General features: G+C 72.3%; 397 protein-coding genes, 4 tRNA genes, 9 pseudogenes and 1 riboswitch (2 of these 411 running past the window's edge). Of the genes and pseudogenes, 164 read left to right on the forward strand and 246 right to left on the reverse strand.

All coding sequences use genetic code 11. The annotated features are described in order from the left end of the window. From RBL05_RS03990 to RBL05_RS04055, 14 genes are all read left to right on the forward strand, one after another. Positions 1-99, forward strand: the 3' portion of a protein-coding gene (locus RBL05_RS03990) for a M23 family metallopeptidase (protein WP_231728765.1). The gene continues 1,533 nt to the left of window position 1, outside the view; only the last 99 of its 1,632 coding nucleotides appear in the window; its start codon lies off the left edge, out of view; the stop codon is at positions 97-99. A 12-nt stretch (positions 100-111) separates the two neighbouring features. Further along, on the forward strand, positions 112-378 hold the full coding sequence (locus RBL05_RS03995) for a DUF6112 family protein (protein ID WP_036340989.1): 267 nt from the start codon (positions 112-114) through the stop codon (positions 376-378). A gap of 115 nt (positions 379-493) precedes the next feature. Beyond that, positions 494-763: a DUF6112 family protein gene (locus RBL05_RS04000; protein ID WP_052001297.1), complete on the forward strand. Its 270-nt coding sequence runs from the start codon at positions 494-496 to the stop codon at positions 761-763. Between the two features lie 36 nt (positions 764-799). Continuing rightward, positions 800-2,203, forward strand: a complete 1,404-nt coding sequence (locus RBL05_RS04005; protein ID WP_058630945.1) for a hypothetical protein — start codon at positions 800-802, stop codon at positions 2,201-2,203. Positions 2,204-2,209: 6 nt separating this feature from the next. Continuing rightward, complete coding sequence (locus tag RBL05_RS04010) at positions 2,210-3,682, forward strand: SCO6880 family protein (RefSeq protein ID WP_052001299.1); 1,473 nt, start codon at positions 2,210-2,212, stop codon at positions 3,680-3,682. Between the two features lie 52 nt (positions 3,683-3,734). Beyond that, complete coding sequence (locus tag RBL05_RS04015; RefSeq protein ID WP_036340994.1) at positions 3,735-4,535, forward strand: hypothetical protein; 801 nt, start codon at positions 3,735-3,737, stop codon at positions 4,533-4,535. Beyond that, entirely contained in the window at positions 4,532-6,034 is a 1,503-nt protein-coding gene (locus RBL05_RS04020) for an ATP-binding protein (protein ID WP_058630946.1), read from the forward strand. Before RBL05_RS04015 ends, RBL05_RS04020 begins: the two co-directional genes overlap by 4 nt. Continuing rightward, positions 6,031-6,483: a hypothetical protein gene (locus RBL05_RS04025; protein ID WP_036341000.1), complete on the forward strand. Its 453-nt coding sequence runs from the start codon at positions 6,031-6,033 to the stop codon at positions 6,481-6,483. Before RBL05_RS04020 ends, RBL05_RS04025 begins: the two co-directional genes overlap by 4 nt. Before the next feature lie 80 nt (positions 6,484-6,563). Then, positions 6,564-7,034 carry a hypothetical protein gene (locus RBL05_RS04030; RefSeq protein WP_231919628.1) on the forward strand — a complete coding sequence of 157 codons (471 nt, stop codon included), beginning with the start codon at positions 6,564-6,566 and terminating at the stop codon, positions 7,032-7,034. Further along, positions 7,031-8,821, forward strand: a complete 1,791-nt coding sequence (locus RBL05_RS04035) for a TraM recognition domain-containing protein (RefSeq protein ID WP_036341006.1) — start codon at positions 7,031-7,033, stop codon at positions 8,819-8,821. The genes RBL05_RS04030 and RBL05_RS04035 overlap by 4 nt, the downstream gene beginning before the upstream one ends. Before the next feature lie 221 nt (positions 8,822-9,042). After that, positions 9,043-9,591 carry a hypothetical protein gene (locus RBL05_RS04040; protein ID WP_036341009.1) on the forward strand — a complete coding sequence of 183 codons (549 nt, stop codon included), beginning with the start codon at positions 9,043-9,045 and terminating at the stop codon, positions 9,589-9,591. Positions 9,592-9,650: 59 nt separating this feature from the next. Beyond that, positions 9,651-14,660 (forward strand): helicase, encoded by a 5,010-nt coding sequence (locus RBL05_RS04045; RefSeq protein ID WP_231919627.1) that lies wholly within the window; start codon positions 9,651-9,653, stop codon positions 14,658-14,660. Positions 14,661-14,746: 86 nt separating this feature from the next. After that, positions 14,747-15,247, forward strand: a complete 501-nt coding sequence (locus RBL05_RS04050; protein WP_052001302.1) for a single-stranded DNA-binding protein — start codon at positions 14,747-14,749, stop codon at positions 15,245-15,247. A gap of 15 nt (positions 15,248-15,262) precedes the next feature. Further along, positions 15,263-15,853 carry a hypothetical protein gene (locus RBL05_RS04055; RefSeq protein ID WP_036341012.1) on the forward strand — a complete coding sequence of 197 codons (591 nt, stop codon included), beginning with the start codon at positions 15,263-15,265 and terminating at the stop codon, positions 15,851-15,853. A gap of 64 nt (positions 15,854-15,917) precedes the next feature. On the opposite strand, the gene RBL05_RS04060 is transcribed toward RBL05_RS04055, so the two are convergent. Continuing rightward, complete coding sequence (locus RBL05_RS04060; RefSeq protein WP_036341015.1) at positions 15,918-16,631, reverse strand: DUF6349 family protein; 714 nt, start codon at positions 16,629-16,631, stop codon at positions 15,918-15,920. Between the two features lie 186 nt (positions 16,632-16,817). Between RBL05_RS04060 and RBL05_RS04065 the strand changes: the two genes are divergently transcribed. Beyond that, complete coding sequence (locus RBL05_RS04065; RefSeq protein WP_036341018.1) at positions 16,818-17,234, forward strand: hypothetical protein; 417 nt, start codon at positions 16,818-16,820, stop codon at positions 17,232-17,234. 161 nt (positions 17,235-17,395) lie between these two features. Continuing rightward, positions 17,396-18,409, forward strand: a pseudogene (locus RBL05_RS04070) (recombinase family protein); the annotation flags it as partial. On the opposite strand, the gene RBL05_RS04075 reads toward RBL05_RS04070, so the two are convergent. The 7 genes from RBL05_RS04075 to RBL05_RS04105 form a co-directional block, all read right to left on the reverse strand. Continuing rightward, a complete protein-coding gene (locus RBL05_RS04075) occupies positions 18,329-18,739 on the reverse strand; it encodes a hypothetical protein (RefSeq protein WP_036341021.1) in 411 nt (136 codons plus the stop codon). The pseudogene RBL05_RS04070 and the gene RBL05_RS04075 overlap by 81 nt on opposite strands. Positions 18,740-18,968: 229 nt before the next feature. Next, a tRNA-Ala gene (locus RBL05_RS04080) sits at positions 18,969-19,041 on the reverse strand. A gap of 91 nt (positions 19,042-19,132) precedes the next feature. Next, positions 19,133-19,993, reverse strand: coding sequence for an inositol monophosphatase family protein (locus RBL05_RS04085; RefSeq protein ID WP_308740565.1), 861 nt, complete (start codon positions 19,991-19,993; stop codon positions 19,133-19,135). A gap of 96 nt (positions 19,994-20,089) precedes the next feature. Continuing rightward, complete coding sequence (locus tag RBL05_RS04090; RefSeq protein ID WP_308740564.1) at positions 20,090-21,430, reverse strand: D-arabinono-1,4-lactone oxidase; 1,341 nt, start codon at positions 21,428-21,430, stop codon at positions 20,090-20,092. 48 nt (positions 21,431-21,478) lie between these two features. Next, the gene (locus RBL05_RS04095) at positions 21,479-22,681 is read right to left on the reverse strand and encodes an alanine racemase (RefSeq protein WP_308740563.1); all 1,203 of its coding nucleotides are present in this window, start codon (positions 22,679-22,681) and stop codon (positions 21,479-21,481) included. A gap of 10 nt (positions 22,682-22,691) precedes the next feature. Then, positions 22,692-23,606, reverse strand: a complete 915-nt coding sequence (locus RBL05_RS04100) for a hypothetical protein (RefSeq protein WP_263311283.1) — start codon at positions 23,604-23,606, stop codon at positions 22,692-22,694. A gap of 89 nt (positions 23,607-23,695) precedes the next feature. Then, entirely contained in the window at positions 23,696-24,322 is a 627-nt protein-coding gene (locus RBL05_RS04105; RefSeq protein WP_263311284.1) for a GNAT family N-acetyltransferase, read from the reverse strand. Between the two features lie 186 nt (positions 24,323-24,508). On the opposite strand from RBL05_RS04105, the gene RBL05_RS04110 reads away from it, so the two are divergent. The 5 genes from RBL05_RS04110 to RBL05_RS04130 all read left to right on the forward strand — a co-directional run bounded on the left by RBL05_RS04110 (position 24,509) and on the right by RBL05_RS04130 (position 27,956). Then, positions 24,509-25,171 carry a 5-formyltetrahydrofolate cyclo-ligase gene (locus tag RBL05_RS04110; protein ID WP_308740562.1) on the forward strand — a complete coding sequence of 221 codons (663 nt, stop codon included), beginning with the start codon at positions 24,509-24,511 and terminating at the stop codon, positions 25,169-25,171. Between the two features lie 72 nt (positions 25,172-25,243). Further along, positions 25,244-25,579, forward strand: a complete 336-nt coding sequence (locus tag RBL05_RS04115; protein WP_308740561.1) for an FmdB family zinc ribbon protein — start codon at positions 25,244-25,246, stop codon at positions 25,577-25,579. A gap of 80 nt (positions 25,580-25,659) precedes the next feature. Then, on the forward strand, positions 25,660-26,292 hold the full coding sequence (locus RBL05_RS04120) for an SAF domain-containing protein (protein ID WP_308740560.1): 633 nt from the start codon (positions 25,660-25,662) through the stop codon (positions 26,290-26,292). 61 nt (positions 26,293-26,353) lie between these two features. Beyond that, the gene (gene mscL / locus RBL05_RS04125; RefSeq protein WP_308740559.1) at positions 26,354-26,776 is read left to right on the forward strand and encodes a large conductance mechanosensitive channel protein MscL; all 423 of its coding nucleotides are present in this window, start codon (positions 26,354-26,356) and stop codon (positions 26,774-26,776) included. A 175-nt stretch (positions 26,777-26,951) separates the two neighbouring features. Then, positions 26,952-27,956, forward strand: coding sequence for an A/G-specific adenine glycosylase (locus RBL05_RS04130; protein WP_412523780.1), 1,005 nt, complete (start codon positions 26,952-26,954; stop codon positions 27,954-27,956). 37 nt (positions 27,957-27,993) lie between these two features. Here RBL05_RS04130 and RBL05_RS04135 read toward each other — a convergent pair whose 3' ends face one another. The 4 genes from RBL05_RS04135 to RBL05_RS04150 all read right to left on the reverse strand — a co-directional run bounded on the left by RBL05_RS04135 (position 27,994) and on the right by RBL05_RS04150 (position 32,614). Further along, positions 27,994-28,515, reverse strand: a complete 522-nt coding sequence (locus RBL05_RS04135; RefSeq protein ID WP_308740558.1) for an amino-acid N-acetyltransferase — start codon at positions 28,513-28,515, stop codon at positions 27,994-27,996. After that, positions 28,512-29,366: a DedA family protein gene (locus RBL05_RS04140; RefSeq protein WP_308740557.1), complete on the reverse strand. Its 855-nt coding sequence runs from the start codon at positions 29,364-29,366 to the stop codon at positions 28,512-28,514. The genes RBL05_RS04135 and RBL05_RS04140 overlap by 4 nt, the downstream gene beginning before the upstream one ends. 171 nt (positions 29,367-29,537) lie before the next feature. After that, positions 29,538-32,126, reverse strand: a complete 2,589-nt coding sequence (locus RBL05_RS04145; RefSeq protein WP_308740556.1) for an ATP-dependent Clp protease ATP-binding subunit — start codon at positions 32,124-32,126, stop codon at positions 29,538-29,540. Further along, positions 32,015-32,614, reverse strand: a complete 600-nt coding sequence (locus tag RBL05_RS04150) for an alpha-L-fucosidase (RefSeq protein ID WP_318604100.1) — start codon at positions 32,612-32,614, stop codon at positions 32,015-32,017. Before RBL05_RS04150 ends, RBL05_RS04145 begins: the two co-directional genes overlap by 112 nt. Before the next feature lie 175 nt (positions 32,615-32,789). On the opposite strand from RBL05_RS04150, the gene RBL05_RS04155 reads away from it, so the two are divergent. The 5 genes from RBL05_RS04155 to RBL05_RS04175 all read left to right on the forward strand — a co-directional run bounded on the left by RBL05_RS04155 (position 32,790) and on the right by RBL05_RS04175 (position 38,666). Further along, positions 32,790-34,271 carry a malate:quinone oxidoreductase gene (locus tag RBL05_RS04155; protein ID WP_318604101.1) on the forward strand — a complete coding sequence of 494 codons (1,482 nt, stop codon included), beginning with the start codon at positions 32,790-32,792 and terminating at the stop codon, positions 34,269-34,271. Positions 34,272-34,332: 61 nt separating this feature from the next. Next, complete coding sequence (locus RBL05_RS04160; RefSeq protein ID WP_308740554.1) at positions 34,333-35,118, forward strand: (Fe-S)-binding protein; 786 nt, start codon at positions 34,333-34,335, stop codon at positions 35,116-35,118. Positions 35,119-35,224: 106 nt separating this feature from the next. Then, positions 35,225-36,874, forward strand: a complete 1,650-nt coding sequence (locus RBL05_RS04165) for a lactate utilization protein B (RefSeq protein WP_308740553.1) — start codon at positions 35,225-35,227, stop codon at positions 36,872-36,874. Then, entirely contained in the window at positions 36,871-37,686 is an 816-nt protein-coding gene (locus RBL05_RS04170) for a LutC/YkgG family protein (protein ID WP_308740552.1), read from the forward strand. The genes RBL05_RS04165 and RBL05_RS04170 overlap by 4 nt, the downstream gene beginning before the upstream one ends. Beyond that, a complete protein-coding gene (locus RBL05_RS04175) occupies positions 37,683-38,666 on the forward strand; it encodes an aldose 1-epimerase family protein (RefSeq protein ID WP_308740551.1) in 984 nt (327 codons plus the stop codon). Before RBL05_RS04170 ends, RBL05_RS04175 begins: the two co-directional genes overlap by 4 nt. A 141-nt stretch (positions 38,667-38,807) precedes the next feature. Here RBL05_RS04175 and RBL05_RS04180 read toward each other — a convergent pair whose 3' ends face one another. From RBL05_RS04180 to RBL05_RS04250, 15 genes are all read right to left on the reverse strand, one after another. Continuing rightward, a complete protein-coding gene (locus tag RBL05_RS04180; RefSeq protein ID WP_263311297.1) occupies positions 38,808-39,140 on the reverse strand; it encodes a histone-like nucleoid-structuring protein Lsr2 in 333 nt (110 codons plus the stop codon). A gap of 152 nt (positions 39,141-39,292) precedes the next feature. Beyond that, positions 39,293-39,466, reverse strand: a complete 174-nt coding sequence (locus RBL05_RS04185; protein WP_168165377.1) for a hypothetical protein — start codon at positions 39,464-39,466, stop codon at positions 39,293-39,295. 1 nt (position 39,467) lies between these two features. Continuing rightward, positions 39,468-40,976 carry a lysine--tRNA ligase gene (lysS, locus tag RBL05_RS04190; RefSeq protein ID WP_308740550.1) on the reverse strand — a complete coding sequence of 503 codons (1,509 nt, stop codon included), beginning with the start codon at positions 40,974-40,976 and terminating at the stop codon, positions 39,468-39,470. A 43-nt stretch (positions 40,977-41,019) separates the two neighbouring features. Further along, entirely contained in the window at positions 41,020-41,874 is an 855-nt protein-coding gene (gene panC, locus RBL05_RS04195) for a pantoate--beta-alanine ligase (RefSeq protein WP_308740549.1), read from the reverse strand. A gap of 14 nt (positions 41,875-41,888) precedes the next feature. Continuing rightward, positions 41,889-42,791, reverse strand: a complete 903-nt coding sequence (locus RBL05_RS04200) for a Rossmann-like and DUF2520 domain-containing protein (protein ID WP_308740548.1) — start codon at positions 42,789-42,791, stop codon at positions 41,889-41,891. Further along, positions 42,788-44,476, reverse strand: a complete 1,689-nt coding sequence (locus tag RBL05_RS04205) for a PH domain-containing protein (protein WP_308740547.1) — start codon at positions 44,474-44,476, stop codon at positions 42,788-42,790. Before RBL05_RS04205 ends, RBL05_RS04200 begins: the two co-directional genes overlap by 4 nt. After that, positions 44,473-45,045, reverse strand: coding sequence for a PH domain-containing protein (locus RBL05_RS04210; RefSeq protein ID WP_308740546.1), 573 nt, complete (start codon positions 45,043-45,045; stop codon positions 44,473-44,475). The genes RBL05_RS04205 and RBL05_RS04210 overlap by 4 nt, the downstream gene beginning before the upstream one ends. A 151-nt stretch (positions 45,046-45,196) precedes the next feature. After that, on the reverse strand, positions 45,197-45,703 hold the full coding sequence (locus RBL05_RS04215) for a DUF3180 domain-containing protein (RefSeq protein WP_308740545.1): 507 nt from the start codon (positions 45,701-45,703) through the stop codon (positions 45,197-45,199). Beyond that, positions 45,700-46,710, reverse strand: coding sequence for a 2-amino-4-hydroxy-6-hydroxymethyldihydropteridine diphosphokinase (gene folK, locus RBL05_RS04220; protein ID WP_308740544.1), 1,011 nt, complete (start codon positions 46,708-46,710; stop codon positions 45,700-45,702). Before folK ends, RBL05_RS04215 begins: the two co-directional genes overlap by 4 nt. Further along, positions 46,707-47,564: a dihydropteroate synthase gene (gene folP / locus RBL05_RS04225; RefSeq protein WP_308740543.1), complete on the reverse strand. Its 858-nt coding sequence runs from the start codon at positions 47,562-47,564 to the stop codon at positions 46,707-46,709. The genes folK and folP overlap by 4 nt, the downstream gene beginning before the upstream one ends. Before the next feature lie 4 nt (positions 47,565-47,568). Then, entirely contained in the window at positions 47,569-48,135 is a 567-nt protein-coding gene (gene folE, locus RBL05_RS04230; RefSeq protein WP_308740542.1) for a GTP cyclohydrolase I FolE, read from the reverse strand. Between the two features lies 1 nt (position 48,136). After that, entirely contained in the window at positions 48,137-50,275 is a 2,139-nt protein-coding gene (ftsH, locus tag RBL05_RS04235) for an ATP-dependent zinc metalloprotease FtsH (RefSeq protein ID WP_308740541.1), read from the reverse strand. A 4-nt stretch (positions 50,276-50,279) separates the two neighbouring features. Beyond that, entirely contained in the window at positions 50,280-50,834 is a 555-nt protein-coding gene (gene hpt, locus RBL05_RS04240) for a hypoxanthine phosphoribosyltransferase (protein ID WP_010551038.1), read from the reverse strand. A gap of 43 nt (positions 50,835-50,877) precedes the next feature. Then, positions 50,878-51,972: a tRNA lysidine(34) synthetase TilS gene (gene tilS, locus RBL05_RS04245; RefSeq protein ID WP_308740540.1), complete on the reverse strand. Its 1,095-nt coding sequence runs from the start codon at positions 51,970-51,972 to the stop codon at positions 50,878-50,880. Then, on the reverse strand, positions 51,972-53,381 hold the full coding sequence (locus RBL05_RS04250; protein WP_318604111.1) for a D-alanyl-D-alanine carboxypeptidase: 1,410 nt from the start codon (positions 53,379-53,381) through the stop codon (positions 51,972-51,974). The genes tilS and RBL05_RS04250 overlap by 1 nt, the downstream gene beginning before the upstream one ends. Before the next feature lie 93 nt (positions 53,382-53,474). Between RBL05_RS04250 and RBL05_RS04255 the strand changes: the two genes are divergently transcribed. Further along, positions 53,475-53,987 (forward strand): inorganic diphosphatase, encoded by a 513-nt coding sequence (locus RBL05_RS04255; protein ID WP_010551035.1) that lies wholly within the window; start codon positions 53,475-53,477, stop codon positions 53,985-53,987. Between the two features lie 106 nt (positions 53,988-54,093). On the opposite strand, the gene RBL05_RS04260 is transcribed toward RBL05_RS04255, so the two are convergent. Further along, positions 54,094-54,846, reverse strand: a complete 753-nt coding sequence (locus RBL05_RS04260; RefSeq protein ID WP_308740538.1) for a hypothetical protein — start codon at positions 54,844-54,846, stop codon at positions 54,094-54,096. Positions 54,847-55,038: 192 nt separating this feature from the next. After that, positions 55,039-55,725, reverse strand: a complete 687-nt coding sequence (locus RBL05_RS04265; protein ID WP_308740537.1) for a peptide deformylase — start codon at positions 55,723-55,725, stop codon at positions 55,039-55,041. A 258-nt stretch (positions 55,726-55,983) separates the two neighbouring features. Between RBL05_RS04265 and RBL05_RS04270 the strand changes: the two genes are divergently transcribed. The 3 genes from RBL05_RS04270 to RBL05_RS04280 all read left to right on the forward strand — a co-directional run bounded on the left by RBL05_RS04270 (position 55,984) and on the right by RBL05_RS04280 (position 59,287). Continuing rightward, complete coding sequence (locus tag RBL05_RS04270; RefSeq protein ID WP_062949645.1) at positions 55,984-57,069, forward strand: ABC transporter ATP-binding protein; 1,086 nt, start codon at positions 55,984-55,986, stop codon at positions 57,067-57,069. Positions 57,070-57,331: 262 nt separating this feature from the next. Continuing rightward, positions 57,332-58,573: a DUF4032 domain-containing protein gene (locus RBL05_RS04275; protein ID WP_308740536.1), complete on the forward strand. Its 1,242-nt coding sequence runs from the start codon at positions 57,332-57,334 to the stop codon at positions 58,571-58,573. 27 nt (positions 58,574-58,600) lie between these two features. Beyond that, a complete protein-coding gene (locus tag RBL05_RS04280; RefSeq protein ID WP_308740535.1) occupies positions 58,601-59,287 on the forward strand; it encodes a YczE/YyaS/YitT family protein in 687 nt (228 codons plus the stop codon). Between the two features lie 73 nt (positions 59,288-59,360). On the opposite strand, the gene rlmB is transcribed toward RBL05_RS04280, so the two are convergent. The 4 genes from rlmB to RBL05_RS04300 form a co-directional block, all read right to left on the reverse strand. After that, on the reverse strand, positions 59,361-60,323 hold the full coding sequence (rlmB, locus tag RBL05_RS04285) for a 23S rRNA (guanosine(2251)-2'-O)-methyltransferase RlmB (RefSeq protein ID WP_263311313.1): 963 nt from the start codon (positions 60,321-60,323) through the stop codon (positions 59,361-59,363). A gap of 21 nt (positions 60,324-60,344) precedes the next feature. Further along, the gene (gene cysS / locus RBL05_RS04290) at positions 60,345-61,790 is read right to left on the reverse strand and encodes a cysteine--tRNA ligase (protein WP_318604116.1); all 1,446 of its coding nucleotides are present in this window, start codon (positions 61,788-61,790) and stop codon (positions 60,345-60,347) included. Positions 61,791-61,875: 85 nt separating this feature from the next. Then, positions 61,876-62,358, reverse strand: a complete 483-nt coding sequence (locus RBL05_RS04295) for a phage holin family protein (protein WP_308740533.1) — start codon at positions 62,356-62,358, stop codon at positions 61,876-61,878. 72 nt (positions 62,359-62,430) lie between these two features. Further along, the gene (locus RBL05_RS04300) at positions 62,431-63,618 is read right to left on the reverse strand and encodes a LacI family DNA-binding transcriptional regulator (RefSeq protein WP_263311315.1); all 1,188 of its coding nucleotides are present in this window, start codon (positions 63,616-63,618) and stop codon (positions 62,431-62,433) included. Positions 63,619-63,780: 162 nt separating this feature from the next. Between RBL05_RS04300 and RBL05_RS04305 the strand changes: the two genes are divergently transcribed. The 3 genes from RBL05_RS04305 to RBL05_RS04315 are packed head-to-tail and all read left to right on the forward strand — an operon-like array spanning position 63,781 to position 66,826. Then, positions 63,781-65,166 (forward strand): sensor histidine kinase, encoded by a 1,386-nt coding sequence (locus RBL05_RS04305; protein WP_318604117.1) that lies wholly within the window; start codon positions 63,781-63,783, stop codon positions 65,164-65,166. Continuing rightward, entirely contained in the window at positions 65,163-65,819 is a 657-nt protein-coding gene (locus RBL05_RS04310) for a response regulator transcription factor (protein WP_263311317.1), read from the forward strand. The genes RBL05_RS04305 and RBL05_RS04310 overlap by 4 nt, the downstream gene beginning before the upstream one ends. Then, entirely contained in the window at positions 65,816-66,826 is a 1,011-nt protein-coding gene (locus RBL05_RS04315) for a DUF4097 family beta strand repeat-containing protein (protein WP_308740530.1), read from the forward strand. The genes RBL05_RS04310 and RBL05_RS04315 overlap by 4 nt, the downstream gene beginning before the upstream one ends. A gap of 22 nt (positions 66,827-66,848) precedes the next feature. On the opposite strand, the gene acs is transcribed toward RBL05_RS04315, so the two are convergent. Further along, positions 66,849-68,828: an acetate--CoA ligase gene (gene acs / locus RBL05_RS04320; protein WP_318604118.1), complete on the reverse strand. Its 1,980-nt coding sequence runs from the start codon at positions 68,826-68,828 to the stop codon at positions 66,849-66,851. 139 nt (positions 68,829-68,967) lie between these two features. On the opposite strand from acs, the gene RBL05_RS04325 reads away from it, so the two are divergent. The 4 genes from RBL05_RS04325 to RBL05_RS04340 are packed head-to-tail and all read left to right on the forward strand — an operon-like array spanning position 68,968 to position 72,243. After that, positions 68,968-70,071 (forward strand): NADH:flavin oxidoreductase/NADH oxidase, encoded by a 1,104-nt coding sequence (locus RBL05_RS04325; RefSeq protein ID WP_308740529.1) that lies wholly within the window; start codon positions 68,968-68,970, stop codon positions 70,069-70,071. 19 nt (positions 70,072-70,090) lie between these two features. Then, positions 70,091-70,684, forward strand: coding sequence for an SDR family NAD(P)-dependent oxidoreductase (locus tag RBL05_RS04330; RefSeq protein ID WP_308740528.1), 594 nt, complete (start codon positions 70,091-70,093; stop codon positions 70,682-70,684). 30 nt (positions 70,685-70,714) lie between these two features. After that, a complete protein-coding gene (locus RBL05_RS04335) occupies positions 70,715-70,939 on the forward strand; it encodes a hypothetical protein (protein ID WP_308740527.1) in 225 nt (74 codons plus the stop codon). After that, the gene (locus tag RBL05_RS04340; protein WP_318604119.1) at positions 70,936-72,243 is read left to right on the forward strand and encodes an AMP-binding protein; all 1,308 of its coding nucleotides are present in this window, start codon (positions 70,936-70,938) and stop codon (positions 72,241-72,243) included. Before RBL05_RS04335 ends, RBL05_RS04340 begins: the two co-directional genes overlap by 4 nt. Here RBL05_RS04340 and RBL05_RS04345 read toward each other — a convergent pair. Together RBL05_RS04345 and RBL05_RS04350 are read right to left on the reverse strand one after the other, a co-directional pair. Then, on the reverse strand, positions 72,224-73,618 hold the full coding sequence (locus tag RBL05_RS04345; protein ID WP_318604120.1) for an L-serine ammonia-lyase: 1,395 nt from the start codon (positions 73,616-73,618) through the stop codon (positions 72,224-72,226). The two genes, RBL05_RS04340 and RBL05_RS04345, sit on opposite strands and share 20 nt — an antisense overlap. A gap of 110 nt (positions 73,619-73,728) precedes the next feature. Further along, on the reverse strand, positions 73,729-75,366 hold the full coding sequence (locus RBL05_RS04350) for a DEAD/DEAH box helicase (protein WP_308740525.1): 1,638 nt from the start codon (positions 75,364-75,366) through the stop codon (positions 73,729-73,731). A 69-nt stretch (positions 75,367-75,435) separates the two neighbouring features. Here RBL05_RS04350 and panD point away from each other — a divergent pair, with 69 nt between their 5' ends. From panD to RBL05_RS04370, 4 genes are all read left to right on the forward strand, one after another. Beyond that, positions 75,436-75,861: an aspartate 1-decarboxylase gene (gene panD, locus RBL05_RS04355; RefSeq protein ID WP_308740524.1), complete on the forward strand. Its 426-nt coding sequence runs from the start codon at positions 75,436-75,438 to the stop codon at positions 75,859-75,861. Positions 75,862-76,021: 160 nt separating this feature from the next. Continuing rightward, a complete protein-coding gene (locus RBL05_RS04360; RefSeq protein WP_318604121.1) occupies positions 76,022-76,948 on the forward strand; it encodes an AEC family transporter in 927 nt (308 codons plus the stop codon). Positions 76,949-77,199: 251 nt separating this feature from the next. Further along, entirely contained in the window at positions 77,200-80,157 is a 2,958-nt protein-coding gene (leuS, locus tag RBL05_RS04365) for a leucine--tRNA ligase (protein WP_318604122.1), read from the forward strand. Between the two features lie 205 nt (positions 80,158-80,362). Next, on the forward strand, positions 80,363-81,568 hold the full coding sequence (locus tag RBL05_RS04370) for a hypothetical protein (RefSeq protein WP_308740521.1): 1,206 nt from the start codon (positions 80,363-80,365) through the stop codon (positions 81,566-81,568). A 66-nt stretch (positions 81,569-81,634) separates the two neighbouring features. Here RBL05_RS04370 and clpB read toward each other — a convergent pair whose 3' ends face one another. Further along, positions 81,635-84,295 carry an ATP-dependent chaperone ClpB gene (gene clpB / locus RBL05_RS04375; protein ID WP_308740520.1) on the reverse strand — a complete coding sequence of 887 codons (2,661 nt, stop codon included), beginning with the start codon at positions 84,293-84,295 and terminating at the stop codon, positions 81,635-81,637. A gap of 287 nt (positions 84,296-84,582) precedes the next feature. On the opposite strand from clpB, the gene RBL05_RS04380 reads away from it, so the two are divergent. Together RBL05_RS04380 and RBL05_RS04385 are read left to right on the forward strand one after the other, a co-directional pair. Beyond that, positions 84,583-85,773: a PrsW family intramembrane metalloprotease gene (locus RBL05_RS04380; protein WP_308740519.1), complete on the forward strand. Its 1,191-nt coding sequence runs from the start codon at positions 84,583-84,585 to the stop codon at positions 85,771-85,773. An 18-nt stretch (positions 85,774-85,791) separates the two neighbouring features. Next, on the forward strand, positions 85,792-85,980 hold the full coding sequence (locus RBL05_RS04385; protein ID WP_308740518.1) for a hypothetical protein: 189 nt from the start codon (positions 85,792-85,794) through the stop codon (positions 85,978-85,980). 89 nt (positions 85,981-86,069) lie between these two features. Here the strand turns inward: RBL05_RS04385 and RBL05_RS04390 are convergent, their stop codons facing one another. From RBL05_RS04390 to RBL05_RS04405, 4 genes are read right to left on the reverse strand one after another with little or no spacing between them, the layout of a single operon-like run. Further along, a complete protein-coding gene (locus RBL05_RS04390) occupies positions 86,070-86,510 on the reverse strand; it encodes an RNA-binding S4 domain-containing protein (RefSeq protein ID WP_308740517.1) in 441 nt (146 codons plus the stop codon). Then, the gene (locus RBL05_RS04395) at positions 86,507-88,051 is read right to left on the reverse strand and encodes an amidase (protein ID WP_308740516.1); all 1,545 of its coding nucleotides are present in this window, start codon (positions 88,049-88,051) and stop codon (positions 86,507-86,509) included. Before RBL05_RS04395 ends, RBL05_RS04390 begins: the two co-directional genes overlap by 4 nt. Next, entirely contained in the window at positions 88,048-88,557 is a 510-nt protein-coding gene (locus tag RBL05_RS04400; RefSeq protein WP_308740515.1) for a low molecular weight protein-tyrosine-phosphatase, read from the reverse strand. The genes RBL05_RS04395 and RBL05_RS04400 overlap by 4 nt, the downstream gene beginning before the upstream one ends. Before the next feature lie 11 nt (positions 88,558-88,568). Next, the gene (locus tag RBL05_RS04405) at positions 88,569-88,898 is read right to left on the reverse strand and encodes a GNAT family N-acetyltransferase (protein ID WP_308740514.1); all 330 of its coding nucleotides are present in this window, start codon (positions 88,896-88,898) and stop codon (positions 88,569-88,571) included. Between the two features lie 24 nt (positions 88,899-88,922). Here RBL05_RS04405 and RBL05_RS04410 point away from each other — a divergent pair, with 24 nt between their 5' ends. Together RBL05_RS04410 and RBL05_RS04415 are read left to right on the forward strand one after the other, a co-directional pair. Then, positions 88,923-89,288, forward strand: a complete 366-nt coding sequence (locus RBL05_RS04410) for a DUF952 domain-containing protein (RefSeq protein WP_010551005.1) — start codon at positions 88,923-88,925, stop codon at positions 89,286-89,288. Between the two features lie 91 nt (positions 89,289-89,379). Beyond that, the gene (locus RBL05_RS04415) at positions 89,380-90,015 is read left to right on the forward strand and encodes an L-threonylcarbamoyladenylate synthase (RefSeq protein WP_308740513.1); all 636 of its coding nucleotides are present in this window, start codon (positions 89,380-89,382) and stop codon (positions 90,013-90,015) included. 40 nt (positions 90,016-90,055) lie between these two features. Here the strand turns inward: RBL05_RS04415 and RBL05_RS04420 are convergent, their stop codons facing one another. The 8 genes and pseudogenes from RBL05_RS04420 to gcvT form a co-directional block, all read right to left on the reverse strand. Beyond that, positions 90,056-91,366 (reverse strand): MFS transporter, encoded by a 1,311-nt coding sequence (locus RBL05_RS04420; RefSeq protein ID WP_308740512.1) that lies wholly within the window; start codon positions 91,364-91,366, stop codon positions 90,056-90,058. Positions 91,367-91,520: 154 nt separating this feature from the next. Then, positions 91,521-91,760, reverse strand: coding sequence for a hypothetical protein (locus RBL05_RS04425; RefSeq protein WP_308740511.1), 240 nt, complete (start codon positions 91,758-91,760; stop codon positions 91,521-91,523). Between the two features lie 88 nt (positions 91,761-91,848). Further along, the gene (locus tag RBL05_RS04430; protein WP_308740510.1) at positions 91,849-92,592 is read right to left on the reverse strand and encodes a gamma-glutamyl-gamma-aminobutyrate hydrolase family protein; all 744 of its coding nucleotides are present in this window, start codon (positions 92,590-92,592) and stop codon (positions 91,849-91,851) included. A 114-nt stretch (positions 92,593-92,706) separates the two neighbouring features. Beyond that, the gene (locus RBL05_RS04435) at positions 92,707-93,849 is read right to left on the reverse strand and encodes a glycosyltransferase family 4 protein (RefSeq protein ID WP_308740509.1); all 1,143 of its coding nucleotides are present in this window, start codon (positions 93,847-93,849) and stop codon (positions 92,707-92,709) included. Between the two features lie 154 nt (positions 93,850-94,003). Continuing rightward, positions 94,004-95,214 (reverse strand): annotated as a pseudogene (locus RBL05_RS04440) (cobalamin-independent methionine synthase II family protein). Between the two features lie 120 nt (positions 95,215-95,334). Then, a complete protein-coding gene (gene gcvP, locus RBL05_RS04445) occupies positions 95,335-98,268 on the reverse strand; it encodes an aminomethyl-transferring glycine dehydrogenase (protein ID WP_308740507.1) in 2,934 nt (977 codons plus the stop codon). Positions 98,269-98,354: 86 nt separating this feature from the next. After that, positions 98,355-98,726, reverse strand: coding sequence for a glycine cleavage system protein GcvH (gene gcvH / locus RBL05_RS04450; protein WP_308740506.1), 372 nt, complete (start codon positions 98,724-98,726; stop codon positions 98,355-98,357). A gap of 43 nt (positions 98,727-98,769) precedes the next feature. Continuing rightward, positions 98,770-99,903: a glycine cleavage system aminomethyltransferase GcvT gene (gcvT, locus tag RBL05_RS04455; RefSeq protein ID WP_308740505.1), complete on the reverse strand. Its 1,134-nt coding sequence runs from the start codon at positions 99,901-99,903 to the stop codon at positions 98,770-98,772. Between the two features lie 217 nt (positions 99,904-100,120). On the opposite strand from gcvT, the gene RBL05_RS04460 reads away from it, so the two are divergent. Beyond that, positions 100,121-100,693 (forward strand): GNAT family N-acetyltransferase, encoded by a 573-nt coding sequence (locus tag RBL05_RS04460; protein WP_308740504.1) that lies wholly within the window; start codon positions 100,121-100,123, stop codon positions 100,691-100,693. A 27-nt stretch (positions 100,694-100,720) separates the two neighbouring features. Here the strand turns inward: RBL05_RS04460 and RBL05_RS04465 are convergent, their stop codons facing one another. After that, positions 100,721-101,983, reverse strand: coding sequence for an arginine deiminase (locus tag RBL05_RS04465; protein WP_308740503.1), 1,263 nt, complete (start codon positions 101,981-101,983; stop codon positions 100,721-100,723). 111 nt (positions 101,984-102,094) lie between these two features. Between RBL05_RS04465 and RBL05_RS04470 the strand changes: the two genes are divergently transcribed. Next, positions 102,095-102,934 (forward strand): aldo/keto reductase, encoded by an 840-nt coding sequence (locus RBL05_RS04470; RefSeq protein WP_062949577.1) that lies wholly within the window; start codon positions 102,095-102,097, stop codon positions 102,932-102,934. Then, on the forward strand, positions 102,931-103,710 hold the full coding sequence (locus RBL05_RS04475) for an SIR2 family NAD-dependent protein deacylase (RefSeq protein ID WP_308740502.1): 780 nt from the start codon (positions 102,931-102,933) through the stop codon (positions 103,708-103,710). The genes RBL05_RS04470 and RBL05_RS04475 overlap by 4 nt, the downstream gene beginning before the upstream one ends. A 67-nt stretch (positions 103,711-103,777) precedes the next feature. Here RBL05_RS04475 and epsC read toward each other — a convergent pair whose 3' ends face one another. Next, positions 103,778-104,359 carry a serine O-acetyltransferase EpsC gene (gene epsC / locus RBL05_RS04480; RefSeq protein ID WP_308740501.1) on the reverse strand — a complete coding sequence of 194 codons (582 nt, stop codon included), beginning with the start codon at positions 104,357-104,359 and terminating at the stop codon, positions 103,778-103,780. Positions 104,360-104,370: 11 nt separating this feature from the next. Then, the gene (gene cysK / locus RBL05_RS04485; RefSeq protein WP_263311560.1) at positions 104,371-105,300 is read right to left on the reverse strand and encodes a cysteine synthase A; all 930 of its coding nucleotides are present in this window, start codon (positions 105,298-105,300) and stop codon (positions 104,371-104,373) included. 240 nt (positions 105,301-105,540) lie between these two features. On the opposite strand from cysK, the gene RBL05_RS04490 reads away from it, so the two are divergent. Next, entirely contained in the window at positions 105,541-107,076 is a 1,536-nt protein-coding gene (locus RBL05_RS04490) for a DUF5129 domain-containing protein (RefSeq protein ID WP_318604123.1), read from the forward strand. Between the two features lie 98 nt (positions 107,077-107,174). Here the strand turns inward: RBL05_RS04490 and trpS are convergent, their stop codons facing one another. Both trpS and RBL05_RS04500 read right to left on the reverse strand, forming a co-directional pair. Then, positions 107,175-108,269: a tryptophan--tRNA ligase gene (trpS, locus tag RBL05_RS04495; RefSeq protein ID WP_308740498.1), complete on the reverse strand. Its 1,095-nt coding sequence runs from the start codon at positions 108,267-108,269 to the stop codon at positions 107,175-107,177. Positions 108,270-108,975: 706 nt separating this feature from the next. Further along, complete coding sequence (locus RBL05_RS04500) at positions 108,976-109,977, reverse strand: LacI family DNA-binding transcriptional regulator (protein WP_308740497.1); 1,002 nt, start codon at positions 109,975-109,977, stop codon at positions 108,976-108,978. Between the two features lie 160 nt (positions 109,978-110,137). Here RBL05_RS04500 and RBL05_RS04505 point away from each other — a divergent pair, with 160 nt between their 5' ends. From RBL05_RS04505 to RBL05_RS04555, 11 genes and pseudogenes are all read left to right on the forward strand, one after another. Then, positions 110,138-111,418, forward strand: a complete 1,281-nt coding sequence (locus tag RBL05_RS04505; RefSeq protein ID WP_308740496.1) for an extracellular solute-binding protein — start codon at positions 110,138-110,140, stop codon at positions 111,416-111,418. Between the two features lie 133 nt (positions 111,419-111,551). Then, positions 111,552-113,132, forward strand: a complete 1,581-nt coding sequence (locus tag RBL05_RS04510) for an ABC transporter permease subunit (protein ID WP_308740495.1) — start codon at positions 111,552-111,554, stop codon at positions 113,130-113,132. A 14-nt stretch (positions 113,133-113,146) separates the two neighbouring features. Then, on the forward strand, positions 113,147-114,049 hold the full coding sequence (locus RBL05_RS04515) for a sugar ABC transporter permease (protein ID WP_263311566.1): 903 nt from the start codon (positions 113,147-113,149) through the stop codon (positions 114,047-114,049). A 13-nt stretch (positions 114,050-114,062) separates the two neighbouring features. Beyond that, positions 114,063-116,090: a glycoside hydrolase family 13 protein gene (locus RBL05_RS04520; RefSeq protein WP_308740494.1), complete on the forward strand. Its 2,028-nt coding sequence runs from the start codon at positions 114,063-114,065 to the stop codon at positions 116,088-116,090. 73 nt (positions 116,091-116,163) lie between these two features. Further along, a pseudogene (locus RBL05_RS04525) lies at positions 116,164-117,863 on the forward strand (alpha-amylase family glycosyl hydrolase). A 132-nt stretch (positions 117,864-117,995) separates the two neighbouring features. After that, positions 117,996-119,255, forward strand: coding sequence for a carboxylate--amine ligase (locus RBL05_RS04530; RefSeq protein ID WP_308740493.1), 1,260 nt, complete (start codon positions 117,996-117,998; stop codon positions 119,253-119,255). Between the two features lie 86 nt (positions 119,256-119,341). Continuing rightward, positions 119,342-120,616, forward strand: coding sequence for a carboxylate--amine ligase (locus RBL05_RS04535; RefSeq protein ID WP_308740492.1), 1,275 nt, complete (start codon positions 119,342-119,344; stop codon positions 120,614-120,616). Between the two features lie 61 nt (positions 120,617-120,677). Then, positions 120,678-121,184 (forward strand): YbhB/YbcL family Raf kinase inhibitor-like protein, encoded by a 507-nt coding sequence (locus RBL05_RS04540; RefSeq protein WP_269362031.1) that lies wholly within the window; start codon positions 120,678-120,680, stop codon positions 121,182-121,184. 207 nt (positions 121,185-121,391) lie between these two features. Beyond that, positions 121,392-122,630 (forward strand): glycosyltransferase, encoded by a 1,239-nt coding sequence (locus RBL05_RS04545; protein ID WP_308741127.1) that lies wholly within the window; start codon positions 121,392-121,394, stop codon positions 122,628-122,630. Then, entirely contained in the window at positions 122,627-123,418 is a 792-nt protein-coding gene (locus RBL05_RS04550) for a TVP38/TMEM64 family protein (RefSeq protein ID WP_308740491.1), read from the forward strand. The genes RBL05_RS04545 and RBL05_RS04550 overlap by 4 nt, the downstream gene beginning before the upstream one ends. A gap of 360 nt (positions 123,419-123,778) precedes the next feature. Next, positions 123,779-124,615 (forward strand): glycosyltransferase, encoded by an 837-nt coding sequence (locus RBL05_RS04555; RefSeq protein ID WP_318604124.1) that lies wholly within the window; start codon positions 123,779-123,781, stop codon positions 124,613-124,615. A 96-nt stretch (positions 124,616-124,711) separates the two neighbouring features. Here RBL05_RS04555 and RBL05_RS04560 read toward each other — a convergent pair whose 3' ends face one another. The 4 genes from RBL05_RS04560 to dnaK all read right to left on the reverse strand — a co-directional run bounded on the left by RBL05_RS04560 (position 124,712) and on the right by dnaK (position 128,945). Continuing rightward, positions 124,712-125,152 carry a heat shock protein transcriptional repressor HspR gene (locus RBL05_RS04560; RefSeq protein WP_308740489.1) on the reverse strand — a complete coding sequence of 147 codons (441 nt, stop codon included), beginning with the start codon at positions 125,150-125,152 and terminating at the stop codon, positions 124,712-124,714. Positions 125,153-125,266: 114 nt separating this feature from the next. Next, complete coding sequence (locus RBL05_RS04565) at positions 125,267-126,274, reverse strand: DnaJ C-terminal domain-containing protein (protein ID WP_308740488.1); 1,008 nt, start codon at positions 126,272-126,274, stop codon at positions 125,267-125,269. A 134-nt stretch (positions 126,275-126,408) separates the two neighbouring features. Continuing rightward, on the reverse strand, positions 126,409-127,086 hold the full coding sequence (locus tag RBL05_RS04570; protein ID WP_308740487.1) for a nucleotide exchange factor GrpE: 678 nt from the start codon (positions 127,084-127,086) through the stop codon (positions 126,409-126,411). Next, on the reverse strand, positions 127,086-128,945 hold the full coding sequence (dnaK, locus tag RBL05_RS04575; RefSeq protein WP_308740486.1) for a molecular chaperone DnaK: 1,860 nt from the start codon (positions 128,943-128,945) through the stop codon (positions 127,086-127,088). Before dnaK ends, RBL05_RS04570 begins: the two co-directional genes overlap by 1 nt. Before the next feature lie 624 nt (positions 128,946-129,569). Between dnaK and nhaA the strand changes: the two genes are divergently transcribed. Further along, positions 129,570-131,384: a Na+/H+ antiporter NhaA gene (gene nhaA, locus RBL05_RS04580; RefSeq protein WP_412523789.1), complete on the forward strand. Its 1,815-nt coding sequence runs from the start codon at positions 129,570-129,572 to the stop codon at positions 131,382-131,384. A gap of 62 nt (positions 131,385-131,446) precedes the next feature. Here nhaA and RBL05_RS04585 read toward each other — a convergent pair. Both RBL05_RS04585 and RBL05_RS04590 read right to left on the reverse strand, forming a co-directional pair. After that, positions 131,447-131,572, reverse strand: a pseudogene (locus RBL05_RS04585) (IS256 family transposase); the annotation flags it as partial. Between the two features lie 22 nt (positions 131,573-131,594). Next, complete coding sequence (locus RBL05_RS04590; RefSeq protein ID WP_308740484.1) at positions 131,595-132,446, reverse strand: response regulator transcription factor family protein; 852 nt, start codon at positions 132,444-132,446, stop codon at positions 131,595-131,597. Positions 132,447-132,538: 92 nt separating this feature from the next. On the opposite strand from RBL05_RS04590, the gene hxlB reads away from it, so the two are divergent. Both hxlB and hxlA read left to right on the forward strand, forming a co-directional pair. Then, the gene (hxlB, locus tag RBL05_RS04595; protein ID WP_308740483.1) at positions 132,539-133,111 is read left to right on the forward strand and encodes a 6-phospho-3-hexuloisomerase; all 573 of its coding nucleotides are present in this window, start codon (positions 132,539-132,541) and stop codon (positions 133,109-133,111) included. A 53-nt stretch (positions 133,112-133,164) separates the two neighbouring features. Beyond that, the gene (gene hxlA / locus RBL05_RS04600; RefSeq protein ID WP_308740482.1) at positions 133,165-133,788 is read left to right on the forward strand and encodes a 3-hexulose-6-phosphate synthase; all 624 of its coding nucleotides are present in this window, start codon (positions 133,165-133,167) and stop codon (positions 133,786-133,788) included. Positions 133,789-134,052: 264 nt separating this feature from the next. On the opposite strand, the gene RBL05_RS04605 is transcribed toward hxlA, so the two are convergent. Continuing rightward, positions 134,053-135,246, reverse strand: coding sequence for an alcohol dehydrogenase catalytic domain-containing protein (locus tag RBL05_RS04605; protein WP_308740481.1), 1,194 nt, complete (start codon positions 135,244-135,246; stop codon positions 134,053-134,055). A 225-nt stretch (positions 135,247-135,471) separates the two neighbouring features. Between RBL05_RS04605 and RBL05_RS04610 the strand changes: the two genes are divergently transcribed. From RBL05_RS04610 to RBL05_RS04625, 4 genes are all read left to right on the forward strand, one after another. Next, a complete protein-coding gene (locus RBL05_RS04610) occupies positions 135,472-138,153 on the forward strand; it encodes an excinuclease ABC subunit UvrA (protein ID WP_318604126.1) in 2,682 nt (893 codons plus the stop codon). A gap of 636 nt (positions 138,154-138,789) precedes the next feature. Beyond that, positions 138,790-139,338 carry a type 1 glutamine amidotransferase domain-containing protein gene (locus RBL05_RS04615; RefSeq protein WP_308740479.1) on the forward strand — a complete coding sequence of 183 codons (549 nt, stop codon included), beginning with the start codon at positions 138,790-138,792 and terminating at the stop codon, positions 139,336-139,338. Positions 139,339-139,345: 7 nt separating this feature from the next. After that, positions 139,346-139,657 carry a putative quinol monooxygenase gene (locus tag RBL05_RS04620; protein WP_070500108.1) on the forward strand — a complete coding sequence of 104 codons (312 nt, stop codon included), beginning with the start codon at positions 139,346-139,348 and terminating at the stop codon, positions 139,655-139,657. 356 nt (positions 139,658-140,013) lie between these two features. Further along, positions 140,014-140,784, forward strand: a complete 771-nt coding sequence (locus RBL05_RS04625; RefSeq protein WP_308740478.1) for a hypothetical protein — start codon at positions 140,014-140,016, stop codon at positions 140,782-140,784. Positions 140,785-140,820: 36 nt separating this feature from the next. On the opposite strand, the gene RBL05_RS04630 is transcribed toward RBL05_RS04625, so the two are convergent. Both RBL05_RS04630 and RBL05_RS04635 read right to left on the reverse strand, forming a co-directional pair. Then, positions 140,821-142,443 carry an arabinogalactan endo-beta-1,4-galactanase gene (locus RBL05_RS04630; RefSeq protein ID WP_308740477.1) on the reverse strand — a complete coding sequence of 541 codons (1,623 nt, stop codon included), beginning with the start codon at positions 142,441-142,443 and terminating at the stop codon, positions 140,821-140,823. 33 nt (positions 142,444-142,476) lie between these two features. Continuing rightward, the gene (locus RBL05_RS04635) at positions 142,477-144,504 is read right to left on the reverse strand and encodes a beta-galactosidase (protein ID WP_308740476.1); all 2,028 of its coding nucleotides are present in this window, start codon (positions 144,502-144,504) and stop codon (positions 142,477-142,479) included. 134 nt (positions 144,505-144,638) lie between these two features. On the opposite strand from RBL05_RS04635, the gene RBL05_RS04640 reads away from it, so the two are divergent. The 4 genes from RBL05_RS04640 (at position 144,639) to RBL05_RS04655 (ending at position 148,996) form a co-directional block, all read left to right on the forward strand. Continuing rightward, a complete protein-coding gene (locus RBL05_RS04640) occupies positions 144,639-145,982 on the forward strand; it encodes an ABC transporter substrate-binding protein (RefSeq protein WP_308740475.1) in 1,344 nt (447 codons plus the stop codon). Next, complete coding sequence (locus tag RBL05_RS04645) at positions 145,979-146,908, forward strand: carbohydrate ABC transporter permease (RefSeq protein WP_269362066.1); 930 nt, start codon at positions 145,979-145,981, stop codon at positions 146,906-146,908. Before RBL05_RS04640 ends, RBL05_RS04645 begins: the two co-directional genes overlap by 4 nt. Before the next feature lie 8 nt (positions 146,909-146,916). After that, complete coding sequence (locus RBL05_RS04650) at positions 146,917-147,849, forward strand: carbohydrate ABC transporter permease (RefSeq protein ID WP_308740474.1); 933 nt, start codon at positions 146,917-146,919, stop codon at positions 147,847-147,849. Between the two features lie 142 nt (positions 147,850-147,991). Continuing rightward, positions 147,992-148,996 (forward strand): LacI family DNA-binding transcriptional regulator, encoded by a 1,005-nt coding sequence (locus tag RBL05_RS04655; RefSeq protein ID WP_308740473.1) that lies wholly within the window; start codon positions 147,992-147,994, stop codon positions 148,994-148,996. Positions 148,997-149,015: 19 nt separating this feature from the next. On the opposite strand, the gene RBL05_RS04660 is transcribed toward RBL05_RS04655, so the two are convergent. The 4 genes from RBL05_RS04660 to RBL05_RS04675 all read right to left on the reverse strand — a co-directional run bounded on the left by RBL05_RS04660 (position 149,016) and on the right by RBL05_RS04675 (position 152,039). Then, positions 149,016-149,588 carry a YetF domain-containing protein gene (locus tag RBL05_RS04660; RefSeq protein ID WP_308740472.1) on the reverse strand — a complete coding sequence of 191 codons (573 nt, stop codon included), beginning with the start codon at positions 149,586-149,588 and terminating at the stop codon, positions 149,016-149,018. A gap of 213 nt (positions 149,589-149,801) precedes the next feature. Beyond that, a complete protein-coding gene (fmdA, locus tag RBL05_RS04665; RefSeq protein WP_308740471.1) occupies positions 149,802-151,058 on the reverse strand; it encodes a formamidase in 1,257 nt (418 codons plus the stop codon). A 57-nt stretch (positions 151,059-151,115) separates the two neighbouring features. Next, complete coding sequence (locus RBL05_RS04670) at positions 151,116-151,442, reverse strand: FmdB family zinc ribbon protein (RefSeq protein WP_308740470.1); 327 nt, start codon at positions 151,440-151,442, stop codon at positions 151,116-151,118. Between the two features lie 114 nt (positions 151,443-151,556). Beyond that, positions 151,557-152,039 carry a GNAT family N-acetyltransferase gene (locus RBL05_RS04675; RefSeq protein ID WP_308740469.1) on the reverse strand — a complete coding sequence of 161 codons (483 nt, stop codon included), beginning with the start codon at positions 152,037-152,039 and terminating at the stop codon, positions 151,557-151,559. Between the two features lie 73 nt (positions 152,040-152,112). Here RBL05_RS04675 and RBL05_RS04680 point away from each other — a divergent pair, with 73 nt between their 5' ends. Next, positions 152,113-152,958, forward strand: coding sequence for a spermidine synthase (locus RBL05_RS04680; RefSeq protein WP_308740468.1), 846 nt, complete (start codon positions 152,113-152,115; stop codon positions 152,956-152,958). A gap of 116 nt (positions 152,959-153,074) precedes the next feature. On the opposite strand, the gene nagE is transcribed toward RBL05_RS04680, so the two are convergent. Further along, entirely contained in the window at positions 153,075-155,015 is a 1,941-nt protein-coding gene (gene nagE, locus RBL05_RS04685) for an N-acetylglucosamine-specific PTS transporter subunit IIBC (protein ID WP_308740467.1), read from the reverse strand. 376 nt (positions 155,016-155,391) lie between these two features. Here nagE and RBL05_RS04690 point away from each other — a divergent pair, with 376 nt between their 5' ends. From RBL05_RS04690 to RBL05_RS04705, 4 genes are read left to right on the forward strand one after another with little or no spacing between them, the layout of a single operon-like run. Then, positions 155,392-156,108: a GntR family transcriptional regulator gene (locus RBL05_RS04690; protein ID WP_308740466.1), complete on the forward strand. Its 717-nt coding sequence runs from the start codon at positions 155,392-155,394 to the stop codon at positions 156,106-156,108. After that, on the forward strand, positions 156,105-157,622 hold the full coding sequence (locus tag RBL05_RS04695; protein ID WP_308740465.1) for an MmgE/PrpD family protein: 1,518 nt from the start codon (positions 156,105-156,107) through the stop codon (positions 157,620-157,622). Before RBL05_RS04690 ends, RBL05_RS04695 begins: the two co-directional genes overlap by 4 nt. Beyond that, positions 157,622-158,575 carry a methylisocitrate lyase gene (gene prpB, locus RBL05_RS04700; RefSeq protein ID WP_308740464.1) on the forward strand — a complete coding sequence of 318 codons (954 nt, stop codon included), beginning with the start codon at positions 157,622-157,624 and terminating at the stop codon, positions 158,573-158,575. Before RBL05_RS04695 ends, prpB begins: the two co-directional genes overlap by 1 nt. A 5-nt stretch (positions 158,576-158,580) precedes the next feature. Continuing rightward, positions 158,581-159,747 carry a bifunctional 2-methylcitrate synthase/citrate synthase gene (locus tag RBL05_RS04705; RefSeq protein WP_308740463.1) on the forward strand — a complete coding sequence of 389 codons (1,167 nt, stop codon included), beginning with the start codon at positions 158,581-158,583 and terminating at the stop codon, positions 159,745-159,747. Positions 159,748-159,774: 27 nt separating this feature from the next. Here RBL05_RS04705 and RBL05_RS04710 read toward each other — a convergent pair whose 3' ends face one another. Beyond that, complete coding sequence (locus tag RBL05_RS04710; protein WP_308740462.1) at positions 159,775-160,482, reverse strand: FadR/GntR family transcriptional regulator; 708 nt, start codon at positions 160,480-160,482, stop codon at positions 159,775-159,777. Positions 160,483-160,820: 338 nt separating this feature from the next. On the opposite strand from RBL05_RS04710, the gene RBL05_RS04715 reads away from it, so the two are divergent. From RBL05_RS04715 to ilvD, 3 genes are all read left to right on the forward strand, one after another. Beyond that, complete coding sequence (locus RBL05_RS04715) at positions 160,821-162,506, forward strand: L-lactate permease (RefSeq protein WP_308740461.1); 1,686 nt, start codon at positions 160,821-160,823, stop codon at positions 162,504-162,506. Between the two features lie 48 nt (positions 162,507-162,554). Next, a complete protein-coding gene (locus RBL05_RS04720) occupies positions 162,555-163,814 on the forward strand; it encodes an alpha-hydroxy acid oxidase (RefSeq protein ID WP_308740460.1) in 1,260 nt (419 codons plus the stop codon). An 84-nt stretch (positions 163,815-163,898) separates the two neighbouring features. Then, the gene (gene ilvD, locus RBL05_RS04725) at positions 163,899-165,641 is read left to right on the forward strand and encodes a dihydroxy-acid dehydratase (protein WP_308740459.1); all 1,743 of its coding nucleotides are present in this window, start codon (positions 163,899-163,901) and stop codon (positions 165,639-165,641) included. Between the two features lie 16 nt (positions 165,642-165,657). On the opposite strand, the gene RBL05_RS04730 is transcribed toward ilvD, so the two are convergent. From RBL05_RS04730 to RBL05_RS04740, 3 genes are read right to left on the reverse strand one after another with little or no spacing between them, the layout of a single operon-like run. Then, positions 165,658-166,434 carry a class I SAM-dependent methyltransferase gene (locus RBL05_RS04730; RefSeq protein ID WP_308740458.1) on the reverse strand — a complete coding sequence of 259 codons (777 nt, stop codon included), beginning with the start codon at positions 166,432-166,434 and terminating at the stop codon, positions 165,658-165,660. A gap of 10 nt (positions 166,435-166,444) precedes the next feature. Then, positions 166,445-167,038, reverse strand: coding sequence for a class I SAM-dependent DNA methyltransferase (locus RBL05_RS04735; RefSeq protein ID WP_308740457.1), 594 nt, complete (start codon positions 167,036-167,038; stop codon positions 166,445-166,447). 11 nt (positions 167,039-167,049) lie between these two features. After that, complete coding sequence (locus RBL05_RS04740; RefSeq protein WP_308740456.1) at positions 167,050-167,472, reverse strand: DUF6463 family protein; 423 nt, start codon at positions 167,470-167,472, stop codon at positions 167,050-167,052. A gap of 133 nt (positions 167,473-167,605) precedes the next feature. On the opposite strand from RBL05_RS04740, the gene RBL05_RS04745 reads away from it, so the two are divergent. Then, complete coding sequence (locus tag RBL05_RS04745) at positions 167,606-167,944, forward strand: hypothetical protein (protein WP_062949467.1); 339 nt, start codon at positions 167,606-167,608, stop codon at positions 167,942-167,944. Here RBL05_RS04745 and RBL05_RS04750 read toward each other — a convergent pair. Continuing rightward, positions 167,928-168,623: a TetR/AcrR family transcriptional regulator gene (locus RBL05_RS04750; protein WP_308740455.1), complete on the reverse strand. Its 696-nt coding sequence runs from the start codon at positions 168,621-168,623 to the stop codon at positions 167,928-167,930. The two genes, RBL05_RS04745 and RBL05_RS04750, sit on opposite strands and share 17 nt — an antisense overlap. 109 nt (positions 168,624-168,732) lie before the next feature. On the opposite strand from RBL05_RS04750, the gene RBL05_RS04755 reads away from it, so the two are divergent. From RBL05_RS04755 to RBL05_RS04765, 3 genes are all read left to right on the forward strand, one after another. Next, on the forward strand, positions 168,733-169,701 hold the full coding sequence (locus RBL05_RS04755) for an NAD(P)H-binding protein (RefSeq protein ID WP_308740454.1): 969 nt from the start codon (positions 168,733-168,735) through the stop codon (positions 169,699-169,701). Next, on the forward strand, positions 169,698-170,117 hold the full coding sequence (locus RBL05_RS04760) for an SRPBCC family protein (protein ID WP_308740453.1): 420 nt from the start codon (positions 169,698-169,700) through the stop codon (positions 170,115-170,117). The genes RBL05_RS04755 and RBL05_RS04760 overlap by 4 nt, the downstream gene beginning before the upstream one ends. 479 nt (positions 170,118-170,596) lie before the next feature. Then, entirely contained in the window at positions 170,597-172,372 is a 1,776-nt protein-coding gene (locus RBL05_RS04765; protein WP_308740452.1) for an HNH endonuclease, read from the forward strand. A 61-nt stretch (positions 172,373-172,433) separates the two neighbouring features. On the opposite strand, the gene RBL05_RS04770 is transcribed toward RBL05_RS04765, so the two are convergent. Continuing rightward, positions 172,434-173,033, reverse strand: coding sequence for a class I SAM-dependent methyltransferase (locus RBL05_RS04770; RefSeq protein WP_308740451.1), 600 nt, complete (start codon positions 173,031-173,033; stop codon positions 172,434-172,436). A 125-nt stretch (positions 173,034-173,158) separates the two neighbouring features. On the opposite strand from RBL05_RS04770, the gene RBL05_RS04775 reads away from it, so the two are divergent. After that, positions 173,159-174,367 carry a glycosyltransferase gene (locus RBL05_RS04775; protein WP_308740450.1) on the forward strand — a complete coding sequence of 403 codons (1,209 nt, stop codon included), beginning with the start codon at positions 173,159-173,161 and terminating at the stop codon, positions 174,365-174,367. Beyond that, entirely contained in the window at positions 174,364-175,122 is a 759-nt protein-coding gene (locus tag RBL05_RS04780) for a PIG-L family deacetylase (protein WP_308740449.1), read from the forward strand. Before RBL05_RS04775 ends, RBL05_RS04780 begins: the two co-directional genes overlap by 4 nt. A gap of 18 nt (positions 175,123-175,140) precedes the next feature. Here the strand turns inward: RBL05_RS04780 and RBL05_RS04785 are convergent, their stop codons facing one another. Both RBL05_RS04785 and RBL05_RS04790 read right to left on the reverse strand, forming a co-directional pair. Further along, a complete protein-coding gene (locus tag RBL05_RS04785) occupies positions 175,141-175,878 on the reverse strand; it encodes an endonuclease/exonuclease/phosphatase family protein (protein WP_308740448.1) in 738 nt (245 codons plus the stop codon). Next, positions 175,875-176,930, reverse strand: coding sequence for an ADP-ribosylglycohydrolase family protein (locus RBL05_RS04790; RefSeq protein WP_308740447.1), 1,056 nt, complete (start codon positions 176,928-176,930; stop codon positions 175,875-175,877). Before RBL05_RS04790 ends, RBL05_RS04785 begins: the two co-directional genes overlap by 4 nt. Before the next feature lie 70 nt (positions 176,931-177,000). Between RBL05_RS04790 and RBL05_RS04795 the strand changes: the two genes are divergently transcribed. From RBL05_RS04795 to RBL05_RS04820, 6 genes are all read left to right on the forward strand, one after another. Then, positions 177,001-177,804, forward strand: coding sequence for a hypothetical protein (locus RBL05_RS04795; RefSeq protein ID WP_308740446.1), 804 nt, complete (start codon positions 177,001-177,003; stop codon positions 177,802-177,804). A gap of 31 nt (positions 177,805-177,835) precedes the next feature. After that, positions 177,836-179,860 carry a M13 family metallopeptidase gene (locus tag RBL05_RS04800; protein ID WP_308740445.1) on the forward strand — a complete coding sequence of 675 codons (2,025 nt, stop codon included), beginning with the start codon at positions 177,836-177,838 and terminating at the stop codon, positions 179,858-179,860. Then, entirely contained in the window at positions 179,857-180,423 is a 567-nt protein-coding gene (locus tag RBL05_RS04805; RefSeq protein ID WP_308740444.1) for a hypothetical protein, read from the forward strand. Before RBL05_RS04800 ends, RBL05_RS04805 begins: the two co-directional genes overlap by 4 nt. 31 nt (positions 180,424-180,454) lie before the next feature. Then, positions 180,455-180,560: riboswitch (TPP riboswitch) on the forward strand. 47 nt (positions 180,561-180,607) lie between these two features. After that, on the forward strand, positions 180,608-181,189 hold the full coding sequence (locus tag RBL05_RS04810; RefSeq protein ID WP_308740443.1) for an ECF transporter S component: 582 nt from the start codon (positions 180,608-180,610) through the stop codon (positions 181,187-181,189). A 26-nt stretch (positions 181,190-181,215) separates the two neighbouring features. Further along, positions 181,216-183,213, forward strand: a complete 1,998-nt coding sequence (locus RBL05_RS04815; RefSeq protein ID WP_318604127.1) for an ATP-binding cassette domain-containing protein — start codon at positions 181,216-181,218, stop codon at positions 183,211-183,213. Positions 183,214-183,284: 71 nt separating this feature from the next. Next, positions 183,285-183,686, forward strand: a complete 402-nt coding sequence (locus RBL05_RS04820; protein ID WP_308740441.1) for an ankyrin repeat domain-containing protein — start codon at positions 183,285-183,287, stop codon at positions 183,684-183,686. Between the two features lie 16 nt (positions 183,687-183,702). Here the strand turns inward: RBL05_RS04820 and RBL05_RS04825 are convergent, their stop codons facing one another. The 4 genes from RBL05_RS04825 to RBL05_RS04840 all read right to left on the reverse strand — a co-directional run bounded on the left by RBL05_RS04825 (position 183,703) and on the right by RBL05_RS04840 (position 186,414). Next, a complete protein-coding gene (locus tag RBL05_RS04825) occupies positions 183,703-184,179 on the reverse strand; it encodes a GNAT family N-acetyltransferase (RefSeq protein ID WP_308740440.1) in 477 nt (158 codons plus the stop codon). Positions 184,180-184,208: 29 nt separating this feature from the next. Then, positions 184,209-185,240, reverse strand: a complete 1,032-nt coding sequence (locus RBL05_RS04830) for an Fpg/Nei family DNA glycosylase (protein WP_308740439.1) — start codon at positions 185,238-185,240, stop codon at positions 184,209-184,211. Further along, a complete protein-coding gene (locus RBL05_RS04835) occupies positions 185,240-185,728 on the reverse strand; it encodes a ribose-5-phosphate isomerase (RefSeq protein ID WP_308740438.1) in 489 nt (162 codons plus the stop codon). Before RBL05_RS04835 ends, RBL05_RS04830 begins: the two co-directional genes overlap by 1 nt. A gap of 65 nt (positions 185,729-185,793) precedes the next feature. Next, complete coding sequence (locus RBL05_RS04840; RefSeq protein WP_308740437.1) at positions 185,794-186,414, reverse strand: disulfide bond formation protein DsbA; 621 nt, start codon at positions 186,412-186,414, stop codon at positions 185,794-185,796. 126 nt (positions 186,415-186,540) lie between these two features. On the opposite strand from RBL05_RS04840, the gene RBL05_RS04845 reads away from it, so the two are divergent. The 6 genes from RBL05_RS04845 to RBL05_RS04870 all read left to right on the forward strand — a co-directional run bounded on the left by RBL05_RS04845 (position 186,541) and on the right by RBL05_RS04870 (position 195,243). Continuing rightward, complete coding sequence (locus RBL05_RS04845) at positions 186,541-188,307, forward strand: ABC transporter transmembrane domain-containing protein (protein WP_308740436.1); 1,767 nt, start codon at positions 186,541-186,543, stop codon at positions 188,305-188,307. Further along, entirely contained in the window at positions 188,304-190,169 is a 1,866-nt protein-coding gene (locus RBL05_RS04850; RefSeq protein WP_308740435.1) for an ABC transporter ATP-binding protein, read from the forward strand. The genes RBL05_RS04845 and RBL05_RS04850 overlap by 4 nt, the downstream gene beginning before the upstream one ends. A 328-nt stretch (positions 190,170-190,497) precedes the next feature. After that, entirely contained in the window at positions 190,498-191,151 is a 654-nt protein-coding gene (locus tag RBL05_RS04855) for a DUF402 domain-containing protein (RefSeq protein ID WP_308740434.1), read from the forward strand. Positions 191,152-191,185: 34 nt separating this feature from the next. Beyond that, complete coding sequence (gene pepN / locus RBL05_RS04860) at positions 191,186-193,735, forward strand: aminopeptidase N (RefSeq protein ID WP_308740433.1); 2,550 nt, start codon at positions 191,186-191,188, stop codon at positions 193,733-193,735. 70 nt (positions 193,736-193,805) lie between these two features. Continuing rightward, positions 193,806-194,756: a mechanosensitive ion channel family protein gene (locus tag RBL05_RS04865; protein WP_308740432.1), complete on the forward strand. Its 951-nt coding sequence runs from the start codon at positions 193,806-193,808 to the stop codon at positions 194,754-194,756. 34 nt (positions 194,757-194,790) lie between these two features. After that, on the forward strand, positions 194,791-195,243 hold the full coding sequence (locus tag RBL05_RS04870) for a globin (protein ID WP_263311783.1): 453 nt from the start codon (positions 194,791-194,793) through the stop codon (positions 195,241-195,243). A gap of 62 nt (positions 195,244-195,305) precedes the next feature. Here RBL05_RS04870 and RBL05_RS04875 read toward each other — a convergent pair whose 3' ends face one another. Further along, the gene (locus RBL05_RS04875; protein WP_308741126.1) at positions 195,306-195,836 is read right to left on the reverse strand and encodes an acyl-CoA thioesterase; all 531 of its coding nucleotides are present in this window, start codon (positions 195,834-195,836) and stop codon (positions 195,306-195,308) included. Between the two features lie 53 nt (positions 195,837-195,889). Here RBL05_RS04875 and RBL05_RS04880 point away from each other — a divergent pair, with 53 nt between their 5' ends. Further along, complete coding sequence (locus RBL05_RS04880) at positions 195,890-196,825, forward strand: acyl-CoA thioesterase (RefSeq protein WP_308740430.1); 936 nt, start codon at positions 195,890-195,892, stop codon at positions 196,823-196,825. Positions 196,826-196,845: 20 nt separating this feature from the next. Here the strand turns inward: RBL05_RS04880 and RBL05_RS04885 are convergent, their stop codons facing one another. Both RBL05_RS04885 and glgP read right to left on the reverse strand, forming a co-directional pair. Next, positions 196,846-198,165 carry an ABC transporter substrate-binding protein gene (locus RBL05_RS04885; protein WP_308740429.1) on the reverse strand — a complete coding sequence of 440 codons (1,320 nt, stop codon included), beginning with the start codon at positions 198,163-198,165 and terminating at the stop codon, positions 196,846-196,848. Between the two features lie 41 nt (positions 198,166-198,206). Beyond that, a complete protein-coding gene (gene glgP / locus RBL05_RS04890; protein WP_308740428.1) occupies positions 198,207-200,771 on the reverse strand; it encodes an alpha-glucan family phosphorylase in 2,565 nt (854 codons plus the stop codon). 310 nt (positions 200,772-201,081) lie between these two features. Between glgP and RBL05_RS04895 the strand changes: the two genes are divergently transcribed. Then, on the forward strand, positions 201,082-202,599 hold the full coding sequence (locus RBL05_RS04895; protein WP_308740427.1) for a hypothetical protein: 1,518 nt from the start codon (positions 201,082-201,084) through the stop codon (positions 202,597-202,599). 149 nt (positions 202,600-202,748) lie between these two features. Here RBL05_RS04895 and ettA read toward each other — a convergent pair whose 3' ends face one another. The 3 genes from ettA to RBL05_RS04910 all read right to left on the reverse strand — a co-directional run bounded on the left by ettA (position 202,749) and on the right by RBL05_RS04910 (position 206,423). Continuing rightward, positions 202,749-204,431: an energy-dependent translational throttle protein EttA gene (gene ettA / locus RBL05_RS04900; RefSeq protein ID WP_318604128.1), complete on the reverse strand. Its 1,683-nt coding sequence runs from the start codon at positions 204,429-204,431 to the stop codon at positions 202,749-202,751. Positions 204,432-204,594: 163 nt separating this feature from the next. Further along, complete coding sequence (locus RBL05_RS04905; RefSeq protein ID WP_308740426.1) at positions 204,595-205,287, reverse strand: HAD family hydrolase; 693 nt, start codon at positions 205,285-205,287, stop codon at positions 204,595-204,597. Next, positions 205,284-206,423, reverse strand: a complete 1,140-nt coding sequence (locus tag RBL05_RS04910; protein WP_308740425.1) for a PDZ domain-containing protein — start codon at positions 206,421-206,423, stop codon at positions 205,284-205,286. The genes RBL05_RS04905 and RBL05_RS04910 overlap by 4 nt, the downstream gene beginning before the upstream one ends. An 83-nt stretch (positions 206,424-206,506) precedes the next feature. Here RBL05_RS04910 and RBL05_RS04915 point away from each other — a divergent pair, with 83 nt between their 5' ends. Both RBL05_RS04915 and RBL05_RS04920 read left to right on the forward strand, forming a co-directional pair. Beyond that, positions 206,507-208,123, forward strand: a complete 1,617-nt coding sequence (locus RBL05_RS04915; protein ID WP_308740424.1) for a zinc-dependent metalloprotease — start codon at positions 206,507-206,509, stop codon at positions 208,121-208,123. 64 nt (positions 208,124-208,187) lie between these two features. Then, on the forward strand, positions 208,188-208,805 hold the full coding sequence (locus RBL05_RS04920; RefSeq protein WP_308740423.1) for an NUDIX hydrolase: 618 nt from the start codon (positions 208,188-208,190) through the stop codon (positions 208,803-208,805). Positions 208,806-208,896: 91 nt separating this feature from the next. Here RBL05_RS04920 and RBL05_RS04925 read toward each other — a convergent pair whose 3' ends face one another. After that, complete coding sequence (locus RBL05_RS04925) at positions 208,897-209,487, reverse strand: M48 family metallopeptidase (protein WP_308740422.1); 591 nt, start codon at positions 209,485-209,487, stop codon at positions 208,897-208,899. Positions 209,488-210,037: 550 nt separating this feature from the next. On the opposite strand from RBL05_RS04925, the gene RBL05_RS04930 reads away from it, so the two are divergent. Next, the gene (locus tag RBL05_RS04930; RefSeq protein ID WP_010551122.1) at positions 210,038-210,196 is read left to right on the forward strand and encodes a DUF5679 domain-containing protein; all 159 of its coding nucleotides are present in this window, start codon (positions 210,038-210,040) and stop codon (positions 210,194-210,196) included. 149 nt (positions 210,197-210,345) lie between these two features. On the opposite strand, the gene RBL05_RS04935 is transcribed toward RBL05_RS04930, so the two are convergent. The 3 genes from RBL05_RS04935 to nudC all read right to left on the reverse strand — a co-directional run bounded on the left by RBL05_RS04935 (position 210,346) and on the right by nudC (position 214,282). After that, a complete protein-coding gene (locus RBL05_RS04935) occupies positions 210,346-210,645 on the reverse strand; it encodes a WhiB family transcriptional regulator (RefSeq protein ID WP_050815754.1) in 300 nt (99 codons plus the stop codon). Between the two features lie 321 nt (positions 210,646-210,966). Next, a complete protein-coding gene (locus RBL05_RS04940; protein ID WP_308740421.1) occupies positions 210,967-213,096 on the reverse strand; it encodes an ATP-dependent DNA helicase UvrD2 in 2,130 nt (709 codons plus the stop codon). Between the two features lie 268 nt (positions 213,097-213,364). Next, on the reverse strand, positions 213,365-214,282 hold the full coding sequence (gene nudC, locus RBL05_RS04945; protein WP_308740420.1) for an NAD(+) diphosphatase: 918 nt from the start codon (positions 214,280-214,282) through the stop codon (positions 213,365-213,367). A gap of 49 nt (positions 214,283-214,331) precedes the next feature. Between nudC and RBL05_RS04950 the strand changes: the two genes are divergently transcribed. Beyond that, positions 214,332-215,324: a phosphotransferase gene (locus RBL05_RS04950; RefSeq protein ID WP_308740419.1), complete on the forward strand. Its 993-nt coding sequence runs from the start codon at positions 214,332-214,334 to the stop codon at positions 215,322-215,324. A gap of 87 nt (positions 215,325-215,411) precedes the next feature. On the opposite strand, the gene RBL05_RS04955 is transcribed toward RBL05_RS04950, so the two are convergent. From RBL05_RS04955 to RBL05_RS04965, 3 genes and pseudogenes are all read right to left on the reverse strand, one after another. Next, complete coding sequence (locus tag RBL05_RS04955) at positions 215,412-217,850, reverse strand: 3'-5' exonuclease (RefSeq protein ID WP_318604311.1); 2,439 nt, start codon at positions 217,848-217,850, stop codon at positions 215,412-215,414. Further along, positions 217,829-218,683: pseudogene (locus RBL05_RS04960) on the reverse strand (UvrD-helicase domain-containing protein); the annotation flags it as partial. The pseudogene RBL05_RS04960 and the gene RBL05_RS04955, both read right to left, overlap by 22 nt. A gap of 134 nt (positions 218,684-218,817) precedes the next feature. After that, positions 218,818-222,087: a UrvD/REP family ATP-dependent DNA helicase gene (locus tag RBL05_RS04965; protein WP_308740417.1), complete on the reverse strand. Its 3,270-nt coding sequence runs from the start codon at positions 222,085-222,087 to the stop codon at positions 218,818-218,820. A 116-nt stretch (positions 222,088-222,203) separates the two neighbouring features. Here RBL05_RS04965 and RBL05_RS04970 point away from each other — a divergent pair, with 116 nt between their 5' ends. From RBL05_RS04970 to RBL05_RS04990, 5 genes are all read left to right on the forward strand, one after another. Continuing rightward, a complete protein-coding gene (locus tag RBL05_RS04970; protein ID WP_308740416.1) occupies positions 222,204-222,866 on the forward strand; it encodes a TetR/AcrR family transcriptional regulator in 663 nt (220 codons plus the stop codon). A gap of 86 nt (positions 222,867-222,952) precedes the next feature. Next, positions 222,953-223,222 (forward strand): DUF3107 domain-containing protein, encoded by a 270-nt coding sequence (locus RBL05_RS04975; RefSeq protein ID WP_308740415.1) that lies wholly within the window; start codon positions 222,953-222,955, stop codon positions 223,220-223,222. A gap of 4 nt (positions 223,223-223,226) precedes the next feature. Next, positions 223,227-225,005, forward strand: a complete 1,779-nt coding sequence (locus RBL05_RS04980; RefSeq protein ID WP_308740414.1) for a metallophosphoesterase family protein — start codon at positions 223,227-223,229, stop codon at positions 225,003-225,005. 602 nt (positions 225,006-225,607) lie between these two features. Next, complete coding sequence (locus tag RBL05_RS04985) at positions 225,608-226,309, forward strand: hypothetical protein (protein WP_308740413.1); 702 nt, start codon at positions 225,608-225,610, stop codon at positions 226,307-226,309. Beyond that, positions 226,306-226,521 (forward strand): hypothetical protein, encoded by a 216-nt coding sequence (locus tag RBL05_RS04990; RefSeq protein ID WP_308740412.1) that lies wholly within the window; start codon positions 226,306-226,308, stop codon positions 226,519-226,521. The genes RBL05_RS04985 and RBL05_RS04990 overlap by 4 nt, the downstream gene beginning before the upstream one ends. A gap of 64 nt (positions 226,522-226,585) precedes the next feature. On the opposite strand, the gene RBL05_RS04995 is transcribed toward RBL05_RS04990, so the two are convergent. Together RBL05_RS04995 and RBL05_RS05000 are read right to left on the reverse strand one after the other, a co-directional pair. Then, the gene (locus tag RBL05_RS04995; RefSeq protein WP_308740411.1) at positions 226,586-227,830 is read right to left on the reverse strand and encodes an ATP-binding protein; all 1,245 of its coding nucleotides are present in this window, start codon (positions 227,828-227,830) and stop codon (positions 226,586-226,588) included. 648 nt (positions 227,831-228,478) lie between these two features. After that, positions 228,479-229,654, reverse strand: a complete 1,176-nt coding sequence (locus tag RBL05_RS05000) for a hypothetical protein (protein WP_308740410.1) — start codon at positions 229,652-229,654, stop codon at positions 228,479-228,481. Between the two features lie 497 nt (positions 229,655-230,151). Between RBL05_RS05000 and RBL05_RS05005 the strand changes: the two genes are divergently transcribed. After that, a complete protein-coding gene (locus tag RBL05_RS05005; protein WP_308740409.1) occupies positions 230,152-230,859 on the forward strand; it encodes a transposase in 708 nt (235 codons plus the stop codon). Here the strand turns inward: RBL05_RS05005 and RBL05_RS05010 are convergent. Next, the gene (locus tag RBL05_RS05010) at positions 230,839-232,164 is read right to left on the reverse strand and encodes an ISL3 family transposase (protein WP_308740408.1); all 1,326 of its coding nucleotides are present in this window, start codon (positions 232,162-232,164) and stop codon (positions 230,839-230,841) included. The genes RBL05_RS05005 and RBL05_RS05010 overlap by 21 nt on opposite strands. Positions 232,165-232,297: 133 nt before the next feature. On the opposite strand from RBL05_RS05010, the gene RBL05_RS05015 reads away from it, so the two are divergent. The 4 genes and pseudogenes from RBL05_RS05015 to RBL05_RS05030 all read left to right on the forward strand — a co-directional run bounded on the left by RBL05_RS05015 (position 232,298) and on the right by RBL05_RS05030 (position 234,462). Then, complete coding sequence (locus tag RBL05_RS05015) at positions 232,298-233,026, forward strand: DedA family protein (RefSeq protein ID WP_308740407.1); 729 nt, start codon at positions 232,298-232,300, stop codon at positions 233,024-233,026. Positions 233,027-233,069: 43 nt separating this feature from the next. Beyond that, positions 233,070-233,552: pseudogene (locus RBL05_RS05020) on the forward strand (IS3 family transposase); the annotation flags it as partial. Between the two features lie 15 nt (positions 233,553-233,567). Further along, positions 233,568-234,032, forward strand: coding sequence for a glutathione peroxidase (locus RBL05_RS05025; protein ID WP_308741124.1), 465 nt, complete (start codon positions 233,568-233,570; stop codon positions 234,030-234,032). Further along, positions 234,013-234,462, forward strand: a complete 450-nt coding sequence (locus tag RBL05_RS05030; RefSeq protein WP_308740406.1) for a DoxX family membrane protein — start codon at positions 234,013-234,015, stop codon at positions 234,460-234,462. Before RBL05_RS05025 ends, RBL05_RS05030 begins: the two co-directional genes overlap by 20 nt. A 16-nt stretch (positions 234,463-234,478) precedes the next feature. Here the strand turns inward: RBL05_RS05030 and RBL05_RS05035 are convergent, their stop codons facing one another. Next, positions 234,479-234,784 (reverse strand): hypothetical protein, encoded by a 306-nt coding sequence (locus tag RBL05_RS05035; protein WP_318604129.1) that lies wholly within the window; start codon positions 234,782-234,784, stop codon positions 234,479-234,481. Between the two features lie 349 nt (positions 234,785-235,133). Between RBL05_RS05035 and RBL05_RS05040 the strand changes: the two genes are divergently transcribed. Next, complete coding sequence (locus tag RBL05_RS05040) at positions 235,134-236,930, forward strand: DEAD/DEAH box helicase (RefSeq protein WP_308740404.1); 1,797 nt, start codon at positions 235,134-235,136, stop codon at positions 236,928-236,930. A gap of 144 nt (positions 236,931-237,074) precedes the next feature. On the opposite strand, the gene RBL05_RS05045 is transcribed toward RBL05_RS05040, so the two are convergent. Continuing rightward, entirely contained in the window at positions 237,075-237,959 is an 885-nt protein-coding gene (locus RBL05_RS05045) for a PHP domain-containing protein (protein ID WP_308740403.1), read from the reverse strand. Positions 237,960-237,996: 37 nt separating this feature from the next. Here RBL05_RS05045 and RBL05_RS05050 point away from each other — a divergent pair, with 37 nt between their 5' ends. From RBL05_RS05050 to RBL05_RS05065, 4 genes are read left to right on the forward strand one after another with little or no spacing between them, the layout of a single operon-like run. Continuing rightward, on the forward strand, positions 237,997-239,541 hold the full coding sequence (locus tag RBL05_RS05050) for an aminopeptidase P family protein (protein WP_412523781.1): 1,545 nt from the start codon (positions 237,997-237,999) through the stop codon (positions 239,539-239,541). Beyond that, positions 239,538-240,869, forward strand: a complete 1,332-nt coding sequence (locus RBL05_RS05055; protein ID WP_318604130.1) for a magnesium transporter MgtE N-terminal domain-containing protein — start codon at positions 239,538-239,540, stop codon at positions 240,867-240,869. Before RBL05_RS05050 ends, RBL05_RS05055 begins: the two co-directional genes overlap by 4 nt. Positions 240,870-240,871: 2 nt before the next feature. Then, positions 240,872-241,474 carry a DUF1003 domain-containing protein gene (locus tag RBL05_RS05060; RefSeq protein ID WP_263311946.1) on the forward strand — a complete coding sequence of 201 codons (603 nt, stop codon included), beginning with the start codon at positions 240,872-240,874 and terminating at the stop codon, positions 241,472-241,474. Beyond that, a complete protein-coding gene (locus RBL05_RS05065; protein WP_318604131.1) occupies positions 241,471-242,640 on the forward strand; it encodes a P-loop NTPase in 1,170 nt (389 codons plus the stop codon). Before RBL05_RS05060 ends, RBL05_RS05065 begins: the two co-directional genes overlap by 4 nt. A gap of 27 nt (positions 242,641-242,667) precedes the next feature. Here RBL05_RS05065 and RBL05_RS05070 read toward each other — a convergent pair whose 3' ends face one another. Continuing rightward, entirely contained in the window at positions 242,668-243,081 is a 414-nt protein-coding gene (locus tag RBL05_RS05070; protein WP_062949350.1) for a twin-arginine translocase TatA/TatE family subunit, read from the reverse strand. Between the two features lie 143 nt (positions 243,082-243,224). Between RBL05_RS05070 and RBL05_RS05075 the strand changes: the two genes are divergently transcribed. Beyond that, on the forward strand, positions 243,225-243,887 hold the full coding sequence (locus tag RBL05_RS05075) for an O-methyltransferase (RefSeq protein WP_308740400.1): 663 nt from the start codon (positions 243,225-243,227) through the stop codon (positions 243,885-243,887). A 72-nt stretch (positions 243,888-243,959) separates the two neighbouring features. Here the strand turns inward: RBL05_RS05075 and RBL05_RS05080 are convergent, their stop codons facing one another. The 5 genes from RBL05_RS05080 to RBL05_RS05100 all read right to left on the reverse strand — a co-directional run bounded on the left by RBL05_RS05080 (position 243,960) and on the right by RBL05_RS05100 (position 248,054). Then, the gene (locus RBL05_RS05080) at positions 243,960-244,127 is read right to left on the reverse strand and encodes a DUF3117 domain-containing protein (protein WP_010551467.1); all 168 of its coding nucleotides are present in this window, start codon (positions 244,125-244,127) and stop codon (positions 243,960-243,962) included. A 78-nt stretch (positions 244,128-244,205) separates the two neighbouring features. Beyond that, positions 244,206-244,379, reverse strand: coding sequence for a hypothetical protein (locus RBL05_RS05085; protein WP_318604132.1), 174 nt, complete (start codon positions 244,377-244,379; stop codon positions 244,206-244,208). Then, on the reverse strand, positions 244,376-245,179 hold the full coding sequence (locus tag RBL05_RS05090; protein ID WP_308740399.1) for a TIGR00730 family Rossman fold protein: 804 nt from the start codon (positions 245,177-245,179) through the stop codon (positions 244,376-244,378). The genes RBL05_RS05085 and RBL05_RS05090 overlap by 4 nt, the downstream gene beginning before the upstream one ends. A gap of 46 nt (positions 245,180-245,225) precedes the next feature. Beyond that, on the reverse strand, positions 245,226-246,332 hold the full coding sequence (gene dapE, locus RBL05_RS05095; protein ID WP_308740398.1) for a succinyl-diaminopimelate desuccinylase: 1,107 nt from the start codon (positions 246,330-246,332) through the stop codon (positions 245,226-245,228). A 30-nt stretch (positions 246,333-246,362) separates the two neighbouring features. Beyond that, on the reverse strand, positions 246,363-248,054 hold the full coding sequence (locus RBL05_RS05100; protein WP_318604133.1) for an FAD/NAD(P)-binding protein: 1,692 nt from the start codon (positions 248,052-248,054) through the stop codon (positions 246,363-246,365). 132 nt (positions 248,055-248,186) lie between these two features. Between RBL05_RS05100 and RBL05_RS05105 the strand changes: the two genes are divergently transcribed. Beyond that, positions 248,187-249,083 (forward strand): hypothetical protein, encoded by an 897-nt coding sequence (locus RBL05_RS05105; RefSeq protein ID WP_308740397.1) that lies wholly within the window; start codon positions 248,187-248,189, stop codon positions 249,081-249,083. Between the two features lie 34 nt (positions 249,084-249,117). Here RBL05_RS05105 and RBL05_RS05110 read toward each other — a convergent pair whose 3' ends face one another. After that, complete coding sequence (locus RBL05_RS05110; protein WP_308740396.1) at positions 249,118-249,363, reverse strand: hypothetical protein; 246 nt, start codon at positions 249,361-249,363, stop codon at positions 249,118-249,120. A gap of 259 nt (positions 249,364-249,622) precedes the next feature. On the opposite strand from RBL05_RS05110, the gene dapD reads away from it, so the two are divergent. Together dapD and RBL05_RS05120 are read left to right on the forward strand one after the other, a co-directional pair. Further along, positions 249,623-250,606, forward strand: a complete 984-nt coding sequence (dapD, locus tag RBL05_RS05115) for a 2,3,4,5-tetrahydropyridine-2,6-dicarboxylate N-succinyltransferase (RefSeq protein ID WP_308740395.1) — start codon at positions 249,623-249,625, stop codon at positions 250,604-250,606. A gap of 33 nt (positions 250,607-250,639) precedes the next feature. Continuing rightward, positions 250,640-251,587, forward strand: a complete 948-nt coding sequence (locus RBL05_RS05120; RefSeq protein ID WP_263311937.1) for a hypothetical protein — start codon at positions 250,640-250,642, stop codon at positions 251,585-251,587. 60 nt (positions 251,588-251,647) lie between these two features. On the opposite strand, the gene pflA is transcribed toward RBL05_RS05120, so the two are convergent. The 6 genes from pflA to fdxA all read right to left on the reverse strand — a co-directional run bounded on the left by pflA (position 251,648) and on the right by fdxA (position 258,272). Continuing rightward, entirely contained in the window at positions 251,648-252,499 is an 852-nt protein-coding gene (pflA, locus tag RBL05_RS05125) for a pyruvate formate-lyase-activating protein (protein WP_318604134.1), read from the reverse strand. Positions 252,500-252,575: 76 nt separating this feature from the next. After that, positions 252,576-252,827 carry an autonomous glycyl radical cofactor GrcA2 gene (grcA2, locus tag RBL05_RS05130; protein WP_308740394.1) on the reverse strand — a complete coding sequence of 84 codons (252 nt, stop codon included), beginning with the start codon at positions 252,825-252,827 and terminating at the stop codon, positions 252,576-252,578. 110 nt (positions 252,828-252,937) lie between these two features. Further along, positions 252,938-255,052 (reverse strand): pyruvate formate lyase family protein, encoded by a 2,115-nt coding sequence (locus RBL05_RS05135; protein WP_308740393.1) that lies wholly within the window; start codon positions 255,050-255,052, stop codon positions 252,938-252,940. 304 nt (positions 255,053-255,356) lie between these two features. Continuing rightward, a complete protein-coding gene (locus tag RBL05_RS05140) occupies positions 255,357-256,712 on the reverse strand; it encodes a citrate synthase (RefSeq protein WP_082835302.1) in 1,356 nt (451 codons plus the stop codon). A 51-nt stretch (positions 256,713-256,763) separates the two neighbouring features. After that, positions 256,764-257,939 carry a succinyldiaminopimelate transaminase gene (gene dapC, locus RBL05_RS05145; protein WP_308740392.1) on the reverse strand — a complete coding sequence of 392 codons (1,176 nt, stop codon included), beginning with the start codon at positions 257,937-257,939 and terminating at the stop codon, positions 256,764-256,766. Between the two features lie 3 nt (positions 257,940-257,942). Further along, positions 257,943-258,272, reverse strand: a complete 330-nt coding sequence (gene fdxA / locus RBL05_RS05150; RefSeq protein ID WP_010551454.1) for a ferredoxin — start codon at positions 258,270-258,272, stop codon at positions 257,943-257,945. A gap of 156 nt (positions 258,273-258,428) precedes the next feature. On the opposite strand from fdxA, the gene RBL05_RS05155 reads away from it, so the two are divergent. Further along, entirely contained in the window at positions 258,429-258,701 is a 273-nt protein-coding gene (locus tag RBL05_RS05155) for a hypothetical protein (protein WP_010551453.1), read from the forward strand. Here RBL05_RS05155 and RBL05_RS05160 read toward each other — a convergent pair. From RBL05_RS05160 to RBL05_RS05190, 7 genes are all read right to left on the reverse strand, one after another. Then, entirely contained in the window at positions 258,640-259,221 is a 582-nt protein-coding gene (locus tag RBL05_RS05160; protein WP_308740391.1) for a CDP-alcohol phosphatidyltransferase family protein, read from the reverse strand. The genes RBL05_RS05155 and RBL05_RS05160 overlap by 62 nt on opposite strands. Before the next feature lie 4 nt (positions 259,222-259,225). Further along, the gene (locus RBL05_RS05165; protein WP_308740390.1) at positions 259,226-259,666 is read right to left on the reverse strand and encodes a hypothetical protein; all 441 of its coding nucleotides are present in this window, start codon (positions 259,664-259,666) and stop codon (positions 259,226-259,228) included. Positions 259,667-259,670: 4 nt separating this feature from the next. Continuing rightward, a complete protein-coding gene (typA, locus tag RBL05_RS05170; RefSeq protein ID WP_308740389.1) occupies positions 259,671-261,593 on the reverse strand; it encodes a translational GTPase TypA in 1,923 nt (640 codons plus the stop codon). A gap of 289 nt (positions 261,594-261,882) precedes the next feature. Beyond that, on the reverse strand, positions 261,883-263,778 hold the full coding sequence (locus RBL05_RS05175) for a dipeptide ABC transporter ATP-binding protein (protein WP_308740388.1): 1,896 nt from the start codon (positions 263,776-263,778) through the stop codon (positions 261,883-261,885). Further along, complete coding sequence (locus RBL05_RS05180; RefSeq protein ID WP_308740387.1) at positions 263,775-264,731, reverse strand: ABC transporter permease; 957 nt, start codon at positions 264,729-264,731, stop codon at positions 263,775-263,777. Before RBL05_RS05180 ends, RBL05_RS05175 begins: the two co-directional genes overlap by 4 nt. Continuing rightward, positions 264,721-265,650 (reverse strand): ABC transporter permease, encoded by a 930-nt coding sequence (locus RBL05_RS05185; protein WP_308740386.1) that lies wholly within the window; start codon positions 265,648-265,650, stop codon positions 264,721-264,723. Before RBL05_RS05185 ends, RBL05_RS05180 begins: the two co-directional genes overlap by 11 nt. A 122-nt stretch (positions 265,651-265,772) precedes the next feature. Beyond that, positions 265,773-267,425: a peptide ABC transporter substrate-binding protein gene (locus tag RBL05_RS05190; protein ID WP_308740385.1), complete on the reverse strand. Its 1,653-nt coding sequence runs from the start codon at positions 267,423-267,425 to the stop codon at positions 265,773-265,775. A gap of 210 nt (positions 267,426-267,635) precedes the next feature. Here RBL05_RS05190 and pgi point away from each other — a divergent pair, with 210 nt between their 5' ends. Next, the gene (gene pgi, locus RBL05_RS05195) at positions 267,636-269,330 is read left to right on the forward strand and encodes a glucose-6-phosphate isomerase (protein ID WP_308740384.1); all 1,695 of its coding nucleotides are present in this window, start codon (positions 267,636-267,638) and stop codon (positions 269,328-269,330) included. A 523-nt stretch (positions 269,331-269,853) separates the two neighbouring features. Here the strand turns inward: pgi and RBL05_RS05200 are convergent. Next, complete coding sequence (locus RBL05_RS05200) at positions 269,854-271,257, reverse strand: MFS transporter (protein ID WP_308740383.1); 1,404 nt, start codon at positions 271,255-271,257, stop codon at positions 269,854-269,856. A gap of 297 nt (positions 271,258-271,554) precedes the next feature. Here RBL05_RS05200 and RBL05_RS05205 point away from each other — a divergent pair, with 297 nt between their 5' ends. The 5 genes from RBL05_RS05205 (at position 271,555) to RBL05_RS05225 (ending at position 277,597) form a co-directional block, all read left to right on the forward strand. Continuing rightward, positions 271,555-272,892, forward strand: coding sequence for an ABC transporter substrate-binding protein (locus tag RBL05_RS05205; RefSeq protein WP_308740382.1), 1,338 nt, complete (start codon positions 271,555-271,557; stop codon positions 272,890-272,892). Continuing rightward, positions 272,892-273,806 carry a carbohydrate ABC transporter permease gene (locus RBL05_RS05210; RefSeq protein WP_308740381.1) on the forward strand — a complete coding sequence of 305 codons (915 nt, stop codon included), beginning with the start codon at positions 272,892-272,894 and terminating at the stop codon, positions 273,804-273,806. Before RBL05_RS05205 ends, RBL05_RS05210 begins: the two co-directional genes overlap by 1 nt. Positions 273,807-273,810: 4 nt before the next feature. Beyond that, positions 273,811-274,677, forward strand: coding sequence for a carbohydrate ABC transporter permease (locus RBL05_RS05215; protein WP_308740380.1), 867 nt, complete (start codon positions 273,811-273,813; stop codon positions 274,675-274,677). 108 nt (positions 274,678-274,785) lie between these two features. Then, on the forward strand, positions 274,786-276,342 hold the full coding sequence (locus tag RBL05_RS05220; RefSeq protein ID WP_308740379.1) for a flotillin family protein: 1,557 nt from the start codon (positions 274,786-274,788) through the stop codon (positions 276,340-276,342). Positions 276,343-276,568: 226 nt separating this feature from the next. Beyond that, positions 276,569-277,597: an ATP-dependent 6-phosphofructokinase gene (locus RBL05_RS05225; RefSeq protein WP_308740378.1), complete on the forward strand. Its 1,029-nt coding sequence runs from the start codon at positions 276,569-276,571 to the stop codon at positions 277,595-277,597. A gap of 52 nt (positions 277,598-277,649) precedes the next feature. Here the strand turns inward: RBL05_RS05225 and RBL05_RS05230 are convergent, their stop codons facing one another. From RBL05_RS05230 to RBL05_RS05370, 29 genes and pseudogenes are all read right to left on the reverse strand, one after another. Beyond that, entirely contained in the window at positions 277,650-278,840 is a 1,191-nt protein-coding gene (locus RBL05_RS05230; RefSeq protein WP_308740377.1) for an acyl-CoA dehydrogenase family protein, read from the reverse strand. Positions 278,841-278,849: 9 nt separating this feature from the next. Further along, positions 278,850-279,752 carry an endonuclease/exonuclease/phosphatase family protein gene (locus RBL05_RS05235; protein WP_308740376.1) on the reverse strand — a complete coding sequence of 301 codons (903 nt, stop codon included), beginning with the start codon at positions 279,750-279,752 and terminating at the stop codon, positions 278,850-278,852. Positions 279,753-279,776: 24 nt separating this feature from the next. Next, positions 279,777-283,355: a DNA polymerase III subunit alpha gene (dnaE, locus tag RBL05_RS05240; RefSeq protein ID WP_318604135.1), complete on the reverse strand. Its 3,579-nt coding sequence runs from the start codon at positions 283,353-283,355 to the stop codon at positions 279,777-279,779. 38 nt (positions 283,356-283,393) lie between these two features. Further along, a complete protein-coding gene (locus tag RBL05_RS05245; protein ID WP_308740374.1) occupies positions 283,394-283,660 on the reverse strand; it encodes a hypothetical protein in 267 nt (88 codons plus the stop codon). Between the two features lie 18 nt (positions 283,661-283,678). Continuing rightward, on the reverse strand, positions 283,679-284,104 hold the full coding sequence (locus RBL05_RS05250) for a hypothetical protein (RefSeq protein WP_308740373.1): 426 nt from the start codon (positions 284,102-284,104) through the stop codon (positions 283,679-283,681). Positions 284,105-284,135: 31 nt separating this feature from the next. After that, positions 284,136-284,987: a hypothetical protein gene (locus RBL05_RS05255; RefSeq protein ID WP_308740372.1), complete on the reverse strand. Its 852-nt coding sequence runs from the start codon at positions 284,985-284,987 to the stop codon at positions 284,136-284,138. Positions 284,988-285,042: 55 nt separating this feature from the next. Next, the gene (locus tag RBL05_RS05260; RefSeq protein ID WP_308740371.1) at positions 285,043-285,777 is read right to left on the reverse strand and encodes a hypothetical protein; all 735 of its coding nucleotides are present in this window, start codon (positions 285,775-285,777) and stop codon (positions 285,043-285,045) included. A gap of 94 nt (positions 285,778-285,871) precedes the next feature. After that, positions 285,872-286,798 carry an RluA family pseudouridine synthase gene (locus tag RBL05_RS05265; RefSeq protein ID WP_308740370.1) on the reverse strand — a complete coding sequence of 309 codons (927 nt, stop codon included), beginning with the start codon at positions 286,796-286,798 and terminating at the stop codon, positions 285,872-285,874. Beyond that, complete coding sequence (gene lspA / locus RBL05_RS05270) at positions 286,795-287,460, reverse strand: signal peptidase II (RefSeq protein ID WP_308740369.1); 666 nt, start codon at positions 287,458-287,460, stop codon at positions 286,795-286,797. Before lspA ends, RBL05_RS05265 begins: the two co-directional genes overlap by 4 nt. Then, positions 287,457-288,149, reverse strand: a complete 693-nt coding sequence (locus RBL05_RS05275) for a DivIVA domain-containing protein (RefSeq protein ID WP_308740368.1) — start codon at positions 288,147-288,149, stop codon at positions 287,457-287,459. Before RBL05_RS05275 ends, lspA begins: the two co-directional genes overlap by 4 nt. A 129-nt stretch (positions 288,150-288,278) precedes the next feature. Next, positions 288,279-288,569, reverse strand: coding sequence for a YggT family protein (locus RBL05_RS05280; RefSeq protein ID WP_308740367.1), 291 nt, complete (start codon positions 288,567-288,569; stop codon positions 288,279-288,281). Positions 288,570-288,576: 7 nt separating this feature from the next. Further along, a complete protein-coding gene (locus RBL05_RS05285) occupies positions 288,577-289,062 on the reverse strand; it encodes a cell division protein SepF (protein WP_263312214.1) in 486 nt (161 codons plus the stop codon). A 222-nt stretch (positions 289,063-289,284) separates the two neighbouring features. After that, positions 289,285-290,055 (reverse strand): peptidoglycan editing factor PgeF, encoded by a 771-nt coding sequence (gene pgeF, locus RBL05_RS05290; protein ID WP_308740366.1) that lies wholly within the window; start codon positions 290,053-290,055, stop codon positions 289,285-289,287. Then, complete coding sequence (ftsZ, locus tag RBL05_RS05295; RefSeq protein WP_308740365.1) at positions 290,052-291,383, reverse strand: cell division protein FtsZ; 1,332 nt, start codon at positions 291,381-291,383, stop codon at positions 290,052-290,054. The genes pgeF and ftsZ overlap by 4 nt, the downstream gene beginning before the upstream one ends. A 297-nt stretch (positions 291,384-291,680) precedes the next feature. Beyond that, on the reverse strand, positions 291,681-292,850 hold the full coding sequence (locus RBL05_RS05300) for a cell division protein FtsQ/DivIB (RefSeq protein ID WP_318604136.1): 1,170 nt from the start codon (positions 292,848-292,850) through the stop codon (positions 291,681-291,683). Then, on the reverse strand, positions 292,850-294,358 hold the full coding sequence (gene murC, locus RBL05_RS05305) for a UDP-N-acetylmuramate--L-alanine ligase (protein WP_308740363.1): 1,509 nt from the start codon (positions 294,356-294,358) through the stop codon (positions 292,850-292,852). The genes RBL05_RS05300 and murC overlap by 1 nt, the downstream gene beginning before the upstream one ends. A gap of 35 nt (positions 294,359-294,393) precedes the next feature. Further along, a complete protein-coding gene (gene murG, locus RBL05_RS05310) occupies positions 294,394-295,482 on the reverse strand; it encodes an undecaprenyldiphospho-muramoylpentapeptide beta-N-acetylglucosaminyltransferase (RefSeq protein WP_308740362.1) in 1,089 nt (362 codons plus the stop codon). Beyond that, a complete protein-coding gene (gene ftsW, locus RBL05_RS05315; RefSeq protein ID WP_308740361.1) occupies positions 295,479-296,951 on the reverse strand; it encodes a putative lipid II flippase FtsW in 1,473 nt (490 codons plus the stop codon). The genes murG and ftsW overlap by 4 nt, the downstream gene beginning before the upstream one ends. Then, positions 296,948-298,464: pseudogene (murD, locus tag RBL05_RS05320) on the reverse strand (UDP-N-acetylmuramoyl-L-alanine--D-glutamate ligase). The gene ftsW and the pseudogene murD overlap by 4 nt, the downstream one beginning before the upstream one ends. Next, positions 298,461-299,561, reverse strand: coding sequence for a phospho-N-acetylmuramoyl-pentapeptide-transferase (gene mraY / locus RBL05_RS05325; protein ID WP_308740359.1), 1,101 nt, complete (start codon positions 299,559-299,561; stop codon positions 298,461-298,463). Before mraY ends, murD begins: the two are co-directional and overlap by 4 nt. Beyond that, a complete protein-coding gene (locus RBL05_RS05330; protein WP_308740358.1) occupies positions 299,558-301,021 on the reverse strand; it encodes a UDP-N-acetylmuramoyl-tripeptide--D-alanyl-D-alanine ligase in 1,464 nt (487 codons plus the stop codon). The genes mraY and RBL05_RS05330 overlap by 4 nt, the downstream gene beginning before the upstream one ends. 2 nt (positions 301,022-301,023) lie before the next feature. Continuing rightward, on the reverse strand, positions 301,024-302,616 hold the full coding sequence (locus RBL05_RS05335; RefSeq protein WP_308740357.1) for a UDP-N-acetylmuramoyl-L-alanyl-D-glutamate--2,6-diaminopimelate ligase: 1,593 nt from the start codon (positions 302,614-302,616) through the stop codon (positions 301,024-301,026). Positions 302,617-302,624: 8 nt separating this feature from the next. Continuing rightward, entirely contained in the window at positions 302,625-304,343 is a 1,719-nt protein-coding gene (locus tag RBL05_RS05340; RefSeq protein WP_308740356.1) for a peptidoglycan D,D-transpeptidase FtsI family protein, read from the reverse strand. Positions 304,344-304,451: 108 nt separating this feature from the next. Next, positions 304,452-304,970, reverse strand: coding sequence for a hypothetical protein (locus RBL05_RS05345; protein ID WP_308740355.1), 519 nt, complete (start codon positions 304,968-304,970; stop codon positions 304,452-304,454). Between the two features lies 1 nt (position 304,971). Further along, entirely contained in the window at positions 304,972-305,970 is a 999-nt protein-coding gene (gene rsmH, locus RBL05_RS05350; RefSeq protein ID WP_308740354.1) for a 16S rRNA (cytosine(1402)-N(4))-methyltransferase RsmH, read from the reverse strand. Between the two features lie 186 nt (positions 305,971-306,156). Next, positions 306,157-306,588 carry a division/cell wall cluster transcriptional repressor MraZ gene (mraZ, locus tag RBL05_RS05355; RefSeq protein ID WP_308740353.1) on the reverse strand — a complete coding sequence of 144 codons (432 nt, stop codon included), beginning with the start codon at positions 306,586-306,588 and terminating at the stop codon, positions 306,157-306,159. A 613-nt stretch (positions 306,589-307,201) separates the two neighbouring features. Further along, a complete protein-coding gene (locus RBL05_RS05360) occupies positions 307,202-307,609 on the reverse strand; it encodes a DUF3040 domain-containing protein (RefSeq protein ID WP_070499009.1) in 408 nt (135 codons plus the stop codon). A 139-nt stretch (positions 307,610-307,748) separates the two neighbouring features. After that, positions 307,749-309,014, reverse strand: a complete 1,266-nt coding sequence (gene dinB, locus RBL05_RS05365) for a DNA polymerase IV (protein WP_308740352.1) — start codon at positions 309,012-309,014, stop codon at positions 307,749-307,751. Positions 309,015-309,061: 47 nt separating this feature from the next. After that, on the reverse strand, positions 309,062-309,553 hold the full coding sequence (locus tag RBL05_RS05370) for an SAV_6107 family HEPN domain-containing protein (RefSeq protein ID WP_308740351.1): 492 nt from the start codon (positions 309,551-309,553) through the stop codon (positions 309,062-309,064). 200 nt (positions 309,554-309,753) lie between these two features. Between RBL05_RS05370 and RBL05_RS05375 the strand changes: the two genes are divergently transcribed. Beyond that, positions 309,754-310,284 carry a fused MFS/spermidine synthase gene (locus tag RBL05_RS05375; protein WP_318604138.1) on the forward strand — a complete coding sequence of 177 codons (531 nt, stop codon included), beginning with the start codon at positions 309,754-309,756 and terminating at the stop codon, positions 310,282-310,284. Between the two features lie 165 nt (positions 310,285-310,449). Next, the gene (locus RBL05_RS05380; RefSeq protein WP_318604139.1) at positions 310,450-310,587 is read left to right on the forward strand and encodes a hypothetical protein; all 138 of its coding nucleotides are present in this window, start codon (positions 310,450-310,452) and stop codon (positions 310,585-310,587) included. 189 nt (positions 310,588-310,776) lie between these two features. Here RBL05_RS05380 and RBL05_RS05385 read toward each other — a convergent pair whose 3' ends face one another. Next, positions 310,777-310,980 (reverse strand): cold-shock protein, encoded by a 204-nt coding sequence (locus tag RBL05_RS05385; RefSeq protein WP_010551414.1) that lies wholly within the window; start codon positions 310,978-310,980, stop codon positions 310,777-310,779. 271 nt (positions 310,981-311,251) lie between these two features. Continuing rightward, positions 311,252-312,229, reverse strand: a complete 978-nt coding sequence (locus RBL05_RS05390) for a proteasome assembly chaperone family protein (protein WP_308740349.1) — start codon at positions 312,227-312,229, stop codon at positions 311,252-311,254. 153 nt (positions 312,230-312,382) lie between these two features. Between RBL05_RS05390 and RBL05_RS05395 the strand changes: the two genes are divergently transcribed. Next, on the forward strand, positions 312,383-314,650 hold the full coding sequence (locus RBL05_RS05395) for a HelD family protein (RefSeq protein ID WP_308740348.1): 2,268 nt from the start codon (positions 312,383-312,385) through the stop codon (positions 314,648-314,650). Between the two features lie 183 nt (positions 314,651-314,833). Here RBL05_RS05395 and nrdR read toward each other — a convergent pair whose 3' ends face one another. Together nrdR and RBL05_RS05405 are read right to left on the reverse strand one after the other, a co-directional pair. Beyond that, a complete protein-coding gene (gene nrdR, locus RBL05_RS05400; RefSeq protein WP_308740347.1) occupies positions 314,834-315,322 on the reverse strand; it encodes a transcriptional regulator NrdR in 489 nt (162 codons plus the stop codon). A gap of 28 nt (positions 315,323-315,350) precedes the next feature. Further along, positions 315,351-315,746, reverse strand: coding sequence for a LysM peptidoglycan-binding domain-containing protein (locus tag RBL05_RS05405; RefSeq protein ID WP_308740346.1), 396 nt, complete (start codon positions 315,744-315,746; stop codon positions 315,351-315,353). A 170-nt stretch (positions 315,747-315,916) separates the two neighbouring features. Between RBL05_RS05405 and lexA the strand changes: the two genes are divergently transcribed. Next, on the forward strand, positions 315,917-316,612 hold the full coding sequence (gene lexA, locus RBL05_RS05410; RefSeq protein ID WP_308740345.1) for a transcriptional repressor LexA: 696 nt from the start codon (positions 315,917-315,919) through the stop codon (positions 316,610-316,612). Between the two features lie 39 nt (positions 316,613-316,651). Here lexA and RBL05_RS05415 read toward each other — a convergent pair whose 3' ends face one another. Both RBL05_RS05415 and hflX read right to left on the reverse strand, forming a co-directional pair. Continuing rightward, a complete protein-coding gene (locus RBL05_RS05415) occupies positions 316,652-318,676 on the reverse strand; it encodes an ATP-dependent DNA helicase (protein WP_308740344.1) in 2,025 nt (674 codons plus the stop codon). A gap of 146 nt (positions 318,677-318,822) precedes the next feature. Further along, a complete protein-coding gene (hflX, locus tag RBL05_RS05420) occupies positions 318,823-320,382 on the reverse strand; it encodes a GTPase HflX (RefSeq protein ID WP_308740343.1) in 1,560 nt (519 codons plus the stop codon). Positions 320,383-320,578: 196 nt separating this feature from the next. Here hflX and RBL05_RS05425 point away from each other — a divergent pair, with 196 nt between their 5' ends. Next, the gene (locus RBL05_RS05425; protein WP_263311742.1) at positions 320,579-321,193 is read left to right on the forward strand and encodes a class I SAM-dependent methyltransferase; all 615 of its coding nucleotides are present in this window, start codon (positions 320,579-320,581) and stop codon (positions 321,191-321,193) included. 42 nt (positions 321,194-321,235) lie between these two features. Here RBL05_RS05425 and dapF read toward each other — a convergent pair whose 3' ends face one another. Together dapF and miaA are read right to left on the reverse strand one after the other, a co-directional pair. Then, positions 321,236-322,090, reverse strand: a complete 855-nt coding sequence (gene dapF / locus RBL05_RS05430) for a diaminopimelate epimerase (RefSeq protein WP_308740342.1) — start codon at positions 322,088-322,090, stop codon at positions 321,236-321,238. A gap of 9 nt (positions 322,091-322,099) precedes the next feature. Continuing rightward, the gene (gene miaA / locus RBL05_RS05435) at positions 322,100-323,083 is read right to left on the reverse strand and encodes a tRNA (adenosine(37)-N6)-dimethylallyltransferase MiaA (RefSeq protein WP_308740341.1); all 984 of its coding nucleotides are present in this window, start codon (positions 323,081-323,083) and stop codon (positions 322,100-322,102) included. A 209-nt stretch (positions 323,084-323,292) separates the two neighbouring features. On the opposite strand from miaA, the gene RBL05_RS05440 reads away from it, so the two are divergent. After that, positions 323,293-323,715 carry a YbjN domain-containing protein gene (locus tag RBL05_RS05440; protein ID WP_263311739.1) on the forward strand — a complete coding sequence of 141 codons (423 nt, stop codon included), beginning with the start codon at positions 323,293-323,295 and terminating at the stop codon, positions 323,713-323,715. 138 nt (positions 323,716-323,853) lie between these two features. Here the strand turns inward: RBL05_RS05440 and miaB are convergent, their stop codons facing one another. Beyond that, positions 323,854-325,419: a tRNA (N6-isopentenyl adenosine(37)-C2)-methylthiotransferase MiaB gene (miaB, locus tag RBL05_RS05445; RefSeq protein WP_308740340.1), complete on the reverse strand. Its 1,566-nt coding sequence runs from the start codon at positions 325,417-325,419 to the stop codon at positions 323,854-323,856. A 186-nt stretch (positions 325,420-325,605) separates the two neighbouring features. Here miaB and RBL05_RS05450 point away from each other — a divergent pair, with 186 nt between their 5' ends. Continuing rightward, the gene (locus tag RBL05_RS05450; RefSeq protein ID WP_308740339.1) at positions 325,606-326,619 is read left to right on the forward strand and encodes a TAXI family TRAP transporter solute-binding subunit; all 1,014 of its coding nucleotides are present in this window, start codon (positions 325,606-325,608) and stop codon (positions 326,617-326,619) included. Position 326,620: 1 nt separating this feature from the next. Continuing rightward, complete coding sequence (locus tag RBL05_RS05455) at positions 326,621-328,657, forward strand: TRAP transporter permease (protein WP_308740338.1); 2,037 nt, start codon at positions 326,621-326,623, stop codon at positions 328,655-328,657. 58 nt (positions 328,658-328,715) lie between these two features. Here RBL05_RS05455 and RBL05_RS05460 read toward each other — a convergent pair whose 3' ends face one another. The 11 genes from RBL05_RS05460 to RBL05_RS05510 all read right to left on the reverse strand — a co-directional run bounded on the left by RBL05_RS05460 (position 328,716) and on the right by RBL05_RS05510 (position 342,267). Then, positions 328,716-329,477 (reverse strand): regulatory protein RecX, encoded by a 762-nt coding sequence (locus RBL05_RS05460; protein WP_308740337.1) that lies wholly within the window; start codon positions 329,475-329,477, stop codon positions 328,716-328,718. Between the two features lie 3 nt (positions 329,478-329,480). Next, the gene (gene recA / locus RBL05_RS05465) at positions 329,481-330,599 is read right to left on the reverse strand and encodes a recombinase RecA (RefSeq protein WP_263311734.1); all 1,119 of its coding nucleotides are present in this window, start codon (positions 330,597-330,599) and stop codon (positions 329,481-329,483) included. Positions 330,600-330,867: 268 nt separating this feature from the next. After that, on the reverse strand, positions 330,868-331,092 hold the full coding sequence (locus RBL05_RS05470) for a DUF3046 domain-containing protein (RefSeq protein ID WP_308740336.1): 225 nt from the start codon (positions 331,090-331,092) through the stop codon (positions 330,868-330,870). Between the two features lies 1 nt (position 331,093). After that, on the reverse strand, positions 331,094-331,399 hold the full coding sequence (locus RBL05_RS05475; RefSeq protein WP_263311732.1) for a helix-turn-helix domain-containing protein: 306 nt from the start codon (positions 331,397-331,399) through the stop codon (positions 331,094-331,096). Positions 331,400-331,597: 198 nt separating this feature from the next. Beyond that, on the reverse strand, positions 331,598-332,104 hold the full coding sequence (locus RBL05_RS05480; protein WP_308740335.1) for a CinA family protein: 507 nt from the start codon (positions 332,102-332,104) through the stop codon (positions 331,598-331,600). Further along, complete coding sequence (gene pgsA, locus RBL05_RS05485) at positions 332,101-332,700, reverse strand: CDP-diacylglycerol--glycerol-3-phosphate 3-phosphatidyltransferase (protein ID WP_263311730.1); 600 nt, start codon at positions 332,698-332,700, stop codon at positions 332,101-332,103. Before pgsA ends, RBL05_RS05480 begins: the two co-directional genes overlap by 4 nt. A gap of 56 nt (positions 332,701-332,756) precedes the next feature. Then, on the reverse strand, positions 332,757-335,687 hold the full coding sequence (locus tag RBL05_RS05490; RefSeq protein WP_308740334.1) for an FtsK/SpoIIIE family DNA translocase: 2,931 nt from the start codon (positions 335,685-335,687) through the stop codon (positions 332,757-332,759). 148 nt (positions 335,688-335,835) lie between these two features. Then, complete coding sequence (locus tag RBL05_RS05495; RefSeq protein ID WP_308740333.1) at positions 335,836-337,530, reverse strand: ribonuclease J; 1,695 nt, start codon at positions 337,528-337,530, stop codon at positions 335,836-335,838. 31 nt (positions 337,531-337,561) lie between these two features. Then, a complete protein-coding gene (gene dapA, locus RBL05_RS05500) occupies positions 337,562-338,470 on the reverse strand; it encodes a 4-hydroxy-tetrahydrodipicolinate synthase (protein ID WP_318604140.1) in 909 nt (302 codons plus the stop codon). 156 nt (positions 338,471-338,626) lie between these two features. Next, positions 338,627-341,386 (reverse strand): asparagine synthase (glutamine-hydrolyzing), encoded by a 2,760-nt coding sequence (gene asnB / locus RBL05_RS05505; protein WP_308740331.1) that lies wholly within the window; start codon positions 341,384-341,386, stop codon positions 338,627-338,629. A gap of 164 nt (positions 341,387-341,550) precedes the next feature. Beyond that, on the reverse strand, positions 341,551-342,267 hold the full coding sequence (locus tag RBL05_RS05510; protein ID WP_308740330.1) for an HAD-IA family hydrolase: 717 nt from the start codon (positions 342,265-342,267) through the stop codon (positions 341,551-341,553). 74 nt (positions 342,268-342,341) lie between these two features. On the opposite strand from RBL05_RS05510, the gene RBL05_RS05515 reads away from it, so the two are divergent. Together RBL05_RS05515 and RBL05_RS05520 are read left to right on the forward strand one after the other, a co-directional pair. After that, entirely contained in the window at positions 342,342-343,145 is an 804-nt protein-coding gene (locus RBL05_RS05515; protein ID WP_318604141.1) for an AzlC family ABC transporter permease, read from the forward strand. Further along, positions 343,121-343,435 (forward strand): AzlD domain-containing protein, encoded by a 315-nt coding sequence (locus RBL05_RS05520; RefSeq protein ID WP_010551385.1) that lies wholly within the window; start codon positions 343,121-343,123, stop codon positions 343,433-343,435. The genes RBL05_RS05515 and RBL05_RS05520 overlap by 25 nt, the downstream gene beginning before the upstream one ends. A gap of 85 nt (positions 343,436-343,520) precedes the next feature. Here RBL05_RS05520 and RBL05_RS05525 read toward each other — a convergent pair whose 3' ends face one another. From RBL05_RS05525 to RBL05_RS05560, 8 genes are all read right to left on the reverse strand, one after another. Beyond that, complete coding sequence (locus RBL05_RS05525; protein ID WP_308740328.1) at positions 343,521-343,922, reverse strand: hypothetical protein; 402 nt, start codon at positions 343,920-343,922, stop codon at positions 343,521-343,523. Positions 343,923-343,942: 20 nt separating this feature from the next. Then, on the reverse strand, positions 343,943-344,722 hold the full coding sequence (gene dapB / locus RBL05_RS05530; protein WP_308740327.1) for a 4-hydroxy-tetrahydrodipicolinate reductase: 780 nt from the start codon (positions 344,720-344,722) through the stop codon (positions 343,943-343,945). A gap of 64 nt (positions 344,723-344,786) precedes the next feature. Further along, positions 344,787-346,118 carry a M16 family metallopeptidase gene (locus tag RBL05_RS05535; protein ID WP_308740326.1) on the reverse strand — a complete coding sequence of 444 codons (1,332 nt, stop codon included), beginning with the start codon at positions 346,116-346,118 and terminating at the stop codon, positions 344,787-344,789. 50 nt (positions 346,119-346,168) lie between these two features. Continuing rightward, positions 346,169-346,417: a hypothetical protein gene (locus tag RBL05_RS05540; protein ID WP_308740325.1), complete on the reverse strand. Its 249-nt coding sequence runs from the start codon at positions 346,415-346,417 to the stop codon at positions 346,169-346,171. Positions 346,418-346,433: 16 nt separating this feature from the next. Continuing rightward, the gene (locus tag RBL05_RS05545) at positions 346,434-347,549 is read right to left on the reverse strand and encodes a WD40 repeat domain-containing protein (protein ID WP_308740324.1); all 1,116 of its coding nucleotides are present in this window, start codon (positions 347,547-347,549) and stop codon (positions 346,434-346,436) included. A gap of 405 nt (positions 347,550-347,954) precedes the next feature. Next, positions 347,955-350,225, reverse strand: a complete 2,271-nt coding sequence (locus RBL05_RS05550) for a polyribonucleotide nucleotidyltransferase (RefSeq protein ID WP_318604312.1) — start codon at positions 350,223-350,225, stop codon at positions 347,955-347,957. Between the two features lie 185 nt (positions 350,226-350,410). After that, positions 350,411-350,680 (reverse strand): 30S ribosomal protein S15, encoded by a 270-nt coding sequence (gene rpsO / locus RBL05_RS05555; RefSeq protein WP_070499396.1) that lies wholly within the window; start codon positions 350,678-350,680, stop codon positions 350,411-350,413. A gap of 154 nt (positions 350,681-350,834) precedes the next feature. Next, positions 350,835-351,851, reverse strand: a complete 1,017-nt coding sequence (locus tag RBL05_RS05560) for a bifunctional riboflavin kinase/FAD synthetase (protein ID WP_308740323.1) — start codon at positions 351,849-351,851, stop codon at positions 350,835-350,837. A 352-nt stretch (positions 351,852-352,203) separates the two neighbouring features. Here RBL05_RS05560 and RBL05_RS05565 point away from each other — a divergent pair, with 352 nt between their 5' ends. Next, positions 352,204-353,727, forward strand: coding sequence for a L,D-transpeptidase family protein (locus RBL05_RS05565; protein WP_308740322.1), 1,524 nt, complete (start codon positions 352,204-352,206; stop codon positions 353,725-353,727). 115 nt (positions 353,728-353,842) lie between these two features. Here RBL05_RS05565 and truB read toward each other — a convergent pair whose 3' ends face one another. The 7 genes from truB to rimP form a co-directional block, all read right to left on the reverse strand. Beyond that, a complete protein-coding gene (gene truB, locus RBL05_RS05570; protein WP_308740321.1) occupies positions 353,843-354,790 on the reverse strand; it encodes a tRNA pseudouridine(55) synthase TruB in 948 nt (315 codons plus the stop codon). Then, complete coding sequence (rbfA, locus tag RBL05_RS05575) at positions 354,787-355,311, reverse strand: 30S ribosome-binding factor RbfA (protein ID WP_308740320.1); 525 nt, start codon at positions 355,309-355,311, stop codon at positions 354,787-354,789. The genes truB and rbfA overlap by 4 nt, the downstream gene beginning before the upstream one ends. Further along, entirely contained in the window at positions 355,308-356,417 is a 1,110-nt protein-coding gene (locus RBL05_RS05580; protein WP_308740319.1) for a TRM11 family SAM-dependent methyltransferase, read from the reverse strand. Before RBL05_RS05580 ends, rbfA begins: the two co-directional genes overlap by 4 nt. A 65-nt stretch (positions 356,418-356,482) precedes the next feature. Further along, positions 356,483-359,374 (reverse strand): translation initiation factor IF-2, encoded by a 2,892-nt coding sequence (gene infB, locus RBL05_RS05585; protein ID WP_308740318.1) that lies wholly within the window; start codon positions 359,372-359,374, stop codon positions 356,483-356,485. Between the two features lie 96 nt (positions 359,375-359,470). Next, on the reverse strand, positions 359,471-360,004 hold the full coding sequence (locus tag RBL05_RS05590) for a YlxR family protein (protein ID WP_318604142.1): 534 nt from the start codon (positions 360,002-360,004) through the stop codon (positions 359,471-359,473). Positions 360,005-360,021: 17 nt separating this feature from the next. Next, complete coding sequence (gene nusA / locus RBL05_RS05595; RefSeq protein WP_308740317.1) at positions 360,022-361,008, reverse strand: transcription termination factor NusA; 987 nt, start codon at positions 361,006-361,008, stop codon at positions 360,022-360,024. A gap of 1 nt (position 361,009) precedes the next feature. Beyond that, on the reverse strand, positions 361,010-361,651 hold the full coding sequence (gene rimP, locus RBL05_RS05600) for a ribosome maturation factor RimP (protein WP_308740316.1): 642 nt from the start codon (positions 361,649-361,651) through the stop codon (positions 361,010-361,012). A 127-nt stretch (positions 361,652-361,778) separates the two neighbouring features. On the opposite strand from rimP, the gene RBL05_RS05605 reads away from it, so the two are divergent. Then, on the forward strand, positions 361,779-362,873 hold the full coding sequence (locus tag RBL05_RS05605; RefSeq protein ID WP_308740315.1) for a DUF4439 domain-containing protein: 1,095 nt from the start codon (positions 361,779-361,781) through the stop codon (positions 362,871-362,873). 22 nt (positions 362,874-362,895) lie between these two features. Here RBL05_RS05605 and RBL05_RS05610 read toward each other — a convergent pair whose 3' ends face one another. Continuing rightward, complete coding sequence (locus RBL05_RS05610; protein WP_308740314.1) at positions 362,896-364,680, reverse strand: proline--tRNA ligase; 1,785 nt, start codon at positions 364,678-364,680, stop codon at positions 362,896-362,898. Between the two features lie 278 nt (positions 364,681-364,958). Here RBL05_RS05610 and RBL05_RS05615 point away from each other — a divergent pair, with 278 nt between their 5' ends. Both RBL05_RS05615 and RBL05_RS05620 read left to right on the forward strand, forming a co-directional pair. Next, positions 364,959-366,305, forward strand: coding sequence for a hypothetical protein (locus RBL05_RS05615; protein ID WP_318604143.1), 1,347 nt, complete (start codon positions 364,959-364,961; stop codon positions 366,303-366,305). A gap of 95 nt (positions 366,306-366,400) precedes the next feature. Next, positions 366,401-367,279 (forward strand): class I SAM-dependent methyltransferase, encoded by an 879-nt coding sequence (locus RBL05_RS05620; RefSeq protein WP_308740312.1) that lies wholly within the window; start codon positions 366,401-366,403, stop codon positions 367,277-367,279. Between the two features lie 26 nt (positions 367,280-367,305). Here RBL05_RS05620 and RBL05_RS05625 read toward each other — a convergent pair whose 3' ends face one another. The 11 genes from RBL05_RS05625 to rpsB form a co-directional block, all read right to left on the reverse strand. Further along, the gene (locus RBL05_RS05625; protein WP_318604144.1) at positions 367,306-368,127 is read right to left on the reverse strand and encodes a GNAT family N-acetyltransferase; all 822 of its coding nucleotides are present in this window, start codon (positions 368,125-368,127) and stop codon (positions 367,306-367,308) included. A 34-nt stretch (positions 368,128-368,161) separates the two neighbouring features. After that, complete coding sequence (gene ispG / locus RBL05_RS05630; RefSeq protein ID WP_308740310.1) at positions 368,162-369,322, reverse strand: flavodoxin-dependent (E)-4-hydroxy-3-methylbut-2-enyl-diphosphate synthase; 1,161 nt, start codon at positions 369,320-369,322, stop codon at positions 368,162-368,164. A gap of 196 nt (positions 369,323-369,518) precedes the next feature. Further along, positions 369,519-370,862: a M50 family metallopeptidase gene (locus RBL05_RS05635; RefSeq protein WP_308740309.1), complete on the reverse strand. Its 1,344-nt coding sequence runs from the start codon at positions 370,860-370,862 to the stop codon at positions 369,519-369,521. Between the two features lie 2 nt (positions 370,863-370,864). Further along, positions 370,865-372,067, reverse strand: a complete 1,203-nt coding sequence (gene dxr / locus RBL05_RS05640) for a 1-deoxy-D-xylulose-5-phosphate reductoisomerase (protein WP_308740308.1) — start codon at positions 372,065-372,067, stop codon at positions 370,865-370,867. Then, the gene (locus RBL05_RS05645; RefSeq protein ID WP_010551362.1) at positions 372,064-372,612 is read right to left on the reverse strand and encodes a DivIVA domain-containing protein; all 549 of its coding nucleotides are present in this window, start codon (positions 372,610-372,612) and stop codon (positions 372,064-372,066) included. Before RBL05_RS05645 ends, dxr begins: the two co-directional genes overlap by 4 nt. A 109-nt stretch (positions 372,613-372,721) precedes the next feature. Beyond that, entirely contained in the window at positions 372,722-373,996 is a 1,275-nt protein-coding gene (gene rlmN / locus RBL05_RS05650; protein ID WP_308740307.1) for a 23S rRNA (adenine(2503)-C(2))-methyltransferase RlmN, read from the reverse strand. After that, positions 373,993-374,892, reverse strand: coding sequence for a phosphatidate cytidylyltransferase (locus RBL05_RS05655; RefSeq protein WP_308740306.1), 900 nt, complete (start codon positions 374,890-374,892; stop codon positions 373,993-373,995). Before RBL05_RS05655 ends, rlmN begins: the two co-directional genes overlap by 4 nt. A 45-nt stretch (positions 374,893-374,937) precedes the next feature. Next, positions 374,938-375,504, reverse strand: coding sequence for a ribosome recycling factor (gene frr, locus RBL05_RS05660; protein WP_308740305.1), 567 nt, complete (start codon positions 375,502-375,504; stop codon positions 374,938-374,940). A gap of 85 nt (positions 375,505-375,589) precedes the next feature. Then, positions 375,590-376,342, reverse strand: coding sequence for a UMP kinase (gene pyrH, locus RBL05_RS05665; protein WP_062949160.1), 753 nt, complete (start codon positions 376,340-376,342; stop codon positions 375,590-375,592). 144 nt (positions 376,343-376,486) lie between these two features. After that, positions 376,487-377,311, reverse strand: a complete 825-nt coding sequence (gene tsf, locus RBL05_RS05670; protein ID WP_308740304.1) for a translation elongation factor Ts — start codon at positions 377,309-377,311, stop codon at positions 376,487-376,489. A 100-nt stretch (positions 377,312-377,411) separates the two neighbouring features. Continuing rightward, a complete protein-coding gene (gene rpsB / locus RBL05_RS05675; protein WP_029360685.1) occupies positions 377,412-378,314 on the reverse strand; it encodes a 30S ribosomal protein S2 in 903 nt (300 codons plus the stop codon). Between the two features lie 437 nt (positions 378,315-378,751). Between rpsB and RBL05_RS05680 the strand changes: the two genes are divergently transcribed. After that, on the forward strand, positions 378,752-379,504 hold the full coding sequence (locus tag RBL05_RS05680; protein ID WP_308740303.1) for a murein hydrolase activator EnvC family protein: 753 nt from the start codon (positions 378,752-378,754) through the stop codon (positions 379,502-379,504). Positions 379,505-379,641: 137 nt separating this feature from the next. On the opposite strand, the gene RBL05_RS05685 is transcribed toward RBL05_RS05680, so the two are convergent. The 19 genes and pseudogenes from RBL05_RS05685 to ffh all read right to left on the reverse strand — a co-directional run bounded on the left by RBL05_RS05685 (position 379,642) and on the right by ffh (position 396,725). Further along, the gene (locus tag RBL05_RS05685; protein WP_308740302.1) at positions 379,642-380,850 is read right to left on the reverse strand and encodes a tyrosine recombinase XerC; all 1,209 of its coding nucleotides are present in this window, start codon (positions 380,848-380,850) and stop codon (positions 379,642-379,644) included. Positions 380,851-380,906: 56 nt separating this feature from the next. Continuing rightward, complete coding sequence (dprA, locus tag RBL05_RS05690; RefSeq protein WP_308740301.1) at positions 380,907-382,133, reverse strand: DNA-processing protein DprA; 1,227 nt, start codon at positions 382,131-382,133, stop codon at positions 380,907-380,909. Then, positions 382,130-383,661: pseudogene (locus RBL05_RS05695) on the reverse strand (YifB family Mg chelatase-like AAA ATPase). The gene dprA and the pseudogene RBL05_RS05695 overlap by 4 nt, the downstream one beginning before the upstream one ends. Before the next feature lies 1 nt (position 383,662). Next, positions 383,663-384,109, reverse strand: a complete 447-nt coding sequence (locus tag RBL05_RS05700) for a YraN family protein (protein ID WP_263310663.1) — start codon at positions 384,107-384,109, stop codon at positions 383,663-383,665. A 112-nt stretch (positions 384,110-384,221) separates the two neighbouring features. After that, positions 384,222-384,524 (reverse strand): DUF2469 domain-containing protein, encoded by a 303-nt coding sequence (locus RBL05_RS05705; RefSeq protein ID WP_010551350.1) that lies wholly within the window; start codon positions 384,522-384,524, stop codon positions 384,222-384,224. Beyond that, positions 384,521-385,303: a ribonuclease HII gene (locus RBL05_RS05710; RefSeq protein ID WP_318604145.1), complete on the reverse strand. Its 783-nt coding sequence runs from the start codon at positions 385,301-385,303 to the stop codon at positions 384,521-384,523. The genes RBL05_RS05705 and RBL05_RS05710 overlap by 4 nt, the downstream gene beginning before the upstream one ends. Beyond that, positions 385,300-386,136 (reverse strand): signal peptidase I, encoded by an 837-nt coding sequence (gene lepB, locus RBL05_RS05715; protein WP_308740299.1) that lies wholly within the window; start codon positions 386,134-386,136, stop codon positions 385,300-385,302. The genes RBL05_RS05710 and lepB (RBL05_RS05715) overlap by 4 nt, the downstream gene beginning before the upstream one ends. Positions 386,137-386,167: 31 nt before the next feature. Beyond that, positions 386,168-386,737, reverse strand: coding sequence for a signal peptidase I (lepB, locus tag RBL05_RS05720; protein WP_308740298.1), 570 nt, complete (start codon positions 386,735-386,737; stop codon positions 386,168-386,170). Between the two features lie 28 nt (positions 386,738-386,765). Continuing rightward, positions 386,766-387,116, reverse strand: coding sequence for a 50S ribosomal protein L19 (rplS, locus tag RBL05_RS05725; RefSeq protein ID WP_010551346.1), 351 nt, complete (start codon positions 387,114-387,116; stop codon positions 386,766-386,768). 343 nt (positions 387,117-387,459) lie between these two features. Continuing rightward, positions 387,460-388,188, reverse strand: coding sequence for a tRNA (guanosine(37)-N1)-methyltransferase TrmD (trmD, locus tag RBL05_RS05730; RefSeq protein ID WP_308740297.1), 729 nt, complete (start codon positions 388,186-388,188; stop codon positions 387,460-387,462). A gap of 7 nt (positions 388,189-388,195) precedes the next feature. Continuing rightward, a complete protein-coding gene (gene rimM, locus RBL05_RS05735; RefSeq protein ID WP_308740296.1) occupies positions 388,196-388,780 on the reverse strand; it encodes a ribosome maturation factor RimM in 585 nt (194 codons plus the stop codon). Next, entirely contained in the window at positions 388,777-389,820 is a 1,044-nt protein-coding gene (locus tag RBL05_RS05740) for a hypothetical protein (RefSeq protein WP_318604147.1), read from the reverse strand. The genes rimM and RBL05_RS05740 overlap by 4 nt, the downstream gene beginning before the upstream one ends. Position 389,821: 1 nt before the next feature. Further along, entirely contained in the window at positions 389,822-390,064 is a 243-nt protein-coding gene (locus tag RBL05_RS05745) for an RNA-binding protein (RefSeq protein WP_308740293.1), read from the reverse strand. 1 nt (position 390,065) lies between these two features. Next, on the reverse strand, positions 390,066-390,545 hold the full coding sequence (gene rpsP, locus RBL05_RS05750) for a 30S ribosomal protein S16 (RefSeq protein WP_263310656.1): 480 nt from the start codon (positions 390,543-390,545) through the stop codon (positions 390,066-390,068). Between the two features lie 242 nt (positions 390,546-390,787). Continuing rightward, positions 390,788-392,218 (reverse strand): Nramp family divalent metal transporter, encoded by a 1,431-nt coding sequence (locus tag RBL05_RS05755; protein ID WP_308740292.1) that lies wholly within the window; start codon positions 392,216-392,218, stop codon positions 390,788-390,790. Between the two features lie 115 nt (positions 392,219-392,333). Next, positions 392,334-393,455, reverse strand: coding sequence for an amidohydrolase family protein (locus RBL05_RS05760; protein ID WP_308740291.1), 1,122 nt, complete (start codon positions 393,453-393,455; stop codon positions 392,334-392,336). Further along, positions 393,452-393,829, reverse strand: a complete 378-nt coding sequence (locus RBL05_RS05765) for an endonuclease domain-containing protein (protein ID WP_308740290.1) — start codon at positions 393,827-393,829, stop codon at positions 393,452-393,454. Before RBL05_RS05765 ends, RBL05_RS05760 begins: the two co-directional genes overlap by 4 nt. Positions 393,830-394,000: 171 nt before the next feature. Further along, positions 394,001-394,435, reverse strand: coding sequence for a hypothetical protein (locus RBL05_RS05770; RefSeq protein ID WP_308740289.1), 435 nt, complete (start codon positions 394,433-394,435; stop codon positions 394,001-394,003). A gap of 691 nt (positions 394,436-395,126) precedes the next feature. Then, entirely contained in the window at positions 395,127-396,725 is a 1,599-nt protein-coding gene (gene ffh, locus RBL05_RS05775) for a signal recognition particle protein (protein ID WP_308740288.1), read from the reverse strand. A 98-nt stretch (positions 396,726-396,823) separates the two neighbouring features. On the opposite strand from ffh, the gene RBL05_RS05780 reads away from it, so the two are divergent. From RBL05_RS05780 to RBL05_RS05790, 3 genes are all read left to right on the forward strand, one after another. Beyond that, positions 396,824-397,777 (forward strand): LysR family transcriptional regulator, encoded by a 954-nt coding sequence (locus tag RBL05_RS05780; protein WP_259881724.1) that lies wholly within the window; start codon positions 396,824-396,826, stop codon positions 397,775-397,777. Between the two features lie 178 nt (positions 397,778-397,955). Beyond that, positions 397,956-398,954, forward strand: coding sequence for a putative oxygenase MesX (locus tag RBL05_RS05785; RefSeq protein WP_308741121.1), 999 nt, complete (start codon positions 397,956-397,958; stop codon positions 398,952-398,954). After that, positions 398,951-399,982 carry a methionine synthase gene (locus RBL05_RS05790; protein WP_308740287.1) on the forward strand — a complete coding sequence of 344 codons (1,032 nt, stop codon included), beginning with the start codon at positions 398,951-398,953 and terminating at the stop codon, positions 399,980-399,982. Before RBL05_RS05785 ends, RBL05_RS05790 begins: the two co-directional genes overlap by 4 nt. Before the next feature lie 134 nt (positions 399,983-400,116). Here the strand turns inward: RBL05_RS05790 and RBL05_RS05795 are convergent, their stop codons facing one another. From RBL05_RS05795 to RBL05_RS05805, 3 genes are read right to left on the reverse strand one after another with little or no spacing between them, the layout of a single operon-like run. Continuing rightward, positions 400,117-402,471: an HD domain-containing protein gene (locus RBL05_RS05795; RefSeq protein ID WP_308740286.1), complete on the reverse strand. Its 2,355-nt coding sequence runs from the start codon at positions 402,469-402,471 to the stop codon at positions 400,117-400,119. Further along, positions 402,461-402,799: a P-II family nitrogen regulator gene (locus tag RBL05_RS05800; RefSeq protein ID WP_308740285.1), complete on the reverse strand. Its 339-nt coding sequence runs from the start codon at positions 402,797-402,799 to the stop codon at positions 402,461-402,463. The genes RBL05_RS05795 and RBL05_RS05800 overlap by 11 nt, the downstream gene beginning before the upstream one ends. Further along, on the reverse strand, positions 402,796-404,211 hold the full coding sequence (locus RBL05_RS05805; protein ID WP_308740284.1) for an ammonium transporter: 1,416 nt from the start codon (positions 404,209-404,211) through the stop codon (positions 402,796-402,798). Before RBL05_RS05805 ends, RBL05_RS05800 begins: the two co-directional genes overlap by 4 nt. Positions 404,212-404,499: 288 nt before the next feature. On the opposite strand from RBL05_RS05805, the gene RBL05_RS05810 reads away from it, so the two are divergent. Then, complete coding sequence (locus RBL05_RS05810) at positions 404,500-405,891, forward strand: acetamidase/formamidase family protein (protein ID WP_308740283.1); 1,392 nt, start codon at positions 404,500-404,502, stop codon at positions 405,889-405,891. A gap of 68 nt (positions 405,892-405,959) precedes the next feature. Here the strand turns inward: RBL05_RS05810 and ftsY are convergent, their stop codons facing one another. From ftsY to RBL05_RS05835, 5 genes are all read right to left on the reverse strand, one after another. Then, positions 405,960-407,480 (reverse strand): signal recognition particle-docking protein FtsY, encoded by a 1,521-nt coding sequence (ftsY, locus tag RBL05_RS05815; RefSeq protein WP_308740282.1) that lies wholly within the window; start codon positions 407,478-407,480, stop codon positions 405,960-405,962. 136 nt (positions 407,481-407,616) lie between these two features. Further along, positions 407,617-407,781, reverse strand: coding sequence for a hypothetical protein (locus RBL05_RS05820; protein WP_308740281.1), 165 nt, complete (start codon positions 407,779-407,781; stop codon positions 407,617-407,619). A gap of 108 nt (positions 407,782-407,889) precedes the next feature. Beyond that, positions 407,890-408,315 carry a nucleoside-diphosphate kinase gene (gene ndk / locus RBL05_RS05825; RefSeq protein ID WP_053917468.1) on the reverse strand — a complete coding sequence of 142 codons (426 nt, stop codon included), beginning with the start codon at positions 408,313-408,315 and terminating at the stop codon, positions 407,890-407,892. A gap of 35 nt (positions 408,316-408,350) precedes the next feature. Continuing rightward, positions 408,351-408,755, reverse strand: coding sequence for a DUF4233 domain-containing protein (locus RBL05_RS05830; RefSeq protein ID WP_318604313.1), 405 nt, complete (start codon positions 408,753-408,755; stop codon positions 408,351-408,353). 5 nt (positions 408,756-408,760) lie between these two features. Beyond that, positions 408,761-410,110 (reverse strand): folylpolyglutamate synthase/dihydrofolate synthase family protein, encoded by a 1,350-nt coding sequence (locus RBL05_RS05835; protein WP_318604152.1) that lies wholly within the window; start codon positions 410,108-410,110, stop codon positions 408,761-408,763. A 357-nt stretch (positions 410,111-410,467) separates the two neighbouring features. Here RBL05_RS05835 and RBL05_RS05840 point away from each other — a divergent pair, with 357 nt between their 5' ends. Further along, positions 410,468-412,081 carry a hypothetical protein gene (locus RBL05_RS05840; protein ID WP_308740280.1) on the forward strand — a complete coding sequence of 538 codons (1,614 nt, stop codon included), beginning with the start codon at positions 410,468-410,470 and terminating at the stop codon, positions 412,079-412,081. Between the two features lie 72 nt (positions 412,082-412,153). Here the strand turns inward: RBL05_RS05840 and RBL05_RS05845 are convergent, their stop codons facing one another. From RBL05_RS05845 to ileS, 3 genes are all read right to left on the reverse strand, one after another. Then, positions 412,154-412,594 carry a hypothetical protein gene (locus RBL05_RS05845; protein ID WP_308740279.1) on the reverse strand — a complete coding sequence of 147 codons (441 nt, stop codon included), beginning with the start codon at positions 412,592-412,594 and terminating at the stop codon, positions 412,154-412,156. Positions 412,595-412,754: 160 nt separating this feature from the next. Beyond that, on the reverse strand, positions 412,755-414,215 hold the full coding sequence (locus tag RBL05_RS05850; protein WP_308740278.1) for an S-layer homology domain-containing protein: 1,461 nt from the start codon (positions 414,213-414,215) through the stop codon (positions 412,755-412,757). 343 nt (positions 414,216-414,558) lie between these two features. Next, the gene (gene ileS, locus RBL05_RS05855) at positions 414,559-417,855 is read right to left on the reverse strand and encodes an isoleucine--tRNA ligase (protein ID WP_308740277.1); all 3,297 of its coding nucleotides are present in this window, start codon (positions 417,853-417,855) and stop codon (positions 414,559-414,561) included. Positions 417,856-418,334: 479 nt separating this feature from the next. On the opposite strand from ileS, the gene RBL05_RS05860 reads away from it, so the two are divergent. Both RBL05_RS05860 and RBL05_RS05865 read left to right on the forward strand, forming a co-directional pair. Continuing rightward, the gene (locus RBL05_RS05860) at positions 418,335-418,598 is read left to right on the forward strand and encodes a hypothetical protein (protein ID WP_308740276.1); all 264 of its coding nucleotides are present in this window, start codon (positions 418,335-418,337) and stop codon (positions 418,596-418,598) included. 90 nt (positions 418,599-418,688) lie between these two features. Continuing rightward, positions 418,689-418,961 (forward strand): 2Fe-2S iron-sulfur cluster binding domain-containing protein, encoded by a 273-nt coding sequence (locus tag RBL05_RS05865; RefSeq protein WP_308740275.1) that lies wholly within the window; start codon positions 418,689-418,691, stop codon positions 418,959-418,961. Between the two features lie 22 nt (positions 418,962-418,983). On the opposite strand, the gene RBL05_RS05870 is transcribed toward RBL05_RS05865, so the two are convergent. From RBL05_RS05870 to RBL05_RS05885, 4 genes are all read right to left on the reverse strand, one after another. Next, on the reverse strand, positions 418,984-419,259 hold the full coding sequence (locus tag RBL05_RS05870; RefSeq protein ID WP_308740274.1) for a hypothetical protein: 276 nt from the start codon (positions 419,257-419,259) through the stop codon (positions 418,984-418,986). Positions 419,260-419,447: 188 nt separating this feature from the next. Further along, positions 419,448-421,337 carry an ABC transporter ATP-binding protein gene (locus RBL05_RS05875; protein ID WP_308740273.1) on the reverse strand — a complete coding sequence of 630 codons (1,890 nt, stop codon included), beginning with the start codon at positions 421,335-421,337 and terminating at the stop codon, positions 419,448-419,450. Further along, positions 421,337-422,116, reverse strand: coding sequence for an SDR family oxidoreductase (locus tag RBL05_RS05880; protein ID WP_308740272.1), 780 nt, complete (start codon positions 422,114-422,116; stop codon positions 421,337-421,339). Before RBL05_RS05880 ends, RBL05_RS05875 begins: the two co-directional genes overlap by 1 nt. 191 nt (positions 422,117-422,307) lie before the next feature. Then, positions 422,308-423,618, reverse strand: a complete 1,311-nt coding sequence (locus RBL05_RS05885; RefSeq protein ID WP_308740271.1) for a dicarboxylate/amino acid:cation symporter — start codon at positions 423,616-423,618, stop codon at positions 422,308-422,310. 181 nt (positions 423,619-423,799) lie between these two features. Here RBL05_RS05885 and RBL05_RS05890 point away from each other — a divergent pair, with 181 nt between their 5' ends. The 8 genes from RBL05_RS05890 to RBL05_RS05925 all read left to right on the forward strand — a co-directional run bounded on the left by RBL05_RS05890 (position 423,800) and on the right by RBL05_RS05925 (position 433,122). Further along, complete coding sequence (locus RBL05_RS05890) at positions 423,800-424,594, forward strand: ABC transporter permease (protein ID WP_308740270.1); 795 nt, start codon at positions 423,800-423,802, stop codon at positions 424,592-424,594. Positions 424,595-424,667: 73 nt separating this feature from the next. Beyond that, complete coding sequence (locus tag RBL05_RS05895; protein ID WP_308740269.1) at positions 424,668-425,453, forward strand: ABC transporter permease; 786 nt, start codon at positions 424,668-424,670, stop codon at positions 425,451-425,453. Next, entirely contained in the window at positions 425,450-426,502 is a 1,053-nt protein-coding gene (locus RBL05_RS05900) for an ATP-binding cassette domain-containing protein (RefSeq protein ID WP_308740268.1), read from the forward strand. The genes RBL05_RS05895 and RBL05_RS05900 overlap by 4 nt, the downstream gene beginning before the upstream one ends. A gap of 202 nt (positions 426,503-426,704) precedes the next feature. After that, positions 426,705-428,000, forward strand: coding sequence for a hypothetical protein (locus RBL05_RS05905; protein ID WP_308740267.1), 1,296 nt, complete (start codon positions 426,705-426,707; stop codon positions 427,998-428,000). 147 nt (positions 428,001-428,147) lie between these two features. After that, the gene (locus tag RBL05_RS05910; RefSeq protein WP_308741119.1) at positions 428,148-429,206 is read left to right on the forward strand and encodes a biotin/lipoate A/B protein ligase family protein; all 1,059 of its coding nucleotides are present in this window, start codon (positions 428,148-428,150) and stop codon (positions 429,204-429,206) included. A gap of 186 nt (positions 429,207-429,392) precedes the next feature. Beyond that, the gene (gene valS / locus RBL05_RS05915; RefSeq protein WP_308740266.1) at positions 429,393-432,074 is read left to right on the forward strand and encodes a valine--tRNA ligase; all 2,682 of its coding nucleotides are present in this window, start codon (positions 429,393-429,395) and stop codon (positions 432,072-432,074) included. A 23-nt stretch (positions 432,075-432,097) separates the two neighbouring features. Continuing rightward, positions 432,098-432,610, forward strand: coding sequence for a hypothetical protein (locus RBL05_RS05920; protein WP_308740265.1), 513 nt, complete (start codon positions 432,098-432,100; stop codon positions 432,608-432,610). Then, positions 432,607-433,122, forward strand: coding sequence for a hypothetical protein (locus tag RBL05_RS05925; protein WP_308740264.1), 516 nt, complete (start codon positions 432,607-432,609; stop codon positions 433,120-433,122). The genes RBL05_RS05920 and RBL05_RS05925 overlap by 4 nt, the downstream gene beginning before the upstream one ends. Positions 433,123-433,189: 67 nt before the next feature. On the opposite strand, the gene RBL05_RS05930 is transcribed toward RBL05_RS05925, so the two are convergent. Then, a complete protein-coding gene (locus RBL05_RS05930; protein ID WP_308740263.1) occupies positions 433,190-434,500 on the reverse strand; it encodes a hypothetical protein in 1,311 nt (436 codons plus the stop codon). A gap of 263 nt (positions 434,501-434,763) precedes the next feature. Between RBL05_RS05930 and RBL05_RS05935 the strand changes: the two genes are divergently transcribed. After that, a complete protein-coding gene (locus tag RBL05_RS05935; RefSeq protein WP_308740262.1) occupies positions 434,764-435,240 on the forward strand; it encodes a hypothetical protein in 477 nt (158 codons plus the stop codon). A gap of 96 nt (positions 435,241-435,336) precedes the next feature. Here RBL05_RS05935 and RBL05_RS05940 read toward each other — a convergent pair whose 3' ends face one another. From RBL05_RS05940 to RBL05_RS05950, 3 genes are all read right to left on the reverse strand, one after another. Beyond that, positions 435,337-437,145, reverse strand: coding sequence for a SelB C-terminal domain-containing protein (locus RBL05_RS05940; protein ID WP_308741118.1), 1,809 nt, complete (start codon positions 437,143-437,145; stop codon positions 435,337-435,339). Continuing rightward, positions 437,145-438,623 (reverse strand): L-seryl-tRNA(Sec) selenium transferase, encoded by a 1,479-nt coding sequence (locus RBL05_RS05945; RefSeq protein WP_308741117.1) that lies wholly within the window; start codon positions 438,621-438,623, stop codon positions 437,145-437,147. The genes RBL05_RS05940 and RBL05_RS05945 overlap by 1 nt, the downstream gene beginning before the upstream one ends. 116 nt (positions 438,624-438,739) lie before the next feature. Next, positions 438,740-438,834: transfer RNA gene (locus tag RBL05_RS05950), tRNA-Sec, on the reverse strand. A gap of 97 nt (positions 438,835-438,931) precedes the next feature. On the opposite strand from RBL05_RS05950, the gene selD reads away from it, so the two are divergent. Further along, the gene (gene selD, locus RBL05_RS05955) at positions 438,932-439,927 is read left to right on the forward strand and encodes a selenide, water dikinase SelD (protein ID WP_412523790.1); all 996 of its coding nucleotides are present in this window, start codon (positions 438,932-438,934) and stop codon (positions 439,925-439,927) included. A gap of 52 nt (positions 439,928-439,979) precedes the next feature. Here the strand turns inward: selD and nrfD are convergent, their stop codons facing one another. From nrfD to RBL05_RS05990, 7 genes and pseudogenes are all read right to left on the reverse strand, one after another. After that, on the reverse strand, positions 439,980-441,203 hold the full coding sequence (gene nrfD / locus RBL05_RS05960) for an NrfD/PsrC family molybdoenzyme membrane anchor subunit (RefSeq protein WP_308740260.1): 1,224 nt from the start codon (positions 441,201-441,203) through the stop codon (positions 439,980-439,982). Next, positions 441,200-442,216 carry a 4Fe-4S dicluster domain-containing protein gene (locus RBL05_RS05965; RefSeq protein ID WP_308740259.1) on the reverse strand — a complete coding sequence of 339 codons (1,017 nt, stop codon included), beginning with the start codon at positions 442,214-442,216 and terminating at the stop codon, positions 441,200-441,202. Before RBL05_RS05965 ends, nrfD begins: the two co-directional genes overlap by 4 nt. Before the next feature lie 155 nt (positions 442,217-442,371). After that, positions 442,372-445,683 (reverse strand): annotated as a pseudogene (gene fdh / locus RBL05_RS05970) (formate dehydrogenase); the annotation flags it as partial. A gap of 29 nt (positions 445,684-445,712) precedes the next feature. Further along, a complete protein-coding gene (locus RBL05_RS05975; RefSeq protein ID WP_308740258.1) occupies positions 445,713-446,057 on the reverse strand; it encodes a chorismate mutase in 345 nt (114 codons plus the stop codon). Further along, positions 446,054-447,394: an ATP-dependent Clp protease ATP-binding subunit ClpX gene (clpX, locus tag RBL05_RS05980; RefSeq protein WP_308740257.1), complete on the reverse strand. Its 1,341-nt coding sequence runs from the start codon at positions 447,392-447,394 to the stop codon at positions 446,054-446,056. Before clpX ends, RBL05_RS05975 begins: the two co-directional genes overlap by 4 nt. A 158-nt stretch (positions 447,395-447,552) precedes the next feature. After that, positions 447,553-448,221, reverse strand: a complete 669-nt coding sequence (locus RBL05_RS05985; protein WP_308741116.1) for an ATP-dependent Clp protease proteolytic subunit — start codon at positions 448,219-448,221, stop codon at positions 447,553-447,555. An 82-nt stretch (positions 448,222-448,303) separates the two neighbouring features. Further along, positions 448,304-448,879, reverse strand: coding sequence for an ATP-dependent Clp protease proteolytic subunit (locus RBL05_RS05990; protein WP_050815762.1), 576 nt, complete (start codon positions 448,877-448,879; stop codon positions 448,304-448,306). 399 nt (positions 448,880-449,278) lie between these two features. On the opposite strand from RBL05_RS05990, the gene RBL05_RS05995 reads away from it, so the two are divergent. Beyond that, positions 449,279-450,115, forward strand: a complete 837-nt coding sequence (locus RBL05_RS05995; RefSeq protein ID WP_308740256.1) for a C40 family peptidase — start codon at positions 449,279-449,281, stop codon at positions 450,113-450,115. A gap of 58 nt (positions 450,116-450,173) precedes the next feature. Here RBL05_RS05995 and RBL05_RS06000 read toward each other — a convergent pair whose 3' ends face one another. The 3 genes from RBL05_RS06000 to RBL05_RS06010 all read right to left on the reverse strand — a co-directional run bounded on the left by RBL05_RS06000 (position 450,174) and on the right by RBL05_RS06010 (position 452,362). Next, on the reverse strand, positions 450,174-450,683 hold the full coding sequence (locus RBL05_RS06000; protein ID WP_308740255.1) for a dihydrofolate reductase family protein: 510 nt from the start codon (positions 450,681-450,683) through the stop codon (positions 450,174-450,176). Between the two features lie 101 nt (positions 450,684-450,784). Further along, positions 450,785-452,203 carry a trigger factor gene (gene tig, locus RBL05_RS06005; protein ID WP_308740254.1) on the reverse strand — a complete coding sequence of 473 codons (1,419 nt, stop codon included), beginning with the start codon at positions 452,201-452,203 and terminating at the stop codon, positions 450,785-450,787. An 85-nt stretch (positions 452,204-452,288) separates the two neighbouring features. Further along, positions 452,289-452,362 (reverse strand) — tRNA-Pro (locus RBL05_RS06010). Positions 452,363-452,499: 137 nt separating this feature from the next. Between RBL05_RS06010 and RBL05_RS06015 the strand changes: the two genes are divergently transcribed. After that, positions 452,500-452,573: transfer RNA gene (locus RBL05_RS06015), tRNA-Gly, on the forward strand. 197 nt (positions 452,574-452,770) lie between these two features. Next, positions 452,771-453,979, forward strand: coding sequence for a PLP-dependent aminotransferase family protein (locus RBL05_RS06020; protein WP_263310619.1), 1,209 nt, complete (start codon positions 452,771-452,773; stop codon positions 453,977-453,979). 111 nt (positions 453,980-454,090) lie between these two features. Here the strand turns inward: RBL05_RS06020 and RBL05_RS06025 are convergent, their stop codons facing one another. The 3 genes from RBL05_RS06025 to RBL05_RS06035 all read right to left on the reverse strand — a co-directional run. Continuing rightward, entirely contained in the window at positions 454,091-454,291 is a 201-nt protein-coding gene (locus RBL05_RS06025) for a hypothetical protein (protein WP_308740253.1), read from the reverse strand. Between the two features lie 12 nt (positions 454,292-454,303). Continuing rightward, positions 454,304-455,629, reverse strand: a complete 1,326-nt coding sequence (locus tag RBL05_RS06030) for an ISL3 family transposase (RefSeq protein WP_308739197.1) — start codon at positions 455,627-455,629, stop codon at positions 454,304-454,306. Positions 455,630-455,727: 98 nt separating this feature from the next. After that, positions 455,728-456,100: the 3' portion of a class I SAM-dependent methyltransferase gene (locus tag RBL05_RS06035; RefSeq protein ID WP_308740252.1), read on the reverse strand. The gene runs 143 nt beyond the window's last position; 373 of the gene's 516 nt are visible here — the last part of the coding sequence; its start codon lies beyond the right edge, outside the window; it ends in the stop codon at positions 455,728-455,730.

Genomic DNA, 456,100 nt, shown 5'->3' on the forward strand with positions numbered 1-456,100 from the left:
GACTCCGAGGGCTGGCGTTCCTACAACGGCGGCGGGATGCACGACCCCGACAACGTGACGGGTGGGCACTACGACCACCTGCACGTCACGGTGAAGTAGCGGGGGTGCGTCATGGATGTATTTCCCGACTTCGATGGACTGGCCGGTATCGACGATCTACGGGAGGTCGTCGGGGCGCTGCTGATGTTCGCGCTCGTGATCGCGGTGCTGATGCTGATCGTCTCGGCGATCATCTGGGCGGTCTCATCGAGCACCGGCAACTATGCCGCCGCCGCCAAGGGCCGCGTCGGAGTGCTGGTCTCCCTCGGAGGCGCAGTCCTTGCCGGTGCCGGTGTCGCGTGGATGAACTGGCTGATTGGCATCGGCCAGCAACTCTGACGACTCCGGCTTCTTCTGAGCGCCCGCCCCTCTCTGGGGCGGGCGCTTTCGTGTGCGTGGCAGCGGAGAGCACCTGACGGCAGAACCATCCGTCCTCTCACAAAGGAGAACTGCCGTGATCGACATCGACCCCAACTCCAGTGGCTTGCCGGGTATCGACCAGCTGCGCATCATCGTCGGCGCAGTCATGACCGTGGGCTTGATCCTGTCGGTCCTGGCGTTGATTGTCTCGGCGATCATCTGGGCCTACGGGTCCAACTCTTCCAACCCGCATCTGGCCGGTCGCGGCAAGATCGGCGTCTTGATCTCGTGCGGTGCCGCCGTCGTCTGTGGCGCGTCGGTCACGCTCATCAACTTCTTCTGGGGCGTCGGCCAAGCCGTCTGACCCGCCCATCTACTCCGAACCACTAGGAGGCTCGTGATGGGCGTGTGCGATATCCCCGTCATCTCCACCGTCTGCGACGTCGCCGGTGAAGCCGCAGCGACGCTGATCTCGGCACCATTCGACTGGCTCGCCAGTGCGATGGGCGCGGCAGCCGCCTGGATGTTTGAGGCTGTCTGGACGGTCTTCGACACGACCACGATGGTCGACGTCACCAGCGGCGAGTACTTAGGCGTCTACAACCTGATCTTCGGAATCGCCGTGTTCGTCATGCTGCTGTTCTTCTGTCTACAGCTCATCACGGGCATGATTCGCCGAGAACCCGCCGCCCTCTCCCGAGCGGCCCTCGGGCTGGCCAAGAGCGTCCTCGGCTCCTTCGTGGTGATCACCCTCACGGCCCTACTGCTAGAGATTGTTGACCAACTCTCGGTCGGCATCATCCAAGCCGCTGGCGAAACCACAGCCACGATGGGCGACAAGATCGCGATCCTCGTCGCCGGATTGACCGCGCTGAACGTGGGGGCACCCGGTGTCGGTGCGATCTTGACCATCTTCCTCGCGGCCTTGGCCATCGCAGCCGCTGCGATCGTCTGGCTGAGCCTGCTAGTCCGCAAGGCGCTCCTACTGGTCGCGGTGGTCTTGGCCCCGTTCGCGTTCTCCGGCGCCTCCTGGGATGCCACGCGCGGCTGGATCTCCAAGTGGGCGATGTTCGTCGTCGCGCTCATCCTCTCCAAGCTCGTACTCGTCGTGATTCTGCTGGTCGCAGTGACCCAGGTGTCGGCCCCGATCGACGGCGATTTGTCGAGTATCGCCGACCCCCTCGCCGGGGTCGTGCTGATGGCGCTGGCCGGGTTCGCGCCGTACATGACATACCGCTTCCTGTCGTTCATCGGGTTCGACCTCTACAACTCGATGGGCACCGAGCAGGAAGCCAAGAGCGCGCTCAACCGGCCCATTCCGACGCCGGGCAAGCCACAAGGGGGCGAGCCGAAGAAGGTGCTCGACGAGGGCAGCAAGGGAGGCGGCGACAAGTCCAGCAGCGCAGGTAGCAACGGGGGCGGCGGGGCCGGTGGAGGCCCCAAAGCCAACCCCACGCCTGCCCCGTCCTCGGCAGGCGGCGGAGGAGCCGGTGCGAGCAGTGGTGGTGCAGCTGGTGCAGGCGGCTCCGCCGGAGCCGCAGGTGCCGGTGCCGGTGGAGGCGCGGCGGCGGCAGGGCCGGTCGCCGCCGGAGTCGTGGCGGGTGCCGCCGTGGTCAAAGCCGCCGCCACCGCCGGGCCGAAAGCGGGCCAGGCGCTGGCCGGTCAAGCCGATCAAGCGGCCAGCGGTGCCGAGCAAGCGGGGTCGGCTCCGGTCACCCCGCACGCGCCGCCGCCCTCGCAACCGCTGCCGAAAACCCCGACCAGTTCCGCGCCGCCGCCGAAGCCCAAGCCGACGAAGGAGTGACACGCCATGCCCAGCCCGGAGACGCCCCACGAGCCAGGTGGCGGCGAACTGGTGCCCGTGAAGTTCTCACGCCTCACCAGACGCGGCATCCTGCTCGGCCTGTCGCTGAGCCAGCTGATTACCCTCGGCGTCGGTGGGGCGAGCCTCGTGGCCGCGTTCTACGGCGGCGGCGGCCTCCTGTTCCTCATCACCGCCCCGATCTGGGTACTTGCTGCCGCGATCACCTGGATTCCCGTGGCGGGCCGCCCGCTCGTCGAGTGGCTGCCGGTGGCCTGCTGGTGGCTGTGGCGCAAGACCGGCGGGCAACTGGCCTACCGGCGCAGAATCGTCACCCCGCGCCCTGCGGGAACGCTCGCGCTGCCCGGCGACATGGCCCGGCTGCGCGAGTACACCGACCCCGAGACCGGGGCCGGGATGGTGCACGACCCGACCGCCGGAACCCTCACCGTCGTCACCGTGATCACCCATCCCGCGTTCGTGCTGCTCGACCCCGGCGAGCAGGAACGCCGCGTGACCGCGTGGGGCCGGGTGCTGGCGACCGTGTGCCGCTCCGGGCGCATCGCCACCCTGCAAGTGCTGGAACGCACCCTGCCGGACTCCGGGCAGGGCTTGGCCGAGTGGTGGGCCGCGCACGGCACCGCCGACGGCTCGTGGGCGGCGACGACCTATCAGGAGCTGATCGACCGGGCCGGACCTGCCGGGGAACGTCACGCGACCACGCTCAGCCTGAGCCTGGACATGCGCGCCGCCGCCCGCCAGATTCGCACCGCTGGCGGCGGCATCAAGGGCGCGGCGAACGTACTGCGGCAGGAGATGGGCACCCTGTCGGCAGCGCTGCGCTCGGCAGACCTGACGAGCAAGGGCTGGCTCAGCACCGGGCAGATCGCGGTCATCCTGCGCTCGGCGTATGACCCGGCTATCGCCGCGACGCTGGAACGCCACGGCGACCTCGGACACGACCTCGCCACCGCCGGGCCAGTCGCGGTCACCGAGTCGTGGGGGCATCTGCGCAGCGACTCGGCCTATCACACCGTCGTCTGGATTTCGGAGTGGCCGCGCTCGATGGTGCATCCGGGGTTCCTCTCACCCGTGTTGCTGTCCAGTGGTATCCACCGTGCGTTCTCGCTGATCTGTACCCCGCTGCGCACCGATCAGGCCGCGCGCGACATTCGCCGCAAGAAGACCGAGTACATCAGCGACGCGGCCCAGCGCGCCCGCATCGGGCAGATCGAAGACGCTTCGCAAACCGCTGAATACCACGACGTGCTCCAGCAGGAGGCAGACCTCACCGCCGGGCACGGAGTGCTCCGCTACACGGGTCTGATCTCGGTGTCTGCCGACTCGCTCGAGGAACTGGAAGCGGCAGTCGCTGCGATCGAGCAGGCCGCCATCCAAGCCTCGTGTGAGGCCCGCGTGCTGGTCGGCCAGCAGGCCCAAGCGTTCACCGCCGCCGCGCTGCCGCTGTGCCGCAAGGTCTGAGCCGTCGGGCGCACCTCGAAGCCACCTGCACCTGTTCATCTGGAGGTCCGACATGCCCACGTTCAACGACCCGACCGCTGACGCTGCGGAAGCAAACGCGGCGTTGCGAGGCCTCGCGCACGCCAGCCGACGCATCGACAACCCCGACAAGCTCCACGGCATCGTCGGGGAACTACTGGCCGCGACCCGCTTGCTGGAACAGTCGTTCATCCAGCTCGCCGGAGCAGGTATCACCTACCAAGGCCGGGCCGCTCATGACGACGGTGACCGCGACCTCGGTGCCGCGGATGTCTGGGCCGCTGCCGATGCGCTGCGCCAGGCCGCGCAGCATGTCAGCGCCGCCGAGAGCTGCCTGGATCAGGCGTCCGGGCACCTGGGGCGCATCGCCTGGCAGCCGTCCGAGCGCCAGTGGGTGACCGTGGTGTTCTTGCAGGGCGAGGAAGCCGACCGGGTGCTTGACTTCATCGACCGCGACGGCACCGACGCGGCAATCGAGTATCTGCGAGGCTTGGACTACGGCGACGAGACCAACAATGCCGCGCTGGCAAACGGGCACGTCTACGACGAGCTGCCCGACAGCACAACCGACAAATACGCCAAGACCGCCGGCTACTCCCTCACCTACAACCGGACGCTCGGCAACGTCGCCCTCTACCGTGACTACAACCCGCCAGCCAACGCCACAGCAAACGCCGACGGTTCACAGCGGGTGGAGCCCGCACAGGATGCGGCGAACGTCGAGGCCGCGCGCCGCGCGCTCGATGAGCGCCGCGACCGCGTGCGTGGCGATGGGTCCTGGTTCACCCCCGACCGCATCGCGGACATCAAGCGCGACCGGGGGCTGGAACGATGAGCCACAGCGACGAGGAGAAGCTGCACGCCTCGGTGCTGGTCGCCCCCGCGAAAGAGCGGCGCCGCTACCGCAAGCAGCGGCGCCAAGCCGCGGACCAGCTGCACCGCGAGCAGCGCCAGCAGCGGATAGACGAGGCCAAGGCCCGCGCCGAAGCGGACAAGGCCGAGCGCGCCGCACGCCAGTATCTGCCCGCCGCCGGGGAACCCGGACCCTCGATGCTGCGTACACCGGGCCGCTTCCAGTTGCCCCGACATCAAGACACCTCCGCCACCCTCTCCGGCGCGTACCCGTTCGTCGCCGAGGGCGGCCTCGGCTCGTCCGGTGTCTTCGTCGGTCAAGACTTGTACTCGGGCGGGAGCTTCGTCTACGACCCGTGGGTGCTGTACGCCAACGGCGTCATCACCGCGCCGAACGTCGTGCTGGCCGGAATCGTCGGGTCCGGCAAGTCCTCACTGGCCAAGTCGCTCTACACGCGCAGCCTGCCGTTCGGGCGGCGCGTGTACGTGCCGGGTGACCCGAAAGGGGAACATACCGTCATCGCTGAAGCGGTCGGCGGCAGGGCGATCGCGCTCGGCCACGGCATGGCCAACAGGCTCAACCCTCTGGACGAGGGGTATCGGCCCTCCCACTTCACCGATGCGGAGTGGGAGAGCACCGTGGCAGCGCGCCGCCGCGACCTCATCGGCGCGCTGGCCGAGGTCGTCCTCAACCGAGGCCTCACGCCGCTGGAGCACACCGCAATCGACACGGCGCTGATCGCGACCGTGCGAGAGAACACCGTGCCGATTCTGCCGATGGTCGTAGACCGTATCCTCGCCCCGTCCGACGACGCCGACGGGCGACTGACCGAGGACGGCCGCATCGTCGGCCACGCCTTGCGGCGTTTGGTCGCAGGCGACTTGGCGGGATTGTTCGACGGCCCCTCGACGGTGCAGTTCGACCCGACGCTGCCGATGATGAGCCTCGACCTGTCGCGGGTGACGGAGAACAGCACGCTCATCAGCGCGCTAATGACGTGCTGTTCGGCGTGGATGGAGTCGGCGCTGCTCGACCCGGCAGGCGGGCAACGGTGGGTGATCTATGACGAGGCGTGGCGGCTGATGTCTCAGCCGTCGTTGCTGAGACGGATGGACGCGCACTGGCGGCTCGCCCGGCACTACGGCATCGCCAATGCCTTGATCTTCCACAAGCTGACCGATCTGGAGAACGTCGGTGACTCCGGCAGCGCCATGCGTTCGCTCGCCAACAGCCTGCTGGCGAACGCCGAGACGCGGGTGATCTACCGGCAGGAATCCGACCAGCTGGGCGTCACCGCCAAGGCCCTCGGCCTGACGACCACCGAGCGTAAGCTGCTGCCCTCACTCGGCGTCGGGCAGGGCCTGTGGCGCATCAAAGAACGCAGCTTCGTCGTCCAACAGCAGTTGCACCCTGCTGAGCTCGCGCTCTTCGACACGAGTGCCCGGGCATCGGGGCGCTCTCCGGGCGGGAGCGTGCGATGAGCCAGAGCGAACCTGATCGGGAGCGCCTCACGCTGACGATGACGGCGCTCGACGACGGCCTGAACCGGATCGCTCGGAAGCACGAGGGCGCGGTGCAGTTCTTCTACGAAGATCCCGAGACGTTCGGCGCCGGGCACTTCGTGTTCTACCCGGAGAACGACACCCGCTCACGGTTTGCGATCGAAGAGCAGTACACCGGCACCGACTGGTCAGACGACGAGCGGCTGCCGACGTCGTGGACGTGGACAGCGGAACGTCGCGTGCGCCACTCGGACGGCACGCACATGTGGGGCGTCGAGCGCACCGGCGAAGCGCGTGCGGAGGACTTCTGGCAGGTGCTCGTCGAGGCCGAGAACTGGGCGCGGCGCATACAGAACCGCACCACTCAGGCCGCACAGTTCGGCATCGGTCACCGCCGAAGGAACGAACCGCCCGCGCCGAGGCTCTAGCCGCTCGCCGGGAGGCGTCAGGCGCACCTGACGGCATGAGAAAACCACTTGCCCATGCCGCTGCTCCCGCGCCGGTCTCGATGCCGCTGATCCGCCTCGCCGTGCACGACGACGGCACGATGAGCGCCACCGTCGACGGGGAACCCCTCGCCCCGCCGGTCGCCGAGGGCGCATGGCGGCGCGGCTCGTTCGCGCGGATTGTCGATCAGGTCACCGCCGAGCGGATGATTCCGGCACGAGTCGAGGTCACCGAGGCCGATGGCTCGACGTTCACCGACATCATCACCGCCACCGCCCGCAAGAACACCCCCGCTCCGGCCCCGCCGGAACCCGAACCTGCGGATGCGCCCCGGCTGCTGGAAGTGACCGGGGATGGTTTCGTGCCCGGTGAGGACATTGCGGTGTGCCACATCATCAGGCACACCGACGCCGCCCCGACTGGCACCGCCCGCGCGCTCATCGACCTGGCCTGTGACCACGTCGACCCCGGCGACGAGGTTGTGCTCGTGGGCAGGGTCTCGGGCACGTTCGTCGTGCGGAGCCTGTCATGAGTGCCCCGGCACCGGGCAGGCAGACCGGCTCCTTCGGTGACGAGCTGACCAACGCCGCCATGATCGGACTGATCGGGGTGTTCGCGCTCACGCTGCTGCTGCGCGGTGCCGGGTCGGTCGCGGCGTTCCTCACCGGCACCGCTCAACCCCTGGCCGGCCCCGCCGCCGGGGTCGGGGTGCTGTTCAACCCCGGCGACCCGGCGACCGCGCTGGAGGCCGATGGCCTCAGTGTCGTCGCCTATTGGATCGTCGCGGTCGTGCTGCTGGGGCTGCTGGCGGCGGCGATCACCTGGGCGTGGACACTCCTGCGCCGCCAGTCGCGCAAGAGTGCGCAAGACCCTCATCGACTTCCCGGCACGGCAACGAAACATGACGTGGCTCAGGCCGCCTCCGCCAAGGCGCTGCTATCTCGGGCAGGGAATCTCCGGCCCTCTCTGGAGCGTCCCGCGCCGTCCGATGTGGGCTATCGGATCGGCACCTCGCATGGGCTTGACGTGTGGGCCAGCGTGGAGGACTCTCTGCTGGTCATCGGCCCGCCTCGAAGCGGCAAATCCCTCCAGATCGTCGTGCCGACGATCCTGGATGCGCCCGGCGGAGTGGTCGCCACCTCGACCCGCCCGGACAACCTCACCGCGAGCCTGCGCGCGCGCCAACGCATCGGCCCGACCGCCGTGTTCGACCCGCAGCACCTGGCCGAGGGCATCCCGGCCGGGCTGCGCTGGTCACCGATCAGGGGCTGCGAAGACCCGCTGACGGCGATGATCCGCGCAACCGGCCTCGCCTCGGCCACCGGCCTAAGTTCGGGCGGCGTGGAGGGCGGCGGGTTCTGGGAGGGCAAGACCCGCTCCGCGCTGCAGGCGCTCTTGCACGCGGCCGCGATCGACCACAGGCCACCGTCGGAATTGTTCCGGTGGACGCTCGACCCCACAGCCGCCGCCGATGCGGTGGCGATCTTGACGAACAGCCCACTCGCGGCGGGCGGCTGGGCCGAGTCGCTGGAGGCGATGATCGACGCCGACCCGAGGACGCGCGACTCCATCTGGCAGGGCGTGTCACTGTCGCTGAGCGCCCTGGCCGACCCGCGCGTGCTCGATGCGGTCTCACCTGGCGCGGGCGAAGACTTCGACCCGGAGAAGTTCATCCTCTCGCGCGGCACCCTCTACCTGCTCGCCACCGGCGCGGGCGCGGGCGCGAGTGCCGCGCTCGTGGCGGCGTTCGTGGAAGACCTCGTCGAGGCAGCCCGCCGCGTAGCGGCACGCTCACCTGGCGCACGCCTCGACCCGCCCCTGCTGCTGGCCTTGGACGAGATCGCCAACCTCAGCCCGCTTCCCAGCCTGCCGACACTCATGTCGGAGGGAGGCGGAACGGGAATCACCGCCATGCCCGTGCTCCAAAGCCTCGCCCAAGCGCGGGATCGCTGGAGCGAGAACCAGGCCAACGCGATCTGGGATGCCGCGATCACCAAGATCGTCCTCGGCGGCGCATCCAACAGCCGTGATCTGCAAGACCTCTCCTCACTGATCGGGGAACGCGACGAGTTCACCGACAGTGTGACCTTGGGCGACCACGGCACCCGGTCCAATCAACGCTCGGTCAGACGCATCGCGATCATGCCGCCCGAGCGAATCCGCACCCTCCCGTTCGGCACCGCGGTCACGCTGCTGCGCTCGGCCCCGCCGATCATCACCGATCTGCGGGCCTGGACGAAGCGAGACGACGGCGAGCGACTGAAAGCCGATCGGATCGAGATCGAGGCGTTGCTGGAACGAGGCGCGAATGGCCCCTGAGCTGCACCTCATTCACCGACCGCTGAACCGTGGCCGCGAGCTGCGATCGGTGGTCGCAGCAACGACGGCAGAGGCGTGGAGGTGATGGCCAATGGCCCGCAGGAGCCGGAAAGCGCCGCCCGGTCAGCTCGAGTTCGACCTGTGGGGGCTGGCCGAGCAGACCGCCGACGAGCAGATCAACGAAGCAGCCGAAACCGCGACCGGACTGGAGGGATCGACACATGAACAAGTACGGAGCGCAGGCGATGGCGCACTGGAAGACCCACGCACCCCAGCGGTTCCAGAACCTCGACGACCCGACCCGGTTCTTCACCGATCTGGGCCAGGAGGCGCAGGGCCAGATCAGCGAACTGGCGCGACAGATCGAGACAACACCGGCGTCGGTGCTGGCGAAGACGGCCTCTTCGGAGCAGACTTACTTGCAGGACGTGGCACGCCGGATGACGGCGCTACGGATAGCGGAGGAGGTCGTGATGCAGCAACTCGCCTGGGTCAGCGACCCGAGCCTGCCGCTGGACGAGGCCCGCGAGGAGTGGGAGCAGACCCGGCCGTCGGACGAGAATCTGGTGACCTGGGCCGAGCGGATGCAAGACGCCCCCGACCTGATGCCCTCGACGGTCGACCTGGAGCAGAAAGCCAAAGACTGGGCCGTGCCGACTTGGTTCTTGGAGGGTCTGGTCGAAGCGGAGATCCCGAGGCAGTACCTGGAAGAACACCAGAGCCTGCTGGCCGAAGCGGCGACGATCCGCTTCCTGCGCGAAGTCCGCTAACCTCCACCGCCGACGAGACCGCCACCGACTCGGAGCCTGCCGCGACGGTGGGGCGGTTCGTGCCCGCCACGCACGACGACCTCGCTCCCTCGGGCGCGAAAGCCCGCTTTCGCGCGAACATCGCGGCGATCGAAACCGCCCGGCTGCTGGTCGAGCAGGAACGCCCGGCGACCGCTGATGAGCAGCAGACGCTCGCGCGCTGGTCGAGCTGGGGCGCGGTGCCCGATGTGTTCGACGAGTCCAGGCAGGACTGGACAACCGAGCGTGAGCAGCTGCGGAGCCTGCTGACCCCGGACGAGTGGGATGCCGCCGCACGCACGACGATCAACGCGCACTACACCGACCCGTTGATCGTGCGGCAGATGTGGCGGACCATGACCGCGCTCGGCTTCGACGGCGGCAGGGTGCTGGAACCCGGCTCCGGGCTGGGCACGTTCCTCGGCATGGCCCCCGAGACCGCGCGCATGACCGGGGTGGAACTCGACCCGGTGACCGCGGCGATCAGCCGCGCCCTGTATCCGCACGCCGAGGTACGGACTGAGTCGTTCGCCGACACCCGGCTGCCCGAAGCCTCGTTCGATGCGGCGATCGGGAACGTGCCGTTCTCAGACGTGACCTTGCACGACCCGGTGCACAATCCGACGCGGCTGTCGATGCACAACCATTTCATCCTCAAGAGCCTGCGGCTCACCCGGCCCGGCGGGATGGTCGCGGTGCTCACGTCGCAGTACACGATGGACGCGCAGAACCCCGGCGCGCGCCGCGAGATGGCGATGCTCGCTGACCTCGTGGGCGCGATCAGGCTCCCCGCCGGGGCACATCGGCGCACGGCGGGAACCGACGTGGTGACCGATCTGCTCATCCTGCACCGCCGCGAGGACGGGCAACCCCCGGCAGATGACCTGTGGGAAACGGTCACCCCGATCAGCCTGGACGGACAGCGCGCGAAGATCAACGCCTACTTCGATCACCACCCCGAGCATGTGCTCGGCACCCTGAGCATCCGGCAGGGCATGTACGGCACCCCGACGCTCACCGTCGATGGCGACCTCGACCGCCTGGAGGCCGACCTGGCCGATGTGCTCGACCAGATCACGTTCACAGCCCGCCGCACCGGAAGGGTCTTCACTGCGCCCACGGCGGAGTATCAGGCACGGCAGGCCGCGCGTGTGCCGTCGCCGCCGCAGTTGTGGGATGGCAGCATCGTCGCCACCGACACCGGGTTCGGCACCGTCGTCCAAGGCTCCGTCGAACCGTTGGACGTGCCGAAATCGGCGGGGCCGGAGCTGCGCGCCCTGCTGGGGTTGCGCGACGGCGCGCACCGGCTGCTCGAACTGGAGGCCGCGACCGTCGATGACACCGACGAGATCAACCAGGCGCGCGAGGGCCTGTACCGCGACTACCGGAAGTATGCTGGCAGGTACGGGCCGCTGAACCGGTACACGCTGCGCCGCACCGGCCGCACCAACGAGGCCGGGGAAGACACCTACGCCCGCACGGTGCCGACCCCGATCCGGCTGCTGCGCTCCGACCCGTTCGGGGCGCTCGTGCTCGCCTTGGAGCAGTTTGACGACACCGACCAGACCGCGACCCCGGCGGCGATCATGACACGCCGCGTCGTCTCCCCGCGCACCGAACCCCAAGGCGTTGACACCCCGGCCGATGCGATAGCGGTCAGCCTCGACCGCACCGGCAGGATCGACCTGCCGCTGATCGCCGACATGCTCGGCATGGACGAAACCGAAGCCCGCGCCTCGCTTACCGGGCTGGTGTTCACCGACCCGATCACCGACGAGCTCATCCACGCCCCCGCGTATCTCTCCGGCGACGTGCGCATGAAGCTGGAGCACGCCACCGAGCGCGCCGCCGACGACCCGGCGTTCCAGGCTAATGTCGACGCGCTCACCGAGGTCGTACCCGAAGCACTCGGGGTAGAAGAGATCAGCGCCCGCATGGGCGCGGTGTGGATTAGCGCCGACGTGCACGCGCAGTTCTTGAACGAGCTGCTGCGCACCCGCGACGTGAACGTGGAGAACCCGCTGCCAGGCATGTGGGAAGTGCGGGGAGGACGCCAAGGGCTGCTGGCCACCAACGAGTGGGGCACCGAGCGTCGCCCGGCCCCCGATATCGCCCAGGCGATCATGGAGCAGAAGACCCTGCTCGTCTACGACGAGATCGAGAACGTCGACGGCAAGAAGCGCCGCGTGCTCAACCCGCTGGAGACCACCGCCGCGCAGGAGAAAGCCGACGCCCTGCAAGAGCGGTTCGCCGAGTGGGTGTTTGAAGACCCGGAGCGTGCCCGCACGCTCGTGGCCGAGTACAACCGGCGCTTCAACTCCATCGTCTTGCGCGACTACACCGACGCGGGCGAGTACCTGAGCCTGCCGGGGCTGGCGGAGAACTTCACCCCGCGCCCGCACCAGCGCTCCGCCGTCGCCCGCATGATCGCCGAACCGGCTGCCGGGTTGTTCCACGAGGTCGGGGCGGGCAAGACAGCGGAAATGATCATGGGCGTGATGGAGATGCGCCGCATGGGGCTGATCGACAAGCCCGTGCTCGTAATTCCGAATCACATGCTGGAACAGTTCTCCCGCGAGTGGCTGCAAATCTATCCGCAGGCCCGGATTCTCGCCGCGTCCAGCAAAGACCTCACCGCCGACAAGCGCCGCCTGTTCGTCGCACGGACCTCGGCGAACGAGTGGGATGGCGTGCTCATGACGCAGGGCGCGTTCGAGAAGATTCCACTGCGCACCGAGACCCAGCAGGCGTACATCCAAGCCCAGGTCGACGACATGCGGGAAGTGCTCGCCACCGCGACGGGCGAGAACGCGATGAGCGTCAAACGCATCCAGCGCAAGCTGCTCCAGCTGGAGAACAAGGTCAAAGCCCGCATCGACACCAGCCGAGATGCCGGGGTGTGCTTCGAGGACACCGGCATCGACTACGTGGTCGTGGACGAGATGCACATGTACAAGAACCTCGCCACCGACTCGAACATCCAAGACGCCGCGATCGAGGGTTCCAACCGTGCCTCCGATCTGCACATGAAGCTCGAATACCTGCGCTCCGAAGGCCGCGAACGGGTGGTCACCGGGGCGACCGCGACGCCGATCTCGAACAGCGTGACCGAGGCGTTCGTGATGCAGAAGTACCTGCGCCCGGACTTGCTCGACGCCGCCGGTATCGGCGCGTTCGATGCGTGGGCGGCGACGTTCGGGCAGACGGTCACGCAGATGGAGATGGCCCCGACCGGCAACAACACGTTCCGCATGAAGACGCGGTTCGCCAAGTTCCAGAACGTGCCCGAGATGCTGAAACTCTGGTCGATCTTCGCGGATGTGAAGACCGCCGAGGATCTGCAACTGCCCACCCCCGAGATCGCCGAGCGCGAGGATGGTAGGCGGGCACCGGCGACGGTCGCGATCCAGCCCACGGTCGAGCTGGAGCAGTTCATCGAGACCCTCGGCAAGCGTGCCGAGAAGGTCGCAGCCCGGGCGGTGTCGCCCAGCGAAGACAACATGCTCACCATCTCGACCGATGGGCGCAAGGCCGCCCTCGATATCCGCATGATCGCATCCACCGACCCGTCTGGGCCGACCAAGGTGGACCTGGCTGCCGACAGCATCCACCGGGTCTGGGAGCAGACGAAAGACAACATCTACCTCGACCCGATCACCGGGCAGGAGTCGCCCGTGCGGGGTGCGTTGCAGCTGGTGTTCTCCGACATCGGCACCCCGAACCCAACCCAGTGGAACGCCTACGACGAACTGCGGGCGCAGCTTGTCGTGCGCGGGATGCCGCCCGAGTCCATCCGGTACATGCACGAAGCCAAGACCGACGTGGACAAAGCCAGGTTGTTCGCTGCCGCGCGTGCCGGGCACGTCGCGGTGCTGATGGGTTCCACACAGAAAATGGGCGTCGGCACCAACGTCCAGAACCGGGCCGTCGCGCTGTATCACCTGGACTGCCCGTGGCGACCCAGCGACATCGCCCAGCGCGAGGGCCGCATCCTGCGCCAAGGCAACCAAAACCCCGAGATCGGCATCGTCCGGTTCGTCACCGAACGGTCATTCGACTCCTACATGTGGCAAGGGGTCGAGCGGAAGGCGACCTTCATCGCGCAGCTCATGCGTGGAAACCTCGACTCCCGCGAGATCGAGGAGATTGACTCATCCGCCCTATCCGCCGCCGAAGCCAAGGCCATCTCCTCGGGGAACCCGCTTCTGCTGGAGCACTCCACGGTGCATACCGAAGTACAACGGCTCCGCCGTCTCGAACGCGCCTATCACCGCAACGAGTCGATGCTCGTCCACGCCCGCGACCGCGCCAGTGACCATGCACGGAGTGCCGCAGCCGACATCGAAGCCCTCGAAGCGGTGCTGCCGCGCGTGACCGACACTTCCGGTGACAGGTTCCGCATCGAGCTACGCGACAACACCTACACCTCCCGGGCCGATGCTGCACACGCGCTCGCAACTTGGGCGCACGACTCCGACCTGAAGTGGGCACCGCGCTACGCCTCCCGCGACCACGGCGTCATCGGCCAGATCAGCGGCTTTGACGTGATCGTCTCGACCAGCCCGGCACTCGGGGCCGACCCCGTGGTGAACATTCGGCTCGACGGGGTGCCGCGTAGCGGGTTCATCATGACCCGCCAGTCGTTCCTCGACGGCGGCGTCGGACTCATCCAGCGCATCGAGAACCGCGCATCCGGCATCCCCTCCCTCCTCGAGCAAGCCCGCAGCGACCTCGCCAGCGCCGAGACCGAACGCGACGATGCCGAGCAGCGCATCGGCCAGCCGTTCCGCCACGCCCAGGCCCTTGCCGACGCGGAGAAAGACCTCGCCAGAATCGAGACCCAGCTGGCCGCGATGCAAGAAGACATCGACCACGCAGCACAACCCGAACCCGCGCCGGGGAACCCACCGAATGGGCTGAACGTCGAGACCGTGCGAGCACACCGGCCCGCGCTCGGTGTCCGCCCGAACCCCGAACGCACCCCGGTATCCAGCAGAGCTGGTTCGTCGGCGCAGTCGTGGGCGCGGGAGACGCCCGCGCGAGGGTTCTAAGGCTCGCGGGCCGCTTCGTGCACCTTGCCGCCACACACAAGCAGCGCCGCCTACTGGCGGGGCACCGTGAGGTAGGAGGCAAGCTGATGGACGAGCAGAACGAGCCGCACGACGGCCAGAGGCAGGAACGGGCGAAGCTGCGACCACGTGAAGCGCTGGTCGGATACATCGACTCCGAACCCAGGCTCACGTACAGCAAGAACGGGATCGCGCGGTTGTACGCGCGCGTCGGCGTCGATCACTTCCGTCGTGACGGCGAGGATTCGTTTGTCAAGACCGGCACCACGTTCCACGACATGGTGCTCTTCCGCAAGACCGCCGAGGAAGCGAGCCAGAAGTTCCAGCAGGACGACCGCTTCATCGCACAGGGGTACGTGCGGCCGTTTACCGATCAGAACGGCAACGAGCGTGAAGAGTTCGTGGCCACGAAGATCGGCCACGACATGATGTGGACGCCCTACACCGTCGACCGTGCGCCGCAGCAGGAGACACCGCAGCGTGAGGCCCCGGGCCTCGACCGCAGCCAGGGGTTCGAGCGCGACGACCGGCCCGCGCAGCAGCGCGAACCGGCCGTGATGTCGCAGTAGGACAGGGCCGACACCATGAATGACGAAGAGGACTTCGTACCCGAGCAGGACGAGCCAGAACCCGAAATCGACCACGGCACCACAAACCGGGTCGGGGCGGCGGGGCCGATGCTCGATGAACCGCCCGGCCCGATCAACTGGAATCTGCTGACCGCCGACGACGCCGAGGCCGCATGGTTGGAACTGAACCAGTGGGTGAACTGGCTTCGCACGACCTACGGGCTGCCGTCGTCGGTGGTGCCTCCCATGTGGCACCGTCACCCCGAGCTGCACTGGGAACTCTCAGCGCTTCACACCCATTGGCTGTGCGCGTTCGACCCGCAGCAGAACGGTTCGGCCCCGATCGGCTGGCACCGGGATTTCGCGGACGCCAGGCAGCGGCTGCGTGATTGGGTCGCCGCGTGCGGCACCCGCCTCGACCGCGACCGGCCCACGCGCCAGACCGTCTGGCCCGGCGAGGACGAGGCCGAACCGATCGAAGACACCCCGATCACCGACCGCGACGAGGACTTCGTGGCCTACGTCATCGCCGACGTCGAGCGCCGCCGCCAACTCGAACACGACTTCTACGCCAACCTCAACCCCGAGACCGGCGAGATCAGCTGAGCATCGCACCGCTTACGGGGCCGAAGCCCTACTCCCAAGTTTCGGCCCCGCTCTCGTGTGCCGGTCAGTCGCCGAGCATGCGCCCGGTCCGACGCGGCGCGCTCACTGACGGCTCGAACTGGGCAGGCTCCCGGCGCACGGCGTGACCTGCGGGCCGAGGCGCGGGGCGCTCCAGCGCGGTAGCGGACAGGTCGTAGCCGCCCCAGGGTGAGTAGGCAGGAACGTGGCGGATGCCGAACTGCTGGCGTTCGGTGATGATCGGGGCACCAGGTATCTGCATGTGCTGCGGGTAGCGTTGCTCAATCCACCGCAGGGCCACTTTCGACAGGCCCTTGTCGGTGCGTACCCGAATCTGGCCGGGAACCACGGGGAGGTCTCGCCACCCCGGTACGGCGTGATCGTGCCACGCTTCGACCGCATCTGACTCGCCGCCGGCGTCGGACTGCCACGCGCACGGCCCGCAGACGATCTTCTTCAGCAGATCGCCCGGCCCCTCCGCGTCGGGCTCAGGGCGAAGATCGGCGTGGAACATCTCGGCGCGATGCTCGCCGAACTCGACAGTGGCATGACTGAAGCGGTGCCACATATGGCTACGCGCGAACGAGCCGAAGCTGCCGTTGATGAACCGCCAGTGCTCAAACGCCTCGTCCAGCAGCCTCGGTGGGTAGTAGTCCTCGGTGTAGTGCAGCGGTGCTCCGGCCCACTCGGGCAGTCGCGCGCGGGCGTCCTCGCGGGCGAACTCATCGAAGTCGAACGCCAGCTGCTCCATCGTGGCCATACGGGTAGGTACCCGACCCACGACGACCGCTCTTCCGACAGCAGCGTGCAGGCGCTAGACTAGGGGTAGGCGACATCAATGTTCAGCTAGTCGTCACCGGCCCCAGGCAGGTGGCAGACGAACCGGGGAAGCCGCCCCGGCAAGTCCATCCCATAGGAAGCGTCGCCGCTTCGGGAGGACTTGACCATGATCTGGCTCATCTTCATCGCAGTCGTCATCCTTTTCCGGGTGCTGCGGCCTTGGATACCCTCGACCATCCTGCTCGACTGGTTCCGCACTCAGCGCGACCCGAAGTGGGGTCTGTGGGCCGTGCTCGCCGGGGTCGTCTACTTCGGTTTCGCCTACGGGTGCACCGTCCTGATCGACAACGGAGGCCCGGAGTGGCTCCACCTCTTCGTTCTGATCGGGATCTGCGAGGGCTTCCGCTTCCTCTTTCACGGCTTCGGCATCTACCTCCGGCTCCGTGCCGCCCGCCGCAAGGAACGCCGCGTCGCCCGTGACGCTAACGGGCAGGCGAGTTCACCTGGCGGGTATGAGGCACTACCGGGTGACGAGCACGGGCCGACGTATCTCGGCCGAGCCTCGGGTGCGCTCCAAGCCTGACAACAAGCAACTGATCGCGCTGGTTCTGCACATCGCGGATGGACTTCACGCCCAGGAGCTTGATGAGCAGCAGCGTCGCATCGGTGATCGACACAGCACCGGAAACACGACGCACGCCCATTCGTCGTCTGGCGAGCAAGGAGGCCACCATGACCCTGACAATGCCGATACACGACACGGATACGTCGCCGCTTCTGACAGCGGTGACGTATCAACGTGTCTCGACCAAGGAGCAGGCGACCAAGGGGGGTCGTGACGAGGGGTTCTCCATCCCCGCTCAGCGCCAGGCGAACGCGCGCAAGGCCGAAGACCTCGGCGCACGCATCGTCGCCGAGTTTGTGGACGCCGGAGAGTCCGCCCGCTCAGCTGACCGGCCAGACCTGCAACGGATGCTGGAGTACATCGCCACGCATCAAGTCACATACTGCATCGTCCACAAGGTCGACCGCCTCGCCCGCAACCGACTGGACGATGTGGAGATTCACCGCCGCCTGGTCGAAGCCGGGGTGACCTTGGTGTCTGCGACGGAGAACATCGACGAGACGCCCTCGGGGATGCTGCTGCACGGCATCATGTCCTCCATCGCAGAGTTCTACTCCAAAAACCTCGCATCCGAGGTCAGCAAGGGCCTGAACCAGAAGTTCGAGACCGGCGGAACCCCGATGCGAGCACCAGTCGGGTATCTCAACGTCCGCAAGCGTGACGAGCAGGGCCGCGAGTACCGCACCGTCGAGATCGACGCCGAGCGCGCCCCGCTGGTGAGGTGGGTATTCGAGCAGTACGCGACCGGTGAGCACACCGTTGTCAGCCTGCTCGCCGAGGCCACCGCGCGCGGACTCACCACCGTACCCACGCCGAAGCGTCCGTCCGGGCCGGTGGGCCGTTCCACGTTCTTCTCGATGCTGCGCAACCCGTACTACATCGGCATCGTCCGCTACAAGGGAGCCGAGCAGTCCGGCACCCACGAACCGCTGGTCGATGTCGAGACCTGGCAGCAAGTCCAACGTCTACTCGACTCCCGCAAGATCGCGGCCGAGCGCCGCCGCACGCACGACCACTACCTGAAAGGCTCCCTGTTCTGCGGCCAGTGCGGGTCACGGATGCAACTGGACTACCCCGCCAACAAGCAAGGCGTGCGCTACGCCTACTACGTGTGCTCCGGTCGGGCCTCCAAACGGAAGAACTGCACCCGGCGGGCCGTGCCGGTCGGTATCGCCGAGCAGCTGGTCGCGGACTGCTACCGAGACATCTCCATCACCGAAGAGCAGTACGCCGCCCTCGCCGCTCAGGTCGAGACAGCGTTCGATGAACGGCTCGCCTCCCGCTCCCAGGAACTGGCCGACCTGACCGAGAACCGCAAGCGGCTCCAGAACGAGAGCGACAAGCTGCTCGCCGCACACTTCGCCGACGCCATCGACCTCGACACCCTCAAACGGCACCAAGACCGCATCCGGGCCGGGCTTGCAGACATCGACCGCCGCCTCGCCAGCGAACACGACCAGCACGAGGGCTCACGCAAGCACCTCAGCACCGCGCTCAGCCTGCTCGTTGACTGCGCGACCCTGTACGCGCGCGCCGACGACCAAGGCAAGCGGCTGGCCAACCAAGCGCTCACCAACGGCATCGAGATCAGCGAAGACGAGAGGGCGACGATCAAGCTCGCTGAGCCGTTCGCCGCCCTCGCACCAACACCGGCTTCCACCGATGTCAGGTGTTCTAGTACGTCTGAAATTGTGGAGCTAGGGGGATTCGAACCCCCGACCTTCTCATTGCGAACGAGACGCGCTACCAACTGCGCCATAGCCCCATGTCGCTCGGCGACCGCATCAGATTAGCACCCCACCAGGGATGCTGTCGCATCGAGGCGGGCCTCTTGACGAAGGTCACAGAGCGCGCGCTCAGTTCCCGACCCGCAGGGCCTGCAGCTCGTCCTGCAGACCGTCGAGCACCTCGAGCCGCCCCTGGCCGGAGCAGGCGACGTAGGCGGGCTGGAGGTGGTCGGGCCGCTCGGCGACCTCCTCACCGGGCCAGGTGCGCAGGGAGCCTCCGGCGCGGCGGAGGATGTGGAAGCCGGCCGCGACGTCCCAGGAATTGATCGCGGTCAGCGCGGTGGCGTCCGCCCATCCCGCGGCGACGTAGGCGAGCTCGAGCGCGGCGGAGCCCAGGTGGCGCACCGCGGAGACCGAGTCCTCGAGGGTGCGGACGGCACCGGCGGCGAACTCCGGGAAGCCGGAGCCCGTGCGCTGGCCGGGGTAGCCGGAGAGCACGAGGGCGTCGGGGGCCGGACGGGTCTCGCGCGGGGTGATCTCCCGGCCGTTCAGGGTCGCGGGCCCGTCGGCCGCGGCGAAGACCTGGCCGAGCACCGGCGCGTCGATCACGCCGGCGACCAGCTCGTCGCCGACCGTGACGCCGATCGAGATGCAGAACAGCGGCAGGCCTGCGGCGAAGTTGCTGGTGCCGTCGATCGGGTCGACGTAGAAGCTGACCTGCTCGGGACCGGAGGGCTCCGCGGCGGGGCGCTCGCCGCCCTCCTCGCCGACGATGCGGGCGCTGGGCAGCAGGCGGCGCAGCTCGGAGACGATGATCTCCTCGCTGCGGCGGTCGTGCTCGGTGACGATGTCGTGGCTGGAGGTCTTGTACTCGCGGGAGAGGTCGTCGCGGTCGAGGCCGCGGAGGTACTCGGCGGCGGCGTGCGCGGCGGTGAGGGCGTGCTCGAGCAGCTGGGCCGGGGACGGGGCGGAAGAAGCGGTGGTGTTCATCACCGCCAGGCTAGTCCGCCCTGGTCAGCCTCGGGGCGACGGACCGGGGCGCGGACTCCTGTCGGCCCGTGACCGGCCGCCCGAGACGCCGCCCGGTCACGTCCCGAGCAGATGGCGCAGCGCAGGGGTCATGAGCTGGCCGTCCGGGTCCGCGGCGCGGCGCACGGCGCGGAAGTCCGCGAAGCGCGGGTAGAGCCGGGAGAGCTCGCGGGCGCCCAGCCAGTGCATCTTGCCCCAGTGGGGCCTCGCCCCGAAGTCGGCGAGGGTGCGCTGGACGAGCAGCAGGTAGGGCCCGGCCTCCTCGCGGTGGTACCGGTGCGCGGCGATGTACACGGTCTCCCGCTCGAACGCCGTGGAGAGCCAGACGTCGTCGGCCGCGGCCCGGCGGATCTCGAGCGGGAAGGTGACGCGCACGTCCTCGGCCGTGAAGCGGGCGCGCAGCGCCGTGAGCGCCGCCTCGAGGTGCTCGGCCGGCAGCGCCCACTCCGACTCGTGGAAGCGCACCCGGCGCGGCGCGGCGTACACCGCGGCGGAGTCGTCGACGGTGCGCGGCCCTGCGAAGACGTGGGAGGCGATCTCGGCGACGGGCCTCGACAGCGGCGGGGCGAGGGCGGCGGCGCGGCACAGCATCTCCCAGGCGCCGTTGCCGAGCACCTCGCGCTGCAGCAGCTCGGCGGCGCGCGGGGGCCGCTGCCGGGACGCGTCGGCCGGGAGACGGCGCATGGTGCGCACGGTCGCGCGGTCGGTGCGGGGGAACCAGAAGATCTCGTGGTGGTCCTCGCTCTCGCAGGTCGCGAGGAAGTCGCCTGCCGCCTCGTCGAGGGGCCGGGTGGTCTCGACCAGCTCGAGCCGGTATGCGGGAACGCACTGCAGGGTCACCTCGAGGATCACCGCGATCGTGCCGAGGCCGAGCCGTGCCGCCTCGAAGAGGTCCTGGTCCTGGGTCGGCGAGGTGTCGAGGACGGAGCCGTCGGGCAGGGCGATCCGCAGTGCGCGCACCGTGCCCGCGAAGCCGGTGAAGCGCGCGCCGGTGCCGTGGGTGCCGGTCTGGATCGCCCCGGCGATCGACTGCCGGTCGATGTCTCCCATCGTCTCCAGCGCCAGGCCGTGCGGGGCGAGGAGCTCGGCGACCGTCCAGAGCCGGGTGCCGCCGCGCAGGGTCACCAGGCCGGTCGCCGGATCGGCGCGGACCCGGCCTTGATAGCGGTCGAGGGTGAGGAGCAGCCCGTCGGTCGCCACCAGCGGGGAGAAGGAGTGGCCGCCGCCGATCACGCGCAGCGGGAGGCCGCGGGAGCGTGCCTCCCGGAGCGCGGCGGTGACCTCGTCCTCGCTGGTGGGGGCGAGGACCTCGTGCGGGGTGAAGCGGACCGCGCCGGACCAGTTGCGGCGCGGCCGGGGGCGGCCTGATCGCGGGCGGCGGCTCGGGCTCGTCGTCATCGACGGCTCCTTCCGGGACAGGGGCGGCGGGGCGCTGCGGGCCGGGGTTCAGAGGAAGGTCCCGCACTCGCCGCGGTAGGTGGGCATCGGGTCCAGGACCTGCTCGCCCTGGACGGGCAGGTAGTGGGAGAAGTGCTCGGCGGGCTCGCCGGCCTTGGCGTGCCGCAGCCACACCGTGTCGCCGACGCGCAGATCCTCGGCGGCAGGTCCGATCACGGGGGTCTGCACCTCGCCGGCCGCCTCCTGCGGGGCGAAGGCGAGTCCGGGCGGATGGGCGATGGTGGGCAGGCGGTCCGTGCCGGGCGGGCCGGAGGCGATCCACCCGCCGCCGAGCACGGTCGCGACGCCCGGGGCGGGGCGGCGCACGACGGACGTGCCCAGCCACAGCGCGGGCTGCGGGGAGAAGCCGCGGTAACGGTCGAACAGCCCCGGCCCGATCAGCCCCGAGCCGGCGGCGACCTCGGTGACGGCCTCCTCGGCGGCGCTGGACTCGAGCGAGCCGGTGCCGCCGGCGTTGACGAACTCGAGCGGGGCGAGCGCCCGGACGGCGGCGACCACCTCGGCGCGGCGTGCGGCGATCTCGGGGCGGGAGAGGCGCTTCATCGCGCGGACCGCGGCGCCGTAGGGGGTGTGCGCGGCGTCGGTGACCCCGGCGATGTGCCCCTCGTAGGCCATCAGGCCCACCAACTGGAGCCGGGGCCGGGCGAGCGCCGCGCGGGCCAGGCGGGCGGCCTGGACCGCCGTGCGCACTGGGGAGCGCAGGGCGCCGAAGCGGATCCCGGGCAGCGGGGCGTAGGAGACGTCGAGCTCGAGCGCCACGCGGATCCTGCGCCCGCCCGTGCGGGGCGTGAGGTCGGCGGTGGCGTCGAGGATCAGGTCCAGCTGCGCGGTCTCGTCGACCATGAGCGTGATCGCGTCCAGCGCCTCCGGCGAGGCGACGAGGCGGCGCAGCGCCCCGCGCTCCGCGGTCGGATAGGCGACCAGCACGTCCCGTGCCCCGTGGGCGACGAGCCACAGCGCCTCGGGGAGGGTGAAGGCGAGGATCCCGGCGATGCCGGGGCGGGCGAGGACCCGGTCGAGCAGTCCCCGCACCCGCAGCGACTTCGAGGCGATGCGCACCGGGGTGCCGCCGGCGCGGCGGAGGAGGTCGTCGGCGTTGGCGTCGACGGCGTCGAGGTCGAGGACCGCGAGGGGGCGCTCGAACCAGCCCGCACCGGCCAGCAGTCCGTCGAGTACCGCGAGGTCGCGCACCGGGTCCGCCTCAGGCGCGGCGGCGGGCGAGGATCTCGTCGAGGTGGAGGTCCTGCGCGGGGGCGAAGCTCTCCTCGACCGCCTCCGCCTCCTCGACGTGCGCGCGCTCCAGCGGCACGGACTCGGGGAGCATGCTGCGGCGGTGGGCGGCGTGACGGCTGGCGAGGTCGTCGACCTCGCCGCGCAGGGCGTAGGTGGGCCGCGGCACCGGGCGGGGAGTCCACTCCCCCGGGCGCGTGACCTGCTCGGCCGCGCGCTCCGAGGCGGTCTCGAGCGCCGACGCGGAGGGAGCCTCGGCCTCCGCGGACACGGCGGGATGCTGCGTGGCGGAGACGGCCGACGGGGCGGGCAGCTCGCGGCCGGTGCTCGCGGGCGCCTGCTCGGCGCGTCGACGCGCCGTCTCGGCCTCGGCACGCTCCTGACGGGAGCGGGTCGCGGCGCGGGTGCGGCGGGCCCGACGCTCCAGCTCGGCGCGACGCAGCCCCACCAGGAACACGCCGAGCACGACCGCGCCGAGGACCGGCGGCCACCAGGGCAGCACGTTCGCGACCGCGCCGACGACCAGCGCGGCGGTGAGGACGATCAGCCCGATCAGCACCCCGCGCATGAGGCGGCGCGAACGGCCGCGCTCCTCGCCGAGGTCGACGCGGGTGCCGGGGTCGGTGTCGAAGCGGGGCCGACGGGTCGGGTCGGCGGGACGCATGAGCAGTCGGTCCTGGGGCATGGGGGTGGTCACCTCGGCAGACGAGCGGCGGGCGTGGACGGCCTCGGAGAGATCCCGGGCCTGCGGCGTCATCCCGGCCTCGTCCGCGGCGCGGGCGCGGCCCATCACCTCGCGACGGGCGGCGGTGCGCGGCAGCGCGTACACCAGCCACAGCAGCAGCAGACCGCCGAAGAGGACGGCACCGAGATTGATCGACTCCACACCACCACAGTAATGACACCTATGTGATTCGCCTGGTCACGGAGCGGGCGTGTCGGCGAGCAATTCCGTGCGCCGCGCCACGGCGGGGCTCAGCCGGTCCGTGCGGGGCTCGGATGCTCGCGATGCAGGCGGCGCAGGACCCCGTAGCCGGCGTGGTCGGTCGCGACCTCCTCGACGGTCAGCGCGAAGACGAGGTGGTCGCGCCAGCCTCCGTCGACGTGGATCGCCGCGCGGCGCAGTCCCTCGGGGCGCAGGTTCAGCTTCTGGACCACGCGCAGGCTCGGCGCGTTCTCGGGCCGCACGGTCACCTCGACCCGGTGCAGGCCGAGCTCGGCGAAGAGATGGTCGATCACCAGCGCCGCCGCGCGGGGCGCCAGCCCGCGGCCGGCCATCTCCCGGTCCACCCAGTAGCCCAGCACCGCCGAGCGCACCGCCCCGTACTGGATGGGGCCCGCGGTGATCTGCCCGATCACCCGTCCTCCCACGACCATGGCGAGCGGGAGGGAGGTCCCCAGCCGCGCCTGCTCGTCGGCCCAGCGGCGCAGAGTGCGGAAGTCCGCGGGCCCGCGCTCGCTCAGCGGGTCCGTCGCGTCCCACGGCCGCAGCCAGTCGGCGCTGCGGGCGCGCAGCCGCTCGAAGTCTCCGCGGTCGCGCCGTCGCAGCGGGCGCAGCGTCAGCTCCCCGTCGCGCAGGACCAGGGGCCACACGTGAACCATCGCGTCATCGTAGACGTCCGACGGACTCGCCTGCGCGTTCTCCCGCCCTGTGCGACTCTGGGCCCCGGACGCCCGGCCCCGGCCGATGCGCCGCCGCCCGGGGCCTCCCGCCCCCGGGTCGGCTCGCCGGGCGGAGAGCCGGCGCCTGCGCAGGCGCAGAGCGCGCAGCTGGAGAAGGAGGCACGCGTGGACGAGCAGCTCGTGGACAAGCAGTCGGTGAAGAAGGCGCTGCGCACGACGCTGCGCGCGGACCGGCGTGCCGTGTACGGCGAGGACCCCGCCCGGCGCTCCCGCGAGGCGGAGGCGATCCTCGCGCATGCCGCGGGGATCGTCGCGGACATCGAGGCGCTGGCCGCTCGTCGGGAGGAGGCCGGGGAACCGGCCCCTCGTGTCGCCGCCTTCCATCCCACCCCGACGGAGGCCGACGTGATGCCGCTGGCCTCCGCCCTCGCCGCGCGGGGCGCGGAGCTCGTGTTCCCCGCCGCCGCCGGGGCGGAGCTCGAGTGGATCCGCTGGGAAGGGGTCTCCGACTTCACCGACTCCCCCGGCCGCGGCTTCGGGAAGGAGCCCCGGGGCGAGCGGCTCGGGTCCGATGCGCTCTCCGAGGCCGTGCTCGTGCTCGCCCCCGCTCTCTCCGTGGACCGCTCCGGCACCCGGATCGGGCACGGCGCCGGCTACTACGACAGGGCGCTGACTACGCTTCCGGCCGAGGCGCGGGTGGTGGTCGTGACCCATCCGCACGAGCTGCTCGTCGCCGGGACCCTCCCTCGCGAGGAGCACGACGTGCCGATCCGCGAGGTGCTGACAGCCGACGGGATCGTCTCGCTGGTCACCTCCGATCCCGTCTGAGCGCCGCGCGGTCGTAGACTTTCTGCGGCCGCCCGTGCGCGGCCCGCACATCGACCATCCCGGAGGACCCGCGTGCCCACGTACGTCTATGCCTGCAAGAACTGCGGACATCGTTTCGAGCAGTACCAGAGCTTCAGCGAGGACTCGCTGACCACCTGCCCCGAGTGCGCGCAGGAAGCCCTGCGGAAGGTCTTCGACTCGGTGGGCATCGTCTTCAAGGGCTCGGGCTTCTACTCGACGGACTCGGCGACCTCGGGTGCCTCCACGATGGGCGGCAGCTCCTCCTCCGACGGCGCGAGCGGCTCCTCCTCGCCCTCCGAGGGCTCCGGCAGCTCCTCCTCGGCCGGCTCCTCCGCGAGCGGCTCCTCGACGGGAACCGCCTCGCAGCCCGCCGCCGCGGCCTCCTGACCTCTCCTCCACACTGCCCCGCCGTCCACAGCGGGGCGCGTGGCGTCGCCGCGCCGAGGCGGCGGCGCTAGCTTCGGGGCATGCTCCAGCGACTGCTCCCCCACCTGCCGACATGGCGGCGCGCCCTGCGCAGGCGACGCCGCACCCTCGCCGTGCTCGTCGTGGCCGCCGCCGCGGTGCTGCTGGTGCCCTCGCTCGTGCCGGCCTCGGTGGCGGGGACGGAGGTGGTGGTCGCGGCCGAGGACCTGCAGCCCGGCACCGCCCTGGAGGCGGGGCAGATGCGCACCGTCGAAGTCGCGAGCTCGCTGGTGCCCTCCGGCGCCGCGACCGCGGTGGAGGATCTCGTGGGCGAGCGCCTCGCCGCCCCGGTCGCCGCGGACGGCCCGATCCTCGCCGGGGACCTCCTCGGCACCGGCGAGGACCCCTTCCCCGAGGGAACGGCGCTGCTGGCCGTCCCCGTGCCGGAGGTGCTGCTGCCGCATCTCCGATCGGGGACCCGCATCGAGCTGCTGATGAACGACCCCGTCGACGGGTCCGCGACCCGCATCCCCGCCCAGATCCGCTCCCTCTCCGCCGCCGCGACGGGCACGGGAGCGCTCGGCACGGGGTCCGACACCGGCGTCCAGGCGCTCGTGCTCGTGGACCGGCACCGGTCCGGAGAAGTCGCTCACGCTCTCGGCACGTCGAATGTGACGGTGTCCGTGATCCGCTAGAGTCCGAGCGGGCCGTGACTGCGGTTCTCCCTCATCCCCCCATCTTGAGAAGGAACTCCCCATGAAGGGCTTCAAGGACTTCGTCATGCAGGGCAACGTCATCGACCTCGCGGTCGGTGTCGTGATCGGCGGCGCGTTCACCGCGCTGGTCACCGCCTTCGTCGACAACCTCATCAACCCGGTCGTCGCCGCCGCGGGCGGCGCTGACAGCGTCGAGGGCTTCGGCTTCAAGATCTTCGAGAACAACGAGGCGACCTTCATCAACTTCGGTGCGGTGATTTCCGCGGTCATCACCTTCCTGATCACCGCAGCCGTCGTCTACTTCGTCTTCGTGATGCCGATGACCAAGGCCCGCGAGATGGCGAACCGCAAGAAGAACCTGGGCGAGGAGATCGAGGCGGCTCCCGAGGACATCGTGCTCCTCTCCGAGATCCGCGACCTGCTCAAGACCCAGAACCCCCAGGGCGGCAACCCCCAGGTCTGATCCTGGTCCGTTCCACCCTGGCGCGGCATCGCCCGCGCACCCCACGACGGGGGCGGCACCACCTGGTGCCGCCCCCGTCGTCGTTCCCGGGGTGGACGTCGTTCCCCGCGCGGACTGCGCGCGCGAGACCGGTGCCCGCCCCGGCGCCGGGACGGGATGCGATACCGTCCCCCGGGTGACCCGCTCCCCCACCGCCCCGAACGGCACGACCCGCCCCGCGGCGCCCTCCGTCCCGGGCACGGAGGACGAGGCCGCTGCGGCCGGTCCCGATCTCGGGACGATGATCGACGCGACGGTCGCCTGGTACGCGGAGACCGCCCGCGACCTCCCCTGGCGCTCTCCCGACACGACGGCCTGGGGGATCCTCGTCTCCGAGGTGATGCTGCAGCAGACCCCCGTGGTGCGGGTGCTGCCTCGCTGGCTGGAGTGGATGCAGCGCTGGCCCGAGCCTGCCGGCCTCGCCGACGCCCCGACCTCCGAGGTGCTGCGCGCCTGGGATCGGCTCGGCTATCCGCGGCGCGCGCTGCGTCTGCAGGAGTGCGCGCGCGAGATCGTGCGCGCGCACGGGGGCGTGGTCCCCCGCGGCGAGGAGCGGCTGCGATCGCTGCCCGGGATCGGCGAGTACACCGCCGCCGCGGTCACCGCCTTCGCCCACCACGACCGCGCCGTGGTCGTGGACACCAATATCCGGCGCGTCCTCGCCCGCGCCGTCCGCGGCAGGGCGCTGCCGGACCGCTCCTACTCCGCCGCCGAACGGGCGCTCGCCACGCACACGCTGCCCGCGGAGCGTGAGCGGTCGGTGGCGTGGAACCGGGCCGTGATGGAGCTCGGCGCACTGGTGTGCACCGCGCGCACGCCCCGCTGCGCCCAGTGCCCCCTCGCGGGGATCGGCTGCGCGTGGGTCGCCGCGGGCCGCCCCGAGCCCGAGGAGGACACACGACGCCGTCAGTCCTTCGAGGGGACGGACCGGCAGATGCGCGGGCGGATCATGGCGCTGTTGCGCGAGCAGGGCGCGGCCGCTCCTGCGATGCTCGCAGCGCTGGATCCCGAGGACCCGGCGCGGGTGGAGCGCTGCGTGCGCTCCCTGCTGGCCGACGGGCTCGCAGCGGTGGCGGAGGAGGCGGGAGGGACCGCCGCGGCGGGCGACGCCGGCGCGCTCCCCGGCCTGCGTCTGCCCTGAGGCACCGCGCATGCCCTGAAGCACGGCGCCGACGGGCTCAGGCGCTCCGGTCGAGCTGCTTGATCATGCGGGTGTTGCCCAGGGTGTTGGGCTTGACCCGGGCGAGGTCCAGGAACTCCGCGATCCCCTCGTCCGGGGAGCGCAGCAGCTGGCTGTAGATCTCCGGGGCGACCGTCTCGGCCATCTCCTCGAAGCCGTGCCGTGCGAAGAACTCGACCTCGAAGGTCAGGCAGAACACGCGCTCGAGGCCGAGCTGCACGGCCCGGTCCAGCAGCGCCTCGAGCATCCGGTGGCCGAGGCCCGTGCCGCGCACCGTGTCGGACACAGCGAGGGTGCGCACCTCCGCGAGGTCCTCCCACATCACGTGCAGGGCGCCGCATCCCACCACCGTGCCGTCCTCGTCGACCGCGACGAGGAACTCCTGGACGGCCTCGTAGTAGGAGACGAGGTCCTTGCCCAGCAGGATCCCGGTGTGGGTCATCGGCTCGACGATCGCGTTGATGGCGCGGACGTCGGCCGGGAGCGCGGGGCGGATCTGTGCGGCGGTGCCTGAGGTCATGCGGGGCTGTCCTCTCCGTGGACGGTGGTGGCGGCGTCGGCCTCGGCGTCCGCGCCGGTGCCGGTGCCGACTGCCGAACCGGCGCCGACGGCGGAACCGGTGCCAACGCCTGTGCCGGTCTCGACGGCGGAGCCGGCCTCTGCGTCGGCCGCGGCATCGTCGGGCTCGGGAGCGCGGCGCTCGGCCCCGTGGAGCTCGGCATCGCGGCGCTCGGCGCGACGATCGAGCCAGCGGTGCACGGCCGCGATGATCCGCTCGACCACCAGCGCCATCACGACCGCGGCGACGAGCGCCACGGTGATCGCGAGCAGGTGGTTGTTCTCGAACCAGGCGCCGGCGACCGCGCCGATCGCGCAGGAGTACACCGCCCACACGAAGGTGGACAGCAGCGAGCGGGGCCAGAACAGGCGGTGGGGGTAGTGCACGGCGCCCGCGACGAGGTTCACGGCGGTGCGGCCGAAGGGGATGTAGCGGGCCGTCATGAGGAAGACCAGGGCCCGCTTGCGCAGCCCGTTCTCCGCGGCCTCGACCGCGCGTCGACCCTTGCCCTCGCGCAGAAAGCGGAAGCGCTCCCAGCCGATCTTGTTGCCCAGGAGATAGCCGAGGTTGTCGCCGGTGAAGGCGCCGGCCCAGGCCGCCAGCCCGATCAGGATGATCGAGGGTCTTCCGGAGCTCGACCACAGCGAGGACAGGGACACGATCGTCGACTCGCTGGGGACGGTCGGGAAGAAGCCGTCCAGGGCGGCGAAGGCGTAGACGACGAGGTGGACCCACCAGGCGTCGCCGATCTGGAGTATCCAGTCCTCCAGGACGCCGGTCAGCGAGAGGAGACGATCGAGCAGCTCTCCCATGGGTCCTTCCGGTCAGGGGTCCCGCGGCCGCCGTGGGGGCCGCTGCGCTCCGGGACGTGTTCCCGTCACCGGTGATCCCGGTCCGGGAGTGCTCCGCGCTCCGGCGAGCGACCGGAGGCGGGATCGGTCACGGCCCGGCTCCCGCGGACGGGGCCGGGCCGTGACCCGAGCTCAGGAGGCGCTGGCCTCCGCGCTGTCAGGCGTGCTGTCGGCGCCATCCGCGCCGTCGGCGTGGGTGACGTCCTCGGCGCGGGCCTGGGTCATCGACTCCACGTCGACCACATCGGAGATCGGCTCGAGGGAGCCGTCCTCGGCGCGGCGGGCGAAGGTGAGATCGCCCAGCAGTCCCTCGCCCTCGGCGTCGACCACGATCTGGTCGCCGACCTGGACCTGGCCGAACAGGATCCGCTCGGAGAGGGAGTCCTCGATGTCGCGCTGGATGGTGCGGCGCAGCGGCCGCGCGCCCAGCACGGGGTCGTAGCCCTTCTCGGCCAGGAGGTCCTTGGCCGGCTGCGTGAGCTCGAGCGTCATGTCGCGATCCTGCAGGCGACGCGAGAGCTTCGCGACCTCGAGATCGACGATCTGGATGATCTCGGTCCTGGACAGCTGCGGGAAGACCACCACGTCGTCGACGCGGTTGAGGAACTCGGGCTTGAAGTGCTGCTTGAGCTCCTCGTGGACCTTCGACTTCATCCGCTCGTAGTCGGTGGAGAGGTCGCCGCCCGCGGTGAAGCCCATGGAGACGCCCTTGGCGATGTCCCGGGTGCCGAGGTTGGTGGTCATGATGATGATGGTGTTCTTGAAGTCCACCACGCGGCCCTGGGAGTCGGTCAGGCGACCGTCCTCCAGGATCTGCAGCAGCGAGTTGAAGATGTCCACGTGGGCCTTCTCCACCTCGTCGAAGAGCACGACGGAGAACGGCTTGCGGCGCACCTTCTCGGTGAGCTGGCCACCCTCGTCGTACCCGACGTAGCCGGGGGGCGAGCCGAACAGGCGCGAGGCGGTGTGCTTCTCGCCGAACTCCGACATGTCCAGCTGGATGAGCGCCTCCTCGTCGCCGAAGAGGAACTCGGCCAGGGCCTTGGCCAGCTCTGTCTTGCCGACGCCGGTGGGGCCGGCGAAGATGAACGAGCCGCCGGGACGCTTGGGGTCCTTCAGGCCCGCACGGGTGCGGCGGATCGCTCGGGAGACGGCCTTGATGGCCTCGTCCTGCCCGATGACGCGCTTGTGCAGCTCCTCCTCCATGTGCAGCAGGCGCGAGGACTCCTCCTCGGTCAGCTTCACGATCGGGATGCCGGTGGAGGCGGCGAGGACCTCGGCGATGACCTCCTCGGAGACCGTGGTCACCGCGTCGGACTCACCGTGGCGCCAGGCCTTCTCCTTCTCCTCGCGCTCGGACTTGAGCTTCTGCTCCTCGTCGCGGAGGTTCGCGGCGAGCTCGAAGTCCTGCCCGTCGATCGCCTCCTCCTTCTTCTTCCGCGCCTCCTCGATGCGGGAGTCGAACTCCTTGAGCTCCGGCGGGGCGGTGAGGCGACGGATGCGCAGGCGCGCGCCGGCCTCGTCGATCAGGTCGATCGCCTTGTCCGGCAGGAAGCGGTCGTTGACGTAGCGGTCGGCGAGGTTCGCCGCGGCGACGAGGGCGCTGTCGGTGATGGTCACCTTGTGGTGCGCCTCGTAGCGGTCGCGCAGGCCCTTGAGGATCTCGACCGTGTGCGCGACCGAGGGCTCGTCGACCTGGATCGGCTGGAAGCGGCGCTCGAGCGCGGCGTCCTTCTCGATGTGCTTGCGGTACTCCTCGAGAGTGGTCGCACCGATCGTCTGCAGCTCGCCGCGGGCAAGCATGGGCTTGAGGATGCTGGCGGCGTCGATCGCGCCCTCGGCGGCACCGGCCCCGACGAGGGTGTGGATCTCGTCGATGAACAGGATGATGTCGCCGCGGGTGCGGATCTCCTTGAGCACCTTCTTCAGGCGCTCCTCGAAGTCACCGCGGTAGCGGGAGCCCGCGACCAGGGAGCCGAGGTCGAGGGTGTAGAGCTGCTTGTCCTTGAGCGTCTCCGGGACGTCCCCGGCGACGATCGACTGGGCGAGGCCCTCCACGACGGCGCTCTTGCCGACGCCGGGCTCGCCGATCAGGACGGGGTTGTTCTTCGTGCGGCGGCTGAGCACCTGCATGACCCGCTCGGCCTCGCCATCGCGCCCGATGACCGGGTCGAGCTTGCCGTCGCGGGCGGCCTGGGTGAGGTTACGGCCGAACTGGTCCAGCACGAGAGAGCCCGAGGGCTGGCCCTCGGAGGGGCCGCCGGCGTTGGCCGGCTCCTTGCCCTGGTAGCCGGAGAGGCGCTCGATGACCTCCTGGCGCACGGCCGACGGCTCGGCCTTGAGGCGGGAGAGCACCTTGACGGCGGTGCCCTCGCCCTCGCGCAGCAGGCCGAGCAGGATGTGCTCGGTGCCGATGTAGTTGTGGCCGAGCTGGAGCGCCTCGCGGAGGCTCAGCTCGAGCACCTTCTTGGCGCGCGGGGTGAAGGGGATGTGGCCCGAGGGGGTCTGGTTGCCCTCGCCGATGATGTCGCGGACCTGCTCGCGCACAGCGTCGAGCGTCACGCCGAGGGCCTCGAGCGCCTTCGCGCCGACGCCCTCGTTCTCGTGGATCAGGCCGAGCAGGATGTGCTCGGTGCCGATGTAGTTGTGGTTGAGCAGGCGGGCCTCGTCCTGCGCCAGGACGACGACGCGACGCGCCCGGTCGGTGAACCGTTCGAACATGTTCCTCCCCCATTCGGTGGTGGTGATGGATCGAGAGTACGCGGATCGGGCGGGGATTCCCCGTGTGTTCGCCGCTGGCGTGACGTCTGGTCGCCCGGGACGATCAGAGGCTCGACGGCGTCGTCGGGGCTCGGCGCGCGCCGGTGAGATCCGGTGCCGGTGCGGAGCTCGGACGATGCACGCGCACCGCCTCGATCACGACGCCCTCGCCCTCGGTCTCGAGGCGGAGGTGGCGAGGTAGAGCGCGTCGTAGGCGGCGGGGTCCTCGTACTCCGGCGCGTGGGGGTCCCACGGGGAGAGGTAGAGGCCGAGCCCCATGCCGTGGCGGCGGCGGGGACGGCGACCTCGGCGACGAGGTCGCCGTCCCCGCCGCGCCACGGGGAGGAGGAGACGGAGTAGTCGGTCGTCGACGTCGGCCACAGGCAGAACCCGTCGTGGTGCTTCGCGGTGGGCACCACGTAGCGCGCGCCGAGCTCCGCGCCCAGCACGACGACGCCGGCCGCGGGCCGAGGAGCCGCCGCACCCCGCTGAGGGCGATAGTCTGACGCGAGAGATCGCCCGGAGGGTGGCCGCGGCCGACGCAGTCATCCCCCGAAGCGGCACCCGAGCCTCGCCCCGTGCGGCGCCCGCACCGGCGCGAGTAAGCTTTTCGAACGGAGAGACATGGCAGACCTGGACGTGACCCGCGCGGACGCGGTGCTGATCGGCGGCGGCATCGCCAGTGCGACCCTCGCCGCGATGCTCACCGAGCTCGAGCCGGACTGGGACATCGTGGTCCTCGAGCGCCTGGACTCCCTCGGCGCGGAGTCCAGCGACGCATGGAACAACGCCGGGACCGGGCACAGCGCGCTGTGCGAGCTGAACTACACCCCGCAGGACGTGGACGGCTCCGTCAGCCCCGCGAAGGCCATCGCGATCAACGAGCAGTTCCAGGTCTCGCGCCAGTTCTGGGCCCATCTCGTGGAGAACGACCGGATCGGCGACCCCTCCCGATTCATTCACACCGTCCCGCACATGAGCTTCGTGCACGGGATGGAGAACGCTGACTACCTGCGACGCCGCCACGAGGCTCTGGTCGCCAACCCGCTCTTCGACCGCATGGAGTTCACCACCGAGCACGCCCGGCTCGCCGAGTGGGCGCCGCTGGTCTCCGAGGGCCGACCGGTCACCGAGACCATCGCCGCGACCTGGTCGCCCGACGGCACGGACGTCGACTTCGGGGCCCTGACCCGAGAGATGCTCGACTTCGCCTCCCGCGCCGGGACCACCGTCGCCACCGGCTCCGAGGTCGTGGACCTGCGCCGCATGGGCAACGACTGGGGCGTCATGGTGCGCAGCACGGCCGACGACTCCCTGCGCGTGGTGCGCGCGCCGTTCGTGTTCGTCGGCGCGGGCGGCTACGCCCTGCCGCTGCTGCAGAAGTCCGGGATCGAGGAGATCCGCGGCTTCGGCGGCTTCCCGATCTCGGGCCAGTGGCTGCGCTGCACCGACCCGGCCGTCATCGCGCGGCACGACGCGAAGGTGTACGGAAAGGCCGCCGTCGGCGCCCCGCCGATGAGCGTCCCGCACCTGGACACCCGGTACGTCGGCGGGAAGCGCTCGCTGATGTTCGGCCCGTACGCGGGCTGGTCGCCGAAGTTCCTCAAGTCCGGCTCCTACACGGACCTCTTCGAGTCGATCAAGCCCTCGAACCTCACCCAGATGATGGCGGTCGCGCCGCCGAACCTCGACCTCATGGTCTACCTCGGCTCGCAGCTCGCCGCGACCACCCACAAGCGCTTCGAGGCGCTGCTGGAGTACATGCCCGCCGCCGACATGTCCGACTGGGAGGAGGTCACCGCCGGGCAGCGCGTCCAGGTGATCGCCCCCGACAAGAAGAAGCATGGCGTGCTGCAGTTCGGCACCCAGCTGATCACCGCGGCCGACGGCTCGATCGGCGGCATGCTCGGCGCCTCCCCGGGCGCGTCGACCGCGACGAGCATCATGCTCACGATGCTCGAGAAGATGTTCCCCCAGCGCATCGAGGCGTGGCGACCCGCGCTGCAGCAGATGATCCCCAGCTGGGGCACCCACCTCTCGGAGGATGCGGAGCTCGCGCATCGCACCCTCGAGCGGACCGCCGCCGTCCTCGACCTCGCCCACTGAGAGCCACCCGGCCTCGCCCACTGCGCGTCGACGACGACGCCTCGCCGCCCCAGGAGAGCTCATGCGGATCTCGCTGATGACCACCTGTCTCGTGGACGTGATGGCCCCGGACGTCGCCCGGGCCACCGTCACCCTCCTGGAGCGGCTGGGCCACGAGGTGGTGTTCGACAGGCGGCAGACCTGCTGCGGCCAGATGCACACCAACTCCGGCTACTACACCGAGGCCGCACCGATCGTGCGCTCCTTCGTGGACACCTTCGAGCCGGCGCTCGAGGAGGTGGACGCGATCGTGATGCCCTCGGGCTCCTGCACCGGCTGCGTCCGCGACCAGCACGCGCTGGTCGCCCGGCACGAGGGCGACACGGCGCTGGAGGAGCGCGCCGCCGCGGTCGCCGCGAAGACCTACGAGCTCTCCGAGCTGCTGGTGGACGTGCTGAAGGTGACCGACGTGGGCGCGTACTTCCCCCACTCGGTCACCTACCACCCCACCTGCCACTCGATGCGCTTCCTGAAGGTGGGGCCGCGCCCGCTGAAGCTGCTGCGCGCGGTCGAGGGCATCGAGGTGAAGAACCTGCCCGAGTCCGACACCTGCTGCGGCTTCGGCGGCACCTTCTCGGTGAAGAACGATGCCACCAGCGACGCGATGGTCACCGACAAGGCCGCGAACGTCGTCGCCTCCGGTGCGGAGTTCGTGGTCGCGGGCGATGCCTCGTGCCTGATGAACATCGGCGGGAAGCTGCACCGCACCGGGGCGGCGCCGAGGTCGGTGCATCTCGCGCAGATCCTCGCCTCGACGAAGGAGGACCCCTTCGTCCCGTCGGAGACGATCCTCGGGAGGGCGTCATGAGCACCAGGACCGGTCGACGAACTGCGAGGAACGAGCGGGAGGAGATGGTCGAGAGCCGCTCCGCCGGTCGACGAACTGCGAGGAACGAGCGGGAGGAGATGGTCGCATGAGCACCGTCCAGCTGGGCATGCCGACCGTCCGCCCCCAGCACGCCTCGCCCGTCTCGACCCTGCGGGGCGAGCGCGGGTTCCCGGAGGCGGCGCGGGAGGCGCTGGGCGATGCGACCCTGAGCGCGAACATGCGCCACGCGACCTCGACGATCCAGGGCAAGCGCGCCGGGGCGGTGCGCGAGGTGCGCGACTGGCAGAAGCTCCGCAGCGCGGGCAGCGCGCTGAAGTGGCAGGTCACCGATCATCTCCCGGAGCTGCTCGAGCAGCTCGAGGAGTCGGTGGCAGGTGCAGGGGGCGTCGTGCATTGGGCCCGCGATGCCGAGGAGGCCTCCGAGATCGTCACCCGCCTCGCCCTCGAGCGCGATGCCCGGGAGGTGCTGAAGGTCAAGTCGATGGCGACCCAGGAGATCGGCCTGAACGAGGCGCTCGCGCACGCGGGCATCCGGGCGATCGAGTCCGATCTCGCCGAGCTCATCGTCCAGCTCGCGGACGACACCCCCTCCCACATCCTGGTCCCCGCGATCCACCGCAACCGCGCGGAGATCCGCGAGATCTTCCTGGCGGCGATGCCGGATCTGGATCCGTCGATCACCGACGACCCGGCCGAGCTCGCGGAGGCGGCGCGCCGCTTCCTGCGCGAGAAGTTCCTGGACATGCCCGGCTCGGTCGCGATCTGCGGGGCGAACTTCGCGGTCGCCGAGACGGGCACGCTGGTGGTCGTGGAGTCCGAGGGCAACGGCAGGATGTGCCTGACCCTGCCGCGGACCCTGATCTCCGTGGTCGGGATCGAGAAGATCGTCCCCACCTTCCAGGACCTCGAGGTGTTCCTGCAGCTGCTGCCCCGCTCCTCCACCGGGGAGCGGATGAACCCGTACACCACTCTTTTCACGGGTGTGCACGAGGGCGACGGCCCCGAGGAGTTCCACCTGGTGCTGCTGGACAACGGGCGATCGTCGGTGCTGGAGGACCCCGAGGGGCGCAGCGCCCTGCACTGCATCCGCTGCTCGGCCTGCCTGAACGTGTGCCCGGTCTATGCGCGCACGGGCGGCCACGCCTACGGCTCGACCTATCCCGGCCCGATCGGCGCGATCCTCTCCCCGCAGATGACGGGCATGAGCGGCACCGACGACCCGAACTCGACCCTCCCCTACGCCTCGAGCCTGTGCGGCGCCTGCTACGACGTGTGCCCGGTGAAGATCGACATCCCCGAGATCCTCGTGCACCTGCGTGCGAAGGACGTGGACCGGCGCCGCGAGGCGCGGGGCGAGTTCCACGGCAGCTGGGACCTGGCGCTGAAGGGCGCGAGCCGCCTGATGTCCTCCCCTCGCGCCTACGACCTCGCCGTCCGCTCGGCGAAGCCGCTGTCCTCGCTGCTGCCCGGCGCGAACATCGGACGGCTCCCGGGGGCGCTGCCGATCATCCCGGGCTGGACCGACCACCGCGATCTGCCCAGTCCCCCGCAGTCCTTCCGGTCCTGGTGGGACGAGCGCGAGAAGGAGCGCGTCGCTCGGGGCCCGGAGGGACCGGCGTCCGACGGGCCCGGCGAGAGGGGCCGCGCGCGGTCGGTCGACGGCCCCGCCCCGGACGGTGATGCATCGCCCGCCGACGACTCCGCCGTCACCCCCGACGGGGAGGAGCAGCCGTGAACGACTGGACCGACGCCCGCCCCGCCCGCACACCGGGGATGAGCGCGAAGGAGGAGATCCTCGCGCGCGTGCGCACCGCGCTCGCGGCCCCGCGCCGCGATGCGGTGACGGGCGCCGAGGACGTGCCCCGCGACTACCAGCGCTCGGATGACAGGCAGGAGCTCGGCACCGCCCCGGAGAAGGTGCGCGACGTGCTCGTCCAGCGGCTCGAGGACTACACCGCGGTGGTGCACCGCACCACGGCGTCGGAGCTCCCGGCCGCGATCGCCGCGGCGCTCGGCGACGCGGCCTCGGCGGTGGTCCCCGCCGGTCTGCCGCCCCAGTGGATGCCGCCGTCAGGCGTCGCGGTCACCGTCGACGACGGCACCGCCTCGCCCCGCGAGCTCGACGGGATCGACGCCGTGCTCACCGGCTGCCACACCGCCATCGCGCTGACCGGCACGATCGTGCTGCGGGGCGACGAGCTCGGCGGCCGGCGCGCGATCTCGCTGGTCCCGGACCGGCACGTCGTGGTCGTCGAGGCCGAGCAGGTGGTGCTCGGGGTGCCGCGCGGCATCGAGCGCATGGCCGAGGATCCCCGTGCCGCGTGGACGATGATCTCCGGGCCGAGCGCGACCAGCGACATCGAGCTCGACCGCGTCGAGGGCGTGCACGGGCCGCGCCGTCTCGAGGTCGTGCTCGTCGAGCCCGAGCCGACGCCGACACCCGAGCCGGAGACATCACCCGCACCGGAGCCCGGCCCCGACGCCCCCGCCCGCCCTCCGGCCGACAGCGGCCCCACCACCCCCACCTCCCAGGAGAGCAGCCGATGACCACTCCCCTCACGCCCGCCGACCTCGGCGCCCTCGCCGACGCTGCTGGGGACGCGGGCCGTGCCGCCCGCGATCGCGGCGACCTGCTGGTCCTCGTCGCCGGGGACTACCGCGCCGAGATCTCCACCGTCGGCGCGACGCTCGAGTCCCTCACCGTCGGCGGTCGGGATCTCGTGCTCCGCAGCCCCGAGGAGGGGCCGATGCTGTTCTACCGGGGCGCGATCGTGGCGCCCTGGCCGAACCGGATCGGGGACGGCACCTACGTGTGGGACGGCGAGGAGCTGCGCACCCCGCTCAGCGAGCCCGAGCGCGGCAACGCGCTCCACGGGCTCGTCTCCTTCCAGTCCTTCACCCCCGCGTCGGTGGGCGAGGACGAGGTGGTGCTGCGCACCGAGCTGTTCCCCACCCCCGGCTATCCCTTCCACCTGCTGCTCACGGTCCGCTGCGCGCTCTCCCCTGAGGACGGGCTGACCACCACGGTCACCGCCCGGAACCTTGGCCGGCGCGACGCCCCCTACGGGGTGTGCCCGCATCCCTATCTCGTCGCCGGCCCCGAGCCGCTGGACGAGTGGTCGCTGCAGGTCGCGGCGGGCACGGTGCTGACGGTGACCGAGGACCGGCTGCTGCCCACCGGCACCGCCCCGGTCCCGCCCGGTGATCCCTTCGAGTTCTCCGCTGCGCGCGTTCTCGGCGACCTGTTCATCGACCACGCCTTCACCGACCTCGCCCGGGACGCGGAGGGGCGTCTGGATGTCGCCGTCACCGCTCCCGGCGGCACCGGGGTGGAGCTCACCGCCGGTCCCGAGTGCCCGTGGCTCCAGATCCACACCGGGGACCGCCCTGAGCCGGAGCACCACCGCCGCGGCCTCGCGGTCGAGCCGATGACCTGCCCGCCGGACGCCTTCCGCAGCGGCACCGACGTGGTGCGCCTTGCCCCGGGCGACGAGCATGCCGCCTCCTGGAGCATCCGCGGCTGGTGATCAGCTGAACGGCGCGGCGGGCCCGACGGCGGGCGGGGGACGCCGCCCGAAGCGCGGCCCAGGACAGGACGAGGGCCCGTGACCCTGACGGTCACGGGCCCTCGTCGAAGGCGTCGGCGGCTCACGGCCGCCGTGCGGGGATCACTCCCCGTGGGCCTCCTCGTACGCCTTGCGGATCGCGCTCGAGATCCGGCCGCGGTCGGGGACCTCGTAGCCCGCCTCACGCGCCCACTCGCGGATGCGCGAGGAGTCGTTCGAGCTCGCACGGGAGCCGGAGGCGGTGCCGCGGGTGCGGCGACCCCCGACGCGGCGCGCCTTGCCGACCCAGCCGCTCAGCTCCTCGCGGAGCTTCTCCGCGTTCTCGGCCGTCAGGTCGATCTCGTAGGCGACGCCGTCCAGGGCGAAGCTCACCGTCTCCTCGGCCTTGTCACCGTTGATGTCGTCGATGAGCTCCACGTAGGTCTTCCGTGCCATAGGGGTTCTCCCTCGCTGGTGGTTTCCGGACTTCATCATGAACGCAGGGGGTGTTCACGATCTCGCCCAGTATCCATTACGAGGCCGGTTATTTCAATCTGATTACGAGGTGTGTGGACGTAGGGATGTTCTCATTCTCGTCCGCCGCCGCATCAGGGGTCTTTCCGGGGCTGCTTCCGCTCGAGCAGCTCCTGCTCCGCCTGACGCTCGGCCTCCCGCTCGCGGCGGTCGGCCCGCAGCAGCGCACGGATCACGAACCAGAACAGCAGCCCCACGCCGATCGAGGGCAGAAGCGCACCGGCCTCGAACCAGAACCCGGAGTCCATCTCAGGCCCCCGGCTTCACGAGCGGGAACAGGATCGTCTCGCGGATGCCGAGCCCCGTCAGGGCCATGAGCAGGCGGTCCACGCCCATGCCCATGCCTCCCGTCGGCGGCAGCGCATACTCCATCGCCTCGAGGAAGTCCTCGTCCAGGCGCATCGCCTCGTCGTCGCCCTGGGCGGCGAGCTCCGCCTGCTGGGCGAAGCGCTCGCGCTGGATGACGGGATCGACCAGCTCGGAGTAGCCGGTGGCGAGCTCGAAGCCGCGCACGTACAGGTCCCATTTCTCGACCACGCCGGGCGTGCTGCGATGGGCGCGCACCAGCGGGCTGGTCTCCACCGGGAAGTCGCGCACGAAGGTCGGCTCGTGCAGGTGGTCGCCCACGCGATGCTCGAAGAGCTCCTCGACGAGCTTGCCGTGGCCGTACTTCGGGTGGTCGAGGTCCAGCTCGAGCGAGCGGGCGATCTCCCGCAGGCGCGCCGGGGTGGTCTCCGGAGTGATCTCCTCGCCGAGGGATTCGGAGAGCGAGCCGTAGACGGTGATCTTCGCCCATTCCCCGGAGAAGTCGTATTCGGTGCCGTCGGCGAGGGTGACGATCTGGGAGCCGGTGGCGGCCTCGGCGGCCTCCTGGATCAGCGACTGCGTGAGCTCGCCGATCGAGTCGTAGTCCCCGTAGGCCTGGTAGGACTCGAGCATCGCGAACTCGGGCGAATGCGTGGAATCGGCGCCCTCGTTCCGGAAATTGCGGTTGATCTCGTAGACCTTCTCGAGCCCGCCCACCGCGGCGCGCTTGAGGAACAGCTCCGGCGCGATCCTCAGGTACAGGTCCAGGTCGAAGGCGTTCATGTGGGTGACGAACGGCCGTGCCGCCGCACCCGAGGGGATCACCTGCAGCATCGGGGTCTCGACCTCGACGAAGTCCCGGCCGCGGAAGGACTCGCGCAGGGAGTGCATGACCTCGGAGCGCAGGCGCACCGCGTCCCGTGCCTCCTGGCGCACGATCAGGTCGACGTAGCGGCGGCGCACCCGCGACTCCTCGGAGAGGTCCGCGTGGAGCACCGGGAGGGGGCGCACCGCCTTCGCGGCCATCTGCCAGGAGTCGGCGAAGATGCTCAGCTCGCCGCGCCGGGACGCACCGACCCGGCCGTGGAAGAAGACGTGGTCGCCGAGATCGACGTCGGCCTTGAGAGCGGCGAGGCGCTCCTCGCCGATCACGGCCTGCGAGGCCATGATCTGCAGACGCTCCCCGGCGCCGTCCTGGAGGGTGACGAAGGCGAGCTTGCCCGTGTTGCGCTGGAAGACGACGCGGCCGGAGACGCCGACCTCGTCGTCCGTCTCCACCCCGGCCTCGAGGTGGCCGTACTCCGCGCGGACCTCGGCGATCGTGGCGGTGACGGGGACGGAGACGGGATAGGGCTCCTCCCCGCGCGCCAGCAGGCGCTCCCGCTTGGACCGTCGGACCGCGATCTGGTCGGAGCTGTCGGTCACCTCGGAGGCAGGGGGGTTCTCGCTCATGGCTGCGATTGTCTCATCACCGCGCGCGTGACGGCCTCCGGGATCAGGGTGCTGTCGCCACCGCCACAGCGGCGTCCAGCAGCCGGGTGCCCTCGACGCGTCCGGCGAGCACGACGAGCACCTCGCCGCGGTGGTCGGGAGCGGCGGGCTCGAGGGTCGCGGGGTCCAGGGCGAGCGCGTAGTCCCAGTCGATCTCGGCCCGCTCCCGCGCGGCCTCCAGCGCGTCTCGGATGCCGGAGAGGGAGGGGGCGGCCGCGAGCGCCGCGGCGATCGTGCGGGACAGGGCCAGAGCCCGCTCCTTCCCGTCCGCGGAGAGATAGGCGTTGCGGCTGGAGCGGGCGAGGCCCGTCTCCTCCCGCTGGATCTCCACGGGCTCGATCCGCACGGGCAGGTCGAGGTCGGCGACCAGGCGCTGGATGATCGCGAGCTGCTGGGCGTCCTTGCGCCCGAACACGCTCAGGTGCGGGTCCGTCAGGCGCAGCAGCTTCGCGACGACGGTGACCACGCCGTCGAAGTGGCCGGGCCGGGCGGCGCCCTCGAGGACCGTGCCGGCGTGACCGGCGCGGACCGAGACCGTCGGCGGCATTACGGGGTACATCTCCTCCACGCCGGGGGCGAAGACGAGGTCGACGAGCCCGTCGACGAGGGCGAGGTCCGCCTCGAGGTCGCGGGGGTAGGCCTCGTAGTCCTCCCCGGGCCCGAACTGGAGGGGATTGACGAAGTCGGTGAGGATCACGTGGTCGGCGAGCTCGCGGGCCCTCTCGACCAGGGCCAGGTGTCCGGCATGGAGGGAGCCCATGGTGAGCACCGCCGCGACCGTCCCGTCCATCGCGGCGCGGTGCTCGCGCAGCGCGGACTTGGTGGTGACGAGCGTGGTGCGCGGGGTGCTCTCGGGCACGGCGGGGTCCTTCCTCAGCTCTCCTCCGGGGGCGGTGCCGCCTCCAGCAGCGCCCGGATCGTCTCCCGGTCGCCCTCGGCGAGTCTTGCACGGGCGAGCGCCGCGAGGGCGAGGGCTCGGTAGGTGTCGCTCACGTCGCCGGGCTCGAGCGGGGCGGCGGTCGCGTCGAGGTCGGCGAGGGCGTCGAGGTGGGCGGCGACGGTGCCGGCGTCCCCGCGGACCACCGGTCCGGTCAGCGCCCCGCTCCCCCGCTGCAGCGACTCCTCGAGCGCGGCCTCGAGCAGCGGGCGGAGGTAGGCGCCGGGGTCCTCGATGCCGAGCCGGGCCAGCGCCCTGCGGGACTGGTCCACGAGGACCACGAGATGGTTCGCGGCGTGGGCGAGGGAGGCGTGGTAGAGCGGGCGGTCGCCCTCGGCGATGACGACGGCCTCGCCGCCCATCTCCACCACGAGCGCGGCGGCGACGGGCAGGAACTCCTCGCTGGCGGTGATCCCCATCGGGCAGCCGACCAGCCGGGGCAGGTCGGTGCGGGTGCCGGTGAAGGTCATCGCCGGGTGGATCGCGAGGGTCGCGGCGCCGGCGCGGGCGAGCGGGGCGAGCACCTCGGTGCCGTAGCGGCCGGAGGTGTGGACGACGAGCTGCCCGCCGGGGGCGAGGCCGGTCGCGGCGATCCCGCTCGCGAGCGGTCCGAGCTGGTCGTCGGGCACGGCGAGCAGCAGCATCTCGCTGCGCTCGACGAGGGCGGGGACGTCCAGCAGCGGCACACCGGGCAGGAGCTCCGCGGCCCGCTCCCGGGAGGCGTCGGAGACGGCGTAGGCGCCGGTGAGCGCGTGCCCCTCGGTGCGCAGCGCGGCGCCGAGCACGGCGCCGACGCGTCCTGCGCCGATCACGCCGATGCCGAGGCGGGGCGGGGTCATCGGGTCTCCTGCCCGCCGGGGTGCGCGTCGGGGGCGGGTGCGGCGGGCCGCCCCTGCTCGGGGTCGCTCCCGGGGACGCTCGCGGGGTCACTGCCGGGCGCCTGCGCGGCGGGGCCGACGGGCGCGAGCGCGGGACGGGGCCAGCTCTCGCGATCCCGGTAGCGGCGCAGGGTGCGGGCGTCCGCGGCGAGCACGGCATGCACGGCGAGGGCGTCCTCGCGGCGCAGGTTCTCCAGCAGGAGCGAGTCCCCCGCGCCCTCGACATGGAGGTCCAGCACGCCGAGACGGCGGGCGAGCGGGCCGTCCTCGAGCCTCAGCTCCTGGATCCTCTCGCGGGGCACGATGCTGAGCTTGCGGGACACGAGGCCGCTGCGGTGCACGAGCGCTCCCGGCAGCAGAATGCTCACCTCGGTGCGGCGGGCGATCCAGTACCAGCGCACCGGGGTGCGCAGTCCGGGCAGGTCGCGGGCGCGGGCGGTGAGCAGGTGCTCGATCGTCGCGAGGTCGTCCTCGGTCCCCAGCGGCGCGCTGAGCCGGCCGAGGGTCTGCCGCAGCTCCTCACGGGTGCCGACCGGGAGCACGCTGGTCGCGCCGTTCTCGTCGTCGTCATCGATCCCGGCCACGGTCGCGGAGACCGCGGTCCAGCCGGGGCCGCGCCACAGGAAGGGGCGGCGCAGGTCGAAGCGCTGGATGCGACCGGCGGCGATGTTGTCGGTGCGCGTGTTGGCCAGGCCCCGACGCATCCGCAGCCCGCGCTCGCTGAAGCGGGAGACGAAGCCCCAGCCGGAGTCGATCCGGCCGAAGACGTACTTCGGCACCGCGATCGCGGTGGGCGCCAGCGCGGCCAGGATCGCGATCGAGAAGCCCTCCTGCCACAGGGCGAGGAGCACCGCGACGACCACGCCGACGACGCTCATGACGATCCCGGTGAGGAAGCCGAGGTCCCGAATGAGGGAGCGGACGAGCCGCTCGGTGGGGATCCTCGCGATGAGCTCGCCGTCGGTCACCCCGTCGTACAGGACCTCCTCGAGACGACCGCCGTGCTCGTGAGCGGCGCCGCGGGCGTCCTGGCGGCCTGGGGCGGAGAAGCCCTCGGTCGGGCCGCCAGCGTGGGCCGTGGAGGCCTCCGCGCTCGTACCGTCGGCCGGAGCCGCCTCGACGGGAGCGGCGTCGGTGGGCGGGGCCGGCGTCCCGGCCGCGACCTCGAGGATGCCCAGGCGCAGCTCCTCGGCGCGGGCGGAGGAGACGTACTCGATGTCGAGATACGACTCGCCGCCGCCGGCGACCTCGACGCGCACCTTCGCCAGCCCCAGCAGGCGGGCCAGCAGCGGGCGCTCGATCGAGACGGACTCGATGCGTGCCCGCGGCGCGTACTCGCGAGAGCGGCTGATCATGCCGCTGTGCACGGAGACGCCGTCCTCGTCCACCGCGTAGGTGGTGAACCACCAGCTGAGGGCCGACAGGACGATCGCCACGAGGACGACGAGGAGCAGGATGCCCAGTCCGATCAGCGCGCGCCGGATCGTGAACTCGTTCGCCAGCTGGGCGATGTTCTGGGCGGTGAGCACCGCGATGACGCCCACGACGACCTTCCAGCCGGTCACCAGCGGCGTGATCGGATGGGTGCGGTGGCGGGGCGCTCCGGGCACGGGGTCGGGGGCGGGTTCGGGGCCGGGGGCGGTCACAGCGCCGCCATCAGCTCGACGCCGCGCGCGGTGAGCAGGGCGCGCAGGCGCTCGGCCTCGTCCTTCGGCAGGCCGGGCAGGGTGACGCCGGCGCCGTCATGGGCGGTGCTGAGCGTGAGCTTCGCGAGGCCGTAGCGGCGGTCCACCGGCCCCTCGTCGATCTTCACCGACTGCACGCGGCCGTAGGGGATCGTGTGCACGGAGCGGAACATGATCCCGAGGGCGACGGTGAGGTCCTCCTCCCCCTCGCGATAGCCGATCGCCCGCACCCGTCGCGGGGTGAGCGCGAGGCCCTGCACCACCAGCACCAGCGGCACGATCGCCGTCAGCCCCAGCCACCACCATCCCGTCAGGACCGCCGCGACGATCGCGCCGATGGTCAGCAGCACCCCGATCACATAGCCGGGGATCCCCGCGAGATAGCGGGCCGGGACGAGCTTCGGCGAGACCGGCTGCAGACCCTGCTCGCCGAGTCGCGTCCCGGGGGCGTCGGAGACCTCGGTCGGCGTGGCGTCGTGGGGCGTCGCCGTGGGGAGCGGCGGTCGGGCATCGTGCGCGGAGGAGGTCATGGGGACATCGTGTCATCCCGGACCGGAGGCGCTGTGCGACGCTCGGCGCTGCTCGCTCCGCCGAAGGTCGGTCCTCGCCCGCGCCCCGCTCCGCCGACCGGCAGCTCGCAGGCCCGCCTCACGGCGGGGTCGGAGGGCTCGAAGCTCTCGGTCAGGACCCGGCTTCCGCACCCTCGGCGGAGCCGTCGCCGTCGGGCGGGAGCTTGCCCCACCGCTCCACGATCACCCCGAGCACGCCGAGCACGATGCCGGAGACCGCGGCGGCGGCGGTCGGCAGGATCGCGCCGAGCAGGTCGCCGGTGCCGGTGATCAGCAGGAACAGCGCCTGGCCGGTGAAGATCCCGCCCATGATCGCGCCGGTGTAGGCGCAAGCCCGGGCCAGCAGGACCGTGCGATAGGCGGTGGGCAGGTCGATCTGGTGCCGTCGAGGTGTGTAGGACGGCCTGTTGCGGCGCTCCTCGCTCTCCTGGAGGTAGCGGCGCATCGGGAGGCCGTGGGCGAGCAACACCGCGGCCAGAGCCAGCAGCACCAGGGTGGTCAGCCAACCCGCGATCGGGAGGGAGTGGCCGCGGGCGGCGAGGGTCTCGAGCATCTGGGCCCCGAAGCCCGCACCGATCACGAGGATCAGCACGAGCACCGGGATGTTCAGGGGCCTCACGACTCCGCCGCTCCCTCCCCCGTCCGGGAGGCCGGGGTGTCGAAGCCCTCGAGCACCGGGCCCGGGCGCAGGGCTTCGCGGTCCGCGGCGCGGGCGAGGAGCGCCTCGACCGGTCCGTGGCCGGGCAGCTCGGCGGCGGGGTCCGCGGCATGCCAGGGGCCGAGCACGAAGGCGCGCTCGTGGGCGCGGGGGTGGGGCACGGTGAGGTCGGGGTCCTCGCTGCGCCAGTCGCCGTAGGCGATCACGTCCACGTCGAGGGTCCGCTCGCCCCAGCGCACCAGTCGCTGCCGTCCGGCGGCCCGCTCGGCGCGGTGGGCCAGGGCGAGGAGGTCGTGGGGGCCGAGCTCGGTGGTCACGCCGACCACGGCGTTGAGATAGGCGCCCTGGCCGTCCGGCCCGCCGACCGGGGCGGTCTCGAGCACGGGCGAGGTCCAGGCGATCTCGGTGCCCGGGTGGGAGGCGAGCGCATCGAGCGCCCCGCGCAGATGCATCTCGCGGTCGCCGAGGTTGCTGCCGAGCGCAAGCACCGCGAGGACGGGGCGCGCGTCGCGCTCGATCGCGACGGACACCCCGCCGACGGGCAGTCCGACCGGGGCGGCGGGCTTGTGCACGCGCACGCCGACGCGGCGCACCAGCGGATGACCGGTCTCCTCGAGGATCCTTTCGGCGATCCGCTCGGCGAGGGTCTCGACGAGGTCGTGGGGGCCGACGCCGATCTCCTCGTGCACGGCCGTGACGACCTCGGCGTAGTTCACGGTGCGGGAGAGGACGTCGCTGCGGCCGGCCGCAGCGGTCGAGAGGTGCAGGACGACGTCGACCGCGAACTCCTGGCCGATCTCCTTCTCCGCGGCGAGGACGCCGTGATGGCCCCAGGCGCGGATGCCGGTGACCTCGATGCGGTCCAGGCGTCCGATCGACGCCGTCGCGGAGCCGTGATGCGCGCTGCCGTGGCCCGCTCCGCCGTGGTGCGCGCTGTCGTCGTGCGTGCTGCCGTCGTGCGGGCTCATCGGCGCCTGCTCCGACGCAGCCGGTCCCCGACCCGCACCGCGGCGAGGTTGGAGGGGACCTCGTGGACGCGCACCGCCCAGGCGCCGTGCTCGGCGCTGTAGGCGCTGATCGCGGCGGTCGCCGCGTCGCGGTCCACGTCGAGGGCGCTGACGAAGCGCTTGCGCGAGGCGCCGATGAGGACGGGAAGGCCGTGGGAGGCGATCGCGTCCCAGTCGGCCAGCAGGTCCCAGTTCTGCTCCCCCGTCTTGGAGAAGCCGAGGCCCGGATCGGCGACCAGGAAGCGGTCCTCGATCCCGGCCTCGCGCAGCGTGGTGAGGCGGTCGCCGAGCTCGGCGGTGCTGTCGTGGGCGACGTCCTCGTAGCGCGCGAGGTCGTTCATGACGTCGCTGTGGCCGCGCCAGTGCATCGCGATGAACACCGGCGGGGTGCCCAGGCGCGTGCGCAGCTCGGCGACCTGCGCCCCCATCCGCACGTCGGCCTGGCCGGCGGAGACGTCGTTGACGATGAGGGCCCCGGCCGCGATGCTCGAGGCGGCGACGGAGGCGCGCATGGTGTCCACGCTGAGCACGACGTCCTCGGCGGCGAGGGCCTCGACCACGGGGATCACCCGGCGCAGTTCCTCCTCCTCGGGGACGCGCGGGGCACCGGGGCGGGTGGACTCCCCGCCGATGTCGATGATCGCGGCGCCCTCGGCGACCAGGCGGCGGCCGTGGGCGATCGCGTCGGGGGCGCTGTCGTGCTTCCCGCCGTCGGAGAAGGAGTCGGGGGTGACGTTCAGGACCCCCATGACGAGGGTGTCGTCCCCGCCGAGGCGGTCCGGCAGGCCCTCGGGGCGGCGCACGGGGATGGGCACGACCTCACCGTCCGTTGATCAGGGCCATGGCCTCGCTGCGGGTGCTCGAGCTGTCCCGGAGCATGCCGCGCACGGCGCTGGTGATGGTGCGGGCCCCGGCGGCGCGCACGCCGCGCATCGACATGCACATGTGCTCCGCCTCGATCACGACGATCGCGCCGGCCGCACCGAGCTCGTCCATCAGCGCATCGACGATCTGGAAGGTGAGCCGCTCCTGCACCTGCGGGCGTCGGGCGTAGACGTGGACCAGGCGGGCGAGCTTGCTCAGCCCCGTGACGGCACCGCCGCCGGGGATGTACCCCACATGCGCCATCCCGTGGAAGGGCAGCAGGTGGTGCTCGCACATCGAGTGGAAGGCGATGTCGCGCACGAGCACCAGCTCCTGGTGCTCGATGTCGAAGGTCGTCGACAGCGGCTCGTGCGCGTCCTGCTCCAGCCCCTCGAAGACCTCGGCGTACATCCGCGCCACCCGCGCGGGGGTCTCCAGGAGGCCGTCGCGGTCGGGGTCCTCGCCGATCCCGGCGAGGAGCTCCCGCACCGCCGCCTCGACCCGGGGCCGGTCCACCGCCATCTCAGCGCTCCGTCTCGTCGTGGTCGCTGTAGCCGTAGCCCTGACCGGGACCGGCCGAACCGGAGCCGCCGGGGGCACCTCCGGGCGGGGCGCCGGGGATGCCGGGCCCGTCGCCGCCCGGATGGGGCAGCTCGGGGGCGCCGGGCTGCAGCGGCTCGCCCGCGTCGTGCTCCTCGGTGCCGGTGCCGGTGGTGGTCGAGCCGACCGACGGCGCCTCGAGGGAGGGCCGCTCCTCGCTGGAGACCCACACTTCGCGCGGCGGCAGCTTGGTGACGTCCGCGAAGATCGCGGCGAGCTCGTGCTCGTTCAGCGTCTCCTTCTCCAGCAGCTCCTCGACCAGGCGGTCCAGCACGTGACGGTTCTGCACGATCACGGACCAGGCCTCGTCCAGGGCGTTGTCCAGGAGCGTGCGCACCTCCTGGTCCACGACGCTCGCGGTCTCGTCGGAGAAGCGGGGGCCCTGCCCCTGCTGCATGCCCACGAACACCTCGTCCTGGTCGCCGGAGAGGGCGACCTGGCCGACGGCCGCGCTCATGCCCAGCTGCATGACCATGGTGCGGGCGATCTTGGTGGCGTTCTGGAGGTCGGAGCTGGGTCCGGTGGTGACGTCGTGGAAGATCGACTCCTCCACCGCGTAGCCGCCCATTGCGTAGGCGAGGCGGTCCAGCAGCTCGTTGCGGGACTGGTAGTTGCGGTCCTGGGTGGGGACCACCATCGTGTAGCCGCCAGCCTGACCGCGCGGCAGGATCGTCACCTTGGTGACCGGGGCGGAGTTGTTCATCGCCGCGGCGACCAGGGCGTGACCGCCCTCGTGGTACGCGGTCATCTGGCGCTCGCGCTCGGTCATCACCTTGGAGTAGCGCTGCGGGCCCATGGAGACGCGGTCGATCGCCTCGTCCAGGGCGCGGTTGTCGATGATCTGGTTGCCCGAGCGGGCGGTGAGCAGCGCCGCCTCGTTGAGCACGTTGGCGAGATCCGCACCGGACATGCCGATGGTGCGCTTGGCGACGGCCTCGAGGTCCACGTCGTGGGCCAGCGGCTTGCCCTTGGCGTGCACGCCGAGGATGTGCAGGCGGCCCTTGAGGTCCGGGGCGGTCACCGCGATCTGGCGGTCGAAGCGGCCCGGGCGCAGCAGCGCCGGGTCGAGGATGTCCACGCGGTTGGTGGCGGCGATGAGGATGACGTTCTGGTTCTCGTCGAACCCGTCCATCTCCACGAGCATCTGGTTCAGTGTCTGCTCGCGCTCGTCGTGGCCGCCGCCCATGCCGGCGCCGCGGTGGCGGCCGACGGCGTCGATCTCGTCGATGAAGATGATCGCCGGGGAGTTCTCCTTCGCGGTGTTGAACAGGTCGCGCACGCGGCTCGCGCCGACGCCCACGAACATCTCCACGAAGTCCGAGCCGGAGATCGAGTAGAAGGGCACGTTCGCCTCGCCGGCGACGGCCTTGGCCAGCAGCGTCTTGCCGGTGCCGGGCGGGCCGTAGAGCAGCACGCCCTTGGGGATCTTCGCGCCGACAGCCTGGTAGCGGCCCGGGTCCACGAGGAACTGCTTGATCTCGTCGAGCTCCTCGACGGCCTCCTCGGCGCCGGCGACGTCGGCGAAGGTGACCTTCGGGGCCTCCTTGTTGAACAGCTTCGCCTTGGACTTGCCGAACTGCATCGCCCGGCCGCCGCCCTGGGCGTTCATGATGAGGAACCAGAACAGGCCGATGAAGATCAGCAGCGGCAGGAAGGACAGCAGCAGCGTGGACCACCACGAGCTGGTGGCGATCTCGTCGGTGTAGCCGCCGGAGGGGGCGGACTCCTCGACCGCGGAGACGATCGACTCGCTGCGCGCGTCGACGTAGGCGAAGCGCACCCGGGTGCCCTTGTTCTCCTCGCCGTCGGTGAAGTCCTCGGTCAGGACCAGGTCGACGCGCTGCTGGTTGCCGCCGATGATCTTCGCCTGCTCGACTGTGTCGCCCTGCAGCAGCTCGAGGCCCTGCTCGGTGTCGATCTGCTGGTAGCCGTCACGGCCCAGCAGGGAGAACAGCGCCATGCCCAGCAGCAGCGCGACGACGATCCAGAGGGCGACGGAGGTGAAGGGGCGGCGCTTCCTGCCGCCCGAGCCGCGGCCCGTGCTCTTGGGGGAATCTGCCACCGGTTCAGTCCTCGTAGACCGAGCGTGCGAGGACGCCCACGTAGGGAAGGTTGCGGTAGTTCTCCGCATGGTCGAGCCCGTACCCGATGACGAACTCGTTGGGGATGTCGAAGCCGACGTACTTCACGTCGATCTCGACGCGCGCGGCCTCGGGCTTGCGCAGCAGCGTCGCGATCTCCACGGACTTCGGCCCGCGCGAGCGGAGGTTGGCCAGCAGCCACTTCAGGGTCAGGCCCGAGTCGATGATGTCCTCGACGATCAGGACGTTGCGCCCGGTGATGTCGCCGGAGAGGTCCTTGAGGATCCGCACCACGCCCGAGGACTTCGTGCCCGAGCCGTAGGAGGAGACCGCCATCCAGTCCATCTCGACCTTGAGGTCGATGGAACGGGCGAGGTCCGCCATCACCATCACCGCCCCCTTGAGGACGCCCACCAGGATCGGGGGCTCCTCGGCGTAGTCCGCGGCGATCTGCGCGCCGATCTCGGCGAGCCGGTCACGGATCTGCTGTTCGTCCAGCAGCACGCGGTCGACATCGGGGTGGGGGTGCGTCTGGGGCACGCGGATCTCCTCCAGGTGATGTGGTGGGTGCGTCCGCCGCGGCTCACGGAGCGGGACGGCGCCACACCAACAGGCCGTCACGGCGAGCGACCTCGATCCTACCCGGAACGGGCACCGCTGCCTGACCGTGCCATGAGACGACCAGCGCATCCAGCGCGAGCACCTGCCTGCGCAGCAGCGATTTCGTGGATCCACCTGCGTCACCTGCATCGATTGCGCGCTGAGCGGAACGGGAGGCGTCGCGCAGCACGCGGGTGCGCACGGGGGCGGGGACGGCGGCGAGGGCATGGACGTCCAGGTGCAGCAGGTCTCCCACCTCGGCGAGCTCCCCGGCGTCGCGGCGCAGGGCGGGCAGCAGCGCCCGAGCCTCCTCGTCGAGATGGTCCACATCAGGGCGGACCAGGTCGGCGCTGCGGGCGAGGTTCTCGTCGATCTGGTCCCCGAGGATCTCGCGCAGCAGCGGCAGGGCCCGGTGGCGCACCCGCGAGCGCAGCAGCTCGGGATCCGCGTTCATCGGGTCCTCCCACCACTCGAGGTCGTGGAGGGTGCAGATCTCCTCGGTGTCGGCGCGTCGCAGGGCCGTGGTCTCGTCGCGGCCGGTGCCGAGGAAGGGGCGCAGCAGGTGGCCGCGGCTGCGGCGGATCCCGGCGAGCGCCCGGGGCCCGGCGCCGCGGGCGAGGGCCATCAGGACCTGCTCCGCCTGGTCGTCGAGGGTGTGGCCCAGCAGCACGGCGAGCGCACCGCGCTCCCGGGCGAGGTGCTCGAGGGCGTCGTGTCGGGCGGTGCGGGCGGCATTCTCCAGACCGCCGGGGGCGGCGAGGTCGACGGACGGCGTGAGCACGTGCGCCTCGGCGCCCAGCCGCTCCGCCTGCGCGGCGGCGCGCGCGGCGACGGAGGCGGAGCCGTCCTGGAGCCCGTGGTCGACGATCGCGGCCTCGGTCGCGAGCCCTATCCGCTCCCCCACCCAGCAGGTGGTCGCCAGCAGCGCGAGCGAGTCGGCGCCCCCGGAGACGCCGACCAGCAGGCGCGGGGCGAGGTGGCCGGAGCCGGTGTCGTCGGCGAGCTGCTCGAGCCGCTCGGCGAGGGCGGCGCGGACGGCCCGGCGAGCACGGGCGACCACGGGAGGTGGGCCGGCCATCAGTCGACCTGCACCATCTCGGCGGCGACGTCGTCGACCGCGGCGCGGGCGGCGTCCGCGTCGGCGCCGTCGAAGTCGTGGACCACGATCGAGTAGCCGACGGTGCGACCGTCGGGGAGCACGGTCACGCCGGCGAGCGTCGCGGCGCCGCCGAGATAGCCGGTCTTGCCGCGCACCTGCCCGGCGGCGGCTGTGTCGTCGCCGTGGCCGAAGCGGTCCGCGAGAGTGCCCGAGAGCGCCGCGACGGGCACGTCGTAGAGGATCTGCTCGAGAGCGGGCACCTCGCCGGAGGCGACCTGGGCGAGCACCGCGGCGAGCAGCGCCGGCGGGACCCGGTTCTCCCGCGAGAGGCCGGAGCCGTCGCGGAGGTCGAGCCCGGCGAGGTCCTCCTCGGGCAGCCCCATCTCGGCGCCGAGCTCGCGGATCTCCGCCTCGACGGCGGCGGCGGCGCCGGCGGGGGTGGTCTCCTCGCCGCGGGAGAGCGCCACCAGGTGCGCGAGCAGCTCGGCGGTGGTGTTGTCGGAGATGAGCAGGGTGTGGCGCACGATCTCCGAGAGCGGCTCGGAGGAGATCTCCGCGGCGGGAGCGCCCTCCGGGGCGGCGGCCGCGGTGATCCCGCCGGCCACCTCGAGACCCTCCTCGCCGAGCAGCTCGGCGAAGCGCTGGGCCGCGTCGCCGGCTGGATCGGTGGACTTCGGGCCGTACTGCTCCCCGTCGAGCCATCCCTCCTCGAGCGCGAGGGAGGCGGTGGGCGTGACCCAGCCGCCCGCCGTGCCGTTGTCACCCCAGGCCGGGTTCGCCCCGCCCACGAGATACGAGTCGTCCAGGGCGAGGGAGACGGAGGAGGTCCCCTGCTCGGCCGCCAGCGCCGCCGTCTGCGCGGCGAGCTCGCGCAGATCCTCCTCGGTGAGGGTCATGTCACCCTCTCCCGCCAGGGTCACCACGCCGTCCTGGACGGTCGCTCGGGTGACCAGCACCTCATCCCCCGTGTACTGCCGCAGCACGGCCGCGGCGGTGAGCAGCTTGAGGGTCGAGGCGGGCACGAGGGCGCTGGACGAGCCCCGCTCGGCGAGCACCTGGCCGTCCTCGGCCGCGACGACGCTGAAGGCCAGGCCCCCGCCCACGACGGGCAGCTCCGCCTTCGCGGCCATGCGCTGCTGCAGGTCGGCGGGGTCGACCGGGGACGGCGAGGAGCCGACGGGGGCCACGGCCTCGGCCGGATCGACCCGCTCCCAGTCCTCCGCGACGGCGCGGGGGCCGGAGCCGGGGTCCTCCTCGGCGCTGCGCACGGTGAGCACGCCGGGGAAGGCGTCCATCAGGTCGCCGAGGACGTAGAAGCTCACGGGCAGTGCCGCGCACATCACGACGGCGACGGTGCGCCACATGCGCTCGGTTGCTCGAAGGGCCATGCCACCACGATATGGTGTCCCGGTCATCGGAAGCGGCCCCTGGGGCCGGAGCAATGAAGTGGCCCACGGGGCCGGAGCAATGGAGCGGCTGTCGTGGAATTCGACGTGACCATCGAGATCCCTCGCGGGAACCGGAACAAGTACGAGGTGGACCACCACAACGGGCGGATCCGCCTGGACCGGATGCTCTTCACCGCGACGCGCTATCCGGACGACTACGGCTTCATCGAGGGGACCCTCGGCGAGGACGGCGACCCGCTGGACTGCCTGGTCCTGCTCGAGGAGCCGACCTTCCCGGGCTGCCTGATCCGCTGCCGCGCGCTGGGCATGTTCCGCATGCGCGACGAGGCCGGCGGCGACGACAAGATCGTCGCGGTGCCCGTGGGCGATCGCCGTCAGGTGCGCCGCCAGGAGCTGACCGACGTCTCGGAGTTCCACCGTCTGGAGATCCAGCACTTCTTCGAGGTCTACAAGGATCTCGAGCCGGGCAAGAGCGTCGAGGGCGCGCACTGGGAGGGCCGCAGCGACGCGGAGGCGGAGATCCGCCGCTCCTACCAGCGTGCTGTCGGCACCGAGCACGCCAACGAGTTCACGCAGGAGGTCTGAGCGCGGTCCGTCCGCGCAGGACGCACGATGACGGGGCCGGTCCTGAGGGACCGGCCCCGTCATCATGTGCGGGCGTGACTGCGGGCGCGACGCCCGGACCTCCCGCTCAGCGCCGGGTGAGCTCGCCCTCCGGGCCCTGCGTCCCCTGCCCGAAGATCTCGAGCATCGCCTCGACCACGGAGCGTGCCACGACGCGGGCGCCGAGTCCGCCGAGGACCGCGCCGATCCCGAAGGGCACCAGGCGTGCGAGCCACAGACCGCCGGTGCGGGCCACGACCCGGCGCCGCACGTACTTGTTGACCTGCTTGGTGACGAAGCCGGGCAGGAGGCCCCCGCCGCCGAGGACAGAGTTCCAGCGCATGCCCTGCCGGCCGAGCGCCTTGCCGATGATCTCGGCGCCGCGCTCGCCGCCGAGCACGCCCAGCAGCACGAGGCGTCGGGTCTCGCGGTCGGTCATGTCGACGCCGTGGATGTCGGCGGCGGCAAGGGTGAGGAAGGCGCAGGACTCCGCGAAGGAGAGCCCCTCCCCCACGGTGAGGCCGATCGCGGCGGCGGTGCCGAGGCCCGGCAGCGCCGCGACGCCGCCGATGCCGGCGCCGGTCGCGGTGGTCAGCGCGGTGAAGCGCGAGGTGACCTTCTCCAGCAGCTGACGGTCCGTCGCCTCCGGGTGCTTGGCGCGCAGGTGCTCGACGTAGGTGCGGGCCAGCGGCGCCTGGACCTTGAGCGCGGCGTCGATCAGCGAGAGCCAGCGCTCGTCGAGCTGCTCGTCGAGGGAGCCCTCCTCGAGGGGGAGGTCGTCGGGTCGCGTCGCGGGGGCTCCGTGGTCGCGCGGGACGGGCTGCGGGGAGTTCGTGGCCACCTGGGCCTCCATTCGTCGGGGTCCTGAACACGGCAACGGTATCGCGCACGGGGCCGCGCTCCTGGACGGCGGGTGCGCACGGCGAAGGCCCGGTCCGCGGTCGGCTCCCCGCCCGACGGGGACATGGCGATGCCGCGGATGCCGCACAGCCCCGGCACGGACCGGGCAGTGCGGACCGGGCTGCGCGGCGCCTCAGCGGCGCAGCACGACCTCGCCCTCGCCGAGCTCGGCGATGTCGCCGCTCAGGCCCAGTCGGCGCACGGCCTCGCCGAGGTCGGCGTAGTGGTGGACGTAGCCGGCCTCCACGAAGGAGCGGGGCACCATCCGGTCGTGGCAGAGGATCCCGCCCAAGTGGTCCGTCTCGTGCTGGAGGATCCGCGCGGTCCAGCCCACATGCTCCTCGTCGACCTCGCGCAGGGAGCCGCCGGGCAGCAGCTCCTGGGCGCGCAGGCGCACCCGGCGCGAGCGGGGCACGATCGACTGCCAGCCGTCGACCGAGAGGCAGCCCTCGAAGGCGAAGACGGTCTCGTCCCCGACCGGCTCGACGACGGGGTCCAGCAGGGCGCGCAGCGCGAGCGGTCGGCGCTCGAGCAGCTCGTCCTCGGGGTCCTCCCCCTCCTCGGCGGCGAAGGGGTCCTCGACGACGTAGAAGCTCAGCGGCAGCCCGATCTGCGGGGCGGCGAGACCGACGCCGGGCGCGTCCCTCATCGTCACGGTCATGGCATCCGCGAGCTCCGCCAGGAGCGCGGGCTCGAGGCGGTCGCGGGCGGCGACGGCGGTGCGGCGGAGGGCGGGGTGCCCTGCCTGCACGATGCGCAGCGGGGCGCCCTCGCGGGGGCGTCGGTCCAGGATCTTCCGGGTCAGCTCAGCAGTGTCCACCGCCCCAGTATCCCGTGCCCGCGCCGTGCACGGGAGTGCGCCGGGCTCGGCCCTGCCGCGGCCCGTCCACGGCCCGGGCAGGGCGCGGCCGGGACGACGGCGCGCCGTCGGTGGCAGGGCGGACCGGGAGGGTGAGACGTGGGATACACTCTGCCGTGCCGGTGCGATGGAGCACCCTCGAGGAGCTCCCCGAACCGGTGTCACAGTCACTTCACAACGGATCGTCCGGCACGTACCTGCCGGTGAAGGAGAACCACCATGGCAACAGTCACGTTCGACAACGCCTCCCGGGTCTACCCGGGCCAGGAGCGCCCCGCGGTCGACAACCTCAACATCGAGATCGGCGACGGCGAGTTCCTCGTCCTCGTCGGCCCCTCGGGCTGCGGCAAGTCGACCTCCCTGCGCATGCTCGCCGGTCTCGAGGAGATCGACGCGGGCCGCATCCTCATCGGCGATCGTGACGTCACCGACGTCCCGCCGAAGGACCGCGACATCGCCATGGTGTTCCAGAACTACGCGCTGTACCCGCACATGACGGTCGCCGACAACATGGGCTTCGCCCTGAAGATCGCCGGCACCCCGAAGGCGGAGATCCGCAAGCGCGTCGAGGACGCCGCGGCGATCCTGGACCTCACCGAGTACCTCGACCGCAAGCCGAAGGCACTCTCCGGCGGTCAGCGCCAGCGTGTGGCCATGGGCCGTGCGATCGTGCGCTCCCCGCAGGTGTTCCTCATGGACGAGCCGCTGTCGAACCTCGATGCGAAGCTGCGCGTCTCGACCCGTACCCAGATCGCCTCGCTGCAGCGTCGTCTCGGCGTCACCACCGTGTACGTCACCCACGACCAGACCGAGGCGATGACGATGGGCGACCGCGTGGCCGTCCTCGACCGCGGCGTGCTCCAGCAGATCGACTCCCCGCGCCGCATGTACGACCACCCGAACAACGTGTTCGTGGCCGGCTTCATCGGCTCCCCCGCCATGAACCTGCTCGAGGAGAAGCTCACCGACCAGGGCGTCCAGTTCGGCGGCGCCGTGCTGCCCGTGGACCGTGCGACCCTCTCGGACACCGACCAGTCCACCGTCACCGTGGGCGTGCGCCCCGAGGACCTCGAGCTCGTCGGCGACGAGCAGGGCATCGCGGTCGAGGTCGATGTGGTCGAGGAGCTCGGCGCGGACGCGTTCATCTACGGTCGCCGCGCCGGCAGCGACGAGACCGCCAAGCCGTTCATCGCGCGCGTCGACGGCCGCCGTCCCCCGGCCAAGGGCGAGACCGTCTACTTCCGTCCCAAGGAGGGCCACCTGCACCTCTTCGACGCGAAGTCGGGCAAGCGCCTCGGCGACTGAGCACCCCCGCTCCGCACGACGGGCGTCCGGCTCCGGCCGGGCGCCCGTCGTCCGTCCCGGGCGGCTCCGTCATCCGTCCACGGCGGGCTCGTCGTCCGTCCCCGGCGGGCTCGGCGCCGCCGCCCCCGTCGGCCCCAGGACGGTTCCCGGCGACCTCGGGGCCGCGACGACACGAAGTCCCGAGCCGTGATCTTCCCGTCGGTCCGACGTGATTTGTGGAAGCGTATGGGCCTGGCCCTCGCGCTCGGGAGAGAATGGACCCATGGCACCCCTGGAGATCACCGCGTCCCGTGCAGACCCTGCACTGCTGGATCTGCCCTGGGAGACGCCGCTGGAGCAGTGGCCCGACGAGATCCTGGCCGCGCTCCCCCGCGGCATCTCCCGCCATGTGGTCCGCTTCGTGCGGGTCTCGGGGCGGGTGCTCGCGCTCAAGGAGATCAACCACCACCTCGCCCAGCGCGAGTACGACACGCTCAAGGTGCTCGGCCGGATCGGCATCCCCTCGGTCGAGCCCTTCGCCGTGGTCTCCGGTCGCACGGGCCGCTCCGGCGAGGCGCTGGACGCCGTGCTGATCACCCGTCATCTGCAGTTCTCCCTCCCCTATCGGGCCGTGTTCAGTCAGGTCTCGCGCCAGGACACCGCCCAGCGCCTGCTCGACGCGCTCGCCGTGCTGCTGGTGCGGCTGCATCTGGAGGGCTTCTACTGGGGCGATGTGTCGCTGTCGAACACGCTGTTCCGCCGTGACGCGGGGGCCTTCGCCGCCTACATCGTCGACGTCGAGACCGGTTCCCTGTACGAGACGCTCACGGCCGGGCAGCGCCATTACGATCTCGACCTCGCCCGCACCAATATCATCGGCGAGCTGATGGACCTTCAGGCCGGCGACATGATCGACCCCGAGGTCGATCCCGTCGAGATCGGCGACGACCTCGTGGCCCGCTACGAGGAGCTGTGGGAGGCGCTGACCTCCTCGGAGCGCTTCTCCGCCGACGAGCGCTGGCGGGTCTCCGCCCGGATCGAGCGGCTGAACAAGCTCGGCTTCGACGTGGGCGAGCTCGAGATCACCACCGACCTCGACGGCACCACCCTCTCGATCCGCCCCAAGGTCGTCGACGCCGGTCACCACTCGAGGCGCCTGCTGCGCCTGACCGGCATCGACGCTCAGGAGAACCAGGCACGTCGACTCCTGAACGACCTCGACCAGTTCCGCGCGGACACGGAGCAGCAGGCCGAGGAGGAGGAGTTCGTCGCCCACGAGTGGCTCAAGGATCAGTATGAGCCTGTGGTCCGGGCGATCCCCCGGTCGATGCGCTCGAAGCTCGAGCCGCCGGAGTTCTTCCACGAGGTGCTCGAGCACAAGTGGTTCCTCTCCGAGCAGGCCGGCGCCGACGTGAGCCTCGACGACACCGTGCGGCACTACATCCTCAACGAGCTCATCCACCGGCCCGACGAGAAGTCGCTGGTGACCACCGAGACCTCGGCCCTGCCGATCGTCGAGGCCTGAGGGCCCTGGAGGAGACCGAGACGAGACGTGGCTGCGTCGGAGCGGCGCCGGCACCCCCGGCTCGACAACCTGTCCCTGCGCGATCAGCTGGGCGTGGATCGGCTAACGCGCCGGCTCGTGCAGATGATGATCGGGCTGACCGGCTTCGGGCTGTCGCTGGCGATGCTGCTGCGCTCGGGGCTGGGCGGCGCGCCCTGGGACGTCTTCCACACGGCGCTCGCCGAGCGGCTCGGCGCGACCGTGGGGTCGATGAGCATCGCGGTGAGCTTCGTGCTGCTCCTGCTCTGGATCCCGCTGCGCGAGCGGCTCGGGATCGGCACGGTCGCGAACGCGATCTGGGTGGGGGTCAGCATCGACCTCGGGATGCTGATCCTGCCGCAGGCGAGCTCGCTGCCCGTCGCGATCGCCCTCATGCTGCTCGGCGTGGTGGTCAACGGGATCAGCGGCGCCCTCTACATCGGCGCGCAGCTCGGTGCGGGCGCCCGCGACGGGCTGATGACGGCGCTCAGCCGGGTGCTCTCTCGGCCCGTCGGGCCGGTGCGGATCGTGCTCGAGGTGATCGTGCTGGTGACCGGATGGCTGCTGGGCGGACCGCTCGGGCTCGGCACCGTCGTCTACGCGATCGCGCTCGGCCTCGTCATCCAGCTGGCGCTGCCCCACGTGCTGATCCCGGTCCGCTCGGTGCGGGGCAGGGAGCCCGGCGCCGCGCACTGAGGCCGGGGGTCTCGGGCCCGGCCCGGGCCCTCGCGGCAGGCCGGTCCGGGAGGGCCAGGCCGGGCCGGGAGGGTCAGGCCAGTCCGTGCTGGTCCCGGACCCCGGAGATCTCGTAGAGCGCGATCGCGGCGGCGACCGAAGCGTTCAGCGACTCGGAGCGCCCCGCCATCGGGATCGAGACCACCTGGTCGCTGGTCTCCCGCGCGAGGCGGGAGAGGCCCTTGCCCTCGGCGCCGACGACGAGCACGGCCGGCTGGGTGCCGAGCTCGAGCTCGCGCGAGGTGACGTCGCCGTCCGCGTCGAGGCCGAGCACGAACACGTCCTGCTCCTTGAGCGCGGCGAGGGTGCGGTTGAGGTTCGTGACCTGGGCGACGCGGACGCGGCCGGCGGCCCCCGCGGCGACCTTCCACACGCTCGCGGTCATCGACACGCTGCGCCGCTCCGGCAGGATCACGCCGTGCGCGCCGAAGGCGTCGGCCGAGCGGAGGATCGCGCCGAGGTTGCGGGGGTCGGTGATGCCGTCGAGCGCGACCAGCAGCGGCGGCTCGAAGCGGTCCGCGGCGATCTCGAGCAGCTCGTCGACCTCGGCGTACTCGTAGGGCGGGATGGTCAGCGCCACACCCTGGTGCACCGAGTGATCGGTCATGCGGTCGAGGTCGGTGCGGGTCGCGTCGACGACCGGCAGCGCCCGCGCCGCGGCCAGGCGCATGATCTCCCGCACCCGCTCGTCGGCGTCGATCCGCACCATGAGCGTCAGCTGGGTGGCGGGGATCTCCTCCCGCAGCGCCTCCAGCACCGCATTGCGCCCGGCGACCTGGTCGCTGCCGGGCACCTTGCCCTTGGCCTTGGGCCCGCCGCGTCGTCCCGCGGCGCCGGATCCCGAGCCGCCGGAGTACTTCTTGTGGTTCGGGCGCTCCTCGGCCTTCGGGGTCGGACCCTTGCCCTCCAGCCCCCGTCGGCGCACGCCGCCGGAGCCGACGGTCGCGCCCTTCTTGCCCTTGCGCACCGCGCCGCGGCGCGAGCTGTTGCCTGCCATGGATGGTCTCCTCAGTCCTGCTCAGTCTCGGGTCTCGAGGGTCCAGCGGGCGCCGCCCTGGCCGTCCTCGATGCGGATCCCGGCGGCGGTCAGCGCATCACGCAGCGCGTCGGCCCGGGCCCAGTCCTTCTCGGCGCGCGCCGACTCGCGGGCGGTGAGCTGCGCGGAGATCAGCGCGTCGAGCGCCGCGTGCTCCACCCCGGAGGCGCCTGCCTCCCCGCCCCACTGCTCGCCCAGCGGATCCAGCCCCAGCACGTCGAGCATGGCCCGCAGACGGCCGAGGCCCTCGGCGACCTGGGCGCCGTCCGCCCCGCCGCGCGCGGCCAGGAGCGTGTTCAGCGCCGCCTGCTCGCGGTGGATCACCGCGAGCGCCTCGGGGACGGAGAGGTCGTCGTCCATCGCCGCGACGAACTCCTGCGGCAGCTCCACGGCGCGCAGGTCGGCGTCGGCCGCGGCGATCGGGGCCCCTTCGAGCTGCTCGGCGGCGCGGCGCGCGGTCGCGGAGAACCGCTCCCACACCGTCTCCGCCTCCCGCATCGCGGTGGTGTTGTACTCGATCGTCGCGCGGTAGTGGCCGCCGACGAGGGCGAGGCGCACCGCCGCGGCGGGGTGCTCGCCGAGCGCATCGGCGGCGGTGACGAAGTTGTCCAGGCTCTTGCCCATCTTCAGCCCGTCGACCGTGACCATGCCGGAGTGCATCCAGCGCTGGGCGAAGCCGTAGCCGGCGGCGTGGGACTGCGCCTGCTCGTTCTCGTGGTGCGGGAAGCGCAGGTCGAGCCCACCGGCGTGGATGTCGAAGGTCTCGCCGAGGTACTTGCGGCTCATGGCGGAGCACTCGAGGTGCCAGCCCGGGCGGCCGCGGCCGAAGGGCGTGTTCCAGGAGGCGGTCTCCGGCTCGGTCGCCTTCGCCGCCTTCCACAGGGCGAAGTCGCGGCGGTCGCGCTTGCCGGGCTCCATCTCCTCGCCGGCGTCCTGCATGTCCTCGAGGGACTGGCGGGTCAGCGCGCCGTAGGTGGGCAGGGAGGCGACGTCGAAGTAGACCGATCCCGCGCCGTCGGCGTAGGCGTGGCCCCGCTCGATCAGGCGCTGCATGAGCTCGATCATCTCGGGCACGTGACCGGTGGCGCGCGGCTCGTAGGTGGGGCGGCGGTTCCCGATACGGTCCAGCACGTCCTGGAACTCGCGCTCGAAGCGCAGCGACCAGGCGAACCACTCGGCGCCCGCCTCGGCGGACTTCACGAGGATCTTGTCGTCGATGTCGGTGACGTTGCGGATGTGCGCGACCTCGTAGCCGCTGCGCTCGAGCCAGCGCACCAGCACGTCGAAGGAGAGGAAGGTGCGCAGGTGCCCGAGGTGGGGCGCGCCCTGCGTGGTGGGACCGCAGACGTACAGCGACACCGCCCCCTCGCGCACCGGGGTGAACGGTGCAGTGGTGCGGGTGGCGGTGTCGTGCAGGTGGAGAGTCACGTCCCCAGGGTACTGCCTGGTGGGGCCGTCTCCGCTCAGCCGGTTCGACCGGCGCGCGCGGTCGGGCCGATCGGTCCCCGGGCGGTCACTCGGTGCGGGCGCCGACCTGCTTGCCGTAGAGCTCCTCGAAGGTGTCGTCGTAGGAGACGGCGTTGCTGCGGCGCTTGCCCTGGACGGCCTGGACCGCGGACTGGGCGGTCTCGATCGTGGTCTCGGGGGCCTTCAGCTTCTTGGAGACCAGGAAGGCGACGAGCCCGGCGATCGCACCGAGGAGGACGAACACCCCGGCGACGATGAGGAACGAGCCCCAGGCCGGCAGCCCGAGCGCCTGCAGGCCGGTCGCGGCCGCGAACAGCAGCATGACCCAGGCCGACAGGAGGAGGAACAGCAGCACGGCGGCCATCGCGGCGATGATGCCGACCTTGATGCCGAGGGCCGTGATCTCCTTCTTGGCGATGTCGATCTCGTGATGGACGACGCCCAGGAGCTCATCGCGGATGGACTGGACGAGCTCGCCGATGGACCGCTGGGTGGGCGGCGTGCTCGGGTCGTTCGTGGTGTTGATCATGATCGGAGCCTATCGCAGGGTGCGGGCGTTTCTGTGTCGGATCGAGCCGGATCGAGGGAGCGGGCCGAGGGCTCAGTCCACCGAGATCCGCTTGCGGCGGGTGGTCTCGGGGCGGGGGCCGGCGGCGGTGGTGCGGCGCGCCACCAGGGAGGGAGCGACCGCGACGTCCCGGAAGGGTCCCTCGTGGCCGGAGACGCGGTCCACCAGCATCTGGGCCGCCAGGGCGCCGAGCCGCTCCGAGTTCGGGTCCACGCTGGTCAGCTCCGCGACGCCGGAGGAGGCGAGCGAGGTGTTGCCGTAGCCGGCGACCGCGAAGGCCTCCGGCACGTCGTAGCCGGCCTCGCGGGCCGCGGAGAGCACGCCGACGGCGGTGACGTCGTTGGAGCAGGTCACCGCCGTGGGGACCTGGCTGCCGCGCAGCAGCATCGACCCGGCGGTCTGGCCGACCTGCTCGGTGAAGTCGCCCGGCTCGACCCGGGCGGAGTCCTCCAGCCCGTGGCGCGCCATCGCGGCGCGGAAGGCGTCGGCGCGCTCGCGCGCGACGGCCGCGCCGACCCCGCCGACGTGAGCGATCTCGCGGTGGCCGAGGCTCACCAGGTGGTCGACCAGGAGGCCCTGCCCGACCTCGTCGTCGATGCGGACCGTGTCGATCCGGCCGACGAGCTCCTTCGAGCAGCCGATCCCGACCAGGGGGCGGTTCCCGGTGACCTCGAGGACCTCGTCCATGTCGGCGAGGTCGGAGACCATCAGGAAGCCGTCCACGCCGAGGTGGACGAGGTTCTCGATCGCGTCGATGTCCACGGCGACCGGGTACTCCGGCAGACGCCGACGGGTCGGCACGACGACGGCGGTGCGGCCGGTCGCGGCGAGCTCGATGCGGATCGAGCGGACGAGGTCGGAGATCCAGGTGTTGCGCATGGTGTTCACGAGCACGGCGACGACGCCGCGGTGCTCCGTCTCCTCGCTGAGCTCCTCGAGCGGGAAGTTGAGGCGCTCGGCGGCCTCGCGCACGCGCTCCACCATCCGGGGCTTGATCTCGTCGGCGCCGCGCAGGGCGCGCAGCGCGACCGCGCTGGAGATCCCCAGCGAGTTCGCGACGTCGCGGAGGGTGCCGCGGGGCGCGCCGTCGGCATCGATCTCGGCGGCGGTCGACTCCACGTCCTCGACCATCTGGCCGGTCGAGCCGTCGTCGGCCTGGGCGGCGGCCGCGTCGTTGTGGGGGTCCAGGGAGCTGTCGGAGGAGGTGGCGTCACTGCTCATGGCCTCCATTGAACCGCATCGGCTGCGGCCGCGGCGGCAGATCCGCGGGTGCGGTCGGTGCGGGATGGCTCACCCGGCGCCGACTACGCGGGGGATATCCCCCGCGCATGCCGACGGCGGACCCGGTGGGACCGGTCGCGAGGGCCCCTCTAGGGTCGAGCCATGGACGAGACGAGCGAGAGGACCGGGGCGCCCGCCCGGTCCCGGATCTCCCCCGCCGCGCTGGCCTCGGTGGTCGTCGGCGGGGTGCTGAGCCTCACCTGGTGCGTGGCGAGCATCGTCATGCTCGTGACGGGGCTGAGCGCCCTGCCCGCGCTGGGCAGCGGGCTGCTGCTGCTGGTCCCCTGGCTGCTGCTGATGCAGGTCGCGGTGCGGATCGAGCGGCGCCGCGCGGTCGCGGTGCACGGCATCGGGGTGAACATCCCCGCTCGGCGCCGCTCGCTGCGTCGCGGTGCGGCCGGCTGGCTCCAGGACCGCTGGTTCGAGCTCGGCACCGGCGGGTTCTGGCGCGGGGTCCTCCACCACCACCTCGCGATGATCGTGGCCGGGGCGTTCCTGCTCATCTCCCTCGCGATGCTGTGGCTGGGCTGGTCAGGCTGGGAGCTCGCGCTGCTGCACGGCCCCGTCCGGATAGCGAGCCTGGAGCTGTCCCGCTGGGCCCTCGCCGTGCTCGGCACCGCGGCCCTGGCGCTCTGCGCGGTGCTGCTCGCCCTCGGCGCGCTCGCCGACCGCGGTCTCGCCCGCGGACTGATCTCCGGCTCCGAGGAGGAGCTGCGCGAGCAGGTGGCGGACCTCGCAGAACGGCGTCAGGGCGCGGTCGACGCCGCCGCCCAGGAGCGGCTGCGCATCGAGCGGGATCTCCACGACGGGGTGCAGCCGCGCCTGGTGAACCTCGCCATGACCCTGGGCCTCGCCCGCACCGCGATCCGCACCGACCCGGACCGGGCCGAGCGGCTCGTCGGCGAGGCGCATGCGGAGGCGAAGGCCGTGATGACCGACCTGCGCCAGCTCGCCCGCGGGATCCACCCGGCGGTGCTCACCGACCGGGGCCTGGATGCGGCGCTCTCCGCCCTCGCCGCCCGCTCCCGCATCCCCGTCGACCTCGACGTCTCCCTGCTGGGGCCGGCGCACGCCGGGCTGGACCGGGAGCGGGAGGGCGTGGCCTACTTCGTGGTCGCCGAGGCGCTGACCAACATCGCCAAGCACGCGGAGGCCGAGCAGGTCTCCGTGAGCGTGCGCCAGGACCCGCACGCGCTGCGGGTGCGGATCGAGGACGACGGGCGCGGCGGGGCGCGGGTGCGCCGCGACGGGCTCTCCACCGGCCTCGCCGGGCTCACCGACCGGGTCCGCGCGACCGGCGGCGTGCTCGGGATCAGCAGCCCCGCCGGCGGCGGCACCGTGCTCGAGGCCGTCCTGCCCACCGGCGCGCCGGCCTCCGGCGCCGCTCCCCTGCGACCGGCCCCGTCCGCCGACCTGACCGCCGTCCCCTTCCCGCGCCCGGCCGACGGGACCGGGCCCCGAGACCAGACCCTGGAGGTCCCCCGATGAGGATCGTGATCGCCGACGACGCCGTGCTGCTGCGCGCCGGGCTCGAGAGGCTCCTGACCGACGCCGGCCACGAGGTGGTCGCCGCGGTGGGCGATGCGGCGGCCCTGCTCGCCGCCGTCTCCCACCACCGACCCGACCTCGCGGTGATCGACGTGCGGATGCCGCCGACGTTCACCGACGAGGGCGTGCGGGCCGCGGTGCTGATCCGGCAGCAGGATCCCGAGGTGGCGCTGCTGGTGCTCTCCCAGTACGTCGAGGAGCGCTACGCCTCCGATCTCATCGCCGACTCCTCGCACGGCCTCGGCTACGTGCTCAAGGACCGGGTCGCGGACGTCGAGGAGTTCCTCGGCGTGGTCACCGACGTCGGCGAGGGCGGGACCTGGCTGGATCCTGAGGTGGTCCAGCAGATCTTCGTCCGCTCCCGGCGACGCCGCACCCTCGAGGCGCTCACCCCGCGGGAGCGCGAGGTGCTCTCCCTGATGGCGCAGGGACGCTCGAACCAGGCGATCGCCGATGCGCTGTTCGTCTCCGCCGGAAGCGTCGAGAAGCACATCTCCTCCCTGCTCACGAAGCTGGACCTGCCGCCCGTGGACGGCGAGAACCGACGGGTCATGGCGGTGCTGCGCTATCTGGAGTCGGAGGACCGGACGTGAGCACCGTGGACCGCGGGCCCGCCGCGCGCGGCGATGCCGCGTCGGACGGCGGCGCGCTGCGGGAGGTGGACGCCGCCGTGGTGGGCGACGGCGCCCCGGGGGCGGGGCGCGCCATGCCCTCGGAGCGTCGGTACGACCCGCCGCGCCGGCTCACGCCCTCCCGCGAGCGCGACCTCCCCTGGCGGCGGGGCGTCGTCCTCGCCGGCGGCGCCGTGATGCTGGTGGTGATCCTGTTCCTGGCCGCGTCGACGGCCTTCACCTGGTGGAACGGCCGCGCCTACCAGGATGTCCCTGCGACCGCGGGTCTCGGGACCCCCTCCTCGCTGCAGCTGACCAGCACCCTCGGCGATGTGCGGGTGCAGCCCTCCGAGGAGGTCGACGAGGTGACGCTCTCGCTCGTCACCCCGGGCACCACGGTCCCGTCGCCGGCCGGGGAGCAGGTCCGCGCCCGTCTCGAGCGCGGCGGCACGGGCTCCGCTGCAGCCATCGCCGTGAGCCAGCCCGAGAGCTACTCCACCTGGCCCGGCCTCGACGACACGCGTGACGTGCTCGTGCTGGTCCCGGTCGGGCACGAGCTGGACCTCGACCTCCGCACCGATGTGGGGGACGTGGTCGCCGAGGGCGACTTCGGCTCCCTCGCGGTGCGCTCCGACGTGGGCGACGTGCACCTGGGCACCACGAGCATCGCGCAGGACGTCACCGTCTCGACCGAGGTCGGGGGGATCGAGGCCGACCTCGCCGCCCCCGGTCCCACGGCCGTGGACCTCTCCTCGACCCTCGGGGACATCTCCCTGCAGCTCCCCGCGGAGGCGAGCGGGGCGGTCGGGGCCGTGACCGAGCTCGGCGACGTGCGGATCGCGGTCGGGGGCACCTCGACGTGGCAGGTCGAGACGCGCAGCTCGCTGGGCGAGGTCACCGTGGACCCCGCGCTCCGCGGCTCCGAGGCGGAGTCCGCGGGCACGCTGACCGCCGTCACCGAGACCGGGGACGTCACGCTCACCCGCTGAACGTCCCCGGGCCCGGCGTCCCTCAGGACTTCCCGGACATCCCCTGCTGGATCAGGTCCATCACCGAGGCGTCGGCGAGGGTCTGGGTGTCCCCCACCTGACGGTTCTCGGCGACGTCGCGCAGCAGGCGGCGCATGATCTTGCCCGAGCGGGTCTTGGGCAGCTCGGTGACCACCAGCACCCGCTTCGGCTTCGCGATCGGGCCGATCTCCTTGGCCACATGGGCCCGCAGCAGCTCCGGGACCTTCTCCTCGCCGCCGGCGGCCGCGATCTCCTCCGCGCTGCCGCCGCGCAGGATCACGAAGGCGACGGGCGCCTGGCCCGTGGTCTCGTCGTTCGCGCCGACCACAGCGGCCTCGGCGACCCAGTCGTGCCCGACCAGCGCGGACTCGATCTCCATGGTCGAGAGGCGGTGGCCGGAGACGTTCATGACGTCGTCCACGCGGCCCAGCAGCCAGATGTCGCCGTCCTCGTCACGCTTGGCGCCGTCGCCGGCGAAGTAGAGGCCCTCGAAACGGGACCAGTAGGTCTCCTTGAACCGCTCGGGGTCGCCCCAGATGCCGCGGAGCATGCCGGGCCAGGGCTTGTCGAGCACGAGATAGCCGCCCTCGCCGTTCGCGACCGACGTCCCGCTCTCGTCCACGACGTCCGCGCCGATCCCCGGCAGCGGCACCTGCGCGGAGCCGGGCTTGGTGGCGGTGATGCCGGGCAGCGGCGAGATCATGATGCCGCCGGTCTCGGTCTGCCACCAGGTGTCCACGATCGGGCAGCGGTCCCCGCCGATGACGCGGCGGTACCACATCCATGCCTCGGGATTGATCGCCTCGCCGACGCTGCCGAGCAGGCGCAGGGAGGAGAGGTCGTGCTTCGCGGGGATGTCCTCGCCCCACTTCATGGCGGTGCGGATCGCGGTGGGCGAGGAGTAGAACAGGGTGACCCCGTGCTTCTCGACGATCTCCCACCAGCGGCCCTGGTGCGGGGTGTCCGGGGTGCCCTCGTAGATCACCTGCGTGGCACGGTTGGCCATCGGGCCGTAGACGACGTAGGTGTGCCCGGTGATCCAGCCGACATCGGCGGTGCACCAGTACACGTCGGACCTCGGCTTGAGGTCGAAGACGTTGCGGTGGGTGTACGCGGCCTGTGTGAGATACCCGCCGGTGGTGTGGACGATGCCCTTGGGCTTCCCGGTGGTGCCGGAGGTGTAGAGGATGAACAGCGGGTGCTCGGCCTCCACCGGCACCGGCGCGTGCTCGGTCGAGGCGGTCTCCCTCGCCTCGTGCCACCACACGTCACGGCCCTCGGTCCACTCCACGTCCCCGCCGGTGCGGCGCACCACGAGGACCTTCTCGACGGACTCCGCGCCGCCGGCGAGCGCCTCGTCGACCGCGGGCTTGAGCGGCAGCTGCTTGCCGCGACGGTTCTGCCCGTCGGCGGTGATCACCACGCGCGCCTCGGCGTCCTCGATCCGGGAGCGCAGCGCGTCGGCGCTGAAGCCGCCGAAGACGACCGAGTGGGGCGCGCCGAGGCGCGCGCAGGCGAGCATCGCGAAGACGGCCTCGGGGATCATCGGCAGATAGATCGCGACGCGGTCGCCGGTCCTCACGCCGAGGTCCACGAGCACGTTCGCCATGCGGGAGATCTCGTCCTTGGCGTCCGCATAGGTGAACGTGGCGTCGGAGCCGTCCTCGTACTCGGCCAGCAGCGCGACCTGGTCTCCGTGGCCGGACTCGACGTGGCGGTCCACGCAGTTGTAGGCGACGTTGAGGGTGCCGTCGGCGAACCAGCGCGCGAAGGGCGGGTTCGACCAGTCCAGCGTCTCGGTGAAGGGCGTCTCCCAGCTCAGCAGGCTCGCGCGCGAGCGCCAGAACGCGAGGCGGTCCCGCTCGGCCTCCTCGTAGAGCGAGGGGCGGGCGACCGCGTCCTGCACGAAATCGGTGGGTGGAGAGAAGGTGCGGGTCTCCTGGGAGAGGTTCTCGATCCCGGTGCCGGCCTCGTCAGTCATGAACACTCCTGCTTCACGGGCCCCGGGGCGACCGGGGCGGATGGACGCGAACACCGTATCGCAGGAGATGCACGTCACGCTCACGACGGTCATGGGCGGATCGACGACCTCCGGGCCGGGCCGACTACCGTGGGGGATCATGGCCCCCGACCCCGCCGTCACCCCCGCCCTGCTCGCCCCGGCACAGCTGCGTCGTCTCGAGCTGCGCAACCGCATCTGGCTCGCCCCGATGTGCCAGTACATGGTCGAGGAGCGGGACGGGGTGCCCACCGACTGGCACCTGGTGCACCTCGGCGCGCGGGCCGCGGGCGGCTTCGGGATGATCGTCACGGAGGCGACGGCGATCTCCCCCGAGGGACGCATCAGCCCCCAGGACACCGGGCTGTGGAACCGCGAGCAGACCGACGCGTGGCGGCGGATCACCTCCTTCTGCGAGGGCCAGGGCGCCCGCATCGCCGTGCAGCTCGCCCATGCCGGCCGCAAGGCCTCCACCTGGCCGGCCCTGCCCCGCTACCGCGCGCGGCGCGGCACGGTGCCGGAGTTCGCCGCGGGCTGGCGCACCGTGGGCCCCACCCCGGAGCCCTTCCCGGGACTGGATGCGCCGGATGCGCTGGGGAAGGAGGAGATCGCCGGGGTGGTCGCCGACTTCGTCGCCGCGACCGGCCGGGCCGAGGAGGCGGGCTTCGACGCGGTCGAGCTCCACTTCGCCCACGGCTATCTCGTCCACGAGTTCCTCTCGCCGCTGGTGAACACGCGCACCGACGAGTACGGGGGCGACGGGCCGGGACGGCGCCGCCTGGCCCGGGAGATCGCCGCGGCGGTGCGCGAGGCCTGGCCGGCCGACCGCCCGCTGATCGTGCGCATCAGCGCAACCGACTGGATCGACGGGGGCTGGGACATCACCCAGTCCGTCGAGCTCGCCCGCGAGCTCGAGGAGGTCGGCGTCGACGCCCTGCACGTCTCCACCGGCGGTGCCGTCATCGCGGACATCGCGGTGGGCCCCGAGTACCAGGTCGGCTTCGCCCGGACGCTGCGCGATGCCGTCTCGATGCCGGTCGCGGCCGTCGGCCTGATCACCGATCCGCACGGCGCCCAGGAGGTGCTCGAGCGCGGGGACGCCGACTTCGTGGCCGTGGGTCGGGCGGCCCTGCGCGAGCCGGGCTGGCCCCAGCGCGCCGCGCACGAGCTGGGGGTGCGCGATCCCGCGCTCTACCCCGGCGCCTACCACCGCGGCTCCTGGTGAGCGGCACGGCAGGAAGACGATGATCCTGGTGACCGGGGCGAGCGGCGGCGTCGGCACCGCGCTGTGCCTGGAGCTGGCCGCGCGCGGCGAGGACCTCGCGCTCACGGCCCGGGATCGGGGCAGGCTCGAGGCGCTGGCCGAGCGGGTGCGCGCGGCGGGCGGCACCGCCACGGTGCACCCCTGCGATCTGCGGGACCAGGAGGCGGTCGCGGAGCTCGCCGCGGAGGTGCTCGCGCTGCACGGGGCGCCCTCCGCGGTCGTCTCCCTCGCGGGCCACTCGCTGCGCCGCTCCCTCGCCGACACGATCGGGCGCCCGCACGACCTCGTCCGTCTCACGGGCACGAACATGCTCGGCCCGGCCGCGCTGCTGCTGGCCCTGCTCGCGCCGATGAGCCGCGCCGGCGGGGGACTCCTCCTCGTGGCCACCAGCGCCTCCGCCCGGATCCCGACCCCGGGCTGGGCCGCCTACGGCGCCTCGAAGGCGGGGCTGGACGCCTGGCTGCGGGCGATCCGGCCCGAGGCGGAGCAGGCCGGGGTGCGGATCACCGTGGTCGAGCTGCCGCTGGTGGCGACCGCGATGGCCGCCCCGACCTACGGCGACCGGCCCCGTTGAGCGCTCGCGCCCGCGCAGGCCGCCGCCCGGGTGCTGCGGGGGCTGGACCGCGCCCCGGCGCTGGTCTCCCCGCCCTGGGCACGGCTCGCCGCGGTGCTCTCGCAGGCCGCACCCGCCCTCGCGGCCCGTGGTGCGGGCGCCGGGGCGGAGGTCGCACGGAGGCTCGCCGCCCGCGGCTCCGCGCCGTGCGGCCGCGAGGCACAGGGCCGGGGCTCCGGCGGGCAGGGCCGCGCCGACCAGGAGCGACGGCGATGAGGCACCGGACGCCGGCCGGGCTCCGGGGCAGCGGGAGGGCGGCCCGGGCCCGCGCTTCCCGCCCCCGCGCTCCCCTGGCCCTGCCCGCCCTGGACGTCGGCGCCGCGCTGCGCGCGCGGCTCGGGGCGAGGCCCCGCGCCGTGGTGCTCATGGATTATCACGGCCCGCTCACCGGAGGGGAGCTGCTGGACCTCGTGCGTCTGCAGCGCAGCGGAACCGCCACGGCGGACCGCGCCGGCCTCCCGGCCCTTCCGGCCGAGGCCCCGCTGCGCCAGGTGCTCGCCGCGGTGCTCGCCGGCCCCGACGTGCTGGAGCTGCGCTCGAGCGGCTCCACCGGTGCTCCCCGGCCGCAGCGACGCGGCCCCCTCTCCCCCGCGCAGCTGCTCTCCCTGGCGGACCTCGCCCGTCGGATCGGGCTGCGGCCGGGCCGGGTCACGGCCTGCGCCGCGCCGGGGGTGCACGGCCACGGACTGGTCGCGACGCTGGGCGCCCTCACCCTCGGCGCCCCGCTCGTTGACCTCACGCATCTGCCCGCCGCGGAGCGCATCGCCCTGCTGCACCGCACCTCGCCCGCGCTGCTCACCGGGGTGCCGGTGCACCTCGCGGACCTGCTGCGCGCGGACCGGGAGCTCGGCGGCGGGCGTCCGCTCGCGATCGACCGCGTCGTCGCGGGCTCCGACGTGCTCTCCCCCGTGCTGCGCGCGGACCTCGCGCGCCACTTCCGGGCCCGGGTCCACGACGTCTACGGCACCACCGAGACCGGCTCGCTGTGCGTGGACGGTCGCCCTCTGCACGGCGTGCACCTGCGGGAACTCGACGGGCTGCTGTGCGCCCGCACCCCGTTCACGGGCGGTCGGGAGCTGGTCACCGATCGCGGGGAGATCACGGCCGATGGGAGGGTGCGTGTGCTGGGCCGGGCGGACGGCTCGGTCTCCTCCGGCGGGATGCTCCACGACCCCGCCGCGACGGTGCGCGTGCTGCGCTCCGCTCCCGGCGTCGCCTCGGCGCGGCTGCAGGTGGTGCCCGATGCACGCTTCGGCGTGCGGACCCTCGCCGAGGTGGTCCTCGCCCCGGTCGCGACCGACGCGGTGCCGCCGAGCGCCGGGGAGCTCCGGAGCCTGGTGCGGGACCGGCTGGGCGCCGCGGCGGTGCCCCGCGAGGTGCGGTTCCTGCCGCCGGGCGCGGCGAGCGCGGCGCCGTCGGGACCCGACGGCGAGGGGTCCGCTCCGTCGGGAGAGGGTCCCTCGGGACCCTGGGGCCTCGGTGGTCCGATGGACGGTCCGCTCAGCAGTCCGGGACGCTGACCGGCACCGCGGTGACCGCGAGCCCGCCCATGGCGGTCTCCTTGTACCGCTCGGACATGTCCTTGCCCGTCAGCCGCATCGTCTCGATGACGGTGTCGAGGGAGACGAAGTGCTCGCCGGTGCCGCGCAGCGCGAAGCGCGCCGCGGTGATCGCCTTGACCGCCGCCATCGCATTGCGCTCGATGCAGGGCACCTGCACCAGACCGCCGACGGGGTCGCAGGTCAGGCCCAGGTTGTGCTCCATCGCGATCTCGGCGGCGTTCTCGACCTGGGCGGGCTTGCCGCCCATCACCTCGCACAGCGCCGCGGCCGCCATCGAGCAGGCCGAGCCCACTTCGCCCTGGCAGCCCACCTCGGCGCCGGAGATCGAGGCGTGCTCCTTGTAGAGCGAGCCGATCGCCCCGGCGGTCAGCAGGAAGCGCACCGCGATCTCGTCGGGGTCCACGCCCTCGATGTAGTTGGTCGCGAAGAAGAGCACGGCCGGGATGATCCCGGCGGCCCCGTTGGTCGGCGCGGTGACGACGCGGCCGCCGGCGGCGTTCTCCTCGTTCACGGCGAGCGCGGCGAGGGAGACCCATTCGAAGGAGTTCATGGGCAGGCGCGCGGGGTCCTCGGCGGAGAGCGAGTCGTACCAGGAGGCGGCGCGGCGCTTGACCTCGAGCCCGCCGGGGAGGGTGCCCGGGGTGCGGATGCCGCGCTGGATGCAGTCGTCCATGGTGCGCCAGATCCTCAGCAGGCCCTCGCGGATCTCCTCGTCGTCCCGCCACTGCCTCTCGCGCAGCAGCATCGCGTCGGAGATCGAGATCCCCCGGTCCTCGCACACCCGCAGCAGCTCGGCCCCGGTGGTGAAGATGGTGCGGCCCTCGTCCTCCGCGGCGACCTCCGCGATCGAGCGGTCCATGTCCGCTTCGTCGACGACGAAGCCTCCGCCGACGGAGAACATCGGTCGGCGCACGAGCTCGGCGCCGCCCGCGTCCTGGGCGATGAAGGTCATCCCGTTGGAGTGCTGGGGCAGGAAGGTCAGCGGGTGCAGCACGATCGAGGAGGGTCGCAGCGACACCTCGTGCCGGCCGTCGAGCAGCAGCCCGCCCTCGGCCTCGATCCGCTCGACGCGCGCCCTGCCCGCGACCGGGTCCACGGTCTCCGGATCCGAGCCCTCCAGGCCCATCACGATCGCGGAGAGGGTGCCGTGCCCCTCGCCGGTCGCGGCGAGCGAGCCGTACAGGTGGACCTCCACCTCGGCGACCTGGGGACCCGTCTCCGGGTCCGAGAGCACCTCGTGCGCGAACTGCGCCGCCGCCCGCATGGGTCCCACCGTGTGGGAGCTCGACGGGCCGATGCCGATCTTGAACATGTCGAACGTGCTGATGCTCACCGCAGTCCTCCTCGACGTCCTCGTCGTGTCGATCGTGCCCGCCGCGCGTGCGGGCGGGCACTGCGCGCCGTGACCGGGGGTGCTCCCCCCGACGCGTCACGGCACGACGATCATCGTCCCCCGTGCCGTCGCGGGCCGCGGCTCGGCGCGCCGGAGCGGCCGCGGCCACCCGCGCGTCCGGTGCCCCGGCCCTGGCCGGAGTCCTGGCCGCGCCCCGTGCCGCCGGAGTCCCTGCCGCCGCGGCCGGTGCCGCCGGAGCCCTTGCCGCCGGAGCCCTTTCCGGCCGCGGAGCCCTTGCCCGCACCGCGCCCGCCGCCGCGAGCCCCCTTCGCACCGCCTCGTCCGGCGCCCGCGCTCTTGCCCCGGCCGGGAGCGCCGCCGCGCCGCGGTCCCCCGCGGCGCTCCTGCGGCTCCTCCTCCCAGGAGGCGCGGCGCTCCTCGTTCGTGCGTCGCGCCTCGGCCTTGCGCTCGTCGGCGCCGCGGGAGCGGGAGAGGTCGAGCTTGCGGGGCGCGCCCTTGTACTTCACGCGGGCGGGGTCCTCGACGGGCTCCCCGGCCGGGGTGCGGCCGCCCAGCTCCTCGAGCACGGGGTGCTCGGCGTCCTCGACGTCCTCCGCCCAGCGCGGCTCGACCTCCGCCTCGCCCAGGATCCGACGGGCCTGCCGGGTCTGATGGGGCAGGGCGAGGGTGACCACGCTGCCGGCGGCGCCGGCGCGAGCGGTGCGGCCGGAGCGGTGGACGTACTCCTTGACGTCGTCCGAGGGGTCCACGTGCACCACCATCGTCACGTCGTCGATGTGGAGGCCGCGGGCGGCGACGTCGGTCGCGACCAGCACCGGGAAGGCGCCCTGGCGGAAGCCTGCGAGCACGTTCGTGCGCAGCCCCTGCTGCTTGTTGCCGTGCAGGGCCGCGGCGCCGATCCCCACCTCGACGAGCTCCTGGGCGACGCGCTCCGCGCCGAGCTGCGTGCGGGTGAACATCAGGGTACGTCCCTCGCGGGCGCCGAGCTGGGCGGTCACGGCGCGCTTCGCGGCCGGGGCGATCGCCAGGACGGTGTGGTCCATGGTCTTCACCGCCGCGGTGACCGGGGTGGTCTCGTGGCTGATCGGGTCGACGAGGAAGGTGTCGACGATGTCCTCGACCTGTCCGTCGAGCGTCGCGGAGAAGAGCATCTTCTGAGTGCCCATCGGGACGGCGGCGAGGATGTCGCGCACATCGGGCAGGAACCCGAGGTCGGACATGTGGTCGGCCTCGTCGATCACGGTCGACTCCACCAGGTCCAGCTGCAGCGCGCCGCGCTCGGCGAGGTCGATCAGGCGTCCCGGGGTCGCCACCACGATGCCGACGCCGCGGGCGACCGCTTCGGCCTGCTTCTCGATGTTCATGCCGCCGGAGACCAGCTGGGCGGAGATCCCGACCGCGCGGGCGAAGGGGTGGATCGTGTCGACGACCTGCACCGCGAGCTCGCGGGTGGGCACGAGCACCACGCCGAGCGGCCGACGGCGATGCACCTTGCGGCCGCGGAAGCGCGAGGTCATCGCGAGGGTGAAGGCGAGGGTCTTGCCGGAGCCTGTCTCCGCGCGGGCGAGCACGTCACGGCCCGCGAGGGCGTCGGGGAGGATCGCGGACTGGATCTCGAAGGCGCGCTCGAGCCCCTGCGAGGCGAGGACGCCGAGCAGCTCGTCGGGCAGCGCCATGTCCTCGAACCGCTCCGAGAGATGGGCGGAGCGGCGGCGAGCCTTGGGCATGGTGATCCTCCTGACGACGACGTGCACTCCCATCATCCAGCATCTCGCACTCATGGGATAATGCGAGCGATGTTGCGCACTCTCATGACCTCGAAGATCCACCGGGCCACGGTCACGCAGGCGGACCTGCACTACGTGGGCTCGGTGACGATCGACCCCGTCCTCACCGAGGCCGCGGGTCTCGTCGAGCACGAGCAGGTCACGATCGTGGACATCGCCAACGGCCACCGCCTGACCACCTACGTGATCGAGGGCGAGCGCGGCAGCGGCGTGATCGGCATCAACGGCGCGGCGGCGCACCTGGTCTCCCCCGGCGACCTCGTGATCATCATGGCCTACGGACAGCTGGACGCGGCCGAGATCGCCTCACACCACCCGCGCGTGGTCCACGTCGACGAGGACAACCGCATCGTCGCGATCGGCGAGGACGGCGCGCAGCCGGTCCCCGGCATGCCCGATCAGATCGACGGCCGCACCTCCCACGGCATCCGCTGACCCCTCGTCTCCGCGACGTCCGGCCGCAGGGTCCCGGAGGCGGGGCACGGGCCCGCGCCCCTCCCACCGGCCGGCGTCCGACCCGCGAACGCAGGAAGCCCCTTTCCGCCCCTCCCTATAGGATCGGTGCGGTGACCTCCTCCTCGCCCCGTCCTCCCCTGTGAGCGGCGTCCTCGCGGGCTTCTTCATCGTCTGGTCCATGATCGGCGTGGGCTGGGTGGTGGGACGCACCGGCGTGCTCGGCGCCCACGGCCGCTACGTCCTGAACCGCACCACCTTCTTCGTCGCCTCCCCCGCGCTGGTCCTGGTGGGGCTGCTCGGCTCCGATGTGCGCTCCGTGTTCTCCCTGCCGATGCTGGTGGCCGGGCTGTCCGGGCTCGGCACCGGCGCGCTGCTCATCGCCGGGGTGGCCCTGTTCACGAAGCGGCGCGGCGCGGATCTGGTGGTCACCGCGATCAGCGGCTCAGTCGTCAACGGCGCGAACATGGGCTTCCCGATCGCCGCCTACGTGCTCGGGGACATCTCCCACGCCCTGCCGGTGATCCTCTTCCAGCAGGCGGTCTACACGCCTCTCTACCTCTTCGTCCTGCACCGGGTCACGGAGAAGGACGCCCAGGGCGCGGCCGGGGTGCTGCGCAGCATCGTCGCGAACCCCGTCATCATCGCCTCGGCCATCGGGCTGGTGCTCGTACTGCTCGGGGTGAAGGTCCCGGGGGTGGTGCTCGAACCGGTCCAGTCCCTGGCCGACATGGCGATCCCGGCGATGCTGCTGGCCTACGGGCTGTCCCTGCACGGCTCGCGCCCGCTCGCGAAGGACGACGGATATCGCGGGCTGATCGCCGTCGCCTCCGGTGCGAAGCTCCTCGCCATGCCGCTGGTCGCGCTCGGGATCGGGCTGCTGCTGGGGATGCGGGGCGCCCATCTGTACGAGGTCGTCGTCATGGCGGCGCTGCCCACCGCGCAGAACGTGTACGTCGCCGCCGCCCGCTACCGCGCCTCGGAGAATCTCGCCCGCGACACGGTGCTCATCACCACGATCGGCACCGTGCTCGTGCTGCTGCTCATCTCCGCGGTGCTCGAGGTCTGACCGGGCGGGGCCCTCCGCAACGGGCGCGCTAGGATGGCCCGGTGACGGAACGGCTGCTGCTTATGCAGCCGCGTCGGACAAGGCCCGCGACCGTGTCGCGCTCCTGAGCGAGCGCCCGGCCACGACGAGGCACCGACGCGGCTCCCCTCGCCTGCGCGAGGGTTTTTTCATGTCACGTGACCATCACGCCACTTCCTGACCCACTGCCTGGCGGCCACGGCCGCACTGATCCTTCGGAGGACGATCCACCCATGAGCGAGGCACCCCACCGGTACACGGCCGCGATGGCGGACGAGATCGAGCTGCGCTGGCAGCAGCGCTGGGACGAGGAGGGGACCTTCCACGCCGACAACCCCGTCGGCGAGCTGCGCGGCACCGCCCCCTCGCTCGAGGAGGCCACCGCTGCCGCCACCTCCTCGTCCGAGAAGATGTACATCATGGACATGTTTCCCTACCCCTCGGGGTCGGGGCTGCACGTCGGCCACCCGCTGGGCTACATCGCGACCGACGTCGTCGCGCGCCACCAGCGCATGCTCGGCAAGAACGTGCTGTACACGATGGGCTACGACGCCTTCGGCCTGCCCGCCGAGCAGTACGCCGTCCAGACCGGCACCCATCCGCGCACCACCACCGAGGCGAACGTCGCGAACATGCGCCGCCAGCTGCACCGACTGGGCCTGTCCCATGACGCACGCCGCTCGCTGGCGACCACGGACCCCGAGTTCGTGAAGTGGACGCAGTGGATCTTCCTGCGCATCTTCGACTCCTGGTACGACCCGGACGCCCCGAACGCCGACGGCGTCACCGGGCGCGCCCGGCCGATCGCCGAGCTGCGCGAGGAGCTGCGCGCCGGCACGATCGATCCCTTCGCCCTCGCGGGCCGCCAGGGTCTGGAGATCCCCGCCTCCTGGCAGGGCCGCAGCGCCGCCGACGTCCCCGGCGCCTCCGACGCGGAGATCGCGCAGCTCGCCGACGGCTTCCGCCTGGCCTACATCTCCGAGACCCCCGTGAACTGGTGCCCCGGACTCGGCACGGTGCTGGCCAACGAGGAGGTCACTGCCGAGGGCCGCTCCGAGCGCGGCAACTTCCCCGTCTTCACCCGGCGCCTGCGCCAGTGGAACATGCGCATCACCGCCTACGGCGACCGCCTGATCGACGACCTGGACCGGGTGGATTGGCCCGAGTCGATCCGCTCCATGCAGCGCAACTGGATCGGCCGCAGCCACGGCGCCCAGATCAGCTTCCCCGTCACGGGCCTCGCGGGCCGCGAGGGTGCCGGCTTCGACGTGTTCACCACGCGCGCCGACACCCTGTTCGGTGCGACCTTCTGCGTCCTCTCCCCCGAGCACTCCCTGCTGACGGACGTCTCCGCCCTGCCGGAGGCGTGGCCCGAGGGCACGCACGAGGCCTGGACCGGCGGCGCCGCGAGCCCCCGCGAGGCCGTCGCCGCCTACCAGGCGCGCGCCGCCTCGCTGGACGAGGACGAGCGCACCGAGGAGGGCCGCGAGAAGACCGGCGTGTTCACCGGGCTGTTCGCGACCAACCCGATGGACGGCCGCGAGCTGCCCGTGTTCACCGCTGACTACGTGCTGATGGGGTACGGCACCGGCGCGATCATGGCCGTGCCCGCCGAGGACGAGCGCGACTTCGCGTTCGCGGACCGCTTCGAGCTGCCCGTGATCCGCACCGTCCGCCCGCCGGAGGACTTCACCGGCGGTGCCTGGACCGGCGAGGGCGAGAAGATCAACTCCGCCTCCGCGGACCTGGATCTGAACGGCCTGGACAAGGAGGAGGCGAAGGCGCGCGCCACCGCCTACGCCGAGGAGAAGGGCTTCGGCCGGGCCCGCACCACCTACCGTCTGCGGGACTGGCTGTTCTCCCGCCAGCGCTACTGGGGCGAGCCCTTCCCGATCGTCTACGACCCCGCGGATCCCGAAACCCCGATCGCGCTGCCGGAGTCGATGCTGCCGGTGGACCTGCCGGAGGTCGCGGACTTCTCCCCGAAGACCTTCGACCCGATGGACGCCGATACCGAGCCGCAGACCCCGCTCTCCCGCGCTGAGGACTGGGTCGAGGTGGAGCTGGACCTCGGCGAGGGGCCGAAGACCTACCTGCGCGAGACCAACACGATGCCGCAGTGGGCGGGCTCGTCCTGGTACCACCTGCGCTACATCGACCCCACCGAGGACGAGGTCCTGGTGCGGCCCGAGAACGAGAAGTACTGGCTGGGCGCCCGTGAGGAGGGCGGCGTCGGCGGCGTGGACCTCTATGTCGGCGGCGTGGAGCACGCGGTGCTGCACCTGCTGTACGCGCGGTTCTGGCACAAGGTGCTCTTCGACCGCGGCGACGTGACCAGCCAGGAGCCCTTCCACCGCCTGTTCAACCAGGGCTACATCCAGGCCTACGCCTTTACCGACTCCCGCGGCGTGCACGTGCCGGCCGAGGAGGTCGTCGCGGAGGCCGACGGCACCTTCACCTACCAGGGCGAGCCGGTCACCCAGGAGTACGGGAAGATGGGCAAGTCGCTGAAGAACGCGGTCGCGCCCGACGACATGTACGAGGAGTACGGCGCGGACACCCTGCGCGTGTACGAGATGTCGATGGGGCCGCTGGACCTCTCCCGCCCGTGGGAGACCCGCGCCGTGGTCGGCTCGCAGCGCTTCCTGCAGCGCCTGTGGCGCCTCGTGATCGACGAGGAGACCGGGAAGCTGACCGTCTCCGACGAGCCGGCCGACCTGCCCACGAAGCAGGCGGTGCACCGGACGATCGACGGCGTGCGCCGCGACATGGACCGGATGCAGTTCAACACTGCCATCGCGAAGCTCATCGAGCTGGTCAACCACCTCACCAAGCAGCTCACCTCGACCGGCTCCGTGCCGCGCGAGGCCGTGGAGCCGCTGGTGCTGATGGTCTCCCCGCTCGCCCCGCACCTGGCCGAGGAGCTGTGGGTGCGCCTGGGGCGCTCCGGCGGGGTCTCCCGCGTGGCGTACCCGGTCGCGGACCCGGAGCTGCTGAAGGCCGATCAGGTCACCTGCGTCGTCCAGGTCAAGGGCAAGGTCCGTCACCGGATCGAGGTCGACCCCGAGATCTCCGCCGAGGACCTCGAGGCCGCCGTCATGGCCGAGGACCGGGTCAAGGAGCTGCTCGAGGGGCAGACGGTGCGCAAAGTGATCGTCCGCGCCCCGAAGATCGTGAACATCGTGGTCTGAGACCGGGCGACCGACGGCCCCGTCGCTCCCTGGAGCGGCGGGGCCGACGCATGTCCGGCCGTGGTCGTGTCGGGCTCGGACTCGGATTCGGATTCGGGCTCGGATTCGGGCCGAGGGCCTGCGACCGTTCCTCCACATCCGGCCATCGTCCACATCGAGACCCGGCCCCCGGCGGCACGGACCGAGCGATCCCTAGCCTCGCGCCATGGACACCTTCTGCGGATGCGACACCGAGACCCTGGACGATCTGGCCGAGCGGGTGCGCGAGGGCGCGCTGCGCCTGATCCAGCTTATCGAGCTGCTGCGCGAGGCCGCCGAGTCGGTCGACTGGACCGGTCCGGACGCCGACGCCCACCGTCATCGCACCGCGACGATGGCCGAGCACGGCCTCGCCGCCGGCGCCGACCTGCGCGCGAAGGCGCTGGAGCTGAGACGCCATGCGTGGGAGCAGGAGCGGGCCTCGGAGCTCGACCCCGGAGTCGCGGTGCGGGCCGAGCTTCCCGGGGACAGGGGCGGCAAGGAGATCTTCGAGGAACCCGGCCGCTGGATCGGCGGCCCGATGGCGCCCGCGGACCCGCGCGATCCCGCCCCGGGCCTCCGCGGCCTGCCGACGCCGCCCGGCGGCTGGGGTCCGTGGATCGGGGGGCCGATGGCTCCGGCAGACCCGACTTCCCCGGTGCCATCGCTGCCGACCCCGCCCGGAGGCTGGGGTCCGTGGAGCGGCGGGCCCTTCATGCCGTCCCCTCCGCCGCCCGCAGTGTCGGGGCCGCTGCCCGAGGGTGAGCAGTTCGCGCTGGATCCCGGGATCGTCGCCGAGGCGCGCGGGGACCGCGAGCTCGCCCTCGGCTCCGTCCCGGTCGCCGGTCACATCCAGACCGCGCTCGGGCTGCACGAGGAGCTCGGGCACCTCAAAGATCGCCTCGACGAGGCGGCCGACGGCACCGTCTTCGAGGCCCTGGCCCGCGTCGCGCGAGTTCCCCACACCGTGACCGAACCGGTGCTGGGCGAGGGCTCCACCGCCGGCCAGCTGGCGGGAGTCCTCGATCGGAGCTGGGCGAACGTCCTCCAGACCGGTTCCGAGGTGACCGCCGCCGTCGGCGAGGGCGACCTCGCAGCGGCCGCGCGCGCCGGCGAGCGCGGGTTGTACCGCAGCGCAGAGAACTCCGCGGACCTGCTCACGATCACGCCGATCCCGGCCTATGCGGAGACGGGCGCGGATCTCCTCGGCGAGGGGGCCGACGCGGTCCGGGGGATCAGCCCGGAGGCGGCTGCCGCTCTGGAGAGCGCCGAGGCCACGGTCCGGGAGGACGTCGAGGGCCTCACGGACTTCCGCGAGACCCTCACCGACGGGGAGACCTGGTACGACGCACGACGTCGCTACGCGCCGATGCCCTGGGACCCTCAGGGCTGAGCCGTGCGGCCCAGTCCTGAGGGAGGGGCGGCGGGGTCTGTCCGGCGTGGCCGGCTGCAAGCCCGCTCAGTCGGACGGTCGCTCCTCGTCCGCCTCGTCCGCGGGGTGCTCCAGCTCCTCCGCAATGCCGAGCACGAGCCCGTCGCCGTCGGCCGCAGTGGTCACCGTGACCGTCTGGCCGTCCTGCACCTGACCGCGCAGGATGAGACGAGCGAGGCCGTCCCCGATCTCCTTCTGGACCAGGCGCTTGAGCGGCCGCGCCCCGTACATCGGGTCGAAGCCCTCCTCGGCGAGCCAGCGCGTGGCCGACTCGTCGACCTGCAGCTCGATGCGCCGTTCGGCCAGACGCTCCGCGACCTCCTGGATCTGCAGGGTGACGATGCGGCCGAGCTGCTCGGGGGAGAGCGCGTCGAACAGCACGATGTCGTCGAGCCGGTTGAGGAACTCGGGCTTGAAGGAGGCACGCACCACCTGCATCACACGGTCGTGCTTCTCCTGCTCGGTCAGCGCCGGATCCTGCAGAGCATGGGCGCCGAGATTCGAGGTGAGGATCAGGATCGTGGAGCGGAAGTCCACGGTCCGGCCCTGTCCGTCGGTGAGCCGGCCGTCGTCGAGCACCTGCAGCAGCACGTCGAACACGTCCGGATGCGCCTTCTCGATCTCGTCCAGCAGCACCACCGAGTAGGGGCGTCGCCGCACCGCCTCGGTGAGCTGGCCGCCCTCGTCGTAGCCGACATAGCCCGGGGGCGCTCCGACCAGCCGTGCGACGGTGTGCTTCTCGGAGTACTCCGACATGTCGATGCGGATCATCGCCCGCTCGTCGTCGAAGAGGAACTCGGCCAGCGCCTTGGCCAGCTCGGTCTTGCCCACGCCCGTCGGGCCCAGGAACAGGAACGAGCCGGTGGGGCGGTTGGGGTCGGAGATCCCGGCCCGGGCCCGTCGCACCGCGTCGGAGACCTCGGAGACCGCACGCTCCTGCCCGATCAGCCGCTTGCCGATCAGCTGCTCCATCTGCAGCAGCTTCTCCGTCTCCCCCTGCATCAGACGCCCGGCGGGGATGCCCGTCCAGGCGGCGACCACCTCGGCGATGTCATCGGGGCCGACATGGTCGGCGACCATCGGCCGCTCGTCCTCGCCCTCTGCGCGGCCCTCCTGCTCCTCGGCCTCGCGCAGCTGCTGCTTGAGCGAGGGGATGTCGCCGTAGAGGATCTTCGAAGCCGCAGTGAGGTCGCCCTCGCGCTGCGCTCGGTCGGCCTGCATCCGCAGCTGCTCGAGCTGCGCCTTGAGATCGCCGACCAGGTTCAGCCCGGCCTTCTCGCGCTCCCAGCGGGCGGAGAGCTCCTGCATCGCCTCGGTGCGGTCGGCGAGCTGGGAGCGGACGGACTCCAGGCGGGCCAGCGAGCCCGGGTCGTCGCTCCCGGCGAGCGCGAGCTCCTCCATCTTCAGCCGGTCCACCTGGCGCCGCAGGATGTCCAGCTCCTCGGGGGAGGAGTCCAGCTCCATGCGCTGGCGCGAGGCGGCCTCGTCCACCAGGTCGATCGCCTTGTCCGGCAGCTGACGCCCCGCGATGAACCGGTCGGAGAGGGAGGCCGCGGCGACCAGTGCGGAGTCGGTGATGGTGACCTTGTGGTGCGCCTCGTACTTGTCCTTCAGACCGCGCAGGATCGTCACGGTGTCCTCGACGCTCGGCTCCCCCACCAGCACCTGCTGGAATCGGCGCTCGAGCGCGGGGTCCTTCTCGATGTTCTCGCGGTACTCGTCGAGCGTGGTCGCGCCGACCATGCGCAGCTCGCCGCGGGCGAGCATGGGCTTGAGCATGTTTCCGGCGTCCATCGAGCCGTCGCCGGAGCCGCCCGCGCCGACCACGGTGTGCAGCTCGTCGATGAAGGTGATGATCTGGCCGTTGCTGGTGCGGATCTCGTCCAGGACCGCCTTCATCCGCTCCTCGAACTCGCCGCGGTACTTGGAGCCGGCGACCATCGACGAGAGGTCCAGGGAGATCAGGCGCTTGCCGCGCAGGGAGTCGGGGACGTCGCCGGCGACGATGCGCTGGGCGAGACCCTCGACCACGGCGGTCTTGCCCACGCCGGGCTCGCCGATCAGGACGGGGTTGTTCTTCGTACGGCGGCTGAGCACCTGCACGACGCGGCGGATCTCGGCGTCGCGTCCGATCACCGGGTCCAGGCGTCCCTCGCGGGCCTGCTCGGTGAGGTCGATGCCGAACTTCTCGAGGCTCTGGAAGGTGCCCTCGGGGTTCTGGGAGTCCATCTGATTCATGCGGTCATCTCCTGAGGTCAGTGTGCGGACGGCATCGCGGAGAGCTCGTGGGGTGGCGCCGACGCTGCTGAGCAGCCTCGAAGCCGCGTCCTTGCCGAGTGCGATGCCGATCAGCAGATGCTCGGTGGACAGGTAGGTGCGGTGGGCGGCGTCGGCCTCCTGGCGCGCCGCCTCGAGGGCGTCGTAGCCGGTGCCGACGAAGGTGGGCGAGGACTCCGCGCCCTCGCCGGAGACGCGGGGCAGGGAGTCGATCGCCTGCTCCGCGCGGCGGATCACGTCCAGGGGATCGACGCCGACGGCCTCGAGCGCGGCGCGGGCGATCCCGTCGACCTGCCCGGCGAGCGCCCACAGCAGGTGCATCGAGGTGATCTGGGGGTTGCCGAGCTCGACGGCCTTCTCCGCTGCCGCGGTGACGGCCTCCTGCGAGCGAGTGGTGAACTGGAACTCCACGGTGCTCCTTCCGCTGTGCGAGCCCTTCCGGGCGGTGGTCTCGGGATGATCATCCCTGCTCGATGGGGTCAACGTCGACAGGGTTGAGTCTATTCCGCTCAACCTTGTCGATCTCGAGCTGTGCGGGCGACGGGTCCGTCCACAGGCGCTCCGGCCCCCCGGTGCGCGGCGAACCTCCCCTGTAGCATCGTCCCGGAGCCGCGCACCGTCCGTCCAGGGGAACCGACACCGACGGGGTCGTCGGCCCCGCCCGCACCCCCGCACCTCCTCCAGAGACCGAGGCCTCCATGTCCCAGTCCCCGTACCCGCCGCAGGGCGGCCAGTACATGCCGAACGGTCGCCCGCGGCCGGGAGCGACCCACTCCGCGCCCGGGGCCCCGTCCTTCCAGCAGCAGCCGCGGTACATCGACTACGGCAATCCCCGGGCCTACGACACCTCGGTGCGTCCGGCCTCTGGGCTCACCGCCGCGCGCTTCGCCCCTGCACAGATCCAGCGTCCCGACCAGGCTCAGCCGCAGTCGGCCTGGTCCACCCAGACCCGTCGGGTGCAGGAGGTCTCGCAGAACCCCACGCAGCTTCCCGCGGTGAGCATCCTGGTGTGGATCTCGGCGATCGTGCTCGGATTCGCCCTGCTGCTGGTGCTGGGCTACTTCTTCCTCGAGTTCGTGCTCACCGCGAGCTCGAGCCCGGTGTGGTGGCCGGTGACCGCATTCCTCGCCGGGATCTCGCTGCTGGTGATCGCGCTGGTGATGTTCCTGGCCGACAGGTGGGACCCGCAGCCCTTCCCGCTGCTGCTGATCGCGGTGTTCTGGGGCGCGGCGATCGCCGCCTTCGGCAGCTACTGGATCAACACCCTCAACAGCCTGTTGGTCTACACGGTCACCGGCAGTGAGGCGGCCGTGAGCTTCGCAGGCCCGGTGATCAGCGCGCCGCTGGTGGAGGAGACGACCAAGGGCGCGGGCCTGCTCGTGCTGATGCTGCTGGCGCGCCGCTACTTCAACGGGCCGCTGGACGGGCTGATCTACGGCTCCCTGATCGGCGGCGGCTTCGCCTTCACCGAGAACATCATCTACTACACCCGGATCCTCGAGGAAGCCGGCGGCGCCGGCGTGCTCATCCTGTTCATCATGCGCGGCGTGCTGAACATCTTCGGCCACGCCATCTACACCGCCTGCACCGGCGTCATCGTGGGCTTCGTGACCCGCAAGTGGGGCACGATCATGGGCTTCCTGGTGTTCATCCCCGCGCTGATCCCGGGCATGCTGCTGCACGCCGCCTGGAACTTCACCGCGGGCCTCGGCGGCGGGATGGCGATGACGGTCCTGATGTACGGCACCAAGATGGTCGTCTCCTTCATCTTCCTGCTGGTCATCATCGCGCTGATCTGGGACGAGTCCCGGCTGACCCGCGTGCGCCTGGGCGACTACGCGAACCAGGGCTGGCTGACCCATGAGGAGGTCGACATGCTCGCGACCTGAAAGGGGCGCCGCGAGGGCATGCGCTGGGCCGCCCAGATCGGCGCGAAGCCCGTGATGAAGAGGTTCATCCGCGAGAGCGCGGACCTCGCCTCGATCCGTCAGCGCCTCCTGGCCGACGGCGCGAACCCGAAGGTCGTCCAGATCGAGCGGAACCTGCTGCAGCGTCTGACCAGCAACCGCCAGGAGCTGCTCTCCCACGCCCGCTGAGCAGAGCCGACACGAACAGGGCACAGCCCTCGCGCACAGGCCCCGCCCCCCGGTCACCGGGGGGCGGGGCGTGTGCCGTGAAGGACAGGTCAGCGCTCGTCCTCGCTCCAGAGGTGCTGGTCGCGGCCTCGCAGGCGCTCGAACTGGCGCCGCTCGCGCTTCGTGGGCCGTCCGGTCCCCCGCTCGCGGCGGGGCGGCGCCGCGGCGAGCTGCGGGACCGGCTCCGGGCTGTGGTCCTCGTAGGCCTCACGTGCGATGGGGGCGCCGACGCGTTTGGGGAGGATCTTCGTGACGACCACGATCTTCTCCCGGCCCGGGGAGCGCACCCGCAGCTCGTCGCCGACGGAGATCCGCTGGGCGGCCTTGACCGGCTCGCCGTTGCGGCGCACATGGCCGCCACGGCAGGCGGCCGTCGCGGCCGAGCGCGTGGGCATCAGCCGGGCGCTCCACAGCCACACGTCCAGACGCACCGACGTCGGGCCCGACGACGCCCCGGTCCCGGAGGCCTGACCCGCTCCCCCGTCGCTCATGCGGACTGCAGCGTCCGCACGAGCGGCCACGGATCGTGCGCCTCGAGCTGGGCGGCGAGGGCGAGCAGGAGCGGCTCGTCGCCGGGCCGCGTGGCGCCGAGCTGGACGCCGAAGGGCAGCTCCACGCCGTCCACCGTCTCGCGATGCAGCGGCACCGAGAGCGCGGCGGTGCCGAGCATGTTCCAGGTGCTGGTCCACGGGGTGAAGGCGCACTGGGCGGCGAAGTCCTCGGCGCCGTCGTTGAGCTGGAGCGTCTCCGGGAACGCGGGCGGGGCCGCGAGGGACGGAGTGAGCACCACGTCGAAGGAGGCGAAGTCCTCAAGGGTGCCGCGGGCGAGGGCCTGCACGCCGCTGAACGCGGCGGCGAGGTCGACGCCCGTGTACGCCCTGCCCTGCTCGCGCAGCCAGCGGGTCAGCTCCAGCAGCTGCCCCTCCTGCGCGGGCTCGAGCGGGATGCTCGCCGCGCCGACGGTCCACAGCGGCATGAAGGCGGTCCACTGCTCCGGGGTGAACGGGGCGGGGATCTCCTGCGTGCTGTGCCCGAGGTCCTCCAGCAGGTGCACGGCCCGCTCGAGGCCGGCGAGCGCGGCCGGGTGCACCTCGGTGTCCGCGGCCAGCGGCTCGCGCAGCACGCCGATGCGCAGCCTCTGCGGCGCCGCGCCCTGCTCGAGCCGCGCGAGATAGCTCCCCTCGTGGGCGGGGGCCGGCATGAAGTCGCCGGGGCGGGGCCCGGCGATCAGGTCGAGGCCCGCCGCAAGATCGCGTACCTCACGGGCGAGGACCCCGTCGGTGACCAGCCCCATCCCCTCGCCGCCGTGCGGGCCGGGCGAGACGAGGCCGCGGGACGGCTTCAGCCCCGCGATCCCGCAGCAGGCGGCGGGGATCCGCACCGAGCCTCCGCCGTCGGAGCCGTGGGCGATCGGCACGATGCCGCTGGCGACCGCGGCGGCGGCGCCGCCGCTGGAGCCTCCGGCGGTGCGGCGCAGGTCCCAAGGGGTGCGGGCCGGCGCGCCGGTCGCGGGCTCGGTGTAGCAGGGCATCCCGAACTCGGGGGTCGTGGTCTTGCCGACGGTGAGGGTGCCGCCGTCGAGCAGACGCTGCGCGACCCCGTCGGTGCGCGTGGCGATGTTCCCGCGCAGCGCCGCGCTGCCGGCCTCGAAGGGGGCGCCGGCGAGCTGGGTGAGGTCCTTGATCGGCATCGGCACCCCGAGCAGGGGGTGGCTGCGGGAGAGCTCCTCGAGGGCGCCGTCGGTGCGGGCCGCTTCCAGGTGTTCCCCCGCCTCGCGGGCCTGGGCGAGGGTGAGCTCCTCGAGGACGTGGGCGAAGGCCCCGACCTCGGCGCCGACGGTGCGGGCGCGATCGAGCGCGGTCTCGGCGAGGGAGACGGGATCGAGCTCGCCGGAGCGCAGGGCCGCGGCGGTGGCGAGGGCGCCGAGCGGCGCATCCGTCGGCCCGGAGGCGCGCCGAGGCGCTCCCGCTCCCCCGTCGGCCCCCCGGGCCGCGCCTGACGGGTCGCCGGGCTGCGGGGTCGCGGCGGTCACCGCTTGACCCCGTCCTGGGCGCCCTGCTCGAGTCCGGCCCGCACGTGGTCGAGGATCCCGTCGACGGCCTCGGTGATCTGCTCCCAGGTGAGCTCGAAGTCGCTCTCGTCGCCGTACCAGGGATCGCGGATGCCGGTGTCCTCCACGGGCTCGGGGGCGAAGTCGCGGACCATGCGCAGCGTCTCCGCGGCCCGGTCGGCGCCGAGCACCGAACGGATCGGGTCGACGTGGTCGTGGTCCAGGGCGAGCACGAGATCCGCGCCCTTCAGCTCCTCGGGATCCATCCGTCGGGCCCGGTGGGCGGAGGGGTCGATCCCGTGCTCGCGCAGCAGCGCCCCGGCGCGCGGATCGATCGGGTTGCCGCTCTCCCAGCCGGTGGTGCCGGCGGAGGCGATCTCCACCTCCCCGGCGAGGCCCTCCGCCTCGACGGCCTCGCGCAGCGCGTACTCGGCCAGGGGCGAGCGGCAGATGTTGCCGGTGCAGACGGTGAGGATGCGGTAGGTCAACGTCACTCCTGTCAGGTGGTCGAAGGGGTCGTCCCGGGGTCCTCCAGCAGATCCGCGTACTCGGGATGACGCTCGATGAAGCCGCGGACGAACCAGCAGGTGGGGCGAACCTTCAACCCTCGGGCGCGGGTGTCCTCGAGGGCGAAGCGGACGATCGCCGTCCCGATCCCGCGCCCCGAGCGGTCCGGGGCGACGACGGTCGAGCGCAGGTCGCGCACCTCGTCCTCGTCCTCGAAGGCGAGGACGGCCACGACGGTCTCGCCCTCGAGGGCGGCGAAGCGGTCGCGATCGTCGTCGTGGACCAGGCGCACCGCGCCCTGGTCGGCGGAGGTCTCATCCATGCCGGTCACGGTACACTGCCGCTCATGCCCTCGCCCCTGATCTGGCACATCACCGAGTCGGCCGCCTGGGAGGCGGCGGTCCCGGAGGGCGTCTACACCCGCGCGACCCGCGGCAGGGACCTCGCCGAGGAGGGCTTCCTCCACGCCTCCTGGCCCGAGCAGGTCTCGAAGGTCGCCAAGCGCATCTACCCCGACCGCCCCTCGGACCTCGTGATCCTCGAGATCGATGTGGGCCGGGTCGAGGCGGCCGGCATCGCCGTGGACATCGAGGCCGACGTCGACGGGAAGGGCCGCGGCTACCCTCACATCATGGGGCCGCTCCCGGTCAGCGCGGTGGTGCGCCTGCGGCGCACCAAGTGGATCGGGCGGGAGTTCGTGGTCGTCGCCTGACCCGGCCCGTGCCCGCCCCGGCACCGGCCTCGACGCGCGCCCTGTCCGCGCGGGACCGCCCCGCCCGCTCCGTGCGGGCGTACCATCGGGCATGGCCAGATCACGTCGCTCCGCGAAGTATCTCGACATCCATCCGGAGGATCCGCAGCCCCGCCTGATCGCGCAGGCGGTCGCCGCGCTCGAGGAGGGCGGCCTGATCGCCTATCCGACGGACTCCTGCTACGCGCTGGGCTGCCGTCTCGGGGACGCGGACGGCCTCGAGCGGATCCGTCGCATCCGCCAGGTCGGCAAGGACCACCACTTCACGCTCGTCTGCGCGGACTTCGCCCAGCTGGGGCAGTACGTGCTGGTCTCCAACCCGACCTTCCGCCTGGTCAAGAACGCGACCCCGGGGCCGTACACCTTCATCCTCCCCGCGACCCGGGAGGTGCCGCGCAAGATGGCCCATCCCAAGAAGCACACCGTGGGGGTGCGGATCCCCGATCATCGGGTGGCCCATGCGCTGGTCGAGGCGCTCGGCGAGCCGATCCTGTCCTCGACGCTGCTGCTGCCCGGGCAGGAGGACCCGCCCTCGGAGGGTTGGGTGGTGCAGGACCTGCTGGGCGAGCAGGTCGACGTGATCATCGACTCCGGCGAGGTGGGGATCGACCCGACCACTGTCGTGGACCTCACCGGGTCCGAGCCCGTGATCGCCCGTGAGGGCGCGGGGGACGTCGACCGGATCTGAGCCGCGCGATCCTCGCCCCCTCCGTCCGATCCCGCGGTTCTCAGCCCTGCTGCGCGCTCCGGCGGGTGGAGAGGACCCCGGAGAACGCGAGGATCCCCAGCGCGTAGATCGGCACCAGCCACAGCGCGTAGCGCAGCGTCAGCGCGTCCGCGAGCGCGCCGACGAGCGGCGGGGTGAGGAAGAAGCCGAGCCGCGCGAACCAGCCCACCACCGTGATGCCGACGCCGGAGGGCACGCCCGGGAGGTTGTCGGCCGTGCGGAAGGCCGCCGGGAACAGGGTGGCGATCCCCCAGCCCGCCGCCGCGAAGCCGAGCAGCGCGGTCGCCGGGCTGGGCAGCACCAGGGCGATGCTCATCCCGACCAGGGCGATGAGGGCGCCGACGCGGGCGGTGACGCGGTCGCCGAGCCGGTCCACGATCGCGTCGCCGGTGAAGCGGCCGATCGTCTGGGCGCCCTGGAGGGCGACGAAGGCCATGCCGGCCAGGAACGGGGTCGCCTCGAAGGTGGAGCGCATGAACAGCGCGCCCCAGGTGTTGCCGGCGTCCTCGGTCGACCCCGCGAACACGAGCACCATGCCCAGCGCCGCCACGAGCCCCAGCGCGCGCAGGCCCATCCCCGCGATGCGCCGTCCCGCGGGCGCGACCGGCGGCACCTCGGCGGCGGAGGAGGCGGACGGACCCGCCGGGGAGTCGCTCGACGTCCCACCGGCACCGCCCGTCGCGGCGACGGGCGCGCGCTCGGTCGAGTCGTCGCCCGGCAGCAGGAACCGGTAGGAGCCCAGCACGAGCGCGCCGAAGACGATCAGGCCCGCCACGCCCTGCGCCCACAGCGGCAGTCCGACCTGCGCGGCGGCCGCGCCCAGCAGCCCGCCGAGGACCGCGCCGAGCGACCACCAGCCGTGGTAGCTGTTCATGATGGAGCGCCGGTAGCGGCGCTCGACCCGCATGCCGTGCGCGTTCATGGAGATGTCGGTGAGCGCGTCGGCGGCCTGGGCCAGCAGCAGCGCGGCCGTCAGCCACAGCCAGGAGCCGGAGACGTAGATCGCCAGGTGAGAGGTCGAGGCGAGCAGCTGGAAGGCCACGGAGGTGCGGGCCGAGCCGAAGCGGGACATCAGCCGGGCGGCGAACAGCCCCGCGAGCAGTCCGCCGAGCGGCCCCAGCCCGACCGCGAGGCCGAAGGCGGTGTTGCTCAGCCCGATCGACTCCACCAGCTCGGGATACCGCGGCAGGATCGCGCAGAATGAGGCGCCGTTGAGGAAGAAGATCAGCGAGACTGCCCGGCGCGCGAGCATCGCGTCACGCGGCACGGCGGGGCGGAGGGCGTCGTCGGCCGACGGTGAGTGAGCGTTCACGATGCACCATTGTCCGTCACGACGGGGGCTGCGTCACGCCGGGCCCTCGCAGGGGCTCTCCCGGGCGGTCGGGCCGGGCAGGAGCGTCCCGGACATGACCGTGCCCGGCCGCCGCGAGGGCTGCCGGGCACGGTGGAGGATGAGGAGCGAGTGCTCAGGTGAGGAAGCGCGGCACCAGGTCGAAGGTGACGAACAGCGCCACCAGGCACATGGCCAGGCCCGCGATGAAGGTCACGGCGGTGAACATCGCCATCACGTAGAGGCCGGCGACGAACAGGCCGAACAGCACGAGGAACAGCACCACCGACAGGACGACGTTGTTGCCCTTCGAGGTCATGTTCTCGTCCTGGTGCACCCGCGCGCGGCTCGTGTCCGCGACGTGCTCGTTGCTCATGCTGCCTTCTTTCCTGACTCTGCCGGTCCGCGACCGGTGGTGCGGCGTCCACGGCGCCCGTCATCAGGCGCGGGCGACCAGGACCATCCTAGACCAGTGCGCGGCTGCTCGCCGCCACGTCCCGGTGCCGGATCGCGGTGGACAGGCTCTCGAACACCGCAGCGCCGCTCTCGCCGTCGATCTCGGGATGCCACTGCACCCCGATCACGCCGCTGCCCGAGGCGGCCTCGACCGCGAGCGGGAGACCGCTCGCGTGCCGCGCGACGATGCGCAGGTCGCCGCGGACCTCGCGCACGCCCTGGTGGTGGAAGGCGGTGACCCGGGCCGAGGTGCCGAGGGCGAGGGCGAGGTCGCTGGCCGCGTCGATCTCGACGTCGACCGCAGTGGGGGCGAGCCCGGTGGTCGGGTGGGCGGGGACGTCCTCCGGCAGGTGGCGGTGCAGCCGGCCGCCCTCGGCGATCGTGATGATCTGCAGGCCGCGGCAGATCCCGAGCACGGGCACGCCGACGCGTCGGGCGGTGCGGTAGAGCGTGGTCTCGAAGGCGTCGCGGGCGGGGTCCGGGGTCATGTCGGTCCCGAGCGCGTCCTCGCCCCAGGCCGCGGGGTCGAGGTCGGTGCCGCCGGTGAGGACGAGGCCGTCGAGCTCGGCGAGCTCCTCCTCGGTCCAGGGGTCCTGCGGGGAGAGGATCACGGGCCGGGCGCCGGCCTCGCGCAGTGCGCGGACGTAGTGCTCGTTGACGACGACGGCGTCGTGACCCTCCCAGGCGCCGGACATCATGGTGCGGGTCCCCGCGGTCACGCCGATGAGCGGGCGACGAGTGCGCTGCGCCATGATGTTGTCCTTTCCGCAGTGGAGCCGGGTCACGTGCCGCCGATCGGCGACAGGACTCAGTCCACCCCGCAGCAGCCCCTCCCCGCGAGCTGTGTGGCGGAATGTGACGGCGGCTCAGCGAGCGGGCACTTGGGCGTGCTCCTCGATCGCCCGGCGGTAGTAGCCGCGCAGCTGCTCGCTGAGCACCGGCCAGGTGCGTTTGCGCACGGACTCCAGCGCCGCCGTGCCGAAGGCCTCGCGCTTAGCGTCGTCGAAGAGCAGGTCCGCGGCGCGGTCGCGGAGCTCGTCGAGCATCCCCGGGGTGTACAGCCAGCCGGTGCGGCTCGGGGTGACCAGATCCACCGGTCCTCCCCGGCGCGGTGCGATGACGGGCAGTCCGGAGGCCATGGCCTCCTGGATCGTCTGCCCGAAGGTCTCGAGCTCGCCGGGGTGGACGAAGAGGTCGGCGCTGGCGAGGTGCGCGGCGAGGTCCGTGCCGGAGCGGAAGCCGGCGAAGCGCGCCCGGGGCATGTCGCGACGCAGGGCGTCCCGCTCGGGGCCGTCGCCGACGATCAGCAGGCGCACCCCGGGCATGTCGTGCAGCACGCGCAGATCGGCGACCTGCTTCTCGGGGGCGAGCCGGCCCACGTAGACCACGAGCTTCTCCTCCGGCTCGGCGTAGCGGGCCCGCAGCCTCGCACTGCGCAGCGAGCGGGAGAACAGCGAGGTGTCCACGCCGCGTCGCCACAGGTGGACCCGCTCGATGCCGTGCTCGAGCATCTGGTCGCGGGTCGCGGTGGAGGGGGCGAGGTTGAGGGTGGCGCGGTTGTGCACGTCGCGCAGCAGCTGCCAGGAGGCGTTCTCGAGGAAGGGCATGCCGTAGCGGGCCGTGTAGCCGGGGATGTCGGTCTGGTACACGGCGACCGTCGGCACCCCGGCCTTCTGCGCCGCGACCACGGCGCGGCCGCCGAGGATCATCGGCGAGGCGAGGTGGATGACATCGGGCGCGAACTCGTCGATGCGACGGCGCAGGGTGGCGGCGCTGGCGGTGGCGATGCGCACCTCGGTGTAGCCCGGCATGGGGGCGGAGGCGATGCGGCGCACCCGGACCCTGCGTCCGCAGGAGGTGCGCATGTGCTTGTCGGCCCCGGGCCACTTCGGGGCGATGATCCCGAGATCATCGCCCGAGGCGGCGAAGTGGTCGACGACGCGGAGCACCGAGTTGGTGACCCCGTTCATGTGCGGCAGGAACGATTCGGCGACGACGAGGATCCTCACGCCCCCGATGCTCCGCCGCCCAGGTCTCCGCGGCCCCACCGGGGCGTGACGTGTCGTCGACCAGGCGGTGAACTCTCGCCCCGCCCGCGAGCCCGGGCGCGGGGTCCCGACCGCCTCCGATCAGGACCCCGTGGGGCTCAGCGGCGCGCCGGGTTCACAGCCGGGAGGAGGCGAGGGCCGCGCCCTCCACGAGCGAGGCGAGCTTCGCCCAGGCGATCTGCGGGTGGATGCGCCCGCCGAGCCCGCAGTCGGTCGAGCCGATCACGCGCTCGGGGCCGACGATCCGCGCGAAGCGCTCCAGTCGCTGGGCGACCAGCTCGGGGTGCTCGACGACGTTGGTGGCGTGGGAGACGATGCCGGGGACGATCACCTTGTCCTCCGGCAGCTCGAGGTCCTGCCACACGGTCCACTCGTGCTCGTGGCGCACGTTGGCGGCCTCGAAGGAGTAGTACTTCGCGTCGATCTCGAGCAGCAGCGGCGCGATGTGGCGGAACTCGATGTCGGTGGTGTGCGGGCCGTGCCAGGAGCCCCAGCACAGGTGGAAGCGGGTCTGCTCGGTCGGTACGTTGACCAGCGCCCGGTTGACGGCGTCGACGCGCTTGCGGGTGAACTCGAGGTAGTCGGCGACGGAGGGCTCGGGGTTGATCTGGTCCCAGTTCTCGGCAATCGACGGGTCGTCGATCTGCACGGTCAGGCCCGCGGCGGCGATCGCCTCGTACTCGGGCGCATCACCTCGACCCAGGCGTCGAGGAAGGCGTCCTCGTCGCCGTAGTGGTCGTCGGTGATGCGGGAGCCGGAGCCCGGGGACAGCGCGGCGAGGTAGCCGTTCGCGTAGCCGGCGGAGTCGACCGCGGCGCGGAAGTTCGCCACGTCCTGCGCGACCAGCTCGCGACCGGTGTCGGAGTAGGCGATCGCGGAGGTCGCGGCGGGAAAGGTGGGCTGGGAGCCGACGGTGATGCCCGAGGTCGGGTCCTGGTACGCCTCCGCGAAGAGCGTCCAGTCCCGGCGATCGGGGAAGGTGGTCAGGCGCACGTTCCCGGGGGTGGAGCGCACCGGCTCGGAGGAGAAGTAGTCGCTGCCTGTGATCTCCAGGCCGCTGACCCGGTCGAAGATGTAGGACCACCAGGAGCCGTAGTTCACGGCCGAGCCCATCAGGTGCCCGTACTCGCCGTCGTTGGGGATCGAGATCCCGATCTCGCGCTGCTTCGCGACGACGTCGACGACGGCCTGGCGCAGCACCTCGCGGAACTCGTCGGTGGGGGCGGGGGTCAGCCCGTCCTCGCCGACGGGGCGGGCGGCGTTGGCGGCGATGAGCTCCGGGGTGCGAGGCAGGGAGCCGGCGTGGGTGGTGAGGATCTCGGTCATGGGCCGAGCCTATGAGCAGGGGCGGCCCGGACGCGAGCCGGGCCGTCACAGCAGTTCACGAACTCGCCCGCCCGGGCCGCGGGAGCGGTCCGGGCGGGCGAGGGGCGGGATTTGCCGCGGTCAGTCCAGCGGCCAGGTGGGCACCAGGTTGCGGTCGCCCCAGGCCTGGTCGATGCGACGCACCGGCGGCCAGTACTTCGACTGGATCCGCATCTGGGCGCTGTCGTGGACGGAGTCGTCCTCGGGCGCGGTCCAGGAGCCGGGGTAGACGGCGATCTCGCGGGAGTAGGGGTGGGTCCACTCCCCCGTCGCGATCGACGAGGCCGTGTGCGGCGCGTTCACCAGCGGGTTGTCCTCGGCGGGCCAGGTGCCGGCGATCACCTCGTCGGCCTCCTTCGCGATCATCAGCATCGCCTCGACGAAGCGGTCGATCTCGGCGAGGTCCTCGGACTCGGTGGGCTCGACCATGAGCGTCCCCGCGACGGGGAAGGACATGGTCGGGGCGTGGAAGCCGAAGTCGATGAGGCGCTTGGCGACGTCGTCGACGGTGATCCCGGTGCGCTCGGTGAAGGGGCGCAGGTCCACGATGCACTCGTGGGCGACCAGCCCGTTCTCACCGGTGTACAGGATCTCGTAGGACTCGGAGAGGCGGCGGGCCATGTAGTTCGCCGCGAGCACCGCCGAGGCGGTGGCGTGGCGCAGCCCGTCCGGCCCCATCAGGCGGATGTAGGTCCAGGTGATCGGCAGGATCGACGGCGAGCCGTAGGGTGCCTGCGAGACGGGCGCGCCGCCGTGGACCTGCTCCCCCGCCCCGGCGACCGGGTGCGACTCGCGCTGGATCTCGGGGTGACCGGGCAGGAACGGCGCCAGGTGCGCCTTCGCCGCGACCGGGCCGACGCCCGGGCCGCCGCCGCCGTGCGGGATGCAGAAGGTCTTGTGGAGGTTCAGGTGGGAGACGTCGCCGCCGAACTCGCCGGGGCGCGCCACCTGCAGCAGCGCGTTGAGGTTCGCGCCGTCGACGTAGACCTGGCCGCCCGCGTCGTGCACCAGCTCGCACACGGTGCGCACCTGCTCCTCGTACACGCCGTGCGTGGAGGGGTAGGTGATCATGATGGCGGCGAGCTCGTCGCCGTGGTCCTTGATCTTCTGCCCCAGGTCCTCGAGGTCGATGTTGCCCTTCGCGTCCGAGGCGACGACCACGACGCGCAGGCCCGCGTTCACGGCGCTGGCGGCGTTGGTGCCGTGGGCGGAGCTCGGCACGAGGCACACGTCGCGGGAGGACTCGCCGCGGGAGGCGTGATACGCGCGGATCGCCAGCAGGCCCGCGAACTCGCCCTGCGAGCCCGCGTTGGGCTGCAGGGAGACCGTGTCGTAGCCGGTCAGGTCCGTCAGCCAGGTCTCGAGCTGGGTGATGAGGTCGAGATAGCCCGTCACGTCCTCGGCCGGGGCGAAGGGGTGGATCCCGTTGAACTCGGCCCAGGTGATGCCGGCCATCTCGGTGGCGGCGTTGAGCTTCATCGTGCACGAGCCCAGCGGGATCATGCCGCGGTCCAGCGCGAAGTCCCGGTCGGAGAGGCGGCGCAGGTAGCGCATCATCGCGGTCTCGGAGCGGAAGGAGGAGAACACCGGGTGGCGCAGGAAGGGGTCCTCGCGCACCAGGCCCTCCCAGCCGGCCCCGGAGCCGACCTCGGCGAGCTCCTGGCCGGGGGTCGGGGCATGCGGGGCGAAGGCCGCGGCGATCGCCTGCAGGTCCGCGGCGGTGATCGTCTCGTCCAGCGACAGGTGGACCACGTCGTCGCCGAGGACGCGGACCAGGAACCCGGCCTCGCGCAGGGAGGCGGCGATGTCGGAGGCGGTGCCGGTGGCCCGCACCTCGAGGGTGTCGAAGAAGGACTCCGCGACCAGCTCGAAGCCGCTGCGGCGCAGGAGGTCGGCGAGGGAGGCGGTGCGGTCGGCGACCGCGCGACCGATCCGGGTCAGCCCCTCCGGGCCGTGGTAGACGGCGTACATCGCGGCCATCACGGCCAGCAGCACCTGCGCGGTGGTGATGGAGCTGGTGGCCTTGTCGCGGCGGATGTGCTGCTCGCGGGTCTGCAGGGAGAGGCGGTAGGCGGGGTTGCCGTCGGCGTCGCGGGAGACGCCGACCAGGCGGCCGGGCAGCTGCCGCTCGAGGCCCTTGCGCACGGCGACGAAGCCGGCGTGCGGGCCGCCGAATCCGAGCGGGATGCCGAAGCGCTGGGTGGTGCCGACGGTGACGTCGGCGCCGAGCGAGCCCGGGGAGGCGAGCATGGTCAGGGAGAGCAGGTCCGCGGCGACGATCGCGACGGCCTTGGTGGACCTGACCTCGGCGATGACGTCGCGCGGGTCCCAGATGCGGCCGGAGGCGCCGGGGTACTGGATCAGGGCGCCGAAGTAGTCGCCCTCGGGGGCGCCGCCCGTGCGGAAGTCGACCTCGCGCAGCTCGATGCCGAGCCCGTCGGCGCGGCCCTGCAGCACCGCCTTGGTGGCCGGCAGCGCGTCGGCGTCGACGAGGAAGACGTTCCCGTTGCGCTTGGCGGTGCGGCGGGCGAGCATCAGCGCCTCCGCCGCGGAGGTCGCCTCGTCGAGGGTGGAGGCGCCCGAGACGTCCATCCCGGTGAGGTCGCAGACCATGGTCTGGAAGGTCAGCAGCGCCTCGAGTCGGCCCTGCGAGATCTCGGGCTGGTACGGGGTGTAGGCGGTGTACCAGGCGGGGTTCTCCAGCACATTGCGCTGGATGACGGCGGGGGTGTGGGTGCCGTGGTAGCCGAGGCCGATCAGGGAGCGGTGCACGGTGTTACGGTCCGCGAGGGCGCGGAGCTCTTCGAGCGCGGCGGGCTCGGTGATCCCGTCGGGGACGGAGGTCGCGTCGAGCGCCTCCTCGTCCAGCAGGATCGTGGAGGGCACCGCGGCCCGCAGCATCTCTTCCAGGGACTCGTAGCCCAGGACCTCGAGCATGTGGCGCTGGGCGCCGGGGTCGGTGCCGACGTGGCGGCGGACGAAGGAGGCGTGATCGAGCGCAGGCGTTGCGGTCATGAAGGCGTGTCCCTGGGGTTCTACGTGGAGGTGCGGGGTCGTGGCCTGGGCGCGGGGCGGCCCGGCGCCGGGCCGCCCCTGCATGCTCAGGACTGGGTGAGGGCCTTGTACTCCTCGGCGCTGAGCAGGTCGTCGGGCAGCGCCTCGAAGGTGGCCTTGATCAGCCATCCCTCCTCGAAGGGTGAGGAGTTCACGAGCTCGGGCTCGTCGACGACGGTCTGATTGGTCTCGGAGACGGTGCCGCTGATCGGCGAGAAGAGATCGGAGACGGACTTGGTCGACTCGATCTCGCCCATCTCGGTGCCGGAGGTGATCTCGGAGCCGACCTCGGGCAGGTCGACGTAGACGACGTCGCCGAGCTGCTCGGCGGCGAAGTCGGTCACGCCGATGACGGCGACGCCGTCGGACTCGACGCGGACCCACTCGTGGTCCTTGCTGTAGAGGAGTTCTGCGGACATTGCTGTGGTCCTTCCTGGGGACGGTCGGGGAACTCGGAGCCGCTCAGCCGCGGCGGTAGAAGGGCGTCTCGACGACGCGGACCGGCAGGTCCTTGCCGCGCACGTCGACCACCAGCTCGGTGCCGACCTCGCGGTGGGAGGGGTCGATGTAGGCCAGCGCGATGGGATGGCCGAGGGTCGGCGAGAGCACGCCGGAGGTGACGGCGCCGATCTCGTTCCCCTCCCCGTCGCGGACGGCGGAGCCGGCGCGGGCGGCCCGGCGGCCCTCGGCCGCGAGGCCCACCAGGACGGGCAGTCCCTCGGTCTGCGCCGCCTCGGTGGCTTCCCGGCCGACGAAGTCGCCCTTGGAGGAGAGCGCGACGACGCGGCCCATGCCCGCCTGGGCGGGCAGCAGGTCCCGGCTCAGCTCGTTGCCGTACAGCGGCATGCCGGCCTCGAGGCGGAGGGTGTCGCGGCAGGCGAGGCCGCAGGGCACGATCCGGTCCCCGCCGACGGCGGTGAGGGCCTTCCAGAGCTCCTCGGCGGAGTCGTCGCCGACGTACAGCTCGAAGCCGTCCTCGCCGGTGTAGCCGGTGCGGGCCACGAGCAGGTCGCCGCCGCGGTAGGTGCCCTCGGCGAAGCGGTAGTACTTCATCGAGGTGATGTCCTCGGCGGTGACGCCCTCGACGCCGGAGTCCTCGGCGTCCAGCAGGTCCAGCAGGATCTGCTCACTGGCGGGGCCCTGCACCGCGATCAGGGAGGTGCGGTCCGAGGCGTCGTCGACCTCGACGTCGAAGCCCGCGACGCGGGCACGGATCTCCTCGGCGTCGACGACGGCATTGGAGGCGTTGGCGACGACGAGGAAGTGGTCCTCGGCGAGCCGGTAGACGATCACGTCGTCGATCACCCCGCCCTGCTCCGTCAGGAGCAGGGTGTACTTCGCCCGGCCGACGGCCACGGCGGAGAGCTTGCCGGCCATGGCGTGGTCGAGGGCCTCGCCCGCCTGCGGCCCGCGCAGGTGGATCTCGCCCATGTGGCTGAGGTCGAAGAGGCCTGCGCTCTCGCGCACCGCCCTGTGCTCGGCGAGGTCCGAGTCGTATCGGACCGGCATCCGCCATCCCGCGAAATCCGTGAACGTCGCTCCGAGCGACTCGTGGACCGCCTCCAGTGCCGTGCTGCGAAGGTCCTGGTCGACCATGGTGCTCCTACTCGTCCGGGGACTGCGTGAATGTTCGTCACGACCGACTCGCGAGGCCCGGTGCGGGACCGGGCACCGACGCTCGGCGGCACACCGATGTGCCGCAGAGTCACCATACCGAACCCGGACACGCCTCGCGGTCCTCGTCGCACCCCGTCGCCACGGAGACGCGGACCCCGACGGGCGCGACCGGCCCGGTGCTTGTACCGTGGTGGTCGTGACGAAGGAAGGCACCGCCGAGTGGCCCGTCCGGATCCGCAGTCCCCGACTCGTGATCCGGCCGCCGGGCGACGCCGACCGCACCGCGCTGATCCGGCTGATGACCGACCCGGTCACCCGCGAGTACCTCGGCGGCGCCGTGGACTACGCCTCCCGCCAGGCGCTCGAGCTCTCCCCGCTGGGCATCACCTGGGGGCGCTGGGTGCTCGCCCTGGCCGAGGACGACACGATGATCGGCTCGATCACGCTGGACTACGACCGCGGGGAGCTGGAGCTGTCCTACGCGCTGCTGCCCGAATGGACCGGTCTGGGCTACGCCGCGGAGTCCTGCATCGCGCTGCTGGACTGGGCGCGCCGCGAGCTCGCGGACGAGGTCGTCATCGCGATCAGCCAGACCCGCAACAAGCGCAGCGTCGCCCTGCTGCGCAAGCTCGGGTTCACGGTGCGCAAGGGGCTCGAGGAGTTCGGCACCCAGCAGCTGCTGCTGGAGCGCTCGCTGCGCGAGCCGCTGCCCGCCCAGGAGACGACCCTGCAGACCGCGGAGGACCCGCCGCCCCCGACGCGCCGCTGAGGGCGCCGCGCTCAGCGACGGCGACGCTCAGCCGCGTGCGACGGGGCAGCTCATGCAGCGCGGACCGCCCCGACCGCGCCCCAGCTCGTCGCCCGCGAACTCGAGCACCTCCACACCCTGGGCGCGGAGGTAGTCGTTGGTCGCCGCGGCCCGCTCGTAGGCGATGACCCTGCCCGGTGCGAGGGCGAGCACGTTGCACCCGTCGTCCCACTGCTCGCGCGCGGCGGCGTAGGCGTCCAGCGGAGGGGTGAGCACCCGCAGGGAGGGGACCCCGAGCCCGCGGGCGAGCACGGCGTCCATCTCGTCGGCCGACCGCGCCCGGGAGACCAGCCGGTCGCCGAGCCGCTCGATCTCGAAGGTCTCCAGCGCCGGCAGGGGGCCGAAGCGGAGCATCGACTCCTCGTCGACGACGGTCGTGACGGTGTCCAGGTGCATCATCGCGCGGCGGTGGGGCAGCGCGATCGCGATCACCCGGTCCACCGCGTCGTCGGCGAGGAGGGCGGCGGCGAGGCGCTCGACGCCGACGGCGCTGGTGCGCTCCGACATCCCGATCGCGACCGTGCGCGGGGACAGCATCATCACGTCGCCTCCCTCGACGCTCGCCGCCCCGGCGCCGTCGCGGCCGAGCAGGCGCCGCGGACCGCCGGGCCGGGCGAAGCGCGGATGGTGGCGGTAGACCATCTCCAGGTGGAGGCTCTCCCGTCGCCGGGCCGAGCGTCGCATGGCGCCGACCGAGACCACGTCGCCGATCCAGGCGGAGGTGTCGCGGGTGAACAGGTGGTTGGGCAGCGGGTCGAGCACGAGGTGCTCCTCCCCCACCCGCTGCAGCGCGATCGAGCGCGGCTCCGCCCCGAGCGTCCTCAGCTCGCCGACGGTGATCCCGCCGATCAGCACGTCCGCGAGCGCCTCGGCGTCGAGGTCGGCGAGCCCTCCGCGCAGGTCCTGGACGGCGATGTCGCCGAGCACGGCGGGGTCGAGGGCGCGGGCGAGCAGGTGCTCCCGCAGCCCCACGTCCCGCAGGATGTCGACGAGCAGGTCCCGCAGCTGGAGGACCTCGACCCCCTGGCCGCCCAGGAGGCGGGTGAACTCGTCGTGCTGAGCCTCGGCGCGGTCCCGCCACAGCACCTCGTCGAAGAGCAGCTCCTCGCGGGTGTCCGGGGTGAGACGCTCGAGCTCGCGGCCGGGCCGGTGGACGAGGACGGTGCGCAGCGGCGAGATCTCGTCGTGCACCCCGTGTACGCCCGCGGCGGGGGCCGCCTCCGGGGTCGGGGCCGTGCCGGTGCTGCTCATGCTGCGCTCTCCTCGCGGGTCGACGTCCTCGTCCTGCCGGACGCTAGCAGAGCACCGGGGCGGGATGATCGATACGCTGGGAGCACCCGCTACCGTCATCCAGGAGGATCCGTGTCCGAGCTGTCCATCCCCACCACCGCCCTCGCCGACGGCACCGTCTTCCCGCTGATCGGCTTCGGCACCTCCGGCATGAAGGGCACCGGCGGCGCCGACGCGGTCGCGGCGGCGCTGCGCGCCGGCTACCGGCTCGTCGACACCGCCGCCCAGTACGGCAACGAGGCCGCCGTCGGCCAGGGTCTGCGCGACAGCGGCCTGGACCCCGACGAGGCGCTGATCACCACCAAGATCGCCGGCGGCGACCAGGGCCGGGAGGAGGCCCGCGAGGGCCTGCTCGGCTCGCTGCGCCGCCTGGGCCTGCCCCGCGTGGCCCTGACCCTCATCCACTGGCCGAACCCGTCGCGGGGCCTCGCCCTGGACACCTGGCGCACCCTCGTCGAGCTGAAGGAGCAGGGCCTGACCCAGCACATCGGCGTCTCGAACTTCCGCCCCGAGCAGTTGCAGCAGCTGATCGACGAGACCGGCGTCGCGCCCGAGGTGAACCAGATCCAGCTCTCCCCCGCCCTGCAGCGGCGGGAAGCCGTCGCCTTCCATCGCGAGCACGGCATCGTCACCCAGGCCTGGGGCCCGCTCGGCGGCCGCGAGGGCCTCGGCGAGCAGTTCGCGCTGCGCCGCGTCGCCGAGAAGCACGGCGTGAGCACCTCGCAGATCTCGCTGCGCTGGGCCGTGGACCAGGACATCGTCGTGATCCCGAAGTCGCAGGACCCGACCCGTCAGCGCACCAACGCGACGCTCGAGGGGATCTCCCTGGACGACGAGGACCGTGCGCTGCTGGCCACCCTCGACCTCGGGGAGGACGCCGCCTGGGACTCCCGCGAGCACGAGGAGTGGTGAGCACGGCCGCTCCCTTCGTCCCGGGACCGGAGCACCGTGAGGTCGTCTTCCTCACGGGCTCCGGGCTCAGCGCCCGCACGGGACTGGGCACCTTCCGCGGCCCGGAGGGCCTGTGGGCCCTCGAGCCGGAGACCGAGCAGGCGATGCACGCCTCGCTGCTGCCGGGCTCCCTGCCGCAGCTGTGGGCCGTGTGGGGGCGGATGGCCTCGATCGCGCTCGCGCACGGCCCCACTCCGGGGCACCGGGCGATCGCCCGCCTCGGTGCACCGGTGATCACCCAGAACGTCGACGGGCTGCACCAGGCCGCGGGCAGCGAGGTCGTCGCCGAGCTCCACGGCAGCGCCCTGCACGCGGTGTGCCTGGGGCGGCGCTGCGACTGGCGGGCGGTGCTCGCACCGGGCGAGGGATCCTCCCCCGAGGACCACGGCGTGCCCGGTCACTGCCCGCGCTGCGGGGAGCCGACCCGCCCGGACGTGGTGCTCTTCGACGAGCAGCTGCCCTCCGCGCAGCTCGAGCTCGCCATGCGCCTCGCGCAGCGTGCGGATCTCCTCGTCGTCGTCGGCACCAGCGGGGTCGTCTTTCCCGCGGCGCAGCTCGCGCCGCTGGCCCGGGAGCACGGGGCGACGACGGTGCTGGTGGACATCGCTCCTCCGCACGGCTCCTCGGAGCTGTTCGACCACGTCCTGGCCGAGGACGCGCACGAGGTGCTGCCCGCCTGGGAGCGTCGCCTCCACCGCGTCGGCGGGACCTCGTTCCTCGATCCCTTCGGCGCCTGAGCGCAGCGGTCCCGGCGGGCGCGCGCGACCCGCGAGGCCAGGGGCCCCGCGGGTCGTCGGCTCCGGATCAGATCCAGATCGCCGGGTCGGTGTGCTCCTCGGGATGCGCGGCCTCGGGGCGGATCGTCGCCGGGATGCCGACGGCGGTCGCCCGGGCCGGGACGTCCTTGACGACCACGGCGTTGGCCCCGACCTGGGAGCCCTCGCCGAGGGTGATCGGGCCGAGCACCCGGGCACCGGCCCCGATCACCACGCCGTCGCCGACCGTGGGATGGCGCTTGACCCGCTCCATCGACCGGCCGCCGAGGGTCACGCCGTGGTAGAGCATCACGTCGTCGCCCACCTCGGCGGTCTCGCCGATCACGACGCCCATGCCGTGGTCGATGAAGAAGCGCCGGCCGATCATGGCGCCGGGATGGATCTCGATGCCGGTCACCGAGCGCGAGCCCTGGGCGAGGACGAGGGCGGGCAGCTTCGCACCGCGCGCCCAGAGCCGATGCGCCACGCGGTGGGTCCAGATCGCGTGCAGCCCCGGGGAGGTCAGCAGGATCGCGAGGTCGTCGGTCGCCGCAGGGTCGCGGCGGTGCGCCGCCGCGAGGTCCTCCCGGACGCTCGCGACGACGCCCATCACCCGGTCCAGGGCGGCCATGGCGTCCTTCCTCAGTCCGCGTACTGCGCGAACAGCGGCGTGGAGAGGTAACGCTCGCCGAAGGAGGGCACGATCACCACGATGGTCTTCCCGGCGAACTCCTCGCGGGCGCCGACGCGGGCGGCGGCCTCGATCGCGGCGCCGGAGGAGATGCCCACCAGCAGGCCCTCGCCGCGGGCCACGGAGCGGGCCCGCTCCATCGCGGTCTCGGCGTCGATGTCGAGCACCTCGTCGTAGACCTCGCGGTCCAGGATCGAGGGCACGAAGTTCGCGCCGATGCCCTGGATCTTGTGGGGGCCGGGCTGGCCGCCGTTGAGGATCGCGGACTCCTCGGGCTCGACGGCGAAGACCTTCACCTCGCCCTTGCGCTCCTTGAGCACCTGGCCGATGCCGGAGATGGTGCCGCCGGTGCCGATGCCGGCGACGACCGCGTCGACCTCGCCCTCGGTGTCCGCCCAGATCTCCTCGGCGGTGGTGCGGCGGTGGATGTCGAGGTTCGCGGGGTTGTCGAACTGCTTGACCTGCACGGCGCCGGTCTCCGCCGCGATCTCCTCGGCCTTCTCGACCGCGCCCTTCATGCCCTTGGCGGCCTCGGTGAGGACCAGCTCGGCGCCGTAGGCGCGCAGCAGCATCCGCCGCTCCTTGGACATCGACTCGGGCATGGTGAGGACGACCTTGTAGCCGCGGGAGCCTCCGATCATGGCCAGCGCGATGCCGGTGTTGCCGGAGGTCGCCTCGACGATGGTCCCGCCGGGCTTCAGCTCGCCGGACTTCTCCGCGGCATCGATCATGGCCACGCCGATGCGGTCCTTGACGGAGTTGGCGGGGTTGTAGAACTCGAGCTTGGCCAGGACGGTCGCGCGGACGTCGTCGCCCAGGCGGTTGAGCTTCACCAGCGGGGTGCGACCCACCAGATCGGAGACGTTCTCGTAGACGGGCATGCGGTACCTCCTCGTCGGGCCCCGCACGGTGCGGGGCCAAGGGTTTCTTGCGTCGATCATAACGGGGCGAGGCGTGAAGGGTTCGGGAGTTCGACGGGCGACCCACGGGACGCCGACGGGAGCGGCTGACGGGAGCGGCCGCGGAGACTCCCAGGGTTCTTCCGCAGGTCGACAGGAGGAGGGCCCGACACCGACGGAGGTCGTCCCCCTTCCCGCCGGTCGAGCCGTTACGGTCGCCCCATGTCCACGTCGCGTCCGTCCTCCGCCGCTCTCGGCGCACCCCGCACCCGCCGTCCCTCGAGAAAACTGCTGCTGCTCGCGCTCCTGGCCGTCCTCCTGCCGGCGGCGCTCGCCCCCGCACCCGCGCGTGCCGAGCCGCCGGCCTCCGTCGAGGTCACCGACACCACCCGCTCCGTGGACCCGGAGATCCTCGAGCACCGCCTCGCGGAGATCGACTTCCGCACCGAGGTGCGCCTGATCGTGCTCGTCCTGGACGTCACCGAGCACGGCCTGGACCCGGCGGACGACGGGGCGCTGAACGACGCGGTGCTCGACCACGCCCGCAGCTCCGACCCCTCGCTGCTCTCCGCCGACGGCTCGCACTGGGCCGACGGGACGGTGATCCTCGCCCTGGATCCGAACAACCGCTTCCTGGGCTCCTATGCCGGCGAGGACGTGAAGCTCTCGGACAGCGACTTCGAGGCGGTCCAGGACGCGATGCGCGATCCCGCCCGGGACGCGGACTGGGACGGATCGCTCGAGGCGGGTGCGAAGAAGTACGCGTCACTCCTGCACCGTCCCTGGTGGCGTCATCCCGCCGCGCTCGTCGCCGCAGCGGCCGTCATGGTCGGAGCCGTCGTCGCGGCGGTCTCGACCCTCGGGCTGCGTCTCGCAGCACAGCGCCGGGTGGATCGTGCCCTGCCTCGACACCGGGACGTCCTGACCAAGCGCGCGATCACCGACGCCGCGGCGCGCACTCTGCCCGAGCACTCCGCCTACGCGCAGGCTGCGGTTCTCGCCCACGAGCGGTTCTCCCAGGACCTCGAGGAGGCGGCCCGGCTCCGCGCCGCCCTCCCAGAGCCTGCCGAGCGCCCCTGGGCGTGGGGCCTGCGCGGCCGCGAGCGGGCGACGGCCGCGGACTTCGAGCGCGTGGTGGAACGGCTCGACGACGCCGACGACGACATCCTCGCCGCCGCCGATCTGCTCCATCGCAGCGGGGAATGGCGAGCAGTCTGGGACCGGGAGCTCGAACCGCTGCGCGACTCCCTCGCCGCCCTCGGGGAGGTCGAGGAGGACCGCGGGGAGATGAGCACCGCCGAGCAGGCATCCGCGGACCGTCTGCTGACGCTCGGCGACGGGATCGCCCGCGAGCTGGATCGGCTCACCGCCCGACTCGAGGACGACGCGATCGATCCCGACTCGGCCCTCGAGGAGCTCGACACCCTCACCCGGGAGCTCTCGGCCGCGGTCGAGGAGCTTGCCGAGCACCGCATCGACGTGCTCGCCGAGGACGATGACGAGCGCGAGGTGCTGCGCGACGCCTTCGAGGACGCGGACGGCGGGGAGTACCGCTCCCTGCGCGCCCGACGTCACGCGCTGGCCCCCGGGACGTCACCGGGCCTCTGGCAGCTCAGCCCCGTGCTGTGGTATTCGAGCTGGCACCAGGAGTCCGGCTCCGCGCTCGAGACGCACCGCTCGCCCTCCTCGGGAGGCGGCGGCGTGACGGGCTACTCCGGCGGCGGGTTCTCCGGGGCGGGCAGCTCGAGCCGTTTCTGAGCCGGCACCGGGCGCGCCCGCCCGGGCGCGGGCCGCGGACGAGGACGGGCCCGTGGCCCGCCTGCGCAGGTCACGGGCCCGCCCCTGGGCAGGAGCGGTCAGTAGACCATCCCCATGAACTCGCGCACGCGCTGGAGGGTCTCGTCGGCCGCGGCGTTCGCGCGCTCGTTGCCGGCGCGCAGCACCTGCATCAGGTAACCGGGATCCTGCTCGAGCTCGGCGCGGCGGGCGCGCAGCGGGGCGAGGTGGGCGTTCAGGGCCTCGGCGGTGAAGATCTTCAGGGTCCCCGCGCCGCGGTCGCCGATCTCCTCGGCGATGTCCTCGGGGGTGCGGCCGGTGGACTGCGCGGCGATCGTGAGCAGGTTCGCGACCTCGGGGCGGTTCTCGGGGTCGTAGGTGATCTGCCGGTCGGCGTCGGTCTTGGCCTTCTTGATCTTCTTGATCGTCTCGGCCTCGCCCATCCGCAGCATGACGGTGTTGCCCAGCGACTTGCTCATCTTGTTCTCGCCGTCCAGCCCCAGGATCGTCGGCGACTCGGAGAGCAGCGCATCGGGCTCGGGGAAGTACTCCTCGCCGCCCGCATAGCGCTCGTTGAAGCGCCGGGCGATGACGCGGGTCTGCTCGATGTGGGGCAGCTGGTCCTTGCCGACGGGCACGAGGTTGCCGTGGCAGAAGAGGATGTCCGCGGCCTGGTGCACGGGATAGGTGAGCATGAGCCCGCCCATCGCGGACTTCCCGGCGGCGGCCAGCTCGGCCTTGACGGTGGGGTTCCGCTCCAGCTCCGGCTGGGTGACCAGCGAGAGGAACGGCAGCATGAGCTGGTTCAGGGCGGGCACCGCCGAGTGGGTGAAGATCGTGGCGCGCTCGGGGTCGATGCCGACGGCGAGGTAGTCGGTGAGCAGCTCGCGCACGGAGCCCTGGATGTCGCCGAGGATCTCGCGGTCGGTGATCACCTGGTAGTCGGCGACGATCACCCAGGTCTCCACGCCGGCCTGCTGCAGGCGGACGCGGTTGCGCAGGGAGCCGAAGTAGTGGCCGATGTGCAGGGCGCCGGTGGGCCGGTCACCGGTGAGCATGCGCAGGCCGCTGGGGTCGCTCTCGATCTTCTGCCAGATCGCGTCGCTGCGCCGCTGGGCGGCGTCGTAGCTGGAGGGGGTGATTTCGGGGGTCACATCGGCGACGATATCGGTCATGCCCACCATGCTATCGGCGCCCGCGCGCCCCTCCGACGCGACCGACGACGGCCGGATCGTCGGGTGCCTCACCAGGCCAGGGAGAGCACCAGCACGGCGATGGAGTGGAGCAGCATCCCCGGACAGTTCACCCAGAAGGCGGGACCGAGGAAGCACGCCCGCAGGTGGGATGCGGCGGCGGGGAAGTAGACGACCCGGACAGGACGGCAGCACAGCCCGGAAGTCAGCGGTTCGCCGATTGGGGAGCTCGGAGACCAGGGTGGAGGGATAGCGGCCCGTCACGAGGATCGCGACATAGGACCGCGACAGCTCGGGGTGCGCGAACAGGCTCCCAGAAAGGGATCGACCAGCCCGAGCATGGCGTCCGCGACGTCCAGCGCACCGTACCCGGCGGTCTCCGGCTCGTACCCCGCGACCTCCGTGACGGCAGCGTCGTGCGGCGATCACCCGCCGATTCGTCCCTGCGCGCTGTGCGTGCCGTGTTCCAGGCATCGGACCTCCCCGACCGTGGTGAACATGTTCAGTGAGCACGTCCACCGAGGTAAGTGCGACCCGAGATGATCGCACATCCGGACGGAGGAGCCGGTTCTCCTCGGCTCCCTTCCAGGGATGGAAGTCAGGTGATGAATACCGTGCCGTGCGGCGTTGCCGGGGTCGCTCGCGGCGTCCGACCGGGGCGAGGAAGCCCCCGGTCCGCGGCCCCGGGTCAGGCTTCGGGGGCGGAGCCGGTGGAGCCGCGGACGACGAGCTGCGGCCGCACCACCACCAAGGTGCGGGAGGGGCGACGGGACTCCTCGCCGCCACTGAGCGCGGCGCGCACGGCCGCGCGAGCCAGGGCGGGCACGGCCTGGCGCATGGTGGTCAGCGGCGGGTTCGTCAGGGCCGACCAGAACACGTCGTCGTAGCCGACCACGGAGACGTCCCCCGGGATCGTCAGGCCCATCGCGCGCACGGCCTCCAGGGCGCCGGCGGCCATCACGTCGGACCCGCACATGATCGCGGTGGCGCCGCGGGCGACCAGGTCGCGGGCGGCCTCGTAGCCCCCGGCGTAGGAGAAGTCGGTGTAGGAGACGGGGCGCTCCTCGCGGTCGCTGTCGGCGGAGGCCTCCTCGAAGACCCGCACCTTCTCGCGCACCGGCCAGGTGCGCTCGTCCCCCACCGCGAGGCCGATGCGGCGGTGGCCGAGGTCCTCGAGGTGCTGCAGGGTGGCGCGCACGGCGTGCTCGTCGTCGGTGGACAGGTAGGCGGCGTCCAGGTCCGGGCGCACGCCGTTGACCAGCACCAGGGGCCTCCCGGTATCGGTCACCTCGCGGTAGTGGTCGATGGGGCCACCCTCCTGGGCGTGGTGCCCGGAGACGACGATGATGCCGTCCACCCCGACCGACAGGAAACGCTGCAAGATCTCTCGCTCGCGTTCAGCGGTCCGGGCACGCATGGCCACCAGGCAGTCGGCCCCGCGCGCGAAGAGCTCGGCCTCGATGCGCTCGGCCCAGGAGGTGAAGACCTGGTTGTCGAGGTCGGGCACCAGCATCCCGACCAGCGGCCCGGTGCGGGTGGCGGCGGTGCCGACCTCCCGCCCCAGCCGGCGGGCCGTCTCGATCACGGAACGCCTGGTGGCCTCGTTGACCCCGGGTCGCCCGTTGAGCACCCGGGAGACCGTGGCCTCGCTCACACCGGCGGCCTTGGCGATGTCGACGAGTCGCGCCATCACACTCATCCCCCCTTGTCACGAGCGCCATCGCGCCGTGTCCGAATCGTGTCCTGCAAGTTCTTGCTGATTCTTGCACAGGACGGCAGCAGGATCTATATTTTCTCCCAACCCGCACGGCCACCGACGGCCAGGTGCACCACGATTCGAAGGAGAAGACGTGCAGATCCGTCGCAAGAACTTCCTCGCCCTGAGCGGCATCGCCGCCACCACCGGTGTCCTCGCCGCCTGCGGCGGCAGCAGCGACTCCGGTTCCGACAGCTCCTCCGGCGGCTCGGACGCGGGCGGCTCCTCCGAGGGCGCGGCGCCCGAGCGCGCCGATGCCGACCTCGTGATCTGGACCGACGAGGTCAAGGCCGGCGCCCTCGAGGGCCCGGCGCAGGACTGGGCCGAGGCCAACAACCTCACCGTCGCGGTGCAGATCGTCGCCGACGACCTGCAGGGCAACTTCATCACCGCCAACCAGGCCGGCAACGGCCCCGACATGATCGTGGCCGCCCACGACTGGATCGGGAACCTGGTGCAGAACAGCGCCATCTCCCCGGTGCAGCTGCCCTCCGGCGCCTCCGACGCGATCGCCCCGGTCGGCCTCGAGGCCGTGACCTACGACGGCCAGACCTACGGCGCCCCCTACGCCGTGGAGACCCTGGTGCTCTACGCGAACAACGAGCTCACCGACGTGCCCGAGCCCTCCACCGTGGAGGAGCTGGTCGAGGCCGGCGAGGCCGGCGGCGCCGAGAACGTGCTGTCCCTGCCGGTCGGCGAGGAGGGCGACGCCTACCACATGCAGCCCTTCTACACCTCCGGCGGCGGCTACCTCTTCGGCGAGGACTCCGAGGGCAACCTCGACCCCTCCGACGTGGGCGTGGGCCAGGAGGGCTCGATCTCCGCGGCCGAGAAGATCGTCGAGCTCGGCGAGCAGGGCGTGCTGAAGACCTCCATCAGCAACGACAACGCGATCTCGCTGTTCACCGACGGCAACGCCGCCTACCTGATCTCGGGCCCCTGGGCCCTGGCCGACATCCGCACCGCGGAGGTCGACTTCACCATGAGCCAGGTCCCCGGCTTCGAGGGCATGGACCCGGCGGTCCCCTTCGCCGGCGTCAACGCCTTCTTCGTCGCCTCCAGCGGCGCCAACCAGGCCTTCGCCCAGCAGTTCGCCACCGACGTGGTCTCCTCCCCCGACATCGCCGAGGCGATGTTCGCCGGCAACGAGCTGCCCCCGGTGAACCTCGAGCTGCAGGAGAAGCTCTCGGCCGACTACCCCGAGATCGTGAAGATCGCCGAGTACGCCGGGGACGCCTCCCCGATGCCCGCCATCCCCGAGATGGCCGCCATCTGGGAACCGCTCGGTCAGGCCGAGGCCAACCTGGTCGGCGGCGCGGACGCCGAGTCGACCATGACCTCCGCCGGCGAGCAGATCTCCAGCCAGATCGGCTGACCCTCTCCGCCATGGAGCGGGCAGCACGCCCGCTCCCCCGGCTCCCCCGGACGGGGTGCGACATCACGGCGTCGCACCCCGTCCGACCGACCTGCCCGGTCACACCCGCCACCCCGTGAAAGGCACCGTCGCCATGTCCAGCCCCCTGCCGCCCGTGCACCGCGAGCGCAGCACCTCGATCCCCGCGGTCCTGGTGCGCATCATCGTCCTCGGCGCCGTCCTCGCCGTCACCGCCTTCACCGTGCCGCTGATGATCCAGCAGCAGCAGTGGCTGTGGCTGGCCGTGATGGTCCTGGCCGCGATCGCGATCTTCGTCATCTACTCCACGAAGCGCTTCATCCCCGGGAAGTACCTCTTCCCCGGCACCTTCTTCCTCGCGGTCTTCCTGATCACCCCGATCATCCTCACGGTGGGCTACTCCTTCACCAACTACGGCGACGGCACCCGCGGCACCAAGGAGCAGGCGGTCAACTCGATCATCGCCAATTCGGTGGTCCAGACCGACGACTCCACCTGGTACAACATGTCGGTCGCCACCCAGGGCGACCCCGTCGAGGGCCCCTTCACCCTGTTCCTGGTGGACCCCGCCACCGGCGTCGTCTACTCCGGCGACGAGGAGACCGAGCTGGCCCAGGTGCCCGCCGCCGACGTCACCGTCGAGAACAACTACGTCACCGAGGCGTCCGGCTACACGATCCTCGAGGCGCGCGAGGTCAACGACGCCTACAACGCGCTGCAGGAGGTCGCCGTCCCCGTCGACGAGAACTCCGCGGTGCGGGTGCAGGGCGCCAATCAGGCCTACGTGGGCACCACCCTGCTGACCTACGACGAGGCCGCCGACACCATCACCGACACCCAGACGGGCGCGGTCTACGCGGTCGGCACCGTGGGCGACTCCGAGTACTTCGTGAACGAGAACGGCGAGCGCGCCTTCAGCCAGTCCTGGCTGCAGAACGTGGGCTGGTCCAACTACCAGCGCCTGTTCACCGACTCCAACATCGCCCGCCAGTTCCTCGCCGCCTTCGTCTGGACCCTGGTCTTCGCCCTCGGCTCGGTGGCGCTGACCTTCGTGGTCGGCTTCGCCCTGGCGCTGATCCTCAACGACGAGCGGCTGAAGGGCCGCCGCCTGTACCGCTCGATCCTGCTGATGCCCTACGCGGTGCCGGGCTTCATCGCCCTGCTGGTGTGGTCGAACTTCTACAACCAGGACTTCGGCCTGATCAACACCACCCTCGGCATCAACGTGAACTGGCTGGGCGATCCGACGATGGCCAAGATCGCGGTGCTGCTGACGAACCTGTGGATGGGCTTCCCCTACATGTTCATCGTCTCCACCGGCGCCCTGCAAGCGATCCCCGGTGACGTGATGGAGGCGGCCCGCATCGACGGCGCCAGCCGCTTCCAGACCACGGTGAAGGTGGTGACCCCGCTGCTGCTGGTGGCCGTGGCCCCGCTGCTGGTGGCTTCCTTCGCCTTCAACTTCAACAACTTCAACGCGATCGAGCTGCTCACCGAGGGCGGTCCGTTCCTGCCGGGCGAGTACACCCGCGGCGGCACCGACATCCTGATCTCGATGATCTACCGCATCGCCTTCGGCGGCTCGGGGGCCGACTTCGGCTTCGCCTCCGCCGTCTCCGTCGCCCTGTTCGCGCTGACCGGCGTGCTCGCGGCGATCCAGTTCCGGTTCACCAGCGTCCTCGAAGACGTCAACTGAGAGGCGGCCCGATCATGAGCACGCAGACTTCGCAGCAGACCTCCGTCACCGCGCAGCGGCGGATGCCCTTCGGCCGCTGGATGGCCGAGGTCGGGTGGCGCCACGTCGTCGGCATCCTCGCCGTCGCCTTCGCGGTGTTCCCCATCCTGTTCATCATCTCCGCCTCGGTGAACCCGCTGGGCACCGTCTCCAGCTCCGGCCTGATCCCCAAGGCCTTCTCCCTGGTGCACTACGAGTCCCTGATCGCGGGCGATCGCGGGCCCTTCCTGCGCTGGTACGTGAACACGATCATCGTGTGCGGCACCGTCGCCCTGGTGCAGGTGTTCCTCTCCACCCTGGCCGCCTACGCCTTCAGCCGCCTGCGATTCGCCGGTCGCCGCATCGGCCTGCTCTCGCTGCTGCTGGTGATGATGTTCCCGGCGTTCCTGGCGATGATCGCGGTCTACTCGATGGTCTCCGGGCTGGGCAAGGCGATCCCCTTCCTGGGTCTGGACTCGCTTCCGGGCTACATCATCGTGCTGCTGGGCGGCTCGCTCGGCCAGGTGTGGCTGATCAAGGGCTTCTTCGACACCGTGCCCAAGGAGCTGGACGAGGCCGCCATCATCGACGGCTGCTCCCACTGGCAGGTGTTCACCAAGATCCTGCTGCCCACCCTCACCCCGATCCTGGCCACCACCATCCTGCTGGCCCTGGTGGGTGTGCTCTCCGAGTTCCTGCTGGGCTCGATCTTCCTGACCAGCAACGACACCAAGACCCTGGCCGTGGGCCTGTACGGGATGCTCGAGGGCGACCGCTCCAACAACCTGGGCGTCTTCGCCGCCGGCTCGGTGATGATCATGGTGCCGGTGATCATCCTGTACCAGTTCCTGCAGCGCTACATCGTCGGCGGCTCCACCGCCGGCGCCGTGAAGGGCTGAACGGACCCTCCCGATGAGCGGACTCCCCTCCCCCGCCCCGCAGCCGGTCGATCCCGCGATCGAGCCCAGCGGCGTGCCCCTGACCGAGCAGCCCCACCACGACTCCGGCCCGTCCTTCGTGCCGGGTCCGCGGGCGGGCCTCGGCCAGGAGGCCACGCTGCGGGTCTGGGTGCCCTCCGCCTATCCGGCCCGCACCCTGGCCCTGCTGTCCGTGGTGGACGGGGAGATCCTCACCGGGGACCTCACCCCGCGTCCCGCGTCCGACGGCACCGGCACCTGGTGGGAAGCGACCCTGACCGTCGCGAACCCGGTCGTGCCCTACCGCGTCGCCGTGCTCGCCGAGCCCGGTGCCCGCACCGCCTCCGGCGCCCCGGTCCCCACCTACGCCTGGCTCACCGCCGCCGGCCTGGTGCCCTGGGACGTCTCCGACGCCACCGACTTCCGCCTGGTCGCGCACGAGCCGGCCCCGGACTGGGTGGACGACGCGATCGTCTACCAGGTCTTCCCCGACCGCTTCGCCCGCAGCTCCCGCATCCCCGAGGACGCCGAGGGCCGCCCCGTCCCGGAGGACCTGCCCGCCTGGGCGGTGCCGATGCGCTGGGACGAGGAGCCCGCCGTGCGCGGCGACCTCACCGGCGCCCAGTACTACGGCGGCGACCTCGACGGGATCATCGAGCGCCTGGACCACATCGCCTCCCTCGGCGCTGACACCGTCTACCTCACCCCGATCTTCCCCGCCGGCTCCGTGCACCGCTACGACGCCTCCACCTTCGAGGCGGTCGATCCGCTGCTCGGCGGCGAGGAGGCCCTGGCGCGGCTCTCGAAGGCGCTGCACGCGCGCGGTATGCGCCTGGTGCTGGACCTGACCACCAACCACACCGGGGACACCCACGAGTGGTTCCGCGCCGCCCAGGCCGATGCCGGGAGCGAAGAGGCCGGGTACTACCTGTTCACCGAGCACCCGCACCGCTACGTGAGCTGGCTGGACGTGCCGAGCCTGCCCAAGCTCGACCAGCGCAGCGCCGCCCTGCGCGCCCGCCTCACGCGCGGTGAGGGCTCCGTGACCGCGCGATTCCTCGACGAGCCCGTGCTCGCCGACGGCTGGCGCATCGACGTGGCCAACATGACCGGCCGCCACGGTGCTGTGGACCTCACCCGCGAGGTGGCCCGCGAGATGCGCGGCACCCTGCGCCGAGTCCGCGCCCGCACCGGCCGGGACACCTGGCTGGTCGCCGAGCACGGCCACGACGCCACCGGGGACCTGGACGGCGACGGCTGGCACGGCACTATGAACTACACCGGCTTCACCCGGCCCCTGTGGGCCTGGCTGGCCGAGCCCGGCAGCGCCCTGAACTGGCTGGGACTGCCCATGACGACGCCGCGGCTGCCCGGCGGTGCCGTCTCCCGCAGCCTGCGCGACTACAACGCGCAGATGCCCTGGCCCTCCCGACTCCACTCCCAGAACCAGCTCTCCAGCCACGACACGCCCCGCACCCGCACCGTGGTCGGCGAGCGCGGCCGCCAGCTCACCGCCGTCGCCGCCCTGGCGGCCCTTCCCGGGGTGCCCACCGTCTTCGCCGGGGACGAGCTCGGCGCCGAGGGCCTCACCGGGGAGCACGCCCGCACCCCGATGCCCTGGGCCGCCATCGACGCCCTCGCCGAGCAGGCGGGTGATCCCGGGGACGCCGATCTTCCGGTCGATGCCGAGGTGCTGGAGTCCACCCGCACCCTGCTGGGCCTGCGCCGCGAGCACCCGGCCCTGCGCCGCGGCGGCCTGCGCTGGCTGCACACCGGGGACGACGCCCTTGTGCTCGTGCGCACCCACCCGGACGGCGACATCATCGTGCACCTGGCCCGGGACGCCCACGATCCCGTCACCTTGGACCTGCGGTCCCTGCCCGGCGTGACCGGTGCCCATCCCCTGGCGGCCGTCGGCGGCGCCACCGCCGCCGCGCACGGACCGCTGCTGCACCTGCAGGCCACCGCGGCCGGCGCCACCGTGCTGGCTGCTGAGCCGACCACGGAACCGACCTCTGTCTGAGACTCCACGAATCCTCCGGGCCGGCACTCCCCGTCGGCCCGGCGCCCCGCACCGCCCCCATCGGAAGGACACCATGACCACCACCTCCTCGCCCGCCCCCGCGACCGCGCAGCCGGAGGCCGGCGCCCCCGAATGGTGGCGCGACGCCGTGGTCTACCAGGTGTATCCCCGCTCCTTCGCCGATGCGGACGGCGACGGCATGGGCGACCTGCCCGGCGTCACCTCCCGCCTGCCCTACCTGCGCGAGCTCGGCGTGGACGCCCTCTGGCTCTCGCCCTTCTACACCTCCCCGCAGCGCGACGGCGGCTACGACGTGGCCGACTACTGCGACGTGGACCCGCGCTTCGGCTCGCTCGCCGATGCCGACGAGCTCATCGCCTCCGCCCATGCGATGGGCCTGAAGGTGATCGTGGACATCGTCCCCAACCACTCCTCGAGCGAGCACGAGCTGTTCCAGCAGGCGCTGGCGGCCGGGCCCGGCTCCCCCGAGCGGGACATGTACGTGTTCGCCGATGGCCGGGGGAGCACGGCGAGCTGCCGCCGAACAACTGGACCTCGATCTTCCACGGCGAGGCCTGGACCCGCGTCACCGAGGCGGACGGCACGCCCGGGCAGTGGTACCTGCACATCTTCGACACCTCCCAGCCGGACTGGAACTGGCAGAACCCGCGCGTGCACGCCCTGTTCCGGGATGTGCTGCGGTTCTGGCTGGATCGCGGGGCCGACGGGTTCCGCGTGGACGTCGCCCACGGGATGGTCAAGCCCGAGGGGCTGCCGGACGCCGCCGTCAACGCCGAGGGGCTGCTGGACATCCCCGAGGGCGAGGTGCCGATCTACTTCGACAACGACGGGGTGCTGGAGATCTACCGCGAGTGGCGGCCGATCCTGGACTCCTACGAGGGCGAGCGGATGATGGTGCTGGAGGCCTGGATCCCCGAGCACCGGCTGCCGCTGTACATCGGCCCCGAGGAGGCGCACCAGTCCTTCAACTTCGGGTTCCTCCAGGCCACCTGGGGCGTGGAGACGATGCGGGCGGCGATCGAGAAGCCGCTGGCCCTGGCCGATGCCGTGGGCGCGCCCACCACCTGGGTGCTGTCCAACCACGACGTGATCCGGCACGCCACCCGCTACGGCTTCCCGCCCGGCTACCGCTTCGGCGAGGGGCTGGGCCGCGAGGAGACGCCGGACGCGGCGCTGGGCCTGGCCCGCGCCCGCGCGGCGACGCTGCTGATGCTGTCCCTGCCGGGCGCCGCCTACCTGTACCAGGGCGAGGAGCTGGGCCTGCCGGAGGTCGCGGAGATCCCCGACGCGCTGCGCGAGGACCCCGCCCATCTTCGGGCCGGGGTGCCCGGCCGCGACGGCTGCCGCGTGCCGCTGCCCTGGCGGGCGGACGCCCCGGCGTACGGCTTCTCCCCCACCGGCGAGAGCTGGCTGCCGCAGCCGGAGGAGTTCGGGGCGCTGGCGGCGGATGCGCAGGAGGGCGTGTCCGGGTCGACGCTGGAGATGTACCGCGCCGCGATCGCGCTGCGCAGGGAGCACGGCCTGGGCCGCTCGGACGCCCCGGTGGAGTTCCTCGAGGACCTGCCCGAGGGCCTGCTGGGCCTGGTGCGCGGCGAGGTGGTGGTGCTGGTGAACACCTCGGAGGAGGAGCTGCCGCTGCCCGCCGGACCGGACGGCCTCGACCTCGCGGACGCGGAGGTGCTGGTCGGCTCCGCCGAGCCCGTGCCCGGCCGGCTCCCGGCCGACGCCGCCGTGTGGCTGCGTCGGCGCTGAGCCGCCGCTGCGCCGGGGAGGAGCAGCACTGACGCCGCCGGCGGATCGCCGGTGAGTCGCGGTGCTCACGTCCGGCCGCGCAGGGCCCGTCCCTGCGCGGCGGGAGCCCGCCTCCCCGCTAGGATCGCGCTCATGCGCTCGCCCTCCGCCCCGGTCGATCCCGGGTTCGACGTCGTCGTCCTCGGCGCCGGCCTGAACTCCCTGAACCTCACCATCGCCTTCCACGCCCAGTACGGGATGCGCTGCACCACCGTGGTGCGCACCCCGGTGGCGATGAACGAGCGCACGGTCACGACGGACCTCGTCACCCTCGGCGCCGACGCGAGCGACGAGGACCTGCGCGATGCGCTGATCGACCTGGCCGCCCAGCGCCCCGCCGGCCGGCCGGCGCTGCTGCTGACCAACGCGGACTCCCTCATCGAGCTGATCGATCGCTTCCGCGCCGATCTGGAGCCGCACTACCTGCTCGCGCAGGTCGACGCCCAGCTGCTGTCGCGCCTGGCGGACAAGGCCGAGTTCGCGGAGATCTGCGAGGAGCTCGGCATCGACACGGTCCCCACCGTCATCGTCGACTTCTCCCGGGCCGGGGAGCCGGACTGGAACGGGCACGAGGAGCTGCCCTGGTCCTATCCCGTGGTCGGCAAGGCCGCGAACACCGCCGAATACCACCACGTCGACTTCCCCGGGAAGAAGAAGGTGTTCTTCCTCGAGTCCGCGGAGGAGCAGCAGGCCCTCGTGCGATCCCTGCAGGAGGCCGGCTTCACCGGGCGCTTCCTGTTCCAGGAGCTGATCGAGGGGGACGACACCGCGCAGCGCTCGATCACCGCCTACCGCTCCAGCCGCGGGAGGGTGACGCTGCTGTGCGCGGCGCAGGTGCTGCTGGGCGAGCACACCCCCGAGGCGCTCGGCCGGCCCGCCGCGATGGTCACCGGCGACTTCCCGAGCCTCACCGCCGCCGCGGAGCGCTTCCTGGACCATGTGGACTACGTGGGCTTCGCGAACTTCGACGTGAAGGTCGACCCGCGCACCGGCCGGGAGTGCTTCTTCGAGATCAACCCCCGCATCGGCCGGAACAACTACTACGTCACCGCCGCGGGCGAGCCCGTGGCGCGGCACGTGGTCGAGGACCGGGTGCACGGACGCGACATCGCCCAGGTGCGCGTCACCCGGCCGATCCTCTACACGATCCTGCCGCTGCGGCTCGTGCTCTCCTATGTGCGCGATCCCGCCCTGCGCGAGCACGTCCGAGGTGTGGCGCGGCGCGGGCTGCGCAACCCCTTCCGGTACCGTCCTGAGGGCCTGTGGATGCGCGCCTACTCGGTCGTCTCCGGCCTGAACTTCGTGCGCAAGTACCGCGCCGTGTACCCGCGCCCCACCGACACCGGCTTCTGAGCGTCCCGGCCCGGCACGTCCCGCCGCTCCCCGATCCCACCGCTTCACCCCTCCCGCACCGCGCACGACCGACAAGGACCCCTCTGATGCCCGACACCCCGCCCCGCCCCTGCACCGCCGTGTCGACCCCGGAGGTGGACCTGGTGCTGCTCGGCGGCGACATCGGCATCTACGCCCTGGCCCGCGCCTTCCACGAGAAGTACGGGATCACCTCGACGGTCGTGACCCGGAAGGTCGCCGGCCCCGTCGCGGACTCCTCGATCCTGACGACCGTGGAGCTGGGCATGGCCGCCTCCGAGGAGGACATGGTCGCGGCGCTGCTGCAGGTGGGCCGCGACAAGGCCGCTCGCTCCGGCGGCACCCGCCCGGTGCTGCTGGCGAACGCGGACTTCCTGGTCGCGCTGCTGGCCGCGCACCGGGACGAGCTCGGCGAGCTCTTCCACCTGCCGCTGCTGGACGACGACGTGCTCGAGGCCGTCGCGGACAAGGCGACCTTCTCCCAGATGTGCTCCGAGATCGGCGTGGCCACCCCGCGCACCGTCGTGCTCGACTTCGAGGGCGGCACGGCGCCGGAGGTGCCGGAGCTGGACCTCGGCTGGCCCGTGGTCGCCAAGGCCTCCCGCTCCTCCGCGTACAACGCCGTCTCCTTCCCCGGCAAGCGGAAGGTCTTCGAGATCGAGGACCGCGCCCAGCTGCTCGACCTCGTCGGCCGTCTCACGGAGGCCGGCTATCAGGACCGCTTCGTGGTCCAGGAGATGATCCCCGGCGACGACACCTCGATGCTGTCGGTGACCGCCTATGTCGACACCCAGGGCCGGGTCACCCTGCTCGGCGGGGCGCAGGTGCTCCTCGAGGAGCACACCCCCGGCGCGCTGGGGAACCCGGCGGCGATGTTCACGACCGACCTGCCGGAGGTGTTCGAGCAGTCGGTGCGCTTCCTGCACCACACCGGCTACCGCGGCTACGCCAACTTCGACGTGAAGATCGACCCCCGCGACGGGGTCGGGAAGTTCTTCGAGGTCAACCCCCGCATCGGCCGGAACAACTACTACATGACCGCGGCCGGGGCGAACGTCGCGCTGCCCGTGGTGGCGGACCTCGTCGAGCAGCGCGAGATGGAGCGGCTGGTGCCGCGCGAGGAGGTCCTCTACTCGATCGTGCCGTGGCCGCTGCTGCGCCGCTACATCATCGACCCGGACCTGCGCACCCGGGTGCGGGAGATCGGGAAGCGCCGCACCGTGCACCCGCTCGCCTACGGGGTCGAGGGCGCGAAGCGCCGCTTCTACGTGCTCGCCGCGAAGATGAACCAGGTCAAGAAGTTCCTCCAGCACTACCCGCGTCCCTCGGCCGACGGCTTCTGAGGGGCGGGAGACCGGCGCGGTCCGGTCGACTTCTCCGCGCGCCCTGCCTAGGCTGATCGGCATGAGCGAGAACGTCACCGAATCCGACGAGACCTTCAGCCTGACCTCCTCCGCCACGCCGGACGGGACGGTGGTCGCCCCGCCGCAGCTCGTCGAGGCCCTCGGCGGGCAGAACCTCTCCCCCGATCTCGCATGGAGCGACGCTCCCGAGGGGACGCGGTCCTTCGCGGTCACCTGCTACGACCCGGACGCCCCGACGGGCTCCGGGTTCTGGCACTGGGTCGCCTGGGACATCCCTGCCACTGCCGCGTCGCTGCCGCAGGGCGTGGCCCGCGAGGACGCCGGCTCGCCGATCCGCCAGGCCGTGAACGACTTCGGGAACGTCGGCTACGACGGGCCGGAGCCGCCCGCCGGCGCCCCGCACCGCTATCAGTTCTCGATCCACGCCCTGCCTGTGGAGACCCTCGGCGTCGAGCACGGGGCCGCCAACGTCCAGGCGCGCTTCGCGATCTTCACCCAGCAGCTGGGGTCCACGTCGCTCACGGCCCGCTACCAGGTGACGGGCTGACGCACTAGGGGGAAACTCTCCGCGACGCGTCGGGCGCGCCCGGTTCTGGCCCCTGGGCACCGGTCATAGGCTCGGAGCATGAGCACGAGGACCAGGCACGGCCAGGCGTCGGAGGCAGGATCAGACCACGGTCTGATCCCTCTCCTCCGCTCGGCGGAGGCGCTCGGCGCGACCACGTGCGAACCTCGAGGGGTGAACGTGACCAGGATGCGCCCGAGCCACCGTCAGGACGCCGAGCCGACCCGTCCCCTGCGAGTGCTCCTCACCACGGACTGGTGGGAGCCGGTGGTCAACGGGGTGGTCGCCTCGGTCCAGACCTTGCGCCGCGAGCTGCTCGCCCTCGGCTGCGACGTGCGGGTGCTGACGCTGTCCCAGGGCATCCGCACCCGCAGCGAGCAGGGCGTCTACCGCATCGGCTCGGTCTCCGCCTCGATGGTCTACGACCGCGCCCGGATCGGCATGCCCGCCAGCCGCCGCGTGCTGCGCGAGATCCTGCGCTGGCGACCGGACGTCGTCCACTCCCAGTGCGAGTTCTCGACCCACGTGTGGGCGCGCCGCATCGCCCGCACCCTCGCCGTGCCGCTGGTGCACACCTACCACACGATCTACGAGGACTACACGCACTACTACTCCCCCAGCCGCTCCGTCGGAAGGAAGGTCGTGGAGACCTTCTCCCGCCGGGTCCTGGCGGGGACGGACGCCGTCGTGGTCCCCACCGCGAAGGTCCAGCGGATCCTCACCGGCTACGGGGTCCGCTCCCCCGTGCACGTCGTGCCGACGGGCCTGGACCTCGAGCGCTTCCGGCCCGCCGCGAGCGAGGCCGAGCACGAGGACGTCCGGTCGCTGCGCCGCGGGCTCGGCATCGCCCCCGAGCAGCGGGTGCTCGTCTCCGTCTCGCGCCTGGCCAAGGAGAAGAACCTCGAGGAGGTCCTCGACATGGTCGCGGCCGCGGACCGGGCGGACACGGTGCTCGTGCTCGTCGGCGACGGGCCCTACCGCCCCGAGCTCGAGGCCCACGCCCGGGCGCTCGGGATCGCCGACCGGGTACGCTTCGCGGGCGTCGCGGATCCCGCCGAGGTGCAGCGCTGGTACCGGATCGGCGAGCTGTTCGTCAGCGCCTCCCTCAGCGAGACCCAGGGCCTGACCTTCATCGAGGCGCTCGCCTGCGGGCTGCCGCTGCTGTGCCGCCGCGACCCGTCGCTGGCGAACGTGGTCGTCGAGGGGCGCACGGGCTGGCAGTACGAGGACGCCGAGCAGTTCTCCGCCCACCTGTCCACGCTGCTGGACGGCCCGCGCCGACGCGAGGAGATGGCGACCGCGGCCCGTGAGCACGCGCAGGCGACCTGCGGGGCGCAGGACTTCGGTCGGCACGTGCTCGAGGTGTACCACCAGAGCCTGCGCCGCAGACCCGCCCGGATCATCTCGCGCCCGGTCGTGACCGCATGAGCACCACGACCGGGGCGATCCCCGCGGTCCGCACCGCACCGACGCGCCCGGCGACCCCTTCACGCCGCATCGCCGCCCGTCACGTCACCGCCCGGCCGGTCCCCGCACCCGTCTCCCGCCCGGTTGCGGTGCAGGCCCCGGCCGCCCCGGCCCGCCCCGGCGCCGACCGGATCTCCGGGACCGGTGGCCGGGAGGCCGGGATCCGACGGGACCCGCTGCGGATCGCCGCCCGGCTCTCCCCGCTGCTCGGCCTCGGCCTCTCCATCGCACTGGTGGTCTGGGGGCTCGACACGGGGGTGCTGCGCTCGCTGACGAACCTGCAGGCCTTCATCGACTCGCTCGGCGCCTGGGGTCCGCTCGCCTTCTTCGTGGTCTCCGCCGCCTCGGTCGTCTTCCCCATCGTCCCCGGCGGCCTGCTGGTGATCGCGGGCCCGGTGCTCTTCGGCGCCGTCGAGGGGACCGTGCTGAACTACCTCGCCGTGTGCTCGGGCTCCCTGCTGAACTTCCTGATCGCGCGGCACGTGGGCCTGGGCCTCATCCAGCGGATGTTCCGTCCGCGCACGGTGGAGAAGCTGCTGGGCTGGACGCGCAGCGCGCACTTCACCCGCGCCTTCGCGCTCGCGATCGCGCTTCCCGTCGCGCCCGACGACCTGCTGTGCTACATCGCGGGCACCACCCGCATGAGGTGGCGCACTTACGTCGCGATCATCCTGCTGTGCAAGCCGTGGGCGCTGATCACCTACGGCCTCGGCGTGAGCGCGCTGCTGCTGCGCTTCCTTCCCTGGTGAGGAGTACTCCCCGATGCTCATGAGCTCCCGCGCCGCGAGGCGCCGCCGCCGGCCGCTCGAGGCGGCCGGCCGCCGTCTGGACCGCATCGCCCACACGGTCCTGCCCGGACGCCATCCCCGCCGCGGGGTGCGCGGCGACGAGCCGCTGCGCGTGCTGATGCCGCGCGGTCTCGCCTCGCTGGCGAAGGAGTCCGGGATCGGCGCCGCGATGCGCCATCAGGAGAACGCCGTGCGGGCCCTCGGCCACGAGGTGGTCACCAACCCCCTGCGCCCCTTCGACGTGGTGCACCTGAACACCCCGTTCCCGGACACGCCGCTGCTCGCGCACTGGGCGCGGCTGTGCCGACGACCGGTGCTGATGTGGGCACACTCGACCGAGGAGGACTTCCGCTACTCCTTCCCCGGGCGAACCGCGTCGCGCCGCTGTTCCGTCGCTGGATCGCGCACCTGTACCGCCGCGGCGACCTCGTGGTCACCCCGAGCGAGTACTCGCGCGGGCTCATCTCCCGGCCGGAGTACGGCCTGCGCGCCCCGGTGCGGGTGCTCTCCAACGGCGTGGACACGACCTTCTTCCGCCCCGATCCGGGAGCGCGGAGGCGGCTGCGCGAGCAGCTGGGCCTCGGACCGGAGGCGCGCGTGGTGGTCAGCGTCGGGATGCAGCTGGTGCGCAAGGGGATCCTCGACTGGGTGGAGGTGGCGAGGCTGCTGCCGGAGGTGACCTTCGTCTGGTACGGCCGCACCGATCCCCGCATGCTCACCCGGGACGTCGAGCGGGCGCTGGCCTCCGCGCCGCCGAACGCCCTCTTCCCCGGCTACGTGCAGGCGGAGCAGGTGCGCGAGGCGTACTGCGGGGCGGACGTCTTCTGCTTCCTCACCAAGGAGGAGACCGAGGGGATCGTGCTGTGGGAGGCGCTGGCCTGCGAGGTGCCGGCGCTGGTGCGCGCGATCCCGATCTACCGCGACGGGACGCCCGACGGGGTGCTCACGCACCAGGTCGCGGGCGACGGCCCCGGCTTCCCGGGGCGCGCGGCGGAGAAGCTCGCTGCGCTGCTGGACGGGGAGCTCGCCGACCTCCACCGAGCGGGACGCGAGGCGGCCGAGGGCGTGGACATCCGGCAGATCGCGCGGACGCTCGGGACGCTGTATGAGGAGGTCGGGGCGCAGCCGCACCGGCCTGCTCCCGGGCCGGACGACTGAGGCCGGGCCGCCCGGGCGCGGGTCCCGGCCGCGGCCCGGCGTCGCCGGCCGCTCGCTCGGCGCGGGCGAGGGAGGCCCGGTGCCGGCGGCCCGAGGTCAGCGGCGGTGGCCGGGCCGCCAGACGACGAGCGCGCCGCTGCCGGAGCTTCGGCGGGGACGCTCGCCGCGGCGCAGAGCGCTGATCTCCCCGTCGCGGTCGGCGGTGAACACGCGGCGCTGCGCGGGGCTCATCGACTCGAGGGTCTCGCGCACGCGCTGCAGCTGGTCCTGGAGGGTCTGGACCTCGTCCTGCAGCTCGAGGATCCGCTTGATGCCGGCGAGGTTGACGCCCTGGTCCTGGGACAGCGCCTGGATCTCCCGCAGCCGCATCACGTCGCGCGCGCTGTAGCGGCGTCCCCGGCCGCGGGTGCGCTGCGGGACGACCAGGCCGAGCCGGTCGTACTGGCGCAGGGTCTGGGGGTGCATGCCGGAGAGCTCGGCAGCGACCGAGATGGCGAAGACCGGCGCGCGCTCGTCGAGACGGGACGAGGGGGCCATCGGACAGCTCCTTCCGGGATGCGGAGATGGACGGGTCGGACGGGCGCGGCGGCGGGCGGCGCCGATCTCCGAACGGACCGGCCGGAGACCTCCGTCCGGCCCGTTCGGCTCCGGTCAGCTGGCGGCGGCCGCGGCGAGCCCGGCACGCGGTTCCTCGCCCTTGAGCGCCTCGCGCAGGTCCTCCACGGCCTTCTTCGCCTTCCCCTCGACGTGCGAGGGGACTGCGACCTGGACGCTGACGTGGAGGTCGCCGGTGCGCTTGGAGGTCACGAGCCCCTTGCCGCGGACGCGCAGGGTACGGCCGGACGGGGTGCCCGCGGGGACCTTCACCGACACGGTGCCACCGTCCAGCAGCGGGACGGACAGGGTGGTGCCCAGCACGGCCTCGTCGAAGGAGACGGGCACCGTGATCTTCAGGTTCGCGCCGTCGGCGCTCCACACGGGGTGCTCCTCGACGTCCAGCGTGAGCAGCAGGTCTCCTGCCGGGCCGCCGCCGGGGCCGGGCCGGCCCTTGCCGCGCAGGCGGATCTTCTGCCCGTCGTGGACGCCCGCGGGGATGCGGGCGGTGACGGTCCTCCCGTCCACGGTCAGCCGGATCTCGGTGCCCAGCGCCGCGTCGCGGAAGCTGATCCTCGTGCGGGCCGAGATGTCCTGGCCCTTGGAGGGGCCGGGCTGGAAGCCGGCCGGTCCCCCGCCGCCGAAGCCGCCGCCGGCCTGACCGCCGAACATCTTCAGCAGGTCGTCGAGATCGGGGCTCGCGCCACCTCCGCCGCCTGCGGCGTAGCCGCCTGGGGCGCCCTGACCGGCACCGAACATCGAGGAGAAGATGTCCTCGAAGCCTGCACCGCCGGGCCCGCCCTGGCCGGCGGAGAAGCGCGCACCGCCGGAGCCCATGGCGCGGATCGCGTCGTACTGCTCGCGCTGCTCGGGATCGTTGAGGACCGAGTAGGCCTCGCCGATCTCCTTGAATGTCTCCTCCGCCGTGGGGTCGTCGGGGTGGCGGTCGGGGTGGTACTGCCGGGCCTTCTTGCGATAGGCCTTCTTGATCTCCTGCGCGTCGGCGTCCTTGGAGACGCCGAGGACCGCGTAGAAGTCCTTGTCGAGCCAGTCCTGTCCGGACATCAGCGTCTCCTTCCGGGAGCCTCAGGTACTTCTGCGTCGTTCGGGGGTTCGTGGTGTTCGTGGGGAATGAGCCGGGGCGGGACCCGTCGGCGGGACCGACGGGCCCCGCCCCGGCGTGGTGGAGGCGCCTGCTCTCAGGCGGGCCCGCGCGTCCCGACCCGGGCGGGGCGCAGCACGCGATCGTTCATCGCATAGCCCGGCTGCATGACGAGCGAGATCGTGGCGGTCTCGACGTCATCGGCGTCCTCGTGCATGAGGGCCTCGTGGAGGTTCGGGTCGAACTCCTCGCCCACCGCGCCGAAGCGCTTCAGGCCGTGGGAGCCGAGGATCTCCACCAGCTTCTGCGCGATCGAGTGGAAGGGCGTTCCCTCGGCGATGTCGCCGTGCTGGCGGCCCAGCTCCACGTCGTCGAGCACCGGGATCAGAGCGGCCAGGACGCGACCCACGGCCGCCTCCTTGCCCGCCTCGGCGGAGGCCTCGATCCGGCGGCGCGAGTTGACGTACTCGGCCTGCTCGCGCTTGAGCTGCTCGGTGAGCGCGGTGACCTGGCCCTCGAGCTCGGCGACCCGTCCGGCGTCTGCCGGGGCGGAGTCCCCGCCCTGGCCCGAGGCGGCCTGCTCGAAGAGCGTCGCCGCCTCGGCGTCGATCGGGTCGACCGGCTCCTGGGAGCCCTGTCCCTCGGAGGCGGGGGCGTCCCCGGAGGGACGGATCGAGCCGTCCTCCGGGTTCACCTTCCGCTTGTCGGTGAAGGAGAACCGCGGCTCGCCCTCAGGGCGCTGGGCGTCGTCGGGGTGGCTCTGGTTCTCGGTCATCACTTGTTCTCCTCGTCCTCGTCCACGATCTCGGCGTCGACCACGTCGTCGTCATCGGACGACGGCGCCTCGGTGCCCTCGGGAGCGCCCTCGGCACCCTCCTGGGCCTGGGAGTAGATCGCGGTGCCGACGGCCTGCAGCGCCTCGTTCAGCGCGTCGCGCTTGGCCTCGAGGTCCTCGGTGGAGGCGTCCTCCTTGGCCAGCTCGTCCTTCGCCTCCTTGATGGCGTCCTCGGCCTTCGTCCTGTCGCCGTCGGAGATCTTCTCCTCGTTGTCCTTCAGCAGCTTCTCGCCCTGGTAGACGAGCTGCTCGAGGGTGTTGCGGGCGTCGGCGTTCTTGCGGCGCTCCTCGTCCTCGGCGGCGTGGGCCTCGGCGTCCTTCACCATGCGGTCGATGTCCTCTTCGGACAGGGCGGAGCCGCCGGTGATCTGGATGGACTGCTCGTTGCCGGTGCCGCGGTCCTTCGCGGTCACGTGCACGATGCCGTTGGAGTCGATGTCGAAGGTGACCTCGATCTGCGGGATGCCGCGCGGGGCCGGCGCGATGCCGGTCAGCTCGAAGGTGCCGAGGAGCTTGTTGTCCCGGGTGAACTGACGCTCGCCCTGGAACACCTGGATCGCCACGGAGGGCTGATTGTCCTCAGCCGTGGAGAAGACCTCGGAGGTCTTGGTCGGGATGGCCGCATTGCGCTCGATGAGCTTGGTCATCACGCCGCCCTTGGTCTCGATGCCGAGGGAGAGCGGGGTGACGTCCATGAGCAGGACGTCCTTGCGCTCGCCCTTGATCACCGCAGCCTGGAGCGCGGCGCCGACGGCGACGACCTCGTCCGGGTTCACGGACTTGTTGGGCTCCTTGCCGCCGGTCAGCTCCTTGACGACCTCGGTCACCGCGGGCATGCGGGTCGAGCCGCCCACGAGGACCACGTGGTCGATGTCGGCGACCTTGATGCCGGCGTCCTTGATGACCTGGTGGAAGGGGGCCTTGGTGCGCTCGAGCAGGTCCGAGGTCATGTCCTCGAACTGCGCGCGGGTCAGCTTCTCGTCCAGGTGCAGCGGGCCGTTCTCGGTCATCGAGAGGTACTGCAGGGAGAGGGTGGTGGAGGTGGAGGAGCTCAGCTCCTTCTTCGCCTGCTCCGCGGCCTCCTTCAGGCGCTGCAGGGCGATGCGGTCCTTGCCCAGGTCCACGCCCTCCTTGTTCTTCACCTGCGAGATCAGCCAGTCGACGATCTTCTGGTCCCAGTCGTCGCCGCCGAGGCGGTTGTCGCCGGCGGTGGCCTGGACCTGGATGGTCGAGCCCTCCTCGTCCTTGCTCACCTCGAGCAGGGAGACGTCGAAGGTGCCGCCGCCGAGGTCGAAGACGAGGATCTGCTCGTCGTCGTTGCCCTTCTCGAGGCCGTAGGCGAGTGCCGCGGCGGTGGGCTCGTTGATGATGCGCAGGACGTTCAGACCCGCGATGGTGCCGGCGTCCTTGGTGGCCTGACGCTCGGAGTCGGAGAAGTAGGCCGGGACGGTGATGACCGCGTCGGTCACCGACTCACCCAGGTAGGACTCGGCGTCCTTCTTGAGCTTGCCCAGGATGCGGGCCGAGATCTCCTGCGGGGTGTACTTCTTGCCGTCGATCTCCTGGGTCCAGTCGGTGCCCATGTGGCGCTTGACGGAGGAGATGGTGCGGTCGACGTTGGTCACGGCCTGACGCTTGGCGACCTCGCCGACGAGCACCTCGCCCTGCTTGGAGAAGGCGACGACCGACGGGGTGGTGCGGGAGCCCTCGGCGTTCGCGATGACGGTGGGCTGACCGCCCTCAAGGACGGCGACGGCGGAGTTGGTGGTGCCGAGATCGATTCCGACGACACGGGACATGGGTGCCTGCCTTTCTGCGACGGATGCGCCGCACGGGATCTTCGCTGCCGACCAGCGGCCGACGGCAAGACTTGAGCTGTACGGACTCAAGTAGAGAACCCGAGATCGACGATGTCAATCTCAGCAGCTCCGTTCTTGAGTGCACCCGACTCAACTCTGATCCGATCAGGTTCATTCCCGGTGCAGCAAGACGTGATGGAGGCCACATCCGCAGGCTCTCGACAAGGTGGCAGTGATCTCACCGATCTGTCACCGGCGTGGCTGGATCGCGGATCCTGTCTCGGACCAGGGCATCGATGACGCACTCCCTGCGCTGGTGACACCCGGACGAGTCCTGTGGTCGGCATCGTCCTGCGCCGGACAGCGCCGCACGGGCCCCCACGGGACTCCGTTCTGCCGAGCGGTCGCGACCGCTGCGGCGAGGTGGGAGGGGAACTCCCGCGGGAGCTCTTGCACGAGCCGCACGCACCTCGCGCGCAGCCGGGGATCGATCTCCCACGGCCGCCCGTCCATCCCCTCGGACCCGAACAGCAGCGGCATCGCACCCGGTCCGACCCAGTGGCGCCGGCCAGCGCGTTCAGGCAGAATCGCGCCGTGCCCCACTCCACCTCTCCCTCGCGCGGTATTGCCGGAAGACTCCGCACGGAGTCGGGCTCGGCCGTCCTGCTCATCGTCGTCACGGCCTTCGCTCTCCTCTGGGCGAACTCGCCGCTGTCCTCTTCCTATGTCGAGCTGTGGCAGCAGAGCGTCGGGATCGACGTCGGCCCGTTCGGCCTGCACCTGGATCTGCACCACTGGATCAACGACGGACTGATGGTCGTGTTCTTCTTCGTCGTGGGTCTCGAGGTGCGCCAGGAGTTCGCACACGGGGCTCTGCGGGACAGCAGTCGCGCCCGTCTGGCGGCGATCGCGGGCGTCACGGGTGTGGCGTTGCCCGCGCTGGTGTACGTCCTGGTCGTCGGCGCGTCCGGTGGCGAGGGGCTTCGCGGGTGGGGGGCGGTCGTCGGAACGGACACGGCGTTCATGCTCGGTGCTCTCGCGATCGTCGGCCCTCGGCTTTCCGGGCAGCTGCGCGTCTTCCTCCTGACCCTCACGGTGGTCGACGACTTCCTTGCGGTGTCGATCATCGGGGTGTTCTACAGCGACGAGATCCGACCCGTCCCGCTGCTGGTCGCTCTCGGCTGCCTCGTCGCCCTGTGGCTGGTGGGCCGTTCCCGGCAGTGGAGTGCCGCTCCGTACGTCGGGATCGTCATCGTGCTGTGGCTGGCGACTCTGTCCTCCGGCATCCACGCCTCGCTGACGGGCATGATCGCCGGCCTTCTGATCCCCGCCTACCCGACGCAACGGCAGGAGGTGGTCGCCGCCCGGCAGCTGTTCCGAGACTTCTGGCAATCCCCGATCGCTTCCTCGGCGCGTGCCGTCGGACGGGGGCTGTCCAAGGGCGTGTCGGTCAACGAGCGGTTGTACGAGTACCTCCGTCTCCCCACGGCGTTGCTGGTCGTGCCGATCTTCGCTCTGGCCAATGCCGGAGTCGACCTGGGCGGCGGGGTGGTGGCCGACTCGCTCGGCTCGCCTGTGACGTGGGGCGTCATCGCGGGGCTCGTGCTCGGCAAGCTCCTCGGAATCGGGATCGCGACGCTCCTCGCCGTTCGGATGGGCGCAGGCCGACTGCCGGAGGGGGTCGGAATGGGCAGCGTGTTCGGCGGGGCAGCACTTTCGGGCATCGGTTTCACCGTGTCGCTGCTGGTCATCAGCCTCGCTTTCGACTCCTCCTCGGATCTGGGGCGCCAGGCGACGCTGGGCGTGCTCGTGGCGATGGTGCTCGCCACTGTTCTGGGCTGGTTGATCTTCAAGGTCGCGGCCCGTCGGTGGGGAGAGGAGACGGCGGATCTCCCGATGACGCTCGACTCTCCGGTGGACCCCGAGGTGGATCACATCCGCGGACCGGAGGACGCCCGGCTCACCCTCGTGGAGTTCGTGGACTTCGAGTGCGAGTACTGCGCGCACGCCACTGGCTCATGGGAAGACCTGCACGGGCGCTTCGGTGACGATCTGCGCTACGTCGTGCGGCATCTGCCTCACCATCCTCACGGCCCCCTCGCCGCACGGGCCGCCGAGGCGGCCGCGAAGCAGCAGATGTTCTGGCCGTGGCTCGACTTCGTCTTCACTCGGCAGGACGCGCTGGAGAGGGAGGATCTCATCGGCTACGCGGCCGAGCTGGGACTCGATGTCGAGGCGTTCATCGAGGATCTCGACAGCGACGAGGTCGCTGCGAGGGTCCAGCGGGACATCGCGAGCGCGGAGGCGAGCGGCGCCAAGATGACCCCGACGTTCTTCATCGAGGGTTGTCGGATGGTGGGCAGCTATGACGCGCGCTCACTGACCGAGATGCTGGAATCGAGCCGTCGCGGGGGCCGCACCCAGGCGGCGAGGGCCTGAGGCCGATCCGCGAACCCGGAACACGGTGGGACGCGGGCCGTGCCGGCGCGTATCAGTCACAGCTGCGCGTTCACCGGTTTCGCGTCGGGCTGGTCCTGGACGGCGTGCGGCATCGCCTTCACCGCCGGCCACCAGCTCTTCGAGGTCACGGCCATGAGGCTCGCAGCGCAGCGGGTGCGACACCGCTGCCGACGTCCGGACCGAGGCCCGCTATCGTGTCTGGGCGCTCGGAGAGTGCGCATCATGGGAGTGAGCGATGCTTGCGAGCTCGGCGCGCGTGCGGGCGCCGTATTTCCGCAGCAAGTTGGCCACGTGGTACTTCACGGTGTTGGCCGTGATCCCGAGCTGGTCGCCGATGCGCTGGTTCGAGATCCCGGTCGCGACCAGGCGCAGCACCTGCTTCTCGCGGTCGGTGAGTTCCTCGGCGCCCTCCACGGTGAGCGCTGCGCTGGGTGGGTCCAGTGGGACCTCGATCCGCAGCGTCGTCCCCCAGCCCGGGGTCGTCTCCACGTCCATGGTTCCGTCGAGCGCCGCCACTCGCTCCGCGATCGGACGCAGTGTGTCGTCGTGCGCCGTCACCGCGATCCCCCCGTCGTCACGGACCTCCATCAGCAGGTTGCGGCCATCGCAGTCCCAGCCGATCCGGGCGCGTGCTGCGTCCGCGCGGTCGATCAGCGAGAGCACTGCTGTGCGGGAGATGGCGCGGGCTTCCCGAGCGACCGGGCCCGGCAGCGCCCGTCCTCGCGCAGGAGGCTCGGCGAACTGGACCTGCAGCGGCCCGGAGCGGATCAGAGGACGCAGTTCGGTGCGCAGGCGCGAGAATGCTTCGGCTACCGGCTCGAGCACGCTCTCCTGCTGCTCATGGACCGAGCGGGCACGGATGAGTGCGGAGGAGGCGATCTCCGTGGCCTCCCTGCGCGCGGCCGCATCCGCGAGTCGGCCGGAGCGGAGCACGGCAAGGATCGATTCGAGGGTGATCGCATGTTGATCAGCCTGCTCGGTCAGGGCACGGTCCCCCGACAGGGAGCGGGCACGTTCCAGCGGGGTAGGGAGATCGCTCACTCGGCTACTCTAGCCCGACCTGGGAGGCCCACCCGATCGAACGGGGCGCCCCGCTCATCGGGCAGCAGTGGACCGCCGCGGACCGGCCCAAGATGGTCGACATGGAAGAACGAAGCATCCAGGATTCGCTGACGCGGATCGTCAACGAGATCGACGGGGCAGCTGCCCTTCCCGACGCGCACGCGCTCGCGGCCGCCGTCGAACTGACAGCGAACGCCCGGCGGGTCTTCCTCCACGGCGCCGGACGCTCCGGGCTCGCGCTGCGGATGACGGCCATGCGCCTCATGCACCTCGGGCTGCAGGTCCACGTCGTCGGTGAGACGACGACCCCGGCGATCGAAGAGGGCGATCTGCTGCTGACCGCCAGCGGTTCCGGCACGACCTCGTCAGTGGTGAGCGCGGCCGAGACGGCAAGATCCGTCGGTGCCCGCGTCATCGGGATCACGACCGACCCCGAGTCACCGCTTGCTCAGCTGTCCCACGCCGTCCTGGTCATCCGTGCGGCGACGAAGACAGACCGCTCCGAGCAGCAGTCGGCTCAGTACGCCGGCAGCCTCTTCGAGCAGCTCCTCGTCCTCGTCGGCGACGCTCTCTTCGACGTCCTGTGGCAGAAGAGCGGACAGAGTGCGGATGCGCTCTGGCCCCGTCATGCCAACCTCGAATGACCTTTCTTCCCCGTTCCATCATCGACACCACCACGAGAAAGAGACACCCTGATATGCGACTGCAGTTCGCCATGGACACCCTGACCACCGAGTCCGCCCTCGACCTCGCCGCGAAGGCCGGACCCCACATCGACATCCTCGAGCTCGGCACCCCTCTGATCAAGAGCGAGGGCCTCGCGGCGATCACGGCGGTCAAGGCCGCCCACCCCGACAAGACCGTCTTCGCCGACCTCAAGACCATGGATGCCGGCGAGCTGGAAGCTGACATCGCCTTCGCTGCCGGAGCCGATCTGGTCACCGTGCTCGGCGTCGCCGGTGACAGCACGATCGCCGGCGCGGTCGCCGCGGCGACCAAGCACGGCAAGGGCGTCGTCGTCGATCTGATCGGAGTGGCCGACAAGGCCGCACGGGCCCGAGAGGTCGTCGCCCTCGGTGCAGTGTTCGTGGAGATGCACGCCGGCCTCGACGAGCAGGCGGAGGACGGCTACAGCCTCGACGCCCTGCTCGCCGCCGGCGAGGCCGCCGAGGTCCCGTTCTCCGTCGCCGGCGGCGTCAGTGCGGACTCGGTCGAGGCCGTCCAGCGGGCGGGAGCAGACGTGGCCGTCGCGGGCAGCGCCATCTACAGCGCATCGGACGTCGCCGCCGCGGCCGCCGCCATCCGCTCCGCCATCAGCTGACCACCGCCCACCGCATCCCGTGGAGAGGGGGCAGGTGACGGCACGCCCGGACCCCTCCCCTCCCACCGGGTGCGGTGGGCTGATGCCGCAGTCGATCCCCGCGTGGCGCAGCGCGCCACGTGACCCTCCTCCCCGCAGGGCGTGCCGAGGCGGGCCCGCGCCGGGCATCGTCCAGGACGGGATCGGCGACGGATCCGTGCACAGAGCCGGCCCGCGACCGCCGCTGGAGCGACGATCGCGGGCCGGGTGTATGACATCCCTGAATCAGGCGGGGATCATGCCATGCGGGTCGATGATGAACTTCTCCGAGACACCGGTGTCGAACTTCGCGTAGGCGTCAGGGGCCTCGTCGAGGCTGATGACCTTGGTGTTGAGCATGTCGCTGAGGTAGGGCATGCGGTCCCACAGGATCGACATCATCAGCTCACGGTTGTAGTGCATGATCGGGGCCTGGCCGCCGGAGATCCGAGGCGACTTGATCCACGCCTTGCCGAAGTCGAGCGGGTAGGTGCCCTCCTGCTCGGCCTTGGAGGAGGCCAGCGGGTCGGGGCCGTAGACGCCGACGATGCCGGTGGCACCCCCTGCGCGGGTGGCGTCCATGACCTGGTTGATGGCGTGGGCCGGGCTCATGTCCTCGGCTTCGCGGCCGATCCCGTGGGCTTCGTTGCCGACGTAGTCGACGGCGCAGTCCACCATGGGTTCGCCGAGGATGGCCTCGATCTGATCGGTCAGCGGCACGTCCTGGTTCAGGTCGATGGTCTCGCAGCCGTTGTTCTTCATCAGGTCCAGCCGGTCCTGGTGGTAGTCACCGACGATGATGCAGGACGCACCCAGAAGGCGGGCCGCCGCGGCGCCGCAGCGACCGACGGGACCGGCGCCGGCGATGTAGACGGTCGAGCCGGGCTTGGCCCCGGCCTCCATGAGGCCGTGGAACGCGGTGGGCAGGATGTCCGAGAGCAGGGCGAGGTCACGGATCTTCTCCATGGCCTGGTCCTTGTCCGGGAAGCGGAGCAGCTGGAAGTCGGCGTACGGGACGAACAGGTACTCCGCCTGTCCGCCCTGGAAATCACCCAGGTTGAACCCGTAGGCGCCGCAGGACACGTCGGGGTTCACGGTCTCGCACACCTCGGTGTGGCGGGCACGACAGTTGCGGCATCGGCCGCAGGCGACGTTGAAGGGGACCGAGACCAGGTCGCCTTCGGAGAGGAACTCGACGTCGGAGCCGATCTCGACGACCTCGCCGGTCATCTCGTGCCCCATCACCATGCCCTGGGGGACGGGGAAGGAACCGCGGTAGATGTGCAGGTCGGAGCCGCAGATGTTGGTGGCGACGATCTTGAGGATGACGCCGTGCGGGGCGCTCCTGCCGTTCGGCATCTCGAGCTTCGGGAAGTCGAGGGTCTCGACGCGCATGTCCTTGACGTTCTGGAACACGACGGCGCGGTTGCTGCTTGCCATGACGATCTCCTCCAGTTGTGGATGGCCCGGTCGCGGAAGTGCCACGGTCATATGGATGCCCGTCGCCCGCGACCTCGGCTCTCTTCGAGCATAGGACAGACGGGACCTCGCCCTCCACCGAGGTGCCCGCCGCCGCTGCGGCGATAGGCACCACAGGCAGGTGGACCGTGGAGGACCGGGCCATGCTCCGACCGGTCGGTGGAACGCGTTGCTAGTGTCGCCGGCATGGTCGAAGCACGCAGGTCCGCGCCGTTTGACTCCTCTCCCGTTCAGCCCGACGTGCAGATTCTCGGCGCGCGCGAGCACAACCTCCGAGACATCGACCTGACGGTGCCCCGCGACGCGCTGGTGGTGTTCACCGGCGTCTCCGGCTCGGGAAAGTCCTCGCTGGCCTTCGGAACCCTGTTCGCGGAGTCCCAGCGCCGCTACCTCGAGTCCGTCGCTCCCTACGCCCGTCGCCTCATCGACCAGGCGGGCGTCCCGGACGTCGACTCCATCACGGGCATGCCGCCGGCCGTCGCTCTTCAGCAGCAGCGCGGGGGCCGCAGCGCGCGGTCCTCGGTGGGCAGCATCACCACGCTCTCCTCGCTGGTGCGCATGCTCTACTCCCGGGCCGGCCACTACCCCGATGATCAGCCGATGCTCTACGCCGAGGACTTCTCCGCCAACACCGTGCAGGGCGCATGCCCGGAGTGCCACGGCATCGGCCGGGTGTATGAGGTCACCGAGGACACGATGGTGCCGGACCCGTCGCTGACGATCCGCGAGCGGGCCATCGCCTCATGGCCGACGGCCTGGCACGGTCATCAGCTGCGCGATGTGCTCGTCGCGCTCGGCTACGACGTCGATGTGCCCTGGAAGGATCTGCCGAAGGAGGATCGGGACTGGATCCTCTTTACGGACGAGACGCCGTATGTCCCGGTCCACTCGCGGCTGACTCTCGCCGAGGCTCGGGCCGCGACCGCGGCGGGCGTCGAACCGAGCTACTCGGGCACCTTCGTCGGCGCGCGTCGGTACGTGCTCGACACGTTCGCGAACACCAAGAGCGAGTCGATGAAGCGACGCGTGGCGGAGTTCCTCTCGGTCGCTCCCTGCCCTGCCTGCCATGGGAAGCGGCTGAAGCCGGAGGCCCTGTCCGTGACGTTCGAGGGTCTCGACGTCGCAGATCTCTCCGCGCTGCCGCTCGCGGAGCTCTCCACGCTGATCGACCAGGCGGTCGAGCGAGCTGCCGGCGCTCTCGATGGGGCCGAGTCGGCGGGCCGCACAGGTGGCCAAGCTGACCGACGCGACGCCGGGCAGCGGATCGACGACGCCGGAGGATCCGCCCCCGCAGCCGTCGAGGACGCGCGCATGTCGCCTGACCGCTCGGTCGAGAAGCTGGCCGCGACAGCGCGATTGGGCGCGGAGCTCGTCAACAGACTGCGGCCGATCATCGATCTCGGTCTGGGGTACCTGTCCTTGGACCGCACCACTCCCACCCTCTCCGGCGGGGAGCTGCAGCGACTGCGGCTCGCGACCCAGCTGACCTCCGAGCTGTTCGGTGTGGTCTATGTGCTCGATGAGCCGTCCGCGGGTCTTCATCCGCAGGACGTCAGCGCTCTGCTCGGCATCCTCGACGGGCTCAAGCGCCGGGGCAACAGCCTGTTCGTGGTGGAGCATTCGGTGGATGTGATGCGGCACGCCGACTGGCTGGTCGACATCGGGCCCGGCGCGGGTGAGCGCGGCGGCCGCGTCGTCTACAGCGGGCCCTACGAAGGGCTCGCCGAGGTGGAGGAGTCCGTCACCCGCGGCTATGTCTTCGGGGGCAGCGGCCTGCCCCGCCGGACGCCTCGCCAGCCGCAGGGATGGCTGAGGCTCGAGCACGTCACGCGCAACAACCTGCGCGACGTGACGATCTCCTTCCCGCTCGGGGTGTTCACGGCCGTCACCGGAGTCTCGGGATCAGGCAAGTCCAGCCTGGTCAGCCAGGCACTGCCTGCGCTGCTCGGCGAACGGCAGGGACGAGCAGACCAGGCGGAGGACGCTGACGCCGCCGAAGGGGACGAGCTCCTGCTGTCGGACGAGCCCGACGAGCTCGAGGGTGAGATCCGCGGCGACGTCGACGGGGTGCGCCGCGTCGTGAGCATCGACCAGAAGCCCATCGGTCGCACCCCGCGCTCGAACGTCGCCACCTATACGGGCCTGTTCGACCACGTGAGGCGGAGGTTCGCGGAGACGCCCGAGGCTCGCGCTCGCGGGTACAAGGCGGGCAGGTTCTCCTTCAACGTCACCGGCGGTCGCTGCCCTACCTGCAAGGGCGAAGGATCCGTCATGGTGGAGCTGCTCTTCCTCCCCTCGGTCTACACCGAGTGCCCTGACTGCCACGGCACCCGCTACCAGTCCAGCACGTTGGAGATCGCCTGGCGCGGCCGCAACATCGCGGAGATCCTCGCCATGAGCGTCGAGGAGGCACACGACTTCTTCCACGGCGAGTTCGACATCATGCGGTCGCTCGCGGCCCTGGTCGACGTCGGCCTCGGATATCTCCGTCTCGGACAGCCGGCCACCGAGTTGTCCGGAGGTGAGGCGCAGCGGGTGAAGCTCGCCTCCGAGCTCCAACGATCCCAGCGCGGGGACACCCTCTACGTCCTGGACGAGCCGACGTCCGGGCTGCACAGCGCCGATTCCGACCGGCTCGTGACGCATCTCCAGACCCTCGTGGACGCTGGCAACACCGTCGTCGCGGTCGAGCTCGACATGCGCATCGTCGCCGTGGCCGACCACGTCATCGACCTCGGGCCCGGCGCGGGAGACGATGGCGGCACGGTGGTCGCCTCAGGCACGCCCGCGCAGGTCGCCTCGTCCGGAGCCGGTGCGTCGGCACCGTACCTCGAGGCCGCGCTCCAGGAGGCCACCTCCCGGATGTGAGAGTCGGAAGGCTGCGACGAAGGCGACGACCTCGCGCAGAGAGCGCACCGGACGAGCAGGCTGCCCCAGATCGGGAGCCCGGGCGCATGCCTTCCCAGCGCGGTCAGCAGACGCTCCGCGCCGACCTGCACCCCGGGCCGGCGAGCAGGGCGACGCCGGGCCGGGGCGCGGGCTCGCGGGGGCACGACGCACGAGTCCGACGGGAACCCGCCGGGTCGTGCCTCCGCCATCTTCGGTGGGTTCTGCACAGCCCGCGGGCGGCATCGGAGTCGTCGACGTCTTCGCGGCCCGGCGTCCCGCCGTCCCGGCGTCCCGGATGAGATGGCCACGCGGGCCCCGTCCCTGACGTGCGAGGTCTACACTGGCCAAGGGGCAGACGCTCACATTCGGCCGGGCCCCGGCGAAGAAGGCCCACCGTCGATGGCGGAAGGTCATCGTCGACCACAGGGCCGAAGCTTCTTCACCGTCTCCCAGGATCCGGCCCGAGAATCGGCAGCCAACGCCTGCCGGCACTCCGATGAGCGCAATGACGACTGCACGCGAGTCGTCCTGCACCCGAACCACGTTGCCCGGTACGGACAGCGTGCGGCTCGCCCGCACGGGCAGGCCGTCACCTCCCACAGAACGGAGCAGAACATGGCAGACGAATTACGAGGGAAACGGATCGCGATCCTGGCCGCGGACGGCGTCGAGCGCGTGGAGCTCGAGCAGCCGCGACAGGCTCTGCAGGACGCCGGGGCCACGACCGTGCTGCTCTCGCTGCACGAGGGCGAGATCAAGGCCCGCGAGAACGACCTGGACGAGGCCGGGACATTCCCGGTCGACGCCCTGGTGAAGTCCGCCTCGGCCGACGAGTACGACGCCCTGCTCCTTCCCGGCGGCACGGTCAACCCCGATCAGCTGCGCATTGACACCGACGCCGTCGGATTCGTGCGCGACATCATGGTCGCCGACAAGCCGGTCGCCGCGATCTGCCACGGACCGTGGACGCTGATCGAGGCCGGTGTCGCGAAGGGTCGGACGCTGACCTCGTACCCGAGCATCCGCACCGACCTGCGCAATGCCGGAGCGAACGTCGTCGACGAAGAGGTGGCGCGCGACGGGAACCTGATCACCAGCCGCTCGCCCGAGGATCTCCCGGCCTTCAACGCCGCGATGGTCGAGCTGTTCAGCCAGGACAAGTGAGGAAAACATGATCAACTCTGCATTGTCAGTCGTCGTTCACGCCAAGCCGGGGAAGGAGCAGGACGTCGCGGACTTCCTCCGCAGCGCCCGCCCCATCGTCGAGCAGGAGGAGGGTACGCGGGCCTGGTTCGCCCTGCAGTTCGACGAATCCACCTTCGGGATCTTCGACGTGTTCCCCGACGACGAGGCCCGCCAGACCCACCTCTCCGGTGGCGTCGGTCAGGCACTCGCTGCACAGGGAGCTGATCTGTTCAGCACCGAGCCGAGCATCCAGAACGTCGACGTGATCGCGTACAAGCTGCCCGGCGAGACCGCCTAGAGCATCAGCCTCGATTGACATCGGGGTGCGGCCCCGGGAATCGGCTCCACGGCTGTTGCCACGGCTGTGGAGCCGATTCCCGGGGCGTCCTGATCCAGGACCGTGCGAGTTGCGCTGCCCGGCGGCGGCCGATGGTCCCCTCAGCGGGGCACCCAGACCGCCCTGCCGCCCCGCTGTCGCATCAGCCCCTCCTCGATGGTCGGCAGGACAGTGCTGCCTCCGTGGCTCTGCGCGCCCTCGATGGGCCGTCGCCGAGGCCGACGGTCCCGGCGCGGACCGGCGGGCGCTCGAGGGGTCCGCGGGTGAGCTCGGGGTCGACGCACTCCCGTCCCCGTCGGATCCCTTAGCCTCGCTGCATGTCTCCGACCACCGACCCGTCGGCCCCCGCGCCCCGCCCCGAAGACCACTCCGACGAGCCGCCCTCCTCGAGCCGCTTCCAGCGCCTGGACGGGCAGGCGGTGCGCCGCTCGGCGGCGGCGCTCGAACACAGGATCATGACCCGTTTCCCCGATCGCACTCTGTGGGAGGTGTGCCGGGAGGTGGTGGGGCTCGTGGACGAGATCAACGCCGGCACCGGCATCAGCCGCCGACGGGTGCGGCTCGCCCGACTGCTCTCACGGCTCGCGATGCTCGCGGTCGCGCTGTTCCTCGGCGGGGCTGTCGCGCTCGCGGCGGTGGACCTGTTCGCGGAGCGCGACGTGCTGGGCCCGCTGGACGTGCTCCCGCTGCTCGAGACGATCATCAACGACCTCGTCTTCGGCGGGATCGCGGTGTTCTTCCTGCTGCGGATCCCCGAGCGGATGGAGCGGGCGCGCGTGCTGCGGATCCTGCACCGTCTGCGCTCCCTGGCCCACGTGATCGACATGCACCAGCTGACCAAGGTGCCCGAGCGGCTCGAGCGCGGCTCGCGCGAGGACGGCGGGCTGGACCTGGACCGCACGGAGCTGACCCGCTACCTCGACTTCTGCACGGAGATGCTGTCGCTCGTGGGCAAGAGCGCGGCGCTCTTCGCGGAACACACCACGGACGGGGACGTGCTGGATGCGGTCGAGGGCATCGAGGCGCTCACCTCGGACATGGCCCGCAAGGTGTGGCAGAAGATCGGCATCATCCAGCAGCAGGGATGAGGGGAGCGCTCGTCGAACGCGCCACGCAGCCGGCGTTCAGCTGAGCGCGGCGAGCACCTCCGGCAGCGCCCGGCCCTCGTGGTCGAACATCGCCTGGTTCTCCCAGGCGTTGCCGGAGGCGGGGTCGTGGAGGTCCCAGCCGGCGCCCTCCACCGCGGTCCAGGCGGGCTCCCAGTAGACGGCGCCGCGGCCGCGGCCGCCGGCGGCGGAGACGGTGACGTCCTGGACGGCGCGGAAGAACGCGGCCTGCCCGGCGGGCGTTGCCGGATACCCCTCGGGCAGCGGCGTCGCGCCGTCGACGATGTTCGGATAGGGCACACGGGGGCCGTCCTCGAGCGTGAAGGGATAGGCCGTCTCGACGACGACCACGTCGCGCGCGCAGCGTTCCGAGAGCACGGCGACCGCCTCCTGGAGGTCGCCGAGAGTGCCGTGCCAGTACGGGTAGTAGGACAGACCGATGAGGTCGAAGGGCACGTCGCGGGCGAGCACCTGCTCGAACCACCACGTCAGGCCCTCGATCCCGTCGTGGATGTTCGTCAGGTGAAGCATCACCTCGGCGCGGGGGAACACCTCGGCCACCGCCTGGGAGCCGGCGGCGAGGAAGCGGCACAGGTCCTCCCACCGAGCGCCGGCGACGCCGTCGGCCTCGTCCACGTCCCAGGTCTGGCCATGGGGCCACAGCATGCCGGGGTTGATCTCGTTGCCGACCTGCACCATCGCCACGTCGATCCCGGCCTCGCGCAGGGCGAGGAGGGTCGAGCGGGTGTGCTCGGCGACCGCGTCGACGAGGCCGTCGACGCCGAGGTCGGACCAGGCCGCGGGCACGTGCTGGGCGCCCGGGTCGGTCCACTCGTCGGAGTAGTGGAAGTCCACGAGCACGTCCATGCCGGCCCGGCGGATCCTCCGTGCCATCTCGACGGTGCGCTCCGGGGTGCACCACCCGTCGACCGGGTCGACCCAGACGCGCAGCCGCCCGAGCGTCGCGCCGTGCTCGGCCATGATCTCCACCGGGTCGACGCTCCGCGTCCCGTCGGCCGAGAAGTACACCGCCCCGTGCGCCTCGTTCTTCGGCACGCCCGAGAGGTCGACCCCGCGCACCGTGCGTGGGACGCCGCCGGGCAGGAGCTCGAGGTCGTCGATGCTCGCCCAGGCCCCATCCCCGCCGCGCACGCGGAGCGAAGCCTCGAGCACTCCGCGCGCCTCCGGGAGGCCGACGGCGAGGTCGAGCCATGCCCCGTCCCTCCCGGTGACCGGGAGGTGCACCTGTTCCGTCCTCCCTCGGGAGCGGATCTCGAGGCGGGCGGCGGTGCCGTCGCCGCCGGCGCGGACCCGGGCGCGCAGCACCCGGTCCCCTCCCCGGCCGATGACGACCTGCTGGCGGGCGACGACCTCCTCGCCCGCGGCCGGCGCGAGGTGGAGCACGTGCTCCCGCTCGCCGTCGGCCGTGACGGTGACCGCCTCGGGCGGACCGTCGATCGACCAGTGCGCGGTCCCCTCGGCGAAGCCGGGGTTGCGCAGGGCCTCGGGCCGACCGGCCGCCTGGGCCGGGAAGGTCCCGGCGGCGCAGACGGCGAGGGCGCCGCCGAGGCCGAGCCCGGCAAGGCGCCGCCGGGGCACGGCGCGGAGGTTCTCGGGGCGGGTGCTGCGGGTGGACGTCATCGTCTTCTCCTACGCGTCGGCGCGGGGTCGCCGTCAGCGGGCGGCGACCGGGGCCGGGGCGGGCAGGCGCCGGGTGGCGACTCCCCCGGCCGGGATCTCGAGCACGGTGCCGTCCCCGGCGGGGACCTCGGCAGGCCGTGCGGTGTGGTTCAGCGCGATGAGGTGGCGCGTGCCGTCGGCGGCGGTGCGCTCGAGCAGCTCGACGTCCTCGGGCAGGTCCCGGGGCGCGAGTCCCGCCGCGGCGTAGGGCTCGGCGAGCAGGGCGGCGAGGTCGTCGGCGTCGAGGTCCGCGCCGACGTACCAGGCGCGGCCGGCGCCGTGGGCATGCCGGGTCGCGGCGACGCCGCCGGGCAGCGGGCCGTCCGTGAAGCGCCCCAGCGCCTCGGCGCCGACGAGGTGGAGGTCCTCGGTCCAGATGCGGGCGCGCAGGGCGCTCCCGCCGAGCTCGAGGCGGACCTCCTCGCCCTCGCGCAGGGGGCAGAACTCCTGCACCTCGACGCCGAGCACGGGGGCGAGGGCCGCGTTGAGGCCTCCGGCGCGCACGCCGTCCTCGGCGTCGACGACGCCCGAGAAGGGGCCGACGACGAGGTTCCCGCCGGCGGCGACGTGGCCGGCGAGGTTCGCGGCGGCGGCGTCGGTGAGGAGGTACGAGGCGGGGGCGAGCACGAGGCGGTAGGCGGAGAGGTCGTCCTCGGGGTGGACGAAGTCGACCGCGAGGTGATCGCGCCAGAGCCGCTCGTACCAGGTATGGATCTGGGCGCGGTGGCGGAGCGCGGCCGCGGGCCGCCACGGGAGGTCCTGCGCCCAGTGCGACTCCCAGTCCCACAGGACCGCGACGTCGGCGGTGACCCGTGAGCCCCGGAGGTCCGCGAGCTCGCCGAGGCGGGCTCCGAGCTCGGTGACCTCACGCCAGATCCGGCTGCCCGTGCCGGCGTGGGGGAGCATCGCCGAGTGGAACTTCTCCGCGCCCTTGCGCGAGGCGCGCCACTGGAAGAACATCACCGCGTCCGCTCCGCGGCCCACGTGGGACAGCGAGTTGCGGGCCATCTCGCCCGGGCGCTTGGCGATGTTCCGCTCCTGCCAGTTCACGCCCGAGGTGGAGTGCTCCATGAGCATCCACGGCCGGCCTCGGGCGAGCGAGCGGGTGAGGTCGGCGTCGAGCGCGAGCTCGACGAAGTTCCGCTCGTCGGCGGCGACGAGGTAGTGGTCGTTGGAGACCACGTCGACCTCGTCGGCCCACTTCCACAGGTCGATGTTCGGGCAGGTGTGCGCCATGAAGTTGGTCGTGACGGGAACGTGCGGGGTGAGCTCCCGCAGCACGTCGCGCTCGGCGCGGAAGCACTCGAGGATCTGCTCGGAGCTGAAGCGGCGCCAGTCGAGCTCGAGCGAGGGGTTCTGCACCGACGGCGTGGGCAACGGGGCGTGGACGTCGGCCCACTCGCCCAGCACCTGGCCCCAGAAGGCCGTGCCCCAGGCATCGTTCACCGCCTCGAGGGAGCCGTAGCGGCGGGCGACCCACTCGCGGAAGGCGTCCTGGGCGTGCAAGGAGAAGCTCTCGCCGACGGGGGCGCCGTACTCGTTGTGCACGTGCCAGAGCGCGAGGGCGGGATGGTCGCCGTAGCGCTCGGCGAGGGCGCGGGTGATGGTGGTCGCCGCGTCTCGATAGGCGGGGGACGAGGGGCAGGCCATGCCGCGTGAGCCGGGGCCGAGCGCACGGCCCTGGCGGTCCACGACCCGGGCCTGCGGCTGCTCGCGGAAGAACCAGGCGGGCGGCGCGGCGGTGGGGGTGCCGAGATCGATGCGGATCCCATGACCGTGGAGGATCTCGAACACCTCGTCGAGCCACTCCCACCGGTACTCGCCCCGGCACGGCTCGAGGCTCGCCCACGAGAACATCCCGATGCTCACCAGGTTCACGCCCGCCTCCTGCATGAGGCGGGCGTCCTCCACCCAGGTCTCCCGGGGCCACTGCTCGGGGTTGTAGTCGCCGCCGAACGCGATGCCCTCGACGCCGAGGGGCCAGGGATGGGCGACAGAGGACTGGGATCGATCACGGTGCATGGTGCAGGACTCTGACACGGAAGTCTTTCCTTCGCAAGCCTCGCCGGCGGGCATTGACTGTGATCGATTACAGCCCTACGCTTCCCGCCAGGCCGTCCACGACCGGGCCGCCTGTCCATCGCAAGGAGGCGAGCATGACCAGTGCCACCCACCCCCGGCAGCGCCCGGGCCTCTCGCGCCGCAGGCTCCTCGGCGCGGCGACGACGCTCGGCGGCGGCGCCCTCGCCGCCGGCTCCCTCGCCGGCTGCGGCTCCTCGGCCGTCACCGGCTCCGGCACCACCGAGCTGATGTTCTGGACCTGGGCCCCCGGCATCGAGGACGTCGTCGCGCTGTGGAACGAGCAGAACCCCGACGTGCAGGTGGAGGTGAGCCGGCAGGACGCCGGCGACGCCGCCGTGACCAAGCTGCTCACCGCCGTCCGCGCCGGCAACGGCGCCCCCGACCTCGTGCAGGTCGAGTACCAGGCGATCACCTCGCTGGTCGCCGCGAACGCCCTCGCCGACCTCTCCGCCGACCTCTCCCCCGAGACTGCCGGGCACTTCGCAGAGGGGATCTGGTCCTCCGTGAGCCTCCAGGGCGACAGCATCTACGCCATCCCGCAGGACACCGGCCCGCTGCAGCTGTACTACCGCGGGGACGTCTTCGACGAGCTGGGCCTTTCGGCCCCCACCACCTGGGAGGAGTACGCCGAGGCGGCCCGGACGATCCACGCCGCGGACGAGACGATGTTCCTGGGGACCTTCTCCTCGACCGACCCCGGCCTCTTCGTCGGCCTCGCCCAGCAGGCCGGCGCCTCCTGGTGGGAGATCGACGGCGAGCGCTGGCGCGTCGCGATCGACACCGAGCCCACCAGGCGCGTCGCCGAGTACTGGGGCGGCCTCGTCGAGGAGGGCGTCATCGCCGCCGAGCCGATGTACACCCCGCAGTGGAACGCCGCCCTGAACGCGGGCACGCAGGTGGGATGGGTCTCCGCCGCCTGGGCGCCGGGTGTGCTCGCCGGCAACGCGGGCTCGACCGCCGGGCTGTGGCGGATGGCCACGATCCCGCAGTGGGACGCCGGGCATGCGGCGACCGGGAACTGGGGCGGCTCCACCACCGCCGTCACGGTCGACTCCCCGCGCCGCGCCGCCGCGGTGCGCTTCGCCGAGTGGATGAACACCTCGCCCGAGGGGGTGCGCGCGCTCGTCGAGAAGAGCGGCGTGTTCCCCGCCGACCGGCCCGGTGCGGCCGAGGCCCTCACTGCGCCGCCGGAGTTCTTCGCCACGCAGGAGGACTTCCACGAGCTCTCCACCGACAACGCCGAGGGCGTGCGGCCCTTCACCTTCGGCCCCAACGTCAACGTCGCGTACTCGATCTTCAACGACGCCTTCGCGCTCGCGACCCGGACGGGCACCGCCGACGCCTTCGTCGACGCCGTCGCCACCATCCACGCCGGCACCGTCGCCGACCTCGAGAACCAGGGGTACGACCTCGCATGAGCACCGCCACCGCCTCCACCCTCCGCCGACGCACCGACCGCTACGGCTACATCTTCATCGCCCCCGCCGCGCTCTGCTTCCTCGCCTTCCTCGCCGTGCCGATCGGCTACGCCCTCTGGGTGAGCGTGCGGCGCGAGCAGGTCGTCGGCCTCGGCCTCGGCGCCGGCGGCCGCGTCGAGGGCTGGGCGGGGCTGGGCAACTACGCCCAGGTCCTCGCCGATCCCGAGTTCCTCGCCAGCGCGCTGCGCGTGCTGGTCTACGGCCTCGTGCTCGTGCCCGTGATGCTGGGGCTCGCGCTGCTGTTCGCGCTGCTGCTCGACTCGCCGCGGGCCCGCCTGCGGCGTGCCGGCCGCATCCTGATCTTCCTGCCCTACGCGGTGCCGGCCGTCATCTCGTCCCTGCTGTGGGGCTTCCTGTACCTGCCCGGCACGAGCCCCTTCCACTTCCTCGCCGGCGCGCTCGGCGGCACCCTGCCCGACGTGCTCTCCCCGCAGCTCGTGCTGCTGGCGATCGCGAACATCGGGATCTGGGGCGGCACCGGCTTCAACATGGTGGTGCTGTACACCTCGCTGCGCTCCGTGCCCGGCGAGCTCTACGAGGCCGCGACGCTCGACGGCTGCTCCGAGCTGCAGACCGCGCTGCGCGTGAAGGTGCCGATGATCGTGCCCTCCCTGATCATGACCGCTGTCTTCTCCATCATCGCGACGCTCCAGGTGTTCGCCGAGCCGATGCTCCTGCGCCCGCTGACGAGCTCGATCTCCACCACCTGGTCCCCGCTCATGCGGATCTACCGCGACGCCTTCACCGAGAACGACATCTACACCGCCTCCGCCGGGTCCGTGCTCGTGGCCCTGGCGACCTTCGTCATCTCCTTCGGCTTCCTGCGCCTCGTGCGCGGTCAGGCCTTCTCCCAGGAAGCACGGTGAGCCGCGCCATGACCACCTCGACCGCTCTAAACCCCTCCGCCCCCTCCGACGCCGTCGCCGACCGCCCCTCGCCCCGCACGGGGCGCACCCCCGCCCGCAGCGGGGTCGGGGCCGAGCGGCCCTCCCTCGTCGCCACCGGGATCCTCCTGCTCGGCGCCCTCTACTGCGTGCTGCCGGTGCTGTGGGTGCTGGTCGCCGCCTCCAAGAGCGCCGACGAGCTGTTCTCGACCTTCACCTTCGCCCCCTCCACGCACCTGCTCGAGAACCTGCGGGACCTCTTCGCGTATCGCGACGGGCTGTTCCTGCGCTGGGCCGGTAACACCGTGCTCTACGCGATCGGCGGCGCGCTCGCCTCGACGCTCGTCTCGGCCGCCGCCGGCTACGGCCTCGCCCTGTTCGACTTCCGCGGCAAGAAGCTGTTCTTCAACGTGATCCTCGCCGGCGTGCTGCTGCCGGCCGTCATCCTCGCCGTCCCCCAGTACCTGCTGTTCGCGCAGGCCGGCCTCGCCAACACCTACTGGGCGGTGCTTCTGCCGAGCATCCTGAACCCCTACGGGATCTACCTCGCCCGGATCTACGCCGGCGCCTCCATCCCGCGGGAGATGGTCGAGGCCGCCCGCACCGACGGCGCTGGGGAGCTGCGGATCTTCACCCGCTTCGCCGTGCCGATGATGATGCCGGGGCTCGTGACCGTGTTCCTCTTCCAGTTCGTGGGCGTGTGGAACAACTACATGCTCCCGTACATCATGCTCGGCGACGACGAGCTGTTCCCCATCACCGTGGGGCTCTCGACCCTCATGAACCAGGGCGCCTCGCAGCCGGCGATGTACACCACCGTGATCACCGGCGCGCTCGTCTCGATCATCCCGCTCATCGCCCTGTTCCTGCTCCTGCAGCGCTACTGGCACTCGGATCTCATCGGCGGCGCGGTCAAGGGCTGAACGCAGCACCCGAGAGCGCTCGCGCCCCTGCCGTCGGCGATACTTGCCGCGGGTGTCGTCGCGTCGCGGCGACCCGAGAGGAGGGAGAGACGTGGCCGCACCACGATCCGACGGGAAGGCCAAGCGTCCGACGATCTCCGAGGTGGCTCGGCGCGCCGGTGTCTCCACAGGGACCGTCTCGCGTTATCTCAACGGAGGGCACTGGGTGTCTCCGGAGGCGTCGAAGGCCGTCACGAAGGCGATCCGGGAGACGGGCTACGTCGCCAACGCCACCGCGCGGAAGCTTCGCACCGGCAGGAGCGGCACCATCGCCTTCGTGGTCGATGAGCCTCCCGCCCGGTTCTTCGAGGACCCGAACTTCGAGGCGCTGGTGGTCGAGGTGGGCGCCGCGCTGGCGACCAGGGATCAGTCGATGGTTGTTCTCCTGGCCGGGGACGAACCGAGCGCGACAAGGGCCGAGTCATTCCTGCTCACCAGCGGGGTCGATGCAGCGGTCACCGCCTCGGCGCAGCCGCAGCACCATCTGTTCGAAAGGCTTCTCTCCTCGGGGATCCCGCTGGTGAACATCGGCAGTCCGACGGGCCTCGAGGATCGCATCGCCTTCGTCGCGGCGGACGATCGCGAAGGCGGGCGGCTGATGGCCGAGCACCTGCTCGAGCGCGGCGCACGGCGGTTCGTCGTCATCGCCGGGCCCGAGCACTCGCCCGGCGGCATCCTGCGCCCCGGTGGGTTCCGCGACGCGATCCGAGCGGCGGCGGTCGAAGGGGTCGACGCGGAACTGCTGCAGGTTCGCCACGGCGACTACTCGAGAGACAGCGGTCGGGAGATCGCCCGTGAGCTGATCGCGGCTCATCCGAGGTTCGACGGTCTCTTCGCCGCGAATGACCGGATGGCGCGTGGAGCGATCGAGGCGCTGCACGAAGCGGGCCGCGCCGTCCCCGGAGACGTCCTGGTCGGCGGGTTCGACGACGCCGCCGGTGCAAAGGACGAGACTCCGCCGCTGACGACGGTTCGTCAGGACTTCACCCGCATCGCCGAGGAGCTCGTCGACGCGCTCAGCAAGCAGATCGACGGCGGGGTGCGCACGAATGTGATCGTGCCGGTGCACCTGGTGATCCGCGAGTCGACGGCGGCTGCGGAGGTCTGAGGCCCGCCGGGCGGACGGGTCAGGCGGAGGTCGTCAGGCGCTCGGGGACCAGCTCGGCGCCCTCGACGCCGGCGAGGAGGCCGGGCGCGATCCGCTCACCACGGCGGACGATCGTCAGGCCGCCGCGCTCCTCGAGGATCACGAGCTCCACCTCGGCGGGGTCGAGCACTCCCCCGATGCGCAGTCGATCGTGCAGCCCGGCCTCCGTCAGCCCACGTCGGCGCAGGGCTGCTGCACGGCTGCTCCCCTCGAGCATCACGACGCTCGGGCGGCGACGCACGGCCGCGGGCAGGACCGGCGCGATGCGGCGGAACGTCCCCATCAGCGCATCCATCACCATCAGCGTGTTGAGCGCGAGCAGGGCCGCGAGCATCGTCGGCGACTCCCCGAGCATCGAGCGTGCACTGACCCCGCCCACCACGGCGAGCACCACGAAGCTCGCCGTGCTCATCGTCGCCATCAGCCGGGTGCCGGAGAGGTGCACCAGCAGTGTGAAGAACAGGTAGAGCACGATCGTGGAGAGCACCACGCCCAGTGCACCGGTCCAGCTGATCCCGAGATAGTCGTGCCAGAGCAGGTCCAGGTCGATCATGTGCGCCATTATCACCAGGCGACGGGGGCCTGCCGCGCGGAGGCTCTCAGCGCAGCACGGCGTGGCGCACCGTCGAGCGGCAGGAGGACGGGTCCGGTCATCCCGGCCGTCTCTCGCGGCGGCCGCGGCGGCGGGTCCGGGACGCGTCCCGGACCCGCCGCCGTCGCTCGTCGGTCGGTGCTCTGCCCGCTCCTGTCGGCCAGGCCCTCGGGGTCAGCCCACGCTCGCGCGCGGCGCGCCGATGCCCGGATCGATCCTCGGCACCTCGCCCGCCCCGGGGCGGATGTCGATGTCGAAGATGTCCAGCGGCAGGTAGACCGTCGCGCAGGCGTTGGGGATGTCGACCACGCCGGAGAAACGACCCTCGATCGGCGCGGCGCCGAGCAGCAGGTAGGCCTGCTCGGCCGACCAGCCGAAGGTGGTCAGGTACTCGATCGCGTGCAGGCACGCCCGCTGGTAGGCGAGGTGCGAGTCCAGATAGCGCTGCTCGCCGTCGAGCGTCACCGAGGTGCCGGAGAAGCTCAGCCACTGCGAGTGCTGCGGGGCGGTGTTCCCGGGCATGAAGATCGCGTTCTCGGAGACGTTGTACTTCTCCATCCCGCCGGGGATCACGTCGACGTGCAGGTCGATGAACCCGCCCATCTCGATGCCGCCGCAGAAGGTGATCTCGCCGTCGCCCTGGCTGAAGTGCAGGTCGCCGACGGAGAAGTTCGCCCCGTCCACGAACACGGGGTAGAAGATCCTCGTGCCGCGGGTGAGGTTCTTGATGTCCTGGTTGCCGCCGTTCTCGCGCGGCGGGGCGGTGCGGGCGCCCTCCCCCGCGACGCGGTCGAACTCGCCGTCGGGGACGGCGCCGAGGATCGCGCCGTCCGGCTCGGGCGGCAGGGCGAGGGCCGGCACGCGGTCCGGGTCCGTCGCGATGAGCGCCGCCTCGCGGGAGTTCCACCTCCCCAGCAGGTCCGGCGAGGGGGCCGTGCCCATCAGGCCGGGGTGGATCATGCCGGTGAACTCGACGCCGGGGACGTGGCGGGAGGTCGCCCTCTCGCCGCGGAAGTCCCACACGGCCTTGTAGGCGTCGGGGAACTGGTCGGTGAGGAAGCTGCCGCCGTTGCGCTTGGCGAAGATGCCGGTGTAGCCCCAACCCTGCCCCGCGAGCGGGCCGTCGTCCTCCTGCGGGATCGGGCCGACGTCGAGGATGTCCACGATCAGCAGGTCGCCAGGCTTCGCCCCCTCGATGCGGAAGGGCCCGGAGAGGGTGTGGACGGTGTTCAGGGGCGCGGTGGCGATGTCCTCAGCGGAGTCGTCGTTCTTGATGTACCCGTCGAACCACTCGCGGCAGTCCACGCGGAAGGTGTCGCCGGGCCGGACGCTGACGGCCGGCGGGATGTCCGGGTGCCAGCGGTTGTGACCGAGGATCTTCTGCTCCGTGAAGGGCTTCGCGGAGTCGAGGGGGAACACGTTCTGGGGCATGCGTCTCCTTCCACAGCGACGGGTCCGCGGATCGGCCCGCCGGGTCCTGGGCCGCGTTCAGGGACGCGGCAGCCGCGCGTGGCGCGGGTCCGTCGAGGTGCGGGTCGCGGCGGGCCGCGCGCCGGGGACGCGATCGACGACGGCGGGTTCGTGGGCGCTCTTCGCGGAGCGGTCCAGCAGCTGTCCGGCGGCCGAGCCGAGCCGGCCGAGGCGCGGGGCGCTCATCCGCCGACGGGCCGGCGCTCCGCAGTCGGGGCAGACGAGGTCCTCGTCGCGGGCGCTGATGGGCACCGAGCGTTCGTACTCGTGCGCGCCCTCGCAGCGGAACTCGTAGATCGGCACCGGACCCTCCTGTCTCCTGCGCTGCTTCGCCGTGATGCTCATCATAGGCACCTCGCGGCGGTTGCGCCGCCTCCGGCGGCCGGGCGGTCGCCCGGCGGGAGTCGGGCGGGAGCGGGCGGGTGCCGGGCGCGGAGCAGGGGCTGTGCGGGATGCGACTCAGAGCGGGAGCTTGAACCCGAGATGGCTCGGGGCGTACCCGAACCGGGTGTAGAAGCGGTGGGCGTCCGTGCGGGCGGCATCGGTGGTGAGCTGGGCGAGAGCGGCACCGCGCTCGCGCCCCCAGCGATGGGCCCACTGCATCAGCGCGGTCCCGAGGCCGCTCCCCCGCGCGTCGGCGGCCACGCGCACCGACTCGATCTGCAGGCGCAGCGCCCCTCCGCGGGAGAGGGACGGCAGCAGCGTCAGCTGCAGCGTGGCGAGCAGCGCGCCCGCCTCGTCGCGCGCCGCGAGCAGGAGATGCGCGGGATCCCGGTCGATCGCCGCGAAGGCCCGGCGATAGGGGCCGAGCTCCCGGGCCTCCCGCTCCCGGCCCAGCACGTCGTCGGCGAGCAGGGCGACGAGCTCGGGCAGGTCCGCCTCGCGCGCGCGGTGCAGGGCGACGGGGCCGGTGGGGAGGTCCAGGATGTCCAGCGCCGTCATGGACGCCATTGTGCGGGTGCCCGTCAGGAGGAGGGCACGCGCTCCGGGTGCCCGTCCTCGGCACAATGTCCCCATGAACGCGTCCCCGTCCTCCGCCACGCCCTTCGCCCCCGGCACGCCCCGCAGCGCGCAGCTTTCCTTCTCGGACCAGCCGGCCTGGATCGTCGCCGACGAGGTGGTGGGCGGCTGGACCCTCCTGATCGGCGGCGTGGAGCAGTCCCACGTGGACCTCGAGGATCCGACGCGGCTCGTGCACGAGTACCTGCGCCGGATGGGCAACGTGCTGGACCAGGTGCGGCCGGCCGGGGCGCCGCTGCGCATCGCGCACCTCGGCGGCGGGGCGCTGACCCTGGTCCGCTACGTGCAGGCGACCAGGCCCGGCTCCGCGCAGCTGGTGATCGAGATCGAGCGGGAGCTGCCCACCCTCGTCACCACCGCGCTGCCGCTGCCGGAGGGCACGGAGCTCGAGGTGGTCATCGGGGACGCGCGCGAGGAGCTCGCCGCGCTCGGGGAGCGGGAGTTCGATGTGATCGTGCTCGACGTCTTCTCCGGCCAGGACTCCCCCGCCCATCTCGCCGAGGCCGCGTTCTACCGCGAAGCCCTCTCCCACCTGGGGGCCGACGGGCTGCTGATGGTGAACGTCGGCGACGACGCGGGGCAGCTCTTCCTCGCCGCGCAGGTGCGGGAGCTCGAGGCCGCCGCTGCGGTGGTGGGGGTGCCGGGGGTGTGGACGCTCACCGATGCGCAGCTGCTGGCACGCCCGGCCGACGGGAACATGGTGCTGCTGGCCGGCGGCGCGCTCGCTTCCCCGGCGGTCGAGGACTGGCGCGCAGCCTGGCTCGCGGCCGGGCCGCACCCGGCCGCCGTGCTGGATCCTCACGAGACCGAGGAGGCCGTCGGCCGCGTCGGCCGCTCCTGACAGGTCGCCCCCGTCTGCCCGCCCCTGCCCGGCCGGTGCAGACGGGCCGGCCCCGCCCGGGACGATGACGGCCGCCGCCCCGCTGATGGGGCGACGGCCGTCGCGGCGAGATCGGCTCAGACCAGCTCGATGCGGGCGCCGGGATCGTTCATCACGATCACCGGGGTCACGGTCGGGTGCCCGGCCGCACGGATCGCGGCGAGGTCGGCGCGCAGCAGCGGCATGCCGGCGACGACGCGGTCTCCCGTCTGCACGAGGGTCTCGAAGCCGTGCCCCTTCATCTCCACGGTGTCCAGGCCCACGTGGATCAGCACCTCGACGCCGTCCTCGAGGGTCAGCGCGACGGCGTGACCGGTGGGGAACACGTGGGCGACGGTGCCCTCGGCCGGGGCGAGCACGAGCCCGTCGCTGGGCTCGATCGCGATGCCGGGGCCCATGATCCCCTGGGAGAAGGTCGGGTCCGGCACCTGGTCGAGCGGCACCGAGGTGCCCTCGACGGGCCGGCGCAGGCGCACGAGGGAGGAGGCCCGCAGCGCGGTGACGCTCCCGCCTCCCGCCTCGGCGGCGTCCTGCTCCTCGAGGGCGCGGACGTCCTCCTCGGCGACGGGCCGGTCCGTGCCGCTCATGATCCGCTCCATCGCGTCCTTCACGAACTGGACGGAGGTCCCGTAGATCACCTGGACGGAGTGCCCGCCGGGCTTCATGGTCCCGGCGGCGCCCGCGCGCTTCAGCGCCGCCTCGTCGACCTTGGAGACGTCCGCGAGCTCCATCCGCAGGCGCGTCGCGCAGTTCTCGAGGTCGGTGATGTTCGAGGCGCCGCCGAGGGCGGCGAGGAAGGCGGTCGCGGTCGCGGCGTACCTGCCGTCGCTCGCGGCGTCCTCCCCCTCGACCCGGCCGTCGAAGGAGTCGTCGCGGCCGGGGGTCTTCAGGTCGAACCTGAGGATGATCCAGCGGAAGGCGAGGAAGTAGACGGCGAACCAGAAGATGCCCATCAGCGGAATCGCCCACGGGTTCTGCGCCATGGGGTTCACCCAGCCGAGGACCAGGTCGATGAACCCGCCGGAGAAGCCGAAGCCCATCCGCACCGGCAGCAGCGCGCTGATCGCCATGGAGATACCGGTGAACAGCGCGTGGAGCAGGTACAGGCCGGGGGCGAGGAACATGAACGCGAACTCGAGCGGCTCGGTCACGCCCACGAAGAACGCGGCGACGGCGCTGGAGAAGAGCACGCCCGCGGCGACCTTGCGCCGCGAGGTCTTCGCGGTGACGTACATGGCCAGGGCCGCGCCGGGCAGGCCGAACATCATGATCGGGAAGAAGCCGGTCATGTACTGACCGGTGACGCCGTAGGTGCCGGTGCCGTCCAGGAAGTTGCCCAGGTCGTTGATGCCGGCCACGTCGAACCAGAACACGGAGTTCAGCGCGTGGTGCAGGCCCAGCGGGATCAGCAGGCGGTTGAGGAAGCCGTAGAGGCCCACGCCCACCGGCCCGAGCGTCAGGATGAACTCGCCGAAGGCGACGAGGCCGGAGAACACCAGGGGCCAGATGAAGAACAGCGCCAGGGCCAGCACGAGGGAGAGCCCGGCGGAGACGATCGCGACGGAGCGGCGCCCGGCGAAGAAGGCGAGCGCGTCGGGCAGCTCGGTGTCCTTGAACCTGTCGTAGGACCAGGCGCCGATCAGGCCGCACAGGATGCCCACGAACACGTTCTCGAGGTTCGAGAAGGCCAGGTTCACGGCATCGGGCTCGATGCCCTGGAACAGGGCGACGTTCTCGGGGGACAGCAGCGTGGTCACCACCAGCCAGGAGACGAGGCCGGCGAGCGCGGAGGTGCCGTCGGGCTTCGTGGCCATGCCGAGCGAGACGCCGATCGCGAACAGCAGCGGGAGGTTGTCCAGGAGCGCACCGCCGGCGGTCGTGAAGAAGACGCCGACGAGGTTCGCGTCGTTCCCGGTGGCGGTCAGGATCCAGTAGCCGATGCCGCTGAGGATCGCGGCGACGGGGAGGACGGCCACGGGCAGCATCAGCGATCTGCCCAGGCGCTGGAAGAACTTCATCAGGGCCTCTCAGGAGGGAGGGGCACGGCGGATCCCGCGGCGAGGCCGCGGGGCGGGGTGCGCCCGGTGGTGGTCAGGGTCGGTGCGGGGCGCGGTGGGTCCCGCTCCCCGGTCCGGGATCGCGCCGACGTGCGGTGGCGGCGCGGCAGGACCTGCCAGGCGCCCGTCGGACCGGCGGCGTCGCCGAGGTGGGTCCCGGTGCGGGGGCCGACGGCGGTCTCGGGCCGCGTGGACGGTATCACGCCGGTTCCCCGGTCCCGACGGACCGGGCTCCGGACGACGAGCCACCCCGCGCAGTGCATACATCGGTGGCACGATTCCCCCGAAATCACCGGTGCTCCCGCACAGGGACGAAATCTCTGCATACACTCATGCCATGCGGGCCAGTGACCGCGCCTACACGGCGCTGCGCGAGGAGATCATCGACGGCTCCCTCGCGCCCGGCGCCGTGCTGGGCGAGGTCGAGCAGTCCCGGCGACTGGGCCTCTCGCGCACCCCGCTGCGCGAGGCCCTGGCCCGGCTGGTCTCCGACGGGCTCGCCGAGCCCGCCGCGGGCCGCGGGATCGTCGTCACCGCCGTCTCCCTCGAGGAGGCCGCCCCGCTGTTCGACCTCCGCATCGCGCTGGAGACCCTCGCCGCCCGCCGCGCGGCGGAGCGCATCGCGCGGTCCGACGGGACGTCCGGCGCGCGGGGCGGGGCCGACGCCTTCGCCGCTCTCGCCGACCGCTTCGCGCAGGCACGCGGCCTCCTCGCCGCCGGCACCGACCCCACCGCCTACTACGCCCTGACCCGCGAGCTCGACGCCGCGCTGGACACCGCCTGCCAGAACGCCTATCTCGCCGAGTCCCTGCGCGGTCTGCGCCTGCACCTGGGCAGGCTGCGACGCCTGGCGCGCAACTCCCCAGGTCGCCTGGCCGACTCCGCCCGCGAGCACGCCGACATCGCCCGTGCGATCGCCTCGGGGGATCCCGAGCTCGCGGCGGCGAGCACCCTCGTCCATCTGCGCCGCGCCCTCGCCCACCTGCAGGGCGCCGGCATCCCCACCGACCCCGCCGCATCCGCCGAACCCGCGCACCAGGAGGCCACCGCATGATCGACCACGACGTCCGCGTCCACCGCTCCGAGGAGAACCTCGCCCACGAGGACCAGCTGGCCTGGAAGATGGCGCAGGTCGCCGTCGACCCGGTCGAGGTCGAGCCCGAGGTCGCCGAGATGGTGATCAACCGCGTCATCGACAACGCCGCCGTCGCCGTCGCCTCCCTCACCCGCGCCCCGATCGTCTCCGCCCGCGCCCAGGCGCTCAGCCATCCCGTCCCCGCCGGAGGCACCGGCTCGAGCGTTGTCGGCCTCGAGACGCGCACCTCCCCCGAATGGGCGGCCTGGGCCAACGGCGTCGCCGTGCGCGAGCTCGACTACCACGACACCTTCCTGGCGGCGGACTACTCCCACCCCGGCGACAACATCCCGCCGCTGCTGGCCGTCGCCGAGCACACCGGCCGCACCGGCGCCGAGCTGCTGCGCGGCATCACCACCGGCTACGAGCTGCAGGTGGACCTGGTGCGCGCGATCTGCCTGCACGAGCACAAGATCGACCACGTCGCCCACCTCGGCCCGTCGGCCGCCGCCGGGATCGGCACGCTGCTGGGCCTGCCCGCGGAGACGATCTTCCAGGCGATCGGGCAGGCGCTGCACACCACCACCGCCACCCGCCAGTCCCGCAAGGGCGAGATCTCCACCTGGAAGGCGCACGCCCCCGCCTTCGCCGGGAAGATGGCCGTGGAGGCGGTGGACCGCGCGATGCGCGGCCAGACCTCCCCGGTCCCGATCTACGAGGGCGAGGACGGGGTGATCGCCTGGCTGCTGGGCGGCCCGGACGCCCGCTACACGGTGCCGCTGCCCGGTCCCGGCGAGGCCAAGCGCTCGATCCTGGACACCTACACCAAGGAGCACTCGGCCGAGTACCAGGCGCAGGCCTGGATCGACCTGGCCCGGCGACTGCACGCCGAGCACCCCGAGCTCGCCGACCCCGGCAGCGTCGACTCGATCCTGCTGCGCACCTCGCACCACACCCACTACGTGATCGGCTCGGGCGCGAACGACCCCCAGAAGTACGACCCGACCGCGTCCCGCGAGACGCTCGACCACTCCATCCCGTACATCTTCACGGTCGCGCTGCAGGACGGGACCTGGCACCACGTCGACTCCTACGCCCCCGAGCGCGCCTCCCGCGAGGACACCGTCGCGCTGTGGCAGAAGGTCACCACCGAGGAGGACGCGGAGTGGACCCGCCGCTACCACTCCCTGGACCTCGCCGAGAAGGCGTTCGGCGGCGAGGTCGTGATCACCCTGGCCGACGGGAGAACGCTGCGCGACGAGATCGCGGTGGCCGATGCGCACTCCCAGGGCGCCCGGCCCTTCGCCCGCGCGCAGTACATCGACAAATTCCGCTCCCTCGCCGACGGCGTGCTCGAGGAGCGCGAGATCGCCCGCTTCCTCGACGCCGCGGAGAACCTCGCCGAGCTGCCCTCCGGGCAGCTGCATCGCCTGAACGTCCTGGCCGCTCCGGGCGTGATCGACCCGTCGGCCGCCCCGAAGGGACTGTTCTGATGCTGTCGAGCACCCGCACCCCCGCCCAGAAGCGGCAGGACCTGCGCTCCCTGCTCACCCCCGGCGCCGCCGCCCCGTTCCCTGGCGCGTTCACACCGCTGTCCGCGAAGCTGATCGAGGAGAAGGGCTTCCCCGGCGCGTACATCTCCGGAGCCGTGATCGCGAACGAGCTGGGCCTGCCGGACATCGGCCTGACCACCCTCAGCGAGGTCGCGACGCGCGGCGCCCAGATCGCCCGCTCCACCGACCTTCCCTGCCTGATCGACGCCGACACCGGCTTCGGCGAGCCGATGAACGTGGCCCGCACGATCCAGGAGCTCGAGGACGCGGGGCTCGCGGGCTGCCACATCGAGGACCAGGTCAACCCCAAGCGCTGCGGGCACCTGGACGGCAAGACCATGGTCGACCTCGGCACGGCGACCAAGCGGATCCGCGCCGCCGCCGACGGCAGGCGCGACCCCGGCTTCCTGGTCATGGCCCGCACCGACCTGCGTGCGACCGACGGCCTGCCCGCCGCGATCGACCGGATGAAGGCGCTGGTGGACGCGGGAGCCGATGCGATCTTCCCCGAGGCGCTGGCGGACCTCGGCGAGTTCGAGCAGGTCTGCGCGGCGCTTGACGTCCCGGTGCTCGCGAACATGACCGAGTTCGGGAAGTCGCAGCTGTTCACCCGTGAGCAGCTCGCCGAGGCGGGCGTCGCGATGGTGATCTACCCGGTCACCCTGCTGCGCGCCGCGATGGGCGCGGCCGAGCGGGTGCTGGAGACGATCCTGGAGACCGGCACGCAGGAATCCCGTGTTCCGGAGATGCTCACGCGTGCGCGGCTGTACGAACTGGTGGACTATGAGTCCTACAGCCGCTTCGACGCCTCGGTCTTCGACTTCGAGGTCCCCGCCGCGCACGGCACCGACCCGCACGCCCCCGACCGGACACCGCCGTCGACGAAGGAGTGAGCCCCATGAACCACGCCACCGACACCTCCGAGATCAGGAAGGGACTGAACGGCGTCGTCGCCGACGTCTCCGCGATCTCGAAGGTGAACCCCGAGACCAACTCGCTGCTCTACCGCGGCTATCCCGTCCCGCAGCTCGCGGCGACACAGTCCTTCGAGGCGGTCGCCCATCTGCTGTGGACCGGGGAGCTGCCCGAGGCCGACGAGCTCACCGCGCTGCAGGAGCGCTTCCGCGCCCACCGCGGCCTCGACCCGACGGTCAAGCAGGCCCTCGATGCGCTGCCGACGACCTGCCACCCGATGGACTCGGTGCGCACCGCCGTCTCGGTCCTCGGAGCGCTGGACCCCGACGCGGAGGACTCCTCCCCCGAGAGCGAGCTCGCCAAGGCCGAACGGCTCACGGCGCAGCTGCCGGCCGTGATCGCCTACGAGCAGCGTCGGCGTCGGGCCGGGGGACCGACCGAGCCGGTCCCCGCCCGCCAGGACCTCGACCACTCCCAGAACTTCCTGTGGATGACGTTCGGCGAGGAGGCGGCGCCCGAGGTGGTCGACGCCTTCCGCGTCTCGCTGATCCTCTACGCCGAGCACTCCTTCAACGCCTCGACCTTCACCGCGCGTGTGATCACCTCGACCCTCGCCGACCTCCACTCGGCCGTGACCGGGGCGATCGGCGCGCTCAAGGGCCCGCTGCACGGCGGGGCGAACGAGGCGGTCATGCACACCTTCGACGAGATCGGCATCCGTCCGGAGGAGTCCGGCGCCGAGGCGAAGGAGCGGGCGAGGGCCTGGATGGAGGACGCCCTCGCGCAGAGGAAGACGGTGATGGGCTTCGGCCATCGCGTCTACAAGCACGGCGACTCGCGCGTGCCCACCATGAAGCAGGCTCTGGACGCGATGATCGCCCACACCGGCCGCGACGAGATCCTGGGCCTGTACGACGGGCTCGAGCAGGCGATGGACGAGGCGAAGGGCATCAAGCCGAACCTCGACTACCCCGCCGGTCCCGTCTACCACCTGATGGGCTTCGACACCGAGCTGTTCACGCCGCTGTTCATCGCGGCGCGGGTGACCGGGTGGACGGCCCATGTGATGGAGCAGCGGGCGTCGAACGCGCTGATCCGTCCGCTGTCGCAGTACGACGGGGTGGACGAGCGGCCGGTCCCCGGCGCCTGATCCGGCTGGTGCCGCGAGTCCTGGCGCTCAGGAGCCGGGGAGGTCGGGCAGGGCCGCGGCGGCGGCGCGGATGTGCTCCGCGGTCAGCCTCGCGGCTTCCTCGGTCTCCCCCGCCCGGAGCGCGTCGAGGATCTCCCGGTGCTGGGCGCGGAGCATGTCGGCCATCGCGTCCCAGTCCTCGACCTTGGTGAAGGCCTCGAGGATCGGCGCCCGCAGGGAGGCGCGGATCGCCCCGGTCATCTCCGCGAACAGCGCATTGCCGCCGGCGCGGGCGATCGCGACGTGGAACTCGGTGTCCGCGTCGTTGAAGTCCTCGCGGCTCGCGCCGGGACGGTCCATCCTCGTCAGGAGCTCCTCGAGCTCCGCGAGCTCCTCCGCGTCCGCGCGCTCCGCGGCGAGCGCGGCGCTGGCCCGTTCGAGCAGGATCCTCGTCTCGACCACGTCGTGGACGGGGAAGTTCGCGAGGGCGACGTGCAGTCGCAGGAAGCGCTCGAGGGCGGCGCGGGGCAGCGCGGCGACGAAGGTGCCGGCCCCACGTCCGGAGCCGACCTCGGAGCGGAGCACCCCGTGGGCCTCGAGCACCCGGATCGCCTCGCGCACCCCGGTGCGGCTCACCTGCAGCCGGGAGGCGAGCTCCCGCTCGGGCGGGAGCAGGTCCCCGACGGCCAGCGCACCGCTCATGATCTGGTCCTCGATCGCGTCGATCACCAGCTCGTGGGTGCTGCGACGGGACACAGGACCCCAGGCTGCACCGCCGGCTCCGGCCGTGCTCCGATGCGGTCCGACCTCCGAGTGGTGCGCGTTCTCGACCATGGGCCCGTTCTAGCACGGCCGGCTCTGCGATCGCACGGCCCGCTCTCCCCACCGGACTGCGCAGGACGCATCCCGTCCCGGTCCGCTCCGGTCCCGTCCCGTCCCGTCCAGGGGGTTGCCTCGCCGCCGCCCTGGCCCTACGATCGCCATGTGGTCGGACCACACCGTGGTCTTCCGCTCCCTCTCCCTCACGACTCACCAGGCACGACATCGACGGCGATGCAGTGCAGCACCGCCGCTGACGTGTCTCGGAGGTTCCCATGTACACCCCAGACCTCGCACCGCTGGCCGGCAGCCTGATGCTGTCCTCGCTCGTCGCGATCCTCCCCCTGCTGACGATCTTCGTGACCCTCGGAGTGCTGCGTTGGAAGGCGCACTGGGCAGGCCTCTCGGCACTGGCCGTCGCAGGCCTGGTCGCCGCGCTCGTCTACGGCATGCCCCTGGACCTCGTCGCCCTCTCCGCCTCGCAGGGGTTCGCCTTCGGGCTCTTCCCGATCATGTGGATCGTGCTGAACGCTATCTGGCTGTACGAGCTCACCGTCCGCAGCGGACGCTTCGAGGACCTCCGCCTCGTCATCGACAGGATCTCCGACGATCCCCGGGTCCAGGCGATCATCATCGCCTTCTGCTTCGGCGGCCTGCTCGAGGCCCTCGCCGGCTTCGGCGCTCCCGTCGCGATCACCGGCGTGATGCTGATGGCGGTGGGCTTCACCGCGATGCGCGCCGCGACCGTGGTGCTCATCGCCAACACCGCCCCGGTCGCCTTCGGCGCGATCGCGATCCCGATCATCACCGCCGGCAACCTCACCGGCATCCCGTACCAGCACATCGGCGCGATCATCGGACACCAGGCGCCGTTCCTCGCCGCCGTCGTGCCGCTTTTCCTGGTGCTGCTGGTCGACGGTCGGCGCGGGGTGCGCCAGCTCTGGCCGCTCGCGCTGGTGGTCGGCCTCGTCTTCGCGATCAGCCAGTACGTCTCCTCGAACTTCATCTCCGTCGAGCTCACCGACATCATCGCCTCCCTCGCCGGGCTCGGCGCCGCGGTGCTCATGCTGCGCGTGTGGAAGCCCGTCGGTGGGAAGGACGCCCTGGCGAACATGCACCGCGAGCGCGAGACCGAGCAGGCCGACGCCCCGCGGGACGGGACCGGCGCCGTCGCGGCCGCCACCCGCACCCGACCCGACACCGCCCTGACCTCGGGCCGCGTGCTCATGGCCCTGTTCCCCTACCTGCTGGTGATCCTGGTCTTCTCCGCCTCGAAGCTGGTGCCGGCGCTGAACTCCTTCCTCGCCTCGACGGATCTGAAGATCCACTGGCCGGGTCTGGACGGCCGGGTGCTCACCGCCGCCGGGGAGGTCTCCACCAGCACGGTGTACACCCTCCAGTGGCTCTCCTCGCCGGGCACCCTGCTGCTGCTGACCGGGATCGTGGTGGCGCTCGTCTACCGACTCGGCGCGCGGGACGCCGTCGACGTGTACGTCACCAACCTCGTGAAGATGCGTTGGTCGATCCTCACCGTCGCCGCGGTGCTCGCGCTCGCCTACGTCATGAACCAGTCGGGGCAGACGATCACCATCGGCACCTGGATCGCCGGCACCGGCGCCGCCTTCGCCTTCCTCTCCCCGATCCTGGGCTGGCTCGGCACCGCGGTCACCGGCTCGGACACGAGCGCCAACGCCCTGTTCGCGACGCTCCAGCAGACCGCCGCCGAGAAGGCCGGGCTGGACCCGGCGCTGCTGGTGGCCGCGAACACCTCCGGCGGCGTGGTCGGCAAGATGATCAGCCCCCAGAACCTCACCATCGCGGCGACCGCCGTGGGCCTGGTCGGTCAGGAGTCCGCGATCTTCCGCCGCGTCATCTGGTGGAGCCTCGGCATGCTCATCGCGCTGTGCCTGCTGGTCGGGCTGCAGTCGAACGTGCTGTCCTGGATGATCCCCACCCTCTGACCCGCTCCCGCTCGCCCCGATACGACCGTCCGACACGAAGGAGGACCCATGGTCCAGCGTCAGATCCCCCGCCCCTCCGAGCTTCTCGAGCTCATGAAGTTCAAGAAGATCGACCTCGACCCCAAGCGGCGACGGCTCTCCTCGGCGCTCACGATCGAGGACCTGCGCACGATCGCGAAGCGACGCACTCCCGCCGCGGCTTTCGACTACACCGACGGCGCCGCCGAGCGGGAGATCTCGATGCGCCGCTCCGTCGAGGCCTTCGAGGACATCGAGTTCCACCCCTCGATCCTGAACGACGTCTCCTCGGTGGACACCACCACCCAGATCCTCGGCGGCAGCTCCGCGCAGCCCTTCGGCATCGCCCCCACCGGCTTCACCCGCCTGATGCAGACCGAGGGCGAGATCGCAGGTGCCTCGGCGGCCGGCGAGGCCGGTATCCCCTTCACCCTCTCGACCCTGGGCACGACCTCGATCGAGCACGTCAAGGAGGCCAACCCGCTGGGTCGCAACTGGTTCCAGCTCTACGTGATGCGCCAGCGGGAGATCTCCTACGGCCTGGTGGAGCGCGCCGCCGAGGCCGGCTTCGACACCCTCTTCTTCACGGTGGACACCCCCGTGGCCGGTGCACGGCTGCGCGACTCCCGCAACGGCTTCTCGATCCCGCCGCAGCTCAGCCTCGGCACCGTCGTCAACGCGATCCCGCGCCCCTGGTGGTGGTGGGACTTCCTGACCACGGCGAAGCTCGAGTTCGCCTCCCTCTCGGAGACCGGCGGCACCGTCGGGGAGCTGCTGAACTCCGCGATGGATCCCTCGATCGACTTCGAGGACCTCGCCGAGATCCGGAAGATGTGGCCCGGGAAGTTCGCGGTCAAGGGGGTCCAGACCCTCGAGGACGCGAAGAAGCTCGCCGACCTCGGCGTCGACGCGGTCGTGCTCTCCAACCACGGCGGCCGCCAGCTGGACCGCGCCCCCGTGCCCTTCCATCTTCTGCCCGAGGTGGCGCGCGAGATCGGCAAGGACGTCGAGATCATCCTGGACACCGGCATCCGCAGCGGTGCCGACATCGTCGCCGCGATCGCGCTGGGCGCCGACTTCACGATGATCGGCCGCGCCTACCTCTACGGGCTCATGGCCGGCGGCAAGGAAGGCGTGGACCGCACCATCGAGATCCTCGCGAGCCAGGTCGAGCAGACCATGAAGCTGCTGCAGGTCCCCACCCTCGCCGATCTCGGTCCGCAGCACGTCACGCAGCTCGGCCGCCTCACCCGCCTCGGCGAGGAGGAGCGCCGCTCCCGGGTTCTCTGACCGGCCCGCCGCGGGGCGCGTCGGCCGGTCCGACGCGCCCCGCCGGCCGTGTACATCAGCGGCGCGGAGTCCTAGGGTCGAGCCATGACCCCCGACGACGCCGCCCCTGCCGCTCCCTCCCTCGACGACCGCAGCGCCCCGGACATCAAGCCGCGCAGCCGCACGGTCACCGACGGTCTGGCCGCCACCACCTCCCGCGGCATGCTGCGCGCGGTGGGGATGGGCGATGCGGACTGGGACAAGCCCCAGATCGGCATCGCGAGCTCCTGGAACGAGATCACCCCCTGCAACCTGTCGCTGGACCGGCTCGCCCAGGCCGCGAAGGAGGGCGTGCACTCCGGCGGCGGGTACCCGCTGCAGTTCGGCACCATCTCGGTCTCCGACGGGATCTCGATGGGGCACGAGGGCATGCACTACTCCCTCGTCTCCCGCGACATCATCGCCGACAGCGTCGAGACGGTGATGCTCGCCGAGCGGCTCGACGGCTCCGTGCTGCTGGCCGGCTGCGACAAGTCCCTGCCGGGGATGCTGATGGCCGCGGCGCGGCTCGATCTCGCGAGCGTCTTCGTCTACGCGGGCACGATCATGCCCGGCCGCGCCGCGCTCTCCGACGGCACGGAGAAGGACGTGACGATCATCGACGGCTTCGAGGCCGTCGGCGCCTGCGCCCGCGGGCTGATGAGCCGGGAGGACGTCGGCCGGATCGAGCGCTCCATCTGCCCGGGCGAGGGCGCCTGCGGCGGCTTCTACACCGCGAACACCATGGCGACGGTCGCCGAGTCGATCGGCATGTCGATCCCCGGCTCGGCCACTCCCCCGTCGGCCGACCGGCGCCGCGACGCCGACGCGCGCCGGGCGGGCGAGGCCGTGGTGGGGATGCTGAGGCAGGGCATCACGACCTCCGACATCATGACCAAGGCCGCCTTCGAGAACGCGATCAGCGTGGTGCAGGCCTTCGGCGGCTCGACCAACGCAGTGCTGCACCTGCTCGCGATCGCGCACGAGGCGGGCGTGGACCTCACCCTTGAGGACTTCGCCCGGATCGGTGCGAAGGTGCCGCACCTCGCGGACCTCAAGCCCTACGGCCGCTACGTCATGAACGACGTCGACCACGTGGGCGGCATCCAGGTGGTGATGAAGACGCTGCTGGACGAGGGCCTGCTGGACGGGGACTGCCTGACCGTCACCGGTCGCACGATCGGCGAGAACCTCGAGGTGCTGAAGCCCCGCCCGGCCGACGGGACCGTGCTGCGCCCGGCGACCGCGCCGATCGCCCCGACCGGCGGGATCACGATCCTGCACGGCTCGCTCGCCCCCGAGGGCGCGGTGGTGAAGTCCGCGGGCTTCGAGGAGGACGTCTTCGAGGGGACCGCGCGCGTGTTCGAGCGGGAGCAGCATGCGCTGGACGCGCTGAACGACGGCACGATCGACCACGGCGACGTGGTGGTGATCCGCTACGAGGGCCCCAAGGGCGGGCCGGGCATGCGCGAGATGCTCGCGATCACCGGCGCGATCAAGGGCGCCGGGCTCGGCAAGGACGTGCTGCTGATGACGGACGGCCGCTTCTCCGGCGGGACGACGGGCCTGTGCGTCGGCCACATCGCCCCGGAGGCGGTGGACGGCGGGCCGATCGCGTTCGTGCGCGACGGGGACCGGATCCGGCTGGACGTCGGTGCGGGCACCCTCGACCTGCTGGTCGACGAGGCGGAGCTCGCCGCGCGGCAGGAGGGCTGGGAGCCGCTGCCGCCGAAGTTCACCAAGGGCGTGCTGGGCAAGTACGTGAAGCTCGTGAAGTCCGCCTCGCGCGGCGCGATCCTCGGGGACTGAGCGGGGCGGGGACGGCTCAGGGCTCGGCGACGAGCAGCACGAGGGACCCCTCGTAGCGCGGCAGCGTGCGCAGCGCGCCGTGTCTGGCGTCCCAGGTGCCGTCGAGCAGGTCCCCGGCGAGCTCCCGGGTGAAGCGGTCGATCACCGCAGGCTCGACGAGGCTCCAGGCGGAGCAGGCGCGCTGCGCCTCGGTATCGAGCAGGTGCTCGGGCCGTCCGTAGTACGCCTCGGTGAACCCGTCGGTGCAGCCCTGCGGGATCAGCACGGTGCTGATCGAGACGCTGCCGCCGAGCCCCTCGGCGAGCGCCTCCGGCGACGGGCAGCGGCGCGCCTCGACCTCGAGCACCTCCGGCGCGTACTCCCGCACCCAGAACTCCTGCACGCGGGCCGGGTCGCAGGTGAGGATCACGACCGGGCCGCGCGTCACGCGGCGCAGCTCGGCCAGGCCCGCAGGAAGGTCCTGCCACTGGTGGACGCTGAAGGTGGTCATGGCGGCGTCGAAGGAGTCGTCGGCGAAGGGCAGCTGCTCGGCGGTCGCGTCCACGGCCGGGGCCAGGTGGGCGGGGCGCTGGGCCCGCATCACGGCGGAGGGCTCGACGGCGATGACCTCACGGTCCGTCGGCTCGTAGGAGCCCGCCCCGGCGCCGACGTTGAGCACGGTGCGCGCCTCGCCGAGCGCCTGGGTGATCACGGCGGCGAGCCGCGGGTCGGGGCGTCGGTAGCGGGAGTAGGTGGACCCGAGGGCGCCGTAGTCCGCGTCTCCCGCGCTGCCGTCCTGCATGCGCTGTGCCATGGGGGTCAGCCTAGTGAGGGGCTCGGGCGTGGACGGCCGCGTGCGGCCGGGCGCCCGGGTCCGTGCGCGTCTCGACATCGAGGACCTCGAACCCCGCCGCCTCCACGAGCTCGGTCATCCGGCCGACGGGCCAGTGCTGCGCCGGCGCGACGGCGTGGTCGAAGGGCTCCTGCCGCGCCCCGTCGAAGAACCCCAGCAGCAGGGTCCCGCCGCGGCGCAGGGCCCGGTGCAGCGCGGCGAGGGCGCCGGGCATCGCCGCGGGCTCGAGGTGGATCAGCGAGTACCAGGCGAGGATCCCGCCCCAGGTGCCCGGGTGCCCTTCGAGGTCGGCGAGCGCGGCCCGGCGATAGGCCGTCCCGGGACGGCGGTCCCGGGCGCTCCGCACGAACTCCGCCACCGGGTCCCAGCCCTCGACCTCGTGGCCGAGCGCAGCGAGGTGCGCGGTCCAGTGTCCGGGGCCGCAGCCGAGGTCGAGCAGCGGCCCACAGGCCGTGCGGGCCCAGGTCTCGATCCGTCGGACGTCCGCCGGGGCCATCGCCTCGACGCTGCCGAGCAGCGCGGTGTACTCCTCGGCGCGGCGGGCGTAGGCCTCCAGTGCGGTCATGGACGAGGATCCTAGGCGGCAGCGGCAGGGCCGCCCTTCAGGCGCGCGAGGACGAGCAGCGCGGCAGGGACCAGGACGAACAGGAACCCGCTGGGTCCGAGGATCCACACGCAGCCCAGGGCCCAGAGCCCGAGCACGGGCCCGAACGCCGCGGGTGCTCGCCCTCCCTGCCTCCCCAGACGGATCAGCAGCAGGGCGAGCAGGACGCCGGGGAGGACGAACCCGCCGGGCAGCCCCCAGAACTGCGCCGCCTCGTCGAGGCTCGCCTCGGTGGTGCGCAGCGGTCCGGCGAGCCAGTCGGCCCAGTACGGATGGAGCGAGAAGGCGAGCGTGTGCAGGGCGCAGATCGCGAGGAGGCTCCAGCCGGCGGCCGTCGTGAGGCGGTCGGGACGGGGGCGGGTGCGGAGGGCGGGGGTGTCGGTGGTGGTGCTCATGGGACGAGCCTCGCCCTCGCCCGTCCCGCCCGCCTCCCTCCCGCGAGCGACTGCGCACCCCCGTGCGGGGGAACGGCGGGGCCGACCGCGTCGCTCCGCTCGTCCGTCGCACCCCGCTCCTAGGCTCGTGAGCATGTCGCCGTCGCGCCGCTCTGCTGCGCGCTCCGTCCCCGCCGATGCGGTGCGGGCCGAGCGCGAGCGGATCCGCGCGCTCCTGCTCGCGCAGCGTCCAGAGCTGGGCGCTCGCCTCGCCGTCGGCCCGAGCGGTGCGCTCGTGATCCCGCTGCGCAGGGGCGGGAGCGTCGAGATCGGCAGGATGCGCCGACGAGGCACGCCCCGCTGGGTCGTGGTCGCACCGTCGGCGGCGGGCGCGCGGGTGCGAGAGCCCGCGACGCCGAGCGCGATCGTCCGGGTCGTCCTGGCCGCGCTCGACGAGGACGCGACGGGCAGGTCGCTCAGCGCGGTGCGATGAGGTCCGCGAGGATCTCGATCTGGGGGCGGAGGATGTCCTCTCCGAGGGCGACCGCATCGGGGCCGAGCTGGCCGAACAGGTGGGCGCTGATCACACCGACGAGTCCCGACCAGGCCGTGACGGCGCGGGCGGCGGTCGCGGCGTCCGCCTCGATCGCGAACTCCGTCAGATGCCGGTCCAGCAGCTCCGAGACCGCAGGGGCGAGCGCCGGCGACTCGCCGAGCGGTCGATCCCCCCGGGCCGCGTCGGCCGCGATCGCGAGCACCTCGCGGGTCACCTGCGTGCCGGGCGCGTTCGTGGTCTCCGACGGCGCCGCGTAGCCCGGGACCGGGGTGCCGTACAGCAGCGACCAGCGCTCCGGGGCGGCGAGCGCCCAGCTCGACATCGCCCCGCCGAGGGCGAGGAAGCGCTCGCGCGGCTCGTCGCCGGCGCCCGCGAGACGCTCCTCGACCGCGGCGGCTAGGTCCTCGTAGGCGTCGACGATCAGCAGCGTCAGCAGCTCGTCGCGGCTGGCCACGTAGCGGTAGACCGCCGAGGAGACCATGCCGAGGCCGCGGGCGATCTCGCGGACGCTGAGGCCGGCGACGCCGCTCTCGGCGAGCTGGGCGTTCCCGAGCTCGACGATGCGGGCCATGGTGCGCTCCCGGGCGAGGGCGCGGGATGTCGGTGCGGCGTTCATGCTCCGCATCCTCCCACACTCCGAGAGCACTGCTCTTGACGTCGAACCGAGAGCGGTGTTCACTGTTCTCGACAGAACAGAGAGCAGTGCTCACATTCGGGAGGCAGTCATGCATCACCTCGTCATCGGAGAAGGACAGATCGGCCGCGCGATCATCGAGCGGGCGCTCGCGGACGGCGACACCGTCACCGTGCTGCGCCGCACCGCGAAGGACCCCTCCCCCGGGATCCGGCGCGTCGCCGGGGACGTGCTCGACCCGGCGGCGCTCGGGGCCGCGATCGACGGCGCCGACGCCGTCATGGCCACCTTCCACGCCCCCTACGACGCCCGGCTCTGGCGCCAGCAGCTCCCGCCCCGCGAGCTCGCCGTGCTCGACGCGGCCGCCGAGCGCGGGATCCCCGTCGTCCTCCCCGAGTCCTTCTACGGCTTCCAGGGCGAGGCCGCGTTCCTCACGGAGGACGCCTCGCCCAGTCCGCAGGACGAGAAGGGACGGGTGCGGGTGGAGCTGCTGGCCGCGCGCCGTGCGCACCGGGCCCGCACCCTCAGCGTCATCGCCTCGGACCTGATCGGGCCGAGCACCGTCGGCACCGGAGCGGCGGTCGCGACCGCGATGGTGATCGAGCCGCTGCTCGCGGGGCGTCGCGCGATCCTGTTCGGCCGGGCCGACGCGCCGCACACCCTCACCCATGTGCCGGATCTCGCGGCGGCGATGCTCCACGCCGCCCGCCGCGCCGAGCACCTGACCGGGGCCGCGGGCGATGCGGTGCTGAACGCCCCTGCCGCCCCCGCCCGCACCCAGCGGGAGCTGATCGCGGAGGTGTCCCGGCTCGTCGGCGCGCCCGCCCGTCGGCCGATCCCGATCCCTCGGGCGGCACTGACCCTGCTCGCGCCGTTCAACACCTTCGCCCGTGAGCTCCACGGGATCTCCGGGCTCTGGTACGGGCCGTGCGCGCAGGTGCCGGGGCGTCTCGAACGGGAGGAGGGGCTCGTCGCGACGAGCTGGGAGGACGCGGTCGGCGCGACGGTCAGGGCGGCGCAGGGCGCTCGCGACACGAAGGCTGTTAGCGTCGCCCCATGAGCGACTCCACCCCCGCCGCCGGCCCCTCCCGCCACCTGTCGATCGTGATCGACCGCCCCTGGCGTCGCGTGTACGAGTACGTGAGTGATCCGCGGAACCTGCCCCGCTGGGCGGCGGGGCTCGCGGGCAGCGAGGTGCAGCGGGAGGTCTCCCAGTGGTCGATGAGCTCGCCGATGGGGCGGGTGCTGGTCAGCTTCGTGCCGGAGAACGATCTGGGCGTGGTGGACCACACCGTCACCCTGCCCACCGGCGAGTCCGTGCTGAACCCGCTGCGGGTGCTGCCGCTGACGGAGGAGAGCTGCGAGGTGGTGTTCACCCTGCGCCGCGGCTCGATGAGCGAGGCGGAGTTCGCGGAGGACGCCGAGGCCGTCGGCGCGGACCTGGCGACGCTGAAGGAGATCTGCGAGCAGGGCTGAGGGTCGGGGCAGGGATGCCCAGCGATCGAGAAGCACACCCAGCGGCTCTTCGCGAAGCTCGGGCTGAGCGACGACGCGAGCGGTCACCGGCGGGTGACAGCGGTGCTGACGCTGCTGGGGAAATGGTCGAACGGCCGGCTCGCGCGGCCCGCCTTTCCTCCACAGTCGGGGGCTGTGCACAATTCTTGTCGAGGTATTGACAGGCCCACTTCCTCGCATTTTCCGCGGTCAACCCAAGGCGTCAACATCGAACCGTTTCTCCGACGGGTCCGGCAGGGCGCGCGCGACGGGCAAACACTCGTCGCATCGCGCATGACCAGCACTCTCACCGCACAGACGCCGACACGGCCACCTCGACCTCTCCTCCACACACCCACGTTATCCACAGTTCTGTCCACATTTACGAGAAGGCCGTAGGATTCATCCACAGATTCCCTTCAGTCCTGGTGTCACAAATCGCACACACGTACGATGGAGGCATGGCTCACACGAGACGGCAGGACGACGGGGACCGCCCCGGTGGGGACTCCTGCCGCCCCGGCGCAGAGCCCCCGTCGGCCCGCGCGTCCGGGCCTGACGGCGGTTCTGAGCCGGCCGGCGGTCCTGCAGAGGTCGACGTCCTGGATCGGGCCGCCGCGCAGCTCGCAGGCCTCGGCGCCGACCCGTCGGCCCGCGCGGTCCTCGCCGAGGTGCTGACCTCTACCCTCCACGCCTTCACCCGCACCCGGTCCACGCGCGATCCGCTGCCGGACACTGCCCCCGGCAGCGCCGAGGAGGCCCTCGCCGTGCTCGCCGGGCTCGATCACCTGCGCTCCGCACTCGCCGCGATCGACACGACCTGGCAGGTGCAGGCCGAGCAGAGGATCGCTCGCGACGACGAGGCGCACGAAGTCCCCGCCTCCCGTCGCGGCAAGGGTGCATCCCACGAGATCTCGCTCGCCCGTCGCGCCTCCCCCTCCGCCGGCTCCTACTCCCTCGCCGCGGCGCGCCGGCTCGTCCAGCAGCTGCCCGGCACCACCTCTGTGCTGCGCAGCGGACGGCTCACCGCAGAGCAGGCCTCGACCGTCGCGACCACGCTCGACGGCGCCTCCCCGGAGACCTGTGCACGGATCGACCGACTGATCGCCGAGGACCCCGAGGCGCTGCAGGGACGCGGGAGGAAGCGCCTGGCCTCCGACCTGCGCGGCATGGTCCAGCAGCTCGAGCCCGAGGGCTCGCGGGACCGGGCCGAGCGCGCCGCACGCGCACGCCACGTGACGATGACGCCGCTGGCCGACGGGATGGCGCGGCTCAGCGCGGTGCTGCCCGGCCTCGAGGCGACCTCCGTGATGCAGACCCTCCACGCCCGCTCCGAGTCTCTCCGCGCCGCCGGATCCCGCACACCCGCACGCGCCCTCGAGGCGGACCTGCTGGTGGATGCCGTGCTGCGAGCAGCCCCCACGGGCACCGCCCTCACCCCCACCGCCTCCCGGCCACGGCTCGACCTCGGCATCGTCATCACCGACAGGGCGCTGCTCGGTCGCGGTGACGAGGAGGAGTGCGCCCTGCTCGAGGGCTACGGAACGATCCCCGCCCACGTCGTCACCGACACCCTGCAGGGTCGGCCTCCGGGACGGATCCGCGAGGTGGGGTCCGAGGATCCGCCGGTCGTCAGCGGGACTCCTGCTGCGGAAGGTCCGTCCGAGGGGGACGATCCCGTAGGGACCAACGATCCACACGGTGCCGGTGCCAGCGATCCACCGGACCGTTCCGCCCCGATCGAGCACCCCGACCAGGAAGCCGCCGCCGTCTTCCGTCGGCTGTACGCGAGTCCGCGCCCGGGCGAGCTGGTGGCGATGGAATCCCGGGCGCGCGCCTTCCCCGTCGGGCTCTCCCGGCTGATCCGTCTGCGGGACGTCACCTGCCGCACGCCCTGGTGCAATGCGGTGATCCGCCACATCGACCACGTCGTGCCCCATCACCGCGGCGGGCCGACCAGCTACGAGAACGGCCAGGGCCTGTGCGTGCGCTGCAACCTGGCCAAGGAGCACGGGCAGTGGGAGATCACGGCAGCCGACGCGGAGGCCGGTGCCGGGGCCGACGGCGCGGCCCGACATCGCTGGACCAGCCCGCACGGCGCCGTCGGCTACTCGTCGCCGCCGAGCGTGATCCCTCCGCCCCTCCGCGCCGAAGGGTCCGCTCATACCTCTGGGGACGACTCCGCCCCGACGGAGGACGGGGGCTCCCCGCTCGGCGGCGATGCAGAAACTCCGTGACTCCCGCCGCCCCCGCCGCCTACGCTCGCGCTGACAGCCGACGGAGCGACCGGATCCCGGGTCAGCGGACCTTCCGGGCCAGCGTCGTGATGACGTGCCAATGCTTCTTCTCCGCGAGGAAGCGGCCGTCCTCGTCGCGCACCGAGCGGTCGATCACGTGGAAGTCGCGGAACATCGCGTCGATCTCGTGGAGCGGGAGCGTGGCGACATCGGGCAGCTCCGCCCAGGAGTCGTTGGGGCCGAAGAAGTCCACGGCCATCACGCCGCCGCGCGGGAGGGCGCCGACGAGCTTCGCCCACACCTCCGGCAGCGCCTCCGGGCCGAGCAGGCCCAGGGTGTAGGTCGAGTAGACGATCTGCGCGGACGGGAACTCCGCCACGTCCTGGATGTCGGTGTGGTGGAAGGTCACCGAGCCGCTCATGCGCTCGTTCTCCACCAGGCGGGCAGCGAGGGTGTCGTCGCTGTCGTAGGCATGGTCCTGCCAGCCGCGCCGGGCGAACTGGAGGGAGTCGGCACCGGCGCCGGCCCCCAGATCGAGCACGACCCCGGGACGGCGGTCACCTCCGGCCGCAGAGATCGCCTTCCCCACGAGCCGACGGGCGGGACGGCCCGCGGCGTGGGCGTTCAGCGCCGCCCAGTCAACCTTCTCCGCCGTGTCCATGTCTGTCAGGCTCCACTATGCTGTTTCCCAGTTCAACTTCCCGTGACCCAGGCCGCGTCCTATTTCGTCACGGGCGAACAGGAGCCCCTCGGAGGGTCACCGCGCGACCCCTCTAGGATGGCGGGATGACGGCCACCTCCCTGCGGATCGCCGCGGTCTGCCTGCACACCTCACCGCTCACCGAGCCCGGAGGCGCGGACGCGGGCGGCATGAACGTCGTGGTGCTCGAGCAGTCCCTCGCCCTCGCCCGGCTGGGCCACCGCGTCGACCTCTTCACCCGACGCTCCGACCCCGACGCGCCGGCCGTGGTCGAGGTCGCCGACGGGGTGCGCCTGCTGCACCTCGACGCCGGGCCCGCCGCCCCCGTCGCCAAGGGCGACATGGACGCGATGATCCGGCCCTTCCGCGAGCAGCTGCGGCCGCACCTCGCCGACGGCGACTACGACCTGGTCCACTCCCACCACTGGTTCAGCGGCGTCGCCGCCCTGCCCCTCGCCCGGGAGCTGGACCTCCCCCACCTGCAGTCCTTCCACTCGGTCGCGGCGCCCGAGGGCTCCTCGACGCTCGAGGCCGGGGAGCCGGCCGAGTCCGAGGGTCGCATCCCCGGCGAGCAGTTCGCCGCGACCGGCTCCGACCTGGTCATCGCCGTCTCCGACGCGGAGGCGCGCACCGTCGTGGAGCGCTACGGCGTTCCCGGAGAGCGCCTCGCCGTGGTCCGCCCCGGCGTGGACGTGGACCGCTTCCACCCCTGCGAGGACGTGCAGGCCCGGCGCCACCGCCCCACCCTCCTGTTCACCGCGCGGATCGAGCCGCTGAAGGGCCCCGACCTGGCGCTCGAGGTCCTCGCTCGGCTCGACCCCGCACGGGGCGCGCGGCTCGTGCTGGCCGGCTCCGCCGCCCCCGCCTTCGCCGAGTACCTGGAGTCGCTGCGGGCCCTCGCGAAGGAGCTCGGCGTCGAGGACCGGGTCGAGATGGTCGGCACCCTGGACCGCGATCAGCTCGCCGAGGAGATGCGCTGCGCCGGCGCTCTGCTGCTGACCAGCTGGTCGGAGACCTTCGGCCTCGTCGCCCTCGAGGCGCAGGCCAGCGGCACTCCCGTCCTCGCCTGGCGCGCGGCCGGCGGGGTGCGGGAGGCCCTCGCGCCCGACGGCCTGGTGCAGGGCAGCCGCGACCCCGATGTCTGGGCCGAGACCCTCGAAGCGCTCCTCGACGACGAGGACCGCTACGCGGCGGCGGTCCGCGCCGCCCGCGAGTTCGCCGCCTCCCGCACCTGGGAGGCGACCGCCGAGGCGCTCGCCTCCCAGTACACCCGACTCGTGGAGGAGCGCGCATGAGCACCGACCCCTGGCAGCTGCTCGGGACCGCACGCACCGTGCTCGCCGTCCACGCCCATCCCGACGACGAGTCGCTCTCCACCGGCGCGCTGCTCGCCGCGCTCGCCGCCGACGGCACCCGCGTCGTGCTCGTCACCGCGACCCGCGGCGAGGAGGGCGAGAGCGTCCCCGGCGCGGTCGCCGACGGGGACGAGCGCCCCCTCGAGGAGATCCGGGAGCAGGAGATCGATGCCGCGACCGCCGCGCTCGGGATCGCCGAGCGGCACTGGCTGGGCACCGCCCCCGCACTCGCGGCCGGCGCGGCCCCGCGCCGCTACCGCGACTCGGGCATGGCCTGGGTGCGCGAGGGGCTCGCCGGTCCCTCCCCCGACGCCGGCCCCGACAGCTTCTCCCTCGCCCCGCTCGAGCAGGCCGCGGACGACCTCGTCGCCCTCGTGGAGCAGTCCCGTCCGGACGTGCTGATCGGCTATGACGACGAGGGCACCTACGGGCATCCCGACCATGTGCGCGCCCATCACGTCGCCGTCGCCGCGGCCGAGCGGACCGGCGTGCCGCTGGTGCAGATCGCGAGCGACGCCGCGGCACCCGGCACCGTGGTGCGCGATCTCCCGCAGACCGCGGACGCGGTGGAGCGGGCGGTGGACTCCTACCGGACCCAGCTCACGCTGCGCGGACCGGCCGAGGGCGGGTTCGCGATCCGGCACGTCGGCGGGCAGGACGACACGGTCGCCCTGCGCACCGGGCTCCGGGGCTGAGCACCCCGCTCCGGGGTCTCAGACGCTGACGTCCAGCAGCGTCGGCAGGTGATCGCTGGCGCCCGAGAGCCGCTCCTCGCCGACCCGCGCGGTGGAGCGGACGGCCCGCGCGTCGCGCACCCGCACGCCCTCGCCGACGAGGGTCGCGTCGATCCGGCGCACCGGACCTGCGGCCGGGAACGTGTGCTCGGACTGCCCGGCCGGGTCCCGCAGCAGCGGGTCCAGCAGACGGCGCGCCGCGCCGTCGGCGGTCTCGTTCAGGTCGCCGCCGACGATCACCGGCGCCCCCGCCCCGCGCACCAGCGCCGCGACGTGCTCGGCATGGCGCAGACGGTTGTCCTCCTGCAGCGCGAAGTGGAGCGAGGAGACGACCACCTCGCCGCCGCCGGGGACCGACAGCCGTACCGCGGCGACCCCGCGCGGGTAGGTGGAGTTCAGGTCCGTGACGCTCTGCGTGACCGGGTGCATGCCGCGGCGGATCACCTGCGCGGCGACGTCCTCGGTCGCGAGGATCGCGAGGCCCCGCCCGCCGAGCCCGCCGACCAGGACCCGTCGGCCGATGCGCCGGGCGAACCAGGCCAGCCGCGTCGTGGGCAGCACGAAGCGGGGCGCCTCCTGGACCAGGAGCACGTCGGGGTCGAGATCCTCGACCGCCTCGATCAGCGCATGCAGGTCGCCGCGCAGCTCCCACAGGTTCCAGGACAGGATCCGCAGGTCCCAGCCAGCGCGCCCCGAACTGCCTCGGGCGGCGCTCACGGGATCGGCTCCTCGTCCACCTGCGGGGCGATCACCCGCTCGACGAGGTTCGCGAGCTCCTCGACCTCGTAGCCGGGCCAGCCGAACAGGACTCGCCTCCATTCGGGCGGGACGGCCTTGTGGCCGAGCGCCGCCCCCATCAGGGAGCCGGTGATGCAGGCGACGGTGTCGGTGTCGTAGCCGGCCCGGGCCGCGGCCTCGAGCGCGGCGACCAGTGCGTCGCGCTGGGCGAACTTCCCCTCGGGGATCGGGCCGACGCCGGCGATCGCCGCCCACGCCGCCTGGAAGGCGCCGACGACCCAGCCGTTGCGGCGGAACATGACCGGGGTCGACTCCTCCGCCTCCTCGATCCGATCCTGCCAGACCGTGCGGCGCTCGGGCTCGAGCTGGTCGAGGCCGACGCGCACGTCGAGCTCGCCTGTGAGGATCGCGTGGCGCACGGCGAAGCCCCACAGGATGCAGGCCTCGATCGTGTCCGGATGCACGTGTGTCAAGCGGCACACCGAGGCGATCGCCTCGGCCGCGTCCGCGTCCGGGGAGAGCAGATAGGGCAGCACCGAGGCGTGGGCGCGCATCAGGGAGCCGTTGCCCGCGGAGGTCGGGTGGTCCTCGTGCGCCTTCGCGGCCGCGGCCCGGAAGTCGACCGCGCGCGGCGCGTAGTGGCCCGCCTCGCGGCCGATGTCCGCCGCGGAGCGCAGCACGTGGGAGGTGAGGTTCCCGATGTCCGGGGTGCCCAGCGACCACGAGTACCACTCGCGCGCGATGTGGTCCTGCGCGGACTCGAGCCGCAGGTCATGGTGGTCGGAGGCGGCTAGAGCGGCTTCGAGCACGACGATCGCCATCGAGGTGTCGTCGGTCCACTCCCCCGGCTGCCAGCCGAGCACGCCGCCGCCGATCATGGCGATCTCCTCGGAGTCGACGACAGGGGCCTGGAACTCGTAGGGCGCCCCGAGCGCGTCCCCGGTCGCCGCGGCCACGACGGCGCCGACCGCCCGCTGCCGCTGCGCCGCGGTCAGCCCGGGGGCCTGGGAATGCTTCTCGTCCGTCCTCACGAGCCCATGGTTCCACAGGTCAGGCCCGGGCCGGGCCCCGTTACCCTGGTGGGGACCGAGAAGGAGCCCCATGACCGACACCCCCGCGGAGCCCCGCCCGCACTGCGACGACCCCCACGATCCCCATGACCACACCGGCCATGACCATCCCCCCACCGGGGCGGATCTCGTCCGGGACCTCGTCAAGGGCCTGTCGATCCAGGCCCTGCTGATCCCCGCCCTCGCGATCGTGATGCTGGTGGCGATCCTGCCCTTCGCCCCCACCACGCCGGTGCCGCTGCTGCTGGGCATCGGGCTGGGCGCCCTGCAGCTCGTCTCCCTCGTCGCGACGAGCCTCTTCGTCGCCCGCACCCGCCGCCAGCTCGCCGTGAACCCGGGGCTGGTCGCGGTGCGCAGCGTGCTCGAGGAGGTGCTGCGCATCGCCGCGGTGCTGCTCGCTCTCGTGCTGTGGCCGGCCGACATCCGCTCCGAGCTCGGGGTGTGGGTGGGCGCCGGCTGCGCGCTGGTGTGGATCGTGCTGGCGACCGCGCAGACCGTCGCGACCCGGCGCCGCATCGCCACGCCCGGCGACTGGTCCGAGGAGGCGATCTCGACCCTGCTCTCCCAGCGCGTCGGCGCCCGCGAGACCGTCGTGATGCGCCTGCTGGACGTGCTCGGCACCGTGATGTTCCAGCTCGGCGCGACCGTGCTCGTGATCCTCTCGCCCGTGCTCGCCGTCGGCACCGCCGTGCTCTCGATCGGCACCGGGCTGTCGACCCTCGTCCTCCAGCGCAGGCCTCCGGCGGAGCGCTCCCGCACCACCTGGGCGTACATGCCCGTCGCCCTCGGCGCGCTGACCCTCGCCCTGGCCGTGCTCGGACTGCTGAGCCTCTGACCGACCGACCCCACCACCCCCGCAGGAGCCGATGATGACCGCAGCCCTCCCCTCCGGACTCGACCTCGAGCAGGTCGACGCCGCCGCCCGCCCCCAGGACGACCTCTTCGGCCACGTCAACGGCCGCTGGCTCGCCGAGCACGTGATGCCCGCCGACCGGTCCAGCGACGGCGCCTTCCACGCGCTGCGCGACCTGTCCGAGGAGCGGGTGCGGGAGATCGTCGAGGAGGCGGCCGACGACGTCGCGCGCAGCGCGGACGAGGCGGGGAGCCTGCCGGTCCCGACCACCGACCACGCCCGGATCGGCACGCTGTACCGCATGTTCATGGACACCGAGGCGATCGAGGCCGCCGGCCTGTCCGGCCTCGTCGGCCTGCTCGACGAGATCGGGGCGATCCGGGACCTCGAGGGCCTCGTGCGCCGGATGGCGGCGCCCGACTCGGGGGCCTCGGCGGTGCTCGCCTATGTGTGGACCGACGACCACGACTCCTCCCAGTACCAGGTCAAGATCCATCAGGGAGGCCTCGGCCTGCCCGACGAGTCCTACTACCGCGAGGAGCACCACGCCGAGACCCGCGAGGCCTATGCCGCGCACCTGGCGAACCTCGCCCGCCTCGCCGAGCTGCCCGGCCGTGCCGGGCTCGCCGTCGGCGGCCCCGAGGAGCTCGCCCGCGCCGTGCTCGACTTCGAGACCCGGCTCGCCGCCTGCCACGTCGACGTGGTCCGCCTGCGCGACCGGGAGAAGTCCGACAACCCCATGGACGCCGCGCAGCGCCGCGAGCTCGCCCCCGCCTTCCCCTGGGACGCGTACATCGAGGGCACCGGCGCGCCGGCCGCGGCCTTCGACGTGGTCTCCGTCGGCCAGCCCGAGTTCGTCTCCGCCGCCGCGGAGCTGCTGGCCGGGGAGGACCTCGCCGTGCTCCGCACCTGGCTCGCCCTGCACACCGTCTCCTCCTACGCCCCCTATCTCCCCGCCGCGCTGGTCGAGGAGGACTTCGACTTCTCCGGCCGCGTCCTCTCCGGCGCGGAGGAGCTGAAGGAGCGGTGGAAGCGGGGCGTGGCCCTGGTCGAGGGCGCGGTCGGCTTCGCCGTCGGCCGCGAGTACGTCGCCCGCCACTTCCCCGCCGCCCACAAGGAACGGATGACCGCGCTGGTCGACGCACTGATGGACGCCTACCGCGACTCGATCAGCTCGTTGGACTGGATGACCCCGGCCACCCGCGAGAAGGCGCTCGCGAAGCTCGAGAGGTTCACCCCGAAGATCGGGTACCCCGAGAAGTGGCGCGACTACGACGGCCTCGAGCTCGTCCCCGGCGACCTCGTCGCGACCGTCCGCGCCTCCCGCCGCTTCGAGGCGGACTTCGAGTTCTCGAAGGTCGGCGGGCCGATGGACGAGACCGAGTGGCACATGACCCCGCAGACGGTCAACGCCTACTACAACCCCGGCCGGAACGAGATCGTCTTCCCCGCCGCGATCCTCCAGCCCCCGTTCTTCGACGCGGAAGCCGACGACGCCGTGAACTTCGGCGGGATCGGCGCGGTGATCGGCCACGAGGTCGGCCACGGCTTCGACGACCAGGGCTCGAAGTACGACGGGGACGGCAACCTCGTCTCCTGGTGGACGGAGGAGGACCGCGAGGCCTTCGACGCCCGCGCCGCCCGTCTCATCGCGCAGTACTCGGAGCTCTCCCCGCGCGAGCTCGACGACTCCCACCGCGTCAACGGCGCCCTCACCATCGGCGAGAACATCGGCGACCTCGGCGGGCTCTCCATCGCGGTGAAGGCCTATCTCGCCAGCCGCTCCGAGGAGGAGGCCGCGGCCGAGCTCGACGGACTCACCGGCCTGCAGCGCGTGTTCTGGTCCTGGGCGACCGTGTGGCGGGGCCGGAACCGGCCCCAGGAGGCGATCCGCCGCCTCGCCGTGGACCCGCATGCGCCGATGGAGTTCCGCTGCAACACGGTCGCCGGGCACCTCGACGAGTTCCACGAGGCCTTCGACGTGCGCGAGGGCGACGGCATGTACCGCGCCCCCGAGGACCGGGTGAGCATCTGGTGAGGCCCGATCCGCCCTTCCACGTCGGGCGGACGGTGCCCTCCTCCGTGGGCTGGACCCGCGTCGTCGTCACGGTGGTGGCGGGCCTGATCGTGTCGGGCCTGCTGCTGCAGCGCGGCTCGGCGCCGGGCGCGATCGCGGTGCTCGCCGCCTTCGCGCTGCTGGCGCTGTGGACGTGGATGGCCCAGGCCACCCGCTTCGTGGTCGACGAGCGCGGGATCACCGTGAGCCTCGGCGGGTTCCTCCCCCGTCCCACCTGGCCGGTCGAGGACTTCCGCACCGTGCAGCTGCGGGAGATCCCCTCCGGCACCGTGGGCGCCGCCCTCGGCGGCTACGGCTGGCGGCGCGGGAGGGCGATGACCCCGAAGCCCGAGGAGCTCACCCCCGTCGGCGCGCGGAAGATCTTCACCGTCGCCGAGCAGCAGCGGCCCTACCGGATGCTGGTCACCCGGCCGGGCACGACCGTGGAGATCATCGGGACGAAGGACACCTGCTACATCCTCTCCCCCGTCGACCCCCAGGCGGCCGCCGATGCGATCGACCAGGCCATCCGTGCCCGCCGCTGAGCGTGCTCCTGGGCTAGACTGTCTGCTCGTCATCCACTGACAGGGGAGCACCGTGCGGTGCTGAGAGTGCGCCGACGGCGCAGACCCTCGAACCTGATCCGGCTCGCACCGGCGTAGGGAGTCGGGATTTCCGTGGAGCACCGCCGGTGCTCCGCGCCCCTTCCAGGACTTGGGAGGAGACGTGATGACCCGTTATCGCACCGTCGATCTGCTGGCGACCGTGCTGATCGGGGCGGCCTTCGGGGTCGCCTTCCTCGGCTACGGCCAGCTCTACACCCTGATCGGCCCGCTGACCGCGGCGTTCAAGCCTGCCGAGGGGCTGCTGGCGGGGATCTGGTTCCTGCCGGCCGTGCTCGCCGCGCTGCTGGTGCGCAAGCCCGGCGCCGCCCTGCTCGCGGAGATGGTCGCCGCCGTGCTCTCGATGCTGCTGGGCAGCCAGTGGGGCTGGGGCACCGCCGTGTCCGGTCTCATGCAGGGCGGTGGGGTCGAGCTCGCCTTCCTGCTCACCCGCTACCGGCGCTTCACCCTGCCCGTGGCGGTGCTCGGCGGCGTGCTCTCGGCCTTGCTCGAATGGGGATGGGAGAAGGTCGCCTACTACCAGGAGATGAGCTGGGCCTTCTCCGGCACGATGCTCGCCTTCTTCCTGCTCTCGGGGGCGCTGCTGTGCGGGGTGCTGGGCTGGGCGGCGAGCCGGGCGCTGATCGCGACCGGCGCGGTGGACTCCCTGGCCTCGGGCCGGGAGGCGGCCCGCGCGGTGGAGGCCTGAGCACCGGGACCGTCCCGGCGGCGTCCGTGCACGTCGACGGGCTGCGCTGGCGGCCGCTGACCCGGCGCGAGCCGACCATCGAGGGACTCGACCTCGAGATCCCGCCCGGGCAGCGAGTGCTGCTGGCCGGGGCGAGCGGCAGCGGGAAGTCGACCGTGCTGCGGGCGCTGGCCGGGCTGCTGGACCCCGAGGATGGGGACGGCGAGGGGCTCGTCCCCGCCCCCTCCCGGCCCGGGGAGCGGGGCCTGCTGCTGCAGAACCCGGTGCACGCCCTCGTCGGCGCGACCATCGCCCGCGACGCCGCCTTCGGACCGGAGAACGCGGGCCTGCCCCGGCCGGAGCTCACCGAGCGCGCCGCCCGGGCGCTCGAGGCGGCGCGCGTCGACCTCGACCCCGAGCGGGCGCCGTTGGACGCCTCGGGCGGTCAGCAGCAGCGGATCGCGCTCGCCGGTGCGCTGGCCCTGCGCCCCGACCTGCTGCTCCTGGACGAGCCGACCTCCATGCTCGATGCGCCGACGGCCGAGGAGGTGCGAGAGGCGATCCTGACGGTCGCGGGCGGCCGCACCCTCGTCGTCTCCGAGCACCGTATCGGGCCCTGGCTGCCGCACGTGGACCGGCTGATCGTGCTCGGCCCTCGCGCCCGGGTGCTCGCCGACGGAGCACCGGGCGAGCTGCTCTCCCGGCAGCGGGAGGTGCTGATCGAGGCGGGAGTGCTCGAGGAGGGGACCGCCGCCGAGGAGGCGCCGGGACCGGCCGAACCCGGCGAGGCCGTCGCCGCGCTGCACGGCGTCACCGTGCCCGCCCGGGGGCTCACCGCGCCGCAGGACCTCGAGCTGCGCTCCGGGCGGCTGACCGTGCTGACCGGCCCCTCCGGTGCGGGCAAGACCTCCCTGCTGCGCGTGCTCCTCGGCGCGGCGGAGCCTGGCGCGGGCACCGTGACCCGCCCCGAGCCCTCCCGGATCGCCCTCGTCCCGCAGGACCCCGAGCACTCCTTCGTCGCGACGACCGTGCGGGAGGAGGTCCTCGCCTCCCCCTGGGCCACGGACGAGGACCTCGCGGACGAGCTCCTTCAGCGGGCGGGCCTCGCCCCGCTCGCCGGCGCCCACCCCCACCGCCTCTCCGGCGGCGAACAGCGCCGTCTCGCGATCGTCGCAGCCCTCGCCCAGCGCCCCGGCCTGCTCGTGCTCGACGAGCCGACCGTGGGCCTGGACGCCCGGCGGCGCCGCGAGGTGCTGGAGCTGCTGCGCGAGGCGAGGGCCCGCGGCACGGCGGTGCTCGTCGCGAGCCACGACGAGCTCCTCGTCGCCGCGGCCGACGCGCGCCATGACCTGCCCGCCCCGGCGCCGGGCGCGGTCCCCACGCCCTCGCTCCGCCGGGTCCCGGCCGACGCGCTGAACCCGCTGACGCTGAGCCTGATCGGGATCCTCGCCGCGATCGGCTCCTTCGCCGTGCAGAGCTGGCAGGGCGGGCTGCTCGCCCTCGCCCCGACCGTGCTGCTCGCCCCGCTGGCGGTGCGGAGCCTGCGCGGCGCGGCCCTGCGCCTGCTCCCGATCGTGCTCTCTGCGGCGGGGCTCGCCTGGACCACGGCGCTGCTGGGCGAGGCGCCGCCGCTGTCCGGGGAGGCATGGCTCGTCGGCCTGAAGGAGGCCGCGCGGATCACCGCTTTCGTCGCCCCCGGGGTGCTGGCCCTCGCCTCCGTGCGCCCGACCCCGCTCGGGGACGCGCTCGGCCAGCGCCTGCACCTGCCCGGACGGCCTGTCGCCGCCTCCGTGATCGCGCTGGTGCGGGTGGGGCATCTGGGGCGGCAGTGGGCGGCGATCCTCGAGGCCCGCACTCGCCGCGGCTTCGGCGGTCCCCGCTCCCCCGGGTGCTCGCGGGCGCCACCCTCGCCCTGCTCGTGGACACGCTGCGTGGCGCCGAGCAGCAGGCTCTGGCGATGGACTCCCGCGGCTTCGCGACCGCGACGCACCGCACCTGGGCGGCGCCGAGCCCCGTCGGTCCCGCGGACCTGCTGGGGGTCGTGATCGCGGCGGGGCTGCTGGTGTGGCCGCTGCTGGCGGAGATGCTCGTCGGTGCTGCGTAATACGCTGGGGCGATGACCGACGACTCCCTGGATCCCGAACTCATCGAGCTCGCCAACGCCCTGCTCGACGCCGCCCGGAAGGGCGACGCCGAGACCGTGCGCGCCTTCCTCGACCACGGCGCGCCGGCGAACCTGCGCGACGCCGCCGGGAACTCCCCGCTCATGCTGGCCGCCTATCACGGTCATGCCGCGCTGGTGAGCGAGCTCGCCGCCCGCGGCGCCGATGTGGACCTGATGAACGACCGCGGCCAGTCCCCGCTCGCGGGCGCCGCCTTCAAGGGCTTCACCGAGGTGGCGAGGGCGCTGCTCGAGGCCGGGGCGGATCCGGACCTCGGCGAGCCGAGCGGCCTGGCGACGGCACGCTACTTCGAGCGGGCCGAGATCGTGGAGCTGATCGAGGCGCGCCGCGCCTGAGCCGACGGGGCCGGGCTCAGGTGCTCGCGGGGCGGAGCACCATCGCGACGTGCTCGATCCCGGCCTCGAGGAACACGTCGCTCACCGTCTCGAAACCCATCGAGGCGTACCACATCTCGAGATATGCCTGGGCGTCGAGGTGCACCTCGGCGCCTGGATCGAGCTCCCGGGCCCGTTCGAGCGCCGCGACCATGAGGCGCCGGCCGTGGCCGCCGCGGCGTCGGTCCGCGCGCACCGCGACGCGGCCGATGCGGAGCGTGCCGTCCGTCTCCCGCAGCAGGCGCAGGTGCGCAATCGGCGCGCCCTCCTCCTCGAGCCACAGCAGCTCCGTGGTCGGCTCGAGCTCGCGCCCGTCGAGGTCCGCGTCGCTCGCGCCCTGCTCCATCGTGAACACGTCCTGGCGGAGCGTCGCCAGGCGGTACAGGGTGCGGGCGGAGAGGTCGTCGAGGACGGCGCGGTGCAGGTCGGGCGGGGCGACGGGCTGGTCGGGCATGGGCGTCAGGGTACTGCCGTCGTCACCGATCACCGCGCGAGCGCCCAGGGCGCGGCGGGGTGCTCGCGGGTCCATCCCGCGCGCCGGCTGCGAACCCGCTGGCAGCGCGGGCACCAGAACACCGTGCGCGCGGCGATCTCCCCCGAGCGCACCGTCGTCCCGCACAGCCGGCAGGGCAGGGTCTGGCGGTGATAGACGTAGAAGGACTCCTCGCGCGGCACCACGTCCGGGTCCTCGTCCCCGTTCTGGCGGGTGCCGCGGGAGCGTTCGACGATCCGCGCCTCGATCTGTCGGTGCTCGGGTTGGGTGGTGACAATGCGCCCCGTCCGCGCGCCGTAGGCCATCAGCGCGACCAGGTCCTCCCACATCTCCTCACACATCCCGGCGGTGAGATCGCGGCCGGGCACGAAGGGATCCAGCCTCGCCCGGAACAGCAGCTCGGCGCGGTAGATGTTCCCGATCCCGGCGACGACCTTCTGGTCCATCAGCAGCGCGCCGATCGTGGTGCGGGAGCGCCGGATCCCCTCGACGAAGCGGCGCCGTGCGGAGCCGTCGGGGTCCGGGCGCAGCGGGTCCGGGCCGAGACGGTCCAGCACCCGCTGCCGGCCCTCGGCGTCCAGCACCTCGCAGGCGGTGGGGCCGGTGAGGTCGGCGAGGCCGCGGGGGCCGGCGATCCGCAGCCGCACCGTCTCGCGCGGCACGATCCGCCGCCAGTCCACGGTGCCCTCGCTCTCCTCCTCCCGCTCGCCGACGCGCAGGCGCGGGGCGCCGATCGCGTGGGCGCCGGCGAAACCGGGGTCGCCCGCGAAGGTCCAGGACCCGTACAGGCCCAGGTGCACGTGGACGTGCCGCACCGAGGGGTCCGCCGGGTCGACGTCGGCCGTGGGGGCGAAGGACAGGAAGAGGTGCTTGCCCACCGCCTCGGCGCCGAGCAGCACCTGGCCGTCGAGCCGAGCGGCGTCGGAGAAGCGTCCCTGGGGGCTGGAGGTGCGCACCCGCTGCCCGCCGAAGCCGCGCGCGAAGGCGGCGGCGAGCCGGTGGACGGTATGGCCCTCCGGCATCAGCGCGCGTCGGCGCCGGCGCCCTGGTCCTCGCTGTAGCCGCCGGTGGTCTCGTAGCGGGCGACCAGGTCGATGCGGCGCTGGTGGCGCTCCTCGCCGGAGAACGGCTCGGCCAGGAACAGGTCGATCAGCGCCTCGAGCTCCTCCTCGGAGTGCTGGCGCGCGCCGACGGAGATCACGTTCGCGTCGTTGTGCCCACGGGCCAGGCGCGCGGTCTCCTCGTTCCACACCAGCGCGGCACGGACGCCGGTGACCTTGTTCGCCGCGATCTGCTCGCCGTTGCCGGAGCCGCCGATGACGATGCCGAGGGAGCCGGGCTGCGCGACGACGGCCTCGCCCACATCGGTGCAGAAGGGCGGGTAGTCGTCCAGGGCGTCGTACTCGTGGGCGCCGTGGTCGGTGACCTCGTGACCCTTCTTCTCCAGCTGGGTCACCAGGCGGTTCTTCAGCTCGAAGCCGGCGTGGTCGGTGCCGATGTGCACGCGCATGTCGTGGCTGTCTTCCTGTCGTGGGGTGGGGGTGGGAGACCCGTCGGGGACGGGCTGTGCTGCGGTCAGCTGAAGTCGACGCCGCCGGAGCGGGAACGCTTGAGCTCGTAGAAGCCGTCGATCCCGGAGAGGGTCGCGAGAGCATCGAGCAGCTTCCCGGCCTCCTCGCCCTTCGGGGCCGGGGAGACGACGGGGCCGAAGTAGGCGGTGCCCTCGCCGAAGGAGATCACCGGGGTGCCCACCTCGTCGCCGACGCGGGAGATCGCGCCCTCGTGCGAGGCGCGCAGCGCCCTGTCGGTCTCGTCGCCGGCGACCGGCTCGTAGGCCTCGATCAGCTCGGCGGGCAGGCCCGCGTCGGCGAGCGCGGCGACGGCGGTCGCGCGACGGTCCTCGTTCTGACCGCCGACGTGGTAGCGCTCGCCCCAGGCGGTGTACCAGCGGGCGAAGGCCTCGTTGCCCTCGGCGGCGTCGATCGCGATCGCCAGCCGGGCCGGGCCCCAGGAGTCGTCGATCATGGCGCGATAACCGGGATCGAGCTCGCGACCCTCGTTGAGGACGGACAGCGACATCACCGAATAGACCGGCTCGATCTCGCGCACCTCGGCGGCGTGCAGCAGCCAGCGGCTGGTCATCCAGGCGAAGGGGCAGACGGGGTCGACGAACAGCTCCACACGACGGGCAGTCATGGACTCTCCTCGGATCGGGGGTGGTGAGCCCCCATTGTCGCACCGGCGCGCCCGCCGTGCGTCGGCCCGCTCACGGCGAGGGAAAACACCTTGCCCCGCAGGGTCCGGACGGGTTGGATCGGACGAGTGCTCGACTCCTCCCCCGCCGCGGCCGCGGCGACCTCCTCCCCGGCGCGCCCCGCCCCCGGCGTGCTGCGCTCCATCGTGCGCGCCCACCGTCGCACCCTCGCGCTCATCCTGCCGCTGGCGACCGTGTCCGAGGGCGTCGAGATGCTCATGCCGATCGTGCTGGGCCTCCTCATCGACCACGGCATCCTCGCCGGCGATCTGCGGCTGACGGTGCTGGGCGCGGCGGGGCTGATCCTGCTGCGCGTGCTGGGCGTGCTGCTGTGGGTGTGGACCTTCCTGCTCTCGCAGAAGGCGGTCATGTACGAGCGGCACCGGCTGCGGGTGGGCCTGACCGGCGCGGTGCTCGACCCGCGCTCGCGCACGGTGCGCCGCCCCGCCGGCGAGGTGCTCTCGATCGCCACGTCGGATGCGGACAAAGCATCCGACGTGATGGACATGATCCCGTGGGTGGTCCCCTCGACCCTCGCGGTGCTGGGCGCGACCGCCTATCTCACCGTGATGGACCCGTGGCTGGGACTCGCGATGGGGCTGGGCATCGTGGTGATGGTCGTGGTGATCCGCGTGATCACCCCGACCCTGTCCGCCCGCTACGACGACCAGCAGTCCCAGGCTGCGGAGGCCGCCGCGACCGCGACCGACCTCGTGCACGGGCTGCGGGTGCTGCAGGGCCTGGGCGTGCAGAGCCGGGCACGGGCGACCTACCGCCGCCGCTCCCGCACCGCGCTGGACGCGGCGCTGGTCAACGCCCGCTACTCGGGCCTCTCCTCGGGGCTCACGACCCTGGTGACCGGGACGATGCTCGCGGCGGTCGTGGTCCTCGCCGCGCTGCGCACCCTCGACGGCGCGCTGACCCTCGGCGTGCTGATCGCCGTGGTGGGCCTGGCCCGCTACGTGATGGGGATGCTGCAGGGCCTCTCCGGCGCCCCGGTGTGGTGGGCCGGTATGTCCACCTCGGCGCGTCGCGTGCGGGACCTGTACACGGACCTCGGCCGCACGGTCGACGACCCGGAGCTGACCCTGGACGTGCTCACCACGCAGCGCGACGAGCGCGGCAGCCGCGGGACGGGCCGACGCGGCGCCGCCGGCGGCCTCCACCTGCCGCTGCTGTCCGTCGCCGACGGCGAGGTGGTGGCGCTGGCCTGCGCGGACCCGGCCGATGCCGCGGACGTGATCGACGCGGTCAGCGGCCGCGTCGACGGCGGCGCCCGCGTGGGCGAGGTGGCGATCACGCCCGAGGACCGGCTGGGCCTGCGGGCGGACCTGCTCGTCGAGCCGCACGTCGTGGACCTCTTCGACGGGACCCTGCGCGAGCAGCTCGCGACCCGCGCCCCCGAGCAGGGCCCCTCGCCGGAGACCGGCGACGACGGCTGGGCCGACGCGGCGCTGCACGCCGCCGGCGCCGAGGACCTGCTGCGGATCCTGCCCGAGGGCTACGACACCCGCATCCTGGACCGCGGCGCGAACCTCTCCGGCGGGCAGCGGCAGCGGATCGCGCTCGCCCGCGCCGTCGCCGCGGACGCGCCGGTGCTCGTGCTGCACGACCCGACCACCGCGGTCGACGCCGTCACCGAGCAGAACATCGCCGAGGCGCTGGTCGCCGCACGGCACCGCACCGACCGGGCGACCCTGCTGGTCACCCGCGCCCCGGCGCTGCTGCAGGCGGCGGACCGCGTGGTCTTCGTCCGCGACGGGCGGATCACCGCCGAGGGCGAGCACACCGATCTGATGGGACACGAGCAGTACCGGGAGGTGGTGCGGCGATGAGCGCATCGCAGGGATCCCAGGGGACCCGCATGCCGGGCCTGGACTGGGACCGACCGCTCGAGGAGGTCCTCGGCGAGGACGCGACCGCGCGCCGTCAGCTGGCCGAGCACGCGCAGCTGCTGCCCATCGCGGGCCCCGGCGCCTCGATGCGCTTCATGCTCGCGCGGCTGCGGGAGCACTGGCTCTCGGCCACGGCCACGCTGCTGATCACCGTGGGCGGCGCGGTCGCCGCCGCGATCCTCCCCCGTCTGATCGGCTCCGCCGTGGACGTGGTCGCCGCCGGCGGCTCGAGCGCCGAGGTGTGGTCGCTGGGGCTGCGGATCCTCGGGGTCGGGGTGCTCCAGGCGGTGCTGATGGCGGCGGGCTGGTCGATGATCTCCGCGCTCGGCCAGCGGATCCTCGCCGAGATGCGCGAGGACGTGATCGACCGCGCCCTGGACCTGCCCGCGCAGACCATGGAGCGCACCGGCATCGGCGACGCCCTCTCCCGCGTCGCCGACGACGTGGACGTCGCCGCCCGGGCGGTGAACAACCTCGTCCCGAACCTCATCCAGCTCGGATTCCTGGTGCTGATCACCCTGGGCGGCATGGCGATGCTCTCGCCGTGGCTGCTGCTCATGGTCGTGATCATCGTGCCGATGTACGTGCTGGCCGCGACCTGGTACCTGCGCCGCACCGGCCCGATCTACCGCCGCGAGCGGATCGCGATGGGCGCCCGCGCCCAGGGCCTGCTCTCCGCCATCCACGGCATCCCCACCGTGCACGCCTACGGCATCGAGCGGCGCGAGACCCGCCACGTGGCCGTGCTCTCGGAGACCGCCGCGCTGCTGAACATGCGCGTGATGCACCTGGTGAGCCGGCTGGTGCTGGGCTTGAACGTGCCCGAGAACCTGGCGCTGGCGATGGTGATCGGGGTCGGCTTCGTGCTGGTGCAGACCGGTGCGGCGCCCGTCGGCCTGGTCACCGCGGCGGCGGTGTACCTGGTGACCCTGTTCTGGCCGATGATGGCGGTGATCTTCAACCTCGACGAGGTCCAGTCGGCGCTGGCGAGCCTGGCGAGGATGGTCGGGGTGATCACCTCGATCGACCCCGCGGTCTCCCCCGGCACCGAGGTGCCCCGCGACGCCTCGATCCGCCTCGAGCAGGTCTCCCACGCCTACGGCGAGGACGAGGACGGGAACGAGCGGATCGTGCTGCGGCCGCTGGACCTCGAGATCGCGCCCGGGGAGACGGTCTCGCTGGTGGGCGCCTCCGGCGCGGGCAAGTCGACCCTCGCCGCGATCATGGCGGGCACCCTCGTCCCGCGCCACGGCCGGGTGCTGCACGGCGGTGCGGATCTCGCGAGCGCGGACCTCGAGGCCGTCCGACGCCACGCGTCGATCGTCTCCCAGGACGTGCACGTCTTCCGCGGCACGCTGCGGGAGGACCTGCAGCTGGCCGCCCCCGACGCCTCCGACGAGCTGCTGCGCGTGGCGCTGGCCAGGGTGGAGGCGCTCGCCTGGGTGGACCGGCTGCCCCGCGGCCTGGACACCGAGGTGGGCGAGAAGGGCGAGCGGCTCACCGCCGAGCAGTCCCAGCAGCTGGCCCTCGCCCGGGTCGCGCTGCAGGATCCGGCCGTGCTGATCCTCGACGAGGCCACGGCCGACGAGGGCTCCTCCGGGGCGCGGGTGCTCGAGCGCGCGGCGCTCGAGGTCGCCCGCGGCCGCACCACGATCATCGTCGCCCACCGCCTCTCGCAGGCTAAGGTCGCCGACCGGATCCTGGTGATGGCCGACGGCGCGGTCGTCGAGCAGGGCACCCACGACGAGCTCGTCGCCCGCGGCGGGGACTACGCCCGGCTGTGGGAGGCCTGGGCGGGCTGAGCCCTCCCGCGCCGGCGAGGCGCAGCACCCGCCCGACGCCCTCGCCGCCGGTCAGGTCCCATCGCCGCGAGGTGCCGACGTCGCCGAGCTCGAGCACGTCGCCGTCCGCGGCGTCCTCGGCCGGCTCCCCCTCCACCTCAAGGGTGAGGATGATCCGCACCGGCGCCCCGCCCTCGGCGCCCGCCGCGACGGCGTGCCGCCACCGGCTGAGATGACGACGAGGTAGGGTCGCCCCATACGCCTACCCCTCCACGGGCAGCGCAGCCCCGGCCCGGTGGCCGGTCGGTACGGGGCGTCCGCGGAGGCCGATCCGGCCGGGACCTCCACCATGTCTTCCACCCCGCGCTGGTCGCCCGGCGACCAGGTGACCTGGACCTACTACACCCCGCAGCACCCCACCCGCACCGTCCGCCCCGGCACCGTCGTGCTCGACGACGACCGCGGCGTGGTGGTGTGGATCGCCCCCGGCACCGAGGTACTGCTGCCCGTGCTCGAGTCCGGGGCGGCGCTGCGCCGCGCCGGCGACGAGGGCATGTTCACCGCACCCCGCGTGCAGTCCAAGCAGCTCTGGACCGGCAACGGGATCCTCATGATCGGCCTGCCCGACAAGCCCTACTCGATCTGGCTGTTCTACAAGGACGACGGCTCGCTGGGCTGCTACTACGTCAACCTCGAGACCCCCTACGAGCGGACCGAGGGGGGCGTGCGCACCCGCGACCTGGTGCTCGACCTCGTGGTCCTGCCGCGCCGCGACTGGCACTACAAGGACGAGGACGAGCTCGAGGGCGCCGAGCGCACCGGCTACTTCAGCCCCGAGGAGGTCGAGGGGATCCGCGCCGCCGGCCGCGACGCCGAGCAGCACATCGCCGAGTGGACCTACCCCTTCTCCGCCGGCTACGAGTACTTCTTCCCGGACCCCACCTGGGAGCTGCCGCGGCTGCCCGAGCACTACAGCTGGGACCTGGACCTGACCCGACGCTGAGCGCAAGGGCCGGGCCCGGTGGCAGGATGGCCCCATGTCCTCAGAGAACCTCACCCGGGACGAGGCGCGCCGCCGCGCCTCCTTCCTCAGCACCGACGCCTACGAGATCCGGCTGGACCTCGCCACCGACGAGCGGACCTTCCGCACGGAGACCACGCTGCGCTTCGACGCCGCGGAGGCGCAGGAGACCTTCCTCGACCTGATCGCCGAGGAGGTCCACGAGATCGAGCTCAACGGAGAGCTCCTGCCCGATCCCGCCTCCCGCTTCGACGGCGCCCGCGTCCGCCTGCCCGCCCTCGCCGAGGGCGCGAACACCGTGCGCGTCCTGGCCACCGGCCGGTACATGAACACCGGCGAGGGCCTGCACCGCTTCGTCGACCCCGTCGACGACGAGGTGTACCTCTACACCCAGTTCGAGGTCTCCGACGCCCGGCGCATGTTCGCCTGCTTCGAGCAGCCCGACCTCAAGGCGACGTACCAGCTCACCGTCACCGCGCCCGACCACTGGCGCGTCATCTCCAACTCCCCCACGCCGGAGCCGTCGGCCGCGGGCGAGGGCACGGCGACCTGGGCCTTCTCCCCCACCGAGCGGATGTCCACCTATCTCGTCGCGCTGATCGCCGGCAACTACCAGGGCGGGACCGGCGAGGTCACCGCGCGCGACGGCCGCACGATCCCGATGGGCGTCTTCGCCCGCGCCTCGCTGGCCGAGCACGTCGACGCCCAGAACGTCATCGATGTGACGAAGGCCGGCATCGACTTCTACGAGCAGGCCTTCGACCAGGACTTCCCGTTCCGCAAGTACGACCAGGTCTTCGTGCCCGAGTACAACATGGGCGCGATGGAGAACCCCGGCGCGATCACCTACGTCGAGTCCTACGTCTTCCGCTCCGACGTCGCCGACGCGGTGCGCGAGCGGCGCGACCTCACCATCCTCCACGAGCTCGCCCACATGTGGTTCGGGGACCTGGTGACCATGCGCTGGTGGGACGACCTGTGGCTGAACGAGTCCTTCGCCGAGTACGCCTCCACCCTCGCCAGCGCCGAGGTGACCCGCTGGGACGACGCCTGGACCACCTTCGCGCTGTCGGAGAAGAGCTGGGCCTACCAGCAGGACCAGCTGCCCTCCACCCACCCGATCGTCGCCGACATGGTCGACCTCGAGGCCGTCGAGACGAACTTCGACGGCATCACCTACGCCAAGGGCGCCTCCGTGCTGCGCCAGCTGGTCGCCTACGTCGGCCGGGAGGAGTTCTTCGCCGGCGTGCGCGCCTACTTCGCGAAGCATGCCTGGGGGAACACCGAGCTGAGCGATCTGCTCACCGAGCTCGAGGCCACCAGCGGCCGCGACCTGACCCGCTGGGCGCAGCTGTGGCTGCAGCGCTCCGGGGTCAACACCCTCGCCCCCGTGATAGAGCACGACGCCGACGGCGCCGTCTCCCGCTTCGCGATCCGGCAGACCGCCCCGGCGGAGCACCCGGTGCTGCGCCCGCACCGCCTGCAGGTGGGCGGCTTCTCCCTGCAGGACGGGAAGCTGGTGCGCACCGAGACGCTCGAGCTCGACGTCGACGGGGAGCTCACCGAGGTACCCGAGCTCGCCGGGCGCCGCGCCGACCTCTGGCTGCTCAACGACGGCGACCTGACCTACACCAAGGTGCGCCTGGACGCCGACTCCCTCACCGTCGCGATGGAGCATCTGCGCGATCTCGAGGACCCGCTGGCGCGCACCCTGCTGTGGTCCGCCGCCTGGGACATGGTGCGCGACGCCGAGCTGCCCAGCCGCCGCTTCCAGCAGCTGGTGCTCGCGAACCTCACCGGGGAGAGCTCCTCCTCCGTGGTCCGCACCCTGCTCCAGCAGCTCGAGTCCGTCGCGGGCCCCTACGCCGCCGCGGAGGAGCGCGCCGGCCGCACCGAGCAGGCGGCCGACGCCGTCTGGGCCCTCGCCCAGGAGGCCGAGGCCGGCTCCGACACGCAGCTGCAGCTGCTGGAGAGCTTCGCGCGCCTGGCCCGCACCACCGAGCACCGCAGCACCCTCGAGGGGCTGCTCGGCGGAGGCATCGCCCTGCCCGGCCGCGAGATCGACACCGATCTGCGCTGGAAGCTCGTGATCTCCCTGGCCGTGCTCGGCGGGATCGACGCCGCCGGCATCGACGAGCAGCTCGCGGCCGACGACACCCAGTCCGGCCGCAAGCACGCCCTCACCGCCCGTGCCGCGCTGCCCACCGAGGTCGCCAAGGCCAAGGCGTGGCGCCGCACGGTCGAAAAGGACACGCTGGCCAACGAGTCGGTCACCGCGGTGGTGCAGGGCTTCCGCCGCGTCACCGACGAGACGCTGATCGCCCCGTACCGTCCGCGCTACTTCGAGGAGATCTCCCGGATCTGGGCGGAGCGCTCGAACGAGATCGCGACCCGCCTGGTCTCCGGCTACTTCCCGCACTCCTACGGCGGGCAGGGCGTGCTCGACGCCGCGGACCAGTGGCTCGCCGACTCCGAGGACGCGCCCTTCGGCCTGCGCCGCATCATCATCGAGGGCCGCGACACCGTCGCCCGCCAGGAGCGGGTGCGCGCCGCGGACGTCGAGTGAGCCGACGGTGACGAGCCTCGCCCCGTCCGGACCATGACGGCCCCGGCGGGGCGAGGATATTGTCGAGGACATGCCTGACGACTTCCCTCCCGACCTCGGCCCCCTGCTCGCGACGCCCTCCGCCGACGAGGCGCTGAGCCTCGCCGACCAGCTGCTCCAGTGGCTCGCCACCAGCGGCGTGAAGATCGTCGTGATCCTCGTGGCGGCCACCGTCCTCAGCCTGGTGGCCGGCTGGCTGCTGCGCCGCTTCTTCACCACGATGGTGCAGTCCGGCTCCCGGATCTCGAACGCGGCGAGCACCGTCATCAAGCGCGATCCCCGCTCGCAGAAGGCCGCCCAGGCACGTCGCGAGCAGCGCGCCGAGACCCTCTCGAACGTCGCCCGCAACGTGGCCCGCGCCGTGATCTGGGCGATCGCGTTCATGATGATCCTCTCCGAGATCGGCGTGAACATCGCCCCGGTCATCGCGAGCCTCGGCGTGGTCGGCCTCGCCGCGGGCATCGGTGCGCAGACGATCATCAAGGACGTCGTCGCGGGCGTCGTGATGCTCTTCGAGGACATCGTCGCCGTCGGCGACTGGGTGGACCTCGAGTACGCCGAGGGCACCGTCGAGTCGATCAACCTGCGCGCCACCCAGGTGCGCGGTATGGACGGCGTGCTGTGGACGGTGCGCAACGGCGAGATCATCCGCGTGGGCAACTACGCGCGCGGCTTCTCCAACGCCGTGGTCACCCTCGACATCGACGCCGGCGCCGACGATGAGACGGTCACGAGGATCCTCGAGCAGGTCACCGCTGATCTCCGGTCCGACCCGCAGTGGAAGGAGCTGATCCTCGCCCCGGCGGACATCAGCGGCATCCTCGACGTCGACGGCAACCGCTACCAGCGCCGCGTCGTGGTGCAGACCGTCCCCGGCCAGCAGTGGGGCGTCGAGCGGGAGCTGCGGGCACGGATCCGCGCCGGCTTCGCCTCCGCCCACGTCGCCTTCGCCCTGCCCCGCTTCGTCGAAGCGGGCAAGTGACCCTCGCCCGCCCCTGAACAGACGGAGCACGACCATGACCACTCCCGCAGGCCGCTCGCCCGAGCAGCAGAGCTTCTACGACGCCGTCGGCGGCGCGCCGACCTTCGCCCGGCTCGTCGAGCGGTTCTACGAGGGCGTCGCCGAGGACCCGCTGCTGCGCCCGATGTACCCCGAGGAGGACCTCACCGGGGCGAAGCACCGCCTGGAGACCTTCCTCGCCCAGTACTGGGGCGGGCCGAAGACCTACGGCGCCGAGCGCGGGCATCCGCGGCTGCGGATCCGCCACGCCCCCTTCCCCGTCTCGCCCTCGGCGCGGGACGCCTGGCTGCGCCACATGCGCGTCGCGGTCGATGAGCTCGAGCTCGCGCCGCTGCACGAGCAGACGCTGTGGGACTACCTCGAGCGGGCCGCCCACTCGATGCTCAACACCGTCGATGGCGGCGAGGCGCCCGCGGCCGGGCAGCAGGTCCCCGACCGGCTCTCCTGAGCCGGCCGGCCCGCCCTCCCACGGCCGGGGTGCGCTCCCCGCGGCCATGATCCCGCGGCGGATCAGTCCCGGAAGGTCAGCGGCTCGCCCGTGAAGGCGCGCAGCGACTCGCGGGCCTCCTGCTCGAGGCGGACCGGGGAGCCGGTCTCCGCGTCCACCAGCACCATGACGGTGCGGGCGCGGGCGTAGGGCGCCCCGCCCTCGGGATCGTCGCGGGTGAGGACGAGATAGTCCGCGGTCAGGCTCGCCCCGCCGATGCGGGAGAGCCACAGCCGCACCACCACGCCGTCGCGGCGGTGGCCGAGCTGACGGACGTACTCGATGCGCTGGGAAGCGATGACTGTCGCGATGGCGGCGTCCTCGGTACCGGCGCCGCTGAACGGCAGCGCGGCGGGCGGCTGCTGCGCCCCGAGCTCGAGCTGCTCGGGCGCGGGCTGCCAGAAGGCCGCGATGCGGGCCTCCTCGAGCAGGCGCACCATGGCGGCGTTGTTGACGTGCCCGTAGGCGTCGAGGTCGGTCCAGCGCACGGGGACGGGCACATCCAGCGGTGCGGGGTGCTCGGGCGTGGCGTCGGTGGTGATCGTGAACTGCATGATGCTGATGCTAGATCCCCGGACCGGCACGGCCTGACCAGTACGATCGGGGCATGACCGCCTCGAACCCCGACCACATGCGCGTCGCCGCTGGCCTCGTCGACCTGCTGGACCTCCGCCCCGTCGACGCCGCGGGGGCGGCCTCCTCCGCCACCGCCGTCGCCGTCTACGAGGGGGACTCCTCCCCGCAGCCCGGCGGTCACGTCTTCGGCGGCCAGGTGATGGGCCAGGCCGTCACCGCGGTGGGCCGCACCGTCCCGGAGGGCCGTCGGATCCACTCGATGTACTCCTACTTCCTCGCCCCGGGCGATCCCGCGCACCCGATCCGCTTCGAGGTCGACGCGCTGCGCGACGGCGGCTCCTTCTCCGTGCGACGCGTGCTCGCGACCCAGCCCGGCCGCACCGAGGAGGAGGGCGAGCGCACGATCCTCGCCATGACCGCGTCGTTCCAGGAGGAGCAGGAGGGGCTCGAGCACGCCGAGCACGCCCCCGAGGCGCCGGACCCCGAGGGGCTGCCGACGACCGCCGAGGTGCTCGCGGGCATCGACCACCCGGTCGCCGAGTACTGGTCCACACAGCGGCCGATCGACATCCGCCACGTCACCGACCCGATCTATCTGCGGCCCGACGAGAACGGCGGCACGATCGACGCGCAGATGGTGTGGATGCGCACCCTCGCCCCGGTGGACGCGGACCCGCTGCTGCACGACTCGATCCTCGCCTTCGCCAGCGACTACACGCCCTTCGAGCCGATCCTGCGCAAGCAGGGCCTGAGCTGGATGACGCCCGGTCTGAAGATGGCGACCATCGATCACGCGATCTGGTGGCACCGCCACGTGCGGGCCGACGAGTGGCTGCTGTACGTCCAGCGCTCCCCCTCCGCCTCGGGCGGGCGCGGCCTCACCCACGGGCAGATCTTCGACCGGTCCGGGGAGCTCGTCGCGACGGTCACGCAGGAGGGCATGATCCGCGCGCCGCGCCGGGGCTGATCCGCCGGGGCCGCCACCGGTCAGGACATGACCGTGCGGGCGGCCTCCTGGGCGCGGGGCAGCGCCTCCTCCGCCGTGGTGTCGCCGCGGAACACCTCGGCGATGATCGCGAGGGCCTCGCCGGTCGCCTCCGCGGAGCGGGCCCCGTGCTCGGGGAGGGCCGGCTCCTGCGGGACCTCCACCGCGGAGACGTCCACGCCGACACCCGCCCAGCTCTCCTCCCAGGCGCCGCGCAGGTCGCGGTGCGCGGGGATTCCGAGGCGGTTCTCGGCCAGCGGGCGCTGCCCCTCGACCGAGCCGAGCCAGCCCAGCAGCCTCCCGATCGCCGCGGCGCGGTCCTCGTAGTCGGGATCGACGCCGGCGGCCGCGACGGAGTGCACCAGCGGACGGGCGCCCTCGGGCCCCGAGACCACCGGGTGCAGGGTCCACTCGAAGGCGCCGTCGATCTCCTCGACGAGGGTGTGGAGGTCGTAGGTGCCGGTCTGCAGCAGCCCCAGCCGCCCGCCGACGAAGAGGTCCCGGCAGCGGCCGGGCTCCTCGAGGGTCTCGGCCGCGGCGGGCGCGAGATGGGAGGAGGCGAGGTCGGCGAGGTACTGGATCGCGGCGACGCCCTGCTCGGTGGCGAGGGTGACGGCGCCCTCCTCATCCTGCCAGGCCCCGCCCTGCCCGGCGAGGAACGGGCCGAGCACCGAGGAGCGGTCGGGATGGGCGCTGAAGCCGTGGGTGGTGCGGGCGGCGGGGTCGAAGCCCTCGTCCCCGGGATGGCGGCCCTCCCCGTCGGCGGTGAGGGCGGTGGCGAGCTCCCGCAGCGGATCGGAGCCCGCGCCGGGATCGAACACCAGCGCGGAGGCGTCCCCGCCCGCGGCGGCGACGAGGCCCTGGTTCGCGATCAGCAGGCTCTGGTCGTAGTACTGGGGCACGCCCCACAGCGTCTCGTCGATCCGGTGGAGGTCGGTGGCGACCTGCTCCCAGGCGGAGCTGTCGCGCCCGACGATCTCGCCGACGTCCAGCAGCACCTCCGCGGCGTGGGTCTCGGCGAGATGGGCGGTGTTCATCCACAGCACATCGGGCAGGGTGCCGCCGGCGACGTCCAGCGGCAGCTGGGTCCAGTAGTCGTCCCAGCTCAGCACCTCGAGCTCGACCTCGATGCCGCTGTCCGCGGTGAACGCGGCCAGCGACTCCTCGTAGGCGGCGCCGGCCGCCTCGCTCCACACCCGCATCCGCAGCCGGTCGCCGTCCTCGAGCTCGGCCGGGCCGCCGCGGGAGCAGCCGGAGAGGGCCCCGACCCCGGCCAGTCCCGTCGCGGCGGCGGTGAGCAGGAGCTGTCGACGGGTCGGCACGGGTTCGGGGCCTCTCTGACGGGTGCGTGGGTCGGGGAGCCTCAGGCGGTGGTCACCAGCCCGAGCTCGGCGCGGGAGGACAGCACCGGATGCTGCGGGGTGACCCGCACGGTGAAGCCCACCCGGCCGGGGGCGGCGAGGGCGAAGCGGGCTGCGAAGCGCCCGTCATCCCCGCGTCGCAGCGGGATCAGCTGCGGATCGATGATCTCATCCCCGTCGGCGACCTCTCCCAGGACCGCCTCCACCAGCACGTCCTCGTCCGCGAGGCCGGCGAGGTCGACCTCGGCCGAGAGGGTGACCTCGGCGCCGGTCGCCACCCGGTCCCCGGTCGTGCCCTCGAGGCGCACATCGCGCACGGCGATCTGCGACCACACCTGGCCCACGCGTGCCTTCCACTCGGTGAACGCCCCGGCCAGAGCGGGATCCGCAGCGAAGGCGCCCGAGGCACGAGCGGCCGGGAGGTAGAGGTCGGTGACGTAGTCGCGCACCATCCGGGCGGCGGTGATCTGCGGGGCGATCCGCACCAGGGAGGAGCGGACCTTCGTCATCCAGCCGCGCTGCATCCCGCGCGCGTCGCGCTCGTAGAACAGCGGCGCGATCTCCTGCTCGAGGATCTCGTACAGCGCCCCGGCCTCGATCCGGTCGCGCTCGACCTGGTCGGCGACGTCCGCGGTCGGGATCGTCCACCCGGCCGCGTCGTCCTTCATCTCGTCCCACCAGCCATCGGAGATCGAGAAGGTCAGACCGCCGTTGAGCACGGCCTTCATGCCCGAGGTGCCGGAGGCCTCCTCGGGGCGGACAGGATTGTTCAGCCACACGTCGGCGCCGGCGATCAGCACCGAGGCCATGCGGATGTCGTAGTCGGGCAGGAACACGATCCGGTGGCGCACGCCGTGGTCGTCGGCGAACTGCACCAGCTGCTGGAGGAACTCCTTGCCGGGGCGGTCGGCCGGGTGGGACTTGCCCGCCACGACGATCTGGACCGGACGCTCCTCGTCCAGCAGGATCCGCTTGAGACGCTCGGAATCCGAGAGCATCAGCGTCAGCCGCTTGTAGGTCGAGACGCGGCGGGCGAAACCGATGGTCAGGACGCCCGGGTCGAGGATGTGGTCGGTCCAGGCGAGCTCGGCCTCGTCGGCCCCGCGGCGCAGCCAGGAGTCCTTCACGTGCTTGCGCGCCATCGCCACGAGGTCCGCGCGCAGCGCGTCCCGGGTGGAGGTGAGCTCGTGGTCCGTGAGGGCCGACAGCGCGCTCCAGTCCGACATGGAGGAGATGTCGATGTCGCCGAGCGCCTTCTTGTACAGGTCATCCATGTGGGCGGAGGTCCAGGTGCGGCGGTGCACGCCGTTGGTGACCGAGCCGATCGGGACCTCGGGCACGTCGAATCCCGGATACAGGTTCTGGAACATGGCGCGGGAGACGGCGCCGTGGAGCTTCGCGACGCCGTTGGAGCGCTGGGCGATGCGGAAGCCGAGCTGGGCCATGTTGAAGATGTCGCCGCCCTCCTCGATGCCGAGCGCGAGCGCGGCCTCGACCGGGAGGGAGGGGATCAGGCGGGAGAGCCCCTTCTCGTCGGCGTCGAGGTAGCCGCGCAGCTGCGAGGCGTCGAAGCGGTCGATGCCGGCGGGCACCGGGGTGTGGGTGGTGAAGACGGTGCCGGCGCGCACCTCGGCGACGGCCTCGGAGAACCCGGCGCCGGCCTCGATCAGGCGACCCACGCGCTCCAGCCCGGAGAACCCGGCGTGGCCCTCGTTGAGGTGGAAGACGGTGGGGGCCGGTCCGCCGGTGACGCGGGCGTACTCCTGCACGGCGCGGACGCCGCCGATGCCCAGGACGATCTCCTGGACGATGCGGTGCTCGTGGTCGCCGCCGTAGAGGCGGTCGGTGATCTGGCGGGCGGACTCGTCGTTGCCCTCGACGTTCGTGTCCAGCAGCAGCAGCGCGACCCGGCCCACCTGGGCCTTCCACACGGCGATCGCCACGTCGCGGCCTCCCGGGAGGGTCACGCGGACGGTGAGCTGGGTGCCGTCCTGCTCGAGGACGGGCTCGACGGGGAGGTCGGCGGGGTCGTTGAGGCGGTACTCCTCCTGCTGCCAGCCGCTGCGATCCAGGGACTGGGAGAAGTAGCCCCACTGGTAGAGCAGGCCGATGGCGGTCAGGGGGACGCCGAGGTCCGAGGCGGACTTCAGGTGGTCGCCGGCGAGGATGCCGAGGCCGCCGGAGTAGATCGGCAGGGTGGGGGTGATCCCGAACTCCATGGAGAAGTACGCGATCGAGGAGCCCTGGCCGGTGCCCTGCTCGCCCGGGACGGTGCGCTGGAACCAGCGGCCGGAGTCGAGATAGGTGCGCAGGTCCCTGACCTCGGAGCGCATCCGTGTGAGGAAGGACTCGTCCCGCGCCGCCTCGGCCAGGCGCCCGGCGGGCACCATGGGCAGCATCGCGAAGGGGTTCTCGCCGCTGTCGACGAAGGCCTGCGGGTCCAGGCTGCGGAACAGGTCGACGGTCTGTCGACGCCAGGACCAGCGCAGGTTCAGCGCGAGATCGCGCAGGGGGGCGAGGGCGTCCGGGAGCTCGGAGGCGACGGTGATCGTGGAGATCGGCTTCATGGCCACCAAGATACCCGAGCCGGGCCTCCTTCTTGCAATGGTCTTGCGTGTCGGGATCACCGAAGTCCGGGAGAATTTCTGGACCCTCACCAGCACTGTTGGGACACCTCCCGTTCATCCGCGCGAGTGGCCGTCACGATCTGTCACCCTCTTGCAAGAACTTTCAGCGACCTCCGCTCCCCTCCTCCTCCCCCACTCGACCCCGCTCCGCGCGCTCTGCGCCCGAGACGGCGCTCCTGCCTGCCACAATGGGGATCGGCACCGTGGGGGCGGTGCCGTCGACGAGAGCACAGCGCATGGAGGGGCCCGGATGGTCAGCGAGGCAGCGACCGGGGACGTCATGGATCTTCCCGGGATCCCGGAGGACACGATCGATCTCGGGGAGCGGCTCGATCCGGTGCGGACCCTCCTGCGGCGCACCGCGGGTGGGGACCGTCGCGCAGCCGGTGCGCTGCTGGACGTGCTCGGGCCGCGGATCCACGGTCTCGCGGTCCACGTTACCGGCTCCGCCGCCCGTGCCTCGGCCCTCACCGTCAGCGTGCTGCGCTCGTGCCTGCGCGATGCTGCCGAGCTCGCCGCGAGCGGCCTGCCCGGCGAGGCGGCGGTGCTGGACCGGGCCCGACGCGCGGCGCTCGCGACCCGTCCCAGCGGCGACGTCCGCTCGCTGGTCTCCCCCGCCGCCGCGAACGACCGCACCCGTGACCGACGGGAGGTGGACGTGCTGCGGGTCCTGCTCGTCCTCCCGCTGCCCCAGCGCGCCCTCGTCGAGTCCGCCGCGCAGGGCCGCTTCGCGGCGACGGGGGCCGAGCGGCCGGGAGCCGCGACCGCCCTCGCCCAGGTCCTCGACGCGCTCGTGCCCCTCGCCGGCCCGGAGGACCCGGAGCTGCGGGCCCTGGCCGCGCTCGACGCCCTGGCCCTCGCGGACCCGTCGGAGCAGGCACGGCTGAAGGAGATCGCGCGAGGTCCCGAGACCGCGGGCGTGCACCGCCACGCGATCGAGGCGGCGGCGCGGCTGACGCTCCTGACCGCCGTCCCGCCCTCGCGGGACCTGCATGTGGCCGTGCTCGAGGGCTTCGCCCCGGAGCCGGTCCCCGCCCCGGCGCCCGAGGCGGCCTACAGCGGCGACTACGCGACCCCGGTGCTGGGCACGGATTCGCAGCGCCGCATGGTGGGGCCGCCTGCCCGTCCCGGCGCCGCACCGGCCGCGGCGCCCGGGGTGTCGGCCCCCTCGGCCCCGACCCCCGTCCCCTCCGGCGGCGAGCAGTCCGCCCCGGACGCCGCCCCCTCCTTCGCCTTCCGCCCCGGAGACGAGGCGGAGCGCGGCCGCCGTGCTCGCCGCCGGCGCCGACAGCAGGCCCGCGCGGGGACGCGCCGCACGCCCTGGATCTCCCGCACGCTCGCCGCGCTCCTGGCGGTGGCCGCGCTGGTGCTGGGCGGGCTGCTGGTGACCACCCGCGGCGATCTCGCCGAGGCCGAGGAGTTCACCGACACCTGGACGACGCTCTCCCTCTCCCCCGAGGCGCAGCTCGTGCCGGGGCTCAGCGACAACGGCACCTGGCAGGCGGTGATCGCGGAGGACGGCGTGGCGCTGCGCGCCGAGGGCGTCGCCGGCTGGGACGGCGAGGTGCTCGAGCTGTGGGGCGAGACCGACCGGATCGCGCGGAGCCTGGGCGTGCTGGACCTCTCCCGCGACGGCGAGATCGCGTTCACCGCCGACGGGACGGCCGATCGTCTGCTGGTCACGCGGGAGATCGCACCGGGCAGCGGCTCCGGCTCCCCCTCCCCGCGGGTGGTGGCGACGCTCGACCGCGGGATCAGCGGCATCTGAGCGAGGCGCTCGTCCGGCGCGGGTCGCGGCCCGACGTCGGCGCCCGCTCACCGAGCCGGCCGGGACGATGCCGGGAGGACGGAAGGGGCCGATCACCTCGCGGTGATCGGCCCCTTCCGGCGGCTGGACCGGTGCTCCCGGCCCGGACCTCAGTCGCGGGTCAGGCGGCGGTAGGTCACGCGGTGCGGGCGCGCGGCCTCCTCGCCCAGGCGGGCGACCTTGATCTGCTGGTAGGACTCGAAGTTGCCCTCGAACCAGTACCAGTTCGCCGGGTTCTCCTCGGTGCCCTCGTAGGCGAGGATGTGGGTGGCGACGCGGTCGAGGAACCAGCGGTCGTGGGAGACGACCACGGCGCAGCCGGGGAACTCCAGCAGCGCGTTCTCGAGCGAGCCGAGGGTCTGCACGTCCAGGTCGTTCGTCGGCTCGTCCAGGAGCAGCACATTGCCGCCCTGCTTGAGGGTGAGCGCGAGGTTCAGGCGGTTGCGCTCGCCGCCGGAGAGCACGCCGGCCTTCTTCTGCTGGTCCGGGCCCTTGAAGCCGAACTGGGAGACGTAGGCGCGCGAGGGGATCTCGACCTTGCCGACCTGGATGAAGTCCAGCCCGTCGGAGACGACCTCCCAGAGGTTCTTCTCCGGATCGATGTTCTCGCGGTTCTGGTCGACGTAGCTGATCTTGACGCTCTGACCGATCTTCAGCTCGCCGCCGTCCAGGGGCTCGAGGCCCACGATGGTCTTGAACAGGGTGGTCTTGCCGACGCCGTTGGGGCCGATGACGCCCACGATGCCGTTCGGCGGCAGGGAGAAGGAGAGCCCGTCGATGAGCATCCGCTCGCCGAAGCCCTTCTTCAGGTCCTTCGCCTCGATCACCTGGTTGCCCAGGCGGGGGCCGGGCGGGATGGTGATCTCCTCGAAGTCGAGCTTGCGGGTCTTCTCGGCCTCTGCGGCCATCTCCTCGTAGCGGGCCAGACGGGACTTGGACTTCGCCTGGCGGCCCTTGGCGTTGGAGCGGACCCAGTCCAGCTCCTCCTTGAGGCGCTTGGCGAGCTTCTGGTCCTTCTTGCCCTGGACCTGGAGGCGCTCCTCCTTCTTCTGCAGATAGGTGGAGTAGTTGCCCTCGTAGGGGTAGAGGTGGCCGCGGTCGACCTCGGCGATCCACTCGGCGACGTGGTCGAGGAAGTAGCGGTCGTGGGTGACGGCGATGACGGCGCCCTCGTACTGCTGGAGGTGCTGCTCGAGCCAGAGCACGCTCTCGGCGTCGAGGTGGTTGGTGGGCTCGTCCAGCAGCAGCAGGTCGGGCTTCTCCAGCAGCAGCTTGCACAGTGCCACGCGACGGCGCTCACCGCCGGAGAGGTGGGTGACGGGCTCGTCGCCGGGCGGGCAGCGCAGCGCGTCCATCGCCTGCTCGAGCTGCGAGTCGAGGTCCCAGCCGTTCTGGGCGTCGATCTCGGTCTGGAGCTTGCCCATCTCCTCCATCAGCGCGTCGAAGTCCGCGTCGGGCTCGGCCATCTCCTCGCCGATGGCGTTGAAGCGCTGGACCTTCTTGAACAGCTCGCCCATGCCCTCCTGGACGTTCTCCAGGACGGTCTTGGACTCGTCCAGCGGCGGCTCCTGCAGCAGGATGCCGACGGAGTATCCCGGGCTGAGGCGGGCCTCGCCGTTGGAGGGCTGGTCCAGCCCCGCCATGATCTTCAGGATGGTCGACTTGCCGGCGCCGTTGGGGCCGACCATGCCGATCTTCGCGCCCGGGTAGAAGCTCATGGTGACGTCATCGAGGATGACCTTGTCGCCCACGGCCTTGCGGGCCTTGTACATCGTGTAGATGAACTCTGCCAATGTGGTGTCCTTGTCGGAGAGCGGTCGGAGTGCTGGTCTCTCACCGGCGCGCCGCAGGGCGGCGCCGCACGGGAGTCGTCGCGATGACCGACTCTACCCCGCCCGCCCTCCGCGCGACCCGCCCGGGTCCGGCTCGGGCCGCCCAGATGGAGGGCGAACCGGCTCAGTCCGTCGGGACTCCGCGCTCGGCGAGCACCCGCCGGGCGATGCTCACGCCGGGCTCGGTGCCCTCGGGGCGCGGATCGCCGTTGCGGGGCCAGAGATGCGCGTCGATGCCGAGCGCCCGGGCGGCCTCGACGTTCTCCGCGCGGTCGTCGAAGAAGATCACCGCCGAGGGGAGCCGCACTCCCCCGGTCTCGTGCGCCAGCACGTCCAGCAGCACCTCGTAGATCTCCCGCTCGGGCTTCACGGTGCGTTCCTCGGCGGAGATCACCGCGAGGGTAAAGGCCTCGAACCAGTCGGCCTTCCGCACCGCCTCGCCGAAGGCAGCCGAGGCGTTGGACAGCAGCGCCATGCGCACGTCGTTGCGGGCGAGGTCGTGCAGCAGCGCGCGGGAATCGGGCTCCAGGCGCAGGAAGTAGCGGTTGTCGGCGTCCTGCAGCTCGTGGATCTCCGCAGCGGTGAGCTCCTCCACGCCGGCGGCGCGGGCGACCAACCCCCAGTACTCGGCAGGGCTGGTGCGGCCAGCGTCGTAGTCGCCGCGCTCGGCCCACAGCGCCTCGCCGACGGCCTCGACGTCTCCGCCGAGCAGCTCGTGGATGTCGGGGACCGGGTCGTGGCCGGCGCTCAGCACGCCGCCGAAGTCGAAGACGACGGTGGGGCGCTGCGGGGCGCGTCGTCGGTTCTTCTTGCTCATGGGGTCACGTCCTCACAGGTGGGGAGTCCTTCGACGGTGCCGGTCTCGGCGATGGTGGTCGTCGCCTCGAGGGCCTCCTCGAAGGTGCCCACGGCGACGACCTCGAGCCCGTCGGGCTCGTAGCCGACGACCTCCTCGCAGTTCGCGGAGGGGGCCAGGAAGAACTCGGCGTCGGACTCCTCCGCGCCGACCATCTTCTGGCGGATACCGCCGATGGAGCCGACGGTGCCGTCCTCGGCGATGGTGCCGGTCCCGGCGATGGCGTGCCCGCCGGTGAGGGCCCCCTCGGTCAGCTCGTCGTAGACGGACAGGGAGAAGATCAGCCCCGCGCTCGGGCCGCCGACGTCGCCGACGGCGATGTCGATGTCGAGCGGGAACTCGTGGCCCTCGGCGAGGATCACCCCCATCCGCGGCGTGCCGTCGACGAGTTCGGTGGGGACCTGGAGGTCCTTCTCCTCGCCGTCGCGGCGCACGGTCATCTCCACGTCCTCGCCCTCGGGCACGGCGGCGATGAGGTCGCGATAGCCCTGCACGTCGCCGGCGGTCTGCCCGCCGACGGAGACGATCACGTCGCCGCCCTCGAGGGTGCCGGCCGCGGCGCCGTCCTCCTGGACGCCCGCGATCATCACGACGTCGCGGTACTCGATGTCGAGCTCGTCAAGGGCGACCGCGACGGCGTCCTGCTGGGAGGTGCTCATCGCGGCGGTGTTGGTCAGGGTGGTCTGCTCGCGGGTCTGCCCGTCGGGGAAGACCGCCTCGCGCGGCAGCACCATCTTGGAGCGGTCGAACCAGGCGGCGACGACCTCGACGGGGGTCACCCTGTAGCCGGGCCCGCCGTCGACGGAGACCGTGGTCATCATGAGCGACCCGTCGGTGGGGTGGGTCTCGGCGCCGTCGATGACGAGGATCTCCTCGTCCTCCCACTCGCCGAGCACGTCGATGGCGGGGCCGGGCCGCTCGATGACGTAGGGCACGGGGAGCAGGGAGCCGCCGAGGATCATCGCGCACAGCAGCGCGAGCATCGTCAGTGCGAGCCGGGGCCGGGCGAGCTGCGCGTCGTCGATCGCGCGCGCGGCCGCCGCGCGCACCCCGCGGCGGCGGGCAGGGGGCGTGGGGTCGTCGGTCACCCAGCCCATTGTGCCGCACCGGGCGGGACGGTCAGCGCGCTGCCGGGGTGCGGTCGGTACCCTGGGGACCCCACGGACCGCAGGAGGTGGCCATGAGCGATGCCCCGATCCCGGGTGGACCCGGTGACATGGACGAGGAGGCGCTGAAGCGCTTCCTGAAGGAGACCTTCGGGGACGCGCTCCCCGAGGGAGCGCTGGACGGGCTGGACCTCTCCGCCCTGGCGCAGCAGGCGAACCTCCCCCAGGACCCCGCGCAGCTGCGTGCGGCCGCCGCCCAGATGCAGAACCTCTTCGCCGCCCAGGGCGACAGCCCCGTGAACTGGCAGATGGCGGAGGACCTCGCGCGTCGCACCGCCGCCGGGCAGGTGACCCTGCCGGGCGTCGAGACGCCGTCCGGCACGCCTGGCGATCCGAGCCCCTCGGCCGAGCAGGTCGCCGAGCTGCGCCAGGCGGCGCAGGTGGCGCGGCTGTGGCTGGACCCGGTGCTCGCGATCGACGTGCCCTCCGCGGAGCTGCAGGTGTACAGCCGCGGCACCTGGCTCGCGCGCACCCTGCCGCGCTGGAAGCCGATCGTGGAGCCGGTCGCGAAGTACATGGCCGGCGCCATCGGCGAGGCGATCAGCGCGCAGATGGGGCAGATGGGCGATCTGGGCGCCATGGGCGCGGCCGGGATGCAGATGCCCGGCGGCGGCGATCCGGCCGGGATGATGGAGCGCATCGGCGGGACGATGTTCGGCGTCCAGTTCGGTCACGCGATCGGGGCGCTGGCCCGGGAGATCTCCGGCACCACGGACCTGGGGCTGCCGCTCGGCCGCGACGGCGAGCCGGCGCTGGTCGCCGCCAACGTCGAGGACCTGATCTCAGCGCACTCCCTCGACCCGGCGTCGACGCGGATCTTCCTCGCCTCCCGCGAGATCGCGCACACAGCGCTCTTCACCGCCGCGCCGTGGCTGGGACGCGCCCTGTTCTCCGCGATCGAGGACTACTCGCGCGGGATCACCCTGGATCTCGACGCGCTCGACGAGATGGTGCGGGACCTGGACCTCTCGGACCCGCAGTCGATGCAGGCGCGCCGGCCCGAGGAGATGTTCGTCTTCACGCGCCGCGCCTCGCAGGAGCGGGCCCTCGAGGAGCTCGCGACCACCCTCGCACTCATCGAGGCGTGGGTCGACCACGTCACCACCAAGGCGCTGACCGGCAAGCTGCCGGACCTGGAGGCGCTGCGCGAGGTGCTGCGCCGCCGCCGCGCGGCCGGCAGCCCGGCCGAGCAGATGCTCTCGAAGACCATCGGCATCGAGATGCGTCCGCGCCGCGTGCGCGAGGCGCTGTCCTGGTGGGAATCCGTGCTGGCCACCGAGGGCGAGTCCGGCCGTGAGGCGAAGTGGGACCACCCCGACCTGCTGCCCACGGCGGAGGTGCTCTCGGGCACGCCGCAGGCGCCGAGGACCGACGCCGCCGCCCCGGCCGAGGGCGCGGAGGAGCTCGCCGACGTCACCATCCCCGCCGACTTCGACGCGGAGCTCGAGAAGCTGCTGGCCGGCGAGGGCGTGGACGACGCGCCCCACGAGGACGAGCAGGGCCGGCTGCGCGAGGACGGCGAGGGCCCGGGCGATGGGGAGTCCACCGACGACGGCGGTTCGGACAGCGGCGACTCCGACGGGTCCGGCACCGACCAGGACGGGAACGGCCCGGCGGGCGATGCCCGCTGAGGTGGACGACGGCACCGCGGACGCCTCGTCGGTGGCGGACGGGGCTCCTGCCGCCGAGCCGCCCGTGAGCGCTCCGACGTCGTCGGCCGCGCCCGAGCCGGCGGCGACAGAGCTCGCCCTCGCACTCGAGGGCGCGGCCTCGACGCCCGCCCTCGCCCGGGAGTTCCTCGACCTGCTGACGGGCGTGCCGCGCGCCCTGTACCGCGACGGCGGGCCGCGCCATCTCACCGCGAGCGCGATCGTGACCGATGCGCCGGGCGAGCACGTGGCGCTCGTCTGGCACCTCAAGGGCCGCTTCTGGGTGCAGCCCGGCGGTCATCTCGAGGACGGCGAGACGAGCCTCGAGCAGGCGGCGCGGCGCGAGGTCGCCGAGGAGATCGGACTGTCGGGCCTGGAGCGCATCGGCGAGGGCCCGGCCATGCTCCACCGTCACGGGCTGGACGCCGCCTTCGGCCGCTGCCAGGAGCACTGGGACGTGCAGTACCTGCTGCGCGGCCCGCGCCCGGCGGCCCAGATGCCGCTCAGGGCGAGCGAGGAGTCGGGGGACGTGCAGTGGTTCCCCTGGCCCTCCCGCACTCCCCTGCCCGGCCCGGCGGCGAAGCTGCTGCCGGAGGGCGTGGTCCCGGACCTGCCCGCCGCGCTGGATGCCCTCGCGGAGCGCTTCGCGACGCTGCTGCGCTGAGCTCCAGCGCTGAGCTCCAGCGCCGCGCGGTCCGGCGCCGGCCTGTGCTCGACGGCGTCCGCGGGCGCAGCACCGCCCGCCCCGGCCGCGCTCAGGCCTCTCCGGCGGCCTCCTCGACGTCGTCGCCGTCCAGCGGCGGCATGTTCTTCACCCAGGAGACCCCGTCGAGGAATCCCTGCGCCTTCTCCGCCTGCGGGTAGGCGGCCATCAGGGCCTTGAACTCGGGCCCGTGGCCGGGCACGAGCAGGTGCACCAGCTCGTGCATCATCACCGAGCGCACCACGTAGTCCGGCATGCCCTGCAGCTGGTGCGAGAGCCGGATCGTGCCGTCTGCCGGGGTGCACGAGCCCCAGCGGGTGTTCTGGCGTGTGGACCACGTCACCGAGGCGGGGTGGGCCCGGCCACCGAGATGAGCCTCACTGACCTCGCGCGCCATCCTCATCAGCTCTGCATCGCTGCGCCTCGCGGGGGTGCTGCGCGCCTCCCGCGCGACCATCTGGTCGACCATCTTCCGTGCCCAGTCCCGCTCCTGGCGGGCGCTGAAGGAGGCGGGGATCGCGACCACTATGTCGCCGTCGCGCCTCGTGATGGACACGGTGCGGCGCCGGCGTGCGCTGCGCCGCACGAGCACCCGCTCGCCGCGGGGCCCGCTCAGCTGCTCATGGTGGACCAGATCATTCATGGGGCAAGCCTGGCACGCTCGGCCGGCGAAGTTTTTTCGTCCACAGCTGTGCACTGCGATTCGGCCGGTCAGAGCGTCGTGACCGGGGACGATGACGGTTCCTCCACAGTGTTCACACCGGGTGGGGCCGGCTGTCCACAGGATGGGGCCGGTTGTCCACAGCCGGTCCCCGGTCTGTCTTTGACCCGCCCGGTCCGCAGGGGCTAGGTTTCCCTGCACGTAGGACCCCGGGATAACTAGCAGGACGCACACGGGGAAGGTGCGCGTGGTGCTGAGCGCCCCGGGGTCCTACGGCCCAGGTCGGCCTCACGCTGCCGTCGGGCCGCCGATATCGGCTCGTCGTGCGCACTTCCTCGGCTCCCCGGAGCCCCCAGCCTCCCGAAGCGCACGACGGGCCGGTCAGATCGGATCACCCTTCTTCTGCGCCGCGCCGCGGCTGTTCCTGATTCGTGCGCATGTGCGCCCCCCGCTACAGTGGTCCGGTCCCGGTCCGCGGCGAGAGTCGTGCGCCGGCGAATGTTCATCACTCACGAACCCACGAGGAGCGGATATGGCCGACGAGACCTATGCCGGAGAGTTCTACTGCGTCAAGTGCCGCGAGAAGCGGGAGGCCGAGGGCAACGTCGTCGTCTCCAACGGCCGTCGCATGGCCAAGGCCGTGTGCCCGGAGTGCGGCACCAAGCTGAACCGGATCCTCGGCAAGGCCTGATCGACGTACTGCGAGGCACGAGCGGTAGGAGATCAGGCAGCAAGCACTGCTGATCGACGTACTGCGAGGCTCTGCCTCCACAGACCGCGGAGGGCGGGGCACCATCGGTGCCCCGCCCTTCGTCGTCCCCTCGCCCGTCGCGGGCGCGCTCATGCCGCGTCGGCGTCGGGGAGGGGGTTCTTCCGCGGGCGGCCGCGGCCGCGCTTGACGGCGATGATGCGGCCGTCCTGGAAGATCGCGCCTCCCCAGACGCCCCAGGGCTCGCCCCGGTCCAGGGCGCCCTGGCGGCACTCCTGGATCAGGGGGCAGTCGGCGCACAGGAGCTTGGCCTGCTCGAGGTCGGCGGGGCGCTCGGAGAAGAAGAGGTCGGCCGCGTCCGCGTCGTGGCACGGCAGCATGTCTGCGGAGGCGTCCGCAGGGTTCAGGAAGGTGGTCAGTAGAGAAGTCATCGTCTCGCTGCTTCGACGTCGTCGGGAAGGACGGCCCCGGGAGGGGCGGGAGGGGGCGGCGCCGGCGCCGCCCCGTGCAGCGAGGGTGGACCTCGTCAGCTCAGGCGGAGCACCGCGGGGGCATAGCCCCGTTCGCGCGGCAGAAGAGCGGGCGCGCCGAGGGGGCGCAGGCCAGCTCCTGCCAGATTCCTGAAAACGATCACGAGACCCACCCCCTTTCTGTGCGCGTGCCCCGGCTTCCCGGCTCACGACCCGAACGATTGACGTAGAGGACTCTACACCCGTCCCGGCGAATGCAGAAGTATTTTTTGACCTGCGGTTTCAGTCCTTCTCGGAGGGTCCGGCGAGGATCTGCAGCAACGCGGCGCCGTAGGAGGAGACCTTCGCGGGGCCGATCCCGGGCACGGCCAGCAGCTCCTCCTCGGTGCGGGGCGCGCGCTCGGCGACGGCCTCGAGGGCGGCATCGGTGAGCACGGCGTATGCGGGGACGCCGCGCCGCCCGGACTCCTCGCGGCGCCAGCTGCGCAGCTCGGCGAGGAGCTCGGGCCCGGCGGTGGAGGGGCAGCCGTCGTGGCGGCCGCGCCGCTGCTCGGCGGCGGAGACGAGGCCCTGCCCGCACACCCGGCACTCGGAGTAGACGGTGGCGGAGCGGCGGCCGGTGCGGCGCGGTCCGGGACCGGGCGCGGTGCGCGGGGAGTCGGGATGGGCGAGCACCCCGTCGAGGAAGCGGGAGGGCTTGCGGGAGCCGCGGGCGCCGGGGGTGCGGGCCGCGGCCCAGCTGACGGTGAGCAGGTCGCGGGCGCGGGTGAGGGCGACGTAGAACAGTCGCCGCTCCTCCTCGACCTCGGCCGGGGTCTTGGCCATGGAGATCGGCAGCAGCCCGTCGCTCGCGCCGACCACGAACACGACCGGCCACTCCAGGCCCTTGGCGGCGTGGACGGAGGCGAGGGTGACGCCATCGACGACGGGCGCGGCCTGCGACTCGGCCCGCTCCTCGAGCTCGCGGACCACGTCGGCCATGGTCGCGCCGGGCCGTGCGGTGATGGTGTCGGTGAGGCCGACGAGGGCGTTCAGCGAGTCCCAGCGGTCGCGGATCGCGCCGGTGGTCTCCGGGGCCTGCTCGGACCAGCCCTGCTGGGAGAGGACGTCGCGGACGGCGCGGGCCGGGTCGAGCTGCTCGACCCGGGTCGCGGCGCGCAGGGACACCATCGCGCGCCGCACCTCCTGCCGTTCGAAGAAGCGGTCCCCGCCGCGCACCAGGTAGCCGATGCCGCGGGCGGTGAGCGCCTGCTCGAACGCCTCGGACTGGCTGTTGGTGCGGAACAGGATCGCGATCTCGGAGGCGGTGCGGCCCTCGCCGATCAGCGCGCCGATGCGGTCGGCGATCCCGTCGGCCTCGGCGGCGTCGTCGGGGAAGGACTCCACCAGCGGCGGCGGCCCGGCATCGCGCTGGGAGACGAGGGTGAGACGACCGGCGCGGGTGCGGCCCTGCGCGCCGTCGAGGACGGTGTTGGCCATGCGCACGATCTCCGGGGTGGAGCGGTAGTTGCGCTCGAGGCGGATGGTGCGGGCGCGCTTGAACTCGCTGCGGAAGTCCAGCAGGTAGGAGGCGCGGGCGCCGGCGAAGGTGTAGATGGTCTGGGCGGCGTCGCCCACCACGCACAGGTCGTCGGAGGTGCCCAGCCACAGCCGCAGCAGCGCGTGCTGCAGGGCGGAGACGTCCTGGTACTCGTCGACGACGAAGTGCTTGTACTGGGAGCGGACCTCGCGGGCGACGTCGCCGCGCTCGGTGAGGAAGCCGACCATGTGCAGCAGCACGTCCTCGAAGTCGATGACGTTGTGCTCCTTCTTCACCTCCTCGTACTGGGTGAGGATGCGGGAGATGGAGCGGGAGTCGAAGCCGGCCACGCCCGGGCGGCGGGCCTGCGCGGCCGCGTCCGGATAGGTCTCGGGGGTCAGCATCGACACCCGCGACCACTCGACCTCGGCGACGATGTCGCGCAGCGCCGCGCGGTCCACGCTGAGGTGCAGGCGGGAGCAGGCCTCCCCCACCGCGGCGTACTTGCTGGGGATGATGTCGGGCATCGGCCCGCCGACGACGCGGGGCCAGAAGTGGCGCAGCTGGCGCAGCGCGGCGGAGTGGAAGGTGCGGGCCTGCACGGCGGGCACGCCCAGGTCCCGCAGGCGCGAGCGCATCTCGGCGGCGGCCTTCGCGGTGAAGGTGACGGCGAGGACGTGGCGGGGGTTCAGCTGACCGGTGCTGACGCCGTACGCGATGCGGTGGGTGATCGCGCGGGTCTTCCCGGTGCCGGCGCCGGCGAGCACGCACAGCGGCGTGCCGAAGCTCTCCGCCACCTCGCGCTGCTCGGGGTCGAGCGCGGCGAGGAGCGACTCCGCATCTGGCGGGGCGCACGGGGCGGTGGCGTCGGGGGCGGCGGTCTGGTCGGTCATCGCCCTCCATCCTGCCAGGGCGGTGCGACGCTCCACTGGGTGCTGTGGACGGCGGGTGCCTCACACCTCGCCGGGGCGTCGGGACACGAGCGGCCGGGGTAGTCTCGGCCCGCACCTCACGGGTGATGGCGCGTGGCGTCCCGCTACGCCTATATAGGCGTAGAGGTACGCCACGCGCCATCGACTGACCGTTGCCCTCGCCGACGTCGAGCCGAGGGCAGCAGGTCGATCAGGACCCCGCAGGTCGAGCCGGGCCGGCAAGCGCCGCTCAGGCCTCGGCGGAGCGGCCGTACCAGTCGTCGATCAGGGCGCGGCCCATCGAGGCGGGGCCGGGCAGCTCGATCTCGTCGGCCGCGAGAGCGGCGGCGAGCTCCTCGCGGCTGAACCAGCGCGCCTCGGCGATCTCCTCGTCCTGGAGGGTGAGCTCGCCTGCCTCCGGCGCCCAGGCGCGGTAGCCGAGCATGAGCGAGCGCGGGAAGGGCCAGGGCTGGCTGCCCATGTATTCGACCTCGGTGACGGTCACGCCCACCTCCTCGGCGACCTCCCGGGCGATGGCGTTCTCGAGGCTCTCTCCGGGCTCGACGAAGCCTGCGAGCACCGAGTGGAAGCGGCCGCGGAAGTGGGCGTTGCGGGCCAGCAGCAGGCGGTCCTGGCCGTCCCGCACGGCCATGATCACTGCCGGGTCGGTGCGGGGGAACTGCTCGACGCCGTCCTCACGGCAGCGCAGCACCCAGCCGGCCTTCTCGGGCTCGAGCAGCCCGCCGCACAGCGGGCAGTGCCGCATCGAGCGGTGCCAGGCACCCATCGCGACCGCGGCCGCGGCGAGGTCGGCATCCGCATCGGCCAGCCGGTCCGCGACGCGCCGGAGGTCGCGCAGATCACGGCCGGGGTCGTCGAGCTCGGGACTCGGCTCGGGGATCTCCACGGCGAGCACCCGCACGCCGTCCCGTCGGCCCAGCAGCACCAGCGGCTGGGTGGTGCCGCCGCGAGGGTCCGCGGTCTCCAGCACGGCGTGCAGCGTGCCGTGCTCGTCCTCGGAGAGGGTGACCGCCCCGGCGCGGGTGACGAGATAGCGGGCGTCCTCGCCGGGGGCGAGCACTCCGTCCTCGCCGCGCAGCAGCGCGTCGCGGTCGGAGCCCAGGAGGGTCAGGGGCGTGTTGAGATGCGGTCCACGGAGCGTCGGCATGGCCTCGAGCCTAACCGGCGGGCGGGGTCGGGACGGGTACGGTGGACGCGTGCATCGCAACTCCTACTCCATGGCTGCCCTCGCCGCGGCGGCGGTCCCCGGGCTGGCCCCGGTGCGGGCCTCCTCCATCGCCACCCCGGTCGAGGATCTCGACGTCGCCGGAGTGGTCGCGGAGGACGGCCGCCGAGTGCTGGTCCACTCCCCCGCCACCACGGCGGCAGGGATCCATCTCGAGCGCGACCTGCGCGTCGCCGATGCCCTCACCGGGACCCCGCTGAAGGCCGTGATCCCGCCCGTGCTCGGCTACGTCAAGCTCCCCGAGGGCGGGCGCAGCGCGGTGACCGAGGCCCCCGTCGGCCGGCCGCTCATGCTCGACGACCTCCAGCACAGCGAGGAGCTCGCCCGCTCCCTCGGCGAGGTCCTCGCCCGGATCCACACCGTGCCGCGCTACGCCGCGGAGTCCGCCGGGGTGGAGTCCTTCACCCCGGAGGTGCTGCACGCCCGCCACCGTGCCCGGATCGACAAGGTCCATGCCGCCGGGCACCTGCCCGCCGCGGTCGCGCAGCGGTGGGACGCGCTGCTGGCCGATCAGGAGCTGTGGGACTTCACGCCCCAGTTCATCCACGGGGACCTGTCGGAGGAGAGCCTGTTCGTCTCGGGCCGGCGCCTCAGCGCCGTGCGGGACTGGTCCTCCTCGATCGTCGGCGATCCCGCGGCGGATCTGGCCTGGCTGATCTCCTCGCTGGACCCGGAGCGGTTCGACTCCCTGTACGCCGCGTACCGCGAGGAGCTGCCCACCTCCAGCCATCCCCGACTGATGGAGCGGGCGCAGGCGCTGGGCGAGTTCGCGGTCGCGGAGTGGCTCGAGCACGGCCTGGAGATCGAGGACGAGGACATCGTCGCCGACGCCCGCGGCATGATCGCCGACCTCGACGCGGACCTCGCCCAGATCGCGCGCGAGGAGGCCGAGCGCACCTACGACGAGATGAACGCGCACGAGGACGGCGGGCGGTCCGCCGACAGCGCCCGCTCCGAGGCCTGAGCGAGACCCAGCTCCCTCACCGACATCGGTCGTCCGAGCATGCCCCGGCCGGCATGAGCCCGCGGCGGGCTCGGCCTTCCGGCCTCGTCACTCCCCCGACAGCATCTCCGCGATCCGTTCGCGGGAGGGGTGCTCGGTGACCTCGTGGGTGATCCCGTCGGCCACGAAGTGGAAGGCCGTGCGGATGTTCTGAAGCGGCAGACCGGTCCGCTCGTGCCAGGCCAGGCGGTAGAGCGAGAGCTGCAGCGAGCGTTCGCGCAGCTGGGAGGGGCGGGGCATGCGGCCCGTCTTCCAGTCCACGATGATCACCCCGCCGGTGCCGTCGGGCCCTGCTGTGCCGTCGCCGCCCTCGGGGTCTGCGAAGACCGCGTCGATCACGCCGCGCACCCCGATCTCGCCGATCCGGGTGGTGACCGGCTGCTCGACCGCGAGGGGGCTGCGGTGCGCCCAGTCGGAGGCCTCGAAGGCTTCGCGCAGGGCGCGGGCGTCGGCGAGGGCGCGCTCCTCCTCCGGATCCTCGAGATCGGCGAGGTCCTCGAGGTCCAGCAGGGTCGCGCTCTCGAACCGGGTCTCGAGCCAGGCGTGGAAGGCGGTGCCGCGCACGGCGGCCGGCGAGGGGCGGCGCGGCAGCGGGCGCAGCAGCTCGATCGCGGCGGCCTGCGGGTCGCGGGCCTGCGCCACCACCTGGGAAGCAGAAAGCCGCGGTGGGGAGTGCACGGCGGGCGCGGCGGCGTGCTGGGCGAGGTCGGCGAGAGCGCGTCGCACGAGCTCCTCGAGCTCCGGGTCGGCGAGCGAGGGCGCCTCGATCCCTGCGGCCGACGCGGGGACTGCCGGGTCGGATTCCGGAACTGACTGCTCCCGCGCGACCTCGGCGAGGCGGGCGGCGGCGCGGGTGCGGGCCTGCTCGGCCTCGCCCGGGGCGGGCGGCCAGGTGGCGGTGGGCCGCTCGGACTCGAGCGGGTTCTCCTCCGGCACCTCCTGCGCGGAGCGGAACGCCTCGGGCAGCAGCGGCGCTGCCTCGGTGAGATAGCGGGAGCGGGGCCGCGGGGTGCGCAGCCCCTCGCGCCAGGCGGCGGAGGTCAACAGCAGGCGGCGCTTGGCGCGGGTGACGGCGACGTACATCAGGCGACGGTCCTCGGCCAGCGCCTCCTCGCCCTGCGCGAAGCGGTACTCCTGGATGATCCCCTCGGCGTCGACCTGCGTGTCGGCCTCGGCCCAGGCGAGCTCGGGCAGGGTGTCCGCATCGCCGCGCAGCGCGGTGGGGACGGAGGCTCCGGCGAGCTTGCCGAGCCAGCCGTCGCCGGGCACGCGCACCCGCCCGGTCTCGTCGGCCTTGGCGCGGCGCAGGTCGTAGGAGGGGACGGAGCCCTCGGTGAGCCCGGCGACGGCGACCAGGTCCCACTCCAGGCCCTTGGCGGAGTGCATGGTCACGATGGTCACGGCGGCGGGGTCGTGGGCCTGCTCGGGCGCGGCGGTGACGGAGAGCCCGGCCTCCTCGTCCTCGCTGATCTCGAGCAGGTCGAGATAGGCGCCGAGACCGCCGCGGCGGGCGGTGCGCTCGAAGGAGGCGGCGTGGTCGCGGAACGCCTCGAGGTCGGCGAGCGCACCGGTGCCCGGGGCGGTCTCGAGCAGCGTGAGGTCCACCTCGAGCACCCGGATCGCGGCGGTGACCAGGTCCGGCAGAGGCAGCGGGAGCAGGCGCCGCATCTCGCGCAGCATCTGCTGGAGGTGCAGCAGCCGCTCCCGGCCGACGGGGGTGAGGGAGCGGCCTGAGGGGTCGGTCCAGTCCGCCGGCGGCAGGTCGTCGACCGCGTCGACGAGGGAGACCTCCTCGGCCTCGTCCCGGGCGCCGACGGCCCCGGCCTCGCCCGCGCCGGCCCGTCGGCGGGAGCCCATCCGGTCCCGCCAGCGGCCGAGGACGGCGAGATCGCGGGCGCCGAGCCGGATCCGCGGCCCGGTGAGCAGGCGCATCAGGGCGTCGCCGCGGCCGGGGTCGTGGGCGCATTCGAGCAGGGCCCGCACGTCGGCGACCTCGGGGCGGTGCAGCAGCCCGCCGAGGCCGACGACCTGGGCGGGCAGTCCCCTCTCCTCGAGCCCGGCGACGAGGGCGGGGATCTGGCGGCGGGCGCGCACGAGCACCGCGGCGGAGGCGGGCGGGGCATCGTCGGGGCCGGCGCCGTCCCCTGCGTCGCGTCCGTCCTCGGCGCGACGGGCGAGGATCCAGTCTGCGATCGCGCTGGCCTCGGCCCGCTCGTCGGCCGCCTCGAGGATCTCGCAGGCTCCCTCCCCGCGCCGGGGCGGGGGTGCAGCTCGGGGATCTCTATCCCGGCGCCGGCGGCGCGCAGCGGGGCGGCGACGCGGTTGGCGACGGCGAGCACGGCCTCGTCGTTGCGCCAGGAGGTGGACAGGGTGCGCTGGAGGACCGGCTGCGCCTCGGTCGCGAAGGCGTCGGCGAAGCCGGCGAGGGAGGCGGCCGAGGCGCCGCGCCAGCCGTAGATCGCCTGCTGCGGGTCGCCGACGGCGCAGGCGGCATGCCCGGGGCCGAAGAGGTCGGTGAGCATGCGCAGCTGGGCGACGGAGGTGTCCTGGAACTCGTCCAGCAGCACCACGCGGTGCATGCGACGGGCGAGGGCCGCGGCGGCGGGGACCTCGCGGGCGATGCGGGCGGCGAGGGAGACCTGGTCGGAGAAGTCCAGTGCGGAGTCGGCGGTGCGGATCTCGGCGAAGCGGCGCAGCAGCGGGATCAGGGCCAGGCGCTGCTCGAGCTGGTCGATCACCTTCGCGACGTCCTTCGGGGTGGTGCGTCGCCGGCCCTCGACCTGCAACGGGATCTGGGAGAGGTGGTCGCGGATCTCGCGCAGATGCGCCTCGAGCTGCTCGGGGGTGACGAGATGGTCGGCGAGCGAGGAGCTCAGCGAGAGCAGGGCGGCGGTGAGCGTGGCCGGGGAGGCCTCGAGGTCCAGGGAGTCGTCCCAGCCCTCGACGATCTCGTGGGCGAGCTGCCAGGAGGCGGAGGCGGACATCATGGTCAGGTCCGGGTCGATGCCGACGGCGAGAGAGTGCTCACGCACCAGGTCCAGGGCGAAGCCGTTGTAGGTGTGGACCAGGGGTCGCTGGCCGACGAGCTCGTCGCCGCCGCGCTCGAGGCCGGGCGGCAGCTCCTCCCCGGCGCCGCGGAGGGCGGCGGCGAGGGTGGCGAGGCGGGCGCCGATCCGCTCGCCGAGCTCGTGGGCGGCCTTGCGGGTGAAGGTCAGGCCCAGCACCTGGCGCGGTTCGACGATGCCGTTGGCGATCAGCCACACCACGCGGGAGGCCATGGTCTCGGTCTTCCCGGAGCCGGCGCCGGCGACCACCAGCATCGGCGCGAGCGGCGCCTCGATCACGGAGGTCTGCTCGGCGGTGGGCGGGGGTTGCTCGAGCAGGGCCGCGAGCTGCGCGGCGGAGTACCGGGCGGCAGGATCTCCGGGGGCGGTGACATGGACGGAGTCGGTGGTCACAGCTGCTCTCCTTCGGGCTGGAGCGGGCAGCTCGCGCGCACTGCGCAGTGGTCGCAGTGCGCGTTGCGACGCGCGGTGACGTGCTCTCCGGAGACGTCGCGGGCCACGTCGCGGACGAGCTCGTCGAACCATTCGGGGTGCTCGGCGCGGCCCAGCGCGGTCTGGGTGCGCACCGCGGCCCTCTTCCCGCCGGTGCCGACGTAGACGAGCTGGGCGCCGTTCAGCCGCTCGGGGGCGTCCTCGCCGAGCTGCTCGGCGAGCGCCCCCTCGCGCACGGCGGCCTGGTAGGCGGCCAGCTGCAGGTCCTCCTCGGCCTTCGCGGCGGACTTCGCGGTGCGGCCGGTCTTAAGGTCCACGACCCGCAGACCGGTCGCATCGCCCTCGATCCGGTCGATGCTGCCGCGCAGGCGGACGCGGTCCAGCGCCACCTCGAAGGGCGCCTCGACGGCGAGGGGCTCGCCGGCGACGCGGAGGTGCTCGGTGAGCAGGCGGGCGGCGTCCTCGGCGTGGCGCACGCGGCGGCGCCCGGACCAGGTGTCGGTGCCGGGCATGCCGCGCAGCAGGGTGTGCAGCTCGTCCAGGAGGTCGACCTCGCCGCGGGGGTGGATCTGGGCGAGGTGGTGGATCGCGGTGCCGAGCAGCTGGGCGGGGCCGCCTGCGCGGGTGCCGCCGGCGCGCTCCATCAGCCAGGACTGGGGGCAGTCCACAGCGCGCTCGAGAGCGGAGGGCGAGAGGCTGATCGGGTCCTCGGGACCGTGCAGCGGCGCACTCGAGCTGGGCTCCTGGTGGTACCAGCGGCCGGGGTCGGTGCCGGGGGCGCCGGCGCGGCCCAGGGCCTCCAGGGCGAGGGCCGCGTCGCGGGAGCGGACGGGGTCCTCCTCGTGCAGCCGGCGGCGCAGCGCGGCGACGAGGCGGCGCGCGTCGGGGGCGGGGCCGGGGTCGCGGCGCAGCACCTCGGGGTCGATCCAGGGCTCCCCCGCCGCGTCCTCGAGCACGTCGAAGAGGGCGGAGGGCTCCTCCTGCTCGCCCTCGATCGCGGTGAGCAGCACGCGGGTGCGGGCGCGGGCGAGGGCGCTGACGGCCAGGCGCAGCTCGTCGGCGAGGACCTGCTCTCGCTGCAGGGCGCGCAGCGCCTCGGGGCCCGGGGCGGGGTCGGCGGCACGGGGTCCGGCGAGCAGGGAGAGGTCCGCGGCGCCGAAGAGGGTCGAGCGCAGGCGCAGATCCGGCCAGGCGCCCTCCTGGAGGCGGGCGAGGACGACGGTGTCGCGGTGCTCGCCGGCGAGCTGGGCGGGGGTGAGCACGTCGATCCGGCCGCGGGCGGCGGCGGCCGGGGCGAGCGTGTCCTCGACGACGGCCTGGGCGCGGATCTGCTCGACGAGGTCGAGGGCCCCGGCGCCGGGGCGGCGCTCGGTGAGGCGCTCGGCGGCGGCGAACAGCTCCAGCAGCGCGTCCAGCCTCGCCGCGGCCATCCGGGCACGGGCGCCGTCCACGTCCCCGGAGTCGCCGAGCGCGGCGCGGCGCCAGCCGCCGGCGAGGCCGGAGGCGTCCCAGGCGTGCCAGAGCACCTGTTCGGCGCCGTCCTCGCGGTGCTCGCGGACGGCGCGGATCATGTCCCGGATCCGGTGCACGGGGGCGGCGGCGCGGTCGCGGGCGTCCGCGGCGGGAAGGCCGGGCACCTCGTCCTCGACGAGGGCGCGGGCGAGCAGCTCCTCGCTCGTGACCGGCGGGGCGGGGGCATCCTCCGTGCTGTCCTTCGGTCGGTGCTCGGCCGGCTCGAACTCCTCTGCGCCGCTCTCCTCCGACGCTCCCGATCCCGTCGGGTCCTCCCCTGCCGCGCTCGCCTCCTCCGCGCGATGGGCGGCCAGCAGCAGGCGGCGGATGCGGCGCAGGCGCAGGTCGTCGGCGTCGCCGAAGGGGCCGCGCAGCAGCGCGGTCGCGGCGCGGGCCTCGAGCGGGACGCCGGCCGGGGCGAGGCCGAGCTCGAGGATCGTGAGCAGGTCGTCGGCCACGGCGACGTCGCGCAGCGGCTGGGGGCGGCGCGGGACCCGCACGGGCAGGCCGGTGCGGGAGAGCAGATCGGCGACATCGGCGACGGCCGCGCCGGAGCGGCACACCACGGCCATGTCGTCGTAGTCGACGCCCTCGCGGTGGTGGAGGTCGCGCAGGGCGGAGCCGATCAGCCGCGCCTCGTCCAGCGGGTCCGCGGCGCGCAGCGCCACGAGTCCTCCCGGTCGCTCGGCGCGGGGCCGACGGGACGCGGCCGGGGCGCCCGCGAGGGGAAGCCTGCCCCGCAGCGCATCGACCACGGCGACCAGCGGCTCCTCGCCGCCGTGCGCGCCGTGCAGCGTGATCTCGAGCGGCGCGCCGGGCAGGGCCTCGCGCAGCCGGGCGGCGGCATCGGGCAGGGCGCCGCGGAAGGTGTCCACCGCCGCGTCGGGGCAGCTGGTCACCAGCACCTTCGCTCCGGCCGCGGCGAGCGCGACGACGAGGTCGATGCCGGCGGCGGTGAGGTCCTGCGCGTCGTCGACCACCACGGTGCGGAAGGTGGCGGGGAGGGTCGGGTCCGCCAGGAGCACGGCGGCGCGGCGCACCAGCGCGCCGGAGTCGAGGCGGGGTCCGGCGTCGAGCGCTGCGGAGGCCTCGAGGTCGAGCACACCGAGGTAGTCGCGCAGCAGCGCCGCGGCGTCGCGCCAGGCGGGGCGGTCGTGCTCGCGGCCGAGCTCCTCGAGCGCGACGGGACCGAGGCCGAGCTCCCCGGCGCGGGTGATCAGATCGCGCAGCTCGGTGCGGAAGCCGAGCAAGGTGCGTGCGCCGGGGTCGACGTCCAGGTGCCAGGCCGGGCGCTCGGCGATCAGCTCGGCGAGCAGGGCGTCCTGCTCCGCGCCGGTGACCAGGGTCGGCTCGCCCAGCCCTCGGCGCAGCGCGTCTGCGCGGGCGATCGCATGGGCGAGGGCGGGCGGGGTCATGGCGCGGGCCGTGCCGTGCCCACGGACGGCGAGCGCATCGCGCAGACGCCCGGCGGCGAGGCGGCGCGGGGCCAGCAGCAGCGCGTCCTCCCCGACGGCGTCGGCCGCGGCGAGCGCGAGGGCGGTGCGGCCGCTGCCGGGACCGCCGTGGACGATCACGTGGTGGCCGGCAGCGACGGCGTCCAGGGCGCGGCGCTGGCCCGAGTCCAGCTGCGCGGCGGGCAGCAGCGCGGGCAGCGCCTCGAGATCGGGTCCGAGCAGGCGGATGCCCTCCCCCGTGATGGTGCCGGTGCGTCGCATGGGACCATTTGACCCCATGGCCCTGACGTCCGCGATGCTCCGCACAGGCCTCTGACGGCGGTACAGTGTGCGGGATCACCCGATATCCCTAATGTCGGATTCCGGAGGTTGACCTCATGTCCTCGCCCACCACCTCCCGGATGCCCCGCGAGCAGCGTCGCTCGCAGCTGCTGCGCCTGGCCACCGAGGTGTTCACCGAGAAGGGCTACCAGGCCACCTCGATGGACCACATCGCCACTGCCGCCGGGGTCACCAAGCCCGTCCTCTACCAGCACTTCCGCTCGAAGGAGGCCCTCTACGTCGAGGTCCTCGACGCGATCGGCGAGGCGATGCTCGTCGAGGTCCGCGACATGGCCGGGCGCGACGGCGACGCCGAGGACCGGGTCCGGCTCGGCATGCGACGGTTCTACGAGCTCATGTCGCTGAAGAACTCGCTGCGCCTGTTCACCGGCCACGAGGTCGTCTCGGACGAGGTCAAGGAGCGGGTCACCCGGATCCTCGACGAGATGTCGATCGAGCTGGCGGGGGTGCTGCTCTCGTATCGCGCGCTGAGCACCGGTCAGGCGAGGATTCTCGGCCGGGGCCTGATCGGCATCGCCCAGACCACCGCCCAGCAGCTCCACGACGCCGCCGACGACGAGGAGCGCGACGAGATCCTCAGCACCGTGACCGCCGTGGTGGTCGACGGCCTGACGGGCTTCACACCGGTGGAGCAGGCCGGCGCCGAGCGTGGGGACGCCGACGACCCGGCACCCGAGCAGGATGCCTCCCGCCCCTGAGCACCGGCTCGCCCCTCGCGGATAGGACGCGGTTCCGCCTGCGGCGTACGCGCGCCGAAGCGCACGGGGGTCCACGTAGACTCGCCGTGAACAGCACTCCCGTCTCCGCCCGTGAGCGGAGGGAAGGTCAGGTCATGGAGATCCGCATCGGCATCCAGCACTCCCCCCGCGAGCTCGTGATCGAGTCCGACGAGAACGCCGAGGCGGTGCTCGAGCGCCTCAATGCGGCCGTCACCGACGGCAGCCCGGTCACCCTGGTGGACGACAAGGGCAAGAAGGTCCTGATCCCCGGTGCGAAGCTCGCCTACGCCGAGGTCTCCACCGAGGAGCCCCGCCGCGTCGGCTTCCTCGGCTGAGGACTTGAGCACCCCCGAGGAGCCGGACCCCGCGGACGACGCCGCGGGAGCGGCAGCAGCGGGTGGGACCGGGTCCCCGGACGACGCCGGCCCCACCGGGACCGACGGCTCCGCGCAGGACCGCGAGGACGAGCACCCCGCGCAGCCGGCGCCGACGGACGAGGCGAGAGCCCGCCGTCGGCGCCGTCGCCGTGCCCGGGCGCTGCAGGTGACCGCCACCGCCGTGGTCGCGGTGCTCGGCGCGATGCTCGGACTGCTGCTGGTGCCGGACTCGAAGGTCGAGGTCGGCCCGCTGACCGCCTCGGTGCACGTGCGCCCCTCCCTCTCCTCGGACACGGTGCTACTGCTGCCGCCGATCGGCGAGGTCTCCTTCGACACCCACACCGCGCCGCTGTCGATCGAGGCGCGGGTCAAGGGCGTCGACGTCGAGAAGGCCGAGGCGCTCTTCTACTCCGACACCGGCTTCGCCGAGCTGCAGAACAGCGCCCCGGAGGCGATCACCTCGGCCGCGGCGCGCAATGCGGCGATGAACGCCCTGTTCGCGGCCGTCGGTGCGGGTCTCGCCGTCGGCCTCACCTTCCGCCGGGTGCGCCGTTCCCTGGTCGCGGGCGGCAGCGCCGTCGCGCTGGTCGGCGTCTCCGTCGGCGCGGCGGCGGTGACCTTCTCCCCCGCCGCCCTGACCCAGCCCCGCTTCGAGGGGCTGCTCTCCCAGGCCGCCTACATCGCGGACCTCGGCGAGGCGACCGCACAGGACTACGCGAGCTATCGCGACACCCTCGCGGAGTTCGTGGGACAGGTCTCGGCGCTGTACATCGCGGCGGACAGCCTGCCCGTGGGCCTGGACCAGGAGAACCTGGTCACGGTGCTGCACGTCTCGGACATCCACGACAACCCGCAGGCCTACGACGTGATCGAGCAGCTGCACACGCAGTTCGCGATCGACGCCGTGATCGACACCGGCGACATCGTCTCGTGGGGCACCCCGGTCGAGAACGAGCTGCTGAACACGATCGGCACGCTGGACGTCCCTTATGTCTACATCAGCGGCAACCACGACGGCGCCGCGGCCGCGGCGACGATCGAGGCGCAGCCGAACGCCACCGTCGTCGACAACGAGGTGGTCGAGGTGGCGGGGCTGACGATCGCCGGGATCGGCGATCCCCGCTTCGCGGCCGACGACGACTCCGACATCGGCAGCGGCTGGCAGGAGGGCAAGGACGCGGTCGCCGCGAGCGCCTTCCAGCTCGGCGACACGATCGAGGCGCACGACGAGGCCCATCCCGAGGACCCCGTCGACCTGGCGCTGCTGCACGACCCGACCCAGCCCGCCGGCCTCCTGGGCCGCGCTCCGCTGGTGCTCTCCGGCCACATGCACACCTCGAAGGTCGAACTGGACCGGGAGGGCTCGGGCACCGATTGGCTGACGGTCGGTTCCACCGGCGGCGCCCTCGCCTCCGGAGGCGTCGCTCCGGTGCTGCAGGGCGAGGACCCGCTGGACCTCACCGCGCGGATGCTCTACTTCGACCGGGAGACCGGACGCCTCGTCGCCTACGACGACATCACTATGGGTGGGCTGGGCCTGGTCTCCGTCTCGATCCACCGCTCCCAGATGCCGCAGGGGGACGCCGAGCTCGAGGTGCCCGAGGGCGCCGAGACCCCCGACGGCACGGTCCCGCCGGAGCAGGAGGTCGCCCCCGGCGAGGGCCTGCCGGACGAGGACCGCGTCACGCCCACCGACCCGGTGAGCCCCGCGCCGGGCGCGAGCGACGGCGGCGAGGGGTAGGAACCGGACCGACGACGCGACACGACCTAGAGCGGCTTCGAATCACCCTGAATCGGCCGTAGGGACTGCCGCATGGATAGGTGACATCTGATCTGGCTTGCCCGCAGGGCGGCCTGGAAGGATGTGCACCACGCCCGCTCCCTACATCCAGTCGATCGCGGTGTCGCTGGGCTGCTCGCGTACCGCGGTGGGGACGGCCCTCGAGAGCGTGAGCGGCCCTCCGGCCACGCGCTACTCGCGGCTCTCCACACGCCGTGCTCCCACCGACGGCGAGCTGCAGGAGCTCCGGCGGCTCTATGAGACCTGCCCCGAGGCTCCGCGGAACCGCCCCGGACACCGCGAAACCCGCGGCGACGAAGGTGCCGAGCTCGCAGAGGCGTGCGCTGCCCTGGTCGCGGGCGGCGTGCCGATGCAGACGCTGTCGCTCGCGATGGGACGCGGAGCGACCTGGGTGCACTGGCTGCTCGGCCAGCACGACCTGCAGGCCGCCGAACGTGAAGGGCTGAGCACGAGGCGGAGGTCCCGGGACGCTGGAGCGTAGCGAGACGGGCAACGGCTCCGAATCGCTCTCGACTGTCCTTCCGGTCCAGTATCTTCCGACCATGACCGATGATCAGCTGCAGCGCGTCCTCGTCGCCGTGCGTTCCGAGCTCGGCGACCCCGACACCTGGGGTGCGCCCGTCGAGATGCGCGAGTCCCTGGCGCTGGCGGCGCTGAACTCCGTCCACACCCTCCGGGCCGGGACGCCGTCCGTCATCCGGGTGATGCGCCGCTACCGCGCCCATCGAGTGGCTGAAGGCGCGGATCCCGAGACCGACTCAGGACCCGACCTGATCGCTGCCATCGACGCCGCGGGCGGACCTGAAGACTTTTCACGCGACGTGACTCGCAACCAATCGAAGCTCCCCGGGACGAAGCGGCTGCGCGCCGGCGGAATCCGCGAGGCGCTCGGCAACCTCGAGGCCAGCGGGGTCACGACTGCTGCGTTGCTCAGGGAGCGCGCCGAGGACGACGAGGTGCGCCGCGCATGGACCCGGGTGAAGGGGCTCGGTCCACTGTCCTGGCAGTACCTGCTGATGAACGCTGGAATCGGGTCGCTGACCAAACCCGACGTCATGATCCGCCTTTTCCTCGGGCGCGCTGTGGGGGAGAAGGTCTCGGTGGCACGGGCGACGAAGCTGCTCACCGACGCTGCCCAGGAGCTGGGCGTCGAGACTCGCGCGCTCGACCGCGCGATCTGGCTGTACGAGTCGCCGTCAGGCGTCTCGACGATTCCCACTCCGAGTACCGAGGAGCGAGCATGATCCAGGCATGGGACATCCGCGAGATGCAGCGGGCGAACAGTGTCCGCTTCGAGCACCAGGGCAAGGTCTACGAGGGCATCGTCCAGTCGATCGAGGACAACGACTCGGTCCTCTCGCACGAGAAAAACCACCCGGGGTGTGTGAGCCTCATGCTCAGCACGGGACAGACGCTGAATGACCTGCCGAAGACCGCGCCCGTCGAGCGTCTCTGACGGCGCAAGTGCTCCACGCGCAGCGAACTCGGCCCCTCCCGTCCATAGACGAGGATCGCGGGACTCACTCGGGATCGATGTCGGGCCATTCGCTGGAGAGGAACGCCTCAATCGCTCGGTTGCGGAAGGTGTAAACCTTCCCGCGGCGGATGATCTTGCGGATCGTGTCCAGGCGCTGTGCAGTGGTCCCGGCTTGGGTGGACTTCTCGAAGCCCATCGCCTGTGCGATGTTCTTCAGGCTGCGTTCCTCGGGCGGCAGTCCCACCATCGCCTCGAGCATCTCCCGCTCCCGCTCCGGCAGGCGTTCGATGATCCGTTCTACGTGCGTCGCGGCCTCATCGCGCGCCGCATCCTCCCAGCCCTTCAGTACCTGTTCGCGGGTGATCACGTCGGTGCTGCCTGCGTACCAGGCCTTCTGGCCGGCGAGCTGGAAGAGGAACGGTTCGCCCTTGCAGAGCTCGAGGATCTCGTCGCGTGCCTCCGGGGCCATGGTCACCGGGCGGGTGCCGCCGACACCATCGGGCACCTCCCAGCCGGCTAGGACGAGGGGCTGTAGGGCTGCCGCGAGATCGTCATCGCCGAAAGACTCGAGCGTGGTGGTCTGGAAGCGTCGCCCGAAGGTCGCACCGCGACGTGCGGAGGACATGTCGGCGAAGTCGGGCAGTCCCGTGAGGTAGACGGCGATGGGCAGCACTCGATCGATGACCCGCCCGCCGGGAGCGGTGACCTGCACCTCATGCGCCATGGCATCGCCCAGCGCGATGAGGAGCTGGGAGAGGACATGCTCGTCGGCGATGTTCTGCACCTCGTCGATGTGGATGAGAACGACGACGTCGCCGCGCTTCATCGCCGCGGTCCCGATCTCGACCAGCAGCTCGGTGAGGGAGGTGAACGGCTCCGGACCGTCCGCCTCCCGAAGACTGAGTCCGTAGCCCTTCAGCGAGATTTGCGAGACGCGCGAGAGCAGGTCGGTGAGTCGCTTCTCGCGACGGGTTGGCAGCCCGGCTGTGTCGGCGAGCTTAAGGAGGGCCGCGGCGACCACCTTCAGAGGATCCGCCTTGGAGGGGATGCGCAACTGGGGCGTGACCCAGTCACCCTTCTCGACGGCCTTCTCGGAGATCTTGCGCAGCAGGCTTGACTTCCCGAGCCCTGCCTCGCCGAGCATGGTGCGCCCACGCTCGGGCAGTCCCGAGATCTTCCGGGGTCGGACGATGTCATCCCAGTCCCGGAGCTGGTCCACGCGGCCGGCCCAGATCGGCGGCACGACGTCGGCATGCGGGCTGAAAGGGCAGTCGATCGCGGTGCGCATGCTGATAACTTTATCAGCAGGACGGGCAAGCGATAACGTTACCAGCGCGCGCGTGCGCGGTCAGTCGACGCCAGGAGGTGTTGAGTGACAACACGAGCACTTAAGAGGTCCCTAGGAGATTCCCGTGGGGCCTCGTCGTTCACCGGACCTGATCCGCCTGAGTCGAGAGGTATGCACACCAGCGCGGAGAATCCGCATGGACCTCGACAGTCTCAGCGGCCCGCCGACCACGCGCTACCCGCGTCTCTCTATCCGGCGCGAGCCCACCGACGCTGACCTGCAGGAGCTCCGGCGGCTCTACGAGGGACGTCCGGAGTCTCCTCGGATCCGTCCCGGGCCACCGCGAGACCGGCGGCGACGAGGGTGCAGAGCTTGCGGAGGCCAGCGCCGCGCTGGTTGCCGTCGGCGTGCCGATGCAGACGCTGTCGCTCGCGATGGGTCGCGAGGCGACGTGGGTCCACTGGTTGCTCGGACGGCACGGCCTACGACCCCCGGGGCGAACGGTGCGGAATAGGAGTCCGCATAGCCGAGACGTGGGAGCGAGGTGATACGGCAGTGGCGTGCGAGCCGCGCAAAGATGCCCCTGCTGCACTGCTGGTTCTGGCCGTGTCCGATATTCAGATGCATTGCGTCGTCGACACCGTCCGCTCAGGCCATTCTGCGGTCAAGTTCGTGGAGGTAGTAGAGGTCGTTGCCTCGCATGCTGGCCACTGCCTCCCGTTGTTGCTGCCACGCATGCACTCCTAGTGCTGCAGCTCCTGCGACGCCCGGAGTCAGCCCGGCCGTTGCTACCACCGCCAGGTCGGTGACCGCATGTATGCCGACGACTAGGCCTGGCATGGCAGCGCCACCGACTATTATCTCCTTGATGTTTGCCCCGACCGCTCTCGCGAACTCGCGGACCAATCCGTGCTCGGCAAGCTGCTCGCGTATATCTTCTAGCGTCGGCACGATCTCCTTCCGGTAGAGATGGTCAACTTCAGACTGAACCTCGTCGTCGAGCGGGCCAACCCGCATCTTCTCTCCGAGCGAGGCCGCCGCCCGGCGGTACCTACTGAGGGATCCCGCTAGGTCGCGCCGCAGGTCGAGGAGTTCGTCTGCTGGTGTCTCGCCGAAGGTCGGAAGTCGAGCTATTACCCCCGTGCCGACGAGGGCCTCCAGAGCGTTGGGGAGCGCCAGGGCAGACGGCTCAACCCTCTTCTCGTTGATTAGGACGCGCGCGAACTGGGTCGTGCCTTGGTCCAGAAGCATATGGCGAGAGCCATCGGCAAGGAGGTTCATTACCTCGGCCGCATACCTCTCGGCCAGCACTTCTTCGTCCCAGTTGCCTTCAGTATTGAAGAGTGGTTTGAGCTTGACCACTCGGGTCCTGGTGGCCGCCGCCAGCTCAGGCCCGCCAGCGGTTTCGATCATCGTTGTGATCTGGTCGCGAAGCTGCTGCGAAGAATCGTTCTCAACCCCCCTGAGGCCAGTGGCCAGTTTGCGAAGCGCTTCCGCTTGCTCATTGTCAAGGGTCTCGAGGATGGAGTCGAATCGCGGATCGAGCAGAACTGGTAGAGCGTTGAGGACGGCCTTCGCGTCCGTTCCTTTGCCGCGGGTCATCCGGTCGAGAGTGTCGGCGTCAAGGGCACGAAGGATGTCGAACGCTGAAGCTGAGTTGTCTTGTGCGAGTGCGTTCAGACTTAACAGCATCTCGGAGGCGGGACTGACGACCTCAATTTCGTCGGCGTACAGTATTGCGGCACGAATAGCCTGCAATTCTCGATCTAGTGTTATGGACCCATATTCCTCCATATTGGATTCTGGATGGACGACGACGGTCATGCGTAGCTTCGGGATCCGGGGCTTCCGCGTTGCAGTCCGATTCGGTGTGCGTTTCCGGTTCCTGAGTGCCATGAGGACATCATGCCTCGGCGTGCACGCGCGCGCGGTAGGAACGCCGACCTCTGCATGTCCCCACCTGCGAAACGCAGCTGGAGTCCACGGACGGGCCCAACGGCAGGAGCTCGACGAAAAGGAGCGTGACGACGAAGGTGATGAGCACCCATGGCCAAGCCGGGGCACTTCTGCCCCTGTTGTGTCGTAGCGGCCGAGTTTGAGCCGGACCTCTTGAACGGGTCGGTCGAAGGGATTTCGGGCGACGCTGGCTGGCACGTCGCCGATCTTGACGAAGGAACCCATGGAGGCCACGACGACGTCAAAGCAGCGGGCGACCAGGAGCTGTGTGGTGACGTTGCCGTGCCGGGGGATCGGGGACTGCCGCATGGATAGGTCACATCTGATCTGGCTTGCCCACTGGGCGGCCTGGAACGATGTGCACCATGCCCGCTCCCTACCCCCAGGAGTTCCGCGACGATGTCGTGCGAGTGGCCCGGTCCCGCGAGGACGGCATCACCATCGCGCAGACCGCGAAGGACTTCGGCGTCCACGAGAAGACGCTGCACAAATGGATCCGCCAAGCCGATATCAACGATGGCAACTGGCCCGGCAAGAGCCGGGAGGAATCGGCCGAGCTGCGTGAGGCGCGCAAGCAGATCCGGCTGCTTCAGCAGGAGAACGAGGTCCTCCGCCGCGCCGCTGCCTACCTCTCCCAGGCGAACCTGCCGGGTAAAGCTCTACCCGCTCGTGAGCCCGACGGCATCCCCGTCGCGGTGTCCCTGCGGGTCCTCAAGCTCTCCCGTCAGTCCTACTACCGCTGGCGGAAACAACAGATCACCCAGGCCGAGCTGATCGAGGCTTACCGTGCCAACGCCCTGCTGGACGCCCACGTCGACGACCCCGAGTACGGGTACCGGTTCCTGGTCGACGAGGCCGCGGAGGCCGGCGAGGTGATGTGTGAGCGGACCGCGTGGAAGATTTGCCGGGACAACCAGTGGTGGTCCGCCTTCGGCAAGAAGCGCGGCAAGAACGGGAAGCGTCCCGGACCACCGGTCCACGACGACCTGGTCAAGCGCGACTTCTCCGCCGATGACGTCAACGAACTGTGGCTGACCGATATTACGGGCTCTTCAGAGTTGAGTGTGGGGTGAGGCGTCGAGGCCGCCGGCGATGAGGAGCCTTCGGAGGCGGTAGTGCTCGACGTTGCGGAACCCGCGGGCGATGCGGCGGCCGAGCTCTATGATCCCTTTGACGGCTTCTGTCCCGCCGTTGCTCGCGCCGTCGGTATCGAAGTAGGCCAGGAATGCGGCCTCACATCGTCGCAGGGTTTTCCCGAGCCTCGCGATCTCGGGGATCGGGCAGGACGGCAGCGCAGCGATCAGCTGCTGGGCCAGTCGACGACCCCGGGCAGGAGTGGGCTGGTGGAACACGTCGCGGAGGTCCTGGGCGCACTGGTAGGCGACTTCGACCGCGACGTGATCGGGATGGGCAGCGAATGCGCTGTCCAGACGGATCTGCTGGCGCGGCGTGAGGCGCTCCCTCCCGGCGCGGAGAACATGACGGATCCCGTAGGGAGGCTCGCCCTTGCGGCCGCGATGCCCGAGAGTCTCCTGCTGGACCCGGCGGCGCACGTCATCGACCGCTGCGCCGGCGAGCTTGACGATGTGGAAGGCGTCCAGCACGCAGGTGGCGTCCTCGAGTTGGTCATCGATCGCGTTCTTGTAACCCTGGAACGGGTCCAGCGTCGCGATCTGGATCCCCTCGCGGAACGTCTCGCCGCGTTCGTTCAGCCAGTCGCGGTATGCCTTACCGGATCGGCCCGGGACCAGGTCCAGGAGCCTGGCAGTCGGATGCGCTTCGCGAGTCAGATCGACCATCCCGGTGAGCTCCTTCGGGCCGCGCCGGCGCGGGTCCCGGTGGTGCCAGATGTGCTCGTCCATTCCTAGGACCTGCACGTTCTCGAAGCGGACTGGGTCGTTCGCAGCCATTGTCAGGACTGGCTGGACCTGGGACCAAAGCGTGTTCCAGGTGGTGCCGAGCTGCCGGGCCAGGCCCTGGATCGTCGCGCCCTCGCGCCGGAGCTGGCCGATCGCCCAGCGGATCGCGCGGGTGCTGAGCAGGCCCCGTGGGGCACAGAGCTCCGGGTTCTGCTCGACGAAGGTGGCCACCTCGCAGACGTCTTCGAGGCAGATCCAGCGGTGCTTGCGCCACTGGATCCTGACCGGTCTGCCCGCCCACGGCGCGTCGATCACCGAGGTCACCACTCGGCCGTGACCAGTGGCGATGACACCGCAGCCAGGGCACCCGGTCATCGGGTCGCAGGACTCCACCTCGAGCACCAGCCCGGCCCAGCCCTTCGAGACGGCCACCAGATGAAGACCGGGGAAGTCCAGAAGAAGGTCACAGCGATCGCAGCGATCGGGCGCGTCAGCGCATACGCAACTATGGTTGAGCATCGTCGAGGTCCTTGAAATCAGCGGGGTTAGAAGTCCGCTCATCATCGAGAACCTCTACGCCTAGCCGCGCCTACCTTCAACTCTGAACAGCCCCCTTGACCTTCGAGAGCCACGCCGCCCTGAGAGGAGAGACATGACCAGGGAGAACCATGTCCTCGCCCAGGCCGAGAGCTCTCGAAGCCAGGCTCTGCGGGAAATCGTCCCGTGGAGCTCGCCGATGACGCGGACCGACAAGATCCTCATAGCGTGCATCGTGACTAGTGGTTTGCTCGTCCTGGGGTCCTTCCCTCTGCGTCCACTGCTGATCGCCGACCACCCCGTCGGACTCAGCGCGCTGACCGGTGGCCTGCCGACCATTGCCGCGGGCGCCGCGTTCGCGCGTATCGGCGAGGCAAACCTGTGGCTCGTCGTGTTCGCAGGGATCTTCGGCATGATCAACCTGGATTGGCTGTTCTGGATGGCCGGGCGAACTTGGGGCCCCAAGGCGGTCAGCTTCTTCACGCCAGGCCGCTACGCTACAAAGTTCGCCGCACGCATGGAGAAGGTACCTGGCTGGGTGGTCTGCCTGCTCGTAGTCCTCGCCTTCTTGCCCGGCATCCCCAAGCTCCTGGTCCACCTGTTCGCTGGGCTATCCGGGATGCACTTGCGGATCTTCCTGCTGTTCGACATCCTCGGCGCAGCGCTCATTACCGGCATCGTCGTAGGTCTGGGTCATGCAATGGGCAAGACCGCCGTGGACCTCGTGCTGCTGGTGGACAAGTACGCGCTCTACGTGACGGTGGGGATCCTCGCGGTCGCCGGGTACATGGCGGGATCGGCCGCTCGGAAGCGTCGTAGCGAGGTCAGCCGCGGAGCCGGCTAGCCCCACGCTGCCTCCCCGCCACCCACACTCAACTCTGAAGGGCCATATTACGGAGCACTGGACCGATGAGGGCAAGCTCTACCTCTGCGCGATCAAGGACGTGTTCTCCGGCCGGATCGTCGGCTACTCGATCAGCGACCGGATGAAGGCCCGCCTTGCGGTGAACGCCCTGGACAACGCGGTATCGAGTCGTCGCGATGCCGCCGGCTGCATCGTGCACTCGGACCGCGGGTCCCAGTTCCGGTCACGGAAATTCGTCCACGCCCTGAACCGTCACCACCTCATCGGATCGATGGGGAAAGTCGGCGCTGCCGGGGACAACGGCGCGATGGAGTCTTTCTTCGCGCTGCTGCAAAAGAACGTCCTGGACCGCAGGCGGTGGCGGGCTCGAGAAGAGCTCCGGATCGCGATCATCACCTGGATCGAGAGGACCTACCACCGGCGTCGTCGACAGGCCCGCCTGGGCCGATTGACGCCCATCGAATACGAGACCATAATGAACCCCGCCGTGGGCCTCGCGGCCTGACACCCCAACTGTCACCTGATCGTGCGGCAGTCCCGTGAGCTCTCGGGAGGCGGGGTCGCACTAGTGGTCAACGTCGCCTCCCGATGCGGACTCGCTCCGCAGTACGAGCAGCTCGAGGATCTAGAACGTCGCTACCGCGATCGAAGGTTCACGGTGATCGGCTTCCCGAGCAACCAGTTCCTGCAGGAGCTAGGCTCGTCGGAGGCGATCGCCGACTACTGCTCGGCGACGTGGGGAGTGACGTTCTCGATGGCCGAGAAGGTTCGGGTCAACGGGAGGAACGCGCACCCTCTGTACAAGCAGCTCACGACCCTCGCGGACGCCAACGGTAAGTCAGGCAAGGTGACGTGGAACTTTGAAAAGTTCCTTGTCCATCCCGACGGCCGCGTCAAGCGTTTCCGACCACGCACCACCCCATATTCTCCCGAAATCCTCGCCGCTATCGAAGAATGGACAGCCGATGAACACGCACATGAGTGACGCCCACCCCGTGCACTGCGGCCGGGCCCGCACAGCGGTACGTTTGCTGCTTGGCTCAGCCCTTACCTACGCCGGTGTTACCCACCTGACATCCGCTCGTGAAGAGTTCCGCGCACAGGTGCCGTCCTGGGTCCCGGTCAGCGAAGACGCGACCGTCCTTGCTTCCGGCGTCACTGAAATCGCACTCGGCGCGGCCCTTCTCAGTGGACGACGGCAGCGCGTGGTTGGCGGTGTGGTCGCAGCCTTCTTCGTAGCAGTCTTCCCGGGCAATGTGGCGCAGTGGCGGAACAAACGTGACGGCTTCGGCCTCGACACGGATAGGAAGAGGCTGCTTCGTCTTCCGTTCCAGATTCCCCTCATCGTCGGCGCGCTGTGGTCTACCCGAGGGCGCAGGCCAGTCCGTCACCCTTCGCCTGAGCAGAGCGTATGAGCGCGGCTTTTCGGGCTCATCGCATTTGAGGGTGTCGAAGGGGTCGGAATCCGCCGGTGTCGAGCAGTGAGCGGATGATGCAGTCCCGCGTCGCGTGGACCACCAGATCGATCCCCGGCCACGCCCCCGCATAGGTCGCCGCCGACCCCTCCAGCACCGGGGCGGGCAGCGAGTCCTCCCACGCCACCGCCACCGACGCGTCCTCGCCCGCGCCGACTTCCGCAACCGGCGCCGGCTCCGCGCTCGACCCCTCGACCTCCCCGGCCAGCACCACCCCGTCCGGCACCGCGGCCGGCGCGATCGAGCCGTCCTCCTGCTCCACCAGCGTGGTGTCGAACTCCTGCCACGCACCACGCACTCACCAGGGCACGGCGGTACCACCGACCGAACACAGGGATCTCCAACGGAGGAACTCGTCGCCCACTCGCAGCACCCACGCTGCTCCACCCCTCCGACGCCGGAGAGCCAGCACATCATGCAGTCAACGATCAGCTACCGCACAGATACCTCGGTCACGGAACGATCACGATTCCTCACTCCCGTCCGGGACTGCCAAAGGCCCTTCCCGAGCGGCCGGTGTGGGCGGTTCGACCCGTTCGTCACCTTCCGGACCTCGGTTCGGGCCCGAGGGCTACCATGGCCGTGCACATCCATGACCAGAGAGTTGAACGGTGCCTGAAACGATCCCGCACACCGATGAGGCCGTGTCGGCCTCCCCCGCCGTCGAGCAGAGCTCCGGCACCACCGACCCGCAGCAGACCTTCGCCGACTTCGACGTCCGCGCCGACATCGTCGAGGCCCTCGCGGCCAAGGGCATCACCACGCCCTTCCCGATCCAGGCGCTGACCCTCCCGGTCGCGCTCCGCGGCCGCGACATCATCGGCCAGGCCAAGACCGGCACCGGCAAGACCCTCGGCTTCGGCATCCCGCTGCTGCAGAGCTCCGTCGCCCCCGGCGAGCCGAACCCGGACGACCGCCCGATCGGGAAGCCGCAGGCCCTCGTGGTGCTGCCCACCCGCGAGCTCGCGGTGCAGGTCGCCCACGACCTCGAGACCGCCTCGGCGAAGCGTCCTATCCGCATCCTCACCGTCTACGGCGGCCGCGCCTACGAGCCGCAGATCGAGGCGCTCGAGAAGGGCGTCGAGGTGGTCGTCGGCACGCCGGGCCGCCTCATCGACCTGATGCGCCAGAAGCACCTGGACCTTTCCCAGGTGCGCACCGCGGTGCTCGACGAGGCCGACGAGATGCTCGACCTCGGCTTCCTCGAGGACATCGAGAAGCTGCTCCAGGCGGTCCCCAGCAACCGTCAGACGATGCTGTTCTCCGCCACGATGCCGGGACCGATCATGGCGCTGGCACGGCGGTTCATGAAGCAGCCCACCCACATCCGCGCCCACGACCCCGGCGACGAGTCCCGCACCAAGGCGGACATCAAGCAGGTCGTCTACCGCGTCCATCAGCTCGACAAGATCGAGGTGATGGCCCGCGTGCTGCAGGCCCGCGGCCGTGGCCTGTCGATCATCTTCATGCGCACCAAGCGCCAGGCCGACCGCGTGGCCGGCGACCTCGCCGACCGCGGCTTCGCCGCCGCTCCGCTGCACGGCGACCTCGGCCAGGGAGCCCGCGAGCAGGCGCTGCGCGCCTTCCGCAACGGCAAGATCGACGTCCTGGTCGCGACCGACGTCGCCGCGCGCGGCATCGACGTCACCGACGTCACCCACGTCGTGAACTGGAACTGCCCCGACGACGACAAGACCTACCTCCACCGCACCGGCCGCACCGGCCGCGCGGGGAAGAAGGGCACCGCGATCACCTTCGTGGACTGGGAGGACCTGGCGCGCTGGACTCTCATCGCCCGTCAGCTGGGGCTGGAGTCGACCGAGGCGGTGGAGACCTACTCGACCTCCGACCATCTCTTCACCGATCTCGACATCCCCACCGACGCCAAGGGCAACCTGCCGAAGGACAAGCGCACCCGCAAGGGCCTGGACGCGGAGGAGATCGAGGACCTCGGCGGTCCCGACTCGGCCGGTCGCGCCCCGCGCGAGGGCGGACGCGGCGGACGTGACTCCGGTCGCGGCGGACGTGGTGGTCGCGACGGCGGCCGTGGCGAGGGCCGTGGTCGCGGCGAGGGCCGCTCCCGGGGCGAGCGCCGCAGTCGGGACGAGGAGTCCCGCGAGCAGACGGCCGACGCCGAGAGCGGCGGCCGCACTCGTGGCGAGCAGGACGGCGAGAAGCCCCGCCGCACCCGCTCGCGCTCCCGCACCCGCCGCGTGAACGGCGAGGTCGTCGCCGAGCAGAGCACCGGTGCCGAGTCCTCGTCGACCGGTCCTGAGGACAAGGGCGGCTCGTCCGAGTCCGCCGGCGGTCCCTCGAACCGTCGTCGTCGCTCGCGCGGTGGTCGCGGTCGCAGCCGCGGCGGGTCGTCGAACAGCGGCTCCTCGAACGGCGGCGGCTCCGAGAGCTGAGCCTTCCGACCTGACCGACGGGCTCCGACACGATCGATCGTGTCGGAGCCCGTCGGCGTTGCAGTGCGCGTCATGTCCGAGCCGCGTGGGCCACGCGGGAAGGCACCGAGCGGCCCGGGCCGTCGCCGCGGTGCCCGCGCCCGCTCAGGGCCTGATGACGCGAGTCCCGCTCGTCGCGCGACGCTCGATCTCGGCGAGCACCGCCGGGTCGGTGAGGTTCTCCGCGAGCAGGTTCGGCTTGCCGGTGCCGTGGAAGTCGCTGCCGCCGGTGACCAGCAGGTCGTGCCGTTCGGCGAAGCGCAGCAGCCGCTCCCGCTCCGCGTCGTCGTGCTCGCGGTGGTGCACCTCCACGCCGTCGAGCCCTGCCTCCACGAGCTCCTCGAGCAGCTCGACCGGCAGGTCGTCGTCGCGGGTGACCGAGCCGGGATGTGCGATCACGGAGACGCCGCCGGCCTCCCGGATCGCGGCGACCGCCTCGAGCGGGGAGGGCGCGTAGTAGGGCACGTAGTACGGGCCGGAGCCGCGCAGGATCTCCGCGAACGCCGCCGACCGGTCGGGCACCACACCGGCCGCGACGAGGGCGTCGGCGATGTGGGGTCGGCCGATCACCGTCTCCTCCCCCGCCACCTGAGCGAGGACGTCGTCCCAGGTGACGGGGTGGTCGCGGCCGATCAGCTCGACCATCCGCCGGGCCCGCTCGATGCGGGAGGAGCGCGCCTCCGCCATCTCGGCGGCCAGGGCCGTGCCCTCGGAGGGGTCCACCAGCAGGGCCAGCAGGTGCACGCTGCGGTGCCCGTGCTCGGAGGAGACCTCGATCCCTGGTACGGCCGCGACACCGGTGGCGGCGACCGCGGCGGGCAGCTGCGGCCAGCCCTCGACGGTGTCGTGGTCGGTCAGGGCCAGCACGTCCAGCCCGACCGCCTGGGCCTGCGCGAAGAGGTCCGGCACCGACGTCGTCCCGTCCGAGCACGTGCTGTGCCCGTGGAGATCGATGCGCTGCCTCGCGCCGGAGTAGGACCGCTCACTCATGCGCCCAGGGTAGACCGAGGCGTGAGAACATCGTGGGGTGAGCACCGAGAACAGCGACACCAGCACCGACGCCACCTCCAGCGAAGACCGTATGAAGGACCTCGCCTCGCGCGGTGACTCCCGCTCGCAGCGCCCCGACAGCGCGGCGTTCCGCGAGTTCATCGCCTCCGGCTGGGACGAGACGGTGCCGGACGCCGAGCGGCGCGAGTCCGCGGACTTCACGCCGGAGCGTCGTGACGCGCTGGTGCGTCGCCTGCCGAGGACGCGGCTGGTGCTGCCCGCCGGTGTGCTGAAGGTGCGCTCGAACGACACCGACTACCCCTTCCGCCCCGACACCGCTTTCGCGTACTACTCGGGGCTGGGCACCGACGAGGAGCCCGACAGCGTGCTCGTCGTCGAGCCGTCGGCGGAGGACCCGACGGTCTCGGTCGCGACCTACTTCTTCCGGCCCCGCGCCGGCTTCGACTCCAACGAGTTCTACGCCGACTCCCGCTACGGCGAGATGTGGGTGGGCCGCCGCCCCACCCTCACCGAGGCCTCCCAGCGGCTCGGGATCGAGGTGCGCCACATCGACGAGCTGCGCGACCACCTCGCCAAGGACGTCGGCGCCCAGCTGTCGCTGTCGGTCGTGCCCGAGGTCGACGCGTCGATCGAGGCGATGGTCCAGGAGATCCGCTCCCAGAACGGTCTGCCCGGCGGGGAGGAGGCCGCCGCCGAGAACGCCGCCCTGCGCGAGGCGGCCAGCGAGGCCCGGCTGGTCAAGGACGAGTACGAGGTGCGCCAGATGCGTCTGGCCGTCGGGGCGACGCTGCGCGGCTTCGAGGACGTCATCCGCAACCTCCCCCAGGCCGTCGGCCATCCTCGCGGCGAGCGGGTCATCGAGGGCGTCTTCGCGGCGACCGCCCGCGCCGACGGCAACGGCGTCGGCTACGACACGATCGCCGCGGCCGGCGACCACGCTTGCACCCTCCATTGGACCCGCAACGACGGCGCCGTGCGGCCCGATGAGCTGGTGCTCGTCGACGCGGGTGTCGAGATCGACTCGCTCTACACCGCTGACGTCACCCGCACCCTCCCCGTCTCGGGCACCTTCTCGCCCGTGCAGCGCAAGGTCTACGACGCGGTGCTCGAGGCCTCTGATGCAGCGTTCGCGGTCGCGCGCCCCGGGCTGCGCTTCCGCGAGCTGCACACCGCCGCGATGAAGGTCCTCGCCGCCCGCCTCGAGGAGTGGGGCCTGCTGCCCGGCACCGCCGAGGAGTCCCTCGCCCCCGAGGGTCAGTGGCACCGGCGCTGGATGCCGCACGGCACCAGTCACCACCTCGGCATGGATGTGCACGACTGCGCCCAGGCCCGCCGCGAGATGTACCTCGACGCGGAGCTGGTGCCCGGGATGGTCTTCACGATCGAGCCGGGCCTGTACTTCAAGGAGAACGACCTGCTGGTCCCCGAGGAGCTGCGCGGGATCGGCGTGCGCATCGAGGACGACGTCCTCGTCACCCAGGACGGGGTCGAGAACCTCTCCGCCGGAGCGCCCCGACGTGCCGAGGACGTCGAGGCCTGGATCGCCGAGCTGCGCTCGTGAGCACCTCCGCGCCGTCCCGCTTCTACGCGGCGAGGCTCGTCGGCACCTCCGTCTTCGACCCGATCGGGGACGCGGTGGCGACGGTCCGCGACGTGGTGGTGGTGCCGCAGACCCGCAGCAGCGCCCGCGCCGTCGGGTTCGTGGTCGAGGTCGCGGCGAAGCGGCGCGTGTTCCTGCCGATCACCCGGGTCACCTCCATCTCCCCCGGCCAGGTGATCTCGACCGGGGTGCTGAACGTGCGCCGCTTCGAGAAGCGCACCGGGGAGCTGCTGGTGCTCGGGGACCTGCTGGACCGGGTGGTGACCCTCTCCGACGGTTCCGGCGAGGCGACCGTGCTGGACATCGCCCTGGACCAGGATCGCCACCGCGACTGGTCGATCTCGCGCCTGCATGTGCGCCGGCGCCGTGCGGGCGGGTCGCTGGGCCGGCTGGTCTCGCGGGGCGAGACGCTCACCGTCGACGTGCGCGAGGTGACGGGCCTGTTCGGCACGCAGGCGGAGCAGTCCGCCCACCTGCTCGCCGCCTCCTACCAGGACCTCAACCCCGCCGACCTCGCCGAGATCATCCAGGAGCTGGAGACCAAGCGCCGGATAGAGCTGGCCGGGGAGCTGGCCGACGAGCGGCTCGCCGACGTGCTCGAGGAGCTGCCTGAGGACATCCGCGTCGAGGTCGTCACTGGCCTGGACGCCAAGCGCGCCGCCGACGTGCTGGACGTGATGGATCCCGACGACGCGGCGGACCTCGTCCAGGAGCTGCCCGATGAGGTCGCCTCCCAGCTGCTGAACCTGATGGAGCCCGAGGAGGCGGAGGACGTGCGCCGCCTGATGGCGTACGACGAGTACACCGCCGGCGGCATGATGACGACCGAGCCGCTGATCGTCTCGCCCGAGACCCCGGTGGCGCACTGCCTGGCGATGATCAGCCGCGAGGCGATCCACGCCGCGCTCGCCTCGACCGTGCACGTGTGCCGCTCCCCGCTCGAGACCCCGACCGGCCGCCTGCTCGGGATCGTGCACTTCCAGCAGCTGCTGCGGGAGCGGCCCGACCGTCCCGTCGGCGAGATCATCGACCAGGACCGGGTCGCCGTCTCCCCGACGGTGCCGCTGTCGACCGTGACCCGTGAGATGGCGACCTACAACCTCGTCTCCATCCCGGTGGTCGACGACGACGGACGCCTGCTCGGCGCGGTCACCGTCGACGACGTGCTCGACCACGTGCTGCCCGACGACTGGCGCGAGCAGGACGACGAGCCCCCCGCGACGACCGGGCAGATCGACCTGTCCGAGATCGCGCGGGCCACCGCGCGCGACAGCGGTGAGGAGGGCTGAGGATGGCGGAGAAGAACGTCGACCCTCTCGACGACCCGGCGCCCCGGCGTCGCGGCCGCCTGCGCAACCCGCTGCGCGGCGACGCCTTCGGACGCGCTGCGGAGGGCTTCGCGCGCATGATGGGCACTCCCGCCTTCCTGGTGGGCATGACCCTTTTCTGCGCGGTGTGGCTGACCTGGAACTCGCTCGCCCCGGAGTCCGCGCAGTTCGACCCGCGCGCCCTGAACTTCACCCTGCTCACCCTGATCCTCTCGCTGCAGGCCTCCTACGCCGCTCCGCTGCTGCTGCTCGCGCAGAACCGGCAGGACGACCGCGACCGCGTCCAGGCCGAGCAGGACCGCCAGTCCAACGAGCGCAACCACGCCACCACCGACTTCATCACGCGCGAGATCGCCTCGCTGCGCCTCGCGCTCAACGACGTCGCCACGCGCGACTTCGTGCGCGGCGAGCTGCGCGACCTCCTCCAGGAGCTCGAGGAGGCCGGGCCGGAGACGGACCGCCCCGAGGCGCCCGCGCTGGACGACCAGAGCCTCCGCGCGATCCTGCGCGAGGAGGTCGAGGCGGCGCTCGAGCGCCGCACCGGGAAGGAGCAGGACCCCCAGTGACCACACCGGAGACGCCCGCCCAGGGCGCGACCGAGGCCCCCGGCGACGAGCGCGTGGAGCGCATCCATGAGGCGCTGAGCGGGGTGATCGACCCCGAGATCCATCGCCCCATCACCGAGCTCGGCATGGTCGGTTCCGTGGACGTGGACGCCGAGGGCATCGCCCGCGTGCACGTGCTCGTCACGATCGAGGGCTGCCCCATGCGGGACCGGATCGAGCGCGAGACCGCCGAGGCGACCGCGACCGTGCCGGGCCTGTCCCGCGTCGAGGTGACCACCTCCGCGATGACCGAGGAGCAGCGCCGCGAGCTCACCGCCCGCCTGCGCCAGGGTCGCCGCCAGATCCCCTTCAACCAGCCCGGCTCCCTCACCCGCATCTATGCGATCTCCTCCGGCAAGGGCGGGGTGGGCAAGTCCACCGTCACCGCGAACCTCGCCGCCGCGATGGCGGCCGACGGGCTGCGCGTCGGCGTGATCGACGCGGACATCCACGGCTTCTCGATGCCGGGCATGTTCGGGATCACCGAGCAGCCCACGAAGGTCTCCGACCTGCTCATGCCGCCGGTGGGGCACGGCGTGGCCGTGATGAGCATCGGCATGTTCGTGCCCGAGGGGCAGGCCGTGGTGTGGCGCGGCCCGAAGATGCACCGCGCGATCGAGCAGTTCGCCTCCGACGTGTTCTGGGGCGACCTCGACGTGCTCCTGCTGGACCTCCCGCCCGGCACCGGCGACGTCGCGATCTCGGTCGCGCAGCTGCTGCCCGGCGCGAAGATGGTCGTGGTGACCACGCCCCAGCAGTCCGCCGCCTCCGTCGCCGAGCGGGTCGGCTCCCTCGCCGCCTCCACCGAGCAGAAGATCGCCGGGGTCGTGGAGAACATGGCGGGCCTGACCCTGCCCGACGGCTCCGTGATGGACGTCTTCGGCAGCGGCGGCGGCGACCGGGTCGCCGCGACGCTCGCCGACGCCGTCGGCGAGCAGGTGCCGGTGCTGGGCCGCGTGGGCCTGGACCCGGCGCTGCGCGAGGGCGCGGACCGGGGCGTACCGCTGGTCGTCTCCGATCCCGACTCCCCCACCGCGCAGGCGCTCACGGCCGTGGCGCGCTCGCTGACGCGGTCCCCGCGGGGCCTGGGCGGGATGAAGCTGCCGCTGTCGGTCGCGCGGCACTGACGGTCGCGCGGCGCTGAGCCGTTCGGCTCAGGTGGCCTCGTCGTCGAAGGGGGCGCGCTTGGGGCCCTCGTCCTTGGCGGCCGAGCCCGAGCGCTTCTTCGCGCTCTTCGCGGCGCCCGCCGCGGCCGCGCCGCCTGCCACGGACATGGCCTCCTTGCTGGGCAGCAGCTCCTCGATGTCGGTGTCGCCCCAGGCCTCGCGGATGATGCGGCGCGGATCGTACTGGCGCGGGTCGTACTTCTTGAGGTCCTCGATGGCGATGCCCATCTCGTCCTCGACCGTCGAGCGGGAGTCGTCGACCCAGCGGCGCGCCTTGCGCACCCACTGGACCAGCGAACGGGTGACCTCGGGCAGGCGCTGCGGGCCCACGATCACGAGGAACACGATGAGCAGGACGACGATCTCCCACCCGCCGAGGCCCATGAAGCCGGTGCCGCCCATTGTCCACCTATACGTCTCGAGGTCCGCTGCTGCGGGCCCATTATTGCATCGCGCCCCCTGGGAACGGCGCACGGACTGCGCGTCGCCCGCGCGGCTGTCGTAGGATCGGCCCGTTCACAGGCATGCGGCGAGAGGAAGCGGAGATGTCGTCGGGAAAGGTGGCCTCCTGGGCCCACGGCGAGGAGTTCGTCGACGAGGCGGACCTCTTCGCCGACGACGGCGTCCTGGCCCGCGCCCGCGAGCGCGGCAACGAGCTCGGCGCGCCGCCCGTGCTGCCGGGAGCGGGCGCGCTGATGCGGCTGCTCGCCGCGGCGGTGCAGGCCCGCTCCGCGGTCGAGATCGGCACCGGCAGCGGCGTCGGCTCCCTGTACCTGCTCGCCGGGATGCACCCCGACGGGGTGCTCACCACGATCGACCCCGAGGTCGAGAACCAGCGCGCGGCGCGCGAGGCGTTCGCCGAGGCGCGGATCCGCACGCCGCGGGTGCGGACCATCGCCGGTCAGCCGCGCGACGTCGTCGGACGGCTCACCGATCACGCCTACGACCTGGTCGCCTTCCCCGCCCACGCCCCGCACGCGGAGGAGCTGCTCGAGCACGCCCGGCGCCTGCTGCGCCCGGGCGGCGTGCTGGTCATCCCCCACGCCCTCTTCCACGACCGGGTCGCGGACCCGGCCGCGCGCGATGCCACCACCCGGGCGGTGCGGGGCCTGCTCCGCGCGGTCTCCGAGGCGGAGGACCTCATCCCCGCGCTCACCGGCAGCGGCGACGGCGTGCTCGCCGCGGTGCACCGCCCCCGCCGGGGCTGAGAGCCGGCGCCCGGACAGCACCGGCCCCGCACCCGTCCAGCGGGTGCGGGGCCGATGCCGGCGGCGAGCTGCTTACTTGATCACGCCCTCCAGGGCGTCCCGCAGCTCCACGGCTTCCGATGCGGCGATCTCGACGACCAGACGGCCGCCCCCCTCGAGCGGGACCCGCATGATGATGCTGCGCCCCTCCTCCACGACCTCGAGCGGACCGTCACCGGTGCGCGGCTTCATAGCAGCCATGGCGTGCCTCCTAGATGTGTCGCTGCCCCTGAGTCGCTCCCCCGGACGGGGCCTCTGGCAGCGCGCGTACGGTGGCCATTATCTCAGGTCTTCGGGAGTGCTCGCACGCCACGTCCGACGAGTCGTCCGACGGGGCCGCTCCGGCAGGCCGATCCCGTCGCCGAGACGGCCCATCGCCAACCCCACCATGAGCACCGCCACGACGACCGCCACCAGCAGCAGGAGCAGCACGATCGGGCCGACGGCGGTCACGAGGCGTCCACGACCTCGTCCTCCGCGGCAGTGCGGGCCTGCTCCGCCGCCGGAGCTTCGTCGCCGCCGCGGATCGCCTCGCCGAGCGCGGCCAGCGCCTCCTCGGCGGTGTCCACCACGCGCACGAGGTCCAGGTCGGCCAGGCTGATCATCCCGCGGTCCACGACCGCCGAGCCCACCCAGTCCAGCAGTCCCTGCCAGTAGTCGCGGCCCACCAGGATCACCGGGAAGAGGTCGATCTTGTGGGTCTGCATGAGGCACAGCGCCTCGAACAGCTCGTCGAAGGTGCCGAAGCCGCCGGGCATCACCACGAAGCCGCTGGAGTACTTCACGAACATGGTCTTGCGCGCGAAGAAGTAGCGGAAGTCGACGCCGAGGTCGACGTAGGGGTTCAGCCCCTGCTCGTGCGGGAGCTCGATGCCGAGGCCGACGGAGACGCCGCCCGCCTCCTGAGCGCCGCGGTTGCCGGCCTCCATGATGCCGGGGCCGCCGCCGGTGATCACGGCGTAGCCGCGCTCGGCGATGCCCGCGCCGATCCGGCGTGCGCACTCGTAATCGGGGTGGTCCTCACCGAGGCGGGCGGAGCCGAAGATCGAGATCGCCGGGCCCAGCTCGGACAGCGCCCCGAAGCCCTCGACGAACTCCGACTGGATCCGCAGCACCCGCCACGGATCGGAGTGCACCCAGGCGCCCGAGGCGGACTCCTCGAGCAGACGCTGGTCGGTGGTGCGGTCGGGCCGCTGGGCGCCGCGCAGCGTGACGGGGCCCTTGCGGTGGTGCTCTCGTTCCTCCGGTGTCATGCCGCGATCGTAACGGCCCGGGCTCCCGAGCGTCGGACCGCCGGGCTCAGGCCCCGAGCAGGTATCGCCGCAGTCCCTCGAGCGCGCGGGTGAGGTCGTCGACCGGGACGTGCTCGTCGTCGGTATGGGCCAGCAGCGGGTCACCGGGTCCGAAGTTCACCGCCGGGGTGCCGAGGGCCGAGAAGCGGGAGACGTCGGTCCAGCCCTGCTTCGCGGCCAGGGGGACCTCTCCCCCGAGCGCGGCGAGGAAGTCGCGGGCGGCGGCGGTGTCCAGGCCCGGCAGCGCGCCGGGCGCCGCGTCGGTCACCTCGATCTCGAGGTCCAGGCCCGCGAGGACCTCGCGCACGTGCGCCTCGGCCTGCTCGACACTGGTGTCCGGGGCGAAGCGGTAGTTCAGGGTGGCGCTCGCCCGGTCGGGGATGACGTTCCCGGCGATCCCGCCGGTGATCACGACGGCGTTGAGGCACTCGCGGTACTCGAGCCCGTCGATCACCGCGCGGCGCGCCTCATAGGCAGCGAGCCGCTCGAGCACCGGGGCGAGGTGGTGGATCGCGTTCTCGCCCACCCAGTCGCGGGCGGAGTGCGCGGCGACGCCGCGGGCGGTGACCTCGAGCTTCATGGTGCCCTTGCACCCGCCCTCGACCCCGGCGGAGGTGGGCTCCCCGAGGATCGCGAAGTCGGCCTCGAGGAGTTCGGGGTGCTCGGCGGCGAGGCGGGTGAGGGAGTTGTCGGCCGCGGCGACCTCCTCGTGGTCGTAGAACAGCCAGGTGAGGTCCATCGGCGCATCGGCCGCCTCGACGGCGAGCTTCAGCATCACCGCGACCCCGCCCTTCATGTCGCAGCTGCCGCGGCCGACGAGCTCCTCGCGGCCCTTGCGGAGACGCCTCGAGGAGGGGAGGTTCGCGGCGACCGGGACGGTGTCGAGATGACCGGCCAGCAGCACGCGCCGGTCCCGGCCGTGATGGGTGCGGGCGATGACGGTGTCCCCGTCGCGCAGCACCTCGAGGTGCGGGGCGTGCGCGGCCAGCGCCTGCTCGACGGCGTCGGCGAGCGCCTTCTCATTCCCGGAGACCGACTCGATGTCGACGATCGCGGCGGTGAGGTCGACGATGTCGGCCGACGGGTCCAGGGCGGGGGCGGGGCGCGTGCTCATGTGCGACATCGTGCCACGCCTGGTGCCGGCTCATTCCGCGGCGAGCGCTCCCCCGGCGCGGGCGAGGCGCACCGCGACCGCCTCGGCATGGCGCAGCAGCTGCGGTGAGGTGCCCGGCTCGGCGGTGATCGCGGAGCCCGGCTGGGCGGTGGAGACGGGGACTCCCACGAGCAGGCGCCGCTCGTAGACGGTGTCGTCGGTGCCGATCGGGGCGTAGAGCCCGTCGACCGCGATGGAGCCGGTGAGCATGCGGCGGCGGGAGCCTCGGGAGGCCCAGTGGTCCTTCTGCGCCTCGCCGCGCTCGCGCCAGGCGCCGAGCAGGGCGGAGCGGTAGGCCGGCAGGTCCACGGGCGGCAGGTGCGCCTCGAGCACCCCGTCGCACAGGGTCACGGACCCGTCCCCGCCGCGCACCGCGAAGCGTCCCGCCTCCTCGTCGATGTCCAGGTGCATGCGCGGGCCGGTGAAGCGCACCAGCCCCGCCGCCTCGAGCGCGAGCACCTGCCGGGCGCGCAGCACGGGAGGGCCCGAGGCCCAGGAGGCGAAGGCGTTGCGGAGGTGGCCGTCGATGTCGCGGCGCACCGACTCGGTGGTGTACGCGCCGAGGTCGATGAGGCGATTGACCTGCATCCGCAGCGCGATGAGCACTCGGTGGATCAGCACCCAGGCGGGATCGGGCGCGGTCGCAGCGGCGAGCGCGGAGGCGAGCACCTCGCGGGTGCGACGGTGGGCGTCGTCGCTGTCCCCGCCGCGGCGGCCGAAGGGGAACAGCAGGCGGATCAGCGCCTCGTCGCTCGCGAGCTCGACGTGCCCGGCCCCGCGCAGGGCACGGCGCAGCTCGGCGAGCATCAGCGGCATCACCTCCCCCTCGTGGTCCACGCCGGCCGAGCGCACCGCGAGCTCGAGGACGCGCTCGCTGGTGAGGACCTGCAGCGGGTAGGGGCTCAGCTGCTCCTGCGGCAGGTCGGGCTTGGGGCGGTAGACCATTCCGGAGCGGGAGCCGATCACGAGCACGGGCTCGGCGCCGCCGGGCACGTAGCGCAGCCCCGCCTCCGTCTCCGGGGCCTCCTCGAAGCGTCCGCCGGCGGCGGTGGTGAGCATCCCGATCGCGTCGTAGAAGTTCAGGCCCATCCCCTGCACGGCGACCGCCTCGCGGCCGAGCAGGGCGGCGTAGTCGACCTCGAGCGGGTTGGCGGGGCCGAGGTGGACCAGTCCGTGCCGCTCGGCGGCGTCGGCGAGCTGCTGGGAGCGGGGGCCGAGCGCGGTGGGCAGGTGGCCGAGCGCGAGCGCGACCGCGTCGGCGCGCAGCACCCGTCCGTCCGAGAGGCGGATCCGCTGGGGTCCGTCGGGCGGGCCGGTGACGTCCACGGCCTCGGCGGGGTGCAGCACGATCCGCAGCCGTTCGGGGTCCGCGTCGGCGAGCGCGGTCTCGAGCACGTGCGCGAGATAGCGGCCGTGCGCGGCGCGGGAGGCGAAGTCGGAGGGGCCGAGCCCCTCCCCTGCCAGGTGGTCGGCGAGGCTCTCGCGGTGCGGGACGGGCAGCAGCGGATGGCAGGACTCGTCCGGGTACAGGGTGGTCTGGCAGGTGGTGGTGTTCATGAGCAGCACCTCGGGCTGGTCATGGCGCCACACGGCCCCGCCGCGCCCCACCTGCGGGTCCACGAGGTGCACGGTCAGCGGCCCCTGCCACGCCTCGGTGGTCGATGCCGCGACCAGCCGTTCCACGATCGCGGTGCCCCGGGACCCGCCCCGATGACGACGACGGTGCGGACGGGGTCGGCGGCGTGGGTCATCCCCCCAGTATGCGACGCGGCGCGGAGCCTTCGGTCCGTGCGCGCCGTCTGGGACCATGTCTCCATGTCATCGACGTCGCCGAGACACCTTCCGCCGCGCACGAGCTCCGGACCCTTCACCGGGGTCCTCTTCGGGCAGGCCGCGCGGCTGCGCGCCGTGGTCAACGCCGATCTGCTGCCGCGCGAGCGCGCCGCCGCCGATGCGCTGGTGCTCACCGCCTGGCTCAGCGCCGCCCAGCGCGAGCGCTATGCGCCCTCCCTGCGCGCCCCGGGCTCGGTCGAGGAGTTCGCCGAGCGCCTGGCCGACGAGCGCCGCGTGGTGCTCGAGGAGGGCGCGGACCCGGTCGCGGACGAGGTCGGCGCCGCGGCCGAGGCGGAGCGGGCGGCCAGGCAGCTCCCGCTGCGGCTCCTCGAGGGGGCGCTGCTGCTCGGCGCGCTCGTCTGCGTGGTGCTCACCGTGCTGCGGAGCCTGGACGCCGCGGATCTTCCCGGGCACCTGGCCGCGGAGGCGGGCCCGCTGCTCGGCGGGATGCTGCTGTGCCTCGTGCTCGCCGCGGTCGTCGGCGCGGTCGCGACGCGCCGCCGGGACCGGACGCTGCTGGATTGGGCGGTCACCCGTCCCGACCAGCTGGGGCGCGGGCTGCCGCTGCGCCGGCCGCTGCAGGGCGAGTCCGCGGGGCCGGTGATCCTCGGATCCCTCGGCCCGGCGCTCTTGCTCGGGGCGGGCATCCTCGCGATCGTCGCCGGCGCCGCGGTGCTGCTGCTCTCGCTCATGCTGCGCGCCGAGATCGTCGCGACCGAGCAGGCACCGGCGCTGCTGATCGGCGGGGTCATCGCCCTGGTCGCCGCGACCGCGGCGGTGTACCTCGGCGGGCGGCGCCGAGAGCGGAGGGCGCGACGGGTGCGGGCGAGCGAATGGATCGGACCGGCGCCTCTGGACGAGGAGCCGCCGGCGGTGTGAGCCGTGGTGCGGTCGGGGAGGCCACCTCGTCCCCTCATTCCGGGACGGAGTAGCCCCTCTCCCGGGCGTGGCGCTCCCAGCGGGAGGAGACGGGCAGGCGACGCAGGTCGCGGGCGAGCAGACCGATCACCACGCCGAGCGCGAGCACCGCCGCGAAGAGCAGCAGCGTGGTCGTGCTGCCGGCGATCTCGAGGCCCCAGCCGGCGAGCGCTGGCGCGAAGGTCATCACGCCGAGGGACACCAGGCGCATCAGCGAGCTGATCCGGCCCTGCATCGCCACCGGCGTGATGTGGGTGAAGACCCCTGCCCGGAGGCGTTGAAGGCGGGCAGGCCGATCCCGATCGCCGTGTAGCACAGCCCGATCCACACCATCGAGGGCGCCACGGGCAACAGCACCCCGACGAGGGTCATTCGCTCACCGCTCCCCCGGACATCGCGGTCCCTCCCGCTCGGGGCGTCTGGTGCCCCGCGGTGTGCTCTTCGCCGCGCCCGGACGGGCGCATGCTCCCCTGCTGGGTCAGGATTCGTAGACTCGGACCATGACATCCTCGACATCCGAGTCCACCGTCACCGCCGCCTGGGGCATCGCGCTCACGACACTCGGGGCCGACGGTTCCGTCCTCGATGCATGGTACCCCTCGCCGCAGCTCGGCGAGGCTCCTGCTGACCCCGCCGGCCATCCCCTCCACGCGCAGCTGGTCTCCGCTGCGCAGACCGACGAGGTGCGGAGCACCACCCAGGAGGTCGTGGTCCGCGCGATCGACCTGACGGCCGCCCCGACCGATGCCGCCGACGCCTACCTGCGCCTCCACCTCCTCTCCCACCGCCTGGTCCGCCCGAACGAGCAGAACCTCGAGGGGCTCTTCGGCACCCTCACCAACGTCGTGTGGACCACCGAAGGGCCCTGCGCGGTCGCCGGCTTCGAGGAGACGCGCCTGCGCCTGATCGCCGCGGGCCGCACCCCCACCGTGCTCAGCCTCGACAAGTTCCCGCGCATGGTCGACTACGTGCTGCCCACCGGCGTGCGGATCGGCGACGCGGATCGCGTGCGGCTCGGCGCGCACCTCGCCGAGGGCACCACCGTGATGCACGAGGGCTTCGTGAACTTCAACGCCGGCACCCTCGGCGCCTCGATGATCGAGGGCCGCATCTCCCAGGGCGTCGTGGTCGGGGACGGCTCCGACGTGGGCGGCGGCGCCTCCACCATGGGCACCCTCTCCGGCGGCGGCACCGAGCGCGTCAGCATCGGTCGGCGCTCCCTCGTCGGCGCCGAGGCCGGGATCGGCATCGCCCTCGGGGACGACTGCGTGGTCGAGGCGGGGCTGTACGTCACCGCCGGCACGAAGGTCGAGCTGCTCGGCGAGCCCGGCGCCGAGGCCCAGGGCCCGCACGTGGTGAAGGCGCGGGAGCTCTCCGGGGTGCCGAACCTGCTCTTCCGCCGCAACTCGCTGACCGGTGCGGTGCAGGCGGTGGCCCGCGCGGGCCAGACCGTCGAGCTCAACGCCGCCCTGCACAGCAACTGAGACGAAGCATCTGAGGGACGGAGGACCGCGAGGGTGGCAGCAGGCTCCCGTGCGCGCGGCCGCGCACGCGGCCGCGTCGGCCGTCACCTCGCGGTCCCTCTGGTCATGGTGCTGGTCTTCGGCGGGATCGCTGGCGGCAGCTATCTCGCCCTGGAGCGCTACGGCTCCCCCGCCCACGAGGGCACCTGCGTCGCCTCGGGGCTCGGCACCAGCCACCGTTACACCACCGATCGGGTCGCGAACGCGGCGCTGATCAGCGCGACGGCGGTGGATCGGGGCATGCCGCCGCGGGCGGCGTCGATCGCGCTGGCGACCGCGTACCAGGAGTCGCAGCTGCAGAACATCGACTACGGCGACCGGGACTCGCTGGGCCTGTTCCAGCAGCGGCCCTCGCAGGGCTGGGGCACGGAGGAGCAGATCATGGACCCGGTCTACGCCTCCAACGCCTTCTTCGACGTGCTCGAGACCTACCCCGACTACACCAGCGCCGACATCAACGACATCGCCCAGCAGGTCCAGCGCTCCGGGCATCCCGAGGCGTATCGCGACCACGAGACCGAGGGTCGGCTGTACGCCTCGGCCCTCACCGGCCAGTCCGGCGCGAACCTGCTGTGCACCCTGGACGAGGTCGGTGCGACCGCCTCCCCGGAGCAGCTGCGCGGCGAGCTCGCGCGGCAGTTCCCCCGCGCGACGGAGTCCGGGCGGGTCACATCGTCGCTGGACTCAGCCGCCGGGGCCGCCCCGCAGGTGCCCGAGGGCGCCGGCGCGACGGCGCTCGTGCTCGACCCGGGCGGCGACGAAACGCTGGGCTGGTCGCTCGCGAACTGGGCCGTCGCCCGTGCGGCCGACGACGGGGTGGTGCAGGTCAGCTATCGCGGCCGGGTCTGGGACCGCACCGCCCACGGCGAGGAGGCCGGGGCCTGGGGCAGCGCCGAGGGCGGCGATCCCGAGCGGGTGGTCGTGCTGGTCAGCGGCCGCTGAGCGCCGCGGATCGGGATCCGGCGGACTGAGCGCTCGCCCCGGTCCGAGGCTCGCTCGGGCTCAGTGCACAGTGAGGCCACGGGCGCGGAACTGCTCGCGCACCCGCTCGACGACCTCCGTGGACGGCGGCAGCGCGTCCCGCAGCCGGTATTCCATCCCGAGCGCGTCCCACTTGTCCTGGCCCATGTTGTGGAAGGGCAGCACCTCGACGCGCTCGACCACGTCCTGCCAGCGCTCGACGATGTCCGCGACCTTCTCGACGTTCTCCGCCGCGTCGGTCCATTCCGGCACGACCACGAAGCGGATCCAGATCGCGGTGCCGGCGCGGGCGAGGCGGTCGCCGAAGTCGATCGTGGGCTGCAGCTCCCGGCCGGTGAGGCGCTTGTAGCTCGGCTCGTCGCCGCTCTTGACATCCAGCAGCACGAGGTCGACGTCGGCGAGGAGCTCGTCCTTCGCGACCGCGCCGAGATACCCGGAGGTGTCGATCGCGGTGTGGATGCCGAGCGCCTTCGCGGCGCGCAGCACGTTGCGGGCGAAGGCGGGCTGCATGAGCACCTCGCCGCCGGAGAGGGTGATCCCGCCGCCGGTCGCGCGGAACACGCGGCGGTAGCGGCGCAGGAGCCGTTCGATCTCCTCGAGCTCGACGTCCTGGCCGCGCCGCATCTCCATGGTGTCGGGGTTGTGGCAGTAGACGCAGCGCAGCGGGCAGCCCGCGAAGAAGATCGTCAGCCGGGTGCCGGGGCCGTCGACCGCGGTGACCAGCTCCCAGGAGTGGACAGAGGCGAGGCGGCCCTCCCGGATCGCGGCGAGGCGGCCGCTGCGGTCCAGCTCCGCCTCGGCCATCCCGTCGATCCCCGCGCCGGTTCGCCGGTTCCGGGCGGGCCGGCCCAGCAGGTCGATGCTCTGCGTCATCTGCGCTCTCGTCCCCGTGCTCGCTGTGCTCTGTCTGTTCTGTGTGCTCTGTGCGCCGGCTGCGCCCGCGCGCCGCTCAGGCGCCCTGGTGGAAGGTGCGGTCCAGGACGTCCAGCTGCTGCTCGCGGGTGAGCTTGACGAAGTTCACCGCGTAGCCGGAGACGCGCACGGTGAGGTTCGGGTAGTCCTCCGGGTTCTCCATCGCGTCGACGAGGGTGTCCCTGTTCAGCACGTTGATGTTGGCGTGGAACAGGCCGGCCTCGGCGTTGTTCGCGGCCCGGCTCGCCTTCATGGAGGCGAGGCGCTGGTCGAAGGTGGGGGTGGTCATGGGGGTCTCCTCGGGGTGTGCGGTGCAGGTTCGGGGGTGGAGGGGCTGGTCCGGCGGCGCCGCCGGGTGCCGGCCGGCCGACGGGGCGCGTCGGCCGGCCGGTGCGAGGCTCACTCGTCGTCGATCATGAAGCCGGCGTCGAGGATCCCGACCAGGTTCGTCACCTGCTCGTCCTTGGTGCGGCCGAGCCCCTGCGGGGTGATCGTGTTGGTCAGCGAGATGCCGTCCAGGGCGTCCTCGTAGTCGAGCTTGCCGACCGAGAGCATGGAGGCGACCATGCCGTGGGTGTCGGCGCCGTTCTCCGGGTTCGCGCCCGGGGAGAAGGGGGTGCCGGCCCGGTGCCCGGAGGGGAAGGAGCCAGTCGCCTTGCCGTAGACGACGTTCGAGGTGATCGTCAGGACCGACTGGGTCGGGATCGCGTCGCGGTACATCGGGATCGCCCTGATCTTCTGCATCACGGTGTGCACGATCGTCGCCGCGATGTCGTCGGCGCGGTCGTCGTCGTTCCCGTAGCGGGGGAACTCCCCCTCGGTCACGTAGTCGACGACCAGGCCGGTCTCGTCCCGCACCGGGGTCACCGTGGCGTAGCGGATCGCGGAGAGGGAGTCCGCGACGATCGACAGGCCCGCGATGCCGCAGCCCATGGTGCGCACGATCTCGCTGTCGTGCAGCGCCATCTCGATCGACTCGTAGGCGTAGCGGTCGTGGCTGTAGTGGATGATGTTCAGCGCCTCGACGTAGGTGCCCACCACCCAGTCGAGCATCTCCTCGTAGCGCTGCCAGACCTCGTCGAAGTCCAGCGGGCCCTCGCCCGTGATCGGGGTGTGCAGCCCGGGCTCGGTGACCTGCTTCCCGGTGACCTCGTCGCGGCCGCCGTTGATCGCGTACAGCAGCGCCTTGCCGGCGTTGACTCGGGCGCCGAAGAACTGCATCTGCTTGCCCACCCGCATCGGGGAGACGCAGCAGGCGATCGCGGCGTCGTCGCCCCAGCGCTCACGGATCTGCTCGTCGGACTCGTACTGGATCGAGGAGGTCTCGATCGAGATCGCGGAGCAGAACTCCTTGTAGCCCTCGGGCAGGGACGGGTCCCAGAAGATCGTGATGTTCGGCTCCGGGGCGGGGCCGAGGTTCCGCAGGGTCTGCAGCAGACGGAAGGACGTCTTCGTCACCAGTGGCCGGCCGTCCTCGGCGAAGCCGGCATCGGACCAGGTGGCCCAGTAGGGGTCGCCGGAGAAGATCTGGTCGTAGTCGACGGTGCGCAGGAAGCGGACGATGCGCAGCTTGATCACGAGCGCGTCGATGATCTCCTGCGCCTCGGACTCGGTGAGGGTGCCGGCGGCGAGGTCCCGCTGGATGTACACGTCCAGGAAGCCCGAAAGGCGGCCGATGGACATCGCGGCCCCGTCCTGGCTCTTCACCGAGGCGAGATAGGCCATGTAGGTCCACTGCACGGCCTCCTGGGCGGTCGCCGCCGGGCGGCGCAGGTCCAGCCCGTAGGTCTCGCCGAGCCGCACGAGCTTCGCCAGCGCCTTGATCTGCTCGGCGTGCTCCTCGCGGTAGCGGGCCCAGTGCTCCGAGAAGCCGTGACCCGCGACGGCGTCCTTCGCGGCCTTCTTCTCGGCGATCAGGAAGTCCGCGCCGTAGAGGGCGAGGCGGCGGTAGTCGCCGATGATGCGGCCGCGGCCGTACGCGTCGGGCAGGCCGGTGATGATGTGGCTGGAGCGGGCGGCGCGGATCCGCGGGGTGTAGATGTCGAAGACGCCGTCGTTGTGGGTCTTGCGGTGCTTGGTGAAGATCTCCTTGATCCGCGGATCGGGCTCCTTGCCCGCCTCCCGGATCGCGGTCTCGACCATGCGCCAGCCGCCGCTGGGCATCATGGCGCGCTTGAGCGGCACGTCGGTCTGGAGGCCGACGATCACGTCGTCGTCCTCGCTGATGTACCCGGCGGGGAAGGCGTCGATGTCGGCGGGGGTCTCGGTGTCGACGTCGTAGACGCGCCGCCTGCGCTCCTCCGAGAGGTAGGTGCGCTCGAGGTGGTCCCAGAGCCGGAGGGTCTTCTCGGTGGGGCCGGCAAGGAAGGAGGCGTCGCCCGAGTAGGGGGTGTAGTTGCGCAGGATGAAGTCGCGCACGTCGATCGTCTCCTGCCACGGGCCGGGGGCGAACCCTGCCCAGGCGTCGCCCGGGGCGGTCTCGGCGGCGGGACGGTCGGTGGTCGCGGTGCTCATGGCGGCTCCTGTTCGCGGCGCGGACCCGCGGTGCGGGGCCCTTCGTGGATGACTCCACGCTAGGTACCGGCGACGCCGTCGACCGGGGTCGAAGGTCCCCGCACGATCCGAGCCGGCCCGCCGCTGGACGTCGGTCCATCGCCGCCGGGACCAAGGGCCTGCCGGGTGCGACGGAGGGCCCGAGGGGCGCGCCGGGGCTGCGCCTGGCACGGCCCCCGCCGGGCACGACGGAGGGCCCGCACGATCGGTGATCGCACGGGCCCTCGCGGGTCCTCAGGACGGTGCCGACGGGCCGCCGGAGCGCTCAGCTGCGCTGCTTGTCCATCTCCGCCTTCAGATCCGCGAGGCGCAGCTCGCTGGTGCCGGTGCGTTCCTGCATCGCGGTGTACGGGCGCTCGGCCTCGCCGGTGTAGATCTGGCGCGGGCGGCCGATCTTCGTCTCCGGGTCGTGGATCATCTCCTGCCACTGGGCGATCCAGCCCGGGAGGCGGCCGATGGCGAACAGCACCGTGAACATCTCGGTGGGGAAGCCGATGGCCTTGTAGATGATGCCGGTGTAGAAGTCGACGTTCGGGTAGAGCTTGCGCTCGACGAAGTAGTCGTCCTTCAGCGCGATCTCCTCGAGCTTCATCGCGAGCTCGAGCCGCTCGTCCTGCACGCCGAGGCGCTCGAGGACGTCGTCGGCGATCTTCTTGACGATGCGGGCGCGGGGATCGTAGTTCTTGTACACCCGGTGGCCGAAGCCCATCAGGCGGATCCCGTCCTCCTTGTTCTTCACCTTCTCCATGAAGTCGCGGGGATCCATGTCGCGGGCCTGGATCTCGTCGAGCATCTCCATCACGGCGGCGTTCGCGCCGCCGTGGGCGGGGCCGGAGAGGGCGCCGATGCCGGCGGAGATCGAGGTGAACAGGTTCGCCTGCGCGGAGCCGACCAGGCGCACCGCGGAGGTGGAGCAGTTCTGCTCGTGGTCGGCGTGGAGGATCAGCAGCTGCTCCATCGCGCGCACGATCACCGGGTCCGCGATGAACTCCTCGACCGGGAAGCCGAAGGTCAGGCGCAGGAAGTTCTCGATGAGGGAGAGGCGGTTGTCGGGGTAGAGCAGCGCGTGGCCCTGCGCGATGCGGTGCGCGTAGGCGGCCATCGTCGGCATCTTCGCCAGCAGGCGCACGGAGGAGATCCGCACCTGCTCCTCGTCGAAGGGGTCCAGGGAGTCCTGGTAGAAGGTCGACAGACCCGACACCCCGGCCTGCAGCACCGCCATCGGGTGGGCGTCGCGCGGGTAGCCGTCGAAGAGGTGCTTGAAGCGCTCGTCGAGCAGGGTGCGGCGCTCGACCTGGGCCTCGAAGTTGTCGAGCTGGCCCTTGGTGGGCAGCTCGCCGTTGATCAGGAGGTAAGCGACCTCGAGGTAGCTGGACTTCTCCGCGAGCTGCTCGATGGGGTAGCCGCGGTAGCGCAGGATGCCCTCGTCGCCGTCGATGTAGGTGATCGAGGACTTCGCGTTCGCGGTGTTCATGAAGCCGGGGTCGTAGGTGACCTGGCCGGTCTCCTTGCGGAGCGGACCGATCGTGATGCCGGAGTTGCCCTCCACGGCAGGGACGACCGGAAGGTCGAGGGACTTCTCCCCGAGGGTGAGGTGGGCAGACGTCGTGGCGTGATCCATGGGCTCTCCGTTGTGCGTGGTCGGATCGGTCCCGGCGCGGGGCCGGAGGTGTCAGGAGCGCTCGAGGCGCTGGGCGGCGGCGGCGATCCGCTCGTCGGTCGCGGTGAGGGCGATGCGCACGAACCGCGCTCCCCCCTCACCATAGAACATCCCTGGTGCGACCAGCACACCGAGGTCTGCGAGGCGGTCGACCGTGGCCATCGAGTCCTCGTCGAAGGTGGTCCACAGGTACAGGCCCGCCTGCGAGCCGTGGATCGTCCCGCCCGCGGACTCGAGCGCGGGGGCGAGCTGCGCGCGGCGGGCCCGATAGACCTCCCGCTGCGCGGCGGGGGCGGCGTCATCGGCGAGCGCTGCGGCGAAGGCGGCCTGGACGGGGCCGGGCAGCATCATCCCGGCCTGCTTGCGCACCGCGACGAGCTCGGCCACGAGCGACGGGTCCCCGGCGACGAAGGCCGCGCGGTAGCCGGCGAGGTTCGACTGCTTGGACAGCGAGTACACGCACAGCAGACCCTCGAGGGAGCCGCCGTTCACCCGCCGGTCCAGGATCGAGGGGACCTCGTCCACGGTCCAGGGCAGCAGCGCGTAGCACTCGTCGGAGGCGACGACGATCCCGCGCTCGCGCGCCCAGGCCAGCAGCGCGGCGAGCTGGGAGGCCGCCAGCACCTCGCCGGTCGGGTTCGAGGGGGAGTTCAGCCACAGCAGCCGGATACTGCTCGCGGCGGACGGGTCCGGAAGCGCGGCGTCGCCCTCGGCGGCCAGGCGCGCCATGTCCACCGGCAGCGGCCTCGCGCCGACGAAGCGGGCGCCCATGTCGTAGGTCGGGTAGGCGATGTGCGGGAAGGCGATCGCGTCGCCCGCGCCGAGGCCCAGCTGGAAGGGCAGGTGCGCGACGAGCTCCTTCGAGCCGACGGTGGGCAGCACCGCGTCGACCCCCAGCGCGGCGGGGGCCGCACGGTGGCGGCGGACGAAGTCCACCAGTGCCTCGCGCAGGGCGGGGGTGCCGACCGTGGTCGGGTAGCCGGGGCTGTCGGCCGCGTCGGCCAGCGCCTGCTGCACGGTGGCGGGCGTCGGGTCCACGGGGGTGCCGACGGAGAGGTCGACGAGCCCGTCGGGGTGCTGCGCGGCCCGCTCACGGGCGGGCACGATCGCATCCCAGGGGAAGGCGGGCAGGCGGGCGGCGAGGCCCTCGCGTGCGGCGGGGCGGGCGGCGGAGTGCGTCGGCGCCACGGCTCAGGCCAGAGGGTTCTCTTGCGGGGGCAGGGCCTCGACGAGGGGGTGGTCCTTGTCGATCACGCCCATCTTCGCGGCGCCGCCCGGTGCGCCGAGCTCGTCGAAGAACTCGACGTTGGCCTTGTAGTAGTCGGCCCACTCGTCGGGGGTGTCGTCCTCGTAGAAAATCGCCTCGACGGGGCAGACGGGCTCGCACGCGCCGCAGTCCACGCACTCGTCGGGCTGGATGTACAGCATCCGGTTGCCCTCGTAGATGCAGTCCACGGGGCACTCGTCGACGCAGGCACGATCCTTCACGTCGACGCAGGGCAGGGCGATGACGTACGTCATGTGCGGCTTCCTTCCGTCCGGGGCGCTCTCCATCATCTCATCCCGGCCCCGCCCGGGAGCGCCGCCGGGACGTGCCGGAGCAGGAGGTGACAGGATGCACACCTGCCTGCGGCGGCCCCCGCGCCGGATCGACGGGCACGGGGATAGCCTGCCCGGATGACGATGCACGAGGGTCACCGGGTCCGCGCCGGCTGGGCGCCCTTCCTCGCCGAGGGGCGACGGGTGGTGCTGCGCTATGCGATCGACCGCGAGCGCTCCCCGCACGGCGAGTCGATGACCGATGCGCTGGGCACGATCACGCTGGTCGACGACGCGGTGGTCCAGGTGATGACGCGGCGCGGCGAGGTGCGCGTGCCGCGGGCCCTGGTCATCGCCGCGAAGGAGGTCCCCCCTCCGCCGGTGCGGCGGCAGGGGCCCGCCGCGCCCTGACGATGTAGTCCACGCCGGAGCCGACGTGCAGCACGGCCCCGACCCACACCAGCGCCTGCGCGATCGGCACCAGCGAGGGCGCCCACGCGGCGACGGCGACCAGCAGGAACACCGAGGCCATCAGCACGAAGGTGCGGATCTTGCCGAGCCAGGAGACGGAGATCCGCCCGCCGAGCGCGGCCCGCGTGGCGAGGAGGGCCATCGCCGCGTCGACGACGACGATCACGGCGAGCGCCGCCCAGGGCAGCAGGTCGGCGAGGGCCAGGGTCAGCACGATCGCGACGAGGCCCAGCCGGTCCGCGATCGGGTCCATGATCTGGCCGGTGCGGCTGGTCTGGTCCAGGGCGCGGGCGAGCATCCCGTCGATCCAGTCGGTCGAGGCCCAGACGAGCAGCAGCACCACGCCGAGGGTGTCCGGCCCGTCCGCCAGGCGCAGGCACACCGGCAGCAGCAGCGCGAGGCGGACGAGGGTGACGAGGTTCGGGATCGTCGCCCAGTCGGGGCGGTCGGCGGCGCTCATGGCCTCAGCGAGCCCGGGACCGGCCGCGGGCCGCCACCGTGATCACCAGGGCGAGGGCGAAGGGGATCAGGATCCCGATCCCCTGCACGATCCAGCCGGAGTACTGCGTCTGCTCCGCGATCACGGCGGGCATGAGCACTCCCCCGCCCGCGCCCTCGCCGAGGAAGGGCCCGGCCAGCAGCCCCCACAGCGAGCCGAGCACCAGGAGCGGGAAGCGGGTCCCCGTCGCGGACCACAGGAACAGGCACACCACGGCCTGGAAGGCGGCGCCTAACAGGAGCCCGGCCGGGAGGTCGGCGCCGAGCACGGTCAGCTCGACACGGTGGGTGGTGACCAGCAGCAGCACCGAGACGATCGCGAGCACGATCGCCATCGCGGCCTGGCCGAGCCGGGCGGCGAGGGAGGTCGTGTCGACCGTCGTCGGCCTCTGCTGCGTGCTGGTCACCGCGTCACTTCCCGGACTTCGCCTTGGACTGGGCGCGACGGCGCTCGTTCGCGTCCAGGATCACCTTGCGGATGCGCACGATCTCCGGGGTCACCTCGACGCACTCGTCCTCGCCGGTGAACTCGAGGGACTCCTCGAGGGTCAGCTTCCGCGGCGGCACCAGGTTCTCGAAGGAGTCCGACGACGCGGCGCGCATGTTCGTCAGCTTCTTCTCCTTGGTGATGTTCACGTCCATGTCCTCGTTGCGGGAGTTCTCCCCCACGACCTGACCGGCGTACACCTCCGAGGTCGGCTCGACGAAGAAGGAGCCGCGCTCCTGCAGGTTGATCATCGCGAAGGGCGTGACGTTCCCGGGGCGGTCGGCGACCAGCGAGCCGGTCGCGCGGAACTCGATCTCGCCCATCCACGGCTCGAATCCGTCGGCGTAGGAGGAGGCGATGCCGTTGCCGCGGGTCTCGGTCATGAACCGGGTGCGGAACCCGATCAGCCCGCGGGCGGGGACGATGAACTCCATGCGCACCCAGCCGGAGCCGTGGTTGCTCATGGTCTCCATGCGGCCCTTGCGCGAGGCCATCAGCTGGGTGACGGTGCCGAGGTACTCGTCGGGCACGTCGATGGTCATCCGCTCGACGGGCTCGTGGACCTTGCCGTCGATCTCGCGGGTGAGGACCTTCGGCTTGCCGACGGTGAGCTCGAAGCCCTCGCGGCGCATCTGCTCGACCAGGATCGACAGGGCCAGCTCGCCGCGGCCCTGCACCTCCCAGGCGTCGGGGCGCTCGGTGGGCAGCACCTTCAGGGACACGTTGCCGACCAGCTCGGAGTCCAGGCGGTCCTTCACCTGGCGGGCGGTGAGCTTGTGGCCCTTGCCGTTCTTGCCCGCGAGCGGGGAGGTGTTGATGCCGATGGTCATCGAGATCGCGGGGTCGTCGATGGTGATCAGCGGCAGCGGGCGCGGGTCGTTCACGTCGGCGAGGGTCTCGCCGATCATGATCTCCGGGATACCGGCGACGGCGACGATGTCGCCCGGGCGGGCGGCGCGGGTCATCGGCTCGCGGGAGAGGCCCTTGGTCTCCAGCAGCTCGGTGATCTTCACCGTCTTCGTGGTGCCGTCCTGGGTGCACCAGGCGACCTGCTGGCCCTTGGTGAGCTCGCCGTTCTTGATGCGCAGCAGCGCGAGACGGCCCAGGAACGGGGAGGCGTCGAGGTTGGTGACGTGGGCCTGCAGCGGCATCTCGTCGTCGTAGCTCGGGGCCGGGATCGACTCGAGGATGGTCTTGAACAGCGGCTCGACGGTCTCCTCCTCGGGGAGGGTGCCGTCGGCGGGCTGGGTGGTGGAGGCGCGGCCCGCCTTGCCGGAGGCGTAGACGACCGGCACGTCGAGGACCGCGTCGAGGTCGATGTCGTCGACCTCCTCGGCGAGGTCGGAGGCCAGGCCCAGCAGCAGGTCGGTGGCCTCGCCGACGACCTCGTCGATGCGGGCGTCGGGGCGGTCGACCTTGTTGACCACGAGGATGACGGGCAGCTTCGCGGCCAGCGCCTTGCGCAGCACGAAGCGGGTCTGCGGCAGCGGGCCCTCGGAGGAGTCCACCAGCAGCACGACGCCGTCGACCATCGACAGGCCGCGCTCGACCTCGCCGCCGAAGTCGGCGTGGCCGGGGGTGTCGATGACGTTGATGGTGATGCCGTCGGGCTCGCCGACCGCCGCGGCCGAGGGGCCGACGTAGCGGATCGCCGTGTTCTTGGCGAGGATCGTGATGCCCTTCTCGCGCTCGAGCTCGCCGGAGTCCATCGCCCGCTCGTCGTGCTTGTCACGCTCGCCGAAGGCTCCGCCCTGGGTGAGCATGGCGTCGACAAGGGTGGTCTTGCCGTGGTCCACGTGGGCGACGATGGCGACGTTTCGCAGGTCGGTGCGGTGCTGGATGGTCATACGCAGGTGCTCGATTCAGATAGCGCGGCGGGGCGTGGACCGAGCAGCGCCCGGTCGCACGGCGGGTGCGACCCGCTCCAGGGCCGCGCCGAGTCTATCGGGCCGGGGCGCTTCGCGACGGGTGCGGGGATGAGAGCTTCGACGCGCTGTTCCCGGCGAAGAGCGCGGCGGGGAGGGCCGAGCCGAGGCGTCACCTCTCGGATCGACGTGGGCGAGGCCCGCACGGATCCTCTCCGCGCGGGCCTCGCCCCTGTCATCGGTCCGACGTCATCGGCCCCCGGTCACCGGCTCAGACGTGCCCGGCCTGGGCGAAGGGATCGATGATGTCGTCCGGCCCGCCGTCGCCCTCGCCGCCGGTCTCGTCGGCAGAACCCTCCGGGGCCTCGACGTCGATCGTCTCCGAGCCCGCCAGCGGGATGGAGCCGCCAGGGATCGCGGCGAGCAGGCGCTTGGTGTAGTCCTGCTGCGGAGCGTGGAAGACGTCGTCGGTGGTGCCCTGCTCGACGACCTTCCCCTTCTCCATCACGAGGGTGTGATCCGCGATCTGCCGCACCACGGCGAGGTCATGGGTGATGAACAGGTAGCTCAGCCCCAGCTCGGCCTGCAGGTCGTTGAGCAGCTCGAGCACCTGGGCCTGGACCAGCACGTCCAGCGCCGAGACGGCCTCGTCGCAGATCACGACCTCGGGATCCAGCGCGAGCGCGCGGGCGATCGCGACGCGCTGGCGCTGGCCGCCCGAGAGCTCGTTGGGGTAGCGACGCATCATCGCCGCGGGGAGCGCGACCTTGTCCAGCAGGTCGCGGACCTTCGCCTCGCGGCTCTTCGGATCCCCGATGCCGTGCAGGCGCATCGGCTCCTCGATCGTGCGGAAGATCGAGTACATCGGGTCGAGGGTGCCGTAGGGGTTCTGGAAGATCGGCTGCACGCGACGGCGCAGCGCCTTCAGCCGGCCGCCCCGCAGGTCCGCCACGTCCTCCCCCTCGAAGAGCACCCGGCCCGAGGTGGGCTCGAGCAGCTTCAGCACCATCTGGGCGACGGTGGACTTGCCCGAGCCGGACTCCCCCACGATCGCCGTGGTGGTGCCGCGGCGCAGCGCGAAGGAGACGTCGTCGACCGCGAGGAAGGGGGTCGACCTCCACGGCACCTTCCCGCGGATCGGGAAGGACTTCGTCAGGCTCTGCACCTCGATCACCGCGTCGGCGTCCGGCTCGGCGTAGCCGAACTCGGGCGCCATCGTGTCGGACACCGGAGCCGGGGAGGTGAGGCGGTCCTCGGCGTGCACCGGCGCGTTCTCCTGCGCCTGCTCCCGGATCTCCGCCCGCTGGGTGGAGGAGACCAGGCGCCGCGAGGCGAGCGACGGCGCGGCGCTGATGAGCCGCTTGGTGTACGGGTGCTGCGGGTCCTGCAGCAGCTGCAGCGCAGGACCGGACTCGACGACCTGGCCCTTGTACATCACCACCAGGTGCTGGGCGCGCTCGGCGGCCAGACCCAGGTCGTGGGTGATCAGCAGCACCGCCACGCCGAGCTCACCGGTGAGGTGGTCGAGGTGGTCGAGGATCTGCTGCTGGACGGTGACGTCCAGGGCGCTGGTCGGCTCATCGGCGACCAGCAGCTTCGGCCGGGCGGCCAGGCCCATCGCGATCAGGGCGCGCTGCTTCATGCCGCCGGAGAACTCGTGCGGGAACTGCTCGGCGCGGCGCTCCGCGTCGGAGAGACCCGCCTCCTCGAGCAGCTGGACGGTGCGCTTCCTCGCCTCGGCACCCTTGGCGATGCCGTTGGCGGCGAGGGTCTCGCGGATCTGCGCGCCGACCTTCCACATCGGGTTGAGGTTGCTCATCGGGTCCTGCGGGACCAGGCCCACCTGGTCGCCGCGCAGCACCCGGATCTCCTTCTCGGAGACATGGGTGATGTCGCGGCCCTCGAAGAGGATCTGTCCGCCGGTGATGGAACCGTTCTCGGCCAGCAGGTGCGCGATCGCCATGGCGGTCGTGGACTTGCCCGAGCCGGACTCCCCCACGATCGCGACGGTCTCCCCGGGGTACACCTCGAGGTTCGCATTGCGTACGCCCTTGACCGGTCCGTTCGAGGTGGTGAACGTGATCTCGAGGTCCTTGATCTCCAGCAGCGGCTGCGCGGAGCCGGCCGAGGAGGCGGACGGGGTGGGGTTCACGGAGGTCGTGGTCATCGCTTCCTCGCCTTCGGGTCCAGCGCGTCGCGCACCGCGTCGCCGAGCATGATGAAGCTCAGCACGGTGATCGCGAGCGCCACGGACGGGTAGAACAGCATCGACGGCTGCGTGCGCAGCGCGTCGCGGGCGTCGGAGATGTCCCCGCCCCAGGAGACGGCGGAGGTGGGCAGGCCCACGCCGAGGAAGGACAGCGTCGCCTCGGCGACGATGAACACGCCGAGGTTGACGGTCGCGGTGACGATCACCGGGGCGATCGCATTGGGGATCACGTGCTTGAGCAGCACGGAGGGGCTGGAGGCGCCGAGCGCGACCGAGGAGGTGACGTAGTCCTGACCCTTCGTGGAGATCACGGCACCGCGCATGATGCGGGCGACGTTGGTCCAGCCGAAGATGCTCAGCACCACGATCACGGTCCACATGCTCATCTCGCCCACGCGGGTCGCGACCACGATCGCGCCGAGGATCATCGGCACCGCGAAGAAGATGTCGGTGACGCGGGAGATGACCTCGTCGAACCAGCCGCCGATGTAGCCGGCGAGCGCGCCGATCGTGCCACCGATGAGGGTCGAGCCGATCATGGCGAAGAAGCCGATGATCACCGAGGTGCGGGCGCCCCAGAAGGTGCGGGCCATGATGTCGTAGCCCTGGCGGGAGGTGCCGAAGGGGTGCTCGGGACCGGGCGGCTGGTTCGCGCGGCCGAGATCGCCGAAGCCCGGATCCTGCGAGGTGAACACCTGCGGGAAGGCGGCGACGAAGAGCACGAACAGGATCAGCAGCGCGGAGATCACGAACACGGGGTTGCGGATCAGGCTGCGCCCGGCCTCGGCCCACAGCGAGCGCGGCGTGCCGGTCGTGTCGACCGCGTCGACCTCCTGCAGCGGGGTCTCCGCGAGCGGCGCGACCCAGTGCTCCGTGCGGGGGCGGCGGGAGTTCTGAGCATCACTTCGCATAGCGGATCCTCGGGTCGAGCACGCCGTAGAGCAGGTCCACGACGAGGTTGGAGAGCAGGAAGATGATCACCAGCAGCGTCACCAGCGACACGATCATCGGGGCCTCGCCCGCGTTGATCGAGCTGAACAGCAGCGTGCCGATGCCCGGAACGTTGAAGACGCGCTCGGTGACGATCGCGCCGCCCATCAGGGCGCCCAGGTCCGCGCCGATGAAGGTGACCACGGGGATCAGGGAGTTGCGCAGGACGTGCTTGGAGACCACGCCGCCGCGGGAGAGACCCTTCGCGGTCGCTGTCCGCACGTGGTCGGCGCCCGCCGTCTCCGCGATCGAGGTGCGGGTCAGACGCAGCACGTAGGCGAAGGAGACGCCGCCGAGCACGATGCCGGGCAGCAGCAGGTTCTGCCAGGACGGGTCGCGACCCACGTTGATCGGGGCGATCCCCAGCTGCAGGCCGAACACGAACTGCGCCAGGAAGCCCAGCACGAAGGTGGGCGTGGCGATCAGCAGCAGCGAGAGCATCAGCAGCGTGGTGTCGATCAGCTTGCCCTTGCGCAGGCCCGAGATCACGCCGGCGGCGACGCCGAAGACCGTCTCGACGACGACGGCGATGATCGCCAGGCGGAACGTGGTCGGGAAGGCCGCGGCGATCTGGTCCCACAGGGGGCGCCCGTTGAAGCCGACGCCCAGGTCGAAGGTCAGCACGCTCTTGAGGTAGAGCAGCCACTGCACGAGGACAGGCTGGTCGAGGTTGTACTGCTCGCGCAGCCGCTGCTCGACCGCCGGGGAGATCGGCTTGTCACCGGCCAGGGTGAGGATCGGGTCGCCGGAGGTGTAGAACGCCAGCAGGTAGACGATCAGGGTGGCGCCGAGGAAGACGGGGATCATCTGCAGCAGTCGCCGCCCGATGTACCAGAGCACGTCGTTCCCTTTCGAAGGAGGAGGGGCCTTGCGGCCCGGTGGAACGGCCCGGCCGGGCGCCGGGCGTGGAACAGCGGGAACCGGACGCAGCCGGTTCCCGCTGTCACGGGGAGATCAGCAGATCACTTGGTGATGTTGTGGTACAGCGGCACCGTGTCCCAGCCGTACTCCACGTCGGAGACGAGCGTCGAGTAGCCGCCGATGGTGTTCTGGTACCAGAGCGGGAGGACGGGGAGGTCGCGCATGAGCAGGGCCTCCGCCTCCTTCCAGATCTTGATGGCGTCCTCCTCGGTCTCGGCGGCGAGGCCGTCGGCCAGGAGCTGGTCGAACTCGGGGTTCTTGTAGTCGCCGTCGTTGGAGCCGTTGCCGTCGGCCGCGGAGGAGCCGTAGAGCGGGCCGAGGAAGTTGTAGGCCGACGGGTAGTCCGCCTGCCAGCCGGAGCGCCAGGTGCCCAGGAGGTCACGGGCGCGGATCTGCTCGCGCATCTCGCCGAAGGCCGGGAACGGCGTGGGCTTCGCCTCGATGCCGAGGACGTTCGCGAGCGAGTTGCAGACCGCCTCGACCCAGTCCGCGTGCGGACCGTCGGCGTTGTAGGCGAGGGTGAGCGGGCCCTTGAACGGGGTGATCGCCTCCGCCTCGTCCCACAGCTTCTTCGCCTCGGCCTCGTCGAACTCGAGCACCTCGGAGCCGGGGATGTCGGTCGCGCCGCCGCCGGGGATCACCGGGGAGACGAAGTCCGTGGCGGGGGTGCGGGTGCCGAAGAAGAGGTTGTCGCAGATCGACTGGCGGTCGATCGCGCGGGAGAGCGCCTTGCGACGGATCGCGCCGGCCTCGCCCTCGAAGTTCGGGTCGTAGCCGGGCAGGGTGATCGACTGGAACACGGCGCCGGGGGCGTTGACTGCTCGCTCGCCGAGGTCGTCCTCGAAGGTCGCGAGCGCCGAGCCGGGCAGCTGGTCGACGACGTCGACGTTGTCCGACTGCAGGTCGAGGTACATCGTCTCCGGGTCCTGGTAGACCGTGAAGGTGATGCCGGAGTTCTTCGGGGCGCGGGGGCCGTCGTAGGACTCGTTGGGGACCAGCACCAGCTCCTGGTCGTGGGTCCAGGTCTCGAGCTTGTAGGGGCCGTTCGCCAGCGGCGCCTCGCCGTAGGCCTCCATGTCGTCGAAGGCCGAGGGCGGCATCGGCATGTAGGCCGAGTAGCCCAGACGGGTCGGGAAGTCCGACTGCGGGGAGACCAGGCGCGCGGTGAAGGTGGTCTCGTCGACGACCTCGAGGCCGGAGAGGGTCGCATCGGGGGCGACGTCCTCGGCGGAGAGCTCCTCGTAGCCCTCGAAGGGCTCGAAGAAGTACTGGCCGATCTGGGCGTTGGCGGCGTTCGCGCCGTAGTTCCAGGCGTCGACGAAGTCCTGCGCGACGATCGGGGTGGAGCCGTCGGAGTAGGTCAGGCCCGAACGGATCTTGATGGTCCAGTTCTGGTTGTCCTCGGACTCGATCGACTCCGCGATGTCGTTCTCGATGCTGCCGTCGGCCTTGTAGTACACGAGCCCCGCGAAGATCATCGTGATGATGCGGCCGCCGCCGACCTCGCCGGTGTTGGCGGGCAGCAGGGGGTTCTCGGGCTCGGTGGTGTTCGCGTAGATCGGCTCTCCGGTGCCGCCGCCGGCATCGTTGCCGCCGCCGCTTCCGCCGTCGTCACCGCCGCAGGCGGCGAGGGTGAGGGCTGCCGCGCCTCCGGCGGCGGTGCCCAGCATCATGGATCGGCGCGAGATGGCCATGGGTTCTCCTGGATGGCTCGTGGTCGTGCACCGCACCATCGATGTGCGGTACGGCACCTAGTGTGCACCCTCCGATGTCAACTGCATTCCATCTGTCGGTAACGCTTCGGTCTCGACGATTTTTCAACCATGAGCGAACCCGGGACGGACCAGGGGCGGAACCCGTGGCAGGAAGTCCCCTCCCAGCGTGCCTGGGTGTTGAATGGCCATATGACTTCTCTCGATCCCACCACCGCTCCTGTCGACCCCACCACGACCGAGGCCTGGGCCGAGCTCGAGGCGCACGACCTCGCGCTCGAGGGCTCTCTGCGCGAATGGTTCGCCGCGGATCCCGAGCGCGCCGCCCGGTTCACGCACGACGCCGCGGACCTCCACGTCGACCTCTCGAAGAACCTTCTGACCCCCGAGACCATGCGCCTGCTGCTGAAGCTGGCCCGCGAGGTCGGGGTCGAGGAGCGTCGCGACGCGATGTTCGCCGGCGCCCACATCAACACCACCGAGGACCGCGCCGTGCTGCACACCGCGCTGCGCCGCCCCGCCGGCTCCTCCCCCGCCCTGATCGTGGACGGGCAGAACATCGACGAGGACGTGCGCGGCACGCTCCACCGCGTCTACGGGTTCGCCGAGAAGGTCCGCTCCGGCGAGTGGACCGGCGTGACCGGCAAGCGCATCGAGACCGTCGTGAACATCGGCATCGGCGGCAGCGACCTCGGCCCCGTCATGGTGTACGAGGCGCTGAAGCCCCTCGCCCAGGACGGCCTCGAGGCCCGCTTCCTCTCCAACATCGATCCCACCGACGCGTACGAGACCACGCGCGGCCTCGACCCCGAGACGACGCTCGTTATCGTCGCCTCGAAGACCTTCACGACCCTGGAGACCCTCACCAACGCGCGCCTGGTGCGCAGCTGGCTGCTGGAGGGGCTGCGCGAGAGCGCGGGCCTGACCGCTGAGCAGGAGAAGGAGGCCGTCGCGAAGCACTTCGTGGCCGTCTCCACCGCGCTGGACAAGGTCGAGGAGTTCGGGATCGATCCCCGGAACGCCTTCGGCTTCTGGAACTGGGTGGGCGGCCGCTACAGCGTCGACTCCGCGATCGGCACCGTGCTCGCCACCGTGCTGGGCCCGGACGTGTTCGAGGAGTTCCTGACCGGCTTCCACGCGATGGACGAGCACTTCGCCACCGCGCCCGCGGAGCAGAACGTGCCGCTGCTGATGGGCCTCACGAACATCTGGAATGTGAACTTCCTGGAGGCGGAGACCCACGCGGTCCTTCCCTACTCCCAGTACCTCCACCGCTTCCCGGCCTACCTCCAGCAGCTCACCATGGAGTCCAACGGCAAGGGCGTGCGCTGGGACGGCTCGCTGGCGACCACCGAGACCGGCGAGGTCTTCTGGGGCGAGCCCGGCACCAACGGCCAGCACGCCTTCTACCAGCTGATCCACCAGGGCACCCGCGTGATCCCCGCGGACTTCATCGCCTTCGCCACCCCGGACCACGCGCTGGTCGACGGGGAGCAGGACGTCCACGAGCTGTTCCTGGCGAACTTCTTCGCCCAGACCAAGGCGCTCGCCTTCGGCAAGACCGCCGAGGAGGTCCGCGCCGAAGGGACCGAGGGCGCGCTCGTCGCCGCCCGCGAGTTCTCCGGAGACCGGCCCACCACCTCGATCATGGCCCCGAAGCTGACCCCGTCGGTGCTGGGCCAGCTGATCGCGCTGTACGAGCACATCACCTTCGTGCAGGGCGTCGTGTGGGGCATCAACTCCTTCGACCAGTGGGGCGTGGAGCTCGGCAAGCAGCTCGCGAAGGACCTCGCCGGCGCCGTCGCCGGCGACGAGGAGAAGATCTCCGCGGAGGACGCCTCGACCGAGGGCCTGATCCGCTACTACCGCGAGCACCGCGAGGGCTGATCGCCCTCGCCGTCGCATCCGTTGACGGCATCGACGAGGGGCGGTCCCGATCGGGACCGCCCCTCGTCTCGCACTCCCCGGCTCGGGCGAGCGCCGTCGTGCCCGATCTCCTGCCGCTCGTCCCTCGCAGCACGTCGATCAGGCAGCACCCTCCCGCCCGATCTCCTGCCGCTCGTCCCTCGCAGCACGTCGATCAGGCAGCACCCTCCCGCCCGATCTCCTGCCGCTCGTCCCTCGCAGCACGTCGATCAGGCAGCACCCTCCCGCCCGATCTCCTGCCGCTCGTCCCTCGCAGCACGTCGATCAGGCAGCACCCTCCCGCCCGATCTCCTGCCGCTCGTCCCTCGCAGCACGTCGATCAGGCAGCACCCTCCCGCCCGATCTCCTGCCGCTCGTCCCTCGCAGCACGTCGATCAGGCAGCACCCTCCCGCCCGATCTCCTGCCGCTCGTCCCTCGCAGCACGTCGATCAGGCAGCACCCTCCCGCCCGATCTCCTGCCGCTCGTCCCTCACAGCACGTCGATCAGGCCAGGTAGTCCACGTCCTTGGTCTCGCCGCCGAGGACGAGGGCGAGGATCGTCACGACCGCGGCGACGGCGAGATAGCCGCCCACCAGCAGCAGCGAGCCGCCCTGCGCCTGCCACAGCGCGATCATCGCGTAAGGGGCCGGGGCCGCGCCGATGACCGAGGCCATGTTGTAGCTGACGGCGCTGCCGGTGTAGCGCACGTCGGCCTTGAACATCTCCGGCAGGAACGCGGCCATCGGCCCGAACGTCATGCCCATCAGGGTGAAGCCGAGGATCAGCGCGGCCATCACCCCGGCCGTGCCGGCGTGCATGAGCGGGTCGAGGACGAGCCCGAACACGCCGATCCCGGCGGTCACGGCGAGCAGGAGCCGCTTGCGCCCCAGCCGGTCCGCGAGCGGACCGGAGACGACGGTGAAGATCCCGAAGAAGATCACGCCGATGATGAGCATGGTGAGGAAGTCGGTGCGCTCGTAGCCGAGGCCGGGCACGAAGGTCGCGGCGTTGAAGTCCTTGCCGGCCGTCTCCGCGGCGGCGCGGGCGGAGGCCTCGTCGGCCGCGGTGGTGCCGACCACCATGAGGAAGGCGGTCATGAGGTAGAAGAGCACGTAGGTGGCGACCATCGCGAGGGTCGCGAGCACGAGCGGCTTCCACGCGGTGCGGAACACGCGCGCGATCGGCACGGAGGCGACCCGCTGCTCGTCCAGCACCTTCTGGAAGGCCGGGGACTCCATGAGCTTCAGCCGCACCCACAGCCCCACGACCACCAGGACCGAGGAGAGCAGGAAGGGCACGCGCCAGCCCCAGGCCATGAACTGCTCCGGGGTGAGCTGCACGCTCAGCAGCACGAACAGCAGGTTCGAGAGGATGAAGCCGACGGGCGCGCCGAGCTGTGGGAAGGTGCCGTACAAGGCGCGCTTGACGGGCGGGGCGTTCTCGGTCGCCAGCAGCGCGGCGCCGGACCACTCGCCGCCCAGTCCGATGCCCTGGCAGAAGCGCAGCAGCACCAGGATCGCGGGGGCGATGAACGCGAAGCCCGGGGTCGAGGCGGTGGGCAGCACGCCGATGAGGAAGGTCGCGATGCCCATCACCAGCAGGCTCGCCACGAGCGTGGCCTTGCGGCCCACACGGTCGCCGTAGTGGCCGAAGATCAGCGAGCCCAGCGGCCTCGCGATGAAGGCGACGCCGAACACCGCGAAGGAGCTCAGCAGCTGGTTGGCCGGGGTCTGCGTGGGGAAGAACAGGGCCGGGAACACGAGCGAGGCGGCGGTCGCGTAGGCGTAGAAGTCGAAGAACTCGATGGTGGTGCCCACCATCGAGGCCGTGATGACCCGGCCGCGGGTGTTGGCCGGTGCAGCCGGCGGCGGGGCGGTGGAGGAGGTCGGAGCGGGGACGGTGTTCACGACGGGCGACACTAGACCCGGAGGTCCACCATGCGGACCCTCGGGCCGGATCCTGAGACCGTGGCGGCGCCGGCGAGCACCCCCTGACGTACACCCGAATGGCTCCAACTGTTCACCCTGTTTCACGGGGTAGCGCTTTCCCCCGCGGGACCTGGTCACAGTCCCGCAACGATGCGGACGAATCACCGCGAGCCCCTCCCCTGCTGGGGAATTGCGCTGACCATATGGGCAGGGGCCGCACCGTCGCGTCCCCTGCCCTCCGCGGAGGGACCGCATCGCTGTCGAGGAGGACCGCGCATGTCACGCCATACCGTCTCCCGTTCGCGCCTCAACCCCACCCGCCGCACGGTCGCCCTCGGAGGGACCGCGGCGATCGCCGCCACCGCCCTCGCCGCCTGCAACCCCGGGGGCTCCGGAGGCGGTGACGGCGGTGGCGAGGGCGAGCCCGTCGCCGAGCAGGACACCGCCGCTCTCGCCGGCAAGTCCCTCAGCTACCTCTACTTCACCGACGGTCCCGACGAGCAGGCGACCCGCGACCTCATCGCCGCCTTCGAGCAGGAGTACGACGTCACCGTCGAGCTCGAGATCGTGCCCTTCGCCGACATCACCACCACCCTCCAGGCACGGCTGTCCGGCGGGCAGGCGCCAGACGTCGCGCGCGTCGCCGCGACCGCGCCCTTCGTCGGGGACCTGCTGCTGCTGGACGATTATCTCGGCGCCGACTACCTCGAGCAGTTCACCGAGGGAGTGCAGGTGGGGATGACCGACGCGGACGGGAGGATCCATGCGATCGCCTCCGACCTCACCCAGAACGGCCCCTTCGTGAACACCGACCTGTTCGAGCAGGCCGGGGTCGTGCTGCCGGAGTCCTGGACCTGGGAGGAGATGGCGGACCTCGCCGCCCAGGTGCAGGAGGCCACCGGCACCGAGTTCGCCTTCGCGATGGACAAGTCCGGCCACCGGCTCTCCACGATCCTGTCCCAGGGCGGCACCTACCTGGTCCAGGACGGCAGCAGCTCCCTGGACGTGGCCGCCGCGGCCACCGCGCTGCAGCCGCTGGTGGACATGATCGAGGCCGGCACCTCCCCCAGAGACTTCTGGCTCGACTCGGGCACGAAGTACCAGGGCGCCAACGAGGTGTTCCTCGCCCAGCAGGTGCCCGTGTACCTCTCCGGCAACTGGCAGGTCGCGCAGTTCGACGAGGACGCGGAGTTCGGCTGGGCGACGATGCCCAACCCCACGCAGGTCGCGGGCGGCGGCTTCCCGGGCGGGAAGTTCATGGTCGGCTTCGCCGAGGGGCCCGAGAACCAGCTCGCGGCGACCTTCCTGGAGTTCATGAACTCGACCGAGTCTCAGAAGTCCTTCATCTCCGCCTCCGCGTTCATGCCCACGCGCGCGGACCTCACCGAGTCCGGGGTCGAGTACCCGGTGCGGAACGAGGAGATGGGCATCTTCGTCGACGACCTCGCCGAGACCCCGACCGAGGCGTACGCGGCCTGCTACGACGCGAACTTCGACGCCGCCGCGCAGGAGTTCGTGGCCGAGTTCGCGGAGGTCGTCTCCGGGAACAAGGACCTCGCCACCGCGATGGAGGACCTGCGCGCCTCGATCGACGCGATCGTGGAGCAGGCCTGATGAGCTCCGCCACCGCACCCGTCGGCACCCGTCGTCGCCGACGGGTGCCGTGGTCCCTGCGCGCCGCGCCCTACCTGTTCCTGCTGCCGAACATGGTGATCTTCGGGCTGTTCACGATCTACCCGGCCTTCAGTGGCCTGAACATCTCGCTGTACAGCTCCCGAAACGGCCGCACCTTCGAATGGGCCGGGCTCGGCAACTACCGGCGGATCTTCGCCGACGACGACTTCTTCCAGTCGATGGGGGCGACGCTCGTGTTCGTCCTCGCCTTCGTGGCGCTGTCGGTCGCGATCTCGGTGGTGCTCTCCGTGCAGCTGAACGCGCAGCGGGTGGGCAGAGCTTTCTTCCGCTCGGTGTTCTTCCTGCCGGTGCTGCTGAGCCCGGTGGTCGTCGGCATCGTGTGGCGGTGGCTGCTCGAGCGCAACGGCGGCCTGGTCAACGCCGCGCTCGGCGCGCTCGGGATCCCGGCCGTGCCGTGGCTGGTGGACCCGACCCTCGCGATGGTGAGCGTGGTGGCGGTGAGCCTGTGGGTGAACGTCGGCTTCTACACGATGATCCTGCTGGCGGGGCTGCAGTCGATCGACCCGAACCTCTATGAGGCGGCGAGCCTGGACGGCGCCTCGCCGCTGCACCAGTTCCGGCACATCACCCTGCCGATGCTCGCCCCGACTACGATGGTGGTGCTGATCCTGTCCACGATCCACGGCTTCCAGTCCTTCGACGTCATCTACAACCTCACCGGCGGAGGGCCGGTGGGGGCGACGACGCTGCTGGTGCAGTACGTCTACGACAACGCCTTCGGCCCCCAGATGCAGTACGGGATGGCGGCGGCCGGCTCGGTGGTGCTGTTCGCGATCGTCATGGCGTTCACGCTGCTGAACTGGCTCGTCGGCCGACGCGCGGAGGCGGTGTGACGCGATGACCCTTTCGACCTCGCAGAGACCCACCACCTGGACCTCGACCTCCCGCACCCGCGTGCGTCCACGGGACGTGGTGCGGACCGTGAACCTCACCGCCCTCGCCCTCCTGGTGCTGATCCCGCTGGTGTGGACGGTGCTCGGCTCCTTCAAGAGCCCCACCGAGCTGTCCCGTCGGCCGCCGACGCTGCTTCCCGAGCAGTGGATTCCGCAGAACTACGTGGAGGCGCTGACCGGCTTCGACGTGCTGCGCTATCTCACCAACTCGGTGATCGTCGTGGTGGTCGCGACGCTGCTGACCCTCGCGATCAACTCGATGGCGGCCTACGCCCTGGCCCGCTACAACTTCCGCGGCCGGGAGGTGCTGTTCCTCGTCACGCTCGCCACGATCATGGTGCCGTTGCAGGTCATCCTGATCCCCGTCTACCAGGTCACCGCGGCGCTCGGCCTGACGAACTCGCTGTGGGGCGTGATCCTCCCGGCGATCGCGACGCCGACGGGGGTGTTCCTGCTGCGCCAGTACATGCTCACCATCCCCGACGAGCTGATCGACTCCGCGCGCATGGATGGGGCGCGGGAGTTCGGGATCTTCTGGCGGGTGGTGCTGCCGCTGTGCCGTCCCGCGCTCGCGGTGCTGGCGATCTTCTCGGTGCTGTGGCGGTGGAACGACTTCCTCTGGCCGCTGGTGGTCACCAACGAGCGCACCCGCACCCTGCCGGTGGCGCTGCAGCGCTTCGCGAGCCAGGAGGTCGTGCCCTTCAACCTGGTGCTCGCGATCTCCGTGGTCTCGCTCGTCCCGGTCCTGATCTGCTTCTTGGTGTTCCAGCGCCAGATCGTCCAGGGCATCGCCGCGACCGGCATGAAGTGAACGCACCGCCGGTCACGCGCGGGTCTCCGGTGGCAGATCGGCCTCCCGGTCGGCGGCCGTCGATGGAAGAATCATCGTCGGCATGCCTGAACTGACCGAGGGGAACCCATGGAAGCCTTGATACCGATCGTCGGCGGCGTCGCCGTCGTGGTGGTCGTCCTGCTCATCCTGCCGCTGGTGCTGCTGCGCAGCTACCGCATCGCCGCACCGAACGAGGCCCTGATCATCACGGGCCGCAACACGAAGGAGAGTCCCACCGGGGACATCGACCTGGAGTCGGGCAGCGCGCGGGTCGTGATCGGCGGCCGTGCGCTCGTGCGTCCCATCGTGGACCGCGCCTTCGTGCTCAGCCTGTCCTCGCGTCAGATCCCGGTCGAGGTCGAGGGCTACTCGATGAACGGCATCTTCCTCCGTCTGCGCGGGGTGGCGCAGGTGAAGGTGGGCGGCAACATCGAGGACGTCCGCAAGGCCTCGCAGCGCTTCCTGGATCAGCAGCAGCAGATCGACCACTACACCCAGGAGATCCTCTCGGGCACCCTGCGCGCCGTCGTCGGCACGCTGACGGTGGAGCAGATCATCCGCGACCGCGCCTCCTTCGCCTCGCAGGTGCAGGCCGAGGCCGAGCACTCGATGAACAACCAGGGCCTGGTGATCGACACCTTCCAGATCTCGGCCATCGAGGACGACGGCTCCTACCTGCGTGACTGGGGCCGTCCCGAGGCGGCGCTGGTCGCCAAGCGCGCCGCGATCGCCGAGTCGGACGCGAACCGCGAGTCGACCCAGGCGAAGAACCTCAACCTCCAGCAGGAGGCGGAGTCGAAGCAGGCCTTCGACCTCCGTAACGCGGAGATCAAGGAGGAGACCGATGCGCGTCAGGCCGTCGCCGACGCCGCCGGTCCCCTTGCCCGCGCCGCGCAGCAGCAGAGGATCATCGAGCAGGAAGAGCTCATTGCGGTCCGCAACAACGACCTGCGCGAGAAGCAGCTCATCGCCGAGGTCCACAAGCCGGCCGAGGCCAAGCGCTACGCCGAGCAGCAGGACGCGGACTCCAAGAAGTACGCCCGCGTCGCGGACTCCGAGGCGCAGCTGACCGACGAGCGCAACCGCGCCGAGTCCCGCAAGGTCACCGCGGACGCCGAGGCGCACGCGATCGAGGCCCGCGGCCGGGCCGAGGCCGAGGTCGAGCTGCAGCGCCGCTCGAAGGACGCCGAGGCGGTCCGGCTCGAGGGCCAGGCCGAGGCCGACTCGCTGCGCGCCAAGGGCGAGGCCGAGGCCGCGGCGATCCGCGCCAAGGGCGACGCCGAGGCGGAGACCACCCGTGCCCGCGCCGAGGCGTACAAGCAGTTCAACGACGCCGCGGTCCTGGCCCAGGTGCTCGAGGTGCTGCCGGAGGTCGCCGGCGAGCTCGCCTCCCCGTACTCGAACATCTCCAACCTCTCGGTGTTCTCCACCGATGGCGAGGCGAAGATCGGGCAGAACATCTCCGTGGGCCTCGCCCAGGTGCTCGACATGGTCAAGTCCACCACCGGCGTGGACTTCCAGGACACGCTCCAGCGGGCCGCCGAGGGCGGTCGCGCGGTGCGCGAGCAGTCCGAGCAGACCCGTGGCGAGGGCCTCTCCACCGCCGCGGACCCCACCGCCGACGAAGGGGAGGGCGAGGCCTGACGCCTCTCCCCCGCATCTGCGGCGCCCCGTCCCCTCTGCGGAGGAGGCGGGGCGCCGCTGCGTCATCCCCCGTCAGGACACCGTCCATCCGTCGTTCACCTGCGACGATCCGGGGACCGAGGACCCGCCCAGAAGCTACCCGGCCCGCCTAGAGTGGAGGCGGAGCACGCCGAGGAGCGGCTCCGCCCCGACGCCCGGACGCCCGAGAGAAGAGAGCCAGCCCGTCATGAAGATCGGAATCCTGACCTCCGGCGGCGACTGCCCCGGCCTGAACGCGGTGATCCGTGGAGCGGTGATCAAGGGCGATCGCCTCTTCGAGGACGAGTTCATCGGCTACCGGGACGGCTGGCGCGGCGTGATCGAGGGGGACTGGATGACCCTCCCCCGCCGTCGCGTGCGCGGCATCGGCCGGATCGGCGGCACGATCCTGGGCACCTCCCGCGCGAATCCCTTCCACGACGGGGCCGACGGCGCCGAGATCGTCCGGCGCCACATGGACGAGCAGGAGGTCGACGCGATCATCGCGATCGGCGGCGACGGCACGCTGTTCACCGCGAACCGGCTGTCCGAGGCGGGGATCCCGGTGGTCGGCGTGCCCAAGACGGTCGACAACGACCTCGACGCGACCGACTACACCTTCGGCTTCCACACGGCGGTCGAGATCGCGACCGAGTCGCTGGACCGGCTGCGGATGACCGGCGACTCCCACCACCGCTGCATGGTGGCGGAGGTGATGGGCCGCTCGGTGGGGTGGATCGCGCTGCACTCGGGGATGGCCGCCGGAGCGCACGTGATCTGCCTGCCCGAGTTCCCACTGAGCATCGAGGAGATCTGCGGCTACGTGAAGGCGGCCCACGACCGCGGTCGCGCCCCGCTGGTGGTGGTCGCCGAGGGGTTCGTGCCCTCCGACGCGCCCGAGGGCTTCATGGACTACGACCTCGACGAGTTCGGACGGCCGCGCTTCGGCGGGGTCGCCGCGGCGCTCGCGCCGCTGATCGAGGAGCGTCTGGGCATCGAGTCGCGTGCGACGGTGCTGGGGCACATCCAGCGCGGTGGCGAGCCGACCGGCTACGACCGGGTGCTCGCCACCCGCCTGGGCACCGCGGCGGTCGACCTGGTGCACGGCAGCGGCTTCGGGCGGATGGTCGCGCTGCGCGGCACCGACATCGTGGACGTGCCGCTGACCGAGGCGATCGACAGCCTGAAGGCGGTGCCGGAGTCGCGCTGGCACGAGGCCGAGGTGCTCTTCGGCTGATCCGCCGCCCGTCGGGCGCGGCCGCCGTGCTGGCGGGCGGTGTGTCAGGACGTCAGCGCGGGGAGCCGATCTCCCCCAGCAGCGCCTTGGCGTAGGAGGCGTGGACGGACTCCTCGTCGGAGGGATGGAAGAGCCCGGCGCGCACGTCGCGGGAGAGGCGCTCGAGCTCGCTGCTGCGGAAGTACTGGGCGCCGCCGCTGGCACGCAGCACCTGGTCGACCGCGGCGATCGCGGCCTCGGTGGCACGGGACTTCACCCCGGAGAAGTGCAGGAACCAGCGCGGCCCGTGGTCGCTCGTGCCCGGGCCGCTCTCCCCGGTCCCGAGCGCGTCGAGGTCGGCGAGGACCTTCTCGGCCTGCAGCACCGCGCCGTCGAGGCGGATCGCGGCGTCGGCGAGGCGCCACCGGATGTCGGGGTCGTCGGCGTGGACGATGCCCTTGGTGGCGTTGCGGCGGGTGGTCGCGATCGAGCCGCCCACCTCCACGGCGCGCTGCGCGACCCCGGTGTACACCGAGGCGATCAGCAGCTCGAAGGCGCCGAAGATCCCCATCACGAAGGGGTCGGTGTTCGGGCCGACGGGCGTGGTGGTCAGCACCCGCTCCGGCGTGACGGCCGCGCCGTCCAGACGCGTCGTGCGGGACTGGGAGGGGCGCATGCCGTGGGTGTCCCAGTCGTCGAGGGTCTCGACGTGCTCGTCGCGCTCGATCACCCCGAACACGAGCCGGGGGTCGTCCTCCCGCGCGACGGCGACCCGGCCGTGCACGACCAGGCGGTCCCAGACGGGGGCGAGGGAGGTGAAGATCTTGGTGCCGGTGAGGCGGAAGCCGTCGCCGTCGGGGACGGCGCGGGTGGCGGAGTCGAAGAGCATCGCGTCGTTGCCCGCCTCGGAGATCCCGAAGGCGAACAGCTTCTCCGCGGCGGCGTCCTCGAGGATGCTGCGCACGGGCTCCGCGCCGAGGCGGTGGGCGTGCAGCGCGGCGCCGGTGACGACGAGGTGCATGTTCATCGACAGCGCCGTGGCGGGGGCGGCGCCGGCCAGGCGGCGCTGGACGCGCGCGGCCTGCAGCAGGCTCCCGCCGAGTCCGCCGAGCTCGCGAGGGACCAGCAGGCGCAGGTATCCGCGCTCGCGCAGGTCGGCGAGGTCCTGCTCGGGGAAGGTGTTCTCCCGGTCGTGGACCACCGCGCGCTCGCGGAAGGTCGCGAGCAGGGAGTCGGGCAGCAGCTCCTCGGCGATGACGCTCATGGGTCCACGCTAGTCCAGGTCGCACACGGTGCGGGGCTCCGGGCCGGGTCCGTGCTCGTGCGGGGCGGTCCGGGCGCGCAGCGTCGCGACAACGGGGCGGTGGTCGGAGTCGGTGAGCGGACCGGTGGCGAGGTCCAGCACCTCCACCGCGCCCCGCACCCACAGCGAGTCGATGCGGCGCACGGGGACGCGCGCCGGGTGGGTCGGGCGCGCCGGGGAGCCCGTCAGCGCGGAGAGCACGGGCAGTTCCCGCAGGCCGCGCCCGGGTCCGCGCAGCGCGTCGGCCGCCTCCCGCCAGCCGGCGGCGGCGAGCGGTGCGAGCTCGGGGCGGTGCGGGGCGGCGTTGAGGTCGCCGAGCAGCACGGCCGGTCCGGTGATCCCCTCGGCGCGGCGGAGGATGCCGAGCACCTCCGCGGTGCGGTGCTGGGGCAGGTCGTTGTCCAGATGGGTGACCAACAGGTCGAGCACATCGCCGCCGCCGCGCGTCACCTGCGCGTGCAGCACCCCGCGGGGCTCGTGCCGCGCAGGAGCGCCCGGGTGCGCGGGGAGGGCGTGCATCACGGGACCCGTGAGCGCATGCGGGGCGAGCAGCGCGACCCCGTAGCGGCGGCGCGGGCCGTCGGGCCGGAGGGGCGGCAGGTCGAGCGCCGCCCCGAAGGCGACCTCCCAGCCCAGCAGCTCCGCGAGCCGGGAGGCCTGGTCCTCGTGCCCCGAGCGGGGCCCGTAGGCGACGTCCACCTCCTGCAGGCCGATCGCGTCGACCTGAAGTGCGGCGATCGTCCGGGCGGTGCGGGCGAGGTCCACCCGTCCGTCGCGGCCCAGACCGTGGCGGATGTTGAAGGTCGCGATGCGCCAGGGCGCGGGCCGCCCCGGGCCGTCCCCGCCGCCGCGCGGCACGGGCGGCGTGCTCACGCCGTCACCTCCGCGCTGCCGTGCTCAGGAGAGGCATCCCGGGCCCAGCAGGGCCTTCAGCGAGGCGTACAGCGCGGCCGACGGGGTGACCGCGAGGCGCTTGTCCAGCTGCATCAGGGTCGTGCGGCCGGGCTCCTGGAGCTTGACCCGCACCTCGGAGGAGCCGGGGTTGTCCTCGAGCACGCCGCGGAGGTCGCCGACCACCTTCTCGGTGGCGCGCAGGGCGGGCAGGGCGATGGTGACGGGGCCGTCGACCCCTCCCCCGGTCTCCGGGATCGTCATCTCCATGACCCGCAGCTCGGGCATGCCCTTGGAGGTGTCGACCCGGCCCTTCATCGAGACGACGAGGTCCTCGGCGAGCTCTGAGGCGACGGTCATGTAGGTCGAGGGGAACATCAGGCAGTCGATCGAGCCCTCGAGGTCCTCGACCGTGGCGATCGCCCACATGTCGCCCTTCTTGGTGGTCTTGCGCTGCAGGGTGGTGATCAGCCCCGCGATCGTGACCATCTCGCCGTCCTTGACGGCGCCGTCGTCGGCCAGCGAGCTGATGGAGGTGGAGGAGTTCTGGGCGATGACGTGCTCGAGCCCGTACAGGGGGTGGTCCGAGACGTACAGGCCCAGCATGTTGCGCTCGAAGGCGAGCAGCTCCTTGCGGTCCCACTCGGGCAGGTCCGGGATGGTCAGCGTCGCCGCGGAGCCGGAGGCCATCGCGTCCTCGCCCTCGCCGCCGCCCGCGCCGCCGAAGACGTCGGCGAAGAGGTCGTACTGGCCCTGGGCCTCCTTGCGCTTGACGTCGACGACCGAGTCGACGGCATCCTCGTGGATCAGCACGAGGGAGCGGCGGTTGTGGCCGAGGGAGTCGAAGGCGCCGCCCTTGATCAGCGACTCGATGGTCCGCTTGTTGCACACCGACAGCGGGACCTGGTCCAGGAAGTCGGTGAAGGAGGTGAAGGCGCCCTTCTCCTCCCGGGTGCGGATGATCTCCTCGACCACATTCGTGCCGACGTTGCGGATCGCGGAGAGTCCGAAGCGGATGTCGTCGCCGACGGCGGAGAAGTACAGGTCGGACTCGTTGACGTCCGGGGGCAGCACGGTGATGCCGCGGTGGCGGCAGTCGCCGAGGTAGAGGCCGAGCCGGTCGCGGTTCTCCTGGGTGGAGGTCAGCAGCGCGGCCATGTACTCCGTGGGGTGATTCGCCTTGAGATAGGCGGTCCAGTAGGAGACCACGCCGTAGGCGGCGGAGTGGGACTTGTTGAAGGCGTAGTCCGCGAAGGGCAGCAGCGTCTCCCACAGCGCCTGCACGGCGGCGTCGGAGTAGCCGTTGTCCTTCATGCCCGCCTCGAAGGAGACGTACTGCTTGTCCAGCTCCGCCTTCTTCTTCTTGCCCATGGCGCGACGGAGGATGTCCGCCTCGCCGAGCGAGTAGCCGGCGACCTTCTGCGCCGTCTGCATCACCTGCTCCTGGTAGACGAGCACGCCGTAGGTCTCGTCGAGGATCTCCGAGAGCGGCTCCTCGAGCTCCGGGTGGATCGGCGTGATCTCCTGCAGGCCGTTCTTGCGCAGCGCGTAGTTGGTGTGCGAGCCCATGCCCATCGGGCCCGGACGGTACAGCGCCGAGACGGCGGTGATGTCCCCGAACTGGTCGGGCTTCATCTGCCGCAGCAGGGTGCGCATGCCCGAGCCATCGAGCTGGAACACGCCCAAGGTGTCGCCGCGCTGGAGCAGCTCGTAGGTCGCCGGGTCGTCGAAGGGCAGGGTCTCCAGGTCCGGCGGGGTCTTCCCGTTGCGGGACATGTTCTCCACCGCGTCGGAGAGGACGGTGAGGTTCCGCAGCCCCAGGAAGTCCATCTTCAGCAGGCCGAGCGTCTCGCAGGTCGGGTACTCGAACTGGGTGATGATCTGACCGTCGGAGGGGCGGCGCATCATCGGGATGATGTCGGTGAGGGTGTGGCTGGACATGATGACCGCGCAGGCGTGCACGCCCCAGCCGCGGGTCAGGCCCTCCACGCCCTTGGCGATCTCGACGACCTTCTGGACGTCGGGGTCCTCGTCGTGCATGCGGCGGAACTCGGTCGCCTCCGCGTAGCGCTTGTTCTCGGGGTCGAAGATCCCGTTGATCGGGATGTCCTTGCCCATCACCGCCGGCGGCAGCGCCTTGGTGATCTTGTCCCCCATCGCGAACGGGTAGTCCAGGACGCGGGCGGCGTCCTTGATGGAGTTCTTCGTCTTCATGACGCCGTAGGTGACGACCTGGGAGACCTTGTCGTCGCCGTACTTCTGCTCGACGTACTCGATGACCTCGCCGCGGCGGCGATCATCGAAGTCGACGTCGAAGTCGGGCATGGAGACGCGGTCCGGGTTCAGGAACCGCTCGAAGAGCAGGCCGTGCTCGATCGGGTCGAGGTCGGTGATGCGCATGGCGTAGGCGACCATCGAGCCGGCGCCGGAGCCACGGCCGGGGCCGACGCGGATCCCCTGCTCCTTGGCCCACTTGATGTAGTCGGAGACGACCAGGAAGTAGCCGGGGAAGCCCATCTGGAGGATGATCCCGACCTCGTAGTCGGCGCGCTTCTGGACCTCGTCGGGGATGCCGGAGGGGTAGCGGTAGTGCAGGCCGTCCTGGACCTGCTTGACGAACCACGACTCCTCGTCCTCCCCGCCCGGGGTGGGGAAGTGCGGCATGTAGTTCGCGCCCTCAGAGGTGGTGGTGAAGGAGACGTCGCACATCTCGGCGATGCGCAGCGTGTTGTCGCAGGCCTCGGGGAACTCGCGGAACAGCTCCCGCATCTGCTGGGCGGACTTCAGGAAGTAGCCGGAGCCGCCGAACTTGAAGCGGTCGGGATCGTTCAGGCGCGAGCCGGAGTTGATGCACAGCAGCACGTCCTGGATGGTGGCGTCCTGCTCGGTGACGTAGTGGAGGTCGTTGGTCGCCACCAGCGGGGCGTTCACCGCCTTGGCGACCTCGAGCAGGTCCTTGGTCACGCGCTTCTCGATGTCGAGGCCGTGGTCCATCAGCTCGATGAAGTAGCTGTCCCTGCCGAACATGTCCTGGAACTCGCCGGCGGCCTTCACGGCCTCGTCGAACTGTCCCAGCCGCAGGCGGGTCTGCACCTCGCCGGAGGGGCAGCCGGAGGTGGCGATCAGGCCCGGCGCGTACTTCGAGAGGATCTCGCGGTCCATCCGCGGCCACTTGCCCATCTGCCCGTCGAGGGACGCGGCCGAGCCGAGGCGGAAGAGGTTGTGCATGCCCTCGGTCGACTTCGACAGCAGGGTCATGTGGGTGTAGGCGCCGCGGGCGGAGACGTCATCGCCCGCCGCCTGCTGCTCCTTGGTGCCCCACTGCACGCGGGTGCGGTCATGACGACTCGTCCCGGGAGTCACATAGGCCTCGATGCCGACGATGGGCTTGACCCCGGCGTCGGTCGCGGCCTTGTAGAACTCGTAGGCGCCGAAGAGATAGCCGTGGTCGGTGATCGCCACCGCCTGCTGGCCCTGGTTCACCGTCTCGGCGACCAGCTTGTCGATCTTCGCGGCGCCGTCCAGCAGCGAGTAATCGGTGTGGACGTGGAGATGGACGAAGTCATCGGAACCCGCAGAAGCCATGCCCACCAGCGTAGCCGCGAGGGCCGACGGGCGAGCGCTCAAGCGGGGGTCGGAGAGGTCACCCCGGCGCGTCCGGCGTGTCGGGAATCCGCCGACGCACCGGGGCGTTCAAGGGCGCTGCGCAGCGGGGTGCGGCCGACGGCGCCGAGGACGGCGTTCGCGACCCGGACGAGGTTCGCGGTGTCGGCGGGCTGGACGAAGTGCTTCTCCCCGGCATCGCCGTAGCAGAGGTGCATCCCGACCTCGACCTCCAGAGGGACGGCGTCCACGAGCGCAGCGAGCCGGGCGACGATCCCCTCGAGCACTCCCCCCGTCCACCAGCTCTACATGACCGCGCCGTAGCCGGAGGCGCCCTCGAGGATGCCCCTCTCGGAGGCGACGTCCCACTGGATCGCGAGGTCCTCGTGCGGGATCTCCTCGAGGATCTGCTCGAGCTCGCCCAGCAGCGCATCCGCGCAGCCGAGCGGTGGCAGTGCGATCTCGGCGGCCTCGACCCCGTCGGCGATCCGCAGCGGGCGGGCGTCGAGCCCGGCGCCGAAGGGGATCGGCTCCGCGCCCACGCGCTCGACGCCGTCGGCCTCGCCGAGCACGTCGGGCTGGAACATGATCCAGTGGAATCGCTTCCCGACCTCGCCGTCGGGGATCCGCCCGACGTGCGCGCCGAGGATCTCTACGGCGGTGCGCATGGTCTTCTCGGCGTCGTCGTAGTTCACGCTGCCCGTGAAGAGGGCGCCCCGTGGAGTCGTCATGGGGCCAGGTCACGGGCGTCCCGGCGCGGGCTCAGAGGTACTCCCATTCCTCCTGGATCGCGAGGTCCTCGAGCTCGCGGAGCATCAGGTCGAGGGGAGGGTTCTCCTCCCGGCGGCGGCGCAGGTGGCGCAGCAGCCCGAACCGCTCCAGGCGTCCGGCCTTCGCCACTATCCCGGCGAGGGCGGAACGGGGATCGTCGTCCGACAACGGCACCCGCCGTTCGGCGCCCCTGGACAGGGAGAGCCACTGCTCGAACCGTGCGCCGTCGGTCCAGGGCGCACCGGCCTCCCACTTCTCCGGATCCCGCCACGCCTCGATCTCGACCCCGTAGGTGTGCAGCAGGAGGTGGATGCCGGAGGCCTGGCGACGGTGCCCGCATCGTTGGAGCGCGGCGGCGAGGACGCCCAGGCAGAGGCCGGTGTGGGGGCTCGAGGACGTGCTGCCCAGTGAGGCGGCGAGCACCGCGAGCTTCAGGGCTTCCGCGGTCTCCCCGTCGTGCATCCGCCGACGCGCGAGCAGCCCAGCCATCAGCGCGGCAGCTGCGCTGCGGTCGAGGACGTCGTGCAGATGCAGGGCCCCGAGGACTCGCAGGCCGAGCACTTCGGGGAAGTCGGGGTGGTCGCGCAGGGGCGAGTGCGGGGAGATTCCGCGCGGCGCACCGAGCTCGGCGTCGAGCAGGGCATCGGCGAGCGCGGACGCCAGGTCCTCGAGCGCCGCCGCGACCGGAATCTCAGCCACATCTTCCTCGACCCCGTGCCCCGCGACCCGGCACTCCTCGAGCAGCTGGGCGATGGCCCTGTCTCCCACTTCCTCGACGAGGTCGAGGTAGTCGTCCTCCGCCGCCGTCCCGGAGGGCAGCGCGAGCGTGTCCGCGGTCGTCATGGGGATACGGTACGGACTCGGGCCGACGAGCCCGGCCTGCTGAGAGCTGGCGTGCTCAGCCGCGGCCGTCGTCCTCCGCCGCCTGCTCGCGCTGCATGTCGGCCATGAGCGAGTTCATGTAGTCGTGGACGTCCTCGAAGCTGAGGCGTCGCTCGTCGCGGCGCGGAGGGATCCCGCCGACGAAGGCGCCGCCGTGCCAGGCCAGGGAGTCGTCCGGCAGGGTCGGGTCGTCGTCGCGCCACAGGTCGATCGGGATCGCATGGGCGGCGAGGTCTCGGGCGATCTCGTCGGCGCGGGCCGGGTCCCCGGAGCGCTGCAGCACGGAGACCAGCAGGGACTGCGCGGCCCAGGCGAGGGCGTCGTCGTCGCTGCGCTCCCCCGGCTCGACCGACTCCTGCACGAGGGCGACGTAGCTCGCGGCGAGCTCGTCGGCCCCGTCCTCGTAGTGGTCCTTCGCCACGCGCAGAGCGACCTTCGGCACCAGGTCCCGCTCCTCCCACAGCACCGCCGCGCCGACGAGCGCCATGCCCACGCCGCTCGGGAAGTCGGGGTCCAGGGCGAGTTCGGAGCTCGGGGGCCGTCCGGCGCGGCGGTCGTCATCGGCGGCGAGGAACTCCTCGACGGAGCGTGCGAGTGCGGCGCGAACCCGCTCGTCGTCGCGCAGCGCGAGCTCGGCACCCTCGGGGTCGAGGCCCAGGCGGCGCGCGACGCGGGCGACGGGGAAGTCGGGGCGGGACAGGGCGGCATCCCGGGTGGGGGTCAGCGCTCCGGAGGTCTGCTCGTCGGTCATGCCTCGACGGTATCTCGTGGACCGCCGATGCCGGTGACGACGACACCCGGACCGCACAGAGGGCGCAGGAGCCGTGCGCCGCGCCCCGCCCTGCTCAGCGCTCCCTGAGCCGCTCGAGCGCCTGCTGGAGGTCGTCCGGGTAGGTGGAGGCGTAGGTGACCTCGCGCCCGCTGACCGGATGGGTGAAGGTCAGCTCCATCGCGTGCAGCCACTGTCGCACCAGGCCCACCTTCGTCGCGAGGGTCGGGTCCGCGCCGTAGAGCGGGTCGCCGACCAAGGGATGTCGCAGCGCGGCCATGTGCACGCGGATCTGGTGGGTGCGGCCGGTCTCCAGGCCCACACGCAGCAGGGTCGCGCCGCGCAGCTCCTCGAGGGTCTCGTAGTGGGTGACCGAGTGCTTGCCGTCCTCGCGCACCGCGAACTTGTAGTCGTGGCTCGGCGAGCGGCCGATGGGCGCGTCGATCGCGCCGGAGGGCTGATCGGGCGCCCCCTGGCACACCGCGTGGTACACCTTCCCCACCTCGCGGGCGCGGAAGGCGTCCTTCAGAGTGGTGTAGGCGCGCTCGGTGCGGGCGACGACCATGAGCCCGCTGGTCCCGACGTCCAGACGGGAGACGATCCCCTGCCGCTCGGGGTCGCCGCTGGTGCGGATCGAGACGCCGGCGGCGGCGAGATGGCCCAGCACCGTCGGCCCGGACCAGCCGGCGCTCGGATGCGCCGCGACGCCCACGGGCTTGTCGATCACGACGATGTCGTCGTCCTGGTGGATGAGGCTCATGCCCTCGGCGATCTGGGGCCGGACCTCGACGGCCGGCTTCTCGTCCGGCAGCTCGACGTCCACCATCGCTCCGGGCTCGAGACGGGTGGAGCGGGCGGGGACCTGGCCGTCGACCAGGACGTGCCCGGCCATGACGAGGTCGGCGGCGCGGGTGCGGGACAGGCCCAGCATGCGGGAGATGCCCACGTCCACGCGCTCCCCGGCGAGGCCGTCGGGGACCATCAGGGTGCGGGAGGCGCTCACTTCCCCGCCTCCGGGGATTCCTCCGCCGGGCCTCCCGTCGACGGCTCGGCGGCACGGGCCTGCTCCTGCTCGGCGCGGGTCTGCGCCTGCTCGGCCTCGGCCTGCTCCTGCGCGGCGCGGGCGGGATCGGCGTCGAGGCCGAACAGCCCGAGCGCGATCACCAGGATCGCCCCGCCCACCACGGCCATGTCGGCGACGTTGAAGACGGGCCAGTTCGGCAGCTCGAGGAAGTCGACGACCGCGCCGTGGAAGGGACCGGGGGCCCGCAGCAGGCGGTCGTGGATGTTGCCGAGCGCGCCGCCCATGATCAGACCGAGGGCGAGCGCGTACCAGGGCGAGCGGACCGAGCGGACCGCGAAGACGATCACGCCGATCACGATCGCGATCTGCAGGCAGGTGACCACCGGGGTGATCTCCGCGCCCATCCCCCAGGCCGCGCCGGTGTTGTACAGCAGGGTCAGCTGCAGCACCTCGCCGAGGAAGGGCTGGGGGTCGAGCTCGGGGAGGGTCGCCACCGCCCAGTTCTTCGTCACCTGGTCCGCGACCAGGAGCACGACCGCGAGCAGGCCGACGACGCCGAGGACGGCGGGGCGGCTCAGACGGCGACGAGCGCCGGACCTCTGCGGGCCGGCGCTCGTCGACGTGGGGTCAGGAGTGCTCACAGACCGAAGTTCGCCTGCTTGTCCTGCGTCTCGCTCGTGTCGAGCTCGCGCAGCTGGTTCTCCAGGTAGTTGCGCAGACGGTTGCGGTAGTCGCGCTCGAAGTTGCGCAGGCCCTCGATGGTCTTCTCGAGCTCTGACTTCTTCGCCTCCAGATCGGCCAGCGTGGTGCGGGACTTCTCCTCGGCCTCGCTGACGATGCGCTTGTGCTCCTCGTTCGCCTCGGTGATGAGGCGGTCGCGCTCGTCCTCGCCGTTCTTGACGTGCTCGTCGTGCAGGCGGTTGGCCAGGGCGATGATGCCGGCGGCGGACTGGTCCGGGGTCTGCGCCGCAGCGGCGGCGGGCTCCTCGGCGACGGCCGCGGGCTCCTCCTCGGCGACGACCTCCTCCGGAGCGGCCTCGTCCGCGGCAGCGTCGGCGGGCACCTCGGAGACGACGGTCTCCTCGTCCTGCTCCTCGGCCTCGACGGCGGGGGCGGCGGCCGCGGCAGGAGCACCGGACTCGAGCTCAGCGATGCGGTTGTGCGCCTCCTCGAGCTCCTTCTTCAGGCGCTCGTTCTCGGAGATCAGTTCCTTCAGGCGGGGTTCGACCTCGTTGTCGAGGAAGTTGTCGACCTCGTCCATGTCGTAACCCTCGGAGAACCGGACCGGGGTGAACCGCTGATTCATCAGGTCTTCGGGCATCAGAGCCATGGGTCACCTTTTCGTCATTCGTGAGTCGGTTTGCGCGGTGAGGCGCGGTGCGGACAGCCTAGCGGATCGGCGGCGGACCCCTGCATCGGGGCCGGGAGAATCGCGCACCTCACATCGCAGGGCCGTGGATCAGGCCGCGAGGCCGGCGAGGACGCGCAGCAGGATCCAACCCACGATCAGGAGGATCATCAGGGACAGGTCCAGGCTCACCGCGCCCAGCCGCAGCGGGGGGATCATTCGGCGCAAGAGCTTGACCGGGGGGTCCGTCAGCGTGAAGACCACCTCGAACAGCACCAGCACCAGTCCGGAGGGGCGGAACTCGCGGGCATAGCCCTGGATCCATTCGAGCACCAGGCGCGCCAGGAGCAGGAGCAGGTAGATCAGGACCGCGAGATAGAGGATCCCGGCGACGAGCTGCACGGGAGCCTCAGCTCTGGTTGTAGAAGCTGCCCTCGTCGGCCGAGGAGTCCCCGTCGACCTGGACGAACTCCGGCGACAGCAGGAACACCTTGGAGGTGACGCGCTCGATCGTGCCGCGCAGGCCGAAGACGAGGCCGGCGGAGAAGTCGACCATGCGCTTGGCGTCGCCGTCCTGCATGTCCGAGAGGTTCATGATCACCGGCACGCCGTCGCGGAAGGACTCGCCGATCGCCTTGGCGTCGTTGTACGACCGCGGATGGATCGTGGTGATGCGCTGCATCGACTCCTCCACTGCCGGGGCCATCGCGACCACGTTCGAGTGCTGACGGATCGGGGTCACCTGGGCCTCCCGTTCGGTGGTGGGCTCGGGCGCCCGCTCGGTGCGGCGGGACGGAGCAGGCTGCTCCTCGCGGTACCGCTCGTCCTCGTAGTACTCGTCGTCGACCTCGTTGGCGAGGCCGAGTGCGACCATGGCGTTGCGCCAGGTTCCCATCGCAGATCTCCCAGTCGTTGTTCGCGCTGACCTGGGCCCCGGGGAAGCACGGGGAGTGCGCGGGAGCCCGTTGACTCGAAAGTACAGCAGGCGATTCGAGACGACAGGGACGTCGTCGGCGTGTCGTGCGCGTGTCGCGGCGTGACGTGCACGTCGTGACGTGCGGGCCGCCCAGGTCCCGGGCGGGGCGGCGGAGCCCGACCGGGATCGCCCGGGCCCGGCTCAGCCCCTGCGCAGCACCCCGGCGAAGCGACCCGTGACGGCGCTGCGGCGGTAGGAGAAGAAGCGCTCGTCCTCGAGGGTGCAGGGATGCTCGGCGTCGATCGCCTCGGCAGGGACGCCGGCGTCCTGCAGCACGCAGACCGCCCCCGCCCGCAGATCCAGCGCCGGGGTCCCCCAGCGCGTCCTCGAGGCGGTCGCGGGCAGGAGGGCCGCGGCGTCCCCGCGCATCTGCTCCGGCACCTCGTAGCAGGCACCGCAGATCGACGGGCCGATGCTCGCGGTCACGTCCGCGGGGCGGGCGCCGAGGGCGGCCATCTCCGAGAGGGTCGCCTCGAGCACGCCGTCCAGCAGGCCGCGGCGCCCGGCGTGGGCGACGGCGACGACCCCGGCGACCGGGTCGGAGAGCAGCACGGGCAGGCAGTCGGCGACCATGATCGCGAGCGCCACGTCGGTGCGATCGGTGACGATCGCGTCGGCGCGCACGACGGGTCCCGGCTCCCCCGCGGGCCCCGTGCCCCGCCCGGGCTCGGCGTCCTGTGCGGGCAGCACGTGCACATCGGCGGAGTGGACCTGCTCGACGAAGACCAGCGGCGCACCGATCTCCGCGGCCACCCGCGCCCGATTCTCCTCGACGGCCCGTGCGTCGTCGCCGACGTGGCGGGCGAGGTTGAGGCCGGCGTGCTCGCCCGTGCTGACTCCTCCGGCACGGCCCGTGAACAGGGCACGGGCCCCGCGGATCCGCGGGGCCCGTGCGCTGAGGGGGCTCGTCACTTCAGGAAGGACGGCAGGTCGAGGTCGTCGTCGTCCGCCGGGGGCTCCTCGATGTGCGGCGGGCGGGTGGGCTCGGGGGCCCGGGGCGCCGGCTGGGGGGCGACGTTCTGAGCCTGGCCCGCGTCCTCGACGTCCGCAGCGTCCAGCGCCTCGGTCTCGGGCTCGGGGGCGCTGGGCCGCGACGGGGAGAAGGCCTGCTGCGGCAGGCCCCAGGCGCCCGGGGAGGCGGCGGCCGCGCCGGCGCCCTGGCCGGGGCGCTGCTCGGAGGAGGCGGGACGCTGCTGCACGGCGGGCCGCTGCTGCACCGCGGGGCGCTGGGCGGGCTGCTCGGTGCGGGCGGCGGGGCGCTGCTGCGGGGTGAGGTCCTGGCGCGGCTGGGGACCGCCGCCCTCGAAGCCCGCGGCGATCACGGTCACGCGCACCTCGTCGCCGAGGGCGTCGTCGATGACGGAGCCGAAGATGATGTTCGCATCCGGGTGCGCGGCCTCCTGGACGAGGCGCGCGGCCTCGGAGACCTCGTACAGGCCGAGGTCGCTGCCGCCCTGGATGGAGAGCAGCACGCCGTAGGCCCCGTCGATCGAGGCCTCGAGCAGCGGGCTGGAGACCGCGAGCTCCGCGGCCTGCAGCGCGCGGTCGTCGCCGCGGGCCGAGCCGATGCCCATCAGGGCGCTGCCCGCCCCCTGCATCACGGACTTCACGTCCGCGAAGTCGAGGTTGATCAGGCCCGGGGTGGTGATCAGGTCCGTGATGCCCTGGACGCCGGAGAGCAGGACCTGGTCCGCGCTCTTGAAGGCGTCGAGCATCGAGACCTGCTTGTCCGCGATGGAGAGCAGGCGGTCGTTGGGGATCACGATGAGGGTGTCGACCTCGGCCTGGAGCGCGGCGATGCCGGACTCGGCCTGGGTCGAGCGGCGGCGGCCCTCGAAGGTGAAGGGGCGGGTGACCACGCCGATGGTCAGGGCGCCGAGGCTGCGGGCGATCTTCGCGACGACGGGCGCGCCGCCCGTGCCGGTGCCGCCGCCCTCACCGGCGGTCACGAAGACCATGTCGGCCCCGCGCAGGACCTCCTCGATCTCCTCGGCATGGTCCTCGGCGGCCTTCTTGCCCACCTCGGGGTCGGCGCCGGCGCCGAGACCACGGGTGATCTCCTTGCCGACGTCGAGCTTGACGTCGGCGTCGGACATGAGGAGTGCCTGGGCGTCGGTGTTGATCGCGATGAACTCGACGCCCTTGAGCCCGGACTCGATCATGCGGTTGACGGCGTTGACACCTCCGCCGCCGACGCCGACGACCTTGATGACTGCGAGGGAGATCTGGGTTCCGGCCACGTTTGGTCCTTGCTCTTGGCTCTTGTAGGTCTTCCTGGAGAAGGGCCTGGATCGCGCCTGGTCGCGACCGCTCCTCAACCCTGGACCTCTACTTGAGGTTCGGACTTCGGGGCGCCTCTCCCTTCCCTCGACGCTAAGGAGGAGTGCACGCGCACGCAAACACCGAGGGCGCGTGTCGGGCGCGAGCCGGGCCAATGTCACCGTCCGGTCCGCCCGATCCGTCGGACTGCGGGGTGTCCGCCCGCCCGTCCCCGTCCCGCTCCCGGCGCACGGGGGCCGGCGTCGCAGCGGAGGAGATCAGCGGGTGACGGGTGCGACCGGGGAGGAGACGTCGATGGTCGTGCCGGGTCGGCCCAGCAGCGCCTGCACCACCTCGGCCTTGAGCTCTGCATCATGCGCGTCGCCCCAGACGACCGTCTTGGTGCCGCCGTCCTCGAGGGTGAGGACGAGGGTGACGTCGCTGGTGCTGGAGGCGGAGACCTCCCGGACCGCGCCGCGCAGCGGATCGGGCAGGGAGGCGAGCACCTCGCTCATGGTCGCGGCCGCGCCCTCGGGGTCGGCGGCGCCGCCCTGGACGGTCATCGGCACCAGGGTCGCGCCCTCGCCGGCCGCGGCCGGGAGCTCCTCCCCCGCGGCGTCGACCACGGCGGTGCTGCCGTCGGCGCGGGTGAGCTGCGCGACCGGGGCCGCCTCGGTGACGGTGACGGTCATGCCGTCGGGCCAGACCCGGTCGACCTCGGCGGTGGCGACGCCCGGCACCTCGGCGGCTCGGTCGGCGATGTCGCGGGTGGGCAGCAGCAGCACGCTGTCGCCGCTGTGGGAGGCGACGGCCTCGCGCACGTCCTCCTCGGCGACGTACCCGGTTCCCTCGACGGTGATGTCGCGGACCTGCAGGGCCGGGAGCATCACGACGGTGGCGAGGGCGGCGACGAGCACGAGCAGCGTCACGAGGGTGCCGGCGATGATCGCGCGCCGACGCCGGCGCCACGGGCGTCCCGCGACGAGCTCGCGGAAGCGGTCCGCGGCCTGGACGATGCGGCCGCCGCCCGGCTCCTCCTCCTGCGCGCGGGGCGGGGCGAGCGGAGCCTCGGGCTCGACGGCTGGCCGTCCGAGGCTGCGTCCCCGGCCGCGGGACGCGCCCGGAGCCGGGGACGGCGAGGCCGCCGAGTGGGCCGAGGGAGCCGAGTGTGCGCTGCGGGCCGACGGCTCCGGAGCGGCGCTCCGGCCGGTCGGCGCGGCGCGGCCAGGCTGCGCGGCGCGGCCAGGCTGCGGGGTGCGACCGGACTGCGGGGTGCGGCCCGACCGTGCGGTCCGCGACGGACCCCCGGCGGAGCCGGTCCCTTCCGCGGGGCGGGGACGGGCCTCGCGGGCGGAGCGCCGTTCGGCGGACTGCTCGGGGCGCTCCGCGGGCGGCGTCGGGCGGACCGTGCCGGGGCGCGGTCGGGGCGTGGTGGGGCGGCGTGCCATCAGGCGCGGTCCCGGGGGTCCGCCTCGAGCGCGGCGAGCAGCGCCGGGGTCGTCTCGACGATGTCTCCGGCGCCCAGCATCAGCAGCAGGTCGCCGGGGCGGGCCGCGGCCGGGACCAGGTCGAGGACCTGCGCGTCGGCGTCGAGGGCGACCACGGCCTCGCCCGCGTGGCCGGTGATCGTCCGGGCGGTGGTGGCGGGGTCGGGATCCTCGCGGGCGGCGTAGACGGGCATCACCCAGGCGAGGTCCGCGGCCTCGAGCGCGGCGGCGAAGTCCGCGGCGAAGTCGCGGGTGCGGGAGAAGAGGTGGGGCTGGAAGACGGCGAGGACGCGGCCCGGCACCTCCTGCGCCTCGACGATCCCGCGGGCGGCGTCCAGGGTCGCGGCGACCTCGCGGGGGTGGTGGGCGTAGTCGTCCACGACGGTCACTCCCCCGGCGGCGCCCGCCACGTCGAAGCGGCGGGAGGCGCCGGTGAAGGTGCCCAGGCCCGCGGCGAGGCGGGCGGGGTCCAGGGACGGGTCCGCGGCGGCGGTCGCGGCGAGGGCGCCGACGGCGTTGAGGACGTTGTGGTGGCCGGTGACGGCGAGGGACAGGGTCAGCGGGCCGGCGGGGCCCTCGATCTCGACCTCGGCGCCGCGGGCCCCGCTGCGCTCGGCGCGCAGCGTCCACGCGGTGCCCTCGGCGGTGCCGTAGCCCTGGACGGCGACGCCCCGGGCCCGGGCCCTCTCGCCGAGGGCGGCGGCGCCGGGGTCGTCCTCGCAGACGACGAGGGTGCCGCCCGGTCGCAGCCGGTCCACGAGCGCGTCGAAGGCGGCGGTCAGGGTCTCGGCGTCGCCGTGGAAGTCGAGGTGGTCGGGCTCGAGGTTGGTGACGACGATCGAGAGCGGGGCGAAGGCGAGGAAGGAGCCGTCGGACTCGTCGGCCTCCACGACGGCGGGGCTGTCCGGGCCGCTGCCGCCGGGCTGCTTCCCGAAGCCGGCGTTGCGGCCCAGATCGGGCACGGCCGCGCCGAGCGCCCAGGCCGGGTCCTGCCCGGCGCCGCGCAGCGCGGCGACGGCCATGCCGGTGGTGGTGGTCTTGCCGTGGGTGCCGGCGACGGCGATCAGGTCCCGCTCCCCGAGCAGGCCCGCCAGCGCCGCGGCGCGGTGGATCACCGGGATGCCGCGCTCGTGGGCAGCGGCGACCTCGGGGTTGTCGGCGCGCACGGCGGTCGAGACGATGACGAGGTCGCAGTCCTCGGCGAGCAGCGCGGCATCGAAGCCGATCCCGATCCGGGCGCCGGCCTCGCGCAGCGGGGCGATGAACTGGCCGTCCTGGGAGTCCGACCCGCTCACGGCGAGCCCGGCCTCGAGGGCGAGCCGCGCCACGGCGCTCATGCCGGCGCCGCCGATCCGCACCACGTGCACCGAGCGGATGCTCTCCCCCGCCGGCCAGTCCGGCCGGGTGATCACGTCGCCGGGGCGCAGGATCGTGCGGGGTGCGGGGCCGTGCGGGGAGGCGGGAGTCATGGGGTCACGGTATCCGTGCGCTCGGCGCTGCCGGGTCAGGCTCGGCGTGCGACGCCGATCACGACGTCGGCCATCACCTCGGCCGCGTCCGTGATGCCGAAGGCGCGGGCGGCCTCGGCCATCTCACCGCGCCGCTGGTCGTCCAGCAGGAGAGGCAGCACCTCGCTGCGCAGGTGCTGCGCGTCGAGCTCGGCGTCGGGGACCATCAGCGCGCCTCCGGCGGCGACGACCTCCTCCCCGTTCAGCGCCTGCTCGCCGTTGCCGATCGGGAGCGGGACCAGTACGGCGGGCAGCCCGACCGCCGTCAGCTCGCTGACGGTGCCGGCGCCCGAGCGGGTGAGGGCGAGATCGGAGGCCGCATAGGCGTCCTCCATGGCGGAGACGTACTCCAGCACCCGGTAGCCGTCCCTCTCGACGAGACCGTCGGCCTTGCCGCGGCCGGTGACGTGGAGGATCTGCGCGCCGGCGGCGGTGAAGGCCTCGGCGGCCTCGCCGACGGCGGCGTTCAGACGCTGGGCGCCGAGGGAGCCGCCGGTGGCCAGCAGCACGGGACGGGACGGGTCCAGCCCGTAGCCGGCGACGGCCTCCGCGCGGCGGGCGGTGCGGTCGAGGTGGGCGATCTCCTCGCGCATGGGCATGCCGATGCGGCGGGCGCCGGGGAGGGTGGAGCCCTCGAAGGCGGTGAGCACGGCGGCGGCGCGGCGGGCGCCGAGGCGGTTGGCGAGCCCCGGGCGACGGTTCGCCTCGTGGATCACGACGGGCAGGCGCTGGGCGGCCGCGGCGAGATAGGCCGGCGGGCAGACGTAGCCGCCGTAGCCGGCGACCACGTCGATCCGTCGCTCGCGCAGGAGGGTGCGTACGGCCTTCAGCGTGCCGGCGAAGCGACCGGGGAAGCGCAGCGCGGCTCCGTTCGGGCGGCGCGGGAAGGGGACCTTCTCGATGGTGACGAGCTCGAGCCCGGCGGCGGGGACGAGGTCCGTCTCGAGCCCCTGGGCGGTGCCGAGCACGATGATCTCGGACTCGGGGCTGCGGCGGCTGATCTGCGCGGCGGTGGCCAGCAGCGGCGAGACGTGTCCGGCGCTGCCGCCTCCGGCCAGGAGGATGCGGGGCGGGGTGGGGGTCATCGGGTCCTCCGGGAGGGACTGGAGGCGCCGCGGCGGCGGCGCGAGGCGGAGCGTCCCGAGCGCGAGGAGCGCCCGGCCTTCGCGGCGCGACCGGCGTTCCCGCGGCGTCCGGCCTTCGCGGGGCGGGCGGCAGGGGCGTTGTCGCGCGGGGCGGGCTGGACGCTGACGGAGCGGCGCACCGCCCCGAAGCGGGCGCTGATCGCCTCCTGCGCACCGGGCTCGCGCCGGGCGAAGGAGAGCAGCAGTCCGAGCGCGGTCATCGAGGCGAGCAGGGCCGAGCCGCCCGAGGAGATGAACGGCAGGGGCACGCCGATCACGGGCAGCAGCCCGGTGACCACCATCATGTTCACGACGGCCTGGCCGAGCAGCCAGGCGCTGATGCCCGCGACGGTGATCTGCATGAAGTGATCCTCGAGCCGGGTGATCATGCGGAACATGATCAGGGCGAGCGCGGTGAACAGCGCGAGCACGCCGAGGGTGCCGATCAGGCCGAGCTCCTCGCCGATGATCGCGAAGATGTAGTCGTCCTGGGCGGCGGGCAGTCGTCCCCACTTCTGCCGCGACTCCCCGAGACCGACGCCCCACCAGCCGCCCTCGGCCAGGCCCATCAGGCCCTGGTCCGACTGGTAGCAGGAGTCGCCCTCGCAGATCCCGTGGATCCAGTTCGTGATGCGAGCCATGCGGTTGGCGCTGGTGACGGTGAGGAAGATGATCCCGATGACCCCTGCGGCGCCGGCGAGGGCGAACCACCGACGCGGGATGCCGGCCACCCACATCGCTCCGGCGACCAGCATGGCCATGATCATCATGGTCCCGAGGTCATGCCCGAGCATCACGAGACCGAGTGCCAGGAGAGCGCCGGGAACCAGCGGGAACAGCAGATGCGCGGGGCGGTGGAGCAGCGGCCGCTTGACCGACAGCAGCGCCCCGAGCCACACGGCGAGGGCGAGCTTGAGGAACTCCGAGGGCTGCAGCGTCTGACCGCCGATCATGATCCAGTTCTGGTTGCCGTCGACCGCGACGCCGAGTCCGGGGACGAAGACGAGGCACTGCAGCAGGAGCCCGAGGCCCAGCAGCGGCCAGGCGGCGCGCCGGTAGAAGCCAGGCGGCAGCACCGCGGCGATGATCAGCAGCACGAGCCCCATCCCGGCGAAGGTCCCCTGGCGGACCAGCCCGGCGTAGCCGGAGTTGCCGCGGGAGATGTTCAGGACCGCGGAGGAGGACAGCACCATCACCAGGCCGATGCCGACCAGCATCGCGCCGACGACGATCAGGCCGTAGAAGTCCAGCGCCGGGGAGCGCAGCCAGCTGCCGACGCCCTCGCGGACGCGGCCGGAGATGTTCCCCAGGGGCTGGTCCTCGTCGGGCCGGACGACGGAGGTGGAGCGGTCCGCGGGCCGGGTGCCGGAGGCGGACGGGCGGGAGTCGGTGCTGCGACGTGCGTCGCGCCGGGTGTCCTCCATCGTCATGCGTGCTCTCCTGGCAGTCGGGTCACGGCCGCGGCGAACAGATCCCCCGTTCCGCGTAGTCACGGAACTGGTCGATGGAGGCGGCGGCCGGGGCCAGCAGCACCACGTCCCCTGCGACGGCGAGGGAGCGGGCGGCATGCACCGCGTCCTCCATCAACCGGGTGCGCGCGGCGACGTCGTCAGTCTCGCCCGGATCGATGCGCCGGACGGGGACCTCGGGGGCGTGTCGGCTGAGCGCCTCGGTGAAGGGCGCGGGGTCCAGGCCCAGCAGCACGACGCCGACCAGGCGGTCCGCGGCGGCGGCGACGAGCGGGCCGAGATCGGCGCCCTTGACGTCGCCGCCGGCGATCCAGACCACGCGCTCGGCCGCCTGGAGGGAGGCCGCGGCGGCGGCGGGGTTGGTGGCCTTGGTGTCGTCGACGAAGCCGATGCCGTCGACGGTGGCGAGGTGCTGGGCGCGGTGGGCGCCCATGCGGTAGGCGCGCAGGCCGTCGCGGACGGCATGGGCCGGGACGCCGTGCGCGCGGGCGAGCGCGGCCGCGGCGAGGGCGTCCAGGAGCACGTGGGGGCCGGCGCCCTGGGGGCCCAGGTGGGCGAGGTCGGCGAGGGTGGCGAGCTCGGCGGCGGAGCTGCGGCGCTCGGGGTGGAAGGCGCGGTCGACGAGGATGCCGTCGATGATCCCGAGCTCGGACAGTCCCGGGGCACCCAGCGAGATGCCGACGGCGCGGGCGCCCTCGACGACGTCCGCCTCCTCGACCAGGTGCAGGGTGGTCTCATCGGCGGTGTTGAAGACGCAGGCGGTGCGGACGCCCTCGAAGATGCGTCCCTTGGCGCGGGCGTACTCCTCGGCGCCGCCGTGCCAGTCGAGGTGGTCGGCGCTCACGTTCAGCACCACCGCGGCCTCGCAGTCCAGGTGCTCGGTCCAGTGCAGCTGGAAGCTGGACAGCTCCAGCGCGAGCACGTCGAAGCCCTCGGGGTCCAGGGCCGCCTCGATCACGGGCAGGCCCACGTTCCCGCAGGCGACGGCGCGCAGGCCCGCGGCGCGCAGGATCGACTCGAGCATGGTGACGGTCGTGGTCTTGCCGTTGGTGCCGGTGATGCCGAGCCAGGCGGGGCCGTCGGCGGGCTGCATGCGGCGGGCGAGCTCGACCTCGCTCCACACGGGGATGCCGCGGGCGGCCGCGGCGGCGAGCAGGGGCTGGTCGGGGCGCCAGCCGGGCGACGTGACCACGAGGTCGATCTCGCGGTCCTCGGGCAGGGCGCGGGTGTGCTCGGCGCCGAGGCGGAACTCCACCCCGAGCACCTCGAGGATCTGGGCGCGCTCGCGGATCTCGGGGGTGTCCGCCCCGTCGACGACGAGCACGCGGGCGCCGCGCTGCATGGTCTGGTCGGCGATCGCGTAGCCGGAGACGCCGAAGCCGGTGACGAGGATCCGCAGCCCGGCCACGTCCATCCCCGGCCAGGGACGCTCCTCGGCGGGGAGGGAGGGGGCGCCGCCCGCCGGGGCGGTCATGAGGCGAGCCTCGGCAGGGCGTCGAGGTAGAACAGGCCCAGGCCCACGCCGGCGAGGATCCCGGCGACGATCCAGAAGCGGACCACGATGGTGACCTCGTTCCAGCCCTTGAGCTCGAAGTGGTGCTGCAGGGGCGCCATCCTGAACACGCGCTTGCCGGTCAGCTTGAAGCTCGTGACCTGGATGATCACGGACAGGGAGATGACCACGAAGAGGCCGCCGATGATCGCGCCGAGGATCTCGGTGCGGGTGACGATGGTCAGGCCGGCGATCGCGCCGCCGAGGGCGAGGGAGCCGGTGTCGCCCATGAAGATCTTCGCGGGCGAGGTGTTCCACCACAGGAAGCCGACGCAGGCGCCGATGATCGCCGCGCACAGCACCGCGATGTCCAGCGGGTCGCGGGTGTCGTAGCAGTGCACCAGTCCCCCGGCGTCGAGGTCGACGCTGCACACCTGCCGCCACTGCCAGAAGCTGATGATCAGGTAGGCGGCGGTGAACAGGATGGTCGCGCCGCTGGCGAGGCCGTCGAGCCCGTCTGTGAGGTTCACGCCGTTGGACCAGGCGGCGACCAGGAAGTTCGCCCAGATCGCGAACAGCAGGAAGCCGACGACCGAGCCGAGGAAGGCGAGGTCGAGCCAGGGGATGTCGCGGACGAAGGAGATGTGCGTGGAGGCGGGAGCGTTGCCGTTCTCGTCGGGGAACAGCAGCGCCATCACGGCGAAGCCGGTCGCGACCAGGAACTGGCCCACCAGCTTGTAGCGGGGGCGCAGGCCCGTGGAGTCCTGCTGGGAGATCTTGAGGTAGTCGTCGAGGAAGCCGACGACGCCGAGGCCCACCATCAGGAAGAGCACCAGCACCACGGAGACGCTCGGCGAGGTCCACAGCACGATGTGGGTGAGGAAGTAGGCCAGGACCACCGCGAGGATGATCGCGACGCCGCCCATGGTGGGCGTGCCGCGCTTGGTCGCGTGGGAGGTGGGGCCGTCGTCGCGGACGAACTGTCCGTAGCCGCGGCGCTCGAGCACCTTGATGAACAGCGGCGTCCCGAAGATGGACATGGCCAGGGCGAGCGCCCCCGCGATGATGATCGCGATCATGCATCGTCTCCCGTCTGGTCGGTCCCGGCGTGCCGGTCGAGCGCCTCCACGAGCGGCTGGGCGAGCCAGCGCAGGCCCGCGTCGCGGGAGGACTTCAGCAGCACCGCGTCACCGGGACGCACGGCCCGTTCTAGCACAGCGAGCGCCTCGTCCACGGTGTCGACGTACTCGGACTCCCCGCCGAAGCTGCCCTCGAGGCTCGCCCCGTGATGGATCGGTGCCGCGCCGTCGCCGACGACGTAGAGCTGGGAGATGTTCAGCCGCACCGCGAGGCGGCCGATCTCGTCGTGGAGCCGCGCCGCGTCCGGGCCGAGCTCGAGCATCTCGCCGAGCACGGCGATGGTGCGGCGGGTGCGGCCGAGGTGCGCGAGGGTCTTCAGCGCGTGTCGCATCGAGTCGGGGTTGGCGTTGTAGGCGTCGTTGATGACGAGCGCGCCACCGGCCTCGAGGACCTCCATGCGGTGGCCGGAGGCGAGCGTCGCCCCGTCGAGCGAGGCGGCCGCCGCCGCGGGGTCGACGCCCGCGGCCAGCGCCCCGGCGAGGGCCGCCAGCACGTTCGCGGCCTGGTGATCGCCGAGCAGGTCGGGGCGGACGGGGAAGGTGCCGGAGGGGATCGGGGTGCCGTCGAGGGCGGTCAGCCCGTCGGGGACGACGAGGTCGAAGCCGATGCGGGCACGGTCGTCCAGGGTGAGGTCGGTGCCGCGCACCGTCCCCTCGTGGAAGCCCCAGGTGAGGACCGGGGCGGCGGAGCGCTCGGCCATCCCGGCGACGAGCCGGTCCTCGGCGTTCAGGATCGCGCGGCCTCCGGGGGCGAGCGCCTCGACCAGCTCGCCCTTGGCCGTCGCGATCGCCTCGACGCTGCCGAACTCGCCGAGATGCGCGGAGCCGACGTTCAGGACGAGCGAGATGTCGGGACGTGCGATGGCGGTGAGCTGCGCGATGTGGCCGATGCCGCGCGCCCCCATCTCCAGCACGAGGAAGCGGGTGGATGCGGTCAGGCGCAGCACGGTCAGCGGCAGGCCGAGCTCGTTGTTGAACGTGCCGGCGGGGGCGATGGTCTCCCCGGCGGGGGTGAGGATCGTGCCGAGCAGGTCCTTGGTGCCGGTCTTGCCGGCGCTGCCGGTGACGGCGAGGACGACGAGCTCGGGGTTCTCGGTGCGGGCGCGCTCGAGCTGGGCGCGGGCGAGATCGGACAGGGCGGTGCGCACGTCGGCGACCTGGACGGCGGGCACGCCGCGGTCCTCGGTGACGAGCGCGGCGGCGGCGCCGGCGGTGCGGGCGGCCTCGAGGTAGTCGTGGCCGTCGACGTGCTCGCCGGGGAAGGCGGCGAACAGGTCGCCGGGGGCCGCCTCGCGGGAGTCGATGCGTGCGGTGCCGGTGACGGTCTCGTCACCGGTCGCGCCGCCCACGAGGGACCCGCCGGTGATCTCGGCGATCTCCCGTGTCGTGATCTGGAGCATGCTCAGCGTCCTTCGTCCATGTCGTCGGCATCGACCCGTCGGGGCGTCGACCGTGCCGTGTGCAGCGCGTCGCGCAGCCGGAGGCGGTCGTCGAACGGATGGACGATACCCCCGATCTGCTGGCCCGTCTCGGCTCCCTTGCCCGCCACTAGGATGGTGTCGGACACGTCGGCCAGGGAGGCGGCCAGCTCGATCGCGGCGCCGCGCCCGTCCACCTCGTGCACCTGTGCGTTCGTGTCCTCGGGAATGCCGGCGAGGACCTCGGCGCGGATGCTCGCGGGTTCCTCGGTGCGGGGGTTGTCGTCCGTGACGATGACCACGTCGGCGAGGCGGGCGGCGACCTCGCCCATCCGGGGCCGTTTGGTGCGGTCGCGGTCACCGCCGGCGCCCATGACGACCACGAGGCGGCGCGTGCCGGGCACGGCGCGCAGTGTGGTCAGGGCCTGCTCGAGGGCGTCGGCGGTGTGGGAGTAGTCCACGATCCCGCGCACCCCGTCGTCGGCGACGAGCTCCATCCGGCCGGGGACGATGCCCTCGGTCGCGAGGGCCTCCACGACCTCCGGGCCGGAGTGCCCGATCTCGGCGAGCAGCAGCTCCGCGGCGAGGGTGTTGGCGACGTAGTGGCGGCCGGGCAGCGCGGCGTGCAGGGTGCGCTCCCCGTCGGGGCCGTGCACAGTGACGGTGCTGCCGTAGCCCTCGGAGCGCGCGGCGACGGCGCGATGGTCCGCCTCGACGCCGGGCAGGGTCGCGTAGGTGGTGACGGGGATCGTCGCCTCGCGGGCGAGGCGACGGCCCCACTCGTCGTCCACGCAGACGATCCCGCGCCGGGCGTGCCCGGGGGTGAACAGCAGGCGCTTGGCCCTGTAGTACTCCTCCATCGTGCCGTGGAAGTCGAGGTGGTCCTGGGTGAGGTTGGTGAAGCAGGCGACGTCGAAGACCACCTCGTCGGCGCGGTGGAGGACGAGCGCGTGGCTGGAGACCTCCATCGAGGCGACGGCGACCTCGTCCTCGGCCATGCGGGCGAGGATCCCGTGCAGCTCTGGCGCCTCGGGGGTGGTGCGCACGGTCGCGACCGTGTGGTCCGCGCCGCGGGCGTCGCGGTAGCTGGTGCCGCTGGTGCCGATCACCCCGGCGGGGACGCCGAGGGCGAGCAGCGTGCGCGTGATCGCGGTGGTGATCGAGGTCTTGCCGTTGGTGCCGGTCACGCCGACGGTCGCGAGGCGCTCCGCGGGCCGGCCCTGGACCAGGGCGGCGGCGGTCGCGGTGGCGGCACGGGGGTCGGGGACGACGAGGGCGGGCAGGCCCGCCTCGGCGCAGAGCGCGCTGCCGTCCTCGTCGGTCAGGGCGAGGGCGGCGCCCCGCTCGACGGCCTGGGCGGCGAACCGGGCGCCGTGGGTGACCTGGCCGGGCAGCGCGCTCCACAGGTCGCCGGGCTCCACGGAGCGGGAGTCGAGGGTGACGCCGGTCAGGCGCAGGGCGTCGTCACCGTGGTCGTGCGGCGCGGCGCCCAGGGCGGAGGCGAGCTCGGCGACGCTCGCGCCGCGGGGGCGGCGCGGGCGGGCTGGCTCGTGCTGGGGCACAGGGGTCTCGCTCATCGGTGTCCTCACCACTCGTTCTCGAGCTGACGGGCGGGCACGCCCGTCGGGGCAATGCCCTGGTTCTGGAGGGCGAAGGTGGTCAGCTCGGAGAACGCCGGCGCGGCCGCCGTCGAGCCGGAGATGAACGTGTTCAGTCCGAAGAGGAACACGCCGATGACGATCTCGGGGTCGTCCGCCGGGGCGAAGCCGATGAACGAGGCGGTGTAGGTGCCGTCGGGGACCTGGGCGGTGCCGGTCTTGCCGCCGACCGCGTAGCCGCTCACCGCGGCGCTCGAGGTCTCGTCGTCCACGGCGTTGTCCATCAGCGCCTGCATCGTGGCCGCGGTCTCGCTCGAGACGACACGGGTGCTCTCGGGCTCGCCGAGGGGGCGCACCGAGCCGTCGGCCTCCTTGACACCGGAGATCAGCGAGGGCTGGACGCGCACGCCGTCGTTCGCGAAGGTGCCGACGGCGGAGACCATCTGCAGGGCGTTGACGCTGTAACCCTGGCCGAAGGAGGTGGTGTAGCGGGTGCGGCCGGTCCAGTCCGAGGCGGGGTGGACGATGCCGGCGGACTCGCCGGGCAGCTCCACGCCGGTCTTCTCCCCCAGCCCGAAGGCGAGGAGGTAGTCGTGGCGCACCTCGGGGGTGAGCGTCTCCGAGATCTGCACGGTGCCGACGTTGGAGCTGTTCTTCAGCACACCGGCGAGGGTGAGGCGCTGGTCGGGATGGCTGTGGGAGTCCTTGATGCGCTCACCCTCGAAGTACTTCTCGTAGGGGACGTCGTACTGGGACTCGAGCGTGACGGTGCCCTCCTCGATCGCGGCGGCGATGGTGAAGAGCTTGCCGGTGGAGCCCGGTTCGAAGACGCTCGAGATCGCGCGGTTGCCGAGGTCCTCAGCATCGGCGTCGCCCGGCGAGTTCGGGTCGTAGGTCGGGGACTCCGCCAGCGCCAGCACCTCGCCGGTGCGGGCGTTGTAGGCCACGGCGCTGCCGCCGGTGGCGCCCCACTGCTCGACGGAGCTGGCGATGACCTGCTGCGCCTTCCACTGCAGGTCGCGATCGATGGTGAGCACCACGTCGCTGCCATCGACGGCGGGGGTCGTCTCCTGCTTGCCGGTGGGGATGATCTGCCCCTGGGCGCCGCGCTCGTAGGTGGTCTTGCCGTCGGTGCCGGCGAGCTCGTCGTCGAAGGAGAGCTCGGTGCCGGCCAGGGCCGTGCCGTCGGCGCCGACGAAGCCGAGCACGTTGCCCGCCACGGAGCCGGCGGGGTAGATCCGATCGGCGACCGGGTCCGCGCCGATGCCGGGGATGCCCAGGGCGATCGCGGCGTCCCGCACGGCGGGCTCCACGTTCTTGCGGAGGTACGCGAAGCCGGCCTCGCCGGTCAGCGCCTCCTCGGTCTCGCTCACGCTCCAGCCGAGCACCGGCGCGAGCTCCCGCGCTGCGGCCTCCACGCCGGTGACCTCGGCGGTCTTCGAGTTCGCGAGGTAGTCGTCGACCTGGGTCTGGTTGACCCAGAGGTCGTAGCGCTGCACGGAGCTGGCCAGCACTGTGCCGTCGCGGTCGGTGATGTCGCCGCGCAGCGCGGGGATCGACCGGGTGACGGTGCGCTGGGCGATCGCCTCCTCGGCCCGGGCGCTCGCGTCCAGTCCCTGCACCCAGACCAGGCGGCCGGAGAGGGCGAGCACGGCGACCAGGACCAGGCTTATCAGGAGGCGGTGGCGGGTGGAGGGGTCACCCACGCGCGCCCGCGGGAGCCGGATCGCGCCGCCTGCGGGGCGTGGACGACCAGCACCTCCCGCGGAGCGGGAGGTGCTGGACCGGCCGTTCCTGCGCGATGGCGACATGTGTCAGGCCCCTTCGTTGCCCATGCCGTGGTACCCGGTGGGCTCGTCGTAGATCTGCGCCGGCGGGACCGCCACCTCGGCGGGCACGTCCGCCAGCTCCGGCGTCCCCTCAGTCTGCTCCGCCGGGGCCGTCTCGCCGATGATCTGGCCCGTGTCGAGGTCGATGTATGCCGGATCCGACACCGGGACCATCCCGATCTCGCGCGCCTGGCGCTCGAGCTCCTGCGGGGTGCCGAGGCGCTCGTTGGTCTCCTGGAGGCCCTGGCTCTCCTCGGTCAGCCGCTGCGACTGGCCCTGGAGCCGGGTGATCTCGTAGCTCGCGTCGGACATCTGGATGTTCATGAACAGCAGCGCGGCGAGGGTCGCGGTGACGATGAGCGTGCACAGCAGCGCGAACGGCATCGAGCTGCCGCCCGTCCTCGGCGTGGAGACGACGGTGAGGCGGGGCCGGGCGGTCTGGGCGGTGCGCGCTCCGCGAGCAGGGCGGATCGCGGGCGCATGAACGGCGGACGTGCTGGCCATCTCAGTGTGCTCTCTCGGCGGAACGGGTACGGGTCAATGCTCGCAGTCGGACGGACGCGGCACGGGTATTGCCACTCCGTTCGTCCTCGTCGGCCTGGAGCGCGCCGCGGACGAGCGGGGTGAAGGTGGGCTTGTGCTCCTCGAGCTCGACCGGGAGTCCGGGCGGGGCCGAGGAACGGGTGCGGCGGGCGAAGGCCGTCTTGACGAGACGGTCCTCGCCGGAGTGGTAGGACTCCACGACGATGCGGCCGCCGACGTGGAGGCAGTCCAGCGCCGCCTCGATCGCGGAGGCGAGGATCTCGAGCTCCTCGTTGACGGCGATGCGCAGGGCCTGGAAGGTGCGCTTGGCGGGGTGGCCTCCGCTGGCCTTCGAGGCAGCGGGGATCGCCTTCTCCAGCAGCTCGACGAGCTCGCCGGAGCGGGCCAGCGGCGCGGTCTCGCGCTGCTCGACGATGCGGCGGGCGATCCGGCGGGCGAAGCGCTCGTCGCCGAGGTCGTGGAGGATGCGGGCGATCTCGGCCTCGGGCAGCTCGCGCAGCAGGTCCGCGGCGGTGGGGCCGTCGGAGGTGGCGTCCATGCGCATGTCCAGCGGCGCGTCGACGGAGTAGGAGAAGCCTCGCTCCGCGGTGTCGATCTGGAAGCTGGAGAGCCCCAGGTCCATCATCACGCCGTGCGCACCGGGCAGGTCGAGCTCGGCGAGCACCTCGGGGATCTCGTCGTAGGTGGCGTGGACGAGGGTGGCGCGGTCGCCGACGCCTTCGCGGTCCAGGCGCTCCCGGGCCAGCGCGAGCGCCTGCGGGTCGCGGTCGATGCCGACCAGCCGGGCCTTCGGTGCGGCGTGCAGCACGGCGGCGGCGTGGCCGCCCATGCCGAGGGTCGCGTCGATGTGGACCGACCCGGGCTCCTGCAGCGCCGGGGCGAGCAGCTGGACCGAGGTCTCGAGCAGGACCGGAAGGTGCCTCTGCTCGGCCGGCAGGTCGCCGTGCGTGGTGTCGTCCATCTCGCCCCTCCCCTCGGGTCGTGCTCTCGTGCGATGTGCTGCGTTCTCGGTCCGGATGCCGGCCGGCGCCCCCTGGGCGCTGCCGTCCTGTCAGATTCCCCGTCGTTCCCGACCCGCCACCGGGGAAGTTGCGTCGGGGCGGGAACGACGAGAGGTCTCACAGGACGGATGTCCTCGTGGCCGGGCTCAGAACAGGCCGGGGATCACCTCCTCGGAGGTCTCGGCGAAGCCCTCCTCCTTCTGCTCGAGGTAGGTCTCCCAGGCCGGGAGCGACCAGATCTCGAGCCGGTCGAGCGCGCCGATGACGGCGCACTCCCGATCCAGCCCCGCGTAGGTGCGCAGATGGCCCGGGATGGTGATGCGGCCCTGCTTGTCCGGGATGACGTCCTCGGCACCGGACATCAGCACTCGCAGGTAGTCGCGGGTGCGTCGGTCGGTCGTGGGCGCCCGACGGGCCTCCTCGAGCTTCTGGCGGAACTCCATGAGCGGGTACACGGCGATGCAGTGCTCCTGTCCACGAGTCATGACCAGTCCCGAGGCGAGCTCGTCGCGGAACTTGGCCGGGAAGATCAGTCGGCTCTTCTCGTCGAGCTTGGGCGTGAAGGTGCCGAGGAACATCCGCAGCCTCCTTCAGTCGCCGTGACTCGCGATCAGATCTCCATCTCCTCCCAACACACTCCACTTTACCCCACTACTCCCCACCCATGACCACAGGAACGGGGAAACCGGGGCACGAGTGTTGGGTCACTGCAGGTCAGGAGGGTGGAGCGAGGTGGGGGGAATCTCGCGTCCGGGCGTGGTGCGAGGGCGCCGCGGGGTGCAGGATCCCGGCCGACAGTGCACCGCTCCCCCACCGCTCCACGGCATCTGCCCAGGTCAGCGGATCGGAGCCTTCGGGACGGGCGCCCCGGGACCCGGGGTGGAGGGAGGTGGAGGACACCGGTGGAGTGATGTGGGGAGTCGCCGGGAGCGGGGCGGGGACGGGGCCGCAGGAGCGCGGGGGAACAGGGGGAGGCTTTCCGAGCGGCCGGTCCGGGCCGCCCCGCGACAGCGCGACGGAGCGAGGTGGGGCCGTCCGCGCGGTCGACGGAGCGGCGGCGGCAGAGGCGCCGTTCCGGGAACGACCAAGCCCCGGCTCGAGGAGCCGGGGCTTCGGGGAATCAAGGGCGTGCCGTGGGGCGCCGCAGAACGGTGCGGAGCAGCGGGGCGACCGCGGCCGGGAGCCGAACGGTCAGAGGCGCGGGTCGTCCCCCGCGCGCTTCTCCCAGCGCTCCTCCATCTTGCGCATGAAGCTGCCGCCGTCGCCGGTGCCGGGGGCCGTCGGCCCCCGACCGCCGCCGGGACCGCCTCCCGAGCTGCCGGTGCCGGAGGAGGTGCCGCTGGGGCCGGTGATGGCGTAGACCGCACCGGCCACCATGCCGATGAAGGCGATCACGCCGAGCCAGATCGCGGGAAGGGCCACGGCCAGGACAAGCAGGGCGAGGCCCAGCACGACGGCTCCGAGGCCGATCAGGATTCGACGACCGTTGCGTCGCGGCGGCGCCTTGGGCGCGAAGGCACGTGCGAGGCGCGGATCGTCGGCGAAGAGCTGACGCTCCATCTCGTCGAGCATCTTCTGCTCGTGTTCAGACAGCGGCATGGTCCCGCTCCTTGTCCCCGTCCTCTCGCGCCCTGCGGCGCCCGGTGCACCCGCCGGAGGCCAACAGCCCCGTCGGCGGTTCATCCAGTTTAGAGCGTCTTCCTGAGTTATGGGAACCATCTGTGCGAGGCGCCTCCGCTCACCGTCCCGGTGACGACTCCCCCGGCGCGGGCGACTCCGTCGGCGGCGCCTCGGCACGCCCCGGCTCGAGGGTGGACCCCCTGCTCAGGCTCGCGCTGCCGAAGCGGTCGCGGGCACGGTCCATCGCGGCCTCCAGATCGGTCCAGCCCGCCGGCCTCGCGCTGAGCTCCGACTGCAGGGACACTCCGGCGGCGGGCTCGAGCTGGGTCGCGCGGACCCCGGCGAGCCGCACCCTGCGCATCGTCGGGCGCTCCCTCTCCCAGAGCGCGACCACGTGCTCCCTCAGCCGTTCGCCGCTCGCGGTGGGCTGGTCGAAGGTGGAGGAGCGGGAGAGCGTCGTGCCGTCGGGGGCGCGGAGCTTGAGCACGACGGTGCGGGAGACGAAGCCCGAGCGGCGCAGCTGCCGGGAGACCTCGTCGGCCATCATCGTGATGCGCCGCCGCACCTCAGCGGGGTCGGTGAGGTCCTCGTCCCAGGTCCGCTCCGTGCCGAGCGACCGGTCCTTCGTGCGGTGGCCGAGCCCGGTGCGGTCGCTGCCGTCGGCGAGCGCGAGGATCTCGGGGGTGCGCGGGCCGAGCGCACGGGCGAGGGTGCTGGTGGGGACCTCCCGCAGCTGTCCGATGGTGCGCACGCCGAGCCGTTCGAGGGCCGCCTGGGCCTTGGGGCCGACGCCGGAGATCGCGCCGACGGGCAGCGGGGCGAGGAACTCGGCCGTCCGGTCGGCGGGAACGATCAGCATCCCGTCGGGCTTCGCCCGCGCGGAGGCGATCTTCGCGACGGCCCGGGAGACCGAGCCGCCCACCGAGCTGGGCAGCGCGAGCTCCTCGCGGATGCGTCGCCGCAGCAGGTCGGCGATCTCGACGGGCTCGCCGAAGAGCCGGCGCGCACCGCGCACGTCGAGGAAGGCCTCGTCGACGCTGATCTGCTCGATGTCCGCGACGACATCCCCGAGGATCTCCATGACCCGGGAGGAGACCTCGCGGTAGTGCGCGATCCGGGGCGGGATGATCACGAGGTCGGGGGCGAGGCGGCGGGCGCTCGCCATGGGCATCGCCGAGCGGATGCCGCGGGCGCGGGCGGGATAGCTCGCCGCGGCGACGACTCCCCGGGCGCCGGCGCCTCCGACCACGACGGGCAGGCCGCGCAGCGACGGATCGTCGCGCACCTCGATGGAGGCGAAGAAGGCGTCCATGTCCAGGTGGAGGATCCCGGGGATCTCCTCCGGTCCGTCCGCCGTGCGGACTGTGCGCGCACCCGTTCCCATCGCCACCTCCTTCGCCGAGGACTGTACCGGGGCGGGCGCGGGGACGCTCAGCCCTCGGACAGCTCCGCGAGCGGGACGGGCAGGCCCTCGAGCAGCTTCTCGGCGACGCGGTCGAGATGGGTCGCGGTCCCCTCCAGGTGCTGGGCGAGCAGCGCGGGGTCCGGCAGCGCCGAGGCGTCCCGGTCCAGCCGGGTGCGCTCGGCGACCAGGGGGCCGATCGTCTCCGCGCGCCGAGCCTCCTCCCCTCCCAGCCGCTCCAGCGCGGTCCACACGTTCAGCGGCAGCGCCCGTCGGCGCTCGCGGTTCGCGCGGGCGACGAGCACCCCGGCGCCGCGGAGCGCGGCGCGGTGCACGAGCTCGAAGGCTTCACGAGGGGCGACGGGGGCGAGCTCCCGTCCCTGCTGGAGCAGCTGCCGCGCCCGCTCGAGGTCGGCCTGGTCCTGGTCGAGCCGGGCGAGGAGCAGCCTCAGGGAGCGGGCGTCCGAACGCAGGACCGTCTCGGGGTGCCGCCCTCCGCTGCGTGCCGTGGTGGTGCCCATCGCGCTCCTCCTCCTGCTCGGGGCCGCCCTTCGGGCGGGGTGTCCGGTGCCGGTCGGTCTCGTCCCGACCTCGTGCCCTGAACGCTAGGCGGAGGGTGTGACGGACGACGCCCGCGACGGCCTCGCTGGGGACGAGCGGGGGCTGGGGAGGAGAGGTGGGCCGCACGGACCTCCGCGGCAGCGTCTCCTAGAGTGGTGCGATGCCCCGCCGTGATCGCGCCCCGCGCGCCCCCTTCCACAGCCTCGGCCCGCTGGACACGGCGATCCCCATCTCCACCGGCACCGCGCGCCTCACGGTCGAGACGGACGGCTCGGTCCTGCTGGACGTCAACGGCGTCCCCTCCTCGCATCTGCATCCCGATCCCGAGCACCTGGTGTTCGAGTACATGCGCTGGATGCTGCAGGTGATCGACCTCCATCTCGAGGAGTCCGGCGAGGAGCGCGCCGCCCAGCTCGCCCATCTCGGAGGCGGCGGATGCTCCCTCCCCCGTGCCGTCGCGTCCCGCCACCCCGGTGCACGGCAGATCGTGGTGGAGCTCGACGCTCTGCTGGCCGAGCGGGTGCGGGAGTGGTTCGACCTGCCGCGCTCGCCCCGGCTGCGGCTGCGGGTCGACGATGCGCGCACTGCCCTCGAGGACTGGCGGGAGGACCGCTTCGACGTGCTGGTCAGGGACGTCTTCGCCGGCTCGGTCACCCCGCCCGAGCTGACCGGACTCGCCAGCGGTCCTTGATGCGGCGCGGGTGCTGCGCCCGGGGGCCTCTATCTCGTCAACTGCGCCGCACCGCCCGGGACGCAGCTGCTGGCCGACGAGGTCGCGACGCTCTCGGCGGTCTTCTCGCACGTCGGCGTCATCGCCGAGCCGGCGCATCTGACCGGCAAGCGCCGCGGGAACTGTGTGCTCCTGGCCTCGCAGCGACCGCTGCCCGACGGCATCGACCGGGCGCTGCGCTCGGATGCGGTCTCGGTGCGGCTCGCCCGGCGGGACCGGGTGCTCGCCCTGGCCCGGGCCGGGACGGTGCTGGGCGGCGACTGACCCGCCGGCGCGGGTCCCGGCACGGACCCGGCGCGAGGGCCGCACCACGAGGGCCGCACGCCACGGAGGACTGCGCGGCGCCGTGCCGTCGAACGCACCGTCGGACGAGCGGATCATCCCCCGACGACGACGAACCGGGCAGGAGCGCGATGCTCCTGCCCGGTCCGTGGGTTCACGGAAGTTCCGTGGTCAGAGCGGGCGGACCTGCTCGGCCTGCGGGCCCTTGTCCCCCTGGCTGACCTCGAACTCCACACGCTGACCCTCGTCGAGGGCGCGGTAGCCGTCCATGTCGATCTTGCTGTGATGCACGAAGACGTCTGCGCCGCCTCCGTCGATCTCGATGAATCCGTAGCCCTTTTCGGCGTTGAACCACTTGACCGAGCCCTGTGCCATACCTGTCACCTTCTGTGTCGTCCATCATCGATCGCACGACGCGATCGCGGTGCCGCGTGAAGCCGTCCCCCGCCGGAGCGGGTGGCGCAATGGTGCGTGCCGTACTGCTGTGCCGGAGGCACCGTCGACGGACTGTCCTGCTGGAACTGCATCACCGCAACGCGCCCATTCTGACACGACCGTGGCCCGCTTCACACGTCGATGGCGAACACCTGGTCACGAAGACATAACGAACTGTGATCGACGGCTCCCTCGCGAGGGCCCGCGAGGCTCAGCCCTCCCGCGTCCCGTCGCCCGGGTCGTCCTCGTGGTCCGCGAGGAAGCGCTCGAAGTGCTCCCCGATCTCCTCGGCCGTGGGCAGGTCCAGCGTGGTCGCCAGAGGAGAGCGGTCCTCCCCCTCGCTCATCGCGTCGTACTGCTCCTCGAGGGCGCTGACGATCTGGTGGACCTCGCCGTTCTGGGCGAGGGTGCCCTGCAGCGCGACGGTCGCGGCATCGGTGAGGTCGCCGAGGTGAACGAGCGGGAGATCGAGCTCGGCGGCCTCGCTCACCCGACGCAGCAGCGCGAGAGCGCCGGCGGGGAAGTCGGTGCGGGTGAGGTAGTGCGGGATCTGGGCGGCGTAGCCCATCGCCGGGTGTCCGGCCCGGCCCAGCCGGTTCTCGAGCAGCGAGCTGAAGGCGGCGGGGATCACGAGCTCGGAGGCACCCTCCTCCCCCGCGGAAGGATCGGTGCCCGGCGCCGGCGTGGGGCGCGTGCCGGGCCGGCCCAGCAGCGAGGGGTCGTTGGCGTGCGCGAACAGACCGATCGGCCGGGTGTGCGGGACCGCCATCGGCACGGCCTGCATGCCCACCACCCGCTCGACCTCGAAGTACTCCACGAGGTCGATGAGCGCCTCGGCGAGCCGCTTCCACTGCAGGTCAGGCTCCGGACCGTCGAGGAAGAGGAAGGGGCGGTCGCTCTCGTCGTACATCAGCCAGAGTGTGATCTCCGGGATCGCCACCTCGGAGAAGGAGGTGCCGTCGAAGGTGGACTGCGGGCGGGAGCCGCGGTAGTCCAGCAGCTCGTCGGTCTCGAAGGAGACCAGGCGCAGGTGGCGCAGCTCGTCACGGAGGTAGTCGGCGGCGATGCGGCAGGCGTTGCCGGCGTCGACCGTGCCGGGCAGGGCGTGGACGAGCGTGAGTCCGGAACGGGGCACCGCCTCGAGGACCTCGGTCGACTCGAAGCGGTACAGATCTCGGGGATCGCGCATCGGGCTCTCCTCCCTCGCTGCCGTGGAGATGTCGGTGACCTGATGGCACACGCATCCAGGCGGGTCCACCATAATGGACCACCGTGCCTCGCCGACCCCGGGTCCGCCCGGGAGGGCGCGGCAGGTGGAGCAGCGAACGGAGGGGGCAGACCAGTGGACGGGACCGAGGAGCAGATCGCCCGCGAGGCTGAGGAGCAGGTCGCACGGGAGATCGCACGGGAGCAGGAGTACGCCGATCTCCTCTACGCCCGGGTCGACGAGCTGATCACCCACGTCGAGCGGAACCTCGACCGGATCCAGGGGTCGCAGCAGGCTTCGACCCACCAGAACCGCTCCGAGCGCGACTCCTTCATGGCCCTCTACGAGGACCGCCTCGCCCTGCTGCGCTCCGTGTCCCGCAACGTCGTCTTCGGACGCCTGGACATGGACGACGCCGCACGCCACTACATCGGCCGGATCGGCCTGTTCACCCCCGAGCGCGAACAGCTGCTGGTGGACTGGCGCGCCCCGGCCGCCGCCGCCTTCTACCGCGCGACCAGCACCGAGCGCCTCGATGTGCGCCTGCGCCGGCACCTGATCAGCCGCGGCCGCACCGTCGTCGGCCTCGAGGACGACGTGCTGGACCAGAGCGTGCTCGAGGACGGGGAGCACGACGTGGTCCTCCAGGGCGAGGGGGCGCTGCTCGCCGCCGTCTCCGGCACGCGCACCGGCCGGATGGGCGACATCGTCGCGACCATCCAGGCCGAGCAGGACCGGATCATCCGCTCCGAGAACCGCGGCGTGCTCGTGGTCCAGGGCGGACCGGGCACCGGCAAGACCGCCGTGGCCCTGCACCGCGCCGCCTACCTCCTGTACACCCACCGCCGACGGCTCGAGCACACGGGCGTGCTGATCATGGCGCCCACTCCCGGGTTCCTGCGCTACATCGAACGCGTCCTGCCCAGCCTCGGCGAGTCCGGCGTCGTGATGATGACGCCGGGCGAGATGTTCCCCGGGGTCGAGACGTTCTCCCACGACGCCGACGACGTGGCGCGCCTCAAGGGCGACGCCGCGATGGCGGAGCTACTCTTACGCGCGGTCAAGCAGCGACAGGCGGTCCCCGAGAAGGACGTGAGGCTGCGGATCGACGGCACGCCGCTCGTGCTCACCCGGGACATGCTCCGCGCCGCCCGGCGCGAAGCCCGCGCCACGCACAAGCCCCACAACGCGGCCCGCGCCGTGTTCGTCCGCGCGGCGATGGACCGCCTGGTCGAGGCGTACGAGCGCGCGCTCGTCGCGCAGGGCTCCACGATCGTGCCGGAGGACCGACCGGACCTGCTCTCCGACCTCCGCCACGACCCCGAGGTGAAGCGGCAGCTGAACCTGGCCTGGCTCCCCTACACCCCGCAGGGCTTCCTGCGGATCCTGTTCGCGCGTCCTGACCGTCTGCGGGCAGCGGCGCCGCGCTCTCTCGCCGGTCGGGTCGACCTGCTGGTGCGCCCCAAGGACTCGCCCTGGACGGTCGAGGACGTGCCGCTGCTGGACGAGGTGGCAGAGCTCCTCGGCGAGGACGCCGCCCCGGCCGAGGCGAAGGCCAGGGACGACGCCGAGCGACGCCGGGCGGACGTGGAGTACGCCCGCAAGGTCATCGAGAACATCGACACCTCCGGCATCGTCCGGGCGGAGGACCTCGCCGATCAGGTCGGGCAGATCCGCGACGGCTGCACCCTCGCCGAGCGCGCCTCCTCCGAGCGCTCCTGGACCTACGGCCATGTCGTGGTCGACGAGGCGCAGGAGCACTCCCCGATGAGCTGGCGGGCGCTCATGCGCCGCGCCCCCACCAAGTCCTTCACCGTGGTGGGCGACGTCGCGCAGACCTCCTCCGCCGGCGGCACCGATTCCTGGACCGCGGCGCTGTCCCCCTACATCCAGGACCGGCTCCAGGTGGAGCACCTGACCGTCAACTACCGCACCCCGCGCCGGATCATGGACCGCGCGGTCGCGATGGCACAGGCCCACTCGCTGCCGGTCACCGCGGTCAGCTCGGTCCGGGACGGCGAGGAGGACCCGCTGCTCGAGCAGGTCTCCCCCGCCGAGCTCACCGCGCGCAGCGCCGAGGCGGTGCGCCGCGTGCACGATCGCCTCCCGGGACGGATCGCCGTCATCGCCGCGGCCGAGCGCCTCCACGATCTCGCCGCCGCGATCGACTCCCTCGAGTCCGTGCCGTCGGTCGGCATCGGCTCGGCGGGCGTCGACGACGAGGTCGCCGTGATGACGGCGCAGGACGCGAAGGGCCTGGAGTTCGACATCGTCGTGATCGTGGAGCCGGCGGAGCTGATCGACGCGCACGGCGCGGGCGACCTCTACGTCGCGATGTCGCGCTCCACGCAGCACCTCGGGGTGGTCCACGCCCGGGAGCTCCCGGCCGGCATGGCGGGCTGAGCCCTCCGCCGACGCCCCCGGGACCTCAGGGCCCCGGGAGGGCGATCGGCGGCCGTGGCTTCCCCTCCACGACCGCCGATCTGGTGTGCACCTGGTCGGTGCACGAGGAATATCTTAAGCACAGTCCGACCCCCTCCTGCGCCATGTCCAGGAATCTCTCCGGATCCGCGCGGCGGACGGCGCTCAGCCCGTCGCGCCGCCCCCGGAGGTCGCCCCCTGCACCTGGGAGCCCTCGGCGCGCAGCCGTGCGATCGCGGCTTCGAAGTCATCGAGGGAGTCGAAGCCCTGGTAGACGCTCGCGAAGCGCAGGTAGGCCACGAGGTCCAGCTCCTGGAGCGGCTGCAGGATCGACAGGCCCACCTGATGGGCGTCGATCTCCGCCTGCCCGCTGAGCCGGATGCTCTCCTCGACCCGCTGGGCGAGCAGGGCCAGCTGGTCGTCGCTGACCGGACGGCCCTGGCACGCCTTGCGGACGCCGGAGATGACCTTCGCCCGACTGAAGGGCTCGCTCACTCCGGACCGCTTGAGGACCGACAGCGAGGCGGTCTCCGAGGTGGAGAAGCGGCGCGAGCAGCTGGGGCACTGACGGCGGCGCCGGATCGTCGCGCCGTCGTCGGACGTGCGCGAGTCGACGACGCGCGAATCGGGGTGGCGGCAGAACGGACAGTGCATCCGCTCAGGGTACCGGCACGACCCCCGCTCAGCGCGAGGCACCCTCCAGCACGGGCAGCTCGAGCTGCTGACCGGCCGTGATCCGGCCGGTGGGCAGGTGGTTGAGGCTGCGGACCTCGTCGACGAACTCGGCCTCGCCAACGCCCTCGGGGGCATGCTCGGCAGCGTAGTCCCAGAGGGTGTCGCCCGCCTCGACCGTGATCACGGCGGGCTGGGCGGTTTCGGTGCCCGCGAGGGCGGCGGGGAGGTCGAGCGCGAGGAGGGCGATCGCGGCGACCGCGAGGCCGAGCAGGAAGGCGACGCCCGTGAGGAGGCGCCGGCCGCGGCGGGTCGGCTCGAGTCGAACACGCGGTCGAGCGACGGACTCGCAGGCCTGCTCGTCCTGCCGCGGGAAGGGAAGAACCGTGGCGGTGTGGGTACTCATCTCCGAACTCCTGTTCGATCGAATCTCTGTGCGACTGTAGCCCGCGGCGCTCGCGACACGCAAGAGGAACATCGAACACATGTTTGGCATCCCTCGCGTGCCGCCCTACGCTGGGCCACGAGGACAACGGAACCCGATGGGTCCGACAGACGACGCCAGGAGGCCGCACGATGACGCCGAGCACCCCCAAGCCGACCAGGGCCCGCGGCGATGCGCCGGCCGACGAGCGCACAGCCGGCCTGACGCGTCGCCAGCGCCTCGTGCTGGAGACGATCAGCGAGGCGGTCGCCGCGCGCGGCTACCCGCCGTCGATGCGCGAGATCGGCGATGCCGTGGGCCTGACCTCCTCGTCCTCCGTCGCCCACCAGCTGCAGACCCTCGAGCGCAAGGGCTTCCTGCGCCGTGACCCCAAGCGTCCGCGCGCGATGGAGGTCGTGATGCCCGAGGCCGACGACGTCCCCGCCCCGCCCGTGGAGATCGAGCCCGGCGGCAGCTCGGTGAACGTCCCGCTGGTGGGCCGGATCGCCGCCGGCATCCCGATCACCGCCGAGGAGCAGGTCGAGGACGTCTTCACCCTTCCCGAGCGCCTGGTCGGCGGCGGGGACCTCTTCCTGCTGCAGGTGGTCGGCGACTCGATGATCGACGCCGCGATCTGCGACGGGGACTGGGTGGTGGTCCGCTCGCAGAGCACCGCGGAGAAGGGCGAGATCGTCGCGGCGATGATCGACGGCGAGGCGACGGTGAAGACCTTCGTGCAGCGCGACGACCACGTGTGGCTGATGCCGCACAACCCGGCCTTCGCCCCGATCCTCGGCGACCATGCCGAGATCCTCGGCAAGGTCGTCGCGGTGCTGCGCTCCGTCTGAGCTCCCGGGCTCGCGCTCCCCCGGAACCCGCGGCGCGTTTCAGGAGCCCGCTGCGAGCCTCCGGAGCGCGCCGAGGGCGACCTCGGGGTCGACCGTCGGCCACAGCGGCGGCATCGACTCGCGCAGGAACGAGCCGTACCGTGCGGTCGACAGACGCGGATCGAGCACGGCGACCATCCCGCGATCCGTCTCTCGCCGGATCAGCCGCCCCGCCCCCTGGGCCAGCAGCAGCGCGGCGTGCTGGCCGGCGACGGCCATGAAGCCGTTGCCGCCGTGCTGGGCGATCCGCTCCTGGCGGGCCGACATCAGCGGGTCGTCCGGTCGGGGGAACGGGATCCGGTCGATGGTGACCAGACGCAGCGAGCGGCCGGAGACGTCCACGCCCTGCCACAGCGTGAGCGTGCCGAACAGGCTCGCGTCCTCGTCCTCGCGGAAGGTGCGCACGAGGTTCGCCATGGAGTCCTCGCCCTGCACCGCGACGGTCAGGTCCAGCCGTGCGCGGACGTGCTCGGCGGCGAGCTCCGCGCCACGGCGCGAGGAGAACAGGCACAGCGCTCCCCCGCGCGAGGCCTCCACCAGCTCGGTGAGGTGATCCAGCATCGCGGGCGAGGGGCCGTCGCGGCCCGGCTGCGGGAGGTGGCGGGCGGTGTAGAGGATGCCCTGGCGCCGGTAGTCGAAGGGGCTGCCCACGTCGATCCCCGCCCAGGCCCCGGAGTCCTCGGCGGCGGGGATCTCGTCCTCGGCGACCCGTCCCCGGCGGGCGAGGCCCACCTCCCCGGCGGCCGGCTCGAAGCGACCGCCGAGAGCGAGCGTCGCGGAGGTCAGCACCGCGGTGCGGTCCTCGAGGATCGCACCGCGCATCGCCGCGGCCACGCTCAGCGGCGCGACCTGCAGCGAGGCGCGGCCGGTCGCCTGCCCGCGGGAGACGGAGACGACGTCGTCCTCGCCCGGGTCGCTCAGGCGCTCGCACACGTCGATGATCTCCTGCAGGTTCGCCCGCACCGTCTTGCGCGCCCCGGCGGAGGAGTCGTCGCCGGCGTCCCTCGCGTCCGAGTGGGCGGTGCGCGCCTCGACGCGGACGTGGCCGACGGCATCGGCGAGCTGATCGGGTAGGTCTCCGAGCACGCGCCCGTCGGGGGCGAGCTCGAGCGCGGCGCGCAGCTCCTCCCCCGCATCGTCCAGCGCGGTCGCCGCGACGCCGAGGCCGCGCAGGTCCCGCACCGCGCCGCGCAGCATGCCGGGGTTGAGGACCTCGGTGACGGCGCTGGTGACCCGGGCGGTGAGGTCATGGGCCTCGTCGAAGACGACGACGTCGTGCTCGGGGATGATGCCGTGGCGGTCGAAGGAGTCGATCGCGAGCAGCGCATGGTTCGTCACGACCACGTCCACCTCGCGCGCGACCTCGCGGCTGCGCTCGGCGAAGCAGTCCTGGATCATCGGGCAGGAGGTGCCGATGCACTGGTTCCCGGTGACGGACACCTGACGCCAGGCACGGTCCGAGACGGGGTCCTCGAGCGAGTCCCGATCCCCGGTATCGGTCTCCTCCGCCCACTCCCGCAGACGCTTGACCTGGGTGCCGAGCTTCTCGCCGCCGGTGCGGGAGGGGTCCGAGGACGCCTCGGAGAACAGGGCGCCGGGCTCGATGTCGACCGGATAGCCGCCGGCGATCTTGTGCTTGCACAGGTAGTTCGCGCGCCCCTTGAGCAGCGCGAAGGTCGGGGTGCGCGGCAGATGCGGGGCGAGCGCCTCGGCGAGCCGCGGCAGGTCCTTGCGCACGATCTGGGTCTGCAGCGCGATCGTCGCCGTGGAGATGACCACGGGGCGCCCGGTGACGAGCGCGTGCCGCATCGCGGGCACCAGATATCCCAGCGACTTGCCGGTGCCGGTGCCCGCCTGGACCAGGAGGTGCCGGCCGCCGGACATCGCCAGGTCGACCGCCTCCGCCATCGTCTGCTGGCCGGGGCGGGACGAGCCCCCGACGGCGGAGACCGCGGCATCCATCAGGTCCGACAGCGGGACGTCGGCCGCCGCCGGGACGACGGGATGCTCGGGTGCGGTGGTCATCGGATCAGCGTATCCGCGCGGACACCGGGACCCGCCGAGGCGCACCCCGGTGTGCCCGATCTCCCGATGCCCGGGGCCTCGGGATCCCCGGGGCACCCGCGGCACCGGATCGTCGGGGCTCCTGGGTCATCCGTCGCACCGCGGCCTCAGGACGAGGTGCGCATCTCCGCGGCGAGGGTCTCGTCCACGAGGGCGTGCACGCGGGTGCCCTCCATGAGGTGCTCCTCGGCGAGGACCTCCCCGGTGGTGTGGGCTCGGGAGACGAGGTCGCCGCGGGAGTACGGCACGACCACGTCGACCTCGACCGCAGGGCGGGGCAGACGCTCGGCGATCAGCTCGCGCAGCTCCTCGATCCCCTCCCCCGTGCGGGCGGAGACCACGGCGCTGACCTCGACCTGGCTGCGCAGGCGCGCGATGGTCTCGGGCGCGGCGAGATCGGCCTTGTTCAGCACGACGATCTCGGGGACGTCGAAGCCCTCGATCTCGCCGAGCACGGTGCGGACCGCGGTGACCTGCCCCTCGGGGTCGGGATGGGACGCGTCCACGACGTGCAGGAGGAGGTCCGAGTCGCCCACCTCCTCGAGTGTCGAGCGGAACGCCTCGACCAGCTGCGTGGGCAGGTGGCGCACGAAGCCGACGGTGTCGGCGAAGGTGAACTCGCGCCCGTCCGGGGTGGTGGCGCGGCGGACGGTCGGGTCCAGGGTCGCGAACAGCGCGTTCTCGACCAGCACCCCGGCGCCGGTGAGCCGGTTCAGCAGGGAGGACTTCCCGGCGTTGGTGTAGCCGGCGATCGCGACGGCCGGCACCTGGTGGCGGCGGCGGTCGGCGCGCTGCGCCTCGCGTCCGGGGGTCATGAGCCGGATCTCGCGGCGCAGCTTCGCCATCCGGTCCCGGATGCGACGGCGGTCCAGCTCGATCTTCGTCTCGCCCGGGCCGCGAGAGCCCATGCCGGCCCCGGCGCCGCCCACCTGGCCGCCGGCCTGACGGGACATGGACTCGCCCCAGCCGCGCAGACGCGGCAGGAGGTACTCGAGCTGGGCGAGCTCGACCTGGGCCTTGCCCTCCCGGGACTTCGCGTGCTGGGCGAAGATGTCGAGGATCAGGGCGGTGCGGTCGACGACCTTGACCTTGACGATGTCCTCGAGGGCGCGGCGCTGGCCGGGAGCGAGCTCGCCGTCGGCGATCACGGTGTCCGCCCCGGACTCGGCGACGATGTCGGCGAGCTCGGCGGCCTTGCCCTTGCCCAGGAAGGTCGCGGGGTCGGGGTGGGCGCGGCGCTGGAGGATCCCGTCGAGCACCTCGGAGCCGGCGGTCTCGGCGAGCGCGGCGAGCTCGCGCAGGCTCGTCTCGGCCTCGTCGGAGTTGCCGGAGGTGTACAGACCCGCGAGGACCACGCGCTCCAGACGCAGCTGGCGGTACTCGACCTCGGAGACGTCCTCGAGCTCGGTGGAGAGCCCGGCGACGCGGCGCAGCGCCTGGCGGTCGGCGAGGTCGTACTGCTCGCCGTCGGCCTCCGAGGAGAAGGTGGTGCCCTGGACGGAGGCGTCGCCGCGGGAGAGGATCCGCTCGGTGAGCGGGTCGCGACGGGGGCCGACGGGCGCGGGGTCCTCCACTGCGGGAGAGTGCTCGACGGCCCCGGTCCTTCCCGTGCTGGTCCCGTCGACGTCGCGGTCGGAATCGGGTTCGGGATGGAAGGCGATGGGCACGATCGGGGCACTCCTCTGGGTCGGGTGAAGCGGTCGTCCCAGAATCCCACGTCCTCTCGGCCGGGTCGAGGGATTTTGCGCTGGGCGGAGCCGGATCACGGTCGGATCACGCCCCGAACGCGGGGGACGGCCAGGATCAGGGCACGGGCCGCTCCGTGCGTCGCCGTGAGGGGCCGGGGCTCCGTATCCTGCGGGGGTGGACGAGCACTACTTCACCGCGAACCCCTCCGCCCCGGACCGTCGATTCCCGCTGCCTGTGCGTCTGGCCGGGCGGGACCTGGACCTCGTCTCCTCCTCCGCCGTGTTCAGCGGGCACGGGCTCGACAAGGCGACGGCGGTGCTGCTGGACCGCCTCGACGAGGTCGCGGAGCCCCCGGAGGGCGGCACGCTCGTGGACCTCGGCTGCGGCTGGGGGCCGATCGCCCTGACGGCGGCGCTGCGGCATCCCGGTGTCGAGGTGTGGGCGGTGGACGTCAGCGAGCGCGCCCGCGAGCTCACCGCCGAGAACGCGCGCCGCGCGGGCGTGGAGAACCTGCGGGTTCTCGCGCCGGAGGAGATCCCCGGGGATCTCGCCGTGGACACCCTGTGGTCGAATCCGCCGATCCGCATCGGGAAGCCGGCGCTGCACGAGCTCCTGCGCGAGTGGACGGCGCGTCTGCGGCCGACGGGCACCGCCGCGCTGGTGGTGGGGAAGAACCTCGGCGCCGACCCGCTCGCGCGCTGGCTCGGCGAGCTGCTGCCCGCGCGGGAGGTCGGCAAGGCGGCGAGCGCGAAGGGCTTCCGGGTGCTGGAGATCGGTCCCGAAAGCTGACGGGGCGGCGGCAGCGCTCCCGCTCCGCCGGCGCTCAGGCGTTCAGGCGCTCAGCAGGGTCGTCCCGTCGGCTACCAGCTGGGCGGGGCCGCTGAGCGTGACCTCCCCCTCCTCGGTCCAGCCCACCTCGAGCCGCCCGCCGGGCACGTCCACCGTCCACGGCGTGCGGGACTCGTCCGCGGCGCGCAGCGCCGCGGCGACCGCGACGGCGGCGACGCCGGTGCCGCAGGACCGGGTCTCCCCCACCCCGCGCTCGTGGACGCGCATCGCGACGTGGTGCGGACCGCGCTCGCTGACCAGCTCGATGTTCGCTCCGTCCACCGGCTCCGGGTCCAGGGCGGGTCGGCGTGAGAGGTCGAGGCCGTCGAGGTCCACGTCCGCGGGCAGGAAGGCGACGGCGTGAGGATTGCCCATGTCGACGTCGGTCGCGTCCAGGCGCAGCTCGGCGATCTCGACCGTGCGCGCCTCGAAGGCCGTGCGGGAGGCGCCCATGCCGACGCGGACCTGCCAGGCAGCGCCAGGGCCCGTCGGCCGCTCGAGGATCTCGACGCCGCGCACACCGGCGCGGGTGAGGATCGTGAAGCGGTCCTCGCGGACGTGCCCGGCCCGCTGGAGGTGCGCGGCCAGGACGCGGACCCCGTTGCCGCACATCTCCGCGATCGAGCCGTCGGCGTTGCGGTAGTCCATGAACCATTCGGGGGCGTCGTCAGGGGCATCGATCCCGGCGGCGCGGGAGCGGACGGCGCGGATCACGCCGTCGCCGCCGATCCCGGCACGGCGGTCGGCGAGCGCGGCGACGCGGGCGGCGTCCAGCTCGAGCCGGCCGTCGGGGTCGTCGAGGATCACGAAGTCGTTCTCGGTGCCGTGGCCCTTGGTGAAGGCGAGGGGTGCGCTCATGGCGGAAGCCTACGGCCGGGACCCGTCGGCCGCTGTGTCCTGCGCCTCGAGGACGGCGAGCGCTCGCGTGAGGAGGGGGGTGCCGTCCGCGTCCTCGTCCGCGTCGAGCCAGTGCACCCGCGCATCGCGGCGGAACCAGGTGTCCTGCTTGCGGACCAGCCGGCGGGTGCCGGTGACCGTGTCCTGGATCGCCTGGGCGCAGTCGAGGGCGCCGTCGAGCACGGCCAGGCCCTGCTCGTAGCCGATCGCGCGGCGTGCGGTGAGGCCGCGGTCGAGCCCCTGCTCCCGCAGCGCGCGGATCTCCTCGAGCAGTCCGCCCTCGATCATGCGGTCCACGCGCACGGCGATCCGTTCGTGGAGCAGGGCGCGGTCGCGGCGCAGCCCGATCTGCACGGTGGAGGCGTCGGCGTACAGGGGACGGGGCAGGAAGGCGGTGAAGGGTCGCCCGGTGAGGGTGCCGACCTCGAGGGCGCGCACGATCCGGCGTGCGTCGCGGGGGCCGATGATCCCTGCGGCCTCGGGGTCGCTCGCGGCGAGCTCGCGGTGCAGCGCCTCCGTCCCCTCCTGCGCGATGCGCTGCTCGAGGCGCTCGCGCAGGGCGGCGTCGGTGGGCGGGAACTCGATGTCGTCGAGCACGGCGCGCACGTACAGCCCGGAGCCGCCGACCAGGATCGGGGTCCTGCGCCGGGACCGGATCGCGGCGATCGCCTCACGCGCGTCGCGCTGATAGGCGGAGACGCTAGCCTCCTCGGTGACCTCGAGGACGTCCAGCAGGTGATGAGGCACCCCGGCGCGCTCGTCGGGGGTGACCTTCGCAGTGCCGATGTCCATGCCGCGGTACAGCTGGAGGGCGTCGGCGTTGATCACTTCGCCGTCGAGCTGCCGGGCCAGGGCGATCGCGAGGTCCGACTTGCCCGTCGCGGTCGCGCCCACCACGGCGATCAGCGGCGTGTCCGCCGAGGCGGGGGCGGGGTCCTGCGCGCTGTGCTCCACAGCCCGCACTGTAGTCGTGTGGGAGGTGTCACCGGGCTCCCGGGGGCACGGGCCCTGCCCGGTTCCCGGGTGGAGGGAGTAGGGTGATCGGCGATCCTGGCACGGACACGCCTGCCAGGCCCTACGTCCAACGCCCGAGGTGGGAAGTGACTGCACCGAACGAGTCCCCTGTCAGGACGGACTCGGCCACTGGTCTGGCCCCTGTGAGCATGGCGAGGCTCGAGGAGAGCCTCACGCGCCATGGCTATGCCTTCGTCGAGGACGACGAGCACGCGGAGATCGTCCGCGCGCGCTTCGACGACTACCGCTTCCAGTTCATGCTCACCGGAGAGGGCCTCGGCGTGCTGCAGACCCGCGGCCGCTGGAGCCATTCGGTGGACGTCTCGCGCAAGGTCGAGATGATCAAGCTCTGCAACGAGTGGAACATGAACCGCATCTGGCCGAAGGTCTACGTGCGCCGCGAGTCCGAGGGTCTCCTCGGCGTGTACGGCGAGCTGGCCGCGGACTTCCGCGCCGGCGCCCTCGACTCCCAGATCGACAGCGCGATCAAGTGCGGGCTCAGCACCGTGATCGCCTTCTTCCACAGCCTGGAGGAGCGTCTCGGCGCCGAGCTCGACGACCTCGACACCTGATCCCCGCCTCCGGCGGACCACGGGCCGGGGCCCTTGCGAGCGATCGCGAGGGCCCCGGCTCGTCCCTGTGCGGAGGGTGCGGCCGACGGGTCCCGCGGTCGTCGGCCGCGGCCGACGACGGGACCTCGCGCCGACGGCTCAGCGGCGGCGCAGGCTCGGCATCCCGAGGGTGACTGGGCCGGCCGGTGCCGCTCCCTCGTGGCCGGTGCCGCAGGAGCCGCCTGCGTCCAGTCCCTGCACGCCCGCCTCCCAGGCATCGCCGGATCGGGTGCGGCGCACCGAGAAGCGCGGATCCCCCGCGCGCAGGGGCGTGCCCGCCTCGAGGGCGCTGTCGGCGATGAGGTAGTGCGGCGCGGCATGGGTGACCGTCGCGGTGACGAGGTCGCCGGGCCGCGGCCGCTGCGCCTCGGGCAGGTCCGTGGGCACGGAGAAGTGCACCAGGCGGTGGTCGCGGGCGCGGCCGGAGAGCCGGCGGGTCTCGGCGTCGCGGTCCCCCTCCCCCTCGGCGACGAGGATCTCCACGCCGCGCCCCTCCTGGGCCAGGTTCTCCTCGTGCGCGATGCGGTCCTGGAGGGCGACGAGCCGCTCGAAGCGCTCCTGGACGACCTCCTTGGGGATCTGGTCCTCCATGGTCGCGGCGGGGGTGCCGGGGCGGATGGAGTACTGGAAGGTGAAGGCGCTGGAGAAGCGGGAGGCCTCGACCACCTCGAGGGTGCGCTGGAAGTCGTCCTCGGTCTCGCCGGGGAAGCCGACGATGATGTCGGTGGTGATCGCGGCCTCGGGGATCCGCTCCCGGACGCGGTCGAGGATGCCGAGGAACTTCTTGGAGCGGTAGGAGCGCTTCATCCGGCGCAGCACGTCGTCGGAGCCGGACTGCAGCGGCATGTGCAGCTGGGGCATGACGTTGTCCGTCTCGGCCATCGCGTCGATGACGTCGTCGGTGAACATCGCCGGGTGCGGGGAGGTGAAGCGCACCCGCTCGAGCCCCTCGACGTCGCCGCAGGCGCGCAGCAGCTTCGCGAAGGCGCCGCGGTCCCCGAACTCCACGCCGTAGGAGTTCACGTTCTGGCCCAGCAGGGTCACCTCGATCGCGCCGGAGTCGACCGCGTCGCGCACCTCGGCGAGGACGTCGCCGGGCCGGCGGTCCTTCTCCTTGCCGCGGAGGGAGGGGACGATGCAGAAGGTGCAGGTGTTGTTGCAGCCCACGGAGATCGACACCCACGCCGCGTAGGCGGACTCGCGCCGCGTGGGCAGCGTGGAGGGGAAGACGTCCAGGGACTCGAGGATCTCGACCTGGGCCTCCGCATTGTGGCGGGCGCGGTCCAGCAGCACCGGCAGCGAGCCGATGTTGTGGGTGCCGAAGACGACGTCGACCCACGGGGCGCGCTCGACGATCGCGGCGCGGTCCTTCTGCGCCAGGCAGCCGCCGACGGCGATCTGCATGCCCGGGTTCGCGTCCTTGCCGGGGCGGAGCCCTCCGAGAGTGCCGTAGAGCTTGTTGTCCGCGTTCTCCCGCACCGCGCAGGTGTTGAACACGATCACGTCGACCTCGCCGCGGCGCGGGTCCGCTCCCGAAGGGGCGGCGCTGTAGCCGGAGTCCTCGAGCATGCCGGTGAGGCGCTCGGAGTCGTGCACGTTCATCTGGCAGCCGAAGGTGCGCACCTGGTAGGTGCCGCGCTGCGGGGCGGGAGCGGTGAGAGGCATAGTGGTCCCAGGGTACGGCGCTCGGGGCGGGCGGGCCCTCAGGTCACAGGGCGGAAACGATCGCCGTGAAGTGACCGTCCCCACTCCGGATCCACCTAAGGTGATCATGACCTGCGGGGAAGCCGACGAGATACAGCTGTCCGCCCGGTGCTCGTTCCCCGGTGACGACCTTGACGAGGAGTAGACATGCGAATGCGACGACGCAGCTTTGCCGCCCTGGGCGCTTCGATCCTGGGAGCCGGTGTGCTCGCCGCCTGCGGCGACGACGGCGGGAGCGGCGGGGGCGAGGGCGGTGCACCCGCAGAGGGCGGCGAGGGCGACTTCGTCACCGACCTGACCTTCGGCACCGGCGGCACCGCCGGCGTGTACTACCCGCTCGGGGGCGAGTACGCGAGCATCTACCAGGACAACATCGAGGGCATCACCGTCAACTACACAGACTCCGGCGCCTCGGTGGAGAACATCGGGATGATCTTCCAGCAGGAGTGGCAGCTCGGGATCGCGCAGTCCGACACCGCGAACGCCGCGGTCACCGGCTCCGCCGACTTCGAGGGGGCGCAGGTCGACAACCTCGGCTGGATCGCCGCGCTCTATCCGGAGGCCGCGCACATGGTGACGCTGACCGAGGCCGATTTCACGTCCGTGGCGGACCTCAAGGGCAAGCGCATCGCCGTGGGCGACGTCGGCTCGGGCACCCGTGCGGTCTCCGACGCGATCCTCGCCGCCTATGGGATCGCCGAGGGCGACTACGAGCCTTTCGAGCAGGACTTCTCCAGCTCGCTGGATCTCCTGCGCGACGGCAACATCGACGCCTCGATCTTCGTGGTGGGCACCCCGACCGGCTCGCTCGGCGACCTCTCCGCCACCAACGACGTCACGCTGCTCTCGCTCGAGGAGGACACGGCGCAGGAGATCGCCGACGGCTCCCTGTACGAGGTCTACACGATCGAGCCCGGCGCCTACGAGTTCGTCACCGAGCCGCTGACCACGCTGTCCGTCGCCGCGGCCCTGGTCGCGTCGACCACGCAGGTCAGCCCCGAGGTGGCCTACGAGATCACGGCGGCGACCTTCGAGTTCGCCGATCAGATCACTCTCCCGCAGAGCGAGCTGATCACACACGACTACGCCCTGTTCGGCCAGGGGGACGTCCCCTTCCACCCCGGCGCCGAGAAGTACTACCAGGAGCAGGGGCTCCTCTGAGATGAGCACTGCCGACACGCCGTCCGCTCCTCGGCCCGAGGACTCCGCGCTCGACGCACCGCTCGATGCGGAGTCCGTGAAGGAGGCCGAGGAGCAGACGGAGGCGCTGCTGAGGGAGCACGACAGCGCGAGCCGCTTTCGCACCGGGCTCGGGGCCTGGGTGTGGATCGTGGGCGGTCTCTCGATCGCGCTGACGCTGTTCCACCTCTACACCGGGGTCTTCGGATCGCGCCCCTCCCTCATCCAGGGCGCGATCCACCTCGGCGGCGCGACCTCCATCATCTTCCTGCTCTACCCGATCAACAGGCGTGTGAGCCTGACCGACGGGGTGCCCTGGTACGACGCCGTCCTGGCGATCCTCTCCCTCGGCGCGAACCTGTACATCGTCATCGAGTACCGGCACCTGACCAGCAACCTGGTGCAGATCATGGGGTTCCGGGAGGTCGACTACATCGTCGCCGCCCTGGGGATCCTGCTGGTCCTGGAGGCCACGAGGCGCTGCGTGGGGCTGCCGATCGTGATCATCGCGTCCCTCGCGATCGCGTATTCGATCTTCGTGTACGGGATGAGCTGGCAGAACTACGCGGTCGGCACGTTCTTCACGGCGCGCTCGGGCGTGTTCGGCACCCCGATCCAGGTCTCCTCGACCTTCATCTTCCTGTTCCTGCTGTTCGCGGTGGTGCTGATCCGCACGAACATCGGCGCCTTCTTCAACGACCTCGCGTTCCGCGTCGCGGGGCGCTTCACCGGCGGTCCGGCCAAGGCCGCGGTCGCCGCCAGCGGTCTGCAGGGCATGATCTCCGGATCCTCGGTCGCCAACACGGTGGCCTCGGGGTCCTTCACGATCCCGATCATGAAGAAGGCCGGGTTCAAGCCGCACGTCGCCGGGGCCACCGAGGCCACCGCGTCCACCGGAGGCCAGTTCATGCCGCCGATCATGGGCGCGGCCGCGTTCATCATGGCGGAGTACACCGGCGTGCCCTATGCGGAGATCATCGTCATCGCGATCATCCCCGCGCTGCTGTACTTCCTCGGCGTCATGCTCTCTGTCCACTTCGATGCCAAGCGCAACGGGCTCGGCGGTCTGCCCGCGTCGATGCTCCCGTCCTGGAAGTCGCTTGCGAAACGGGCGGACCTGATCATTCCGCTGGTGATCATCGTGTGGATGATGCTGGACGGCTTCTCCCCGGCCCGTGCGGCGCTGTGGGGCATCGGCGCGGCCTTCGTGCTGAGTTTCCTGAGGAAGTCGACCAGGCTGGGCTTCGTCGGGATCGTGAAGATGCTGGAGGCGGGCGCTCGCACTGCACTGCCGGTGATCGCCGCCTGCGCCACGGCGGGAATCGTCGCCGGCACCGTGACCAGCACGGGGCTGGGCAGCCGCCTCGGCGGTTCGATCATCGACATCGCCCAGGGCAGCTTCCTGCTGGTGCTGCTGATGACGATGATCGTCTGCGTGATCCTGGGCATGGGTCTGCCGACGACGGCGAACTACGTGGTCACCGCGACCATCGCGGCGCCGATCCTGATCAACAACTTCGAGGTGCCGGTGATCGCGGCGCACATGTTCGTGTTCTTCTTCGGCATCCTCGCCGACATCACTCCGCCGGTGTGCCTCGCGGCCTATGCCGGTGCAGGGATCGCAGGTGCGAATCCGATGAAGACCGGGGTCACGGCGGTCAAGCTGGCGATCGCGGCGTTCCTGATCCCCTTCGTGTTCGTCCTGGAGCCGTCCCTGCTGCTCCAGGGAACGATCGCCGAGCTGATCCCGGCGCTGGCCACCCTGGTCCTGGGGATGATGGTGATCGCGGCCGGGCTCGCGCGGTACTTCTTCGGGCGGACCAGCGCCCTGGAGCGGGCTCTGCTCCTCATCGGCGGCGTGCTGATGGTCTATCCGCACGTGGTCGTCTCCGTGGCGGGCCTCGTGCTCGCGGTGATCGCCGTGGTCCTGCAGCTCATCAGGCGCCGCGGATCCCGCGGTGACAGCCCCTCGGTGGCTGATCGGGAGGACGCCTCCGACGGAGCGGCCTCGACGGGCTGAGACGGGCTGATCCGGGCCCACGTCCTGCGCGGCGGCGCGCCGTGCGGCGCCCGCCTGCTCAGGCGGCGGGGTCCTCGGCCGCGGCGCGCAGCTCGCCCGCGATCACGTGGACGGCGAGGTCGCCGGGGTAGCCCTTGCGGGTCAGGAGCGCGTCGAGTCGACGCGAGAGCCTCCGGCGGTGGCTGCCGTCGCGCTCCTCGCGCAGCCGTTCCCGGTCGCGGTGGTCGAGGCGGGAGCGGATCAGCTCGCGGCAGCGCTGCTCTTCGTCGCTCTGCCCGTCCGCGAGAGCGGCCTCGATCAGCTCGGCGTCGACGCGCCGGGCCCCGAGCTCGCGGCGCAGCGCCTCGTCGCCGAGGGCGCGCAGGGAGCGGCGCTGCTGGACCCACTCGCGGGCGAAGGCGGCGTCGTCGATCAGGTCGGCGCGGGCGATGCGGGCCATCGTCTCGTGGGCGATGTCCGCGGGGACCTCCCGCTCGGCCAGCCGCTGACGCATCTCCCCCTCGGAGCGACGCCGCGTGGACAGCAGGCGCATCAGGTACCGGCACTCGTGCACGACCTGCTTCTCCCGCGCGCGCTCCTCCTCGCTCTGTTCGACACGCGGCCGCTCGAGGATCTCCCGGGTGCGGGTGGCGAGCTGCTCGGTCACCTGCTGCGCGGGGCTCGTGCGCCGGCCGGGGGCCGCCCCTGGGGAGCTCTGCCGCGGGGAGGCGGTCACGGACCGGTCCGCGTGCGGTGCTGCGTCCGGGGGCCGCGCAGGGACGTCGTCGGCGCCGACGACCTGCTGGTCGCCGGCGCCGCCGGGGTGGTGCCGAGGAGTCATCGCTCAGATGGTGGCGGGGACGTCCTCGTCGAGGAACTCGTCCTCGCCCAGCACGTCCTCGGCTCCGATCTCGGTCTCGGGGGCGGACTGCTCTGCGGCGTACTTGCCGACTCCGAGGGTGCGCAGGATCTTCTCCTCGATCTCCGCGGCGAGGTCCGGGTTGTCCTTGAGGAACTGGCGGGAGTTCTCCTTGCCCTGCCCCAGCTGGTCGCCCTCGTAGGTGAACCAGGCGCCGGACTTGCGGACCACGCCGTGCTCCACGCCGAGATCGATCAGGCCGCCCTCGCGGGAGATGCCCTCGCCGTAGAGGATGTCGAACTCGGCCTGCTTGAAGGGCGGGGCCATCTTGTTCTTGACGACCTTGACGCGGGTGCGGTTGCCGACGGCGTCGGAGCCGGACTTCAGGGTCTCGATGCGGCGGATGTCCATGCGGACCGAGGCGTAGAACTTCAGCGCCTTGCCGCCGGTGGTGGTCTCGGGGCTGCCGAAGAAGACGCCGATCTTCTCGCGCAGCTGGTTGATGAAGATCGCGGTGGTGCCCGAGGAGGACAGCGCGCCGGTGAGCTTGCGCAGCGCCTGCGACATGAGGCGGGCCTGGAGGCCGACGTGGGAGTCGCCCATCTCGCCCTCGATCTCGGCCTTGGGCACGAGCGCGGCGACGGAGTCGACCACGACGATGTCCAGCGCGCCGGAGCGGATCAGCATGTCGGTGATCTCGAGGGCCTGCTCGCCGGTGTCCGGCTGGGAGACCAGCAGGGCGTCGGTGTCCACGCCGAGCTTCTTGGCGTACTCGGGGTCCAGCGCGTGCTCGGCGTCGATGAACGCGGCGATGCCGCCGTTGCGCTGCGCGTTGGCGACCGCGTGGAGAGCGACGGTGGTCTTGCCCGAGGACTCCGGACCGTAGATCTCGACGATGCGGCCGCGGGGCAGGCCGCCGACCCCGAGGGCGGCGTCCAGCGCGACAGATCCGGTGGGGATGACCTCGACGGGCGGGCGGGTGTCGTCGCCGAGCCGCATGATCGATCCCTTGCCGAACTGGCGGTCGATCTGGGCGAGGGCGTTGTCGAGGGAGGAGCCGCGATCCTTCGCGGTGGACTTGGGGGCGGACTTCGATGCAGCCATGGGGTGTTCCTTCCTGAGGGCCAGGTGGGCCGACGTGGTGACCTTGCGGCCACAGTAGGCGCCGACCCCGACATTCGCCGTTGCCCCGGTGCCCCTGTGGATGACGGGGCGCTGGGGAGGAGAGGTGCTGAGGCGGGCACGATGCCCGGGGACCGACGGACACAGACTACCGAACAGACGTTCGAACTCAAGTCGGCCACGGGCGTGTCGCGCCGCGTGTTCCGCAGCGATCCTGCGGGGCCGGCGGCGGCGCCGGCCCCGGGGGACGTCAGCGTCGTCGCTGCTCGACAGGGATCTCCCAGCGGGCGGACTCGGGGACCTCCATCGCCTCGCACAGCGCGGTCCACACCGCACGCACGGCGACCCCGCGCTCGAGTGCCTCGGCGGCGGTCAGGCCGCCGACCTCCTCGAGCACGAGGTCGTGGGTGTAGGTGCGGGCCAGCGACGAGCCGAACACGTGATCGGCCAGCTCCGCGAACTCGCTGCGGCGCACCTCAGCTGGCGCCGACCAGCGGCGCGGTGCCGTCGGCGAGCCCCTCGGGGACCGTGTCCGGGATCGTCACGCGCTCGGCGACCGCGATGCGATCGGAGACCTCGCGCAGGACGAAGGACAGCGGGAGACCGAGGGCGTCGGTCACGGAGACGAGCAGCTCGCTGGAGGCCTCCTTCTGCCCGCGCTCGATCTCGCTGAGATAGCCCAGCGAGACGCGCGCGTCGGAGGACACCTGCCGCAGCGTGCGGCCCTGGGCACGGCGCGCATCGCGCAGCACGTCCCCCAGCTCCTGGCGGTACAGGATCATGGACCTTCCTCCCTTCCTCTGACTCTGGATGAACTTCTCATGCACCTCTGGGATGCGGTACGTCGTCGTCATCACGTAGAGCCCAACGCGTCCTCCCGCGAGAGTGTTCCCCAGAGTGTAGTGGGCCACGTCCGAGGGTTCGCTGAAGATGTGCACGGTGGACGTCGGGGAGGAGAGGACCGCGTCGTCCCCGGCTGATCAGGACTCGGACGGATCGGCGAGCTCGACGGCGAGCTCATCGAGGGCCGCCTCGACGGCGAGGGCCCGGATCTCGGCTCTCCCGCCGCTGAGACGGACCTCACGGGTGCGGGCGGGACCGCCGCGTCGGGCGATCCCCAGGTGCACCGTGCCCTCCGGCACACCCCGCGCGTCGGGGCCGGGGCCGGCCACTCCGGTCGTGGACACGGCGAGGTCGGCGTCGTACAGCCGCTGCGCGCCCTCGGCCATCGCGGCGGCGACCTGCGCGGTCACCGCGCCGGTGCGCTCGAGCAGCCCGGCGTCCACGCCGAGCACTCGGCTCTTCGCCGCGTAGGAGTAACAGGCCGCTCCCCCGGCGACGACATCGCTCGCGCCGGGCACGTCGACCAGTCGGGCCACGACCGCGCCGGCCGTGAGCGACTCGGCGGTCGCGAGGGACCAGCCGCGCTCGCGCGCCGCGTCGATCACCGCGGCGGCGTCGATCACCGCGGCGGGGGTCCCGCTCATGCCTGCGCGGTCCCCGCCGAGAGCGCCTCACGGCGCAGGCGCAGGCCGTCCTTGAGGTTCACCAGGCCGGACCACACGGTCAGCACCACGGCCAGCAGCACCAGGGCCAGGCCGATCCAGCGCGCCGGGGACCACCACAGCTCGAAGGGGATGAGGCAGAAGGTGATCGCGATGGACTGCACCATCGTCTTCGCCTTGCCGGCCATGTTCGCCGGCAGCGCCCCGTACTTCAGGATGGTGAAGCGCATGACGGTGATGCCGATCTCGCGCACCAGGATCAGCACGGTCATCCACCAGGGGACGTACTCCCACACGGAGAGCATGATCAGCGCCGCGCCCGTGATCGCCTTGTCCGCGATCGGGTCCATGATCTTGCCGAAGTCGGTGATCAGGTTGCGGCTGCGGGCGAGGTGCCCGTCGACGAAGTCGGTGATCATCGCCAGGACGAACACCGCGGCGACGAGCAGACGCCCTCCGACCGAGTCGGGATAGAGGATCGCGAGCACCACCAGCAGCGGCACCATGACACAGCGCAGCATGGTGAGGATGTTGGCGATGTTCCACAGCGGGACCTCGGCCTCGGGCTTCGTGGTCATCGGTGCTCCTGGGGTGCGGCGGGACGGGATACGAGGGCGGGACGGGGGCGGGACGCTCAGCGGCCGGTGAGGCTCCAGGCGTCCTCGCTCTCCTCGTCGTCCTCGTCGTAGTAGTCGACGGCGGGCTCGGTGCCGTCGTCGGCGAGCGGGTCGCTGCCGTACCGGTCGGCGCTCCCCTCGCCCACGGGCTCGGTCGGCTCGGGCTCGAGGTCCACGGCCTGGTCGGCGCCGTAGGGCTCGTCGCCCTCCCCGCTCGGGGCTTCCTCCCCGCGGATGCGGGCGATCGCGGTGCCGAGCTCGTCGGGGTGGACGAGCACGTCGCGGGCCTTCGAGCCCTCGGAGGGGCCGACGATCTCGCGGGACTCGAGCAGGTCCATCAGCCGGCCCGCCTTCGCGAAGCCGACGCGCAGCTTGCGCTGCAGCATGGAGGTCGAGCCGAACTGCGTGGTGACCACGAGCTCCGCGGCCTGCAGCAGCACCTCGAGATCGTCACCGATGTCGTCGTCGATCTGCTTCTTCTCCGCGACGACGGTGACGTCCTCGCGGTAGTTCGGCGTCATCTGCGTCTTGACGTGGTCGACGACCTTGTGGATCTCCGACTCGTTGACCCAGGCGCCCTGGACGCGCATCGGCTTCGCCTTGCCCATCGGGTGGAACAGGGCGTCGCCCTGGCCGATGAGCTTCTCCGCACCGGGCGTGTCGAGGATGACGCGGGAGTCCTGCAGGGAGGAGGTCGAGAAGGCGAGGCGGCTGGGCACGTTCGCCTTGATGATGCCGGTGACGACGTCGACCGACGGGCGCTGCGTGGCGAGGATCAGGTGGATCCCCGCGGCACGGGCGAGCTGGGTGATGCGCTGGATCGAGGCCTCGACGTCGCGGGGGGCGACCATCATGAGGTCCGCGAGCTCGTCGACGACCACCAGCAGGTACGGGTAGGGGGCAAGGCGCCGCTCGCTGCCGGCGGGGACCTGCACCTCCCCGGCGCGCACGGCCTTGTTGAAGTCGTCGATGTGCTTGAACCCGAAGGCGGCGAGGTCGTCGTAGCGGGCGTCCATCTCCTTGACGACCCACTCGAGCGCCTCGGCGGCCTTCTTCGGGTTGGTGATGATCGGGGTGATCAGGTGCGGGATGCCCTCGTAGATGGTGAGCTCCACGCGCTTGGGGTCCACCAGCACCATCCGCACCTCCTCCGGGGTGGCGCGCATGAGGATCGAGGTGATCATCGAGTTGACGAAGCTGGACTTGCCGGCGCCGGTGGCGCCCGCGACCAGCAGGTGCGGCATCTTGGCGAGGTTCGCGACGACGAACCCGCCCTCGACGTCCTTGCCCACGCCCATCACCAGCGGGTGCTCGTTGCGGCGGGCGACCTGGCTGCGCAGCACGTCGCCGAGCGCGACGGTCTCGCGGTCGGTGTTGGGGATCTCGATGCCGATCGCCTTCTTGCCGGGGATCGGCGAGAGGATCCGCACGTCCGAGCTCGCGACGGCGTAGGCGATGTTCTTGTCCAGCGCCGTGACCTTCTCGACCTTGGTGCCGGGCTCGAGCTCGACCTCGTAGCGGGTGACCGTCGGGCCACGGGAGAAGCCCACCACCTCGGCGGCGACCTTGAACTGCGCGAAGACCTCCTCGAGCGCGCTGACCACCCGGTCGTTGGCCTCGGAGCGGGTCTTGTGCGGCGGCCCCTCGAGCAGGAAGGAGGACTCCGGCAGGGTGTAGACCACGTCGCCGGCGAGCTCGAGCTGCTCGCCCGCGCGGGGCAGGTCGCCCATCGGCGGATGCACCAGCTCGGTCGCGTCCTCGGGCTTCTCCGCCGGTGCGGCGGCGGGCGCCTTCTTCGTGGGCATGGGGGTGGTGCGGTCGCCGCCGCGGGCCCCCTTGGCGGGCAGCGCCGCGGTGGGCGCCTCGTCGCCGGTGGGGAAGGTCTTGGCGCGCTGGTTCTCGTCCTCGACGACGTCGAAGACCTCGGTCGCGTCCTCCGGGGCGCCGCGGCGCGGACCGGCGGGGCCGGCCTTTGCCGCCTTCGCGCCCTTGCCGGCGCGACCCGGCTTCTTTGCGCCGGGGCGGCCCTCCTCGGCCACGCCCTGCTCGAAGGCCTCGTCGCCGGCGTAGCCGAACGCCTCGTGGTCCCGTTCGGCCTCCGCGGCCTCCGCCTTCTCCTTGCGGGTGCGGCGACGGGTGCGGGCTGCGGGCTGGGCCTCGGTCTCCTGCTCGTGCACTGCCGGGTCGACGCGGCGCGGGCGCAGGCCGAAGGCGATGCGCTCCTCGTCCTCCTCCTCGCTGCGGCCGACCATCACGTCGTAGACGCCGCGCAGGCGGGAGGGGATCGACTCGACCGGCGTCGCGGTGAGCACGAGGATGCCGAAGGCGATCAGGGCGGAGTGGATGATCACGACGGCCAGCGGCGGCAGCAGCGCCTCGAGCGGCGCGGCCGCGAGATAGCCGAGCACGCCGCCGCCTCGGGCGAGGGCGTCGATGCCGTCGGCCGGGGCGGGCAGCCGCGCCGAGACCGAGGCGATGGCGGAGATCGCGGTGAGCAGCACGGCGATCCCTATCGAGATGCGGGTGTTGGCGCGCACCTGGTCGGGGCGCCGGAACATGCGCAGCGACCAGCCGGCGGCCAGCAGCGGGATCACCATGGAGGAGATCCCGAAGGTGCCGGCGACCACGGTGTGCACGGCGCCGAGCACGGGTCCGCTGGACTGCCACCACTCGACCACGGCGACGAGCACCGCGATGAGCATCAGGAACAGCGCGTAGCCGTCGCGCCGCTGCTCGGGCTCGACCTCCCAGCGCTGCACCCCGATGCCGCGGACCATGCCGCCGACCATGCGGGCGATCGCCAGATAGCCGGAGCGCACTGCGCGCACCGGCAGGGGGAGCGTCGAGGGGTCGTTCGCCGCGGCTCCGCGGGTCCGGGAGCTGCCGGAGGCCGAGGAGCGGGACGAGCCTTTCGACGCACGTGCGGGGGAAGACGTACGTGTCGCCATGGTCCCGATGGTACATTCCGGCCCCCGCTCGGCCCGGGAGGCGACCCGCGCGATCCGGTCCCGCGGGGTGCGGATCACGCCGCCGACAGGGGTTCCGCCCCCGGGCCGCGCCGCGGGCACGTGTCCGGCTCGGCGGGACGCGGGAGGCTCAGGCCTCGACGACCACCGGGATGATCATGGGGCGCCGGCGCAGCCGCTGGCCGACGTAGCGGCCGACGACCCGCCGCATGACCTGCTGCAGCTGGTAGGTGTCGCGGCGGTCGGCCTGGTCGGCGACCGCCTGCTCGAGTGCCTTGACGATGTCGGGCCGGAGCCGGTCGAAGACCGCGTCGTCCTCGGCGACGCCGCGGGCGTGGATCTCGGGTCCCGCGATCAGCGCCCCGGTCTCGGAGTTCACGACCGCGAACAGGGAGATGAACCCCTCGTCGCCGAGGATGCGGCGGTCCTTGAGGTCGGCCTCGGAGATCTCGCCGACGCTCGAGCCGTCCACGTACACGTAACCGTTGGGGATCTCCCCGACCACCTCGGCGATCCCGTCCTTCAGGTCCACGACCTGGCCGTCGCGGGCGAGGACCACGCGCTCGCGCGGCACGCCGGTGGCCTCGGCGATGCGGCCGTTGGCGATGAGGTGGCGGACCTCGCCGTGGATGGGCATGACGTTCCTCGGCCGCACGATGTTGTAGCAGTACAGCAGCTCGCCCTCGCTGGCGTGCCCGGAGGTGTGGACCTTGGCGCTGCCCTTGTGGACCACCTCGGCGCCGAGCGCCACGAGACCGTTGACCACGCGGAAGACCGCGTTCTCGTTGCCGGGGATGAGGGAGGAGGCGAGGATGACCACGTCGCCGGGGCCGACGGAGACGCGGTGGTCGCGGTTCGCGATGCGGCCCAGCGCCGCCATCGGCTCGCCCTGGCTGCCGGTGCACATCAGCACCACCTGCTCGTCGGGCAGGGAGTCGATCCGCTTGACGTCGACGAGGGTGTCCTCGGGGACGCGGAGGTAGCCCATGTCCGCGGCGATGCCCATGTTCCGCACCATCGAGCGGCCCACGAAGGCGACCTTCCGCCCGTGCGCCGCGGCGGCGTCGAGCACCTGCTGGACGCGGTGGACGTGGCTGGAGAAGGAGGCCACGACGATCTTCTGGCGTGCGCGGGCGAAGATCCCCTCCAGCACCGGGCCGATCTCCTGCTCGCCGACGGTGAAGCCGGGGACCTCGGCGTTGGTGGAGTCGGTCATGAACAGGTCCACCCCGGCCTCGCCGAGGCGGGCGAAGGCGCGCAGGTCGGTGATCCGGCCGTCGAGCGGGAGCTGGTCCATCTTGAAGTCGCCGGTGTGCAGGACGGTCCCGGCGGGGGTGCTCACGTGCACCGCGAGCGCGTCGGGGATCGAGTGGTTCACGGCCACGAACTCGCACTCGAAGGGGCCGAAGCTCTCGGTCTGCCCCTCCGCGACGGCGAGGGTGACGGGACGGATGCGGTGCTCGCGCAGCTTCGCCTCGATGAAGGCGAGGGTCAGCCGGCTGCCCACCAGCGGGATGTCGGGCTTGCGCCGCAGCAGGTAGGGCACGGCGCCGATGTGGTCCTCGTGCCCGTGGGTGAGCACGATCGCGGCGACGTCGTCGAGCCGGTCCTCGAGCATGTCGAAGTCCGGCAGGATCAGGTCCACGCCGGGCTGGGACTCCTCGGGGAAGAGCACCCCGCAGTCGACGATCAGCAGGCGGCCCTCGTACTCGAGGACGGTCATGTTGCGGCCCACGTCGCCGAGGCCGCCCAGCGGCGTGATCCGCAGCGTGCCCGGGGCGAGCTCGGGCGGTGCGGGGAGACGGTCGGTGAAGGCGGCGGTCATCTGGGTCTCCTCGGCACTCGGGCGGATCGGGTCAGAGCAGGCCGGCGGCGTCCAGTGCGGCGGAGAGCTCGCGCAGCTGGGTGGCGTCGGCGGGCAGGTGCGGCCCGCGCATCGCGGCGTGCGGCAGCACGCCCTGCAGGTGCAGCGCGGCCTTCGCGGCGACAGCGCCGGGCATCCGGTTCATGACCGCCTCGACCACGGGCACGAGCCGGCGATGGGCCTCGAGGGCGGCGGGCAGGTCGGAGCGGTCCACCGCCTCGACCATCTCCCGCTCGATGTCGCCGGCGATCTGGCTGACCACGGAGACCATGCCGGCCGCGCCGAGCGTCAGCCAGGGCAGGTTCAGCGCGTCCTCGCCGGAGTAGTAGACGAGGTCGGTCTGCGCCATGACGAGGGAGGCCTGCTGGAGGTCGGCCTTGGCGTCCTTCACCGCGACGATGCGCGGGTTCTCCGCCAGGCGCAGCAGGGTCTCCAGCGCCAGCGGGATCCCGGCGCGGCCGGGGATGTCGTAGAGCATCACCGGCAGGTCGGTGGAGTCCGCGATCGCGGTGGTGTGGGAGACGACCCCGGCCTGGGAGGGCTTGGAGTAGTAGGGCGTGACCACGAGCAGCCCGTCGACGCCGACCTCGGCGTGCGCGCGGGCGAGGTCGATCGAGTGGGCGGTGTCGTAGGTGCCGACCCCGGCGACCACGGTCGCCCGCTCGCCGACGGCCTCGACCACGGCGCGGGCCAGGTCGATCTTCTCGACGTCGGTGAGGGTGGGCGCCTCCCCCGTCGTGCCGGAGACGACGACGAGGTCGTGGCCGTGCTCGACGACGTGGGCGGCGAGCGACTGGGCCGCGTCGAGGTCGACGCGGTGGCCGTCCTCGCTCAGCGGGGTGACCATCGCGGTCCCCACCGCGCCGAACGGTCGCGCAGGGCGCTGGTCGGTGCTGCTCATGGTCTCCTCCAGGGGAAGTGCTGCTGCCCGGATCCTAGTGCAGGGGCGGCCGTGTCCCGTGCCGTCCCGGCACGCGGCGGGTCCGTCGGCGCCGTGCCGCGGCGGGCGGCGGCGGGGCGGGCGGCGGCGGGGCGAGGGCCCGCCGCCGCGAGCTCCTCAGCGCCGGTCCGCGCCGCCGAGGTCGACGAGGATCGCCAGCGGCGTGCGCTGGCGGCCCTGGCCGAGGGGGTTGTCGGCGAAGGTCGCCTCGAGCACCTCGTTCGTGGTGGGCACGTCCGAGCCCAGCACGTTGCGGCCGATGTCGTTGGCGTCCATCACGACCGTGCCGACGAAGCTGTCGCGCAGCGCGGCGGGGATCTCCGCGCCGCGGATCGCGGCGGAGATCCGCGCGGCGACCGCGTCCGGGTCCTTGGGCGGGAGCTTCGCGGAGACGTTCGAGGGGAAGGCGGAGTACGGGGTGGGCCCGTCGATCGCGCGCACGTTCGCGCCGACGACCTCGTAGAACAGACCACGCCTGCCGACGACCTTTCCCGCGGCGCCGACGGCGGAGGCGGCGACGACGCGCGGGAGCCCCACCTCGCGGATCGCGAGCTCCATCGTGGTCGGGTCGCCCAGGCCGATGCCGGCCGGGGTGCGGGAGACGAAGCGGCTGAGCACCTTGGCGGAGCGGCGGGGCCTGATCTCCCAGGTGAACCAGGAGCGGCCCTGCGTGATCGCGATGATCTTCTCGCTGATCACGAAGTACCAGGGCGCACCGTCGGGGACGACGCCGCCCGGCAGGGACGCGGCGAAGGCCTCGACCCGCTCGCGGGCGATCCGCTCGATGTCGTCGCCGCGGGCGACGAGCTGCGTCTGCAGCGGCAGGCGGCGCCAGGTGCGGCCGTCGGCCTCGGAGACGAGGTCGAGCTGCTTGCCCTCGTTGGCGACGTAGTCGCTCTTGGGCACGACCTCCTCCTCGGCCGCGGGCTCTGCGGCGACGGCGGCGGGGGCCGGGGCGGCGGCGAGCGCGGCCTCGTCGGCCGAGCCGCCGAGCGCGCGGGTGGCGCCCTCGGCGTCGTCGAAGAAGATGCGCATCCACAGCTCGACGTTCAGCAGGCGCCAGAACATCAGCGTGCCGTGGTTCTCCGGATGGGCGATGTAGTCGTCGAACAGCGCGAGCACGCTCGGCGCGTCGAAGTAGGGTCGGGAGGCGAAGGATGCGGAGGCGAAGACGTCCCGCAGCTGCGGCGCGATCGAGCGGAACCACTCCCCCTCGGGGGTGGTGAAGCCGATCTTGTTGCGGCGCTTGGAGATCATGTCGGGGAGGATCCCGTCCATCGCCTCGCGCAGGATCCGCTTGTTCCAGCCGTCGTGGATGATCGCGGACTCGTCGAGGGAGAACAGGAACTTCAGCAGCTCCTTGTCGACGAAGGGGACGCGCCCCTCGATGCTGAAGCGCATCGTGTTCTTGTCCTCGTAGCGCAGCAGCGAGGGCAGGGAGGAGCGGAAGGTGTCCTCGAGCAGGCGCTCCTTGAGGTCGTCCTGGACCGAGGTGACCTTCTCGCCGCTGTGCTCGGCGACGAAGCCGGAGTTCAGCAGCGCCTCCATCGGCACGGAGGTGCGGCCGGAGAACTTGGTGCGGGCGAGCTTGCGGAGGATGTCGCGGGAGCCGACGACCTCGGAGGCGAGCTCCTTGAACCGCTTCTGGCGGCGCAGCTGGCGCAGGTAGACGTAGAAGTACGGGTTGTACCCGGCCATCATCTCGTCGGCGCCCTGCCCGTCCAGGAGCACGGTGATGTGCTGGCTGGCCTCGCGCATCACGGCGTACTGCGCGTAGGGGCCGGTCGAGATGATCGGCTCCTCCTGGGTGCGCACGAAGTCGTGGAGGTCCTCGAGGAACGCCTCGGGCTGCGGGTGGATCTTGTGGGCCGTGATCTGGCCGCGGTTCTCGTCCAGCAGCGCGTCGACGTAGCGCTCCTCGTCGTTGGAGGAGTTCGGGAAGACGGCGGAGAAGGTGTTCTGGCGGGAGCCGACCGCCTCGTAGCCCGCGTCCTCGGGCTGCTCGCGCAGCTGGCGCGCGATCACGGCGGCGACGGCGGAGGAGTCCAGCCCGCCGGAGAGGGAGGTGCCGACGGGGACTTCCGACTGCAGGCGCATCCGCACGGAGTCCTGGAAGCGCTCGCGGTACTCGTCCACGACCGACTGGTCGTAGGGACGGCTGGGGCGGGCGGCGATCTCGCGCAGCTCCTCCTTCAGCCGGGTGAAGGAGCGCACCTCGGTGCCGTCGGGACGGATCTCGAGCACCTCGCCGGACATCAGGCGGTTCACGCCGGCGAAGAAGGTGCGGGAGTCGTCGTCCTGGACGCGGAACTTCAGGTAGCGGTAGACGGCGCGGTCGTCCGGCGCGGCCTCGAAGGTGCCGGAGGCGAGCAGCGAGCGGATCTCCGAGCCGAAGACGACCTTCGGCGCCCCACCGGCCTCGGAGGCGGGGTCCAGGCGGTAGTAGAGCGGCTTGATGCCGAAGTGGTCGCGGGCGAGGGTGACGGTGCCGGTGGTCGCGTCGTGGATCGCGAAGGCGAACATGCCGTTGAAGCGGTCATAGGCGGCGGTGCCCCACTCGGCGTGCGCCTCCAGCAGCACCTCGGTGTCCGAGTCGGTGCGGAAGATGTGGCCGAGCTGCTCGAGCTCGGCGCGCAGCTCGAGGTAGTTGTAGGTCTCGCCGTTGTAGACGATGGTGTAGCGGCCGTCGGCGGTGGTCATCGGCTGGGCGCCGTGCTCGCGGTCGATGATGGCCAGGCGCCGGTGGGCCAGCCCGGCCTCGCCGTCGACGAAGAGGCCCTCGCCGTCGGGACCGCGGTGGGCCAGGGCGCCGCTCATCCGGCGGGCGATCCGCTCGGTGTCAGCGCCGTATCCGTAGGTGCCGGCGATTCCGCACATGGGGCGAGTCCTTTCGAGGGGGACGGCTGCGCCCTCGGTCCGGACGCTCGCCGCCGTGGGGCGGCGACGTCGGGGACGTCGTCCGCAGGGCGCGGGACGGACCGGTCGGGCCGCCCAAGGGTATCAACGGGGCCGCGGCCGACGGAGCAGGCGCGGCGCGACGGTCAGCTTCCGCGGCGGGCGAGGACGAGGTCCTCGCCCTCGACGCGGACCTCGAGGTCGTCCAGCGAGGTGACCAGGGCGTCCGCGAGCGGGGACAGCTCCCCGGCGGGGGTGGTCGTGGTCACGGCGACGGTGCGAGCCCCAGCGGCGATCCCGGCGCGGAGCCCGCCGACGGAGTCCTCGAGGACGACGGTGCGGGAGGGCTCGACCCCGACCCGCTCGGCGCCCAGGAGGTACGGCTCCGGATCGGGCTTGCCGTGGGTGACCTGGTCCGCGGTGACCAGCCCGTCGGGCACGGGCAGCCCGGTGCGGGACCAGCGGGCCTCGAACAGGGGCCGGGTGCAGGAGGTGACGATGGTCCAGCTCGCGCGGCCCAGGGTCTCGGCGGCGGCATCGAGCTCGGCGAGCAGCCGCTCGGTGCCGGGCAGGACGACGATCCCCTCCACGTCCTGCATCTCGAGCTCCTCGATGCGGCGGTGGGCCGCGTCGAGCTCGGCCTCGCTCGCCTCGGGCAGGATCTGGGCGAGGATGCGGCGGGCGGGCATGCCGTGATGGGCGTGGCCGAACCGGAGGTCGGTGCCCAGCTCGCGCAGGAGCGTGTTCCAGGACCGCTCGACGGCGGGGCCCGAGTCGATCAGGGTCCCGTCCATGTCCAGCAGGAGGGCGCCGGTGCGCAGCGGCAGGGCGGTGTCGGAAGCGGGATCCTGGGAGTCCGTCATGCCGTCAGAATCTCATATCCCCTGTCGGACGCGCGGTGGATGTCGGTGCAGGTGATCGTAGAGTGTCCAGCATCATGACCGCCGCCGTCCCCGCCTCGTCGCCGCGCCACCACGCCCCCGATGCGCGGCTGCGCTCGATCCGTCGCACCGGCTTCTCGATCGGTCTGGCGACGGGGCTGTACGGGATCAGCTTCGGCGCGCTCGCGACCGCTTCGGGGCTCGATGTGTGGCAGGCGATGGTGCTCTCCGCGGTGATGTTCACCGGCGGCAGCCAGTTCGCCTTCGTGGGCGTGGTGGGCGGGGGCGGCTCCGCCCTCGGCGCGGCGCTCGCCTCGCTGCTGCTGGGGATCCGCAACACGCTGTACGGGCTGATCCTCGCCCCCTCCCTGCCGCGCGGCGGGGCGAGGGGCGCGGCCCGCGCGCAGCTGACGATCGACGAGTCCGCGGCGCTGGCGGCGACGGGCACGACCGAGGCGGAGCGTCGGGCGGGGTTCTGGTCCGCCGGGGTGTGGGTGTACGTCTTCTGGAACCTGTTCACCCTCGCGGGCGCGCTGGCCGGTCAGCACATCGCCGATCCCGCGGCCTGGGGGCTCGACGCCGCCGCGGCCGGGGCGTTCATCGCGCTGCTGTGGCCGCGGCTGCGCAGCGGGGACGCGGTCGCGATCGCGGTGGCCGCAGCGTTCGTGGCGCTGCTGACCACGCCGGTGCTTCCCGCCGGGCTGCCGGTGCTCGCCGCGGCGCTGGTCGCGGTGGTGGCCGGTCTGCTGCCGTCCCGTCGCGGGGCGACGGGGCACGCAGCGCCCGAGGTCGGTGCGTCGGACGACGAGCCCGCGACGGACGAGGAGGAGCGGCGATCAGCCTGCTGTGGATCGCGGTGATCGCCGCGTCGGTGCTGTCCTTCGTGCAGAAGTGGATCGGCTACCAGGCGCCGCAGGACGTGCTCGAGCGCCCCCGGATCGCGCGGATCACGCGCCTGCTGCCGATCGCGCTGCTGGGGGCGCTGGTGGCGACCCAGACCGCGGCCGACGGGACGGAGGTCGTGCTGGACGCGCGGCTGGCCGGGCTGGGCGTCGCGGTGGTGCTGCTGCTGGTGCGGGCGCCGTTCCTGGTGGTCGTGGTCGGCGCCGCCGCGGCGGCGGCCGCGCTGCGGGCGCTCGGCTGGGCCTGAGCGCGGCGTCCTGCTCGTCGCGCCGCTCGACGCACCGCTCGCCATCGCGCTCGCCCGGGCTCCCGGCGCGAGGACGCCCGACGGGTCAGCGGCGCGCGGCCTCGATCGCGCGACGGGTCGCCATGCGCGCTCCCTTGCGGTCGCGCAGCGCGTCGTAGGCCAGGGCGAGGCGGAACCAGGCGCTCCACTCCCCCTCGCCGCCGTCCTGGACCGCGGTGCGCGCGGCCTCGAACTCGGCCCGGGGGTCCTCCCCCTCGGCGTCGGCCGGGGGCTCGTACCGGGCGGAGAGGTCGCCGGCGGCCATGCCGAAGAGCACCTCGCGCCAGGTCACCCACACGGTCAGCACCAGCAGCACCACGATGCCGATGGCCAGCCCGTACCCGAGCCCTCCCCCGGCGCGCACGAAGCCCCAGGCGATCCAGCCCAGGCCCCACGCATAGGCCGCAGTGACCAGAACGAGCCCTGTGACCATCAGCTTCTCTCGCATCCCTGTCCCCGTCCCGGGCCTCAGCCGAGGTCCATGTAGCCGTCCAGGCCCACGGTGAGGCCCGGGTGCGAGGCGACCTCGCGCACGCCCAGCAGCACGCCGGGCATGAAGCTGATGCGATCGAAGGAGTCGTGGCGCAGCACGAACTGCTCTCCCACCCCGCCGAACTGCACGACCTCGTGGGCGACGAGGCCCCGCTGGCGCACCGCGTGGACGTGGATGCCGTCGACGACCGCGCCGCGGGCGCCGTCCGGGTCCTTCTCGGTGGCGTCCGGGACCGGGCCGAGACCCGCCGCGGCCCGGCCGCGGGCGATCGCGGCGGCGGTGTGGCGGGCGGTGCCGGAGGGGGCGTCGAGCTTGTTCTCGTGGTGCATCTCGATGATCTCGGCGCTGTCGTAGTAGCGCGCGGCGACCTCGGCGAAGCGCATGGCGAGCACGGCGCCGATCGCGAAGTTCGGGGCGATCAGCACGCCCACGCCCTCGGCGCCCGCGAGCCGCTCCCGCAGCGCCTCGAGCGACTCCTCGCTCCAGCCGGTGGTGCCGACCACGGCGTGGATGCCGTGGTCGATCAGCCAGGCGACGTTGTCGGCGGTGGCGGAGGGGACGGTGAGGTCGATCGCGACCTCGGCCCCGGCCTCGGCCACGGCGTTCAGTTCGTCGCCGCGGCCGATCCGGGCGACGAGCTCGAGGTCGTCGGCGTCCTCGACGGCACGACAGGCGGCGGCGCCCATGCGGCCGGCGGCGCCGAGCACGGCGACGCGGGTGGGGCGTGCGGAGGACGAGGTGGATGCGGGGGTCATGGCGGCTCCTGGGGTCGTGGCGGTGGGCGGAGGGGCGGGAACGGGGAGGGTCCGCGAGGTGGGATCAGCTCTCGGGGCCGACCTCGACCCGGGTGCTGTACGAGCGGGACAGGCGCGCGGCGAGGTCCCGCACGTCGGCGACGTCGACCTTCCCGATGCGGGCGAGGGTCTCGTCGACGCTGGTGTAGCGGCCGTGGACCAGCTCGATCGTGCCGAGGCGGCCCATCCGGGAGCTGGTGTCCTCGAGGCCGAGTGCGAAGGAGCCGGTGATCTGGCCCTTCGCCCGGATCAGCTCGAGCTCGTCGACGCCCGTCTCGCCCATGCGGCCGAGCTCCTCGGCCAGCAGCTCGACGACCTGGCCCGTGCGGCCGGGACGGCAGGCGGCGTACATGCCGAACAGTCCCGCATCGCGGTAGCCGGCGCTGAAGGAGTAGACGGTGTAGGCCAGCCCCCGCTCCTCGCGGACGGACTGGAACAGGCGCGAGGACATGCCGCCGCCGAGCACGGACATCAGCACCGAGAGGGTGTGGCGGTCCTCGCTGAGCGCGGTGAGGCCCTGTCCGCCGAGGTAGATGTGGTTCTGCTCGGTGGGGCGGGCGAGTCGGTGCGGGGCGAGCGCGCCGACGTCGGCGGCGGTCCCGTCGCTCGGCACGACGGTCGCGGCGCGCCGGCCGCGGGAGGGCAGCGCCCCCTCGTCCAGGCTCCAGCCGCCGCGGCGCAGGCCGGCGGCCAGGAGGCCGGCCAGCTCGTCGTGGTCGATGTCGCCGACGGCGGTGACCACGAGGTTGTCCGGCCGGTAGTGCTCGCGGTAGTGGGCGCGGACGTCCTCGATGGTGAGCGCCTCGACGCTCGCGGCGGTGCCGCCGACGGGACGGCCGAGCGCCGTGTCGGGGCCCAGCACCTGGGCGAGGAAGGTCTCGTAGCCGATGTCGCCCGGGTCGTCCTCCGCCATGGCAAGCTCCTCGAGGATGACCTCGCGCTCGGTGGCCAGGGCGTCCTGCTCGAGGACGGAGGAGGTGATCATGTCGGTGAGGACGTCCACGGCCATCGGCACGTCGGCCGAGCGCACCCGACCGTAGTAGAGGGTGTGCTCCTTGGCGGTGACGGCGTTGGAGTCGCCGCCCACCTCGTCGAAGGCTGTGGCGATGTCCATCGCGCTGCGGCGCCGGGTGCCCTTGAACAGCAGGTGCTCGAGCACATGGGTCGATCCCGCATGGGCGGGGGCCTCGTCGCGGGAGCCGACCGGCAGCCACAGCCCGATGCTCGCGCTGCGCACGCTGCGGTCGGTCTGGGTGAGCAGCCGCACCCCGCCGGGCAGGATGCTGCGCCGCACGCCGGTCGCGGCGTCGAGGATGACGTCGGAGGCAGGATCGTCGTAGAGGAGGTCGGAAGGCATCGCTCGATTGTTCCACGGGTGGCGCGCCGCTCCGAGAGACCTCGCTCACCTCACTCCTGGCCGGGAGGAGGGCGCTCCCACAGCAGCTCGAACCACATCCGCGCGCCGTCGTCGAGGGTGACCACGTCGAACACCGCGTCGGAGGTCCGGGACAGCTGCTGGGCGCGCACGGTGCGCCCAGCGCTCTCCAGCAGGTCGTACTCGTCCTGCACGCCGAGCACCGCTCTCGGATCCTCCGCGCTCCCGGTCCCGCTGGCACGCAGACCGGCGAGCGCGAGCCGCACCTGCTCTGCGTCCACCTGCCCGCCGGCCGCCTCACGGCATCTCCAGCGGCGACCACTCCTGGCCGTCCCACTTGATCACGCCCCACCATCGGGTCACGGCATAGAGGGTGCCGTCGGGGGCCCATGCGGTGCGTCCCAGCTCCCCGGGGGCTCCGATGTCGGGGACGGACTTCGGCAGGTCGATGCGCTCGTGTCCCGCGAGGCCGGCGCTCCAGATCTCGAGAGCCTCGGACTCTCCGCCGGAAACGGCGAGGCGACCGTCCGGCCCCACGGCGAGGTACTCGGGCACGGGGATTCCCGATTCGACGTCCCTGCCGCATCCGGAGTCGGGGGAAGCCGGCTGGAGCCGGGCCTCCTCGGCGATGCCCAGGACGAAGCGTCCCTGGTCGTCGGCGGCGATCCCCACCGCATCCTGCGAGCAGCCCTCCAGGGCCATGGCCCTCTCGCCGGTGCGGGCATTCCAGTGCTCGGCGCCGCGTCCCTGGACAGCGACGGCGATCTGCGAGCCGTCCCGCGAGTAGGCGAGGGCCATCGGGGTCCCGTACGAGACGCGCAGGACCGGCTGGGTCGCGCATGTGCCCCCGGCGAGCGACCAGAGCCGGATCGTCCCGTCCGTGCTCAGGGAGGCGAGCTGGTCGCCATCAGGGCTGAAGGCGAGATCCCGGATGACCCGGGAGCGTCGGGAATCGGACTCCTCATGGCCGCCGAGTGTCCACAGCACCTCACCATCGGGTCGCGCCAGGTGGATCGCGAGCTCTCCGGCCGTCGCGATCAGGTCCTCCTGAGGATGCCAGACGATGGCCCCGGTCATGGTGTCGTCGAAGCGGGCGACGATCTCCCCGGTGGCGGTGTCCCAGATCGTCGTGCCGGCCGTCTCGCTCTCCGACAGCGCCTGCCGGTGCCACCACTCATGGGCGGCGACGCGAGCACCGTCCGGTGACACGGCAAGGCCGAGGAGTCCGAGCTGCGGCTCGTTGCGAAGGTGGGTCTCCGCTCCGAGCGAGGGGAGGGAGAGCCCTGCTCCGGACTCGACCGGCTGATCACCCTCCAGGCAGATGCTGTCCGGGGGCCCGCCGCAGCCACTGAGCGTCCCTGCCCCGAGGAGGAGCCCGGCCCCCAGCAGGGCTCGTCGGGTGGTCTCGCTCATCCCTGGCTCACCGGGACACCGGCATCGCTGCGTCATGGGGCCGCCGCGTCGCTCCTGGAACGACTGACGCGTCCAGCCCCGAGATCGTACGATCCACCTGGTCGATCCGTGCCCGTAGCGTCCCCTCCGCGCGCCGGCCGGCATCGGAGCACCGCAGGACCTCCTCGGTGTCCATCCTCAGCGTGCCGTTCCTCGCCGCCCCCGGCGCCCGGACTCCCGTGATCGGGCTCACCGCGATCACCTTATGCGACGGCACCGGCCCCACCCAAGCACGGCTCGTCGCCTGTGGACGGCTGGCGCATGATGCGCATGGACCGGCTCATGGCGGGGCCGGGAACGGTGCGAGGGCGGCACCCCGAGTGGGGTGCCGCCCTCGCACGAGCGCTCAGCGGGTGAGCGACGGGATCACTCGGCGGTGGTCTCCTCGGCGGCGACGGTCGCCTGCGACTCGACAGCCTCGGCAGACTCGGACTCGTCCTCGATCACGGCGAGGGAGATCTTGCCGCGGTTGTCGATCTCGCGGATCTCCACCTCGATCTTCTGGCCGACCTTGGCGACGTCCTCGACGTTCTCGACCCGCTTGCCGCCGTTGAGCTTGCGCAGCTGGGTGACGTGGAGCAGGCCGTCCTTGCCCGGGGTGAGCGAGACGAAGGCGCCGAAGTCGACCACGCGCACGACGGTGCCGAGGTAGCGCTCGCCGACCTCGGGCACCATCGGGTTGGCGATGGCGTTGACCGCGGAGCGGGCCGCCTCGGCCGAGGGGCCGTCGGTCGCGCCGATGTAGACGGTGCCGTCGTCCTCGATGGTGATGTCGGCGCCGGTGTCGTCCTGGATCTGGTTGATCATCTGTCCCTTCGGCCCGATGACCGCACCGATCTTGTCGACAGGGATGGTCACCGCGAGCACGCGCGGGGCGTGCGGGCTCATCTCATCGGGCGCGTCGATCGCCTCGCCCAGCACCGAGAGGATCGCCAGACGCGCCTCGTGGGCCTGCGACAGGGCGCCGGTGAGCACCGAGGCGGGCAGGCCGTCGAGCTTGGTGTCGAGCTGGATGGCGGTGACGAACTCGGAGGTGCCGGCGACCTTGAAGTCCATGTCGCCGAAGGCGTCCTCGGCCCCGAGGATGTCGGTGAGGGCCGCGTAGCGGGTCTCGCCGTCCACCGTGTCGGAGATCAGTCCCATCGCGATGCCGGCGACCGGGGCGCGCAGCGGCACGCCGGCGTTCAGCAGCGAGAGGGTCGAGGCGCAGACGGAGCCCATCGAGGTCGAGCCGTTGGAGCCGAGGGCCTCGGACACCTGACGGATCGCGTAGGGGAACTCCTCGCGGCTGGGCAGCACCGGCACGATGGCGCGCTCGGCGAGCATGCCGTGGCCCACCTCGCGGCGCTTCGGGGAGCCGACGCGGCCGGTCTCGCCGGTGGAGTACGGCGGGAAGTTGTAGTGGTGGATGTAGCGCTTGCGGTCGACGGGCCCGAGGGAGTCGATCTGCTGCTCCATCTTGAGCATGTTCAGCGTGGAGACGCCCAGGATCTGGGTCTCGCCGCGCTGGAACAGCGCCGAGCCGTGCACGCGCGGGAGCACCTCGACCTCGGCGGAGAGAGCGCGGATGTCGCGCAGGCCGCGGCCGTCGATGCGGACGCCCTCGGTGAGGACCTTCTTGCGCACGACCTGCTTGGTCAGCGCGCGGAAGGCGCCGGAGACCTCGGACTCGCGACCCTCGAGCTGCGCGCCCTCGGCGGCGAGCTCGGCGGTGACCTCGCCGAGCAGCTGCTCGGTGCGCTCCTCGCGCTCGGTCTTCGCGGCGATGGACATGACCTCGGCCAGACGCTCGGTCGCGGCGGCCTCGACGATGCCGTAGGCGTCCTCCTGGTAGTCCAGGAAGAGCGGGAACTCGCGCACGGGCTTCGCGGCCTTCGCGGCGAGCTCCTGCTGCGCCACGCACAGGCTGCGGATGAAGACCTTGGCGGCCTCGAGGCCCTCGGCGACGACGGACTCCGTCGGAGCGATCGCGCCCTGCTCCTTGATGAGCGTCCAGGAGTTGTCGGTGGCCTCGGCCTCGACCATCATGATCGCCACATCGTCCTCGACGATGCGACCGGCGACGACCATCGAGAAGACGGCCTCGTCCAGCTGCGCGAAGGTCGGGAACGCGACCCACTGGCCGCCGCCCTGCGCGTCGGGCATGAGCGCGATGCGCACGCCGCCGATCGGGCCCGAGAAGGGCAGACCGGAGATCTGGGTGGACGCGGAGGCGCCGTTGATGCCGACGACGTCGTAGGCGTCCTCGGGGTTGCAGGCCATGACGGTCAGCACGACCTGGACCTCGTTGCGCAGGCCCTTGACGAAGGCGGGGCGCAGCGGGCGGTCGGTGAGGCGGGCGGCGAGGATCGCATCGGTGCCCGGGCGGCCCTCGCGACGGAAGAACGAGCCGGGGATGCGGCCCGCGGCGTACATCCGCTCCTCGACGTCGATGGTGAGGGGGAAGAAGTCGAAGTGCTCCTTCGGCTTGTTCGACACCGCGGTCGCCGAGAACACCATGGTGTCGTCGTCGAGGTAGACGGACACGGCACCGGCGGCCTGCTGGGCGAGGCGGCCGGTCTCGAAGCGGATCTCGCGACGGCCGTAGGCGCCGTTGTCGATGACGGCGGTGGTGGCGGTGATGTCAGGGCCTTCCATGGCCATGGGGGATCTCCTTGGTTGAGGGGTGCCCCTGCCGGTGCGGCCTTCGTCAGTCACCCGCGGCGCCCGGGCGGGACCGGGGTCTCCGGTCGCCCGATCCGCAGGCCACTGCCGAGGACCGAACCTGGTCGGGGCGGACATACGACACCGCCGCCCGCCCTGGGGGCGAGCGGCGGAGGGGATCAACGGCGGATGCCGAGGCGCTTGATCAGCGCACGGTAACGCTCGATGTCGTTCTCCTGGAGGTACTTCAGGAGGCGCTTGCGCTGACCGACCAGCAGCATCAGACCACGGCGCGTGTGGTGATCGTGCTTGTGGGTCTTGAGGTGCTCGGTCAGGTAGGTGATGCGGTGGGTGAGCAGCGCGATCTGGACCTCGGGCGAACCGGTGTCGCCCTCGCCGGTCGCGTACTCCGAGATGATCGCCTGCTTGGTGGCGGAATCGAAGGCCATACTGGTTCTCCTCAGGTCGTTGCGCGGCGCGCCGGGGCCTTCTGCCCCGGGCTCTTCCGACGAGCGGCCCCCGAGCGCACCTCACCCCTGCGGGTGGGCGTTGGCTGGGGGCGGGATCGCTCTCCGCGGCCGGTGTGACGGCTCGGGAAGGATATCAGGAGCCCAGGTCGCTCCGGGAGCGCTCCGCCTCGAGAGTGCGGCGGGTCACCTCGACGTCCTCGGCCATCTGCTCCACGAGCGCGTCGATCGAGTCGAACTTCAGCGTGGGGCGCTGGAACTCGACGAACTCCAGGCGCACGGTGTCGCCGTAGAGATGGAGGTCGTGGTCGCCCAGCACGTACGCCTCGACGGTGCGGCGGGGCGCGCCGTCGACCTCGAAGGTGGGGTTGGTGCCGATGGAGATCGTCGCCGGGGCGCCGGCCAGCGGCTCGTCCCCCGCGTGCGAGGGGTCCTGGGCGGTGACCGTCGCATAGCCGGCGTAGACGCCGTCGGCCGGGATCAGGCCCTGCGGCCGCGGGCCCAGGTTCGCCGTGGGGAAGCCGAGCTCGCGGCCGCGGCGGAAGCCGTGGTGGATCACGTCGGTGACGGTGTGCAGCCTGCCCAGCGCCTCGTTCGCGGCGCGCACGTCACCGGCGAGCAGGTCGCGCCGGATCCCCGAGGAGGAGATCCGGCCGGTGCCCGCCCCCTCGGGCCCGAGGTCCGGGGCGGTGACTACCTCGAAGCCGTACTTCTCCCCCAGCTCGCGCATGGTGTCGATGTTCCCCGCGTTCGCGCGGCCGAACAGGGCGTCCTCCCCCAGCACCACGCACTTCGCACGAAGCCCCTCGACCAGGAAGATCCGCACGAACTCCTCCGGGGAGTGCTGGGCGAAGTCGAGCGTGAACTCGAGGTCGAGCACGCCGTGCAGGCCGGCGAGCAGGAGCAGGCGGTCGCGGTCCTCGTGCCCGGTCAGCAGCGGCGTCGCCTCGGGCGAGCCCATGACATGGCGCGGATGCGGCCAGAAGGTGAGGGCGACGGGGCTCAGGGAGCGCGCCTCGGCGTGGCGGCGCAGCTGGTCCAGCACGAAGCGGTGCCCCCGGTGGACGCCGTCGTAGTTCCCGATCGAGACCGCGGTCTCGCCGAGCTCGGCGGGCACCTCCAGGACGGAGTGCCAGATGGGGAGGCGGGTCACGACGCGCTCAGGTCCTTCCGATGCCGGGTGCGGTCCGCGCACCCGTGCTCCGCCGCGCCGGCGGGCGGGCTGCGACGGCGGGTTCGCCGGAGGACACTGTAACGCTCGCAGGCCGGGGCCATCCGACGTCGCCACGGCACCGACGCCCCGGGGCGTGCTCCGGGCCACCTGCCCGAGTGCGACCTGGACCTCGGCTGTTGCAGAGCTGTGACGAAGCTCGGACCGGACATCGTGGTAGTACGCGGGACGCTCCGTTAGTCTCGGACGGAAGGCGGCGCCGGGGAGGGACCCCTGTGCCCTGCGGCGCAAGCCGAGGGCGGGCACGACGGCCGCCGGGAACGGATCTGGATCCATGACGAACGTGACCAATACGGCCCCGGGTGGCCGCAGCCGTCGCCGGGTCGCGCTGATCCTCGTGGCGATCGTCGCCGTCCTCGCCGTGATCCTCACCGGCGGGGCGCTGGCCTACGCCAAGCAGTTCGAGGGCCGCGCGCTGCCGGGCACCATGGTGCTCGGCCAGGACGTCTCCGGGAAGAGCCCCGAGGAGATCGCCGCCCTGGTGACCGAGCACGGCGAGTCCGTGAAGGTCTCGGTGACCGCCGGCGAGAAGCAGCTCGAGGTGCCGCTGGCGGACCTCGGCGTGAGCGTCGACTCCGCCGCGACCGCCGCCGCGGCGCTCGAGCGCGACGACTCCCTGCCCGCGGTCATCTCCTCGACCTGGTCCGGCGAGCACACCGTCGAGCCCGTCGTCGAGGTGGACGAGGCCGCCGCGGCCGAGTTCGCGAAGGGCCTGGTCCCCGAGGACATGACCACCCCGGTCGATGCGCAGGTCGTCTTCGACGAGGAGGCGCAGGCCTGGAACGTCGAGCCCGGCCGCAACGGCCAGGGCGTGGACCCGCAGACCCTCGTCGAGGCCGTGAAGACCAAGGCTCCCGCCCTCGAGAGCTTCTCCGTGGAGCAGCCGATCGAGCAGATCGCCCCCGCGATCACCACCGAGGAGGCCGAGGAGGTCGTCGGCACGATCTCCTCGCTGCTCGAGCAGCCCATGTCGATCTCCAGCGCCGACGGCGAGACCCATGAGGTCTCCGCCGAGCGCCGCAGCGACTGGATCTCCGTGACCCCGGACGAGTCCGGCAAGAACCTCTCCATCGCGGTGGACGAGGACGCGGTGCGCGAGTGGGTCGCCACCCGCGCCGAGGAGGACGCCGTCGAGCCGGAGAACGGCATCGAGCAGGTCGACGAGGCCGGCGAGGTCGTCAAGGTCGTCTCCGAGAAGAAGGACGGCCTGGAGATCACCAACACCGACGCCGTCGCCGACGAGCTGATCACCGCGCTGAAGGGCACGACTCCCCTGGAGGCCGCCTTCGAGACCAAGAAGCTCGAGGCCGAGGTCGACAAGGTCGACGCGCCGAAGGACGAGGAGGAGAAGGACGAGGAGAAGTCCTCGGACGACGAGGAGACGAAGGACGAGGAGCCCGCCGCCGAGCCGACCGGCGAGAAGTGGATCGACGTCGACCTCACCAACAAGACGGTCACCGCCTACGTGGGCGACACCCCCGTCTGGGGCCCGCGCTCGATGGTCGACGGCAAGGAGGGCAACGAGACCCCCACCGGCACCTACGAGATCTACCTGCGCTACGACCGTCAGGACATGACCAACGCGCCGTACTACGACGAGGACCATCCGAAGTACTACTACACCCCGGACGTCCCCTGGGTGCAGTACTTCCATAACGGGTACGGGTTCCACGGCGCGCCGTGGCGCTCCTCCTTCGGGTACTCCGGCTCGCACGGCTGCATCAACCTGCCGGTCTCCGATGCGAAGTGGCTGTACGACTGGGCCAGCATTGGCACGCGGACGGTGGTGCACCGCTGAGCGGTCCCCGCTCCCCCGCACGGCAGTGAGAGAGGGCCCCTCCCGGTGACGGGAGGGGCCCTCTCTCCGTGCGAGCCCCGGTGCGGCGGTCTCGCCCGCGGGGAGCTCGGGCGGCTCAGCGGCGGGTGTCCTCGGGCACGACGAGCCGGGGGTGCCAGTCCCGTCCCTCGCGCTGCAGGACGGCCACCAGGCGGCCGGCCGTATCGAGGGCCGCGACCGGGGTGTCCTCCGGGCCGGCGTGCGCGGGATGGGGCCGGGAGGGCGCTCGCAGCTCCTGCGCGGAGCGGATCCGCTTCCCCGTCCCGAGCGCCGCGGCCTCGTCCTCCGAGACGTCCAGGACCGGCAGCACGCGCGCGGCGATCTCGCCGAGCCCGTGCAGGGGCAGGTCCACGTCGTCGCCCTCGCCGCGGGCGGGGACGTGCACCCCGTCCTCGACCGCGAAGGGGCCGACGGCGGTGCGGCGCAGCGCGGTGAGGTGCCCGCCGACGCCGAGGGCGGCGCCGAGGTCGCGGGCGAGGGCGCGGACGTAGGTGCCGGAGGAGCAGTCGACCACGGCCTCGAGGTCGAGGTGCCCGTCCCGCTCGGTGCGGGAGAGGATCTCGAAGCGCGGCACGCGCACGGGCCGGGCGGCGAGCTGGACGTCCTCCCCCGCGCGGGCGCGGGCGTAGGCGCGCTCCCCGTCGACCTTGATCGCGCTGACCGTCGAGGGGACCTGCTGGATGTCGCCGCGGAGCCCGTCGAGGGCCTCCTCGAGACGGGCGTCCTCGATCCCGGTGGCGTCGACCCGCTCGCCGAGCGCCTCGCCCTCGCGGTCGTCGGTCGTGGTGGCGCTGCCCAGCCGGATCGTGGCGAGGTAGGTCTTGTCCAGGCCGACGAGATGGGTGAGCAGCCGGGTGCCCTGCCCGACGCCCAGCACGAGCAGGCCGGTGGCCATCGGATCGAGGGTGCCGGCGTGGCCGACCTTCTTGGTCCCCAGCAGCCAGCGCACGCGGGCGACCACGTCGTGGCTGGTGCGGTCCTCGGCCTTGTCGACGAGCAGGATGCCGTGGGGTGCGGAGGTCACGCCCGCTCGTGCCCCGGGGCGGTGCCCTCGTCGTCGTCGAGATCTTCGACGTCGAGGTCCGCGTCGTCGAGGTCCTCGTCGTCGAGGTCCTCGTCCTCCTCGTCGCGGGGCTTGCGGTAGGGATCGGCCTCGCCGGCGTAGGCGGCGCCCTCCTTGGAGCGGGCGAGCTCCGCGTCGCGGCCGCGGGCCTCGCTGAGGAGGTCCTCGATGACGCGCGCGTTCTCGGGCACCGCATCGGCGATGAACTCGAGGGTGGGGGTCAGGCGCACGCCGGTCTGTCGGCCGACCTCGCGGCGGAGCATGCCGGTGGCGCTGTGCAGCGCGGCGGCGGTGCCCTCGCGCTCCTCGTCGGTGCCGAAGACGGTGTAGAAGACGGTGGCGTGCTGGAGGTCGCCGCTGACGCGCACGTCGGTGATGGTCACGAAGCCGAGCCGCGGGTCCTTGACCCGGGTGTCGAGCATGGTGGCGACGATGATCTTGATGCGGTCGGCGAGCTTGAGAGCGCGGGGGTTGTCGTTCATGGGATGGGATCCTCCTGGTCGGCGCCGAGAGCGGCGAGCTCTTCGGCGCGGGGATGGTCGAAGGGGACCGCGAGCAGGATGTCACGGTCGATGGACTGGTCGACGCGGTGGCGGAAGGCGCCGTCGGCGCTGAGCACGCGCAGCCCGGCGCCCGCGAGCACCGCGCTCGCCTCGGCGTGGTCGAGGGTGCGGCGGTTGACCGCGAGCGCGACCCCGGCGCCGTCGCGCAGCAGCGAGCGCCAGCCGGGCGCCGCCTCGCGCAGCACCTCGAGCGGGGAGCGCTGCCAGGCGCCGCCCGCGCGGGAGCCGTGCTGGACGCCGTAGGGCAGGTCCCCGACCAGCGCGTCGACGGAGCCGCCGGGCAGCACCTCGCCCAGTCGGGTGGTGTCGCAGCCGAGCAGGGTCAGGCGCTGCCCTCCGCCGGCGCGCAGGGTCTGCTTGTCGGGGGCGAGCTCCGCCTCGGTCCGGCTGCCCAGCTGCTCGCCGTGCACGGTGAGCCGCGTGGTCTCCAGGGTGTGCTTGAAGCGGTGGGTGCGCAGCCAGGTGCCGAGGAACGCCCGGTAGGCCTCCACGTCCTTGCGGTCGATCTCCGCGCCGACGGGGCTGAGCCCGAGGCGCAGCGCCCGGTTCAGCGTGGTGCCGCGTCCGCACAGCGGATCGAGCAGGTCGAGGGTCCCGTCGAGGATCCCTGCGCGGCGGGCGGACAGGGCCGCGGCGAGGTTCACCAGCAGGGCGGTGAACTGCTCGTTGGTCTTGCCGGTGTAGCGCAGGGTGGTCTCGAGGTCGGAGGGGTGGCGCAGCACGGCGGGCAGGGGCCGGGGGCGCAGCAGCGGCCGGTCCGGATCCTGGGGGTCCTCCTGCTGCACGTCGAGCACGCCGAGGGTGCCCGAGAGCATCGCCAGCAGCGCCTCGGAGCGCGACCCGCCCGTCGCGCCGCGCACCTCGAGTCCCGCCATCCCCCCGACCTCCCGGTCCCGCAGAGAGGGAACCGCGCCGAGATGGGCGCCGAGCACCCAGTGCGCCTCGGCGCGCGAGAGCGCCCCCGCGGCCTGCGCATAGACGCGATTGGCCGAGGGGGCGCGGAGCAGGAGGGACACCTCGTTCATCGTGGTCTCCTCCCCCGCCGGCGCGGCCGGGCACCCCGGCGAAGGGGTGCCCGGTCGTCGCAGGATCAGCTGCGGGGCTTCTCCTGCATCTCGTAGGTGGTGATGAGGTCCTCGAGCTGGAGGTCGTTGAAGGACCCCAGGTTGATACCGCACTCGTAGCCCTCGCGGACCTCGGTGACATCGTCCTTGAAGCGTCGCAGACCGGCGATCTCGATGTTCTCCGCGATGACCTTGCCGCCGCGGGTGATGCGCGCCCTGGCGCCGCGCCTGATGAGGCCGCTGCGCACGATCGAGCCGGCGATGTTGCCGAACTTGGAGGAGCGGAAGATCTCGCGGATCTCCGCCGAGCCGAGCTCGACCTCCTCGTACTCCGGCTTGAGCATGCCCTTGAGGGCCTGCTCGACCTCGTCGATGGCGTTGTAGATGACCGAGTAGTACTTGATCTCCACACCCTCGCGGTCGGCGTACTCCGCGTTCAGGCCCTCGGCCCGGACGTTGTAGCCGATGATGACCGCGTCCGAGGCGACGGCGAGGTTGATGTTGTTCATCGTGATCGCGCCGACGCCGCGGTCGATGATCCGCAGGTCCACGCCCTCGCCGACATCGATGCCCAGCAGCGACTCCTCCAGGGCCTCGACGGCACCGGCCGCGTCGCCCTTGAGGATGAGGTTGAGGGTCTCGATCTTGCCGTCGGCGACGTGCTTGTTGAGGTCCTCGAGCGAGATGCGCTTGCGGGCCTTGGAGAGCGAGGCGGCGCGCTTGGCGGCCTCCCGCTTCTCGGCGATCTGACGGGCGGTGCGCTCGTCCTGGGCGACCAGGAAGGAGTCACCGGCGCCGGGCACCGAGGTGAGGCCGAGGACCTGCACCGGGCGGGACGGACCCGCCTCGGTGACGTTCTCGCCGTTCTCGTCGAGCATGGCGCGCACTCGGCCGTGGCCGATGCCGCACACGATCGCGTCGCCGACCCGCAGGGTGCCCTGCTGGACCAGCACGGTGGCGACCGGGCCGCGTCCCTTGTCCAGGTTCGCCTCGATGGCCACGCCGCGCGCGTCCTTGTCGGGGTTCGCCGAGAGCTCGAGGGCGGCGTCCGCGGTGAGCAGCACCGCCTCCAGCAGGTCGTCGATGTGCAGGTTCTCGCGGGCGGAGACGTCGACGAACATCGTCTCGCCGCCGTACTCCTCCGCGATCAGGTTGTACTCGGTGAGCTGCTGCCGGATCTTCTCCGGGTTCGCCTCGGGCTTGTCGATCTTGTTGACCGCGACCACGATCGGCACGTTCGCCGCCTGGGCGTGGTTCAGCGCCTCGATCGTCTGGGGCATCACGCCGTCGTCCGCCGCGACCACGAGGATCGCGATGTCGGTGACGTCCGCACCACGGGCACGCATGGCGGTGAACGCCTCGTGGCCCGGGGTGTCGATGAAGGTGAGCTGACGCTGGGCGCCCTCGTGCTCGACGTCGACCTGGTACGCACCGATGTGCTGGGTGATGCCGCCGGCCTCGCCCGCACCGACCTTCGCCTTGCGGATGGTGTCCAGCAGGCGGGTCTTGCCGTGGTCGACGTGACCCATGACGGTGACGACCGGGGGCCGCGGCACGCGGTCCGCCTCGTCCTCCTCGGCGAGCTCCGCGTCGAGATCGATGTCGAACTGCTCGAGCAGCTCGCGCTCCTCGTCCTCGGGGGAGACGATCTCGATCTTGTAGCCGAGCTCGTTGCCGAGCAGCTCGAAGGTGTCCTCGTCCAGCGACTGGGTGGCCGTGGCCATCTCTCCCATCGCGAAGAGCACCGTGATCAGCGACGCGGGGTTGACGTCGATGCGATCGGCGAAATCGGACAGCGAGGCGCCGCGACGCATGCGGATGGTCTCGCCGTTGCCGCGGGGCAGCGAGACGCCGCCCGGTGCGGGAGCCTGCTGCTGCTCCCATTCCTGGCGCTTCGCGCGCTTCGACTTGCGGGAGCGGGCCGGCTTGCCGCCGCGACCGAAGGCGCCCTGCGTCGCGCCGCGACCGCCGCGACCGCGGGGGCCGGGGCCACCGCCGGGACGACCGCCCGTGCCGCCGCCACCGCCGGGACGACCGCCGGGGCCGCCGCCGCGACCGCGGCCGCCGCCCTGGTTGGCGTCGGCGAGGCCGCCGTGGGAGTGCTGGCGCATGATGCCCGGGGTGGGCATGCCGGGGCGGGCACCGCCCGGACGCGGCGCGCCACTGGGACGGGGAGCACCCTCACGGGGAGTGCGACCGCCCTGCTCGGCACCGGCGCCGGCACCCTGCCCGGGGCGCGGCGGACGCTGGCCCGGACGAGGCATGCCCTGCGAGGTGGCGAAGGGATTGTTGCCGGGACGGGGACCGCCCTGACGAGGGCCGCCCTGACCGCCGCCCTGGCCGGGCTTGCGGCCGGGACGGGGCATGCCCTGCGAGCTGGCGAAGGGATTGTTGCCGGGGCGCGCGGCACCGGGGCGCGGCGCGGGGCGCTCGTTCCCGGGCTTGGGCGCGGACGACTTCTCGCCGCCGGGCTTCGGCGCCGGGGCACCGGGCTTGGGGCTCGGGGCGCCGGGCTTGGCGGACGAACGCGGAGCCTCCGACGCGGGCTTCTCCGCGGCAGGCTTCTCCGCCGCGGGCTCGGCCGGAGACGCGGCCTTCGGCGTCGGGGCGGCGGGGCCGGGCTTCTGCGGCGCGTTCTGGGTGCCGGGCTTCTGCGCGGCAGGGGCCTCGGCGGCGGGCTTCTTCGCGGCCGGCTTCGCACCGGGCTTCGGCGCGGAGCCCGGCGTGGGGGCGCCGGAGGTCTTCTTGGGGGCGCCGTCGGACGCCGGGAACTCCTGGCGCAGACGACGGGCGACGGGTGCCTCGATGGTCGAGGAGGCGGATCGGACGAACTCGCCCATGTCCTGCAGCTTCTGCAGGACGACCTTGCTGGGCTGTCCGAGCTCCTTGGCGAGCTCGTGGACGCGGACCTTAGCCACTTTTCTCCTGTCTCGGTCCGGCCGACAAGAGGGCTCGGACCATTAGTTCCTGAGGGTGCTCATGAGTGAGTACTCATCGGATGTCCATGGGTGCTTCTACCTGTTCCACGTGCGGGTGGGTTCGAAGGCCTCGAGGTCCCGGGCGAGGAGCCCGGTGTCGACCCTGCCGCGGAAGGACCGGGCCGGGCCGCCTCGCCGCAGGGCGAGGTCGAGACATGATGCGTCGGGGTGGAGCCATGCCCCGCGGCCGGGCGCCGATCCCGTGGGATCGACGCGGACACGTGGGACGACGCCGTCGGGAGCGGGCTCCCGGACCAGTCGCACCAGCTGCTCGCGCGGAGCCGCCTGGCGGCAGCCGACGCATGTGCGCTCGGGGCGGTGTGCGGTGGAGCGTGCGATGACGCGACCTCCTCCGTTCCGAGCGCCTCCGCCCGGACGGGAGGGCGGTCGACGGGGGTCGATCGCGGTCTCCACTGGGCGAACAGCCTCCCCAGTGTAGCGGACGGGTGCGTCCCGGGCCGCAGCGGGGAGGCGTGCGACACACCTCGGCGTCCCGCGGGCCCCGCGGTGCGGGCCCCCGGGTGCGGACCCCTGGGCCCGTGGCCCGTGCCCCGGGGATCGGCGGCGCACGCCGGGCCGCGCGGAGCTCAGCCCTCGGCCGGCACCTCGCCCCCGCCCTCGGGGCGGATGTCGATCTTCCAGCCCGTGAGCTTCGCGGCCAGGCGGGCGTTCTGCCCGTCCTTGCCGATCGCCAGGGAGAGCTGGTTCTCGGGGACCACGGCGCGCACGGCCCGGCCCACCTCGTCGATCACGGTGACGGAGGAGACCTTCGACGGGGAGAGGGCGCCGGCGACGTACGCCGCGGGGTCCTCGTCGAAGTCGACGATGTCGATCTTCTCGCCGCCGAGCTCGTTCATCACGGAGCGGACGCGCGCGCCCATCGGGCCGATGCAGGCACCCTTCGCGTTCACGCCCGGGACCGTGGCGCGCACCGCCATCTTGGTGCGGTGGCCGGCCTCGCGGGCGAGCCCGGCGATCTCGACGGTGCCGTCGGCGACCTCGGGCACCTCGAGCGCGAACAGCCGGCGCACGAAGTTCGGGTGCGAGCGGGAGAGCATGATCTGCGGGCCCTTCGGGCCGCGGCGGGCCTCGGTGACGTAGGCGCGCAGCCGTCGGCCGTGCGAGTAGTCCTCCCCCGGCACCCTCTCGTGCGGGGGCAGGACAGCCTCGACCTCGCCGAGGTCGACCAGCACCATGCGCGGGTCCCGGCCCTGCTGGATGATGCCCGAGACGATGTCGTCCTCGCGGTCGGCGTAGGTGCCCAGCACCGCGTCGTCCTCGAGGTCGCGGATGCGCTGGAAGATGACCTGGCGCGCGGTGCTCGCGGCGACGCGGCCGAAGTTCTCCGGGGTGTCGTCCCACTCCTCGAGGACCACGCCGTCGGCGTCGCGCTCACGGGCGATGACGGCGACCTCGCCGGTGTGCTCGTCGATCAGCACCTCGGAGTCGCGGACCGGATGGTCCGTGTGCAGGTAGGCGGCGTGCAGCGCCGAGCGGATCGCGTCCAGCAGCACGGGCAGGCTGATCTCGCGCTCGCGCTCGAGGGCCCGCAGGGCACCCATGTCGATGTCCATCTCAGCTCTCCTTCGTCGCGGTGGTCCCCGCGGTGGTCTCGGCGGTCGTGGTGTCCGGGTCGGCGGGGCCGGTCCCGGGGAGGTCGGCGGCGGCGTCGGCCAGCAGCTGCTCGAGGTCGTCCGGCGGGTCGAACTCGACCTCGACCCGTGCCGCGTCGAGCTCGTCGATCCGCAGCTCGAGGCGCTCGGCGGTGCCGGCGGGGAGCTTCCGGGGCCGGCCGCGGTCGTCCCGGCCGGGCTCCTGGCGCAGGTGCAGGGTCTCGCCGTCGACGGCGAGCAGCCGGGCACGGTGCTCGGTCCCGGCGGCGGTGCGCAGGGCGAGGAGGCGGCCGCGGCTGCGGCGGAAGTGGCGGGGCGCGGTGAGGGCGCGCTCGACGCCCGGGGTGGTGAGCTCCAGCAGCACCGGCTCCGGGCCCAGCAGGGCGTCGTCGGCGTCGATCCGCGCCGACAGCTCGCGGGACGCCTCGGCGACGGTGTCGAGGTCGGCGCTGCCGAGCTCGTCCTCGGGCAGGTCCACGACCAGGCGCAGGCGCGGCATCCCGCCCTCGCGCCCCAGCTCGACCTCCTCGAGCACGAGCCCGTGGGCGTCCAGCACGGCGGCGGCGGCCTCCCGCAGGTCGGTCTGGTCCTCGAGTGCGCTCATGGACTGGTCGCCTCCTGCTCATATGGGTGACTTCGCCGCCCGGGACGTGCCCCGGAGCGTCGGCACCAGGATAGTGTCCACGCGGCGTCCGCGCTGTCACGGGGCGCGCGGATGCGAGAATCCTCCCGTGCCCGACTCCCTCCGCTCCTCCGATCCCCCGGCCCTGCTCGGCCGGCGGCGCCTGCTGCGCACCTCCGTCCTCGCCCTCGCGGCGGGAGCGCTCGGCGCGGGGACGCTCGGCGGCTGCGGACGGATCGCCCTGGGCGGCCCCGAGGAGTACACCCCTCCCCCGCCGGGCATCGACGACCTCTACCGCCGGGAACTGCTGGCCCTGCTCGAGCGATCGATCGCGGGGGCCGAGGCGCTCACAAGCACCTCGACCGGCGGGGACCCGGCACTGGCCGCGGACCTCACCGTCCTCGTCGCGGCGCTGCCCGTGCAGCGTCGCGCCCTGCTCACCGGGGCGGAGCAGGAGCAGGAGGTCGAGGCGTCCGAGGACCCCGCTCCGGAGGCGACCACGGCGCCCGACCCGACGGACGTCCCCGACGACCTCCCTGCGCTGCTCGCCGTCCTGGTCGAGCTGCGGGACCTCGCGTCCGACGCCTCCCGCCAGGTCTCCGGCTCCCTCGCACGTGCGACCTCCGCGCTCGCCGCGCACTCGGCCTGGATCGCGCTGCGCCTGCGCACCTCGTCGGGGACAGGATCGGTGCCCGCCTCCCCGTCGGCCGAGGACCTCGTGCCGCGCCGGGACGTGCCCGCCACGGATCCGCCCTCGATCGGGGCGGAGGAGGACTACCGCAGCGCGATCGAGCGGGCCCAGCAGGAGGAGTGGTACGCGGGCTACGTCCACGAGGTGCTCGCCGCGCGCTCGGAGGGCGAGGAGCGGGAGGCGCACCTGGCGCGGACCGAGCTGCACCGCACCCGTGCCGAGCAGCTCGCCGCCGTCGCCGAGGAGGACGGCGCACCCGTGGTGGTCCGCCAGGCGGTCTACGCGCTGCCCGGCGGTCAGCTCGACGAGGCTGCCGCCGGCACGCTCCCGACGACACTCTCCCAGGGGCTCCTGCTGGACCATCTCGCGCTCACGGGCGCAGCGCCCTTCGAGCGGCGGCCGCTGTCCATCGCGGCGGCTCTGGCCGAGGCGGAGCTGCTGGCCGGACGGGTCGACCGGATGGACCCGCTGCCGGGCCTGGTCGCCGAGGACCCGCCGCCCGCGGACGGCTGAGCGCCGCCGCGGACAGACACGGTCAGGCCCCGCGCACCTCGGCGAGGACGGCGCCCACGACCTCCGCCGGGGAGACCTCGCGGATCGTGCCGCTCGCCCGGTCGCGCACCTCGACGGTGCCCTCGGCCAGGCCACGGCCGATCACCACGGAGGTGGGCACGCCCAGCAGCTCGGCGTCCTTGAACTTCACGCCCGGGGAGACCTTCGGCCGGTCGTCGTAGAGGACCTCGAGGCCGCGCGCCTCGAGCTCCGCGGCGACCCGCTCGGCCTCCTCGAAGACGGCCGCGTCCTTGCCGGTGGCGACGATGTGCACGTCGGCCGGGGCGAGCTGCCGCGGCCAGACCAGACCCTTCTCGTCGTGGTGCAGCTCGGCGACCGCGGCGACCGCGCGGGTGACGCCGATGCCGTAGGAGCCCATGGTCACGACCACGGACTTGCCGTTCTCGTCGAGGACCTTCAGCCCCAGCGCCTCGGCGTACTTCCGGCCGAGCTGGAAGATGTGCCCCATCTCCATGCCGCGGGTCAGGCGCAGCGGGCCCGAGCCGTCGGGCGCGGGGTCGCCGTCGCGCACCTCGGCCGCCTCGATGGTGCCGTCGGCGGTGAAGTCGCGGCCGTAGACGAGGTCGTAGGCGTGCTTGTCCTTCTCGCCGGCGCCGGCGACCCAGGCGGTGCCGGGCACGACGCGGGGGTCCACGAGATAGCGGATGCCGGACGGCGCCTCCAGGCCCAGGCCCTCGGGGCCGATGTAGCCCTTCTTCAGCACGGGATGCGCGGCGAAGTCCTCGTCGGTGAAGGCGGTCGCGATCGCGGGGGCGACGGCGGCCTCGAGACGCTTGGGGTCGACCTCGCGGTCTCCGGGCAGCGCGATGACCAGCGGCTCGGTGGTGCCGTCGGGGTGGGTGAGGAGGTAGACGAGGTGCTTGAGCATCTCGTAGCGGGTCCACTGCCCGTCCTCGGCGACGCGGCCCTTCCCGGGGAAGGCCTCGTTCGAGAGGTCGGTGAGCTTCGCGATGGTGCTCGCGCCGGGGGTGTCCTCCAGGTGCATCGCGGGCAGGGCCGCGATCGCCGCCTCGTCCAGCACCTCCGGGGGCAGGGTGGTGACGGCCTCGACGTTCGCGGCGTAGCCGCCGTCGGAGACGACGAAGGTGTCCTCGCCGACCTCCGTGGGATGGAGGAACTCCTCGGAGCGGGAGCCGCCCATCGCGCCGGCGTCGGCCTGGCAGATCACGGTGGGCAGGCCGAGGCGCTCGAAGGTGCGCTGGTAGGCCAGGCGCTGCTTGTCGTAGGAGGCGTCGAGCCCTGCGTCGTCCACGTCGAAGGAGTAGGCGTCCTTCATGATGAACTCGCGGGTGCGCAGCAGGCCCGCGCGGGGACGCGCCTCATCGCGGAACTTGGTCTGGATCTGGTACAGCATCGCCGGGAGGTCCTTGTACGAGGAGTACAGGTCCTTCACCGTCAGGGTGAACACCTCCTCGTGCGTGGGGGCGAGGAGGTAGTCGTCCTCGCGACGGTCCTGGAGCCGGAACAGCGTGGGCCCGTACTCCTCCCAGCGGCCGGTCGCCTCATAGGGCTCGCGCGGCTGGAGCGCGGAGAAGAGCACCTCCTGGCCGCCGATCGCGTCCTGCTCCTCGCGCACGATCTGCTCGACCTTCCGCAGCACCTTCAGGCCCAGCGGCAGCCACGTGTACACCCCGGCGGCGGAGCGGCGGATGTAGCCCGCGCGCACCAGCAGCCTGTGGCTGGCGACCTCGGCGTCGGACGGGTCCTCCCGCAGGGTGCGGACGAACAGCGTGGACAGACGGAGCATGGGGCGGCCTTTCGGGATGCGAGGGGGCGCGAGCCGGCGATGGGCTGCGCGGGGCCATGCTACTGGTCGGAGCGGTCCCGGCGGGGCGAGGAGTGACCCTGCGGACGTGCATGCGGCGCTGCGGCGGCCCGTCGGTACGCTGACGGGATGCAGCGACGACAGCGGCGGGCCCCCGCCCCGGCGGGAGCGGCGCGCGAGACGCGAGGAGGACCGGCGGGCGCCGGTCCCCGAGCCGACGGCGGCTCCTGCGCGGCGCGGGCGCCGTCGCCGGTCTCGGCGTGCTCGGGGCGCTCGGCACCGGCGCGGTCGCGGCAGGGCGCTCCACCTGGAGCGCCGTCGACCCGCGCACCGAGATCCCGCTGCACGCCGGGACCGTCGCCATCGGCGCCGACGGCGAGCGGGTGCTCGTCGGCGGTCGCGCCCCCGACCTCGCCCTGAGCCCCGGCACCCGCCTCGCCGCCGCGCTGCCGGAGCACTCCCCCGCCCGGGACCGCGCCGCGGGGTTCGCCGCACGGACCGCGGCCTGGCGCGAACGGCTGCGCGCACGGCTGGCGGAGGGCGGCGACGCCCCCTCGGGGGTCGGCAACTCCGACGCCGGGGCCGAGATCTCCGCCGCGGGGACGAGCAGCGCCGCCGGGGACGCCGATCTGCTCGTCGACCTCGCGGACACCGCGCTCGCGGACCTCTGGGTGCTCGACGACGACCTGCCCGCCCCCGTCGCCGGCTGGACCGCGAACTGGCGGTACGTGTGGCCGCGCGATGTGGCGTTCTGCGCCGTCGCCCTGGCCCGGATCGGCGCGGCCGATCGCGCCGCCGACGTGCTCGCCCATCTCCAGGACCTCCAGCAGGCCGACGGCTGGTTCGAGGCGCGCTACGTGCCCGGCACCGACCGCGCCCCCGATCGCCGCGCCGCGCAGTTCGACGGGACTGGGCTGCTGCTGTGGGCGGGCGCCGAGGCGGTCGCCGCCGCGGGCGCCGGAGGCGGGGCCGTCGCCGACCGGCTCGCACCGCTGGTGACGACGTCGCTCGCGGCCCTGCACCACGCCACCTCGGGCGGGACCGCGCTGCCGCCCGCCTCCCCCGACTACTGGGAGGTGCGCGAGGGCGCCGCGACCCTGTGGGGCGCGGGAGCGACCCTCGCCGGGCTGCGCGCCGGGGCGGAGCTCACCGGCTCCACCGGCGCGGAGGAGTCCGCGCAGGTCTTCGCGCACCTGCTCGAGGGGACCTTCGGGCGCGGCGGCTGGCAGCGCTATCGCGACGGCGGCGGCGCCGACTCCGCACTCGCCCTGTTCGACGCGACGGGCCTGCACGACATGATCGATCCGGCACGCCTGGGGGAGCTGCGGAGCGAGCTGTCCCGGCCCGCCGGCGGCATCGCGCCGGGCGCGGCCTGGAAGCAGGACGGGATCAGCTGGACCCCGTCGACCAGCCTGCTGGGCCTGGGCCTCGCCCGCGCCGGGGAGCACCGGACCGCCCGCGAGATCCTCTCCTGGCTCGCCGCGCACCGCACCGAGCAGGGCTCCCTGCCCGAGAAGGTGCTGCACGACGGCCGCCCGGCCCAGGTCGCGCCGCTGGCCTGGACCGCCGCGAACACGCTGCTGGCCCTCGACGCGCTCGCCGCCTGAGCAGCGCACCGACGCGCTCGCTCCCCGCACCGCGCACCACGGCGGCGCGATAACTCGCTGGCACCACGGCCAGGGCGTGCCCTAGCGTGCCCGGCATGGACACCACCGGCACGCCCCACCGCACCGGCGCCGACGACGCACCGGCACGACAGCGCCTCTTCGAGGACAACCGCACGAACTGGGACGACCGTGCCGCGCTGCACGTCGCCTCCGGCTACGGCATCGAGGAGCTCGTGGCCGACCCCTCGCTGATCAGCCCCGAGGTCGCCCAGGACCGCGGACGGCTCGGGGACCTCACCGGCCTCGACGTCGTCCATCTCCAGTGCCACCTCGGCACGGACACGGTGAGCCTCTCCCGGCTCGGGGCTCGCCGGACCGTCGGCGTGGACCTCTCCCCCGGCTCCCTCTCCCGTGCCCGGGAGATCGCGGACCGCGCCGGGGCCGGGATCGAGTTCGTCGAGGCGAACGTGTACGACGCCCGGGAGGCGGTGACGGGCGACTTCGACCTCGTGTACACCTCGATCGGGGTGCTGTGCTGGCTGCCCGACGTCGCGGCGTGGGCACGGGTCGTCGCCTCGCTGCTGCGCCCGGGCGGACGCTTCCTGATCCGCGACGACCACCCGATGTTCATGGCCGTGGGCGACGACGTCTCCGACGGGCTGAGGATCGAGCAGCCCTACTTCCAGCGGCAGCAGCCGATGACCTGGGACCAGGAGGGCAGCTACGTCCCGGTCCCCGAGGGCACGCCCCGCATGACCCACACCGTCAGCCATGAGTGGAACCACTCGATCGGGGAGATCCTCACCGCGCTGCTGCAGGCCGGGCTGGTGCTGGACTCCTTCGAGGAGGTCCCGTACGCGGCCTGGTGCCCGTGGCCTGATCTGATGGTGCGCGAGGGCGACCGCTACCGGCTGCGGGAGGACCCGGACCGGCTCGCGCTGCAGTACGTGCTCACCGCCCACCGTCCCGCCTGAGCCGACGGGACACAGAGTCCGTCGGCTCAGAACAGCAGCGTGGAGAGCTCCCCGACCTGACGGAAGCCGGAGGCGGCGTAGGCGCGACGGGCCGGCTCGTTGAAGTGGTTGACGTAGAGGGAGACCTGCGGGGCGTGGTCGCGGCGCACCTGGGCGACGAGCTCGGCCATCGCGGTGCGGCCCAGCCCGTGGCCGCGACGGTCCGGGCGCACCCACACGCCGTGGATCTGGGCGACGGGGCCGAAGAGCGCGCCGACATCGGCCTTGAACAGCACCTCGCCCTCCTCGATCACCGCATAGGTGCGGCGCTGCCGTATCAGCTCCCCGACCCGGTGGCGGTACGAGCGGCCGCCGTCGCCGAGCAGCGGATCGATCCCGACCTCCTCGCGGAACATCGCCACCGCGGCCGGGAACACGGCCGCCGCGTCCTGCGGCTCGGCGGCCCGCAGTCCCGCGCCGGGCAGCGAGGGCATCAGTGCCGGCGGGTCCGCGAGCAGCAGCGGCTGGCTCCAGCGATGCTCGCGCACCTCACGGTCCCAGGAGCGGCCGAGGGTCTCCCACAGCCGTTCGATCGCGGCACGCTCCCCCACCACCGAGCTGGCCCGGCGCGGCCTGCCCGCCAGGTGCGCCCCGAACTCGTCGAGCGCGCGCGGCGTCGAGGACAGCGGCGAGAGGTTCACCCCGTGCCACAGCACGCCCTCGGGCAGGCGGTCATCGCCCACCAGGGAGAACTCCTGGGCGAGGGAGGCGGAGCGTGCGGTCTCCCGCAGCCGGGCCCCGCCGAGCGCGTTGGTGACCGGGTCCCGCAGGACGAGTTCCAGCGCCGCGTCCACCGTGCCGGGGCGCACTGCGCGCAGGCGCCCGCCCCGCCGGAACACGGCCTCAGCCCACGGAGACGGAGGGGGCACCGCCGGCCGGGACGTCCTCGCCCATCTCGGCGGCGATGCGGTTCGCCTCGGCGAGCAGGGTCTCCACGATGTCCTCCTCCTGGACGGTCTTGATGACCTCGCCCTTGACGAAGATCTGGCCCTTGCCGTTGCCGGAGGCGACGCCGAGATCGGCCTCGCGCGCCTCGCCGGGGCCGTTGACGACGCAGCCCATGACGGCGACGCGCAGCGGGACCTCGAGGTGCTTGAGCCCCTCGGTGACCTTGTCGGCGAGGGTGTAGACGTCGACCTGGGCGCGGCCGCAGGAGGGGCAGGAGACGATGTCGAGCTTGCGCGGCTTCAGGTTCAGCGACTGCAGGATCTGGTTGCCGACCTTGACCTCCTCCACCGGCGGGGCGGAGAGGGAGACGCGGATGGTGTCGCCGATGCCCTCGCCGAGCAGGATGCCGAAGGCGACAGAGGACTTGATGGTGCCCTGGAAGGCGGGGCCCGCCTCGGTGACGCCGAGGTGCAGCGGCCAGTCGCCCTCCGCGGCGAGCTGGCGGTAGGCCTCGACCATGATCACGGGGTCGTTGTGCTTGACCGAGATGCCGAAGTCGTGGAAGTCGTGCTCCTCGAAGAGGGACGCCTCCCACTTCGCGGAGGCGACGAGGGCCTCGGGGGTGACGCGGTCGCCGGTCATCATGCGCTTGTCGATCGAGCCGGCGTTCACGCCGATGCGCAGCGCGGTGCCGTGGTCCTTCGCGGCCTTGGCGATGTCCTTCACCTGGTCGTCGAAGCGGCGGATGTTGCCCGGGTTGACACGGACGCCCGCGCAGCCCGCCTCGATCGCGGCGAAGACGTACTTGGGCTGGAAGTGGATGTCGGCGATCACCGGGATCGGGGACTTCGCGGCGATCGCGACGAGCGCGTCGGCGTCCTCCTGGCGCGGGCAGGCCACGCGCACGATGTCGCAGCCGGCCGCGGTCAGCTCCGCGATCTGCTGGAGGGTCGCGTTGACGTCGTGCGTCGGAGTGGTGGTCATCGACTGCACGGTGATCGGCGCGTCGCCGCCGACGTACAGGTCGCCCAGCTTCACCTTGCGGGTCGTCCGCCGGGGGGCGAGGACCGGCGGGGGCGTCTTGACGGAGGGGATGCCGAGGCTCACGGAAGTCACCCCTCCATTATGGACCGCCGACGGGCTCCGGCGAGGCGAGGTGCGACACCTCCACCGCTCCTGCACGCACGACGTGGCCCGGGGCACAGCCCCGCGGGGTCCGGTGCGCGCCGGGGCCGGGCCGTCGTCGATCGAGCCGGCGCCTGTCGGAGCGGCGCCTGTCGGGCCGGCGCCGGAGCACCGGGCGCGCGGCGGGTCAGGGGAACAGCGCGATCGGCTTGACGATGTCGGCGTAGAGCAGCAGCAGCGTCATCACGATGAACACGAGCGCGACCGCATTGGTCAGCGGGAGCATCCGCGACATGTCCACGGGCCCGGGATCCGGGCGTCCCCGCAGCCGTGCGATCCGGCGTCGGAACCCCTCGAGCAGCGCCCCGGCGACATGCCCGCCGTCCAGCGGCAGCAGCGGGACGAGGTTGAACACGAACAGCGCCATGTTCAGCGAGGCGAGCATCGAGATCATCGTCCCGACCTTCTCGCGCAGCTCGAAGCCGGGCTCGTCGGCGGAGGCGACCTCGCCGGCCAGCCGCGAGACACCGACGACGCCGAGCGGCCCGTCCGGGTCGCGCTCGGCGCTGCCGAAGGCGGCCTGCGCCACCTCGTACAGCCGCACCGGGAGGGTCACCACGATCTGCCCGGTGCGCACGAAGGCGTCCCACGCCATCGCAGGTACCTCGGCCGGGGACTGCGGGACGAGGTCGGGGGTGCCGGCCACGCCGAGGAACCCGACCTCCTCGGTGACCAGGCTCCCGTCGGCGTCGCGCACCGCGGCGCCGTCCTCGTCCAGGACGGGGCGGGCGTCGATCACGAGCGTCGCCTCGAGCGGGATCTCCCGCCCGTCACGCTCGACGACGACCTCGATCGTGCGGTCGTCCGCGGCGCGGACGGCCTCGGTGACGTCCTCCCAGCGCTGGATCGGGGCGCCGTCGATCTCGCGCAGCACGTCGCCGGGACGGATCCCGGCCTCGAGCGCGGGGGCCGGGGGCTGTCCCTCGCAGGAGACGTCCGCCGGCGCGTCGGCCGGGACCACGCACTCGGAGACGCTCTGCACCGTCGGCGTCACCGAGGGCAGGCCGATCCCGCTGACCAGCACCACCATCAGCAGCACGGAGATGAGCAGGTTCATGGTGGGCCCGCCGAGCATGACCACGAGCTTCTTCGGCACCGACAGCGCCACGAAGGTGCGGTGCGCGTCCTCGGGCCCGTACTGGGCGGACTCGTACGCCTTCGCGTCCTCGGACATCTCCGTCATCTGCTGGAGCAGGCCGGTGGAGTCCTCGCGAATCGTGCCCTCGGGCTCGCCCTTGTGCGGCGGGTACATGCCGATCATCCGGATGTAGCCGCCCAGCGGGATGGCCTTCAGCCCGTACTCGGTCTCGCCGCGGGTGCGGGAGAGGACCGTCGGCCCGAAGCCGATCATGTACTGGGTGACACGGACCCCGAACAGCTTCGCGGGGACCAGGTGCCCGATCTCGTGCAGCGCGATCGAGAGGGCGAGCCCCGCGGCGATGACGACGACGCCGAGCGCGAACAGCAGCATGCTCAGCGCGCCCGGGCCGCGAGGAGCTCGGCCGCGGCGGCGCGCGCCCAGGACTCGAGCTCGAGGAGGGCATCGACGCCGTCGGCGCGCTCCGCGCGCGGCCGCGTCGGGAGCTCGAGCACCGCCCGGATCAGCCCGGTGATGCCGAGGAAGTCGAGGCGCCCGTCGAAGAAGGCGTCGACCGCCTCCTCGTTCACGGCGTTGTACACGGCCATCGCTCCCCCGCCCTCGCGGTGCGCGGCGCGGGCCAGCGCGATCGCGTCGAAGGTGTCCTCGTCCACGGGCTCGAAGGTCCAGGACTGCGCGGCGGAGAAGTCCAGCGGGGCGGCGAGTCCGGGGAGCTTCTCGGGATGGGCGAGGGCCCAGCCGATCGCGTGGCGCATGTCCGGCGGGCCCGCCTGGGCGATCGTGGAGCCGTCGACGAGCGTGACCATCGAGTGGACGATCGACTGGGGGTGGACGACCACCTGCACGCGTTCCTCCGGCAGGTCGAACTGGAAGCAGGCCTCGATCACCTCGAGCGCCTTGTTCACCAGGGTCGCGGAGTTCGTGGTGATGACCCGGCCCATCGACCAGGTGGGGTGGGCGAGCGCCTGCTCGGGGGTGACGCCGTCGAGCTCGGCGCGGGTGCGGCCGCGGAAGGGCCCTCCGGAGGCGGTGACCACGAGGTGGTCGATCTGGTCGTGGCGCACCCCGGCCAGGGCCTGCGCGATCGCGGTGTGCTCGGAGTCGACGGGGAGGATCTGCCCGGGCGCGGCGGCGCCCGTGACCAGGTCTCCGCCGACGACGAGGGACTCCTTGTTCGCCAGCGCGAGCCGGGCCCCGGAGCGGAGCGCGGCGAGGGTGGGCAGCAGGCCGACGGAGCCGGTGATCGCGTTGAGCACCACGTCCTGCACGCCGAGGGACCCGGCGAGCTCGACGACCGCCTCGGCGCCCGCGCTGATCCGCGGCGCGGGGAGGCCGACGGCGGAGCAGGCCGCCTCGACGGCCTCGCGCACCGCGACGGCCCGGGCGGGATCGGAGACGACGAGCTCGGCGGGGCGGTGCGCGAGCACCTGCTCGGCGACGAGGCCGGGCCGGGTGCCGCCGACGGCGAGGCCGTGGAGGGTCGCGACGTCCCCGTAGCGGGCGAGGACGTCGAGCGCCTGCGTGCCGATGGAGCCGGTGGACCCCAGCAGGACCAGGCGCCGGGGGACGGCGGTCACGGCACGGAGGCCATCACGTCCGCGACATGGTCGAGGTACACATCGACCACGGCCTCGCGGTAGCCCTCGGGGCCGCGGCGGCGGCCGAAGGCGGCGCGGCGCACGTCGTCCACGCTCATCGGGTGGCCGTCGGTGAAGTAGGCGACGAGCTGGTCGCACAGGGCGTCGACGTCGCCCTTGTCGTAGGCGGGCTCGCCCTGCGCGGCCGGGGCGAAGCGGTCGCCCGCGGGGCGCTCGAGCCGCTCCTTGAGCGTCTCGGCGCGCTCGGTGAGCTGCGCGACCCATGCCTCCTCGCCCTGGGCGGCGATGGCGTCGTCGCGGGCCTGCAGCGCGAACGCGTCGGAGAGGCGGTCCAGCGCCTCGTCGACCACGCGCATGTCGTAGCCGCCGCGCTCGGTGCCGAAGCTCGCCGCGGTGATGTCGGAGCCGTCGAAGGACGGGTCGCGGCCCTCGTAGGCCTTGCGGGCGCGGGAGAGGAACTCGTCGACCTCGCGCATGTCGTATCCGACGCTGAAGCGCGAGACACGCTCGAACGATGTGCTCACCTGGTGGTCCTTCCTCGGTGCTGTCGGTGTCCCACTGTAGCGGCGCGGGAGGGGTGTGTCGGGGAGGCGTGCTGGGCCCGGCGGTCCTGGACGGGGCCGGGTCGCGGCGTCAGTCGGCGACGGACGAGGCGACCGCCTCGACCCGGGCGACGCGCGCCTCGCGGTCCTCGCGATGGGCGTCGGACTCGATCACCTCGGCGGCGAGCTGGCCGCAGGCGCCGTCGATGTCGGAGCCGCGGGTGTCGCGGATCGTGGCGGAGATGCCGTTGTCCCGCAGGATCTCCACGAAGCGCTTCTCGACCAGGGGATCCGAGGCGGTCCACTTCGAGCCCTTGACGGGGTTCAGCGGGATGGGGTTGACGTGGATCCAGTGCGCCCCGCCCTTGGCGATCAGCCGGTCGGCGAGCAGCTGGGCGCGGTGGGCCTGGTCGTTGATGTCCCGGATCAGCGCGTACTCGATGGAGACCCGTCGGCCGGTGGTCTCGAAGTACTCCCAGGCCGCATCGAGGATCTCGTCGACGTCGAAGCGGGTGTTGATCGGCACCAGCTCGTCACGCAGCGCATCGTCCGGGGCGTGCAGCGAGACCGCGAGGGTGACCGGGATCTTCTCCGCGGTGAGCTTGCGGACCGCCGGGGCGAGGCCGACGGTGGAGACGGTGATGTGGCGGGCGCCCATCCCGAACCCGTCCGGGGCCGGGGCGTTCAGCCGCTTGCAGGTGGTCGCGACGGGGCGGTAGTTCGCCAACGGCTCCCCCATGCCCATGAACACGATGTTCGAGACGCGGCCGGGGCCGCCGGGCAGCTCGCCGCTCGCGAGCATCCGGTTCGCGATCCGCACCTGCTCGAGGATCTCGGCGGTGGAGAGGTTGCGGGTCAGGCCCATCTGCCCGGTCGCGCAGAAGGGGCAGTTCATGCCGCAGCCCGCCTCCGAGGAGATGCACAGGGTGACCCGGTCGCTGTAGCGCATGAGCACGGACTCGACCATCGGGCCGTCGAACAGCTTCCACAGGAACTTCTGCGTGGCGCCGTGGTCCGCGCTCTGGCGCGAGACGACGCTCAGCAGCGGCGGGAAGAAGCGGTCCACGAGCTGCTGGCGGAGGTCCTTGGGGATGTCGGTGAGGTCCTCGGGATCCGTGGTGAAGTGCTCGAAGTAGTGCACCGAGAGCTGCTTGGCGCGGAAGCCGGGCAGGCCCATCTCCTTCACCGCCTCGATCCGCTCCTCGAGCGTGAGGTCGGCCAGGTGCGCCGGCGGCTTCCCACGACGGGTGGGACGCAGCTGCAGCTGGCCGGGGGCGAGGGCGACCTTCTGCCCGGGGACGGCCTCGCGGGAGAGGTCGGGGTTGCTCGTCCCTGCGGCAGGGGTGCGAGGCGGGGTCTCGTTCATGGCAGCAGTACCTCCAGCATGACGTAGGTGGTGGGGGCGGCAAGGAGGATCGAGTCCACCCGGTCCAGCACGCCCCCGTGGCCGGGCAGCAGGTGCCCCATGTCCTTGATCCCGAGGTCCCGCTTCAGCAGCGACTCGGCGAGGTCCCCGCAGGTGGAGACCACGACCAGCACCGCGCCGATCGCGACTCCCACCCACCAGGGCAGCTCGAGCGCGAGCACCGCGATCAGGGTGACCATCGCGGTGCCGAGCACGAGCGAGCCCGCGAAGCCCTCCCAGCTCTTCTTCGGGCTGATGCCGGGCGCCATCGGGTGGCGGCCGAAGAGCACCCCGGCGATGTAGCCGCCGACGTCGTTGCCGACGGGGCCGAGCACGGCGAGCAGCACCAGCATCGCTCCCTGGTCCCGCTGCATCAGCAGGAGCAGGAAGCAGCCGAGGAAGGGCACCCAGGCCAGGGCGAACACTCCCCCGGCGACGTCGCGCAGGGCGGTCAGGCCCATCGACTCGCTGACCCGCCACAGGATCAGCACGCAGACCGCGGCGGCGGTGGAGAGCATCAGCCCCTCCGCCCCGAACACGACGGTCGAGACGACCATCCCGATCACGCCGACCAGCAGCGGCACAGCCGGGACCTCGAACCCTCCGTGGGCGAGCGCCCGGGTGAGCTCGAGCACCGCGGCGACCATCGCGATGGCCGCGACGACCGGGAACGCCTGCGGCACCACCAGCACGGACAGCGCCAGCACCGCCACGAGCGCGAGGCCGACGCCGATCGCGGCGGGGAGGTTCCGGCCGGGGCCGCGCCGCTTGGCGTGCTCGCCTTCCGGCGCGACAGCGACCGCCTCGACGGAGGTCGAGGCGGTCGCTGCGGCGGGGTCCGGCGCGGAGGTGCTCATCGCGGAGCGCTCACGGTCTGCACGGCGGGGCGGTGGCTCCGCGGCTCAGACGGTCTGGAGCTCGGTCTCCTTGAGGGCGAGCGCCTCGTCGACCTGCTCGATGAACTTCTTGGTCAGGGCCTCGAGGTCCTTCTCGGCGCGTGCGCCCTCGTCCTCGCCGATCTCCCCGTCCTTCACCAGCTTCTCGATGGCCTTCTTCGCGTTGCCGCGGGAGCCGCGGATCGCGATGCGGCCGTCCTCGGCCTTGGTGCGGGCGAGCTTGATGTAGTCGCGGCGGCGCTCCTCGGTCAGCGCCGGAAGTACCACGCGCAGCGTGTCGCCGTTGTTGGTGGGGTTCACGCCGAGATCGGACTCGCGCAGGGCGGTCTCGGTCGCGGACATCGCCGTCTTGTCGTAGGGGGTGACGATGACGGTGCGGGCCTCGGGGAACTGCAGCGAGGCCAGCTGGTTCAGCGGGGTCGGCGCGCCGTAGTACTCGACCGTGATCCCCTGGAACATCGCGGCGCTCGCCCGGCCGGTGCGGATCGCGGTGAACTCGTCCTTGGTCACCTCGACGGTCTTGGTCATCTTGGACTGGGCGTCCTTCAGGATGCTCGCGGTGTCGTCGCTCACGGGGTGCTCCTCGGTTGTCGAAGGGTGTTCGGGTCCATTGTCCCGCACGTCGCGGCGTCCGGGCGCCGCGACCTGCGGGCCGGTGTCACTTGGTGACGACGGTGCCGATCCGGTCGCCGCGCATCGCCCGGGTGATGTTCCCCGGGGTGTCGAGGCCGAAGACCATCATCTGCTGGGCGTTGTCCATGCAGAGGCTGAAGGCGGTGGAGTCCACGACCTTGAGGCCGCGCTGGAGCGCGTCGCCGTAGGTGACGTGCTCGAGCTTCGTGGCGTCGGGGTTGGTGCGGGGGTCGGCGTCGTAGACGCCGTCGACGCCGTTCTTCGCCATCAGGACCTCCTCGCAGCCGATCTCGAGCGCGCGCTGGACGGCGACGGTGTCAGTGGAGAAGTAGGGCATGCCGGCGCCGGCGCCGAAGATGACCACGCGCCCCTTCTCCAGGTGGCGCACCGCGCGCAGCGGGATGTACGGCTCGGCGACCTGGCCCATCTCGATCGCGGTCTGGACCCGGGTGGAGACCCCGCGCTGCTCGAGGAAGTCCTGCAGGGCGAGGCAGTTCATGACCGTGCCGAGCATGCCCATGTAGTCCGCGCGACGGCGGTCCATGCCGCGCTGGGACAGCTCGGCGCCGCGGAAGAAGTTGCCGCCGCCGACGACGATCGCGCACTGGACGCCCTGGGCCACGCCCTCGGCGATCTCCGCTGCGATGCGGGAGACCACATCGGGGTCGACGCCCACGGCGCCTCCGCCGAAGGCCTCGCCCGAGAGCTTCAGGAGGACGCGTCGCCCGTCCTGTCGCTTGGGCAGAACAGGGATGGGGGACGTGAACGTCTGGGTCATGGGAGGGGTCCTTCCGCGCGGGGTCCTCGGCGATGATACCGGCGCGGCCCCGCACCGATGGTGCGGGGCCGCGGGGCGGTGGCCACGCTCACGTGGCCGGCGGGCGGGGAGGACGCGCAGTGCGCCCGGCCCGGCCCGGTGGCGTCAGTTGCCGACGCGGAAGCGGACGAAGCCGGTGACGGTGCCGCCGGCCTCCTCGACGACCTGGCCGACGGACTTCTTCGGGTCCTTCGCGAAGGCCTGGTCGAGCAGGACGTTCTCCTTGTAGAACCCGTTCAGGCGGCCCTCGACGATCTTGGGGATCGCCTTCTCGGGCTTGCCCTCGTTCTCAGCGGTCTCCTGCGCGATGCGGCGCTCGTTCTCGACGAGCTCGGCGGGGACCTCGTCGCGGGTCAGGTACGCGGGGGTGAACGCCGCGATGTGCATCGCCACGTCGCGCGCGACCTCGGCGCCGGCCGCGTCGGTCGCGACCAGGACGCCGACCTGCGGGGGCAGGTCCTTGTTGGTGCGGTGCATGTACTCGGTGACGGCCTCGCCGGAGACGCGGCCGATGCGGCGCACCAGGATCTTCTCGCCCATGGACGCACCGGCGTTGGTCAGCGCCTCGCCGAAGGGGGTCTCGGCGAGCTGCTCGGGCTCGGTGGCGCCGGACTCGACGGCGGCGGCCACGGCCTCGTCGCCGAGCGCCACGAACTTGTCGTTCTTGGCGACGAAGTCGGTCTCGGAGTTGAGCTCGACGAGGGTGCCGGTGCGGCCCTCGGCGCTGTCGCGGATGTCGAAGGCGATGAGGCCCTCGGAGGCGGTGCGGCCCTCGCGCTTGGCGATGCCCTTGAGGCCCTTGACGCGGATGACCTCGACGGCCTTGGCCTTGTCGCCGTCCGCCTCGTCGAGCGCCTTCTTGACGTCGAGCATGCCCGCGCCGGTGGCCTCGCGGATCTCCTTGATGTCTGCTGCCGTGTAGTTGGCCATGTTCCTCTTCCTTGTGGGAGCTGCTTCGGGAGGTGGCGGGAGGCGCTCGGCCTCCCCGTGGAGGGGCCCGGGACCGACGTGTCGGTCCCGGGCCCGCGGATCACTCGGCGGCGGGGGCCTCGGTGGAGGTCTCCTCGGAGGACTCCGCGGCGGGGGCCTCCTCGGCGGGCTTCTCCTCGGCGGCGGCGACGGACTCCTCGGCGGGAGCGTCCTGGGACTGGACCTCGGACTGCTTGAGCAGCTCCTGCTCCCACTCGGCCAGCGGCTCGGCGTCCACGGCGGAGACGTTCTTCTCGCCGCCGGTGGACTTGGCGTGACGCTCCTGGAGGCCGGCGGCGACCGCGTCGGCGACCACGCGGGTCAGCAGCGTGACGGAGCGGATCGCGTCGTCGTTGCCCGGGATCGGGTAGGTGATCTCGTCGGGATCGCAGTTGGTGTCCAGGATCGCGACGACGGGGATGTTGAGCTTCTGCGCCTCGTCGACGGCGAGGTGCTCCTTGTTGGTGTCCACGACCCAGAGGGCGGAGGGGGCCTTGCCCATGTCGCGGATGCCGCCGAGGGTCTTCTCGAGCTTGTCCTTCTCGCGGCGCATCATCAGCAGCTCCTTCTTGGTGCGGCCGGAGGAGGCCACATCGTCGAAGTCGATCTGCTCGAGCTCCTTGAGGCGGTTCACGCGCGCGGAGACGGTCTGCAGGTTGGTGAGCATGCCGCCCAGCCAGCGCTGGTTCACGTAGGGCATGCCCACGCGGGTGGCCTGCTCCTGCACGGACTCCTGCGCCTGCTTCTTGGTGCCGACGAACAGGATGGTGCCGCCGTGGGCGACGGTCTGCTTGACGAAGTCGTAGGCCTTGTCGATGTACGACAGGGTCTGCATGAGGTCGACGATGTAGATGCCGTTGCGCTCGGTGAAGATGAAGCGACGGACCTTCGGGTTCCAACGACGGGTCTGGTGACCGAAGTGGACGCCGCTCTCCAGGAGCTGGCGCATGGTGACGACTGCCATGATGGTGTCCTCTGTTCTCCGGTCCTGGGCTCGCACGGCGCGCCCGAAGGCGTCCGCGGTCATCGCGCAGGACCTGCTTTCTCGGTTGTTCCCCCGCCACCGGTCGGTGCGGGGCCTGGTGCCCGGGTGTCGGCCGCCCTGCACCTGCCTCCGCACGGGGCGGGGACGGGAAGGACCGATGGCCGACGAGCCCTGGTGGGCACGCGAAGTCATCCGGACGGACCGGATGCTGAATGGAGTCTATCGGACGCCGCCGCCTGCTCGCGCGCGTCCTGCGTCACCCCCGTTCCGTCGAGTCCTCGCCGGGCCCCGTGCATCCCCTCCGTCCCGGCGAGTCCTCGCCGGGCCCTCGCGCGACCTCTCCTCCACAGACCCCGCGGGTCCACCGCCGCCGGGCGGGGCTCGCCGAGCCGCGGCGGGGCGCGGACGATGCCGACATGATCCCCTCGTCAGCGCCTCCGCCCTCTCCCCCGCCCGCCTCCCCGGCAGCGCGGGTGCTCGCGCTGCTGGTGCTGCTCCTGCTGCTGGCCGTGATGCCGTCCGCCGCGGCGCGGGCCGACGGTCCGCGCTGGCAGTGGCCGGTGCCGCCGCCGCGCGAGGTGATCGCGCGCTTCGACGCGCCGGCGACGCCCTACGGCCCCGGTCATCGCGGGATCGACATCGCGGTCCCGGGCGGTGCGGAGGTCCGGGCGGTCGAGGGCGGGACCGTGCGGTTCAGCGGGTCGGTCGCCGGGCGCGGCGTCGTCTCGGTGGTGCATGCCGACGGGCTGATCTCGACCTACGAGCCGGTCAACGGGGCGGTGAGCGCCGGCGACCCTATCGTGGCCGGTCAGGTGCTCGGCACCCTCGATGGCACCTCGCCCGCCTCCCACTGCGACGGTCGGGACTGTCTGCATCTGGGCGCTCGACGGGGCGAGCTGTACGTCGATCCGCTGCTGCTGCTCGGCGGGCGCGGACCGAGCGTCCTGCTGCCCTGGGCAGGCGGCGCGTCCGGAGGCGATGCGGGAGCGGCCGGGCCGAGGGCCTCCGCCGATGCCGGGGCAGGGTCTGCGGGGACGGCGTCGGCAGCAGGAGCGAGCGCGGAGCCTGCTGCAGGGGCGGGAATGCCGTCCCGGGCGATCGCTCCGGTCAGCGCTTCGGTCGGCGCTCAGGTCGCACGTCACGGCGCGCGGGCGGTCGCCCTGGCCTGACCGTGCCCGGGGCCGCCGGGGCTGTACGGCCCGGGACCGTCGGGACCGCGGGGCGGCCGGGGCTCCAGGGCCGAGGACCGCCGGCGATGGTGGCGAGCCCGGCGCGACGGGCGCGGGCGCGGCGCGCCTGCCGAGGTTCAGGCGCGCGGATGCGCCTGCTCGACGGTGCTGCGCAGGCGTTCTGCGCTGACGTGGGTGTAGATCTGCGTGGTGGCGAGCGAGGAGTGCCCGAGGAAGTCCTGGACGCTGCGGAGGTCCGCACCGCCCTCGACGAGGTGGGTGGCCGCGCTGTGGCGCAGGGTGTGCGGGGTGACGTGGCGGGCGATCCCGGCGCGGGCCGCGTAGCGGTCCACGAGGGTGCGCACGGCGCGGTCCCCGAGCCTCCCGCCCCGCACCCCGAGGAAGAGCGCCCGCCCCGGCACCTTCGCTCGGCGCGCCGCGGAGGTCCCGGCCCGGCCGTTCCCCGGGGCCTGTGCCGTGCCTCGACCGGCGGCGGTCGCTCCGGCGAGCACCGGCCTGCCCTCCGTCTCCCAGCGGCGCAGCGCCTCCAGGGCGGGGACGCCGACGGGGACGATCCGCTCCTTGTCGCCCTTGCCGCGCACGCGGACGGTGCCCTGGGCCATGTCGATCCCGCCCAGGTCGAGGGCCACGAGCTCGGAGACGCGCAGGCCGGAGGAGTAGAGCAGCTCGAGCACGGCGGCGTCGCGCAGCTGCACCGCGCGCTGGACGGGATCGACCTCGGAGGGTTCCTCGGCGGGCGCGCCGTCTGCGGTGGCGTCCTCCCCTGCTGTCTCGCCCTCCGTCGCCGTCCCGTCACGCGTTGCGGCGCCGTCCCTCGTCGCCGTGCTGCCCGGCGTCGGGGTGCCGCCTCGTCCCGGGACGGCGTCCTCGGAGTCCGTGTCGGCGCCCGGTGCCGGAGTGTCGCTCCTCCTCGGAGCGGGCTCGGTGACGATCCCGTCGAGGAGCGCGCCGGCCTGCTCGTCGGTGAGGACGGTGGGCAGGTGCCGGCCGCGGCGGGGTGCGCGGAGCCGGCCGCCGACGTCGTGCGGGATCCTGCCGGTGGCGGCGAGCCAGGTGGTGAACGTCCGCGCAGCGGCGGCGGAGCGGGCGAGGGTGCTCGCGCCGGCCCCGGTCTCCGCGCGGGCGCCGAGCCAGGAGCGCAGCGCGGTCACGTCGAGCTCGGCCGGGGCGATCCGCTCGACCTCCCGCAGATGCGCCAGCAGCGCCGCGGCCTCGCGGCGGTAGGCCCGGACGGTGTGCTCGGACCTGCCTCGTTCGAGGTCGAGATGGGCGGCGAAGGCGTCGACGATCTGCTCGTCGGTCTCCGTCGCGCGCTCCGTGCTCATCCCGTCATTCTCGCCCATCCTCGCTGCCGGGGGCAGTGCTCCCGCCGAGCCGGCCGTCAGCCCGTGCGGCGGGTGCGCCGCACCCGCGGCCCTCCCTGCTCGATCAGGCCCAGCAGCTCGAGCCGGGCCAGCGCTGCGCCGACCTCGCGCGGCGCGAAGCCGATCTCGTCCGCGAGGCGGCCCGGGGAGATGCCCGAGCGGGGCGGCACGGCATCGAGCACACGCCGATCCGCTGGTGAGAGCAGATCGAGCTCGTCCTGGCGGGCGAAGCTCCCCTCCCCTGCGGCGGGCCCTCCGGGCAGCAGGTCCAGCAGCTCGGCGGGTTCGGTGACGAGCACCGCGCCGCGTTCGCGGATCAGGCGGTGGCAGCCGGCGCTGGCGGCGGAGGTGACCGGCCCGGGCACCGCTCCGACCGGTCGGGAGAGCTGATCGGCGAGCCGCGCCGTGGACAGGGCCCCTGAGCGCCAGGCCGCCTCGACGACCACCACCGCGCGGGACAGGGCGGCGATCAGCCGGTTGCGGGCCAGGAACCTCCACCGTGTGGGGGCGGTGCCCATCGGGGCCTCGCTGAGCAGGAGGTGCTGCTCGCGGATCCGCTCGAGCAGCTGCGTGTTCCCGCGGGGGTAGAGGCGGTCGAGCCCGCCGGCGAGGACGGCGAGGGTCGCGCCGTCCTGGGCGGCGAGCGCCCCGCGGTGCGCCGCGGCGTCGATGCCGTACGCGCCGCCGGAGACGACGGTCCCGCCGGCGCCTGCGAAGGCGGCGCCGAGGGAGGAGGCGACGTCCTCCCCGTAGGGGGTCGAGGCGCGGGAGCCGACGAGCGCCGCGGCGCGCTCCCCGGCCAGGCGGTCGAGCCGGGCGGGGCCCTGCACCCACAGGCAGTGCGGGGCGGTCTCCTGGAGGTCGTCGAGGGTGCTCGGCCACTCCTCGTCCCCGGGGATCAGGACCCGGATCCTCCGCCGGTCGGCGTCCTCCAGCACGGCCTCGACGTCGACGGCGGCGAGCCGGCCGCGCCAGCGCTGGAGGGCGCGGGAGGCGCGGGCGTCGGGCGTGCCGGCGCCGGGGTCGGCGGCCTCGGCCGGCACCTGTCCGTCCAGCGCGGCGAGCAGCTCGGTCGGCGTCGCCTCGCGCGCGAGCTCGAGCGCGGCGCGGGGTCCGAGCCGTTCCCGGGCCAGGAGCGCGACGGAGTCGGACGGCTCGGCGAGCAGGGACCAGGTGAGCCGGGCCCGGCGCTCGGCCTCGCGGGTGAAGTCGGGGCTCTCGGGGTTCTCGGGGTTCTCGGTCATCGGGCGTCCGCCTGTCGCAGGGTGAGGGCCTCGCCGATGTGCAGGGCGTCGGGCCGGCCGGCGCCGTCGAGGTCGGCGAGGGTCCAGGCCAGGCGCAGCACGCGGTCGTAGCCGCGCAGGGTCAGCCGGCCCTGGCTGAGGGAGTGGCGCAGCAGCGCGAGGTCCGCCGGGGCGGGGGCGAACTCGGTCCGCAGCAGCGGGCCGGGCAGGTGGGCGTTGGTGCTCCAGCCGCGTCCCTCGTAGCGGCGCGCCTGGCGTGTGCGGGCCCGGCCGACGCGGGCGGCGATCGCGGCGCTGGGCTCGGCGGGCTCGGTGCCGCTGCGGTGGAGGTCCACCGGGCCGACGTCGACGCGCATGTCGATCCGGTCCATCACGGGGCCGGAGAGCCGGGAGAGGTAGCGGCGACGCTGCAGCGGGGTGCAGGTGCACTTCTCGCCCTTGCCCCAGGCGTTCCCGCAGGGGCAGGGGTTCGCGGCCAGGACCAGCTGGAAGCGGGCCGGGTATCGGGTGACCCCGCGTGCCCGGTGCAGGGTGATGTCCCCGGTCTCCAGGGGTTCGCGCAGCGCCTCGAGCACGCGGGCGGAGAACTCCGGTGCCTCGTCGAGGAAGAGCACCCCGCAGTGGGCGCGGGAGATCGCGCCGGGCCGGGCGAGACCTCCTCCCCGCCGACGATCGCGGCGGCGGTGGCGGTGTGGTGGGGGCTCTCCAGCGGCGGGGTGCGCAGGAGGCCGTCGTGGGCGTCGAAGCGGCCGTCGAGCGAATGGACGGCGGAGACGTCCAGGGCGTCCTCGGTGCTGAGCTCGGGCAGGATGCCGGGCAGGCGCGCGGCGATCATCGTCTTGCCGGCGCCGGGCGGTCCCTGCAGCAGCAGATGGTGGGCGCCTGCCGCGGCGACCTCCGCGGCACGGCGGGCCTGCTCCTGGCCGATCACGTCGGCGAAGTCGACTGTGCTGCCCGCGTCTCGTTCCACTGCGGCGCCCGCGGGCAGCGGCTCGCGGGCGGGGGACGGCGGGACGTCCGCGCCGAAGCGGTGCAGGAGGGTGGTGAGGTCGGGCGCCGCGTCGACCTCGATGCCGCCGACGAGTCGGGCCTCGGCGAGGTTCACCTCGGGGACCACGGCGCGGGAGAGCCCCTGACCGCGGGCGGCGAGCAGGGCGGGCAGCACCCCGGGGACGGGACGCAGCCTCCCATCGAGCCCGAGCTCGCCGAGCAGCACGGTGTCGGAGGGGACGTGGGTGAGCAGGTCGCCCTGCGCGTCGAGGACCGCGAGCGCGATCGCGAGGTCGAAGCCGGAGCCGTGCTTGGGCTGCCAGGCCGGGGTCATGTTCACGGTGATCCGGCGCTGGGCGAGGCGGAGGCCGCTGCGGGCCGCGGCGGCGCGGACCCTGTCCTTGGCCTGGAGGGTGGAGGAGTCCGGCAGGCCCACGAGCGAGAACGCGGGCAGGCCCGGGGAGACGTCGGCCTCGACCTCGACCAGGGTGCCCTCGAGGCCGGTGAGGCTGATCGAGAGGGTGCGCGCCTGGCCCATCTCAGTGCACCCCTTCGAGGTGCTCGAGGGAGAAGACTCCGTCGAGGTGGGCGTGCACGGCGATCACGTCGATCCGCACGTCGCGGTGCGGGGTCGAGCGCTCCATCAGGTACTCCCCCGCCAGGCGGCGCAGCCTGCGCAGCTTCGCGGGGGTGACGGCGGCCTGCGGCACCCCGGTGACGAAGGAGCGGCGGGTCTTGACCTCGACGAAGACGAGGGTCGTGTGCGCGAGGGCGACGATGTCCAGCTCGCCGTGCTCGAGCCGCAGGTTGCGCTCCACGATCTGCCAGCCGCAGGCCACCAGGTGGTCGGCGGCGAGGTCCTCCCCCGCACGACCGAGCTCGAGGGTGGTCATCTCCCGCACGCGGGGCGGTGCCGGGGCCGGGCGCGGCCTGTCGGCGCGGAGGGAGGCGGGCGGGGTGCCGGGGACGGGAGCGAGGCTGTTCATGCCCGTCAGCCTCGCCGGAGCGTCCCGGACGGGGAAGCGGCCCCGGGATCCTGGGGACGACGGGGCGCTGTGGAGGAGAGGTCGCGCGGCGCCGGAGGTCCGCGCCTCGGGCTCAGGGCAGGGAGATGTCCTGCTTGTTGAGCTCCTCGATGTTGACGTCCTTGAAGGTCACCACCCGCACCGAGCGCACGAAGCGGTTGGAGCGGTAGATGTCCCACACCCACACGTCCGCCAGGCGCAGCTCGTAGAACACCTCGCCGCCGCCCGAGCGGACCTGCAGGTCCACCTGGTTGGCGAGGTAGAAGCGGCGCTCCGTCTCCACGACGTAGGTGAACAGGCTGACCACGTCGCGGTACTCGCGGAAGAGCTGGAGCTCGAGGTCGGACTCGTAGTTCTCGAGATCCTGGCTGCTCATCGGCGCTCCTCCTCGTCCTGCGGGCTCCACGGGCCCTCCCACAGTACGCCAGCGGAGCCGGGCGTCGGGACGGTGCCCGCGACGGGTGCCGCGGCGGGGCGGGCGCCACGACCGGCGGCGGGCGCGGAGCCGAGTCGCCAGCTGCGGCGATGGTGCTCGTGCACGCCGATCCTGTCGATCGCCGCGCGGTGCACCGCGGCGCCGTATCCCTTGTTCGAGCCCCAGCCGTACTCGGGGGCCTCCGCGTCCAGCTCGACCATCCGCGCGTCCCGCGCGACCTTCGCGAGGACGCTCGCCGCGGACACGCTCGCGCAGTCCCGGTCGGCGGCGACCCGCAGCTGGACCAGCGGCGCGGGGCGCTCCGCGGTCGTCAGCGCCGGGGTGAGCACGTCCGCATCCCCGTCGAGCAGGAGCGCGTCGGCCTCGACCCCGAGCCCCTCGAGCGCGCGCAGCGCGGCGCGGGTCAGGGCGGCCATGATCCCGATCTCGTCGATCTCGGACGCCTCCGCCCAGCCGACGGCGCCGGCCAGCGCCGACTCGCGGATCGGGTCGACGAGCGCCTCGCGGCGGCGGGCGGTGAGCTTCTTGGAGTCCCTCAAGCCGTCGGGCAGGGGTGCGACCTCGCCGTCGGTGATCTCGAGGGCGACCGCGCCGACGGCGACGGGGCCGGCGAGGGCGCCGCGGCCCACCTCGTCCAGCCCCACCACGACCCGGCGCCCTGGGCCCGCGCGGCGGGCGAGCTCGCGTTCGAGGTCGAGGGTCGGTGCGGGGGCGGTCACGGCTGGTCGGGCACGTCGGCGAACGCGTCCGACCCGTCTCCGAGACCGGTCCAGCGGCTCGCGGGCCAGAACACGACCTCGGCGCGGCCGGTGATGTCCGACTCGTCGACGAAGCCGCCGTCGCCCTGCACCTCGTGCCAGGCGGAGTCCGCGGAGGCGTAGCGGTTGTCGCCCATCACCCAGACCTTGTCGTCGGGGACGGTGACGTCGAAGGCCGCCTGGCAGGCGGGGGTCTCCGGGTTGATGTACGGCTCGTCGAGCGCAGTGCCGTTGACCTGCAGGGCGGCACCCTCCTCCTCGCACACCACGTGATCGCCGGGCAGGCCGATCAGCCGCTTGACCAGGTGGTCCTGGGAGGGGTCGGGGGCGAGCCCGATGAGCGAGAGGGCCATCATGACCCGCACCCGGGGGGTGGGGTTCTCGGTCGCGTCGCCGGGGATCCAGTCCGCCGGGTCCTCGAAGACGATGACGTCGCCGCGCTCGAGGTCGAACACCCCGGGGCTGAGCTTGGAGACGATGATCTTGTCGTCCTCCAGCAGCGTGGGGTTCATCGAGGCGGAGGGGATGTAGAACGGCTGGATCAGGAAGGTCTTCACGAGCACCGCGATGACCAGCGCGACCACCATGGTTACGAGCGTGTCCAGCCACAGCGGCATCCGCTGCCTGCGGCGGTGGGTGCGGCCCTCGCCCTCGGGGCGGTCCTGCGCCGCGGGGCGCTCGTCCCCCTGCGGGGCGCTGCTCTCGGACGCGGTCGTCGCGGTCGAGGCGTCCTCGGCGGGAGCGGCGTCCCCGGTCGGGGAGCCAGCTCGGCGGTTCTCGGCGGACGCATTCATCGCGGCAAGGATAGCCGCTGGGGGCTGGGAGTCAGAGGGAGCCGCCGCGAGGCGGTGGCCACACGATCCGCTCGACCCTGCCGACCACCCGATCCACGGGGATCATCCCGCCGCCGGGGGCGCCGAGCAGGTGCCGGGAGTCGGTGGAGTCGGGACGGTTGTCGCCGAGCACGAACATGCGCCCCTCGGGGACGACGAGGTCGAACTCGGTGGTGCTGGGCGCCATGCCGCCCGGCAGGTAGGGCTCCTCCAGCTCCTCGCCGTTCAGCAGCAGCGCGCCGTCGTCGCCGCAGCAGGTGATGGAGTCGCCGCCGACGGCGATCACCCGCTTGACCCAGTAGCGGTCGCCGTCCTCCGCCGAGGGGGCGAAGTATCCCCTCCCGTCGAAGACGACCACGTCCCCGCGCTCGGCCTCGCCGGCGCTCGTGCGGTCGGCCAGGAGCACGTCCCCGGTCTCGAGGGTCGGGGCCATGGAGGCCGACGGGACGCGGAAGGGCTGGACCACGAAGTGCCGCACGGCGAGCACCGCGAGCAGCGCCAGCACGACGCAGACGGCGACGGCCACCACCGGGTGGGGCCGTCGCCGTCTCGCCGCGCTCACGCGGGTGGTCCTGGGATCCGGGAGCGGATCAGGAGTGGTCGCGCTTCTCCTTGATGCGGGCCTTCTTGCCCGTGAGGTTGCGCAGGTAGTACAGCTTCGCGCGGCGGACGTCACCGCGGGTGACGACCTCGATCTTGTCGACCGTCGGGGCGTGCACGGGGAACACGCGCTCCACGCCGACGCCGAAGGAGATCTTGCGGACGCGGAAGGTCTCGCCCACGCCGTGGCCCTGGCGGCCGATGACGTAGCCCTGGAAGACCTGGATTCGGGAGCGGTTGCCCTCGATGACCTTCACGTGCACCTTGACGTTGTCGCCGGCGCGGAAGGCGGGGACGTCCTCGCGCAGGGACGCCTTGTCGAGCTCGTCGAGCTTCTGCATGTCTCTCTCCTGGCCTCCGCCTCAGGTCGTCGGCCTCGTTCGTCGCGCCGCCTCGCGGGCGACCCGTCATGAACCGTCGATCCGGCGGGGAGCTGGCTCCCCGTGCCGGTGTGCTGGGCCTCTGGCGGCGACTCCCATCGCCACGGACCTGCCCGACCGCGTCATGCGCCCTCCCCTGAGGCAGAGAGGCGCGCGGTGCGCACGAGGGGTCATTCTGCCAGCGCACGGGAAGGGGCGGCAAGCCCGCACCGGGGCGTTCGTGCCGGTGATCACCGTGGAGGGCTGTCGGATCGCTCACGTCCGGGTCGCGGGCGGGGCGTCCCCGGCGCGTCGGACGACGCCCTCAGGCTTCGTCGAGCAGATCGGGGCGGCGCTGCCGGGTGCGCTCGAGCGACTGCTCGCGCCGCCAGGCGGCGATCTTCCCATGGTCGCCGGAGAGCAGGATCGCGGGAGCCTCCCGCACCACCCCGGCCGGGTCCTCCCAGCGGGCGGGGCGGGTGTAGAGCGGGTACTCCAGCAGCCCGTCGGAGTGGGACTCCTCGACGAGGGACTCGGCGTTGCCGACCACGCCAGGGACGAGCCGCACGACGGCCTCGGTGATCGCGAGGACCGCGACCTCGCCGCCGTTGAGCACGTAGTCGCCGAGGGAGGCGAGGTGGACCTCGCAGCCGATGTCGGCGAGGTGCTCGTAGACCCGCTCGTCGATCCCCTCGTAGCGGCCGCAGGCGAGGACCAGCCATTCGCACTCGGACCATTCCTGGGCGGTGTCCTGGGCGAAGGGGGTGCCGGCGGGGTTGGGGAAGATGATCACCGGCTCGGTGTCGGCGCCGAGCGCCGCCTGCCCCTCGGCGCGCACGGCGGCGAAGGCCTCCGCCCACGGCTCGGGCTTCATCACCATGCCGGCACCGCCGCCGAGCGGGGTGTCGTCCACGGTGCGGTGGCGGTCGTGGGTCCAGCTGCGCAGGTCGTGGACGTGCAGGTCCACGAGCCCGTCGCGGCGCGCCTTGCCGATCAGGGAGAGGTCGAGCGGGGCGAGGTACTCGGGGAAGATGGTGAGGACGTCGATGCGCACGGCGGGCTCAGCGCTCCGTCCGGGCGGGGCCGGAGGTCTCCGGCTCGGGGCCCTGCTCGTCCTCGGGCAGCGCGTCGAACAGCCCGCCGGGCGGATCGGCGATGACGACGCCGGCCTCGAGGTCGACCTCGGGCACGAGCTGCTCGACCAGCGGAAGCTGCACGCGTCGCCGGTCGGGGGTGCGCACGACGAGGAGGTCCTGCGCCGGGTAGTGGTCCACGCCCGCGACGACGCCGAGCTCGCGCCCGTCGACGTGGCGGACGGCGAGGCCCTTGAGCTGCGCGGGATACCAGGCATCGGGATCCTCGGAGGCCTCCTCCTCGGCGTCGACCGCGATCTCGAGGTCCACCCCGCGCAGGGACTCGGCGTCGGTGCGGTCCGTGACCTCCTCGAAGCTCGCGTACCAGCGCTCCTGCTGGAGGCGGGTGCGGGCCACGGTGAGGGTGCGGGAGAGGCCGGCGACCTCGACCTGGAATGCGGTGCCGGGGCTCAGCCGCTCCTCGGGCTGGTCGGTGCGCAGGACGAGGGCGACCTCGCCGCGCAGGCCGTGGGCGCGGCCGATCGTCGCGACGATCACGTCGAGGGTGCTCATGCGTTGGCTCCGTTCGAGGGGGCGGGAAGGGCTGCGAGGTGGGCGGGAGAGCCGTCGGCCGGGTCGGAGGCATCTGCCCGGGCGGGCGCGTCCTCCGGGGCGGGGGCGCCGACGACGGCATCGCCTCCCTCCTCGGCGGGCGCCGGGGCGTGGTAGCCCTGCTCGGCGCAGGCGGTCGCGAGCTGGTCGAGCGGGTCCTGGAGCCCGTCGGACCAGGTGTCCCCGTCCAGGGCGTCGACGAAGGGGGCGCGGACCTGCTCGAGGGCGGTGCGCACGGCGTCGTCGTCCACGGCGGCGATCTGCGCGTCCAGCAGCTCGGCGGTCGCGCGGAGGTCGTCGGCGCGCCCGGAGGGGACCTCGCGCGGGGAGAGGCCGACGAGCTTGAACATGTTCGAGGTCAGGACGTTCGAGTTCGCGAAGTGGGTGAGTGTGCCGGGGGTGTCGAAGACGTCGGCGCAGACGAGGGCGGCGGGCTTGGCGCCGGCCTCCCCTCCCCCGGCGGCCCAGAGCGCCGCGACGGAGACGTCATGACAGCCGGCGGCGACGCCTTCGAACGCGTCGGCGAAGGCCTCGCGGTCGGACTCGGCGCCGCGCTCGGGCTGGGTGCGGAACCAGTCGGCCAGCTCCGTCGCGGCCGCCTGTGCGCCCTCGGGCGCGTCGGCGAAGAGGTCCTCGACGTCGTCGCCGGTCATGGCGTAGAAGCCGGGGTCGGAGGGGCCGACCTCCGGTGCGCTCCCGGCACGGTCCAGGACCTCGCGGGAGAGCGGGCCCGCATAGTCGGGGTCTCCCCAGAACCCGGTGCAGGCCGCGACGAGGGCGGGATCCGCGCTCGCCTCCTCGGACGCGGCCGACGGCGCCTCCGGCTCCTCACCGGGCCCCTCGTCCGTGCAGCCGCCGAGCGTGAGGGCGAGGGCGGCGAGCGCGGCGCCGGGGAGGGCGGCGCGGTGAGCGCGGCGACGACCCCCGGACGGCGAGGAGCGGCGCTGCCGGGACCTCTCGGTCCGCTCGGCAGCGCCGCTCCTCAGGATCCTGCGGGGCACCTCAGCGACGGTCGACGTCGACGATGTCGACCCGCACGTCGTCCTCGGAGAGGGCCGCGGTGACCGTGCGCAGGGCACGGGCGGTGCGGCCGGACCGGCCGATGACGCGTCCCAGGTCGGCGGCGCCGACCCGGACCTCGACCAGCGGGCCGCGACGGGTGGACTTCTCCGTGACGCGCACGGCGTCGGGGTCGTCGACGATGCCGCGGACCAGATGATCGAGCGCTTCGGCGCGGGCGCTCATCTCAGGCCTCGTCGGTCGCCGCGGCCTCGGCGTCCTCGGTGGTCTCGCCCTCGGCCGGAGCCTCCTCGGAGCCGGGGGCGACGTCCGCGGCCTCGGCCTGCTCGTCAGCCTTGGCCTTCTTCGCGCCCTCACGGGACTCGGTGGCGGCCTTGTCGGCCTCCGCGATCCGCTCCTCGGCGGTCTGCTTGGCCTCGGCGGTCTTCAGGGAGCCGGCGGCGTCGCCCTCGCCCTTGAACTTCGCCCAGTCGCCGGTGACCTTCAGCAGCGCGGCGACCTGCTCGGACGGCTGCGCGCCGACGCCCAGCCAGTACTGGGCGCGCTCGGAGTCGATCTCGATGACCGAGGGGTTCTCGGTGGGGTGGTACTTGCCGATCTCCTCGATCACGGCGCCGTCGCGCTTCTTGCGCGAATCGGCGACCACGACGCGGTAGAACGGTGCACGGATCTTGCCCATGCGCTTCAGACGGATCTTGACAGCCACGTGGGTGGACTCTCCTTCAGGGATGTTCGGGTGAGTCCCGCCGCAGCCTGTGGGGTGATGCGGGCGCTGACGGTTCTCGGGGTGTCGCTCCCGGGCGGGTAGAGGGCCGGCCCGGACGCATACAGCGCACGATTATGCCAGGGATCCCCTTCCCCGTTCCACCCCGCATCCTGTGCGGCGGGGCACAACGGCCCGAGGGGCAGGGACGACCTCGGCGCGCCGGGCAGACGGGTCCGTCGGCCTCAGCCGGAGAACGCCTCGATCAGCTGGTTCGCGCCGAGCACCACGAACAGCAGCGTCACCACGCCGAGGGCGATGTTCAGGATCGGTCCGTTGCGCCACTTCTCCGGCATGTGCCGGGAGTTCATCAGCACCAGCAGCGTGATCGCGAGGAAGGGCATGAAGAACGCGCCGAGGACACCGTAGGCGATGATCACCTGCACCGGCCGGCCGAGCAGGAGCAGCAGCATCGGCGGGAAGGTCAGCCACAGCACGTAGAAGCGGTAGTACTTCCCGCCGATCCTGCGGTCGGGATGCTCCTCGGCCTTGCCCCTCAGATGCCCCCAGAAGTCCGCGAACATCACCGAGACGCCGTTCCACACCCCGAGCACGGAGGAGAAGGACGAGGCCCAGAACCCGATCAGGAACATCCAGCTGAAGGCGGTGCCGTAGCGGGAGGCGAGCACCTCGGCGAGATCGAGCAGGCCCCGATCCCCCTCGTCGATCGCGATCGAGGAGGAGTACAGCAGCTCCGCGCCCACGACCAGCATGGCGATGACGAAGATGCCGGAGATGACGTACGCCATCGCGTTGTCGATCCGCATCACCCGCATCCAGCGCGGCGTGGACCAGCCCTTCTCCTTCAGCCAGTAGCCGTAGGCGGCCAGCGTGATCGTGCCGCCGACGCCTCCGGCGATGGACAGCGTGTAGACGAGCCCTCCCTCGGGGATGCGGGGCACGAGCCCGCCGAGCACTTTGCCGAGGTTCGGGAGGGTGACCACGGCGGCGCCCACGACGGTCAGGAACATCAGACCGACGAGCACCGCGACGATCTTCTCGAGCGCGTGGTAGCGCCCCACCCAGACGAGCCCCGCGCCGATCAGGCCCGAGAGGATCGCGTAGGCGATGAACGGCATATCCGCGATCCAGCCGACGTCCCCGAGCACGGGCAGCTGCGGGACGAGGGCCGCGAGCGGGAGGGCGGAGGCGCTCATCGCCGTCGCGCCGTACACGAAGCCCCAGACCATGATGTACGGACCGAAGTACCAGGAGGTCCATCGGCCCACGCGGCGCCAGCCCTCGAAGATCGAGTGGCCGGTGGCGAGGGTCCAGCGCCCCGCACCCTCGACCAGCACGATCTTGATGATCACGCCGGCGACCGCGGCCCACAGGAGCGCGTAGCCGTAGCGGGAGCCGGCGACCAGGGTCGCGACGAGGTCGCCGGCGCCGATGCCGGTCGCGGCGACGAGAAGGCCCGGGCCGACGACCTTCCAGCGCGGCGGGGCGCCCTCGGCGTCCTCGACGGCGGTGCCGGCCCCGGCGGGATCCTGCGGGACGTCGGACGGTCCGTCCGCGGCGAGGCCGGGGACGGGAGCGGAGGCGGAGCCGCGCGCAGCGCGTCGTCGGCCGGCGGGCTGCGATCCGGTGGGCTTCTCTGCGTCGTCGGAGTGCATTCCCGCACGATAACGGTCGTGTGTCCTGGATCACCGCGCGACGCGGTGGGGCGGCGCGAGGTCGTCCGCTCTGCCCGGTTCGGGTTCCGCGGCCGGTGCCGCTCGGACGATCAGCTCACGCGACCTGGCGACCGCCGAGCACCACGTGGCTGCGCTCGCGCAGGATCCGATGGTCCTCGCGCGGGTCGGCGGGGACGACGAGCAGGTCCGCCGGGGCGCCGTCCTCGAGCCCGGGGGCGCCGAGGAAGCGGCGCGGCGCCCAGGCCGCGGCCTCGAGGATCTCGGTCGCGGAGAGCCCGGCCGCGTCGAGCTCGTCGAGCTCGTCGTGGATGATGCCGTGGCCGAGCACTCCCCCGGAATCGGTGCCGACCAGCAGCTGCACCCCGGCGTCGTGGGCGTCGCGGGTGCGGTCGTAGCGGCCAGCGCGCAGGCGGCGCATGTGCGCGGCATAGGCGGGGAACTTCTTCTCGCCCTGGGAGGCGTAGGTCTCGAACGCGTCGATGTTCACGAGCGTGGAGACCACCGGGATGCCCGCCGCGGCGACCCGTCGGATCGTCTCGTCGGTGAGCCCGGTGGCGTGCTCGAGGCAGTCGAAGCCCGCGTCGAGGACGAGCGGGAGCGTCTCCTCGTCGAAGGTGTGGGTGGTGATCCGGGCGCCCGCGGCGTGGGCGGCGTCGGCCGCGGCGACGAAGTCCTGCGCCTCCCAGCACGGGGTCAGATCGCCGACGCCGCGGTCGATCCAGTCGCCGACGAGCTTGACCCAGCCGTCGCCGCGGCCGGCCTCGCGGGTGACGGCGGCGGGCAGGTCCTCGGGCTCGAGCTCGTCGGCGTAGCCGATCAGGTAGCGGCGGGTGCGGGCGAGATGGCGGCCGCAGCGGATCAGCCGCGGCAGGTCGTCCTGCTGCTGCAGCGGGGAGTTGTCGATGATCGAGCCGGCGTCGCGGATCAGCAGCACCCCGGAGTCGCGGTCGACGAGGGCCTGCTCGCGCGCCTCGGCCAGGGTGGTGCCCCCTCCCCCGTCGGCGATGCCGAGATGGCAGTGCAGGTCGGCGAGTCCGGGGAGCACGAAGCCGTCGATCTCGCGGACCTCCGCGCCGGCGGGCAGCTCGGGCTTCTCGTGGTGGATCCGGCCGCCGACGACCCAGGCCCCGTCGAGCTCCTCCTCGGCACCGAGCAGGATCGGTCCGCGCAGGTGGAGGATCGGTGCGGTGGTCTCGGCGACATCGGTGGAGCTCATGCCCGCGAGCCTATCGATCCGGCCGCGGCCGGGGCAGCGAAGGTGCTGCCCGGACCGTACGAGTCGGGCGGGCTCGTCGTCGTCTCGGTGGCCCAGGCGTGCTCGAGGCGGGCGAAGAGATCGGTCGGCTCGCGGAGGTCCTCCGAGTACACCCTGATGACCGTCCATCCTTCGGCGGTCAGGACGGCGCTCTTGCGGTGGTCGTGCCTTACTCGGTCGGGCGCCGTCAGGTGCTCAGCACCGTCGTATTCGATCGCGATGCGTCGTTCCGGATAGGCGAGGTCGATGTAGTAGATGATGCCGGTCGCGGGGTCGACGACCTCGTGGTTCATCACGGTGGCGGGCCGCCCGTACCGCCTCAGCAGAAGGTGCATCTGCGTCTCCCGCGGCGACCATACGCGCTCCCGAGACAGTGCGGCAGCCTCCCTGAGCTGCCTCGCCCCGCGACCGCGTGCCGCCTCGGCCTGCTCCCTCACTTCCGAGAGCGGGATGCGCCACGCAGTGCCGAAGCGGTCCGCGACCAGGGAGTCGATGGCGATGACGAGCTAGTCGAGCGTGAGGCGTCCGGCGATCTCCTGGAGCGCCGTCAGCGGTTCGACCATGGTGACCCCGTGGAGACGGATGGTCGGAGGCGGGGCGCAACGGTGGACGACGAGCGTCTCGGTGCGGCGTGGAGAGCTGCCCCCGCTGGTGTCCAGGTGCACGCGTGCTCCGCCCTCACGCCTCGCTCGCCGCGGCAGCCGGACCCCGAACAGCTCGGCCGCTGTCACCCCCGCGACGACCGACGGGCAGTCGAGCAGGTCCTGCGCCTCGAGGGCTACACGACGTAGGTCGGCCGGGTGATCGGTGCGTGTGTAACAGGTGGGGAGCACCCTGGTCATCGCGGGCGACGAGAGATGACGCCGGTGCATCCCGCGCTCGAGAAGCCACTCGCGTCGGTACACCTCACCTCGCTCGAGATCCTCCGGTCTCAGTCCCATGCCCCGGACCGTAGTCGTCACCGGATGACCGCCCCAGATCGGCTCCGGGCCTGGGGACGACGGCGCCGTGGGGAGGAACGGTCGGTCGGCCCACCGCGTGCTCGGTCGTCGGAGAACCCGCGGACACTGTCCGGAGCGTGGGCCGGCAGCGCGGATCTCCGCTCGGCTGTCGGCGCTCTCCGCACAGTTGATCGACACGAGGTACCAGATAAGTGGTACCGGACGTCCAACAACCCGGCTCGACCGGTACCGGACGTCGAACCACCCCACGCGGAGCAGAGCAATCCACCCACTCGGCCCACAAGCGGCTGTCCCGACCAGCAGATCGACGGGAAGTACCAGGAAAGTGGTACCTGGCGTCGATCAAGTCGGCCTGCTGCACACCCTCGCACGGAGCACGACACCGGAACGCCTGCATTGGCTCGTTGATCGACGGGAAGTACCAGAGAAGTGGTACCGGACGTCGAACAACCTGGCGGGACCGGTACCGGACGTCGAAGAACTCCCACGGGGCGGCGACGCGCGCGGGACTGGCGCGGCGCGAAACGGGTGCGGGTCGGCTACGTGCGCGGCGCGAAACGGGTGCGGGTCGGCTACGTGCGCGGCGTGAGGCGGCTACGTGCGCGGCGTGAGGCGGGTGCAGCGCGGCGCGGCGTGAGGCGGCGCGGGCGCGGCGCTCAGCGCCGCGGGGTCACTTGCCGCCGAGGAGCTTCTGCATCTCCGGCGGGAGCTGGCTGGGGTCGAAGCCGGACAGGTCCGGCTGACCGCCCTGCTTGGCGCCGCCGCCGAAGGCGGAGCCGCCCTGCCCGCCGCCCTCCGCGGCGCGCTTGGCGGCCTCGGCCTGCTCGCGCGCGGCCTTGGCGGGGTTCTTCGACTTCGACTTCTTGCCCTGGGGGCGCTGCGGGGCCTGCCGGCCGCGGGACTTCTTGCCCATGCCCATGCCGGGGCCGCCGGGCATCCCCGGCATGCCTCCGCCACCGCCGGACATGCCGCGGCCCATGGTGCGCATCATCTGCTGGGCCTGCTTGAACCGCTCGAGCAACTGGTTGATCTGCTGGACGGTGGTGCCGGAACCCCGGGCGATGCGGTTGCGGCGCGAGCCGTTGATGATCTTGGGGTCGTTGCGCTCCTCGGGCGTCATCGAGCGGATGATCGCCTCGATCCTGCCGATCTCGGACTCGTCGAAGTTGTCCAGCGCCTCACGGTACTGCCCCATGTTCGGCAGCATGCCGAGCATCTTCTTGATGCTGCCCATGTTCTTGAGCTGCTGCATCTGGTTCAGGAAGTCGTCGAGGGTGAAGTCCTCCCCCGAGGCGAGCTTCGCCGCGGTCTTCTCGGCCTCCTTCTGGTCGAAGGCCTTCTCCGCCTGCTCGATCAGGGTCATCACGTCGCCCATGTCGAGGATGCGGCCGGCCATGCGGTCCGGGTGGAAGCGCTCGAAGTCGTCGAGGCTCTCGCCGGTGGAGGCGAAGAGGATCGGGCGCTCGGTGACGCCGGTGATGGACAGCGCCGCGCCGCCGCGCGCGTCGCCGTCGAGCTTCGAGAGGACCACGCCGGTGAAGCCGACGCCGTCGCGGAACGCCTCGGCGACCCGGGCGGCGTCCTGGCCGATCATCGCGTCGACGACGAAGAGGGTCTCGTGAGGACCCACGGCATCGCGGATGTCCCGCGCCTGCTGCATCATCTCCTCGTCGATGCCGAGACGGCCGGCCGTGTCGACGATGACCACGTCATGCTGCTGGAACTGCGCGGTGGAGACGCCGTTCATCGCGACCAGGACCGGATCGCCCACGCCGTTGCCCGGCTCGGGGGCGAAGACGGGCACGCCCGCGCGCTCGCCGACGATCTGCAGCTGGTTCACGGCGTTGGGGCGCTGGAGGTCCGCGGCGACCAGCAGCGGCGTGTGACCCTCGGACTTCATCCACTGCGCGAGCTTGCCGGCGAGGGTCGTCTTGCCGGCGCCCTGGAGGCCGGCGAGCATGATGACCGTGGGCGGGTTCTTCGACCAGTTCAGCTCGCGGGCCTCACCGCCGAGGACCTGCACCAGCTCGTCGTTGACGATCTTGACGACCTGCTGGGCGGGGTTGAGCGCCTTGGAGACCTCCTCGCCGAGGGCGCGCTCGCGCACCGCGGCGGTGAAGGTGCGCACCACGGACACCGCGACGTCGGCGTCGAGCAGGGCTCGACGGATCTCGCGGATCGTCTTGTCGACGTCCGCCTCGCTGAGGCGGCCGTGGCCACGCAGGCCCTTGAGCGACTCTGTGATGCGGTCGGAGAGGTTGTTGAACACGAAGCGCTTCCCCTAGGTCGGTCGGACCGCACCAGTGTAGAGGCTGGGCCGCGCACTCCCGAGCCCTCCCCCGGCGCACGGTGAGCTAACCTGCACCGATGGCACGCGGGGGCGTCGGGACGGCGCACGGGATCACACTGCAGCAGCTGCGCTACTTCGTCGAGGTCGCCGCGGAGGGCTCGATCACCGCTGCGGCGGACCTGCTCCAGGTGTCTCAGCCGACGATGTCCGCCGCGATGAAGGACCTCGAGCGCCGGGTGGGACGCGTCCTGCTGCGCCGCTCCGTGCGCGGCGCGGCCCTCACCGAGGACGGCATCGAGTTCCTCGGCTACGCCCGGCAGGTGGTCGAGCAGGCCGAGTTGCTCGAGCACCGCTATCTGGGACGCCCGCCGGCCCGCCGCCTGCTGGCGGTCTCCGCGCAGCACTATTCCTTCGTGGTCGAGGCGTTCGTGCGGATGGTGAAGGCCTCGGAGGCGGCGGAGTACGCGTTCACGCTGCGCGAGACCCGCACCGCGGACATCATCGAGGACGTGCGGACACTGCGCAGCGAGCTCGGCGTCCTCTACCGCAGCGACTTCAACCGCAAGGTCATCGACAAGCTGCTGCGCGACTCCGAACTCGTCTTCACGCCGCTGTTCCTGGCGAGCCCGCACATCTTCGTCGCCCGCACGAACCCGCTGGCCTCGCGCCGACGGGTCACCCTCGAGGACCTCGAGGGCCTGCCCCGGCTCACCTTCGACCAGGGGACCGACAACTCCTTCTACTTCGCAGAGGAGATCCTCTCCACGCGCTCGGCCGCGCAGGACATCCGGGTCAGCGATCGGGCCACGATCTTCAATCTGATGATCGGGCTGGACGGCTACACGATCTCCACCGGGATCGTCTCCGACGACCTGGACCCGTCCATCGTGGCCGTGCCGCTCGAGGTGGACGAGCGCATCGAGATCGGCTGGATCGGGCATGCCTCCGCGCCGCTGACCGGTCAGGCGGAGCGGTTCGTCGCCGAGATGCGCGAGGTGGTCTCGAGCTTCGGGGTCGAGCCGCTGTCGTAGCGGTCGCTCCGCCGCCGGAGCCCCCAGACCGGGGCCGTCCCCGACGTGGCGACCGCCCCGACGCCGGGACCGATCCGCCACCATAGGCAGCACCTATGAAGAGCCCCCAAGTGTCGTGATGACACTATGGCGGGTGGTCCTGCGTACGCTCGCCCCCACCACGACGACCGGGGGCATGATGACGACCGACTTCTCCTTCAGCATCCGCACGACCCGCTTCGACGAGGACTACGTCCCCTCGAGCGGCTCGCGGATCACCACGAACTTCGCCAACCTCGCCCGCGGGGAGCATCGCCGCGAGAACCTCCGCCGCGCCCTGCGCATGATCGACGAGCGCGCGAACGAGCTCGCGGGCGGCGGGGACCGCTACGCCGTGGAGCTCGACATCGTCTCGGCGGATCTGCACCTGGGCGCAGGGGCGGAAGCCGCCGACGGCGGTGAGGGGCTCCCGCTGATCGAGATGCTCGACGTGCGGATCCTGGACCGCGCGACCGGCGAGCGCCTGCCGGGGATCACCGGGAACAACTTCTCCTCCTACGTGCGGGACCACGACTTCAGCGTGCGCCTGCCCGCCCATCAGCAGGCCGCGGGCGACGCGGGATCAGGCGGCGGCGTGCCGGAGGACTTCGGCGTGCTGCACGGCAGGCTCTTCCGCCGCTTCCTCTCCTCGGACGCCTATCGCGAGCGCTTCGCCGGCCCGCCCGTGGTCTGCATCAGCGTCTCCACCAGCCGGACCTATCGCCGCATCGGCGCGCCGCATCCGGTGCTCGGCGACGAGTACGAGGCCGACGGCTCCTCCCTCACCGATCTCTACTTCGCCCGGATGGGGCTGCAGGTGCGGTGCTTCAAGCCCCGCGGCGCCGTCGCCCCGCTGGCGTTCTACTTCGCGGGCGATCTGCTCGCCGATCACTCCGACCTGGCGCTCATCGGCACGATCGCCACGATGGAGACGTTCCAGCGGATCTATCGCCCCGAGATCTACAACGCCCGCGAGAGCGCCGGGGAGGTGTACCGGCCGAGCCTGGGCAGCACCGACCACGCGGACACGGGGATCGTGTACGACCGCGAGGAGCGCAGCCGTCTCGGCGTGACCCAGGGCAGGTTCATCCAGGAGCGGCTGATCGCGCCGCACCAGGAGCACCTCGAGCAGTGGCTGGCCGAGGAGGTCGTCCGATGAGCACCCTCCTTCCCACCTCGATCGTCGGAAGCCTCCCCAAGCCCTCGTGGCTCTCCGAGCCCGAGACGCTCTGGTCCCCCTGGCGCCTCGAGGGCGCGGAGCTGTACGAGGGAAGGCGCGATGCGCTGCACCTCGCCGCGGCCGAGCAGGCCGTGGCAGGCCTCGACGTGATCAGCGACGGGGAGCAGACCCGCCAGCACTTCGTCACCACCTTCATCGAGCATCTCAGCGGCGTCGACTTCGCACGTCGCGAGACGGTGCGCATCCGCGATCGCTACGACGCGAGCGTCCCGACGGTCGTCGGTCCGGTGCGTCGTGAGCGGCCGGTCTTCGTCGACGACGCGGCCTCCCTCCGCACGCGGACGGACAAGCCCCTCAAGTGGGCGCTGCCCGGCCCGATGACCATGATCGACACGCTGTACGACGCGCACTACGGCAGCCGCGAGGAGCTCGCCCGCGAGTTCGCTGCCCTCCTCAACCAGGAGGCGCGGGAGCTGGAGGCGGCGGGCGTGGACATCGTCCAGTTCGACGAGCCCGCCTTCAACGTCTTCTTCGACGACGTGCGGGGCTGGGGCGTGGAGGTCCTCGAGCGGGCGGCCGAGGGGCTGCGCGCCGAGACCGTCGTGCACATCTGCTACGGCTACGGCATCAAGGCCAACACCGACTGGAAGGCGAGCCTGGGCACGGAGTGGCGCCAGTACGAGGAGACTTTCCCGCTGCTGCGGGACTCGGTGATCGACACGGTCTCCCTCGAGAGCCGCGGCTCGCACGTCCCGATGGAGCTCGTCGAGCTGCTGCGCGGCAAGAAGGTGATGCTCGGCGCGATCGACGTCGCCGATCCGCGGGTCGAGACCCCCGAGGAGGTCGCCGACACCCTCCGCCGTGCCCTCGCCTTCGTGGACGCGGACAGGCTCTGCCCGAGCACGAACTGCGGCATGGCGCCGCTGTCCCGCACCGTCGCGCAGGGCAAGATGCGGGCGCTCGCCGCGGGGACGGCGCTGCTGCGCGCCGAGCTCGCGGCGAGCTGAGAACGCTCCGCCGAGGGACGGACGGAGGGAGCCGGGCCCGGCGAAAGGCGCCGACCCCGCGCCGCGACGGAGCCTGCGCCGCAGCGGAGCCTGCGCCGCGGCCCAGCCGGCACGGCGACGCCGAGCCGGCCGGCTCAGGTCGAGGCGGAGTCCATCAGCGCGGCGACGATCCGGCCGACGGTCGGCGGGTCCAGGGCGCGACCGTGCTGGTCGGTCAGGTAGAGCACGTCGACCGCGCGCCGTCCCAGGGTCATGACGTGGGCGCTGCGCACCTGCAGCCCGTGGACGGTGATCGTCTCGGCGACGTCGGCCAGCAGGCTCGGGCGGTTGCGGGCGTTGACCTGCACAACGGTCGCCTCGCGGGAGGCTCCGGGCAGGACGGTCACCACGGGGGCGTCCTCGGTGGTGCGCAGCGGCGGGGCCGGCGGCAGCTCGAGCACCCTCGCGTCGGCCCGGTCCCGGTGCGCGAGCTCGCGGTCCAGTGTCGTGCGCACCACGGAGGGGTGCGGGAGGTCGGACTGGGTGCCGGTGACCCACCAGGTGTTCACGGCCACGCCGTCCTGGGTGCTGACCACGGCGCTGTGCACGTCGAGCCGCAGTCGCACCAGCACCCGCGCCATGGCCGCGAACACGCCGGGGCCGTCGAGCGCGCCGAGGCACAGCTGGGAGATCGGCTCGTCGTCCAGCGGGGCGGGGTAGATGACCTGGGCGCTGTCGCTGCGGCGCACCGCGGCGAGCACGGCGTCCTGGGCGGAGCGCTGCGGGGCGAGGCGCGTGCGGGGCGCGGTCGCGGTGCCGCGCAGGGCGTCGCGTCCGAGGTCGGTGAGGTGGTCGACGAGGTCGGCGCGCCAGGTGGACCAGGCCGACGGGCCGGCGGCGATCGCGTCGGCCTCGGTCAGGGCGCGCAGCAGCTCGAGGGTGTCGGGGTCCTCGTCCACCGCGCGCAGCAGCTCGCGCAGGGTCGCGGGGTCGGCGAGGTCGCGGCCGGTGGCGAGGCCCACCAGGGTCAGGTGCTCGCGCACGAGGATCGCGATCGTGCGGGAATCAGCCCGGTCGAAGCCGAGGTGCCGGGCCGCGGTCTCGGCGAGCGGCGCGCCTTCGGCGGCGTGGTCGCGCATCCCGGGCCGCTTGCCGAGGTCGTGCAGCAGCGCCGTGACCAGCAGCAGGTCGGGTCGGCTGACGCGGGGCAGGAAGCGCTGCGCCTCGAGCACGGTCTCGATCTGGTGGCGGTCCACGGTGAAGCGGTGCACGGCCGAGCGCTGGGGCCGGTTGCGGATCTCGGCCCAGCCGGGCACCCAGCGGGAGAAGACTCCCTTGACGTCGAGGGCCTCGTAGGCGTCGGCGAGGTGCTCGCCGGCGAGCGCGTCCACCAGCACGTCGCGCTGGGCGGGCAGCAGCGGCGCCACGGGCTCCTGCGCCATGCGGGCGAGGGTCGCCTCGGCGAGCGGGAGCCCCGTGGTCGCGGCGTGGCGCACCGCGGCCACGTCCCGCAGCAGATCGCGGGACGAGGGGTCGACGGACACCTCTCCGGCCTGCACGATCACGCCGTGCCCGGGGCGTTCGAGGGCGGGACGGCGCGCCGTGCCGACGCCGCGGGTGGCGCTCCCGCCGGGGGCGATCGCGGCCTCCGCGGCACGCACCGCGCGGTGCAGCTCCCAGGTCACGGCCCGGGCGGCCTCGGCGAGGACGGCGTGGTGGTCGTCGGCGGTGGCGTGGCCGGTCAGCGCCGCGACCGCGTCCTGGTCGGCGCGGCCCAGGCGCGTGCCCGAGGTGCCGGTGACGGCCTGGAGCGCGTCGCGCGCGTCGCGGAGGGTGCGGGAGGCGGCGTCGACGACTTCGTGGTCGTGATCGGCCAGCCAGCTCTCGGCGAGCGCGCGGATCACGGTGATGTCGCGCAGCCCGCCGCGGTCGGACTTGAGGTTCGGCTCGGTGGAGTGGGCGAGGGAGCCGTAGCGTCGATCACGGTCCGCGGCGAGGTCCACGACCTCCCCGACCCGCCGGCGCGCCTCTCGCCGCCACCGGGCACGGACCCGGGCGGCGGTGTCGAGGGCGAGCTGCTCGTCCCCGGCGACGCACCGCAGGTCCAGCAGCGCGATGGCCGTGCGGAGGTCGGTGCCGGCGACCTCCTCGCACTCCTCGGGGCTGCGCACCGAATGGTCCAGGGAGGTGCCGGAGTCCCAGATCGGATACCACAGCGCCCCGGCGAGCGCGGCGGCCTGCTCGGGGCCCACCCGGGCGGGGTCCACGAGCAGCACCAGGTCGAGGTCGCTCGCAGGGCCGAGGGAGCGCCGGCCGAGCGAGCCGATCGCGGCGAGCGCCGCGCCGCCGTCCCCGGGCACGGCCTCGCCGGCCCGCTCCCACAGGGTGCGCAGCCAGTCGTCGACGAGGTCGGACTGGGCGAGCCTGCGGGAGGGACCGGCGGAGGGATCCGCGAAGCCCTCGTGGAGCACCTGGGTGATCCGGCGGGAGGAGAGCTCCTCAGAGGGCATCCGCCCCCCGTTCCCCGGTGCGCACGCGCACCGCGGTGCCGACGTCGGTGGTCCAGATCTTCCCGTCGCCGATCCTCCCGCTGCGGGAGGCGGCGAGGATCAGGTCGATGATCGCGGGCTCGTCGCTCTCCAGCGCGAGCACCTCGACCTTGATCTTGGGGATGGTGTCGATGGTGTACTCGGCGCCGCGGTAGACCTCGGTGTGGCCGCCCTGGCGGCCGTAGCCGGCGACCTCGGTGACGGTCAGGCCCGTCACCCCGTACTCGCGCAGGGAGTCGGTGACATCCTGCAGGGCGTGCGGCTGGATGATGGCGGTGATCAGCTTCATCGGGGCTCTCCTGCGACGGCGGGACGGGTGGTCTCCTCGGCGGCGTCCGCGCCGGGTCCGGCGGCCTCGCGGACCGGGCCGGGCCCTTCGACGGGGGCCGGGTTGCGGGGCTCGGGACCGGGGTCCCGGGGCGAGAAGGCGGGGGTCGAGGGGCGGTCCCGGCGGGAGGCCAGGGCGCCGACCAGATCGTATCCGGCCTCGGCGTGATGGGTGATGTCGATCCCGGCGCGCTCGTCGGCCTCGGGGATCCTCCATCCCATCGTGTACTTGAGCACCAGGGCGATGGCGAGGGTCAGCACCGCGGAGATCAGCATGGCCACGATCGCGACGAGGGTCTGGACCAGCAGCAGGCTCGCGCCGCCGCCGAGGAGGAGGCCGCCGTCCACCGCGAGGAAGCCGATCCCGATGGTGCCGACGAGGCCGCCGACCAGGTGCACGCCGACCACGTCCAGGGAGTCGTCGATGCCGAAGCGGTACTTCAGGCCGACGGCGAGGGCGCAGGCGAGACCTGCCGCGAGTCCGAGCACGATCGAGGTGAGCGGCGTGAGCGCGGCGGCCGCCGGGGTGATGGCGACCAGGCCGGCGACGACGCCCGAGGCCATGCCGAGCGAGGTGACGTGCTTGTCGCGGATCCGCTCCACGAGTGCCCAGCCGAGCATGGCACCCGCCGTGGCCACCGTGGTGTTGACCCAGGCCAGGCCCGCGGTCCCGTCGGCCGTGCCGGCGGAGCCGCCGTTGAAGCCGAACCAGCCGAACCACAGCAGCGCGGCGCCGAGCATGACCAGCGGCAGGTTGTGGGGCTTCATCGGCTCCTTGCCGAAGCCCTTGCGCGCTCCGACCACCAGGGCGAGCACGAGACCGGCGACGCCGGCGTTGATGTGGACCACGGTGCCGCCGGCGAAGTCGACCGGCTCGGCGATCGCGGCGAAGGGGCCGTCGCCGCTGAGCAGGCCGCCGCCCCAGACCATGTGGGCCAGGGGTGCGTACACGATCAGCACCCACAGCGCGGCGAAGACCAGCCAGGTGCCGAGCTTGACGCGGTCGGCGATCGCGCCGGAGATCAGGGCGGTGGAGATGATCGCGAAGGTCATCTGGAAGCCTGCGGCGACGAGGAAGGGCACGCCGCTCTCGGCGAGGATGGACTGGTCGTCGGTGCCGGCCAGGCCCAGGAACTCCAGCGGACTCCCGAACAGGCCGCCGACGTCGGTGCCGAAGGCGATCGAGTATCCGGCGACGGTCCAGGCGATCGCGACCACGGCGATGGCGCTGAAGGACATCAGCATCATGTTCAGCACGGTGCGGGCACGCACCATGCCTCCGTAGAAGAGGGACAGGCCGGGGGTCATCAGCAGCACGAGCGCCGCGCTGGTGAGGATCCAGGCGGTCGCCCCCGTGTCGAGGGTGAAGTCCATGGCGGCTCCAGTCAGAGGAGGGGCCGGCGGCCGGGATCGAGGTGCCGACCTGCCGTACGGCCGGGAGGGCCGTGCTCACAGAGTGCGGTAGCAGCCGGGAATCACCTAGGCGGAAGGGCCGCCGTGATCGTTCCGTGACCGAGGGGTCCGGGACGCGGGACGGACCGGGCGGAGGTGCTGACCCGCCGCCTAGCGTCGTCCCGACGGCACCCGCCGAGCCCTCCGCAGCGTCGCGGGAGCACTCCGCTCCGCCCCTCGGCGGACGACCTCGAGGAGACGATCCCGCCCGTGACCCCATCGACGACCCCGCTGCCGACCGACGACCTGTCCTCGGACCGCTTCGCGCGGCATGCCGCCGCCACGCTCCGACGCGGGGTGGGCCGGCGGCAGATGCTGCAGGTCGCCGCGGCCCTGGGGGCGGGCGGCGCGCTGATGTCGGCCTGCGCCCCGTCGTCCGGGGAGCCCGCGACCGGGGATCCGACGGCGCCCTCCGGGGCCGGGCAGATCCTGCAGCCGGGACGAGGGGAGATCCCCGGCGACCACTACCTCGGCTCGGAGACGGACCAGGTGATGTGGGGCTATGTGCCCACCGTCCACTCCGATCCGGTGCTGACCGTCGGCTCCGGCGAGACCGTGACCATCGATGCGGTCTCCCACGAGGGGATACTCGAGGATCAGGGCCGGGACCCGCTGGAGTTCTTCGGCGCGCACGGCGTGGAGGCCGGCTCGGTGCTCGAGGACGCGATCGCGATCGCCGCCGACTACGACCGCACCGCCCGTGACTTCGCCGCCGACGGCCCTCACGTGGTCACCGGGCCCATCGCCGTCGAGGGCGCCGAGGTCGGCGACGTGCTGAAGATCGAGACCCTCGAGGCGGTCCCCCGCGTCCCCTACGGCGTGGTCTCCAGTCGGCACGGCAAGGGCGCGCTCGCGCTCACCGCCGACGGCGCCGCGCCGGAGGGTGCATCCCTCGAGCAGGTGATGCCGGCGGCGTCGACGGACGGCCGGGGCACGGCCGACCCGATGGCCTGGGGCAACGTCTCGGTGTTCACCCCGATCGAGGACGGCCACGGCGTGATGGCCTTCGACGGCGGGGCGGCCCGGTTCCCGCTGAGGCCCTTCATGGGGATGATGGGCGTGGCCCGCGCGGAGGCCTCCTCCCCCACGGATCCCTCCGCCAACTCGATCCCGCCGACCCTCGGGGGCGGCAACATCGACATCCGCCTGCTGGGCCCCGGCTCCACGTTCTACCTGCCGGTCCATGCCCCCGGCGCCCTGTTCTACGTCGGCGACCCGCACCATGCGATGGGCGACGGGGAGGTGGCGCTGACCGCTATGGAGGGCTCGCTGCGCGGCACCTTCCGTCTGACGGTGTGCAAGGAGGGCGAGGGGGACGCGCCGCGGATCGCGCACCGCTATCCCTTCGCGGAGACCGCCGACGCGTGGATCCCCATCGGGCTGTCCGATCCCGACGGGTCGGTCGACGGCCAGGGCAGCGACCTCGACGTCGCGCTGCGCACGGCCGTCGTCAACGCGCTGGAGTTCCTGGAGCAGGAGCTCGGCATGGACCGCGCGATCGCCTACGCCTATCTCTCCGCCGCCGCGGACTTCACGATCTCCCAGGTCGTGGACCGCACCGTCGGGGTGCACGGGATCATCGCCAAGAGCCACTTCGCCTGAGACGCGGGACGGCCCGGGCGATCGCTGGGGATCGCCCGGGCCGTCGGGGTGCTGCAGGGCCTGGTCGCTCAGCCCTCCAGCAGCGCGTCGACGAAGCCGTGCGGGTCGAAGGGCGTGAGGTCGTCCATGCCCTCGCCGAGGCCGACCATCTTCACGGGCACGCCGAGCTCGCGCTGGACGTTGACGACGATGCCGCCCTTGGCGGTGCCGTCGAGCTTGGTGAGCACGATGCCGGTGATGTTCACGGCCTCGGAGAACACCCTCGCCTGCTGCATGCCGTTCTGGCCGGTGGTGGCGTCGATGACGAGCAGCACCTCGGCGACCTCGTCGCCGTGCAGGCCCTTCTCGGCGACCCGGCGCACCTTGCCGAGCTCGTCCATCAGGCCCTTCTTGTTCTGCAGGCGGCCGGCGGTGTCGATGATCACCACGTCGACCTCCTGCTCGATGCCCTTCTTCACGGCGTCGAAGGCGACGGCGGCGGGGTCGGCGCCGTCGCGGTCGGCGCGGACGGTGTCCACGCCGACCCGGGAGCCCCAGGTCTCGAGCTGGTCGGCGGCGGCGGCGCGGAAGGTATCGGCCGCGCCGAGCACGACGGTGCGGTCCGCGGCGACGAGCACGCGGGCGAGCTTGCCGACGGTGGTGGTCTTCCCGGTGCCGTTGACACCGACCATCAGCAGCACGGAGGGGACCTCGGTGCCGTCCTCGGCGGTGCGGCGGGTCGCGGCGAGGCGGCGGTCCAGGTCCGGGTCGACGAGCGCGACGAGCTCCTCGCGCAGCACCTCGCGCACGGCGGCGACGTCGTCGGTGCCGAGCACCTGGATGCGTCGCTTGAGGTTCTCGAGCATCTCGTCGGTCGCGGCCGGGCCGAGGTCGGCCATCAGCAGCGTCTCCTCGATCTCGTCCCAGGTCTCCTCGTCGACCGTGGAGCGGGTGAGGAGGGTGAGGATGCCGCGGCCGAGGGCGCCGGAGCGGGAGAGCCGCTCGCGCAGGCGCAGCATGCGGCTCTCGGGTGCCTCGGGGGTCTCGATGACGGGGCCGGCAGGGGCGGTCGTGGCGGCGTCCTCGGCGGGAGCCTCGGGCTGTGCGGTCCCGACCGGTGCGGTCTCCGTCGGAGCGGCGGTATCGGTCCCTGCAGTGCCGGGCTCCGCAGTGCCGGGCTCCGCAGTGCCGGGACCGGCTGTGTCGGCCGGTGCCGTTCCGGCGGGGGCGTCGGCGGGTGCGGACGCGGCGGGGGCCTCGGGCGCCTCCTGGTCGAAGGGGACGTCCTCGGCGGGGGCGGTCTTCTCCGCGGGTGCGGCGCCGTCCGGCGCCTGCTCGCCCGGGGCGGGCCGCTCGGCGGTCTTCGGGGCCGGGGCGGAGAGGGTGTCGGCCCAGGTCGGGGCGGCGGGTCGCTCCTTGACCGCGGTCGCGGTGCCGGTGGTGGAGCCGGACTCGCTCCTCGAGGAGTCCTCGCCGCCGCGCTGCTCGTCGCGGTCCGACGAGGAGGACGAGCGGCCGCGGCTGCGGATGTAGGCCCAGGCGCCGACGCCGAGCACGACGACACCACCGCCGCCTCCGGCGATCAGGGCGAGTAGGGCATCGGGATCCACGGGTCACCTCCGAGGTCGGGGAAGCCGGCGATGCGGCGAGGACAGCTGCCAGTCTAGGGCCGTCGCCGGGCCGTCCCTGCGTGAGTCCCGGATCCGGGCGCGACCTGCATCGCCGGGGCCCGATGGACGGGGCGGGTCAGCCGCGGCCGGTGCGGGAGGTGTGGCGCGGATGCTCCGCGGCCGGGCCGTCCTCGTCCTCGCGCGGGAGGCGCAGATGGGGCATCGCGACGGCTGCCAGGATCACGACGGCCAGCACCACGGCGAGGATCAGGAAGAGCACGACGACGAAGGGCAGCTGCATGCCCATATTGTGCACCGACGACGGCGCGGTCCCCGGGAGCGTCCTGGACGGCGCGTCACCGGGAACCGCGGGGACCGGCGGGCCTGCACGGCCCGCCGATCGCAGGGCTCAGCCGAGGCCCGGGAACCAGATCCCGATCTCGCGCTCGGCGGACTCCTCGGAGTCGGAGCCGTGGACGAGGTTCTGGATGACGGGGAGGTCCTGCTCGCAGGCGAGGTCACCGCGGATGGTGCCGGGCGCGGCCTCGGTGGGGTTGGTGGCGCCGGCCAGGGAGCGGAAGCCCTTGATGACGTTCACGCCCTCGACGACGAGCGCCACGAGGGGGGCGGCGCCCATGTACTCCACGAGGCCGGGGTAGAAGGGCTTGCCCTCGTGCTCGGCGTAGTGGGCGGCGAGCTCCTCGGCGGTGGCGGTGCGCTGGGCGAGGGCGACGATGTCGTAGCCCTTCGCCTCGATGCGGCGGAGGATCTCGCCGCGCAGGCTGCGCTGGACGGCGTCGGGCTTGAGCAGGACGAGTGTGCGCTGTGCGGTCATGGGATCAGGGTACCCACAGGTCAGCCGTGGTCATGTCAGCGCTCGTCCGTCCCGTCGGAGGCCAGCAGCCTCGCGTCCACGGCGTCCTTCTCGCGGTCCAGCTGGTGTCCCTTGACCATGCCGTAGGCGAGCATGGCGGCGAAGCCGAGGCCGATCACCCACATCGCGGAGACCTGGAGGCCGAGCAGGATCGCCGGGACCTGGAGGGCGAGGGCGAGCCAGTACGCCCAGGCACCGCGGCTGAGCAGCCCCCCGTTCAGCAGCAGGGCGATCGCGGTGACGAGTCCCCAGGTCCAGGTCAGGGCCCGGTCGTCGGGGGCGAGCTGATGGGCGACGAGCACCGCGAAGAAGACGACGAGCGCCTCGCACACGAGCACCGTCGCGGTGATCATCCGCTGTGCGCCGTGGGAGCGGGTGGAGGGGGTGAGGTCGAGGTCCATCGGGCTCACACCTCCTCGGGGACGCCGAGCAGGTCGCGGACCTCCGCGGCGAGGGTGACGGACCCGGCGACGACCACGCCGCCGAACTGGTCGCCGTCGGCCTCGGCGAGGTCGACCGCGATCTGGATCGCGTCGGGCAGGCTCTCCTGCTCGAGCACCCGGTCCTCGTCCTCGAAGATCTCGCGGGCGATGTCGGCCAGGCGGTCCGCGGGGATCGCGCGGGGGGAGCTGGAGCGGGTGATGACCACGGCGTCCAGCAGCGGCTCTAGCACCTCGAGGATGTCGTCGGCCTCCTTCTCCTGGAGGATGCCGACCACGCCGATGGTGCGGGTGAAGCGGAAGTTCTCGCGCACGGTCGCGACGAGGGTCAGGGCGCCGGCGGGGTTGTGCGCGGCGTCCAGCAGCACCGTCGGCGCCTGGCGCACCACCTCGGCGCGCCCCGGGGAGGTGACGCTCGACAGCGCCGCCTGCAGCAGCTCGCCGTCCAGCGGGGAGGTGCCGCCGCCCAGCAGCGCCTCCGCGGCGGCGACGGCGAGCAGGGCGTTGCGGGCCTGGTGCTCGCCGAGGAGGGAGAGGAACACCTCCTCGTAGCGGCCGGCGATCCCCTGAAGCGAGAGCATCTGCCCGCCGACGCCCGGGGTGCGGGCGAGCACGCCGATCTGCTGCCCCTCGACGGAGGCCTCCGCGCCGAGCTCCGCCACCCTCTCGCGCAGCACGTCGGCGGCGTCCTGGTAGGGCTGCTCGGCGAGGACCGCGATCGCCTCGGAGGTGAGGATCCCGGCCTTCTCCCCCGCGATCTCGGCGATCGTGTCGCCGAGGTACTCCTGGTGGTCCAGGGAGATCGGGGTGATCACGGCGACGTCGGGGTCGACCGCGCCGGTCGCGTCCCAGGTGCCGCCGAGGCCGGTCTCGACCACGGCGACGTCCACGGGGGCGGAGGCGAAGGCCTGGAAGGCCATCGCGGTGAGGTACTCGAAGTAGGTCAGCGGCGGGCCGCCGGCGGCCTGCGACTCGGCGTCGACGATCTGCGCGAAGGGCTCGACGTCGCGATATGCCTGGAGGAAGCCCTCCTCGTCGATGGGCGCGCCGTCGATCGCGATCCGCTCCGTGGGCGAGTGGAGGTGGGGGCTCGTGGTGCGGCCCGTGCGCAGCCCGGCCTCGCGCAGGATCCGCTCGAGGATCCGGGCGGTGGTGGTCTTGCCGTTGGTGCCGGCGATGCGGATCGAGCGGTAGGAGTTCTGGGGGTCGCCCATCAGCTCCATCACCCGGCGGATCCGGCTGAGGTCCGGCTCGATGCGGTTCTCCGGTGCGCGCTCGAGGAGCGCGGCATAGACCTCCCGCAGCTCGGGGGACATCGCCGGACGGGAGGAACCCGGGCGGGGAGAACTGGGCACTGCGGCTCCTGGGTGCGGGGCGGGACGGGCCGGATCAGTGTACGAGGGGCGCCTGGGACCCGGGGACCGGACGCCCCCCGCCGGGGACCGGACGCCCCCCGCCGGGGACCGGGCGGCCCCCGGGGCGCGGGTGACCGGGGGCCGGACGGCCGGGGCCCCGCGCGACCGCTCCTCCCCACGTCGCGATCGTCCACAGCCCGCCCCTCTCCCGCTCGGTCGCCGCCGCGGCCTCCCTAGCCTGACCGCGAGCGCCGGCGCCGTCGGGGCAGAGGACGCCGAGCCACGGGCTCGGCAGGGCGAGGAGACGGGAGGGACGGCATGGGGGACGGGGCCGACGCGATGCTCGGCATGGACACGGACCGATGCCGCTTGCAGGCCGACCGCCTGGAGGCGGCCGCTGACCGGCTCACGGGGCTGCGAGCGAGAGTCGACGACGCCGTCGGCGCCGCGACCTGGCACGGCCCGGACGCCGACGCCTTCCGGCTCCGCTGGACCCTGCTGTCCCGGGGCCGTCTGCGCGAGGCCGGCGATCGCCTGGACCTGCTCGCCCGCCGGATCCGCGTCGAGGCCATGGCGCAGGAGCGCGCGTCGGCGGCCGACGGGCACGGCGTGGCCTCCCCGGGCCGTGCGCTCGCCCCCGCCGGAGCAGGAGGACGACTCCTCGCGGGTCCCTCCGCCGCGGCGTCCCTCCCCCTCCGCCGTGCTCCCGCGCCCGCCGCCCTCGTCTCCGACGCCCTCGGCGCCGGAGTCGCACTCGGCACCGCGGAGCTCACGGGCGTCGTGGTCGGGCTCGGCGGCGACTCGGACGGGATCGACCAGGTCCGGGACGAGCTCGGGCACCTCGGCGGGATGTTCGAGGACTGGGCGGCAGGCGGGGACGCCCCCACCCTCGCCCAGCTCGGCGCGAGCACCCTCCTCCTCAGCGGCGCGATCGCGCTCGCGCCGGTGGAGACCGTGACCGACACCGGTCTCCTCGACCCGCGCACCGACGTCAGCGTGCACGCCGTCGTGGAGGTCCCCTCGAGCACGACACCTCGCAGCCTCGCGAACCTCGTCGCGGCGAACGACGAGGCCCGCCGACCGCTCGCAGGCGTCCCCGCCGACGCCGACCGGGACGGTGCCGCGGCGGGGCGGGTGCGGATCCAGACCGTGCGCGGCCGGGACGGGGGCGAGGCGTTCATCGTCCACGCCCCGCCGACCGGGGGCGCGCCGATCTGGGATCCCGACTCCTGGGGGCCGCAGGGGAACTCCGCCGGCTGGGACTCGAACCTGCGGACCATGGCTGGGCAGGAGTCCGCGGCGATGGCCGACCTCCGCGCGGCGATGGCCGCGGCAGGGATCCCCGACGGGGCGCGGGTGATGGTCGTGGGCCACTCACAGGGCGGGCTGACAGCCGCGCATCTGGCGGCGGACCCCGGCTTCAACCGGGCCGACGGAGCACCGGGCAGCTACGACATCACCCACAGCTTCTCGGTCGGGTCCCCGGTGGAGACGGTGGTGCCGGCGCAGGCCTCGACCAGCACGGTCAACGTCTCGCACAGCTCGGCGCTCGAGCCGTCCCTGCTGCTGCGGCATCCCGCGACCTGGCCGGCGCCGCTGCGGATCGCTGATCCAGTGCCGCTGCTGGACCTGGACGGGTACCGGATCGACGGCAGCCGCGTCTCCTCCCCCGCCGTCCGCGAAGTGGTGCTCGAGGCGCCGGCTCCCGCTCTCGGCGGGGCCTCTCCGTTGGAGAACGCCCATGAGTCGGTGCTGCGCACGGAGCAGGGCGTGGACCCGACCGGCGGCTATCACGGGAGCCTGCAGGCTGGGTCGGGGACCGACCCTGTGCTCGCCGCGCTGCAGGAGGACCTGGAGGGCGTCTACCTGGGTGGCGGGGTCACGCTGGTCGAGGACGTCGTGGTCGAGGTGGGCAGGGAGGACCTCCGGTGAGCGCGGAGCAGGACCGGGCTCCGCCGGCGGAGGACTCGGCGGGCGCCGCACGCCGATGCCTCGGGCCCCGGCTCAGGTCAGCCCGTATCTCGCGTAGAGAGTGCTCGCGGTCACCCGGTCCAGGCGGTAGTCCTCGACGGGCATGTCCGGGTCGAGGCCCCGGACCGTGAACTCCTCGGCTCCGCCGATGAAGCCCATGATCCCGCCGACGGTGATGTTCCCGTCGTCCTCATCGCCGTCGTGCAGCGTCGTCACGACAGCGCGCATGGCCTCGTCGTAGATCTCGAACGCGACGTCACGATCGTCGCTGCCGAGGTCGATCCTGCCGTGCAGCAGACGCTGGAAGGTCCCGCTGATGGAGCTGTCGAGCTCGCACCCGTCCACGCCCTCGACCTCGAGCACCGCCTCGGTGACCCGGCGGGTCCGCCGGCTCCCGGAGCAGCCGGCCAGCAGCGATGCGACCGCGATCCCCGCCCCGAGGAGCGCTGCTCGCCGTCCGATCCTGCCGTCCATGGCCTCCCCCTTCGCGCCGTCGGCCCTCAGGATCTCACCTGACGGTCGAGCTGCCCCCGGCGAGTTCGCGCACGGGCACGCCGGCTGCGGCGTGAACGGCACTGCGACGGGACCGATCGCGAACGCCGTCACCGCACGCGGGCGCCGCGCTCCATCCCGCTCAGGCGACCTTCCAGCGGTAGACGAAGGCGGCGACGGCGTCGCGCTTGATCGGCTCGTAGGGGCGGAAGGTGCCGTCGGACCAGCCGTTGGCGTACCCCTGGGACGACATCCAGCTGATCTCCTTGTAGAAGTCCTCCGAACCCCGGTTCACGTCCTTGAACGGGGACCGGGTCGGCGCGGTGTACGGGGGCTCGCCGGCGGCGCGATAGAGGAAGGCGGCCATCGCGTCGCGCTTGATCGGCTCGTACGGACGGAAGGTGCCATCGGACCAGCCCCGCGCCAGCCCCACCGAATGCGCCCAGGTGATCTCCTTGTAGAAGATCGTGTCCTTCGAGTTCACGTCCTTGAAAGGCGAGACCTTCGGCGGGGTGAACGCGGGCGAGCCTGCCGCCCGGTACAGGAAGGCGATCACGGCGTCGCGCTTGATCGGGTCGTAGGGGCGGTAGACGGCGCTCGCACCGCTCCCCCACCCCGTGGAGTAGCCCATGTGCTTCATCCAGGCGATCTCGGTGAAGAAGATCGTGGTGTCGTAGGGGACGTCCGCGAAGGGGTCCGCGGGCTTCTTCCCGAGCGGCGCGGCGACCGGGTACCGCGAGGCGCTCGCGCCCGTCGGGGAGCCGAACCACTGCGAGTACAGGCGGGAGAAGTTGCGGTTGCCGTAGGTGGCGCAGACGTCGTCGGCCACGGCCGCGGAGCCCGCGTCGAGGGTCGCCTGGGTGGGGGTGAAGGGGGTGTAGTTGTACAGCGCGGCGGTGGCCCGGTTCGAGATGGTGACCTTCCCGTAGCCGCAGAAGGCGAAGGGGCTGTACTGGATGTCGTAGGTGCGGCCAGCCTGGTAGCGGTAGCCGCGCTTCGCATCTCCGTACGCCTGCAGGCGCACCCCGGCGTTGTAGATCTGCTGGGCGAAGCCGGCGTACCTCGGGTCGCAGGTCTGGAAGTCGGGGCAGCCGAAGCCCAGCGCCTCCCGCAGCATCTTCGGGGTCGCATTGCGCGTGGTGACGAGGCCCTGCTCCTTCTGGAGCATGGTCAGGAGCACCTTGGGGCTGATGCTGCAGGCGCGGGCGACGTCCGCGATGATCGTCCCGGCGCTCGCCGCCTTCTTCGCGGGGATCGCGGCGCAGTAGGCGTCCTTCGCCCGCTGCGGGGTGTCCATCCGGAGGTCCTTGAGGCAGTCGGCGCCGTCAGTTCCACGGGTGCAGCTCGCGCCCTTTTGGTCGAGGAAGGCGTCGACCTGGGCGGCGGTCATGGAGGTGCCCGCGAACATCTGCGCATCGCTGATGAGGGTGCCGGGGACGAAGCCGCCGAGGCCGGCGGGCGGGGTGCGGGCCTCGGAGCCGGGTGCCGCGCCGAGGACGCCGGCTGAGGCGATCAGCACGGCGAGCACGAGGAGCGCGAGACGCCGACGAGCTCGCGGCGGAGCGGTCGTCGAGGAGGACCGGGCGGGGGCGGGCGTGGACATGCGCTCTCCTGGGGATCGGGGATCCCCAGCTGGATCCCTCCCCATGATACGGCCCACAGATGACCAGAAACGCGCCCTGACCAGCCGATACTCAGTCGTGACCCGAGCGGGGCCGCAAATCGTCACGAAGCGGGCGAACCGACGTCCACCGCTGTGATCGGGACGCGCGGGAGGGCCGACGGGACAGCTCGGGCGGGCTGCCGGACAGCTCGGGCGAGCGGCCGGGACAGCTCGGGCGGGCTGCCGGACAGCTCGGGCGAGCGGCCGGGACAGCTCGGGCGGGCTGCCGGGACGGCGTGGGAGGGCCGACGGGGCGGCGCCCCTCACGCCGCCCCGTCCCACCTCAGGCCCGCTGCACCGAGACGGTGACGGTGCCGCCGGTGACCTTCTCGCTCGCCTCGTGCGCGCCCTCGGCGGGCCGCGCGGGGACCGCGAGCTCGAGCGCGAGGACCTCCCCCGCGACCAGCTCGCGGTGGGCGGCGACCGCCGCGACGACGGGCTCGTCGCCGTCCACCGTCAGGCGGATCCGGTCGGAGATGTCCAGCCCCGCCTCGCGGCGCGCGGACTGGATCGCGCGGACCACGTCACGGGCGGTGCCCTCCGCCTCGAGCTCGGGGGTGACCCGGATGTCGAGGGCGAGGAAGTCGCCGCCGCGCAGCACGCCGACGGTCCGGCCCTCGAGGGCGGCGCTCTCACCGGCGACGAGGTCGAGGGAGTACTCGCCCTCCTCGAGCGCGATCCCGCCGGAGGTGACGGTGCCGTCCTCGGCCACCGACCAGTCCCCGCTCTTGGAGCCCTTGATCGCGCCCTGCATCTGCTTGCCCAGCCGCGGCCCGGCGGCGCGGGCGTTCACGGTGAGCTTCTGCTCCACGCCCATGCCCTGCGCCTCCTCGCTGGTGACGTCCAGCAGGCGCACGTGCTTCACGTTCAGCTCGTCGGCGATGATCGCCGTGAACGGCTCGAGCGAGGCGGGATCGTGGTGGACGACGGTCAGCTCGGCGAGCGGCAGGCGGGCGCGCAGGCCCTCCTTCTTGCGCAGCGCGTTGCCGGCGCTGGCGATCGCGCGCACGTCGTCCATCTGGGCGACGAGCTGCTCGTCGCGGGGGAAGAGGGAGTCGTCGGGCCAGTCGGTCAGGTGCACGGAGCGGCCGCCGGTGAGCTCCTTCCAGATCTCCTCGGTGACCATCGGCAGCAGCGGCGCGGCGACCTGCAGCAGGGTCTCCAGGCAGGTGGCCAGCACGTCGATGGCCTGCGCATCGCCCTCCCAGAAGCGGTCGCGGGAGCGGCGCACGTACCAGTTGGTGAGCATGTCCAGGTGATCCTGGATCTGCTCGGCGGCGTCGGCGATCGCGAGCTCGCGCAGGGAGGCGCGCACCCCGCGCACCAGGTCGCCGGTGCGGGAGAGGAGGTAGCGGTCCATCACGTCGGTGGACTCGTGGCGGGCTTCGCCGCGGTGCCCCGTCGGCCGGCCGAAGGCGTCCTTATCCCCCGCCGCGTTGGCGTACAGCGCCAGGAAGTACCAGACGTTCCACAGCGGCAGCACGACGTGGCGCGTGGCGTCGCGGATCTTCGGCTCGTCCACGACCAGGTTGCCGCCGCGCAGGATCGGCGAGGACATGAGGAACCAGCGCATCGCGTCGGCGCCGTACTTGTCGAACATCTCGCGCACGTCGGGGTAGTTGCGCAGCGACTTGGACATCTTCTGCCCGTCCTCGCCGAGGACGATGCCGTGGCAGATGACGGAGGTGAAGGCGGGGCGGTCGAACAGCGCGGTGGCCAGCACGTGCATGACGTAGAACCAGCCGCGGGTCTGCCCGATGTACTCCACGATGAAGTCGGCGGGGTTGTGGCCCTCGAACCAGTCGTGGTTCTCGAAGGGGTAGTGCACCTGCGCGAAGGGCATGGAGCCGGAGTCGAACCAGACGTCGAACACGTCGGTGACGCGGCGCATGGTGGAGCGGCCCGTGGGGTCGTCGGGGTTCGGGCGGGTGAGCTCGTCGATGTAGGGGCGGTGGAGGTTGACCTCGCCGTGCTCGTCGCGCGGGAGGGTGCCGAAGGCCTCCTCGATCTCGGCGAGGGAGCCGTAGACCTCGACGCGCGGGTGGTCGGGGTCGTCGCTCTTCCACACCGGGATCGGGGTGCCCCAGTAGCGGTTGCGGGAGACGGCCCAATCGCGGGCGCCCTCGAGCCACTTGCCGAACTGGCCGTGCTTGACGTTGCCGGGCACCCAGTCGATCTGCTCGTTGAGCTCGAGCATCCGCTCGCGCTGGTCGGCGACCTTCACGTACCAGGAGGAGACGGCCTTGTAGATCAGCGGGTTCCGGCAGCGCCAGCAGTGCGGGTAGGAATGCACGTAGCTGGTCTCGCGCAGCAGGCGACCCTCGCGCTGGAGGTTGCGGATGATCGGGCGGTTCGCCTCGAACACCTGCAGACCGGCGATCTCGTCGAGCTCGGTGCCGCGGAAGTAGTCGTGGAACTGCGCGCCCTCGTCGACGGAGACGATGACGGGGATGCCGTAGGCGGCGTTGACCTGCTGATCGACCTCACCGTAGGCAGTGGCCTGATGGACCACCCCGGTGCCGTCGTCGGTGGAGACGTAGTCGGCGACGGTGACGATCCAGGCGTTCTCGGTGCCCCACTTGGCGCGGTCCTCGGAGTAGACCGTCCACAGCGGCTGGTAGGTCATGTGCTCGAGCTCGGCGCCCGCGAAGCGGCGCTCCTCGATCGCGGCGACGGCGTCCTCGGCGCTCTCGTAGCCGAGCTCCTTGGCGTGCGCGCCGACCAGCGCGGCGGCCAGCAGGTAGCGGCCCTCGCCCGCAGCGGCGCCATCCGCTGCGCCGAGCGGGCCGGCCGGCAGCACCGCGTACTCGAGCTCAGGGCCGACGGCGAGGGAGAAGTTGGTGGGCAGGGTCCAGGGCGTGGTCGTCCAGGCGAGCGCCTTCACGCCCGCCAGTCCCAGCTGCTCGGCCTTCTCGCCGGTGAAGGGGAAGGTGACGGTGACGGTCTGGTCCTGGCGCTCCTGGTAGACGTCGTCGTCCATCCGCAGCTCGTGGGCGGACAGCGGCGTCTGGTCCTTCCAGCAGTACGGGAGGACGTAGTAGCCCTCGTAGGCGCGGCCCTTGTCGTGCAGGGTCTTGAACGCCCACAGCACCGACTCCATGAAGGTGACGTCGAGGGTCTTGTAGTCGTTCTCGAAGTCCACCCAGCGGGCCTGGCGGGTGACGTACTCCTCCCACTCCTTCGTGTACTTCAGCACGGAGGCGCGGGCGGCGTTGTTGAAGGCCTGCAGGCCCATGTCCTCGATCTCGGACTTCTCGGTCATCCCGAGCTCCCGCATCGCCTCGAGCTCGGCGGGCAGGCCGTGGGTGTCCCAGCCGAAGCGGCGGTCGACCTTCAGCCCGTCCATGGTGCGGAAGCGCGGCACGACGTCCTTGACGAAGCCGGTGAGCAGGTGGCCGTAGTGGGGCAGGCCGTTGGCGAAGGGCGGGCCGTCGTAGAAGACGAACTCCTCGGCGCCCTCGCGCTGGGCGATCGAGGCGCGGAAGGTGTCGTCGGTGCGCCAGAACTCCTGGATCGCGTTCTCGAGCGCGGGCAGGTGCGGCGAGGGGACGAGCGGGTCTCCGGAGACCGGGTAGACCATGGGACAACCTCCGAGGCGGAACAGGGGCGGCGGGCGGGCGGACTGCTGCCCGAGGACGCTCCCGGCACGGGCCGGCGGCGCGGTACCACCTCGGTTGACGCCGCGCGCGCCGGCGCTGCCGACGCGGGGGCCTCCCCTCGTTCCTCAGCTGTGACGGGCTGGTCCCGGCGGGTTCTACTGGGCGCGGCGCCTGTCCTCGCGGACCGTGCTCGTGCTGTTCTTCCCGCGGCTCTCCGGTGATGGCCGGGTCGATGCCGATGGCGTGCAGTGTACGCGGGCTCGCCCACGCGGTCACGACCACCCCGGGGGAAGAGACGCGAGGAACAACCGCGCTGGGGCCGCGGGGCCCCGCGGCTCGCGGGGCTCCGTCACTCCCGGGTCCCAGCACATGCGGTCGGGATCCTCAGCCGCCTGCCAGGTGGGCGGGGTCTCATGATCACGGCGGCCCCACCGGGGGCGCCGTGGACGAAGGAGACGACATGGACGACGACATCCCTCATCGACGATCGCGCCTGGGCGCATCGACCCTCTCGGCGGCGGCGCTGCTGGTGCTGACCTTCGGCCCGTCCGCGCTCGCGCTGAGCCCCTCGACCGCCGCCTCCGCGGCCGTCGTGCCGCCGCGCGTGGTGGTCTCCGCCCCAGTCGCGGCCGCGGCCGCGATACAGACGACGCGCTCGCAGGACGAGGAGGACGCCGAAGGCACCGACGCCGCCGCCGCGTCCACCACCGCCGAGGAGGCGTGAGTCACCTCCTTCGACGGTGACAGTCGTGGAACACTGGTCCTTCCATGGAACCGCGCGCCGCTCGGCGCGGTCGACGCAGAAGGAGCGAGGATGTCGCTGTTCGGAGAGCCCTTCACCGCCAAGTGCCTGAAGTCGGGGATCACGGTCGAGGTCGAGGAGGGTCAGTCCCTCCTCCAGGCTCTGCTCGACGCGGGCGTCCCGATGGACTACTCCTGCGAGGGCGGGGTGTGCGGCACCTGCGTGGTGCCGCTGGTCTCCGGCGAGGTCGAGCACATGGACGAGTTCCTCATGGACGACGAGCAGGACAGCCAGATGATCACCTGCGTCTCGCGCGGCGAGGGTGAGATCGAGATCGACGTCTGAGACGTCGCGACCGCCCGCTGCCTCACAGGCGCGGGCCGGCCACCCACCAGGCGAGGCCGACGACGCCCATGAGCGCCGCGGCGCCGAGCACCGCCACCGGCATCGGCAGCACGGGCCCGACCACGAGCAGCACGAGCACGCCGAGGGCGGCGAGCGCCAGCATCGTCACGAACAGCGCGGGCCGTCCCGAGACGGGCTTGCCGCCCTGGCCGCTCGCGCGGTCCTGGCCCGACATCGCCTTCCGACCCGTCACAGCGCGCTGCCGCCCCATCGCGTCCTCCGGGAGCATCGTGGTCATGCGATGGCCCTCTTCCCCTGGTCGTGCCGTGCCCTGGTGCGGGCGCGGCGCGGGATGCGCCGCCTGAGGGCACGATCCTCCCCCGGTCCGCACGGCGCGCACATCCCGCGCAGGGAGGACTCCCGCCTCCGCCTTTGGTCGTAGGCGCGCCCGCGACGGTCATGGCGTCTTCTCTCGGGCGTCCGCGCTCAGCGGGTGCCTGGGGCGGGAGCGACGGGTTCCGGGTTCGGTTCGTCGTCGCGTCGGGCGTCCTGCTGATCCTGCCGGGCGAGGTCCGCGAACACGCCGCCGAGCGCGAGCAGCTCCTCGTAGGTGCCGCGCTCGACGATCCTCCCCCGCTCCATCACGACGATCTGGTCGGCGTCGCGGACGGTGGAGAGGCGGTGGGCGATCGAGACGGTGGTGCGTCCGCGCGCGACCGCGTCGAGCGCTCCGGACATCGCCCGTTCCGTGGCGACGTCGAGGGCCGACGTCGCCTCGTCCAGCAGCAGCACCGGCGGGTCGCGGAGGATCGTGCGGGCGAGCGCGAGGCGCTGCTTCTCCCCGCCGGAGAAGCGGTAGCCCCGCTCCCCCACGACCGTCGCGTAGCCGTCCGGGAGGGCGGCGATGTGGTCGTGGATCTGGGCGATGCGGCAGGCGGCGACGAGCTCCTCGTCGGTGGCGTCCGGGCGGGCGAAGCGCAGGTTCTCGGCGATGGTGGCGTGCAGGAGGTAGGTCTCCTGGGTGACCACGCCGATGCTCGCGGCGAGCGAGGACAGCGTGATCTCCCGCAGGTCGTGGCCGTCCAGGGTGATCCAGCCGTCGGTCGGCTCGTAGAGCCTCGCCATGAGATAGCCGGTGGTGGTCTTGCCCGAACCGGTCGCGCCGACGAGGGCCGTGTGCGTCCCGGCCGGGACCTCGAGGTCCAGGTGCGCCAGCGCCGGCTCCTCGGCGCCGGGATAGGCGAAGGTGACGTCCTCGAAGCGGATCTCGCCGCGCACCGTCCCGGGGTCCAGGGCGATCGCGTCGTCGGCGTCGGCGATGAGGATCGGGGTGTCGAGGTACTCGAAGACCCGCGTGAACAGGGCGAGGGAGCTGTTGACCTGGGTCGCGACCCGCAGCAGGCCGTTGATCTGCGGGAACAGGGAGGACTGCAGGGCGATGAAGGCGACGAGGGTGCCGATGGTGATGCCGCTGCCGTCGGGGTCGGCGAACAGCAGGTGGCCGCCGAGGAAGTAGGTCAGCGCCGGGAACAGCGCCATGATCGTGGTGAACACGGCCATCTGCCAGCGGCCGGCCATCTGGGAGCGGACCTCGAGGTCGGCGAGCTCGCGGGAGTCGTCGGCGAAGGCGCTGCTGAGCGTCTCGGTGCGGCCCATCGTCACGCCGAGCAGGATCCCGGAGACGGACAGCGACTCCTGGATCCCGGCGGAGAGGTCCGCGGCCTTCTCCTGCCGGGTGCGGACGATGGTGCGGCGGCGCCGTCCGACGCGCCGGTTCATCCACACCGCGAAGGGCAGGGCGATCAGGGAGAAGAGGGTGAGGCGCCAGTCCATCGCGACCATGGCCACCAGCGCCATCGCGACTCCGGCGCCGGAGGAGACGATCTGGGTCATCACGGAGGTGACCACGGACTGCATCGAGCCGATGTCGGAGAAGATCCGCGACTGGATCTCGCCGGTGCGGGTGCGGGTGAAGAAGCCCAGCCCCATCCGCTGCAGGTGGGAGTAGACCGCCACGCGCAGGTCGTGCATCACCGACTGGCCCACGCGGGCCGAGAGCATCGACTGGGTGACGCCGAGGGCGTTCGCGACCACGGTGACGGCGATGAGTCCGCCGACGGACCAGGTGAGCACGTCGGCGCGCTGCTCGGGCAGGGCCACGTCGACGATCTCGCGGATCAGGAACGGGGAGACCACCCCGGCGGCCGCTCCGAGCACGATCAGGAAGAGCACGGCGGCGATCGTGCCGCGGTAGGGGCGGAACAGACCCAGCACCCGGCGCACGTCGGGCTTCTGTCCAGGGGCGAGCTTCAGGTCGCCGCCCCCTCGGCCCCCGCCGCCGCCCATGCCGTAGCCGGGTATGCCGCCGTGGGCCATCAGAGTCCCTGGTGGCGTGCCACCCGGTGGGCTGCGGCCTGGGCGAGGGGGCGCACGGTGACCAGGTCGAGATTCACGTGGTGCGGGGCGTTCAGGGCGTAGGAGATGACGTCGGCGCAGTCCTCCGCGGTCAGCGGCTGCTCCACCCCGTCGTAGACAGCGTCGGCCGCGTCCTGGTCGCCGAGGCGGACCAGGGAGAACTCCTCGGTGCGGACCATGCCGGGGGCGACCTCGATGACGCGCACCTTCTCGCCGTTCAGCTCGAGCCGCAGGGCATGGGCGAGCATGTGCTCGCCGGCCTTGGCGGCGTTGTAGCCGGAGCCGCCGGGGTAGGCCTCGTGCCCGGCCACGGAGGTGACGAAGAGGAGGTCGCCGCGGCCGCTCGCCCGCACGGCGGGCAGCAGCGCGCGGGTGACGCGGACGGCGCCGAGCACGTTGATGTCGTACATCCGCTGCCACTTCTCGAGGTCGGCCTCGGCGGCGGTCTCGACGCCGAGGGCGCCGCCGGCGACATGGACGACGGCGTTCAGGCTCCCGTCGAAGAGCTCCTCGACGCGGGCGACGAGCGCGGCGACCGACTCGTCGGAGGTGACGTCCACGGCGAGGATCTCGCAGCCGGTCTCGGCGGCGAGCTCGGCCAGGCGCTCCTCGCGCCGTGCGATGGCCAGGACCCGCCAGCCGTCGGCGACCAGGCGGGCGGCGGTGGCACGGCCGATGCCGGAGGAGGCACCGGTGACGACAGCGGTCAGAGGGGCGTCGGCAGGGCTGTGAGCAGTCATGGTGCCGAGCCTACGTCGGCGCGGGCGGCGCGAGCACGGCCATCCCGTCGGCCGCGGGGACCGCCGTCGGCAGGGCCGCCGGCGCGGCCATGGTGGCAGGGAAGGAGGACGCGGCCGGACGACAGGAACGGCCGAGATGACTGGAGCGGCCGACGGCGATGCCGTCGGCCGCTCCTGCGGGATGCGGGGCCTCAGACCCCGTGGACCTGCTCGTGCCGGCCCACGGTGAGGTCGCCCTCGACCCGGCCCTTCGAGAGCCGGGTCATGACCGCGGCGATCGCGCCGTCGCCGGTGACGTTGGTGGCGGTGCCGAAGGAGTCGATCGCGATGTAGGCGGCGATCATCAGGCCCACGGCCGCCTCGTCGAAGCCGAGGATCGAGGAGAGCACGCCGGCGGCGGCCATGATCGCGCCGCCGGGCACGCCGGGCGCGGCGATCATCACGATGCCGAGCATGAACACGAAGCCCAGCAGCGCCGGGACGTTCAGCTCCATGCCGGTGACGATCATGATCGCGACAGCGAAGGTGGTGATCTTCAGGGTGGAGCCGGCGAGGTGGATCGTGGCGCCCAGCGGGATCACGAAGTCGGCGATCGCGTCGGGGACGCCGTTGCGCTTGGTGCACTCGACGGTGACGGGGATGGTCGCGGCCGAGGAGCTGGTGCCCAGCGCCGTCATGTAGGCCGGCAGCATCCGGCCCAGCATCCGCAGCGGGTTCCTCCCCATCGCGAGGCCTGCGACGCCGTACTGGGCCAGCAGCACCACCACGGTCATCGCGAAGACCAGCAGGATCACGGCGAGGAAGGTGCCGATGACGGTCCAGATCTGGCCGTTCATGGTCAGGCCCAGGAACATGCCGAAGATGTACAGCGGCAGCAGCGGCACGATGATCGCCTCGATGATCCGCACGATGATGGTGCGCAGCTGCTCGAAGGACTCCTGCAGGGCGCCCTTCTTCACGAGGGTCAGTCCGATGCCGAGGCAGAAGGAGAGCACCAGCGCCGTCATCACGTCGAACACCGGCGGGATCTCGATGTCGAAGTAGGCCGCGATCGCCGAGTCCTCGGGGTTCTCGAGGGTGCCGATGCTCGCGCCGTCCAGCATCCGCGGCAGCAGCACCAGCGAGATCCCCAGAGCGAACAGCCCGCACAGCACGGTGGAGAGATAGGCGATGCCGGTGGTGGCGGCGAGCATCTTCCCGGCACCGCGGCCGAGCTCCGCGATCGCCGGGGTCACCAGGCCCACGATGATCAGCGGGATGAGGAAGCCGAGGAAGCCGGAGAAGATCCCGTTGAAGGTGGTGAAGACGCGGGCGATCGACTCGGGCATCACCAGGCCCAGCCCGATCGCGAGCACGATCGCGACGAGGATGCGGGGAAGGAGGCCGAAGCGGGGACGACGAGGAGCCGCGGAGGGGGTGGCCGCGGCGGAGTCAGCGGCGCCGCGCGCCGCCGCGGGGTCCTCCGCGGCGGGGTCGACGGCGCTGTCGAGATTCGAGTTCATGGGGGTCCGGTTCGCTGAGGAGGGACGGGGACCGGGACAGCGTAGACGGCCGGTGCCCGAAGGCGCTCCCTGTGGGAAGCACCGTCCGAGCGACGGAGGCGCCGACGCAGCCGAGGTGCAGGCCCGCGCGGCAGCCGCCTCTGTCTTGTGGCACGTCCCACAGCGCACTAGGGTTGATCGAGTGTCTGCTCACGGACGGATCGCCGCTGCCGCCTTCCGCCAGTACTCCACCTACCGGATGGCGACCGCCGCGGGCATCTTCACCAACACCGTCTTCGGGTTCATCCGCGCCTCGATCATGTTCGCCGCGATCGGCACGGCGGGCGGCGAGCTCGGCGGGTACACGTTGCTGCAGGCAGCGACCTATGTGTGGCTGGGCCAGGCGCTGCTCGCCCCGATCGAGGCCTTCGGCACCCGGGAGGTGTCCCAGCGGGTGCACCAGGGCGACATCGCCGTGGACCTGCTGCGCCCGGTGGACCTGCTGAGCCTCCACTACGCCCAGAAGCTCGGCCGCTCGGCGTTCCTGCTGCTGGCCCGCGGCATCCCGCCGCTGGTGGTGGGCGGCCTCGTCACCGGGCTCGCCCTGCCCGAGGATCCGGTCTCCTACCTGCTCGGCACCCTCTCGCTGCTGCTCGCGATCACGGTCGCCTTCCTCGCCGACATGATGGTGAACCTCGCCGCCTTCTGGCTGGTGGAGACCCGCGGGCTGACCGTCGTCTACAACGCGACGATGAACCTGCTCTCGGGCTTCCTCATCCCGATCGTGTGGTTCCCGGACTGGCTGCTGGCGATCGCGCGGGCGACCCCGTTCCCCTCGATGATCCAGACCCCGATCGACACCCTCTCGGGCCGCGTCCCGCCGGCCGAGGCGCTCGGGCTGATCGGCGTGCAGATCGGCTGGACGGCGGTGCTGGCGCTCGCGGCCTGGGCGATGCTGCGCGCGGGCACGCGGAGCCTGGAGGTGCAGGGTGGCTGAGCAGGAGTGGCCGGGCGCTGCGAGCGCAGGGAGCCGAACGGGGGCGCAGGACCGTCCCGTCTCGACCGCGCGCATGGTCGCGACCCTCTACGGCTCGCGCCTGCGCTCGCAGGCGACCTTCCGCACCAGCTTCCTCGCCGACGTGCTCGGCCAGGTGCTGATCGTCGGCACCGAGTTCCTCGAGCTGTGGGTGATCCTCTCCCAGGTCGGCGTCCTCGGCGGGATGACGCTCTCGCAGGTCGCGGTGGTCTACGGGCTCGGTGCCCTCGCCTTCGGGATCGGCGACATGTTCTTCGGGGAGATCGACGGGCTCTCGGCGCAGATCCGCTCGGGGCGTCTGGAGACGCTGCTGATCCGCCCGGTGCCGCTGCTGCTGCAGATCTCGAGCCTGGACCTCTCGCTGCGACGCATCGGGAGGATCGCGGTGGGGCTCGGGATGTACGTGACCGCGCTGGCCATCGCGGGCTTCTCCCCGACCCCGGCGCTGCTGCTGCTCGCGGTGCTGGCCCCGTTCGCCGGGGCGCTGATCTTCGGAGCGCTGTTCACGATGGCCGGGGCGCTGCAGTTCTGGCTGGTGGACGGGCGCGAGTTCGCCAATGCCTTCACCTACGGCGGCAACTACGTCGCCACCACCCCCGGCGCCGTGTTCGCCCTGCCGATGCGGGCCTTCTTCACCTTCGTGATCCCGGCGACCCTGATCGCCTACGCCCCCGCCCTCGCGCTGCTGGGTCTGCCCGGCCCCGCCCTGGTCCCTTCCTGGGCGGGCTGGATCGGCCTGCCGGTGGCGCTCCTCACCTGGACCATCGCCCTGGTGCTCTGGCGCGCGGGGGTCCGTCGCTACACAGGAGCAGGTGGATGACCTCTCAGCCCCTCCCGTCCCTCCCGACCCCGTCGGACCCGTCGGCCGCCCGCGGCCCCGACGTCGCGCCCTCCCCCGCGCTCGAGCTCGCGCAGCTGCGTCGTGACTACGTCGTGCGCGCCGCCGCCCCCGGCTCCCGACGTCGCCGGCGGCAGGTCGTCCGCGCGGTCGACGAGATCTCGCTGCGCATCGAGCGCGGGGAGGCCGTCGGCTTCGTCGGCGCGAACGGCGCCGGGAAGTCCACCACCATCAAGATGATCACCGGCATCCTGCAGCCCACCGCGGGCTCCGTGCGGGTGCTGGGGCGCGACCCGGTGCCGGAGCGTCGGCGCCTCGCCCGCGAGATCGGGGTGGTGTTCGGGCAGCGCTCGCAGCTGTGGTGGGACCTGCCGCTGCGGGACAGCTACCGGATCCTCGGCGCGATGCACCGCCTCACCGATCGGGCCGTCGCCGCGCGCCTGGACCGGCTCGTGGAGGGGCTGGACCTCGCCGGGTTCCTCGACCGGCCGGTGCGTCAGCTGTCGCTCGGGCAGCGGATGCGCGGGGAGGTCGCCGCGGCGCTGCTGCACTCCCCCGCGCTGGTGGTCCTCGACGAGCCGACGATCGGGCTGGACATGGTCTCCAAGGAGGGGCTGCGTCGCTTCCTGCGCGAGGACCGGGCCGAGCGCGGCACCACCCTGTTCCTCACCACCCACGACATGGGCGACGTCGAGCGGCTGTGCGACCGGATCGTGGTGGTCGCCTCCGGGCAGGTCGCCTACGACGGCGCGCTCGCCGGCTTCCGGGAGCGGCTCGGCTCGCCGCGCGAGCTCGTGCTCGACCTCGCCGCGCCGCGTCTCGAGGCGCTCGCGCTGCCCGAGGGGGCGCGGACCCTCGCGATCGAGGCGGAGGGGATCCGTCACCGGATCGCGTTCTCCGGGGCGGAGCTGACCGTGCCGGCGCTGCTGACCAGGATCGGCGCCCAGGCCGAGGTGCAGGACCTCTCCCTCACCGAGCCGGCGGTCGAGGACCTCGTGCGGCGCATCAACGCCGGGGACCGTCCGGACTGACGACGGGCGGGCGCGCCGGCGCCCTCCTCCCCGGACCGGACCGGCCGATGCCGCACCGGGCGCGCCCCTGCGTTCATGCGGGGACACACCGCGCTCCGCGACCTGCCCTGATGCACACTGGTCCACGGGGGATACTGAGAGATCCCGTCTCCCGCCCGGCAGTCCCCGCCGCGGCAGGGCACGGCGCGAGAGAAGGAGGACCATGGCCCGCTCCTACGCCACCGTCGGACAGATGCTCACCTACGCTGTCGAGCGCACGGTCAACGCCCCGGAGAGCGCCGAGCGCACCGAGCGGCCCGTGCGGGCCGACGCGATCCTCCGCCACATGCTCGAGTTCGTGCTGATGGCCCCGCGCAGCCGCCGTGCGTTCCTGCGCACGGTGCTCCGGACCGAGCGCGCCACCGGCAGCATCGTCGCCGCGCCGCGCCTGCACCGCCATTCCCCCGACCTGGTCGCCGAGATCCTCCCGACCTCCCCCGAGTCCGACGACGGTGCCCGCCTCGGCATCGTGGTGAGCACGGACGGGCTGCTGCGCACCACCCAGCTCGAGAAGCACCTGGCCGCGCTCGGCACCTCGGAGCACCATCTGCTGCTGGCGGTGTCGCGCCGCAGCGACCTCGTCGGCGGCGAGGAGCAGCTGCCCGAGCGGGTGCAGGCCACGAGCTGGCGCTCCCTCGCCCGGCGGATGTCGAAGGCCGATCCCGGCCATCAGGCGCTGTGGGAGACGATCGGGGAGATCGGCGAGAACTCGGGCCGGCCCATCGTGCAGTACCCGGTGGAGGCGAAGCGGCTGCTGACCAAGAAGTCGGTCGCCCAGGAGTTCCGCGGCCACCTCGACGTCATGCACCGCGCCTCCCGCGACCTGCTGGGCACCAGCCCCCACTTCTCGACCCGGCGCGGCCAGACCGACGCGCACCTCCAGGCGGGGGTGCGCCTGCACCGCACCGGCCTCGAGTTCGGCGAGGTCGAGCAGGGCACGCCCGTACACCTCCAGCGCGCCGGCCACGAGCCGGTACCGCTGGGCATCGGCCTGCCCCGCACCGACGAGGAGAGGGCCGAGGCGACGGACCGCCTGGAGACCCTCGCCCGCCGCACGGCCTGGCGCACCGACGAGGGCGCGATGCCCGCGCCGCAGGAGCTGATCGGCGCCCCCGCCTCCCCGGAGGTGGAGGGGGCGCGCCTGCTGCTGTGGGCGGTGCTGAACCCGATGCTGCTGCGGGACCGCGGCTTCGATGCCGCCCCTGCACGGCGACAGCCGGCGCTGACCGCGACCTCGATGGGGCTGCGCCTGCTCCATCGCGGCGACGAGTCCGGGACCACCTATCGGATCTGGGTGGGCGGCGAGCGGGACTGGACCCATCTGATCCCGAAGGTGACGCGCGAGGCGACGGCGGATCGGCCGGAGGAGACCTATGCGGTGGCGCCCCGCAAGAGCCAGTCCACCGCGGACTTCGTGTGGGAGGTCCACCGGGCGCTGCGCTCGCTGACGATCCCGTGATCTCGCGGCCCGTGCTCGTCGGCCCCGTGCCCCGTCGGCACGGCGACTCCGCATGGCCGGTCGGCGCGGCATGACCCGTCGGCCCCGCCGCGGCCCACGGCGATGCGCGAGGATGGGGTCATGGATGCTTCGAGCGAGACACCGGTGATGCACGGCGAGTACAAGGTCCGCGGCGGCAAGCTCGTCGCCGTCGACGTCACCGCCCAGGACGGCCGGATCGCCACGGCGCACGTGTTCGGCGACTTCTTCCTCGAGCCGGACGAGGCGCTCGAGGACCTGAACGCCGCGCTCGAGGGCATGTCGACCGACGCGACCGCCGCCGAGCTCGGCGCCGCGATCACCGACCGTCTCGCCGCCCTCCCCGAGCCGGTGCAGATGATCGGCTTCGATTCCGAGGCGGTCGCGATCGCCGTGCGGCGCGCCCTCGGGCACGCCTCGAGCTGGGACGACCTCACCTTCGACGTGATCCCGCCCGTCGTCCTCCCCCCGGTGATGCACGTGGCGCTCGACGAGGTGCTGCCGAAGGAGGTCATCGCCGGGCGGCGCCGCCCCCACTTCCGGATCTGGGACTGGGACTCCTCGCTGGTGGTGATCGGCTCCTACCAGTCGCTGCGCAACGAGATCGACGCCGAGGGCGCCGCGAAGCACGACATCGGGGTGGTGCGCCGCATCACCGGCGGCGGCGCGATGTTCATGGAGCAGGGCAACTGCATCACCTACTCCCTCGTGGTGCCCACCTCGCTGGTGGAGGGGCTGAGCTTCGAGCAGGCCTACGCGTATCTGGACGACTGGGTGATGGGCGCGCTCGCGGAGATCGGGGTGAGGGCCCACTACGTGCCGCTGAACGACATCGCCTCCGAGCAGGGAAAGATCGGCGGCGCCGCCCAGCGCCGCTTCGCCGGCGGCGTGCTGCTGCACCACGTGACGATGAGCTACGACATCGACGCGGACAGGATGGGCGAGGTGCTGCGGATCGGCCGCGAGAAGCTCTCCGACAAGGGCACCCGCAGCGCGAACAAGCGCGTGGACCCGATGCGCTCGCAGACCGGCCTCGCCCGCGAGCAGATCATCGACGGGTTCCTCGAGTACTTCCGCGCCCGCTACGACACCGTCGACTCGATGTACACCGAGGAGGAGCTCGCGAAGGCCCGCGAGCTGGTGGAGACGAAGTTCGGCACCGAGGAGTGGACCGCGCGCGTGCCGTGAGCGTCGGCTGCGTCGCCGACGGGCTCATGGCGGCATCAGATGGTGCATGTGCCCGACCGTGCCGCCACGGACCCGCTCAGGCCATCGGCCGCTCGGCTCGGGAAGCGGGGAAGGCCGTGGCGCGAGAGCGCTCACAGTGCTGACGCCTGCGTTGCACGGGGGCGCAGACCTGGAACAATGACCCCCATGACCGACACCGCATCGCGCCCTGACGCCCAGACCTCGATCCCCGATCGCCCCTCCCTCGAGGGCCTCGAGGAGAAGTGGGACGGCGTATGGAGCGAGCAGCAGCTCTACGCCTTCGACGAGGACACCACCCGTGACCAGGTGTTCAGCGTCGACACCCCGCCGCCCACGGCCTCGGGCTCGCTGCACATCGGCCACGTCTTCGGCTACTCGCAGGCCGACATGATCGTGCGCTACCAGCGCATGCGCGGGAAGAACTGCTTCTACCCGCTGGGCTGGGACGACAACGGCCTGCCCACCGAGCGCCGCGCCCAGAACTACTACGGGGTGCGCTGCGATCCCTCGCTGCCCTACGACCCGGACTTCACGCCCCCGATGGAGGGCGGCTCGAACAAGTCCTCCAAGGCCGCGAACCAGGTCCCGATCTCCCGTCGCAACTTCATCGAGCTGTGCGAGAAGCTGACCACGATGGACGAGAAGTCCTTCGAGGAGGTCTTCCGCACCCTGGGTCTGTCGGTGGACTGGAACCACAGCTACCAGACGATCGACGCCCACTCCCGCGCCACCTCTCAGCGCGCCTTCCTCGAGAACCTCGAGGCCGGGCAGGCGTACCAGTCCGAGGCCCCCACCATGTGGGACGTCACCTATCGCACCGCCGTCGCGCAGGCCGAGCAGGAGGACCGCGACCGCGAGGGCGCCTACCACCGCATCGGCTTCACGAAGACCGACGGCACCGGCGAGAAGGTCTTCATCGAGACCACCCGCCCCGAGCTGCTCCCCGCCTGCGTGGCCCTGGTCGCCCACCCCGACGACGAGCGCTACCAGGACCTGTTCGGCACCACCGTCACCTCTCCCCTGTTCGGCGTGGAGGTGCCCGTGAAGGCGCACCCGCTGGCCCAGGCGGACAAGGGTGCCGGCATCGCGATGATCTGCACCTTCGGTGACTCCACCGACGTGATCTGGTGGCGCGAGCTGGAGCTGCCCACCCGCTCCGTCGTCGGCCGCGACGGCCGCTTCCTGCCCGAGGCGCCGTGGATCACCACCGCCGAGGGCCAGGCCGCCTACGCCGAGCTCGCGGGCCTGACCGTGTTCAGCGCGCAGAAGCGCGTGGTCGAGATGGTCACCGAGTCGGGCGATCTCGTCGGCGAGCCGAAGAAGATCTCCCACCCGGTGAAGTTCTACGAGAACGGCGACAAGCCGCTCGAGTTCGTCACCTCCCGCCAGTGGTACCTCACCAACGGCGGCCGTGACTCCTCCGAGGGCGGGCTGCGCGACGAGCTGATCGCCCGCGGCGAGGAGCTGACCTGGCATCCCGCGTACATGGAGTCCCGTTACCGCAACTGGGTCGAGGGCCTGGCCGGCGACTGGCTGATCTCCCGCCAGCGCTTCTACGGGGTGCCCTTCCCGGTCTGGTACGCCGTGGGCACCGACGGCGAGACCGACTACGACACGGTGCTCACCCCGTCCGTCGACGAGCTCCCGATCGATCCGACGATCGATGTGCCGGCCGGCTTCACCGAGGAGCAGCGCGGCCAGGCCGGTGGCTTCGTCGCCGACCCCGACATCCTCGACACCTGGGCGACCTCGTCGCTGACCCCGCAGCTCGCGGGCGGCTGGAACTCGGACGACGGGGAGGACGGGCTGTTCTCCAAGGTCTTCCCGATGGACCTGCGCCCGCAGGGCCACGACATCATCCGCACCTGGCTGTTCTCCACGGTCGTGCGCTCCCACCTGCAGCAGGACGCGCTGCCGTGGAAGCACGCCTCGATCAACGGCTGGATCCTGGACCCCGACCGCAAGAAGATGTCGAAGTCCAAGGGCAACGTGGTCACCCCGATCGGCCTGCTGCAACAGCACGGCTCGGACGGCGTGCGCTACTGGGCGGGCCGGGCGCGTCAGGGCGTGGACACCGCCTTCGACGAGGGGCAGATGAAGATCGGCCGACGCCTCGCGATCAAGATCCTCAACGCCTCGAAGTTCGCGCTCGGCTTCGGCGAGGCTCCCGCGGACCCGGCGGGCCGTCTCGCCGCGGATCCGTCGGCGGTCACCGATCCGCTGGACCGGGCGCTGCTCGCGCAGCTCGCGAACGTGGTCGACCAGGCCACCACCGCGAACGAGGACATGGACTACGCCCGTGCCCTCGAGGCCGTCGAGCCGTTCTTCTGGGCGTTCTGCGACGACTACATCGAGCTGGTCAAGGAGCGCGCCCACGGCAACTCCCCGGCCGGCGAGGCCGGTGCCGCCTCCGCGCGGGCGGCGCTCGCGATCGCGCTCGAGGTGCTGCTGCGCCTGTTCGCGCCGGTGATCGTGTTCGCGACCGAGGAGGTCTGGTCGTGGTGGCGCGGCGGCTCCGTGCACACCCAGCCCTGGCCGGAGTCCGCGCCGCTGCGCGAGGCCGCCCAGGGCCAGGACTCCGCGCTCGTGGACTCCGTCGCCCAGGCCGCGATCGTGGTGCGGCGCATCAAGTCCGACGCGAAGGTCTCCCAGAAGACCCCGATCCTCGCCGTGACCGTCGAGGCTCCCGAGGCGGCGCTCGCTCACCTCGAGGCCGCCGCGGCGGACCTCACGGCGCTCGGCCGGATCGAGAAGCTCGAGCTGGTCGCCGGGGCGGGCGAGGAGATCACCACCCGCGACGTCGAGCTGGGAGAGCCGCCGGTCAAGCAGCCGCGCAACCAGGGCTGAGCCCGGACGACAGGGACCCGATGATGCCCACGACCGTCCGCGCCGGCTCGAGCTCCTCGCTCATGTGGGCCGGCGCGGGCGTCGTCTTCGTCGGCGTGATGACGACGCTCGACGCCGTGGCGCTGGTCGTGCAGGGCGAGTTGCTCGGCGCCGTGCTGACGGTGCTGTTCGGGCTGCTGGTGATCGCCGCCGGGGCGGCCCTGTTCCTGCTGGCGCGCCGCGCCTCGGCGCGCGTGGACCACCGCGGTGTCACCTGGTCCACGATGCTGGGGGCGCGAGGCTTCGTGCCGTGGGAGCAGATCCATCACGTCTCGGTGCCGGGGATGGGCGAACCCGGCGATGCGGTGCTCCTGTGGCTCCATGACGGCTCGGTGGTCCCGGTCGCACCTCTGCGGAAGACGCAGAGCGCCGACGACTGCACGGGCCCGCACCCGTGGTACCTGAGAGCGGGGTCCACCGTGGTCCGGGCGCACCAGCAGTGGCTCGCCGCGCATGCCGCACGAGGGCGCGCCGGAGGAGGGCACGGGCTGTCATGAGCAGGTGCCGCGCGTACCGTTCCGGGGTCAACCGGATGTTCCTGTGGATGGGTGTGGCCCTCGTCGTCGTCGCGGTGCTGCTCTTCGGCGTGGTGCCGGTGCTCGGCTGGGCCCTCACACGCAGCCCTTCCCTGCTCGGGATGCTGTTGGGCCTGCCTCTGTTCGGCCTCGCCGGAGCGGTGATGGCACTGGTCGGGGCGCGGCGCCGCGTGCTCGTCGGCCCCGACCGGGTGACCTGGTACGGGGTGCTCGGGGCCCCGAGCGTCGTCCTGTTCTCGGAGGTCGCCCACGTCGAGGTGCCCTCGGGGCGCCGGGGCCCCCGCGCCGTCGCGCTGCATCGCCGCGACGGCAGGGTGCAGGTGATCGGCGCGCTGGCCATGTCCTCGGGAGAGGGCGGAAACAGCGCGGACGGAGCCTACCTGGAGGCGGCGAGCGACCTCGTCGCCTCGCATGCCCGGTGGTGGACGCAGGCCCGGGGCCCTCAGCAGGGCTGGACGCCGGGACGACGCTGACCCGCCGCGGCTGACCGCCGGCGCTCGGTGCTGGGTGCGACGGCGATCCGGCCGACGGCGACGCTGCTCAGAACGGCCACTTGTCGGAGACGTAGTCAGTGGCCCCCTGGAACGCTCCGGAGGCGTCGCCGATCGCGTCGTCGATGTCGTAGTCGCCGGGGGTGAAGGTGTTCACGATCTGGTCGGGATGGACCGCCACGGTGGTGGAGCCGCCGAGTCCGAGATCCTTCGCGATCGATCCGGCGAGGCTGACGGAGATCTCGTCGGTGGAGATCGTCTGCCCCGCGCCCGCCCCGACCCCGTAGCCGACCTTCTCGCTGATCGAGGTCGAGCCCGAGAACCAACCGCCGGGCGCGGTCGCCTCGAAGGTCTGGGTCGCCTGCGCCCCGGCGAAGGCCCGGGCGTCGAAGCCCTGGCTGAAGCCGTTGACCTGACCGTCCTCGTTGCGCGTGACGTGCGAGTACGCGTTCGCGCTGGCGTTCGCCCCGGCGTACAGGTCCTGCCTGATGGTCCCCGAATTGCCGAGCGGGCCGTCGACGGTGGCGTACTGCGAGGAATAGGCGCCGAGCCCGGCGCGGGCTCCGGCGGCGAGGCCGTCCGGTCCGACGGTGCCTCCGGCCTCCGCGTAGCCCTCCGCGCCCACCCGGGCGCCGGCCTGGATCCCGGTCCCGAGAGGCCCTTCGAGGCGGTCGTCGATGCCGATCTCCGCGCTCCCCCGCCCGCCGAGGGTCCCGGTCACGTTGCCGTACGGATCGGTGGTGACGTTGGTGCCGAGGCTGTAGTCGTATCCCGCGTACACGTCGAGGAATCCGAAGCTCTCGTCGATCTCGCGCCCGTCCCACAGCGAGTCGCCGCCGGTGATCTGCTCGCCGATCGGTCGGTCGTCCCCGTACTTCGCGCCGCGCGAGGTGAAGCCGGGATCGCCGAAGAACTCCTGAGGCCCGTCGCCGTCGCCGCCGGTGAACCAGTCCTCGAGGTCCTTGCGGAGGTGGTCGATGACGCCCGGGGTGAGGGGCAGTCCGGGGATCGGCGCGGGCAGCGGCATCAGCGGGCCCGGGAAGGGCATCGGGAACAGGTCACGCAGGACGTCCGGCAGTCCGTCCCCGTCCCCGGCGGAGGCCTCGTCCTGCTCCTCGGCGTGGCGGCGGATCTCCTCGCCGCGGCCCTGCAGGTCCTCGGCCTTCGCGCGCAGGCCGGGCGCGATCACCCCGTGCCAGAGGGCGCGGAACGCCATCGCGTCCGGTCCCATCCACGGCACGGAGTCGATGAGCCTCGTCGCGGCGTCGGTGATCTCGTCGACCGTCCGCGATCCCTGCTCGAAGGCGGTCCCCTGCTGCCGCATCTGCTCCGTGTCGCCGCCCTGGAAGCCTGCCAACATCTCTCCCCCGAAGTCCTCGTCGTGCGACGGGATCGTGTCCGGTCCCGCCCCGCCCCTCTGCTTCTGTCGGCCGAGCCGGGCACGGCGACGCAGCTCAGCCTAGGCAGACCGTACTGCGCCGACCATGGGGAGTACTCCCCATCGACGGATCCGCGGGCTCCGCCGAGCTGCCGCGACGACGAGCGAGGACGATGACCGCGCTGATCTCGAGACACCGCGCTAGGGTGAGCGGGCCGCCGTCCTCGACCAGCAGGGAGCTCCGCGTGCAGACCGTGATCCGCAGCGCCGGTGCTCGGGTGAACTTCGTCGTCGGCCCCATGGTGGTTCTGATCGGCGTGGCCGCTCTGCTCGCCGGGGTCGTCCTGTCGATCGTGATGGAGACGGCCTGGTTCATGATGTTCCTGATCCCGGCGGCGATGGGGATCGGCGCCGGACTGTTCCTCCTCCGCGGCGCCCGCAGGTCACGCCTGCAGATCGACCCGGAGGGCTTCACCTGGTGCGGGTTCGTCGGCGCGGAGCAGTCGCTGCGCTGGCAGGAGATCCACCAGCTGCTGCCGCCCCCGCCCACGAGTCGACGGGTGGTCGCGATCGCGCAGCTGCGCGACGGCCGCCAGGTCGAGGTGCGGGCCCTGTGGGAGTCGCCGACCTCGCCGGCCGTGCTGCTCGGTCGCCCGGACCACAGCCGCGCCCAGAACGCCCTGCTCGGCGCGCACCGCGCCTGGATCGCCGGCCACCGCTGAGGCCCTCGGCACGTCGGCGCCCGCCCCGAGCAGTCGGCGCACGCCCCGGGACGATGCCGGGGACAGCGGTGTGTCAGGACGCTCCGCGGACCGTGCTCAGCGCACGATCTCCCGGTGCCCGGCGTCCACGCGACGGGTCCAGCCGCGGCCGTCGAGATGCTCGAGCAGCGGGATCGCGACACGGCGCGTCGTCCCCAGCGCCTGGCGGGCCTCGCTGGTGGTGAAGGGCTGCTCGAGCCGGGCCAGCTCCCGCATCGCGAGCGCGGGCGCGGTGGGCAGCAGCACGACCTCGTCGGGCAGTCGCAGCAGCCGTCCCTGCGCCGCGGCGGCGGCGAGCTCGCGGGCACCGAGGCGGAGTGCGGCGAGGTCCTCGGCCTCCGGGGCGCGGAAGGGAGTCTCGGCGAGCCGCCGTTCGAGCTGCGCGACCCCGGCCTCGGCGGCGCCGAGGCCTGCGGCTGCGGAGGGGTCCTTCACCCGGCCGGCCTCGAGCGTGAGGCCGGCGGCCGCCACGACCGCGTCGAGCAGCTCCGAGGCGGGCAGCGCCAGCGCATCGGCGGCGGCCTTGCGGGGCAGGCCTGCGGAGAGCGGATCGACGCGGACGGCCTCGGCGACGAGGACGGTCAGCCTCTCCCGCCAGTCGGCGAGCGCCCGAGCGTCGACGAGCTGCTCGCCGCGGCGCTCCACCCCGTCGGGCAGCTCCTCGGGGACGGCGAGGCCGTAGCGGCGCAGCACCTGCTCGCTCACGGCGCCGCGGCGTGCGACCTCCCCGGCGAGGTCTCCGCCCGCGGGCATCGCCTCGAGCACGGCCAGGCGCCGGCGGCCGTCGCCGCGCCGCGCCAGTGCGGGCGGGTCGACGTCGAGGACGCGCACCCCGGTGCGCACGGCGTGGCTGCCGCTGCCGCGCAGCACGAGCGCATCGCCGACGGCCAGCGGCAGCGGGCGATCAAGGGTGAGCCGGGCATGCTCCTCGCCGAAAGGGCGCACCCGCGCGGTGACCTGGGCTGTACCCCCGTGCGCGATCAGCTCGCCCGGGGCGCCCGCGAGGTCCTCGCCGGTGGTGCGGCGCACGTCGACCTGGGTGCTGAGGTGCCACGCTCCGGGGGTGATCAGCGCGTCGCCGCGACCGACGTGCTCCGCGTCGACGCCGCGGAGGTTCACCGCGGCGCGGCTGACGGGGCCGAGCTCGGCGAGCTGTCCGCCGCGGGACTGTAGACCGCGGACCTGCACCTCGGTCCCCTCGTCCCCGGGCTCCGCACCGCCGTGCGTGCCGATCAGCACCAGCCGGTCCTCGCGGTGCAGGGTGCCCGCGGCGAGGGTCCCGGTGATCACGGTGCCGGCGCCCGAGACGGTGAAGGCGCGGTCCACCCACAGCCGCACCCGCTGCCCGGGGTCGGGCCGGCGTGCGGCGGCGACGAGCTCGTCGAGCTGCGCGCGCAGCGCGTCCATCCCCTCCCCGGTCACGGCAGAGATCGCGAGGGCGGGCGCGTCGGCGAGTCCGGTGCCGGTGAGCTCCGTGCGGGCCTGGGCGATGACCTCCGGGACCCTGTCGGGGGCGAGGTCGGCGCGGGTGATCACGAGCAGGCCCTGGTCGATGCCGAGGGCGGCGACGGCGTCGCGATGGTCGCTGGACTGGGCCTGCCAGCCCTCGTCGGCCGCGACGACGAAGCAGACGATGGGGGCGGGACCGATGCCGGCGAGCATGTTGCCGAGGAACCGCTCGTGGCCGGGCACGTCGACGAAGGAGACGTCCTGGCCGGAGGGCAGGACCGTCCAGGCGAAGCCGAGGTCGATCGTGAGGCCGCGCCGCTTCTCCTCGGCGAGGCGATCCGGCTCGATGCCGGTCAGTGCACGGATCAGAGTGGACTTGCCGTGGTCGACGTGCCCGGCGGTGGCGATGACCTGCATCATCGCTCAGGATCCTGCGCGGAGGCGCGAGCGGAGGCGTCCTCGGGGCGACGGCGGTCGTCGCGGACGCGCAGCCGCTCCCTCGCCGCGGCGACGGCGCCGACCAGCGTGTCCTCGTCCTCGGCGGGCACGCAGCGCAGGTCCAGCAGGCACGCGCCGCCCTGGACGGTGCCGACGACGGCCGGGTCCCCGGTGCGGAGCTCCGCGGCGAGCTCCTCCTCGAGCGCGATCGCCCAGCCGGGCAGCGGCACCTCGGCCCCTCCCCCGCCGCCGACGCGGCCGTCGTGGGCGACCGTCGTGCCGGCGAGCCGGGCGGCGAGCGCGTCGGTCCGCTCCCGCAGCGTGTCCGGGTCCGTGCGCAGCGTCGCGAGGACCGGCGCGACGGGGCCGGTGAGGGTCGCCTCGATCGCAGCGAGCGCAAGCTTGTCGGCGCGGACCGCACGGGCCAGCGGGTGGCGGGCGAGGCGCGCGATCACCTCGCGTCGGCCCAGCAGGATCCCGGCCTGCGGGCCGCCGAGGAGCTTGTCGCCGCTGGTGATGACCGCATCGGCGCCCGCGGCGAGGGCCGTGGCGGCATCGGGCTCGTCGGGCAGTGCGGGCTCGGGGCGCATCAGTCCCGAGCCGAGATCGGCGATCAGCGGCAGTCCGTGCTCGTGCGCGAGCGCGGCGAGCTCGGCGATCCCGACCTCGCTGGTGAAGCCCTCGATGCGGTAGTTGCTGGTGTGGACCTTGAGGATCGCGCCGACGGACGCTGGGCCTGCGGTCCGCGCGTCGGCGCCCGGTCCCGGGGCGGCGGCGCCCTGCTCCCCGCCGGTCCCGGCCGTGAGCGCGTCGCGGTAGTCGCTCGCATGGGTGCGATTGGTGGTGCCGACCTCCCGCACCCGTGCCCCGGTGGAGGCGACGAGCTCCGCGAGCCGGAACCCGGCCCCGATCTCGACGAGCTCCCCGCGGCTCCACAGCACCTCGCGGCCCGCGGCGAGCGCGGTCGTGGCCAGCAGCAGGGCGGCCGCGCCGTTGTTGACCACGAGCGCGTCCTCCGCCGCGGGGCAGGCGGCGAGCAGCGCGGCCCGGGCGCCGGCGCCGCGGCGGGAGCGGGCGCCGGTGGCGAGGTCGAACTCGACGTCGGTGTACCCGGCGGCGTCCTGGACCGCCTGCCGGGCCGCTGCCGAGAGCGGGGCCCGGCCGAGGTTCGTGTGGACGATGACGCCGGTCGCGTTCAGCACGGGGCGCAACGTGGAGGCGCTGTGCTCCCCGAGGGAGGCGAGCACCGCGGCGATCACGTCCTCCGGGGCGATCTCGCCGCGGCGGGCCCGGTCCTGGGCCGCGCGGACCAGGTCGTGCACCACGCGCTCCCCCATCGCGCCGCTCGCCGCGGCGACCTCGGGCAGGGCGAGCAGGCGATCCGTGCGCGGGATCCGCCGACGCGGGTCCTCCGCGCCGAGGCCTGCCGTGCCGGGGCCCTTCGCGTCGTGGCCGATGGCGCCGTGGCCTCCCCGGCCCGGGGTCGTCGTGCCCTCGGCGTCGCTCGGGGACTGGGGCACGGGACCTCCTGCGCACGGGATCGGAGCGTCCGCGCGGCGGCGGACGGCAGTATTGGCGGAGGCGGACGGGAATCGAACCCGCCAGACCGAGATGCTCGGTCTCACCAGTTTTGAAGACTGGGGCGCCCACCAGGACACGTACGCCTCCGCGGGCGAGGATATCACCGCCGGACCTGGGACGACGCTCGCCCTCCCCAGGCGGCCCGGGCTAGGGTCGGGCCATGAGCGACTCCCCCATCCAGCCCCTGGCCCGCCCCGAGATCCGTCTGACCACGATGGCGCACGGAGGCGGCTGCGCCTCGAAGATCCCGCCGGGCGAGCTCGAGGAGGTCGTCTCCTCCCTCGCCGGGCAGCAGTACGACCAGGTGATCGTGGGCCTGGACGACGGGGACGACGCCGCCGCCGTGCGGATCGGCGGGCCCGACGGCGACACGGCGGTGCTCTCCACCGCGGACTTCTTCACCCCCGTGGTCGACGACGCCCACGACTGGGGCCGGATCGCGGCCGCGAACGCGCTCAGCGACATCTACGCGATGGGCGGCGATCCCGTGGTCGCGATCAATCTCGTCGGCTGGCCCCGCGAGGTCCTGCCCTACGAGCTGCTGCAGGAGGTGCTCGCCGGCGGTCTCGCGATCGCGACGGAGGCCGGGGTGCCGGTGATCGGCGGGCACTCGGTCGACGATCCCGAGCCCAAGTACGGCATGGCCGTCACCGGCACCGCCCGCCCGGACCGTCTGCTGCGCAACGACGCCGCGGAGGCCGGCCTGCCGATCACGCTGACCAAGCCGCTCGGCGTGGGTGTGCTGAACAACCGCATGAAGTCCACCGGCGAGGTCTCCGCCGCCGCGATCGAGGTGATGACGACCCTGAACCGGGACGCCTCGAAGGCGGCTCTGGCCGCCGGGGCGAAGGCCGCGACCGACGTGACGGGCTTCGGCCTGCTGGGCCACCTGTACAAGATGGGCCGCGCCTCTGGTGTCGGCATGGTCCTGGACCGAGCGACGGTGCCGCTGGTCGAGGGCGCGGCGGAGGCGCTGCGGGACGGGTTCGTCTCCGGCGGGACGCGGCGGAACCTCGAGTGGGTGCGCCACGCGGTCCAGGCCGGCCCCGGCATCGACGAGGACGATCTGCTGCTGCTCGCCGACGCGCAGACCTCGGGCGGCCTGCTGGTGATCGGCGAGGTGCCCGGCTATCCGGTGATCGGCGAGACCGTCGCGGGAGAGGGCATCCAGGTCCGTTGACCGCGCCCCTGCTCCTCGCCTCAGCGCAGCCGACGTCCGCGCAGGGAGCGTCTCAGAGCGTGCCCCGTCCCGTCTCCCCGGCGTCCACGGAGCCGGGCTCCGTGGCCTCGGGCCGCTGAGGACCCGGACCCGTCTGCTCCGGGTCCTCCCCCGGGCGGGTGCCTGCCACGGGGGCGGTGGTGATCGAGTCGCCGACGATGCCCGCGGCGCGCCGCCGTTCCAGGCGCTCGCGCTGGGGCTCGACGACGCGGCGCGGATCCTTGACGGACTCCAGCCCGGCCTCGAGCACGCCGAAGCGGGTCAGGGCGGAGGCGCCGAGCAGCGCCAGGCCGCTGAGCACCGCGAGCGGACGGGAACGACCACCCAGGAGAGCCGCGACGCCGCCTGTGACCGCGAGCCCCTCGGAGAGCTTCAGCATCCTCCCCGGCCGGCCCGTCTCGAGCGGCTCCGCCTCGAGCTCGTGCATCTGGTCCTTCATGACGTGCATGCCCACCACATCCCCGAGCACCCCGGCAGCGGCGAGCACGCGTGCCGGTCCCGTCTCCCGGGTGGGGGTGAGGACCAACGCGGCACCCGTGGAGGCCATCGTCGCCGAGGAGACGAAGACGTATGCCAGGGACTTGCGCGTCGCGGCCCATGTGGGAACCGCCGTGTCGCCGAGGAGCGCGGCGGTGTACGCGGCGAGCGGTCCGCCGAGCGCCGCCGCACCGACCGCACCGGCCCCTTCCAGCGCCCGCAGCACAGGACGCAGGGCGCGAGGGGCGATCCGCCCGCCCGTCATGCGGTCCAGCTCGCCGGCCGCCGCGAGACCCGCGGACAGGCTGAAGCCGCTGAGCAACCAGGTGCCCACGCTCATGGGCGAGGTCGGCTTGAACACGCGCAGCATGTGGAGGAACCGCTCGGGGCGCCCGAGGTCGAGGACGAGCGCGGGCAGGCCCGCGCTGACGGCACCGAGGGCGACGAACCGGGCGTTGCGGCGCAGGAGCGGGCGGTCGGTAAGCGCGGCCCCGCCGGCCAGCACCGAGGAGCCGCCGGCGAGCCCCCCGACGAAGAGGTACAGGCCGATCGGCCACTCCCAGGGCGGAGCCTTGACGACCGCGCGACCGTAGTAGTTCTCGAACTCGACGTCCGCGACCATCGACATCTCGCGCGCGCCCTCGCCGCCTCCGGCGCCCTCCGCGCGGCGTCGGCCGGTTCCTCGGCGGCGTCGCCGACCTCCCCGCGCAGGCTCCGGCGGCCGGTAGTCGTCGTACTCCGAATGAGCTGCGTGGGTCATCGGCGGCCTCCGAGGAAGGCGAGGGCGGTCGCCGCGACCATCCCGAGCGCTGCGATGCCGGCCGTGCGGTACATCTGCGGCAGGTCCTTGGTGGGCACCTGCGGATCCGGCGGCAGACCGTAGACCTCGGGCTCGTCGAGAAGGAGGAAGACCGAGCCGATGCCGCCCACGCCGTCCGCGGGATTCGCACCGTAGAGACGGGCGTCGGTCATGCCCTGCGCATGCAGCTGCTGCACCCGCTCCTCGGCCGAGCCGACCAAGTCCTCGTGGTCGCCGAACTTGATGGAGGTGGTCGGGCAGGTCTTCGCGCATGCGGGGGTCTCCCCCACCACGAGCCGGTCGTAGCACAGGGTGCACTTGTTGGCCGTGCCGGCGTGGGGCACCTCCTGCTCGAGAGCATCGCCGCTCGAGGTCGAGGCGGTCACGGTGCCGTCGTCGCGACGCTCGATCACGCCGAAGGGACACGCTCCTACGCAGGTGCCGCACCCGTTGCACACGTCGGCCTGCACCACCACCGAGCCGAACTCGGTGCGGTACAGGGCGCCGGTCGGGCACACGTCCATGCATCCCGCGTTGGTGCAGTGCTTGCACACGTCCGAGGACATCAGCCAGCGGAACTGCGGGGTGTCCGGCGGTGTCCTGTCCACGCCCGTGAGGTCCTCGTCCGGGCGCCCGCCGGGCGCGGCGGCGCCCGAGCGCGGGCCGATCGACGGCATCCCCAGACTCACCAGACGTCGGCCCGACTCGCGGGCCTGCTCGATGCGCTCGGCATCCTGCTCGACGAAGGCGACGTGGCGCCAGGTGTTGGCCCCGAGCGCGCCGGTGTTGTCGAACGAGGAGCCGAGCAGCTCCAGATCGCCGTCCGCCGGATTGCGGTTCCACTCCTTGCAGGCGACCTCGCAGGCCTTGCAGCCGATGCAGATCGACGTGTCCGTGAAGAAGCCCTTGCGGGAATGCTCGTGCTCCCAGCCCGACTCGGCGACGGGTCGGTGCGACTCGGTCAGCGGGGCCATCAGTTCTCCTCTCGGGTGGCGGAATCCTCGGACCCCCCGTGCGGGTCGAGGTTCTCCTCGGACTGCTTGTGGGCCAGGGCGGCATCGAGCTCGCCGCCATGGGGAGCGATCCCCTGCTTCTCCCGGAGCGACTCCTCAGCGGTGCCGTCCACCAGCTCGGGCACGGTGATCTTCTCGTCGCCCGTCTCGGGTCCGATGCCGGCCTGCCGCTGCAGCTCGTCCACCAGCTCTCGGCGCGCCTTCCCCCGGGGCCGTCGGCCCGGTCTGAGCGTGCACGCGATCACCTTGGAGTTCTGGATCTGGGTGTTCGCGTCGAGGTTCGTGCCGATGAGGTCGTTGACCGCGTCGCCGCTGACCACCGCGTTCGTGCCCTCGCCGAAGTGGTACGGCAGCCCGATCTGGTGCACCGTGCGCCCACCGGCCTGCAGCGGCGTCATCCGGCGTGTGACCAGCACCCGGGCCTCGATCGCCGACCGAGGGGTGATGATGGTGGCCCAGCCGTAGGGCTCCAGGCCCACCTCCTCGGCGAGCTGCGGCGAGACCTCGCAGAACAGCTCGGGCTGGAGCTCGGACAGATAGGGCAGGAACCTGCTCATGCCGCCCGCGGTGTGATGCTCGGTGAGGCGGTACGTGGTGAACACGTACGGGTACACCGCCGCCTGGCTCTCGCTGCCGGAGACCCCCGGTGCGTTCATATTGCCCCGGTCCGAGAAGGACACGCGGGTGGGGTTGGACTGCTGCGTGTAGAGAGGGTTCGGGATCGTGGACTCGACGGGCTCGTAGTGGGTGGGGAGCGGACCGTCCACCATGCCCGAGGGAGCGAACAGCCATCCGCGCCCGTCGGCCTGCATGATGAACGCATCGGTGCCGGCCAGAGCGGCACCGCCGCCCTGTTCCGGGTCGCCCTCGTCGTGCGGGTCCTTCGTGGCCGGGAAATCGGGGACGTCCTTGCCTGTCCACGAGCCCTTCTCCGCGTCCCACCAGATGTACTTCTTGCGCTCGCTCCAGGGGTTGCCGTCGGCGTCCGCGGAAGCGCGGTTGTACAGCATCCGGCGGTTGAGCGGCCAGGCCCACGCCCACTCCGCGGCGGTCGCGTCCTGCTCGTGCCCGGGCCGGCGACGACGGGCCTGGTTCACGCCGTCCGCGAAGACGCCGGTGTAGATCCAGCAACCGCCGGCCGTGGACCCGTCGGCGGCCATCTGGAGGTAGCTGCTGAGCGGCTGCCCGTCCTCCTCCCCACCGACGCGGTAGCCGTTGATCTCCTTGAGCACCGACTCTGGGTCCGGCTCGCCGTGCTCGTCCACCGGGTAGTCCCAGGTGAGGTCGAGCAGGGGTCGATCCCTCGGGTCCGTGGAGTCGGCGAGCTTCGCCCGGATCCGCTGACCGAGCTCGTGCATGAACTGCAGCTCGCTGACGCAGTCGCCCGGAGGGGTGACGGCCTGGTCCCGCCACTGGACCAGGCGCTGGGTCTGGGTGAAGGAACCGGACTTCTCGGTGTGGTTCGCCGCGGGCATGAAGAAGACCTCGGTGGCGATGTCCTCGGTCCGCAGCTCGCCCGAGTCGATCTCCGGCCCTTCCTTCCACCAGGTCGCGGACTCGATCATGTAGAAGTCCCGCACGACCATCCATTTCAGGTGGGACATGGCCAGGCGCTGCATGCGCCCGTTCGCCGAACCCACCGCGGGGTTCTGGCCCAGCAGGAAGTAGCCGTCGACACCGTCCTCCAGCATGAGCTCCATGGTCTGGTAGGTGCCGTGGGCGCCGGTCAGCCGGGGGAGGTAATCGAAGGCCCAGTCGTTGCCCTTCGTCGCGGAGTCGCCCCACCAGGCCTTGAGCAGGTTGACCGCGTACGTCTCGGAATCCGCCCAGTAGCCCTTCTGCGACTTCTGACCGATGGAGTCGACGTACTCCCGGAAGGAACCGTGCGTCCCGGCCTTCGGCATCGGGAGGTAGCCGGGCAAAAGGTTGAACAGGGTGGGGATGTCCGTGGAGCCCTGGATCGTGGCATGGCCGCGCAGCGCCATGATGCCGCCGCCCGGGCGCCCCATGTTGCCCAGCAGCAGCTGGAGCACGCCGGCGGCGCGGATGAACTGCGCACCGCCCACGTGCTGCGTCCATCCTACGGCGTAGGCGAAGCAGGTCGTGCGCTCGGGGCCGGAGTTCTCGGCCATCGACTGCGCGAGGTACTCGAAGTCCTCCCGCGAGATGCCGCAGGCCTCCTCCACCATCTCCGGCGTGTATCGGGAGTAATGGCGCTTCACGATCTGGAACACGCAGCGGGGATCCTGGAGGGTCTCGTCGCGCGTGGGGTAGGCGTGCTCGATCGGCGGTCCGCCCGAGCCGTGGGACTCGCCGCTGGACTCACCCGTGTCGTCGCCGCTGCGACGACCGCTCGAGGACGTGTGCTCGCCGCCCTCGTCGTAGATCGGCGCGGTGTCCTGGCCGTCGGACGAGGTGTCGGCGTACTGCCAGGAGTCCGTGTCGTAGGTGCCCTTGTCGGGGTCGAATCCCGAGAAGAGGCCGCCGAGGTCCTCGGCATCGACATAGGTGTCCTTGATCAGCGAGCTCGCGTTCGTGAACGCGCGCACGTAGTCCTCGAACCACAGATCGTGCGTGAGCACGTAGTTGATGATCGCCCCGAGGAGCACGACGTCAGTGCCCGCGCGGATCGGGACGTGCCGGTGGGCGTTCGCGCTGGTGCGCGAGAAGCGCGGGTCCACATGGATGATCCGCGCACCCTTCGCCTTCGCCTCCATGACCCATTGGAAGCCCACGGGGTGGGCCTCGGCCATGTTCGACCCCTGGATCACGATGCAGTCGGCATTGGCCATGTCCTGCAGGTACTGGGTGGCACCGCCACGTCCGAACGAGGTCCCCAGACCGGGGACCGTGGCGGAGTGTCAAATGCGGGCCTGGTTCTCCATCTGCACGGCGCCGGAGGCGGTGAAGAGCTTCTTGGCGAGGTAGTTCTCCTCGTTGTCGATGGTTGCCCCGCCCAGCGAGGCTATGCCCATCGTGCGCCGCAGCGGATTCCCCTCGTCGTCCTCGTCCTGCCAGTGACGGCGGCGCGCCTCGAGGAAGCGGTCCGCGATCATGTCCATCGCGGTGTCGTGATCGAGGTCCTGCCAGTCGGTGGAGTGCGGCGCGCGGTATCGGATCGTCGTGACACGGCGCGGCGAGTTGGCCAGCTGCTCGCTCGCGGCGCCCTTGGGGCACAGTCGTCCCCGGGAGATCGGCGAATCGGGATCGCCTTCGATCTGGATGACCTTGTCATCCTTGGTGTAGATCCGCTGGCCGCAGCCGACGGCGCAGTACGGGCAGACGCTCTGGACGACGCTGTCCGCCTCTGCGGTGCGCGGGGCGGTGGCCCGTGTGGCTCTTGACGTGACCGCGGCACCGCGACCCAGCCTGTCCCCGTCGCGAAGCTGCCGGAGGACCGGCCACTCGAGGAATATTGAGCGGTTCATGCCGACGATGCTAGCAGGTCGGAGTCGGGTCAGGGCCGCTCCGCGCCCTCGTCGCGGATCCGCTCGTGGTGGCGGATCACCTCGGTGACGATGAAGCGCATGAACGCCTCGGCGAAGGTGGGGTCCAGCCCCGCGGCATCGGCGAGGGAGCGCAGGCGCTCGATCTGCTGCTGCTCGCGGTCCGGATCCGCCGGCGGCAGGCCGTGCTCGGCCTTCAGCAGGCCCACGCGCTGGGTGTGGGAGAAGCGCTCGGCGAGCAGGTGCACGAGGGCGGCGTCGATGTTGTCGATGCTGCGCCGCTCCTCGCCCAGCAGCTCCCGGGCCCGGGCGACGTCCGCCTCGCGCGGCGGGCCCGGGTGGCCGGGTGCGCTCATGCGGTGCGCTCCTGCCGGCCGCTGTCGTGCTCGCGGTCCGCGTCCTTGCCGGTGAGCATCAGGGGCGCCCGGCCCTCGGTCACGACGCCCTCGGTGATGACCACCTTGACCACATCGTCCCGGGAGGGGACCTCGAACATGACCGGCTGCAGGGACTCCTCGAGGATGGCGCGCAGGCCGCGCGCGCCGGTCTCCCGCTCGACAGCCTTGTCCGCGATGGCCTCCAGGGCGCTGCGCTCGAAGTCGAGCTCGACGCCGTCCAGTGCGAACATCTTGCGGTACTGCTTCACCAGCGCGTTGCGGGGCTCGGTGAGGATCGTGATCAGCGCCTCCCGGTCGAGGTTCGAGACGCTCGTGATCACCGGCAGGCGGCCGATGAACTCGGGGATCAGGCCGAACTTCAGCAGGTCCTCGGGCAGCAGCTTCGAGTACAGCGCCTCCTGCGCGAGCGGGGAGTGCAGCTCGGAGCCGAAGCCGATCCCGCGCTTGCCGATGCGGGAGCCGATGATGTCCTCGATGCCGGCGAAGGCGCCCGCCACGATGAACAGCACGTTCGTCGTGTCGATCTGGATGAACTCCTGATGGGGGTGCTTGCGCCCGCCCTGCGGCGGCACCGCCGCGACCGTGCCCTCGAGGATCTTCAGCAGCGCCTGCTGCACGCCCTCGCCGGAGACGTCGCGGGTGATCGAGGGGTTCTCGGCCTTGCGGCCGATCTTGTCCACCTCGTCGATGTAGATGATTCCGCGCTCGGCCTTCTTCACGTCGTAGTCCGCGGCCTGCAGGAGCTTCAGCAGGATGTTCTCGACGTCCTCGCCGACGTAGCCGGCCTCGGTCAGCGCGGTGGCGTCCGCCATCGCGAAGGGGACGTCGAGCATCTTGGCGAGGGTCTGGGCGAGGTAGGTCTTGCCACAGCCGGTGGGGCCCACCAGCATGACGTTGGACTTGGAGACCTCGATGTCCTCGTGGTCGTCGCTCGCCTCCTCGGCGAGGCTCGCGGCGGCGCTCTTCGCGTTCGGAGCCGCCTGCGCGGCGTCCTGCGCACGCACGCGCTTGTAGTGGTTGTAGACCGCGACGGCGAGGGCGCGCTTGGCGGGCTCCTGGCCGACCACGTACTCCTCGAGGAAGTCGAAGATCTCACGCGGGGCGGGCAGCGGGGCCTGCTCCTCGGCGGCGGGCTGAGCGGCCTGGATCTCCTCGGCGATGATCTCGTTGCACAGCTCGATGCACTCCTCGCAGATGTACACCCCCGGCCCCGAGATCAGTCGCTCGACCTGCTTCTGCGACTTGCCGCAGAAGGAGCACTTGAAAACGTCCCCGTTCTCGCTCGTACGTGCCACAGCTGTCCTCCTCCTCGGCGCTCAGGTTCGCCCAGCCTACCCGCCGCTCCTAGCGTGACCGCGCAGGCTCGCTGTGGGCAGAACGACGGCCCCGCCGCAGCGGGGCCGTCGCGGTCGATCGTCGTGCGGCGGAGCCGTCGCGGCGGTCCGCCGACGCGTCAGCGCCCGAGCGCCGGACGCGGCTCCTTGCGGGAGGTGAGCACCTGGTCGACCAGGCCGTACTCGAGGCCGCCCTGCGCGGTGAGGATCTTGTCGCGCTCGATGTCGGCGCTGACCTGCTCCTTGGTGCGACCCGAGTGGTGGGCGAGAGTCTCCTCGAGCCACTCGCGCATGCGCATGATCTCGTTGGCCTGGATCTCGAGGTCGGAGGCCTGGCCGCCGCCACCCTCGCCGCCCATCGCGGGCTGGTGGATGAGGATGCGGGCGTTCGGAAGCGCGAGGCGCTTGCCGGGCGCGCCGGCCGCGAGCAGCACGGCGGCGGCGGAGGCCGCCTGGCCGAGGCACACGGTGGTGATCTCGGGCTTGATGTACTGCATCGTGTCGTAGATCGCGGTCAGCGCGGTGAACGAGCCGCCGGGGCTGTTGATGTACAGCGTGATGTCGCGGTCCGGGTCCTGGGACTCGAGCACGAGCAGCTGCGCCATCACGTCGTCGGCCGAGGCGTCGTCCACCTGCACGCCGAGGAAGATGATGCGGTCGTCGAAGAGCTTGGTGTAGGGGTCCTGGCGCTTGAAGCCGTAGGGCGTGCGCTCCTCGTACTGGGGCAGCACGTAGCGGGAGGTCGGCATCTGAGCGGCGGCGGCGGGCTGCGCGCCGGCCTGGGCCATGGGCAGCGCGCCGATGGTGCGGGGATCGAAGGTCACGGGGTCTCCTGGTCTCGAAGGTGTCGGAAGGTGCTGGAGCGGGCGATCAGCTGTCGGTGCCGCCGCCGCCCGTGACGTCGCCGGAGCCGGCGACGATCTTGTCGATGAAGCCGTACTCCAGGGCCTCCGCCGCCGTGAACCAGTGGTCGCGGTCGGAGTCGGCGTGAATCTGCTCGACGCTCTTGCCGGTCTGCTCGGCGATCAGCTCGGCGAGCTGGTTCTTCATCGAGAGGATGAGGTCGGCCTGGATGCGGATGTCGGTGGCGGTGCCGCCGAGGCCGCCGAGCGGCTGGTGCATGAGCACGCGGGTGTGCGGGGTCGCGTAGCGCTTGCCCTTCGTGCCGGAGGAGAGCAGGAACTGGCCCATCGAGGCCGCCATGCCCATGCCGACGGTCACGATGTCCGGCTTGACGAACTTCATCGTGTCGTAGATGGCCATGCCCGCGGTGATCGAGCCGCCGGGGCTGTTGATGTAGAGGTAGATGTCCTTGTCCGGGTCCTCGGCGGCCAGCAGCAGGATCTTGGCGCAGATCGCGTTGGCGTTCTCGTCGCGGACCTCAGAGCCGAGCCACACGATGCGCTCGCGCAGAAGGCGCTGGTAGACGTTGTCGTCGAGGCCCATCGGGGAATCGCCGGCCGCGTCACGGGGCGCGGAGGGCTGGCTGCTCTGCGGGGTCTGAGAGGTCACGGGGGCTCCTTGATCGCGGGAATCGTCGATGCGTCGACTCTAGGCGCTGGGTGGGAGGGTGACGGGTCCTGTTCGCCGCAGGCGCACTGCCACGGCGTCGCGGCCCCTGTGGCACCCCGCCCCCGGGAACGTCAAGGAGGGGCGAGAGTCGGTCACGACTTCCTGCCGAAGTGTAAAAAAGAGACAAAGAGCGTTCTCCGGGTCCGCCAAGCGCCTTCAGAACCGCCCGGCGACCCTCCTACCTTGAAGTCATCACCCCGGCCCCAGAGGTCGCGACATCCCGCAGGAATGCCCCCGACCCCCGGTCGGGATCGGAAGGAACTCCCGCTCATCATGGCTCAGCACAACTCCCACCGTCTCCCCGGCCGCGCTCAGCTCCCCACCCGCCAGGCCGGTACCGCGGCCCGCGGCCTCGGCGGCGCCGCCGTCCTCGGCACCGTCGTCCTCGGCACCGCCTTCACCGGCGCCTCGGCCCAGGCCGCGCCCGCCGCCCCGAGCGCCCCGGCCGCTCCGGCCGCCGCCGCTCCGGCCACTGCCGACGCCGCCCCCTCGGTCGCCCCGTCGGCCGCTCTGAACTCCACCCAGAAGCTCCGCTGGGGCTCCCGCGGCGGCGCCGTGCAGGAGCTGCAGTCGGCGCTGAACGCGAACGGCGCGGGCCTCGCGGTCGACGGCGTGTTCGGCAAGCGCACCCACGCGGCGGTCAAGGACTACCAGTCCTCGAAGGGCCTCCTGGTCGACGGGGTCGTCGGCCCGAACACCCGCGCCGCCCTGAACGGCGGCGTCTCCACCGGCGGTGCGTCCGCCCCCTCCTCGAGCGCTTCGAGCTCCTCCTCCGGCTCCTCCAGCACCATCGCGAACGCGGCCCGCTCCGCCGTGGGCACCCCCTACTCCTGGGGCGGCTCCTCCCTCGGCGGCATGGACTGCTCGGGCCTCGTGAACTACGCCTACAAGGCCGCCGGCATCTCGCTGCCGCGCACCTCCGGCCAGATCGCCAACGGCGGCCGCTGGATCTCCCAGTCGCAGGCCCAGCCCGGCGACATCGTCGCCTGGTCCGGCCACGTCGCGATCTACGCCGGCAACGGCCAGATCATCGACGCCTCCGGCTCGAAGCAGCGCGTCGTCGAGCGCTCCATCTGGGGCAACCCGATCGGCTTCGTCACCTACCGCTGAGCCACCGGCTCCTCGGCCCACGGCCCGGCTCCCCTCGCGGGAGCCGGGCCGTGCCCGTTCATCCGGCCCCGCTCGATCCGGCCGCTGCGCCGCTCCCCGCCGTCCCGCGGGGACGGTAGAGGCGGCCGAATCCCGCCTCCGCGCCCGGGATGGTCCCGACCAGCTCCCAGTCGATCCGCCGCCCGCCGGGCACCGAGAAGGCGCGCGTCCCGTCGCCGAGCATCACCGGCGCGGAGAAGATCTGCAGCTCGTCGACGAGGTCGAGCTCGAGGGCCTGGCGGGCGATGTCGGCGCTGATGATCTGCACGTCCTTGCCGTCCGCGAGCTCGTGGGCGCGACGGATCGCCTCGGCCACGTCGACGTCCAGGGCGGTCACCGAGGGATCGCCGGCGAGCTCCTCGGGCCGATGGGTCAGCACGATCTCGACCCCGCCCCAGGCCCCGCCGTAGGCCTCGGAGGTCAGCTCGCCGCGCTCGACCGCCTGCGCGACCGCGGCGTCGTAGCCGCGCCGGCCGGAGATGATCACACCGACGGGTTCGGCGAGCCGCGCCACGACCTCGCCGTCCATGGGCGGGCAGTCTCCCACCGACGCCGACGGGCCGCCACCCCGGAAGGGGTGGCGGCCCGTCGATCTGCCGTGCGGGGCCAGGCCCCGTCAGCGGCGGAGGGTCACTCGGCGGTCTCGTCCGTGGCGGCCCCGTCCTTCGCCGCCGCCTTCTTGGCGGCCGGCTTCTTGGCGGGGGCCTTCTTGGCCGGAGCCTTCTTCGCGGCGGGCTTCTCCTCGGAGTCCTCGGTCTGCTCGGCGTCGTCGGCCGCCTCGGCCTTCAGGCCGAGGTCGAGCACGTCGCCCTTCGCGTTCTTGACGGTGACGTCGGCGAGGACCACGTCGAGCGCCTTGGAGCGCTGCACCTCGGCGAAGATCTGCTCGAGCTGGCCGGACTGGGCGAGCATCTGCAGCAGCTGGTTCGACTCGATGCCGTACTGCGCGGAGAGCTGCGTCATGTAGCTCATGAGGTCGTTCTGGTCGACGTCGACCTGGCGGGTGCCGTTGATCTCGTCGAGCACGAACTGGGCGCGGATCGCCTTCTCGGTGTCCTCGCGGATCTCTTCGCCGTGCGGGTCGCCGGCCTCCTTGCCCTCGTTCTGCAGGTGGGTGAGGATCTCGTCCTCGACCAGCTGCTCGGGCACGGGGATCTCGAGCTCCTCGAGGAGCTTCTCGAGCAGGGCGTTGCGGGCGAGCGCCACGCGGTTGCCCTCGGCGTCCTTCTCGGCCTGGACCTTGAGGTCCTCCTTGAGCTCGTCGATGGTGTCGAACTCGGAGGCCATCTCGGCGAACTCGTCGTCGGCCTCGGGCAGCTCGCGCACCTTCACGGACTGCGCGGTGACCTTGACCTGCGCCTCCTCGCCCGCGCGGTCGCCGCCGGCGAGCTTCGAGACGAAGGTGGTGGACTCCTCGGCGGACAGGCCGATGAGCGCCTCGTCGAGGCCCTCGAGCATGTTGCCCTCGCCGATGCGGTAGGAGACGCCCTCGACGGACTCGATCTCCTCGTCGTCGATGGTGGCGATCATGTCGACGGAGACGAAGTCGCCGTCCTCGGCCGGGCGGTCCACGCCCACGAGGGTGCCGAAGCGCTCGCGCAGCTCGTCCAGGCGCACCTGGACGGCGTCGGCGTCGACCTCGGGCTCCTCGATCTCGACCTCGTAGGAGGCGAAGTCGGGCAGCTCGATCTCGGGGCGGACGTCCTGCTCGACGGTGAAGAGCAGGTTGCCCTCCTCGGAGCCGTCCAGGCCCGGCACCTCGGTGACCTCGACCTCGGGGCGGCCGACGGGCTTGAGCTCCGCCTCGGCCGCGGCCTGCTGGTAGAAGTCGGGCAGGGCGTCGTTGACGGCCTCCTGCATGATCGCGGGGCGGCCGAAGCGCTGCTCGACGAGCTTGGAGGGGACCTTGCCCTTGCGGAAGCCGGGGATCTGCACCTGATCGGCGATCTTCGTGGTGGCCGCCTCGACGGCGGGCTTGAGCTCGTCGAAGGGCACCTCGACGGTGAGCTTCACCCGGGTGGGGCTGAGCTTCTCGGACTCGGTCTTCACTGGTCAGGTCTCCCTGTAGATGGACATCGGATGGACGATTCTGATGGCGCCCCGGAGCTCGCGCGTCGGCGACCCGGCGGCGGAGTCGGGGTGACAGGATTCGAACCTGCGACTTCCCGCTCCCAAAGCGGGTGCTCTACCAAGCTGAGCTACACCCCGGAGGGCAACCCAGGGGATATTACCCGTTCCGCCCGTGCGGTGGCGGGGGGCGCCCGGGGCCCTGTGAGCAGATGCATGTCGTCCCGGCCACGCGGGATGTGCTCGGACGGCTCTGATCTGGTTCAATAGGGCCGTATGCGGGCGTAGCTCAATGGTAGAGCCTCAGTCTTCCAAACTGATTACGCGGGTTCGATTCCCGTCGCCCGCTCCAGCATCCGGGCCGCATCCTTCCTGTTCAGGGGGTGCGGCCCGGCCTCGTCCGGGCTCGCGCCCACGCGAGCTCCTCCCACTGCGCCACAGCCCCTTCCGGCAGGGCGGAGCCTCCAGCACGGACGTCGTCCGCCGGGCCGAGCGGATCTCACGTCGACGCCGCCTGCTCCCGTACGGCCTGCGTGACACGATGGGGCGATGACCACGCCCCCGAGCTCCGCACCGTTCCGCTTCCCCGTCGCCGCGCGCTATGCGGGGATGGAGTCCTCCCCGCTCAAGGACATCTTCGCCCTCGCCGCCCGCGAGGACGTGGTCTCCTTCGCCGGCGGCATCCCGGACCCGGAGCTGTTCGCGCTCGAGGAGGTCACCGCCTGCTACGACTGGGTGCTCTCCCAGCAGGGGAATCGCGCGCTGCAGTACGGGGTCAGCGAGGGCGAGCTCGAGCTGCGCGAGCAGGCCGCGCGCCGCGTCTCGCGCGACCTCCCCACCGACGCCTCGCAGATCCGCGTCACGTCCGGCTCCCAGGAGGGGCTGTTCGTCGTCGCCCAGGCCCTGCTCGAGCCGGGCGACGTGGTGCTGGTGGAGTCCCCGACCTATCTCGCCGCGGTCCAGGCCTTCTCGGTGCACGGCGCGCGGATGATCGGGGTGGACACCGACGACGACGGCGTGATCCCCGAGGCGCTCGAGGAGGCGATCCGCACCCACCACCCGCGGATGGTCTACCTGATCCCCACGTTCCAGAACCCGACCGGGCGCACGATGCCGCTCGAGCGGCGCCAGGCTGTCGCCGAGGTGCTGCAGCGCACGGACGTGCCGCTGATCGAGGACGATCCCTACGGCGCCCTGAGCTTCACCGGCAGCACCTGGGCGCCGATCGCGGCGCTGCCCGGCATGGGCGAGCGGACGATCCTGCTGAACTCGATGAGCAAGCTGATGAGCCCCGGCGTGCGCATCGGCTGGATGCGCGCGGAGGGCCCGGTGCTGGACACCCTCGCCGTGGCGAAGGCCGCGATCTCGATGCAGTCCTCCGTGGTGGACCAGCTGATGGTCGCCCGCTATCTCGAGACCGTGGACCTCGACGCCCACGTCGCCCGGGTCAGCGCCGTCTACCGCGAGCGGCGCGACGCGATGTCCGCGGCGATCGCCCCGGTGCTGCCGGACGGAGCGCACGTGACCCGTCCCGAGGGCGGGATGTTCCTGTGGGCCGCGCTCGGCGAGAGCTACGACGCGCAGGAGATGCTCGCCGATGCCGTCGAGGCCGGGGTCGCCTATCTGCCCGGCTGGTCCTTCTACGCCGACCATGCGGACCGCTCCACGATGCGGCTCAGCTTCGTCACCCACTCCCCCGCCGTGATCGAGGACGCCGTCGCCCGCCTCGGCGAGGTCATCGCCGCGCACCGCGCCTGAGCCGGCGCCCGGGCCGGCACCTGGGCCGACGCCCGACGGCCCGTCCTCCGACGCGCGATGTCGCGACGCACCGCGCCCCGGCACGGCGGGCGCGGCGACAGGGCAGAGACGTCAGATCGGCTTCTGCCACCGCAGCGTCGAGCGGAAGCCCTCGCGCCGGTGCAGCACGGCCCCCGGCAGGATCTCCCGGGCCCGCTCGCGCAGCTCCCCGTACGACCAGGCCGGGTCCCGGACCGGGATGCTCGGCCCCGGGACGGGATCCCGGACGGGGCGCGGATGCTTCACGAGCCCGATCAGCGGGTTCGACAGCACATTGCCGGCTCTTCAGAGTTGAGTGTGGGGTGAGGCGTCGAGGCCGCCGGTGATGAGGAGCATTCGGAGGCGGTAGTGCTCGAAATTCCGGAAGCCGCGGGCGGTGCGGCGGCCGAGCTCGATGAGCCCGTTGACGGCCTCGGTGCCGCCGTTGCTCGCGCCGTTGGTGTCGAAGTAGGCCAGGAACGCTGTCCGCCAGCGGCGCAGAGTCTTCCCGAGCCTGGCGATCTCCGGGATCGGGCAGGACGGCAGGGAGGCGATGAGCTCCTCGGCGAGCTGTCGCCCTCGTGCGGGTGTGGGCTGGTGGAAGACGTCGCGGAGGTCTTGGGAGCAGTGGTAGGCGACCTCGACCGCGACATGCTCGGGATGCGCCGCGAACGCGCTGGCCAGCCGAGTCTGCTGGCGCGGGGTGAGGCGTTCGCGCCCCGCGCGGAGGATGTGGCGGATGCCGTAGAGGGGATCTCCCTTGCGGCCGCGGTGGCCGAGGGTCTCCTGCTGGATCCGGCGGCGAACGTCATCGACCGCCGCCCCGCCGAGCTTGACGATGTGGAAGGCGTCCAGCACGCAGGTCGCATCTTCGAGCTGGTCATCGATCGCGTTCTTATATCCCTGGAACGGGTCCAGCGTCGCGATCTCGACCCGCCGTCGGAACGTCTCGCCCCGCTCGTCCAGCCAGTCTCGGTAGGCCTTGCCGGATCGGCCGGGGACCAGGTCCAGCAGCCTGGCGGTGGGGTGGGGTCCTCGGGTCAGGTCGACCATCCCGGTGAGCTCCTTCGGGCCGCGCCGGCGCGGGTCGCGGTGGTGCCAGATGTGCTCGTCCACGCCCAGGACCTGCACTCCCTCGAACCGGGACGGGTCGTTCGCAGCCTCGATCAGGAGTGGTCGGACCTGGGACCAGACCGTGTTCCAGGTCGTGCCGAGCTGACGAGCAAGGCCCTGGATAGTCGCTCCCTCGCGGCGGAGCTGACCGATCGCCCAGCGGATCGCGCGCGTGCTCAGCAGGCCCCGCGGAGCGCAGACCTCCGGGTCCTGCTCCACGAACGAGACCACCTCGCAGAGGCCCTCGTGGCAGATCCAGCGGCGCTTGCGCCACCGGATCCGCACTGGACGGCCCGCCCAGGGCGCATCGATCACCTCGACCATCACTCGGCCGTGACCAGCGGCGATGACTCCGCAACCAGGGCATCCGGCCACTGGATCGCAGGACTCGACCTCGAGCACCAGGCCCGTACGGCCCTTCACCACCGAGGCCAGATGGAGGGTGGGGAAATCGAGGAGAAGATCGCAACGGTCGCAGCGGCCGAGCGCGTCAGAGCAGGCGCACGTAGAGTTGGGCATTGTCGAGGTCCTTGAGATTAGCGGGGGTAGAAGTCCGCTCATCATCGAGGACCTCGACGTCTATCCCCAGCTACCCGACGCCACCGGCGCGCCCACACTCAACTCTGAAGAGCCACATTGCCGATGTCCCACAGCAGGTCGAGCCGCGTGCGGGGCACGGTGAGGGTGACCACGAGCAGACGCCCGCCGGGACGCAGCAGGTCGCGGGCCTGGCCGAGGGCCGGCTCGAGCTCCATGTGATGGAGGGAGGCGATCATGGTCAGCGCGTCGTAGTGCCCTCCCGTCCCCTCGGCCCGCAGCATCTCAGCGTGCGCCCCGAGTCCGCGGCGCCGGATCGTGACGCCGTCGAGGTCACGGCACCGCTCGGCGGCGACAAGAGCCATCTGGGGGTCGGGGTCGATGCCGTCGACCTGCGCGACGCGCCCGGCGAGGGCGCGCACGAGGTCGCCGCGTCCGCAGCCGACGTCGAGG

It is taken from the genome of Brachybacterium sp. GU-2 (assembly GCF_030866705.2).
Lineage (GTDB): Bacteria > Actinomycetota > Actinomycetes > Actinomycetales > Dermabacteraceae > Brachybacterium > Brachybacterium conglomeratum.

Coding starts and splice junctions, on each gene's coding strand:
- RBL05_RS03995 (WP_036340989.1), top strand. CDS start 112: ATGGATGTATTTCCCGACTTCGATGGACTGGCCGGTATCGACGATCTA.
- RBL05_RS04005 (WP_058630945.1), top strand. CDS start 800: ATGGGCGTGTGCGATATCCCCGTCATCTCCACCGTCTGCGACGTCGCC.
- RBL05_RS04010 (WP_052001299.1), top strand. CDS start 2,210: ATGCCCAGCCCGGAGACGCCCCACGAGCCAGGTGGCGGCGAACTGGTG.
- RBL05_RS04015 (WP_036340994.1), top strand. CDS start 3,735: ATGCCCACGTTCAACGACCCGACCGCTGACGCTGCGGAAGCAAACGCG.
- RBL05_RS04020 (WP_058630946.1), top strand. CDS start 4,532: ATGAGCCACAGCGACGAGGAGAAGCTGCACGCCTCGGTGCTGGTCGCC.
- RBL05_RS04025 (WP_036341000.1), top strand. CDS start 6,031: ATGAGCCAGAGCGAACCTGATCGGGAGCGCCTCACGCTGACGATGACG.
- RBL05_RS04030 (WP_231919628.1), top strand. CDS start 6,564: ATGCCGCTGATCCGCCTCGCCGTGCACGACGACGGCACGATGAGCGCC.
- RBL05_RS04035 (WP_036341006.1), top strand. CDS start 7,031: ATGAGTGCCCCGGCACCGGGCAGGCAGACCGGCTCCTTCGGTGACGAG.
- RBL05_RS04040 (WP_036341009.1), top strand. CDS start 9,043: ATGAACAAGTACGGAGCGCAGGCGATGGCGCACTGGAAGACCCACGCA.
- RBL05_RS04050 (WP_052001302.1), top strand. CDS start 14,747: ATGGACGAGCAGAACGAGCCGCACGACGGCCAGAGGCAGGAACGGGCG.
- RBL05_RS04055 (WP_036341012.1), top strand. CDS start 15,263: ATGAATGACGAAGAGGACTTCGTACCCGAGCAGGACGAGCCAGAACCC.
- RBL05_RS04060 (WP_036341015.1), bottom strand. CDS start 16,631: ATGGCCACGATGGAGCAGCTGGCGTTCGACTTCGATGAGTTCGCCCGC.
- RBL05_RS04065 (WP_036341018.1), top strand. CDS start 16,818: ATGATCTGGCTCATCTTCATCGCAGTCGTCATCCTTTTCCGGGTGCTG.
- RBL05_RS04085 (WP_308740565.1), bottom strand. CDS start 19,993: ATGAACACCACCGCTTCTTCCGCCCCGTCCCCGGCCCAGCTGCTCGAG.
- RBL05_RS04090 (WP_308740564.1), bottom strand. CDS start 21,430: ATGACGACGAGCCCGAGCCGCCGCCCGCGATCAGGCCGCCCCCGGCCG.
- RBL05_RS04105 (WP_263311284.1), bottom strand. CDS start 24,322: ATGGTTCACGTGTGGCCCCTGGTCCTGCGCGACGGGGAGCTGACGCTG.
- RBL05_RS04120 (WP_308740560.1), top strand. CDS start 25,660: ATGCTCCAGCGACTGCTCCCCCACCTGCCGACATGGCGGCGCGCCCTG.
- mscL (WP_308740559.1), top strand. CDS start 26,354: ATGAAGGGCTTCAAGGACTTCGTCATGCAGGGCAACGTCATCGACCTC.
- RBL05_RS04135 (WP_308740558.1), bottom strand. CDS start 28,515: ATGACCTCAGGCACCGCCGCACAGATCCGCCCCGCGCTCCCGGCCGAC.
- RBL05_RS04140 (WP_308740557.1), bottom strand. CDS start 29,366: ATGGGAGAGCTGCTCGATCGTCTCCTCTCGCTGACCGGCGTCCTGGAG.
- RBL05_RS04145 (WP_308740556.1), bottom strand. CDS start 32,126: ATGTTCGAACGGTTCACCGACCGGGCGCGTCGCGTCGTCGTCCTGGCG.
- RBL05_RS04155 (WP_318604101.1), top strand. CDS start 32,790: ATGGCAGACCTGGACGTGACCCGCGCGGACGCGGTGCTGATCGGCGGC.
- RBL05_RS04160 (WP_308740554.1), top strand. CDS start 34,333: ATGCGGATCTCGCTGATGACCACCTGTCTCGTGGACGTGATGGCCCCG.
- RBL05_RS04165 (WP_308740553.1), top strand. CDS start 35,225: ATGAGCACCGTCCAGCTGGGCATGCCGACCGTCCGCCCCCAGCACGCC.
- RBL05_RS04175 (WP_308740551.1), top strand. CDS start 37,683: ATGACCACTCCCCTCACGCCCGCCGACCTCGGCGCCCTCGCCGACGCT.
- RBL05_RS04180 (WP_263311297.1), bottom strand. CDS start 39,140: ATGGCACGGAAGACCTACGTGGAGCTCATCGACGACATCAACGGTGAC.
- RBL05_RS04185 (WP_168165377.1), bottom strand. CDS start 39,466: ATGGACTCCGGGTTCTGGTTCGAGGCCGGTGCGCTTCTGCCCTCGATC.
- lysS (WP_308740550.1), bottom strand. CDS start 40,976: ATGAGCGAGAACCCCCCTGCCTCCGAGGTGACCGACAGCTCCGACCAG.
- RBL05_RS04200 (WP_308740548.1), bottom strand. CDS start 42,791: ATGACCCCGCCCCGCCTCGGCATCGGCGTGATCGGCGCAGGACGCGTC.
- RBL05_RS04210 (WP_308740546.1), bottom strand. CDS start 45,045: ATGACCTCCTCCGCGCACGATGCCCGACCGCCGCTCCCCACGGCGACG.
- folK (WP_308740544.1), bottom strand. CDS start 46,710: ATGAGCCCGCACGACGGCAGCACGCACGACGACAGCGCGCACCACGGC.
- folE (WP_308740542.1), bottom strand. CDS start 48,135: ATGGCGGTGGACCGGCCCCGGGTCGAGGCGGCGGTGCGGGAGCTCCTC.
- tilS (WP_308740540.1), bottom strand. CDS start 51,972: ATGGCCGGCCCACCTCCCGTGGTCGCCCGTGCTCGCCGGGCCGTCCGC.
- RBL05_RS04250 (WP_318604111.1), bottom strand. CDS start 53,381: ATGGCCCTTCGAGCAACCGAGCGCATGTGGCGCACCGTCGCCGTCGTG.
- RBL05_RS04270 (WP_062949645.1), top strand. CDS start 55,984: ATGGCAACAGTCACGTTCGACAACGCCTCCCGGGTCTACCCGGGCCAG.
- RBL05_RS04275 (WP_308740536.1), top strand. CDS start 57,332: ATGGCACCCCTGGAGATCACCGCGTCCCGTGCAGACCCTGCACTGCTG.
- rlmB (WP_263311313.1), bottom strand. CDS start 60,323: ATGGCAGGCAACAGCTCGCGCCGCGGCGCGGTGCGCAAGGGCAAGAAG.
- RBL05_RS04295 (WP_308740533.1), bottom strand. CDS start 62,358: ATGATCAACACCACGAACGACCCGAGCACGCCGCCCACCCAGCGGTCC.
- RBL05_RS04300 (WP_263311315.1), bottom strand. CDS start 63,618: ATGAGCAGTGACGCCACCTCCTCCGACAGCTCCCTGGACCCCCACAAC.
- RBL05_RS04305 (WP_318604117.1), top strand. CDS start 63,781: ATGGACGAGACGAGCGAGAGGACCGGGGCGCCCGCCCGGTCCCGGATC.
- RBL05_RS04310 (WP_263311317.1), top strand. CDS start 65,163: ATGAGGATCGTGATCGCCGACGACGCCGTGCTGCTGCGCGCCGGGCTC.
- acs (WP_318604118.1), bottom strand. CDS start 68,828: ATGACTGACGAGGCCGGCACCGGGATCGAGAACCTCTCCCAGGAGACC.
- RBL05_RS04325 (WP_308740529.1), top strand. CDS start 68,968: ATGGCCCCCGACCCCGCCGTCACCCCCGCCCTGCTCGCCCCGGCACAG.
- RBL05_RS04330 (WP_308740528.1), top strand. CDS start 70,091: ATGATCCTGGTGACCGGGGCGAGCGGCGGCGTCGGCACCGCGCTGTGC.
- RBL05_RS04340 (WP_318604119.1), top strand. CDS start 70,936: ATGAGGCACCGGACGCCGGCCGGGCTCCGGGGCAGCGGGAGGGCGGCC.
- RBL05_RS04350 (WP_308740525.1), bottom strand. CDS start 75,366: ATGCCCAAGGCTCGCCGCCGCTCCGCCCATCTCTCGGAGCGGTTCGAG.
- panD (WP_308740524.1), top strand. CDS start 75,436: ATGTTGCGCACTCTCATGACCTCGAAGATCCACCGGGCCACGGTCACG.
- leuS (WP_318604122.1), top strand. CDS start 77,200: ATGAGCGAGGCACCCCACCGGTACACGGCCGCGATGGCGGACGAGATC.
- RBL05_RS04370 (WP_308740521.1), top strand. CDS start 80,363: ATGGACACCTTCTGCGGATGCGACACCGAGACCCTGGACGATCTGGCC.
- RBL05_RS04380 (WP_308740519.1), top strand. CDS start 84,583: ATGTCCCAGTCCCCGTACCCGCCGCAGGGCGGCCAGTACATGCCGAAC.
- RBL05_RS04385 (WP_308740518.1), top strand. CDS start 85,792: ATGCGCTGGGCCGCCCAGATCGGCGCGAAGCCCGTGATGAAGAGGTTC.
- RBL05_RS04390 (WP_308740517.1), bottom strand. CDS start 86,510: ATGAGCGACGGGGGAGCGGGTCAGGCCTCCGGGACCGGGGCGTCGTCG.
- RBL05_RS04405 (WP_308740514.1), bottom strand. CDS start 88,898: ATGGATGAGACCTCCGCCGACCAGGGCGCGGTGCGCCTGGTCCACGAC.
- RBL05_RS04410 (WP_010551005.1), top strand. CDS start 88,923: ATGCCCTCGCCCCTGATCTGGCACATCACCGAGTCGGCCGCCTGGGAG.
- RBL05_RS04415 (WP_308740513.1), top strand. CDS start 89,380: ATGGCCAGATCACGTCGCTCCGCGAAGTATCTCGACATCCATCCGGAG.
- RBL05_RS04425 (WP_308740511.1), bottom strand. CDS start 91,760: ATGAGCAACGAGCACGTCGCGGACACGAGCCGCGCGCGGGTGCACCAG.
- RBL05_RS04430 (WP_308740510.1), bottom strand. CDS start 92,592: ATGGCGCAGCGCACTCGTCGCCCGCTCATCGGCGTGACCGCGGGGACC.
- gcvP (WP_308740507.1), bottom strand. CDS start 98,268: ATGACCGCAACGCCTGCGCTCGATCACGCCTCCTTCGTCCGCCGCCAC.
- gcvH (WP_308740506.1), bottom strand. CDS start 98,726: ATGTCCGCAGAACTCCTCTACAGCAAGGACCACGAGTGGGTCCGCGTC.
- gcvT (WP_308740505.1), bottom strand. CDS start 99,903: ATGGTCGACCAGGACCTTCGCAGCACGGCACTGGAGGCGGTCCACGAG.
- RBL05_RS04465 (WP_308740503.1), bottom strand. CDS start 101,983: ATGAGCAGCACCGGCACGGCCCCGACCCCGGAGGCGGCCCCCGCCGCG.
- epsC (WP_308740501.1), bottom strand. CDS start 104,359: ATGGCCGCCCTGGACCGGGTGATGGGCGTCGTCGCGAGCGTCCGGGAG.
- cysK (WP_263311560.1), bottom strand. CDS start 105,300: ATGCCCGTCTACGAGAACGTCTCCGATCTGGTGGGTCGCACCCCGCTG.
- RBL05_RS04490 (WP_318604123.1), top strand. CDS start 105,541: ATGTCCACGTCGCGTCCGTCCTCCGCCGCTCTCGGCGCACCCCGCACC.
- trpS (WP_308740498.1), bottom strand. CDS start 108,269: ATGACCGATATCGTCGCCGATGTGACCCCCGAAATCACCCCCTCCAGC.
- RBL05_RS04500 (WP_308740497.1), bottom strand. CDS start 109,977: ATGGCGCGACTCGTCGACATCGCCAAGGCCGCCGGTGTGAGCGAGGCC.
- RBL05_RS04510 (WP_308740495.1), top strand. CDS start 111,552: ATGTCCAGCCCCCTGCCGCCCGTGCACCGCGAGCGCAGCACCTCGATC.
- RBL05_RS04515 (WP_263311566.1), top strand. CDS start 113,147: ATGAGCACGCAGACTTCGCAGCAGACCTCCGTCACCGCGCAGCGGCGG.
- RBL05_RS04520 (WP_308740494.1), top strand. CDS start 114,063: ATGAGCGGACTCCCCTCCCCCGCCCCGCAGCCGGTCGATCCCGCGATC.
- RBL05_RS04530 (WP_308740493.1), top strand. CDS start 117,996: ATGCGCTCGCCCTCCGCCCCGGTCGATCCCGGGTTCGACGTCGTCGTC.
- RBL05_RS04535 (WP_308740492.1), top strand. CDS start 119,342: ATGCCCGACACCCCGCCCCGCCCCTGCACCGCCGTGTCGACCCCGGAG.
- RBL05_RS04540 (WP_269362031.1), top strand. CDS start 120,678: ATGAGCGAGAACGTCACCGAATCCGACGAGACCTTCAGCCTGACCTCC.
- RBL05_RS04545 (WP_308741127.1), top strand. CDS start 121,392: ATGCGCCCGAGCCACCGTCAGGACGCCGAGCCGACCCGTCCCCTGCGA.
- RBL05_RS04550 (WP_308740491.1), top strand. CDS start 122,627: ATGAGCACCACGACCGGGGCGATCCCCGCGGTCCGCACCGCACCGACG.
- RBL05_RS04560 (WP_308740489.1), bottom strand. CDS start 125,152: ATGGCCCCCTCGTCCCGTCTCGACGAGCGCGCGCCGGTCTTCGCCATC.
- RBL05_RS04565 (WP_308740488.1), bottom strand. CDS start 126,274: ATGTCCGGACAGGACTGGCTCGACAAGGACTTCTACGCGGTCCTCGGC.
- RBL05_RS04570 (WP_308740487.1), bottom strand. CDS start 127,086: ATGACCGAGAACCAGAGCCACCCCGACGACGCCCAGCGCCCTGAGGGC.
- dnaK (WP_308740486.1), bottom strand. CDS start 128,945: ATGTCCCGTGTCGTCGGAATCGATCTCGGCACCACCAACTCCGCCGTC.
- hxlB (WP_308740483.1), top strand. CDS start 132,539: ATGGTCGACATGGAAGAACGAAGCATCCAGGATTCGCTGACGCGGATC.
- hxlA (WP_308740482.1), top strand. CDS start 133,165: ATGCGACTGCAGTTCGCCATGGACACCCTGACCACCGAGTCCGCCCTC.
- RBL05_RS04605 (WP_308740481.1), bottom strand. CDS start 135,246: ATGGCAAGCAGCAACCGCGCCGTCGTGTTCCAGAACGTCAAGGACATG.
- RBL05_RS04610 (WP_318604126.1), top strand. CDS start 135,472: ATGGTCGAAGCACGCAGGTCCGCGCCGTTTGACTCCTCTCCCGTTCAG.
- RBL05_RS04615 (WP_308740479.1), top strand. CDS start 138,790: ATGGCAGACGAATTACGAGGGAAACGGATCGCGATCCTGGCCGCGGAC.
- RBL05_RS04620 (WP_070500108.1), top strand. CDS start 139,346: ATGATCAACTCTGCATTGTCAGTCGTCGTTCACGCCAAGCCGGGGAAG.
- RBL05_RS04625 (WP_308740478.1), top strand. CDS start 140,014: ATGTCTCCGACCACCGACCCGTCGGCCCCCGCGCCCCGCCCCGAAGAC.
- RBL05_RS04630 (WP_308740477.1), bottom strand. CDS start 142,443: ATGACGTCCACCCGCAGCACCCGCCCCGAGAACCTCCGCGCCGTGCCC.
- RBL05_RS04635 (WP_308740476.1), bottom strand. CDS start 144,504: ATGCACCGTGATCGATCCCAGTCCTCTGTCGCCCATCCCTGGCCCCTC.
- RBL05_RS04640 (WP_308740475.1), top strand. CDS start 144,639: ATGACCAGTGCCACCCACCCCCGGCAGCGCCCGGGCCTCTCGCGCCGC.
- RBL05_RS04645 (WP_269362066.1), top strand. CDS start 145,979: ATGAGCACCGCCACCGCCTCCACCCTCCGCCGACGCACCGACCGCTAC.
- RBL05_RS04650 (WP_308740474.1), top strand. CDS start 146,917: ATGACCACCTCGACCGCTCTAAACCCCTCCGCCCCCTCCGACGCCGTC.
- RBL05_RS04660 (WP_308740472.1), bottom strand. CDS start 149,588: ATGATCGACCTGGACCTGCTCTGGCACGACTATCTCGGGATCAGCTGG.
- fmdA (WP_308740471.1), bottom strand. CDS start 151,058: ATGCCCCAGAACGTGTTCCCCCTCGACTCCGCGAAGCCCTTCACGGAG.
- RBL05_RS04670 (WP_308740470.1), bottom strand. CDS start 151,442: ATGAGCATCACGGCGAAGCAGCGCAGGAGACAGGAGGGTCCGGTGCCG.
- RBL05_RS04675 (WP_308740469.1), bottom strand. CDS start 152,039: ATGACGGCGCTGGACATCCTGGACCTCCCCACCGGCCCCGTCGCCCTG.
- RBL05_RS04680 (WP_308740468.1), top strand. CDS start 152,113: ATGAACGCGTCCCCGTCCTCCGCCACGCCCTTCGCCCCCGGCACGCCC.
- nagE (WP_308740467.1), bottom strand. CDS start 155,015: ATGAAGTTCTTCCAGCGCCTGGGCAGATCGCTGATGCTGCCCGTGGCC.
- RBL05_RS04690 (WP_308740466.1), top strand. CDS start 155,392: ATGCGGGCCAGTGACCGCGCCTACACGGCGCTGCGCGAGGAGATCATC.
- RBL05_RS04695 (WP_308740465.1), top strand. CDS start 156,105: ATGATCGACCACGACGTCCGCGTCCACCGCTCCGAGGAGAACCTCGCC.
- prpB (WP_308740464.1), top strand. CDS start 157,622: ATGCTGTCGAGCACCCGCACCCCCGCCCAGAAGCGGCAGGACCTGCGC.
- RBL05_RS04705 (WP_308740463.1), top strand. CDS start 158,581: ATGAACCACGCCACCGACACCTCCGAGATCAGGAAGGGACTGAACGGC.
- RBL05_RS04715 (WP_308740461.1), top strand. CDS start 160,821: ATGTACACCCCAGACCTCGCACCGCTGGCCGGCAGCCTGATGCTGTCC.
- RBL05_RS04720 (WP_308740460.1), top strand. CDS start 162,555: ATGGTCCAGCGTCAGATCCCCCGCCCCTCCGAGCTTCTCGAGCTCATG.
- ilvD (WP_308740459.1), top strand. CDS start 163,899: ATGACCCCCGACGACGCCGCCCCTGCCGCTCCCTCCCTCGACGACCGC.
- RBL05_RS04730 (WP_308740458.1), bottom strand. CDS start 166,434: ATGGCACAGCGCATGCAGGACGGCAGCGCGGGAGACGCGGACTACGGC.
- RBL05_RS04735 (WP_308740457.1), bottom strand. CDS start 167,038: ATGACCGCACTGGAGGCCTACGCCCGCCGCGCCGAGGAGTACACCGCG.
- RBL05_RS04740 (WP_308740456.1), bottom strand. CDS start 167,472: ATGAGCACCACCACCGACACCCCCGCCCTCCGCACCCGCCCCCGTCCC.
- RBL05_RS04745 (WP_062949467.1), top strand. CDS start 167,606: ATGTCGCCGTCGCGCCGCTCTGCTGCGCGCTCCGTCCCCGCCGATGCG.
- RBL05_RS04750 (WP_308740455.1), bottom strand. CDS start 168,623: ATGAACGCCGCACCGACATCCCGCGCCCTCGCCCGGGAGCGCACCATG.
- RBL05_RS04755 (WP_308740454.1), top strand. CDS start 168,733: ATGCATCACCTCGTCATCGGAGAAGGACAGATCGGCCGCGCGATCATC.
- RBL05_RS04760 (WP_308740453.1), top strand. CDS start 169,698: ATGAGCGACTCCACCCCCGCCGCCGGCCCCTCCCGCCACCTGTCGATC.
- RBL05_RS04765 (WP_308740452.1), top strand. CDS start 170,597: ATGGCTCACACGAGACGGCAGGACGACGGGGACCGCCCCGGTGGGGAC.
- RBL05_RS04770 (WP_308740451.1), bottom strand. CDS start 173,033: ATGGACACGGCGGAGAAGGTTGACTGGGCGGCGCTGAACGCCCACGCC.
- RBL05_RS04775 (WP_308740450.1), top strand. CDS start 173,159: ATGACGGCCACCTCCCTGCGGATCGCCGCGGTCTGCCTGCACACCTCA.
- RBL05_RS04780 (WP_308740449.1), top strand. CDS start 174,364: ATGAGCACCGACCCCTGGCAGCTGCTCGGGACCGCACGCACCGTGCTC.
- RBL05_RS04795 (WP_308740446.1), top strand. CDS start 177,001: ATGACCGACACCCCCGCGGAGCCCCGCCCGCACTGCGACGACCCCCAC.
- RBL05_RS04800 (WP_308740445.1), top strand. CDS start 177,836: ATGATGACCGCAGCCCTCCCCTCCGGACTCGACCTCGAGCAGGTCGAC.
- RBL05_RS04810 (WP_308740443.1), top strand. CDS start 180,608: ATGACCCGTTATCGCACCGTCGATCTGCTGGCGACCGTGCTGATCGGG.
- RBL05_RS04820 (WP_308740441.1), top strand. CDS start 183,285: ATGACCGACGACTCCCTGGATCCCGAACTCATCGAGCTCGCCAACGCC.
- RBL05_RS04825 (WP_308740440.1), bottom strand. CDS start 184,179: ATGCCCGACCAGCCCGTCGCCCCGCCCGACCTGCACCGCGCCGTCCTC.
- RBL05_RS04830 (WP_308740439.1), bottom strand. CDS start 185,240: ATGCCGGAGGGCCATACCGTCCACCGGCTCGCCGCCGCCTTCGCGCGC.
- RBL05_RS04835 (WP_308740438.1), bottom strand. CDS start 185,728: ATGCGCGTGCACATCGGCACCGACCACGCCGGCTTCGAGCTGAAGAAC.
- RBL05_RS04840 (WP_308740437.1), bottom strand. CDS start 186,414: ATGACTGCCCGTCGTGTGGAGCTGTTCGTCGACCCCGTCTGCCCCTTC.
- RBL05_RS04850 (WP_308740435.1), top strand. CDS start 188,304: ATGAGCGCATCGCAGGGATCCCAGGGGACCCGCATGCCGGGCCTGGAC.
- RBL05_RS04855 (WP_308740434.1), top strand. CDS start 190,498: ATGTCTTCCACCCCGCGCTGGTCGCCCGGCGACCAGGTGACCTGGACC.
- pepN (WP_308740433.1), top strand. CDS start 191,186: ATGTCCTCAGAGAACCTCACCCGGGACGAGGCGCGCCGCCGCGCCTCC.
- RBL05_RS04865 (WP_308740432.1), top strand. CDS start 193,806: ATGCCTGACGACTTCCCTCCCGACCTCGGCCCCCTGCTCGCGACGCCC.
- RBL05_RS04870 (WP_263311783.1), top strand. CDS start 194,791: ATGACCACTCCCGCAGGCCGCTCGCCCGAGCAGCAGAGCTTCTACGAC.
- RBL05_RS04875 (WP_308741126.1), bottom strand. CDS start 195,836: ATGCAGTTCACGATCACCACCGACGCCACGCCCGAGCACCCCGCACCG.
- RBL05_RS04880 (WP_308740430.1), top strand. CDS start 195,890: ATGACCGCCTCGAACCCCGACCACATGCGCGTCGCCGCTGGCCTCGTC.
- glgP (WP_308740428.1), bottom strand. CDS start 200,771: ATGAAGCCGATCTCCACGATCACCGTCGCCTCCGAGCTCCCGGACGCC.
- RBL05_RS04895 (WP_308740427.1), top strand. CDS start 201,082: ATGGTCAGCGAGGCAGCGACCGGGGACGTCATGGATCTTCCCGGGATC.
- RBL05_RS04905 (WP_308740426.1), bottom strand. CDS start 205,287: ATGAGCAAGAAGAACCGACGACGCGCCCCGCAGCGCCCCACCGTCGTC.
- RBL05_RS04910 (WP_308740425.1), bottom strand. CDS start 206,423: ATGGGCTGGGTGACCGACGACCCCACGCCCCCTGCCCGCCGCCGCGGG.
- RBL05_RS04915 (WP_308740424.1), top strand. CDS start 206,507: ATGAGCGATGCCCCGATCCCGGGTGGACCCGGTGACATGGACGAGGAG.
- RBL05_RS04925 (WP_308740422.1), bottom strand. CDS start 209,487: ATGAATGATCTGGTCCACCATGAGCAGCTGAGCGGGCCCCGCGGCGAG.
- RBL05_RS04930 (WP_010551122.1), top strand. CDS start 210,038: ATGGCCGACGAGACCTATGCCGGAGAGTTCTACTGCGTCAAGTGCCGC.
- RBL05_RS04935 (WP_050815754.1), bottom strand. CDS start 210,645: ATGACTTCTCTACTGACCACCTTCCTGAACCCTGCGGACGCCTCCGCA.
- RBL05_RS04940 (WP_308740421.1), bottom strand. CDS start 213,096: ATGACCGACCAGACCGCCGCCCCCGACGCCACCGCCCCGTGCGCCCCG.
- nudC (WP_308740420.1), bottom strand. CDS start 214,282: ATGCCGACGCTCCGTGGACCGCATCTCAACACGCCCCTGACCCTCCTG.
- RBL05_RS04965 (WP_308740417.1), bottom strand. CDS start 222,087: ATGCGACGCACCGGCACCATCACGGGGGAGGGCATCCGCCTGCTCGGA.
- RBL05_RS04970 (WP_308740416.1), top strand. CDS start 222,204: ATGTCCTCGCCCACCACCTCCCGGATGCCCCGCGAGCAGCGTCGCTCG.
- RBL05_RS04985 (WP_308740413.1), top strand. CDS start 225,608: ATGACCGATGATCAGCTGCAGCGCGTCCTCGTCGCCGTGCGTTCCGAG.
- RBL05_RS04990 (WP_308740412.1), top strand. CDS start 226,306: ATGATCCAGGCATGGGACATCCGCGAGATGCAGCGGGCGAACAGTGTC.
- RBL05_RS04995 (WP_308740411.1), bottom strand. CDS start 227,830: ATGCGCACCGCGATCGACTGCCCTTTCAGCCCGCATGCCGACGTCGTG.
- RBL05_RS05000 (WP_308740410.1), bottom strand. CDS start 229,654: ATGACCGTCGTCGTCCATCCAGAATCCAATATGGAGGAATATGGGTCC.
- RBL05_RS05005 (WP_308740409.1), top strand. CDS start 230,152: ATGCCCGCTCCCTACCCCCAGGAGTTCCGCGACGATGTCGTGCGAGTG.
- RBL05_RS05010 (WP_308740408.1), bottom strand. CDS start 232,164: ATGCTCAACCATAGTTGCGTATGCGCTGACGCGCCCGATCGCTGCGAT.
- RBL05_RS05015 (WP_308740407.1), top strand. CDS start 232,298: ATGACCAGGGAGAACCATGTCCTCGCCCAGGCCGAGAGCTCTCGAAGC.
- RBL05_RS05030 (WP_308740406.1), top strand. CDS start 234,013: ATGAACACGCACATGAGTGACGCCCACCCCGTGCACTGCGGCCGGGCC.
- RBL05_RS05045 (WP_308740403.1), bottom strand. CDS start 237,959: ATGAGTGAGCGGTCCTACTCCGGCGCGAGGCAGCGCATCGATCTCCAC.
- RBL05_RS05060 (WP_263311946.1), top strand. CDS start 240,872: ATGGCGGAGAAGAACGTCGACCCTCTCGACGACCCGGCGCCCCGGCGT.
- RBL05_RS05070 (WP_062949350.1), bottom strand. CDS start 243,081: ATGGGCGGCACCGGCTTCATGGGCCTCGGCGGGTGGGAGATCGTCGTC.
- RBL05_RS05075 (WP_308740400.1), top strand. CDS start 243,225: ATGTCGTCGGGAAAGGTGGCCTCCTGGGCCCACGGCGAGGAGTTCGTC.
- RBL05_RS05080 (WP_010551467.1), bottom strand. CDS start 244,127: ATGGCTGCTATGAAGCCGCGCACCGGTGACGGTCCGCTCGAGGTCGTG.
- RBL05_RS05090 (WP_308740399.1), bottom strand. CDS start 245,179: ATGACACCGGAGGAACGAGAGCACCACCGCAAGGGCCCCGTCACGCTG.
- dapE (WP_308740398.1), bottom strand. CDS start 246,332: ATGAGCACGCGCCCCGCCCCCGCCCTGGACCCGTCGGCCGACATCGTC.
- RBL05_RS05105 (WP_308740397.1), top strand. CDS start 248,187: ATGTCATCGACGTCGCCGAGACACCTTCCGCCGCGCACGAGCTCCGGA.
- dapD (WP_308740395.1), top strand. CDS start 249,623: ATGACATCCTCGACATCCGAGTCCACCGTCACCGCCGCCTGGGGCATC.
- pflA (WP_318604134.1), bottom strand. CDS start 252,499: ATGACGCAGAGCATCGACCTGCTGGGCCGGCCCGCCCGGAACCGGCGA.
- grcA2 (WP_308740394.1), bottom strand. CDS start 252,827: ATGACCACCCCCACCTTCGACCAGCGCCTCGCCTCCATGAAGGCGAGC.
- RBL05_RS05135 (WP_308740393.1), bottom strand. CDS start 255,052: ATGAGCACCGCGACCACCGACCGTCCCGCCGCCGAGACCGCCCCGGGC.
- RBL05_RS05140 (WP_082835302.1), bottom strand. CDS start 256,712: ATGGATCACGCCACGACGTCTGCCCACCTCACCCTCGGGGAGAAGTCC.
- fdxA (WP_010551454.1), bottom strand. CDS start 258,272: ATGACGTACGTCATCGCCCTGCCCTGCGTCGACGTGAAGGATCGTGCC.
- RBL05_RS05155 (WP_010551453.1), top strand. CDS start 258,429: ATGACGATGCACGAGGGTCACCGGGTCCGCGCCGGCTGGGCGCCCTTC.
- RBL05_RS05160 (WP_308740391.1), bottom strand. CDS start 259,221: ATGAGCGCCGCCGACCGCCCCGACTGGGCGACGATCCCGAACCTCGTC.
- typA (WP_308740389.1), bottom strand. CDS start 261,593: ATGACCATCCAGCACCGCACCGACCTGCGAAACGTCGCCATCGTCGCC.
- RBL05_RS05175 (WP_308740388.1), bottom strand. CDS start 263,778: ATGACCACGACCTCCGTGAACCCCACCCCGTCCGCCTCCTCGGCCGGC.
- RBL05_RS05180 (WP_308740387.1), bottom strand. CDS start 264,731: ATGCGAAGTGATGCTCAGAACTCCCGCCGCCCCCGCACGGAGCACTGG.
- RBL05_RS05190 (WP_308740385.1), bottom strand. CDS start 267,425: ATGGCCATCTCGCGCCGATCCATGATGCTGGGCACCGCCGCCGGAGGC.
- pgi (WP_308740384.1), top strand. CDS start 267,636: ATGACTTCTCTCGATCCCACCACCGCTCCTGTCGACCCCACCACGACC.
- RBL05_RS05205 (WP_308740382.1), top strand. CDS start 271,555: ATGTCACGCCATACCGTCTCCCGTTCGCGCCTCAACCCCACCCGCCGC.
- RBL05_RS05210 (WP_308740381.1), top strand. CDS start 272,892: ATGAGCTCCGCCACCGCACCCGTCGGCACCCGTCGTCGCCGACGGGTG.
- RBL05_RS05215 (WP_308740380.1), top strand. CDS start 273,811: ATGACCCTTTCGACCTCGCAGAGACCCACCACCTGGACCTCGACCTCC.
- RBL05_RS05220 (WP_308740379.1), top strand. CDS start 274,786: ATGGAAGCCTTGATACCGATCGTCGGCGGCGTCGCCGTCGTGGTGGTC.
- RBL05_RS05225 (WP_308740378.1), top strand. CDS start 276,569: ATGAAGATCGGAATCCTGACCTCCGGCGGCGACTGCCCCGGCCTGAAC.
- RBL05_RS05230 (WP_308740377.1), bottom strand. CDS start 278,840: ATGAGCGTCATCGCCGAGGAGCTGCTGCCCGACTCCCTGCTCGCGACC.
- dnaE (WP_318604135.1), bottom strand. CDS start 283,355: ATGGCTTCTGCGGGTTCCGATGACTTCGTCCATCTCCACGTCCACACC.
- RBL05_RS05250 (WP_308740373.1), bottom strand. CDS start 284,104: ATGACGACTCCACGGGGCGCCCTCTTCACGGGCAGCGTGAACTACGAC.
- RBL05_RS05255 (WP_308740372.1), bottom strand. CDS start 284,987: ATGACGACCGCGGACACGCTCGCGCTGCCCTCCGGGACGGCGGCGGAG.
- RBL05_RS05260 (WP_308740371.1), bottom strand. CDS start 285,777: ATGACCGACGAGCAGACCTCCGGAGCGCTGACCCCCACCCGGGATGCC.
- RBL05_RS05275 (WP_308740368.1), bottom strand. CDS start 288,149: ATGGCTCTGATGCCCGAAGACCTGATGAATCAGCGGTTCACCCCGGTC.
- RBL05_RS05285 (WP_263312214.1), bottom strand. CDS start 289,062: ATGGGAACCTGGCGCAACGCCATGGTCGCACTCGGCCTCGCCAACGAG.
- RBL05_RS05300 (WP_318604136.1), bottom strand. CDS start 292,850: ATGGCACGCCGCCCCACCACGCCCCGACCGCGCCCCGGCACGGTCCGC.
- murC (WP_308740363.1), bottom strand. CDS start 294,358: ATGACTCCCGCCTCCCCGCACGGCCCCGCACCCCGCACGATCCTGCGC.
- murG (WP_308740362.1), bottom strand. CDS start 295,482: ATGACCCCCACCCCGCCCCGCATCCTCCTGGCCGGAGGCGGCAGCGCC.
- ftsW (WP_308740361.1), bottom strand. CDS start 296,951: ATGACGATGGAGGACACCCGGCGCGACGCACGTCGCAGCACCGACTCC.
- mraY (WP_308740359.1), bottom strand. CDS start 299,561: ATGATCGCGATCATCATCGCGGGGGCGCTCGCCCTGGCCATGTCCATC.
- RBL05_RS05330 (WP_308740358.1), bottom strand. CDS start 301,021: ATGCTCCAGATCACGACACGGGAGATCGCCGAGATCACCGGCGGGTCC.
- RBL05_RS05335 (WP_308740357.1), bottom strand. CDS start 302,616: ATGAGCGAGACCCCTGTGCCCCAGCACGAGCCAGCCCGCCCGCGCCGC.
- RBL05_RS05345 (WP_308740355.1), bottom strand. CDS start 304,970: ATGGCCAGCACGTCCGCCGTTCATGCGCCCGCGATCCGCCCTGCTCGC.
- rsmH (WP_308740354.1), bottom strand. CDS start 305,970: ATGGACGACACCACGCACGGCGACCTGCCGGCCGAGCAGAGGCACCTT.
- mraZ (WP_308740353.1), bottom strand. CDS start 306,588: ATGTTCCTCGGCACCTTCACGCCCAAGCTCGACGAGAAGAGCCGACTG.
- RBL05_RS05360 (WP_070499009.1), bottom strand. CDS start 307,609: ATGCCGCTGTCTGAACACGAGCAGAAGATGCTCGACGAGATGGAGCGT.
- dinB (WP_308740352.1), bottom strand. CDS start 309,014: ATGGGAACGGGTGCGCGCACAGTCCGCACGGCGGACGGACCGGAGGAG.
- RBL05_RS05370 (WP_308740351.1), bottom strand. CDS start 309,553: ATGGGCACCACCACGGCACGCAGCGGAGGGCGGCACCCCGAGACGGTC.
- RBL05_RS05375 (WP_318604138.1), top strand. CDS start 309,754: ATGCCCCGCCGTGATCGCGCCCCGCGCGCCCCCTTCCACAGCCTCGGC.
- RBL05_RS05385 (WP_010551414.1), bottom strand. CDS start 310,980: ATGGCACAGGGCTCGGTCAAGTGGTTCAACGCCGAAAAGGGCTACGGA.
- RBL05_RS05390 (WP_308740349.1), bottom strand. CDS start 312,229: ATGCGCGATCCCCGAGATCTGTACCGCTTCGAGTCGACCGAGGTCCTC.
- nrdR (WP_308740347.1), bottom strand. CDS start 315,322: ATGCACTGTCCGTTCTGCCGCCACCCCGATTCGCGCGTCGTCGACTCG.
- RBL05_RS05405 (WP_308740346.1), bottom strand. CDS start 315,746: ATGAGTACCCACACCGCCACGGTTCTTCCCTTCCCGCGGCAGGACGAG.
- lexA (WP_308740345.1), top strand. CDS start 315,917: ATGACGCCGAGCACCCCCAAGCCGACCAGGGCCCGCGGCGATGCGCCG.
- RBL05_RS05415 (WP_308740344.1), bottom strand. CDS start 318,676: ATGACCACCGCACCCGAGCATCCCGTCGTCCCGGCGGCGGCCGACGTC.
- dapF (WP_308740342.1), bottom strand. CDS start 322,090: ATGAGCGCACCCCTCGCCTTCACCAAGGGCCACGGCACCGAGAACGAC.
- RBL05_RS05440 (WP_263311739.1), top strand. CDS start 323,293: ATGGCGAGGCTCGAGGAGAGCCTCACGCGCCATGGCTATGCCTTCGTC.
- miaB (WP_308740340.1), bottom strand. CDS start 325,419: ATGCCTCTCACCGCTCCCGCCCCGCAGCGCGGCACCTACCAGGTGCGC.
- RBL05_RS05450 (WP_308740339.1), top strand. CDS start 325,606: ATGCGAATGCGACGACGCAGCTTTGCCGCCCTGGGCGCTTCGATCCTG.
- RBL05_RS05455 (WP_308740338.1), top strand. CDS start 326,621: ATGAGCACTGCCGACACGCCGTCCGCTCCTCGGCCCGAGGACTCCGCG.
- RBL05_RS05460 (WP_308740337.1), bottom strand. CDS start 329,477: ATGACTCCTCGGCACCACCCCGGCGGCGCCGGCGACCAGCAGGTCGTC.
- recA (WP_263311734.1), bottom strand. CDS start 330,599: ATGGCTGCATCGAAGTCCGCCCCCAAGTCCACCGCGAAGGATCGCGGC.
- RBL05_RS05475 (WP_263311732.1), bottom strand. CDS start 331,399: ATGATCCTGTACCGCCAGGAGCTGGGGGACGTGCTGCGCGATGCGCGC.
- RBL05_RS05480 (WP_308740335.1), bottom strand. CDS start 332,104: ATGAGCGGGACCCCCGCCGCGGTGATCGACGCCGCCGCGGTGATCGAC.
- pgsA (WP_263311730.1), bottom strand. CDS start 332,700: ATGACCACGAAGCCCGAGGCCGAGGTCCCGCTGTGGAACATCGCCAAC.
- RBL05_RS05490 (WP_308740334.1), bottom strand. CDS start 335,687: ATGGCGACACGTACGTCTTCCCCCGCACGTGCGTCGAAAGGCTCGTCC.
- RBL05_RS05495 (WP_308740333.1), bottom strand. CDS start 337,530: ATGACCGCCGCCTTCACCGACCGTCTCCCCGCACCGCCCGAGCTCGCC.
- dapA (WP_318604140.1), bottom strand. CDS start 338,470: ATGAGCAGCACCGACCAGCGCCCTGCGCGACCGTTCGGCGCGGTGGGG.
- asnB (WP_308740331.1), bottom strand. CDS start 341,386: ATGTGCGGAATCGCCGGCACCTACGGATACGGCGCTGACACCGAGCGG.
- RBL05_RS05510 (WP_308740330.1), bottom strand. CDS start 342,267: ATGACGGACTCCCAGGATCCCGCTTCCGACACCGCCCTGCCGCTGCGC.
- RBL05_RS05515 (WP_318604141.1), top strand. CDS start 342,342: ATGACCGCCGCCGTCCCCGCCTCGTCGCCGCGCCACCACGCCCCCGAT.
- RBL05_RS05525 (WP_308740328.1), bottom strand. CDS start 343,922: ATGCGAGAGAAGCTGATGGTCACAGGGCTCGTTCTGGTCACTGCGGCC.
- dapB (WP_308740327.1), bottom strand. CDS start 344,722: ATGACCCCCGCATCCACCTCGTCCTCCGCACGCCCCACCCGCGTCGCC.
- RBL05_RS05535 (WP_308740326.1), bottom strand. CDS start 346,118: ATGCCTTCCGACCTCCTCTACGACGATCCTGCCTCCGACGTCATCCTC.
- RBL05_RS05545 (WP_308740324.1), bottom strand. CDS start 347,549: ATGAGCGAGACCACCCGACGAGCCCTGCTGGGGGCCGGGCTCCTCCTC.
- RBL05_RS05550 (WP_318604312.1), bottom strand. CDS start 350,225: ATGGAAGGCCCTGACATCACCGCCACCACCGCCGTCATCGACAACGGC.
- rpsO (WP_070499396.1), bottom strand. CDS start 350,680: ATGGCCTTCGATTCCGCCACCAAGCAGGCGATCATCTCGGAGTACGCG.
- RBL05_RS05565 (WP_308740322.1), top strand. CDS start 352,204: ATGACGAACGTGACCAATACGGCCCCGGGTGGCCGCAGCCGTCGCCGG.
- rbfA (WP_308740320.1), bottom strand. CDS start 355,311: ATGAACGACAACCCCCGCGCTCTCAAGCTCGCCGACCGCATCAAGATC.
- RBL05_RS05580 (WP_308740319.1), bottom strand. CDS start 356,417: ATGAACGAGGTGTCCCTCCTGCTCCGCGCCCCCTCGGCCAATCGCGTC.
- nusA (WP_308740317.1), bottom strand. CDS start 361,008: ATGGACATCGACATGGGTGCCCTGCGGGCCCTCGAGCGCGAGCGCGAG.
- rimP (WP_308740316.1), bottom strand. CDS start 361,651: ATGAGCGCACTCGAGGACCAGACCGACCTGCGGGAGGCCGCCGCCGCC.
- RBL05_RS05610 (WP_308740314.1), bottom strand. CDS start 364,680: ATGCTCCGTCTGTCCACGCTGTTCGTCCGCACCCTGCGGGAGGACCCG.
- RBL05_RS05620 (WP_308740312.1), top strand. CDS start 366,401: ATGGACACCACCGGCACGCCCCACCGCACCGGCGCCGACGACGCACCG.
- RBL05_RS05635 (WP_308740309.1), bottom strand. CDS start 370,862: ATGCTGCTGTTCGCGCTCGGCGTCGTCGTCATCGCCGCGGGGCTCGCC.
- rlmN (WP_308740307.1), bottom strand. CDS start 373,996: ATGAACGAGACCCCGCCTCGCACCCCTGCCGCAGGGACGAGCAACCCC.
- RBL05_RS05655 (WP_308740306.1), bottom strand. CDS start 374,892: ATGAGCACCTCCGCGCCGGACCCCGCCGCAGCGACCGCCTCGACCTCC.
- pyrH (WP_062949160.1), bottom strand. CDS start 376,342: ATGACCCAGACGTTCACGTCCCCCATCCCTGTTCTGCCCAAGCGACAG.
- tsf (WP_308740304.1), bottom strand. CDS start 377,311: ATGGCCAACTACACGGCAGCAGACATCAAGGAGATCCGCGAGGCCACC.
- rpsB (WP_029360685.1), bottom strand. CDS start 378,314: ATGGCAGTCGTCACCATGCGCCAGCTCCTGGAGAGCGGCGTCCACTTC.
- RBL05_RS05680 (WP_308740303.1), top strand. CDS start 378,752: ATGATCCCCTCGTCAGCGCCTCCGCCCTCTCCCCCGCCCGCCTCCCCG.
- RBL05_RS05685 (WP_308740302.1), bottom strand. CDS start 380,850: ATGAGCACGGAGCGCGCGACGGAGACCGACGAGCAGATCGTCGACGCC.
- dprA (WP_308740301.1), bottom strand. CDS start 382,133: ATGACCGAGAACCCCGAGAACCCCGAGAGCCCCGACTTCACCCGCGAG.
- RBL05_RS05700 (WP_263310663.1), bottom strand. CDS start 384,109: ATGAACAGCCTCGCTCCCGTCCCCGGCACCCCGCCCGCCTCCCTCCGC.
- RBL05_RS05705 (WP_010551350.1), bottom strand. CDS start 384,524: ATGAGCAGCCAGGATCTCGAGAACTACGAGTCCGACCTCGAGCTCCAG.
- lepB (WP_308740299.1), bottom strand. CDS start 386,136: ATGAATGCGTCCGCCGAGAACCGCCGAGCTGGCTCCCCGACCGGGGAC.
- rplS (WP_010551346.1), bottom strand. CDS start 387,116: ATGCAGAAGCTCGACGAGCTCGACAAGGCGTCCCTGCGCGAGGACGTC.
- rimM (WP_308740296.1), bottom strand. CDS start 388,780: ATGAGCACCCTCGACGTGATCGTCGCGACGATCGGCCGCGCCCACGGC.
- RBL05_RS05745 (WP_308740293.1), bottom strand. CDS start 390,064: ATGAGCGCCCGCGCCGAAGCGCTCGATCATCTGGTCCGCGGCATCGTC.
- RBL05_RS05755 (WP_308740292.1), bottom strand. CDS start 392,218: ATGCACTCCGACGACGCAGAGAAGCCCACCGGATCGCAGCCCGCCGGC.
- RBL05_RS05760 (WP_308740291.1), bottom strand. CDS start 393,455: ATGAGCTCCACCGATGTCGCCGAGACCACCGCACCGATCCTCCACCTG.
- RBL05_RS05765 (WP_308740290.1), bottom strand. CDS start 393,829: ATGCACCTTCTGCTGAGGCGGTACGGGCGGCCCGCCACCGTGATGAAC.
- RBL05_RS05770 (WP_308740289.1), bottom strand. CDS start 394,435: ATGGGACTGAGACCGGAGGATCTCGAGCGAGGTGAGGTGTACCGACGC.
- RBL05_RS05780 (WP_259881724.1), top strand. CDS start 396,824: ATGGCACGCGGGGGCGTCGGGACGGCGCACGGGATCACACTGCAGCAG.
- RBL05_RS05785 (WP_308741121.1), top strand. CDS start 397,956: ATGACGACCGACTTCTCCTTCAGCATCCGCACGACCCGCTTCGACGAG.
- RBL05_RS05790 (WP_308740287.1), top strand. CDS start 398,951: ATGAGCACCCTCCTTCCCACCTCGATCGTCGGAAGCCTCCCCAAGCCC.
- RBL05_RS05795 (WP_308740286.1), bottom strand. CDS start 402,471: ATGCCCTCTGAGGAGCTCTCCTCCCGCCGGATCACCCAGGTGCTCCAC.
- RBL05_RS05800 (WP_308740285.1), bottom strand. CDS start 402,799: ATGAAGCTGATCACCGCCATCATCCAGCCGCACGCCCTGCAGGATGTC.
- RBL05_RS05805 (WP_308740284.1), bottom strand. CDS start 404,211: ATGGACTTCACCCTCGACACGGGGGCGACCGCCTGGATCCTCACCAGC.
- RBL05_RS05820 (WP_308740281.1), bottom strand. CDS start 407,781: ATGCAGCTGCCCTTCGTCGTCGTGCTCTTCCTGATCCTCGCCGTGGTG.
- ndk (WP_053917468.1), bottom strand. CDS start 408,315: ATGACCGCACAGCGCACACTCGTCCTGCTCAAGCCCGACGCCGTCCAG.
- RBL05_RS05830 (WP_318604313.1), bottom strand. CDS start 408,755: ATGGACCTCGACCTCACCCCCTCCACCCGCTCCCACGGCGCACAGCGG.
- RBL05_RS05835 (WP_318604152.1), bottom strand. CDS start 410,110: ATGTCCCCCGAGCTGCGGGAGGTCTATGCCGCGCTCCTCGAGCGCGCA.
- RBL05_RS05840 (WP_308740280.1), top strand. CDS start 410,468: ATGGGGGACGGGGCCGACGCGATGCTCGGCATGGACACGGACCGATGC.
- RBL05_RS05845 (WP_308740279.1), bottom strand. CDS start 412,594: ATGGACGGCAGGATCGGACGGCGAGCAGCGCTCCTCGGGGCGGGGATC.
- RBL05_RS05850 (WP_308740278.1), bottom strand. CDS start 414,215: ATGTCCACGCCCGCCCCCGCCCGGTCCTCCTCGACGACCGCTCCGCCG.
- ileS (WP_308740277.1), bottom strand. CDS start 417,855: ATGGTCTACCCGGTCTCCGGAGACCCGCTCGTCCCCTCGCCGCACCTG.
- RBL05_RS05860 (WP_308740276.1), top strand. CDS start 418,335: ATGGACGACGACATCCCTCATCGACGATCGCGCCTGGGCGCATCGACC.
- RBL05_RS05865 (WP_308740275.1), top strand. CDS start 418,689: ATGTCGCTGTTCGGAGAGCCCTTCACCGCCAAGTGCCTGAAGTCGGGG.
- RBL05_RS05870 (WP_308740274.1), bottom strand. CDS start 419,259: ATGACCACGATGCTCCCGGAGGACGCGATGGGGCGGCAGCGCGCTGTG.
- RBL05_RS05875 (WP_308740273.1), bottom strand. CDS start 421,337: ATGGCCCACGGCGGCATACCCGGCTACGGCATGGGCGGCGGCGGGGGC.
- RBL05_RS05880 (WP_308740272.1), bottom strand. CDS start 422,116: ATGACTGCTCACAGCCCTGCCGACGCCCCTCTGACCGCTGTCGTCACC.
- RBL05_RS05885 (WP_308740271.1), bottom strand. CDS start 423,618: ATGAACTCGAATCTCGACAGCGCCGTCGACCCCGCCGCGGAGGACCCC.
- RBL05_RS05895 (WP_308740269.1), top strand. CDS start 424,668: ATGGTCGCGACCCTCTACGGCTCGCGCCTGCGCTCGCAGGCGACCTTC.
- RBL05_RS05900 (WP_308740268.1), top strand. CDS start 425,450: ATGACCTCTCAGCCCCTCCCGTCCCTCCCGACCCCGTCGGACCCGTCG.
- RBL05_RS05905 (WP_308740267.1), top strand. CDS start 426,705: ATGGCCCGCTCCTACGCCACCGTCGGACAGATGCTCACCTACGCTGTC.
- RBL05_RS05910 (WP_308741119.1), top strand. CDS start 428,148: ATGCACGGCGAGTACAAGGTCCGCGGCGGCAAGCTCGTCGCCGTCGAC.
- valS (WP_308740266.1), top strand. CDS start 429,393: ATGACCGACACCGCATCGCGCCCTGACGCCCAGACCTCGATCCCCGAT.
- RBL05_RS05920 (WP_308740265.1), top strand. CDS start 432,098: ATGCCCACGACCGTCCGCGCCGGCTCGAGCTCCTCGCTCATGTGGGCC.
- RBL05_RS05925 (WP_308740264.1), top strand. CDS start 432,607: ATGAGCAGGTGCCGCGCGTACCGTTCCGGGGTCAACCGGATGTTCCTG.
- RBL05_RS05930 (WP_308740263.1), bottom strand. CDS start 434,500: ATGTTGGCAGGCTTCCAGGGCGGCGACACGGAGCAGATGCGGCAGCAG.
- RBL05_RS05940 (WP_308741118.1), bottom strand. CDS start 437,145: ATGCAGGTCATCGCCACCGCCGGGCACGTCGACCACGGCAAGTCCACT.
- nrfD (WP_308740260.1), bottom strand. CDS start 441,203: ATGACCCACGCAGCTCATTCGGAGTACGACGACTACCGGCCGCCGGAG.
- RBL05_RS05965 (WP_308740259.1), bottom strand. CDS start 442,216: ATGGCCCCGCTGACCGAGTCGCACCGACCCGTCGCCGAGTCGGGCTGG.
- RBL05_RS05975 (WP_308740258.1), bottom strand. CDS start 446,057: ATGAGCGCACCCGGCCACCCGGGCCCGCCGCGCGAGGCGGACGTCGCC.
- RBL05_RS05985 (WP_308741116.1), bottom strand. CDS start 448,221: ATGGCCCAGGCCGGCGCGCAGCCCGCCGCCGCCGCTCAGATGCCGACC.
- RBL05_RS05990 (WP_050815762.1), bottom strand. CDS start 448,879: ATGGGCCTCGACGACAACGTCTACCAGCGCCTTCTGCGCGAGCGCATC.
- RBL05_RS05995 (WP_308740256.1), top strand. CDS start 449,279: ATGGCTCAGCACAACTCCCACCGTCTCCCCGGCCGCGCTCAGCTCCCC.
- RBL05_RS06000 (WP_308740255.1), bottom strand. CDS start 450,683: ATGGACGGCGAGGTCGTGGCGCGGCTCGCCGAACCCGTCGGTGTGATC.
- RBL05_RS06020 (WP_263310619.1), top strand. CDS start 452,771: ATGACCACGCCCCCGAGCTCCGCACCGTTCCGCTTCCCCGTCGCCGCG.
- RBL05_RS06030 (WP_308739197.1), bottom strand. CDS start 455,629: ATGCCCAACTCTACGTGCGCCTGCTCTGACGCGCTCGGCCGCTGCGAC.